A 461,373-nucleotide genomic window follows, 5' to 3' on the forward strand; every position below is an offset into this window, starting at 1 on the left:
GTATGTGACGGAAAGTTATTGGATGCAAATTTCTTATTTACCTTTATATATAAGACAGAAGAATATGTTGTTCACAAAAATTCACTTGGGATTGGAAAGGTATTACGAAAGGGCTATGTAATAGCAGATTGGAATATTCGTCTTGAGGAAGATATGTACTACATCGAGATGAATGTATATGATGAGGATTATATAGAGGATCAATACTTACTGTTAGGTGTATTTCATGCGGTTTTGTATGGGTGATAAAGTGAAACTTTAATCAGTGGGAGTCTTACTGCCCGTAAATAGAGAGATAAATGAGAAGTACCGGTATTCTTTATGGGAAGAATGCCGGTATTTTTTATGTGATTCTGATGATTTTGTGCCCTTTATTAATCCTCAAAAATAAAAACCTCATCAATCGTACTATGAAGTGCCTTCGCAATATCGTGAGCAAGCTGTAAGGAAGGATTATATTTTCCTTTTTCAAGATGGCTAATCGTTTCACGGCGCACCCCAACCTTTTTCGCTAAATCTTCCTGCGTCATATGCACTTTGGCGCGGTATTCTTTTATCTTCGTTACGAACGCCATGGTGCATCTTCCATTTCATCAACAGGTTTATCGTAAAAGAAGATAGAGAATCCGAACGTAAGAATAAGTGTGCCGAAAATAAGAGCGATATCAATTTCTTGTAGTGTAGGGTTTGGAAATAACATTTCAATAAACATAATGATAGCGGTTGTTAATAACGTAACGATAAAAGCATTGCGGCACGATTTATTGACGATTTGTTCAAAAAGCTCATCGTGACGAACTTTTCTATACGTCGTGAAAAAGGAGAAGAAACAGAACATAGTAAACAGTCCTTTTTCGTAAAAAAATCCGAGAAACCCAAAGAAGCCGAGAAATCCTAAATATTTAATCCAAGTTGTTTTCACGATAGATTCTCCTTTCGATGTTAGAAATAAATCACTATATGTTATAAATATATCACATATAGAAATTAGTGGTAATAATAGTTTTACGATTTATTTCATAATAATAGTAAAAAAGGTTAAATATTCTGTAAAATGAAAAGGGAAATATCGTAAAATGTTTGTAAGGAGGGGGAGGAAGAAATGTTAACTGGGATAATGATCGTTATATTACTTGTAGTGATTACTGTAATTGGAACGGTGTTAATTGGGCGAAATGGTGATGCGAATTATAGTAAAGCGACAAAAGGAAATATTAAACGACTTACGATGATTTATATTATACTAGCCGTTGTTTTAATCGTTGGATTAGGAGTTTATATTTATTTTAAAGGTTGAAAAAACTGAAAAATGTAAAAATCTAAAAATATAAGTATGCTATAATATTAATATAGTTAATTGGTAATTAAGGGAAGGATTGGATGTAATGATTGAAATTATGAATGTGTCAAAAAGTTATAATGGATCTAACTACGCAGTAAAAGATTTAAGTTTATCTGTACCTAGCGGAGAAATATTCGGGTTTTTAGGACCGAATGGTGCAGGTAAATCAACGACAATTAAGATGATTACTGGTATTCATGGGGTGGATAAAGGGACCATTACAATCAATGGTAAAGATATTATGAAAAACCCGATGGAAGCGAAGAAAACATTTGGCTATGTTCCAGATAGCCCGGATATGTTTTTACGATTAAAAGGGATTGAATATTTAAACTTTATGGCTGATATGTATGAAGTACCGAAGGAAGTAAGGCAAGAACGAATAGAGTCTTTAGCGAAGAAGTTTGATCTTTATAATGCTTTATCTGATCAAATTCAAAGTTATTCACACGGTATGAGGCAAAAGATTGTTATTATTGGTGTGCTTATACATGAGCCGGATGTATGGGTTTTAGATGAACCGTTAACAGGGCTTGATCCGAAATCTGCATATATTTTGAAAGAAATGATGAGAGAACATGCAGATAAAGGGAAGATTGTATTTTTCTCTACACACGTATTAGAAGTGGCGGAAAAAATATGTGACCGCGTCGCTATTATTAATAAGGGTAATTTGCAGTTTAAAGGAAATTTAAATGAAATGAGAGATCATTTTAAATCCAATGAATCACTTGAAAAAATGTTCTTGGAGATGACAGGTAATGAGTAAAATATGGACGTTAACGAAAGTATTATTGAAATTAAATTATGCGGATTTTATAACTGATAAAAAGAAACGGTGGGCATATTTATTTTCCTTTGCAGCGATTTTATTTGTAGGCTTTTTAATATTTGGTTCGATGACGCATGGAATGTATGAAGGTATGAAACATATTGGTCAGGAGCCAGGAATTATTATCGCAATGGGACTAGCGGTTGCGAGTATATGGGTATTTTTGATGGGTATTATGAACATTTTAACAGTGTTTTACTATAGTAATGATGTTGAAATGTTACTACCGTTACCGTTAAAACCAGCGCAAATTATTTCGGCAAAGTTCTTTACAGTGTTAATTACACAATACGTAATGAGTTCGTTTATTTTATGGCCTATCTTTATTACTTACGGTTTAAAGAGTGGTGCGTTTATTACATACTACCTATATATGATTGTCATTTACTTATTCTTCCCGATCGTTCCGTTAGTGCTAGCTTCGTTAATTATGACAATTATTATGAGATATACGAATATAGCGAAAAATAAAGATCGAGGAAATATATTTATTGGAATCGTAAGTATACTATTTATCGTCGGAATCAATGTATTTATGCAGTGGAGAAATAAAAGTGCAGTATCTGGAGCTGGAGATTCAGTTGTGAATTATCTTGCAAATAATCAATCCTCTCTTTTCATACAAATGACAAATTATTTTCCGACTACATATTTTGGTGCAATGGGATTAGTAGAAAGTGCATCGTGGAAGGGAATATTATACGTACTAATATACATTCTTATTTCTATTGCATTTTTCGGGCTGTTTTACTACATTGCAGAGCGTACATATTTAAAAGGGGTTATTGGTCTTTCAACGAGTACAGCAAAGAAAGAGGTAATTTCAGCAGAAGGTTTACAGAAATCAACGGTACAAAGTTCACATTTAAAAGCGTATGTGAAAAAAGAATTTAAAACGTTATTCCGCACGCCACAATTTTTCTTAAATTGTATTGTGCAAACTTTCGTTATGCCAATTATGCTGTTCTTTGTTTTATTTGTACAAGATGGAAATTTAAAATGGATTACGGAATATATTGATAATCCAGAATCAGCTGGTTTCGCAATTGGTGTTGGCCTTTGTGCATCCTTATTTTTAATGGGGAGTAACGTTATTGCGACAACTTCATTTTCTCGAGATGGAAGTTCATGGTTTGTGAATCGTTATTTACCAGTAAAGGCTTCGGATATCTTTTTTGCGAAAGCAATAACTGCTTGGTTAATTAATGTGGTCATTTTAGCAGTATTCGGTATTACGATGGCAGTTGTAGCAAAAGTTTCCCCAGTCTTTATGATACTTTGGTTCTTGCTAAGTGCGAACGGGTTATTGTTAATTAATTTAATCGGTACGCGCTGGGATGCACAAACTGCCGATATACATTGGGATACAGAACAAAAATTATTTAAGAGTCGATACACAACTTTGTGGAATTTTTTAGCTAATATTTTAATAGCTTTAATTATTGTAGCGGGAGTAAGTGTATTATACTTTGTTCTTCAGGTAGGACTGTGGGTTATGTTTATTATTTTATTTATACTGTTTACCATTGCCAACTTAATTTTAATTAGAATTTTAAAATTAGGTGCAGAGCGTATATTGTCAAATATTCAATAAGAAGATATATCCTCTGTATTCGTGCAGAGGATATATCTATAGATGGAGGAGAAAAGGTGAGGAAAATAGCAATTGTAACAGGGGCAACTCGTCTGAATGGAATTGGTGCAGCTGTATGCAAGGTGCTTGCTCAAAAGGGGATAGATGTCTTTTTCACGTACTGGCCTCGGTATGATAAAGCAATGCGGCGGGGAATGAATGATCAAGAACCCTTTTTGTTGAAAAAGGAAATTGAAAGTTACGGCGTTCGATGTGAAATGGCAGAAATCAACTTATCGCAGTCTTATTCGCCTAATCGTGTATTGTATATGGTATCAGAACGGTTAGGTGAGCCATCTATTCTTATTAATAATGCGGCGTATTCTACTCATACGAAAATTGAAGAGTTAGATGTAGAACAGTTAGATAAACATTATACGGTCAATGTTCGTGCTCCTATGTTATTAAGTTCATTATTTATGAAACATTTTTCACTTAAAACGAGTGGAAGTATTATCAATCTTACTTCTGGGCAGTCATTAGGACCAATGCCAGATGAACTGGCATACGCAGCAACAAAGGGAGCAATAGAAGCATTTACAAAGTCAGTTGCACCAGTTGCTATGGAGAAGGGGATTACAGTCAATGCTGTTGATCCAGGACCAACGAATACAGGATGGATTACAGAGGAATTACAGCATCATTTAGTATGGAAATTCCCGCAAGGTAGAGTGGGAGAACCGGTGGATGCTGCACGTTTAATTGCTTTTTTAGTAAGTGAAGAGGCGAAGTGGGTTACTGGGCAAGTCATTCATTCGAACGGTGGTTATTCATAAAAATATTATGTTAACAAATGTTGAGAAACAAAAAAATTAGGAATTATTTTGTTTTTTTGTGTAAATAAAATGTCAAGAAAGATAAAAAATTGATAGGAGGGTATGTTGTCATTTGTAGATTGAAAATCTTCATGTGACAACATACTCTTTTTCTTTTGCTACAGAGGAGAAAAATGAAGTAGAAGAAACTCGAATGTTAAAATAAATTTATCGTTTTTTGTACGTATTATTATGAAGATTACTGTCGGAAAGATGGTAATTCGTATGAAAGGGATTTTTTAAGGGGAAATCGAATCGTAAAGAGGAGGATAAAGTGAAACTTTAATCAGCGGGGAGGCATTCCCAGCTGGTTATTAGTTGAACCAATCGGGCGTTTACGGGCAGTTGATCTCACAGCTAACTTCTTTGCTCCATCCGACCTTTGAGGTGGGAGTCTTACTGCCCGTTAATGCGGGATAAATTATATAAACATAGGGGGATTTATATGAAAATGAAAAAGGTCGCTATCGCATCAGTAGCAATTGGTACAATGCTTTCAATGGCAGCTTGTAGTACCTTCACAGATAAAGATGAAGCGAAGAAGGATCCAGCAACTACACAAAATGAAGAGCAATCAAAAACGACGAGTGCAGATGAAGCGTCAAAAACAACGAAAGATACTGAAAAAGACACAAATACTTCTTCGAATGAAAAAACAGATAAGGATGCAAAAAATACAAAGGAATCATCAGGAACAGAAAGTAACGGCAAAACAACGAAAGAAAAAGAAACGACAGGAAAAACGAATGATCAAACTACTAGCGGAAAAACAACAGATCAAAGTACAAGTACAAACAACAACGGAAAAACAACAGATCAAAGTACAAGTACAAACAACAACGGAAAAACAACAGATCAAAGTACAAGTACAAACAATAACGGAAAAACAACGAAAGATCCGAAGAAAAGCGTCGCTGTGAAAACAAATGTAAAAGAAGTCGTTACATTAATTGAAAGCTTGGACAAGCAATTAGCTGCAAATCCTAAATTAGAAACAGTTAATAAACTCGGAAAACAAATTAATGAGAAGTGGGATGTCATTGAAAAAGAGTTAGAAGCATCACATCCGACTGAATATAAAACAATTGGCCAAAGTATGTATCCGTTAATTGTAGGAGCGGAGAAAGAAAAGATCGATATTAATAAAATGAAGTCATTAACGACGAAAACGAAAAAAGATTTAAATCAATTATTAACGAAGCTTTCATAGTTTCAAAAGCCTACTCGAGTGAGTAGGCCTTTTTAGTTTGATGAGGTAGTATGTGGGCTCGAATTATACTATCTAAATCTTGTTATTTATTGTTTGGAGTTTAAGAAATAAAGAGTTCATTTGCAATTTAGAAGTTTTTAAATTTCATTATTTTTAACGGGAATTTCATTTTGTAGAAAAGTGGTGAGATAAATGTGTATTGAAACATTAAGAAATAAATTGAAGTAAGATTGCAAAGGGAAGGCGATGGTCCGGAATGTAGGATTAGGACACTTCTATATTTACCTCACAAGCTCAGACGTTATTTTTACAGCAAGAAGCAGTGTCCTAGAAGTGAATGAAGTTTGTGGGACAAAGCTAAATATGATGGGCGTACAGATCATATTGATGGGAAGTTATATAATTACTGCATTCATGGTTGGGGTGCAAATCAAAAGAGCAGCTAGCAAAAGCTAACTGCTCATCTCCAAGGGGGAATCGGAGAAAGTATAATGTTGTCTACATTATTGACGGAATATCGGGTTTTATTCATTCTTCTATAAAAGTCGAGATAAAATATCTTTAATTAATCCTGAGGCCCCAATAAGGAGTATCGATAGAAAAATTATTGAGAATATACTTTTTTTAGGTTTTTTAAACTCTAGGTATAAGTTAATGATTGCACCAATTGCAACAACAATAAAGATAACAAGTCTTAATATATCTGGCATGAATAACACTCCTGTTAATTACTTAATTGTATTATACAGGAAGTTACTTTGAGATTAACGAATAGGAGTGCGATTTAATGAAGATTTAAACAAAATAATCTTTTTTAGCTAGAATGCATTGTGAATAGTTGAATTGCTTTTTCAGGGACATAGAATTTCCCGTTGCTTTCTACAACAACACTTCCTAATTCATAATCTTTTCCGCCGAGATAGATAATGTTTTTATTAACAAATAATTTGGCCTCTGTATTATTGCGTTTTACTACAAGCACCGGGTTTCGTGCATCTTTTTTGTCAATCGTTACAGTTGCACCAATTTGTTTAAAGGCTGTTTCAGCATCTAAGAATAATTTCTTACTGATTTCTCCTAATTGAAAGCCCATTGCTTTGGCCATTATTTTCGCAATGTCTGTATTTTGGAGTAAACCGTATGGCTTTTGAGGACCGTAAGAGTATAAGAATACATCTTCACCTGTATGACCACCAGTTGTAAAACCGATGTTCGCCCGGTTGGCCAATAATTTAGTAAGGATTGGACCTACATCAGTTTTCTTTTGTGCAGCTTTTAATTTTTTTCTTTCATCATCAGTTAGGTTGTCTAAACCGTAAAGTGCAGCGACTTCTTTTATATTAGATAAATCATCTTTTAGTTTATTTGTAGCACCTTCAAGTGTCATTTTTGCCTTTTTCAGTGGGTCAATGTAAGCTGATACTGGTGTAGTATCATAGCCTTTTGTTGTATTGCTGTTACCAATGGAAATACCGCTATTCCCATGATCCGCTAAAGCAATGACCATAGTGTTACCATCTTTCTTCGCAAATGTTAATGCTTCTGTAACCGCATCGTCAAACGCCAATACATCGCTAATTATCCCGATTGGGTCATTTACATGTGCTGCCCAATCTGCCTTACTGCCTTCTACGAATAAGAAGAAACCATCTTTATCTTTTGATAATGTTTGAATTGCTTTGCTCGTCATTTGGGAAAGAGTTGGCTGCTTAGGATGGTTTGCTTCACGATCTATATCGAACGCAAGGGCAGTATTAGAGAAAGAACCCCAGATTTTATTTGATTTGGAGTTTAATAAAGCATCTTTTGTTTCGACAAAGTCGTACCCTTTTCCTTGAATTACTTTTACTAAATCTTCGTTGTCTTTACGAATTCCATTGCTTGTCGTAGGCTGAAGTGCCGCCTTGCCACCACCTAATACAACTTCTATATTTTGATAAACTTGCTGTTCACCAATTACTTCAAAATTCTTGCGGTTAGCATGGTGGGCAGAGAAACTAGCCGGAGTAGCATGCTGAATTTCTGATGTAGCAATGATTCCTGTCGCGCGGCCGAAACGTTTTGCGCCTTCTAAGACGTTGGCAACTGGACGAAACTTGCATTCTTCTTTCACTGGTTCTAAGCCAGGTGAATTCACAACAGAAGGTAATACGCCCACGTAGCCTGAATTTGATTTATTTCCTGTCGCTAAAGCTGTGGCTGCTGGTGCAGAATCCGTAATAGCTGATTCTGCTGAATACGTACGAACACCTCCGGATACAATTTGATCTAGTGCAAGAGGTGAACCTTTATACCACCGGGCTAATGTTGTAGCAGAAGAGCTGGTCCCATCTATAACCATGAAAATTACATTTTTGGGTTGCTTTCCTGATTTCTTTACCTCAGCTTTTACCTCGTTACCGTTCATCATGCTTCCTGCTGCTAATGACCATAGTGCTATCGTTCCCGCTAATGTTAGTCCCATGATTTTTTTACGAAAAGTAGTCATTGTGGTTCCTCCATAGGTTGTTTTCGATATCCCAATCTAACGTTCGTATGTAAACAAGATTTATTATTAGTAGTACCCTATTGCACCGAAACTAACAATAACTATGGAGTCAAAAAGTTAAATTTAAGCTACTTACTCAGCAATCGCTTCTCCTCATATAAAACCTCTGTGCACCCTTAGTTGTATGGTCTTTCTTATAAAAAGAATCTTCTTTTTATTTTATGGGAAACATTTAAAAAAGGATGGTGGGAAAATGACAATTGATCGAGTTTGCACAATTGGACCGGCAAGTAATAATGAAGAAACATTAGCGCAGTTAATAAACAATGGTATGAAAATTGTTCGGTTAAATTTATCACATGGCACGCATGAAAGTCATAAAGATATCATTCGTTTAGTGAAATCGTTAGACGATTCTATTAAAATTCTAGGGGATGTACAAGGTCCTAAAATAAGATTGGGTGAAATGAAAGAGGAACAAATTACACTTGAAGCAGGGGAGTTATTTATTTTACATACTCATCCAGTACAAGGGAATAAAGAAGAAGCAAGTGTTGATTATGTAGGGATTGCGAATGACGTGAAAGTTGGAAGTAGGATTCTTATAAATGATGGAGAAGTTGAGTTAATCGCTGAAAAGGTAAGTGCGGACAAAATAGAAACGAGGATAAAAACAGGTGGAAATATTGCCTCTCATAAAGGGGTAAACTTACCAGGTGCAATTGTTAGTTTACCAGCTATTACAGAGAAAGATAAAAAAGATATTCAGTTTCTTTTAGAAGAGAATGTTGATTTTATTGCGTGTTCCTTTGTGCGAAAACCTAGTCATATAAAGGAAATACGAGATTTTATACAAGAGCATAAAGAAACTTCCCCGAATTTAATTGCAAAAATAGAAACGATGGAAGCAATCGAGAATTTTCAAGACATTTGCAAAGAAGCGGATGGCATTATGATCGCAAGGGGAGATTTAGGTGTGGAATTGCCGTATCAATTTATTCCGCTTTTACAAAAAATGATGATTCGTGAGTGCAATCGAACGAATACATATGTAATTACAGCGACACAAATGCTTCAATCTATGGTAGATCACTCTATTCCTACAAGAGCTGAGGTGACTGATGTATTTCAGGCTGTATTGGACGGAACGAATGCTGTTATGCTTTCTGCTGAAAGTGCGTCAGGGGATCATCCAATCGAAAGTGTGAAAACATTACGTCTCGTTTCTGAATTCGCTGAGCATGTAAAAAAAGACGGTCCTTTTGCGATGAAAGATGTACTGGAATTGCTGCATAAGTCTCTTTAGTTTATCCCGCTATTTGTGGGCAGTAAAACTCCCACCTCAAAATTCGGCTGGAGCAAAGAAGTTAGGTGGGAGTCGGGCTGCACGTAAACACCCCATTGATTAAAGTTTCACTTTATATAGAAGGATTTATCTCTCATCCTAAAAACGTACGGAAACGAATCAGGGTATGAGGTACCATTTTAGTAGTTACTTACAGATTGAAAGGTGACATATCTGCTACCTATATGAAAGAATCATTATGGAACATGGAGGATTTAAAATTAATTAATCCAATTATCTCATTTAAAATATGTTCATTCCTATTCATAAATGATATCCTTATAGTTGAATACTTTTGCTGAATCAGCAAGAATTTGTTGTTCTTTCTGTATGAATTCAACTTTTTTATGGAAAGATATGTTAGTAAGTGTGCAATTTGAACGTTTTATTTTTTAGAGTATGATAGGAGGAGAATGAATATGGAAGCAATTGAAGTAGGCGAAGTTTTTAGTCTTAGTGATGAGAATAATGAAGAACAGGAAGTTGAAGTGCTTGGAGCGATGGATGTCGAAGGAGCAGAATACATTGCGGTTGCCTTTGTAGAAGACATTCAAACAGAAACAGAGGAAGACATTGATATCTTCTTTTTAAAAGTAGAAGAAGATAATGAATTCTCATACATAGAGAATGACGAGGAATTTGAAAAAGTATCTGCGGCGTTCGAGAAGATTATGGACGAGCAAGAACAAGAATAATAATAAAAAGAGTTAGACAAAAGAGGGAGATGCATATCTGCCCTCTTTTTTTGTATATGGTTGAAAATCACATGTATAGCGATCGATAATTATATTATGTAAACTAAATGGTTTTTTATTTCTTCACTAGAAAAACCACCCAAATGAGGGTGGCGCTTATTATATATAGTTATTAAATGTGTTATTTTCTAAGGAAGAGAGGGGAATCTTCACTTCAGTACCTTCTTTCATATTGCGCAATACAACGGTTTCTGTAACAATTTCCTCTTCGCCAATTATAAGCACATACGGGATATTTTCTTTATTGGCATAATTAAGGGCACGTTTTAATTTGCGTCCTGCTAGTTCAAGTTCGACTTTTAAAGAAGTAGTAGAGCGCAATTGCTGGGCGATTTGTAAACATTGTAATTCTGTCCCGAGTGGAATGATAAAAAGATCCGCTGTAGATGATGTGGTTTCTTTCTGTGATAGAGCTGTATAAATAACATCTAAACCGAATGAAATCCCTACAGTTGGATAGCTAATATTATCACCACGGAATGCCCCGATAATATTATCGTATCGACCACCGCTACCGATACTAGATGTAATCGTGCCATCTTTTAGAAAGATTTCATACACAGTGCCTGTATACATTGTGAGTCCTCTTGCTAAAAACGGATTGAATATCGTATTTTCATTTATTCCGAGAGCGAGTAAGTATTGCTGTAATTGTTGCAATTCGTTTACTCCATCGGTAACGAGTGGATTATTGAAATTTTCTTTAAAGTCGGCAATAGTAAGTTTTAGGCAAGACACAACGGTATTACATATCGTGTCGGCCATTTCTACAGAAATTCCACGCTCCAATACATCTTTTCGTACACCATCAATCCCAATCTTTTCGATTTTATCCAATGATAAAATTACGTCACTCGTTAATTCGGTAGAGATGTTAATAGACTGGAGAATACCGTTTAATAATTTTCGATTATTATATTGAATCGTGACTTCTAAGTTTAACGTTCGGAATAATTCAAACGCCATGCTCATGAGTTCAGCTTCTGCCATGACAGACGCTACACCAACTATATCAACATCACATTGAATGAATTCACGAAATCTCCCTTGTTTAATCGGACCATCTCGAAATACTTTACCAATTTCATATCGTTTAAAAGGAAGGCGGATGTTCGGATTCATCGCGACAACTTTTGCGAAGGGAATTGTTAAATCGTAACGTAAGGCAAGGTCGCGTTTTCCTTGATCCTGAAGTGTGTATATTTCTTTTAAAATCTCATCACCACCGCCGTACTTGTATGACATAAGTTCATACATATTTAACGTTGGAGTTTCTAAAGGTTTACACCCATAGCGTTCAAATGTATCTTCACACGTTCTTTTAATTTTATTCCGCAGCACTTGCTCCTCTGGTAAATAGTCTTTTGTCCCTTTTACATTTTTCATTTCCACCATAATCACTCCTCTTTTAAATTAAAAAAAGCTATGCGGGTATAAAAATACCCACATAGCTGTATAAACGCTTCGTGGGTCAACAGGAAAAGCCCTGTACCCACGAAGAAAAATTTTTCTTCGGATACACGGCGTTACGTATGATGATGAAGTTGGAAAGAAGTATTGAAAGTACACATATGAAATCTCTCCTTAATAAGTTTTTTACAAAGTATAACAAATGATTTTTGAAATATCAATATTTTCAGTTTTAAGAGAAACATATTACTTTTACATTACCTACAGAATGTTTTCTGTTCGTGCCATTTTAATTGCTTCTTCACGGTTGTTGACACCAAGCTTTGAGTAGAGATTTGAACAGTAATTACGAATCGTTCCCTCCGATAAAAGCAGTTTAGCGGCAATTGACTTGTAACGTAGCCCGTTTGATAGATGCTCTAAAATTTCCATTTCGCGTTTTGTAAGTCCGTACGGGTAAGTTTGTTTAGTCGATCCGATTTTTTCTAATTGCTCACGTTGAAGTTTCATTTCCTCGAAAACTCGTGTAGCAACCGATTGATCGATCCAAGTCCCACCATTATAAATAAGCTTCAAGGCTTCCTTCATTTCTTGTGGATGAATAGACTTCAACATGTAACCTTCAGCTCCATGCTCTAGTGCAGTTGCTGCTTGTAAGGAATCTTCAAATGTTGTCATAAGAACAATTTTCATATTAGGCCAACATCGCTTCATTTCTAGTAAAGCTTCAATACCATTCATTTCTGGCATTTGAATGTCCATTAGTACAATGTCAGGCTGTAATTGTTCACATAGTTTTAAAGCTTCAGCTCCATCGTGTGCTTTACCAACAACAGTAAAATCAGTGTGATGCTCTAAAATTTGCTCTAAACTATTTGTAATAAGTTCCTGATCATCAACGACCAATAAGCGAATTATGTTATGTACAAGCTCTGTTTGTAATGGAATATTACAAACGATGAATGTTCCTTGCTCAGTACTAGAATGAACAGATAATGTCCCCTGAACTTGTTCAAGTCGTTCTTTCATTCCACTGAGGCCAAAGCCAAATTGAATTTCTTCCATTCCAATACCGTTATCTTCAATTTGCAATCGAAGTTGTTGTCCGTCGAAATGCAGTTGAACGGATATGGTGCTCGCTTTACCATGCCGAACAGCGTTTGTTAACGACTCCTGAAGACAACGATATAGGCAAAAATTCACTTTTTGCATCACAAGAGTTTCATTGCCAATCGTACGAAATGTAACGGTTGTACCTGTAGATTTTATAAATTCTTCTGTTAATTGTTGCAGTGATTCACTTAATGAATTACTAAGTGGATTATGAGATAGCTCGTGTAGATGCTTTCGGATGTCATCTAGACTATGCTGAGCAATGCTGATAAGTGAATCAGTTCTTTCAAACTGTGAATTCGGTACTGATGATTTTAGTGATGTGACGCCAGCGATGAGAGAAGTAAGTGTATGACCAATTGTGTCATGTAGCTCATGTGACAATCGATTACGCTCTTCTATTAGAGTAAGCTCTTCAATCTTTTTAATATGTTGTTCTAATAGTAGTTTTTGCTCTTCAATAATTCGAGATTGTTTATGATACTGAATTAATATATTAAAAGAAACGCCAATGGCAAAACCGATACTACAACTAACAATCATTTCGTATGGCGACCGCCCGGCAATCAAGGCGTTCAATAACGGGAATACAAATCCACAAAAAATACCGCTCCATATGTAATTATTTTGATTACTACATAGGCCAATAGTGATTACGAGTAAAATGAAAGGCCAAAGTAAATTTGGGGCTACGTATGCTAAATAAAGATAAAAACAACCTGCGGTGATAATATCGAATGCAGGGTACCATTCTGTTTTCTTATATCGAATAATTAATGGTACAAGGTAAACGACAAAAGCGAGAGCAAGTACGATTATACTTGACGTATGAATGAATGATGGAAACATAAAATTAGTACCGATGATAACAATTAGCCAAACTGTTCGTATGAGCACAAATATCCAGTCATACCAAATCCATTTTTTTGTGAATGAGAACATAAATTAAGCACCTACTTATACTTTAAGATTAATTATCTAATGATTCAGATTCATCATGTAACATATCTTTTAAATCGTCAATAGAAAGACAGACAACAAAGCATGTCATATGAAGCAGTTGACAGTTTGTCACATGTTTTATGTGACAGAGTTGCACATAGTGTCACGAGTAAATTAAAGCATTTTGTCACTATGTTATTTAACAATATTGAAGTTAAGGTGAGTGTGTGAAGCAATAGAAAAATTCAAAATAATAGGAGCGATGCATTATGAAATCATTCATCATTAAAAAAGGAACTGCACTTACCTTAACAGCAACTATATTGGTTGGAGCGCTAGCAATACCTTCTTATGGAAACATACAAGCGGTGAATAAAAAGACATCAACCGAGCAAGCTGTCGATAAAGCTGCCGATACGAAAAATATTCCAGGGGTCATTGTTACTGTGAAAAATGGAGAGGCAAGTTGGTCATATGCTTCAGGTGAAGGGAATATTGAGAGAAATCATAAAGTAGATGCTGATTCTGCTTTTAGAATCGGGAGCACAACGAAGTCGTTTGTGGCTACAGTAATGTTGCAGCTTGCGGGAGAGAAGAAGCTAAGTCTTGATGATACGGTAGAGAAATGGTTGCCAGGACTTATAAAAGGGAAAGGCTATGATGGTAACAAAATTACAATTCGTCAATTATTAAATCATACAAGCGGAATTGCAGATTACTTGACTCCAGATCTTAAAGCAAAATTAATAGAGAATCCAAGTGAGAATTATAGACCGGAACAATTAATTTCCCGTGCCTTAGAATTAGAACCGGTAAAAGGCTGGTCATACTCGAATACGAATATGGTTATTGTAGGATTGATTATTCAGAAGATAACAGGGGAATCATATGCCGAGCAGATAAAAAAACGAATTATTGAACCTCTTAGTTTAAAAGAAACGGTCCTTCCTGGAAGTTCGATGGATATTCCGAAAAAAAATGCCCGTGGCTACTTGAATACGGGAGATAAATTAGTAGATATTACTTTGTTTAATCCATCATTTGCTAATGCTAGTGGTGAAATGATTTCGACAGGAGAAGATATGACAACGTTCTTCCATGCCTTATTAAGTGGTAAACTACTGACACCGGAGATACAGAAGGAAATGGTGACTAACACAGTTGATACCCCATTAGGAAAGTATGGGCTTGGCATTCACGCAACAAAATTGCCAGACGGTACTGAAGTATGGGGACATGGTGGTGGTATTCCTGGTTTTACTAACTTTGCTGGTGGAACGGAAGATGGTCAACATGTTATCTCGATAAACATTAATGTATTAGGAGCGGAAAAACAGATTAACAATATTTTAGCTTCAGAATTTGCAGCAAAATCAAAAAAGGAACCTACGGATAAGGAAAAGAAAAGTAAGCATAGAGAAGAAGTTAAATACGTAATGGATCGAGTAGTAACGAATAAAAAAATCCCAAGTGTTATAGCTGGCGGATTAAAGGATGGAAAACGGTGGTCTTACGCTACAGGGACGGCAAGTTATGAAATACCACGCCCAGTGGAACCGAATTTTTCATTCCGTATCGGAAGTATCACTAAGGCATTCACAGCTTCTGTTGTACTGCAATTGGCTGAAGAGAAACAATTAAACCTTGATGATTCAGTCGAAAAATGGTTGCCAGGAGTCGTACAGGGTAACGGATATGATGGAAATAAAATTACAATTCGTCAGTTGTTGAATCATACAAGTGGAATTGCAACCAATATAGATAAGGATATGCGAGATCTTACACTGCCCCAAAACCCATTTCGTTACTATAGTACCGATGAACTTATCAGTTTAGCACTTGCAAAGCCGCCTGTATTTGCACCAGGGGAGGGCTGGGACTATTCGAACACAAATACTGTTATAGCTGGGAAGATTATCCAAAAGGTAACAGGAGATACGTATGCGGAGCAAATTAGAAAAAGATTCATTGAGCCACTGGGGTTAAAAGAGACATTCGTAATGGAAGCAAGTTCGCACATACCAGGTGAACATGCTAATGGGTATAATATGGACAGATCGGGTCGTTTATATGATTTGACAGAAATAAATCAGTCATGGGCGAATGCGGCTGGAGATATGGTTTCAACAGTGAAAGATTTGACTACCTTCTTCAGTGCACTGTTGGGCGGAAAGCTTCTAAATCAAGAGCTAATGGATCAGATGTTCAAAACAGTAGATTCACCTATAGGTAAGGTTGGACTAGGAATTTATGAAGAAAAAACACTGGACGGACAATCATATTGGGGGCATGCTGGTGGGACTTATGGATTTGAAACGAGGGTCGGTGGACCTATTGGAGGAGAGCATATTTTAGTAACTGCTATCAATGCAGTAGGTCCGGAGGTTATTGAGGGGAGGGATAAAATATTTAATAAGGAGTTTGGACGTTAAATGTAAAACCGACATCAAGCCTTTTATTTGAAGGTGAGAGTCGGTTTTCTTTTTGCTCTCTTAGTACCTTTAAGTTGAGGATGTTTAGAGTCAAAATCTAATAATTAAAGTTTTACTTTAAATTGAACAATATGTGAAGTTTTGTAGGAGAATTTGAAAAAGGTGTATAATAAAAGGAAAATTAATGATGTGAAATAAATTTCTATGTATTAAAAGGAGAGCCTCATGAAAAAAGATAAAACAAATGCAATGCGAATATTGGATAAAGAAAAAATTGAATATTCCATGATGTCATATGACCCAAACGACGGGAAAATTGATGGAGTATCCGTAGCAGAGAAGATTGGACGAGAAGTGAGAGAAGTATATAAAACACTTGTCGCTCAAGGGAATAGTAAGGATTATCATGTGTTCATTATCCCAGTAGATGAGGAACTAAATTTAAAAGGAGCCGCAAAAGCAGTAAGTGAAAAGAAGATTGAAATGATTCCTGTTAAAGATATTACGAAAGTGTCAGGATACATTCGCGGTGGTTGTTCACCAGTAGGGATGAAAAAATTATTTTCTACATGTATTGATGAAAGTGCTCAATCACTTGAAACAATCATTGTAAGCGGCGGGAAAATCGGCGTGCAAATTGAGCTTAAAGTTGAAGATTTGATGAAAGTGACGAGAGCGCAGTTTGGAGAGGTAACGAAATAAATAGTGGAATTTAAAGGGACATAGAATCCTTACATATTTGAAAAAAGAAGTGCTAGTAAACCAGGGGATTTGAAATACGATCCTTATTAAGGCTTACTTTCTAAAGAACACTTTAATTTAAATCCCACAGCATATTTATAAATATGTTGTGGGATTTTTCTACTTGAACCTCTAAAATTGAACAACTTCATTATTTTTAAAGTAACGTGTACTAAAGGGAAAAGATAAATATACCTTTATATAACTTCAAAGAGAACTCATTGAAATCCATATACTGAACTAATTCTAGTTCAGTATATGGATTTTGTTTTTTAACGGGTCAATCCATTTAAAAACAATATTTTTCACCTGTTATACTTTAAAAAACGAACATTTTTATTTATTTTAATAAAAATGTTCATATTTCTGTTGTGTATTCACTAATAGTTTGTTATATTAGCAATATAATAATTTTAAATAACATCACTCGTATATACTCGGTAATATGGTCCGAGCGTTTCTACCTAGTTCCCAATGAAAGAACTGGACTACGGGTTAAAGTATTCGGTCGTTCGGTGTATTGAGCCGCTACCGATCTATAATTTAGCAATGGTCTCATCTTTTGCTTAATTAACTTTGACTACCGTAGTTCTAGAAAGTAGAGATTCTTCTACAATTTCTAGAGCTTTTTTCTTTGGACCAAAACATCGAGTATAGAAAACAACAAGAGAAAGAGGAGAGATTATTTATGAAGAAAAATCTGTTAAAAAAATATGGTGCCCTAGCAACTACTATCGCATTATCATTCTCAATCCTTGCAGGATGTAATGCTAGTCCAAAACAAGTAGCTGAGGCAAAAAGCACTCAAAACCCTATCTTAATTCAAGGTCCAATGCCAATAGAGGCTGAAAAATTTGCAAAAAGGTTAAAAAATGTGAAAGAAGAAAAATCTGGGAGTTTCGTATTTTATAAAGGAACTGTAGACAATTATCCTGTAATCGTTGCGAAAACAGGTAAAGGAATGGAAAATACAGCAGCTGCTACAGCGGTGGCTATTGAAAAATATAAACCTATAGCGATTATTAACCAAGGAACATCAGGTGGACATGATCCTAATTTAAACGTATTTGATATTGTTTTAGGAAAACAAGTCGCGAATATAGGTTCGTTAAAAACAACAAATATGAATGAGAACCAAGGGATTGAGCCGGCAAAATGGATATCTATGGACCTGATGGCTTCTGAAGGAAGTGCAGGAGAAGATCCAAATGCTGAGAAAATCCGATACTACGAGGGAGATAAGGATTTACTTGCAGCAGCTAATGCAGTAAAAGATAAATATACAAAAGGTAAAGTAGTGGAAGGTACTATAGGTTCGGCAGACGTTTGGAATAATGAAGTTGATAGAATTAAGTGGTTCCATACAAAATACGGTACATCTGTAGAAGAAATGGAAGGCGCTGCCGCAGCGCAAATCGCAAAAGCTTATGACGTACCATTCTTAGGAATTCGAGTATTATCTAACAATAAAACAAACGGCGGAAAATACAACCCAAATACAGCAGCGGCAAATCAAGAATATGTATATGAAGTAGTTAAAAAGTATATAGATTCGATACCAAATAAATAAGTAAATAAAGGTAGTTCTATTCTCAACATAAACATCAAGTAACTTCAAAAGTTTTCGAGACAGATAGACCTATATTAGGATTAGTAGTTGGAAAAGATAAGAAACAAGCTTTTTTATGTAAAATTTTTTTATGAACTATTCAATAAATATGTATAATTGCATAAAAAAATTGAAGTTTATAAGTTATCATTAAACTACTTTTTATTGTAAGAGAATATCTTAATAGTCTTTACTAGAGAAGAATATTCTTTGTGAAAATAAAAATTGTTTATGTAATTGAAGAAACTGAAATTTAGGAGAACAGTATGAAAAAGAAACTATGTACATAGGCTTTTTTGATTAATCAATTCAAATTATATTTTAAAGGGGAAATGGGTATATGAAGTTCCGAAACACAAAACTTGCTATGGTTACACTATCATCATTTTTTATTTTAGGTTCTGCATCTCTATCATTCACAGATATCATACATGGTGAAGTAGTTTCTGCATCTCCACAAGTAGATACGTTTTCAGCACAAGAGATTACTGTAAAAAACTATGACGATACATATTATAATAACGCTATAGGAAAAACGGGTTTAGAATTAAAGAAGGAACTTCATAATGTTATTGATAATCATACAAAGATATCATACAGTGCGGTTTGGGAAGCGCTAAGAGATACTGATGAAGATCCAAATAATAAAAATAATGTGTTGCTCTTATATACTGGGCGTTCGCAAGAGAAATTTACGAATGGTTCAGGAGTTAATAACTGGAACCGAGAGCATGTTTGGGCAAAATCTCACGGTGATTTTGGAACGGCTGCAGGACCTGGAACAGATCTGCATCATTTAAGAGCGACGGATGTATCTGTAAATAGTTCACGTGGAAATCTGGATTTTGATAATGGTGGTATGAATCATTCGGAAGCGACAGAATGTAAATATGATAGTGATTCTTGGGAACCTCGTGATAGTGTAAAAGGAGATATCGCTAGAATGCTGTTTTACATGGCTGTTCGTTACGAAGGAGACAACGGCGAAATAGACTTAGAACTAAATGAAAAGGTGAATAACAACAAAGATCCATACATGGGGAAACTATCTGTCTTACTAAAATGGAATGAACAAGACCCTGTCGATGATTTAGAGCGAAAGCGTAATGAAGTGATTTTTACAAAATATCAACATAATCGCAATCCTTTTATTGATCATCCTGAATGGGTAAATAAAATTTGGAACTAAGATTTTTAAAGAATTTTTAGTGGCATTATACTTTGACAGAAGGGATTGATCATTATGATCAATCCCTTCTTATATTTATGCTAGAATAAATGGTTTTCATAGGAGTGGAATAGATTATAATAAAGCTTTTTACTTAAAGCAATAGTTTCAAGTGGTAAGCTTTATTTTCCTTCATTTGTATATAGCGTTCACCGCACATGCAAATTATTGCAACATTAGACAGGGAAACGAAAAAAATCCAAGAATATGTAATATAAAAGGAAAAGAAAAGAGGGAAAGAGATGTGGAAAACTACGGATCTATGTGATGAATTTGAACAGGAATTACAAATATGTCGCCAGTCTTTTCAATCTTATGGGAAGAAAGAACAATTCTATGGGAAAATCGCAACAGTAAAAGTGAAGGATGATAATGTACTAGTAAAAGAGGGGTTACAAACACTGCCGGAAGGAACAGTATTAGTTGTTGATGGTGGAGCTTCTAAAAATTGTGCGTTACTTGGTGATAATTTAGCAGCTATTGCGGAAGAAAAAAACTTAGCAGGAATTATTGTAAATGGATATGTTCGTGATTCTATGGAGCTAAAAAATATTAATATTGGTATTTTAGCGTTAGGGACGATGCCAAATAGAAGTGTAAAAGAAGGAAAAGGAGAAAGAAATATTCCATTACAATTTGGTGAAGTTGAATGGAAACCGAATGAATATGTTTATGTAGATGAAGATGGAATTATTGTTAGTAATAAAAGCTTACATAGTGAGGGATGACTTCTATTAATGGAAGGCTATTAAGCTATTATTCTTAGAAAATAAATCCGATAAAGCATGGACAAAATTCTTTGTCAATAGTAAAATAATACAGAAAATCAAAATTTGCAGAATGTATAGGTTTATCGTTTTACGATAAAGTGAAACTTTAATCAGTGGGGATTTTGTTCATCCCCACTGATTATTAGCCTTCACCAATCGGGCATTTACGGGCAGTTGATCCCCACCTAACTTCTTTGCTTTCGTTGAATTTGAGGTGGGGGTCTTACTGCTCGTTAATGCGGGTAGGAGGTGTTGTACATTTTTGTTCGACACTTACAAAAAGAGAGTGTCAACCGCATACCCTTAAAGGGTCTTTTTTTGTGTGAATGTTAGTAAAGGGAGGGAATTTTGGGATGGCAATGTTAAAGAAATGGCTGCTTACATCATTAATGACAGTGGCACTTGTATTTGTTTCTTTTGCGAATACAGTACATATTACGTTTGCTGAAGGAAAGACAGCGAAACTTGCAATTATTGGTGAATCACAAAAAGGAATTATGTTATGTCCGAAAGAAGTTTCCATTGAAGATGGAGAAACAGCTTTTAGTTTGTTACAAAAAGTCATGGGTGACAAGGTAACATCTGAAAGTATGTCATTTGGAACGTATATAAAGGGCATCGATGGATTAATGGCCGGAGCAACGAGCGGTTGGTTGTATGATGTAAATGACAAATCTGCAGAAGTTGGGGCGGATAGTTATAAATTAGAGTCTGGGGATGTTGTTGCATTTCGTTACGTCGCAGACTGGAGCAATATGAGTCAAGAAACATTGCAACAAACGTTAGATAAATTTGGCACTTGTAAAACTGTAGAAGAGCCAAAGGTAGAGGAACCGAAACCAGAAGAACCAAAACTAGAAGATAAAACAACAGAACAACCAAATCAAGAGAAAATCGAAATTCCAGCCGCACAATTAAACGAAGCGATTTCTAAAACGTCAGAAAAGATGTTACAAGATGGAATTGGTAGTGATTGGGTTGCGATTGGACTTGCTCGTTCAGGTGTAAATGTTCCACTTGAAACGAAAATAAACTATGTTAAGCCAGTAGCTGAAAAAGTTAAGAAGCGTTTAAATCGTTTTTCAGCAACAGATTTAGCTAGAACGATTATTATGATGAATGCAATGAACGTAGATCCTACAAAGGTAGAGGGACAAAATTTAGTACAAAATTTATTTGAATCAGATAAAGTGAATTCCGTTACAGGATACGCATTTACATTACTTGCATTAGATACAAAGAAATATGAGGTTCCGGCCGAAGCAAAATGGAATCGAGCTGCTTTAGTACAAGCACTTTTACAGTCACAGCATACAGACGGTGGCTGGACGTATGATAGTTCAAGTAGTAAAGAAAGTGCTAGTAACGTTGATGTAACAAGTATGGTATTAGCAGCATTAGCTCCTTATCAAGAACAACAAGACGTTAAGCCAGCTATTCAAAAAGCTGTGGATTACTTATACAAGCAGCAGCTAGGAAATGGTGGTTTTGCCGCTGATGGACAAGAGAATTCTAATAGTACTGCACAAGCAGTTATTGGACTATCGTTAGTTAAAGATGTAGATCACAATCGTCTTAATAAAGTAGTACAAAATTTAATGTCATATCAGCTTCTAAATGGTGAGTTCAAATGGTTACCAAGTGATCAAAAAGGTAGCGGACTGGCTACAGAGCAAGCATTTTTAGCTTTACTTCAGTTTAAAGATCTTGGAAAATCGATTTATGATTGGTCAAATGTAGTAGAGAATGAAATCGATACGAAACCAATTGTAGAACCAGAGCCAATTGTGGAACCAGAACCAATTGTAGAACCAGAACCAACTGTAGAAGAAAAAGAGGTTGTAGAACAATCGAAACAACAAGAAGAGTTACAAAAACAACCAAAAGATGAAAATCTAAAAGTTGTTGTAGATAACGAACGAGTTAATAAAGAAACAAATAAGAATAAGAATCAATTACCACAAACAGGAGCATCTTCTCATAGTGCAGCTACAGAAGTAGGTATGGGTGTATTATGTATCGCTTCTGCATATGTATTATGGAGACGTAAAGCAGCTTAACAAAAATTAGGAGCAATCATTTGCTCCTAATTTTATTATAAAAGGTGAGGGCTAATAATGAGTGGAGATAAACAAAATCTCCACTCATTAAAGTTTCACTTTATTATGAAAGGTGAGGGACAGCATGAGTAAGATGAAATGGTTCATTTCTTTAATTCTTTCATTGGGATTATTAGCCGGATGTGAAGAAACGGCTGTAAAACCTGAGAAGAAGGCCGAACCGAAGCAAGAAGAGCAAAAAGAAGTAGCGAAACAGGAAGAACAAAAAGATGTACCGAAACCGGAAGAGAAACAAGCTGAACCGGAACAGAAACCACAAGAAGAGCAGAAAGATAAACAAGAACAAAAAGTAGAAGAGAAACCGAAAGAAGAAAAAGCGCAGGAACAACCTGAAGTAAAGAAAGAAGAGAAACCAAAGGAACAGCCTGCTGTAAATAAACAACCAGAACAACAAAAAGTACAAGAAGAGAAACCCCAGCAGCCGAAAGCACCAGAAGTAAAAGAAGAAGCAAGGGTTGTGAATCAGCCGAAAGAAACACCGAAGCAGGAGCAAAAGGAAGACCCGAATAAAGGGCAACAACAGGTAACTGTGCCGGCTCCACCACAGTCAAATCCAGAACCAAAGCCAAAACCAGATCCAGTACCAGTACCAGTACCAAAACCGCAAGAAAAACAAGTTACAATCTCCGTAAAAGGAAATGAAGGGTACTTATTAGGTGCGAAAAAGGTTGATGTTCAAGAAGGCGATACAGTTTACAGTGTGTTAAAGAGCACAGGATTAGAGCTTGATGCAATGGGCTCTAAAGGTGATATTTATGTAAAAGGTATTAATAATTTATATGAAAAAGATATTACTGAAACTAGTGGATGGAAATATCGTGTGAACGGTGCTTTTCCAAACTATAGTGCGGGTGTAGTTAAAGTAAAACCAGGAGATACAATCGAGTGGGTGTTTGTATTAAAATAGGAAAGGATCTTCGGTAAAGGACTATGAAAATAAGCTTTTCTTCTTTACATCCTTTTGTGAATTTTTTCTATTATATTGGGGTGATGATACTATGTATGATGTGTCTTCATCCTCTTTTTTTAATTGGAGCGATTATACTAATAGTAATCTTAAATATAGTACAAGGAAATGGCGAGAAAATAAGAAACATGCTGCCGAGTACTATCGTATTCTTTCTAATGGTAATTTTATTTAATTCTTTATTAACACATAGAGGGGCGACTACGTTATTTTGGTTAGGAGATAGCCGGATTAAGCTTGAGGCAGTTATGTATGGACTTGTTATGGGGTTATTATTAGTTACGATTATGTTTACGTTTGCTTCTTATAACGATATTATTTCGAGTCATAAATTTTTATATTTGTTTTCAAGAATTTCACCGAAAGTTGCATTGTTAACGATGATTACAGTGCGATTTGTTCCTTTGTTTATTAGGCGATTAAAGAAAATTACACTCGTCCAAAAAACGAAAGGTGTACAATTAGATTCAGGTTCACTCATTGAGCGTATAAAAAATGGGATGAAATTACTGCAAGTGTTATTAGTTTGTTCGTTAGAAGATGCACTACAAACAGCAGATTCTATGCAGGCTCGCGGATTTGGTGTAACGAAGCGTACGACTTATATTCGATATAGAATGGAAAGACGCGATTGGTACACGCTAGGTTATTTAAGTATTCTATTTATAGCCTCGTTCATATTTAGTTATTATGGCGGAGGGAAATTGATTATTTATCCGAAAGTGGAATCAATTCTGTTCCAGCAATACGATGGAATGATGTTTTTCCTATATATGATGTTTATTAGTTTACCGATTGTAATGGAAGGAAGGGAATGGATATGGTGGCGCATGCAGAAATAAAGAATTTATCATTTATATATGCTGATGAAAATGAAGAAGCGTTACAGCATATTTCTCTTTCTGTTCAAAAAGGAGAATTTATAGTACTTGCTGGTGGTTCCGGCTCTGGGAAGACAACTTTATTGAAACATTTTAAAAAGGAGTTACTTCCAATTGGCACGCGTTCTGGGCATACATATTATGGTGGTGCTTTATTAGAAGATGTACCAGATTTATTATCTGCACAAGAAATTGGGATGGTATTTCAAAATCCAGAAAATCAGCTCGTAATGGATACAGTTATTCAAGAATTAGCATTCTCTTTAGAAAATATCGGGCTACCATCACATATTATTCAACAAAGAATAGCGGAACTCATTAGCTTTTTAGGATTTCAAGATTTGTTACATCAATCTGTTCATACTTTATCTGGTGGTCAAAAACAACTAGTAAATTTAGCAGCAGTATTAGTGATGCAGCCGAAGCTATTATTACTGGATGAACCGACAGCGCAGCTAGATCCGATTGCTGCGAAAGAGTTTTTAGGATTGTTAAAACGTATTAATGAAGAACTTGGAATTACGATAGTTTTAAGTGAACATCGTTTAGATGAAGCGATGTCGCTAGCGACTCGTGTCGTTTGTATGAATAAAGGGAAAATTGTTTACGATGATATTCCTAAAAATGTGATAGCGAACATGTGGGAAGTAGAAAAGTTTCGTCCATTCATTCCGCAAATTCCAAGGTTGTTTTTAGAGTGGAATGTGAAAGAGATTCCATTTACAGTGCGAGAAGCGCAAATGAAAATGAATGATTTTTCAGCGATATCATATAGGAATGGGCAAGTAGAACAATGTGAAAAGCAAGAAGTAATTTTAAGTGCAGAACATATATCTTTTCAATATGAAAAAAGTAGTCCACTTATTTTACGAGATTTAACAGTGAACATTGAAAAGGGAAAATGGACAGCTCTAGTTGGGAAAAACGGGACTGGGAAGTCTACACTGTTAACGATTTTAGCAGGATTGCAAAAAGCTAGAAGAGGTAAGGTAAAGTGGAATGGAAAAGTGGTACATAAAATTGATTCGAAAGAACGATTTAAAAGTATAGGGTACGTATCGCAACATCCATACTATCATTTTACATTTGATACAGTATGGGAAGAGGTTTATGAGCGTGCTAATGAATTATATGGCGAAGAGGGAAAAGTAATAGCAGAAGAAATGTTGAAAAAGTTCTGGTTAGATTCACTTAAAGAGCGCCATCCACATGATTGTAGCGGCGGAGAGCAACAATTACTCGCATTATGTACAACGTTATTATCAAAGCCAACTTTATTATTACTGGATGAGCCGACAAAGGGACTCGATCCATGGAAAAAGGAAAGAATAGGAGAGCTATTTAAACAGTTGCAAAAAGAAGGTACAACAATTGTAATGGCAACGCATGATATTGAGTTTGCAGCGAAATACGTTGATCAATGTATGATGTTATTTGACGGGAAAGTTATTATGAATGATGCACCGAAAGAGTTCTTTAGTGGTAACTTCTTTTATACAACATCTATTAATCGATTCATCCGTAGAGAGTTGCCATTTGCATTAACGTGGGAGGATGTGTACGAAGCGTGTCCAAACGATATGTTGCATTTATAATATTTGTTTTTGCCGTTGTAATATGTACACTACTCTTTACGACTCTTATTATGGACGGGTATTACATGGTAAGTAGTTTGTTTTTATTAGCGATCATTATGTTACCTTTCTATGTCCGTTTTGAAAGGAAGGCGTTTGTTTCACGTGAAATTGTTATCGTTGCTGTGTTAGCGGCGATTGCAGCGGTTAGCCGGGTACCATTTTCTATTTTACCGAGTGTACAACCGACTTCTTTTGTCATTATCGTTTCTGCAATTGTTTTTGGGAGTGAAACTGGCTTTATGATTGGGGCAACGGCGGCTATTGTATCTAACATTTTTTTAGGACAAGGTCCGTGGACTCCGTGGCAAATGTTCTCTTGGGGCATGATCGGGTTTATAGCAGGATTACTCCGAAATACATTTTTGATGAAAAAACTATGGGGACGACTCATATATGGATTTGTCGTTGGATTTCTATTTGGCTGGATTATGAACTTTTGGGGACTTCTTGGCTTTATACAGGAAGCAACGTGGGAAACAGTTATTGCTTACTATGTCGCAAGTTTTTCATTCGATCTTAGTCACGCGATATCGAATGTTATTTTCCTTCTGTTATTTAGCACGTCATGGATTACGATCCTCACAAGATTTAAAAAGAAATACGGTATATTAGATGAGCATAACGTGACATAGAAAAGCATACTCATATAAGGTAGGGTCGCGACTTACATATTCGTTTGCCTCTTTCATGCTTCTTACATATTGTAAGAAGCATTTTTTATTGTCAAAAAATAGATTCAATATATATCCGTTATTATATGAAATTATTTGTATAATAGTAGGTGAGAATTATTTTCAAGAGGGAGGTGTATAGTTAATGAAGTTAGTTATTCCGAAGCAACATGGAGCATGGGCGATGCTTGTCATACCATTTCTATTAAGTGTATTACTTGGTAAACCTACTTTTTATCATATCCCACTGTTTTTAGCCTGGTTCTTTATCTATCTAGCCACTTACCCATTTCTCATGTACATAAGGCAAAGACGAAAAAAAGAATTTCTACACGCTGCAATTGTTTATTTTATCATTGCATTTATATTTGGGATGATTTCTTTATTATATGAATGGCGAATTCTTTTATTCGCAGTATTAATGATTCCATTGTTTATTGTAAATATGTATTACGCTCGTCAAAAAAATGAACGAGCATTACTAAATGATGTTTGTGCGATTATAGTGTTTTGTATAGGTGGTTTAATCAGTTATTATTTCTCCGTGAAATTCATAGATAAAACAGCATTATTCATTGCGCTTATTTCATTTCTATATTTTTTAGGAAGTACGTTTTATGTGAAAACGATGATTCGTGAAAAAAACAATCCGAAGTATCGTTTTATATCTTGGGGATACCATATTGTATTAACGGTAATTGTATTTGCTATAAATCCATGGTGTTCACTCATATTTGTACCAAGTGTCATCCGGGCCATTATGTTGTATGGCAAAAAGATTTCTATATTAAAAGTAGGGATTTTAGAAATTGTTAATTCTGTATATTTTTTAATAATAACGGTAATAATGATGAAGTATGCCATTTGAAAAACTTCCCATCAAAAGATGGGAAGTTTTCATTCTTGCTCTAAAATGTGAACGGTATAATCGCATCTTTGTAATGCTTGCTCTACAGCGTAAAGGGATTGTTCAATACGTGCACGATTAAAATCTTCTTCAACAGTTTGTAATGCATCTTCTAAACAATGTTTCGCTTCTTGTAAGGAATGAAAAGAATCTTGTACATATCCACGAGCATTCTTTTTCAACGTAGTAGCCTCCTTTTGTACATCTTTTTGTAGTATGAACAATAAAGAAGAAAATATAATTTTTATATTTATTTGACAATTACAATAAAATTACGTATAGTTAAATTTAAAGTGAATATTTTCTTATCCAGAGAGGTGGAGGGACTGGCCCGATGAAACCCAGCAACCGCGATGCAGGTGCTAATTCCAGCAGAACATATTTGTTCTGGGAGATAAGACGAAGATATACGTAACTTCTTCTTATCGGAGAGGTTTTTTTGTTGCAAAAAAACCGATTACGAAAACATATAATTAAGAAGAAAGGGGTTGCGAAGTACTGTGACACTCGAAAAATACGTAAAACTGCGTAGTACAGTTTATGAATATATGATAGAGCAAGATAAGCCAATATCATTGTTAGATATTCAAGAACATATCGTTTCGCATCATGAAGGAAAATTCACTAAAAAAATGTTACATCAATTTTATTTATCAAGACTATTAGATGAACTCAAACTGGATGGGAAAATTACTTTAGCTGATGATGAATATCGCTATGCTGAAAAAGGGGTATTTTATAAAGCGGGAAAAGGGAGCTAAGCTCTCTTTTCGTCTTGAAATAACGAAGTATGTAGAGTAAAAGACTGCTAAAGCAGCCTGATACAAGGGAATGGGTGTTGAGTGTGTAGTGTCAAAGATTGAATGTGCCTGAAAGAGGCACTTCATATCGGCTGCAAATGAAAAGAGACACCTTCGCCGAATAGGTGTCAGTCGTTTTGTCACGTAGACTCGCTACTTGACAGTTATTAGAATAACATGCAGTATTTTGGAAGTCAAAAGGGAATTAAAGGAAGAGGTGTTGTGATGTATGCGTACTTATTAAAAGATATAACGAAATCGATTCCAAAGTACATTATAGATAGAGGATATGAATATTATGAAGAGGGACATGTAGAAGATGTTGAAATACACGACAAGAAAGTATTTGCTTTCGTTACTGGAAATGCAGGAAACTATGAAGTGATTATTGATCTTGAAGATTTTACAGAAAGTAGCTGCGAGTGTCCTTATGAAAATTATTGTAAACATATGGCGGCAGTTGTTTATGATATTCAAGGTGCTGGTGAGAGTACGGTTAAAGAGAAACTGAACGGTTTAGAAAAAGAAGAGTTACTAACAGTATTAAATCGTTTGTTACAAAGTTCGAAAAACGTGCAAATTGTAGAGAAGATGTTAAAGAAGGGGAAACTTTAACTAAAGAGGGAGTTGCTTTGTAATGAACGTACTAATTATATACGCTCATCCTAATCCTTCAAGCTTTAATGCGGCAATTTTAGAGCATGTGCAAAAAGGACTTGGAGAAACAAATCATTCTGTTACAATACTTGATTTGTATAGAGAACAATTTGATCCAGTGCTTGTATTTAATGAAGAGAAAAAAAGACGTGATTTATTACATGAAGAAGAGACGGAGCGATATAGAGAATTAGTGAAAGCGGCGGATATTCTTCTTTTCATATATCCGATATGGTGGTGGGGCATGCCTGCTATTTTAAAAGGATTTATCGATCGTATTTTTGTAGCTGGATTTGCTTATAAATATGAGGGATCATTACCGAAAGGCTTATTGAAAGGAAAGAAGGCGTGGGTTATTAATACGTTAGACTCACCGTTATGGTACGTGGCCCTATTATATCGATCAGCGGATTGGATTATGATGAAACGAGGGGTTTTACGTTTTTGTGGTATTCGCGATATAAAACGGTCAGTTTTTCAATCTGTGAAAACGAGTAAACTAGAGAAGCGTGAAAAATGGCTATTACAAATAGAAGAAAAGGCTCGTACATTATGAATGAAATAGATCGTATTATAAAGTGTTGCAATTATGATGACGAACTTTTTCGTACGTATATTAAGTGTTTAGTCCAATTGAAGAAATACAGCGAAACGTTTCAACAAATTCAAATACAATTAAGAAATGATTATTTAATAAGAGGGATTTGTGAAAGAGAAGTTGATGAGGTAATAAAGGGAAGTAAAGAATATGAAACATATTTTCTTCCTAAAGTATTGCAGTGGAATTTCCTTAAGAACAATCCTCATATGATTGAAAAAGTGTGTGAAGATTTGTTTACATATGAAGCATTAAATCATGCAGAGGTAGAGTGGAGGAAGGTAATAAGCTGTATAGATAACAAATGATTTATTATATAAAAAAGCTAGTATAAAACTAGCTTTTCGTTTAAATAAATAAGAAACATAGACTAATGATAAATCCTGCATATAGTAAGTTAACAACACAAAATCCCATAATATCACGAGCGCCTAAACCAGCTATCGCTAATGCCGGTAGTGCCCAAAAAGGTTGAATTAAATTTGTCCAAGCATCGCCCCATGCAATTGCCATCGCTGTTTTCGCAGCAGGTACACCAAGTTCAGCGCCAGCTGGAATCATAATTGGTGCTTGCACTGCCCATTGACCGCCTCCAGAGGGAACGAAAATATTAACAATTCCAGCACTTAAAAATGTAAAGAGCGGGAATGTGGTTTCATTTGAAATACTAATAAAGAAAGTAGAAATAGCTCCTCCAAGCGAAAGCCCTTCACTATTTACTCCAATCATCATCCCCATAATTCCAGCATAGAACGGAAACTGAAGTAAAATGCCTGAAGCACTCTTAGTTGAGTCAGAGAAAGCGCGAATATATTGAATCGGAGTACGGTGGAAAATAAGACCGGCAATCAATAACATAAAAATAACGATATCAAGTGTAAGGTTAAAGCCTTTCGTACTAAAATAGTTAAAAATATAAATAAGACCTAATAACCCGATGCAAAGTGTAATAATCATACTATTTTCCATTTTTTCAGCGAATGTTTTTTGCTCTACTTCTTGAGCGGCAGCCTCTTCATGGAACACGCTAGGGTCTACTGTAATCGTATGTTTTTCATCTGGATGCATTGCTTTATTAATGAGAGGCATCGTAATTAAAAAGATAATAACTGGAACGAGAGCGTATGGTGAGAATAACGTTTCTGTTATTGGAATCGCTTCTTTAATACTTCCAGCTGTCGTTTTGATTAACGTTTCGCCGCCTGTTGCTAACGTAAGAGGGATAGAAGCAGAAAGGCCTGCATGCCAAATGAGAAATCCAGAGTAGGAAGAAGCAATTGCTAACCTATAATCTAATCCTTCTAACTGTCTTGCCACTTCTTTTGCATATAAAACCGATACAACAATACCAAACCCCCAGTTTATGTATGCTCCTAGTAAACTTACGATTGAAATAGCAATAATACCTTGTCCATTTGTTTTCGGTAATTTCGCTGCTCTCGTTAATCCTTTTTTAATAAGAGGAGCGTTTGCTAATGCAGATCCTGTCACGAGTACAAGAGCCATTTGCATAGAAAAGGCAAGAAGTCCCCAAATTCCATTGCCCCAATGCGTAATCATTTCGACCGGTGTTTGGTGCGTTGCAAACATGCCGAAGAAGATAACGAAAACGGTTAATAAGCATGATAAAATAAACGGTTCTGGTAAGAAACGCTGCACAAGGGCAACACATCCATTTGTAAATGAACGAAACAAAATAGATCAACCTCCTTATGTTATGTATGTTTATTACAATATTCGAGGTTGTTTGGGGGATAACCTTTAATTTATGGAAAATTCAGACATTTAAGATGATTGTAATTTATTGATAGATTGATATTATTAATAAATGGATAGGCTTATACTAAGTTGGATAGATTAAAAAAGTGCACCTCCGATTGTTAGCCTGTGTCTAATAATCGGAGGTGCACTTCAAAAGAATAAACTTTTTTTATTGAACTAAAGCACTCATTAGCTTAATAGCAAATGATTACAACGGGCTATTTTTCCCAAAGTTCGATCAATCGACCTTCAGGATCTTTAATCCAAATAAACTTTCCAAATTCACTAATCTCTTCTTTCTTTTCAAGAGGTACACCAATTTGTTCAAGATGCTGAATAGTCTCGTTTAGATTATGTACTTGGAAATTTAACATCACTTGTTGTTCTGTAGGAAAATAACTGTCATTCTCGGCAAAGAAAGAAAAGATAGTCTCAGTTCCTAATTCGGGTTTAATCACAGTCCCATTCCAATTTTCTATTTCAATCTTCAACACTTCACTGTACCATTTTTTTATAACATCAAGATTGTTAGTTCTCCAAAATATTCCTCCGAAACCTTTTATCATTATATTTAACTCCTATCTATCTTTAAATTTTTAATGACATAAGTTCAACCTTCAATAAAACGCAGTGCACAACGGGAATGGTGATCGGTTAGATCTTTTGCAAATTGTTGATTCGGAAATCCTCTGTGAAGCAATCTCAACCCGCCTGAAGTTAAGGATATATGATGATGGAATCGATAGAATAACATCCTGTTGGGGTCGAGAGTATCATTCTTTAAATATCGATAATAATCCCCAAATCGAAACTGCAAAAAACTGTGCTCATGCTCAATATCAAAGAACTCGGCTCCTTCGATATCAATCAAATAAGGTTCTAGTTTGTCATTAATTAATACATGATCAGGGCCGAGTTCCCCATGTATAAATCCATAACGACTTCTTGGTTCGATTTTTGATTCAAGCTCGTACAATGTATCGAGTAGATTGCTATGACTAGCCCGGATGCTGTCAATATGTTGGCATGCGTAATCTAAATCTTTTTTTGCATTCTTCATTTGCAAGTGATGACATTTTTCCGTGTTGATCCCACTTTGATTCGCTCTCCCATGAGTAAGTCTCTCGTTGGCATGCATGTCTGCCAGCATATCTCCTATCCGCTGAAACACTTTATCTTTAACATATGAATTGGAATGTTGAAAATAAACTTCTGCCTTTTGTCCACTTACATATTCAACGAGAGCATAATCATAAGGATAACGGTTTCTTTCCTTATTCAGATCATATAGAAGGGGAGTTTGAATTCCTTGTTGGATTAAATACTTGTTATTTAATTCAAATAAATCACTACTATAGGATTGCTCATGTATATCTCTGTTCGCTATTTCTTCTTGAAAATAATTCATGGTAAGATCCCAAACATACAGAACGCAGGAAAATCCATTGCTGCAGTCAATCTTATAGACTACCTTTTGTGCACCGCCATGCATTTTCGTTACACTAGAAACCAAATAACTGGTACCAAAGACTTTTTGCATATACTCCTGTAAATCAGATTGATCAAGGTGACAAATGATTCTCAATGAATAACACCCCTTTTCTTAGGTTTTGCTGTCAATCAAACTATATAAAAAATCTAACCAAAAGTATAGATTGTTTATTTATAATTTGTTATGATGTTAAATTGGGTCTGGAAAAATAGTCATATAAAAACCGGTTGGAGCTCCAATGGTTTTTTTGATGAAATCATTCTTACTTCTCAAATACCTCGCCACACAAAAACTTAAAATGAATGAATCTATACGATTTTCAATCCTTCTTCTTTTCACTAACTTTACCATTATTTTTAATTGAGTATTACTGCCCCATCAGTTTAAGTGAAAACCTTCATAATCTTAATGATCTATTCAAACTTGAATAATCTAATTGCCTGAAAACGTTCCTCAACAATCTGGCCCTTTAGTGGAGTAACTTTATTACTACTCAGCAGTTCCTTAATCCGCCCTTCAGTTCAGATCTTCTTTTCACTATAAAAACATCTCTTTAGATAAACAGATCCAAAGGGACAAAACATCGCGTCTTTTTTATAAACACCGTGACTTTATTTAAAAGCGATATTAAAAATATTCTTCAAATCCTGGAAGCATATGTTTGCCGCAAACAAAAAGAACCATAAGCTAGCCGTTTTGGCAAAATTATGGTTCTTATCACAAAGTAAAAGCCATGTGCGGTCTTTTAAATATCGTACAGTATTACGAAGTTTCGCTAATTTTAGTTTCTGTATGAGTGTTAGTAGCAATTTTTTTCTTAATCTTAAAGTGATAGTAGGTGTAGCAAAAGATGATAAATGGTACAGTGCAATAGATTCCTAGTCTTTGACTTGGGATAAAGATAAGACTTATTAATATAATGCCATACAATCCAAAACCAAGAATTGGTACAAGTGGATAAAGTGGAGTTTTAAATTTTAAGTCTTCTAATTTTCCACCTTCGGCTAAATAATGTTTACGGAAAAAGAATTGAGAAACACAAATTGACATCCAAACAATAATTGTAATGACTCCAGAAATTGAAATCAGCCATAAGTAAACCGTTTCAGCAGCTACAACGCTTGTCAAAAGAGAAAAGGCAGAAATAGCTATCGTCAAGAGTAAAGCGTTTAGAGGTATCCCTCATGATGATAATTTCTTTAAAAAGGCTGGAGCCATATCATTTTTTGATAATGACCAAAGCATTCGAGTTGCGGCGTACAGTCCTGAGTTTGCGACAGAAAGAACAGCAGTAAGAATAACAAAGTTCATAATATCAGCTGCATATGGAATACCTATATTATCAAATACAGCAACAAACGGACTCTTTGTTAATCCTGCCTCTTCCCAAGGAATTAAAGCCACGAGAACAAAGATTGCTAAGACGAAGAAAAACATCGTGCGCCATATTATATTTCTAATAGAACGAGGTAAAGTCTTTGCTGGATCTTCACTTTCGCCTGCTGCGATTCCAACAAGTTCTGTACCTTGGAAGGAATAATTGACTGTAACCATTGTTAATAAGATAGCGGCAAGTCCATTTGGGAATAAACCACCATGATTTACGAAATTTGAAAGAAGCGGAGCGGGTTCGTTTCCTTTTAAATCAATAAAACCGAACATAGCGGCGCCGCCAAGAATAATGAAAGCAATAATGGCAGATACTTTTATACTTGAAAACCAAAATTCTGTTTCTGCATAACTACGAGCAGATAATGCGTTAATAGTGAATATTGTAACACCAAATATTAAACACCAAACCCAGACAGGAATATCAGGAAACCATCGCTGCATTGTAATACCAGCAGTTGTAAATTCAAGACCAGTCGTATTCGCCCAGCTTAGCCAATACAACCATCCGATAGTAAACCCAGTTGCGGGATTGATGAACTTAGTCGCATATTCCTGGAAGGAACCTGAAACTGGCATTGCTACAGCAAGCTCACCAAGACATAGCATAACGAGATACATTAATAATCCACCGGCCATAAAGGCAAGTACGGATCCACCAGGTCCAGCTTGACTTATAATAAAACCAGATCCGTTAAATAACCCCGTTCCAATCACACCACCGAGTGCAATCATGAATAAATGTCTACCTTTCATCGTGCGCTTTAATTCATTGTTTGTGTCGTTTACTTGCGTCATTGTTTTCCTCACTTTCATAATTGGTAGTATGATAATTGATGTTTTTCCGTATTATGGAATGTATTCCGTGATGTGAAATCTTGTTCTAATTTTCAGATAATTAAAAAGAAAAGTCAATATTTTTTTGTTTGCGTTTTCATTTTTTTGATAGTGTTATATCTTGATTGTTAGAAAATTAAATAAATTAATTGATTTCAGTTTGAATTTTTGTTAAATTGATAGTTAATTAGGATAAACATACTACAAGTAAAGTTGAGGCGAGTTATGGTACAGTCCATTGATCGAGCGATAGGTATTATTAAGCTACTGAGTTCTACAAATGAAAAAGAGTATTGGGCTATTTCTGATATAGCTGATAGAACACATCTCCCGGTTAGTACAGTACATAGGTTACTGAACTCTTTAATGGAGCATGGATTAGTTACGCAAATTTCAGAAACAAAACAGTACAAGATTGGACCAATGTGGATGGAAATAGGATTACGTCAATTGGATAAGGTAGACTACAGATCTGTTGCAAGAGAAGTGATGAAGCGTTTGGCCTCTGAAGTTGAAGAAAGTGTTTATTTGAACATTCCAAATGGAACACATTCTATTATCATTGAAAGAATTGATAGCCCTTTAACAATTCGAGTTATCGATAACTTAGGGGAGCAAATTCCACTTTCGATTGGCGCCGCAAATAAAACGATGCTTGCTAATATGAAAACGAATGAAATGGAATACATTGTAGAAGATTTACTTTCTTCTTTACCAGAACAAAAGCAAATTCTTCTTGATCAAATAAAGCAAATAAGCAATGAAGGATATGCTGTCAGTTATGGTGAAAAAACAGAAGGGACAGCTTCAGTAGCTGCACCTATTATCGGATTTAATCATAAAGTAGTAGGAGCATTAAGTGTTGGGTTAATTAGTCATCGCATTAATGATGATCGACTATCTTTTCTTATTAGTAAGGTAAAACAAGCAGCTCATGAAATATCAATAAAAATCGGCAGTACATCAGAATTATAATTTTGATAGCTGTCGTCATTTTTTATTCATATGTTGGAATTCATTTTCATAATGCGGAAAAATAGGGGGATTTATATGTCAAAGTGGCAATCAAAAGAACAATTGGTGCAATTATTAAGCAATCTTGTTGAAATTCCTAGTATTACAGGTTCAGAAGCTGAAGTTATATTACCAGACTTTGTTGTAGAACAATTATCTGACTTACAGTATTTCAAACAAAATCCGCATCAATTGCAAAAAAATCCGACGGGGGATGGAAGATATTTTGTTACAGCGCTAGTAAAGAAAAGCGATAGTACGAAAAATACCGTAATTCTTGTTAGCCACTTTGATGTTGTAGATGTACAAGATTACGGAGTGTGGAAAGAAGATGCATTTAACCCTAAAAAGTTAACATCTATGTTTTATTCTCATAAAGATGAGCTACCAGATCATGTACGTGAAGATATAGAACAAGGAGATTGGCTATTTGGTAGAGGAACAATGGATATGAAATGTGGTCTAGCTTTACAAATGGCAATGGTTGAGCAAGCTTGTGAAGGAAGATTTGATGGGAATGTTCTTTTATTGGCTGTTCCAGATGAAGAAGTGAACTCTGTAGGGATGAGGGCTGCTGTTCCGAGATTACTAGATTTAGCAAGAGAACATGACTTAGAGTATAAAACGGTTCTAAATTCAGAGCCTATGTTTTCAAGGCATCCTGGTGATCAAAATAAGTATATTTATACTGGTTCTATTGGTAAGGTGTTACCTGGTTTCCTTTGCTATGGAAAAGAGACACATGTAGGCGAACCTTTTGCAGGATTAAATGGGAGCTATATGGCGGCATTATTAACAGCGGAATTAGAGTTGAATACTGACCTTTGTGATATTGTAGATGGTGAAGCGAGTCCTCCACCAACTAACTTGCTTCAAAGAGACTTAAAGGAGGATTATTCTGTACAAATTCCTCATCGTGCTGTCACATTATTTAATTTGTTTTTACTAGAAAAAACGATGACAGATGTAGTTTCATTGTTACGCCAAAAAGTAACGAAAGTAGCAGAGAAAATCGAAGAATCGTATGAGGAGCGAGCGTATCATTTTTCTAAGCATAATCCGTTCATACCGCCTAATCTCAAAGTAAATGTATTAACGTATGAAGAGCTTATCACTTATGCAATTGAACAACATGGAAGAGAAAAAATAGATGAAATTCAATCTAATATTATAAAAAATAGAGAAGATAAAGATGATCGTGCGGTAACTATTGATTTAGTAGACAAATTATCTATCTTATGTAAAGAAAAGGCTCCGATGATTGTACTTTTCTTTGCTCCGCCATACTATCCAGCTGTGAGTTCACGCAACAATCCTTTAATTAAAGAGGTAGTTGTAGAAATGGAAAAGTATGCCCACTATAATCATAGCATTACATTTGAAAACCAAAATTATTTTGGAGGAATTTCAGATTTGAGCTATGTGGGATTGCAGTACCCATTAGATTCAATGAGTTCTCTTGTAGACAATATGCCATTATGGGATAAAGGTTATTCGATTCCACTTCAGGAATTAGAAGAGTTTGACGTTCCAGTATTAAATATGGGGCCAGTAGGAAAAGATGCACATCAATGGACGGAGCGTCTGGACGTAAATTACGCATTTGAAACGTTATTAGATATGTTACCTATATGTATTGAAAAATTACTTGTTTCTAATAAAGTTACACAGTCATAGTGTTTGCATAAGAGAGATAGAAAAAAGGACCTTAATTGGTCTTTTTTATTTTTGAAATATGATGTCATTTTACCTTGATAGCGATGGACGATATCCCTATTACGTAATGATTGTTAGACGTCCAATTTGATTACACTCTTCAGCGAACCAAAGATCGCCATCCGGACAAAACGTGATACCATGTGGCTCTGCATTATTTGTAGGTATCGTATATTCCGTAATAACTCCTTCAACTGTAATACGGCTGATTTGGTTACCTCCCCATTCTGTGAACCAAAGATCTCTGTTCTTCCCGGGTATTATGGCATGAGGACGAGCGTTCGGCGTCGGTATAACAAATTCTTTGACCTCACCTTCGAACGTAATTCTACCAATTTTATTGCCCATGATTTGCACAAACCATATTGCTCCATCTGGTCCGCTCGCAATTCCAACTGGCCCGGAGTTGGGTGTTGGGATTGGAAATTCTTTGACCTCACCTTTAGTGGTTATTCTCCCAATCCTATTGTTCTGATTCTGTGTAAACCATAATGCACCGTCTGATCCCAGAGTAATAAAAGAGGGAAATGATTTGGAGTTAGGCAATTCAAACTCGGTGATTTCCCCTGACTTTGTTATTCTACCGATCCTACCACTATTCATTTCTGTAAACCATATTGCTCCATCTGGGCCTTCCGTTATGCCAAAAGGTGCAGCGTTCGTTGTAGGGAGTACATATTCTTCAAAAAGACCGTTCATCGACATTTTACCGATCTTGCTTGAGTTATATTCCGTAAACCATAAGTCACCGTTCTGGTCTGAGATAATTGACATAGCTCCTGCATTTGCTGTCGGAATGGGAAAAGAATTTATTTCACCAGTAGCATTTATTCTACCAATTCGATTCCCTTTCTGTTCCGTAAACCACAATGCTCCGTCTTTTCCTACGGTTATTCCATATGGTCCTGAATCTATTTCATTGACCACATATTCTTGTATCGTGATCCTCATATCATTTCCTCCCATTGAAAATTTTGAGTCTTGTTTTTCGGTATAATTTAGTTTAAAAAAGGACATTCCTAGTATTACAGTGGATGCCCTTTTTGCTAAATTATAAGATATTTTGTTAGAATTCAAAGTCTAGAATCATTTTACTGGTTTGACCTGTAAACTTATAATTATAGGACCCTTTCAGGCTTTCTAATTCACCAGTAGCTTTGATGATTGTTGCAGGGGAATCTAGATTTCCTTTATCAAATATCCCTTGCTCTATAGCTGTAAATGTCCCTCGTTTTCCTTTGAAAATTCCTTCAAAATGTAAAAATCCGGAAATTTTAGCGGTAGCCAAGTGACCATCATCTATAGTTGATTCTAAATAATATAATAAATATTCAACAAAAGCTTTTCCTTTTAATTCACCGTCAATATCATATTCGACATGGGCAATATTAATAGGGAAATCTTTTCTAGTGTCATTGACTGGCTTTTCATCCCATTTACTTACTGTAAATGTTACTTCCATACGCGTAAACCTCCCTTCATCATTAGATGAGTAATCTACCTCCAGTATATCACCTAAAAAGAACCATCAATAATTATATCTCATAGGAGTGTTTCTAAAGTAACGGATGCTTCTGATATGACATTGAAGGTGAATTTTTATTTAAAAGTTTACTTTCGTATTTACAATGAAATAAAAATGATTTTTATTAATTTGTTATTTTCATACTTTTACAAAACTTATTTTCACTATATGAAAATAAAAACAATTTATGAAGGGATTCTTTACAAACAAAAAGAAGGCATCTTGAATAAAGATTAATCAAAATGGCCTTCTTTACACATGCCCATCAACTTAAGCATTCAGAATTACCCCAAAACGAAAAAATGAGTTTTTTTGCTACAAGTTAGAAAAAAATTCCATTCTGGGAATATTTACTTTTCTTAGGTTGATAGCGATGGGGTAGTACCAACAAAACACAAATTTCGTACGCTACGAAAATGTAATGACTTTATGCTGCACGTAAAAACTGGTTAGTGAGAGCTCATAATCTGCGGGAGATGAACACCCCCGCGAATTTAAGTTTCACTTTATAAAAAAGTAAGGGTCGGTACCGCTCGTTATTTCACCATTCTGAACAATCGGTACATACGAAGTGCACCCAGTGCTTTCTCCATCTGCTAATCTATTTCCTCAGGCAAAAAATAATCCAATCCATTCGTTAACTCCTTGCGTATATGGGAGTAAATGATTTAAAGTATCTGGATTAAAACAGTCAATTTTATCTGCGGAATACTCTTCATTGGTATAGGCAAACCAATAGTTTTGAGGATTAGCCTCTAGGAAAAAATGCCAACGGAAATTTAGAGTTATTCCATATTGACTCCAATAGTCTTGAGCTCCTATAAACATTTGAGCAATTCTATCAGTACTACTATTAGTATTTTGGGCAACAAATATATTTAAGCCTACATAATATGCCATTTACTTATCTTCTTAAAGTAGATTCGCAATAAACTATTTAGAGAGAGTAGATATGACTTGTAAACTTTTCGTAACGGTATTTGCTGAGTTTTTGTATAATATAATCATGTGAAGTTAACATGACTTATTGTATCAATAGTATATATTTGCGTAGAATATCCATTTTAAGGTTTTGAAGTCCCCCCTAAATGAAAATTTTATTTCGCTAAAGTTAGTTACTTAGTGAAGTCTGCTCATTTTTTTCGTATTAGGGAAGAAGGTACTTTTTAACTTGATGGGTATGGGGGGGACCCCTTTTAGCAAAACCGGAGTGGGAATGATGAGTATAAATAGTTTTGTGGGATTGATAAAGAACGAATTATTAAAAGAGGTAAGCATAAGAAGTGAGGATGAATTCGAGCCTGTAGTAGTTAAAGATATTCCTAGACTTTGGAAGTGTTTAGGGACAGGTAATTATGCCGCAGTATTTATGCATAAAGAATACAAAGATTGGGTAGTGAAAGTTTACGTGCGAGAAGGAGAAGGAATTGAAAAAGAGTCAGAAGTATATCGAAGAATCGGAAATCATCCTTCTTATTCGAAGCTTATATATAAAGGGGGAAATTTCATAGTATTGAAACGTTTAAAAGAAATTACCTTATACGATGCTATTCATAAGGGGATTAAAATTCCGAAGCAGGTAATCCTTGATATCAATGAAGCTATAGAGTATGCAAGAGAGCAAGGATTAACTCCTTGTGATGTTCACGGGAAAAATGTGATGATGGAAAACGGAAGGGGATATGTAGTCGATGTATCTGATTTCTTAAAAACAAAAGAAGATAGTAAGTGGAGAGACTTAGAAAAGGCATATTTTACATTTTACTTGCCTTTCATTTATAAATTGCCTTTCCCTGTTAAAATACCGTATTTCATGTTAAACATTGTTAGACGTTCATATAGAAAATATAAGAAGCTTACAAAGAAATTCAAATTGTAAAAGGAGCACATACTTATCTTTAGGTTAGATAAGTACTAGTAAACAAAAGGACCGTACATATTTCTAATATGTACGGTCCTAATTTCATAACTTCATGAAGTAATTTATTTATAAAATGATTGTAACATTTGTATATAATACTGATATTATTATGAGAAGTAAATATTCTTATTTTAATAGAAAATACCCATTTCAGTACATTTCATTTTAAACATATTGATGTACTATAGTTCTAAACAAATCACAATAACGGATTAGAAGGGGAATAAACTATGTACACAGAATCAATTGAGTATTAAAATTTTAATCTAATTTACCTTTGCATAGATGCAGGTATCAGTTAGTTTTTTACCGTCAGCTGAAAGATCTTCATTACGTAATATCCCTTCAAGCTCAAAACCTAGTTTTTCAGGGATCGTACGACTTTTAGTGTTAGTAGATTCACATCTTATTTCAATCCTTCTAAATTTGAGTAACTGAAATCCAAGGTTTGTTAACTCACTTACTACCTCTGTCATATATCCATTGCCACTAAATTGCGTGTTAATCCAGTATCCAATTTCACATTTAGAAATCTTCCAATTAATTCCGTGAAGGCTAGCAGTTCCAATAAAATCATTAGTACCCTTAAGATAGATAAGATAGCGAAAGCTTTCTCTTTTTAAAAAATCTATATGGGCATTTCTCAGGATAATTTCAGTTTCTTCAACAGTAGGAATTGACTGGAATAAAAGCAACCATTGTTTTAACTCATTAATTGAATCCTTAATAGCTTGGTGTACGACATTCCCGTCACCAGCTTGAAGTGGTGCTCGAAGAATTAGTCTGTCTGTTTCTATTTGTAACGGAACATCTAATAAAATAGAATTCATATCATTTCTCCTCTCGAAAACTTTAAATTATGACAGAATGAAACTTATATAATAAAAAAACTTTCACCCAAAAGAAATAATTCTTGAGGACGAGAGTTGCAATTTCGTGGTACGTTATTATGATAAATAAATTAAAAAACACCCTATCTCACTAACAGGAGATCCCGTCACAGCATTACTATAAGTTATTACAGAACCGTGCGAAGCTCCTAGTCTTTCTTCATTAAGAACTTGATATACAGCAAAGCTTATCTCCCATAAAGGGACCTCCCAAAAATTAGTAAACAATAAATATATATTCAATTAATCACTTAGAAATCCCTTTTCACATATTGAAAACTAAACTGCCAGTTGGTACAAAAAATGGCTACCGAAGCAGCCTTAGGTTGTTCAACTAATGCATGCGTTAGTTGAATAAGGAATTATTATTTTTTTATCTATTGGCTTACAATTTTTATCTTTTGCATAATGGGGTAGCGTCACATTCCTATCAACTTAAGAAAAGTTAACACCCCACAAACAAAAAAATGAGCTGACTTCTCAAAATAACTAACTGTAGAGAAAGAAAATTTTCATTTAGGGGGTACTTCAAAACCTTAGCTTGATGGGCTTTTTTCTTTTTTCTAAAGATCCAGTGTAAGTTCTTTAAATATTTTCATACCAGATAAACCCTATTGGGTTTTAATTTTTTGGATTACGCTACATGCTTGTGAGGCATAGAAAGGTTATATACGACGCCTAAGATATCAAAGACGGTTTTCTTCTCATACCTATGGGATTTTCGTCCGTTTTTCTGTAAGAGATCAAACAGACGAAACAATATCTTTGTTAATTCTTTGGTGTCTTTTTGTAGAGATTCATAAATAAGTAGAAAATAATCTTTTATGATATAAATCGCTTTATATTCGCTTAATTCTCGTTTCTTCTTGATGAGAATTAATTGGCACATTTGAGACACAGAAGCTATTTTGAACGTAAGGGATTTGTAAGGAATAGGTAAGGAAAAAGAGATTTTCATTGTGTATGATGAAAATATAAAGAAGCATGAAAGGAGGAACAGATATAACTTATATATGAAAAACAAACCAGTTAATAAGAGTGTTTCATGGAAAAAAATAATTTCTGAGGTTAACATACATGCAAAAAGAGGGATTTACCGTTTATTAGGACAGAATGGAGCTTGTAAAAATAATCATTATGAAGATGATTACGAATTCAATGTTGACTTTTTGTCATCGGTAGAGATGATAGCTGTGTGGTGAGTATGAAATATCAAGCAACCACCTATACAATATGAATAGAGGAGAGGAATGCCTTATGAAAACACGTAGTCAAATTACATTTGCAAGTCTGGCTCTTTTAATAGCTGGAAGTTCCCTGTTATACACAACGCCAACCTCAATTGTAAAAGCAGAGCCCACTCAAAATGTATCTAGTTCGTTACAAACAAATACTCAACGAGATCGTAATTCCGTCAAGCAAGCAATGCGGGATACATTGCAACTTGGATACCCGGGGATACTTGCTAAAACTTCCGAGGGTGGAAAAACTTGGGGTTATGCCGCTGGGGTAGCGGATCTGAGCAGCAAGCAACCAATGAAAACAGATTTTCGCTTTCGCATTGGCAGTGTGACGAAGACGTTCATCGCAACGGTTTTACTTCAATTAGCTGGAGAGAACCGCCTGAATCTAGACGACTCCATCGAAAAATGGTTGCCTGGTGTCATTCAAGGAAATGGATATGATGCTAAACAGATTACTATCCGTCAGATGTTGAATCATACAAGTGGTATCGCTGAATACTCGAGGTCAAAAGAAGCTGATTTTACGCATACAAAAAGATTGTATACCGCTGAAGAGCTAGTGAAGATTGGACTTTCGATGCCCCCAGACTTTGCCCCAGGAAAGGGCTGGTCTTATTCAAACACAGGATACGTATTACTGGGTATCCTTATTGAAAAAGTAACCGGAAACAGTTATGCGGAAGAGATTGAAAATCGGATTATTGAACCGCTGGAATTGTCGAATACATTCCTACCTGGCAATTCAAGCGTTATTCCAGGCACTAAGCATGCCCGTGGATATGTCCAACCAGACGGAGCAAGTGAGCTAAAAGACGTTACTTATTTTAATCCAAGTATAGGTAGCTCGGCTGGAGATATGATTTCTACTGCTGACGACTTAAACAAATTCTTTTCTTACTTGCTCGGTGGAAAATTAATGAAAGAACAGCAACTAAAACAAATGCTTACTACAGTTCCTACAGGAAGAGCTGAAATCGGGAGATACGGTCTTGGAATCTATGAAACTAAGCTTCCAAACGGTGTCCCGATATGGGGACACACAGGTGGTATTCCGGGATTTAGTACTTTTGCTGGAGGTATACTTGGAGGTAAGCATACGTTGGCCGTCAGTTTGAACAGTATGGGTAGAGCTAACAGTCCTGATCCTTTTAAAAATATTTTACTTGCTGAATTTGGTAAGTAGGTAAAAAGGAAAATTTTTTTTCATAGTTTTCATAGTTGAAAATATACTTTTCTAGTTCAAAAGCCCCAACTTATTTTCAAAAAAATTTGGGGCTTTTTTTGTTTTGGTGGCGTTTATTCTTCTTAAATTGATAGATATGTATGGTGACTCCTATATGTAATATTGCATATAAGAATGTGTCGATAAAAATGAAAGCGCTTACTATAATAGAAACATAAAGATAAATCACATCTTAGCAACAACAAAAGAGGAGGAAATAATATGGAAATCGCAATGGCAGTTTTGAAATTTTTAGGTGGAGTAATTCCATTAGTTCAAGAACTTTTAAAAATATTTATGTAAGTTTATTATTCGGCAATTATTTATAAATAATTATCATACCTTAATACGAAAAACAGAAGGGGATGATTTTTTGAAAATTAAGAAAAACAACAAAGGAATAAAATTTCTAACATGTTTATTAGTTAGTTTATGCACTATTAATTATTCACCTATTTCCTTCGCGGAAACACAAACAGGTAATGCAAATGATGCAACAAAAAATGCTAGTGGCATTGATACTGGCATAGCAAATTTAAAGTATGATAGTAGAGATATTTTAGCAGTAAATGGTGATAGAGTAGAGAGTTTTGTTCCGAAAGAAAGTATCAATTCAAATGGTAAATTTGTAGTAGTTGAACGTGAGAAAAAATCACTTACAACTTCACCAGTCGATATTTCGATTATTGATTCTGTGGCTAATCGTACTTATCCAGGAGCCGTACAACTTGCAAATAAAGCTTTTGCAGATAATCAACCTAGTTTATTAGTGGCTAAGAGAAAACCTTTGAATATTAGTATAGACTTACCTGGCATGAGAAAAGAAAATACAATAACTGTTCCAAATCCAACATATGGTAATGTGTCTGGAGCAGTAGATGATTTAGTATCTACTTGGAATGAAAAGTATTCAACAACACATACGTTACCTGCAAGAATGCAGTATGCAGAATCTATGGTTTATAGTAAATCACAAATAGCAAGTGCTCTTAATGTTAACGCTAAATATCTTGATAATGGGCTGAACATTGACTTTAATGCGATTGCAAATGGAGAGAAAAAAGTGATGGTTGCGGCATATAAGCAAATATTTTATACAGTAAGTGCTGAACTACCTAACAATCCATCAGATCTTTTTGATAATAGTGTTACTTTTAGTGAGTTAACTCGTAAAGGGATAAGTAATGCGGCTCCCCCTGTTATGGTGTCAAATGTAGCTTATGGCAGAACAATTTATGTGAAGTTAGAAACAACATCTAAGAGCAAAGATGTACAAGCTGCCTTTAAAGCCTTACTTAAGAATAACAGCGTCGAAACGAGTGGACAGTACAAAGATATTTTTGAAGAAAGTACTTTTACCGCTGTAGTATTAGGTGGAGATTCAAAAGAGCATAACAAGGTTGTTACAAAAGATTTTAATGAAATACGAAATATCATTAAAGATAATGCAGAATTAAGTCTTAAAAATCCAGCATACCCAATTTCATATACAGGCACTTTCTTAAAAGATAATTCAACTGCGGCTGTTCATAACAATACAGATTATATTGAGACTACAACTACAGAATATTCAAGTGCTAAAATGACGCTTGATCATTACGGTGCATATGTTGCTCAATTTGATGTATCTTGGGATGAATTCTCATATGATCAAAATGGGAAAGAAGTACTAACACATAAAACTTGGGAAGGAAGCGGTAGAGACAAAACTGCTCATTTCTCTACAGTCATACCACTTCCACCGAATTCAAAAAATGTAAAAGTCGTAGCGAGAGAATGTACAGGTCTTGCATGGGAATGGTGGAGAACAATTATTAATGAACAAAATGTTCCGTTAACAAATGAAATAAAGGTTTCAATTGGAGGAACAACATTATACCCAACTGCTAATATTAATCATAATTAAAGGTAACGTATACGTCCGAAGCGCCCTGTTTACAGGGCGCTTTTTTACTTAGTTGAAAGTATATCGGCGTTTTTTCAAATATATCATAATCAATTCGCAAATCTTATAATCATATTTTTTAATGGCTGCATGAATGTTTTCAATAATTTCATTCCTTATTATTAAATCTCTATAAATTTAAATTAGCCTATCTTTATTAATTCATTATGTATCAGCATTTGGATTTTTTATAAAGAAAAGGCATTATCCTCAAAGTGCCTCTTCCTACTTAATCTACGATGGGATAGCAACACATCGCCATCCTTTCTGTATATTTCTACAAAAAGAATAACGTTCTCTGTGAAGTATGGATATAAATTTATCTTAGGTTGATAGTGATGTATGATGCCTCCATATACATAAATACATTTTGTCGAAATTATTAAAAAGGGGAATTTTTCTATTTGAAGAACTAATAATTGATTGTCAATATGTATTAGAAATCTCAATCTAAACTAAAGGAGAACAAAATGGGACAAAACAATAAAGGCTTTTCTGAAACAGGATTGCGCAAAATGCGCAATGTACTGGCGCAGCATGTCGATTCTGGAAAGATTCCTGGGCTCGTCGCCTTAGTCAGTCGAAACGGCGAGACGCACGTCGAAGCGCTTGGAACAATGAGGCATGATGGTGGCGCACCAATGCGTCGGGACACGATCTTTCGATTGGCGTCCACTAGCAAGCCGATCGCAGTTTCACCAGTAATGGTTCTGCTCGACGAGTGCAAACTGCATTTAGACGACCCAGTAGACAAATGGCTGCCTGAACTCGCTGACCGGCAGGTGTTGAAACAGCCCGATGGTCCACTGGAAGAGACCGTCCCAGCACGGCGTCCTATCACTGTACGAGACCTGTTGACCTCCACATTCGGGCTCGGAGTGGATCTCACGTTGATGGGTTCTCCGATCATGAACGCGTTCTTCGAGAGTGGGATATTCGACACGCCAGGGCAGGATATGCCCGATCCAGATGAGTTTATGTGTCGCCTAGGTGCACTTCCGCTAAGCTACCAGCCCGGAGAGCGGTGGCAGTATCATATCAGTATTGAAGTGCTCGGCATTCTTGTTGCCAGGGTCACGGGTCAGACATTCGAGTCGTTCCTGCGCGAACGCATATTCGATCCACTGGGAATGAAGGACACTGGTTTCTACGTGCCTGAGCTCAAGATTGACCGGCTTCCACCTGCCTTCAACCCCGATCCGCAGACAGGTGAGTTCATCGTGTGGGATGAGGGTGCAGGCGGACGTTACAGCAAACCTCCAGCATTTCAAGCAGGCGGTGGTGGGCTGCTCGCAACCATCGACGATTATCACGCGTATTTGCAGATGTTGTTGAACAAAGGGATGCACGGAACCAAACGGATTCTGTCTAGGCCCGCAGTCCAGCTGATGACCACCAACCGTCTTACTCCTGAACAACAAGTATACCGAGACGATTTGGCCAAAAACAACGTCCATTTGTCGTTTGGACAAGGGATACAAGGTGGCTGGGGCTTTGGGATGGCGGTGCGTACCTATCTTGGAGACTACGCGTCTATCGGTCAATTCGGCTGGGATGGCGGAACTGGCACTACAGCTTACGCTGATCCAGACAAACAGTTTATTGGAATTCTGTTCACCCAGGTTGGGATGTCCACTCCGGCCCCATCGCATCTTATCCAAGACTTCTGGACCACGGTCTACCAAGCAATCGAAGACTGAAACCGAACTTAGGTATTGTTTAAAGGAAACCTCCAAGACAATTATACGCATGATGGCCACCATCAACACCATGGTTAAAAGGTATGGCAGGACGGGAAGTGTTGGAAGTACTACGAGAACAGTTTGGCATTATTAATAAGAGCCAAATAAAAAATCCTCTTGGATGTAAGAGGATTTTTTATTTGGGAATAGTAAGGGTGAGGGGAGGTGCATTACATATGGGAAAAGGTAGAAGTAATAATGCTGGTAAAAAGCAACCGAATTTCGATGATTCATCTAATTTCGCTAAACAAAGCCAACCGACAGAAAAGAAGAAGAAATAAGAAAAGGATCTCTCTTTATCAAGAGAGATCCTTTTTTAAATATATTGACGTTTCAGCACAACATATCGATTGCTCAAATTGTAGCCTTGAGGAACCCTCAGAGAGTTCTAAGTATAACTTTGATTGCATCAAGTATTTTTGGCTCTGAAGACAACAAACGGAATTTGCCTCCGATCGATGAGAAGATACTCACTTACCATGCTAATGGGGCCAAACTAAATTGGTCGGATGAAGAATCTGTTGCAAATTACTTGGTTACAGGATCAGTGTTATTCCACATCACCATCAAGCTAAGAAATGCAAATACCTCAAAATGAAAAAATGAGCATTTTGTTACAAGTTAGTACAAAATTTCGTTCTGGGGGTACTATAAAATTTTAGCTTGATGGTGATGGGGTAGCACCATCAAAACACAAATTTCATACGCTATGAAAATGTAACGATTTTATGCTACCAGTAAAAAACTGATTAGTGAGAGCTCATAATCTGCGGGGGAGGGACACCCCCGCGAATTTAAGTTTCACTTTATAAAAAAGTAAGGGCCGGTACCGCTTGTTATTTGACTATTACTTTCCCATCCATTCCTTTCAAGTAGTGGAACCGACATATTAGTTCATATGTACCGGGAGTTTCAGGTTTTACGGTAATTGTTATGTCTTTTCCTGACGGGACTTCGGCGTCAATTCCGAGTTTTTTCACCGTAAAGGTATGTTCTCTATTTCCTTTGTTTTTCAATAGCAACGTCGTCGTTTTCCCAACCGGAACAGTGATGATACTCGGATTAAAGTAATCATCATTCAATTCAACCTCAATAGGCTGTCTCACAACGTCGGATTCGGCAAATACACGGAGCGAACCTAAAGTAGTCATAACTACAATCATCGCAAGTGAAATGATCAATCCAGTTAATTTCTTTTTCACAGACATTCACATTCCCTCCTTTCCTAAGCACTAGTGTTTTCAAATTACTAAAATATTATCAATATAAATGGGGTTTAGGCGTGGCTTAAATAGTAATTCTTTCGGCAACTCCTACTAACCAAGTACTAACTGGAATAGGATTTGGGTAAATAAAAAAAGCCTCCACTACCGTGGAAGCTTCTCCAAATGATGTGCAATATCAACATACATATTTGAGTACGTCGAATGTATTTCATTACTAGGTGCTGCGTTAGAAGAGAAGTGGACGATTACCATGTTTGCTTTCGGATCGATGTAAAGTGTTTGTCCGTAACTACCTAACACTTCGAAAGCGCCTTGTTCATTATGCGGAATCCACCATTGATTATGATAAGAAATTGAAGCGCCGTTGCCAATTGCGAGTTCACCTTCTTCTACATTTTTTACATTCTCTGTAATAGAGGAAGGGACGATTTGTTTTCCGTTATATTGACCATTATTTAAAAGTAATTGCCCGAATCTCGCCATATCTCTAGCAGTTGCATTTAAACCGGCGCTTGCTTGTTCTACTTTTGTTTCATCTGTAACGTAATAAGCGTCTTCTTCCATACCAATTTGAGACCAAATTTGCTCGCTTACGTTTTCAGCTAATGATTTATCGGTGATTGTTCGAATAATCCAAGCGAGCGTTTCAGCCGATCCGTTATTGTAAGAAAAAGCTGAACCAGGCGGTGCAGTTTCTTCTGCTTCTAGTAACATATCATAAATTTTCATAGGCCCCTCGTAATTTTTACCTCGGGGCAAAATATTACTAGCTAAATATAGTTGTGCATCTTGATTTTCTAGTCCTAGCTGCATATATCCGTGAGTAGGGTATTCAGCGGAAACTTGCATGTCCATTAATTGCTGAAGTGTAGCTTTTCCGAACGGTGTGTTCTTTAATTCCTTTATGTAAGTGTCAGCTGTTTTCTTAACATCAATAAGATTTTCTTCAGCGAGAGATTGTATGATTGCACCAGTAAACACCTTTGCTAATGATGCCATTCCATGAGGAGTACTCTCGTTATATCCATTGAAATATCGTTCATAAACAAGTTGACCATTATGTACAACGACAAACGCGTCTGTTTTGTTTTCGTCTAAAAGTTTTTTTAGAGGAGTTGTATTTCCAAATCTACGCTCCACAGCAAAATCGTCTAAGTTTTGTAACGCGGTAGGGAAGGGAGCAACTTGGTCAGGATTGTTTTTTACTTCATTAATTAAAGTAAATTCTTTCATATGTGTATACGACCAGCGTAAGTAAGGATCGTCTAACCAGTTTTCCTTCGTCACGTTATTTTTCGAGGGGGTCGTTTTATTATGTTTGAAGTATGTAAAACCAAGCCCTGTAATTACAAATAGCACTGTTAGCATAAGTAAGAGTAGGGGGGATTTTTTTAATTTCATATAGGTCACTCCTTTAATTTCTACTATAAGTATACGCTCGTCTTAAAATAAATACAAAATAAGGAAAGTAAACGGGTAAGTTTACTTTCCTTATGAACGTTAAGCAGATATTTGTCCGTCTGTACTTTGTTTCTTGAATTTTTGTTTTCGTCCGTGTAATCCATAATAAAGAAGTAAGGTGAACGCAACGATAATAGCTGCGATAAAATACATATTATGATAACTTGATTTGGCAGCGACTATACCTAAAATGAAAGAACCAAAGCCAATGCCGCTATCAAAGAACGAGAAGTAAGTAGCTGTCGCAGAACCACGTCGATGGTTTGGAGCGGCAGAAATTGCAATCGTTTGGAAACTTGGAATTAATGTTCCGTATCCTAAACCGATTAACATACCTGAGCCAAGGAACCAAAATGAAGTTTGTGCTTGGCTTAAAATGAACATCCCAATTGTGAAAATAATGATAGCTGGATAAATAAGTACATTTTCACCGAAACGATCAAATATTTTTCCTGTAAATGGACGAGAAATGACCACAACAAGTGCGTATAAAATAAAGAAGTAACTTGCAATTTCGCTTAAACCGAGCTCTTTCGCATAAATAGGAATAAAGGATAAAATGCCACTGTAAGAAAAGGCTAAAACAAATCCTGTCAGAGCGATCGGAATAGAAGATGGTTCGATTAAGTCTTTCCATTTCATTTTTTCTCGTTTTTGTTTGTTTACTGGTGCTTCATGCGGAATATTGACTAGTAATCCTAATAAAAATGCGAGTAATGAAAATACTGAACAAACGATAAATAGTACAGTAAATGAAAAATGAGAAATAATTGTTAAACCTAAAAAAGGACCAATTACCATCGGTAGACTCATAAATACGCCGTAATAAGCAAGTGCTTCACCGCGTCTATGAGCTGGTGCTACATCAGTTACAATTGTTCCAGTTGCTGTTGTTGCCATTCCGAATCCAATACCATGTAAGAAGCGAAGGGCAAGTAATAAAAATAAACTTTGCGTACCGAAATACATAACAGTAGCGGCTAAAAATAGTGAAAGTGAAATAAATAATATTTTCTTTCTCCCTAAATCATCGAGCCATTTTCCTGTGAATGGTCTACATAAAACAGATGAAATAAGAAAAACAGTTGCAACTAAACCAATTTCCTCAGGTTTTCCTTTTAGGCTGTCTATAACATAGACAGGCAGAGTAGTCATAAGCATGTAAAACGTTAAAAAGAGAAACAGACTACTAAAACAAGTTCCGAGGAAATCCTTCGTCCAAAGTTTTTCACTTTGCATCGTCATCCCTCCATATTAATGATCTAAATTTTTGATAATTTGTTGTAACAATTGAAAAGCTTCATGTAAGTCTTCTTCTTTAATACCTTCTAGCGTCTTTTCTTCAAAGGAATCAACTTCTTCTTGCCATACTGGAATCATTTTTAGTGCAGTATCAGATAATGAAATCAACTTTTCACGGCGATCTTTTCCTTCAGTACGAATAATCCAGCCCATCGTTTCCATACGTGTTAACGTACGAGTCATCGTTGGTGATTCAACATTTAAATACTGACATAATTCTGTTTGGGTACAAGATCCAGTTTGATTAATGCGGAAAATAACAGCCCATTGCGCACTAAATAATCCTGTTGGAGATACACGTTCATTAAATTTCTTTGTAAACTTACGAGAAGTTTGACTGACAAGGTGGAAAAAATGTTGTTTTTCGTCCATATATTTTGATCCTTTCAAATTAGTTACCTAGCTAACTATATACTTTTTGATAATAATTGTCTAGTAATAGACATGTAGTTTTATGTAAAAATTTTGTGGGGATTTTATATTGAGAACGTATATTCTGTATGGTATTCTTTAATTAGGTAAAGAATTTTCTTTCTATTAAAAGAATGGGGGAACTTGTGATGATTAAGCCTGCAACAATGGAGTATGTTTCACTATCGAACGGAGAAACAATTGCATATCAAGAAGTTGGAAGGCAAAATGAAGAAATACTCGTACTCATTCATGGAAATATGACATCGTCACAACACTTTGATTTAGTTATTGAGAAACTACAAAATCAATATCATATTTACGCAATTGATTTAAGAGGATTTGGACAATCAACGTATAATAATCCGATAGATTCTTTGCAAGACTTTACAGAAGATGTGAAACTTTTTATAGATAAATTAAATTTGAAGAAATTTTCATTAATGGGATGGTCAATGGGCGGCGGTGTTGCGATGGAGTTTACAGCGAGCCATCCAACTTTTGTAGAAAAGCTAATATTAGTAGAATCGGTAGGGATGAAAGGATACCCGATATTTAAAAAAGATATTAACGGGCAACCAATCGTATCGAGTTTATTAAAAACGAAAGAAGAAATTGCGCTAGACCCAGTGCAAATTGCCCCCGTACTAGATGCAATAAAAAATATGAATAAAGTATATTACCGTACAGTATGGAATCTATTAATATATACACATAATCAACCTGAGCCGGATCGTTATGAAAAGTATTTAGATGATATGTTAACGCAGCGCAATTTCGTTGATGTGAACTATTCATTAGTTACATTTAATATTTCAGATGAACATAATGGTGTTGTACGAGGGAATGGACATATTCACCGTATTCAAGCCCCAACACTCGTCATACAAGGTGACCGCGATTATGTCGTACCACAAGTAGTTGGCGAGGAATTAGCGAAACATTTGCCAAATGCGGAATTGAAGGTGTTAGAAGATTGCGGGCATTCACCGTTTATTGATTGTTTAGATGTGTTTATACAGCATGTAGAGGATTGGTTAGACAATAAATAATTCCCGAAATATAAAACTTGCATATACTATAGCATTTGTATGTATAAGGGGAGAGAGTCAATGCATAATCCATTTTTAATATATCATTCGCCGTATAATGATCACCAATATGTAAAAATTATTATTGATCCGATGTATATGCAAGTTTCACCAGCTGTAGTTCCTTTGCAAGTGCAGCCACCAATAGCTCATGCACATCAATACTTATATGGGCCTTCATTTTATGAAAATCCATATTTTAAACATTTTCATTACCATGTGAAAGCACAAGTTTGGGAAGGATAAGAAGCTAAAAGGTTCATTCTTTTAGCTTCTTTTTTTATGGCCAATATTCGTACACGCATGTAAAGAAACAGTTTATAATGAAAGTTGGAAAGCGTGAGAAAGAGAGGGAATAGGATGTCGATGCGTTTTACTTTTTGGATTATGGTTGGGATTGTGGCAATCTCAGGTTTATCACAAGGTATGCTCTTACCGACCATTGCAATGATTTTTGAACAAGAAGGGGTTAGTTCAAGTATTAACGGTATTCATGCGACGGCATTATACATCGGGATATTATTTATTTCACCGTTTCTTGAAAAACCGATGCAAAAGTTTGGAATGAAACCAATTATCGTAATTGGTGGGTTTCTCGTTATTATTTCATTATTCTTTTTTACACAAACATTTTCATTCTGGGTATGGTTTATTCTTAGGTTCCTAGTTGGTGTTGGAGATCATATGCTCCATGTCGGAACGCAAACGTGGATTACGACAACGTCAGATCCTAGTAAAATAGGTAGACAAGTATCGATATACGGTGTATTCTTCGGAATTGGTTTCGCAGTTGGCCCGTATTTAGCAAGCACTGTCCAGTACGGTCTTGCAACACCATTTATCGTATCCACTATACTTTGCTTAATAGGCTGGCTTTTACTACTACCAACGAAAAATGCATTTCCAGCACAAGATGAGGCGAAAACTGAAAGTGAATCATCCTTTTCTCGTTATAAACAAGTCGTTGGATTAGCTTGGATTGCGCTAATTGGTCCGCTCGCATACGGCGTACTTGAAGCGATGTTAAATAGTAATTTACCAGTATACGCACTTCGCAAAGGATGGTCTGTATCGGAAGTTTCCTTCTTATTACCAGCATTCGCAGTTGGAGGCATTATTACACAAATCCCGCTCGGTATATTAAGTGATAAATATGGAAGAGATCGTATTTTAACGTGGACGTTCAGCGTAAGTACTGGCATTTTCTTGCTTGCAGCAGTATTTGATCAATATTACTGGATCGTATTTGCCTGTATGCTTTTAGCTGGTATGGTCATTGGCTCGTGCTTCTCATTAGGTCTTGGATTCATGACAGATTTATTACCGAGACACTTACTACCAGCAGGTAATATATTATCCGGAATCGCCTTTAGTATAGGAAGTATTATGGGCCCTGTATTAGGAGGCGTATTTATAGAAAAAATACAGTATACAAGCTTTTTTATTGCGGTTATGATTATATTGGGTATTCTCGCACTGGTATATATTATTCACATGAAAAATCAATTTGCATCAAGAAAAATAGAAAGTAGGTTAGGGCATGACAAAACAACCTAATAAGAAAAAATTCGAAGTACTTGAAAACGAAACGATTACAGACTGCTTAGCACGTATGGAACAAGAAGGATACGCACCGTCTCGTCGCATGGAAGAGCCAATCTTTCATGAAGTGAAGAAAGACGGGAAAATAGAAGTTGAACCGTGTGGTAGGAAAATTGTTTTTGAGGGGAAATTGAAATAATCAAATAACAGATTTTCTTTTTGATACAGAACAGGCCATCCAATTCATCCTCTATGAATTGGATGGCTTGTTTTTTTTCAATTGATCAGTGAAGGGAAATATATTTTCTGGGAAGAACGAAAAGGCATGCCCAATTCTCCTAGATCCTGTTTTCTAGAGTGTAGCTTCATGTAGAAAACTTTGCAACAGAGCCTTTATTTATTGTTTTTGCTAAAACTTATGTACAATTCACAGTGCGAAACAACACATATAAAATGCCACTTCCTTTTTCATTTCTCCTAATTGGCTTCTTTATATGGATCGCAGAAAATATTGCTACTTTTTTCGTATATTGATAAAATAAGTTCTTGGGTCTTACTTGTTGTTATCAGTATAATGATTGTCACTCAACTTAAAGAAATTAGTTACAAAGATTTCGCAATATCTAAAGGGGGTACGGCAACGATTCCCTCTTTTTGGAGCCACTCACAAACGTAAAACAAGAGAGGAGGCTATATGAACTATTCTCCTCTCTTGTTTAGATTAACCAGCTACTACAATTGGAACAGGTATATCAAATTCAATATCTGGAGGATGCTGATTAAAATCTAGTCGACATCCTGGTGGATAATGTTTTTCTAGCAATCTATCAATTCTGATGGAATCGATAGATTGTTAGAAAGTAGAAAACGATTATCCGCATATTCCGAAGCAGATGTAACAGAGTGTTTTTCCATAATTAAGTGTAAAACCAAAATACGCTGTTTTAAAAAGTTATTTGTTAGAACTGGTTATAAGTAATAAAACAGAAAAGAGGATCACATGTTACATAATTTACAGAGAAGTAAAAGAATTTTTTTATTATGTCTTATTTTTTTAGTGCTTTTAACCGCTTGTGGTAATACAGATGTTAAGACATCTAAAGCTTCATTACCACCGGCTCAATCAAATATAGATAAATCATTAAAAGCACCAAATTGGGTAGATAAAAGTCCTATTCAACAATCTCCTAATTTTATTGAAGATAAAAAAGTAAAATCGGCTGTGAATTTAATAGCAACGGGTGATAATTTATACCATGACGCAGTAATTAAAGATGGCAAACAAAAAGACGGTTCATATGATTATAACTATATTTATGAAAATATCAAAAAAGCTGTTAAATCAAGTGATCTTGCTATAGTGAACCAGGAGACCCCGATTGCAGGAAATAATTTAAAAGTACAGGGATATCCTACTTTCAATACACCTGAAGAAGTAGGTCAATCTTTAGTGGATACTGGATTCAATATAGTGACTCAAGCGACAAATCACGCTATGGATATGGGTATTAAAGGTGTTGTGAATACAAGAGAATACTGGAAGAAATATCCGGATGTTATCCCGGTAGGCATTAATGAGAGTCAAAACGAGCGCAATGAAATAAAAACGATTACAAAAAATGGGATTCGTTTTGCATTACTTAATTATACATATGGTACGAATGGAATTAAAATTCCAGCTGATAAGTCTTGGGCATTAAATTTAATTGATAAAAAAGCGATACAAAATGATGTGGAAAAGGCAAAGAGTAGTTCTGATATGGTGATTGTTATGGTGCATTGGGGAGTTGAATATACCTCTACACCTTCAAAACAACAAAAAGAAGTTGCTCAATATTTAACAGATTTAGGTGTAGATGTAGTAATTGGAAATCATCCACATGTAATTCAACCAATTGAGTGGAAACAAAATAAAGATGGACATCAAACGCTAATCTATTATTCTCTTGGAAATCTTATTTCTGCTCAAGAAAAATTAGAAACATTGGTTGGAGGATTATCTTATATACAATTTGTTAAGTATGAAGATAAAACTTTTGGTATACGACAAGCGGCACTCGTACCGACAGTAACCGACTATGCTGATGGTAAGAAACAATTTAAAATTCAATTTTTAAAAGATTATTCGGATGAAAATTCTAAAAATCATGGGATTAAAAAATTTGTAGGTCCCGTTTCTTTGAAGGATTTCAAGGATATTCCTAGAGATGTGTTGGGAAATTGGTATAAAGACTAATAAACAAAAAGGGAATGAGATACAATTAAAAAATTTATAATTTTAGCATTGGTATTGACATTGGGATGGAGCCTTGCTGCTTGTAGTGGAAAACAAACATCTCAGGAAACTACTAATAATAACGATAAAAATAAAAATGAGATAAATGCGAATAAAAAAGATGTTTTACCTATCTCTGATCTTAATGATTGGAGAATTATTCTTGTAAATAGAGAACATATGTTATCAAAGGAACTAGGGATTGAATTAACAAGTATCACTCAAAATGCTAAGCCAAATATGAAAATCGATAGCAGAATTGCAACTTCCTATCAGGATATGGTAACAGCTGCAAAAAAAGAGGGAATCAATCTTTATTTAAGATCAGGTTATCGAGCTATAAAATTACAACAAACTTATTATGATGCTTCAGTTAAAAGCTATAAATCTCAAGGTTTGTCGGATAAAGAGGCTAGTGCTAAGGCATTGGAATATCTTCAGTATCCTGGTGCAAGTGAACATCACACTGGATTAGCGTTAGACATTATTTCAGTTGAATGGCAGAATACGGTGGAAGATTTAAATGCAAAATTTGATACTACCGATGCATTCAAATGGTTAGATAAGAATGCTGCAGAGTATGGGTTTACTCTCCGCTATCCAAAAGATAAAGAGAATATTACTGGCATAAAGTATGAGCCATGGCACTATCGTTATGTTGGAAAAGAAGTTGCTATTTATCTAAAAGAAAATGGGTTAACTTTAGAAGAGTATTGCGAAAAAATTAAGCCTGGCAAGTAAAAATACAATTTGATTCTATTAAAAAGCCAGTGGACATTTTTCCCTTCCTCAAAGGAAATAAATTATGCACTGCTACGGGAAAAGGCGGATCTGGAGGATGTGTTAACATTCCTCCTAGTATTGTAAAAACTGTGTATGATAATTTAAGCACGTATGAACCGGTTATCGTGTACTAGTAAATAGCAACCTCGTGTGAAACGATGTATGTATCAAGAACTTAAATTTATAAAAGAAGCAGTGAAAAAGGATCTGATATTCATATCAGATCCTTTTTCATTCGTAACATATAATACTTGCTTACATCTGCTTAACTAGGCTTTAGAGACTGCCTGCTTTCCAGATGCTACAATATTAACCTCGCCATCTTTTTTGTTTTGGATGTTCGCTTTTCTTAGCTTGATAGACATGTGGAGGTAACCCAAACACTGCCCTTGGCAGTGTTTTTCATTATTTCTGCACATAAATACATAGTCATATTAATCCCAGTGATTAAAGTTTCATTTATTGAAGAAAAATGCGAAAGCTTTTTATCCCGCTATTTGAGGGCAGTAAAACTCTCACCTCGAAATTCAGCTGGAGCAAAGGAGTTAGGTGGGAGATTAAACTGCCCATAAACGCCCGATTGGTGAAGGCTAATAATCAGCGGAGGATGAACAAAACCCCCACTGATTAAAGTTTCACTTTATAAAATATGGAAATGTTAAAACCCCTTTGATAAAATAGCAATATGCAAAAAAAAATATTTGTTAATTCTTAATGTAATGAATATTCATGTTTAAATATACGAATTTAACTACATAGTTATTGTAATAAAGGGGGAGAAAGATGTTAGATGAATTGTACAATGCTTTTTTAAATGCATCGGGTTTTACAGAAAGCGCGAGGAAACGAGATCAGTATGATAAATTACATGATTATTTAAAAGATCAAGAAAGAGAGTTAAAACGATTCATTCAAGATGCTGAATCAGCGAAGAGAGATTATGAGAGTAAAAGTAATGGCTTAGAGGCTAATAAAATTCCGGCAGTTGAATTTGAACAAAAACGTCATGAAAAGGATGAAGAATTAAATACAGTATTATCCTATTTTAAGAGTACATTAAGCGATGTTGGATCTGCGATAGGTACAGCTTATGCAAAGTATTTGGAATATAAAGCGAAAGCAGAAGCGGAGAAAGCGTCAGCATACGCTGCAGCGACCAAGGCTTTTGAAGAAAAGAAAAAGGAAATTGAAAAACTTATCCATTAAGCATACAAAGAATGGGGGAATCAACATGAGTGGTAAAGAGGTTGAAATTATAGGAAGTAACACTGCAAGTGCCATTTCTTACGCGCAAAATATTGAAAATGGTATGAAGGATTCTTTAAATCAAGCGAAAAACTTAAAAGCATACGTTACATGTGCGAACTGGAATGGAAAAACGAGAGATGCCTTTTTAAGTTATCTAGATTTAATCATTCAATATAACTCAGAAATGGTAGAGGCATTTGAAGGACATACGAAAGCTTTGAAAGAGTTAGATAAAAGTATTCAAACGTACGGAGATAGACCGGAAGTAAGGACGATAAAACAATTGTGATGGTGAAATGAGGGATAAAAAAATGGGGAAAGAAATGAATTTTGCACCTGCTGAATTATATGTTCTCGCAGGTGCAGCTGGGGTTACGGATATATTTGGATTGCCAAACCGTGACGTAATTATTTTACTTGATGAAGAATGTGTCACGAAAGCGACTACGAGTTTAAAAGAAAAAGGCTTACTTACAAGTGAAAATGGAATTACCCCTGCAGCTTTTCAAATTATTGAGCTATTAAAGGAATATGAAAATTGTCATGAATACACGAGAATTAATAATGTATTAATTGGTTTTTTGAAACATGATAAAGATCGAGTGGCTGTATTAACAGAAGTAGAGTCAAATAAAAAATACGAGATCGACTACATACCAAAGCCAGACGTATATTTTTCATTATTAACACGCATCCCTTTCTTGTTGAGAGAACCGAGGGAAATAGAAGATACATTTTTCTCAAAGAGAATGACAGAAACAGAACAACAAACATTTGAGGAAAAAGATTTATCAAATAAAGACGTTATAGCGATGGAAACGTATACGAGGCCTCGGAGTAATAGAGGAGGAAAATGGGAATGTTTCTTATATTTCACTGAAGGAGAAGATTTCGTTCAAATAGATGTAGATCGTAATCGATATGACTGGGTGAGCCTCTATGCGGTTAATAAGAAATTGTATGACGTGTTAAAAATGCCGTATAAAAAATTAATTGACCCGAGACAATTCTCGTTAGGAGGTATTGAATAATGCAAGTATCAATGGGAGATGGCGGTTCTAGTGGTGGAGAAGAAGTATTAGTTAATTTTCAAGAACTACTTGATATAGTAATGAAGTTAGAAAACATATATACAATCCATGTAGACGTCATTGGAACGAATATTGAGAGTTTACTAAGCTGTGATTTTTATCAAAAAGGTGAAGCGATGAGAGTAATTGAAAAATATCCTGATATATTACATAAAACACTTGAATTGGCTGAACACTATTCTAGATCGGCGAAAGTTGTAGGAAATGTATGTGTAGAAATGCTTGAAAAGGACGAACAATTACGTGAAAGATTAAGTAAGTTGTAGAAATCACCATACGGCTGGGGGATGAAAACGAAATGGATGTGAAATATAGACCTGAACCATGGCAAGACATGGGAGATGGTATGAATCGAATTACAAAAGATGCTCTCATGAAATTACGGGACGCAAATGAATTATTAAAAAGAATTGATGGAAGAATACGAGATTTAGACTCAGATGGCAGTATACATTTTAACCCAAAAAATCAATCGCAAAAAATCGGAGAATTACTTGATAGCTATTCGACATTACAAAAATATTGCGGAGAAGCAGGGCGAGTAGTCTCTGAACATATAGATAAACCTTTTTTAGTAGAAATGGATAAATTCGCTCAAAAAATGAGAGATACATCTATTCTCAGTTTCGAAACAAATAACCGAATTGGCTCTACAACAACGACAGTATTACCAGATGCGCACGCAGGGTACGGAAGTGTACCACAAACAATACAAACAAAAAAAGATAAAATAACAGTAGAAGATATTTTTAAAGATTCACCTGCATTTGATAACGTACTTAGAGCAGAATACAAAGAACTAAAAAAACAAAATCCAGATGCAAAGCTAAATTATGAAGAATACAAGAAAGTAGTCCCATCCACACGAGGATTTGAATACAAATCGATAGAAGATGAACAGAAAAAACTAGAAACAATACGTGACCTAGCAATAGGCGGGGGAATTATCCTCGCAACAATCCTTTGCCCACCACTCGGGGCCGCTGCCGCAGTTGTATACGGCGCTGTACAAATCAAAAGTGGTATCGACGGAGAAGACTGGGGAACACATAGGAAATTAAGCCAAGAAGAGCGGGTAGGAAACATCATTTTTGGCGGATTAGATGCAATCCCAGTTGTTGGAGCAGTAGGAAAAGGAGTAAAAGCATTCAAAGGCACGAGTGAATTAGCTGATTTAGCAAAATTATTAAAATTCAAAGAAGGAATGCCTGGTTTTAATCCAAATTTGGGTAAAAATGTGGTACAATCGCTTAAGGAAAATAAGACTTTAAAGAATGCACTAGATGTGATGAAAAATACAAACATTCCAGTAGCGGTTAGGATGGTGGATACTGGAATAGGAGTGAAGCTTCCTTATATAGAATCTTCAACTGTTGGAGAAGTAGCTGGAAAGTTTTCAAAGGCAAGTACGGCAGCTAAGGATGACGCTTATCAACTTGCTAAGGGTACGGGTAATAGAGAGGCTGAAGTTCCACCTGCTTTTAGACAAACTGATTTTGCTAGTTCTTATGAAGCAAGGTATAATCAGACACCTTCACCAATTAATTCGAAGGTTGAATTTGAAGGAATCAGAGGAGAATCTTTAAGTACGCTTAAACCACCACCAGACCCTAAATTGAAACGTATATTAGATGAAGCTGGCATTAAAGGTATTCAATATAAAAACGGAGTTCCTGATTTTTCGCCAGTATCAAAGGCTCAAATTGAAATTGACTATATGCTTGGAGGAAAAGGAAATTATGGTACAAAGGCTAGGACATACAATTTTGCTCAAGCAGACCAAAAGTTAGCAGATAAGCTAAATGACTCAGTTGAACTAGCTCGCCAATTTGGAATGGAACCTGGTGGGATTACCGCGAAAGACATAGACAAATATCGAACAAAAAATCAATTAACATGGCATGAAGTAAATGATGTGAAAATAATGCAACTTGTACCGACAGAGATAAATAAAAGATTTGGGCATCTTGGTGGAGTAGGTGAGATAAACGCAGGGGCGTTTGAGCCAGGAGGATTTGCTAAAAAATAAAAAGGAGAAGTAAGATGAAAATAAATGATGCGGTTTTTGGTGAGCTTGAATATGATTTTGTGTGGTCTAAGGATACTAGCATTAACTTTTTGGGAAATGAAGTCGAGATAGCACTAATAGTAAAAGGTGATGAGGATGGTAAGTTTGATGAAGAACAATATGTAGCATATACTTCACTTATGCAAAATTGGGAACAATTACAACAAAGCTTTTTGCAATCAATATTAGACTATTACAAACAAGAGCGTCAGGAACTAGGTTATGATATTGAAGTAAATGAAAACTATCCATTAGTTGAAACAACTAATGAAATATTAGAAATGATAAGTTTAGATGGGATTGTTGTTCCCTATGCAGGTATTTTTGACGGTCGGGATATTGGAATTACATTTAATTGTACATGGGATACAGAAAATGGGCTAGGGATTCGTTTGTTAAATGAAAAAGTAACTGAAGTAGGTTATCAAGACGTTGCAATTTAAAATAGGCTGTTAAAAAGTACATACTTCATGATGGTTGTACCATCATAGAGTGTTATGTGCAATGATAGAATAGAAAACGAGGTACGAGCTTAGGTGAGATGACATTTTACTGGGCGATGATGATAAACACATGGAATGTATATTAAACTAACGAACTCGTACAAACTCGTAAGTTTTAACGTAGTAGTTGTCACGACATATAAAAGGTGTCATACTGTTACAATAAAACTTACAAAATTAATGCTACTTAAAGCACTTGATTGTCGACTAAAGGCAACGAGTGCTTTTTTGTGTTTTAACGTGAAAGTTTAAAAGAGGATTATAATTTTATAAGTGCATTAATTGTTAAATTTTATAGATTGTAATGGCTATGTACAGTATACGACGATAGTAGAAGAAAAAATAAAGGGTTGTGTTATGTTTTGAAGTCATCGTAAAGTACGTTTTAACGGATGCATGTTACAAACAAGTTATCCGCAAAAAACGGGTAAACGTTACAGGGACTTTAATTGCTGTAACGAGAGGGAGTTTGATATGGAGGAGAAAGTTGTTGGTTATGTACGAGTTTCAACAGAAGGACAAGTACGTGAAGGGTACAGCTTGACGTATCAAGTAGAAGAAATTCAGCGGTACTGTAACGAGAATGAATTACAACTGCTTCACATATACGAAGATAAAGGAATCAGCGGAGCGACAGTAGATGAAGATGGATTAACAGTTGAACGTGAAGGTCTACAAGAGCTATTGTCGGATATTGCATATCATCAAGTGAGCAAAGTTATTGTACTAAATACATCTCGGTTATGGCGCTCTGATATGGCAAAAGTGTTAATACAACGAGAACTAAAGAAACATGTGGTTGATGTGAAAGCAATTGAACAACCAAACTACAGTATATATGCACATGACCCAAATGAATTTTTAGTAAATGGCATGTTAGAGCTACTAGACCAATATCAACGTCTCGAGATTGCATTAAAGCTAAGTAGGGGCAGAAAGAAGAAAGCGGAACAAGGTGGATATGCAGGTGGTGGTGTACTGTTTGGCTACAAGGCAACAAAAGGACAAAAAGTGTTAGAAGTGGATGCTGAGAAAGCAGTAGTTGTACGTAGACTATTTGAATTGCGACACTTTTTTAGGCATTGGTCACTGACTCAATTGGCAGAACGGCTTAATTTAGAGGGCTATCGTACAGGGAAAAAGAAGCTGTTTACGAAAGTGCAAGTGAAACGTATGTTAGACCGTGAGAGCTTTTATCGAGGGGTGTACACATACGGACAAATACAAACAAATGGGAAACATCCAGCAATTATATAACAGTCGTACTTAAAAAAATCGCTCATTTTACTATAAGTACTTATGAAATTATGAAAATGGATAGGCTTGCGTACCTATGCGCATCGGAAGATGAACGCTCGAACTAAGGTTGCCGACATTTTTATATATGACTAAATCATTGAATAGAGGGATGAGTTATGCATAATAGACAGAACTATTTGTATGTAGGAGTAGATTTACATAAGGAGCATCATACGGCTGTTATTATTAATTGTTGGCAAGAGAAACTAGGAGAAATACAATTTGAGAATAAACCATCTGCATTTTCGAAGTTCTTATTAGAAGTAGAGACATATGTGTGTGATGGGATAACTGTTGTATTTGGTTTAGAAGATGTTGGTGGTTATGGAAGAGCATTAGCGAAATATTTAGTAGACCATGAACGAGTTGTGAAAGAAGTAAATCCAGCTTTATCATTTTTAGAACGAAAAAGCCAAGTGATGATACAAAAAAATGATAGTTGGGATGCAGAATGTGTAGCACGCATACTGGTAAACAAATTTAATCAATTGCCAGATGCAAAGCCAAACGATTTATTTTGGTCGATACAACAACTAGTATCAAGAAGGAATGCATTAGTAAAAGCACAAAGTGCGTTAAAGAATCAACTACATATTCAATTAAATCATCATTATCCAAGCTATAAAAAGTTTTTCTCAGAGTTAGATGGGAAAACAGCATTAGCGTTTTGGCAGCAATATCCGTCATCCTCTTGTTTAGAGGGGACGAATATAAAGCAATTAACAGCTTTTTTATTAGATGTTAGCAACAATACATGTTCAGTAAAGAAAGCAAGCGACATATTAAAACTTGTAAAAGAAGATGGACAAACAATGAAAGAGTATCAGGAAACGCGAGATTTTTTAGTAAGAAGTATTGTAAGGGACATTGAGTTTAAAAAGAAGGAAATGAAATACATCGAAAGAGAATTAAAACAGCTAGTAAAACTACTAGATTATCAATTAGAGACGATGCCGGGAATAGAACTTGTGACGGCATCAGCATTAATTGCAGAAATTGGGGATGTAAGACGATTTCCAAATGCCAATAAATTAGCACGATTTGCGGGGATTGCGCCGGTTTACTTTGGTTCTGGCGGAAAAGGTAAGACACATAAAAGCAAACAAGGAAACAGGGCGTTACACGCTTTATTTTATAATTTAGCTGTACAGCAAGTGCAAGTAGCGAAAAGAAGTAAGATGCCACGAAATCCAGTGTTTCATGCGTACTATCAGAAGAAACTAAAAGAAGGAAAAACAAAGGGACAAGCATTGGTATGTATTATGAGAAGGCTTGTAAACATTGTTTATGGCATGATGAAATATAAAACAGCTTATGAATTGCCGGTAGTGGAAGAAAAAGAAGTAGTTTAATAAGGTTTTACATGGTTTTCTTTTTTATTGTGAGAGTTTAAGATTACAACATAGGGTACGAGTAATACTGTTCATAGATCTGAAATTGACGAAGTAATTAAAAATAATTACGATAAAGACGGAAATTTGATTAATAGATCAATTGTTCCTAAGGGATATAATAGTGTTGAAGATTTCTTAAAACAAGTAGATGATACTACTATCAAAGAATTTGGGTATGATAGTGTTGAAGAGTTTAAAGAAGTGGTAGGTTATGTTGATGAATATTTGAATGCCTCACCTAAAAATAATATTTTAAATAAATCATTAGCGGGAGGTACACATGTGAAAGGTGTAGACTACGATGTACTAGGATTTCCTATTTTTAAAGGAGATGCTGTTAAATTTCAAACAAGGTTGGATAAAGGGATGTTTATAGCATCTGATGATAGACAGTTTAAGTTCTGTACAAAGGCTTTAAAAGAAGCAATAGAGAAGGGAGATATACCAAAAGAAATCTTTACAGAGAAACAGCTCCGGGATATTTATAATGAGGAAGCTAGAATAAAAGGATTGACTTGGCATCATCATCAAGTACCTGGTAAAATGCAGTTAGTAGTGTCTAAAACGCATAAAGTTAACCATTTAGGTGGAAATGCATTATGGGGGGATAGAATCAGATGAGTAAGGTACAATGGAGATCACCAGATGAACCTATTATACGAGAAGATGTAAAGAATGTTGAACAGGAATTGAACATTAATTTTCCTTTAGATTATATAGAATGTGTGATGAAAAATAATGGAGCGCATGTTAGTCCAGAGGTGTTTGAAGTTGAAGGGAAAAGAAAGGTTTTTGGAACGTTATTAAGTTACGATATGGATGATGACGAAAATATTATAGAAGTATTTGATGATTACAAGGATACACTACCGGCAGAATTAGTTCCTTTTGCTTTTGATCCAGCGGGAAATTTAATATGTTTTGACTATAAAAATGACAAAAATAACCCTGTTGTGGTATTTTGGGAACATGAAAATGCTGGTGAAAAAGAAATGTTGATGCGAGAAGAAGGATTAACAGAAGAACAAGTGGAAGAACGTGCAAGAGAGAATGTATTTTACATTGCAGATACATTTACTGATTTTTTAAGTAAATTACACGATTAAAAATATAATGATGAATGAAAAATAAAGTTTATGTGAAATGGATAGAAAAAATAATAGGGTGTTTGAAAATATATACTCCATGATGGTTGTACCATCATAGAGTACTATGTACAATGATAGAATAGAAAACGAAGTACGAGCTTAGGCGATATGACATTTTACTGTGCGACGAATACAAAGACATGGAATGGACATAAAACTAACGAACTCGTACAAGCTCGTAATTTTTAATGTAGTAGTTGTCACGACATATAAAAGGTGTCATACTGTTGCCATAAAACTTACAAATTTAATGCTACTTAAAAACAGATGAACTTAAAGCACTTGATTGTCAACTAGAGGCAACAAGTGCTTTTTTGCGTTTTAGCGTAGAAATTTAAAAGAGCATTATAATTTTATAAGTGCATTAAGTGTTAAATTTTTATTGTTGTTTTATAGATTGTAATGGCTATGTACAGTGTACGACGATAGTAGAGGGAAAAATAAAGGGTTGTGTTATTTTTTGAAGTCATCGTAAAGTACGTTTTAACGGATGGACGTTATGCATACGTTATCCGCAAAAAACGGGTAAACGTTACAGGGACTTTAATTGCTGTAACGGGAGAGGACTCAATATGGAAGAGAAAGTAGTTGGTTATGTACGTGTTTCAACAGAAGGACAAGTGCGTGAAGGGTACAGCCTAACGTATCAAGTAGAAGAAATCGAACGGTACTGCATTGAAAATAAACTACAACTGTTTCATATATACGAAGATAAAGGAATTAGCGGAGCGACAGTAGATGAAGATGGATTAACAGTTGAACGTGAAGGTTTACAAGAATTATTGTCAGATATGACATATCATCAAGTGAGCCACGTGATTGTACTAAATACATCTAGGTTATGGCGCTCTGATATGGCAAAAGTGTTAATACAACGAGAGCTAAAGAAATACAAGGTAGATGTGAAAGCAATTGAACAACCCAATTACAGTATATACACACATGACCCAAATGATTTTTTAGTAAATGGCATGTTAGAGCTATTAGACCAATATCAACGTCTCGAGATTGCGTTGAAGCTAAGTAGAGGCAGAAAGAAAAAAGCGGAACAAGGTGGATATGCAGGGGGCGGTGTGATGTTTGGTTATAGGGCAAACAAAGGACAAAAAGTGTTAGAAGTAGATGCTAGTAAAGCAATCGTTGTACGTAGGCTATTTGAGCTACGACACTTTTTTAAGCATTGGTCACTTACTCAATTGGCAGAACGACTGAATACGGAAGGCTATCGTACAGAGAAAGGAAAGCTGTTTACGAAAGTACAAGTGAAACGCATGTTAGACCGAGAGAGTTTTTATCGAGGGATATATACATACGGGCAAATACAAGTAAACGGTAAACATCCAGCAATTATATAACAGTCGTACTTAAAGAAATCGCTCATTTTACTATATGTACTTATGAAATTATGAAAATGGATAGGCTTGCGTACCTATGCGCATCGGAGGATGAACGCTCGAACTAAGGTTGCCGACATTTTTATATATGACTAAATCATTGAATAGAGGGATGAGTTATGCAGAATAGACAGAACTATTTGTATGTAGGAGTAGATTTACATAAGCAGCATCATACGGCTGTTATGATTAATTGTTGGCAAGAGAAATTAGGAGAAATACAATTTGAGAATAAACCATCTGCATTTTCGAAGTTTTTATTAGAAGTAGAGACATATGTGAGTGATGGTTTATCAGTTGTATTTGGTTTAGAAGATGTTGGTGGTTACGGAAGAGCATTAGCGAAATATTTAGTAGATCACGAACAGGTAGTGAAAGAAGTAAATCCAGCTTTATCATTTTTAGAACGAAAAAGCCAAGTGATGATACACAAAAATGATAGTTGGGATGCGGAATGTGTGGCACGCATATTGGTAAACAAATTTAATCAATTACCAGATGCAAAGCCAAACGATTTATTATGGTCAATACAACAACTGGTTTCAAGAAGGAATGCATTAGTAAAAGCACAAAGTGCATTAAAGAACCAATTACATATTCAATTAAACCATCATTATCCAAGTTATAAAAAGTTTTTCTCAGAATTAGATGGGAAAACAGCATTAGCGTTTTGGCAGCAGTATCCGTCACCGTCCTGTTTAGAAGGTGTTAGTATAAAGAAATTAACAGCTTTTTTATTAGATGTTAGCAACAATACATGTTCGGTAAAGAAAGCAAGCGACATATTAAAACTTGTAAAAGAAGATGGACAAACAATGAAAGAGTATCAAGAAATGCGAAACTTTTTAGTAAGAAGTATTGTACGGGAGATTGAGTTTAAAAAGAAGGAAATGAAATACATCGAAAGAGAATTAAAACAGCTAGTAAATCTACTAGATTATCAATTAGAGACGATGCCGGGAATAGAACTTGTGACTGCATCAGCATTAATTGCAGAAATTGGAGATGTAAGACGATTTCCAAATGCCAACAAATTAGCACGATTTGCGGGGATTGCGCCTGTTTACTTTGGTTCTGGTGGGAAAGGTAAGACACACAAAAGCAAACAAGGAAACAGGGCGCTACACGCTTTATTTTATAATTTAGCAGTACAGCAAGTGCAAGTAGCAAAAGGCAGTAAGATGCCACGAAATCCAGTGTTTCATGCGTACTATCAAAAGAAGCTTAAAGAAGGAAAAACAAAAGGACAAGCATTGGTATGTATTATGAGAAGGCTTGTAAACATTGTATATGGCATGATGAAATATAAAACGGCATATGAATTGCCGATAGTAGAAGAAAAAGAAGTAGTTTAATAAGGTTTACATGGTTTGCTTTTTTATTGTGAGGGTTTAAGATTACAACATAGGGTACGGGTAAAGGTAGTAAGGGAGTAAGTGAATCTAATTTAAAAAATATAGACGAATTTATTAATGGAAGTAAGAATTTTGATGACGTTATAAATGACTATGCAAAAGTATATAAAGAACATGTGGAATCTAATAGACCATGGTCTTGGGACGATAATATTCCAGGTGGAGATAGTTTATCTTCATCTCAAAGAAGAAAGATAAAAGAAATGGCTATATCAAAAGGTCATATTCCAAAAATAACTGTAAATAAAGTAGAAGGTATGAGATATGGATTTGCTGATTTTGCTAGTGCGAATCTAGTTAAGGAAACAGTTCATCTGCCTGAAGAGTTTTGGAAGTTGTCAGATAAACACCAATTTAAATGGTTAGATGAACAAATTGGTGGAACTCAAAAAGGAATGACTTGGCATCATACCGAAGTGCCTGGTAAGATGGAATTAGTTCCATTTGGCATTCATAATATCACACCTCATAATGGTGGAAGAACAAAAGGTATGTGGGCAGATGCTCCAAGATAACATAAAATTGAGGAGGTATAAGTATTATGGAAATTAAAGATGGTTCTGTAATTTATCCAGTACCAGACGATACTTTGTTATCTGAGAAAGAAAGGAAATGGAGAATTAAATTACCTAGTGCATATAAAGAATTTATTAAAAAGAATAATGGAGCTGTTCCGATAAAAGATAGTTTCGTCTGTAATAATCATAGTTATGTTATTGATAGGTTTTTGTGTATACTAAAAGTTACTGGCCAAAGTGATGATGAATTTTATGATATTGGAGTTGTTAGAACTCAGTTAGAAGAGAGAATTGTTTCTGATGAAGATTTAGTAGGGGTAGAATTATTGCCAATAGCAGTTTTATTTGCAGGTGATTTTGTATGTTTAGACTACCGAGGGAATAACGAAGAACCTTCTGTATGTGTTTGGAATCATGAAGAGTCTGCAGATTTAGAACCCGTGACGTATTTTGCGAGTAATAATTTTGAAGAGTTTCTAAAAGTTCTAGCTGAATAAACTGAGAAGCATTAGATGCGGGATTTGATTCTTGCATCTAATGCTTTTTATTTTAGTTTATTAATAAATTTTTAAAGTGTTTATAAAAAATGTTGTGTTAGTAGTTAAATAGTGGGTATGGTAAAATCGGTAAATTAAAAGTAATTGTAGAGGCTAATAGAGCAATAAAGTAAATGGTTTATGAAATAGAAGGAAAAGGGATATTTGAGAAAACGATTAGAAATCGCGCAGGAGATTGATTAAAGTGGAAAAAGAAATGAACAAGTTGTATAGAGAAATAGCTGAAACGGTTAATGAAATGATTCCAGAAGAATGGGAGAAATTTTATTTTTATGCTCAGATATCGGAAACTGGAGGGGGAACGTACTTTTTTTATAATACACCTGAAAATAGACAATGCTTTAATTATAGTGTGAAAATCCCATTTAACTATGCTATTGAAAAAGAAGAATTTAAAAAAAATAAAAGAAAGCTGTTTGAGTTGAGCGATGAACTAAGAAATGTTTTTAAAGATAATGAGCAAGAACTTTGGTATTCCTTTACAATGACTCTTGAGAGTAGTGGGAAATTTAAGATGCATTATGATTATACAAATTGGTTCGATACAGAATATGGTTTTAGTGACCAAATGATTATTTGGAAAAATAAATACTTAGGCGAAGTACCAAATGATGAAAATTATAAAGCGTTAATCGATAAATATCATAGTGAATTTCCGAATAATCCTATTTAACTAAATGAAAGACAAAAAAAATAATAGGGCGTTTGAAAATAGATACTCCATGATGGTTGTACCATCATGGAGTACTGTGTGCAATGATAGAATAGAAAACGAAGTACGAGCTTAGGCGAAATGACATTTTATATGGCGGTGAATATAAAACCACATGGAGTGGGCATGAAACTAACGAACTCGTACAAAATAGTATTTGTCATGATGTACAAAAGGTGTCATACTGTCACTACAAAACTTACAAATTTATGCTACTTAAAAACATATGAACTTAAAGCGCTTGATTGCCTATGAAAGGCAACAAGTGCTTTTTTTGCGTTGAAATTCAACAGAGAACTATAATTTTATTATGCAAACTATTTCCGTTTTTTTCACATAGTATATACAACTAACGAGGAGATAAATGTTCACTATTACCTTTATTCCTGTTATAAAAAATTCTACAATAGAAGACAGAACGTATATTTGGTATAATCAAAACATACTATATGAAATGATGTACATGAGTTTGAAATTCATGTAATAAGGTAAGTACTACATAACAATAACTAATATTTAAAGTTCTCGTACCTATAGGATTCAGTTCATGTTATACAAATCAGTTGTTAGAAAGGAAAAGATGTAATGAATCAAATTTCATTTGAAGATTTATTTGAAGAAGAAAAAGAAAAAGTGGAGGTAGCTGAGATCCCAGCACCTTTATCGCCCTTGCAAAAAGATATTTTGGGATTATTTAATTCTGAAGAAATAAGTGCACTTGAGCTATGCGAACAATTAATACGATCTGGTAAAATATCAGATGAAAGATTTACAACGAATAAGCCTAAAGCCTTTGGAAAAGTATGCTTAATATTAGAAGGGTTTGTTACAGAAGGAAAGCTTACTTTTATCAAAAATGATGAGAAAAGAGATAGGGTTTATAAATTGAATGAAGAAATTTTTAACATATAAGTTGTCCAGAATTAAATGAATGTTTTCTACGGAGCTAGTTCAGTAACCAAAGTAAAAAGGGGTATCAATCAAGAAAGATTGATACCCCTTTTTGTTTTTTTACATCTTACATATTTACGTTTGAAACCGAGTCTTTCTCTATCAAGTTCTAAATGCATATTTTCGTAAGCATTTAGAAAACTGCTTTTTTCTTGTTACGTTTTACTTCAACTATACCAACTTCTTTTGCAGTCTCGACTGCCTTTTCATGTAGTGGCGCATATGAAATCCGCACAGTGTTTAGAAGATTATTCATAGCGGATTTTGTTCGTTCTGGAGAATCCTGAATCGTATTTTTCACAATTTTATAGTTTTGTAAAAAAAGTATATTAAAAAATGCACTAATAAATTATTCTCCTTTTATTTAGGCTGTTTTCGTATAGATTGTTGCTCTCTATCAACGAGTAAAAAAAGGGATATTCCACATACAACACGTTAATAACTTCCATCGCCGCTTGAAAGGATGGATGGAACGATTTCAAGGCGTTTGTACGTATTATTTGGATAGTTACCTCTACTGGTATCGTTGGCTTGAGTTACATACAAACTTAGCATTTGAAAATCGGGTAGGGCAAATGCTTATGTCAGCTTGTCAAAAATCTGACAATTTCACAGTTGAAGCATTAAGAAAAGATAAAAAGCATCATTAATCAGATGCTTTTTAGATAGATTCAGTAGTTTATTGTTATTTAACTAACGGAGTAGTTTAGTTGAATAAGAAAAAAGATTAATGCGTATTTGACTTAAAATGCGATAAAAAAATGAACTGTACAAGGATGACAATTCATTTGATAGGTAGGTATTATTTCACATTCTTTAGAGGGGAAATTACCTTGTTATAAAAAAATCTTTCCCATTTAGCTAACAAACCGTTCCCATTTTCACCACATTGAATTTCAATTTCGTGGTTTTTATGAAATTCTGCTATTCGTTTATTATGCTCTTTGTGTAATTGATGGAGAGCTACTTGTTTCATTATTATCCCTCCTTTCGATTAACCATAATTATATATCCTGGGTTGATTATAGCAAAGTATTCTACACGTTTTGTAGATTAAATCTGCCTTTTATTTTTAGCAGCAACAATCTCTGAGAAAACAGCTTTTATTTATGATGATCGCCGTAAGGTCATTGCCCAGAATAAAAGAGCACAAGTACTAACGGATGCACCTAATATACAAACTCCGTTCCATCCGTAGCTTGCATAAATGTTTGTGGAAAGAATGGCACCTGTAGCACTGCCGATAGAATAAAAAATCATATAACTAGCAGTGAGCCGACTTCTCGCTTCAGGACGCACTGTGAAAAGTATACTTTGGTTCGTGACATGTACAGCTTGCACAGCTAAATCTAAAAGGATAACACCGGTAACTAGTAGGAATAGAGAATGGTTCATTAATTTAATGAGGAGCCATGAAAGTAATAATAAGGATAAGGCTATGCCAGTAGTTCGTTCTCCCAATCCGCGATCGGCGAGTCGTCCGGCCTTAGTGGCAGCTAATGCACCAGCAACTCCAGCAAGACCAAATGCTCCGATAGCTGTATGTGATAGATTATATGGTGCAGCACTTAGAGGTAAAACTAATGAAGTCCATAAAATACTGAAGGAAGTAAAAATAAGCAATGCTAATATTCCGCGAATACGTAAGATCCTTTCTTCTACAAATAATAGGAGAACAGAATGTAATAATTTACGATAGGTCATAGCTGTTTTTTTATGTTCAAGATTAGGTAAATTACGATATAACAAACCAATTACGAAGAGCATAAGTACAGCAGAGGTAAGATAAACGGAACGCCATCCCGCTAGATCTGTTAATGTTCCGGCAAATGTACGTGCAAGTAGAATTCCTATTACGACACCATTCGTGACGAAACCTACTATTCGCCCACGGTCTTTTGGGTTAGCTAAAATGGATGCGTATGCGACGAGTGTCTGCGTAACAGTCGCAAGAATTCCGACTAAGGCCATACCTATAAAAAGTACGGTACTGGAAGGAGCGACTCCGACCACAATTAAAGCGAAAACGGATAAAAGCATTTGAACAATGATAAGTCTTTTTTGGTTTAACAAATCACCAAGTGGAACTAATAAAAGTAATCCGAGTGCATAACAAACTTGAGTAATCGTAATAACGACACCAATAGTTGAATGGTTGATCTTAAACGCATTTGATAAAGAATCAAGTAGAGGATGAGCGAAGTATATATTCGCCACAGCCATCCCGCAAGCTATTGAAAATAATAGAGTTATATAGCGGGGCATGATTGTATTGATAGGTGATTGGAACTGATCATTATTCTGTGTAAGAGCAGTTGTCATTTTTTCTTTAGTATCCATAATATCATCTCCTTTTGTTTTTAAAATAATGTACCGAACGGTATGTTATTTAGTAAGTCAAATATAATCAGGGATAAGTTGCTATGTCAAGTGAATTGTAAAATAAATTCAGTTTCTTTTGACATATCATTTATAATTTAATACGATATATAATATACTGATTAGTACATAAAAACGTGATTTATAATTTAGAAAACAGGTGAAAAAAGAGGAGGGATTAAATGGCTCGACTACGTGAATTTGATAAAGAAAAAGCTTTGGATGCTGCTATGCAACTTTTTTGGGAGAAAGGATACGCTACTACTTCATTAAGTGATCTAACTGCTAAAATGGAAATACAAAGACCGAGTTTATATGCGGCATTTGGTGATAAAGAAGGGCTGTTTGAAGCTGCATTACGGAGATACACGAATTTACACGCAGCTAGCATTCGAACAAAACTTCAAAAAGAACAATCTGTAAAAGAGGCCATTCGTACATTTTTTGAAAATATGGTAGAAGAGGAATATAAAAAAGAATCAAATAAAGGCTGTTTTTGTATTAACACAATGGTGGAACTTGCTCCTCATAATGAAAAATTTGAAGTGCTGACTAGAGAACATCAAATGTATCTTTCAGTTATATTTCAAGAATTAATTACTAAAGGAATTCAGTCTGGAGAACTGCAAAGTGATGTGAATGCTAAAGCATTGGCACAAACGCTAGTCACTTCATTAATTGGATTAACGGTGTTAATGAAATCCCGCCCAGAACGTTCAGTTGTAGATAATTCGGTATGTATCATATTATCGTTACTAAAATAAATGTAACAGAATTGTATTTCAATCAACTATGTCGATTATAGACACTTTTATTTATAAACTTTTAACTTTAAACACTGAATTGTCTACGAAGGCAACAAGTGCTTTTTATTTTCGTGTAAATATGAGCAGGTGAATCATAATGGTTGTCTGCAATATATGAAGATTGTTGGAGACATTTGTAATTAGGCATCGGATAAGAGAGGAATGAAAACACTATATAAGCCCCTTCAAAGCCCCTTATAAGCACCTACCAAGTAATAAATCACTAAGAAAAAACAAAACAAAAACAACTACAAGAACAAAACAAGCGCGAAAAAATAAAACCGTCGTTGTAGTAGTTAAAAAAATTTGGAACTCGAATGCCAAAACTGTTACCTCATTCCTATATTTATATTGAAGGATTGGAATTTTCCTTTTTACTAGTAAAGAGCGGGAGGAAAACTGATGGCGGTGTACCGTAATGTGCAGGTGAACTTTTGGCAAGATGAATTCATATTAGATTTAACGCCAGAAGAGCGTTATTTTTACATATATTTGCTAACTGGTACGAAAACGAAGCAATGTGGTATTTACATATTACCGAAGCGTTTGGCAGAGCTTGAAACTGGTTACAGTATGGAGACTGTTGAGAAGTTATTGAACCGGTTTGTGGAATACGGGAAGATTTTATATGATGCGGAAACGAAAGAGTTATTCATTATAAATTGGTTACACTATAATCCTATTTTTAATACGAACATAGAGAAATGTGTATTACGTGAGCTGAAACTGGTGAAAAGTAAAGAGTTCCTACATAAGTTTTTGCGTAAATGTCTTGAAGAAGAATGCAAGATTCCATTATTACTTCAGTATTTTGGTATGCCAGAGGAAGAGGTTAGTAGTAATTCACAACAAGAAATTATTCAAGAGAAGGAAGAGGTAGAAAGAGTAGAGGATGCCACTCCGCATAGTGAAGTTTATAAATTTTACGAACAAAACATTAGTAGTCTATCTCCATATATCGCGAAGGAATTAAAGGAATGGATGCAAAGAGTTTCAGGAGATAAAGTACTAGAGGCACTTAAAATTGCGTTTGAAAATAATAAGGGAACGTTTGCTTATGTGAAGGGGATTTTGAGGAATTGGTGTAATAAAAAGTTGGAGAATTCTAGTGAAGAAAAGAGTGTGATGGGAAGTTTAGAGAAAAGGAGAAGTATTTTGAGTAGTGTTTTTTAATTTACATAAATTTAATATAGAATATACGTTCGTGTTCAGTTGGTTGTATGCTATACTATTTTTGAATGATAGAGGAATTATATATGGGTATTTTTTCTTTTATAAATAGATGCGGGAGGAACAGAGTTTGACAAACAGTACATCAAAGTTGTTTCAATATATTAATATGACAGAAGAGCAGAAACAATTATCACTGCGATATTTAGAGTCGAGAGAAGAAGCGATTTTAAAAGATATTCAACTAACGACAATTAGAGATCAAAAGAGAGCCGATTTTGCGGAGCAGTTTATAAGCGATTTTAGGAAAGTACATAAACAAGATCCGGCTTTCTTTCGGTTATTTTATCATATACTCGAGGGGCAATTATTAAATGTTCTTGTAGTACGTTTTGCACATGTAAGTTTTCCTAAAATGAAGATTTATTTAGAAAAAAGTGAACTTCCTTTGGAGAAACTTGTAGCAAGTGCGTGTAAATATTTATCCAATAGTTCAAGTTATATGAATGAAGCAGATGTTTTTCTTAGAGAATTAATAAGTGAGAATCCGAACTATATAGATGAGCAATTATGCGCTTTACCAACTCAGCAGCAATTATCGCTACTTCTTGTAATGTTTGAAGTAGATTATGAGAGATTCCGTACATATAGCTCTTTATTGGACGAGAGATTAGAAGAATATGCTGAATTTATATTGAATTTGAATGGAGAAAAGGAAAAGGTTGAAGCTGTTGAACGGTATATAAAAGGTGAAAGTGATAGTGAAGTATTTGTAGGTGGGGCTTTACCAGAATATATTTGGCGACTATTATTTTGTGTCCATAAGTATTCAAATGTTGCGAGGCGCTATGTTGAAATACTAGCGAAGAAAAATGTTTGGAGTTTTATTAATTATGCTACACGTTATATGTGTCACGCTCTTGGACAATCTCAAAATTATAAAAGAACAGGTAGTGTAAATAAAAACACATATGAAGGTATTCAAAGTTTTTGTAAACAGTTTTGGATTTCTGAGGAAAGATTTTTTGCGCACCGTCTGAGGCAACATGATTTAAATAATGAAGAATTTTGTAAGACGTATGAATATGAATTGCTATGCTTCATGGGGAAAGAAAATCCTGAATTTGTTCAACGTACTTTGCATTATTTAAGTAAAATTAATTATCTCATCATCGCACGAATGTTAGCTGAAAAAGGGCATGAGCTAAATAGAGGGAAAATGCGAGAAGAGTTTTTGGTGGCTGCTTTGCAAATTAAATTGTCTACAGTGCGGGATATATATCGTGATTATTTAATAGGGAAAGTGTCATTTGAGGATATGAAGAAAATATTTAAAAATCCGAAATATAGAAGTATGTATTGGGGTATGCCAGTGTTAGAGGTTGTACTCCTTTGGGATGTAGATGATGTAGCGAAGAAGGAAGCTGTACTTACACTACAATTCGGAGATGATTATAGTGTTAATTTATATGAACTTCTTTACGAATGTTCTGTCAGAGGGATAGAACCGAAACGAGTATTAGAAGATCTTCTTTCGTATGGGTTAAGTAAGGAAAAGCTTATCACTTATGCAGTTGAACAAGCTGCATGCTACAGTGAAGAGAGAAATAAGGCGAAGGAAGCGCTCGTTCATGTCATTGTAAAAGAACAAGCGTACATAATTGAACGATTTGATGAGTATTCTACTGTGGCCAAAGCATATATTTTAGAAGAGTTAGCAAGGGATAACATGGTTAAAATGCGTCCAATTTTAATCAAAAGCTTAGGAGATTCATCTAAAAAAATGCGTGAGTCTGTAGTTAAACTTCTTTCAAAAGATGTAGAAGCGGCAGAAGATGTAGCAGTTGAACTTCATAATAAAAAGAAAATTGTCCGTGAACATGTGATGGAAATACTTATAGATTATAAGATTGAAAAATATATGCAACTTGTACAGGAAGCTTTACAAGAAAAGAAGAATGCCTCTTTTATTGAGAAGTTTGCTCCGTTACTTGAAGTGGGGAGAAATTCAGAAAATATAGAAGAACTTTGTAGTCGTATAGTAACGGAACAAAAAAGAAATGCACTTCTGCAATCGATTGGATTTGAACCAAAGATCCGTCTTCGCGATTCAAATGAAATAGCAGACGCAACAATTCCTTTGGCTTATATACAGCAATATATTTCAGATTCTGTTATTGAGAAGAAAGAGGCAGCTGAAGTAATTGGTAGTACTTTAAATGAACAAGACTTGAAAGAGTATGTGCAAACAATATATCACATATGGATTTCTCAAGATGCAGATGTGAAGAAACGTGGAATCCTTTCATTATATGGAATATATAGTGATGACAAAATGGTAGATATTCTTAAAAAGAAAATTGATGAATGGGTCCTTCATATGAGAGGAAAGATTGCAGCGGATGCTGTTCGCGCTCTGGGCTTGTCTTCATCTAAGCTTGCACTTACGTCTATTCATGCAATGGCATTCAAATATAAGCATAAGTTAGTGCGTAATGCGGCAAAAGAGGCACTAAGTCTTGCTGCGAAAACACGTGGTATAACGGAAGAAGAGCTGGAAGATCAACTGGTACTAGACCTTGGCTTCAATATACGTGGTGAAAAGATGATTGATTTTGGAAATAGATGTTTTACTGCTATTTTAACTTCAGAGTCAAAAATTGAATTAGCGACAGAAGAAGGAAAACGTATGAAGTCACTTCCAAAGCCGAATGCAAAAGATGATGTAGAAAAGGCTGAAGAAGCTAAGAAAGAGTTATCCGCTTTAAAGAAAGAGCTTCGAAGTGCTCTTTCTATGCAGAAACAACGTTTGGAAATTGCTCTATCACTAAAGCGCTATTGGTCATATGATGCGTGGAAGTCGGTATTTATGGAAAATCCAATTATGAAGCAATTTGCCATTTCACTTATTTGGGGTGAATATACGGAAGGAAAGTTGCTGAAAACGTTCCGTTATGCGGAGGATGATACGTTTTATTCAATTATGGGAGAGGACCATGAGCTTGCATCTGGAACTGTTGTTGGTTTAATTCATCCGTTAGAATTATCCGGGGCGGAAAAGGAGTTATGGAAAGAGCAACTGACAAATTCGGGAATTGTCCAGCCGTTCCTACAAATTGAACGTCCAGTGTTTGTAGTAGAGGAAAATGATGAGATTGCTGTTGAGAGATTTGGCGGTATTTTACTAAATGGTCGCTCGTTATTCGGTAAGATGACGAAACTTGGATGGACTCGCGGATCTGTTCAAGATGGCGGTGTTTATTATACATTTTATAAAGAAGATACTCGAACTGGAGTAGGAGCGGAACTTTCATTTAGCGGAGCGCCGATTGGATATGAAGGTGAAGAGGATGTATGTGTATTTGAGATTCAATTTTATAAAGCGGGCACAGTGAACCGCGGTTCATATGAATACGACGAAATTGATGATGAAAGACGCATTGTACCAAAACAAGTAGATAAGCGCTTCTTTAGTGAAATGTTATATGATGTGCAATTAGCGACCGAGTCAAATCTTGGTCATAATGAAAGTTGGCGTAGCGGACGATAAGAAAAACCCCCTTCATTGGTAGGAAAATGAAGGGGGTTTTTCAATTTTTTTAAAAGGTTCTTTCAAAATAGAAGCGAATAATTTGAGAGAGGAGGGATTGTATGGAAGTCGTCATAAAGAAGAAACGAAATAGAGGGAAAAGGATTTTTATTTGGTCTAGTAGTATCATTCTTTTATTAGTTATCTGTACAGCGATTTTTGTGAACATATATACGCTTAGTTCTATGCCAAAGATAGATGGAACGATAAAACTTGAGGATTTACAACATGCTGTTGCGGTGAAACGAGATAGTAAAGGTGTACCTCATATTAAAGCGGAAAATGCACATGATTTATATTTTTCGCAAGGATACGTACAAGCGCAAGATCGTTTGTTTCAAATGGACTTAAGTAGAAGACAAGCTTCAGGGATGTTAAGTGAAGTTGTTGGTGAAGTAGCTGTTGATAAAGATAAGTTGTTTCGTACGCTCGGTCTACGTCGTGCAGCAGAAGCGTCTTTAAATCAATATGATGGAGAAGCGAAATATGCCCTGCAGTCATTCGCAGATGGGGTGAATGCTTTTATACGTGAGGCGAAGGCCGAAAAGAAATTGCCAGTGGAGTTTACTCTATTAGGCTATGAACCTGCTGAATGGTCAATTGTGGACTCTTTAACGATTGGAAAGTATATGGCGTTTGATTTAGGAGGACATTGGCATGGACAGGCATTTCGATATTGGGCGTTGAAAAATCTTCCGGAAGAGCAAGCAAATGAGCTATTTCCTACATATCCGAAAGATGCACCTAGATTGCTAGCTGAACTGAAAAATACAAATGTGAATGTAGCACAAAGTTTTTCAAAGACGATCATTCCACCAGAGTTTAATGGGAGTAATAACTGGGTTGTGAGCGGTGAGAAGAGTGCATCTGGTAAGCCGATTTTAGCGGATGATCCGCATCTTTCTCTTGCGACACCTTCTATATGGTACCAAACAAAGTTAGAAACGAAAGATGTAAATGTGAGTGGAGTTATTTTCGCAGGCGTACCTGGTGTTATGCTAGGGCACAATAAGGAAATTGCATGGGGCGTTACGAATACAGGACCAGATGTACAAGATTTATACATTGAAAAGCGAAATCCTAATAATGAAAATGAATTTTTGTATAACGATAAGTGGGAAAAGGCTACGGTTGTTGATGAATCTATTAAAGTAAAAGGCGGAAAAACAATCCCTTATAAAGTTACAATCACGAGGCATGGTCCAGTTATTTCGGAATTTGCGGATAAGGGTAAGGAGAAAACGAAAACAGTATTTGCTTTAAAGTGGACTGCTTTAGAGCCTTCAGCTGAGTTGAAGGCAGTATTAAATATGAATAAAGCAAAAAACTGGAATGAGTTTGAAACAGCTCTTCAAGATTTTCACACACCGACTCAAAATTTTTTGTTTGCATCAAACGATGGAACCATTGCTTATAAAGCGAACGGAAATATACCAGTGCGTAAAAAAGGCGATGGTATTTTGCCTGTACCTGGATGGACAGATGAATATGAATGGGAAGGGTATATTCCGTTTGATCAGCTTCCGAAAGTAATAAATCCAAAACAAGGGTTTATTTCAACTGCGAATAATAAAATTGTTGATGACGCTTACCCATACCATATTAGTAATACGTGGGCGCAGCCGTACAGGCAAATGCGTATTCAAGAGTTTTTGCAAGAGAAGGATAAGTATACGGTAAAAGATTTAGAAGAGTTACAGATGGATCAAAAAAATTTGCATGGGAAAGAGTTTGTCCCTATATTTTTAAAGGAGTTAAATAAGACATCTTTATCAGATGTAGAGAAAGAGGGAGTAAAAGAATTATCGAAGTGGAATTTTTATGATAGTAAGGATGAAGCAGCACCATTAATTTTTCATTTAGTAATGAAAGAAATTTCTAATACAGTATTTTCAAAAGAAATTCCGAAAGATGTGATGGAGTTATTTGAAGGGAAGTCACAAGTTGTTGATGAATTGATTCGAAAACAAGTAGCAGGAGAAAATAGCGCTTGGTTTACGAAGTACGGAGGCTTCACAGAAGTGGTGCATACATCGTACGAGAATGTAATGAAGAAATTACAGAAGGAATATGGACCGAATGTTGCGGAGTGGAAGTGGGGAGATTATCATCAACTTGCTTTTACACATCCAATTTCGAGATCATCTAGTATATTAGCACTACTCGCATTTAATCGTGAGAAACCAGTTCCAATAGGCGGAAGCCAAGTTACCGTTCAAGCAGCGAGTTACGGAGATAACGGTATTGTAAATCACGGAGCTTCTTGGCGATTCGTCATTGATACGAAAGATATGTCAAACGGTTATCATATCGTAGGGCCAGGACAATCGGGACATTTTAGAAGCGATTGGTATCATGATCAAATAGATGATTGGGTGAATGGTGAGTATCATACGACTACACTTAATACAGATGGGATAGAAGGAAAAGTGTTAAATTTAGTCCCTAAATAATGTGTAGATATTTTGAGATGGAATGGTTTGTAAAGGAGCGGGAGAACCGCTCTTTTTTTGAATTATTTTTCTTATGGAATATATGTGTAATGTTGTATAAAATAAGCAAGAAAGCCAAAAATTATAGGGGGAAAGTTGTGAAGAAAAGTAAGAGTTTAATAAGTTTTTTAGGAGTGTTTATTATGTTGTTTTCTTTTTGTTTTCAAGGAAATGTACAGGCGGATGTAAATACTGTTCAATCTGGAAAAATAAAATCAGGAAACGTAACGGTATGGGAAGTAGGAAATGTAGCGAAAGTGTTAGCTGATGTAGAGCGCTTGAATTTGAATACGGTGAATGTACCGATTCAAGTAGATATTTCGGATGTGAATTCGGCTAATATGGTAATTAATCAGGCGCAAAAGAAACAAGCTATTATTTTAATTCAAGAATTACTAAAGCGTAATATACAAGTTATAGTGGAACCATTCCCGTTTATTCAGCAAGGAAATATTGGAGAAACAGAGTGGAACCCGAGTAATATTAATGATTTCTTCTGGAATTGGAAAACGGTTGTTTTACAAGATATTTTTAATTCCATTACAAATAAGTACAATATTTATGGGCTGAAGATCGCTTCTAATTTCGTGAATATGGAATATGCAGAAGGATATTGGAATGATACAATTAATTTTGTTCGCCAGCAGTATAAAGGAAATGTTTTGTATCAAATGAACTGGTGGTTAACTGCAAGTTGGGATCCTTCTTTTGAGGCGAAATTTAAAGAGAAAATAAATCGCCCGTATTTAAAAAAGGTGGACATCGTAAGTATTGATAGTTGGTTTGAAGTTTCAGGAAAAAGAAATCCATCATACGAAGAAGTAAAACAAAGTTTATTTGCGACGACAGTATATAATCGTGGCCAAAATGTCGTTCAGCAACTTGAACAATTACATACAACTACAGGAAAGCCAATTTATTTTGGCGGATTTAACGTGCCGGCACGTGAGCTAGGGTTACAAAACCCATGGAATCCAGATGTTTCTAATGTGTTTTCAAAAGATGTACAACTTAACGGGTGGCGTGCTTACCGAGATGTATTAGAACCGAAGCTGTATTTTAAAGGTTTTTCAATTTGGTTTATCGGCTCTAATGATAGTAATCATTCATATCAAATACATAGTAAAGAAGCAGAGACAGTTATTAATGGATGGTATAAAAAATAAATTTTATAAAATAGGTAAGTTTTAGAATCCATTACATATATTTTAGTGAAAGGCCTTTCACCATCTTATCACCTAGGGGGCAATCATAATGAAATTTTTGTCATACCTTACAGTAATTTTGGTGATTCTTGGCGGTTTGAATTGGTTGTTTGTAGCGTTAGATTATAATGTAGTTGAGGAATGGTTTGGTTCTATGCCGGCGCTTGTGGATACCATTTATTGGCTCTTTGGTCTTTCAGCTATTTATCAAATTTTTGATCGGTTCTTTACGAGTAAATAGCTATTATACTTTATTACTAGAGTGTTAAGTACGATTATGTACTTAACACTTTTTTGTATGTTTATAAAAAATAGGTTGCACATGCAAGCGATTCCATCGCGTCTTACGCCGTAATAACGGAAAACAAATTGACCGTGTATTGTATATAGGTTATAATTCAGAAAGTTTAAAAAATAATAAAAATGAGAAATAGGGAGGTTATCTGGGTGATGGAGAGAGTGTATAATTTTTCAGCAGGACCATCTATACTCCCTTTGCCGGTTTTAGAGAAAGTGCAAAAGGAGCTTGTAAATTATAACGGGACAGGCATGTCTGTTATGGAAATGAGCCATAGATCTTCTTATTTCCAAAGTATTATTGATGAAGCCAGCAGCTTACTTCGTGAATTAATGAACATTCCTGATGAGTATGAAGTTTTATTTTTACAGGGCGGTGCGTCATTACAATTTTCTATGATACCGTTAAATTTAATGAGTACGTATAAAAAAGCTGGGTACGTTCTGACAGGTTCATGGTCTAAAAAGGCGCAGCAAGAAGCCGGAAAAGTAGGGGAAGCGCAAGTGATTGCTTCTTCTGAAAAAGAGAAGTTTACTACGATTCCTAAAATGGATGATTTACTGAGTGATGAAGAACTAGATTATGTACATATTACAACGAATAATACAATTGAGGGGACAAAATATGTGGATATTCCACATGTAGAAAGAGTGCCGCTTGTTGCGGATATGTCCTCAAATATTTTATCAGAACAATATGATGTTACGAAGTTTGGTCTCATATATGCGGGTGCGCAAAAGAATTTAGGGCCAGCGGGTTTAACGATTGTAATTATAAAAAGAGATTTAATTGGCAGTGCAAATAGTGCTTGTCCTACGATGTTAAACTATGAAACTTACAGTAAAAATAACTCCCTATATAATACACCGCCAACCTTTAGTATTTATGTAGCAAAACTTGTACTAGAGTGGTTGAAAGAACAAGGCGGGGTATCTGCGATTGAAGAACAGAATAGAATGAAATCTTCACTTCTTTACAATTTTTTAGATGAATCTAAATTGTTTACTTCACCAGTTAATCCTACGTATCGATCACTTATGAATATTCCGTTTACAACACCGTCAGAAGAGCTTAATAGTCAGTTTTTACAAAAAGCGAAAGAACGCGGTTTCGTTACGCTAAAGGGACATCGTTCAGTCGGCGGTATGCGCGCTAGTATTTACAATGCGATGCCAACCCAAGGTGTACAAGAATTAGTAGACTATATGAAGGAATTTGAGCTTGAAAATAGATAGGGAGATGGGGATATGTTTCGTGTTCAGACGTTAAATCAAATTGCGGAAAAGGGTTTGCAAATTTTTGATGGGAATCGCTATGAAATTGGAGACAAAGTAGGTCATCCAGATGGTATTTTACTTCGCAGCTATTCTTTACATCAAGAAGAGTTTTCAAAAGATTTAAAGGCGATTGCAAGAGCTGGTGCCGGTGTAAATAATATTCCTGTTGAACGTTGTACGGAAAAAGGGATTGTAGTGTTTAACACGCCAGGGGCTAATGCGAATGCAGTGAAGGAACTTATTATCGCAAGCCTTATTATGTCTTCCCGTAATATTATAAACGGAGTGAGCTGGACGAAAGAGTTGGATGGAGAAGAAGTACCACAGCTTGTTGAAGCTGGGAAGAAGCAATTCGTTGGATCAGAGATAGCGGGGAAACGTTTAGGTGTTATCGGTCTTGGTGCAATCGGTGCTTTAGTTGCGAACGATGCGTTAGCTTTAGGAATGGACGTTGTTGGATACGATCCGTATATATCTGTTGAAACAGCATGGCGTCTTTCTACGCAAGTACAAAGAGCGTTTAGCTTAGATGAAATTTTTGCAACATGTGATTATATTACGTTACATATTCCACTTACGAATCAAACGAAGGGGATTGTTGGTGAACACGCTATAGAGACGATGAAAAAAGGAATGCGTCTATTCAATTTCTCAAGAGGAGAACTTGTAGATGAAAATGCTCTTCAAAAAGCGTTAGAAGAAGATATTATTACACATTACGTAACTGATTTCCCCAATGAAAATGTTATAAAGATGAAAAATGTAACAGCGACGCCTCACCTAGGTGCATCTACGTCTGAGTCTGAAGAAAATTGTGCAGTAATGGCAGCTCGTCAATTACGTGAATATTTAGAGACAGGTAATATTCGTAATTCAGTAAACTATCCAAACGTAGAACTTCCGTATATCGGAAAGAAACGTATTACAATTATGCATCAAAATGTTCCGAACATGGTAGGACAAATTACAGGATGTTTAGCAGAACATCATATTAATATTGCGGATATGATTAATCGTAGTAAACATTCTTGGGCGTACACAATGATTGATATTGATAACGGAATTGATGATATAATGAAAGAGAATATTGTGGAAAATATAAGCAAAATCACAGGTGTTGTAGCTGTTCGAATGATTGTGTAAAGGAGAGAGAAACTTGGCAAAAATCCGACCGTTTCGTGCTATTCGTCCAGTAGAAGGAAAAGCAGCACAAGTAGCAGCTTTACCGTATGACGTATTAAATAGTGAAGAGGCAAGAGAAGTTGTAAAAGGGAATCCATATTCTTTCTTACACGTTGATAAAGCAGAAATTGATTTAGACCCGGCACTTTCGCCGTACGATGATCGTGTATATGAAAAAGCGGGTGAAAATTTAAAGCAATTTATACAAGAAGAAGTGTTCGTTCAAGATGAAGAGCCAGCGCTTTACATTTATGAACTGACGATGCAAGGAAGAACGCAGTCAGGCCTTGTCGTTTGTACATCGATTGACGAGTATGAAGATGATACAATTAAAAAACATGAAAGAACGCGTCACGAAAAAGAACTAGATCGTATTCGCCACGTAGATGGGTGTGACGCAAATACGGGGCCTATCTTTTTAGCGTATCGTACAAAAGAAGAAGTGAAACGTTTCATTGCAAGCTGGAAAGAAGAACATGCGCCAATTTATACATTTACGGCAGAAGACGGAGTCGAGCATGTTGCGTGGAAGATTGCAGATGAAGAAGTAATTACGACTTTAGTAAATGCATTTGAAGATATCCCTAACTTGTACATTGCAGATGGGCATCACCGCTCTGCATCAGCTGCAAAAGTAGGAGTTATGCGAAGAGAGCAATATCCGAATTACACAGGAGAAGAGGAATTTAATTTCTTCCTATCTGTTTTATTCCCTCATGATGAATTATCAATTTGGGATTATAACCGGGTTGTGAAAGATTTAAATGGCTTATCAGTAGAGCAATTTTTAAAGCAAGTTGCGCAATATTTTTATGTGGAAGAAGCAGGGGTTTCACCGTATAAACCAAATGAGCCAAAATCATTTGGAATGTATGTAAACGAGAAGTGGTATAAGCTCACAGTGAAAGAGGAAACATTTGATGCGAATGATCTTGTTAGGCGTTTAGATGTATCTATTTTACAAGATCATTTAGTAAGTCAGGTGCTTGAAATACATGATCCACGCTCAGATTCACGCATTGATTTCGTCGGCGGAATCCGCGGATTAGAAGAACTAGAACGTCTTGTGAATAGCGGTGAATATAAAGCGGCATTCGCATTATATCCAACATCAATGGAAGATTTATTAACAATCGCAGACGCTGGAGAAGTAATGCCGCCGAAATCAACGTGGTTTGAACCGAAACTGCGCAGCGGGTTGTTTGTTCACTCATTAAAGTAAATATAGACTTCTTTAGATTGAAAAACCGAAATGATTTTTAGTTTCGGTTTTTCTTTTGTAACAAATGGAACATCAGTTTAGTTAATTGTGGACTGTTTTTAAGGAGGGGTATCGATGAAATTGCAAGTAGGCGAAAAAATCACCTTTGAGCGAACTTTTACAAAAGAAGATGTTGTTTTATTTACAGAAGTATCTAAGGATGAGGGAATTCATCATGTTACACCAGATGAGCAAGGACGATTTGTTGTACAAGGTCTTTTAACATCAACGCTTCCTACGAAAGTTGGCGGTGATCATAATGTATTAGCTCGCAAGATGGATTTTGAATTTTTACGACCTGTTTATAGCGGTGATACGATTCGTTGTGACGTAACAATTGAACAATTTGAACCCGATGAAAAAAATCGTACAAAGATTATTGCGATGTTTACATGTATGAACCAACTTGAAAAAGAAGTATTGAAGGGAAGTTTTTCAGGGATTATTCTTTAGTTAGTAGGGGGAAGGAAGCAAGTGAAATAAGTGTGGGGGAGAAACCCCACACTTATTTATAGTTTCACTTTATTCCACTCCACTTTCTAAAATATAGAAAGATCCAGTATTACAATCAATTTCTGCCATCGCGCCGTAAGGTAAAATAAACTTCGGTTCGGTATGGCCAAAATTTAAATTATAAAGAATCGGCAAATGTTCTAAATTATTTTCCTTCATAACTTTCAGTATTTCCTGTTTATATTCTTCATAATACTTTTCGTCTTTTGGTTTACCAAAAATGATGCCATTTGCTTTTTGGAGAATGCCTTGTGCTGCGTAATTTCGTAACCAATACTTTATATAACTTGGTTCTGGATGATCTTCAGAGGTTTCAAAGAAAAGGATGCTATTCTCCCAATGTTTTTTCTCTGGCCAAAGTTCCGTTCCTTTTGCAAATTCCAGTACTTCCATACAACCACCAATTAAACGCCCTTGTACAGTGATAGAGCCTTGAAGTAGCTCATATCCATTGTTTTGTTGCATTGTACGCCTTTGATCCTTATTTACCTCTATCCATTCTAAACGCTCACTCGTCCATTCATGAGCTGGTTGAATTTCGCCAATAATCTCATTTGAAAAGAGAGTTCGATTCACCATTTCAATTGTATATGGATCCATCTCCACATTTTCGGCAAAATCGGTTAAAATTGCTGGACCGTAAAAAGAAGAAATTCCTGCTTTATGACAAAACAAGTGTGAAATGGTAACGTCAGAGTACCCCATAAAAATTTTTGGGTTTTCCCGTATCACATTAAAATCTATATAGGGAAGTAAACGGATGCTATCTTCTCCGCCAATATTCGCAATGATTGCTTTCACGCGCGTATCTTTAAATGCTGTCATTAAATCTTCCGCACGAGCCTCTGGGTTGTTATAAATGAATTCGCTACCTTTTAAACTATTTGGCATTGGGACAACCTTAAGACCGAAAACTTTTTCTAATCTTTTTACTCCTTGCTCATAACGCCATCTTAGCTCAGAATCACCTGATCCTCCCCATGAAGGGCTTACTGTTGCCACAATATCTCCAGGCTGTAATCCTTTTGGTTTTATTAACATTTTAATTCCGCTCCTATATCATTTAATTTACTACGACTTTACAAAACGTAAAGGTGAAGAACATGGTATATGACATAAATTTCTCCATCATCAATACAATTACCTGCTGTTAGGCATGAATCTAGACCTATTGTTGAATATTGGAATGATCTACAATAAGATCATTTATCAAACTTTATTTGCAGTACATAATAAATAATGTTGTTTACCTGTTTTAATTACATGTGGATTTAGGATAAAGTTTGTTTAATATCTTATATTAAAATAAAAACAAACCACTGTTCGATTTGAATATTCCACGATATAATGGTGAGAGTTTATCCCGCATTAACGGGCAGTAAGACTCCCATCTCGAAATTGGGCGAATGTGAGGAAGTTAGATGGGAGTCGGGCTGCCCGTAAAAGCCCGATTGGTTCAACTAATAATCAGTGGGGGATGGAAAAAACCCCCACTGATTAAAGTTTCACTTTATGTCAGAATAAATATTTTATAACAAGTGAGGTACTATATGAAAAAAAGAACCACAGACATTATTTTTATTATTATTGGTGCATTTCTTTTTGCGTTAGGTGTGAATTTGTTTGTTATTCCGAACGAGTTTGGAGAAGGCGGAGTAACTGGTATCACGATTATTACCTACTATTTATTTGAGTGGTCACCAGGCTTAGTCAACTTAATTTTAAATGCGTTTTTGTTAATAGCTGGTTATAAATTCTTGAATAAGATAACAACAATTTATACGATCATTGCGGTAGTTACTAACTCGCTATTTCTTCATTTGACAGAAGGCTGGACTATTGCTTCAGATGAAATGCTGGTAAATGCCATTTTCGGAGGAATATTTATTGGGTGCGGGATTGGTCTAATCATTCGTGTTGGCGGAACAACAGCGGGTACTACCATCTTAGCAAGGATGACACATAAGTATTTAGGTTGGAGCATTAGCTATGGTCTATTGTTCTTCGATTTAATAGTTGCTTTCTCATCTTATTTCATCATTGGTGCAGAAAAACTAATGCTGACAATTATTATGCTATATGTAGGAACGAAAGTGATGGAATTTGTAATTGAAGGTTTAAATACGAAGAAGGCCATTACGATTATTTCTGATAACCCGAATGAAATTGCCGGGAAGGTGACTAACTTAATGGGTAGAGGAGTTACCGTGTACTCAGGTCATGGCTATTACACGAAAACTCCGAAGGAAATTCTTTATATTGTTATTAATAAGCAAGAAGTAGTGAAGCTAAAACGGATTGTTCAAACTACTGATCCGAGTGCTTTCATCGCTATACATGATGTTCGTGATGTGTTCGGAGAAGGATTTGTTGATATTTCTAAGGCCTAATAAGAGTTAGAAAATGTTTTTAAAAGGCAGAAAATATTCAATATTTTTTATTAAAATAATCTAAATGTTAAAATATGAGAATCTATTTTGATGAATCTATGTCAAAATGGATTCTTTTTTATTTATCAACTTTTATTCCAGAGCGACATTATTAGACGATTTGTTGTATTGTATGCGGTTCTAATACGTAGTATCTTTAGTAACCTCAATAATTTCACGTAATGGATTTTAAAATTTGGCTAATTACTATGAAAAAATTAATGCTGGAATTGTTTTTCTTTTTCTTGCAAAAAGTACAATTCTTTCTTAATGTAAGAATGTAGAAGGATGAACAAGAGAGGGTTTAATGAAGATGATACATATTTTATTAGCTGATGATGACAAGCATATTAGAGAGTTATTACATTACCATGTACAAAAAGAGGGGTTTAAAGTTTTTGAGGCTGAAGATGGAAAGGTAGCTCAAGGCATATTAGAGAAAGAAAATATTCATCTTGCGATAGTGGATATTATGATGCCGTTTATTGATGGCTATACGTTATGTGAAGAAATCAGGAAGTATCATGATATACCTGTTATATTATTAACAGCGAAAGATCAGTTAGTTGATAAAGAAAAAGGGTTCATTTCTGGCACGGACGATTATATTGTGAAACCATTTGAACCAGCTGAAGTGATTTTCCGTATGAAAGCATTATTGCGTCGTTATCAAATGCTTAGTGCTGATATTATTACGCTGCACGGGACGACAATTGATCGAAAAGGGTTTGAAGTGAAATGTAACGGTCAGACGATTTTGCTACCACTGAAGGAATTTGAATTATTATCACAACTTGCTAGTTATCCTGGAAGAACATTTTCAAGAGAAGAATTAATTGAGTTAGTGTGGGGAATGGATTTTGAAGGGGATGAACGAACGGTCGATGTTCATGTGAAGCGACTGAGAGATCGTTTTTCAAAGCGAACAGATGATTTTCAAATTACGACAGTGCGCGGGCTCGGTTATAAGTTGGAGTTGAAATAAGATGAAATCATTGTATTCTAGATTTGTTTTTATGACGGTTGGGATTATGCTACTTAGTAGTATAATTGGCTTTTTATTAACAAATGTATATTATCAGGTGAAGTTAAAACCGTATAATAGTGAAAAGATTTTAATGTATGCTGAGGAAGTAAAATCATTATATGAAAAGCAAAGTGAAGAGAATAAAGAGGCATACTTACAGTCTATTGCGAAATTAGGATATGAAATTTATATTGTAGATGACGAAAATCATGGAAAGCGTATTGGGAATGCGTTTCGTAAGATAACAATTAGTGATGATACAGTTCATAAAGTATTGCAAGGTGAAACGTTTAATGGCGTTTCCACATATCCAACCCGTTTGTTTATTACAGGATTCTTCGATAATGAATTAATTAATAGCGTTGGTGTCCCATTAAGACATGGTGATAAACAGTACGCTTTATTCATCCGCCCTGACATTCAGCAACAATTTGGTGAGATGAGAATTTTTCTAGCAGTACTACTCGGTTTTATTGTTTTATTAAGTATCATTTTTATAGCGATTGCAGCAGGGTATATCGTTCGTCCAATTCGAACATTTACGAAAGCGACTCAAAAGATTGCAAGTGGTGAATATGATATCGAATTAGATGAAAATCGAAAAGATGAAATTGGTACACTAGCAACTAATTTTCAAAAGATGACGAAAAGTATTAAAGAATTAGATCAAATGAGACAAGAGTTCGTTTCTAACGTTTCTCATGAATTTCAATCTCCACTTTCTTCGATACAAGGTTTTTCGAAAACATTACAATCGGAGAATATGAGTGAAGAGGAAAGAAAACGTTATTTAAAAATTATTGAGGGCGAAAGCAAGCGAATGTCTAGTTTATGTAAACAGTTACTTACGCTCGCTTCATTAGATAAAGAAGAGAAAGTTCTACAAATTAAAGAGTTTCACTTGCAAAAACAAATTAAGGACGTCATTTTTATGCTCGAGTGGAAATGGCGCGAAAAAGATATCGCTGTTGAATTTGATGTGCCAGACATCGTCATACAAGGTGATGAAAACTTACTTCATCAAGTATGGAGTAATATTTTTACGAATAGCATTAAGTTTTCAAATGATGGCGGAACCGTTGAATTTGTTGTAGAAGAATTAGAATCCGGTATTGTCATTTCTATATCAGATAACGGAATCGGCATGGAAAAAGAAGAAATGGATCGTATATTTGATCGTTTTTACAAAGTAGACACAGCAAGGGCAAGAAACGTAGAAGGTAGTGGTTTAGGATTATCGATTGTGCAGAAAATTGTTGAACTGCATCAAGGAACCGTTTCAGTATATAGTACGAAAGGGGAAGGGACGACTGTTCGGGTTGAGCTTCCTAAATAGATGGAAGAGGCTGTTTGCGAACGGCCTCTTCTTTTTTGTCATTTTTTGTCGGTAAGTCGATATAATCGAAAATCGCTGATATAATTCGATTTGCGCTGATATATTTGAAAAATCGCCGGTAAAAATTTCACTTACTATCTTTCTACTATAAAGCCGCACCTTTCCCGCACTCTTCCTTAAAACGCACCCAAAAAGTATCCGCTGTAATTTAATTTTCGTTCTGTAATCTTCTGTTCATATTCCGTTCATATTTCTTTTTTATGATAAGTGCATAGAAAGTAATAGGAAGGAGCGAGCGAAATGTTTTTAGCTCTGCGAGAATTAAAACAATCAAAATTAAGATATGGATTAATCGGACTTATTATGGTGTTATTATCATTTTTAGTCCTTGTAATTTCAGGATTAGCAAATGGATTATCATATGATAATGCTTCATCGATTCAAAATATGGAGGCAAATAAATTTGTACTAGCGGATGATGCGGAAAATAAATTACTTCGTTCACAAATTAAGAAAGAAGATGTAGATAACGTAGTAAATCAAGCAGGCGAGAAAGAGGCAGTTCCGTTTCGTGTGAAAGTTTCAACGTATGAAAAGAAAGATAGTTCGAAAAAAGTTGATGTTGCTATTTTCTCAAGTGAACGTGATTCATTTTTAGAACCGAAAATTGTAGAAGGCGAGAAATTAGGTACAGCAAACAACGAAATGGTTGCTGATGAATCAATTAAAGAAAAAGGAATTGATATTGGGGATACAATTATTGATCCTGTTTCAAAGAAAGAATTTAAAATTGTTGGATTTACGAAAGATCAAATGTTTAGCCATACACCAGTCGTTTATGTAAATGAAGACGTATGGGGTGCTATTTCACAACCAAACCAAAAAGATTATAGTGCAATTGCGCTTAATACAGATAAAGAAATTAAAAATGCACATGTTATCGACAAAAAAGAAGTATTACAAAGTATTCCAGGATTTAAAGAAGAGCAAGGAACATTAACGATGATCATTGCATTCTTACTTGTTATCGCTGCGTTACTAATCGGTGTATTCTTCTACGTAATTACATTGCAAAAAACACAGCAATTAGGCGTATTAAAAGCAATCGGTACAAAAAACTCTTATTTAGCAAATAGTTTAGTCGTACAGGCGCTATTCTTATCAGTCGTTGCGATGGTAATCAGTATTGTTCTTGTACAAGGATTAGAACAAATTTTACCAGCGGGTATGCCGTTCTTATTAACAACACCGATGATTGCACAATATGCAGCAATCTTTATCGTAATTAGTATTTTAGGAACACTTATTTCGTTATATCAAGTATTAAAAGTTGATGCGTTAGAAGCAATTGGAGGCGGGATGTAATGACTTCATTATTAAAATTAGACAAAGTAAGTAAAGTGTACGGAGAAGGGAATACTGAAGTAACAGCCCTTCATCCGATGTCGCTTGATGTGAAAGCTGGAGAGTTTATCGGAATCGTCGGTCCTTCTGGATCAGGGAAAAGTACGTTATTATCAATCGCAGGTGCTTTACTATCACCGTCAAAAGGGGATATTTACATTCGTGAGCAAAATATTACGAAGTTATCAGAAAAGGAAATGACAGACATTCGTTTGAAAAAAATCGGCTTCATTTTCCAGTTCGCAAATCTTGTTCCATATTTAAATGTAAAAGAACAATTGCTTTACATTGCAAAGCTAAAAAAAGAAAACAAACAAGAATCTGAAAAGCGTGCGGATCACTTGCTAGCAGCATTTGGATTAGGAGAAAGAAAAACTCATTATCCAAATCAACTATCTGGTGGGGAAAAACAAAGGGTAGCAATCGCTCGTGCGTTCATGAACAACCCAGATTTAATATTAGCTGATGAACCAACTGCAAGCTTAGACTCAAAACGTGCTCGTGAAGTCGTTGAAATGATGAAACGTGAAGTGAAAGAAAGTCAAAAAGCAGCCATTATGATTACACATGATGAAAGAATGCTTGATGTATGTGATCGTATATTGACGCTTAGAGATGGGAAGTTAATATAAAGAAAAAAGACAACCGTACACATATGTGCGGTTGTCCTTTTTATAGAATATATTAGGATAGTTATAATAGCATTATTTTGAGATAAGCATTTTAATTTTGTTGCGCGTTAACAATAAAAGTCCACCTATAATTGATAACATTCCGAGTGGCACGTTACTTGATTGCTCACTACCAGCGTTAGGAAGTTCTCTAGCATTGTTTTTCGCTGGAACAGTAGTAGGAGTGTTATTATCCACTTTCGTTTGTTTAGGTTGTGATACTTCATTAATCTTGTTATCTACATTTTGCTTTGTTGTATGTATCTCAGCTAATTTGTCATCAATTTTTTTCTCAGTATGTTTAAAATCGTTTATTTTAATATCTAAGTCTTGTTTTTTCTTTGTTAAATCGTCTGAAACAGTTTGTTTCGCTTGTTTCATTTCGTTTATTTTATTTAGTAAATCTTGTCTAGCTTCTTGTAACTCAGCTAATTTGTTTTTCACATCTTGTTTAGCTAGTTCTAAGTTAGATGAAAGACTATCTAAATTGCCTTTAATTTTCTTAAGTTCTTCTAATGTGTTACCTGTATTCGGCTTATTTTCTTTAATTTCAGCAAGTTTGTCCTCAGCAGTTTGTTTCGCTTTCTTTAACTCAGCTAATTTGTCATCTACCTGTTTTTTTACTTCCTTAAGCTCATTAACCTTTGCATCGATATTTTCTTTATGCTGCTTAATTTCATTCACTTTTTCATCAACAGTTTGTTTATGTTCTTTAATCTCATTAACCTTTTCATCAACAGTTTGCTTATGCTCTTTAATTTCAGCAACTTTTTCATCTACTTGCTTTTTATGCTCCTTAATTTCAGCGATTTTATCTTCGGCGATTTGTTTGTCTTGCTGAAGTTTTGCATCTAACTCTTGTTTATGTTGTTTAATCTCGCCAATTTTTTCATCTGCAACTTGTTTACGTTCATGTAGTTCATTTACCTTTGTATCAACATTTTCCTTAACTTGGTTAAGTTCATTTAATGTTTGATCCACATTTTCTTTGTGCTGCTGCAATTTCGCATCTAACTCTTGTTTATGTTGCTTAATTTCAGCTAATCGATCTCCAGTACTTTGCTGGGGAGTAGCATCAGTTACTTCCGCATGAGCAGAGTTTGCGCCAGCAATCATTGCTAAAGCTAGTGTAGACGCAGCGATTGTTTGTTTTGTTTTCATATTTTTGTACCTCTTTTCTTTCATATGCATGAGCTGTTTTGTGTAAAATTGAGCATATAGAAGTAGATTATTTTATTATTATATACCATGTTCGGCGCCTAGAGGAAGTATTTGCATAATAATCTATGATTATGTAATTTTTAAATTCGCTTATTTATTTCATAGAGTAGGGGAGTTGATTAGCTTTTGGGTGTTCCCTCAAGGTTGAAAGCTAGTCTTGCAAAAAATACGAAGGAGTGTGATGTTGTCCTAACTCAAATGAACTAAAAAATATTCTGTTTAGAAAGGGAGCGGCAATGCTATCGTTATTGAAATATATTATGAAAATGTTCCTGGTGAAAAGGAGATTTAGAACAAATATTAAAAATAGCTGTTAATAATAAAAAGGTAGGAAACATATACCCTTTATTGTTAAGTACAGCCTTTCATAATCTATGTTGAATCAATTGGAAAATTCATGGAAAAGTGTTATGGTTTATTTGGGAGCTGCACATTATTTATGTTCAGTAAAAAAGGGGGATTAAAGTGGGGGCTAAAATTTTTAACGGCAGGCATATAGCCAATAGCAAGGATCAAGAATTTGTTGTTTTTATTATTGGTATGCGTATTAATAACCTATTAAAATTTTGGAAGTGGATACCAGTTTTTAATGCTATGGGACCTATGATTAAAGAATTGTATCAAAATCCACAATGGGGTTTCTTACATACAGAATTCTTATTTAGTTGGAGAAAAGTAATCCTAATTCAATACTGGAAGGGATTCGACGAATTAGTAAACTATGCTCACGGAAAAAATCATTCATATGCTTGGAAATCCTACAATAATAAGATTAAAGATAATGGGAGTGTCGGTGTTTTTCACGAAACCTATCAAATAGAAAAAGGTGCTTCTGAAGCAATCTATGTTAATATGCCAAAAACAGGTTTATCTAGAGCTACCGAACACATACCGGTATCTCAAGATACTAATACTGCTCAAAAAAGAATGAATAAATAATTCGGAAAATTGTGTATATAATTTCGATGTTCCTGCCGGAGAATATACAAAGTGTCGGAGTGTTAGTAGGCTGAAAACTTGACAAGAAAACTTATTTATGCTATAATTTACCGATATAAAAATAAAGTGTATAATAGGGTTCTCCTGGCCAGGGGGACCCTATTTTTGTTGTGAAAATGAAGGAGTGTATGTGCGTGAAACAAGGTGAATCAAGTGTAACATCGTTAGTATCAGCTTTCGGAAGGGCGTATCATAGTGAATTTGATAGTTCTAAAATCTTTGATGATTATGTAGCTAAAGATCTTATTTCACAAAAAGAACGTAATGATATTGAAACGAACATGGTTCAAGGAATACATTTTTTCAATAAAGACATTGCACAGCAGTTTCAAGACAATCCGAAAGAAATTTTAAAATGGATTACACAAGTTCAGTTATCACCAACACCTTTGGCACGTACAGCATATTGTGAAAGAGTGCTATTACATGAAATTACATTAGGCGCGAAGCAATACGTCATACTCGGTGCAGGCTTAGACACGTTCAGTTTTAGACACCGAGAATTAGAGAATAAAATAGAAATATTTGAAGTTGATCATCCTTCTACGCAAGCGTTTAAAATACAAAGAGTGAAAGAAGCAGAGCTTGAAATTCCAAGCAATCTTCATTTTGTTTCGATGGATTTTACTAAGGGTTTCTCTACGCAAAAATTAGTAAATGAAGGATTTGAAAATACAAAGACTTTCTTTAGTCTTTTAGGTGTTACTTATTACTTAACGAAAGAGGAACTTTCTAGTTTACTAGACTGTTTATTTGCGATGGTTCCAGAGGGGAGTTCTATCATTTTCGATTATCCTGATGAAAACTTATTTACGGAAAAAGGATTGTCTAATCGAGTTGAAAACATGGTGAAAATGGCTGCAGTAGGCGGAGAATCGATGAAATCATGTTTTTCTTATGCCGAAATGGAAGCACTATTAGAGAAGGCGGGCTTACTCATTTATGAGCACTTAGCACCAAAGGATATTCATACATTATATTTTGAAGGACGAAACGATTATTTAAAAGCTTTTGAGACGGTGCATTATGTACATGCGGTGAAGAAGTAGAGAATTAGTAGGCATGGGGAGAAATCTCTGTGTCTTTTTTTGTGGGAAAAAGGAAATGGGGTGTAGTGATGGAAAGTATTAATTGGAAGGAGAATTCGATAGTTTAAAGAATACGCAGTATGAATGTAAAAGATTAAGTAGCAATGCTAAAGGAGAACATAATGTACACAATTGGACAAGTTGCTAAATTTTTAGATGTATCTAGAGATACTTTGAAATTTTATGAGGAAAAAGATTTGGTCAAGCCAAAGCAAAATATTGAGAATGGGTATAGAAAATATAATCATTTTGATATATATGATATAACAACGGTAAATTTCTATAGGGAAATGGATATCGAAATAAAAAAGATTCAAGAATTAAGAAAAAGTAAGAGTATAGAGGGAATAAAATCATTGTTGGAAGAGAAAGAAAAAGAAGTTTTAAAGGAGATAGAGTATAAAAAGCTTCTTTTAAAAAAACTTCAAATTGTAAAAGAAGATTGCGAAAAAACAAAGCAATTCTTAGGGAAATACGTAGTAAAAGAAATGAAGCCTTTAGAAGTAAACGGAGAAATAGAGCATTATACTGCGTATGAGGAATATGAATCTTTGAAAAAGAACACTGACAGCTTAAAAAAAGCAGTTACTCTAACATCTTTACGTAGAGTTATAAGTTTTAATGAAGAAGGTATTATAGAAGATAAATTTATTATTGTAAGAAAAGTAGAGGACTTTGATAAAGAATTAGAAGGTGAAATTCTATCTCATCCAAAATGTATTTATACAGTTATTGAAGATGGAAGATGGTCAACTGGTGGGAAAAGTATTGATCGTAATGTGGAGTCCAGTTTAAGAAAAGTTGCAATAGAACAAGGGTATGAACTTTTGGGGCTAGTGTATATAAATATATTACTTACCACGTATGAAGATGAACTTGAGCGTATATTTTTAGAGATTTATGCACCTGTAAAATAATGCAGACATGTATTGACCTGTGAGTAGCCCTCAGGTTTAAGCTGGAAGTATCCGTAAATATAAATACTATTATGTTTACGAAATACTTAGTTTGAAATGGGGATTGTGCATGAATAGGGAAAAGAAACTAAAAAAACCAGTTGCGAGTTTTATTGTACTAACCAATATCATTTTTCTGCCACTTTTTTTGCTTGTAGGAGCTATAAGTATGTTGGGATTCCCTGCATGGGTTTTTGATGTAATGTTTTGTATATCGTCTTGGTCCTCAACTTTTGCTTTTGCTGTGCTATTTAAAAAAATCTATCCAGGGCAGAGTTTTATACAATTTGTAAAAGACAAGTTCAAGAATAAACTTAAAGTTTCTGTAATTCTTATTGTGAGTATGATTCAAACTTTCATATTTTTAATGATTTTGTTTATCGTGTCTAAAAATAGTGAAGTAGACTCTATTTTTACTGTCTCTTCATGGGGAATGCTAATCTATTTCTTTGTTAAAAACTTTCTTGCGGGGCCATTGGGAGAAGAAATAGGATGGAGAGGTTTTGCACAAATTGAACTCCAAAAGAGGCATTCACCATTAAAAGCTTCGCTAATTATAGGATTTTGGTGGGGGACGTGGCATCTACCTATATGGTTTACTACAGGATTTGTAGGAATTGATTTATTTAAATATATTTTATTTTTTATGATTTCTATCATATCCATTAAAATTGTCATGACAGCATTTTATAACTTAAATCAAAATTTAATCATTCCAATCATTATCCACCAATTCTTTAATTTTTTTATCGGCATAATAAACGGGAATTTAATCGATTTAATTATGTATAACGCGATTTTTTATTTAGTAGTTGCAGTTTTTATGATTGTTATAAATCCAAAGAGAGTACTGTATGGAAGGAAAGGAGAAATAAAAGATGTTGAAATTACAAGGGAAATACAATGAAGCGAAAGTATTTACTACTAACGTAGAAGAAACAGCAGCAGGTCAAATTATTGATCTTTGTAACCAAGAATTCGTAAAGGACAGCAAGATTCGTATTATGCCAGATACACATGCAGGCGCAGGTTGTACTATTGGGACAACAATGACAATTCAAGATAAAATCGTTCCTAATTTAGTCGGGGTTAACTAATCGGCTCAGACTTTAAACTACTCACTCAATTGACTGGGAACCCTAACGATAAAAGGCGAGGGCAATCAGCAGCCAGTGGTTATGGTGACATAATCGAATGGTTCAGAGACTTGTATCAGGTTGGCAGACTAAGATACAGAATTATTTCTCATTCATTTTGAGTTGAAGAGGAATAATTAATACGGTGAGCCTACGGTAGAGACTGCATATCTCAATGACCGTAGAGAAGGTATAGTCCACTCTTTCAGGAAACTGGGAGGTAAGTACGATATTGGTTGTGGCATGGAAGTTGTTATGATTAATAAGAAAAAAAAAGAAATCAACTTCGATCACCTAGACGAAACAATTCGTCAATTTGTCCCAAGTGGTTTTCGTATTCGAGATAAGGAGCATCGATTTTCAAAAATGATTGATTTTGATAGTGTAAGAGCTCCATTTACATTACAACGTGCTCAAAAGAGTATTGGTACACTTGGGGGAGGAAATCATTTTGTCGAACTGAATGAGGACGATAAAGGAAATGTATACATTGTCATTCATAGTGGGTCTCGTAATTTAGGGAAACAAGTAGCAGAGTATTATCAAAATCTTGCTTATGAGCAACTTATCAACGTTAAATCTATGAAAGAGGAAATTATTGAACGTTTAACAAGAGAAGGTAGACAACAAGAAATACATGAAGCTTTACGTGAGATTAAGAAGCCGACGATTCGTAAAGAGTTAGCTTATTTAGAAGGTCAAGGATTTAAAGATTACATGAATGATATGAAAATTGCTCAAAAGTATGCGGAGTTAAATCGTAAAGCAATGATGGATGAAATTATTACTAGAATGGATTGGATAGTAAAAGATCAATTCACTACAATCCATAACTACATCGATATGGAAAATATGATTTTACGAAAAGGTGCTATTTCAGCTCAGAAAGATGAACGAGTAATCATTCCAATTAACATGAGAGACGGTTCAATTATTGCATTTGGTAAAGGAAATCCAGATTGGAACTTTTCTGGACCGCATGGAGCGGGGCGCATTATGAGTCGTAAGAAGGCTAAAGAAGTACTTAACTTAGAGGATTTTCAAAATACAATGACAGCAGTTTGGACTACATCTGTTGCAGAAAGTACTTTAGACGAAGCCCCAATGGTATATAAGCCGTTGGATGAAATTGTTGAGAATACAAAAGAAACAATTGATATTAAACATATTATTAAGCCGATTTATAATTTTAAGGCTAATTAAAAGATGAGTAACGTGTATTGTAATGAAATATAGTATTGGAAAGTGGTCAGTATATTACTATTGGGAGTAGAGTAGGAGGATTATGAAAAATAATGTAAATGTTTATATAGGGGTAGCAGCGCATGCCCATCAACTTAAGAATTTAGAATTCCCCCAAAAATTATGAGTTTTTTGTTGCAAGTTGTCACAAATTTTCGTTTTTATGGTAGTTTTATTTTCTTAGCTTGATTGCGATGAGCGGTACCCCATAAAGGCCCCTGATACATAATTGATCTTCTGCCATTTGTAGAAAACAATCCACTTATACCATTTTAACAAGAAGAAATATCTCGTCCATGTTGTAATATTGGCTTACGTTAAGCTTGTGAAAAAATCATATTCATGTATAATACAATTGATGTATGATACATTAGTTGTAGGAGGGTGACCTTTTTGAAAAGAGAAGATGCCTTAAAACTAAGAACAGATATTAAGAAAATGATTATAATAACTGGGGTTTTTGAATCTCAAAATTTGCCCAATGGACCATTTGAAAAACCTTTACCAACTTCTCAAATGATGGCGTTAGAGGAACTAGAGGTGGAAAAATTAACTGTTTGGCAACTATCCAATAAACTTAGATTAGAGACTTCAACTGTAAGTAGATTGGTAGATAAGTTAGTAAAAAAGGGGCTTGTTTATCGTGAAGTAAATGAAAAAAATAGAAGAGAACTTTTTCTGCACCTCACAGAAAAAGGTCACATAACTGTTAATTGCTTAAGAGAGCAATCCATTACATTTTATCAAAGTATTCTCAATAATTTATCAGAATCAGAACAAAAAATAGTTGTGGATGGTTTTGAATTATTTATTGATTCTATTTCTAAGCCTTTTGATTAGAGTGAGGTAAATCATAACATTTGGAGGATAAAATGAGTTTGGATTTCGAACGTCCTATTATTGAATTAAAAGAGAAATTTGATGAATTAAAGAAAATTATGAAAGAAAATAATGTAGATTTATCGTCAGAAATTCATGTATTAGAAAAACGTTTAAATAAAATGCAAGATAAAATTTATTCTAATATTACACCTTTTCAACGAGTTCAAATTGCAAGGCTACGTAACCGGCCCACGACATTGGACTATATACCTTTATTGTTTACAAACTTTCTCGAACTTCATGGTGATCGATTATATGGTGATGATAAAGCAATGATAGGTGGTATTGCAAAATTTAAAGGGATGCCCGTTACGGTTATTGGTCATCAAAGAGGTAGAAATACAAAGGAAAGTATAGAAAGAAATTTTGGAATGGCACATCCAGAAGGTTATAGAAAAGCGCTAAGACTTATGAAACAAGCTGATAAATTTAATCGCCCTATTATTACATTTATTGATACAATAGGCGCCTATCCAGGGAAAGGGTCTGAAGAACGTGGAATTTCTGAAGCGATAGCTCGAAATCTATTTGAAATGGCTACACTTAAAGTGCCAATTGTTTGTATTGTAATTGGAGAGGCATCAAGTGGTGGAGCTCTTGGCCTTAGTGTCGGTAACCATATCCATATGTTAGAGTATTCATGGTACTCGGTAATTTCGCCAGAAGGAGCAGCATCTATCCTATGGAAGGACGCTAAGTATGCTCCAGAAGCTGCTGAACATATGAAAATTTCAGCAAAAGATTTAAAACATTTAGGAATTATTGATGAAATCATTCCTGAAATTAAAGGTGGAGCACAAAATGATATAAAATCACAGGCAAAAATGATTGAATCTGTAATCGAATCATCTCTAAAAAAATTGATACTATTATCCTCGGAAGAGCTTATACAACAGCGATATGAAAAGTATAGACAAATAGAGAATTATAAATGAAAATATTTAAAGTCTGTATTATATTTCGGAGGATTCCCACGAAAAAATTCTAAATGTTTTGTAAGTAAACTCTTAAACTGGGATATGCTGATACTATTACTCTACAAAAGATGTGTGATCGGTATGGAAAAGGAAAATTTGTTCAAATGGAAGCATTATCAGCAAGATATTATTTTGTTAACTGTACGTTGGTACGGTACAACTTAATTTTTCGTAATTTAGTAGAAATGATGAGGAACCAGGATTATCCTACCATTATGCTAGAAATATATATGTTATATTTTCTTTTCCATTACCTTTGCACCAGAACCAAAAAATACGCTATTCTTTCTGTAGAATCATAGGAAAGGATGGCGTTTTTGTATGTATCTATCAATTTCTGACGAATTACAATTATTTGCTGAAGAATTATATGAACATCTTACCCCTTCATTTTTGGAAAATCTCGCTAGAGAGCTAGGTTTTGTAAAGCGAAAACGTAAATTTTCAGGGTATGATTTAGCTACTATATGTGTCTGGATTAGTCAACGAGTAGCGAGTGATTCATTAGTCCGATTGTGTAGTCAGCTACATGCATCAACAGGAACTCTTATGAGTCCTGAAGGACTAAATAAGCGCTTTAATAAAAAGGCAGTGTTCTTTTTGAAACATATTTTCTCCACATTATTAAAAAATAAAGTTTGTGGAAAGTCAGCAATTCCAAGTGCTTCACTTACCTATTTTCAGCGAATTCGTATTTTAGATGCAACCATTTTTCACGTACCAAAACACTTGGCCAATGTATATCCTGGATCAGGTGGTTGTGCACAAACAGCGGGTATAAAAATCCAGTTAGAATATGATTTACATAGTGGTCAGTTTTTAAATTTCCAAGTGGAACCAGGGGAAAATAATGATAAAACCTTTGGAACAGAGTGTTTATCAACATTACGCCCTGGTGACCTATGTATCCGGGATTTAGGCTATTATTCACTGGATGATTTAGATCAAATGGATCAACGTGGTGTGTACTATATATCGCGACTCAAATTAAACAATAGGGTATATGTCAAAAATGAATTTCCTGAATACTTTCGAAACGGAACAATAAAAAAACAATCTCAGTACATCAAAGTTGATTTAGAGCACATCATGGATACCTTAAAACCAGGACAGTCCTATGAAATAAAAGAAGCTTATATTGGAAAGGATAAAAAACTATTCACTCGGGTGATTATGTATCGATTAACAGAAAAACAACTTCGTAAGCGTATGAAAAAACAAGTGTACACAGAAAGTAAAAAAGGGATTACATATTCGGAAAAAAGCAAACGATTAGCTGGCATGAACCTATATGTTACCAATACACCTTGGGAGATTGCTCCGATGGAACAAATCCATAATTTTTACTCTCTCCGCTGGCAAATTGAAATCATTTTTAAAACTTGGAAATCCTTATTTCAAATTCATCATTGGCAACATATTAAACAAGAGCGATTAGAATGTCATGTTTATGGAAAACTCATTGCCATTTTTCTATGTTCTTCTACTATGTTTAAGATGCGACAATTAATTTTACAAAAGAAGAAACAAGAATTAAGTGAATATAAAGCAATTGGAATGATTCAAGATCACTTATCAAGTTTGTATCAAGCCATACAACAAAACATCCAAGAAATAACAAAGATCCTAATCAGCCTGTTCCACCTCCTACAGAAGAACGGGAGAAAATCTCATCGATATGAGAAGAAGACTGTTTTTGATATTATGGGTGTTGTTTATGAGTATAATGGGTTGAAAAAACAAAAGAAAGTTGCATAATTTAAAAAAGGAAACCCGTTAGGGTTTATTTGGTATGCATATTATTAAGAGTATGCTTCTATTTTAGGAATGCTTTACCTCCACAAAATGAAAGTACACTTTGTTTTCATTTTTAAGTTGATGGGCATGGGGTAGCAGCGGCTATAAGCATTTTTATTCTTTCTATAGTTTTCCTTTATTTTAATCCTTACAGTAATCAAATCACTGTGAATTTTCTGCGTGAAGTATAAAAAACAGCCATTCCTTAGTGAAACGGCTGTTTTCGTAATTCAATAAAAGCTCCCAGATTGCGGTAGATATTTTTAAATATTATTTTGTTTTTTTTGACTTGATTATAATAAAAGATGGACTTCGCGATTCGTTTATTAAATCTGGCATTTTCTCTATCCCTGCCAAAGTTGATTGTGGTTCGATTATTTTATCCAGCGAAAGCCCGTGTTCAATCAAAGTATTTATTAATGTGGCAACAGTTCTATGATAAATAACCACACTATCGTCAACAAACCAGTTGTGTACTCTGATTCCTTCTTCTTGATAATTATCTAATGCCCAGTGTGATTTATTACCATCCTCAGTTTTTATCCAATGGTTGCTTCCTTTGCGAGCTGTTGCTATTGGATGTTCGGTTGAAAAGATAAATTCACCACTGCTTTTTAATAGTTCATTAATCTTTTGAATCATTGCCGAGTAATCTTCAATGTAATGTATAGAGAGGGAACTTATAATCAGGTCGAACTTTTGATTGGTTAGTCCCATATCCTCCATAGGAAGACACATAAATTCTATGTTATCATCCTGATTTAACTTTTTAGCACGTTCAATCATATTTTTGGATATGTCTACACCTATTACGTTTTTTGCACCATTTTCTATACAATACTTTGAAAAATGACCATCACCGCAACCCAAGTCTAATACCGATTTTCCTTTCAAACACAGAATTAATGATTTGATTGCTGGCTGTTCTATGAAGTCATTAGCGTTTATTCCACTTTCACGCAATGCTGTGTAGTTTTTGAAGAAATTCGGATTATCGTAAATATTTTGTTTCACTTACATCACTCCTCTGATAAGGTTTTCATAGATTAAGCTGACTTCTGTTTCCAAATTATCATACTAACCATAAAAATTTTGTCATCCTTTTATTATAGTAATGGTTTTTAGGAAGATATCTCGAACTCAATATTTTCACAATCCTGCCCGTTTGCTGAATAATCTGCTGTAAATACTATACCGTATTAAGAAAATTAACCTTTATTTTAATTAAAAGCAACAATCTTTACGAAAAGAGCCTTTTATTTTTTATTAAGCTATTGAAACGGTAGTGAAGGGACGAGAACGTAATGAAGCGAGAACTATCGAAATTAGCGGATGTACTAGTCAATCATTCAACTAAAGTGCAACCTGGTGACCAAGTATTAATTCAAAGTGTTACTGAAATAGATCCTATAGTAGTTCGTGAAATTATTAAATCAGTGGAAAAAGCGGGGGGATATGCGCATGTATCAATGCGCGATGTTTCTGTTACGAGGCAATTGATTTTGTCAGGATCTGAAGAGCAATTTAAGTTATTTGCAGATTGGGAGTGTTATCGCTTAAGTAAGATGCAAGTATATATTAATCTCCGTAGTCCTAGAAATGCATATGAATTAGCAGATGTACCATCAGAAAAAATGAAATTATATCAAAAGATATTTGGAAAGGCTCATAGTGAATCAGTGTATAAAACGAGATGGGTGACAACTCGAATTCCGAATACAGCTTCTGCTCAAGAAGCGAATATGAGCACTGAGGCTTATGAAAAATTTTATTTTGATGTATGTACGCTAGATTATAATAAAATGTCCAAAGCTATGGAGCCGTTAAAAGAATTAATGGAAAAGACAAAACATGTAAAGATTATTGGGGAAGGTACAGATTTGAAATTTTTAATTGAAGGAATTGGCGTTTTAAAGGGGGATGGTACGGATAATATCCCTGATGGTGAAATATATACAGCACCAGTCAAAGATTCAGTAAATGGAGTAATAACATTTAACACGGTATCTGTTCAACAAGGTTATGCGTTTCAAAATATAAAGTTACATATTAAGCATGGAAAAATAATAGAGGTATATGCAAACGATACAGAGCGAATAAATCAAATTCTTGATACGGATGAGGGAGCAAGATATATTGGAGAATTTGCACTAGCTTTTAATCCTTATATATTACACCCGATGAATAATACGTTATTTGATGAAAAAATAAATGGTAGTTATCATCTAGCGATTGGAGATTCGTTACAAGGTGCAGACAACGGGAATAAATCAGCAATACATTGGGATTTAGTAAACATTCAAAGGCTAGAGTATGGCGGGGGTGAAATTTGGTTTGATGACGTACTAATTAGAAAAGATGGACGTTTTATTTTACCAGAGTTGTTGGGATTAAATGAAGAGAATTGGAAAAGGTAAAGTACTTTATTGAGATTGTGTAAAGGAGATTAAAACCCTAGGACAGGGATAATATGGGAGGAAGTTAAAATGGGAAAGAGTGAGATGTTTCAGGATTTTAATTTTAAATTAGTGGTAATTGAAGCTTTATTAGATAAAGAGCCACTATTTCTAAAAGAATTAAAAGACTTAATAGATAAGTATACGAATAATTTTGAATGGTATTCAGGAGCTGGACAAATTATTGAAATCAGAGGTTTTTTAGAAGAGTTACCTTTGGAAATAAGTGATTTGGAAAAGATTGAATCCCTTTGCTTTGATGGGGGGAATGAAATTTATCATATCTTAAAGCCAGATTGGGATGGCGAAGACAGTTTATTTGATGTAGTATCTGTTGAAGGATTTCAGAATCTGAAAAATTTAAAAACAGTGGAATATATTTCACTGTGTTATCCAAATGTATTAGAACCATTTAAGGAAGCTGGAATTGAAATTGAGGCTTAATGAGGGGGCAAGTTATGTACTAATGAAAGTGATTCTTCTTATGGAAGGGTCGCTTTTTCTTATGCAACTAACGGAGCAGAAGTTACGCATAACTGTTAATACAAAGATTACTGATAGGGATATCGCTATACATCCATCAACTTAAAAATATTAACTCCCCCAAGAGTAAAGAACGCTATTCTTACTAAAAGAATAGCGTTTTTTCATTATTTAAATATGATTTCATCTGAATGTATTGGAGATTTCTCCTGCAAAAGTATTAGAAATTTCATTTGAATTTACTACCTCAGTTGGATTTATCATATTTCAATTTCGATAGAATAGTAAATAAATATATCGGATATGGAGATACATTACAATGATTATACGCACTCCAGACTTAGAATTACAGTAACTACTTAACCCGTTGTTACCAATAAAGAAAGGAACAAGTAGAATGATACAGAACATATATGAAACGCATTTACACGTAAGGGATTTAGAAAAGGCGATAGATTTCTATCAAAATAAGTTAGGGTTAGCATTAGCAAGAAAACTATCCAAAAGAAAGGTGGCTTTCTTTTGGGTAGGAGAAAGTAAAAAGCAAATGCTTGGATTATGGGAAGTACATAATATTGAAGATTTTGAGATAAAACACTTTGCTTTTGGTGTAGATTTAGAATTTCTAAAGACTTCTAAATTGTGGTTAGAGAATCGTGGAATAGAAGTGATAGGAAGCCAAGGAAAAGGAAATCAAGAGCCAATTGTCCAAAGATGGATGCCAGCTGCAAGTGTATACTTTCTGGATTGTGATGGAAATAAATTAGAGTTTATTTCTATGTTACATGATGATCCAGATGAATTAGAATATGCATCCTATTTAAGTGAATGGGATGCGGAACACCAAGAAAAATAAATGAGATTGTATCTATAAAACGGAAAAAACGTAATTGTTTTTGTAAAAATATACAGAAAAGATGGGCGTTTTATTTTACAAGATTTGTTCGGATTAAATGAAGAAAATTTGAAAAGGTAAATTATTTTATTGAGAGTGTGTAAAGTAGATTAAAACACAACGTATCAAACTAAGCGATGTATCGTGTGATTTTACACTCATTTAATATTAATAGATAAATAGAACAATTGACGCGACTTGTTAAATGGATAGTGTAAAAAAGACAAAATCTCTTAAAAAATACTTAAATTTTTACTCCATCTATCTTTACAATTCCTCCTTATAATGTGAATTGGGCAAGCATCTAAGCGAAAGCAGAACATGTCAGTTTATACATTCTATTATTAGGGGGAGAAGTTATATGAAGAAGGTAGTTGCTTCATTAGCCGTTATGGCAGTGTTATTACCAGCGCTTTCCATGAATGCTGAGGGGAAAGAACAAGCACAAGCACGAAAAACAGCGACGATGTTTAATGTAATTAGTGACATTCAAGGGGATTTAGGGGATTTTGATCACGTATTAAAAGATATGAATAAAGTGACGCCGCTATCTAGAGCGCTTATTATGAATGGGGATATAACGCCAGAAGGACAGCAGTCACAATATGACGATGTGAAGCGTGTGTTAAACAAAAATAAGCATCCGGAAAATGTATGGTCGGCTATTGGGAATCATGAGTTTTACGCCGGAAAATGGACAGCTGATGGAAAGTTATCTCAAAGTACTTGGCCAAACGGTGTAGCAGAAGAAACACTATTTAATCGATATTTGAAATTTAGCGGACAAGAAAAGGTGTACCATAAAAAAGAATTAGATGGTTATCCGCTTTTATTTTTAGGGACAGAAAAATATATGAGATACCATGATTCAAAAATGTCAGATCAAGTGTACTTAAGTGAAGAACAATTAGGTTGGCTGAAACAAAATTTAGAAGAGTACAGTCAAAAAAATAAAAATAAGCCGATTTTTATTTTCTCTCATCACGTTTTACCTGATTCTGTATCTGGATCAAGACAATCACCGTACTTAAAAGACTATTTAAACGTGGATCAATTGTACGATATATTAAAAGATTACCCGCAAGTTGTCTTTTTCACGAGCCATACGCATTGGGATTTAAATTTACCAGACTGGGCTGGTAAAAAGAAAATTGCAGGTGGAGATGAAAAAGGATTTACAGTTGTAAATACGGGTGGTATTGAAACAGGCTGGAGGTCAGCTGGTCCAAATGGCGGCGAGATACATGCTCCGGATGGTTCTTCTTTCAAACAAGGATTACAAGTGAAAGCGTACGGTAACGATGTAGTTGTGACAGCTTATGATTATAAACGTGATAAGGGTATAAAGAACTTATTAATTAGTGATGCGAAAATTGCACAAATGGCACCAGATGTAACGGCTGATGATAGTAAAAACGTAATCGTTGGTGCAACAGAATATATGGAGTACTCTGTAGAAGGAACGAACGAGTGGCATACGTATAATTCATCAAAACCCCAAAAGTTTGATGGCGACAAAATCGTATACGTACGTCACAAAGGAGAAATGAATTTAGAGCCAGGGTTAACACAGCTTCTTCGTTTTTCGGCAAATAAGTGATTGGAGAGAGCCCGCATTTAAATGTGTGGGCTCTTTTTTTGATTGATGAAAAATGGGGTTTTTATGTCTTTTTTGTCGATAAGTCGATATTTCATGTCGAATCGCTGATAAAAATTAAGAATCGGTCGATAAATTTGAATTATCGCCGATATAAATTTCATTTACCGAATTTCAATACATTTTTAATTCAGAAAGGTGACTTCATCATTTTTCCATGTAATAATAGTATGGTTACATTTACAGTGAAAGAGTATAAAAGGAGCGTTATTGATGAATTTAGCTAAATTCCCGAGAAAAAAATATACAGAATCATATACACCCATTGAAAAATTAAACAATTTTTCTGAAGCACTTGGTGGGCCGACTATTTATTTTAAACGAGATGATTTACTTGGTTTAACAGCTGGCGGTAATAAGACGAGAAAGTTAGAGTTTCTAGTTGCGGATGCACAGGCAAAAGGTGCAGATACGTTAATTACAGCTGGTGGTATTCAGTCAAACCATTGCCGTCTAACACTTGCAGCTGCGGTAAAAGAAAAAATGAAATGTATTCTTGTGTTAGAAGAAGGGCTTGAGCCAGAAGAAAAGCCAGACTTTAACGGAAACTATTTCTTATATCATTTATTAGGTGCTGAAAACGTAATTGTTGTGCCAAACGGAACAGACCTTATGGAAGAAATGCATAAAGTAGCGAAAGAAGTAAGTGAAAAAGGAAATACACCATATGTCATTCCAGTTGGTGGATCGAACCCTACTGGCGCAATGGGATATATTGCTTGTGCGCAAGAAATTATGGCTCAGTCATTTGAGCAAGGAATTGATTTCAGTTCAGTTGTTTGCGTAAGTGGTAGCGCTGGTATGCATGCTGGTTTAATTACTGGTTTTTCCGGAACACAAAGCAACATTCCGGTAATCGGAATAAATGTAAGTAGAGGAAAAGCGGAGCAAGAAGAGAAAGTAGCAAAACTTGTAGATGAAACTTCAGCTCACGTTGGTATCCCAAACTCTATTTCACGCGAAGCAGTTACATGCTTTGATGAATATGTAGGACCAGGATACGCTTTACCAACACCAGAAATGGTTGAAGCAGTACAGTTACTTGCAAAAACTGAAGGTATTTTACTTGATCCAGTTTATACAGGTAAAGCAGTAGCGGGACTAATCGATTTAATTAGAAAAGGTAAATTTAATAAAGAAGACAACATTTTATTCGTACATTCAGGTGGCTCGCCAGCTTTATATGCGAATACATCTCTGTTTGCGTAAGTGTGAAAAAGCATTGGATATCCAATGCTTTTTGTTTTGAATTAATGTTGAAATTTGATACAATTTCGTGAATATGCGATGATTTTTCAACATTCAACGGTAAACAACGATATATATATAAAGGAGATTGATGTATGACAGAATTTTGGGAAGCAAGTTTTATAGAAAATCAAATGATGTGGGGATTTGAACCTTCAGACTCCGCAATTTTAGCGAAGGACTTTTTCCTTGAAAAGAAAGTGAAGGATATATTGATTCCTGGTATTGGATATGGTAGAAATGCAAAGGTTTTTATTGATAACGGAATACATGTAACAGGTATTGAAATTTCAAAAACAGCGATTGAATTGGCGAGGACAAATGAACTCAATGCTGATTTCTTCCATGGTTCAGTAACTGATATGCCTTTTGATAACAAACTGTATGATGGTATATTTTGTTATGCACTTATTCATTTATTGAATAAGGATGAGAGAGAGAAGTTTATTAAAGATTGTTATAGTCAGCTAAAACCAAACGGGTATATGATTTTTACTACTATTTCTAAAGATGCCCCAATGTTTGGGAAGGGTAAACAACTGGGGAAAGACTACTTCGAGATAATGGAAGGGGTAAAAATGTATTTCTATGATATTGACTCGGTAAAACAAGACTTTGGAAAATATGGACTGATAGAAACTACGGAAATTTTGGAGCCGCATAAAAATATGGAAAGTAAACCTCCATTTAAATTTATAATGATCAAATGTCAAAAAACACTATAATTACAATTGTGTAAAAAATAGTGAAAGATTACTTAATAAGCCGGATGAGTAAGCTATTCACGCTTACTCATTATTCTTTAAAGGCGAAGTAAGGGAAGCTAAATGGCTTCCCTTACTTCGCTTAATTTAGGTTTAAAACATGTTCTAAACTTTCAATGAATCATTTGTTATATAATGGAATTATCGAAACGTGAGAGGGGTGATTATATGAGTACAACATTAAGATGGGTCATATACACGATACTCAGCATTTCTATAATACTAATAATTATTTTTGGTTATGGATTATATTTGTATTTTAAGTGAAATGATAACCGAACCAAAGGGAAAATAAAATAATTGCTGTATTAAATAATGTAAAGGTTAAACCGATAATAGATAAAATTTTCTTTTCAGTACGACTACAAAAAGAGATAATTGCTATAACAGCGGAAGCTAATATGAAGTATGCGAAAGGAACCACATATTCTACTCCAACTCTGTCTAAAATAGGTGAGAAGAGAAATAGATTAATAGTAACGAATATACTTACAATAAGAAACGTATAACTTTTCCAAGTGTATGTTTTTAGTTGCATCGAAGGGCACTCCTTCCTTATTAGTGTTTATATGTCTAATCGCAAGGCATTTACTTTTATTTTACAATTGGAGATGCTTTTTATTAAAAAGAGGGGGACTAATATGCGAATCAGAAATTTGACTGTAGTTTTTATTGCCATATGCATATTCATAGTAACCGGCTGTTCAAATATACTAGGAAATGAAGATCAAAGAATCGAAGTGCAAAAACGTGTTGGTGATGATTATGAGGATTTGAATGTAGTGACAGACAATAATCAGGTGTTGCAAGTAAAGAAAATATTAAATGCTATTCATTTTGAAAATCAAAAAGCGGAAATGTCTCGTTCGGCTGATTATCACTTTGTTTTTCAATTTAAAGATCCGAAAATAGAGGCGAAAGCTGTGTTGTATCAGATTTGGATAAGTCCTAATAAGGATAAAATAGAAATAATGTCGGGGGATAATCGGTATGCTCAATTAGAAGGGAAAAATGCAGCCACTTTGTTTGAGATTGTTACGGGAGAAAAGTTAGTTGAATAAAAGTATATGGTACTTAACTTTTTCGGATTTATTGTAATGATTCACTACTTGTAAGGGATTATTCAATGTGTCTTTCTATTAAAAAGTCTAAATTTAATCAATTAAATGCGATAAAGTCTGGTCAAAAATAATGAAATTTCAGGAAAAATAAGGTACACTAGTCAATGGTTTTAGTTTAAAATCGATTGACGTTAATGTATATGGGGGAAAGATTGATGAACAACAATACAGTAAATGAATCAGTTGAAGAAGTTGATAGAAAACGAGTAAGATCAAGTAAACGTTTTACAAATTGGAAGTTTATCGCAGCGGGTATTGGTATAATTGCACTTCTCATTGGGGGAATGAGTTATTATCAGGCAACTCACTTCAATTCGAATGTTACGATTAACGACACAAAAGTCGGTGGTTTGAGTGCTGATCAGGCAATACAGAAATTAAAAACATCTGGACTAGAAAACAAAGTCTATGTCGATCAACAACAAATTTTAGATGAAAAAGATACAAAAACGGAACTTACGGAAAAAGATTTGCCTCAAGTTAAGAAACTATTAAAAAGCCAGTGGACATTTTTCCCTTCCTCAAAGGAAAAAAATTATTCATTGCTACCGGAAAAGGCAGATCAATATCGTAGCGAAACGATGAAAAAACTTGTAGAAGAAAAGCTCATCTCTATGAATGAAAAATTAAAAGCGCCTCAAGATGCTATGGCGAAGCTCGAACAAGGAAAAGTTGTTATTTCGAAAAGCGTTGAAGGAAAACAGTATGACATTACGAGTCTACTGAAAGATTACGATAAGCAGAAGTATAAAAGCGAAATTCATCTGAAGTCTACATACATACAGCCTATTAAAGAGGACGATCCGATTGTCAAAAAAGAGGAGAAAGCACTACAGAATCTGCTTCAACAGTCCGTTGAGTATAAAGTGCAGAATGAAGTGTATCCTTTAAAAGCGAAAGATTTAATTCAAAATGCCTCTATGTCAAAGGATATGAAAGTTACAATCGATGCGAGCGACATTAAGAATAAGCTTGCTGAAATTAATAATGCTAAATCAACATTAAATAAAGATTTCACATTTAAAACTCATTCCGGTTCGGTTATACAAGTAAAAGGACAAGGTTATGGCTGGGCACTAGATGTTGAAAAAGAAACAAAACAAGTTCAACAAGCCTTTGAGAAAGGCGAAAAATCGCTTTCTGCTTCTAATATTCACGGAAATGGTTGGGAGAAGGAAGGTATCGGTTATGAAACAACATCGAATAATGGTATCGGAGACACGTATGCGGAAATTTCAATTGCAGAGCAACAAATTTGGATTTACAAAGATGGAAAATTAGTAGTTACAACAAATGTAGTAACTGGTAAACATAGCACGAGTGAAGATACATCACCAGGTGTGTGGTACGTCCTATATAAACGAACACCATACACGCTGAAAGGTAGCGCAGTAGGTAAAGCTGATTATGCAGTTAAAGTAGATTACTGGGTTCCATTCACAAATAGCGGTCAAGGGTTCCATGATGCCGGCTGGCGAACAAACTGGGCAAATAATGCCTATTTAACAGGGGGATCAGGCGGTTGTGTTAACCTTCTTCCTAATGTTGCAAAAACTGTGTATGATAGTTTGAACACTTATGATCCAGTTATCGTGTACTAGAAAATAGCAATGTATTAAGAATTTAAACGAATAAACAAAGCAGGAAATCTTACCTGATGGTACATGGAAAAACACCTCTTGAATTCGCATACGAAGTGTGCAAATTTAATGGAGGTGTTTTTTGTTTGAAGACATGAGTTCATTGCCTATAAGAAACAAAGTGGAAAGAGATTGAGATGAAAAAATGGATAATCAAATTGTTCCATTATGGAGAAGATCAAAATTAAAACAGTCAATAAAATTGACAATGAATATCATTTTCACTTATTATGGAATCGTCGCATGTAATTGGACATGATTTTTGTGAAAAAGTCTATTTTTTTATTAATATAATAGATTTCTATTAAGCTGTTACATTTAAGAACTATCACTAAATTTTTCAAGAATTTAAACGTAGGAAAGGGTAAAATGAAAATGAACTGGAAAAAAGGCGGATTATGGATTGTTATTTTTTTCATTGTAAAAGGTACGATTTCTACACTTTTAATTGTTACAGGTGCTAAATATTTTGATTTATCATTTATGCAACTTTTCGTACTAATACTAATTTTATTACTGATTTCTCTAATAAGTCGAAAATTGCTGTATAGACATAAACAAAACAAAAAGCAAAAAGAGCTAAATATATAATGAAGCCCCAGAGACCTTTGGATTTCTGGGGTTTTACTATATATTTAGCCTCTTACTATTTGTGGAAAGTAAAACTCCCACCTCAAAATTTAGTTGGGAGCAGATTAAAGTTTCACTTTATTTCATAGTGCATGATCTATTTTGATTAATTGTCAGGTTTTTATGTATCCTCTAATGACAAGGTTGAATCCTTTCAAATCGGTCAATCGCCGTTTTTTTGAATTCACTAAAAGTTGCTGAACCCAAGCCAAATAACGATACCATCTCTAGCAAAATAATTAACCATCCTATGCAAGAAAGTTTAGATAGCTAAAAGCATATGTTTTATTGAAAGGATGTGATTGAATTATGGAACGATCGAATTGGGGAATTGGAGGATTAGTATTCGTTGGATGCATGTTTCTTGGCGGAGGAGTGGGATCTATATTAGGTGATACTCATGCTGGATGGCTAATAGGGATGGGTGCTGGATTTATTGGGATGGCTTTAACGAGACTGATCAGAAAGTAATATAACGGGATTCTTCTTCGGGTAAATAAGGAAATATGTATGTAAGTCATTCATGGCATAAGAGCTCTATAAATTATAGTTAGAAGCTTCTCTTTTGTATTTGTCTTGTCTAAAATTTCTCCATACATAGATATGATTCTCAAGTCGGAGGATGGCACCTTAGGGTGTCTTTTTTATGCTCTCTAAAAATGTCTTAACATATATAGCCGAGTTAATTCAAATAATCAAGAATAATTGAGCCAATAGATTTCGTTAGATTGCCATCATCTTTTTTGTAATAGAATAGATTCATTACCGTTTCAGACCTATGTATTCATTCATAACCTAACAGTAAAAGGGGGGATGATTAAAGGTATGGCGTTTAATGATGAATTAATTTGTCAACAGTTTGCAAGAATCATCGGTGGCCAAGAAGGATTCGCCGGTGGAAAATGCGTGGCAACAATAAATCGGGATGAAATACAAGCAACAATCTTAGGAAAACGTTTTAAAGTAACAACTTCCTTCTCATTCGAATCACGAGATAATAAAACTGGACGGGCATTATGTCTAGGGCGGGTAGCACTCTTACAAAAGGAAGTCACTGAATTTGTTGCTACAATTATTAAACAAGGAATAATTGTTTCGTCTATACACAATGAGTGGTTATGTGATGATCCAAATTTAATTTACGTTAATATCGAAGACGTTGATGATCCACTAATTTTCGCAAGGAAAGTCAGAAGAGCATTATGCAATTAACCAATTTTTTTAGTTAAATGAGTGATTGTGTTGATTAGAATATTTCAGATTGTTGAATGGTATACTTGGAAAATAGATTTAAGTAGATGGTTTTATAAGATCTTATATATAGCTAAAAAGAGTAACTCCATTTTGATCGCTTTTTTTCAAAATGGAGTTTTTGTATTTACTTTTAAATAAGGACTGGAGAGAGCTTTTTAATCAATCTTTATTCTAAAGCGAAAACCGAGCATACATTATGCTCGGTTTTCAATAGGTAGTTTAAATGTAAAGGTACTGCCTTCTCCTAATTCACTTTCAACGGTAATTTCTCCTCCGTGTAGTTCTATAATCCATTTTACCATCGACAATCCTAAACCTGTGTTTCCATTGTTTGAAGATGTTCGTGCTGAGTCAACTCGATAGAAGCGGTCCCATATTTTCGCAATATGTTGCTCGCTGATGCCTATGCCATTATCGGAGACTTTACCTATTATGTTGGTTTCATCCCGGAACAGTTGCATATTCACAGTGCCGTTCGCTTTGCTATAAGCAATCGCATTTGTTAGTAAATTCATTAATAAACGCATCATCAATGTTTGATCTGCTTTAATAAACAGGTCTTCCTCTATATTAGTTGTTATATTAATCGAAGCTTCTTGAACCATTAATGAAAGCTCTTCTACAACGATTTCCGTTAATTCACTCATATTGATACATTCAAATTGAAAAGTATTATGCTTTTCTTGGTCAACTTTTGCTAATAATAAGAGTTGCGAGATTAACGCGGACATTTTACGTGATTGCCTTAAAATTACTTCTAACGATTCTTCCATTTCTTTCGGATTCTTCCTCTGCGATAAAGCGTATTCGCATTGCGAAATAATAACAGATGTTGGTGTTCTTAATTCATGAGATGCGTCAGATGTAAATTGTTTTTCACTTTCGAATGATGTCTCCAATCGCTCAAACATTTTGTCAAAGGTTTGTGCTAAATGATACATTTCGTCTTTCGATGAACCTTGTAAATTAATTCTCTTCGAAAGGTCTTTACCATCACCAATTTCACTGGCTGAATCACTCATTTGTTGCACAGGTCGAAACGCTCTTTGCGTAATAAAATATCCTCCCACTGCCGCAATGAGAATAAGTAATGGAAATGAGATGAGTGTTACCACAATAAGCGTATTCATGGTCGATGATAATTGATTCATGGTCATTATTCCACGAACCCAGACTTGCTCATCGCCGCCTACATTATGGAGGAAATCATATACTATCCATTCTTTATTACCGTCTTTAATGGTTTGTATTTCATCGGATTTAAGCGATACCTTTTTATTAAATCCTGTTGGACTATGTCCTGCCAGCAGCTCACCTTGCTTACTATAAATGATGATATTTACTCCATCTTCTAAGGCTTCAAATTCATCGTCAATCTTTAACTGTCCATGCTTATATTCAATATCTTCAATGCTTTCTTTTACTGTGCTCTTCAATTGATTTTTCATATTAAAAAGCAAAACTTTATCTGAAGAAGTTAAAATAAAAGCTAACACGAGTGCCATAATAATTACAACTAGCCCCGTATACCACAGGGTCACTCTCATTTTTATTGATAGTCTTTTCATGATTCAACTCGCAATACGTAACCAGTGCCTCGTACAGTATGAATTAACTTCGTTTCAAACTGGCTATCAATTTTTTTACGAAGGTATCGGACGTAAACATCAATAATATTCGAGCCACCTTCATAGTCGTAATTCCACACATGTTGCTCAATTTTATCTCGTGTCAACACAACTTCTTTATTACGAATCATATATTCTAAAATAGCAAATTCTTTACTGGAAAGAGTGATAACCTGGTCTCCCCTTGTTACTTTATGCATATTGCAATCCACCACTAGGTCAGCGATTTCAAACACATTAGATGTATTTCCTGTTTTTCTTCGCATCAACACTCGAATTCTTGCTAACAGCTCATCAAAAGCAAAGGGCTTTACTAAATAATCGTCCGCACCTAAGTCGAGTCCTGTTACGCGATCATCAATTGTATCTTTAGCTGTAAGAAGCAAGACAGGAGTTGTATTATTGTCCGCACGTAATCTTTGTAATACTTGTAAACCATCTATTCCGGGAATCATAATGTCAAGCACAATCAAATCGTAGGTAGCCATGCTTATATAATCCAAAGCATCTTCTCCATTCCCACATCCATCGACACTATAATATTCTGCATTTAATCGTTTTACCAATATATTTTGTAAGTCTTTTTCATCTTCGACAATAAGAACTCGCATTAACATTCTCCTTTTCTTCTTATTTATATGTATCACTATAATTCCGAAACATTAAAGAAAGATTAGAAACTATTTAATTATATCATTTTATCCCGCATTAACGGGCAGTAAGACTCCTACATCAAAATTCGGCGAATGCGAGAGAGTTAGGTGGGAGATCAACTGCCCGTAAAAGCCCGATTGGTGAGGGCTGATAATCAGTGGGGGATGGACAAAACCCCCACTGATTAAAGTTTCACTTTATTTTTTTGCACATTAATCTTCCTTTAATGTTTGTTCAGTAATATAAGGACATGGATAAGGTGCACATGTAAAGGGAGGAGAACATAATGGGAAAATGGATGATGATTGGAGCAATGTCTTGTTTATTCTTAACAGCTTGTTCTACTCAAGCTGATAACAATACAGAAGTACAACAACTGAAAGTAGAAAACGATACATCACAAAAAGAAGGTGCTCAACTACAACAAGAACCACACAAAACAGGGCCTGCTATGAATGATACTAAGCAAACACAAGATTTCAAAAACGAAGTCACATCTATTGTAGAAAAGGCAAATAATACGAAACCAGTTGGAGCAAAAGAAGATAACTTAAATACGTACTTAGCAGCAAAAAAAGAAATTGACCAATTAGATGGCAAGATAGATCTATCTGATGATCAGCTAGAAGCAGATTATCACGCTGGAACGATAACTGTTGAACAATATCAAATACAAGAAAGAGAACAAGATATACTTGAAGATCAATTAGAGCAAGCAGAAAATGTACTTGAAGCAAGATTTGGAATAGATGATTAATCATTAAGGAGTGGATGAAAATGTTAAAACATAAAAAGAAAATAATTATAAGTGTAATTGCTATTTTAGTAAGCGGTATTGCTATTGTTGGTGGATATTATGGTATGGGTTACAATTATGCAAAAAAGAATGAAAACTACACAGAGAAACAAGTTCGTGAAATTTCTTTAGCTCATACAAATGGAGAAATTATTAATGTGAAAAAAGAATTCGAATTAGAAGATGAAAACTTAGCACAATCTAAATTTGAATATGAATTGGAAATCAAGACACCTGATAATCTATTAAATATTTTAAAGGTTAGTGCTAGAACAGGCACAATAGAAATCAATAATGAAGACTGAAGAAATATTGACAAATAAAATATCGCGTATTTGAAAAAATCCAATAAGCTGCCCATATGGGCAGCTTATTTACATATTTCTCGTTAACGGAAGTTAATTATATTTTTCTACGTACTAAATAAAAAGCTAAGGACCCCATAATAACAGGTGCAACGAAATCAAAGAAATGCGAAATATTAAAAGGAAAAAGAAAAAGAAATGGTATAAGTGTATAGATAACTGCTAGTCCTATAAATACAGGAATTCCAAATTGAAATTCTCTACATCGTTTGATTTTCCTGTATAACACTTCCCCAATTAGACAGGCTATAAGAGCTGGTATACTACCATAAGTGACGATCATTTTAATGAATCCTAATACAACGTTCGGGTGAATAATGCTAGGATGAAAAATATATGAAATCAAGAACCATCCGAAAATAAAAGCAAACAGACTTGCAGCATAACTAATTACAAATTTTATCAACGTAATCATCCTCACAATTTCTTAATATAATCTTCATTGGATGACATAAAATCCTATTATTGGTAGTAAGAAAAAAGCGGATCCCTACTCTAAAAAGGCATCTACTCATTCTTCTATACTTGTTTTCTTTGCCCTTGCAAACTTCCAAAAAGCTGCAAGTAGTATGAGAAGCGGTATTCCCTGAATGAAGAGAAATCCTCCCGAAAAATAAAGTGCACGACTAACTAGAGGAGGGGCCGTTGCCGACTCACCCGCAAAATAAGCTCCATAATTAGCCGCCACACCTGCATAATCAGCTATCCCACCTATAAGAAAAGCCGCTGGACTTATGATTAGATTTACCCCTAAACAGACCATTATCGATGATAGATTTTTAGCCTTAATTTTTGGTGAAATAGACAAGAAAAATAAGAATATTGCAGTGCCGTTTATAAGAAGTAGTGTTATTACATAATAAATTCCCATAATACCCCTCCATGACTTTAATTGTACCATCAGCAAGGACAACTTTATGTAAATTTGGATGAATAGGGTCTTCATGTGAAGTGAACATAACGTCTCATTAACAGTAGTCAATGATGCATATAATTTTCGTTTTTGTTTTCTTTGCTTTTCTGAGCTGGATAGCGATGGGGTGAGTCATAAATTGTGGAAAATATCCATACTTCTATTAACTGGTTAATTAAAGAAGAATTTGTTCCACAACTCTTAAGTTATTATAGTATGAAAAAATTAAATTCACCTTCTGCAAGGCATTCAAATGGCTCAATCTCCGCATCTTTTGAATGCCTTGAAAGTGCTAAACATAAGCAACATAATTAACTATCCTAAGCAAGAAAGTTGAGGTAGTTAATTAGGAAAACGTTTTAGAGTAACAACTTCCTTCTCATTCGAATCACGAGATAATAAAACTGGACGAGCATTATGTCTAGGCCGGGTAGCGCTCTTGCAGAAGGAAGTCAATGGATTTGTTGCTACAATTATTAAACAAGGAATAATCGTTTCGTCTATACACAATGAGTGGTTATGTGATAATCCAAATTTAATTTACGTTAGTATCGAAGACGTTGATGATCCGCTAAGTTTCGCAGGGAAAGTTAGAAGAGCATTATGCAATTAACAAGTATCTTTCGTTAAATGAGTGAAGTATGTTGATTAGAATATTTCAGATTGTTGAATGGTTTTATACAGTGAAAGAAGACGTTCCATATTTGGAATGTCTTTTCTTGATGTTTTTTCTAATGTGGGTTGTCTTTATGCTGCTTATCTTGCGACAACAAGAACTGGGTTAGGTATTCTTAGAGGTTTGTTCTTCTTCATTTATTTTAGCTAGTATTGTACTTTTTATTATGTTTTGCTTAGCGTACGAAATTTGCGCTTTATTGGTACCAACACACCTCTATTAAGTTATCCGATACAAGATAATTATAATTTGAAAGACGAGGAAACGAACTTGGAGGGAGTATTGGGACCATACAATAAATACATTGAGGGGGCATGTTTGAGAAGATTAAATCAATGGAAAAGGAAATGATCTTTAAGTCTGGGATATGGACCTATCCTCCCGTTCTAATTAACTAAAAGAAGAGCTTTCCCATACCGATTAGACTACTAAGCATTCCTATTCCATTCATGGTGCCTTTTCCTACTGTAAGTAAGTTTCCAAACATTCCTGGTTGACCGTTACCTCCGTTATTCCCCCATCCCATGGGACTTACCTGTCCTCCCCAACCTGGAGGGTTAAAAACACCCCATTTATTGGTATTAAAATTAAAAGGCTTGGCTGGCGGCGATAGTAAAGCGGCAAGATGACCTTGTGCGAACATCCCTGTATGATTGAATGGTTGGGGCCAGGGGAAGGGAGGTTTTTGAAAATTAAAACCTGCATGGCCTGGTAATGGAGCCCAATTAGCAGGATGTCCTTGGGGCATCATCCCTGCATAATGGATTGGCTGACCCAAAGAGAAGGGAGGGGGTTGGGGATTGAAACCCGTATAATTGGCTGGTGAATCCCAACCAAATGGATAGACTCGACAACTCCAATTCTCAGGAATCGTCAGACCATTCATTCCCTCAGCTTTAGTTATTTGGGGCTGTGAATATAATGATAACATTGAAATTTGATTATTATATTGCTCCTTGTTTCCCTCTGAATTCAAATACCAATATTGGTGCATAAGCTTATTCCCCTCACTTTAAAAATGTAATGTTAGACTTAGCCTATGTAATATTCCTTTTTATGGATGGTTACATAACTAGATTTACAAGCCTGTATTTAAAGGAATGGGTGTGTGGTCTTGTTGATTTATCCCACTATTTGTGGGCAGCAAGACACCTCCACCTCAAAATTCAGCGAAAGCGAAGCAGCTAGATGAGGGTTGAGCCGCCTGTAAAAGTCCCACTGATTAAAGTTTCACTTTATTTTAGAAGGGTATTTTCAGTTGCTCCTTTTGTTTAATTCAGCCTAATTTAATTTCGGTTAACAAACGTGTTTAAATGTTTATACAGGTTTAATCAATAAAAAAGATTTTAAAATGTTATGTTGAGCAAGTAGAATTGCTAAAAAGAGAATATCCATTCGAAGAGTTTGGCAAAATACTGCAAGAACAGTGTATTCTTGTGCAGATATGCAAATGATTTAAACGAATCAATGGAATTTATAATGAAGGGGCAAATAAATATATGAGTGAAACATTACATAAAAGAAAACCACCATATTTAATGCTTGTAATACTTTTTATTGGTGCATTTGTTTCATTTCTAAACAACTCGCTTTTAAATGTAGCCTTGCCATCAATAATGAAGGATTTAGACATTAAAGATTATTCAACGATCCAGTGGCTTTCTACAGGGTATATGCTTGTAAGTGGTATATTAATTCCGGCATCAGCATTTTTAATAACCCGCTTCTCCAATAGGAGCTTATTTATTACATCTATGGTGATTTTTATTCTTGGTACGGCCTTAGCGGCTTTAGCACCGAACTTTGGTTTATTACTTACTGGCCGGATGGTTCAAGCAGCAGGTTCTTCAGTCATGGGGCCTTTGTTAATGAATATTATGCTAGTAAGCTTTCCAAGAGAAAAAAGGGGAACAGCAATGGGGATTTTTGGATTAGTTATGATTACAGCTCCAGCAATTGGACCGACACTATCAGGTTATATTGTAGAGTATTATGACTGGCGTTTGCTTTTTGAAATGATTTTACCGTTAGCAATCATTAGCTTACTGTTAGGGATTTGGAAATCGGAGAATGTCATGAGACAAAACAAAAATGCAAAACTTGATTATCTCTCATTACTATTATCTTCTGTCGGTTTTGGCGGTTTGTTATATGGATTCAGTTCTGCAAGCTCCGATGGTTGGACGGATACAGTTGTCTTAACAACCTTAATCATAGGCGCTATTGCCCTAATTGCTTTCATTATCCGTCAATTAAAAATGAATGAGCCGTTATTGGATTTACGTGTTTACAAGTACCCAATGTTTGCACTTGCGTCTGTAATTGCAATTGTCAACGCGGTGGCCATGTTTTCGGGTATGATTTTAACACCAGCTTATGTACAAAACGTCCGTGGCATTTCGCCGCTGAACTCTGGGCTGATGATGCTTCCAGGTGCGGTAATAATGGGGGTTATGTCACCAATTACAGGTAAACTATTTGATAAATATGGCCCTCGGATTCTTGGCATAGTAGGACTTTCCATTACAGCTGTTTCAACTTATATGTTGGCAAATCTGCAAATTGACTCTAGTCACACACATATTATTCTTATTTACACACTGCGGATGTTTGGGATGGCAATGGTGATGATGCCACTTATGACAAATGGCCTTAATCAATTGCCAACTCGCTTAAATCCGCACGGTACAGCTGTTAATAATACAGCTCAACAAGTGTCCGGTTCGATTGGTACTGCTATTCTTGTTACGATTATGAATTCTGTAACAAGAACAAAAGCTGAAAGTCTAATGGCTGATGTAGATCCAACAACCTTCACAGAAGCTACGAAGGCAATGTTAACTCAGAATGCTTTATTATCCGGAATCCAATATTCATTCTATGTAGCGCTTGGCATGAATGTTGTTGCACTACTATTAGTTTTTTTCGTTAAACGTGTAGATACAAGCGCGGAAGCTGTCGAGAGGTTAAATCGGTAGAGTAAAATAAAACTTTAGATCATGATTCCTATAAGTTTTTTTGTTGATTAGTTAGACAAGGAAGCTTTTATCTGGGAGTTATCAAATCAAAGAAAATTTCAGTGAAATTCTTGTTGAGAAATATAGGGAGTAAGGGGGAGTGAAAATGGCATATTTATTACAGGGTGATTTTCCGTTTGAAGGTCCTTTTGGTGATGAAATGGAAAAAGCATTTTGGGATTTAGCAAAAAGTATTAATGAAGAAGAAGGATTCCATTGGAAAATATGGACGGAGAATCAAGAAACGAAAGAAGCTGGAGGCATCTATGTATTTGAAGAAAAACAAGATGCTGAAAAATATGGAGAAATGCACAAGAACAGACTTCAAGCATTTGGTGTTAAAGATATTAGAGTAAAAATTTTTCACATTAATGAAGAGTTAACTAAACTGAATCATGGTTATAGTAAATAATAAGGGACACGCAATTCCAACAGTCGGAGCAAGCGTAAAAAGAAGGGGATAATCTCCTTCTTTTTTGAATTCTCCCTTTTCTGTTTTATTATGCTTTATGCAAAAAATCCCTATATAGATAGGGATTCGTGTATTGGCATATAGTTCCTTGGAAAAGGTTGTACTAATTCTAACATATGAGAGTTCTTAAATTTGTGAAATTGACGTGAAAGTACTGTGAAAAAAATTGTACTGAAATAGTTATTTATAAAAGGGTACGCCCCTTACTGGGAGGTAAGGGGCACAGGAAATGCAAATTTATTTGTAATTTGCTAAGTTGATTATAACATATATACCCATCTATACATGTTGCAAAATTATGAACATAACTAATATTTAGTAACTAGGAATAACGAAGGTTGTATGACTTAAGCTGTTTTTATATGAATGCTTATAATGATTTACATAAATGGATAGAAAAAAAAGGATACTCAAGATCATTAACGAAATGGCACTTAGAAATATATCATAGCTGGGAAGATCCTAAAGAATTAGTTGTAGAGTTATTAGATACAGTTGAATAATAAAAGTTGAAATACGGGTTCTTCGGCCAAAGGATGCCTTGATGGAGGAACGAAAAAAAGCTCAACTTCTCTATTTTAACGTATTATCCGAAATTCATCTCCCACCTACCGCTGGGCTATCGCCCTTCACGCGCCTCTGGACGGAGAATTTTTTCGGTAAATTCGTTAAAATGTACCCTATAGAATAGACACTTAAAAAAAGTCTATTCTATAGGGTACAGATTAATCTATCGCCTTTTTTATTTTTTATTAAAAAATAAATTTAAATCAGTTTTATCCGTATCATAAGCTAATGCTTCAGCAATACAATTTTGAATAATTTCCAATTTAGCTTTTTCAAAGAATGGTACTGAAAAAATATAATCCGATCCTGCCCTTTGAATAATCAATACATTTTGCATACCACTACCTAAAATACCAATTCCAATTAATAGTAAAATAAGTCCGAATATAAAGTTATTTCCTATGGTATTAAAGGAAAAAAGAATAATAATCAATCCTAATATAATGGGTTTTATTCTATACTGAGAAGAAATCATTGTAGAACTAATATTTTTCAAAGGAATGCTTTGATTATCTTTTCCAGCAGGAATAAACCCTAATATAGTGTTTCCAGTGGATACTTTTACAAATCTTGAATCAACTGAAACAAACCCTTTAATCCAAAAAAACAAAAGTGACAAAGAAAAATCTGTTTTTTTCTCCATTTTATCCTCCTAAAATGTAAAATATTCAATTTATGAAAATAGTATATCAAATTTTCCGTAATTTAGGAATAGTAACAATTCATTCTTTGTAGGTAATACTTTTTTTCTTTGTTGCTTGTTCCTTCAACTTTTTCACTGTTTGTTCTTTTGTTAATATTCCATTTATGAAAAAGATAATATTTAATAGGATTCTTCCAACAAAAAAGGAAACTCCTTATACTACTTCCAATTCTTTATTAGGATTACATAAAGGATTGGAAGTAGTATAAGGGCCAAAATCCTGACTCCTTTTCTATCTCTCCGTCTCAAAAAACTCAATCCACTCTCCGTCAGGACCAGCGAAGAATATGTAACGTGTTCCATCTGGTAATATTTCGATTTCTTCTCCTAGTAAAAATGTTACTCCATGTTTCTGTATTCTTTTGATTTCATCCTCTAATGAATCCACTTTAAAGCAAATGTGATGTACTTTTCCTTCTGCCGGAAGAGAAGAGTTATAACCTTCAATTAGTTCGAGTATCGTTTCTTTGGATTCTTCTACGCCTAAAAAAGCGAGTTTTAAGTTTGGGTTTGGATGCCCCATACGCTTAATGAGCTGTAAGCCGACTACGTCTTCATAAAATGAAATAGATGTTTCTAAGTTTGCGACCATAAGTCCGACGTGTTCGATTCTTCTGACTGGCATGTAGATTCCTTCTTTCTGAAAATTTTATACATAATATAATATTGAAAATTAAGAAAATAAGCAAGATATAATTGTTAAAAATTTTAGAGCGTTATATGTTATAGTGAGAAAGTATGTTTGGGGAGACGGAAGGAGCTTATTTTATGAATACAACTACTCAGACTCCTTCATTATCGGAAACGATGAAAGAGTGGCATTATGCATTAGCTTATGAAATTAAACATTGGAAAACGATAGGTGGTAGTAAAATTTCTATCATTAACGGTCGTTTCTTATATACAGATTATGAAAGTACAGTATACGTATTTCAGCTTATTTCTGAAGTAAGCTTACCTGAAGGTTCACCGATTCGAATTGAGTTCGATGGTGAGGAAGCAACAGGGGAAGTATTATCTGTACATGGATTAGAAATAGAACTGAAATTAAATGATTATATACAAGGTGAAATAAGAGAAGCTGTTTTATACAGTGAACCGTGGCAATTGTTAGAACAGCTGCAAGAGAGATTGAAAGAAGCGCATAAAGATAAGCTGAAACGTAATCGTATAAAGCGTCTTGTTGATGGGACGAGCAGTCCGAAACACCTTGAAAAGATGAAAAATACGAAAAATGAATTGGCGTATCGTTCGTTTTACAATCCGACAACGTATGTGTGGGGACCACCTGGAACAGGGAAGTCATACAATTTATCACGTATTATTTCGGCTCATTATCAAAAAGGAAAATCGGTACTTGTGTTAGCTCATAGTAACGCGGCAGTTGACGTATTAATGAGTGAAGTAACGAAGCAAATTGAGAAGAAGAAGAAATGGACACCTGGTGAAATCGTTCGTTACGGTTTTAGCCAACATGAACATATACGAAATCATGAAACGTTACTTGCATCGAAGTTAGTTGAAACGACGAACGGATCTTGGGGAGAAGAAAGACTCTATTTAGAAGAGACACGACAAGATCTTCGTGAAAAGATTTTATCATATAAAGCGACTTCTGCTGATAAGAAGCGTATACAAGAGATTGAAAGTGATCTTCGAAAGCAAAAAGCGAAAATTAAAGAAGTAGAAAAAGAATATATTGAAAATGCGCAAGTAATCGGTGCGACTTTATCGAAATGTGCAATTGATTCACTTATTTATGAGCGCACATTTGATTTAGTTGTCGTAGATGAAGTGAGTATGGCATATGTGCCGCAAATCGCATTAGCCGCTTCTCTTGGAAAACGTATTGTCGTTTGTGGTGACTTTTTACAATTGCCTCCGATTGCGATGGCAAACCATGAACTTGTTCGAAAATGGCTCGGCGAAGATATGTTTTACCACGCAGGGATTGTTGATTCTGTAAATAAATCAGAAGCACATCCCAACCTTTTTATGTTGCAGGAACAAAGACGTATGCATGCGGATATATCGAAGTTTACAAACTCATTTATTTATAAAAATAGAGTGTATGATCATCCGTCTGTTTCAGAGCGTAAAGAACTCGCACAGCTACAACCGTTCGCAAATGAGGCGAGTGTTTTATTTGATACGAGCTTAATGGGAGCCTTTTCGTTAAAAGACGCTGCTTCTGGTTCTCGTTTTAATATTATGTCTGGCTTAGTAGCAATGCAAATGATATTAATCGGACTGTTAGACGGTGTTCAATCGATCGGTGTTGTTACACCTTACAGGGCGCAGTCGCGCTTTTTATCAACGTGTATTAGAGAAATGTTGCAGAGAACAAAATATCAAAACATACCAGTTTTAGCGGCGACAGTTCATAAGTTTCAAGGTTCTGAAAGAGATATGATGATCTTTGATACGGTTGATAGTTATCCGCAAGAACGTCCTGGCGTGTTATTCTTTGATCAGAAAAATCATCGTCTCGTCAATGTAGCGGTTACGAGAGCGAGAGGGAAGTTTATTCAATTATCGGATTGCCATTACATGCGTAAAAACCTTTCGAGAAAACAAGCGTTATCACAATTAACAGCACATATAGAACGTCACGGAGATGTGTATGATCGTACGACATCAAGACAAGTGTGGGAGCGAAAAATCTCGAAACGTTTACGCTGGTTTATGGAAATGAATCTTGAAGAACCGAAAGGGTTATTAAAAGATATTTTAGCGGCAAAACGAAAAATTATCATTTCCCTTCCAAGTACAAGGCAAGTTGATAAACGAGTATGGCAAGCGTTAATGCGTACGAATGCGCAAATAACAGTTTATAGTGATGGACCAGTTCCATTGAAAAATGTAAAGTTACAAAGGCAAAATAAAGCATTCCCGTTTATAGTAATCGATGATGAAATCTTTTGGGCAGGGGCACCTCTTACATCTCAAATGATGTTTGAAGGTAGTATGGAATTTCCGTACATATGTGCAAGAATGCAAGCACCTGAAACAATTGGCGTATTAAAAGGGTTTTTAGATATTCGGTAAATTCGGATAGGAATTCCTTGACTTTTACTTGGAATGAATTTAGAATAAAAATAATTTAATATAATTTTATGAAAATTCTTATCACGAGAGGTGGAGGGACTGGCCCTACGAAACCTCGGCAGCGGATTCTATATGAATACTGTGCCAATTCCAGCAAGGTAACTTGAAAGATAAGAAAGAAGCTCATTTTGACTGTATATGCCAAAGCCTCTTTCTATCTTTTAGAAAGAGGCTTTTTTACGTAAAAATAAAGGGGGAAGAAAAATGGGAGCGACAGGAGTAACGTCACAAAGAAAAACAATTGAAGAGAGTATAGAAAGAAATAAGGAAAAGTACATAGGAACAAGTCATGATATTCATGCGAATCCGGAGATTGGTAACCAAGAGTTTTACGCATCAAGAGCGTTAAGTTTATTACTAGGTAGTGCGGGATTTCAATTGCAGCACAATATAGCTGGCCATGAAACGGGTTTTATCGCAAGAAAAAGTTCAGGAAAACAAGGGCCGGTCATCGCATTTTTAGCGGAGTATGATGCTTTACCAGGACTCGGTCATGCGTGCGGTCACAATTTAATTGGAACAATTAGCGTTGCAGCAGCGATCGCATTATCAGAAACGCTTGAAGAAATCGGCGGGGAAGTTGTCGTGTTCGGAACACCAGCAGAAGAGGGCGGGCCAAACGGTAGCGCGAAATCGAGTTATGTAAAAGCTGGTTTATTTAAAAACATTGATGCGGCGCTTATGATTCATCCGAGTGGAAAAACAGCGACAACGAGTCCATCACTAGCGGTCGATCCACTTGATTTTCATTTTTACGGGAAAACAGCTCACGCAGCAGCTTCACCAGAAGAAGGGATTAACGCATTAGATGCGATTATCCAGCTTTATAACAGTATTAATGCGCTTCGCCAACAACTGCCGTCAGATGTGAAAATTCATGGAGTCATTACAGAAGGCGGAAAAGCACCTAATATTATTCCTGATTACGCTTCGGCAAGGTTCTTCATCCGTGCTGCAACGAGAAAAAGATGTGCGGAAGTAACAGAGAAAGTAAGAAATATTGCACAGGGTGCAGCGTTAGCAACAGGTACGAAAGTGAAAATTCATCAATTCCAAAATGAAATCGATGAACTACTCGTAACAAAAACATTTAATGACGTCGTAGCCGAAGAACTAGAATTACTAGGTGAAGATGTAAACCGTAAAGAAAGAGTAGGAATCGGTTCAACAGATGCTGGAAACGTAAGTCAAGTCGTACCGACAATTCACCCGTACATTAAAATTGGACCAGACGATTTAATTGCGCATACGAATGAATTTAGAGAAGCAGCTCGTTCAGAACTAGGAGACAAAGCGTTAATTACATCCGCAAAGGCACTAGCGAATACGGCGTATCGATTGATTACGGAAGAAGGGCTGTTAGAGAAGGTGAAAGAGGAGTTTAGAGAGGCGCGGAAGAATCAGGGATAGGGAAGAAGGAGAATTATACTCGGGATTTTTTAGTAGGAAATCGAATGAAAAAAGAACCAGCCTATGGCTGGTTTTATTATATTATAAAAGGATTTTTCCACATACACTTCATATTTCTACCTTAGTACCCTCTTATCAGAACGACAATTTCTCTTCAAATTCACTCTTTAAAACAATTAAAGGAGATGATAATCCAAATTGCATTAAAGAGTCTAAAAATGCAGCGAGAGAATCCATCGAATCGCTCATGACTTTCATCATATAATTAAATTCCCCGCTAATTCGATATAAATCTGTTACTTCAGGAGCGGCATTACAATATTGGATAAAATCAGAGCATTGACTCGTTTTGAACATAATGAATGCTTGGATGTTTTTATTAATTTTGGAAGGCTCAAATTTCGTTCGGTAAGCAGCTATAACCCCTTGATCTTCAAGCTTGTTAATTCGTTCTTTTACAGCAGGCTGCGTCATGGATATAATTCGTCCTATTTCTGAAACGGAAATTCTCGCATTTTCATACAACAAGTTCATAATTTTATGATCAATTTCATCCAATTTTACTGCGTTTTGCATTGTGTAGCCTCCTCGTTTTATTTTCTAAAGTAGATCACAAATTATAACTATAATATCATAAGTTAACGAACTAAATTACCTATAAATCTATATTTAAAATTAGTAGTATTTGAATGAAAATATAAGTATAGGTTTTATCCCGCATTAACGGGCAGTAAAACTCCCACCTCAAAATTCAGCTGGAGCAAAGTGGTTAGGTGAGAGATTAACTGCCCGTAAAAGCCCGATTGGTTCAACTAATAATCAGTGGGGGATGAAGAAAACACCCACTGATTAAAGTTTCACTTTATCAAACGGAAATTTAGGAAGGATGGAAAAAATGAAGGATTTTGATGGGAAAGTAGCGTTAGTAACAGGGGCGAGTCGTGGAATTGGTCGTGCGATTGCGATGAGATTGGCGAAAGATGGGGCATTAGTTGCAATTCACTACGGCCGAAATAAAGCAGCTGCAGATGAAACGATTAATAAGATTGAATCTAATGGAGGAAAAGCGTTCTTAATTGAAGCTGAGCTCAATTCAATGGATGGTGTCAAAAAGCTAGTAGAACAATTAAAAAATGAATTAAAAACAAGGGTTGGTACATCAGAGATTGATATTTTAGTAAACAATGCAGGCATAGGTACACAAGGAACGATTGAAAATACGACAGAAAAAGTTTTTGATGAAATTATGACCGTAAATATTAAGGCACCATTCTTCTTAATTCAGCAAACATTACCATTACTACGAGTAGAAGGGCGCATTATTAACATTTCATCAGCCGAAGTACGACTCGGTTTTACAGGATCCATTGCATACGGTTTAAGTAAAGGTGCATTAAATACGATGACACTTCCTCTAGCTAAACATCTTGGAGAAAGAGGGATAACAGTGAATACAATTATGCCCGGATATACGAAGACAGATATTAATGCGAACTTGTTAGATAATCCAGAAATACGAAGTTTTGCTACGAATTCATCTGTGTTTGGACGAATAGGGCAAGTTGAAGATATTGCAGATGCAGTAGCGTTCCTTGCTTCTTCGGATAGTCGCTGGGTAACAGGGCAGATTTTAGATGTTTCTGGTGGGTTTTGTTTATAGGCGGAATCACTCTATAATTATTAACTTGAGATTATTTAAAAGCTATAGAGACTCCACCTTTCGAAAAAATTTTAACTATTGAGTTGTAAAAAGAACCGTAGTTTTTCATTTTTGGAAAGGCTATGGCCTTTTTTAATGGTGGCATAGATATGATGAGAGGAAGTTGAGTTGTATTAATCAAAAAAAATTGATTAACGAGTTGCATAAAGAACTAAACAGCGTATATACTATAAATATCAAAAAAAGTTGATGAAGGGAGAGTGAACTACAGTGGCACAAAATTTTCAGCTATTTGAGAAAAAGTTTAAAGCGTTGGCTGATCAGAAGCGTTTAGAGATTATGTATGAACTTTGTCAACGAGGACAGACTTGTGTATGTGATTTAACAGAAGTTTTTGAAATGACGCAATCTAAGTTGTCGTATCATTTAAAAATCTTATTAGATGCAGGTTTAATTGTAAAAGAAACAAAGGGTACGTGGAGTTATTATGATTTAAATGATGCGGAAGTAAATAATTTATTATCAGAAGAATTATGCTGTATCTTTAGAAAAACAGGAAAAGGAAGCTGTTGTTAAAATTTTGTCCTATTAATCAAAAAAAATTGATTAATATTATTTTAAGAGGAGGAATAAGCAATGAGATATGTTCATGTTGGTATAAATGTTACTAATTTAGAGAAGTCTGTTGAATTTTACGAAAAGGTATTTGGTGTGTCACCAGTTAAGGTGAAAATGGATTATGCAAAATTTTTATTAGAGAATCCAGGGCTTAATTTTACGCTAAACGTACGAGATGAAGTGAAGGGAAATCAGGTAAATCATTTTGGTTTCCAAGTGGATACAGCTGAAGAAATTACATTTCATAAAGAAAGATTAGAAAAAGAAGGGTTCTTTGCACGTGATGAGATGGATACGACTTGTTGCTATGCGGTTCAAGATAAGTTTTGGGTAACGGATCCTGATGGGAACGAGTGGGAATTCTTTTATACAAAAGCACATTGTGATGTTCATAAAATTGAAGATCCATCTTGTTGCGCGACTTCTAACGTAGTAGATAAAAATTCTTGTTGTTAATAGGAGATGGAAAATAAAATGAAACGTTTATCTTTTCTAAATCGATATTTAACACTATGGATTTTTCTAGCTATGGCTGTTGGGATTGGTTTAGGGTTTGTATTTCCTAGTGTAGTAGATGGACTGAATACATTACAAGTCGGAACAACGTCTATCCCGCTAGCTGTTGGTTTAATTGTCATGATGTATCCACCGTTGACGAAAGTTCGTTACGAGGAAATGGGCCGGGTATTTAAAGATGTAAAAGTATTGGTTTTATCTTTAGTGCAAAACTGGATTATTGGTCCTGTACTTATGTTTGTTTTAGCAATTATTTTTCTTCCAGATAAGCCAGAATACATGGTCGGGCTCATTATGATTGGTTTAGCACGTTGTATTGCAATGGTAATTGTTTGGAACGACCTTGCTGATGGGGATAAAGAGTATGCCGCAGGTTTAGTAGCTTTTAACTCAGTATTCCAAATGTTATTCTTCTCCGTTTATGCATACGTGTTTGTAACAGTAATTCCAGAATGGTTAGGGATTGAAGGGGCTATTGTCGATATTACAATGATAGAAGTAGCGAAATCAGTATTTATCTATTTGGGAATTCCTTTTATAGCAGGTATGTTAACACGCTCTGTACTAGTTAAGTTAAAAGGAAGACAGTGGTATGAAAAGGTATTTATACCGAAGATTAGTCCACTTACATTACTTGCATTACTATTTACAATCATCATTATGTTCTCTTTAAAAGGGGAAATGATTGTTAGCGTACCATTAGATGTAGTAAGAATAGCAATTCCGTTATTAATCTATTTTATTGTGATGTTTTTTGTTTCTTTCTTTATGGGAAGAAAAATTGGTGCAAACTATCCGGTGACTACAACGTTAGCATTTACAGCAGGTAGTAATAACTTTGAGTTAGCAATTGCTGTAGCAGTTGGTGTGTTTGGTATTCATTCAGGCGCGGCATTTGCAGCTGTTATCGGGCCGTTAGTTGAAGTACCTGTAATGATTGCACTTGTAAACGTCGCTTTTTGGTTTAAGCGTAAATATTTTAATGATCAACCAGTATAATTTAAAAACAAAGGCGGAAAGCAACATGGAAAACAAAAAGACAATCTATTTCTTATGCACAGGAAATTCATGCCGAAGCCAAATGGCAGAAGCCTTTGGCAAACAATACTTAGGGGATAAGTGGAATGTCTATTCTGCAGGCATTGAAGCACATGGAGTAAATCCAAATGCTATTAAAGCTATGAAAGAAGTAAATATCGACATAATAAATCAAACGTCAGACATGATTGATCCAAATATTTTAAATAATGCTGATTTAGTCGTTACTCTTTGTAGTCACGCGGATTCTGTGTGTCCGTCTACACCTCCACATGTGAATCGTGTTCATTGGGGATTTGATGATCCGGCAGGAAAAGAGTGGTCTGAATTTCAACGTGTTCGCGATGAAATTGGGGGACGTATAAAACGTTTTTCCGAAACAGGTGAATAAATAAAGGAAAGAGTCAATCTTCTATTGTATAGGGGATTGGCTCTTTTTCTATACATAGTCACTACTGCATTGGTTTACAACAACTATCTCAACGAATGCAGAATATTATGTAAGAATGATATAGTTAGAATGGTAGTCTGCCTCTATTAAATTTATATATAGAAAAAAACACTATTGGTAATTAACAATGAATAAAATTTTGGTTTTTAGAGTAATCGAGATAGTAATTATAAAAAATAGCGTGTAATAAAAATTTTTTCACATGAAAGGAAAAAAGGATGAAACACATAATAAAAGACGTATTAATAAATTATTTTAAAGAAATTCATTCACTAGCAGTGGAAGAAGAGTTACATAAAAATAGCTGGAATACAGATTTACACTATAAAATTATGGTGAATGGAAAGCGATATTCCGCACGGTTTATCAATAGCAAGCGAACAATCAATCCAGCTTTTGGGGCGTTATCAAACGAACAACTGATAGAGCAAGTACGTTTTACGTATTATTTACGCGAGCATAGAATCCTTTTTATGCAAATTAATAAAAATAGGTCAGGGGAGTCATTTACATTAGTCGCTTGGAATGATGAACAATACCGATTTATATTGTCTAATTGGATTGAAGGAGAACATATTACACTTTGTACAGAAGCTATCGCAGAAGCATTTGGAAAGGAAGCAAGAAAGGTTCATGATATTTCTAGTGCATTTCAAAGCGCGATTTTTCAGAAGAAATCTCATTTGGATGGGTATGTTGAGTTTATTAATATGTTAGAAAGCAAGACAAGCGCATGTAAGGAATTGCGGGAGTATATAGATCTTGCTAAATATCATATAGACTGCGCATATACGAGTGAATTAGAGTTTATTGTACAAACAGACTTAAATCCTTTGAATGTTTTATGGGGCTCAAGTCAACAGGTAAAAGGAATTGTAGATTTTGAATCTATTAGTTATGTTGACCGCATTGAAGGGTTAGCCTTTTTAATAAAGTGGTATTCCCGAACAGAAGGAATGCAGTCCCATGAAGTATGTTCCAGTGTTGCTAGGGCATTTTTAGAAGGGTATAAGGCTCATAATATTGTAACCTTAAATGATTACAAAAGACTTACTTCATTATTATGGTTATCCGGTAGTATGAATTGGAATTTTGTGAAGAAAACGTTAAGTGTGTTAGATGAGGAGAGAGGATTAGAGGAACATTTGAAAGTTTATAGAGTAAGGGGAGAAAGGTTGTCTTCATTGTTAATTTGTAGATAACATTTCTTCTCTTTTGGGATTTATAAAACAAAGCATATGAGGTGTTCTAAAAATGAAAATACAAATTGTATTGTTTGACGGCTTCGGAGAGCTTGTTTCCTTTGCGCCTTTTGAGGTATTGAGAAGAGCGATAGAAGAAGGTGCTCCGTTTACGGTTGAGTTAGTTTCTAGTGAACAAAAACAAGAAGTTACTACCTTGTTTGGAGTTACGGTGAAACTACATGATTTTTTACGAATGGATAATCGCCCAGATTTGTTAATTGTACCTGGTGGTGGTTGGAATCATAAAGCTGAACATGGGGCACGAAAGCAAGCAGAGCGTGGTACTTTGACCAAAATGATTAGAGAGATGCACAATGAAGGAACAATTGTTGCTGGAGTTTGTACTGGAGGTATGTTACTAGCTGCATCCGGTATATTGAATGATAAAAAGGCAACAATGCATCGTTTGGCGCAGAATGAAATTCGTACATATGGGGCCGAAATTCTTCCTTACAGAATTGTGGATCAAGGCGATATTATTACTGCAAGAGGAGTTACTTCAGGGATTGATTTAGGTCTTTGGATCACGGAAAGGTTTGCAAGTCCAAAAATTGCAGCTGCTGTTGAATATAGAATGGAATACGAGAGGCGAGGTGTTGTTTGGAAGTAATTCGACCGTAATCATAGTTTTTTGCTGTAGAGCGTATTACATATCCTTAAAGAAAAAGGGCCTACTCGTAGGAGTGATATTATCCCCTTTAGGTAGACAGTGTAAAAAGACCATGTACATACATGGATGTTACACTATTACTTGGAGGGGATTTTTCATGACTAAAAAAGGCTTAACTTTTAATATATATTCAGAAGAATTAAAGTTATCAGCTGTTCAAAGTTATTTAAACGGAGAAGGAAGTTACAATACGATAAAGGAAAAATATCAGCTTAGAAGTTCTACTCAACTTAAAAATTGGGTAAAAAAATATAAAGAATGTGGTGAAATTACAGATACACGTGGAAAAAACAGTGGAATGAAAGGGATACCAAATCCTCTAAAAGGCAAACGTGTTCATTTCAATACCGTTGAAGAGGAACGCGACTACTATAAGGCTCAGGTTGAATATTTAAAAAAGCAATATCCAAATCTGTAAATGGAGGCGTACTAAAATATAAAGAGAGATATCATATCATTGAATCATTAAAGGGGAAATATCCAGTTAGGTGGCTTACGAAATTTGCTGGTGTACATCGTTCAAGTTACTATAAGTGGATTCATACAAAAGGCATGAAAAACATGCGACTAGCATCCGAAAAACGATTAAAAAAAGTAATACAATCTATTCATGTAAAGCACAAGGAATATGGTTATCCACGTATGAAAATCGCTTTACAGGAAGAAGGATATTTTATAAATCATAAAAAAGTATATCGCTTAATGAGCGAGCTCAACATTCAATCTATTATTCGAAAGAAGCGTCGCTTCTTTAAAGGGAACTATTCCAATGTTTTTCCGAATGTTTTAAACCGTGAATTTAAAGATCGTCAACAAAATGAAGCACTTGTTACAGATATTACGTACCTACGATTCCAAGAGGGATTTCGGTATCTTTCTGTTGTCCAAGATATTTATAATAACGAAGTTGTTTCTTGGAAAATATCCAAGCGCAATGATAATGAACTTGTATTAGATACAATTGAAATGTTGGCACAAAAAAGAGATGTGCGTGGAACCATTCTCCATTCAGATCAGGGATTCCAGTACACATCTCATGCCTACAACAAACGACTTTTAGATTTAGGTATCATTGGCAGCCACTCTCGCAAAGGAAACTGCCATGATAATGCCTGTATCGAGTCATTTTTCTCCCATTTTAAATCGGAGATGTTGTATTTGAATCATTTTAAAACAGAAGAAGATTTAATACAAGCAATTGAAGAATATATTTACTTTTATAACTATAAACGGTTCCAAAAACGACTCAACCATCGAGCTCCGATAGAATATCGAATCTCGATGGCTGCTTAGTCTTTTTAATACTGTCTACTTGACAGGGATAAGACCAGTGAATAGGCTCTTTCATTTATAGCGTGCCCAGCTAAGCTGAGCACTGCTTGTTGGTGAAAGTCCACCCTAGGTAAGAGCCAAGTCGCCTAGTAGCTGACAGGCAGCTGGTGGAGAAATCCTAAGGTTGAAGCCCTGTGACAAAGTAACTTCTACTTGAAGTGCGAGCGAATCAACAGACCGTAACATAAAGTGAACCTTGCCGCCTCGTTAAAAGAAACCTAGCAATAGGACAAAGGGAAGTCGAGCCTGGTGTATATAGGTGAAGACCATGGAAGATGTGAAGAACTTGGAAATACAGCATCGAAGAATCCCTCGGGGTAAGGAGGGCGGTATGTTGAGAAAGTAGTGTCTGGAACTGGGGAGACCCTCCTTTACCCTTTCTTTCAGAAAGGAGAGAGGAAACCTATAAGCATGTGCGAAATGGTGGACTGTAAAGAGGGAGTCGGAGGAGGTCATAGTACTGAATATCATAACGACAACACAACGTTATGTAGGGAAGGACCTCTACTTTGTTCATAAGTTGGAAGGAGGTAAGAGTGAGTGAATGCTGGAAAACTAGCTAACTACACCGATGTAAAAGCTCAAGAACTTTGGAAGACTTTATATCTTTGTGCCAAAGAAAGTTCAAGTCGTAGGTTTCACGCGTTGTATGACAAAATATATCGTCCTGACATATTGGCTGAAGCATGGAGAAGGGTAAAACGGAATCAAGGGAGCGGTGGAATTGATGGACAGACGATTGAAGAAATCGTGCATCAATATGGAGAACGAAACTTTCTCAATGAATTATATATAGAATTGAAAAGTAAATCCTACCATCCACAGGCTGTACGAAGAATGTATATTCCAAAAGGTGATGGAAAACAAAGACCGCTTGGAATTCCCACGATCAAAGATAGGGTTGTACAAATGGCAACGAAATTAGTGATAGAACCTATCTTCGAAGCCGATTTTCAAGACTGTTCGTATGGATTTCGCCCGAAACGAAACGCACATCAAGCGATATCGAAGATACGGAAAGCGAGTAAAACATCTCATTGGATTGTAGACGTAGACATACAAGGATACTTTGATAACATTAATCATGACAAATTAATGAGGCTTGTAGAAAGAAGAATCAGTGACCGAAGAGTGTTAAAACTCATTAGAAAATGGCTGGAAGCGGGAATCATGGAACATGCGCAATTTCATGAAACGACAGTAGGTACACCACAAGGTGGCGTGATATCTCCACTACTTTCTAATATATATTTAAACTATATGGATACCGTGTGGGAAAAGAAGTGTAAACACTTGGGGGAACTGATTCGATATGCCGATGACTTTGTCATCGTATGTCAAACAAAACAACAAGCATTAGAAAGTATCCGGATACTACAATCTATTATGAATAAGTTAGAACTTACAATCCATACAGAAAAGTCGAAGCTAGTGAATACGTGGGATGGAAATGAGGGATTTGATTTTCTAGGATTTCATCATCGGAAATACCCTAAGCATGTGAAAGGCGGGAAGAAAGTGTATGTGATGGCACATATTCCGAGCCAGAAAGCCATGAAGAAAATGCGGGAACGCATTAAAAGGTATACAGAGCCGAGGAATAAGCTGTATTTACAATTGGAAGAGATGGTGAAAGGTTTAAATAGAATTCTACAAGGGTTCAAAAATTATTATAGCCTATCTTCAATTGGACAGAAATGGCTCGGTAAAATAGATTGGTACGTCTTAGAACGACTTAACCTTTTCTGGAATAAGAAAAGAAATGTTCGAAAGAAACATGGTCGTATCAAGGATTTAATGGAGAAAACAACATACATACTCGTGAAAGTAGGAAGTTAGAACAAAACTGAACGCCAAAGAAGGAAGAACAACGGAAAGCCGTATGAGGGAAAACCTCACGTACGGTTTGATGAGGGGAAGCTGAAACAGAAAAAGGGATGGCAAAGCCACCCCTAAAGAAAATAAAATCTGTTTCAGTTTTCTACTCTACTATTATGTTACAATTGTCCCCTTATTTTCTCAGCAAAATCCTTTTCAGAAATATCCTCATACGAGTAAATATACCTGCTTTTTATATGAGTTTTTAATTAAGTTTTTCTTAAAAAGATTTTTAAAGTACGATTTTGCAACCAAAGTTTTCATGGAAATATCTTTTGAAAGAATAAACATTCCTTTGCTAGGAGTGATAATCTTGTATGATTATTTTTCTTTTACTAAATTGTATTATTCTCTTTGTAGATCTTCGTAATTTTTATGCGAGCGAGCGTGTCATGTATTAAAAAAGTAGTTTATCCCAGTTATTCAAAAATTGGTTGTCGTAGGAGATGTAAACCGGAGTTGATCAATCGTATTAGCGGCAACGTAGTTATTAAAAGCGTTAGGAGTAAAGAAGCTGACAAGGTTGTAGGATATACCAAAGCGGCCAGATGTTATTATTATGAATCCGATTATGCATACATATATGAAATGTTCAAATTACATAACAGGTTATGAAACATTTAAGCATCAAAATTCACCCGAAAATATGAATGCTTATTTGGAAAAGGCATTTAACTTAAAACAATTAGAAAACGAATTAGCCAATCTTTCTTCGCAATTCTTTTTTATTTATTTTAATAACGAAGTCGCTGGTTATTTAAAGGTGAATACGAATGACGCTTACACTCTCTTCTGTAAGAACGTTTCCATAATATCCTTCTTGAATCTTTCATAATCAAACTGAAAAGCTACATTATGCGTTTTATAGCCTGGATTAGTAACAAAACGAAAGTCTGCAATACTTTGACCAAACGCTTCTCCTTGATCAGGAATTATTTTAATGGGTACTCTTAAAAGGCCAACAGCCTCTTGATTCAGCAAATACCACACTGTTACAAAATCATGCATAGGGCTTCCACTTATACCAGGATTAGACTTGGAATAGAAATTATAATAATAGTCTAACATAGGCTTGATGATGAGTCCTGCAAGATCCTGTGTATTCCGATGAAATGTATCGATTTGCTGGACCATTTCGGGTGTAACAATTGCATGTTGAGTCACATTTAAAGGGATAATTGTCAAGTTCTTTGCATGCTGCAGAATTAAGTTTGCTGCATAAGGATCGGCGTAAAAGTTAGCTTCAGCTACAGCAGTTACGTTACCTGGATAGAAAAAAGCTCCCCCCATGCAAATGCATTCTCTTACGTTTCGCATTGTTTCTAAATTCAATACAAAAGTCGTAGCTAGCGAAGAAAGTCTTCCTAAATTGATAATTGTAAGATCTTCTAAATTTGATTCTACAACTTGATAAATATCATTTAAAGGATAAACTGGATATGAAATTTCAGGAGGAATGATAGGTCCTAATCCAACTTTTCCATGTACCTCAGGGAAATACTGAATCAAGATACCTGTCAATGGTACAGAAGCACCAAGGAATACAGGTATCTCTTCTCTTCCCGCAATGTACTTCAAATAGTTAATATTTCTTATTACATTTTCTCTTGATACATTTCCATAATCGGCTACAATTCCTACAAGTTGAATGTCTTTACGAAAAAAGGTGTACAGTATAGCAAAAGCATCATCAATCCCCAAATCTGTAAACAGGAGAACCTTTTTTTGCATAACTTTTCCTCCGAAATTTATATAATCCTACTTTCACTAATGATGTAGTGATCAGACTAAGCTTGTGTATATATATTTTATGTATTCTTAAAGAGTGGATTCTATTCACTTGAAATAGCCTTGCTCATCTAAATTTAATATTATGTTCAAGCGTAAGTTTCCGTTCTTAAGTTGATAGTCATGTGGTAATACCCTACAGAAATTGAAAGATTGATTATGTATGTAGAGCTCTTATTATTTGTTCTAACCGTATTTTTTTGAATAAAAACAAAAGATTATTCGACAATGATATTAATGATAATTTAAAGTATAGAATATACACATCTTAGGGAGGGCATATATGTGAAGAAATGGATGAAAATTGTTCTGTACTCTTTACTAGGTATTTTAATTATGGGAAGTATTACTTTTTTTGTTTGGTCTCAGTTTACTTACAAACCAACTAAAGAGGCTTTGTCGTTAGTAGATTATAAAAAAGATGAAGATAATATAGTTTTTGGAGAGAAAGAGGCTAAAATAGGGATTATTTTTTATCAAGGAGCTAAAGTAGAAGTTGAGTCTTATAGTTACTTGGGGGAAGCTCTTGCAAAAGATGGACATTTTGTAGTAATGCCTAAGTTACCTTTAAACTTAGCGATACTTGGAACAAATGTAGTAGACAGTATAATTGAAAGGTATCCTGAAGTTCAAAAATGGTATGTTGCTGGACATTCAATGGGCGGAGCTATGATTTCTAGGTATGCCTTTCACCATGAAGAAAAGGTAGACGGGATCATTTTCTTAGGTTCTTATCCTGCAGATGATTTCTCTACCAAATCGATTCCAATGTTATCAATTTATGGGGAAGTAGATGGTTTAGCAACAGTAGAAAAAATAGAGAACAGTAAAAAGTTAATGTCAAAAAATACAACTATGCACATGATAAAAGGGGGGAATCATGCTAATTTTGGCATGTATGGTGAGCAAAAAGGTGATAATGCGAGCTTAATTACATCAAAAGCACAACGAGATGAAACGGTTAAAGTAATTGAACAATGGTTATTAAAACAATGATAACTCATTTAATAAATTTACCGAAATAATGCTCCTTCCTCAAAGGAGAGGTAATCAAGAGCCAGCTCATACGAGTAGGCTCTTTTATTTATCCCGCTATTTGCCAGGCAGTAAGACTCCCATTGATTAAAGTTTCACTTTATCTTCTATCTCCAATTGCCCCCTTATTTTCTCCGGAATGTCCTTTTCAGAAATAACGTCGTAAGAATAGACATACTTTCCTTTCACATGAATTTTTAAGTAAGTTTTTTTTATAAAATCATTAGGGGTGCTAGTTCCTACTTTATATTCGTTCTCATTCCTTGATTCATCAACACCTTTTAGGGAGTACATAGCTCGTCCTTTATGATGATAATCTGGAACGCCATATCCCTTCGCAATGGCGTATACATTTTTTTCTTCAGCAATCGGATTAAATCTGTCCAAATCCCCGCGTAATATGAAAGGTAGTAAGTATATAGGAAGGCTTATTCCTATTATGCAAAGTAAAAATTTCTTCATGATTGTTTCTCCTCTTATGTATTTACATTTTTCAGTATAGAAAAAACTTCTTATGAATATAGAGGGAAATTCCTTAAGTTTTTCTTAAACATATTTTTAAATTTCGGTTATTTTAAACAAAATTTTCATGAAAATACCCAAATAAAGAACGAATGTTCTTTATTTAGGGGTGATAACCTTGTATGATCATTCTCTTTTACCAAATTGGATCGATAGTATTAGCAGCAACACCGCCATTAAAAGCGTTAGGAATAAAGAAGATGGCAAGGCTGTATGAGATACCGAAGCGACCAGATATTATTATTGTGAATCGAATTATGCATACGTATATGAAGTGTTCAACTTACATAACAGGTTTAGCTTTACAATATGTTGCACCGGAAGATTTTCATCAATATAGTATCGACGAGTTTTTCATGGATATGACTGCAAGTATTCATTTGTTGGCCAGTAATCCGTGTGAGTTCGCATTAAAGTTCAAACGAGAAATATACGAACGTACGCGGATTGAAAGTACGATGGGTATTGGGCCAAACTTATTATTGAGTAAAGTAGCTTTTAAAACATAAGAACAAGCTATTAGAAAGTGAAAATGAGCACTTAAAAACACAACTAAAAAAAGAATTAGGAAAAGTGTATGAAAATTTATAAATATGTGATGTTGTCGTATCAGTTTTAAGATAACACACTTAATAGAGCCAGTGGCTTTGAACACTTTTATTTTGAGAGAAAAGAATTTAAATCATAATGATACATATTAAAATCTTTTGCAAATATCTCTTGAACCAACTGAATTGTTTCTGCATCATAAAAACTATCATAAGTAGGTAATCGTGGGAAAAGAGGAGTTGTGATATCACCGTCTGCATAAATCCCTTTGTAAATCATCTTGCTACTTTGATGATGCCAAGATTTTGATAATAGATCTAATGGTGATTTTTTTAATTTATATACTTCTTCTAGTTTCAAAATTCCTGTGTTGAAATTTTCTAGATAAATATAGTTCGTAACGAATTCCTCTTCTCCTTGTATATATTGTTGTGTAAAGTGAGGATCTACTTGATCTAATTTGGTCATGTGTGCTTTTAAATAATACAAAAATAGTTTAAAGGAAATGGGTTTATTGCAGGTTTCATCACCATACAGAAATTGTCGAATGGGTTTCCATGCGGGATTCTCAAAATTTGGTGGCGGAATCAGAGCAACAAAAGAACTTACTGCCCTTCTATAAGGATTTCTTACTAGTTTGTAAGTATTCTTCTCTTTAGTTTGTAATCCACTAGCTAATTGTGCTAAATAATGTGTAGAGTTTTTATATACTTCATACTCATAGTTGTGAATGAACGGGTTGTATTTTATCGCTTCTTTAAATAAATTAATTTGATAAAAAAACCAGTGGGCTAGCGAAGTACAACCGCTTTTTTGGCTCCAAAATAAGATTAGGGGAAAATCTTTATGGAAATGAGGGACACGCCCTTGCTTGTATATAAAATTATATAGTTCTGTATGATCCATTTTGAACCTCCATTCTTATATAGCAAAAGCATAAAATGCTTTCAATAAGAGATAACTAACTTTAGTCCACTGATACAAATAATGATAGCTAGAAATATTTGAAGGGGTTTAACGGGGATTTTAGTGGAGAATTTACTACCAAGTATGACACCTGGGATAGAACCAATGAGTAAATGAATTAACAAGAGATAATCTACGTTACCTAAATTCATATTTAGTATGCTTGCAACCGTCACTAATAAAAAAGCATGTGTAATATCTGTGCCTACTAACTCGGATGGTCTCAGTTGATATAAATATATCATTGCAATAGCGAATAAAGAGCCTGACCCCACAGAAGTAAGTCCCACGATAAAACCGAGTATTGCACCAATAAGAATTGTTAGGCTCTTTTTTTGTACCATAGTCTGTCTTTGAAAATAATTTTGTGTAGATTCATTATAGAAAAATGCCTTTATTAAAATAGAAATTGCCGCAAGGATTAGAACATATCCTAATATATACTTTATAATTCCTTCTCGACTATAGTGAAAGATCGGTAAGAAATGAATCGTTACTACTGCGATAATTGCACTAGGTATACTCCCAATAGCTAGATATTTTACTAGTCTAAAATTGATGGTCTTCTGTTTCCAGTGTTGGGATATTCCAAACATTTTAGTAATAGAGTTATATACTAGATCAGTTCCAACAGCTACAGAAGGACTTATACCTAATGTTAGAAGAAATGGAGTCAGTAATGCGGCCCCACCTATCCCTGTTACTCCAACCAATCCCCCTATGATGAAACCCATCATTATAATAGAAATACTCATTGTAATTCCCCTTCCATACCGCTGGCTTTTAATAGTGGTTTTCGTTTTTAAAGAGACTCTATGCATAGTGGGGGTTATAGGTATATTAGTTAAAAATTAATTTCATTCTTTTTATATCCATATGCTTCAAAATCGTCATTATATATTTCTAAATTTGTGTAGTAATCAATTTTATTTTTGTATATTTCAGATTCATAGTAATGAATGAACGGTGCATATTTCATTACTTCCTCATATAACCCAATTTGGAAGAAAACCCAATTCGTCAGGGAAGTGCAACCGCTTCTGTGACTCCAAAATAAAATTATAGGGAAATCCTTATAAGAGTGTGGAATCCGTTCGCCATACCCAATCAATTCTTTAACATTGTCCTTCATTATTTATGATATTTCATACTGGTAGTTATAACGAACGCTTAAATATAATGGTAACTACTCATACCATTGTATTTAAACATAACTGTAAAGGTACTCATTTGCATATAAAATCCCAGTGTATTAAAAATAACTTATATATGTACCTGAATTTTCTAAGCATATCGAAACGTAATAATTACTTATCAAATTTTAAAATATAGAAATCTGTTATAAGGAGAATTATGTATGAAGATATGTGTAAAAAGATAGAGGGATTAATATCGCTACAATAATTTGAAAAATGTCTTGATAATATGGTGAAGTGGCAACCGTTTGCTAGTATGCCAGAGCAGTTTGTAGCTATTAAAGAAATTATAAGTGAGCAAACGAAAGTCCCGCGTCCAATCTTAACGCAGGATGCAAAGGAAATGATTGAAAATAAGCTGCTATGTTCATTTTTAGGTGAAGAAGAGGTTTTACTTACATATTATAAAGATGGCTATCTATATAAAAATTACATAACAGTAGTTGATATTAATCCAATAAATGAGACGATTACTTGTACGGATTGTACGGATTGTACGGATTGGATTACGGATGCTTTTCATAATAAAAGAATGTTTAAGTTTGGTGATGTAATTGAGGTGAATTAGAGGGGGAAATATCTCTTCCTAACTTAATTATATCATGTAATTAACGTTCGAAATAGACTGTTTATTCTCATTTACTACTGCTACAATCAATAGCACATGAACAGTAAGGAGAGGTGCCGAATGAGTTCTTTCGTTCTCGATTTTCAGGAAATAGAAAAAACACAGCTTTCGCTCGTTGGCGGAAAAGGATTGAATTTAGGGGGATTATCAAATATTCAAGGGATACAAGTGCCAGAAGGGTTTTGTGTTACAACGATAGGATATGAAAAAGCCATCGAACAAAATGAAGCGTTTCAAGCTTTGTTGACTCAATTAGCAATGTTAAAAATTGAAGACCGGGCTCAAATTGGTGAAATCAGTAAGAAGATTAGAGAAACCATTATGGCAGTAGAAATTCCTTCTGATGTAGTGGAAGCGGTAGCTCGTTATCTCTCTCGTTTTGGAAATGAGCATGCTTATGCAGTGCGTTCTAGCGCTACTGCTGAAGATTTACCATATGCCTCGTTTGCTGGTCAACAAGATACGTATTTAAATATTATCGGAAAAGAAGCAATCTTGCAGCATGTAAGAAAGTGCTGGGCTTCTTTATTTACAGATCGGGCAGTCATGTACCGCATGCAAAATGGTTTTGAACATAGCCAAGTTTCTATATGTGTTGTCGTTCAAAGAATGGTTTTCCCGCAGGCTTCGGGAATTTTATTTACTGCTGACCCGATTTCTTGTAACCGAAAGGTGGTATCGATCGATGCCAGTTTTGGGCTTGGTGAGGCATTAGTATCAGGACTGGTCTCTGCCGATAATTATAAAGTAAAAGAAGGCGAAATCGCCGGGAAGATGATCGCAACTAAAAAATTGGCTATCTATGCCTTAAAAGAGGGCGGAACAGAGACAGGGCAGATTGATCCGACTCAGCAAAAGATTCAAACACTATCTGAACAACAAATATTACAACTAGCACAGATTGGAAGACAGATTGAAGCTTATTTTGGTTGTCCGCAAGATATTGAATGGTGTTTAGTTGATGATACATTTTATATTGTCCAAAGCAGACCGATAACGACTTTATATCCAATTCCAGAAGTAAATGATCAGGAAAATCATGTGTATGTATCGGTTGGTCACCAACAAATGATGACGGATCCTTTGAAGCCATTAGGAATGTCTTTATTCCAGTTAACATCCTTTGGACCGAGGTTTCAAGCTGGAGGAAGGTTGTTTGTTGATGTTGCACAAAGATTGGCTTCGCCTGCTAGTAGAGAACTTTTATTAAATACAATAGGGAACTCGGAGCCGCTTATTAAAGATGCATTAACGACTGTAATAGAGCGAGATGATTTTATCAAATTGTTACCGGATGATGAAAAAGAAAAGAGCCTTGGTAAAAGTATGCCACCTGCAAGTTCACAACCACAAATCGAAAACGATCCGGCAATCGTTATGGATTTAATAAAGAATAATCAAGCATCGATCGAAGAGTTAAAACAAAACATTCAAACGAAATCAGGGCTGGATGTACTTGATTTTATTTTAGAAGATATCCAGCAATTAAAGAAAATATTATTTCACCCGCAAAGTATGGCTGTCCTTATGGCAGGTATGAATGCTTCATCATGGATCAATGAAAAGATGGAGCAATGGCTAGGTGAAAAAAACGTAGCAGACACACTATCACAATCTGTACAAAATAATATTACGTCAGAAATGGGGCTAGCATTATTGGATGTTGCAGATGTGATTCGGCCATATCCAGAAGTCATCTCGTATTTACAGCATATAGAAGATGACAGTTTTTTAGATGAGCTAGTTAAGTTTGAAGGCGGGGATAAAGCACGAGATGCAATCTATGCTTTTCTGAATAAATACGGAATGAGATGTAGCGGAGAAATCGATATCACAAAAACGCGCTGGAGTGAAAAGCCAACTACAATTATCCCGATGATTTTAAGTAACATAAGAGATTTTGAAATTGGTGCTGGTAAACGTAAATTTGAAGCAGGGCTGCAGGAAGCTTTGAAAAAAGAAGAAGAGTTAGTAGAGCGATTGCAGCACTTGCCGGATGGTAAACAAAAAATAGAAGAGACGAAGCGAATGATTCGTAACATCCGGAATTTTATCGGTTATCGTGAATATCCAAAATACGGCATGATTAATCGATACTTCATATATAAGCAGGCAATATTGAAAGAAGCCGAGCAACTCGTGCAAAATAGCGTTATTCATGAAATAGAAGATATATACTATCTGACTTTTGAAGAACTTCACGAAGTTGTCCGTACGAATAAACTGGATTACGAGATTATTCATAAACGGAAAAATGAGTACAAATTATATGAAAAACTAACGCCTCCGCGTGTTATTACGTCTGATGGAGAAATCATTACAGGGAAGTATAAACGAGAAAATCTCCCGGCCGAAGCGATTATAGGCCTGCCTGTTTCTTCTGGAGTGATTGAGGGGAGAGCTCGCGTTATTTTAAACATGGAAGAAGCGAATTTAGAAGATGGAGATATATTAGTTACCGCATTTACTGATCCTGGCTGGACACCGTTATTTGTGTCTATAAAAGGGTTAGTCACCGAAGTTGGCGGACTGATGACACATGGAGCAGTTATTGCACGTGAATATGGATTACCAGCAGTCGTCGGAGTAGAGAATGCTACGAAACTAATAAAAGATGGGCAACGAATTCGGGTACATGGAACAGAAGGGTATATTGAGATACTGTAGTTAAAAAGATCATTCGCTATATGTAGTGGATGATCTTTTATTTTTTTGGCTCTGTTAAATTTAGTGTTGATAATCGAGTAAATTAGAGGGAAACCGATACGATAAACTTAACTAAATCCATACAATTCAATCAAATTTACACAAGTTAGTGCTTCAAAGTGTTCTCGCAACCCCGAAGGGACGAGGGGTATAACACTCCACACGAGGCAGTATCGTTACCTCATATTATCAAGCATTTATTTTACCCATCTTGATAAATTTATCGAAGCATTTAAATCCCTATCGTGATGACTATTGCATTGAACACAGTCCCATTCACGAATCTTTAAACTCCACTGTCCTTCTGATTGAACTGAATGGTCGTATTTAACTCCGCAACATGAGCAAATCTTGCTTGAAGCGAACCATTTATCAGCTTTTACATATTCAATGCCGTACTTCTCGCACTTGTATGACAAACATTGAAAGAAGAAGTTTAATTTTTGAAATGAAAATGCTTTCGATAATTTTTTGTTTTTTAACAGGTTTGAGATATGTAAGTCTTCCACAACAATCCTCATTGTTTTGATTTTCACCAAGCTAGCTGTTGCTTGATGGATATGGTTATTTCGGATATTCGTAATTTTCCTAGATAACCGAAGGTGCTCAGTTTTGGCTTTTTCATATCCGGCAGATTGAATTTTTACACCTTTTTTAAATCTCCTAGACATATCTCTTTGTGCTGACTTTTTCCTTTTCAAAAGTTTTTTAACCTTAGCATCTTTGTTTATATTTCGTTCTTTCGTACCATTAGAAGCTACAAACAGCTCTTTTAAACCAACATCCACACCAATCGACTCATTTGTTAGTTCTTGTGATTCAAAGTCTTCTTGGAACCCTACACTAATCCACCAGTGACGACCATCAAATGTAACTCTTGGATTTGATGGTTTTTTGTTTCTTGGTAGTTGTTGGCTTGTTTTCACTTCTCCAATAGACTGAATATCAACTACTTTCTTTCCTATAATCAGTCTTTCATAATTGGCATAAAATCCTTGAATTAAATCTTTTTTGGATTTATAAGAAGTATGATAGCCATTTTTGTACTTTTTGAACGAATTTTTTCGCGCCTTGTCAAAATCTTTTGAAGCCTGTTTTGGAACTTGTGCGTTGATGTCATTTAACCACTCATATCGCTTTCGCTTCTTGATCTTTGTAAATCGTTTCTGTAAATCTAACTGTGAAACAGATTTTCCAAATAGCTGATAGTATCTATCACTCATTTTTTTACAATAGTTATAAGCGAATCTTGAAGCTCCAGCATGATTTCTAAGCACTTTTTCTTGTTCAGGCGTTGGAATCAGTCTGACTTTCTTCGCCAATATCATCAGAAGTCAACTCCTTAATCATCTGATTGATTTTTTCTGCTTTCGCAACATTCACGCTCACCATTTCTAGCCACGCTGTAGTTCAATCAGCTTTAGTGATTGCCCGCAGTTAAACCTCCCTACTAGCCAATCACTTGACTAGCAGGGCTTACTGATATATTTAATTAACTTTGGTTATAATTGGTTAAATAAATCGTAACAGTTAGTTACCCTTATATTTGGGTTTCCCGTTTTTATACTTTCGACTTTTTCGCTGTTAAGAAACATTTTTTAGCCAAGTAATAATTCGAAGTACCTGAAATGGTTCAAACCAAGTAATTAAAAACATCACAATGAAGAAAGAAATAAGTGATATGAATTTCAATGTTCCTTTTTCCCGTTTAGCAACTGCTATAAAACTTAGTACAATTCCAACTAAAAAAGAAATAAAACTAAAAAGGACAAGCGGTTCAGAATATCCATCTATTATCCAATTTAATCCGAATAATAATAGCCCTATAAACATCAAGATTATTGACAATGTACTGAATTTTTTCACAATTACATCTCCAAATATGATTTTACCATTTTAAGGAGTAAACGATAATTATTTTTTATTACATAAGAATTAACAATTACACGATAAACTTAGATAAACGTAAGCTCTCATACGTATCAATCATTTCATACAAAAATGACGATAGGAGAAACTCTTTTATATTGTGTTTAGTGCTTTCGTTACTGCAACTATCAACAAATGTAATCCATTCGTCACCTTTTCGAGTATGGTCAAGAACGGTATTCGTTGTATCAGTAAATGTTTTACTACAACACTTGCACCGACAGAGGAAGAAAGCTCTACATAACGTTTTATCCATGGAAACACTCGCTCTTTTTCTATGTGGGATAATTTGTCGATATGTTTTAATAAATTTCTGAACGCTTTGCTCAACCTCGCCACAACCGAATGTTTGTTCTTATTATACTTAGTTTCAGGAGAGTTCTCAAATATGAACATTTCCCTTTAACAGAGCCATTTTTTAGCCAGCCGCTATCACCTGAAACTGAAAATCAAAATAAAAATGAGCATATGGATTGGATTTCTTTGAATGTCCTTGTCGTAGAAGAAAACATACATGCCACGATTCGAATTCACATGCAAGAAGCAACCATAAATATCGATGAATCAGAATGTATATCAATCTAAAACAAAGAATATTTTCAAAAATATTACAAATTAAGACAGTATATTGCAAATTATTAGAATATTCTTTATTATATAAACGTTGTAACGTATTTAATATTGGGGAGGAATAGGGATGAAGAAAAGGCCTTTTAAAGTGCTGTCTATGCTTGCGGCGACAGCTGTGCTTAGTTGCACATTTGGATTTGGTAGTCAATCTGTTTATGCGGCAACGCCGTCTAGTGTAGGAGCTTTAAGTCCAATTGATGAAAATTTAATTCCAGAGGAGCGTTTAGCAGATGCGCTCAAGAAACGCGGTGTAATTAGTGAATCTACGTCGAAAGCAGACACATTAAAAGCTGTTGAAAAATACGTAGAGAAGAAAAAAGGCGAAAATGCTGGAAAAGAACCAGCAGCGGGGGACAGTGTTACGAGAGAAGCTTCTGACTTTTTGAAAAAAGTTAAAGATGCAAAAACAGATGAGAAAGAAAAAGCAAATCAACCTGTTAGTGGCCCGGTAGCTGGACAAGAGCCGGCTAAAGGGGGATTAAACGGCAAAGTACCAACTACTTCAGCGAAGCAAAAACAATATAACGGTGATGTTCGTAAAGATAAAGTTCTTGTATTGCTAGTAGAGTTTGCTGACTTTAAGCATAACAATATTGATCAAGTACCAGGTTATATGTATTCAAATGATTTTAATCCAGAACATTATCAAAAAATGTTATTTGGTAATGAGCCGTTTACACTCTTTGATGGTTCAAAAGTCCCAACATTTAAACAATATTATGAAGAGCAATCTGGTGGTAGTTATACAGTCGATGGGACAGTAACAAAGTGGTTGACAGTTCCGGGTACAGCAGCGGATTATGGTGCAGATGCAGGAGATGGCGGTCATGATAATAAAGGACCAAAAGGACCTCGTGATTTTGTAAAAGAGGCATTAAATGCAGCTGTAGAAAGTGGTATTGATTTATCAGAATTTGACCAATACGATCAATATGACAATAATGGTGATGGCAATAAAAACGAATCAGATGGTCTTATTGATCACTTAATGGTTATTCACGCTGGAGTTGGGCAAGATGGAGGCGGTGGTAGACTAGGTGATGACGCAATTTGGTCACATCGCTGGAACCTTGGAACACCATATCCAATTGAAGGAACAAAAGCAAATGTTGATAACTGGGGCGGTAAAATGGCAGCATATGACTACACAATTGAGCCGGAAGACGGAGCAGTTGGTGTATTCGCACATGAATTTGGTCATGATTTAGGTCTTCCAGATGAGTATGATACGAAGTATTCAGGAGCAGGTGAGCCAATTAACTCTTGGTCTGTTATGAGCGGCGGCAGCTGGGCTGGTAAAATTGCAGGTTCAACGCCACCGAGTTTCTCTCCGCAAAACAAAGAGTTCTTTCAAAAGAACATGGGTGGAAACTGGGCAAATATTGTAGAGGTTGACTATGATAAATTAAATCGCGGTATCGGTTTGGCGACGTACTTAGATCAAAGTGTAACGAAATCAAATCGTCCTGGCCTGATTCGCGTTAATTTACCAGATAAAGATGTAAAAGGTATTCAGCCTGCATTCGGTAAGAAATATTACTATAGTACAAAAGGCGATAATCTTCATACAACAATAGAAACGCCAGTGTTTGATTTAACAAATGCAACAATGGCGAAGTTTGATTACAAATCATTGTATGAAATTGAAACAGATTATGATTTCCTTGAAGTACATGCAGTGACAGAGGATGGTAAGAAAACGTTAGTGGACCGCATTGGTGAAAAGAATGTGAAAAATGGTCTAGACACAACAGATGGTAAATGGGTAGATAAGTCATATGACTTAAGCCAATTTAAAGGACAAAAAGTAAAACTAGTATTCGAATACATTACAGATGGTGGTTTAGCACCGAACGGTTTTACTCTTGATAACGCTACATTAACTGTAGATGGAAATGTTGTGTTCTCTGATGATGCAGAAGGCGAAGCGAAATTAAAATTAAATGGTTTCGTTACAGCAAACGGTTTTGATAAGAAGAAACATAACTACTATTTAGAGTGGAGAAACCACGCTGGTGCTGATCAAGCGTTAAAATATAGCAATGGTGTACCGTATAATACAGGTCTTGTTGTGTGGTATGCAGACTCTAGCTTTACAGATAATTGGGTTGGTATTCATCCAGGCGAAGGTTTCTTAGGGGTTGTTGACTCTCACCCAGAGGCAATTGTTGGAACGCTAAACGGCAAACCAACTGTTAAAAATAGTACACGATACCAAATCGCAGATGCTGCGTTCTCCTTTAACCAAACGCCAGCATGGAAAGTTGTATCTCCAACACGCGGAACATATGATTACAAAGGGTTACCAGGTGTAACGAAGTTTGATGATTCTAAATCGTATATGAACGATTTAATCCCAGATGCAGGACGTAAATTACCGAAGTTTGGATTGAAATTTGAAGTAGTTGGACAAGCAGATGATAATACTGCAGGTGCAGTTCGTTTATATCGTTAATAATGGAGAAGCTGTTGAAGGGGATTCCTTTCAACAGCTTTTTTCATAGGAACATAAATTTCAAGTTATTAGTAAAAATAATAGTAACTACTCAGCCATACATTTCATTTAGAAGTTTGTTGATGTTCAGATTGATTAAAGCATGTTTCTATGCAGGCAAGCTTATTTCTTTAAGCCAGCTGCATAGAAAGGTCCATGAACTGCGATTGTTGATAAAATACGAGCAATTTCCTCAGGTGTTTCTTTTTGTCCATTATTTAACCATTGCTGAATGACGCCTATATGAGCAGATGCCATATAAGAAGCTAAGTATTGGCTTGGAACGAGTAAATTTTCCTTATTAATGAGAGCACCATTCGTATCTTCAAATAGTGTTTTCCACATAAAGTCTTTCAATTTTGTTTGAAAAGATAAATCTCCTTTTGGGCTTAGTACAGCTTTCATAAAATCACTATTTTCATTTAAAAATTCAAGGATAGAAGCGATAAGTACAAACGGCATTGTTGGAGAAGGATTTGATCCAAGTTCAGCAATAACTTCCGGAAGTTTCTGTTTGGCAATGCTAGAAAACTCATGCATAAATTCCTCTTGGCATTTCGTCATTAAATCAAATTTGTCTTGATAGTGCGCATAAAAAGTACCACGGTTTATGTTTGCTTTCATAGTAATATCTTTCACTGTAATGGCGTCAAAGCCTTTTTCCTCAATTAACTCCACCAATGCATTTCGTATGGCAGTTTTCGTACGAATAACACGTAAATCTAAATTACTATCGCGCAAAGCATGTCCCTCCTTAATTTTTTCCAACACATTTAAAGAAAGTGTCTTATAACCGACACATTCACGATTTTTGATTATTGTATAAGATTTAACTTAAACATATAATTCAAAATATAAATAAACAACACGTTGTTGGTTATTATAAATCAAATTAAAGGAGGATAAAAGAAAATGTTTAAAAACAAACTTTTATTGTTATCACCAGTTATTGCACTACTTGTTGTTTTTATTTTTTCATTAACATTATTTCCAACCGTTCAACCTAAGCCGAAAAACTTGCCAATCGCAATTGCAAATGAGGATCAAGGAGTGGAAATTCCGAATCAAGCTAAAATGAATATGGGGCAAACAATTGTTGATATGATCAAAAAAACATCAAAAACAGATGAAGAACCCGTGGTAAAGTGGGTGGAAGTAAAAAATAAAGAATCCGTTCAAAAAGGTTTAAATAATCAAGAGTATTATGCAGCGTTAGTCATTCCGAAAGACTTTAGCGCAAAACAAGCATCGCTACGAACACCACAGCCATCTTCACCAGAGGTAGAAATATTAATAAATCAAGGAATGAATACAGCGGCATCAACTATGGCAGGACAAATGTTAAATGGCGTAGTTGATAATATGAACAATAACGTTCGTACTCAGCTATTAGAAGGATTTAAAGCAAAAGGGACTACATTAACAACGGATCAAGTTTCGAAATTAGTAACACCGATTACGAAGAAAGTGACAAATGTAAATGAAATTGGCAAAAATAGTGCAAACGGTAACTCGCCAATTTCTTTATTCCAACCTTTATGGATCGCAAGTTTAGCGAGTGCAGCAATCATCTTTATTGCGATAAGTAAAATGCCGATTAGTACACGAAAAGAAAACTTCGTATTAAAAATAAAACAAATAGTAACAGGAGCTATCGCGGCGCTTGTAATTGGATTTGGACTAACGTGGATCGCGGACGGAATGGTAGGATTAAATCTCTCGGATTTCACGGATACGGCTCTATTTTTATCCATTACATCACTTAGTTTCTTCTTAATGATTTCTGCGGTCCTTTCATTAGTTGGATTAAAGGGAATCGGGTTATTTGCACTGTTACTTTTCTTTGGTGCACCGCTATTGGCGCTAGCGCCTGAAATGATGTCTCCATTTTATCAAGACTGGATTTACTCCTGGTTACCGATGCGATTTATGATAGAAGGGCTAAGAGAAATCTTCTTCTTCGGAAAAGGATTAGCTTGGAATACTCCTCTTACTGTACTCGTTTGGATTGGTGTGGTAAGTATGGTTATTATTCTAGCAACTGCTTTAAAACGTAGTGTAATAAAGGAACATAAAACGGAATTACACGCATAAAAGATAAAAACGTTTCACTAGGAGTGAAGCGTTTTTTGCTTTTTATTAACTTATAGGGAAATCAAGGAGGATAGGTTTTTCTATATTTTAAAGGGAATAGAAGATGTGGTTTCCTTTTATATACATGCTCCTGCTATTTCAAATTGCATAAAATGTTATGCGAAATAATGGAGGAGATACGATGTATAATTCGAATTATTATGATTGGTATAGGCAAAATGATAAGTTGATTCGTGATATTGAGAAAGCAATTAATGGAGAGTTTAGTGCTATAAATTGCTATGCGAAATTAGCCAACATGGCTCCAAATCCGGCGGAACGAAATCAAATTCTTGAAATTCGTAACGATGAAATGAAGCATTTTCATCAGTTTGTACAGATCTATACGAATTTAACTGGTCAGCAACCGAAACCACAAATTACGGAAGAATGTCCGAATATGTACTTACAAGGATTAGAATTCGCAATACAAGATGAGCAAAAGACTGTAGATTTTTACTTAGAAGTTGCAGATGAAACATCGGATGCACATCTGAAAGAGTTGTTGCGCAGAATAGCTGCCGATGAACAAAATCATGCGGTGTGGTTTTTATATTACTTTGTGAAGTCGAAGTGAGCATAAAGAATGAATGGCTGATGTGGTGAATATATTAGAAATTATTTTAAAGCGCAGTGCAACAATTGAATAAGATATTTAAATGTAAGCAGAAGGAAACCGTTTCACTAGTAGTGGAGCGGTTTTTTATGATGAAATACAAGTTACATAGGTATCGACAAAATATAGTAATTAAATTTGATATATAATGTATGAAACAAAAATAAATAAGCTAGGAGGAAACATATGAAAAGAGGAATTACAGTAGATATTCTAGATGGATATGATAATTTACTTTGGAAAGTGTTAAAGCCAATTGATATTACGGTATTTGATTGGCAAGCCGTGGGAAGAGAGGAAGCTTATATAATAATAGGGAATGAATTAGGTCCGGAATTATTTTCAGAAGATAAAGAGATCATAGAAGGCTCAGAATTAAAAAAACAAATAAAAGATAACATATATTATCTTTTATTTGTAGACTTAAAAGCATATCCAAAAGGGGAAGAACTAGGAGAAATTGAAACATATGAAGAATTTAAGGAGAGTAAGTGTGAAGTAGTCGTATTAGTAGCGGATGGTGATTACATACAAATTTATGCGAAAAACCAAGAAGAGATTGAAATGATGTATGAAAACGCACTGAATCAAGGATTTTATGTAGAATATATTACAGATAAAAATGATGGAAGGACTCGTATGTCAGTAAGGTAGCAATTTGAAAGGAGATACGAAAATATGGAGAGCAATACAATAACAAAAGAATATACAATTCGAATTGCTACTGAAGAGGAAAGCGATAGCATTATTACTCTATTAAAAGAAGTAGCAGAGTGGCTACAACATAAAGAAGTGGATCAATGGCAGTATCTGTTAGGTGGAGAAGCTACGGCTGAAATATTAGAAGGTATAAGAGAAAAATATACATATGTGGTTACGAAAAAAGATGAAATTGTCGGTACCGTTACAGTATCTCCTAAACAAAATGAATGGGATGAACGTATTTTTGGTAAAGAGGAAGTTTCTAATTCGTTATATATTCATAGATTTGCGGTGAAAAGGGAGTATAAAGGGAATGGAATCGGAGAATGGATTTTACAGTGGGTAGAAGAGAATGTACAACATGATAAAAAGTTTTTGAAACTAGATTGTGTTGGGCATAATCTTACGTTGAATGATTTTTATAAGAAAAATGGTTTTGAATATGTTGGGAGTACAGATGGACTTAGTAAGTTTCAAAAGAGAAGGGGGGTAAGGGAATGAATCAAATTCATACTAATTTAGTTAAAAGGTTAATAGGGGCACAGTTTCCAGAATGGGCACATTTAGAAGTGAAACCTGTAAAGCTTAGCGGGCACGATAATAGAACGTTCCACTTAGGAGATCAGATGAGTGTCAGATTACCAAGTGATGTAGCATATGCACCGCAAGTAGAGAAAGAAAACATTTGGCTACCTATATTAAATAAGGGAATTTCTTTACAAATTTCTGCACCAATTGCGAAAGGGAATCCCTCTGAAGAATATCTATGGCCTTGGTCTATTAATAAGTGGATAGATGGGGAGACCGTTACGAAAGAAAATGTTCGTGACTTAGATGAATTTGCGGCAGACTTAGGAGCATTTTTAATAGAATTACAATCAATTGATGCGAGTAACGGGCCAATAGCTGGAGAACATAATTTTTACCGAGGCGGGCTTATATCTGTATACGATGAAGAAGCGAGAGTGGCCATTGAAAATAATAAGGGTGTTTTTGATGAGACATTATTAAAGCATCTTTGGAATTTAGCAATTAGGTCAACATGGGACCATAAACCAGTTTGGGTTCATGGAGATGTTGCACCGGGTAACTTACTTGTTAAAGATGGAAAGCTTTGTGCCGTAATTGATTTTGGTATTTTAGGAGTAGGAGACCCTGCTTGTGATGCAGCGATGGCATGGACATTTTTTCATAAGAATAGTAGAAAGGTATTTAAAGAAGCGTTACGTATGGATGAAGAAACGTGGAATAGGGCGAGAGGATGGGCGCTTTGGAAGGCGTTAATTACATACGATGCGAATAGGGATAGTAATGAAAAAGTAGCCGAAGAATCGTATCGTGTGATTCAAGTGATTGTGGATGATTATGGGAAGTAATAGAAAAAGCCTATTTTGAATCATACGATCAAAATAGGCTTTTTCACATGATTAAATATTAGGAATAGAAAGAACCTACCAATAAAACACCTAAACTATCAAATAAAAAGATGACAAAAAATACTGTAGCGTAAAATAGTATTAAAAGTGTTAAAGCTTTCTTGCACCAAATAAAAATAAAGTCCTCGCGGAAATTGTTCCAAAACCCACTGGTTAAAGGATCAATTTATCGTAAAACATAGGTTTATGAAATGTTTTTAATTCATTTGTATTTCAAAGTAAGAGCTACACTTGGTATCAATTTAGTTTTGGAATATTCCTTGACAGGAATATTCCCGTTTGGATATAATCAATTCAACAAGAAGATAATATTAGTGATGATATTGATGTGTTATAACCGGAGACCATCACTTTACGAGGTGAGTGATATGTCGGGAAAAATTCCGGGCGTGAATATGACGACGTTGAGCGCTTTATCTGAACCGAATCGTATGAACATTGTTGAACTCTTGCGTGACGGTCCCTTAACCGTTGGGGAAATTGCCGACCATCTAGGATTAAGGCAACCACAAACTTCGAAACACTTAAAAGTGTTAAGCGATACAGGGATTGTGGAAGTGCAGGCTGAAGCTAATCGCCGGATTTACAAGCTCCGACCTGAGCCTTTCCAAGCACTTGATTGCTGGGTACAGTCATTTAAGCGTGTGATGGAAGAGAGATTCGATAATTTAGATGAGTATTTGAAGGAATTGCAAAACAAGGAAAAGTCATAAAATTAGTTCATATTTAAGGAGGAATTAATATGTCAAACAATACAATGGTATCAAGAGTGGAGAACGATCGGGTATTAGTACTGGAGCGCGTTTTCGATGCGCCGCGCGATTTAGTATTCAGTATGTTTAAAGAACCAGAGCATTTGAAACATTGGTGGGGACCAAGAGGTTGGGAAATTACGGCATGCACTGTCGACTTCCGTCCGGGAGGCGTTTGGCACTACTGTATGAAGTGTGTCAATCAGAACCTGGAGCAATTTTTTGGTATGGAATCATGGGGAAAAGCAGTCTATAAAGAGATTATTGAGTCAGAGAAAATCGTCTATACTGATTACTTTTCAGATGCTGAAGGCAATGTAAATGATTCTATGCCGTCAACGGAGATGACATTGGAATTCATCGATTTAGGTGGAAAGACAAAGCTAATAAACCGTGCTGAATATGTTAACAAAGAGGCACTTAAGAGTGTTATGGACATGGGCATGCTACAAGGTATCACCGAAACTTGGGATCGTTTGAATGAGCGATTAGAGTCGCTGAAATAGATTTTTGTACCGCAACTTTATTTTCGGTGATAATTAGGTGTAAGTGTATGGAGTTTAATAAAAATTGTTTATAAAGGAGCGTTAAAATAAATGATTAATAATGTTGGTCAAATTATGTTGTATGTGAATAACCAAGATGAAGTGAAGGAATTCTGGACAGAAAAAGTAGGATTTATTGTAATTTCAGAGGAAGATAACGGTCAAGGAATGCGATGGATTGAAATTGCTCCAACTAAAGAAGCTGAAACAAGTATTATTCTCCATAGTAAGGAGTTAATTGCTAAAATGCAGCCTGAGTTAAATCTTGGTACACCTTCCTTAATGTTCTTCTCAAAAGAATTCGATCGTTTATATAGCGATTTAGTAAATAAAAATGTTACAGTCGGAGAAATTGTAAATATGCCTTCAGGTAGAATATTTAATTTTGCAGATAGCGAAAATAATTATTTTGCAGTAATGGAAAAAAAGTAAATTTCAATTCAATTTATGAGTGCGATGCTTGAATAAAGGCATCGCACTTTTTATTTTAAATATATATCGTATTTCTTAATATAAATATAATTTTATTTTTTATATAACGATAATAGAATGTAGTATAGTTACAACAAAGGGGGCTTACAAATGGAAATTATTCACGAAAGAGCAAAGTTACGGTTAATGGATAGCAATGATGTCGAAAAAATGTTTTCAATCGTGGAAGGAAATCGAGATATTTGGGCGTATTTAATCTTTAAAATGGATACTGTTCAAGATATGCAGCAATATGTTCAAAAGGCGATAAAAGCTTATGGGGCAGGGAAGGATTTGCCATTTGTCGTTGTTGATGAAAAGACGAATGAAATAGTAGGGAGTACACGCTTATATAACATTTCAGTTGAAGATAAGACTGTGGAATTAGGGCAAACGTGGTATGACCCGAGTGTGCAACGTACGAGTATGAATACAGAATGTAAGTATATGTTATTACAATATGCTTTTGAAAAATTGCATATGCGGAGAGTACAAATAAAGACGGATGCACGAAATGAAAAAGCACAAAGAGCAATTGAAAGACTCGGCGCAGTAAAAGAGGGGGTACTTAGAAACGAAAGAAAATTGCCGAGTGGACATGTTAGAGATGCAGTTGTATACAGTGTTATTGCAAGTGAATGGCCAGCTGTAAAAGAACGGTTATTAGAAAAATTAGAGTCGTATAAAGAAAAACGATAATTCATATTAAGAAAGGTGTATTGATCGTCAAGATGAAAAATATACCTTTTTTCTTACAAAATGATTACTTCTTTTATTAACTTTTGTTTCATCATTCCATTATGATAAAAAATTCGTTACAATGTAGTTGTATGGTAATAAACTTATGAATTACAAAAACGTAATGAAAACCGCAAACGAAAAATGAATTGATAATCCTCAATTTTAAATGAAAACCCTTTAATACATATATAACAAGAAAAATTCCTTCTTTTAAAAAAATTCAAACAAAATGATTTGATATATACGTTTTTATATAGAAGTATGGATGATGTACGGAGGCAGCTATAAATGAAAGAAAATAAGAAAAGTAAGAAAAGAAGAATCTTGCAAGTATTCTTGCTTATGATTTGTTCTATTATTTTATATGTAAGTTATGCAGCTTACGATATTTGGAGTTATCGCTTTAAAACAGATGATGATGTGAAGACAGATGCTGGTATCGTGCTGGGAGCAGCTTCATGGAATGGAAAACCATCTCCTGTATTTAAAGAAAGAATTAATCATGCAATTTCTTTATATAAGAACGGTAATATTAAAAAGATTATTTTCACAGGTGGTACAAAGTTTGAGGCAGAGCTTGAGGAAGCGCGTACTGCTAGAGTGTATGCACTGAAACATGGTGTAAAAGAAGAGGATATTCTAATTGAAACAAAATCTCTTTTCACAGAGGACAATTTAAAGAATGCAAAGCAAGTTGGAATAGAGAACGGAATACGCACATATACGATCGTGAGTGATCCACTTCATATGAAACGTGCGATGAAAATTGCAAAACATCTTAAAATTGAAGCGTATGCATCACCAACTCCAACGTCAGCGTATAAAACGTTAGATACAGAAATCCCTTTCTTTTTTAAAGAATTATGCTCGTATATTGGATATGTAACCTCTTTGCCATTAAAGGCATTGAAAGGGGATTAATATAAGAAAAGAACCTATCCTTTCATATAGGAACTTTTCTTATTGTTCAAAAGCATTGTATTTTTATCGGAATAGTGAAACAATAGAGAAGTAACTTCATATAATCATAATGACAAAATGAACGGTTTATGAATCGAACATAAAGGAGATTATGTATGGCACTCTCATTTGTTGAAACAGAAGAACAATCTTTAGTTATTGAGAAAATAAATAAATTGATTCCGAAGTTCATGGAAAGGGAGCATCAACTAAGTGAATTAGGATCATTTCCGTATGAAAATATTAATAATTTGAAAGATATCGGATATACGAAATTAACGTTGCCAAAAGAATCGGGAGGCAATGCGATTTCTTTATATGACTTCGTTTTATTTCAAGAGAAAATAGCAGAAGGCTGCGGTGCTACCGCATTATCAATTGGATGGCACCTTGGTATTGTAAAGGAATTAGCTGAAAATCGCTCTTGGAATGAGGAAATGTTCACTTGGTTTTGTGAAGAAGTGCGTAATGGTGCGCTTTTTAATCGAGCTGCAACAGAACCGAATACAGGTAGTCCTACGCGCGGCGGGAAACCAGAGACGTTAGCTGTCAAAAAAGGTGAGAAGTGGATTATAAATGGAAGAAAAACGTTTACGACAATGGCGCCAGTACTTGATTATTTTATCATTTCAGCAAGTATTGAAGGCCAGGAAGCAATCGGAGAGTTTGTCATTCCAAAGAATACGATAGGCGTATCAATTGAAGAAACGTGGGATAGTATCGCAATGCGAGGAACTGCGAGCCATGATCTCGTTTTACAAAATGTAGAGATAGAGAACCGCTTTTTTACGGATGTATTGGGCGGGAAAGTGAAACAAAAGGGTATTGGCTGGTTGCTACATATACCAGCATGTTATTTAGGGATTGCACAATCAGCAAGAAATTATGCAGTTCAGTTTGCGGGATCATACAAGCCAAACAGTTTAAATCATTCTATTAGTTTATTACCGAATGTTAGAAGATTAGTTGGAGAATTAGAACTTGAGCTTATGCAAGCTCGCATCTTTTTATATCAAATTGCGAAAAAATACGATGAGGCAGAAGATAAATTATCATTGCAAGCCGAACTAGCAGCTGCGAAATATGTTGTAACGAACGCGGCAATATCTATTGTAGATAAAGCAATGCGTATCGTAGGAGCGAAAAGTTTATCAGAAAAAAATCCGCTTCATCGCTATTATTTAAACGTCAGAGCAGGACTACACAATCCGCCGATGGATGATGCAACATTGTCTATGCTGGCGGATGCGGCGTTTCGGTCGTAGTTTTTTGGGAAACGATAAATATAGGGGTTGTTCCAAAAGAGCGTTAAAAAGACCTTTTGGAACAACCTTTTCTTATGTCAAAATCGACATTTCATGTCGAATTGTTGATATGTTTGTTTACGTAACTACACTAAAAAACTGCTACTTACTTGGTAGCAGTCCTCACATTTTTATTCACAAATTTTCTTTTCATTAAGTGAATTGATGACACAGTCTTCATATTTGAGAATTTCATCTCTTGATAAATAATTGGAGCAGTTTAGTTATTGAAAAGAAATGTAGTTTTTTCACCATGGTTTACATCGAATGATTGTGATTATGAACTAAGATATTTAAGTTGATTTAGAAAAAATGCATAATTTTCTAATAGAATATTTTTTCATTTATAGAATGAATTATTTACCAGGAAGCAATAATGGTGTTCGGAAATTTGCCAATCACATGACCCGAAACTCTTATTTCTCCTCTTGCTATTAAAGACTTATCTTCTCGAACAAAAACAAGTTTATTTAATTTGTTTCCCTCCTTAAATTTTACTTCTAATGCATTTGGAGCTAATTTCTTTACCTCTGCACCTCCAACTTCTACGCCCAAATATGTTACCTTTATTTTAATATCATCAGTCCACACTTCTCCACTTACAAAGAAACCTACATATGGAGGGGGTAAAGGGATATTGGAGAATTTCTTTAGAAATTTATGTTCTTGTTCAATTGGTGGTTCGATAATAGATCCATCAATATCAAGATACCAATCTTTAAAACTGCTATTCCCCAGGTTTTGAAGGATTACAGTATGATTACCTTGGTCAGTTAATTTCCAATAACAACCACTAAATAGACGCTCCGATAAAATAACTTTTCCTGTATTACCATCAATGTCAAGATACCAACCTTTAAAACTACTATTCCCTAGGTTTTGAAGAGATACAGTATTATTACCTTGATTAGTTAATTTCCAATAACAACCACTAAATAGACGCTCCGATAAAATGGATTTACCTGTATTACCATCGATATCAAGATACCAACCTTTAAACCTGCTATTCCCCAGGTTTTGAAGAGATACAGTATTATTACCGTGATTAGTTAATTTCCAATAACCACCACTACCTAAGCGTTTCCATAAAATAACTTCACCGGCTAGACGCTCGGAATGAAAATAGCTTGCATCAAAACCACAGTCGATTTCATTGTTAGAATGAAGCAGGTTAGTATAACAACGATAATCAAAGTGAGTTGGATAGGTATAATATAAGTTTGCAGGGTAATAATTCCTATATATATGATGGGTTGTTTGATATGAACAAATAAATGGATAGCATGGATTATACACATAATAGTTCATTTTTTTTGCACCCTTTTCCTGATGACGATAATGTAAAAGGCTTCTAATTAGACTAGATAATTCTACTTAAATCAGTATAAATCTGATCGCGAATTTGACGATGTATCCATTCGTCATCATCAATATTTGTATGTGATGTGAGGAGATGAACACGTCCACCAATACAAGATACTCTTTTTCTATTCCCGTCTGAGTCTTTTAAAAAATGTTCATTTATATTTTCATGAACACCAGGAATATTGTTGTATCCACATGAAATACCATTATTTGCAGAAGTACAAGGTGTTTTTCCAATTCCTGTACAAGGCTCGCCACCCAAAATACTATTATTCTGATACCAGTTTTTAATAAAATTTCCGCGAGGTATATCTCCATTAGTAAATGTATTAGTAGATCCAAAAACAGCATCTATAAGTCCAACAAAGTCAGGTACTCTGCTTGTTACTCTTGATAACTTACAAGCAGCCCAACCACCATAACTATGGCCAATTATAGCGAGGTAGCTTGGTTTTGTATTCCTCATCTCAATTTCTTTTAAAAGCTCTTTTATCGAGGGAGCACCGAAAGGATCGTCATCTTGGGAGTAATTCCACCGTGCGCGAATTATATTAGCAGGTTTAACTCCTAGAGGTCCTAACTCACGCACTAATTTTTCTCGTAAGTTAGATATTCCTCCTTTTCCAGCTCCTGCTCTTCCACTAATACATATTAGTATAGCTCGTTCTGCTATGTTCTCCGCTGGAGTAGCATCAATATCAAGGTACCAATCTTTAAAACTGCTATTTCCCAGGTTTTGAAGGATTACAGTATGATTACCTTGGTCAGTTAACTTCCAATAGCCACCACTACCTAAACGTTCCCATAAAATAACTTTTCCTGTATTACCATCAATGTCAAGATACCAACCTTTAAAACTACTATTCCCTAGGTTTTGAAGAGATACAGTATTATTACCGTGATTAGTTAATTTCCAATAACAACCACTAAATAGACGCTCCGATAAAATGGATTTACCTGTATTACCATCGATATCAAGATACCAACCTTTAAACCTGCTATTTCCCAGATTTTGAAGAGATACAGTATTATTACCTTGATTAGTTAATTTCCAATAACTACCACTACCTGAGCGTTTCCATAAAATAACGTCACCGGGTATCCGCTTGGAACGAAAATAGTTTGCGTCAAAATCATAGCTAATTTTATCGTTGGAATAAATCGGGTTAGTATAGCAATGATAGTTAAAGCAAGGTGGAGAGGAGTAATGTAAGTTTATAGGGTAATAATTTCTATGTTTATGGTGGTGGGGGAAATATGGATAAATTGCTGGGGGACACGGAACATATAGATAATGGTTCATTGATACACATCCTTTTCCTTACAAGGGTATGTATATGTAGTAGTTTAGGTGCAAAAATCATGTAAAAGGGACTAAAGCCTATATAGATTGTTCGATTCTAAGTTATGATACAATTCTAAACAAGTTATGTACAAATTCAATTTCATTTAATATTTTTGATTAAACTTTAATTATAAACGGCAAGTAACTCCAAAATATACAATAAAGGTTGATTTTAGAGTTGATTTTTTGTTTGTTTCACTTTTTTTGGTACTTTGCATCTAGACGATAAATCCGGTGACCATGGCACAAGTTTATCGATTTCCACTGTATTGTTTAAAATGATATTTGGGAGCTTTTCAAATAAATAAACAAGAAGAGAAGGGGTTAATTCAAATCCTTCTTTTACAATATCCGCAAGTCCATCAATTGATTTGCGTAAATCTGTTACTCCTTGTGCGAGGTATACTTCTTATATCATTGTTGTTTCACCGTCTTCATCACTTGTAGGAGCACCTGTGGAGTAAAAGGCTCATCTAGTTCAATGGTTTCTTCTTTAATACGAATTCGAATGATAGCATGTATTTCTTCTAGTGCAGGGATATATAACAGTTTTTACATATTATGCAAATTCAATAAATCTTTCTTTTCATTCTTCTTTTTATAGTTTTATAGTGGAATGCTATGTTTCTTATTTCACCTACTGTATAATAAGAAAAAAGTACGAAAAGAGGTCATCTCATGCTAGAGGTTATTGCAACTTGTTTAGAAGATGTGAAGCGAATTGAAAAGGCTGGTGGAAATCGAATTGAACTCATTTCATCATATACAGAAGGTGGTTTAACACCGAGTTATGCTTTTATAAAAAAAGCAGTAGAAGCAGTACAAATATCAGTTCATGTTATGATTCGTCCGCATGCAAAGTCTTTTACATATACGGAAGAAGAAATTGAAATGATGAAGGAAGATATTATCGTTGCACAGAAGTTAGGTGCAGCAGGCGTTGTATTAGGTGTATTAAATGAACAAAATGAAGTTGATGAAGAGAAATTAGCAGATTTATTATCTGTTGTAGATGGAATAAATGTAACGTATCACCGTGCGATAGATGATACAGAAAATCCAGTAGAAGCGATGAAAGTTTTGAAGAAATTTAATAAAGTTACTCACGTGTTAACTTCAGGCGGACAAGGAAATGTAGTAGATAATATTCCGGTGCTTCGAGAGATGCAGAAGGAAAGTGAAGGGAATATACAGCTTGTTGTCGGAAGTGGAGTAACGAAAGAGAATGTAAAGCAATTGCTAGATGAAACTGGAATTTCTCAAGCTCATGTCGGTACAGCGGTTAGAGAAGGTAAGTCATGTTTTTCTGAAATTGACCTAAAGTTAGTACAAGAGTTAGTTGAAATAATAAAGTAAGTATGTAAGAAAGAGGAGAAATGATGAAGACAAATACGAAGAAAGAATTGATCTCATGGATTAAAACGATAGGTATTACACTTGCGATTGCCTTTATCGTTCGCGGGGTGCTATTTACGCCGTCATTAGTACAAGGTGAGTCGATGATGCCAACTTTAGAAAATAATGAGCGAGTTCTCGTTAATAAGATTGGCTATAGTATAAGCGGATTAGACCGTTTTGACGTTATCGTCTTCCACGGAAAAGAAGGATACGATTTAGTAAAACGAGTAATTGGTTTACCAGGTGATACAGTTGAGTATAAAGATGATGTTTTATATGTAAACGGAAAAGCGATGGAAGAACCGTATTTAAAAGAATTTAAAGAAAAGGCGTCTGGTCGTGTACTAACTCCTGATTTTACGTTAGAACAAATCACAGGGAAAACGAAAGTGCCAGAAGGCCAAGTATTTGTTTTAGGAGATAATCGTGAAGTATCTAAAGACGGTCGTATGTTTGGATTTATTTCAGAAGATGAAATTGTCGGAAAAGGACAAGCTGTTTTCTGGCCGTTGAAACAAGTAAGAGCGTTATAAAGCAAGTATGGGAGAGATATTCTTCCTCTGGATTTGAAATAAAGTCGTATTGTTTATAAAAAAGTTGCACCATTTTATTCTTTTTGATTAAAGAAATCCAAGTGCGTTTGAATCAATTTTTTTTGTAAAACTGAATGTTCATCTAAGAAGGACAGAGGCCATTTTGATTATTATTTTTCAAAATGGCCTCTGTTTATTTGAAAATAGTATTGCGAGGAGGGAATAAAATGATAGTAACAAAAGCAGAAGGTATCTTAAACAGAAAAGGAGCCAAGAAAGTAAACGAAATTCCTAAAGAGGTCTTACAATTACTACAACAAGGGAAATTAGAAAGTGTTAATCTAACAGAATGGCTAGCTATAAATCATATTGAACTACTTAAAAATGTCTTACCTTCAATAGGACTCAAGAATAGTTTGGAATGTATAGTAGTTGAATTAGAAAAACAGAACGTTGAAACAGGAATGAAAGTCATACGAATAACAGGAACTTTATTGGATGAAATTATACTCAAAGAGAATGAAAGAAACAAGGAAGACGTACTGTTAAAATTATCTAATCATATTTCAGATAGTGTAAGATGTTGGGCAGCGTTTATGAATAAAAAATCAAATAACACATTAAAAGATACATTAACGTACATTCGACCTTTTGCAGCGGATCATCATTTTGGTGTTCGAGAAATTGCTTGGATGTCTATTAGAGAAAATCTTTCACAAAATATAGAAGAAAGTGTGGAATTGTTAGTAGAATGGGCAAAAAGTGAAGATGAGAATATTCGCAGGTTCTCTGTAGAATCTATTCGTCCTCGAGGTGTATGGAGTAAACATATTGAAATATTAAAACAAGAACCTGAAAAAGCACTTCCCATTCTTAATTTACTTAAATTAGATCCATCAAAATATGTACAAGATTCGGTTGGAAACTGGTTAAATGATGCAAGTAAAACTAAACCGGATTGGGTAATGAACCTGTGTGAAGAATGGGCAAAGGATACTGACATAAAATCAACTAGTAGAATTATTAAAAAAGCTAAAAGAACGATTTTGAAAAATAAGTAATATGTAACTAATAGACTTGTTAGTTGAATGAAGGAACAATCAATCATGTTAAAAAAAAGAATACTTTGAATAACTATGAGGAGAGCATGTTTTGATCAAAACATGCTCTTTGTATTTTCTTTTATATAAGTGTTATTAATGTAAGTTGATCAAACTTTATTTCAAATCTAAACTTCCATACTTTTTTATTGTAACTTTTATTCTAATAGTTTTGTAGCAATGTGAACTTTGGAAATTGAACCGTCGTGATTTCTAAAGTTAATTTTATATTCACTGTCAGGAAGCGAATCACTCTACATTCACTTATAGTTCGTTCTTCACGTGTTAAAGTGCTGTCAATCATCCAAGAGCCCTTCATTTAATATAAATCACTTAATTATTTGCGTTTTTTAATAGCGGACAAAATATATCGGATTATGTTTGCGAAAAATATATTGATAGAATTGAAAGAATATTTTATAATTTTAAATTATAGGTTTGTTTCGAAAAACGGAATTCAAGTTCCGAAATTCGGAACAAGAAGGAGATAGGATGAGTATAAATAAAACGGCAGTTAAGACAATGGATATTTTGGAGTTGTTTTATGAGCATGAGGAGCTAAGTTTAACAGAGATGGTTCAGCTTACGAATATGCCGAAAACATCTGTTTATCGTTTAATTGGCTCGTTAGAAGAAATGGACTTTTTACAAAAAACAGAAAAGGGAAAGTATCGTCTCGGAGTCGTTTTTTTACGATTTGGTCAACTTGTTTCACAAAGGTTATCCGTAAGAAATATTGCGATTCCTTATATGAAAGAGCTTAGAGATAGTTTAGGGCAAGCAGTAAATTTAATTATTCAAGATGGTAATGATGCAATTTATGTTGAGAAGATGGAAGGAGCTCAGCCAGTACGTGTTTATACGGCGGTTGGAAGAAGAGCACCGCTGTATGCGGGTGCATGTCCGAGAATTTTACTATCGTATTTTTCTGAGGAAGAGAAAAGAAAGTACGTAGAGGAAACAGATTTAAAGCAGTTTGCAGATGGAACAATCGTGAATAAGGAGCATTTGTTAGACGTGTTACATATGGCGAAAAAAGAAGGGTACACAATTAGTTATTCTGAATTAGAAAATCATACAGCGGCTATAGCAGCACCAATTTTTGCAAGTGATGGAACAGTTGTAGCTGGCATTAGTATTTCGGGATTAGCAATTGAGTATAGCGAAAGTAACATTTCATATTTTACTGCGAAAGTGAAAGAAACAGCATACCGCATTTCGAAAGAACTCGGCTTTTGGGCATAGAAAGAGGGAGTGGGATGAAATTTTCTGCGTTAGGGGATCAAGCAATTATTGTTACATTTGGTGAAGAAATTGGGATGGATATATACGAAAAAGTACAACGATTATTTCAAGCACTGAGGCGGCATCCATTTGCAGGAATGGTTGAATGCGTTCCGTCGTTTACTTCATTAGCGGTTTACTACAATTTGTACGAAGTATGGAAGCGAAATGAGAGAAGTGAAAGACCATATGATCACGTTTGCCAGTATATAAGGGAGCTGTGTGATTCATATAAAGAAGAAGTGAACCGAGATGTGAAACATATTTCTATACCAGTGTGTTACGGGGGAGAATATGGACCTGATTTAGAAGAGGTTGCGCATTATCAAGGCTTACAAGTAGAAGATGTTATTCGAATACATAGTGAAACAACATATTTCGTGTATATGTTAGGTTTTACACCAGGGTTCCCATATTTAGGCGGGTTACGAAAAGAACTAGAAACACCTAGAAAAGAAACGCCGCGGTTACAAATTGCTCCTGGTTCAGTAGGTATTGGCGGAAATCAAACAGGTATTTATCCGCTAGAAACACCAGGAGGCTGGAATATTATCGGCCGAACACCTATTTCTCTGTTTAATCCAAAAGAAGAAACACCAACATATATTCAAAGTGGTATGTATTTACGATTTATACCAATAACAAAGGAAGAGTACGTATCGCTTGAGGGGGCTAAAGAATGGATGTAGAGGTTTTGCATGCAGGAATGTTTACAACAGTCCAAGATTTAGGACGATCTCATTATCAACAATACGGTGTACCTGTTGGCGGGGCTATGGATAAAAATGCGCTCAGGATGATTAATATGTTAGTAGGCAATGAAGAGAATGAGGCTGGACTCGAAATTACAATAATGGGACCTAAATTGTTAATAAAGAAAACGACTTTGCTCGCGATTGGCGGTGCGGATATGGAACCACTATTAAATGGAGAACGTATTCCATTATGGCGTCCCATATTAGCTGAAGAAGGAAGCATGCTTTGTCTCGGGAAAGCGAAAAGCGGTTGCAGAGCATATGTGACTTTTGCGGGTGGTATAAATATTGATCGTACGATGGGAAGTAAAAGTACTTACATACGTGCTGCTCTTGGCGGTATTGAAGGGAGAATGCTGAAAAAAGGAGATTATTTTCAAATTGGTACAGGGGCAGACATTGCAAGTCGTTTCATTCAAAATTTACAAGAAGAAGAGCGTATAAAAACGAAGTGGGCAATTTGTAACAATACTTTACCAAAATATAAGAAGCAGCCTATTCTTCGCGTCATAACAGACTTTGAATATGATCAATTTACAGAAGAAAGTATAAAGTCGTTTTTTTCGAAAGAGTATAAAGTGTCCAATTATGCTGATCGCATGGGATATAGGCTTGACGGAGATGTTTTAAATAGAGTTGAAGAGATAGAAATTTTATCGAGCCCAGTTACATTCGGAACAATTCAAGTACCGAATGGTGGACAGCCTATTATATTAATGGCGGATAGACAAACGACAGGTGGTTATCCGAGAATCGGAAATGTAATTTCCGTAGATTTACCTCTTCTAGCGCAGCTGAAACCAGGAGACTATGTAACTTTTGAAAAAATAACTATGGAAGAAGCTGCACAATTATATATAGAACAGGAAACAAGTATGAGTCTATTAAAGAAATTCATCGCTTTACGAAGCTGAGATTAGGAGGAAAACATCGTGACTACAATCGATTTAAACTGTGATTTAGGAGAAAGTTTTGGAGCTTATAAAATGGGGAATGATGATGAAATTCTGCCGTTCGTTTCCTCTATAAACGTTGCTTGTGGTTTTCATGCGGGTGATCCGGTCGTTATGAGGCAAACGGTTGAAAAAGCTCTGGGGCATAACGTAGCAATAGGGGCACATCCTGGATTTCCTGATTTAATTGGATTTGGGAGAAGGAACATGCACGTTTCAGCAAGTGAAGTATACGATTATGTTTTATATCAAATTGGCGCATTAGAAGGATTTGTTAGAGCTGCCGGAGGGAAAATGCAACATGTAAAACCGCACGGTGCCTTATATAATATGGCGGCAACTGATTCGGAAATTGCGGATGCAATCGCAAAGGCAATTTATCATATTAACCCTGGGTTATTACTTTACGGATTAGCGAATAGTGAGGCATTTATAAAGGCAACAGAAAAATATAATATAATTCTCGTACAAGAGGCTTTTGCTGATCGCACGTATAAGCAGGATGGAACTTTAACGAGCCGTACAGAAGAAAATGCTCTTATAAAAAATGAAGATGAAGCAATAAAACAAGTACTTCAAATGGTGAAAGAAGGGTATGTAGAATCGGTTAATGGAGAGAAAGTAGCAGTTCAGGCGCAAACGATATGTTTACACGGGGACGGAGAGAAAGCAGTACAATTTGCGAAAAAAATATACAGAACATTCGAACTTAACGGTGTTTCTATAAGTGCACCGAAATAATAAATGAGGGGAAGTGCTGGAAATGATTAAATTAATTGGGATACTACTTGTTGCAGTTGGGTTTTTATTTAGATTAAATACACTGTTAGTAGTAATGGTTGCGGGTATTGTTACTGGTATGGTTTCTGGTTTAAGCTTTTATGATGTGATCAGCATGTTCGGCAAATTTTTCATAGAAAATAGATATATGTCTATGCCGATCATATTAACTTTACCGGTAATCGGAATTTTAGAGCGTTATGGTTTAAAAGAAAGAGCAGAAGCACTTATAACGAAATCAAAAGGAGCAACAACTGGAAGAGTATTAATGTCATATTTTACGATAAGAGAATCATCGGCAGCACTTGGACTGAATATTGGTGGGCATGCGCAAACAGTGAGACCGCTAGTTGCGCCAATGGCAGAAGGAGCTGCGCAAGGGAAATATGGTAAACTTCCTGAAAAATTGAGAGAAAAGATTAAAGCAAATGCAGCAGCTGCGGAAAACACAGCTTGGTTTTTCGGAGAGGATATTTTCATCGCAACTGGTGCCATTCTATTAATGAAAGGGTTCTTCGATTCAGTAGGTATGCATGTCGGTGTATGGGATATGGCGCTTTGGGGTATTCCAACTGCGATATCTGCACTTATTGTGAGCTGGATTAGGTTTAGAAGGTTTGATAAGTATATAGAGAAAACAATGAAGGCAGAAGAAAAACAAGAGAAGGAGGCTATATAAGATGAACATCATAACAATGGATACAATTTATTATGTATTAGGAATAATCGTTGCATTTATCGCTGTTCGTATTGCATTTGATCGTGAACATCCAAACCGATTCGGTTCTAGCTTATTTTGGGCATTGTTTGCAGTTACATTCATATTCGGAAATGTAATACCTTCGTTTTATGTAGGCTGTATTGTGCTCGCTATGGTCGTGTTAGCTTCATTAAATAAAGTAACAAAATCAGAGGAAAAAGAAGTACCAGTGCAAGAACGTGTGAAACATGCTGAGAAATTAAAGAATAAAATTTTCATGCCTGCAATATTAATACCAATCTTTACAATCATAGGTACATTAACGTTAGGAAAAATAAAATGGGGAAATGTCGCACTTGTTGATCCAGATAAAGTAACATTAGTTGCATTAGCGTTAGGAGCATTACTCGCATTCGTTGCGGCGATGCGTATTACAAAAGCGAAAATAACAACGCCTGTTCAAGAAGGAAGTAGGTTATTACAAGCTGTTGGTTGGGCAGTTATTTTACCACAAATGTTAGCAGCACTTGGCGGTATTTTCGCGAAGTCTGGCGTTGGACAAGTTGTTTCTGATTTAGTCGGACAAGTGTTACCGACAGAGTATCCATTCGTTGCTGTTATGGCGTATTGTTTAGGAATGATGCTATTTACAGTCGTAATGGGGAATGCATTCGCCGCGTTTGCAGTAATCACTGGCGGAATTGGCTTACCTCTAATCGTGCAAATGCACGGAGGGAATCCAGCTATTATGGCAGCACTCGGTATGTTTGCTGGATATTGCGGAACGCTGCTTACTCCAATGGCGGCAAACTTTAATATCGTACCTGCGATGCTTTTAGAATTGAAAGATAAGAATGCTGTCATTAAGGCGCAAGTACCAATTGCTCTGTCCATTTTCATTATAAATATGTTTATAATGTACGGCCTTGTATATCGTTTCTAATGAGGAGAGTGAAACTATGAAAACAGTATTAGTAACAGGATTTGATCCGTTCGGCGGAGAAAGCATCAACCCAGCTTGGGAAGTCGCAAAAAGTTTACATGAAAAAACCATCGGAGAGTACAAGATTATTAGTAAACAAGTTCCAACCGTATTTCATAAATCAATAAGAGTATTAAAAGAGTATATAGAAGAGTTGTCACCTGAAATTATTATATGTATTGGACAAGCTGGGGGCAGACCAGATATTACGATAGAGCGTGTAGCAATTAATATTGATGACGCAAGAATTGCTGATAATGAAGGAAATCAGCCGGTAGATATGCCGGTTGTAGAAGAAGGACCTATTGCGTATTGGTCTACACTTCCGATGAAAGCAATCGTGAAAAAACTTCGTGAAGAAGGTATACCGTCATCCGTTTCACAAACGGCAGGTACATTCGTTTGTAATCATTTATTCTATGGTCTCATGCACGAACTAGAGAAACATGATAAGAAAATAAAAGGTGGATTTGTTCATATTCCGTTCTTACCAGAGCAAGCGAGCAATTATCCAGGTCAACCGAGTATGTCACTTTCTACGATTAGTAAAGGAATAGAATTGGCAATTGAGGTAACGATGGAAGTGGAAGTAGATATTGTTGAATGCGGGGGTGCGACGCATTAAGTAAAAAGCATGTTAATTAAAGAGGGCTGATGCAGCCCTCTTTGTGTGTTTGTATTTTGTAATTGAAGATGCAGTATAGAATATAAAGGGAAAGGTTGCAATGGGAGTATTCTAACAAATATGGAATTGTTCCAAATAAAAGGAAAATTTTTAAATAGTTTCTTAATGATGTAGAATTTTCGTCTATAGGAATGGATAAAAAGTTAAGTTCTGATAAACTCAAAGACATACAAAATAATGATTTTAAAATGGTGTGATAAAAAATATCACACCATTTTTATGTAAAACAAACAGAGTGAATTTTTGCCATTAGTAAAGTATAACTGGGTAAGAGATAATCATCAGAATTGTTAATTGTACTATGATTTTTCAAAACTGATAAATTTAAATATAAGTACGGTAAGAATGCAATATTTATCTAACTTTTACAAAAAAGAGTAACCCGTTTGGCTACTCTTCACTTAGAAACTTGTATTTGTTCATTTCAATAAGAGACCGTTATTGAAGTCCCTTCATGAAATTTTGGATTTTTGGTGATAATGTAAACAGCAGGATGCTAACTAAAATGGAGATAGCACCAATAACACCAAAGTAAATTGCTTCTGTTGCAGGATTATACAGTTTAACAACTTGGGCATTTATTGCTTGCGCAGACGCAGTTGATAAGAACCATAAGCTCATGGTTTGCGAAGAGAAAGCAGCTGGAGCCAGCTTCGTCGTTATTGATAACCCTGAAGGAGATAAACAAACTTCTCCAATTACAATTAAAAAGAAGCTAAGGACTAACCACATAGGATTCACTAAAGAGTGAGTACCGTTGATTAAAGCCGGAATAATCATAACTAAGAATGATAAACCTGCAAATAGCAATCCAATAGCGAATTTTTTTGCCGTTGAAGGCTGCTTCTTTCCTAACTTTATCCAAACCCATGCAAAAATCGGGGCAAGCGTTACGATAAAGATTGGACTTAATGATTGGAACCAAGCGGAATGCAATGTAATTCCATTGAACTGTAATTGAGTTCGTTGATCCGCGTATGTCGCTAAGATAATAGCACCTTGTTCTTGTATAGACCAAAATATTGTAGCTGCAATAAAGAGTGGTATATACGCAAGAAGACGAGATTGCTCTAATTTTGTTGTTTTAGGACTACGATACATATAAATGAAATAATAGGCTGGAATAACAATCCCTAAGATACTAATCAGGAATGTAAAACGATTTATAGTTAACAACCCAGTTGGAATTGTAACCACACCTAGCAATGTTAATACAACCAGACCAACACTGAAATACTTAATAGTCTTTTTTCTTTCCGAATCTGATAATGGATTAGGTACTTGCGTACCGACTAGACCAAGGTTTTTCTGTTTTGTTCCAACAAATACCCCTAACCCAATTGCCATACCAATTGCCGCAACTCCAAAACCAAGGTGGAAATTATATTGCTGACCTAATGTTCCGACAACTAAAGGTGCAAGTAAGGCACCTAAGTTAATACCCATGTAGAATATACTGAACCCTGAGTCGCGACGCGCATCTGTTTCACTGTATAAACTTCCTACGATGTTCGATATGTTAGGCTTTAACAACCCTGTTCCTAGAACTAAGAAGACCATAGAGATAAATAACGCACTTTTACTACCCGGTAAAGCTAAAATAAGATGGCCAATCATAATTAAAACGCCACCAAAGAATACGGTTTTACTTGGACCAAATAAACGATCCGATATCCATCCACCGATAATACTAGACATGAACAGTAAGGAACCGTAAATTGCCATTATCGAGGTTGCGGTAGATTGATCAATTCCTAATCCACCTTTTGCGACCGAATAGTACATATAATACAGTAAAATAGCTCTCATTCCGTAATGAGAAAACCTTTCCCAAAACTCAGTGAAGAATAAAGAGAATAATCCTTTTGGATGCCCAAAAAATCCTGTTTGAGGAATACTTTGAACAAGTTCGTTTTTTTCTTTCATAATGTTAATATTACCCCTTATTAATTTTTGATATTATACAAGTATAACTTAAGGGGTTCCCAGTAGTCCATAACTATCTAAGCCCATCGATGAAGAAAAGCAGCCTTCTGGCTGCTTTCTAAATGATAACTTTATTTTAATGGAACAGTAGTTATCTTTGAAACTTTAATTACACCCAAAAAAGTTGGAGGTTAATTCATGCAATGAAGTAAGTAAAATGAATTGTACAACACCTACTGTAAACAACTGGTATAATAAGTATAGGAATATACATAGAGGTGATTTTTGTGCAATATGAGGAAGTACGTTCGATATTAGAAAAAGCAAAGAAAATTACAGTGTTAACAGGTGCTGGTGCAAGCACGGAAAGTGGTATCCCAGATTTTCGTTCAGCAAATGGATTATATGCTGATGCGAATGTAGAGATGTATTTGTCGAGAGGCTATTATAATAGAAATCCGAAAGAGTTTTGGAAGCATTATAAAGAAATCTTTCAAATTAATACGTTTCATCAATATAAACCGAATCATGGGCATCGCTTTTTAGCGGAGCTAGAAGAACAAGGAAAAGACATAACGATTTTAACGCAAAATATTGATGGTTTGCATCAAGTAGGTGGTAGTAAACATGTAATTGATTTACATGGAACACTTCAAACAGCGCATTGTCCGAAGTGTAAAACGGGGTATGATTTACACTATATGATCGATCATGAAGTGCCGCGTTGTGAAAAATGTAATTTTATACTAAATCCAGATGTTGTTTTATACGGAGATACACTGCCGCAATACCAAAATGCGATTAAACGTTTATATGAAACAGATGTGCTTATCGTAATGGGAACGTCACTCAAAGTACAGCCTGTCGCTTCATTCCCGGAAATCGCAAAGAGGGAAGTAGGCGCAACAACAATTTTAGTAAATGCAGAATTAACGGGACAAGAATATAATTTTGATTTTGTTTTTCAAAACAAGATTGGCGAATTTGCCAAAGGGTTAGCTTCGATTAAATAAGTTTTTGTTTTCGTAAAGAAACTGAGGTGAATGATGTCCACCTCAGTTTTTTTGTATGAATTATATTCATGTTATTGCTTATCAAGGGGAATGGTAATAAATAGGGTGTAAAATACAAAAACTGAAAATTAAATCTTTTATTTCTTTTGTAATTAATATAAAATTCTATATATAGCATATAAATAAATTTAATACATAATGATTTTTGCGTAGAAATGTTAATAGAATGAAGCGAGGGAGCAAAATGAGACAGAAGAAGGAGAAGCAGAAACAGTCGAAAAAGAAAAAGACTCATATTCCGTTTCGGTTAAATGTACTATTTTTTATCGTTTTTCTTTTATTTTCAGCTATTATTATTCAATTAGGTAAAGTACAAATCATTGACGGAGAAACGTATCGAAATGAAGTGAATAAAAAGGAAGATGTAACGGTGAGTACTCCAGTTCCGAGAGGGAAGATGTTTGACCGGGAAGGGAAAGTTATTGTAAATAATAAACCGTTACGAACTGTTACATATACGAAGATGAAAGGAGTGGACTCAAAAGAGGTTTTAATAGTGGCAAGAAATTTAGCAAAGCTAATTGAAATGCCGCAAGAAGATATGGACAAGTTAACAGAGACAGATAAAAAAGATTTTTGGATGCAGTTAAATGAAAAACGCGCAGCAACAAAAGTAACGAAAGAAGATGAGAGTAAATTTAGGAAGCAGGAAATAGAAGGGAAAGACTTAGATAAGAAAGTAGAAGAGTTGAGACGAGAAAGAATTACACAAGAAGAATTAAACGAGCTTTCGAAAGAGGATATAGAAGTACTAGCAATTAAAAGCAAAATGAATGCGGGATATAAAATGACGCCACAAATCGTCAAAAAAGATGTAAGTCAAAATGAATATGCAGTAGTGAGTGAAAGATTATCGATCTTGCCAGGCGTAGATACGACTGTGGATTGGGAGCGAGAATATCCAAATGATAAAATACTACGTTCTGTACTTGGTAGTGTTTCTACTGAGAATGAGGGATTACCAAGGGAGCAATTAGACTATTATTTAGTACGAGATTATAACAGAAATGATCGTATTGGTAAGAGTTACATCGAAAAACAATACGAAGATATGTTACATGGAACGAAAGAACAGTCTAAAAATATTACGGATAAAGCTGGAAATATTATTCGAACTGAAAAAGTGACAAAGGGAAAAAGTGGAAATAATTTAATGTTAACAGTTGATATGGATTTACAGAAGAAAGTGGAGGAAAGTCTTGAAAGGAATTTAAGGGCATTTCATTCTTCTGAACCGATGATGGATCGTGCATTCGTCGTTATGATGAATCCGAAAAATGGTCAAATTCTATCATTAGCAGGAAAAAAAATTGTAAATAAAGACGGCGGAATGCAAATAGAAGACTATGCATTAGGAACGATGATAAGCTCTTATGAGTTAGGATCGACGGTGAAAGGAGCTACGTTGTTAAGTGGATATCAAACAGAAGCGATTAAGCCATATACGCATTTTTTCGATGCACCAATGTACTTTAAAGGAAGTTCGAAGCCGAAGAAATCGTGGAAAGACTTTGGAGATATTGATGATTTAAGAGCTTTACAAGTTTCATCCAATGTCTACATGTTTAATACGGCGTTAAAGATTGCGGGGATTGATTATGTACCAAATAATCCGCTAGATATTAAACAAGAAGCGTTTAATAAAATGCGCTATTACTTTAGACAATTTGGTTTAGGTGTACCAACTGGTATTGACCTGCCAAATGAATCGATTGGTCAAATGGGTAGAACTGATAATATACCTGGTTTTTTACTTGATTATGCGATTGGACAATATGATACATATACGCCGCTGCAACTTGCGCAATATATGTCAACGATTGCAAATGGTGGTTACCGAATGAAACCACAAATTGTACAAGAAATTAGAGAGCAACCAAATAGACCAGAGGAAGTCGGAAAAGTCATTCACTCGATGGAACCAGTCGTGTTAAATCGAGTGGATATGGATCTGTCCTATATAAATCATGTGAAAGAAGGATTTAGAAGAGTTTTCCAGGAGGTTGATGGGACAGGTACTGGAACTTTTAAAGGATTACCTTATAAACCGGCTGGAAAAACAGGAACAGCAGAAACAGTGTACGGTGGAGAAAGTGATATTGGAAGAGATGAAAACAACTATCGAAAAAAATGTTATAATTTAACTCTCGCCGGGTATGCGCCATATGATGCTGATCCGGAAGTTGCTTTTTCTGTTGTTGTGCCATGGGTAAATAATGATAAATCAGGTATTAATTCTGCAATTGGTAAAGAAATTTTGGATGCATATTTTGATTTAAAAACGCAGAGATCGGGTGTAAGTCCAGTCCCAGTAACACAATAGCCGAGTAAGGCACAGTAAAAAATTCAAATTGTAGTATATCACTGCGCGAATGAACAGGTGCAGTGATATATTTTTGAGTTAAAAAGTGTTTTGATAAGGTGGGAATGGATATGAAAGAGGAGATTAAGAGAGGTTGGGGAAAGTACATACTATTTATATTTGTCCTAGTAGTAACGTACCAGTCTTTCACTTTATGTAAAGTGGAAGGAAAATCAATGCAGCCAACTTTACAGGAAGAAGACTACGTATTTGTAAATAAAGCTGCGGTACATTTTTCTAGCTTACAGCACGGAGAAATCGTCATTATTAAGGAAGAGGATGAGTCGAAATATTATGTGAAACGCGTAATAGGACTTCCTGGTGACGTAATTAACATAACGAATGGAACTGTATACGTAAATGACAAAAAGCAAGAGGAACCTTATATAAATAAAGATTTATATAATAATACACAAGTGTTTTACAACTTTCAGAAGACAAAGATTCCGCCAAATAAGTTATTTGTAATGGGAGACAACCGTGAACATAGTAAGGATAGTCGAAATGGTTTAGGTTATATTGAAGAAGATAACGTTATTGGCAAGGTGGAATTTATATATTATCCTTTTTCGAAAATGAAAATACTAGACTAGTTTAGTATTTTTATTTTATTTTCCTCAAAAAACAATCAATGAATTAGATGGACCTTTTAACCTACAGGTGCTCCTATAAAGAGGATGATAATTAACGCTTTTATAGTAAGTTAACGGTTAGGAAATAGAAAGGATATGATGATATGTATAAGTACACAATATGCTTCATTAGAAAAGGGGATAACATACTTCTAGTAAATAGAAACAAAAAGCCAACAATTTAGATCATATATTTACGTATGAAAATCGGAATATTATTGAGTACACAACTGCTGTTTTGAAAGAAGATGATACGAAAAAACGATATGAAAAACATCTCATTTCTCAATAGGATAAGACGCGTTAAAATACTAAGAAAAAGCCAAATTCCAATAAAGAATTTGGCTTTTTTACAAGGAATGCTAATTCAAGTTTTACTCTACAGAATTCGCTTTTATAATAAAGCGGTGTTGCTTCACATCGAAATATCCTTTTTGCAAGATGATTTCATGTATGCGATACAATTCCTCGTTATAGCTTTCTACTGTAAAATCAGGAATTTGCCATGGAATTGCTTGTAAGTAATAGACAACAGCACCGACATCATAAAAACGCTGAAGAGGGAACTCTTCCTTCGCCTCTAAAATAGTAAATCCATTCTCCTTTAGTTCATTACATGCCGTTTTGAGTGACCAACTTGAAAAATCGCTATTCAGCGGTGTGCCCAACTGCTCATTAAGATCAGCACAATCAAGACCACCGACTTGTTGTGTAAGAAATGTTCCATTGGTGGAAAGAATTCTTTTCACTTCAGAAGCAGAATAGGAATCATGTTGATTCACAATTAAATCAAACTGACCATCTTGAAATGGTAAAGGAGTATCATCGGTCACTTCTACGACTATAACCCCTAAAGGTTCTAATTTCTTGCGTGCAATTGGTACATTCGGCGCGTAGCCTTCAGTCGCATAAATAGTTGGCGGGAACGGTTGTAACATAGATAAAAACTCTCCGCCGCCAGTCCCCATATCTAGCATTGATTTTGCACGTTGCATAAGCTGGAAAGCAGTGCTACCGTACGACCATGATAAAGGCTCGCTATTCATACGGCCAGTTTCTGAAATGAAAGAAAAATCCCAGCCGCTAAAATTTGTCTTTGCACTTTCTAATAGTGCTGAAAATAATGGATCACGTTTCATATTATGTCCTCCTATTTCGTTAATGAATGATATAGTAAGAAAAGAGAAATGGAGGACCTCTTATTAAAATGAAGCGGTTTTACGTTTCGTGTTCGAATAGATTCATATAAATTGGCTCCTTGCGAGAATGATTATTTATATATTCGGGATAATCGGGTGGAAATCCTTTGAACTTATAAGGGAAGGCAGTTGTTTAATGAAAAATTGGATGAAGTTTACAGACAAAGAGAGCGACCAAATATGGGATAGGGTATATAGTGATTTTGAGTTTTCGCCAAGTATTTCTATATTCCCATCATTTAAGGTGCCAAGTCCTTTTGTGACATATGATATTTCCCATTACTTTGGAGAATCGGTAGATTTAAATGTATATGACGATTTGGAAGAAAAAGCATTACTAGTTTTTAAAGAGAATACGGTATCGAATGAATATATAATGGCACTTGATTGGCAACATGAATGTTACTGGGTAAATCCACATTTAAAGTTCGATAGAAATGAATTTGATGAGTGGACAATCCCGATTTTTCCAAATGGAGATTATTATTTCTTTATTCAGAAGGAATTTAAGTGGGGTTATTTAGGGCATCCGTGGGAGAAGAGTATAACGATATTTGGAAAAGAATTAATAGATGCTTTTGATCAACATAAACCGGAAATGTTTCATAAGATTTTAAGACAAGGTTAATGTTTTAAAGAGAAAAAACGTTTATATTTCCAAATGAAGTATAAACGTTTTTATTATTAGCTGTTTTCATATAGAGTGTTGATTTCTTTATAAATACTTAAAAACAAAAATCTTTTGGTAAAGTGCCATTTTTTATCATCGTTCTTAATCCATGTTTCATAATCCAAGGGTTAACAGGATGCTGTTTATCGAGTAATTGTTGCAACCATTGAAAAACGAGTTCGTTATCTTCTTTCGTAATATCATTAATATGATTGGATACGGATTTTTGAACATACTTAGAAGGGTCATTCATTAATGGCTCAAGAAGCTTTAAATTATTTCTGAAGTCACCTTTCAGAGCTCCTATTTTTTTTGCCCAAGGAAGTCTTGGTCTAGTACCTTCTGAAACTAATCTCCTGATGTGGCTGTTTTCGTCACGTAACCACTGTTGCAATATATCCAAGGTTTCTTCATGGTATTTTTCAAGATAAGGACGAATGGCATATTCAGCAGTATTTCTTTTTGTTATTTCATACATTGCGTTGAATGAGGAGTCAAAATCGTTAAGCCCATATTTTTCAACGTATTTTGCGATAGGCATGTACATATATCCGTTTGTAAATGTGCCTACTTCTGTTGTGTTTTCTGGTCCTAATGTTTTCAGTAATATATGTATTGCTTCATTAAAATCTTTTTGTAATGCATTGTGTAATTCATCTGCTATTACTTCGACACGTTGCTTTAACTCTAAATTTTCAACTTTATATGTTACGGAATCTACAAATTTTTTTTTAGAGAAATTAGGAACGTGTTTAGAAATAGAATCAGCCATTTTTTCTGCTAATTCTTCGTTGAATAAAAATTTTAATGGAACGTATTTGCCCATTTCTTCACCTCATTGGTCAGATAAAAACAATTGTTATTTTTTTATCGACAATCCATATACCAACGTCTCACTCGGAGTCGTAATACTAAAACCAGTCGTCTTATAATCAAGTTTTAACGTACCACCAGTGTAGTCTTTCGTGAATGAGTCCATTTGTACAATAAGCTGTTCATCTTCATATACAACATCATCCGCATTATATGTATCCCAAATTAAATCAACATCAACGAAAATGCTACAAGAGTTTGTCATTGTACCTCTAATGCGAATGATCTTTTTGTCTTCACGTTCTAGTCTATGTATAGCTGCTATTGCTTCATCAGTAATACGAATGTTCATGTAATCCCAACCTTTAGTTATATTTCCTCTATTATTGCAAAAACAGTGGCAATAGGGAAGGGAGATGAATTGTAATAAAAAACGAGCAAACAAATTTGTTTGCTCGTTTTGCTATACTTAATTCTATTTCAGTTCACATTTATCAAGTGGAATTACTTTCGTTTTCTTAATAAATTTATAACCTAACCATAGTACTAAGAAGAGTGGTAAACCGATGTAAGAAATAAGTACACCGTTCCAATCGATAGCTGCTCCCGTAAATGCTCCGTAGTTTTGACCTAAAATAACGATAACACAAAGTGTAAATGCAAAGATTGGACCGAACGGGAACCATTTCGCTTGATATGGTAAATCTTTCAAATCTTTCCCTTGTGCAATATAAGCTTTACGGAAACGGTAATGACTAATAGCAATCCCTACCCAAGCAATAAATCCTGACATCCCAGAAGCATTTAATAACCAAATGTATACAACACCGTCACCGAATAAAGAAGCGATGAAAGCGACGCTACCAACTACTGATGTTGCGATTAATGCGTTAACAGGTACACCACGGCTATCTAATTTGCCTAAGAACTTTGGTGCTTTTCCTTGGCGAGCTAAATCCCAAAGCATACGAGTTGATGCGTACATTCCAGAGTTACCAGCAGAAAGTACTGCAGTTAAAATAACAGCGTTCATAACAGAAGCAGCGAAGGCAACGCCCGCTTTTTCAAATACAAGTGTAAATGGACTTACTGTAACATCACTCGCTGCAAGGCTTTCAGTCGTATAAGGAATTAATAAACCGATAACGAGAATTGCTAAGATGTAGAATAATAAAATACGCCAAAAGATAGAACGAATTGCTTTTGGAATATTGCGTTCTGGATCAGCAGTTTCACCAGCAGCTACTCCTAATAATTCAGTTCCTTGGAATGAGAAACCAGCAGCCATAAATACACCGATAATTGCCATGATGCCGCCATTAAATGGTGCATCTGCAACAGTGAAGTTTTTAAAGCCGACAGATTCGCCGCCCATAATTCCAAAAATCATCATAAAACCGACAATTAAAAAGATAATAATAGTAACTACTTTAATAAGTGCGAACCAATATTCAGATTCACCAAAACCTTTAACAGATAAATAGTTTAAGAGAAAAATAATAGCTAAACATAGTCCACTCCAAATGAGAGAAGGGGTATCTGGAAACCAAAATTTCATAATTAATGTTACGGCCGCTAGTTCAGCTGCAATCGTAATCGCCCAGTTATACCAATAGTTCCATCCAAGTGCAAAGCCAAGTGATGGATCAACAAATTTTGTTGCATAAGTGCTAAAAGATCCAGTAACAGGCATGTAAGCTGCGAGTTCTGCTAAGCTTGTCATTAAGAAATAAACCATAATTCCAATTGCGGCGTATGCGACTAATGCACCGCCAGGACCAGCTGAATGGATAACACCACCGCTGGCAAGAAATAGTCCGGTACCGATTGTACCACCGAGAGAAATCATCGTAAGGTGACGAGATTTTAATCCGCGTTTTAATTCACCTTGTCCTTGTGTAGTTTGTGTTTTAGAGGTATCTTGATTCGTTGCGCTATTCATGTTCAACACTCCTTTTCTTGTAAGATAGGAAGGAGCGGGGGAGAAAAATACAAAAAACCGCCAAAAGAATTAGGCGGAATGTTTCACAAATAACCACCCCATCATACCCTTCCGTTAAGATAGCACCCCACGTCTACACGGTAATTTTGTAAACGTGACAGTTCTGTTCCTTTCGGAGACAGCCCCAGCTCATATTTCCAGAGATGAAATATAAACTTCGGCAACTTTTCCTTTCAAACGGAGTCGGGTGACATTCTCTGTGTCTCGGCCGTTCTACTCTTAAAAGTTGCAACCTCTACCTCATCGGATTGATGAGGATTTATATATTGCTATGATTTTTAATATATGGCAATTGTAATGATTTTCTGAAAATATTGCAAGGGATTTTGTTAGGAAAAGTCAAAAAATATCGGTTATTGTATAGGAAACGCTTGCAAAACTCCACCCGAACCTACTGTTATGTAACAATAAACAAAGAAAAAATTGTTATACAAATGTTTCGCAAAAAATATAGAAAAACCCTTTAAAATTAAAAGAAAATTCAGAAAATATAATTCGACATAACTATTAAAAGGGGATTAGTTTTTTATTTTGTTTCAAAGAATAAACATATGTGCACACAAAAAAGAATGAATATTCTATATATTTATAGTAAAATTGTAGTATTGTTTAATTGAAAAGGGGACATCGTTATGAAATTAGAAACGGAAAGATTACATATTATCCAGTGTACGGAAGAACGGGTTCAAATTGCGAATAATCAAGGATACAATAGTGGCCCGCATATTTTAGGGCATATAGAAAATGTGAAACAAGATGCGGCTTTATTACCGTGGGGCGCGTGGTATGTTATTCGGAAAGAAGATGACATCGTTTTAGGTGATATAGGATTTAAAGGGAAACCGAACGAGGAACATACAGTAGAAATTGGTTACGGATTTATTGAGAAATATTGGAATAAAGGGTATGCAACAGAAGCAGTTAGTGAATTAATGAAATGGGCTTTTCAAACAGGAGAAGTGGAAACGATTATAGCGGAGACACTCCGTGATAACTATAGCTCTATTCGTGTATTAAAGAAATTATATATGAAAAGAGTAAATAGTACTGAAACGATGATAAATTGGAAGATTGAAAAATAAAGAATACCGCTCGAAGTAAATCGGGCGGTATTTTTCGTAATTATGGTAGCATTTGTTTTTGATCTGCCGGATAGCCAATCGTTGAATGCTTTGAATGGTTACGGACAGAAATGAGAATAGAGATAACAACGATAAGACCAACTGCAACATAAGAAAGTGTAATAATAGTTGGATCAACTTTAAATGATGTAAGTAATGTACGTATATTCGTAAAGATAATAAGTCCGCCAACGAGTACGCCAAGTAAATGCGAAGGAACAATGCGCACTAACCATGCGGCGATTGGTGCGGCAACAATACCACCAAGCATTAGAGCAAATACCCAAACCCAGCTTATTTGTTCCCAGCCAAGTGAGATGAAAAAGCCGATTGTTGCAGCGAGTGAAACAGGAAATTCGCTCGTATCTACAGATCCAATAACTTTTCTAGCATCATTTCCTCTTGCAAGAAGAACAGGTGTCGTAATAGGTCCCCAGCCACCACCGCCAGTTGAATCAACGAATCCTGCGAACAGACCGAGCGGTACAAGTTGTTTAGCAGACATACGCTTATTTGAAGAAACAATTTGTTTTTGAATGATGAATCGTAACAAAATATAAACCCCTAAAGTAAATAAAAATAAGGAAATGTACGGTTTAATTACATTGCCAGGTAAATTACTTAAAAAACATGCTCCAACAAATGCACCAATTGCTCCAGGTAATGTAAGCCTGGAAACTGTATATTTATCAACGTTTCCAAATCGGATGTGAGATGCACCAGAAGCCGCAGTTGTAACGACTTCAGCTAAATGAACCGATGCAGATGCAACAGCTGGTGCGATACCAAACATTAATAATAAAGAAGTAGACGTTACCCCGTACGCCATTCCAAGTGCTCCATCAATCAATTGAGCGAAAAATCCGATAATAGCAAAGATAATTAATTTCTGCATAAATAATCCCCCTGTAATAATAAATAAAAAGGCACTTTTCCCGTATGAGAAAAGTGCCTTTGGTTTTTCCAATCAGCAATAATTAAATTTGTTTTATTATAATACATATTAATCGTATAAATCAACTAGGTTTTAAAGTTTTTTGAATTGAACGAAATAAAAATAAAATATACAATAAAAGGATGGAGAGAAAGGGGAGAAAGACTATGTTAGCATTTGATCATCTTGTTCACGCAGTTCATGGCACACCGGAGGAAGCGGCAAAACAAATGCAGGAGCGTGGATTTCATACTGCATTAGGCGGAGAGCATACGAACTGGGGTACCTGGAATAGTTTATGTTATTTTGATTTATCATATATAGAATTTTTAGCTGTTCAGCATGAAGATAAAGCGAAAGAAGCAGAAAATCCATTAGTACAGGAAACAGTGGTGAAATTAAAAAATGGAGAAGGAATGCTACAAATCGCAATTCGAACAGATGAAATTGAAGAACTAGCAGCTAAGTTTAGTAAGCATGGTTTACATACGATAGGGCCAATTGAAGGGAAACGTATAAGAAAAGATGGCCGCCTTTTAGAATGGAAAATGTTGTTTGTAAAGCAGGAAGAGAACGGACCGAATATACCATTCTTTATACAATGGAATGAAACAGATGAAGAAAGAAGAAACGATTTACGTAAAACAGGAACGATCGCTGAACATAAAAACAAAGTAGAAGAAATTGAAATGATTCATTATGCGGTGAAAAATGTTCGAGAAACAGTGCGGAAATGGAAAGAAGTAATGGGATTAACAGTAAGTTCAGTTATAAGAAATGAAGAGTGGAATGCTGAGTGTCAAAGTGTAGTGTTTGGTGGTATTAGTGTGCAGTTTTGTGAACCGATTGGAGAAGGGTTAGTGCAAGAACGCTTGAAGGAGCATGGTGAATATCCGTTTGCGGTGGAGTTTAAAGGGGAAAATAAACGAAAGCGTGAAGTGCTAGGTAGTTTGTACATATATGAATAGAGGTGAACTTTGTGGAAGAAATTTTAAGAGAGATAGAGAGAAAAATAGAGTGGCCTCGTATTGTGAAATGTACAGCTATTACAAAAGGGTTTTCACATGAAGAGAAATATAAAGTTGAATTAGAGAATCGAGAAACGTATTTTGTCAAAGTGTGTGATTCTGCTAATTTTGAACGAAAACAAGAAGAATATACGTATATGAAACAGTTGGAGTCATTACATATTCCAACGCCGAAGTTAATTCATTTCATAAAACTTGAGGAATTAAATAAATGTGTTCAAGTATTTGAATGGACCCGAGGTGTAAATGGTGAAGAGGGCTTAGGTAAGCTATCGGTGGAGGAACAGTATAATGCAGGAAGAAAAGCAGGTGAAATATTAAAGAGGATTCACTCGATAGAAAGAGAAAGTGCAAGTAATAAATGGGAAACATCTAGATGGAATAAATACGAAAGATACATAGAGGCATTAGCAGATTACGAGGTGAATTTTCTGGATTTGAAGCCAGTATTAACCTTTGTAGAAAATCATAAAGATTTATTAAAAAATCGTCCTATCACATTTTTACACGATGATTACCACCCAGCAAATAGTATGATTCACAATAAGGAGTTTATCGTTATCGATTTTGGTGGATATGATTTTGGCGATCCAATACATGATTTTTATAATGTAGCGATTTTTACTACAAGAATAAGTAAACCATTTGCGGTTGGTCAAGTTCACGGTTATTGCGGAGGTGAACCGTCACTCCATTTTTGGAAACTGTATTCATTATATGCAGCAATGACATTCCCAGCGGATATCGTATGGACAAACCGAAGTACGCCACATTTAGTAGATGATATGAAAGAGAGATTAAACAGAATTTTAGAAGATCATAATCATTTTTCATCCTATATTCCAAAATGGTATCAATCACAATATACGGATATAATAAACAATAAATAACGGAGGGATTCATTTGGATAAAATTGCGATAATTTCAGATATTCATGGTAATATTCCGGCTTTAGAATCTGTGATGCAAGATATTAAATTAAGAGGAATTGAACGTATTATTTGTCTTGGAGATTTAGTAGGAAAAGGTCCTCATTCTAGCGAAGTAATTGAAATCGTTCGTAAAGAATGTGAAGGAACCGTAATGGGAAACTGGGATGATTTCATTACAAAACCGACTGAATTCGAAGCGTTAAAATGGCATCAAAAACAACTGTCAGAAGAACAAAATGAGTATTTAAGAAGTTTACCATTTTCAATCGAGTTTTATATGAGCGGAAAACTCATTCGTATGTTTCACGCTTCACCGAGAAGTTTGTATGAAAGAATTCAACCACACGCTTCAAGAGAAGAGCGTGTTAGTATGTTCGAAAATAGTGATTTGACAGAGAATATAGAAGGGGAAAGAAAACCAGATGTCGTTTGTTACGGTGACGTTCACCAGGCGTATGTGCAAAATTTTAGAGGGAAAACGTTATGTAATGCTGGTAGCGTAGGAAACCCACTTGAAATTACACAAGCTTCTTATTTAATTTTTGAAGGAACTTACAATGAAAAAGAAGCAGCGAGTTTTTCCATTCAACTCGTACGTGTACCGTATGATATTGAATTAGCAATTCGATTAGCAGAAGAGCTGGATATGCCAGAAATTGAGGAGTATAAGCAGGAATTACGAACTGCTTTGTATCGAGGGTTTAAGGGGAAGTAAGCTAATAATAATATATCAACGATTTTTTCAATATATCGACGATTCGACAGAGAATATCGACTTACCGACAAATAGTGACATATATTATTTCTGATAATTATGTTATGTAAACTAATCGTAGGGAGGGAATATCATGAACCGAAAACAACGAATGAAAGAAATTGATGATCATATTTTAACGTTAAACTTAACTCATCCAATAAGAGTCGGGGTAAGTGGTATTACAGCATCCGGAAAGACAACATTTGCAAATGAACTAGCAGAGGAAATGAAAAAGTGCGGAGTACCAGTAACACGTGCAAGCATTGATGATTTTCATAACCTAAGAGCAATTCGTTATACGCAAGGTAAAGAATCTGCAAGAGGATATTATGAAGATGCACATGATTATTCAGCTTTTAAAGAAAGGTTATTGAAGCCTTTAGGACCTAATGGGAATTTACATTATGAAACGATATCTCATAACTTAATAACGGACATCCCTGTACATAATGCACCGCTAGTGGCCTCTCAAAATATGGTATTAATAGTAGATGGAACATTTTTATTGAAAAAAGAAATTGAGTATCTATTTGACTATAAAATTTTCGTAGATACAGATTTTGAGATTGCGAGAAAACGTGGTGCAGAGCGCGAGACTGAGGCTTTTGGAAGTTATGAAGAAGCAGAGAAAATGTTTATAAACAGATATCATGTGGCTTGTAAGATGTATATAGATGAGCATAATCCGAAAGAATGTGCGAATGTTATATTTCAGAATAGTAATTTTGATGATCCGGTAGTTGTATTTAAAGGAATTTAAAATCGTTTATATAGCAAAAAGTTCGTGAAAGGGGATGTGTTGGGTGGATAAAAAAGATAATCCGAACGATTGGCCTGTATGGGCGAATGAGTCAGTAGAGATAGTTAATGCAAATCCTGATTGGCAAGATAAAGGGAGATGTGAAGAACAGCAACTGCATGAACTGCTTGCTCCTCTCGGTATAAGCAAAGTAATACATATAGGAAGTACATCCATACCTGGTTTACCTGCAAAACCTATAATTGACCTAATGGCTGAAACAGACTCATTTGATAGAGTAATCGATATTTCAGCAAAATTGGCTATATATGATTGGCATTATGTAGGACCAGAATTAGATGAAAGACCTTGGAGAAGGTTCTTTGTGAAAGTTAAGAATAATAGGCGTGTAGCTCATCTACATTTGATGGTTAAAGGAACTGAGCGATGGGAGCAACAACTTTTATTTCGTAACCGCTTACGAGAAAATCCACAATTAGTTTATGATTATTCAAATCTAAAGCAAGAGTTAGCTAAAAGGTTTAACCAAGATAGAGAAGCATACACAAAAGCTAAAACAGAATTTATTAAACAAGTTCTAAAGTGATTCAAATTTTGATTGTAACTCCGTTTGAATACAAATGAAAAAAATACTTTATTTTATAACTTAAACTTACATGAAATGCATGCAAACAAAGTGAGAAGCTTTGGTGTTCCAATGTATTTCCTTTTATTTCTCGGGAGAAATTTATATAATTGAATCAAGTTCATAGAAAGATAGGGACTAAAACTATATTAAAAATCGACTTGATTTTATGAGGGAAATTACAGGGGATAAGGCGAAAATAAGTTAAAAAACGTAAAAAGGGGACAGGAAATATAATGACAGAAGCACTAGAACTAAAAGAAGAATTACAACAAATTAAAAATAATAATTATGCTGTACCAGCCGATGTGGACGCATATCCATATGCACAGTGGATGCTAGATTATATCGGATCACCTGATGCTGAATTACGTGATGATTTGATATATAGTACGCTTCACACATGGATTACAAATGATGTATTTAGACAAAAAGAATTACGAGGATTAATGTTACAAGCGATTAGTCCTGATTATTTATTTTATAAAATTGGTGAAAAGGGAACTGATTCTGTATTTAAACGTGCGTTCTCCGTATTAATTCCACCACTTATATTATCTGTTCATGAAAGAGAACCGTTGTTATCTGAAGAACAGCTGTATAGTGTGGCAGAACAAGTTCTGGAATATGTCTATTTAGAAGAAGATGTAAGGGGTTACGTAGAAGGAAAAGGCTGGGCACATTCTACTGCACATGCGGCAGATGCACTAGATGCTTTGGCACGTACAATACAAAATCGTGAGTTTTCATATGCAATACTAGCTGCTGTTCGTCAAAAAGTTCGTATGAGTGACTACGTATACATACACTTTGAGGATGAGAGATTAGTAACGCCAATTATGTCGTTACGTAATCAAAATCTTTTAACTGAAGAAGAGTGGAGCAACTGGCTACATAGTATAGCAATTGTTGAAGACATCCGAAATCCTCAGCATGCTATTTTAGTACAAAATATTAGAGTTTTCTTAAGAAGTTTATATTTTAGAGCTTTAGAGAATGAAGGGGCTACTGCCTTTACAGATGATATATTGGAGACTTTGAAGAAATTGCGTAGATATTAAGAAAGGCATTTGAATTGGAAATTTTAAAAGTAGTCCATACTTAGATACAAAGTGAAAATATTAATTTTCAAAAATTTATTAGAAATTTATTTTTATATTGTACCCTTTCAGTATAAGTTGAAAGGGGTATCATATGAAAAAATTATTGAAGATAGTAAAGATTATATTTTTTGTGTGTATTAGTATTATTTTCTTTGGAACAGGCGCTGTATTCATATATCATAACTATCAATTAAAAATGGAATCGAAATTAATGAACAATGAAGGGGAACTTGTTAATTTCAATAATAAAAAAGTGAATGTTTATAACGAGGGGAGCGGGGAGGATACGTTTGTATTTATGTCCGGATCCGGAATTGCCGTTCCTGTTTATGAATTGAAAGGATTATATAGTGAATTTTCTAAAGAAAATAAGATTTCTGTAATTGAGAGAGCTGGTTATGGATACAGTGATGTTTTTCATGATGATAGGGATATTGATACGATATTAGAACAAACGAGAGAAGCGCTTATTCGAAGTGGAAATAAACCTCCCTATATTTTAGTGCCACACTCTCTATCGGGTATAGAGACTATTTATTGGGCACAAAAATACCCAAGTGAAGTAAAAGGGATTATTGCGTTAGATATAGGTTTACCTAACCAGTACGTAACTCATAAAATAGACGCGGTTGATTCATTAAGAATAAAAGGGATGAATATTTTAACGAAAATTGGTTTTCAGCGATTAGTTCCTTCTATCACTTATAATCCCGAAGTAATTCAGCAATCCTTTTTAACCGAACAGGAAAAAACTATTTATAAAGCGCTCTCATATAAACAAGCTTTTAATGATGATATGAAGCAAGAACTTTTACAAAGTTACAATAACAGTAACAAATCTAATTCCTTATCATTCCCAAAAGAAACACCAATTTTATTTATAGATGCGATTGCTAGGCAAAATAAAAACTCGAAGTATACAAAGCAAAAAAACAGAGATTATGAGGAGTTTGCTAGCAAATTATTGATAGCTGATGTGAAAATAATTGAAGGTACACATAGTATTTATTTACACGCTCCTGATGAAATATACAAAATTACAATGGATTTTATTAATAATAAAGTAGTGAAGAACTAAGCTATTGTTATTTTAGCGATGGAAGGTCTACATGATGAAAGAATATAACATATTAATTGTTGAAGACGATTTGATTATAGGAGATTTATTACAGAAAATTTTGCAGCGCGAAAAGTACAATGTGTATTGGGAGAAAGAAGGAAAGAATGTTCTTGATGTAATTCATGAGATAGATTTAGTCATAATGGATGTTATGTTACCAGGTGAAGATGGTTATCAAATTACAAAGAAAATAAAAAATCTAGGATTAAATATTCCAATTATATTTCTATCAGCTCGGAATGATATTGATAGTAAACTAAAAGGTCTTACCATTGGAGAAGAATACATGATAAAACCTTTTGATCCTAGAGAATTACTGTTAAGAATTCAGAAAATGTTAGATAATCAATACGGTACTTTCACGCAAATTAAACATTTATTTATAGATGCAGAATATAAAAGGGTTTTCATTAATGGTTTGCGTGATGAAGTTGCGTTTACTGCGATTGAGCGTAAAATATTCTTCTACTTATATGAAAATAGGGATAGAATTCTAACAAAAGAACACTTCTTTGATTACTTATGGCAACTCGAAGATAGAAATCAAAATATCATGAACGTACATATAAAGAAAATTAGGACCAAAATCAATGATAAAACAGGTGATATTATTCAGAATATATATGGAGAAGGGTATAGATTAAATACCTATATGAAGAAATGAACTTAAAGAAGAAATATCAGTTACTACTATTCTCTGCTATTATTAGCGTACCATTGTTATTGTTATCGATTAGTATCCTTATATCAGTTATTTATAATGTTGCCTTTAAAACCCAAAACAAGAACATTCCATTTCATGAATCTTTTGCATATCCCACGATGTTAATCATATTTTTATTATCATTATTAGTGTTAGCTTTTTTATTTTCAAAATCGATTAATTCATTATTAAATAAAATTAATGTATTAAATCAAACGATTCGAGATTTAGCAAGTGATAAAAAAATCCCTAATATAATAGATGTCAAAAGCGATGATGAAATGGGGGAACTAATTAGGTCGGTAAACTTGCTAATAGAAAGAACGACTTATCGAGAATTAGAACTACAACAACAGGAACAAATAAAAAAAGAACTATTAAATAAATTACAGCATGATATTAATACACCTTTAACAGCTGTTAGATTACAATTATATTATTTAGAAGGTGAATACGAAGAACAAGCACCAGTACTTGAATCAATGTATGAGCAGATACAATATATAAGTGATTTAACTAACGAATTTAATATTCAATCTACAGAGACATTAGAGAATACTTATATTGTGAATGATGAAGTAAATATACATAAATTAATAGAAAACATGGTTAAAAAATGGAGCTATTTGTATAATATTCATAAAATTGAATTAGTATATAAACCGCAAGATAAAGGTTTAGTATGGAATAGTAATGAGTTATGGATTCAAAGGCTATTTGATAACATTTTTCAAAATGTGCTTAAACATTCACAAGCTAAAAAACTTGAAATCCTTATAGACGATGATATTGTTTCCTTTAGAGATAATGGGATTGGGTTTGATATAAATTGTAAAGGAACGGGGCTAGGATTAAAAAATATTGAAGATATATCAAAGATGTTCGAAATAAAATACACTTTACAATCAAATAGTGAGGGGACGATGCTTTCTTTTAAAAACAATCAAAAAAATATATAAATTTCATTTTGAATTTCTAGTTTAAGTTTTATTAATAACGCCTATCATGTCGTTACGGAACCAAAACCTTTTAACTGAAGCTGAGTGGAGTACGGTCTTTACAGATGATATATTGGAGACTTTGAAGAAATCGCGTAGGTTTTAAAAAAGGGGAATATTTGGTCCATCACTTGATCCCATCATAAATGAGCATTTCAGCAAAGAATAAGAGTTAAAAAAAACGATCTTTTCTGTAGGTTCCTACAAAAAGGATCGTTTTTGTATTTAAATTGAAATTTCAGACTAAATAAAATTGCTGTTAAAATAGAATGTTGATTTCTGCCGAGTGCTTTGGAATTTATGCAGTACTTCTGTCTTTTCGAGAAGATTTCTTTCTTCAAGTTTTGGTGCAATAAAACGATATATTGCTTTTATTAGACTAGAAAAGAGCACTTCCATTATGAAAGTAAATATTTCTGGTTGCTTTTTGTAGATACGATTATATGAGTCTAAAAAAAGCATAGTTTTGGTAAATTCAATATTTGCTTTAGAGAATTTTTGGATCTCAGAATGTCCAAGATTTAAAGATTATTTACATCTATTTTAATTTTTTTGCACCAGAACTGTTTATACTATTTGTAGGATTTTCTGCTTTTTTGTCGAATATACTTAATGCAAGGAGGGACATTAAATGATTATTAAAGACTATTTCATCAATCTTTCTATTTTTTCTCTATTGGTTAGCGCAGCAATATTTATTCAAGTGTTTACGATTCATTCCAGGCGATATTTTGAAAAATTATATGGAGGGATTATCGCAGTTACTTTGATGTTCTTTTCTTTTCCGTACATGGGATTTTCCTACGATCTTAGAGTTGTTCCTCTTATTTTATCTTTTATTTACTTTGGTCGCAGTGCTGGTTGGATTACATTAATTAGCATTATTATAATGCGTATCTTTTACATTGGTGGGTATTGGGAGCCACCCGTGATTGCATATTTAAGTATGAGTATCCTATTTGCTACTTTTAAAACATACTTTAAAAACCTTCATCCTTTTAAAAGTGCATCTTTATATTTTTCTGTTTTTGTGGGAATAAAGTGGTTAGTTGGTTTATGTTTTAATATTACATTGCTTTACACTGGAGGCTTATTATATATAGCTTTAGGACTTCTAATCGGGCTCTTTCTTATGGAAGCTTACCAGAGATTGTATTATTTAACACAAGATTTATCTAAAATAAATCGAGAATTAATAAAATCGAAGCAAGAACTCACAGATACCGTACATGAACTTCAAGGGGGGATTTTTAAATTTAAAAAAGTGGGTAAGCACTTTATACACACTTTATGTGATGGGCAGTTTTATTATCAAAAAGGATTTTATTCTGAACAGGTGGTAGGAAAAAGCTTACGTACTATTGATGCTTCTATTGTTCCTCCACATTTAGTTCCACAATTGATGAAGCATTATCTTCAGGCATGGGAAGGGAAAGAAATTATATTCGAATTACCCTGGCCAAATGATAAAACTATTATTCTTATTGCGCTTAGGCCGATTAAACGAAATGGACAAGTTATTGAAGTTGTTGGTTCTACAGTCGATATAACCAAAAGGAAAAAGGTAGAATCAGAATTAAGAGCTACTAAAGAATTACTGGAATCGTTTATAAAGCATAATGTAGATGCTATTACCATATCTGATCGAGAAGGGCATATTTTACAAGCCAATAAAGCTTATGAAAAGATATTTGGGTGGTCATCACAAGAAATCATAGGTAAGAGATTACCTTGTGTACCAGATTTCTTAATGGATGAATCACTTGAAAATATTCGAAAAATTCTAACAGGAGAATCTATAGTTACTAGATTAGAAACGGTTAGACAACGTAACGATGGAAGTCTTTTTGATGTCAGTCTGACAGTTTCTCCTATACTAGATGTAAGAGGAAATGTGATAGCTTTATCAGCAATATGTAGAGATATTTCTGAAAGAAAACAAGCAGAAAGAGAAAGGAATCGATTACACCAGCAATTAAGAGATAGTGAAATGAAGTACCGTGCACTAATCGAACAAGCAACTGACGCAGTATATGTAGTAGAGCTGAATGAAGATCATGTTCCAAGTCGATTTATTGAGGTAAACCCTGTTGGGTGTAAAAGATTGGGGTATAGTAGAGAAGGACTGCTCTCGTTGCCATTTCCAAATGTTGTACCACAAGATTCTCCAATGATTGTAAGGTTACTAGAAAAAATTAGAGAGGGACAAACTTCCTTCACTTTGCAAGATGAATATGTTTTTCCAACAAGAAAAATAATAACAACTGAGTTTAGTGTCCGTGTTTTTAACTTAAATGGTAAAAAAGTTTTCCTAAGCATTTCTCGTGATATCACTGAACGGTTAAAAACAGAAGAATTACTACGAAAATCTGAAAAACTTGCTGTCGTAGGACAATTAGCGACTGCAATGGCTCATGAAATTAATAATCCATTAACCGCAATGAAAGGGTTTATGCAATTACTAAAATCAACGGGAAATGAGAATGATCAGGGTTATATAAATATAGTATCATCAGAGATTGAGCGTATAGAAAGTATTACAACTGAATTTATGGCGGTAGCTAAACCACAGGTGGTAAAGATACAACCTAATGATATTGGTGTGCTAATGGATCAAGTTTTGACACTACTGCAACCTCAAGTAATGATGAATAATATACAAATTAGAATCGATTTTACACCCGGTATTCCATTGATTCCATGCGAAGGAAATCAATTAAAACAAGTATTTGTTAATATTTTAAAAAATGCAATTGAATCCATGACAATGGGAGGAGAAATTCTGATTCAAATTGATAAACTTGATAATGATCAAATAATCATTCGTTTTATGGATCAAGGGTGTGGAATTTCAAAAGAACGTATACCATATCTAGGAGAACCTTTTTACAGTATTAAGGAAGAGGGGATTGGCTTAGGATTAATGATCTGCTATAAAATTATCGAAACACATCACGGAAAGGTATTTATTGAGAGTGAAATAAATAAAGGAACAACAGTTGAAGTTACTCTTCCTATTTGTACAATTCAAAATTAATATATTCCCTTATAAAAATTTTCTAAAGAACTTTATAAAAATATAATGCTATTGTCATTTAATGAAATAGAAAAAGCGTATAAGGTACTTTAAAATTCAAAGTGTTCATATGAACAAAATAAATAAACAATAGAATGGAATTATGAATGGACATGAGTAAGAAATTAGTGAACCCCCTATTTGTCTTAGGAAGTGCTACGTTACTAACACTGGGTGCTTTTGTATATGCAATTATGGATTATGGTACAATAGATGAATTTAGTAAAGAAGCCTAGCTAAAGACTAAAGAAACAGCTAATCAAGCAACTATTAATCACTTTAAAACAGAAAAAAATATGGATGTTGTCATTACTCAGATTGGTTTCTCAGGAGAATATGCGACACCTGAGATTTAATTAGAGAGACATGTCTCTGGCAATGAAAAACAAAAGATTTCTGCTACTGTTAATTCTTCAGAAGATTATTGAGTTAAAGACACAGTTAAAAACTAAATTTACTAACTGCTCTTTTTAAGTTTCCTGAATAGGCCTCACTATACTTTTAATGGTTCTGATGCAAAAATTCTAAGGCTCTTGCAAGCAAAGTCCTGAATTTGGATTAGCTATTGCAAAATCATTGATTGAAATGCAAAAGAGATAAAATGGTGAGAGGGGGCGCGCAGATGGCAAGCAGGTTAGTGAATTTTGGTTTACGCTTCCCATCGCATCAGAAAAAATAAGACCGCTGAAAGACTTTTGTAATATTTATGTTATAAAAATGAAAGACCTTCTTGCTAACATACTACTACACAGTATGTTACAGGAGGTTTTTTTACTTTATGAAAAGAGAATATGTATGGTTTATAGGCGGTTTGATAATTGTAATGGGAGGGTTATGGTCATTGTTCCGACCAGAGAAATTATTTATTGATAAGCAGGTGAATGAAGCATTGCCACAAACAGAAGTACAATCAAATGAGACAAAGCAACAAAGTGATCGAGTAATAAGTGAAGGACAGTTTCAAAATGGTGTTCATGAAACAACTGGAACGGCAACAATCCATCAATTAGCGGATGGAAAACGTGTTTTACGACTTTCTGATTTTGCAACATCTAATGGGCCGGATGTGCGAGTTGTATTAGTTCCTACGAATCGTTTGAAAAATAATGAAGACGTGAAAAACTATCAGTATATTGAATTAGGAAAATTAAAGGGAAATAAAGGAGACCAAAACTACGAAATTCCTGAAGGGATAGATGTAAGTGCATATGGTTCGGTTTCTGTTTGGTGTAAGAGGTTTAATGAAAACTTTGGTGCTGTTTATTTTAAGAAGTAAATATGGACTTAAAATTGGGTTTGGATTAATGGGAGTCATTGTAGCTGTCATGATGATTCGTGGCTGGGGCAAGGGACTTTTACGAATAGTATTACTCATGTTTGTGTATATGTTAGTAGCGATTCTATTATTTGCAGTTATTGACTACCGCGTTTTGGCGTCTGCGGCATATGGATTTATCTTTTTGATTGGAGCACTATTTGATTTTCCGCATGGAGTGAAATTTTTTGAGCAGATGATGTACTGGACGATTGCAAATCCATATATTAGTATGCTAGGAGCATTTCTATGGAGTGCGACTGCTTTAGTATATCAACGCCAAACACGAAATGCTTGTCCGTATTGTGGCCGAAATAGTAATCCCTCTAAAAATGGACATCACAATCCTCAGCAGCATCTTGGGGGAAATGGTGCACTTACATTGCCATTATAATTCCTATCTGTTATTCCATAACAAGATGGTGTTGGGCGATGGGCATTCCACTGGGAACTACCAAAGAATTACTTGAATCTTTTGAACGTGATTCACCCGGAATTTGGTTAATGGGTGCGTCCTTGGCTACCGTAGTTCTCGGAGGGGCAATTCTTACGTTGGGGCTTACTCAGCCCTGGGGAGAAATTTATCCGCGCTGGTTTCCATTTATTGCTGGTAGGCGTGTACCTCTTTCATTAGCGATTATTCCTGCTTCACTGGTTTCCATTATGGTTACTTCAGCTGGTTTGATGTACATCCGGGGGTTTATTAATAAAGGGTGCCTAGATCATAGGGGATGGGCATTGGAAGGTCCAGAGTTATTATGGCCAATTTGGGGAGTGGCTCTGTTTGGTGCTACGATTGCTTATTATTATCGGAGGCGTGGTACGTGTAAATATTGCATCTTATAACCAACTTTTATACTGTTATAATGATAGAGATAAATTCTACAGCATTTTTCGAAGTACTAAACAGCAAATGAACATATAAAAAGGAAGAGAATTATAAAATTTCTCTTCCTTTTTATATGTTCATAGATTTAGTGATATAGGAGATGTCCGGATTAAATTCTAACTACGCGTAATTCTTCCAAATATCCAAATAAAAGGTATCAAAAATACTAACACATTTAATAGTATCCCGATTTTCGCTCCGATATTTTTATCTACTTCATAGGAAAAAATAGCTAAGATAAATCCAATTGGACAAAGAAATACAGGTAAAAGTATAGAGACTCCAAAAAATTCAGTTAAAATAATTTTGTATGCAACATTAACAATAGATAAAATCAATAAAACCGGTATTAAAATTGGTATAATTGTGCCTATTCTATTTTTCTTTATCATAATATCCTCTTTTTTATTCAAATAAAATACATTGGCCTATAAATAGAAAAGAAAAAAAAACACTGTTATTAAGCTAGTGTTTTTTCTTTTCTTCCTACTTGATAAGAAGTTTATAAATAATAAATTATTGCTGATGAGATAAATACAAATAATACATAGTTAAATATTTTCGCTGTGTCATTCATTATTTTCACTACATTACTTAATAATCCAATTGTACAAAGACTGAATATCACCATTGTGGATCCTATAAAATTAATTGAATAACATATAATATGTAAATGTTATATTTTGAAGAATTTATATAAAATTACAATAATTTCATGTGAATTATTTTCGTATCAAAGGGTACACCTTTTGAAGTGGCGTGATTTCTATGAAAAACAATGTGTCAAAAAGTTGGAGATAACATTTTGAAGTAGGGGTACCGCCACATGCCCATCAAGCTAAAATTTTATAGTACCCCCAGAACGAAATTTTGTACTAACTTGTAACAAAATGCTCATTTTTTCGTTTTGAGGTATTTGCATTTCTTAGCTTGATGGTGATGGGCTGTACCCCGTTATGATAAAATCGTTCCCTTTTCGCCATTTATTAAATTAAGGGGCAGGATATGCTAATCAATTCGCGAATACTTCAAATAATCATTAGCAAAGATTCTGCATGAACCATAAAAAATGGTATCCTTAAAAAAGTGAAGGGGCAGCATAGCCTTATGAAACTAGGACATATAATGATTTTCGTCAATGACATGACAAAGGCGAGATGGTTTTATTCTGAATTACTGGGTTTGCAAACATTGTTAGAGCAAGAAAATAAGCTTGTATTTGCCATTGACGGCTGTCAGCTTATAGCTTTTAAGTGTGAAAAGACCAAAGAAATTGGAGATTATTCAAACGAGGCTAGAACAGTTTTGGTGTTTGAGGTCGTATCTGTTGAGCAAACTTATAAGGAAATGAAGGAAAAGGGTATTCAATTTTTGCATGATAAACCTACTCAAGAGCGATATGCTGCTTTCGTTGATCCGTTTGGTAACGTGCATGAAATCGCTGAATCGTTCGAATGAGAGGCGTTAACTTAGTTACAAACAACGTGGTGGAACATATTACAAAGGTATTGCTCTAACGGGACACGATAGCGCAAAGATTGATTGCAATCAACGTTAGACCGAAGATTAAGATCGTGGTTTGATACTGAATTAGTCCGGGGGTTTCGCGATCCGGTCTTTTTTTATTTGTCAGCGTCACAAAGCGCCACATCGCTATCGAGTTAATAAAAAGAAATGCCCCTAAAATGAAAAAATGCGCTATTCTTTCTGTAGAATCATAGGAAAGGATGGCGTTTTTCATGTCTGTTTCTGTGTCTGACGAATTACAACTATTTGCTCAAGAGATTCAAAGTTTTTTATCTCCAAATACCTTACGGGATCTTGCTAGAGATGTTGGTTTTGTACAACGAACCAGTAAGTACCAAGCAAAAGATTTAGTCGCTTTATGTGTATGGGTGAGCCAAAATGTAGCTATGACTTCTTTAACTCAGTTATCTAGCTGTTTAGAAGCATCAACAGCAGTACTTATCAGTCCTGAGGGACTGAATCAACGATTTAATAAGGCGGCCGTCCAACTTTTACAACACCTACTAGCCGAACTATTAAGCAAAAAATTGGCCGCATCTATGCCGATTTCTTCTCCATACACTTCTGTTTTCAAGCGTATTCGTATTTTAGATTCAACTGCATTTCAACTCCCGGATGTATTTTCATCGGTTTATCCAGGTGCAGGAGGATGCAGCCATACAGCTGGGATAAAAATTCAACTTGAGTATGATTTGTTAAGTGGACAGTTCCTACATATTCATACAGGTCCAGGTAAACAACATGATCGCACTTACGGCTCTCTGTGTGCCCCAACTGTGACGGCGAATGATTTATGTATCCGAGATTTAGGTTATTTTCATTTAAAAGACCTTCAATATATACAAGATAAAGAGGCCTACTATATCTCTCGTATCAAGTCGAATATACGTATTTATCAAAAAAATCCTAACCCTGATTATTTTCAAGATGGAAGAATTAAGAAAGGTACAGAGTATATACAGATAGATATGGAGACGTTAATGAACTCCCTTCAACCAGGACAAACATGTGAAATAGCTGATGCTTATGTAGGAATGATTGATAAAGTGCCAGCTCGTGTAATTGTTCATCGATTAACAAAACAACAGCAACAAAAACGATTACAAGATCAAGCTGTAAGAGAAAAAAAGAAAGGAATGAAGTATTCTCCTCGTAGTAAACGACTCAGTGGTATCAATGTATATATGACAAACACCCCTACAGATATTGTCCCGATGGGACAGGTACATGACTGGTATTCTTTGCGTTGGCAAATCGAAATTTTATTTAAAACGTGGAAGTCATTCTTTCAAATTCATCATTGTAAAAAGATAAAACCAGAACGATTGGAGTGCCATTTATATGGTCAGTTGATTGCCATTCTACTCTGTTCTTCTATCATGTTTCAGATGCGCCAATTGCTCCTCATGAAGAAAAAACGAGAGCTTAGTGAGTATAAAGCCATATATATGATTAAAGACTATTTTCTTCTTCTATTCCAAACTATACAAAACATACTAAGATTAGTAGTGCAGACCAAGGCATTGGTTCGCACTACTATTTTTTATATAGTAGAAGTGAAGAGGAGGTCGTGGGTGTTTTGGGATCCTGAATCCGTATACAAAACTGACCTTCTTCACTTACCTTATTTGAATCAGTTTTTAGTATGTTGGTCTTCGAGATCGTGTATAAGAAATGAGAATCGATAAGTGTAAGTTGAAGACTTCAATTCCACCTGAGGAGGCGCTATATGAAACACGTTATTGCATTTGATGTCAGTATGGGTAAAAGTTATATGGTAATTTATAATGCACAAAAACAATGCGTATTCGAAAGTGAAATCAAGCATTCTAAGCCTGATTTTAAAAAGCTACAAGAAAAGATACATAAGCTTACAGATGAAACCGGTGAATCACCTGAAATTGTGTTCGAAGCAACAGGGATCTATTCCAGACAGCTAGAACGATTTATGCAAAATAACCAGTATACATATTGTTTATTAAACCCATTAGAAGCCAAAATACAATGTGATTCCTTGCGGATTCATAAGACAGACCGAAGCGACGCACACCGATTAGCTCTCACTCATTTTACAGTTACCCGAAGGGTATCTACCGGAACTGATAATTTATTCTATCAGTTAAAATCTCTTTCTAGATTATATAGTGAACTGGATGATGAATTATCAATAATTCGCGGCCGTATGCATAAAGTAATCCAATTAACATTTCCAGAATTGGAAAGAATATTTACTAGTAAATCTGATTTGTTTTTAAATTTTGTTCAACTATTTCCCCACCCAGATTGTGTTTTAGGTCTTTCTAAAACCATTATAAAAAATCGTATTCGTGCCAATACCAATAAAAAAATATCAAATATTACGGCGGAGAAAAAAGCGATTCAGATACTTGAAATAGCGAAAATTTGCTATCCTGCTGTTTCTCAGAACGATGTTCTGTGTGACCAGCTCAAATTATACGCAAGGCGCTATCAAGAGCTTCTTCACCAAAAAGAAAGCTGTATTAGCAAGATGGTGTATGTAGCTGAGCAACGCGCAGAATACGATATCATTCGCAGTCTCCCTGGGATTGGACCGAATACTGCCGTACGCTTGATGGCTGAAATAGGAGATATTACTCGTTTTAACAATAACAAGCAACTCAATGCATTTGCTGGTATTGATATACGCCGTTTTCAATCAGGTAAAACCTTTTTTAAAGATAAAATCAATAAACGTGGAAATAAACATTTGCGGAAGCTCCTTTTCCTCATCATCCAGAACATGATTAAACAACGACGTTACGGACAAAATCATATTGTTGAGTATTACGATAAATTAAAAACGCAACCTTATAACAAGTGTCATAAAGTTGCGTCCATTGCATGTGTAAATAAATTATTGAAGCTTCTCTTCTATCTCATTACACATAATATGCACTATGATTATCGGTTAGCCGCCTAAAACCATAGTTTCATCCATCGTACCATATCTTCCCCCTAGTAAAAAATGGACACATATTAGGGGTATTTGGCTTGCATTCTAATTGGCTTAAAATCTCTGGCATTTAATCAATTATAACTCTAAAAAACATTTGACTAATCGTAAGAAAAAACATCCAAGAGTTATCAAAGGTGTTACTTCGCCTGTTCAATCTCCTACAGCAAAACGGGCGGAAATCTCATCGATATGAGAAAAAAACGGTCTTTGATATATTAGGTGTTGTTTACAATTGTACCATGTCTGATAATCAAGCCGCTTAATTCAAAAAAAATGAAACCCGTTAGGGTTTATTTCGTATGCAAATCTTTCAATCACCTACACTTGCTCTTTAGAAAAAAGAAACAATCTCGCCTAAAATTGACTTTGCATAAGCTTAGCTTGATAGCGATGGGGTACCGCCACACATCCATCAACTTAAGAAAAGTAAACACCCCAAAAACAAAAAAATGAGCTGACTTCTCAAAATAACTAACTGTAGAGAAAGAAAAATTTCATTTAGGGGGTACTTCAAAACCGTAGCTTGATGGCGATGGGGTCACCATATCAAAAAAAAGAAAATTGTGCGTTTAGACATATTTTTCAACCGCTTCCTGTACGTTAAGGGACTCGTTATTTTTTTACAGTTTTTATTATGAAATTCTAAATAACTAATTATAATAGGTGAAAAAAACGATTAATAGTTGGGGTACGGAAAGGATTCGAATTTACATTCTTTCTCAATACATATCATGGATAAATAAAGTAAAATATGGGTTGGGGCTATGTCTCATGTTGTGTTAATCCTAACAATAACTAAGGGTACATAATATGCTTTCATACCTTTGAATAATTTTGTTATAGAAGGGATGGAGATTTAACTGGCTCAAATTGTTGGTATTGATAGATACCTTTGTACTGGGGCTTTAATCTATATGCGTGAGGGCCTTTCCCTAAGTCTTGTCAGGAAGTAAGGAACAGTAAGCAAACACTTATACAATATGAATAGAGGAGAGGAATGCCTTATGAAAATACGTAGTCAAATTACATGTGCAAGTCTGGTCCTTTTAATAGCTGGAAGTTCCCTGTTATATACAACACCAACCTCAATTGTAAAAGCAGAGCCCACTCAAAATGTATCTAGTTCGTTACAAACAAATACTCAACGAGATCGTACTTCCGTCAAGCAAGCAATGCGGGATACATTGCAACTTGGATACCCGGGGATACTTGCTAAAACTTCTGAGGGTGGAAAAACGTGGGGGTATGCCGCTGGAATAGCGGATCTGAGAACCAAGAAACCAATGAAAACAGATTTTCGCTTTCGCATTGGGAGTGTGACGAAGACGTTTACCGCAACAGTTGTACTTCAATTAGCTGGAGAGAATCGCCTGAATCTAGACGACTACATCGAAAACTGGTTGCCTGGTGTCATTCAAGGAAATGGATATGATGGTAACCAGATTACTATCCGGCAGATATTGAACCATACAAGTGGTATCGCTGAATACTCAAGGTCAAAAGACGCTGATTTTACGGATACAAAAAAATCGTATACGGCTGAAGAGTTAGTGAAGATGGGGGTTTCTCTGCCTCCAGACTTTGCCCCAGGAGAGGGCTGGTCTTATTCAAACACAGGATACGTATTACTGGGCATTCTTATTGAAAAAGTAACCAGAAACAGCTATGCGGAAGAGATTGAAAATCGGATTATTGAACCACTTGAATTGTCGAATACATTCCTACCAGGCAATTCAAGTGTTATTCCAGGCACTAACCATGCCCGTGGATATGTCCAACCAGACGGAGCAAGTGAGCTAAAAGACGTTACTTATTATAACCCAAGTGCAGGTAGCTCTGCTGGAGATATGATTTCTACTGCTGACGACTTAAACAAATTCTTCTCTTACTTGCTCGGTGGCAAATTACTGAAGGAACAGCAACTAAAACAAATGCTTACTACAGTTCCTACAGGAAAAGAAGGAATCGATGGATATGGTCTTGGAATCTATGAAACTAAGCTTCCAAGCGGTGTCTCGATATGGGGACACACAGGTGGCATTCTAGGGTTTACTACTCTTGTTGGAGGTAAACTTGGAGGTAAGCATACGTTGGTCGTCAATTGGAATAGTTTGGGTAGAACTGACAGTCCTAATCCTTTTAAAAAAATTTTACTTGCTGAATTTAGCAAGTAGGAAAAAAGGAAAAATTTATCGTAGTTTTCATAGTTAAAAATATACTTTTCTGGTTCAAAAGCCCCAACTTATTTTCAAGAAAAATTTGGGGCTTTTTTTGTTTTGGTGGCGTTTATTCTCCTTAAGTTGATGGGTGTGGGGTAGCACCGCATTACTATCAAGCTAAGGTTTTAATATATCTCCTAAATGAACATTTTCTTTTTCTACAGGTAGTTACTTTGAGAAGGTAGCTTATTTTTTCGTTTTGAGGGCGTTTATTTTTCTTAAGCTGATGGATATGGAGTATCCGCCCTAAGTTAAATAAATTTTGACTTAAAAACAAGTGATTTTAACAACGTTAGGAGTGTTTCATGCAGCACAATGTCATTTGTGTTGTATTGCAAGAAGAAAAATTACATTAGAAAAGAGCCAGAATTCATCCTGTTAAGGGTAAATCGACTCTTAATATTTAAAAGGATGGAAAAAGAAACACAGAAGTAAAAAACCTCTGTGTTTCTTTTTGATTAATATATTTACTGAACTTTCCGGCACAGATGCTCCTTCTATCCTATTATAAAAGCGATTTTGAAAGTAAGTAATTTGTAAGAAATGGGTAAGAAAAAAGAAATTTTCATTGTGTATGATAAAAATATAAAGAGGCGTGAAAGGCGGTACAAATATGACTTATATATGAAAAACAGACCAGTAACAAGACTGTTTCAACGAAAAGAAGTAATTTATGTGGTTAACATATATGTGGAAAAAGAGGGATTTACCCAGGACAGAATGGCGTTTGTAAAAATAATAATTATGAAGATGATTACGAATTCAATGTTGACTTTTTTTCATTGGTGGAGATGGTAGCTGTGTGGTTAATACGAGATAGCAAGAAACCACCTATAGAATATGAATAGAGGAGAGGAATGCCCTATGAAAACACGTAGTCAAATTACATTTGCAAGTCTTGCCCTTTTAATAGCTGGAAGTTCCCTGTTATACACAACGCCAACCTTAATTGTAAAAGCAGAACCTACTCAAAGTGTATCTAGTTCGGTACAAACAAGTACTCAACGAGATCGTAATTCTGTCAAGCAAGCAGTGCGGGATACATTGCAACTTGGATTCCCGGGGATACTTGCTAAAACTTCTGAGGGTGGAAAAACATGGAGTTATGCCGCTGGGGTAGCGAATCTGGGCAGCAAGAAACCAATGAAAACAGATTTTCGCTTTCGCATTGGTAGCGTGACGAAGACGTTCACGGCAACAGTTGTACTTCAATTAGCCGAAGAGAACCGCTTGAATCTAGACGACTCTATTGAAAAATGGTTGCCTGGTGTCATTCAAGGAAACGGGTATGATGATAAACAGATTACTATCCGGCAATTATTGAACCACACAAGTGGTATCGCTGAATACACAAGGTCAAAAAGTTTTAATCTTATGGATACTAAAAAATCGTATAGGGCTGAAGAATTAGTAAAGATGGGGATTTCGATGCCCCCAGATTTTGCTCCAGGAAAGAGCTGGTCTTATTCAAATACAGGATACGTATTACTAGGGATCCTTATTGAAACAGTAACCGGGAACAGCTATGCGGAAGAGATTGAAAATCGGATCATTGAACCGCTTGAATTATCGAATACATTCTTACCTGGCAATTCAAGCGTGATTCCAGGATCCAAGCATGCCCGTGGATATATCCAACTAGACGGAGCAAGTGAGCCAAAAGATGTTACTTATTATAACCCAAGTATGGGGAGCTCGGCTGGAGATATGATTTCTACTGCTGATGATTTAAACAAATTCTTCTCTTACTTACTTGGGGGTAAATTACTAAAAGAACAGCAACTAAAACAAATGCTTACTACAGTTCCAACAGGAGAAGCTGCACTTGGCAGATATGGTCTTGGAATCTATGAAACTAAGCTTCCAAACGGTGTCTCAATATGGGGACACGGAGGTAGCATTCCAGGGTTTGTTACTTTTGCTGGAGGCACACTTGGAGGCAAGCATACATTAGCTGTCAATTTGAACAGCCTTAATGCTGATAGTCCTGATCCTTTTAAAAATATTTTACTTGCTGAATTTAGCAAGTAGGCCAAAAGGAAGAACGGATAAATTTTATCATATTTTCATAGTTAAACAAATAAATGATGAAATTGATCATCTATCTAAGGAGGCAATTCCCTCATGAAAAATAAACTAACTGGTGTATTAGCCGCTACATTAGCGCTAACTATGATTCTACCAACAGGGGCGAAAGCATTTTCTGACAGTAAGACTACAGTTGTATCTAACGCAGAAGTAGCTAGCCAAGAGCTGAAGAAGATTGCAGCAGAGAAGGCTGCGCTACTCACGAAGTCCCATGGGACGACTAGCGTGCAGTATGCGCTAATTGATAATGGCAAGCTTACTTTGTCGGGGCAGGCTGGAAAGAACGATATGGAAGGGGAACAGCCACTAACCAAAGATACTCTATACGGGATTGGTTCAGTCAGTAAAATGTATGCAACAGCGGCTGTAATGAAATTGGTCGACGAAGGAAAAGTCGATTTGGATGCTCCTGTGGTCAACTATGTTCCTGATTTTAAGATGAAAGATGGGCGGTACAAACGCATTACCCCGCGTATGTTGTTGAATCACTCCTCCGGCTTGCAAGGTTCCACGTTAAGTAATGCATTTTTATTTAACGATAATGATACCTATTCCCATGATTTCTTGTTGCAGCAATTGTCCAACCAGAGCCTGAAAGCAGACCCTGGCGCGTTCTCGGTATACTGCAACGATGGCTTTACGCTGGCCGAAATTTTGGTGGAAAGAGTCAGCGGTATGAGCTTTACCGAATTTCTACATCAACGGTTTACAGAACCCTTAAAGATGAATCATACAAAAACGCCGCAGGACAAATGGAGAGACGAAAAGCGGGCTGGACTTTATTTTCCGGCGTACCAAGGGCAGCTTCCAATTGAATCGGTGAATGTGATTGGTACGGGAGGGGTCTCTTCCACGGCAGAAGATATGGTACGATTCTCACAACTATTTATGGGACAGGGAAAAGGGATCCTCTCTGATAAGGTAGTCAAGGCGATGGAGCAAGAGGAATATAAAAAAGGAATGTGGTCGGGGGATGGAGATAATATTTTTAACTATGGTCTTGGCTGGGATAGTGTGAAACTATACCCATTCAGTGAATATGGGATAAAAGGCTTGGCTAAGGGCGGCGACACGGCACTGCAACATGCTATACTGGTCGTGCTTCCGGAACAGAAAATGGCAGCGGCTGTGTTGTCATCCGGTGGACGAAGCTCTACAAATCAACTGCTGGCAACTGAATTACTGCTCGCCGTGCTTAAAGAGAAGGGTACAATTAAGAACATCAAGCCGAACAAATCTTTTGGCAAGCCGGTCAAGGTCAAGATGCCTCAAGACGTGGCAAAGAAAGCGGGCTTTTATGGCAATAGCGAAACTCATTTCAAAATTGAAATTACGAAGAATGGAGAACTGTTCTTACCATCTAATCGAGAAGAAAAATATGTATATACTGCGGATGGAAGCTTTATTAATGAGAAGGGTACTTCTAAGCTCAACTTTGTCACCGAGAAGAATGGAAGAACTTATTTGAGGGAGAGCACATATAAATCGACACCAGACTTAGGGCAAGGTGCGATGACTCACTATTTAGCCGAGAAACTAGAAGACAATGTGCTATCGAAGAAAACCGCTGCCGCATGGGCGAAGCGGGAAGGTGTCAAGTTCTATCTCGTGAATGAGAAATTTAGTTCTATTGAATATCTCGTACAACCGAAACTTATTACCACACAAATTACTCGTAAGGAAGGCCTGGCGGGTTATTGGGAGGGCAGAAAAATTACAGGTCCGAACACCGCGACGCATCAGCTCCAGATCCCCGTGATGAATGGCCGTGATACGACGGAAACGCATTTCTATACAGAAGGCGGCAATGAATATATGGAAATGGCCGGGTTGTTATACGTAAGTGGAACCAACGTAAAACCACTTGATGCTGGCCAATCATCCAAAGTTACGCTGCAAGCAAATGGGCATGCTAAATGGTTTACGATCCCGTAAGCGGCAGCAGGAAAAAGGATGACCGTGACATTGCCATCGAAGGGTGCGTTCGCGGTGTATGATGAGAATGGAGTATGCGTCAACTTTACCATCGTGAGCGGCAATAACAAAGTAAAACTGCCGAAGAATGGAACGGTTGTAATTGCTGGGGCACCGAACTCAGAATTTGCAATTACGTTGAACTAGCTACAATTCAAGATGGACTTCAACAAAACCAGTACGACATAGGAACGGTGTTTTGCTGGTTTTGTTTGTATTTACCTATTATCTTTAAGAAGAGAATTTCAACGAATAATATCACGCTCAAACTCTGCAAAAACAGCTATCATACCAATTCAGGGCAATCATCATTTGCTCCATTAATCTTCTTGATGTAAATACGTTCGCAGCCGGTATTATGATGTACAAGCCCTATACGATACAGGAATTATCCGAGGTGTTTCAGCTACTAAGTTTACGCCATATGGCACACTCACACGTCAACAGGCTGCACTTATGTTAGAACGAACTCTAGAATATCTAGGTGTAGAAAAAGAGTCAAATATAGGGCCCTACCACATCGCTATCAAGCTAAGCTTATGCAAAGTCAATTTTAGGCGAGATTGTTTCTTTTTTCTAAAGGGAAAGTGTAGGTGATTGAAAGATTTGCATACGAAATAAACCCTAACGGGTTTCACTTTTTTGAATTAAGCGGCTTGATTATCAGACAGGGTACAATTGTAAACGACACCTAATATATCAAAGACCTTTTTTTCTCATATCGATGAGATTTCCGCCCGTTTTGCTGTAGGAGGTTGAACAGGCGAAGTAACACCTTTGATAGCTCTTGGGTGTTTTTCTTACGATTAGTCAAATGTTTTTTAGAGTTATAATTGATTAAATGCCAGAGATTTTAAGCCAATTAGAATGCAAGCCAAATACCCCTAATATGTGTCCATTTTTTACTAGGGGGAAGATATGGTACGATGGATGAAACTATGGTTTTAGGCGGCTAACCGATAATCATAGTGCATATTATGTGTAATGAGATAGAAGAGAAGCTTCAATAATTTATTTACACATGCAATGGACGCAACTTTATGACACTTGTTATAAGGTTGCGTTTTTAATTTATCGTAATACTCAACAATATGATTTTGTCCGTAACGTCGTTGTTTAATCATGTTCTGGATGATGAGGAAAAGGAGCTTCCGCAAATGTTTATTTCCACGTTTATTGATTTTATCTTTAAAAAAGGTTTTACCTGATTGAAAACGGCGTATATCAATACCAGCAAATGCATTGAGTTGCTTGTTATTGTTAAAACGAGTAATATCTCCTATTTCAGCCATCAAGCGTACGGCAGTATTCGGTCCAATCCCAGGGAGACTGCGAATGATATCGTATTCTGCGCGTTGCTCAGCTACATACACCATCTTGCTAATACAGCTTTCTTTTTGGTGAAGAAGCTCTTGATAGCGCCTTGCGTATAATTTGAGCTGGTCACACAGAACATCGTTCTGAGAAACAGCAGGATAGCAAATTTTCGCTATTTCAAGTATCTGAATCGCTTTTTTCTCCGCCGTAATATTTGATATTTTTTTATTGGTATTGGCACGAATACGATTTTTTATAATGGTTTTAGAAAGACCTAAAACACAATCTGGGTGGGGAAATAGTTGAACAAAATTTAAAAACAAATCAGATTTACTAGTAAATATTCTTTCCAATTCTGGAAATGTTAATTGGATTACTTTATGCATACGGCCGCGAATTATTGATAATTCATCATCCAGTTCACTATATAATCTAGAAAGAGATTTTAACTGATAGAATAAATTATCAGTTCCGGTAGATACCCTTCGGGTAACTGTAAAATGAGTGAGAGCTAATCGGTGTGCGTCGCTTCGGTCTGTCTTATGAATCCGCAAGGAATCACATTGTATTTTGGCTTCTAATGGGTTTAATAAACAATATGTATACTGGTTATTTTGCATAAATCGTTCTAGCTGTCTGGAATAGATCCCTGTTGCTTCGAACACAATTTCAGGTGATTCACCGGTTTCATCTGTAAGCTTATGTATCTTTTCTTGTAGCTTTTTAAAATCAGGCTTAGAATGCTTGATTTCACTTTCGAATACGCATTGTTTTTGTGCATTATAAATTACCATATAACTTTTACCCATACTGACATCAAATGCAATAACGTGTTTCATATAGCGCCTCCTCAGGTGGAATTGAAGTCTTCAACTTACACTTATCGATTCTCATTTCTTATACACGATCTCGAAGACCAACATACTAAAAACTGATTCAAATAAGGTAAGTGAAGAAGGTCAGTTTTGTATACGGATTCAGGATCCCAAAACACCCACGACCTCCTCTTCACTTCTACTATATAAAAAATAGTAGTGCGAACCAATGCCTTGGTCTGCACTACTAATCTTAGTATGTTTTGTATAGTTTGGAATAGAAGAAGAAAATAGTCTTTAATCATATATATGGCTTTATACTCACTAAGCTCTCGTTTTTTCTTCATGAGGAGCAATTGGCGCATCTGAAACATGATAGAAGAACAGAGTAGAATGGCAATCAACTGACCATATAAATGGCACTCCAATCGTTCTGGTTTTATCTTTTTACAATGATGAATTTGAAAGAATGACTTCCACGTTTTAAATAAAATTTCGATTTGCCAACGCAAAGAATACCAGTCATGTACCTGTCCCATCGGGACAATATCTGTAGGGGTGTTTGTCATATATACATTGATACCACTGAGTCGTTTACTACGAGGAGAATACTTCATTCCTTTCTTTTTTTCTCTTACAGCTTGATCTTGTAATCGTTTTTGTTGCTGTTGTTTTGTTAATCGATGAACAATTACACGAGCTGGCACTTTATCAATCATTCCTACATAAGCATCAGCTATTTCACATGTTTGTCCTGGTTGAAGGGAGTTCATTACCGTCTCCATATCTATCTGTATATACTCTGTACCTTTCTTAATTCTTCCGTCTTGAAAATAATCAGGTTTGATAAATACGTGTATTCGACTTGATACGAGAGATATAGTAGGCCTCTTTATCTTGTATATATTGAAGGTCTTTTAAATGAAAATAACCTAAATCTCGGATACATAAATCATTCGCTGTCACAGTTGGGGCACACAGAGAGCCTTAAGTGCGATCATGTTGTTTACCTGGACCTGTATGAATATGTAGGAACTGTCCACTTAACAAATCATACTCAAGTTGAATTTTTATCCCAGCTGTATGGCTGCATCCTCCTGCACCTGGATAAACCGATGAAAATACATCCGGGAGTTGAAATGCAGTTGAATCTAAAATACGAATACGCTTGAAAACAGAAGTGTATGGAGAAGAAATCGGCATAGATGCGGCCAATTTTTTGCTTAGTAGTTCGGCTAGTAGGTGTTGTAAAAGTTGGACGGCCGCCTTATTAAACCGTTGATTCAGTCCCTCAGGACTGATGAGTACTTCTGTTGATGCTTCTAAACAGCTAGATAACTGAGTTAAAGAAGTCATAGCTACATTTTGGCTCACCCATACACATAAAGCTACTAAATCTTTTGCTTGGTATTTACTGGTTCTTTGTACAAAACCAACATCTCTAGCAAGATCCCGTAAGGTATTTGGAGATAAAAAACTTTGAATCTCTTGAGCAAATAGTTTTAATTCGTCAGACACAGAAACAGACATAAAAAACGCCATCCTTTCCTATAATTCTACAGAAAGGATAACGCCTTTTTTGCTTTATGGATAGTGCAAAACCTTAGCTTTATAGCGATGTAGCGGTGCCTCATCTAGCCGTTTAATAATTATTTCTGTTACCTTTATATATTTACATAATCAATGTTATCAGCAGTCAATCTATCTAGAATCCTATTAAAATCCTTTTAGAATATCTGAAGGGGCTTTTTATTTACATAATCAAACTTTATTACTAATTAGTAATTGCTCTAAAAGATAATCACAGACATTCACAAAAATACATTGTTTTTTTAAACTTAATAACAAGTACTTCAATTCAAATTCTTGATAAAAAATCTTAGTGATATATAGTTTAAACTCATCTAAATTAGGCTTTTCTGGGCTGTATAGCATATCTAAAGGAAGTTTAAATTTAGAAAATAAATGATCATTTTGGGCAAAAATCGAAACTTCTTCTCTAGTTAATCGATCATGAAATGCAATTAAAATTTTTCTTAAAGCATTTACTTGTTCTTCTTCAAATTCATAATCTATAACAAATCTATAAAATGGGAATTCATCTGACTGAATCATACTTTGCATAAGTCTAAATTGATATCTTAATAAAGTCACTTCTTTGATTAAATCCATGTTCCTCCTCCTTCATTTCCCTAAATTAACCAGTTTATCATAACAATTTATAACTTGAAATACAAATACTTATGATATATCACCCATACAATTTTAATTAACATAACCTATCATTATCAATAGTCAACGATGTATAAAATTTTCGTTATGGGGGGAATTAAAAATCTTAGCTTGATAGCGATGGGGTACCGCCACATGCCCATCAACCGAGCAAAAGAGCTTGTCCCAAAAATGATAAAAACGAACTTTGTTGCTATAAAAGACATAAAATAATAAACACGTATTTCATATTTACTTTTGTTGTGGACGATAAAAAGCATCTACCAATTGATTATACTCGCTTCTTGAAATTTCTTTATTATACAGTTTAATTAATAACTCTTTATGCGCCTTCGAAAACGCTATTTTATCAATGAATTTTGGATACATACGATCATTTTCTCCCCGTCTGATAAATTATTCTGTTGAATTTCGTCTATTTCCCCTGAATATTTTAAAAAATAAACCAACAATGTTTTATGAAATATTACATATCGAAATGATTGGACATTTTATAAGCGCTTACTATTACGAAAATGACAAAAACCCTTCATTTCTCCTATGAAGAGGGTGAAGCAAAAACATTAAACCATTATATTTAAAGTTTAATCTACATGAATCGACAAGGAAAGACTTTTTTAGACGAAATTATACAAAATTTTATGTAATTGTACATATCTAAATAAAGTAAAAGTGTATTTAAAGTGCCATTATATTATATTGAAAACATTTTTTAGATGGATTATATAGTTAAAAGAGAGAGCCTTCCTTTAAAATGAGAAAGGCTTTTTATCTTTGGCTAAAATCAAAAGACATTAACGCAACAATAAAAATGTAATTCAAAAAGATAATTTTTTATTGATAAACGATAAATAGAGTGTTAAAATCAAATTCACACTAAATTAGTGAGGTGCTTTTTATGAAACGAGTGTCAACGCTCTTTTTAAAGATAGTTGTTATTCTTATTGGAGTCCCAGTTCTTGTTTTATGTATATTTGGCTTACCATGGTTAGCTAATAATCCAGTAAATCCAGATTATGCCCATATACTATATCCCATAGTAACCATTATGTATGTATCAGTGATACCGTTTTTGGTTGCGTTGTATCAGACGTTCCGACTGCTAAGCTACATTGACAAGAAAATAGCTTTCTCGGAATTATCTGTAAGAGCTTTAAAAAGTATAAAATACTGTGCAATCACAATCAGTATCTTGTTTGTGGTAAGCGTGCCATTCTTTTATCTCATGGCGGAGATAGACGACGCCCCTGGTATCATATTACTCGGATTGGTTATTATTTTTACTTCACTGGTGATTGCAGTCTTTGCAGCTATCCTTCAAAAGTTATTAAAAGGCGCTATCGATATAAAATTAGACAATGACTTAACGGTTTGAGGTGAATAACATGGTAATTATAATCAATATTGATGTGATGCTAGCTAAAAGGAAAATGAGCGTAACAGAACTTTCGGAGAGGGTTGGAATAACAATGGCTAACCTCTCTATATTGAAAAATGGAAAGGCAAAAGCAATTAGGCTTTCAACTTTAGAGGCAATTTGCAAAGAATTAGAATGTCAACCCGGAGATATTTTAGAATATCGAATTGATGAAGACACTCAAGATAAATAAATTGGGGACATTTAGCATTAAAAGGAAAAGAAAGTTTTCTTTTTCAGTGATTGTATAAAAGGGGAGTTACTTATGAATTTAACCATTCAAAAATGGAGGCACAAATCATGAGAGCACTAAAACAACTCATTCGTTTTGGTTGGGAGCAGGCCTTATCATGTTTGTTTCCTGTCGTTATTTTTGCCTCATTGGCTTTTACAAAATTCCTGCCATTTCCCTTCCTACCACGTTATGACTGGCTACTCATCATCTGCCTTCTGATGCAGTGGTGGATGGTGCGTTATGGACTTGAAACACGGGATGAACTAAAGGTTATCACATTGTTCCACCTTATTGGACTTGCTCTTGAACTTTTTAAGGTACATATGGGATCCTGGTCTTATCCAGAGGAAGGATATTTCAAAATTTTTGGAGTGCCTTTGTATAGCGGATTCATGTACGCAAGTGTGGCGAGTTTTCTTTGTCAGGCGTGGAGAAGATTAAAGGTTGAACTGGTTAAGTGGCCACCGTTTTTAATAGTTGTACCTCTTGCATCTGCGATTTATTTGAATTTTTTCACCCACCATTATTGGATTGATGTTCGTTGGTGGTTATCTGGACTTGTAATTCTTGTTTTTTGGCAATCATGGGTCACATACGAGGTTGATGGAACTCGTTACCGTATGCCACTTGCACTTTCTTTTGTGCTCATCGGATTTTTTATATGGATAGCCGAAAATATTGCAACGTTTTTTGGAGCTTGGCAATACCCAAACCAAACCGATACATGGAGTCTCGTTCATCTAGGGAAGGTGAGTTCATGGCTCTTATTAGTGATTGTTAGCTTTCTTATAGTAGCGACGTTAAAGCAGGTTAAGGAGGAGGTAGGTGAATGTTAAAGTTAGTGTAATAGTGATCTTTTGTCGCTAAAGGATTAAAAGGAATAAGACAATTGTTGTGTTTGTCATTATGATAGAAAAGGAGAGGTGTCCGCTAAATCAAAAATAGAATAAAAAAACCTGTACGGGGAGGCGCAGGTGTCAAATAAGGATGTTTCATTATGTAATTCATATTTTATATTAGAGCTGCATTGAAAATGATACTAAATTAAGTTGAATACTGTGTAAAATTGTTGAGAAATAAAAACATACCAATGGGAGACAGAATGTTTTAGAGAAGCCATTGAACTACTCACCACTTCAAACAGTCCGTTAGGGCGTTAAATGGTGAGTAGCTCAAGGATATTTAGTAGTATAAACAGAATGGGCATAAGTTGAATAAGTACAATTTATTGATGAGATAGGGATGGTACTAGTGACGTTAGAATGAAAATTTCACGCACCGTATTTATTTTTAATATAACAAATCCAGAAATAGGGGGATTTTAAGTGGTTCAATTATTTTTATTACCCAAAATGGACAAAGAAACGAAGAAGAAGGTATAAAAGGAAGTAGTTATCATTTTAAAAGAGGACCGCACTTTAAAAACACGTACTGAGCATGAAGTAGAGCAGCAAGAAAGAATCAGTAATCAGTTTGTTTCCTGAGTTGCGTGATTCAAGGAATAAAAATAAGTGGACGGTGCATGATGTCGAAAGGGTGCTTAATAATTTATTAGATGAGGACGAGCTTAAAATTATTGAGTGTAAGTTTCTGACGAACGAGAGAGTTAGAGATTCAGATTATTATCAAAGTAAAATATACTATGTAACAGGAAATGAGAACTAAGTGTATCTCACTAATCATAGTATTGGTATATTGCTGGTTCTTGCTGTATTAGCATATGTGATGGAGAGGATAGATAAAGTGTTTATGAAGAATGGTAAGAGAACAGCGCACCAAATATGAACGAAAGAAAATCATAGCAATGACACGTAATTTAAAAGCTAGGGGAGTATACAATGGTGTGGCAGTCATCAAGAGGTATCTTTAACTTCTAGAAAAAAGATAAATAAAAAGCCCTGTCAAGGGTTACAGGGCATCAGTAAGGTTTTGGGTTAAGGGAACACATGACCTTGTACCAATATAATATCAAAAACTTTTTATGAAAAACCAAAGTGATTTTGACGATTTTAAGAACATATAAAAGTTCTAACGGAGATGATAGGACATTGAACAGGGTATTAATAGAGTCAATCGATTAACGAGTTCTGTTGCAAAGTTTTCTAAATGAGACTACATTCTAGAAAAAAGAGTATAGAGAATCAAAAATGAAAGAGCTGTTTATTTGCATAAACTTTCCGCTAGGATCATCAAAAAACACGATGTCACCAGTATGGAAGATTTACAAATCAATAATATGCTCAAAAATAGAAGGCTTGCAAAAGCAATCAACGAAATATCGTGGTTACAGTTTAGAAGCATGTTGAACTACAAAGAAAAATGGTACAGGAAGCAAGTTATTGTTGTATCAAAGACACTTGCCGTCTAGTTAACTATGTTCAAATTGTGGTAATCAAAACAAAGACGTTAAAAATCTAAATCTTCGTGAGTGGGATTGCACTTCTTGTGAAACACGTCACGGTAGAGATGTTAACGCAGGATTAAATCTAAAAAACGAGGCGATTCGTCTCTTAACCGTAGGAACTATGGGGATTATTAGCGGTTGTATCCTGTGGCACATCACGAGTTGTTCGAAAAATCATAGAAAAGATTGGTGACCTTGAAAAGAAAGGCAAAACACTTGAAGCTGCGGCTAAAAGTAAGATATTAACGAAAGATCCCACACCAAATACTGATACAAGTAGAAAACCAAAAAATATCTTAATCCACTATATGCGTCTCCCATACTCATCCCCTAAAAATAACGATTTTGTGTATTTAAGGGGCGTAAAACATTTAAAGTTGAGGGACATGTATGATGAGCCCTATATTATAATTATTTATGTTATGAAACCTATATCTAAAAAGGAGTGATTTTAATATGTACAAACTTAAAACAAAAGAAACTAACAATAGTGTAATTGAATTTATTGAAAATGTTGAAAATCTTAAAAAACGAGAAAACGCATATCAATTATTAGATATATTCACTGAAACAACAGGCTATACAGCAAAAATGTGGGGACCAAGCATTATCGGCTTTGGTACATACCATTATAAGTATGCATCTGGTCACGAGGGAGATGCTCCATTAGTAGGCTATTCCCCGAGAAAAGCTAAAATTAGTCTATATTTTGCATCTGGTGATCCTAAGCGAGAGGAACTATTAAAAAAATTTGGGAAATACACCTCTGGAAAATCGTGTATTTATATTAATAAATTAGCAGACATTGATAGTAATGTTCTAAAAGAGCTAATCAAACAATCTGTAAGTTTTTTGAAGGAAACGTATCCAAATTATTAATACAATTTATAGAATTACTCTGAATGTTTTCCTAGAATTTCCCTTCATACCCAGAATCGTTTTCGTATTCCTTCATACGTAGGTATTAATTGAAAGAGAAGATAAAAATATTATGTTAATAATATGAGATGTCACAGATATGATTAAAAAGACAAACTTAGAGTTTCTACAGTATCGCGAAAATCCTGTAACGGCACATACATTTCGTCATGCTTTTGCAATCATGGCAGTTGAACAAGGAAATGCTGATTTGTATCATTTAATTGCAAACGCTGGGGCATGAAAACATTCAAACGACAAAGATTTATTTAGAAAAGCACATGAAACGGAAAAAAAATGTGGGTACCTCATTTGCAGATCTATTAGTGTGAATTTACATAATTAAATAAGGTTTTATTCGTGTGAAAAATAAATAAACGGGCTGGAGATAATGAAATGATATATTAATTTCTCCTGTAATTAAATGTATTTGAGTAGATAAGTTTAGAGATGACTAATGAATTAGGGGGGACACTTGGCTAGATATCAGCACGTGAAAATAATTCTGTAGGCGGAGAAATTACAAAACGCTTAATTCCAATGGCTGAAGAACAATTATCTGGTCAATATAGATTACACTAAGTTAAAGAGGTGAAATAAAAATGGGTTATTTTTACCTTTTATTCACATTAAATCCAAAAAAAAATTATAAATTCAAAAATCGATCTCTCAGATCCCTTTATAATCTTTTTGATTAGTTAAGGTAATACCATATGTATTGATTGAAAACAAATCCCACACGAGAGATAACAGATCGGTTAAACGTTCTTTTGTTTTCGTTCGTAATTTTAAGTGCATAATACTTAAGCCAATTTTATATAATACAATTTCATTTATAGGTAATTTGATTATTAATTAAAAATGAAATGGGAAATTCAAGTAACCATATATTTATAAATAAAAAGTGGTATACAAAGAATGCCTAATACAAAAATGGATTTAAAGCAATAACTCCTAAGTGCCAGTTCTTTTGTTATAGAATAAACAAATCCAGGTATTGCTGTAACTACTGTTTTGAGGTCAATTTACTGTGCACTAAGTGTCGAATGTCTACTTTTACTTTGGATTTATATTGCAACACCTCTTAGTTAGAGGTGTTGTTTTTTTGTTAATTAACAACCATTATACTTAGAGAATTAATAATATTTATGTGATGTGGTAGTAAATCTAGGTAGCATAGAGACTGTTAATACAAAGATTAACAACATACTAAAGATCTATTTCATATATCTTGTCTCACTTGCTATTTCTATTAATTTTGAAATCTATTTAATTCTTCCTCTTTTGCGGAAAAATAAAACTAATGTTGCGACCATTAATATAGTGCCAAGTAGATAAAAAATAGTTGTCACTATACCGCCAGTATTGGGAATATTCCATTCATTTTTAGTGTTTTCTATTTTTTATACTGATGATAAAAACTCTACCTCAAACGGATCTCTAAATAACATATATCCATTTGGTGCTTGAATTTCTTTCGCTGTGTACTTTCCGAAGCGTAGTGGTTCAGAAGTAGCCTTACAATTTTCATCTGTTGTTAATTTCCCAACATCTTTACCATCTTTGTTTAAAATTTGGAACACAGCATTTTTTCAGTCTTACATTTGAATCAGCAGCATCCACTTTCTCAATCTCAATTTGTCCAAGTGATTGAATTGGAATTTTGGCTGTTGGTTCTTACGGTGGTACAGTATCTCCTGTGACTTTCGCTGTATTTTGAATCTCTTTTCCAGCTTGTCCCTCGCATGGAATACCACTGTATGCCACTCTGTATTTGTCACATCTCCAAATTTTTCGTTTGCTTTTCCTACATCAAATTCACCATTGTCTGTGTCGAATGCATCTATCACTGTTTGGCCATCTACTTGTAATGTACCTGGGACATATTCACATCCTTCTGGCAATGTATCCGCAATAGCTAGATTTTTCACAAGACTAGCAAGAAGCATATTTCTGGTTCGAATCGTATACGCCAGTCCATCCCCTATTTCTGTATTTTTATTTTGTAGGTTCTTCACTGTTTTCTCGGATTCTATGATAGGATCTTGTAGAATCAAGAAACGACCTCCGCTCATTTCACTGTCGTTTAGAAAATTACAAGAAAAGATCTATTTCTTTACACTCAGATAAAGTGTCTTTCAGCCTTTTCCTATCTACTTCGATATTTAGATGTTAATTACAAATAAATAATATACGATTTTCATAAAACAAATATAGTAACATTTTGTCGTGAATTGTACTATTTTGATATTTTATAGTAATATTTTGTCGTGAGTTATACTTGACGGAAAATAATTTATGATTCTATAAAGGAACAATGTAAAAAATTATTATTAAATCTAATTCAAAGGAGAAGGTAATGAATAATTCCATCGATATACAACACTTGTGTGATCTCGCACATAAGGCCTTTAATCTACCTGTTCACATTTTATCTACAGACAAAAAAATCTTATATCATTCTACTTCTGATGATGTTTGTAGTCCTTTTTATTCTTCTAAAGAAGAACACCTTAGTGACATTTATCAAGAAAATGATCCCTATAACTTGCCACTCTTCAGAGGTAACAGTTATCTTGAAAATTTTGTCCTAATTCATATAGCAAATCATGATTATATAAAAGGGACTATTATAATCGGTCCCACTATACATCCAAAGGGCTCAGATGATATAACTTTTAAACTTCGGAAAGAATTTAACTCAAATAATAATATTCAAGAAAGACTAGCCTATTATCAGAGCCTACCTGAGATTAAAAAAACTACTTTAATTGATATGGGAGTTTTATTACATTACATGATTTTCAATGAAAAGTTAGATGTAGATATCGTTTTAGAAAAAAATAAAGTGCTAGAGGAAGTTCCCTATAAAATTGTGAAACCTGATCTATATATTTTAAAACGCCAACAAAATAAACCTAAAACTCACAACATGGCATTAGTACATAATTTTTTTTCAGCAATCAAAGAAGGAAATAAAAAGAAGTTATTGCAATATATGTATGCAGTTTCGCAAGAAGATGTTGAATTAATTTTAACAGCGGATCCACTCAGAAACCAAAAAAATCATGGAATTATTGCGATTACTTTAGCTACTCGATATGCGATAGAAGGTAACCTCCCACCAGACAATGCTTTTGCTCTTAGTATTTTGTATATCCAAACCATGGAACAACTAGATAACGTGGACTCTGTAAGGCGATTGTCAGGAGACGCTTTACGTACTTTTGCAGATCGGATGAAAGAATTCAATGCGCTAAAATTTTCAAACGCGGTTACTACATGTATGAATCATATTAGTAAAAATGTTTACGATGGAATATCTCTCAATGAACTCGCTAATCATTTGGATATTACCCCTACTTATTTATCTAAATTATTTAAAAAAGAAGTGGGGATTCCTTTAAGTGAATATATTCAAAGGGAACGAGTGGAAGAAGCAAAAAAATTATTAACACTCACTACATATCCATTATCAGATATTTGTGCTTGGCTTAATTTTAACGACCAAAGTTATTTTACAAGGGTTTTCAAAAAATCAACTAACAAGACTCCTAGACAGTATCGTGAAAAATATACCGTAATATAATCTTGGTATCTGTTTCTGGTGCAAAAACTTTACTATACGTGTAAGTAATCTCTAAAACTTGGGCATACTGTTTCTATTACTCTAGAAAGAGTACGTGATCGATCTGGAAAGGGAATATGTATTCAAATAGATACATTATCAGCCTGATATTATTTCGTTAACGGTACGACCTCAGTTGTCGTGATTTGGTGAAAATGATGGAGAAACGGGGTTTATCCATTTCTCCTACAACGATTATGCGTTGCGTTCATCATTATGGTTCTGAATTGGACAAATGAATCTGATTTCACCTCAAACCAATGGCTCTTGAAGAGTCCATGAAACATATATCAAAGTAAAAGGGCAATGGATATAAATATTAAGGTGTTAATTCGAAAGGAAACACACTCGATTTTTCCCTAAGCGAAACAAGAAACAAGAAGGCTGCAAAGCGCTTTTTCAAGAAAGCTTTGCGGCCTTTTCATGTTTCAAAATTTCTTGTAATAACGATCGATAAGAATCCAGTTTATTATCTTCATGTTAAGTATTGAGGTGGTTGGAATGAAATGAATTGTATTTCAGAGGTTTTTTATGACTATATAAAGATATTTTTGAAGAATATGGTAAATTAAAGAGCATGATAAATTAAGTACTTATTAATAGTAATATCGGGAATTATTCCATAAAACTTAGTAATATAACATATATTACCTGATATATCTATATTTTATGTAATTATACATACCCAAATAAAGGTAAAAAAGTATAAGTAATCCTATTAAATTATTCTATAAGTATTTATTCTAAAATAAAACTAGCTCGGTTAAAATAAAATAGTTATTTTTTAACCATGTATATATCAATTTATAATCATTACAATTACAAGGATAAAATTCAATATTAATTTTATTAGTATAATATTTTTCGCTCGTATTCATACTTGACAATTAAATTATCGAGTGCAATCGACAAAATTTTGCTATTTACGCATCGGAAATTAAATGTTTTAATGAACAACATAACTGGTATGACCACACAGAAAGGAGAAGATTACGCTAATAGGAGTTTAGTAAAGTTGCAAGTAACATTATGTTGCGATTAATTATCTCAATAATCAATTTTTAAAAAGGGGTTAGAATCTCAAAAGTATCACATTTGTAAAAAAAGTATTTAGGTTTCTACATAGCAAAAGTGATCTTATTCCGCAATAAAAGTATAAGCAATGTACAGTATAATTTCATCTTTTGTAATCTTGTAGAGCCCTTGCCGAAACAACTAGTAGAGAGATTATAAAATTGTTATCAAAAAATTCATGGCAGGATTAGCTGTAGGAGCAATGGGTTTATCTATCTGGACTCTTGTAAGTCAAACAGGAAATCTAGAGAAAAATAAATATTTTACTATTCATTAGGCAGCTAATTTAAATATAGATGATGAAATTTTATTATTTACTTGTGAAAAACATACTATTTATATAAGGGAGAAGTAAATAATAACGAGGGTTTAACACTCTTTCCGAAAGACTTCTCCTTTCTCAAGCGTATGCAAAGAGAGAGTCTAGCGCTAGGTCGTACAAGTTGTATGAATAAAGTTGTAAAAGAATAATAGTGAAGGGGTATACGGAATGAAAAATAAAATAATGACAGGATTTTTAATGACAGCAATTGTAACTGGGACGACTATTCCTATCAATACTCTCGCAACACCAATCGTTCAAGCAGAAACTCAACAGGAAAGCATGGATATTTCCTCATCATTACGAAAATTAGGTGCACAATCTAAATTAATCCAAACATATATTGATCAAGGTTTAATGAGCCCTAATGTACAACTAGAGGAAGTTCCAGCATTAAATACAAATCAATTCCTAATCAAGCAAGATATGAAAGAATGGTCATCAGAGCTTTATCCAAATTTAATTCTATTAAATTCAAAAAGCAAAGGATTTGTAACTAAATTTAATAACTATTATCCAGCATTAAAAGAGTTTGTAGACAATAAAGAAGATAAAGAAGGGTTTTTGGATAGACTTGAAGTTCTTCAAGTTATGACTATGACGAACCAAGAAAACGTACAAAGACAGATTAATGAATTAACAGATCTTAAATTACAGCTTGATAAAAAACTTCAAGATCTCGATACTGATGTGACAAAAGTGCAGGGTGTACTAAGTTCAGATGGAACAGGGAAAATAGATCAGCTGAAAAATAAATTACAAAACACCCAAAAATCAATTCAAAATGATTTACAACAAATAGCATTATTACCAGGAGCTTTAAATGAACAAGGGTTTGTTATTTTCAAAGAAGTCTATAACCTTTCAAAAGATATCATTGAACCTGCTGCTCAAACAGCAGTAGCAGCGTATAACAAAGGCAAAGAAATTAACAACTCTATTTTAGAAGCAGAGAAAAAAGCAGAGCAAGAAGCAAAAGCAAAGGGTAAATCTGCTCTAGAGATTGAAGCTGCAAAAAAAGAAGCCCGTGAAGCAATTGAGAAAAGCAAACAAGCTGAAATAGCTGCAGCTGCAGTTGCACAAACAAAAGAGTATGACCTTACGAAAGTTATTGACCCTGAAAAAATTAAAAAAACATATAGTGCCTTCGCTGAAGTAAATAAACTAACAGCAGAACAGCGAGCACATTTAGCAGATTTAGAGACACAAAACCAAAAATTTTATGATTTAACAAAGAACCTAAAAATAGCAGATTTACAAAAATCAATGCTTCTTATTATGCAAAATGATTTACATACATTTGCAAATCAAGTAGATGTAGAACTTGACCTACTAAAATGCTATAAAGAAGATTTGGATCTAATAAAAAATAGCATTACAAAATTATCTACTAATGTTGATACAACTAACCAGCAGTCTCAAAAAGATACATTAAGACAATTAAAAAATGTAATAAGTTACCTTGAAGAACAAGTCTATAAATTTTAATATTATGTTTTCTAAAAATCTAACGAAAGAATGAGAAGGAGAATAGTTATGAAAAAATTCCCATTTAAAGTGTTGACTTTAGCAACTCTGGCAACGGTTATAACTGCTACGACCGGTAACACTATTCATGCATTTGCACAAGAAACGAACGCTCAAGAACAAAAAGTAGGGAATTATACATTAGGACCTGAAGGACTGAAGAAAGCATTAGCTGAAACAGGATCCCATATTCTTGTAATGGATTTGTACGCAAAAACAATGATTAAACAACCGAATGTTAATTTATCTGATATCGATTTAGGTTCAGGAGGTGGAGAGTTACTCAAAAATATTCACCTTAATCAAGAACTGTCGCGAATCAATGCGAATTATTGGTTAGATACAGCGAAGCCACAGATTCAAAAAACAGCACGTAATATTGTAAATTACGATGAACAATTTCAAAATTATTATGACACATTAGTAGATACTGTACAAAAGAGAGATAAGGCAGGCCTAAAAGAGGGCATAAATGATTTAATTACTACAATTAATACAAATTCAAAAGAAGTTACAGATGTAATTAAGATGTTACAAGACTTCAAATCAAAACTATATACAAATTCTACAGATTTTAAAAATAATGTTGGTGGCCCGGATGGGAAAGGTGGATTAACGGCAATATTAGCGGGACAACAAGCACTGATTCCACAACTTCAAGCTGAACTTGAGCAACTAAGTGCTACTCAGAAAAAACATTTTGACGATGTATTAGCATGGTCAATTGGTGGTGGATTGGGAGCAGCCATTTTAGTTATTGCAGCTATTGCAGGAGTGGTAGTAATTGTTGTGACTGGTGGTACAGCAACACCGGCTGTTGTTGGTGGCCTTTCGGCTCTTGGTGCAGCTGGAATTGGTTTAGGAACTGCAGCTGGTGTCACGGCGTCTAATCATATGAACTCCTATAACGAAATTTCTAAAAAAATCGGAGAATTAGGTACGAAAGCTGATCGTGCTAACCAAGCAGTTATTTCGCTTACTAACGCGAAAGACACATTGGCATATCTGTATCAGACAGTGGATCAAGCGATACTGTCTCTAACAAATATTCAAAAGCAATGGAATACAATGGGGGCCAACTATACAGATTTACTTGATAATATCGACTCTATGCAAGAACATAAATTCTCTTTAATACCGGATGATTTAAAAGCTGCTAAACAAAGTTGGAATGATATTCATAAAGATGCAGAATTCATTTCAAAAGACATTGCTTTCAAACAAGAATAGAACTTCAAATTAAAACCTATATTGGAGGAATATGAAATGATGAACAAAATCCCTTATAAACTACTCGCTGTATCGACGTTTTTAACGTTGACAACAACATCTGTCGTTTCACCAGTAGCAACTTATGCAAGTGAAATTGAACAAACTAACAATGGAGATACGGCTCTTTCTGCAAATGAAGCGAGGATGAAAGAAACCTTGCAAAAGGCCGGGTTATTTGCAAAATCTATGAATGCCTATTCTTATATGTTAATTAAAAATCCAGATGTGAACTTTGAAGGAATTACTATTAATGGATATGTGGATTTACCTGGTAGAATTGTACAAGATCAAAAGAATGCAAGAGCACATGCTGTTACATGGGATACGAAAGTAAAGAAACAGCTTCTAGATACATTGACGGGCATTGTTGAATACGACACAACATTTGACAATTATTATGAAACAATGGTAGATGCGATTAATACAGGGGATGGAGATACTTTAAAAGAAGGGATTACAGATTTACGAGGTGAAATTCAACAAAATCAAAAGGTTGCACAACAATTAATAGAAGAATTAACTAAATTAAGAGACTATATTGGACAAGATGTTAGAGCATTTGGAAGCAATAAAGATCTCTTGCAGTCGATTTTAAAAAACCAAGGTGTAGATGTTGAGGCCGATCAAAAGCGTCTAGATGAAGTTTTAGGATCAGTAAACTATTATAAACAATTAGAATCTGATGGGTTTAATGTAATGAAGGGTGCCATTTTGGGCCTACCGATAATCGGCGGTATCATAGTGGGAGTTGCAAGAGATAATTTAGGTAAGTTAGAGCCTTTATTAGCACAATTGCGTCAGACCGTAGATTATAAAGTAACATTAAATCGTGTAGTTGGAGTTGCTTACAATAATACTAGTGAAATGCATAAGGCGCTTGATGATGCTATTAATGCTCTTACTTATATGTCCACGCAATGGCATGATTTAGATTCTCAATATTCGGGAGTACTGGGGCATATTGAAAATGCAGCTCAAAAAGCGGACCAAAATAAATTTAAATTCTTAAAACCTAACTTGAATGCAGCTAAAGACAGTTGGAAAACATTACGAACAGATGCTGTCACATTAAAAGAAGGGATAAAAGAATTAAAAGTGGAACCTGTCACTGCACAAAAATAGGGAAATATAAATTCTGTTGCAAAGTGACCCAAAACATAGAGAGTCTATGATTACACTGTTAAACAGTAATGCAACAATTAATAAATCCTTATACACCAGAAAGGCGGAGTCTCATTAAAGACTTCGCCTTTCACATATATATAAGCTTTATCCAAATAACCGTGCAGTTTTACTTGTTTTTTAAAATTTTGCAACAGAACTGATTAATTGGGGACAGATTATAAAGAATTGCTTGATAATATCGAATCTATGCAACAACATAGATTCTCTTTAATACTTGATGATTTAAAGGCTGCTAAAGAAAGTGAGAATGGTACTCATAAAAGATGTAGAACTCATTTCGAAAGACATCGCTTTTAAAGAAGAATAGAACTTGAAATCAGACCCTATATAGGAGGAATATGAAATGATGAAAAAAATTCCTTACAAAATACTCGCTGTATCAACGTTTTTAACTATGACAACTACTTATGTAGTCACACCAGTAGCAGCTTTTGTAAGTGAAATTGAACAAACTAACAATGGAGATATGTCTCTTTCAGCAAATGAAAAACAAATGAAAAAAGCTTTGCAAGATGCTGGTTTATTTTTGAAATCTATGAATGAATATTCTTATCTGTTAATCAATAATCCTGATGTGAGTTTTGAAGGAATTACTATTAATGGGTATGAAGATTTACCTAGTAAAATTGTACAAGATCAAAAGAATGCAAGAGCACATGCAGTTACATGGAATACGCAAGTAAAAAAGCAACTTTTAGATACATTGACAGGCATTATTGAATACGATAAAAAATTTGAAAACCATTATGAAACATTAGTAGAGGCGATCAATACTGGGAATGGAGATACTTTAAAAAAAGGGATTACAGATTTACGGGGGGAAATTCAACAAAATCAAAAGTCTGCAAAAGCATTAATAGAAGAATTAACTAATTTAAATGAAAATATTGGACAAGATGTTAGAGCATTTGGAAGTAATAAAGATCTCTTGCAGTCTATTTTAAAAAGCCAAGGAGCTGCGGTTGAGGATGATCAAAAGCGACTAGAGGACCTTTTAGGGCAAGTAAACTATCAGAAAGACATAGAATCTAAGGGATTGGACATGGTGAAAATCCCCTTTCTTCCCACATTGTGGCGGTATAATGATAGGTGATGCAAGAGGTAAGTTAGGCTGGCTAGAGCCGGAATTAGCAAAATTACGTCAGAATGTAGATTATAAAATAACATTAAATCGTGTGGTTGGAGTTGCGTTTCATAATATTAGTGATATGCATAGTGCGATTGATAATGCTATTACTGCTCTTACTTATATGTCCACGCAATGGGATGATTTAGACTCTCAATATACGGGCGTACTGGGACATATTGATAAAGCTGATCAAAATAGATATAAATTCTTAATCCCTAACTTGAATGCGGCGAAAGACAGTTGGAAAACATTAAGAACAGATGTTGTCACATTACAAGAAGGGATAAAAATTGCAGAGAAAAAAGAACAGGATTTTATAAATCAGCTTCGTCCATCAAACGTTTTCTACTTTTATAAAAAAATTCATAACGCATATACATTTGAAATAAAGACTGGATCAAATGCACCAAATGCGTCTTATAAAGTTATGAATTTAACTAAAAACACTGTTCATAATATGTGGGGTGGAGGACCTAATACAAACATGTGGGCTGACTGGCTTTCATTTGATCCAAAAGATGAATTTGCAGTGGTAGCAGTAGTGGATGGAAAAGAATATGTTGTATATAAAGACAAAGTAGAAAATATAATGAACTGAATCTGAAAATGAATGAGCAAAAAGAAAGAGCTTTTTTCGCTTTAGTAATTGCCAATTTTTTTATTTGATAGACGTGTAAATAGACTACTATTTTAGTAAGTCGATGAAAATTTTGTCGAAGTATTGATTATTTAAACCGCGTAGGCAAAACGTTTAAATATACGCCTAAAGGCCCAGAAGGTCTTATTGGAAGTGACGTATATGCGGAAGTTTAAAAATAAAATTTACGGATAGCTTTTAAATGGATTGGTTACATTATTAATTGTGGAGGTGAGAAGGATGAACAAAAAACAACAAGGTTACAATAAGGCAACTTCTGGCGCTAGCATCCAAAGTAAAAATGCTAGCTATGGTACAGAATTCGCAACTGAAACAAATGTACAAGCAGTAAAACAAGCGAATGCACAAGCAGAGGCAAAGAAAGCACAAGCTTCAGGTGCACAAAGTTCGAATGCTAGTTATGGTACAGAATTTGCAACTGAAACGGATGTGCATGCAGTGAAAAAACAAAATGCACAAGCAGCTGCAAAAAAATCTCAATCTTCTAGCTCTAATCAATAATGAAGGGAAAACACTTCTCTATCTTAAGAGAAGTGTTTTCTCAGGCTGTGGAGAAGTCTTCTCCACAGCCTATTTTTATGTCTGAACCTTTCTATTTAAGGCGTACCGTCCTATGCCCATCAACCTCATCAGAATAGCTTTTCCCAAAACGAAAAAAATGAGCTGAGTTCTCAGAAATAACCGTAAAGATATCAAATTTTCGTTGTAGGTTAATTCAAAATCTTAGCCTGATGGATATGTGACGAGCCCCCAATATATCAGTATTTCCCTCGATTATACGTGTAAAAAGAAGAGTGTAATTCAAACTTACAGTTTGATCAGAATTATTGCTCATACTTTGGTTTAGCAACAAACCAAAAGACTCCATTTACAAGTATGTTAGTTGACTGACCACACTTTCTAAAAATTGCTCTACTTTTTCTTTTGATGTATCCGGCGTATGATAACCAATCGTAAATGTAAGTCTTCCATTATAAGAGCTTACCCCCATTGTAAAGAATGGTGCATACATTATAGGTGATGTCATATACCCGTCATCAGCTAGAACTTCAGCAAACTTAATAGGTTCATCTGCTATCGCCCCGAAATTTGTAAGTAACGGCAACGCCATCCCCATTTGTAAAGCCTGTTCGTATTGCTGCTTATACATTTCTTTCACCTCAGATAGCTTTAGACCTGCCAGTAGCTCCATTCCTGCGGCTGAAGAAAGACCTGGATTTTGAGATTTTATTTTATCCATTGATTGCTTGACTCGAACTAGAGTCTGATTAAATGATTCATTATCTTCCATTTTTATCACTGGCATTTCCATACCGGATAAGTTACAAATAGCACCAGTTGTATGATTAGGAAGATATCGTCGTAAATCAATTGTTAAACCGATCATTTTTTCTGCAGTGCGAGGTTCTGCGTACACAGTGAAATGTAATAAAGATTGGAAGTATGCAGACATAATGACATCATTCAAGGTAGCCTGTTGTGCTTTTGTCCATTGGATTAGACGTAGAGTTTGCTCATGGCTCAACCGCCGCACGGACATTTTTGGGTATGTATTTTTGTTAGGTTGAGAAGGAAAAGACCATAACGCTACCTGTTGTTCTTGGCTAGGACGATACGCACTTTTTACGTCTGGTATTCCAGCATATTTGAAAACAGGTGATTGATCGCGAAACCCCTCATTCCCCGCACAAAATCCCTTTATAATTTGATCCTTAGACTGTCCTAGGGAAAGTTGAGTATAAATTGCTCCCAGCAAATTAATATATTCCTTGACTCCTGCACCATCTGAACATAGATGGGATAATTTCACAACTAACATATTTGTTGTAGTACCCTGTAATAATTTTGTTTGAACCATAGGCCCCTGAATACGATTCCCAGATTCATTAATAAAATCTATTGCCATCTTTTCAAGTTCTTTATCATTTCCTTCTGCAAAAAGACAAATAGGTGAGTTAGTACTAGATGAATGTTCCTCCCAGTAAGGAATATCACTTTCTACAAACCGGCTGTTCAAAACCGGCTGTAATTCTAACGTTATCCTTACTGATTGTTCAAGTATTTTCTTTGATATACCTACAGGGAAATAAAGAACGGCATTAATTTGTTGATTTGCAGAATAAAGACCTAGTATATAATTCATTCGATCTTGAGGTGTTACTGGATACTTTCTTTGTTCCATAATTCCCCACTCCTATTTAAGACTATTTTTGGTTATAATCTCGTTCCTCATATGGTTGTAACTTTTCTTCAAGGGCTAATTATGCTTCGTTTTCAATTTTTTTAGTATGTCACTTATGAAGGCATCTTTTTCGTACTGGTTCCATGCTTTTATTGTTATTAACATTCCCTATCGCTTTTCGAATGAAAATAAACATAAAAATATTTCGTTTGTATATATATAAACATTTTATAATAACGTTTATATATTTTCAATAAAAATAAACGAATTATTTTTATTTCTGTTAATAAAGAAAACTATTTTACGTTTAGAAAATTTTAACGATGTATTGTAAGAGTAAAGAAGATGTTTGTTTGATGTTTTGGCCAAGAAAACCGCATAAAAGATGCATTCAGGACTCTATATGCGCGTGACCAAAGCCAGGTTTGGAGAGGCTCAAGAAAGCGATATGTTCGAAACTATCAAAAGTGGTTATCCCAAGAGGCAATCTCCTATCAATCCAAAGATAAATATAAACCATCTATGATTAGTCGAAAACTCGGAGTTATTCGTTTTTTCTTAAGGTGATTATATGAGATCCAATATATCCGGGAACCCCTTCATATAGAGATTAATTGTTACAAATTAAAAGAGAAAAGATATAAAACTGCCCCTATAGATTTAATTCTATGGGATGATTTCAGCGGAAAGTAATGTAATCAGAACAATTTTTGAAGGAAGATTGCCAAAAGAAGAGAGTTCGAAAATTTAATATTTACCCCACTTTTTATTTAATTAGTTTTTTCTATCCTATACGTAAGTTAGGTCAAGATTGTATATTTCTGTACACGATAATATTGAACAAAAAATCACAGGATTCCTCCTGTTTTAGTGTTCAAAAATCTTGTAAACTTATGTATGTTCAAATAAATATAACAAATTGAGTTTTTGAACAAAAATGGAGGGAAAAACATGATAATTCTCCATTTCTTAAATGTTTTCGATATAATATTATTAGTTTTGATTATCTTATATTGAGAGGTACTCTATAAAATTCTAAAATAAATTTGTAGTAGATTAAAAAAAGTATGATTTGGGTTATCTCTTTGGAGTAGTGTATTTTTGTTAACTTGATGGGCACAGTACATAAAACCAATACCTTCCAAACATACTAATAAAATGTTTTGGAGGTGAGTTTATTGGATAAAAAAGACTTTCAAAAAGTTTATAATGATTACTTACATCAAGGAGAAGAGCAAGCTCAATTGGAAGTAGCCCAGGACCAGGAAGTCGATTCAGGAGCAGAACAAATAGTTGCAGTCCGTAAAAATGATGAAGGTGATTTAATTGCTTTTAAGACAAGTAGCGGAAGAGAATTAGATTATATTACTGCTCTTGATGAAGCAAAATCAGGGAAGTTAGCTCATGTGGACGTATTTCATAAGTATGGCAGAGATATTATACGTAGTAAACCTGATGGTATGAAAGAAAATAACTTAGATAATTTACCTTCTTTTTAAACGGGTAAACCTCAAGAAGAGAATGTTAATTTTGATATTCTCTTCTTTTCTTTGCTAAGTTTTCCCTACAAATAGAAGGTTCATTTCTAGAGTGAAATCTCTTTTTTAAAAAGCTCTCTAAATTTCTCTCTATCTTCTGCTGTAAATGGTTTTGGCCCCTTTGTACGCTTGCCGCTTTTTCGAACCATTGCACTTAAATAACGTGTTTGTAATAGTTGGTCAATGTTTTCATTCGTATACTTATAGCCTTTATGGTGTAGAACGATACAGCCTTTTGCTAAAGCGAGCGAAGCAAGGCCATAATCTTGCGTTACGATTAAATCTTCTTTTTTTGCTAGCTGCATAATCCGGTAATCCGCAGCATCTGCTCCAGAATCAACATAAATTGTTTCCACACCTGCTGGCTGTTCCGCATTAGAAAAATGAGAAAAGCTAGTAACGAGGGTAACAGGAATTTCTGCATTCGTAGCCTCAAAAATAATTACATCTTTTACAGGACAAGCATCTGCATCAACGTAAATTTTCATTTTTATCACTCCTATAAAGTGAAACTTTAATCAGTGGGGGTTTTGTTCATCCCCCACTGATTATTAGTTGAACCAATCGGGCGTTTACGGGCAGTTGATCCCTCACCTAACTTCTTTGCTTTTGCTGAATTTTGAGGTGGGGGTCTTATTGCCCGTTAATGCGGGACAAATAGGTTCGTGTTGATAATAATGGTAGATTTATCTTTTGTCAAACGAGATCTCTTTACCTCATGTTATTTTTCACAAACCAAAATAGCCTCACGCAAACGAGAAATACCCTCCTCAATTTGATCAATATTCACTTTTCCATAAGACAAACGTATATAACCATCTTTCGCGCCGAAAATACTACCTGGCATAAAGGCGATTTCTTGTTTTAAGCTTTGCATAATGAGTTGTTTTTCGTTTATCGGTTCGTTTAATTTCCCCCATATGTATATACCACCGGTCGGGTTGGAAAAAGAGATTTTATCGTGAAGTTGTTCGTTTAGGGCACGAACGATAATGTCTCTTTTTTCAGCTAGTTGCTTTCGTAAAGGAACTATATGCGACTGAAATGGAACTGTTTCGAAAAATTGTTGCATAAGCCACTGGGGGAATATACTCATTCCTAATTCCATTTGGTGACGCGCGTCTGATAATCGTTCGACTACAGACTGCGGGGCGACAAGCCAGCCAACTCGTAGCCCTGGCGCAATCATTTTTGATAAGGAATGTACATAAATGACCGTTCCATTTTCATCAATTGATTTTAAAGTAGGACAAGGTTGTTTATTTTCTAAAGTAAGTAAACTGGACGGGTCATCTTCAACGATCGCAATTCGTAAGTCTGCGCAAAGTGATAACAGTTTTTTTCTACGGTTTGGATGCAGCATCGTTCCCGTAGGGTTTTGGAAATTTGGATTTAAAAAGATCATTTTAATACGATGCTTTCTATATAACTCTTGCACATCATCCGGATTAATACCATGCTCATCGACAGGTAATGGGAAAATACGAATACCTGCTGATTGGAATAACGGTAATGAATAGCAGTGAGAGGGACTTTCGAAAGCGACTGCATCACCTGGATTTAATAAGCATTGCACGATAAGGTGAAGTGCTTGCTGCGCGCCGGATGTAATCATAATCGACTGTTCGGTCGCTTCAATTTTTAAATAATCCTTCATATATTTTACTACCGCTTGTCTTAGCGGGAGATACCCTTGCGGATGATCGTAACTTAATGACTGTGTTAACGGTTGTTCTCGTAAAATCGTTTGTAGTTGATCGTGAGGATAGAGGTTACAACCGAGTTCTCCGTTTGCGAAGTCAATGATGTTTTCATTTTGCTGTACTTCTGCCCGAATATGGCGAAGTAACGGTAAGTTTGGTAAAAAAGTACCACCTTCTACGAAACCTCTCCAGTTCGGCGTTAATGTTGGAGAAACACCCCACATATGTGTACTCACACGAGTACCTTTACCGGTCGTGCTTTCTACAATTCCCATTGCGCGAAGTTCATTATAGGCAGTCGTTACCGTACTTCGGTTTACATTTAACTGCGTAGCTAATTTTCGTTCTGAAGGGAGGAAGCTACCTGGGGGAAGCTCTCCATATGTAATGCGTCTTTCAATAAAGTCAACAACTTGCTGATAAATTGGGATTTTGCTGTCACTATCTAGCTTCCATTCCATACAAACGCCTCCGCAAATCTTATATACATCAAGTATAACAAATTGGCTGGGTAAAAAAACAGCCAATTGGACGGTGTTATATCCAGCCAATTTTACTATGCTAAATAGGGAAGGGGAGATTCGGATGAAACGATGGCAAATGGAATGGCTCCTAGTATCAGTAGCATTAGTATGGGGAGCAAATTATACAATAGGAAAGTATGGCGTGGCATTTATGTCATCCATTCAATTTAATAGTTTACGATTTTTAGTAGCCTCTCCGGTATTATTACTTATTACATTTTTAATGGAACGCTCACTTCGCATTGAAAGAAAAGATTGGTTACGATTACTAGCAGTCGGTATCGTTGGAACGACAATGTATCAAACGATGTTTATGCTATCTGTGAAATATACTTCAGCAACGAACGCCTCATTATTAATTGCGATGTCACCTATTTTTACAGGGATATTAGCAGTATTGCACAAACAAGAACGTTTTTCGATGAAAGTACAAATTGGTTCAATAGTAGCGTTTATTGGTGCAGCATTCGTTTTATTAACAGGGCATACGGGAGGAGCTACATACGAGTATGCGTGGCTCGGAAATGTAATTGGATTAGTCGCAGCAATTGCGTGGGGATGGTATCCTATTTTAGCGCAACCACTTATCACAAAATACTCCGCAATGAGAGTCACATCATGGTCTACTTTAATTGGAATTGTACCTCTCGTTATATACTGTTTATTCAACGTAAATACATTAACGTGGCCAGTAGATACGCCAAGCTGGGGATCACTAGCATATTCAATCGTCTTTGCGACAATTTTCGGACTTGCAATGTGGTATGTCGGTATTAGTAAAATAGGTTCAACGAAAGTAATGGTTTATATGTATCTCGTACCATTGTTCGCAGTTATCTTTGCAGCTGTAACAATTGGAGAGCAAATCAATATGATGCAACTCGTTGGCGGTCTTATAATCTTCATCGGCTTATATGTTGTAAAAAAAGGCGGAATCAAAAAGCCAGCTCTCAATTTGAAAAAAGTAAGTTAGTAGTAAAAATGATCTCTTTCATATAGAAGGAGATCATTTTTTATTTAGTAGTAAAATTGCTTGTTCAACGGCCCAGTTTTGATGATCGTGAAGTAAATGTTCTATAGCAAGCGATGGAGACATCCATTGTAAAATATGGTCTTCTTCATGAACTTCAACCTCATGTATCTTTTGTGCAATGTAAAAGAACCCATCGTTTAAATAATATGTATCCTCTTTTTCGGCATAAAAATATCGTGCTGCATTACCGATATAACGATTAATTTCAATCGCCCAACCTAATTCCTCTAGTAATTCCCGCTGTAAACATGCTTCTTTCGTTTCCGTACCTTCCATACCGCCACCAGGTAAAAAGTAATGTTCTCCTTTTCGATGATAGCTATTTTTGAGCAAGTATTGTTAAAAATAACCGCATAGCAACTAGGCCGTAATACATACTGAACAGTAGGTATTTTAGAACCAAATGTGAGTTTCGAAATCATAAAACACGGCCTTTCTCTATAAAGTAAAACTTTAATCAGTGGGGGTTTTGTTCATCCCACACTGATTATTAGTTGAACCAATCGGGCGTTTACGGACAGTTAATCTCCCACCTAACTTCTTTGCTCCACCTGAATTTTGAGGTGGGAGTTTTACTGCCCGTTAATGCGGGATAAAACACATAAAAGGGATAATAAGGTAAATGTTGAATTATATTAAGATAATCATAGTTGATTGGAGTGATAACCAAATGATAAATCGAAAATGTTCAAGGTGTAAAGAAATAACAGGGACAATACATGGTGGTAAAAAAATTAATGAAGAATTTTTATGTGAAGATTGTCTGCAAAAAGGAATTGCGAGTGGGGAAATCGAATTATCACAAGTGGAGAAAGAACAAACTTCGTATCTTTCTATAAAAATATTAAAAATAATGAGTGTTATTTATTTAATAGGATCAATTTTAATGGCTTTTTCTGCTGGATCGCTTATACATGATCCAGGATTTGGGGAAGTATCAATTTCAGGATCAGGTGCAGTTGGTGTTATTATTATTGGATCCATATTCCAGTCTGTACTTGTATTTTGCGGTATTTGGGTATTCATCCTATTAGTAGAAACAGTCATTAAAATTTATGAAAAAATGAAGTGAGTGAGAGGGAGAAACATATGCGAGTTAGAAACATCCAAGGGGAAGATTATATAAAGATTCATTCCGTATTAAATGATTGGTGGGGCGGTAGAGATATGGCTAGTATGTTGCCGAAGTTGTTTTTCGTCCATTTTCAAGAAACGAGTTTTATCATTGAAGAAGATGGGAAAACGTTAGGTTTCTTATGTGGATTTTTTTCACAAACGCATAAAGATGAAGCGTACGTTCATTTTATCGGTGTAAATCCGAAGTTTAGACGAAAAGGAATCGCATCGACTTTATATTCTTATTTCTTCGATGTCGCTCGTGCAAATAACCGTAAAGTTGTAAAAGCGATAACGTCACCAGTTAATAAAAAATCAATTGAATTTCATCAAGAAATCGGATTTCAAATTGAAGCTGGGGATGATGAAATAGAAGGTGTATCCGTACATACAAATTATGATGGGAACGGCGGGAGTAGAGTTTTATTTTTAAAAAATGTGTAAAGTAGGCTAACGTGAAGTTAGTCTTTTTGTTGTGAGGAGGGATAAATATGGAGAGTTCTCAAAGTAGAAACGAGTATTTACGACGTGTTTATAAAGTGCAAGACTATATAGAATCACATATAAATGATTCACTTTCAATTGAAGATTTAGCTAATGTGGCAGGCTTTTCAAAATTTCATTTTCATAGAATTTTTAAAGGGATGATGGATGAGCCGTTATCTCGGTATGTGAATCGTTTGAAATTAGAGAGGGCAACACACCTTCTTATTTATCGTACAGATATGACGATTACAGACATTGCGTATTACTTCGGGTTCACAGATTCAGCAGTTTTCTCCCGGACATTTAAAAGTTATTACGGAGTAAGTCCGTCTCACTATAGAAATCACAATAGCAAGAATTGCAAAGACGTAAGTGAAACTTCTCAATACAATGAATGTAAGAAGGTTCGAGGAAATGTTGAAATTGTAACAGTGGACAACGTAAACGTCGCATACATAAGACATGTAGGTACATATAAAGAGTTAGCTATAGCTTTTTCAAAAATGATAGAAAAACTATTTCGTTACGCCACAGAGCAAAACTATCATGTATTCGAGGATACGAAAGTATTAACAATTTACCACGATCATCATGAGTTTACAGAAGACTATCAGTTAAGAACAAGTCTATGTATAACAATTCCGAATGAGTCCGCAGTAGAAACGAGCGACATTGGAATAATGGTAATACCTTCAGGCAAGTATGCGGTAGGTCATTTTGAAATATTCCAAGAGGAATATAAAGGAGCATGGAATTTCTTATACGGTGAATGGCTGCCAAATAGCGGATATAAGCCGAGAGATTCGTACCCTTTTGAAGTATATAGAAATGATCCAAGGCAGCATCCCGAACATAAACATATAGTTGATATATATGTACCTATCGAACTTTTTTAATCATATATTAAGGGGGAAGAATGATGAAGACTGCTGAACAGTTAGATTGGATTATAAAAGAAAACTATAAAAATATAAATGGTGTATTAGTTGTACAAAAAGGTAATGTTACTTTTGAAAATTATTATAATGGTTACGGTCCAGATGATGCATGTCATGTAGCATCGGTCACAAAAACGATAATCTCTGCGTTAATTGGGATATGTATAGATAAAGGATATATCAAAAGTGTTAATCAAAAAGTAATAGAGTTTTTTCCTGAATATAATCTTAAGGCATCTGAAGTAACAGTTCGGCATCTACTTACAATGACAGCTCCATATCCTTATATAGACTGGCAGGAACCGTTAGAAGAACTATGTACACAAATGGACTGGGTGAAGTATACGTTAAATAGGGCAGGAAAAGGTGGAGAAATTGGACCTTTTAAATATTCATCGGCAGGCGCACATGTACTATCAGCAATTATTACGAGTGTAACAGGGAAAAGTGCTCGTGAGTTTGCGAACGAATATCTATTCAAGCCTATCGGTATAAGAGAAATTCCAAACTACAATATGAAAGCATTTGGATTCGATGACTTATTCGGAAAAGATGTAAAGGGATGGGTTCATGATCCAAATGGTATTTCGACAGGCGGCTGGGGACTAACGTTAACAGTTAAAGATATGGCTAAGTTTGGACAGATGTATTTGAATGAAGGTATTCATAATGGAAAGGAAATTCTTTCAAAATCGTGGGTACAAGAATCAATAGCGATGAATTCAAATCAATACGGTTACTTATGGTGGTTACGAGAAGAAGATGGGGTCTTTTCATACTGTGCCATGGGTGATGGTGGGAATATGATTTGCTGCGTACCAGAGAGGGAACTCGTGGTGGTGATTGCATCTGAGATTATACCGGAGGCGAAGGATATATGGGGGGAGCTAATTTCAAAGTATATTCTTTCTAGTGTACAGTCAAATAATTAAATTTAGTTTAAAATATGGTATGAATTGGAATTTAATACCATGTTTTTTGCTATTATATATAAGTAAGAGATAGAAAGAGATTTCACTAGATGGATAAAAGACGTTGTTTGAAAGGTGAGGGTATGATGACAAAGTCTAATGTTGTAGAAATCATTTCAGCTTTAGTAGCTATTATCGGTGTGTATGTACTAATAAATGCACCAGAAATGGGGAGTAAGGCAACAAGTGAAGCTGTTGCAGAGCAGGGCGGTCATATGGATACAAGTACGTATTTAGCTTTATTACAAGGATACGGAAATTCTTATACAATTCTAGGCGCGACTTGTTTATTTATGGGGTTGCTCAGTTTAATTTCGATCATTTCAATTCAAGTATATAAAAGTAAATAGAGGTTGAAAAAACAATGCTCCTGCCAAATTGACAGGAGCATTGCTCGTATAAATAAGTATTTTCGTAGATGTGTACTTATCACTATGACTTAGTTGAAATATTTTTCAACCCCTCTTTATCGTCTTCATTACTGTCGAATTCGATAAAAAGTTATGTCACAAGTTGCAAATTTGGATGACGTTATATTAACTATAGAAAAAAATGAAAAATACCCGTAACTTTTTACAAGGGAAAATCGTTAAACAAAAGAAAAGGTTTTTAATCATGCGCTTGATTGAATGGGGGAAAAAGAATGAAGATTCTAATACTGGGCGGTACACGTTTTTTGGGAAGGGCTTTCGTAGAAGAGGCTTTGAATAGAGGGCATGAAGTTACATTATTCAACCGTGGAACAAATAAAGAAATTTTTCCTGACGTAGAGCAGTTAATCGGTGACAGAAATGATGATGTTTCAAGTTTAGAAAATCGAAAATGGGATATGGTCATAGATACATGTGGATTTTCTCCTCATCACATTAGGAATGTAGGAGAAGTACTTAAAGATAATATAAAGCACTATACATTCATCTCAAGCCTTTCCGTATATAAAGATTGGATCCCGCATCACATAAAAGAAGATTATAAATTACTACCTGAACCACCAAGTGATAAGGTAAAAGCTGTAGAGAATGGTGAAATATCTCCTTATGAGTATTACGGTGCGCTTAAAGTATTATGTGAAAAAGAAGCAGAGAATTATTGGCCGGGTCGTGTTTTACACGTAAGAGCAGGACTTCTTTCGGGAATGTTTGATTATACAGATCGACTTCCATATTGGGTTCAGCGTGTAGAAAAGGGAGGAAAAGTGTTAGTTCCAGGAAGGAAAGACCGTCCAGTGCAGTTCGTTGATATAAAAGACGTCGCAAGCTTTGGACTAAACATGGCAGAAAACAATAAAGTAGGTACATTTAATGTAACGGGTCCGAAAGATGAATTGACGATGGAAGAGTTATTAAATACGTGTAAAGAAGTTATGAATAGCGATGCTGAATTCGTTTGGATCGATGAATCATTTATGCATGAGAATAAAGTGCAGCCATGGACAGAGATGCCATTATGGCTTCCTGAAACTTTTTCATTAGAAGGTGAAAAAGATCCGTGGAAAGGTGGATTCTCTATTAATATAGAGAGCGCAGTTAAAGAGGGTCTTACTTTTAGAAGTTTAGAAGATACAGTTACAGACGTGTATGAGTGGATGGAAGAAACGAAAGATAGGGAATTAAAGGCAGGTATTTCAATTGAAAGAGAAAAGGTGCTGTTAGATAAGTGGTATGAAATAAAGAGAGTTTAAATAGGAATCTTATGAAAAAAGGACTCTGTCTATTGGTTAAACAGAGTCCTAATATTCATCTACCACTCAATCGGATCTTCTCCGTACATTTCCCATAACTTAGGAAACATGTTTTTCAATCCTTCTTCGTCATCTTCATCCCAATCAAACTCAAAATCTACCTCGTCGAATTTTTCATTGGATAAAACATGATAAAGTTTGAAGTAAGTATCTTCTTCATCCCCAGTTTTTTCTATATATACAGTGTAACCGAAATATAAAGAAAGTTCTTCAATGTTTGGAACGTCATCTTCGCTCATATTGTCTAACACCGGAATTAACAGTTCTGGATTTTCAATACATGCTTCATAAACTTCTTTTCCTTGGAACAATAACCATCCGCGGAAGTAATCAAAACTATCATCCGAACAACCACCCATAATAATATAGGCCGCTGCCCATAAACGAGAAGTATAGGAAGCTTTTAATATGCGATGCATATGTGTGTCAAAAGCTACAATTTCATGTACTGTACGTTTAGCAAGGTGAGAAGTAAGCCATTCTAGTTGTTCTTCTTGATCTTCACCTTTCGTTTTTGCACGAGCGAGTAGCTCCCAAAATTCTTCTTCCGTTATCGTTTTTTCTTTTATGTAATCTTCCCCAAGGCACGGGTCTGTATATCCTTTTTTTCGTTTGGAAGCAATTAGTTTGTTAGCTTCTTTTATACAATCTTCTTCTGTTTCAAACTCTTTCGCTTTCACACTACCAGCTGTGCCAATTTTTCCGTAAAACACAACATAGTCTTTTTCTTTCACAACGATTTTCCAAAACTTATTTGATTTCTCAGTTTGCTGGATTAATAACGTTTCCATTCGTACCCCCATATTGTTTTTCTAGTGTGCTTTGTGATTGTAACATATGCATAAATACCTGTAATGACAAAAAGGTAAGTGTAGTTTTTGGAAAGTTCAAAAATCATTGAATCAAATAGAAAAATTTAGTAATCTTATTTGTACAGCACATACATATTAGTTTTGTAATGATTCAATATTTAAATAATATATAGGGGGAATTCGAAGTGGATCTTACGTTTAAAGTAGAAGAAACATGTTTTAATTACCGAGTCGGAGCAATTTGTAAACACGATAATAAAATACTCATCCTTCAAGATGAAGGTGAAGAGTATTGGTACGTACCAGGCGGACGAGTGAAAATGCTAGAAAATAGTGAAGATGCATTAAAACGAGAGCTTGCAGAAGAAGTGGGTGTTCCTATTAAAGTGAAGAGATTAATATGGTCAGTAGAAAATTTCTTCACCCTTTCTGAGCGAAAGTTCCATGAGATTAGTTTTTATTATGAAGTAGAGCTGCATGAATTACCTGCAAATGGGGCGGATCAATATATTCTTGAAGAAGCAGGTAGAAAATATATATTTAAGTGGGTGCCGGTAGAAGAGTTAGATGCGTATAACTTACAGCCAGCGTTTATAAAAGATAAAGTAAAGGATGTATCAGTTCATACAGAACATATCGTTTTACAAAAATAAACGTGTTTGGAGGGGGAAACGGTGAAGGGGACTAAAAAGGAAATACATATAGACGACAAAGTCATTCGTTATACACATATCGAAAAAGGTTCTAATACGGTTTGTTTTATGTTTTCAGGTTCCGGTTACAATTATGATAAACCGTTATTTTACTATGCAACGATGCTTATGCTTGAAAATAAAATAGATGTAGTTCATATTCATTATTCCTACGATGGACAATTAATGGAAAAACCAATGGAAGAAATAACGAAAGTAATGATGGATGATATTAATCCTGTCAGTATTGAAGTATTGAAAAACGGGCAATATAGCAATTCGATGTTTTTAGGAAAATCACTCGGAACAATCCCAATTGCAAATGACTTAATGAAGAGAGAGGAATACTTACAGTCAAAGATGTTATTACTTACACCTTTACTGACGTTTGATTCGATTTTTGATTCTATCTTACATAGTCATCAGGACGGGCTTTTAGTAATTGGAGACAAAGATCATCAATACAATGCAAGTCAAATGGAGCGATTAGAGCAATCCAATTTAAAGATTGAGATTGTCAAAAATACAAACCATTCTTTAAATGTTGGAGAGTTTGAAACAGAGAATTCAATTACAGCTATAGCAAAAATAATAGAAAAACTTAAAGAAGTTGTTAGGATGAACTAATTTAAGTTTCAATACATGCAAAAAGAGGTGCGAATTGCACCTCTTTTTTGTTTAATAAGCCTTCAACACATGAAGTAAATAATCCTTTCGATTCAGCGGATTAAAGTCAACGCGTTTTCGAGTAGGGAAGGGAGCCGTAAGTTTTGTAAAATCACCTGGCTTTGTTGTGAAGATTCCTTCTCCTTCAGTAAATGAATGGAGCATTCGTTTAAAATTCTCTGTTTTCGCAATAGGTAACGATCCAGTTAAGTGATAAGAATCATTATGCAATATAGGCTCTGCGAAAGTTGCTGGAATGGCTGCAAGCTTATACATTGCGGTACTAATTGCGTGCTCCGGTACAGTTAATTCAAATTCGTTTAATGGCTCAAATACACATGTTTCAGCTTGCTTTAAAGCATCCATTAAAACGAGCGGTGTTAATTTTCTAAAGTCACTCGCTGTTGTAACAGGACTAGCATACCCGGTATGTGTTAATGTGACGATAATGTCCGTAACTTCCCAGCCGTATAAACCTTGTTTTAACGATTGAAATACAGTATCTTCAATCGCTTTATGAAATGCTAAAGGTAGTGATCCAAGTTCAACGCCTAAGTTATACGTTATGCCAGAGTTAAGTTCACCACGTTCAACTTTGAAACCGATTGTTGCGTAAAAAGGATTCGCTTTTTCACCCATTACTTCAACGCTATTCCCTATGCGAATTGGTTTTTCAATACATACAACTCGCGTGTTTGAAAAGGTAACTTGTAGACGGTATTTTTCATAAAGTGTTGTTTCAATAACTTCTTTTTGCACTTCACCGAAAAGGCGAATGTATAGTTCATTATGAACATTGTCTTTCCAAACCTTTATGAGAGGATCTTCTTCGCATAGTTCCATAAGAGCAGCGTATAAATCATGAATTCGTTCTTTTGGCACTGCTTCAATAGCAGCTTCCATTTGCGGTTCGGCAAAGTGAATATCTTTTATATAATCCGTCCGTTCACCGATAATGTCCCCAATTTTGATATTCGTAAGTCCCCACACTTTACAAAACTCTCCACTATGAACAGTAGAGGCTTGAACTGCATTTCCGTTATGAAATATGCACATTTTTTTAATCTTTTCTTTATGCGATAGAGACTCACTACGCTGAATATCAACATATTTTCTAACGTGTAAACAACCAGAAAATAGTCTTACGTAAGCAATCTTTTCGCCAGAAGATTCACGTTCAATTTTAAAAACAACACCGGATAATGTTTCATCTTGTGCCGATTTAGTAGCTGGAATTAGGGCTGAAATATTTTCAAGTAATTCAGTTACTCCAATACCTGTCATTGCTGAACCAAAAAAGATAGGGAACACATTTGCTTGCTGTATTTGCTTTTCGAGTTCTTTTCTTAATAGTGCGTCCGGTATTCTTTCGTTATTTACATATGATGCAAGCAATGATTCCTTATATGGCACTAATCGTTCAATACAATCGTCATATGACTTATATTCAATAATACGAGCTTCCTTTGTTCCTTCGTTCTCTACAGAGTAGAAGGGGAATACATCATTTGAAAGAATTGCTTTTATTTGTTTCATAACTTTTTCAGTATTTGCGCCACTACGGTCTATTTTATTTACAAATAAAACAGTCGGTATGTTTAGTTTCTGTAGTGTTCGCATTAAAATCTTCGTTTGTGCTTGCACACCTTCAACGGCAGAGATAACTAAAATGGCACCGTCTAAAACGCGGAATGATCGTTCCACTTCAGCGATAAAATCAGCGTGTCCAGGTGTATCAATGACATTTACTTTTAAATCATCAATAAAGAAAGAAACGACAGATGCTTTAATCGTAATTCCGCGTTGTCTTTCTAATTCCATTGAGTCAGTTTGCGTATTGCCACTATCTACTCGGCCAACTTCTTTAATCACATTCGTTTCATAAAGAATACGCTCAGTCAAACTCGTCTTGCCAGCGTCTACGTGCGCGACAATCCCTATATTTATTGTTGTCATATATAAATATCCTCATTTCATTTTCCATTTTTATTTCCTCATTTCTATTTGTGTATTGCCGCATTACGATCACTCTCCAGTCACTTAAATTAGTACTATTATAATACAATTAACATTTTTTGTAATGTGATAAAGTCCCTTGTTTTGGAAAAATATTAATAGGCGAACATTAAAAAAATAAACAGGAAAAACAAAATGCTTGCATTTTAAATTGTTATCTATTATATTAATTGACATATCAACTATTGATGCATCAAATGTTTTTTGTTCTAAAAGTAAAGGAGGGTTAATTTGACAAGTTCATGCTCAAAAGAAGCAATTATTTTATATAAATTACACTTTCTCAATAAAGAAGTAAGTTCGAAGTTTGAAGGGTGTACGGGTATGAGTCAGTCTAGACTAGAGCTTATACTTCAGTTGTATGAAGTAGATGAAATTAGTCAAAAAGCACTTCAGCAAGAAGTGAATATTGATAATGCAGCGATTACGAGGCATTTAAAACAGCTGGAAGCAAACGGAATGATTACAAGACGTAAAAATCCAGATGATAACAGAATTACGTTAGTTTCTCTTACAGAAGAGGGGCGAAATAAAATTCAAGTGTATCAAGAGGAAAAAGAGCGTTTCGCTACTTCAGCATTTAAAGGATTAAGTGAAGAACAGCGCGATAATCTTTTAACTATGTTAGACCGCATTCAAGAAAATATAAAAGAACTTTAAAAAAGGGAGAATACAACTATGACTAACTCAGTAAAAACAAATGATTTTAACGAAATTTTAACAGGACGCCGTTCAATTCGTAAGTACGATCCTTCAGTGAAAATTAGCAAAGAAGAGATGACTGAAATTCTTGCAGAAGCAACACTTGCACCATCTTCTGTAAACATGCAACCATGGAGATTCTTAGTTATTGAAAGTGACGAAGCAAAAGCAACACTTGCGCCACTTGCGAAATTTAATCAATCTCAAGTAGAAACATCTTCAGCAATGATCGCTGTATTTGGTGATTTAAACAACTTTGATAACGCAGAAGAAATTTACGGTACAGCAGTAGAGCGCGGTTTAATGCCAGCTGAAGTAAAAGAAGATCAAATGCAAAAACTTTCAGGTTACTTCTCAATGGTTACACCAGAAGTAATGAAAGATACTGTTTTAATTGACGGTGGTCTTGTAGCAATGCAATTTATGCTAGCAGCTCGTGCTCACGGTTATGACACTTGCCCAATTGGTGGATTTGAAAAAGACCAAATCGCAGAAGCATTTGGATTAGATAAAGAACGCCACGTACCAGTTATGTTAATTTCAATCGGAAAAGCTGCTGACAGTGGTTATCCATCAGTACGTCTTCCAATTGAAAAAGTTGCCCAGTGGAAGTGATTTTATAAAAATAGAAATAAGTGAGATATGAGAGGGGAAAAACCATGATTATTATTCACGCAATATTTCAAGTAAATCCAGCAAAACAACAATCATTTTTAGAAGAAATTCAGCCACTACTTCATGGTTCAAGAGAAGAAAGTGGAAATGTATCTTACGACCTATATAAAGATACTGAAAAAGAAAGTGTTTATACGATGGTAGAAGTATGGAAAGATGAAGCAGCAGTTGCGAGTCATAATACGAGTGAACACTTCACATCTTTCGTTAGTAAAGCAGCACAGTTTTTAACTGCTCCGCTTGATATAAAGGTTTATAGCGGTGAACTAGTAAAATAATATGGTTATAGAAGATGACTTTGGCGTATGCTGAGGTCATCTTTTTTATTTTGATAGGAATATATTTACTTCTAACGTGATGTGTTATAATTTGGAAAATAAATATTCTTAATTTTAAAAATATTTAAAGGTGGTAGTGAAATATATGAACATATTAAAGAAAATCACTAACAATATTTCAAAGGTCATTATAGGGAAAAATGAATCGATTGAACTCGCAGCAATAGCTCTTGTAGCGAGAGGACATATTTTATTAGAAGATGTACCCGGTACTGGAAAAACAACATTAGCGAAAAGTTTAGCAAAAAGTGTGGACGCTAAGTTTCAAAGAATTCAATTCACAGCTGATACTTTGCCGGGCGATGTTATTGGTCTCGAATATTTTGATGTGAAAGAACTTTACCATTTCATGAACAAAGAAGGTCCTATGAAACGATACAACAATGGTTAAAACGAATATGTCGAACGATAGACATTATTCCGATATATGAGTCTGTTCGCTATGGTGAAAAGACGTATACGGAGTTAGATGTAGAGAAGACTATGCGGTGGATAGAACGGGATGGAAAAGGTCGGTATGAATAGTAGAATGTACTATATCAAGATAAAAAAGGTGGCGGGGTTAATCTGAATGTAAAAATTATATTTAATTGCATGTTAATGTATAGTTAATTTTTTAATATCTCTACCAATGGAAAAAGAATATACAAGCTATATGTAACTCTTTGTAGAGTATTGCTTCTTTAATTGTTCATGAGTATATCTTTGTTTTATTAATATAGAATGAAAAAAGGATGTATTAAAGCTAAACGATTAACGGGTAGCATGTAAATAAAAAATTACATGAGTTTAGTAAAAACTTATAATTTATTTTTAAGGGTGTGAAAATATAATGAAACCGATATTGAAAAGTATACTTCTTTCCTTTATTTTTTCTGCAGTAGGGATGTGTTGGCTACTGTTCATGTTATTTAGAGGAGGCGGAGATTGGTTATTGTCTTGGATAGGTGTATTAATGGCATATTTATCTTTATACACTTTAATAGATTTATATTGCAAAAATACATACGAAAAAACATTAAATAAATTACTTATAAAATCAACAGTTACTACCTTTAGTTTTGGAGTATTAGGAATCACATTTGGTATAATACACGAGCTATTAACACCATGGAGTCTCAGTTTAATGGTTTGGTATTGGGTGCTAATACTATTTTTATTTTTAACGACCATAATATTATTAGTTATTTTAGTATTGGTAAATCGTAAAAATCATAATTTCACCGTGGGATATAGAATACTTATACTTCTAAATATATTTCTTACTTTAGGACCAGTATTGTGGCCACTATTTCTTACTATTCTTGGAAATGGTATGAATGCTAGTGCAGGATGGTAAAAGTGAATAGAGATTAGTTGTTTAAAGAATAGAATAGAATGGAATGGAATAAAAAGTTGATATAGGGTTTTAAATATTTAAGAGAGCGTGTTTACATAAAAAATGAAAACATGTTCTTTTTTATTGTTAATCTTAATATGAACTCATTATATTCATAAGATAATCCAATCAGGATAAAATATATGTTATTGAAACAAACATATATGTACCTTTGAAGCGAACACAATTAATGAATCATCTTAAAAATAATAAAGACGAGGTGGAATGAAAATAAGGGCAGTTAAGTGACTGTCCTTATTTTCATTTTACCTTTTTAGTTTCATACACAACTCTTTCTCAGCTTATCGTATCAAGATTTGAACGTAAGTATTTCGTAAGGAATGGATAAGAAAAAAGAGAGATTTATCATATAGGATTAGAGTATAACTTGAATCAATACGATATTAATAGAGGAGAGAGAGCCTTATGAAAAAATGTAATTCAATAAAGTTAGCAAGTTTGTCAGTTCTATTAGCAGGTACTACTCTATTCACACCAGGTTTTACTGTGAAAGCAGAGTCAGTACAAAATATATCAAGTCCGTCACAATCACATGATCAAAAGAATCGGAATGGTTGGAAACAAGTAATGCAGGAATCAGTACAGCTTGGAACACCAGGGGTATTAGCTAAGACGTTTAACAACGGGAAAACTAGTAGCTATACTGCTGGCGTGGCGGATTTAAGTACAAAGAAACCGATAAAATCGGATTATCGTTTTCGGATTGGTAGCGTGACGAAGACGTTTACTGCTACGACTGTTCTTCAATTAGTAGGAGAAAATCGTGTACAACTTGACGATCCAATTGAAAAGTGGCTACCAGGCCTCATTCAAGGAAATGGGTATGATGGCAATCAAATTACGATACGTCAACTTTTGAATCATACGAGTGGTATAGCTGAATACTTAAGGTCAAAAGACGCTGACATAATGAATTCAAAAAAAACGTATACAGCAGAAGAAATAGTGAAAATGGGACTTTCTCTGCCTCCAGATTTTTCGCCAGGTAAGGGATGGTTGTATTCAAACACAGGATACGTCATATTGGGAATGCTTATTGAAAAAATAACTGGAAATAGTTGTGCGGAAGAAATTGAAAAGCGAATTATTGAACCTTTGGACCTGTCAAATACGTTTTTACCAGGGAATTCGTCCGTTATCCCAGGAAAGAATCATGCTCGGGGGTATATGAAAATTGATGGAACAAGCGAGTTGAAAGACATAACGTATTATAATCCGAGTTTAGCTAATTCAGCTGGAGATATGATTTCTAATGCGGACGATTTAAATACGTTCTTTTCATCTCTACTCGGTGGTAAGTTACTGAAGGGAAATCAACTAAAAGAAATGCTTACTACAGTTCCTATAGAAGGAGAAGGCGTTGGTGACGGATATGGTCTTGGAATCTATGAGACTAAACTTCCAAACGGTGTTTCAATTTGGGGTCACGGAGGGGCAATTCCTGGATTTACTACTTTTGCTGGGGGAGTAATTGGAGGCAAACATACATTGACGGTCAGTAATAACTCTTTAGGTGCGATTGATATTATTACGCAGTTTAATAAAATGATGCAAATTGAATTTAATAAATAGAAAAAGAAAATGAATTAGAATCTGCTTTAGTTGTATATAAAAGAGGTGCTTTTAAAATTTTGCAAATATGGACAGTATTAGCATTTATGGTATGGCATCAAGTTTATGTAGAACGTAAATACGATACAAGTGTATTTCAAAGTGAAAGTTAATCTTATAGCTTAGTATAAAAATAAAAAGGATGTCAGTTGCATGGCATTCTTTTTATTTTAGAAAAAAGAGGTGTGTTTATTTCTGAAAATTGTTATTTTTATAATCTTTCCATATAATGAAGGTTATAGGGGTTATACAGGGGAGTTATGAATAGATAATACTTTAGTTAGTTAATTATTTCTCGTTTTAACCAAAATAATCATGAATTGATTTGGAGTTGAATACATTGGGACAAAATTATTTTAAATGGAGTAATGAACAATTACGAGAGCATATTGAAGTAGTAGATGACAAGAGAAGTCCGCACATTTTATTAAAGAATGCAACATATTTAAATCCATACATACGTGAATGGACGATAGCGAATATTTGGATTTATGATGACAGAATTGTATATGTAGGAGAAAAATTACCAGAGCAATTACATGAATGTGAGATCATTGATTGTGATGGGAAGTATGTGGTTCCTAGTTACATAGAACCACATGCGCATCCATATCAGTTGTATAACCCAGAAACGTTAGCAAATCATGCAATGCAATTTGGGACAACAACTTTCATTAATGATAATTTAACTTTATTTTTCACATTACAACGTGAAGTAGCGTTTCGTTTGTTAGATGAATTTAAAAAGATTCCTGCAAGTATGTATTGGTGGTGTCGTTTTGATGGACAGACTGAACTGCAAAATGGGGAATCTTTATTTAATAGTGAAGAAATAATGGAGTGGCTGAAGCATGAAGATGTTCTTCAGGGCGGCGAGTTAACTGCATGGCCCAAATTATTAAATGGTGATGAGGAAATGTTAAATTGGGTACAGGAAACAAAGTGGTTACAGAAGAAAGTAGAAGGTCATTTTCCAGGTGCGTCTGAAACAACGTTAGCGAAGTTAAAATTATTAGGTACGGATTGTGATCATGAGGCGATGACAGGACAAGAGGCTTTAACACGTCTTATGCAAGGTTACACCGTTTCTCTTAGAAACTCTTCAATTCGTCCAGATTTAGAAGTTTTACTGAAAGAACTAATGGAATTAGGTGTTAAGCAATTTGATAGATTCATTTTCACAACAGATGGTTCACATCCGTCATTTTATGAAAATGGAATGACGAATAGGATGATAGAAATAGCGATAAAGCAAGGGGTTCCAGTAATTGATGCTTATAATATGGCAAGCTATAATATTGCTCGTTATTATAATATGGAACATTTACACGGCTCGATTGCGACAGGAAGAATTGCAAATATTAATATTTTGGAAAGTAAAGAAAATCCAAAGCCAATAAGTGTAATTGCAAAAGGGAACTGGATGAAGCGTGATGGAATAAATAAAAATAAATCAGTAAGTATAGAGTGGGATAAATTCCAAGTGGCACCTTTACAATTAGACTGGTGTTTGCAGAAAGAAGATATGATTTTCAATGATGCAAAGGGTATAAAGTTATTAAACGACGTCATAACAAAGCCATATGTTAGTGAAATCGAATTAAACTGTGATGAACTTTCCCTTGACCATGATGAGTGTTTCCTTATGATGATTGCTCGTGACGGTACTTGGCGAGTGAATACAGTTGTGAAAGGTTTTGCGAAAGAATTAGGTGGTCTTGCTAGCTCTTATTCCGGAACAGGTGACATCATTCTTATTGGAAAAAGTAAAGAAGATATGCTTACAGCTTTTCATAGAGTAAAAGAGCTAGGTGGCGGTATGGTAATAGCAGAAAGAAATGAAGTGTTACATGAAATTGCATTACCGTTGCTCGGGATTATGTCCGATTTAAAAATGAGCGAATTAATACATAAAGAGAAAAAAATGGTGAAATTACTACAAGAGCGAGGATATGCCTATAACGATCCAGCATTTACGATTTTATTCTTTTCTGCGACGCACTTGCCTTTTATACGGGTAACGCCTATAGGATTATATGATGTGAAAAGTAGTAAAGTACTTGCTTCACCGGTAAATCTAATAAAGCAATATTAAAAGGAAATGTCCTATAAAAAGTCTATTTTATAGGACATTTCTCATTTATAGCATAAGAATATCTTAAGCCTCAAATAATATAGTATCTACATTATTTGAGGTGATACGTAAATATGAAAAAACTATTGTATATTTTAAGCGTATTTGTTTTATGTGTATCTATTCAACATGTTGTACATTCCCAATCAGATGCACCAAGCTTATCTTCGGATTGTCTCGAAGAAAGAAAAGTTCGAGATGAAAAGTATGTGAAAAATATAATGAGGGATATTAGATCCACGCTTAATTTGAATTTTGATGAAAATAGCTTTTGGGAAGTTGATAAAAGAGATTTAGAAGCTGCACACTTCATGTATGGTGGCCGGGTTGATGATACATATTATAATTCGCTAACTAAAATTTTTGATAGTGGTGGATATAGAGGATAACCTAGATTGTTTGTGAGGGAACTTGAAGCATTTTTACTTTATAAAGAAATAGACGATACAAATGTTATGAAACATCTCGAGCTTGAAAAAGGGACATGGATTGTTACCGAAACGAAAAAGAAGCAAGGGAAAATCGTGGAATACAAGCCGTTACAATGTGAAAAAGATTATTTGAAAAAGAGAAATGAGTACCATAATTTAAAATGATGTAACAAAATACTAATTAATGTTGTTTTTATCCACTGATAGTTTGTTGTCTATATAAAATAGGAAAAGGTAAGTAAACATATTAGCCTTATGTAATATGCTTATTTACCTTTTTTTGAGGGATTTTAAAATTCGGAATGTTGTTTGTTGAAAATGGCTTACTGGCTAATGAACTTATCATATTCAACGGATCCTGTCTTCATAAATATAGGGTTTTGTGTCAAAAGATTTATACATTGCTGAAGCACCTATGTATATTTTATTCTACAGTATTAATAAAGGAATGTTTGATATTCACAAGAAATATCATTGGCACGGTTTTTGCTAGTATAGATTTAAGGAGGAGGATTGAATTTAAGAAATTTGTATTAGTAATAGTATAAAACAAGCTACTATTGCATCATTGATCATACTTGTATTTATAGCGGAACTGTAAATACATACAAATAAGTATGTTCTGGTTTTAAAATTCAGAATTTTCTTTAAAATTATTAGGGGGTAATTGTATGGTTAAATATTCAAAAATTTCTAAGCTGATTCTTGGTGTGGGACTAGTGACAATATCATGTAATGGTTTGCAAATTCAAGCAGAGACAAAAGAGAAAAATGTGAAGAACGTATTACAAATGGAGCCGGTAGGAATACAGAAACCCGTTGATGAGTTGGCGCACTCTTCAACAGTACAAGAAAATGCATCTTTTACAAAACGGTTAAAGTTAGCGGATTTATCGCAGCGTCCACTAGCACCAACCGATAATATTAAACCGTTAGCTGAAGAAAAAAAGTATTCGATGGCCGAACTAAATCAATTAAGCAACAAACAATTAACTAATCTTCTTGTGACGATTAAATGGTATCAAATCCCGGAGTTATTTCAGTTTAATAGTGATAGTCTCAAGTTCTATCAAGATGATAGTCGCATGCAAGCAATCATTGATAAACTAGCAGAACAAGGTCAAACTTATAAGAAAGATGATTCAAAAGGGATTGAAACATTAGTAGAAGCTCTACGTGCAGCATTTTATTTAGGCTTTTACCATGATGAATTAAGCAAACTAAATGAGCGTAGTTACCATGATAAATGTTTACCGGCTTTAAAAATAATTGCAAAAAATCCGAATTTCAAACTTGGTACATCAGAACAAAATAAAGTTATTTCATCATATGGAAAATTAATTGGAAATGCATCGGCTGATGTTGAAACGGTTTTATATGCAGGTGAAATTTTTAAACAATATAACGATAATCTTGCAACTTTCATTGAAGACTCCACGAAAGGAGACGCTATTTATGAGTTGATGAAGGGAATTGATTTTGATATTCAGACGGATATGTACACGACTGGAAAAGAGCCAAAAGATACGATGTGGTATCGAAATATTGATAACTTTATTAATGAAGTAAATCGCTTTGCACTAATTGGTACAGTAACAAATAAAAACGGATGGTTAATTAATAATGGAATTTACTATGCTGGTCGATTAGGCAAGCTTTATAGTACACCAACAAAAGGCCAGCAAGTTGTTACCGAAGCGATGAAGATTTATCCACATTTAGGGGAGCAATATTTTGTTGCGGCAGAACAAATTACTACAAATTACGGCGGAGTAGATGCAAACGGAAAAACAATAAATTTAGATCAAATTCGAGAAGATGGTAAAAAGAAATATTTACCGAAAACGTATACGTTTGATGATGGAGCAATTGTCTTTAAAGCTGGGGATAAAGTTAGCGAAGAGAAAATTAAACGTCTATACTGGGCGGCAAAAGAAGTACGTTCTCAATTTTATCGTACAGTTGGTAGTGATAAACCACTTGAAAGTGGACATGCTGATGATGTTTTAACAATGGTTATTTATAATAGTCCAGATGAATATCAATTTAATCGTCAACTGTACGGATATGAAACGAATAATGGAGGAATGTACATTGAAGGGACAGGGACTTTCTTCACATATGAACGTACACCACAGCAAAGTATTTATAGTTTGGAAGAGTTGTTCCGCCATGAATTTACACACTACTTACAGGGAAGATACGAGGTTCAGGGATTATGGGGCCAAGGGGAAATGTATCAAAATGAACGTTTAACATGGTTTGAAGAAGGGAATGCAGAGTTCTTTGCAGGTTCAACGCGATTAGATAGTGTAGTACCGCGAAAAAGTATAATTGGTGGATTATCTTATGATCCTGCAAAACGTTATACAGCATCACAAACATTAAATGCGAAATATGGAACATGGGATTTTTATAACTATTCGTTTGCATTGCAATCATATATGTATAATAACCGTCCTGAAATGTTCGATAAAGTGCATGATTTAATTCGTGCAAATGATGTTTCAAGTTACGACGCATACCGTTCTACATTAAGCAAAGATAATAAATTAAATGAAGAATATCAATCTTATATGCAAATGCTTATTGATAATCGCGATAAGTATACAATTCCACAAGTATCAGATGAGTACCTAGCGCAGCATGCTCCGAAACCGCTTTCAGATGTTGCGTCAGATATCACCAATGAAGCAAAGTTGAAAAATGTGAAAGTAACAAAGGATAAATCACAATTCTTTAATACATTCACACTACAGGGAACATATACAGGAAGTGCAGCAAAAGGAGAAATTGAAGACTGGAAAGTGATGAACCAAGCAACGAATGATATGCTGAAACATCTCTCAGAAAAAGAGTGGAGTGGATACAAAACATTGACTGCTTATTTTGTAAATTACCGTGTCAATGATGCTGGACAATTTGAATATGATGTTGTATTTAGTGGAGTGAATACGGAAGAAGGTACTGCTGTCGAAAAAGAACCAAATAATTCATTTGATACAGCAAATCCATTATCTTTGAACACGTTATTAAGAGGAAACTTAAGTGATCAAGACCAAGTTGACCGATTTGTTATCGATGTAAAGGATCCGAAAGATTTACAAATTACCGTTACGAACGAACAAAACATTGGACTGAACTGGGTGTTATATTCTGAATCAGATCTAGATAATTATGTAACTTATGCAACGAAACGTGATGGAAACAAATTGCTTGGAAATTATAATGCGAAGCCAGGGAAATATTACTTAAGTGTATATAAATATGGCGGTGGAACAGGGAATTACACAGTGCAAGTAAAATAATTTACTATAGTTTGTTTTGAAAGGCTACTTATTGCATTTTTTAGCTAAGTAAAGTAGTTAATGTTAAACATTAAACTACTTCAATATACCCCTGTTCTAATTATAGAACAGGGGTATATTGGCTTTATATTTTTAAATTAAATAACCTCATTGGATTTTGACAAGAAAATAATTAATATAGATTTGAATTCTCATTCGTAAAGCATGTTTTAATCTTCTTAATGCTCTTTCATTTTTGTCTCAATGCTTGTTTTCAAATCAGTTGATACCTTATTGAAATACCCCAAAACTATCTTTCTAATATCTTCGGATATAACTTTCAAATCATTAGCTAAATTTTCAGCAAGATGTTCTTTTTCAATGTGTGATAACTTTTTATAAAATTCACCAGCCTGCCCAAAGTCATCTTGCTTAGTTATAGAAGTTCTTTCAAGTTTTCCTTCAACGTATCTTCCGTCACCGCTTGTAATTTGATTAGCAGGTGTCCAATCTTGCTGTTGGTTAATCGCTATTTTACGAAATTCGGGTCCAATTCTTCTTCTTTGAGAATCACTATAAATGTTAGCACGGCCTTGCAGTATTTTATCATCAGATAATTCTGTGCCGTCTAGTAAATTAGAAGGGGAGAAGGCGACTTTTTCTACTTGTTCCATATAATTATCAGGATTTTTATTTAATACCATTTTGCCTACTGGTATTAGAGGATACTCTTTTTCATTCCATACTTTTGTATCGTCTAAAGGATCATAAGAAAGATTTGCTTCATCCTTAGGGTCCATGAGCTGAACATATAGGCCATATTCCACCGGTTTTCCACCCGCAATCGCATCGTATAAATCTTTACCAGCGTAATCAGGATTTTCAGCGGCTAGTCTATTTGCTTCTTCGCGACTAATGTATTGTACACCTTCAAATGGGTACCAATGGTATTTAACGTACTTTCTAATACCTTGAGCATTTCTCCAAACATATGTATTTACACTATGTCCTGGAATGTGGCGAAGACTTTTTATCGTACCAGCATCAGAGTATAAACGTACAATAAAATGAATCGATTCAGGCGCTCTTGCTACAAAGCTCCAAGACCTATCAGGATCAATTAAATTGTTTTTAGGTGAAGGTAAGAATGCTTTAATAAATTCCGGGAAACGCATCGGATCACGAATAGAAAAGACAGGAATGTGATTACATATAAGGTCGAAAATGCCTTCTTCTGTATAAAATTTTGTAGCAAAGCCACTTACATTTCTAGAAGTATCAGGTGTTCCTTTTATACCGACAGCTAACGAAAAGCGAACCATAACAGGAACTTTCTGATTTGAATTTTGTAAAAAGTTCAGTTTTGTATGCTCAGACATCGAATATATCGTTTGAAAATAACCGAATGCACCAAATCCTTTTACATGAACAGGTCTTTCTAAAATTTTTTCATGAATAAATTCTTGTAACGCTTCGTGAAGTACACTATCTTGCTTTAAAACAGGTCCACGTGAACCAACTGTTTGAGAGTGAAGTTTAGCTGGGTCATTAAGTTCTCGATTTTGATTAAATTCTTCTCCTAATAAAGATTGCCGCTGTTTATCATATTTTTCATTCATCGATATAGCCTCCAAATTTTTTTCGCCGATTGTTACTAAATATGATTCTTTAGCCTTGATTATGTATTACATACAAAGTTCAAATTAGTAACATACCGCCAGATGAAAAAAACGCATATGCAGTGGACCTGTTGAAATAGAAGAAATTATGGAAAAATGAATATCGGAAAGAGAAATAACACGTTTTATTAAAAAGGTGGAAGAAAACCACTATTAAAATTTCAATCTTAAAAATTAATTTAAAAATGACTTTATAGATAATGAACATTAAAAACGGGAAAAATAACTAGGAGGAATTTATCATGTCGGATTGGTTTCAATTAGATAAAGAATATATTATGCCTACGTATTGTCGTACGAAGGTTGCGATAGAAAGAGGAGAAGGTTGTAAACTGTATGATGTGGATGGTAAAGAGTATTTAGATTTATTTTCTGGTGTAGGAGTAAACGTATTAGGATATAATCATCCTAAAATTGTGCAAACGACCATGGAGCAAGTTACGAAATCGTTACATCTTCCTTTTCATTTTTTAAATCCAGTAGCGATTGAATTTGCAAAGAAATTAGTTGATTATTCATTAAAAAGTGGAAAAGTCTTTTTTACAAACTCTGGTACAGAAGCGACAGAAACAACGTTAAAATTAATAGATAAATATAGATCTATTACGAATGAAGAACGTGACGGAGTCGTTGTACTGAAAGGTAGTTTTCACGGGAGAACATTAGGAGCTCTTCATTTTACGAGACAAGAAAGTATATATCAAAATTTCCCGAAAACATCCATTCCTGTATATGAAGTGGAGCGTGAAAATATAAAGGAATTAGAAGATACAATTGTTAATGAACATCCCATTGCAATTATGCTAGAGCCTGTTTTAGGAAGCGGGGGGATCTATCCTTTATCAAGTGAATATTTAGAAGGGGTTCAGCTTCTGTGTGAAAAGTATAATGTATTTCTCATAGTCGATGAAGTACAAAGTGGTATGGGCCGAACTGGAAAACTATTTGCTTATCAAAATTTCAATATTACACCAGATATTATTCAAATTGGTAAAGGAGCAGGAGGCGGGATACCGCTAGGAGGAATCATTGTAGGTGAAAAGTTATGTAATGTATTTTCACCAGGAGATCACGGAACAACATTTGCTCATTCATCAATCGGAACGGCTTTAGGTTTAACGGTATTAAAAACATTAATTGATGATGGTTTAATGCAAGAAGCTTATGAAACGTCACAGTATTTCAATGACAAACTGCAAGGAATTCAGAAAGAAAATTCTTATTTTATTAAAGAAGTACGTCATGCTGGGATGATGTTTGGAATTAGTATGAATGATACAAATGAAAACGTAAAGAAATTACAGTTAGAATTAATGGAGAAAGGGATGTTAGTCGATGTTACACAAGGGAATATCATCCGTTTACTTCCCCCGTATATAATTACGAAAGAGGAAATTGATGCATTTGTTGATGAGTTTATTTCTTGTATTCATAGTTTAGCAGCTATAGCAAGCATTTAAAAATTTTGATAAAAAAAGTATCTTATTTGTAATTCGTACAGGAAGAAAGTAGGGGGGAAATGAATGAATTTATGCTCTCTCATACAATTAAATTCAAAAGCTGAAAAAGGCGCTCATACAGCGCCTTTTTCAGCTTTTGAAGCACTTATTTCCTTAACCTGGAAAGCATCTCATTGGACAAATAATTAATTATGTGAAACAATAATAACAGATAAGGAGACGTTGCTTTTCCTTAAGTGCTTCGTATTGAATTTATTCTAGTAAGAGAAGGTGTGCTTAAAGAAGTTAAATTAAATAAGGAGCTGTTTTATTATATGCAACAAAATAATGATTTAAATTTTGAACCTCAAGACGTTAATATTGTCAATCCTAAACAAGCGAGGAAAGCAGTTGTTGCTACTGGCATTGGGAATGCAATGGAGTGGTTTGACTTTGGATTATACGCGTATTTAGCGGTAATTTTAAGTCAATTATTCTTCTCAGGTGTGAATAATAGTGGTTTGCAACTTGTACTAACATTTGGTACATTTGCGGCGGCCTTTCTAGTTCGACCAATCGGAGGTATTTTCTTTGGTAGAATAGGAGATAAATACGGCCGAAAGATTGTTTTAAGTACAACTATTATTTTAATGGCACTTTCTACATTATTCATCGCATTACTACCAACCTATGAACAAATTGGTGTATGGGCACCAATACTACTTTTAATTGCTCGAATGATTCAAGGCTTCTCTACAGGCGGCGAATATTCAGGAGCAATGGTTTATATCGCAGAATCTTCTCCAGATAAAAAGCGTGGTATACTCGGTAGTGGTCTTGAAATTGGAACACTCTCAGGTTACATTGCTGCCTCGGTAATTGTTACCATTTTGACGTTATTATTAACAGATGAGCAAATGCTCAGCTGGGGATGGCGTATTCCTTTCTTAATTGCTGCACCAATTGGTTTGGTCGGTTTATATTTACGACGTCATTTAGATGAATCTCCAATCTTTCAAGAGATGGAAAAAGCACAAGAGGAATCTGAAGACAACGAACAATTTTCATTTATGGATATATTAAAATATCACAAAAAAGACTTCTTATTAAGCACAGTAATTGTTGCCTTCTTTAACATTACAAACTATATGATCCTTTCGTATATTCCTTCTTATCTAACACAGGTACTAAAAGTCAAAGAAACAACTGGCTTATTAATTATTTCAATTACGATGGCACTTATGATTCCACTGGCACTTTATTTCGGTAAATTAAGTGATAAAGTAGGTAATAAACGCGTAGTACAAATTGGTTTACTTGGTTTAGCATTATGTTCAATTCCAGCATTTTTATTAATTGGTAACGGACATATTGTAGCCATGTTTGCGGGTATTTTCGTCTTAGGTTTCTTCCTTAGTGTTTATGAAGGAACATTGCCTTCGTTATTACCAGCACTCTTTTTCACCGATGTACGTTATCGTGCACTTTCTATCTCCTTTAATATTTCTGTATCTATATTCGGTGGTACAACGCCGCTTGTATGTTCATACTTAGTTCATGCTACTGGTAATCCACTGGCACCAGCATTTTATTTAACAGGTGTAAGTGTAATTGGATTAGTTGCATTTAGTGTACTGTTTGTTACAACATCAGGACGTGCATTAAAAGGATCTTATCCTACCGTAGAATCGAAGAAAGAAGCACATCTAATCGCTAAAGAAGACCCTGAAGAAACACTTTGGTGGCATGAAGAATCTTTAGAAATTGAAGCAGGGAAAAAAGCATAAATTTTGAAAAGCAACGTGGACTTTTATACAAAAAGACTCCTAAATCTTTAGGAGCCTTTTTGTATACATCATTTTCTCTTCTTCTTCAAACTCTTCTGATAAGCATAAAGCTTATGAACCTCTTCTTTAAATTCTTGAAGTAGTATCATATCCTCACGATTCGAATATCTTACTGCATTATAAGCATCTATAATAATGTGACTTTTAATATTTACATCTTCTTCATGATTTATTCTTTCTAGCCAAGCCGCAACAGTTTCTCCTCGTTCTCGGTTTAAAGGAGGGGATAGCTTACTCTCGAGTTTGAAAATTTCTTTTCGAATTTCGTTATTTGGTGGTTTATTTCGTTTGAAGCGTTTTTGGCCGATTCCTTCTTTATCAGTAATGATAGTAGATTCGAAGGCTGGTATGTTTGCTAGACTCAAATATTTTCGTTTTTTTACTATTTTCCAAACGACGTAAATAGCGATGGCTGTACAGACCAATATTGTAATGCTATTAATGAGAGTTGGATCAAAAGGACGCTGCCCCAATTCCTCTTTAATTTGAGAATCTTTTAAATTTCCTTTATTCGACCAAAAATCGTCTGTATCTTTTAATGCAGCTGCCGAGAACAATGGATTTAAAGCATAACCAAATCCTAAGGCAACTACTTGTATGATATAAGAAAAAAGAAGCCGAATATAAGGAAATACCGGAATAAGTAAAGCGCTAGTTATTCCAATCGTAATAATAGAAGTGAAACGTAATAGCTGTTGATTACGATTTGAACCTGTTAACCAAAATGTAATCATAATGTGTAAAGTTAATAGTAACAATTTCCATAATGGAGGAAACGGTGCATAAAATATAGCAATAGCGACAAACCATACAATGCCGCCTAATGATTTTTGAACTGGATATCCAGGCCCGACCGCATGTACGATAAAGAAAAATAGCGGTAATATAATCGTGCCAAAAAGAGAAAAAGGTAAAAATAAAGAAAAACCGACTATTTGAATAACTAACAGTATTACGAATCCTGTTGTTTTTTTCTTCATTAGTTTATGAATAAGAAATACTCCTACATAACCGGTCGCTAAAAATATAGCAATACCAATGAGTTCATCTCTTTCCGTTAATAATGAAAGAAGGAGGAGCAGAATAAAGTCATTAACGTGATAGAGCCAAGTTTTCAAGCTTTTCCACCATCCCTTCATTATTAATGAGGAACGTAGGCTGAGATAGAAGAGGAAGATCCTTTTTCTGCAAACCAATGTATATCATTGTAGACGAGCGTTCCCTTTTTCTCGTTACATAGTGAAGAAATCCTTGTTTCGGAAGTAGCGTACTATCATCTGAAATACGTGCTAATTCCTCTAATGCCTTCCCGTAATGTGTTTGTCCTTCGTTTAAAGGTAAAAGCAAAGGACCACCTTCTGCTAATACACTAATAAATAGCTCAAACGGAATTTGATGCTTCGCTGCGTATTGGCAAATGTACGTTGTAAATGAAATAAGGTCTTCTACATTCTCTTTCCAACCAAACCCACGATCAGCAGCTAAAGAAAGACAAATCGTCCAACTATAATTTTTTACAGGTTCATATTGCTTCGCTTGTAACGCCTGCATTTTAGCAGATGCTTTCCAATGAATAGAGCGGAAAGATTCACGTTCATATCGTTTAACACCGATAATGGATGTTTCATCATTGTAAAAAGAAAAATTCGTTCGATACGAACCTGTTAATAGTTGCTGAAGTTCTTGTAAACCGGCTACTTCTTTAGGAGTAGGGTATACAATGATTTCAGTCTTTAATTTATCGAAAACAGGTAAATGTACAGTTAATAAATGAAAAGGGTCTTTTAAAACACATTCAAATTGTTCAATTTGAAAGACACCACGCTTCGTTGCGGTTAATGTTAAATCCCATTTTTGCGCTGAATGAGCAGGTTGTGAAAATGGGAAAGAAAATAACGTTTTTGATATTTGTTCAATCCCTTGATCTTTATGCGGTATAAGGGACGAATTTAAATGAAAATAACAAACACCATTAACGAGTGGTATATTTGCCCCATTTTTTAAATGAATAAAAAACTGTCCGGATTCATCAGGGAAAAGCCGAGTTGTTTGTTTTTCATTTATAACTTGAAATCTTTTCTCTATGTAAGCGACATATTTATAAATGAAAATCGCAAATAAGTAGTAGAAGAAAAAGAGAAACATAAGAATTCGTTGCGGCAGAAAAAACGTAAATAGTAAAGCGACCGGCACAGTTAGTTGAATAATATGGATTTGAAAAAATAAAGGCACAGTTACAACGCGCTGTCCATTCATGCTTGCTCAATCTCCACGGGTACGTCAACTTCTTTTAAAATCCTTTGCATTAATTCATTTTTTGTCGTACGTAAAGCTCCTTCCATTGACAAGACGATACGGTGATTCCAAACAGAAGGAATTAAAAATTGTATATCTTCAGGCGTGCAATATTCTCTGCCGCGTAAAAAGGCTAATGCTTGAACGGCACGTACTAAAGCTAATGTAGCACGTGGGCTTACACCATTGGCAATGTAATCATGATTTCTTGTAGCGTGAGCAAGTTTAATAATGTAGTGTTCTAACGGTTCTGATACGAAAATTTCTTTCACTCGTTGCTGCGCTTCTAAAATGTCCTCTAAAGAAATGACAGATGTGACGCTTTCTAGTGGTGCATTGTTACGAAAACGGCGCATCATTTTTAATTCATCTTCAGGAGCCGGATAACCAATTGAAATCGTCATTAAAAAACGATCAAGTTGTGCATCTGGAAGCGGGAAAGTTCCTTGTGATTCAATCGGGTTTTGCGTCGCAATAACAAAGAACGGTTTCGGAAGAGGAGTAGACTGCTTTTCAAGCGTTACTTGTCGTTCTTCCATCGCTTCTAACAAACTAGACTGTGTTCTCGGCATCGCGCGGTTAATTTCATCCGCAAGTAATATGTTTGTCACGACTGGTCCAAGTCTTAACTCGAATTCACTAGTTTTCGGATTAAAGTATTCAATACCTGTTACATCGCTCGGAAGTACATCAGGGGTAAATTGAACGCGAGAAAAATTACCACCAATGCTTTTAGAAATTGTTTTTGCTAGTAATGTTTTTCCAGTGCCAGGCACGTCTTCAAGAAGTACATGTCCGTCAGCAAGCAGTGAAACGAGGAGTAAATCAATTACATTTTCCTTACCGACAAAAACAGATCCTATGTTTTCTTTCAATTTAGTTATCATATATATGTATCATTCCTTTCAAAATAAAAGTGGATATTTCTATATTTTAACAAATTATTCGGAAAATTGGTATTATTTTTTAATCCGAAGAAATGGATATTTAATTTTAAAATTCCACTTGCATATTTTGGAATATGATTATACAATATCGGTATACGATATATCGAATGTCGATATATCATGAAGCGATGTATCGGAGGTAGTTATAATGAATGCGAAAGCGCAAAAATACATTCCATTAACTGAGGCGACATATTACATATTATTGTCACTAGTTAAGCCAATGCATGGTTATGGAATTATGCAAATGGTAGAAGAGATGACAAATGGGGAAGTAAAGCTCGGTCCTGGTACTTTATACGGGAATACGACGAAGTTATTAAAAGAGAAGTTAATTGTCGAGGTAGCATCTACCGATAGAAAGAAATGCTATGAGTTAACACCATTTGGTAGAGAAGTGTTAGAGCTGGAGTATAACAGGTTGCAGAGATCTGTAAGGAATGGAAACAGTATATTAGGGGAGTGAATGGAAGATGGAGACAAAGAAGGTATTTAAATTTTTCACGGCATGGAATTTAGAAAAAGAAGAAGTTTTTTTACGAAAGATGCATCAGCAAGGCTGGGCGTTACAAAAATATAATATGATGTATACGTTTAAGAAAACTGAGCCGAAAGATGTAATATATAAAGCGGATTTTAGATTGGTTTATAGAGATTCAAAAGAAAAACAACAAGAGTACTTCGAAATATATGAAATGTCTGGTTGGAAACGCGTAACGAATTTTACAAGATGGAATTATTTTTGTAAAGAAGTAGAAGAGGAAAATGAGTTACCTGACATATATTCAGAGAAGGACACGAAGGTGCAAAAAATGAAGGAGTTATTACAATTTTTTGCATTTATTTCAATAGCTATATTACCATCAATGTATAACTTTTTTTAAAGTCCGATGGAATCAAGAGTGCCAATTTGGGCGAAAGTTCTGACAGGTCTTGCATGTTGTATGTATGTTTATTTCTTTATCAGGCTCTCTTGGAAAATTAAGAAATTGAAAAGCGAAATATTGTAACAAAAAGAATTGATAATTGAAAGAAGATGATTCTGGTGGAACTAGGGATCATCTTCTTTTATTTATTCTTACATTCATTTTGTTCACTCTTTTTTACACAATAAGAAATATATATTTAAGGTGTAGAACTATGAGAGAAGTACAAATACCCAACAAATTCATAAATGACGATGAAGCTGCTAAGTAGCAATAAAGTAGTTTTAAAAACGTCAGCCATGATATTCAATAATCGGACCTGATTGTTGAGTACCATTTTTAATTTTAAACTGATGTTAATAACATCATGGAAGTTATTAAGGTTTTCACTTAAAGAAATTACAAGGTGAGTAGCATTTGTTCCTAAACCAATTTCCATTTACTTGGGAATTTAAATGGAAAAAGAACCATATAAAATTATGAAGGGGGGAGAGTCATAAAATGCAGAGAATGAACAATTATTTTCGTGCACATGCGAGTATGGTGTACATGATGACTAATAATGAAGTAATGAATCACATTGTTACTTTTCACATGGATACGAATGGAATGCTCACCTTTTTAGGTTCTTACCGAACTTACGGAAGAGGTACTGGTATAAAGGAAGTTTCTACAGAAACGGCAAACGATGGTATAGATCCTCTAGCATCACAAGGTTCTCTGACTTTGTCTCGTGATGGTCGTTTCCTATTTGCGGTTAACGCAGGCAGTCATAGTATCAGTAGTTTTATCATAGCAGATAACGGGGTGCCGATTTTCGTGGATGTAAAGCCATCAGGAGGTGCTCAGCCCAATAGCATTGGTGTGTATGATAATCTTCTCTATGTCTCCAATGTAGGTAATGCTGCAAACAATTTTGCATCAAATATTACTGGATTTCACATAGATGATAAGGGAAGCCTTACACCTATTCCAGGATCCACTCATGCTCTCAGTACCTTTAATGCTCAGCCCGCACAAGTTCTCTTCACCCCGGATGGTAGTAAAATTGTTGTCTCCGAGCTTACATCAAACCATCTCAGTGTCTTCCATGTAAATAAAGATGGTACGGTTACAGGACCAATTGTTAATGATTCTTACGGTAAAGGCCCATTGGGTGCTTACTTTCTATCGACCGGAATTCTCTTAGTTACAGAAGCTGTTTCAAATGCGTTGTCATCTTATTCATTGAGCAATGACGGTACTCTTCACGTAATCAGCGGCTCTGTACAAAACAGATATAAAACTGCTTGTTGGGTTATAACAACGAAGGATGAACGTTTTGCCTACACTACGAACACTTTAAGTGGCACCATCTCTACCTACCAAATCGCCCCCAATGGAGTACTGTCAGTAGTAAGGCATATTACTAGTACACCGCCGGGGACAGCACCGGGTCTTCCGATGGATGTTGGAGTGAGTAAAGATGGACGACATTTTTACACCCTTAATGGAAATCAGGGTACAGTGTCAGTATTTAATATTCAAAGTGATGGTAGTCTAGTAAGGTTGCAGGTTGTTGCTTCATCAAATTTTCCTTACTTTGGGTCGCAAGGCTTAGCTGTTCTTTGATTCTATTGGGCCGCTATATTTGTGTGGAAAAGAAAAATATATGACGGTGTATGAATAGTAGACATGTAGATGAATTAGGAACCTTTGATTAAACAGCAATTGTCCACCTTACTTACCTAAAACGGAAAAAAACCCCTATAGAAAATTGATAGGGGGTAGGGAAAATGTTTAAGAGAAAGACTGATTTTGCGCAGGTTTTATAAATTGCTCTGGGTTTTCAACAAGCCCGCATACAGCACATTGAACGCGGTAAGTAGGTCCTTGATAAGCCATATGAAAAGCGTTCATCGTTTCATTTGTGTATTCTTCTTCTACTTGACCAGTTTGTGGATTTAACTTGACTGGTTTTACTTGTTGCTCAAGAATATTAAAGCGAGTTCGGTTCGTTTTACAACTTGGACAAAGCATTGGTTCCATATGTATACACCTCCATTTGTAGCATTTCTTAAGCGGTATGATTTTATGCAAGTAAAAAAACTTTCTCAACATAAATAGTTATTTATTATATTTAAAATTCAGAAAAAATAAAATATAATAAATGTAAGAACTGGTTATGTCCAAACCAAATCTCCTGTTTTATGCCAATAAGCTGGGGGGCCGAGAAATCGGCCTCATTTTTTTGTGTCCATCTCTATCAGGTACAAGGTTTTTAAAAACATTTGTCGAATTTTTAGAGGTGAAGGTAAAGGGGGAATAGTTATGAACTTAAAAATGAAATACATTATTTTATATGTAGAAAAGTTTGAGCAATGTCTTCAGTTTTATAAAGAAATTTTAAAATTACCAATAAGAGCAGAGCACGGTACATATATCGAATTCGAAACAGGAGCAACAATTTTAGCGATGAATACGCGAGAGGATGTTAAGGAGTTAACAGGACTACCGCTTACAGAAGGTGTACTACAATCTTCTCATTTTGAAATAGGGTTTGTTGTAGAGGATGTAAAGGAAACGATTGAGAAATTAAAAGAACAAGGGGTTAAAGTTCTAGTTGAGCCAATCGTAAAACCGTGGGGACAAACAATTGCTTACATTGCCGATCCAGACGGTAATTATATTGAAATTTGTAGTTCTTTAGAATAGAAGGAGAAAAAGAGGATGGGGTTTCCAAGATTAGAGACAGAACGCTTACTATTAAGAGAACTTACACTATTAGATGCAGAAACGATGTTCCATTATTTTTCAAAAGAATCCGTTATTCGTTATTTCGGAATGGACTCTTTCGAAAATATTGAGCAAGCGAAAACGACTATTCAAACGTTTAGAAAGCGTAATGAAGAGGGAAGCGTATTTCGCTGGGGAATAGAGAAGAAAGGAACGGATCAATTAATTGGTACGTGTGGATTTCATTTAATTAACAATCACCATAAACGAGCTGAAATTGGTTATGAGCTAGATGATACATATTGGGAACAAGGATACGCAACCGAAGCACTGCAAGCAATGCTAGCTTACGGATTTGAAACGTTGCACTTTATAAGAATTGCAGCTGTCGTATATATAGAAAATGAAGCTTCCCGTAATTTATTAAAAAAAATCGGATTTCAAGAAGAAGGATTACTTCGGAAATATATGATTCAAAATGATGTTGCTCATGACACGGTCGTTTATTCATTATTAAAAGAAGATTGGCAAAAGTAATGAGCACAAATGAAATAATGAAAGTTATTAAGGAACAAAAGGATGAGCGATTTATACTAGGTATAGACGGACTAAGTCGTTCGGGTAAAACAACGTTGGTTAAAAAATTAGAAGAAAATATGAAACGCAATGGAATCCCGTTTCATATTTTTCATATTGACAATCACATTACCAAGCGTAACAAGCGATATAATACTGGATTTGCAGAATGGTATGAGTACTACAACCTTCAATGGGATATCGATTGCTTGCTGCGAAACCTTTTTCAAAAGTTACAAAGCGATATTAAATTAGAATTACCTTTTTATCATGATGAAACAGACTCATGTGAAATGAAAGAAATACAGCTTCCTTTAGTAGGTGTAATTGTTGTTGAAGGAGTCTTTCTTCAGCGAATAGAATGGAGAGAGTTCTTTCATTATATGGTGTATTTGGATTGTTCAAGAGAAACAAGGTTTTTACGTGAAAGTGTAGAAACGCAGAGGAACCTTTCAAAGTTTCAAAATAGGTATTGGAAGGCTGAGGATTATTATTTGGAAAAGGAATCGCCGAGGGAGAGGGCGGATTTAATAATACATAATATGTAACAATGTAATAGCGGAGTGGTCTTTGTCGCATTACTCCGAATTTTTTAAAGTGGTTATTGATAGAGAGCTTTCATTATAATTAGTTTGAATAAACCTCTACTTTTTTACTCGAAAAGTAGAGGTTTTATTCTATGTTTTATCAAAAAACTATAGTGGATTAATTCTTTCAAGGGAAACGTATGTGCAAAACTAGAAATTCATTCAACCTAATAAGAACCTTTTATACCTTCTATTTGCCATATAAATCATGAATTAACAACAGCGTTTTCTTATGTGATTATATGTGTGAATTACTTTGAGGTTCTCTGTGAGAAACAAGATGTGTTTTGGAAGATACCAATCTTAGTTTGGTATCTATACTCGCAATATTTTATTAAGGTAATAATATTCACATATAAATCTAGAGTTTTTTATCAAAAGTTTGTTTATTTATTTTTGAGGATGAAATAGTAATTGGAGAACTAGGATTTGATGCTGGAGATGGTAATCTAGTCGCTTCAAAATGAGATAAAACGGCAAGGAATTGGCCAGCTACACTGCTACTAGCGGAGATTCTGACTACATCGCCAGCTTGCAATTGGACGATAGTAGAGGGGTTTACAGCATTTAGAAACCCAGAATTTCCACCCATAAAATTATCGCTACCAGCTATAAAACTATTATTAACGGATATTAATGCTTGAGTTACATAATTTACTGATATATCTGTTGGTTCAAAAGTTACAGCAGCAATAATTAAATATACACCATCTTGTTGTGGTGAGAAAGTAGACGTCCTATCATATTCGTTATTTAAATCAAATTCTATGGTTTCAAATGTAATTATCGAAAGGACATTTGCGGATACGGACTGATCAGTAGTTTTAATGGCCCTAAATGCCGATTCAAGACCAGTATTTCCAGTTGTTCCACTTTCAGGTAATGGGATTAAACATTGAAAAGGTATATGTGGTTCTTTTTTATATCGACTCAAATATTTCACCTACTTTACAGGGGCAGTTATTAATTTACATGATATAAGATATGAAAAAAATATATAAAAGATTGAGACAAGCGTTTATTAACAGCTTATTTGGAGTAAAGAGACAAGCTTTTTTTATGAAAGAAAACAAAGCTTAAGAATAAAAGGAATCAATTTAAGTTGGTAAATTGATTAAGGGTAGCTGGGATGTTGAAGGGGAAGACATTTAAAACAAAATCCTTATTTAAATAAAAGAAACCCCGTATGTCTGCGGGGCTCCTAAGGGTAATCGTCAAGTAATGACGTACTCGACTAATTAAAAATATCATGAATTTTTTGGTGAAAACACTGGTAAATGTGTCCAAATGAATAGGGTCATCATTTGAAAAAAACTTTATTTTAAAAGAAGAGAGTATTAAATTCGTTAAAAATAAATATGCCCTAGTATGGTGTAAGACTAGGACATAAAAATTAGTTGGTAAATATCTTCGTATTAATACTAACATACTATTTATACGTAATGTTTGGAAATTTGGATATTTAAATATTTTTTTCGGGAAACGGTATAGAAATTTCATTCTTTAGAAAAGGGGAAACTAAAAAAGAGCACTTACTCACGGTGCTCTTTAAGATAGGAGGTAACTCTATGAGCGAAACGTCTAGGTTAGAAGTATATGGTGTGAAAAAGAAATAAGAACAAAATTTTATTATTAGATCAATACAAAAGAGCAGATAGCAAAAGCTAACTGCTCCGCTTTGGAGGAAAAATCAATGTTACAGATTGGCGTATTCACAGTATATACGGGATTCAGATTTTTATTCTTTCAAACCTAAAAGCGCACTCTTCCAAAAGTGTTCTTTGGATTAAGACTCTTATTGTAAAAGAATACATGATATCAAATGCAATTACGCGTCTCATAAGGTTTCTCCTGACGTATAGTTACACTTATCGATTCACGATCTCGAGGACCAACATACTAAAAACTGATTCAAATAAGGTAAGTGAAGAAGATCAGCTTTTTTACGGATTCAGAATCCCAAAGCACCCACAATCTTTTCTTCACTTCTACTATATAAAAAATAGTAGTGCAACCAATGCCTTGGTCTGCACTACTACTCTTAGTTTAGTATGTTTTCTTTATTATATAGAAATTAAACATTAAACCAGTGGACATTCTAATAAGACAAACATATGATGAATTCGTGGGACGAGTTATCATATGAGGTGGAACTTGGAGCGCCATACTTATTTGTTGAAGAGTACCTAATGGCGGGTACTCTGTTTATTCATGATCTACATCAGAGATTTCAGGTTTATACTCTAAAATATCCCCAGGTTGGCATTCTAATGCTTTACAGATAGCATCTAAAGTTGTAATTCTAATTGCTTTTGCTTTTCCATTTTTTAATATAGAAAGGTTAGCCATTGTAATTCCAACCTTCTCTGAAAGTTCAGTTACACTCATTTTTCGTTTAGCTAACATTACATCAATATTAATTATTATTGCCATGTTATTCACCTCAGACCGTTAAATCATTTTCTGATTTTATATCTATCGCATCTTTTAAAAGTCTTTGGAGAACGGCAGCAAAGACTGCGATAACCATTGAAGCAAAGATTAGGAGCATGCCAAGTATAATAATACCAGGTGCATCATCTCTTTCCGCCACAAGATAGAAGAGTGGCATACCTACCACATATAAAATACTGATTGTTACTGCGCAGTTTTTTATCTTCTTTAAAGCTCTAACAGATAATTTCGAGAAAGCGTTACCCTTGTCAATGAAGCTTACAAGTTTAAAAGCTTGATACAGAGCGAAATAAAAAGGTACCACTGTTGCATACAGGTTGATTAAAATAAGATATTTTATATATGCAATATCGGGATACAATTCCGCTGCATAATTCCCTATGTTAGGAACTAAAAATATACATAAAGCAAGAACAGGGATTCCAATCAGAATAATAGCTGTCTTTAAAAAGAGTGTTGATCCTTGTTTCATATAAAGCACCTCATTTATTAATTATCTATTTAATCTAACATGAAATTTATCGTTTAACAATAAATTTTTATTTATTGTAATCGTGTTTTTATTGTTAAACCAATTTGGATTTTAGATGAAAATAAAAAGTGCTGCTCTTTATAAAAAAGGGTGCCGAACAAATAGACTTCCTGTAATAAAAAAGTATGGTGAATATGGTGATATATCATTGTTCCTTTGACGAAATATAGTGAAGATAATCGTTCCTTCTTTCTGTAAATGATGTTATGTTAAAAGTAACGATTAAGTCGTTCTAATAATAAGAGTTTTTAGAAAAACAATATTTTTCGTAATTTGAAGAGGTGTTAATGAAATGAAATCGTACACGCAATTTGAACGAAGAAAATACATACTAGATGAGTTAGAAAAGTACAACCGAGTTATGGTGAATGATTTGGCGAAGGTATTAAATGTTACAACAGAAACGATACGAAGAGATTTAGATATGTTGCACAAGGAAGGGCAGCTTACGAAAATACATGGTGGCGCAATTAAGAAAAAAGATCAAACACTAGAATTTCATTTTGATAAGCGCCGAGCTGAGAATATTGAAGAAAAACGAAAAATTGCAATGGAAGCAAGTAAACTCGTAGAAGATAATGATATTATCGCAATTGAAATTGGGACAACCACAATGCAAATTTTGGATTACATACACGATAAAAAGAATTTGACGATTTTAACAAACTCGATACCAGCTGTAAATAAAATTATTGAGCTTAAAGAACAATATGATTCCTTTGATTGCAGGTTAATAGTCATTGGAGGAATATTGAATACAAATTCATTAGCATTGTCTGGGGAGATGACGTTAAACTATCTTGACCATTTCACTGTTAATAAGTTATTTGCTTCGTGTGATGGAATTTCTTTAGAAAAAGAACTAACATGTTCGTATATTGAAGATGCACAAATATATAAGCAGTTAAAGCATAATGCTAAACAAGTTGTAATGATGGTAGATGAGTCAAAGTTTAATTTAACAAAGTTTTATAAAAGCGGGAATTTTAGTGATATAGATGCATTATATACAAACGCTAAGCTCGATGAGGCGTGGCAAGATGTGTTAACAAGTAATGGGGTAGAAGTAATAACAGTATAGAAAAACAAAAAGAAGACTATTTCTTAGTAAGTTGAGAAATAGTCTTCTTTTATTGTTTATATGTTGTTTTATTTTGTTAATTTGTTGTTTTTACAATTAGTTAACAAATTAACAACATTGCGTTAATAATATACTCGTACAATATGAATTAGGAGGTGGCAAGAATGCAAATAAAACTATCAAAAGCTGTGTTCTTTTTGATACCAGTTGGAATACCTCTAATATTATTTTGGATTATTCCGAATTTCATTAGTTTAGGTATTAGTTTTACTGATTGGGATTTTATGACGAATGATTTTAACTTTGTTGGTTTAGAAAACTATTTCAATTTATTTACACAAGATTCTTTTATGCAAGCATTGCTAAATACGTTTTATTTCGGAATTGGAACAGTGATTCCAACGATTGCATTAGGTTTAGGATTCGCATTATTCTTCCGAAAAAAATTCAAAGGTTCTGCATTGTACCAATTAATGATCTTTTCACCTTGGGTAACGCCAACAATAGCTGTATCCATTGTGTGGTCACTTTTATATGAACCTCAATTTGGAGTTATTAATAAAGTTCTAAACTTTTTCGGGATACCAGGTTTGGACTGGCTTCAAAGTAGTCAAACAGCGATGTTAGCAGTCATTATTGTGACAGTTTGGAAATTAGTTGGTTGGACGATGATTTTCTATATTGGCGCATTAGAAAAAGTTCCAGATAGTTTATATGAAGCAGCGAGTATTGATGGAGCAAATTCATGGCAGAAATTTCGATATGTAACACTGCCAATGGTTTCATCAACAACTTTCTTCTTAGTTGTTGTCAATACAATTTCTTCAGTGCAGGCTTACGATCAAATAAAAATTTTAACACAAGGTGGACCTAGTGGTTCGACGCGTACGTTACTTTATTTATTCTTCCAACAAGGGTTTGAACAATTTGATATGGGATCTGCAACAGCAATCGCATTTATCATACTAATCATTACAATACTACTATCTGTTATAAACAAAATAATAGGTGACAAGTGGGTGAACTATTAAGGTGAATAATATGAAAAAAGGTCCATTAATCGTAAAGCATCTCTTTCTAGCGTTATCAAGTATACTATTTATTTTTCCATTCATATGGATGGTGCTTGGTTCGTTTAAAACATCTAGTGAAGTATTACAAGGAGGTTTTTGGCCTAAAGAATTTCACTGGGAAAATTATCAGCAAGTATTAGATATACTTCCATTTAGCACATATTTATTTAATAGTTTCTATACTTCTTTCATCATTACTATATATGTACTTGTTTCGTCAGCGCTTTTTGCTTATATGTTGGCATTTTATAAGTTTAAAGGTAAAAATCTTACATTTAGTGTTGTGATGGCAACTTATATGATCCCTGGAGCTGTATCGTATGTTCCTGTATATGTAATGTTAGGGAAATTTGGTTTGCTTGATTCACATTTTGGATACATGATTTCTATGGCTGTTAGCGTATTCGGTATTTTCTATTTGAAACAAACGTTCCACAAAGTTGGTTTTGAAATAGTGGAAGCAGCCAAAATTGATGGAGCGAGTGATTGGCGAATTCTTTGGAAGATTATTTTCCCAATGACACGATCATCATTTGTAACTCTAGGATTGGTCACATTTATTGGTAACTATAATAATTACATTTGGCCAGCTCTTATTTTGAAAGATAATACACAAAAACTAATTACGAATGGAATTGCTGATTATTTCATTAATAGTTCTTTAGGACGAGATTGGTCACACATTATGGTTGCAAGTACAATCGCAACGGTGCCGCTCTTAATCGTATTTTTAATTCTACAAAAATGGTTCTTATCTGGTGTTACTGATTCAGGAATAAAAGGGTAATTAAATAGTAAAGGAGATATGTGGGATGAAAAAACTATTCATGCTTCTAACAGTGTTAACGTTGTTTGTTAGTGCACTTGCGGGTTGTTCAGGCGGAAAAGGAAGTACGGTTAAAGCAAGTAAAGAAGGCGAGAAGGTTGTTGTTCCATTCATAAATGGAGTGGGTGGTTCTCTTGCAGATCGTGTAGACAAGATCGTGGAAGAATACAATAAAAGTCAGGAAAAATATGTAGTGAAAACGACGAAAGCGGGTAACTACGATGAGTCTTATCAAAAGCTACAAAGTGGATTTGCAGCGAATAACCAAGAAGCAATCGCATTACTAGGTTCAGACGTTATTCAAGAATATGTAAAAAAACAGTTAATCGTACCTTTAGATGAATCTGTTAAAAATGATACTGATTTCAAAAAAGAAGATTATGGAAAAGGTTTTATGGAGCAAGCGACAATTGACGGGAAGTTATATGGAATTCCGTTTTACGGTACAACACAAATCTTTTATTACAATAAAAAAGAATTAGCGGAAAATGGCTTTACAAAAGATGATTTAAAGACATGGGAAGGTGTAGAAAAGGTAGCAAAAACAGTCGCAAAACGTGGTGAAAACGGAAATGTTTCATATGCTGGCTGGATGCCAATGTGGGGGACATCAAACTTAATTGATGCAGTCAGTAGTGCTGGTGGGAATGTATTAAGTGAAGATGGTAAAAAAGTATTAATTAACGATGATACTTGGGTTACGGTATGGGAGAAATTCCGTACATGGCTTCATGAAGATAAAATTATGAAAATACATTCAGGTGGTACTGGATGGGAATATTGGGATAAAACAGTAATTGATTTAGTTGAAGGTAGAACATTAGGGTTCACAGGATCATCTGGTGATCAAGGATTTGTTTTCAAATCATTAGGTAAAGGAATGACGGAAGAAGAACGCTTGAACACATTTGAAGCTTTACCACAACCAGCTTGGGGTAATAATAAACCAGCACCAAAATTAGAAACATATTTATTCACATTAACGAGAAATATTGATCCAGAAGTAGCAAAAGGTGCATATGACTTTATGAAATTTGCGACAAGTACTGAGAAAACGGCTGAATGGTCAATGGCAACAGGCTATATTCCTGTTCGTAACAATGTAACAGAGTACGGTCCATATGCTGAATTTGTCAAAAAACAACCACAAGCATTAGTTCCGTTAGAACAAGCTAACAATAATGGAGTGGGACCATTTGTAGATCCAACGGGTGGGAAAATCAATGACGCTTTAAATGTAGCTAAAGATAAAGTAGAGATTGAAGGGGTTCCAGCAAAAAAAGCATTAGATGAAGCAGCTAAAGTTGCGCAAGAAGAGTTAGATAAATTTCTAAAAAAGAAGAAATAAACCTGTGTGCAGTACGAATATGAGGTGCTTTTGAACGAAGGAAGTGCCTCTGAAAGTCACTTAAAAAGGTGTGAAAACTATGATTGAAATAACAAGTACGATAACACTCTCTCCATTCGTAAAAAATAAACACTGTTTCCAAATGGATGAAACAGATATTACAAACTTTACATTAACAATTGATCAAGGGGATAGCTGGAAAATTCCGCTTTTACTAATCTTGAGAGACCCTAACGGTTATGTACGTATACAATATCAAACTCCAATTGTAAATGAAAAACTAGTCGTTTCGAAAGATTCAAAGTTTTGTTCTGCTGGTTGTATTGGAGGAGACATACAGTCAGGTAATTGGGAATTAGAAGTCGTCTATATTCCTCATTGTGCAAAGAAAGTAGTAAAGTTTACTGGGGAAAAAGTTGACTATACAGTAAATATAGAAGTGAATGATCAGTTGGAGCGAACGTATAGTAGAGAGCATTTTTGTAAGGGAAATGTTTTTATCGATGAAGACCGTTTTTATAAGGTAGTAAATGAAGAACATCGCTGGTACAAAGGGGATTTTCATGAACATACAGATTTAACAGATGGCGAGATAGATGATGAACTTGGAATGAAAGTATGTGAAAAGCAAGAATTAGATTTTTTATATACGACGGAGCACAATATTGTTATGCCATCTTATGAAACAGGAAACACATTAATTATACCATCTATGGAACTTACAACTCCTTATGGTCATTACAATATATTTGGCATAAGAGAATTCATTGATTTTACAGAGTATGTAGATGAATCATTTAGTGCTGAAAAAATGAATGCACTATTTTCACTCATGAAAGAAAAAGGTTATTTATTGAGTGTGAATCATCCATTTATGAAGCCTTGGGCAAACCAAGTTAATATTAACTTAGAAAATGTTCATACGATGGAAATTATGTGTGATCCAACTTATAAAAAAAGTAAATCATCTACTTTAGAAGCTTTGCGTTGTTTCGATCAAATGTGGTCAAATGGTCTTAAAATCTGGGGAATAGGAGGAAGTGACTCTCATTTACATCCGTCTAAAACATTCCCAGGATCAAAAGACCCATCAATTTACGGTGATCCAGGAACATATGTATTATGTAACGGTTTATCAATTAAAAACTTGAAATTTGCGATCAAAAACGGAAGAATTTATTTCTCTCGATTTAGAAAACTAGCGATAGATATTCAAAACGAAGGTGAAACGATTGCTGTTGGCGATGAGGCTAAAGGAAATATTATTTATAACGTTCAAACAGATAAACCGTGTGAGTGGAGACTACTTATAAATGGAAGAACGATTGAAAAAGAATACGGCAGCGATGCAACTTTTGCATTCTCCTTAAATGAAGGGGCGTACGCAAGAGTTGAGGGATGGGAAGAGGACGAATTAGTAGCGTTTATTAATCCTATTCATAATAAAGTTCAGAATAAAAATATAAAAACATGGAATGAAGTTATAGGGGGAATAAAAGGTGAATAAAGCGATTATTTTTGATAAAGATGGAACGTTAATACAGTTAGATTCAGTTTGGTACAAAATTGTGCATCGTGTGTTAGATGATATATTTCAAACGCATCCAAATGAAAAAAGTAAACGAGATGACTACTTAACGATTATTGGTATGAATGATAACGATTTTGAGAGTACGAGTTTACTAGCTTGTCGTACAAATTACTTTATTGCGGCTGCATGGTATTCGTTACTAGAAAATCAATATGTGGATAAAGAGGATTTTATTCAAAATGTATGTCTTCTATTCAAAAAGTACTCTACAGCAGATGATCTTGTATTTACAGAAGTGGAAGGTGCAAAGGAAACGTTACGATATTTAAAAGACAATGAGTATATTATTGGGGTTGTTACGGCAGACGATGTTGATGCAGCTATTCATTCTCTGAAAATGACTGAGTTATATGATTATGTAGATTTTTTAGGTGCAGATGATGGTGTGAATAGAACAAAACCTGAAAGTGACTTTTATCATATGTTTAAAGAAAAATTTTCACTAACTGAAGAAGATGTGCTTATGGTAGGTGATACATTAACAGACGTTACATTTGCAAGAAATAGTAACATTAAAGTAGTGGGCGTCTTATCGGGTGCGAGCAAGAAGGAAGATTTAGAAGGAAAAGCGGATTATATTTTAAACAGTATGAAGGATATTTCGAAGATTTTATAATTCATGTCATCATAATTTTTAACAATATCTGTAAATATAGCTCGAATTCTAGGAGGATATTATGGCTCAACTATCATTCAAAAACATTTACAAAAAATATGATCATGATGTGACAATCGTAAAAGATTTTAACCTAGAAGTAAATGATGGAGAATTTATCGTTTTGGTTGGCCCTTCAGGGTGTGGGAAATCTACAACATTACGTATGATTGCAGGACTTGAGGAGATTTCAGAGGGCGACTTTTATATTGATGGAAAGCGTGTAAATGATGTTACACCGAAAGATAGAGATATTGCAATGGTATTTCAAAACTATGCGCTTTATCCACATATGAGTGTGTATGAAAACATGGCATTTGGATTAAAACTACGAAAGTATAGTAAAGAAGAAATTGACCAGCGTGTGCAACATGCAGCAAAAATTCTTGGACTTGAGCAGTATTTAAGCCGAAAGCCAAAAGCACTTTCAGGTGGGCAGCGCCAGCGTGTTGCCTTAGGCCGAGCGATTGTTCGAAATGCAAAGGTATTTTTAATGGACGAGCCTTTATCAAACTTAGATGCGAAATTGCGCGTTCAAATGCGTGCTGAGATTACAAAATTACATCAACAGCTGCAAACGACATCTGTATATGTCACGCATGATCAAATTGAAGCTATGACGATGGCGACGCGCTTAGTTGTACTAAAAGATGGGATTATACAGCAAGTCGGTACACCGAAAGAAGTGTATGATAATCCAGAGAATGTATTTGTCGGCGGATTCATTGGTTCTCCTGGAATGAATTTTTTCAAAGGAGTATTAACAGATAATGCAGTTATGATTGATAAGTGGAAAATTGAAGTACCAGAAGAGAAGATGAAAGGCTTGCGAAATAAGGGCTATACGAATAAAGAAATCATAATAGGAATACGTCCAGAAGACTTTTATTATGGAAAAGAAATCGAGGATTTACCATATAACGCAAAAGTAACAGTACCGATTGATGTAGCAGAATTAATGGGAGCAGAAACATATCTATATTCTAACATTAATGGACAATCCTTTGTAGCACGTGTGGACACATCTTTAGATGTGCAAAGTCAATCAAATATAGAGCTCGGATTAAACATGGACAAAGTTCATTACTTTGATTCAGAAACTGAGAAACGGATTGTTTTTTAGATAATAATTAAGGTGAGAATATTTTTAAAGTGTCTTCAAATACTACAATTAAATGAACAATAAAGAAGTCGATTATCCTTTAATTTACAGGGGATCGGCTTTTTTATATAAAAGCTCGCTTAGCGTACGAAAATTGCTTTTTGTTGGTAGTGCCCTGTCACAATCAAGCTGAGAAAAACAAATAATCCAAACTGAGAAAATTCTTAAGTTGATGGATGTGTGATGCTACTCCTATGTTAGGGTTCGAGTCATTTGAAACAGCAACCTCTATATTGAGTGGCGTTAAAGCGATCTATATGATAAAAAAGATGTATCGCTTGTAAAAAAATTGCATCACCTTGAATGAGCTAATACGACAAGAATTCGTGTCGGGCCTAATTAGGGAATACAGTACAGATCAGTATATAGTATACAAGCATTCCCTTTCTATAAATACGGTATGTTTTTAATATAATTAAAAGAAAATCTTTGTGTTCTTTAATATGATGTGACATAATACCAGCTTTTTTCTATTTTTGTGATTTCTTTATATTCATTATTAAAGTCGTATTTGTTTGGTCTAGTATCATTTGGTGTGTAAATAAATCCTGAAAAATTATCTAATATACCACGATAAGTAAAAAAGAAAACAGAAATACCATTTTTATTTTGTTGAATAATTACATCCCCACCGTTTTTGGAAGTGGATGCAAACTGTTTAGGTAAATGAATTTGTTTACTATCATAATGAACATTAGGAGTTAACTCTTTATGTTCTATAAGTGCTATAACTTTTTCACGATCTTCTTTATAGATAATAAAATCTAAATTTATATAAATCTCATTAAATGGTATACATATCCAAGTAATTACTATGATTAGTTGAATAATTAATGGTTTCCAATTTTTGTATTTGATGAGATGTATGATTGTGAAAATTAATATTAAGAAAAACAATCCATGAACTATTATTGAAAGAAATGGCATAACAAATGGGGTAAGGAATTCAACTAAATACCATTTAAAAAAATGGTAAAGTATAAGAGCGATACCGCTTATTAATGTAATTTTGGTTAAATTCTTATTCAAATTTTGAAGCTCCTTTCTATACTAAAAACTATGTGATTTTAGTATGAATATAAAATTCGTTTTTTCATAAATTTCCCTTGTTTTCATTTTATTAACTTTGTACGATTAATATTTTGAATATATCATATATTTAAAATTAAATAAATGGACATTAAATTTTTATATTTTATATAGAATAACAGTTAAATAAAAGTGAAGGAAGTTTTCAAAATAGACTAGTTTTTTATTTTAAATGTAATTTGATTTGTTTCATGAAATAGATCCAGTTCCGATAAAATCAGTTGCAACAAGTGAACATTACGTTCACCGACTTATGATATGCTCACTTCTTATTGTGGAAACGGGGCAGTACAGAAGTGAAAAAAACTCTGTGTTTCTTTTTAATTAATATATTTATTAGGGAAAATTTCGAAATTTCCGGCACAAATGCTCCTTCTATCCTATAATAGAAGCTATTCTGGACGTAAGTAATTTGTAAGGAATGAGTAAGAAAAAAGAGATTTTCATAGTATAAAATATTTATTATACCTACGTATAACACCTACTACTAATAATGTGTTATAATACGAATTAGCAACATAAAGGAAAGGAATTAGAAAAAATGACATTACAAAATACTAAAAATTTAAAAAAACAAGTTGCTCCTTTTGAAAAATCAACGGCAAAAAAAAGTGTTTGGCAAATCATCAATACGGTAGTGCCATTTATTATCTTATGGTACCTTGCTTATAAAAGTTTGTCCGTTTCTTATTGGTTAGCATTAGTTCCATCTCTGTTAGCCGCTGGATTTATGACACGGGTTTTCATTATTTTTCATGATTGTACCCATCATTCTTTTTTTAGAAGTCGTCGTGTAAATAGAATAGTAGGGACATGTATGGGTGTGTTAACGTTATTCCCATTTGATCAATGGGGGCATGAGCATTCCGTTCATCACGCTACAAGTGGTAATTTGGATAAGCGAGGTACAGGAGATATTTGGACGCTTACAGTGAATGAATATTTGGCAGCGCCATTTAGACTCCGTTTAGCATATCGTTTATATCGCAACCCATTCGTTATGTTTGGATTAGGCCCGATTTATGTTTTCCTACTTAAAAATAGATTTAACAGAAAAGGTGCTAGAAAGAAGGAACGCATGAACACCTATTTGACGAATGTGTTAATCGTTGCTTTAGTAGGGTTACTTTGCTGGGCACTCGGATGGCAATCGTTTCTTTTAGTACACGGTTCCATATTCTTAATAGCAGGTTCAATAGGTATTTGGCTGTTTTACGTACAGCACACATTCGAGGATTCTTATTTTGAAGAAGATAAAGATTGGGAATATGTGAAAGCGGCAGTGGAAGGAAGTTCGTTTTATAAACTTCCCAAAATCCTGCAATTTCTAACTGGTAATATTGGATTTCATCATGTTCACCATTTAAGTCCAAGAGTACCTAACTATAAACTAGAAGAGGCACACAATAATACGCTTCCTTTAAAAAATGTACCAACGATTACTCTTGCTACAAGCTTGCGGTCAATCCGTTTCCGTCTTTGGGATGAGCAAAACAACAATTTTGTTACCTTTAAAGACGTTAAAAAATTAGTGAAAAACAATGTTTCTATTCCAGTAAAATCAGAACTATAACTTCATCAAATATGACTGACTCCCCTTAATCATTTTCGATTTAAGGGGAGTTTTTGTTTAACTAGTAGATGCACGATATGGAGAAAACTTAAATGATTTAAATTGTAATGGAGGTGGATTAGGAAATAGTAGGTATTAATATAAGAAGACGATAAAATTATTATGTTAACAATTTGAGACGATTGATACCACAACCTTTTTTAATGGATATTATGCTTAGTCCCTGAGAATATTTCAATAGACATGAAAATGATGTTAACGTAATAACAAGAGTATCTTAATCTGCAAAATAAATAACAATAAGAGTTATGAAATTATTTTAAGATAATAAAATACAAAACGGACAAACTCAACTATTCATGAATTTGTCCGTTTATCTTTTAGTGGAAACAGGGGAGTATGTAAACCACATGTGCATAAAGTGTAAAGCTGTTTAAAGATTTGTGTATTCAGCTAATCTGGTCTTTTTTGCAGTTGTTACTTTTTAGTTTGACCGGATAGTTCAACAGACTTTTGCGTACAACGCTGCATAGCTGAAATGATGGCTGTTCGTAAGCCTTTTTCCTCTAATGTTGCTACTGCTTCTATAGTTGTTCCGCCAGGGGAACAAACCATATCTTTCAATTCACCTGGATGCATTCCTGTTTCTAGTACCATTTTTGCAGAGCCTAACACAGCTTGAGCTGCGAATTTATATGCTTGATTTCTTGGCATACCATCTAATACAGCTGCATCTGCCATCGCTTCTATAATCATATATACATATGCTGGCGAAGAACCACTTACAGATGTTACAACATCCATTAATTTTTCGCTTACGATCTCTGTTTGACCAAAACTATTGAAAAGGATTAATACATCTTCTAAATCTTTTTCCGTCACCATTTCATTAGGACATAGCGCAGACATTCCTTCTCCAACAAGAGCAGGTGTATTAGGCATTACTCGTACAACCTTCAACTTTTTATCAAAAGCATCTTCAGTACTTTTAATGCTTTTTCCTGCAGCGATCGTTACGACGATAACATCGTTTTTGATTACTTCTTTTATTTCGTTAATTATTGATGCGTATAGGTCTGGTTTAATTGATAAAATCAAAATATCAGCATTTTTAGCTACTTCATTGTTGTCAGTAGTTGTAGTTAGTCCATATTTTTCACTAGCATGTTTTAAATTAGTAGTGTTTAAATCTGAACAAATGATTTTATTTGAAGACACTATATTTTTGTTTATCATCCCGCCAATTATAGCCATCCCCATATTTCCGCATCCGATGAATCCAATTTGTTTGTCCATAATAACTCAATCTGGCTCCTTTTATCATAAATTATATCGGTCTGATATTGTTATTTTAAAATAATAATGATATCTCCATGCAATATAAAGAAACATTTTAAGAGAGTATGTGCCTTTTTGCAATACAAAAGATAAAAATAAATTATATTCGACATTATGTAAGTACACGCATTATATTTAAAGATTTTATGTTATCCCGCATTAACTGCCCGTAAACGTCCGATTGGTGAAGGCTAATAATCAGTGGGGGATGAACAAAATTCCCACTGATTAAAGTTTCACTTTATATACCTTGGTATGGAGAACAATATATGTTATTAATCGCATGAATGACAGGAGAGATTTTTTAAAAGATTTTATGTTTATGAATATGAGTATAGTTATATCAATTTTCACTATCATCCAGTATGTCCATAATCTCATACAAGAAACTTGTCATCATATTCATTTTGCAAAATACCTCTTGACACAAAAACGAAATATATAGCATAATATAAAAAATTAAATTGAAAATCGTTGAAGGGAAATAGTACATATGTCTTCTTGCGAAAGAGAGTGGAATTCACCGGCTGAAAGATTCCTCGTATAGAATGTATCGAACCTATCCCTGAGTCTTAAATGAAAGTTTAGGCGTACGCCTGCGTTATAGGCGCCAAGTGGATATCTATGTATATCAATTAAGGTGGTACCGCGGAACAATGACCGTTTCGTCCTTTTTATTTTATTAAGGGCGAAGCGGTCATTTTTATTTTGCCCTTTAATACGATAGGTGCAGCATTGATGAGGATAGACATAGCTGCAAACTGTATAAATAAAAGTGTAATTTATAAAAAATTTGATTTTAGACTTGGGGGATAAAAAAGTGAAAAAACAACGAATTGTTGTAAAGATTGGGAGCAGTTCCTTGGCAGCAAGTTATGGAGGCATTTGTAAAGAACAACTTTCAGATCACGTTGCCGCATTGGCACGATTGAAAGAGGAAGGGCATGAAGTTTTGTTGATTACATCTGGGGCAGTCGCTGCAGGTTTTTCTGCTCTAGGGTATCCTAACAGACCTGTGACAATTAAAGGGAAACAGGCTGCTGCCGCTGTCGGACAAAGTTTATTAATGCAGGCGTACACGGAGGAATTCCGTAAATATGGTATCGTTACTGCACAACTGTTGCTAACGAGAAGTGATTTTTCTAGAAAAGAACAATACGGTAACGCTTACGCTACTTTAGGAGAGCTACTAAACCGTTCCGCTCTTCCAATAATCAATGAAAATGATTCCATTTCTTTAGAGGAGCTGACGTTCGGTGATAATGATATGCTGTCAGCTTTAGTAAGCGGACTTGTTTCGGCGGATATGCTCATGATTTTTACAGATGTGAACGGTTTATATGACCAAAATCCTCAGAAAAATGCGGATGCGAAAAAATATCATTTCCTTCCTGAGATAACGGAAGAAATTGCTTCTCTTGCAGGAGATGCTGGCTCAAAACTTGGGACTGGCGGTATGAAATCAAAAATCGATGCTGCAAAGACGGCACTATCTCTTGGAGTGAGTGTATTTATCGGAACGGGATGTGGACAGGAGAAGTTTTTAGATGTTCTGAAGGGAAAAGGTGATGGAACATATATCGGGAATGCTCCTCAAAAAGTGATTAAGATGAACAAGCAATGGATCGCCTTGCATTCGCTTGTTAGCGGACAAATTGAAGTAGATGCGGGGGCAGCCACTGCCATCATTCAACATGGAAAGAGTCTTCTTCCTGCTGGTGTTACTAATGTATCAGGATTTTTCCAAGTGGGAGGAGTCGTGGAAGTAATTACGCAACAAGGGCACGTAATAGGGAAAGGACAATGCAGGTACAGTGCAGAGGAACTAAGGGATTTAAAAGGTATGCAGAGTCAGGATATTCAAGCAAGAGGGGAAAGGCATAGCTATGAAGTTATCCATAGGGATCATTGGGTTTCATTTTAAGAATAGAGAGGGCAGAGTCCACTGCTCAAATTCTTTAATTCCATAGGCGGGAAACACTTAGTTGGTGGAGATAAACGGGTCTCGAATTTTTACTTATTAACTTTTTAAAAGGAGGAAATAAAAATGAATGAAGTGTTGGCAAAGGGGAAAAAGGCGAAAGAAATTGCTAGAGAACTTGTGCTTAAATCTACAAATCAAAAAAACGAAGCACTTGCTACGATTGCAGATCAGTTGATATTAGAAACAGCTTATATTTTAGAGGAAAACAAACAGGACATCGAAGAAGGTAAGGCTAAAGGATTTTCTGATTCTCTTCTTGATCGTCTTATGCTGAATGAACAGCGTATCATTGATATGACTGAAGGTATTAAGCAACTAATTGATTTACGTGATCCTGTTGGAGAATGTGTAAGTGCATGGGAAAGACCAAATGGATTATCTATTCAGGAGATGCGTGTACCACTTGGTGTTGTCGGAATGATTTACGAGGCAAGGCCGAATGTGACAGTGGATGCTGCTACAATTTGCTTAAAAACAGGAAACGCAGTAATACTACGTGGTAGTTCTTCTGCTATTCATTCTAACAAAGCCATCGTTAGCGTTATTCACCGGGCGCTCAAACAAACAAGCTTGCCTTCAGAAAGTGTACAGCTCATAGAAGATACAACGCGCGATAGTGCAAAGCAGTTGTTTACATTGAATGAGTACTTGGATGTTCTTATCCCAAGAGGCGGCAAGCAGTTAATAGATACTGTAGTGAGAGAAGCATCTGTTCCAGTACTTGAAACAGGTGCGGGAAATTGTCATATTTTCATTGATGAAACAGCAGGTAAACAAATGGCAATTGATATTATTATAAACGCAAAAACGCAGCGTCCATCTGTATGTAATGCAATTGAAACGATTATACTTCATGAGAATTGGACGCAGCAATTTGGTAGCGAGCTATTTTCTTCCTTGAAGGAAAGAGGCGTGGAGCTACGTGGTGATAGTAAAGCATTGGCAATTGATTCTTCTATTGCATTAGCTTCAGAAGAAGACTGGGAAACAGAGTTTTTATCTCTCACACTGGCGGTTAAAGTGGTTTCCTCAGCGGAAGAAGCGATTCATCATATAAATACGTATGGATCCATGCATTCCGAAGCGATTATTACAGAGAACGAGGAAAACGTCAGTAAGTTTTTCACATCTGTTGATGCCGCAGCACTCTACCATAATGCATCGACTCGTTTTACAGATGGATCTGAATTCGGATTTGGCGCAGAAATTGGCATCAGTACACAAAAGCTACACGTAAGGGGACCAATGGGGCTTCCTGCATTAACTTCCACAAAATATGTGATTCGTGGAAATGGACAGATTCGGGGATAAGAATTATAAAAGAACAATCAAAAAAATTACAAAAGACACCCAATTTAATTTGGGTGTCTTTTGTAATTAAAACGAAATCAATATTCATTTACCACACAAAAAGCCCCACAAGCATAGCACTTAATAAGGAAACAGCCATTCCGCTAACAAGAAGCTTCCAAACATTTTTACCGATTATTGATGATTTTTCCCCGCCAAATAATGAATTGTAAGTTCCATAAATCATACCTACTGTACTAAAGTTTGCAAAAGAAGCTAGAAATGTTGTGGCAACTGCAATTGTATGTGGTTGTAAAGACTTTAGGTTTGATTTTAAATCCATCATTGCAACAAATTCATTTGTTGTTATTTTTATCCCCATTAATTCTGCTACATACATAGCATCACTGCCTGATACACCAAGTAAAAATGCAAAAGGACTAAAGATAATAGAGAAGATTTTTTGAATTGTTAAGCCTGCTACAAAGAAGCTTAAAATACCATTTAAACACGCTGTTAATGCTACATATCCAATTACCATCGCTAAAATAACAATAACCATATTCATCCCAACTAACATACTGTTTGAAATAGTAGAAAAGAAATCTTTTTTTTCATTTTTTGAAGGTGAATAAATAACATCTTCTTCTTTAGTAATTTCTACAGGATTTAAAACATTAGCCAAGATTAATGCGTTAATACAGTTTAAAGGAATAGCGCTGAAAATATATGTTGCTGGAACCATTGATAGATAAGCACCAAGAATGGATCCGCTGACGCTACTCATACTCATAATTCCAAAAGTCAACAAACGATTTTCTTTTAACACAGATAATTGATCACGAACAACTGCAAGTGCTTCCGTATTTCCTAAAAACATCATTTGAATGGAAAAGAAGCTTTCTAACTTTGGTAAACGAGAAATCTTTGAAATGATTGCACCAACTTTATCAATAATCCAAGTTAAGATTCCAAAATACGAAAGAATATCAAAAAAAGTGATAACAAAAATGATAGGAAGTAATGCGCTAAAGAAGAAATCAACTGTTTGATTTTCCATAGCTGAAGGAAATGCAAATCGAATACCTTCATTCGCACATGATAGTAGCCAACTGAAAAATGACGCAATTTTATTAATGATGATACTGCCCAATTTGGTGCCTAACATAAACCACGTAATAAAAAGCTCCAATATTATTAGAATAACGATTGGTCTCCACTTTATTTGTTTTTTATTAGGCGAACATAGGAAAACAAATAATATTACAATGAAAATCCCTAACATATTTAATATGAAATGCATGTCAACAACTCCTTGAGGCTTATTATTTGTATATAAAAAAGCCCCTATTCTTCCAAATTTGGATTATGATCAGAAGTTATAAAGAATGTAAATTATGTTTGGGATTAATCTATTTCAATTTATGTAATAAAAATTAATGTTTTTTTGCTTTATAAAGGATATGTATTAATAATGTAAAGCAACAAAATAAATCTATTGGTAGAACGAAGGACAACAATTATCGGAAGTATGATAAATTTTTAAAAACTAATAACTGTGTCCATTTTTAAATTGTTTAGGTGAAATACCAGTATGTTTTTTAAAGACTTTTGTAAAATGACTTTGGTCATGGAAATTTAATAGTGTGGAGATTTCTGATATAGAATGTTTTGTATAGGTCATTAAGCTTTTTGACTCATCTATCTTAGCACGCTGAATATATTCGCCTAATGAAATTCCAACTTCTTTCTTGAAAAGGGAAGATAGATAACTAGGATTTAATACGACTATTTCTGCTAGATGGGATAGTGTAATATCTTCGTAAAGATGAGTAAATATATAATTTTGACATATGTTTATAGGCTTTGAATGTTTTTGCATTTTCCCGTTTTTAACTCGTTCTGAGAACTCAAGTAAAGCATTTTCTAAAAATGGGGAAATGGCTTCACTTTTTTTTATTTCTTCGAGTTTTTGAATCAATAAATCACTGAGGGTATATGCGATTTCAGGGAATAGTCCACCATCTATAGCCGACCTTGTCGCAAGTGTAATTGCTGCGATGGCAGAATTTTTCTGGCTTCGCAGGTGACTTGTTTTTGACAACACCCCAAGATCTCCTGATTCAGGTAATTTTCTTAGATTTTTAATTAAATCATCCTTTTTTCCTTCCTTAATACACTCAAATATTTTCCTTTCAACTAGTGGATCGATATGGGTTAATGTACTTTGACGTTGCTCCGATATATGTATAGCGGGCTGTTCAATCTCAAAATCATCCTTTTTTAACAGTATATTTTTTTGCGAAATATCAGCAATGTCTAATTTTTGTTGATACAGCATGTAATAAAGAACTATGCTTATATTTAAAAATTGCAAATTGCTTAAAACAGGGAGCGATTGATAATATCGAATCATTTCCTCTTTGTTTATTTTTAGTTGAAGATCATTAACGATTCCTTTAATTGAAGTTTCTGATAACCTGGAATAAAGGACTGGTCCAACGATGATATTCCCGCAAAATTGATCGTTTAAACGTAAGTTAATTGAGAAAAAATTTTCAAGAAAGGCAGTCTCTTCAAGTACCGGAAAAGTATAGGGTGGATTTCCCCTAAATAGTTGATTAAATAACGCCTCTTTTGAAGAATACAAAGGGTTATGCTGAAAATTGGGCGAGATTTCAAATGCAAAATCCCCTTTGTTATCAATGAAAAAGATAGGTGTTTTATGTATGTCAAAGACTAGCTTACAAATATAATATAAATCCTCTAGTTTGGAGCAATTCATTATTTTAACCTCTATTCTTTAAAAATCAGTCAATATGTGTACAAGTTAAAAACAGCAGAAACACCTAGGAGGAAAAAGCATTTTCCCCTCTGCATAGTAACCATATATATAATCAGCTAAAATTTTTACAAGTATTCTAAAAAATATACCATAATATCTAAAAAATAATAACTATAATAACATTAAGAAAGCGTTTACTTAATTATTTTTAGGAGGGCTATCATGAAAAGAGATATTAAGAAAATCATTTTACAAATGACATTAGGAGAAAAGGCAAGTCTATGTTCTGGATTAGACTTTTGGAATACAAAAGGGATTGAGCGATTAGAAATTCCTTCAATTATGGTAACTGATGGACCACACGGGCTTAGAAAACAGGCAGAGGGAGCAGATCACTTAGGAATTTATAACAGTATTCCAGCGACGTGTTTCCCTTCAGCAGTAGGATTAGCGAGTACATGGAATAAAGAATTAATAAAACAAGTAGGAGTTGCATTAGGAGAAGAATGTCAGGCTGAAAATGTAGGAGTTCTCCTTGGACCAGGTGCAAACATAAAACGTTCGCCGCTATGCGGAAGAAACTTTGAATATTTTTCAGAGGACCCGTATTTATCATCACAAATGGCTGCAAACCATGTGAAAGGCGTACAAAGTCAAGGGGTTGGAACGTCATTAAAACATTTCGCTGCTAATAATCAGGAGCATCGCAGAATGTCTGTAGATGCAATTGTTGATGAAAGAACATTGCGTGAAATCTATCTTGCTAGTTTTGAAGATGTCATTAAGGAAGCACAGCCTTGGACAGTAATGAGCGCTTACAACAAGGTAAATGGTGAATACGCTTCGGAAAATAACTATTTATTAAATGATATTTTAAAAGATGAATGGGGATTTGAAGGTTTTGTCGTTTCTGATTGGGGTGCAGTAAATGAGCGTGTTGCAAGTTTAGCGAACGGTTTGGAGTTAGAAATGCCTTCAAGCTTTGGAATTGGTGAGAAGAAAATTGTTGATGCAGTTAATTGTGGTGAGCTATCCGTAGAAAAGCTTGATCAAGCGGCAGAGCGTCTTCTTTACATTATTTTTAAAGCTTATGATAACCAATTAGAAAACGCTGTATATAGTAAGGACGCGCATCATCAGCTTGCAAGAGAAGTTGCAAGTGAAAGTATGGTTATGTTACAAAATGAAGATTCCATTCTTCCGCTGAAAAAAGAGGGAACGGTAGCAGTAATCGGAGGATTTGCAAAGCAACCACGTTTTCAAGGCGGCGGAAGCTCTCATATTAATCCAACAAATCTTGAAAGTATTCTCGAAGAAATTGAAACGGTATCAGGTGAAAAAACTAACATATTATTTGCCCAAGGCTATGACATTGCAAGTGATGATGTAAATGAAAGCATGGTTAATGAAGCGAAAAAAATAGCGGAGCGAGCAGATACAGCGATCCTTTTCGTTGGACTTCCAGATCGTTATGAATCTGAAGGCTTTGATCGAAAACATTTACAAATGCCAGAAAATCACGTGCAATTAATTGAGGCTATCGCTGAAGTTCAAAGTAATATCGTTGTAGTTTTAAGTAACGGTGCTCCAATTGAAATGCCATGGATAGGTAAAGTAAAAGGAATACTGGAAGGCTATTTAGGTGGCCAAGCATTAGGCGGAGCGATTGCCGATATATTATTTGGTGATGCGAATCCAAGCGGGAAATTAGCGGAAACATTCCCGAAAGTGTTAAGCGATAATCCTTCTTACTTAAACTTCCCTGGTGAAGGGGACAAAGTGGAATACAAAGAAGGTGTGTTCGTCGGATACCGTTATTACGATGCGAAAAATATTGAACCGTTGTTCCCATTTGGTTTTGGATTAAGCTATACAAATTTTGAGTATAGTAATCTTTCAATAAATAAGAAAGAGATAACGGATACGGACACTGTTTCTATCAGTGTGAACGTGAAAAATACTGGTAGTAGAGCAGGGAAAGAAATTGTTCAGCTTTATATAAAAGATGTTGAAAGCAGTATGACTCGTCCTGAAAAAGAGCTAAAAGGATTTGAAAAAGTAGAATTGCAGCCGGGAGAAGAAAAAACGGTTAACTTTACTTTAAATAAAAGATCATTTGCTTATTATAATGTTGAATTAAAGGACTGGCATGTTGAAACAGGTGAATTCAAGATTTTAGTAGGAAAGTCTTCAAAAGAGATTGTTTTACATGATAGCTTGTATGTTCAATCAACGACTATAATTCAAAAACCAGTGCATCGTAATACGTTACTTGGGGACATATTTACGGACCCAATCTTAGCACCAATCGCAAAAGGGCTTATGGAAAAAGCATTAAAAGACAGTCCGTTTGGTAGTATGACTGAAGGGGATAGTGATGCCTCTGAAATGATGGACGCTATGCTGAACTATATGCCATTACGAGCATTAGTGAACTTTAGCGCAGGTGCTTTTACAGAAGAAATGTTAAGTGAAATAATTGGGCTATTGAACGATGCGCAGATGAACTAATAAGTGTAAATGAATTGTATTAATGGGCGGTAAGACTCCTACCTCAAAACTTGGCGAATACGAGGAAGTGAGGCGGGAGATAATGGCCCGGAAATGCCTAATTAAAGTTTTACTTTATCCATTGAACATTCTTTGTTGAATTTTAATTAGGGTTAATAATTCATTGTAGGACGTTTCTCCAACATACAAAAAGGCAAATGAGAGTTTGAATTTCATTTGCTTTTTTGCGTGCTTATTCTGCTAAATGTAGAATCATATGCTTGTCTATCATCTTTAATCATCATTTATCCCGCTATTTGCCGGGCAGTAAAACTCCCACTTCAAAATCCAGGTGGAGCAAAGAAGTTAGGTGGGAGATCAACTGTCCGTAAACGCCCGCTTGGTGAGGGCTAATAATCAGTGGGGGATGGACAACCCCCACTGATTAAAGTTTCACTTTATAAATATGAACGATGCGATGGCCAGGAACCTTGGAGTTTACGAAGTTGTACAATTTGTCCTGTATGATAAGCATCGTGCAATAGGATATTCAGATATTGTTGCCAAACTGGTAGAGACGGACTTGGTTGATCCAGTTCTGCTTCTTGAAGGGATGTTAATGAAGATTGTAAGGCATCATGTACTTGAATCGTTCGCTTCACTGTTTGTTGCCACGATTCATCATCGTTAGGTCCACCTTGGACAAACGTGTCATCATTATTTTGTGGAGCAACAAATGTGTCATCTTGATGTAAGCGGGAAAGTAAACGCTCTTTAAAGGTTAGTAAATGGTTTACATTTTCCCAAATCGTATTACTGGCCTTTCCTTCGGGTTGCCAACATGCTTGTGCAGCGGTAAGATTCTTTAACGCTTCTGATATCGGTGGATACCATTCTTCTTCGTAAAAAACTTGCTTGACCCCATTTTGTAATATTTCTTTTTTACCCATTCGTATAGCCTCCTTAACTATGAGATAGACCAACAATAAGTGTTAGAGAAATTAGGTAGAAACGTACTTACTTATCATCTGATTGATATTTGGAAGTTTCTAAAAGAACAATATGACGCCGTTGTAGCAATTGCAGAAATAAACTTATGCTTTCTAAATCATTTTTCTAAATGTAATAAATTCTCCTTTCTCTTCAATAAACCTGCCTCATAGTTGAACAAGAAAATTAACTGTAGCTTAAATTTTAAAACTTGTAGCAATATAAAGTTTTAAAATTCTAAAAATTTAGAAGGTGTAATTCGATAAATATAGAATTTAATACATAGCAAATAAGGAGGGGATTAAGTGGAAGTCTTTCACGTAACGAGTAGAAAGAGGGAAACGTACAACATTCAAATGAAGTATTCGATACTTTTCGAATGTGCACTTGGCATTGCGGCAATTACTCATAAGAGGTTAATCGATACTCTTGAAAAGACTCAAAGTGAATGGGAAGAAATTAGACAATCATTATCGGTAGAGATGAGAGAGCATTTACAGTTTGTAGAAGAAAATAATACATGGAAATCATTGCTTCAGTTATTGTATGAGGGAGATTTTCAGGATCTATCACAGTTTATTGCAAATATCGATTCACTTTCAGAAGAAGATTTAAAGTATATATGTTTACCGTTTTTAGGAGAAGTGTATGAGGAAAAAAGACGTTTAGCAGTAAGCGGGGAAGCATCTGCAATACACGAACTAAAGGAACTGACACATGATCATCAGTTTTTTTCTACGTATATAGAGTTTGTATGTCATGTTGATGTGCGTGAACTAAAAACGCATTTAATCGCCGTTATGACAGGGTGGTATGACAGTGTTGTTAAAAAAGAGGCAGAAGAAATTGTTTTTATACTACAACGAGATTATGAAGCGAAAACTGAAATGAATAAAAAGATGCAACCTGAAGAGTTTGTAGAGTGGGCAACAGGTGGAGTTACATATATGCCAGAGCCAAGTGTTCATCACGTACTTCTTATCCCGCAAATTACATACAGACCGTGGAACATAGAAGCTGATATTGAAGATACGAAAGTGTTTCATTATCCGGTCGCAAATGAAAGTATACATCCAGAAGATCCGTATGAGCCGAGTTATTTTTTAGTTCATAAACATAAGGCGCTCGGGGATGAGGCAAGATTGCGTATTGTAAAACTACTATTTGAACAAGAGCGTGCGCTGCAAGAAATAACGGAAAGATTACAACTAGGAAAATCGACAGTACATCATCATTTGAAACTTTTACGTTCAGCAAAGTTAGTTGATATTCAAGACGGAAAATATGTATTGAGAAAGAAAGCAGTGCAGTCTTTAGCGAAAGAATTAGATGCATTTTTGAATAGATAATATACAACGAGAATGTACATAAAGGGAGGAATTTAATAGAAAAGTTGGTGAGTTATATTGGGAAATGTGTTGAAAAATCGTTCATTCTTTTTTATCCCGCATTAACGGGCAGTAAGACTCCCACCTCAAAATTCGGTGAATGCTAGGAAGTTAGGTGGGAGATCAACTGCCCGTAAAAGCCCGATTGGTTCAACTAATAATCAGTGGGGGATGGACAAAACCCCCACTGATTAAAGTTTCACTTTATGTGGATAGGTAGTGCAATTTCAGAATTAGGCGAGGCTTTCGGGACGTTATGTAATTCAATTCTCGTTTATGAATTAACAGGATCAAAAACAGCATTAAGTAGCATGTGGTTACTATATTTTATCCCATCTCTCATACTGCAACTAATAAGTGGCCCATTTATTGATAAATGGAGCAGAAAGTGGATTATGATTTTTTCGCAATGGGTGCGGGCCTCTGTTTTCTTACTGCCTTTAGTAATGCTAGTTACTAACAGTGTAGAAGTGTGGCATGTTACGTAGTTCAAATTATAGTAGGGCTCATTACGCCGCTTTATACACCTGCTAGTCAAGCGATTACACCGAGCATTGTAAGTAAAGAGCAGCTTCAAGATGCAAATGCGTATATTGATGGGATGGCTCGTCTTATGATGTTTCTAGCTCCAGTATTAGGTGGTATCGTCATTCATTTTATTGGAATGAAGCTTACACTATTTTTTGTGTGCGTTTGTCTATTTATTAGTGGAGGATTATTACTTTTCATTACAGAAAAGAGGAAAAAGAAAGAGCTTCGAAAAACGTGGCTAGAACAGTTTCTTCACGGCTTTACATACTTTTTCACAAAACCAGTTATCGTTTGGCTCGGGGTATTTCTTACTTTCGTTCAATTCGGAGTAGGGGTAACGATGGTTACAAATCTTCCTTATATAAAAGACGAACTTTCAGCAGGATATGCTGAGTACGGTTACTTCATGGCAGGATTCCCGCTTGGCTATGTAGTTGGTTCCATGTTAGTTGGGAAAGTGAAGTATAGAAGCAGGCGACTACTTATGCTTGGAGGATTATTCGTAGGGGGCCTTACTTACATTTCACTAGGTTTAAATAATAGTATTATTATTGCGATTGTAATCGAAGTAATTGCCGGTATATGTATTGCATTTTTCAATGTTCATAACACGACGATATGCCAACAAACTGTCCCAAATAATATGATAGGAAAAGTCTTTTCAGTGCGACTATTTTTCATACGCTCGGCAATGCCATTAGGTGTCTTTTTAGGGGGAATACTGAGTGAAATGTGGGGAGTGAGAGTATTATACTTTATCATCGGTGCGATTATATGTGCCACTTCTTTAAGTGGGATATTGCTTCCGTATTTTAAATTTTTGGATGAGTCAATTGAAAAGAAATCGGCATAATTCAAATAATTTAAAACTTTATAATTGAAAACAATTATCATAATCAATTATAATGGAAGAATACTAGTATTCGTATTATAAAAAGGGAGTGGGATTAAATGTTTATCGAAACTAAAACATTTACAGTAAAAGAAGGTACATCTAATATAGTTGTAGAGCGTTTTACAGGAGAAGGCATTATTGAAAAATTTGAAGGCTTCATCGACTTAAGTGTTCTCGTGAAAAAAGTAAGACGCGGAGACGAAGAAGTTGTAGTTATGATTCGCTGGGAATCGGAAGAAGCATGGAAAAACTGGGAAACGAGCGAAGAACATTTAGCGGGACATAGAGCGGGACGCGGTAAGCCAAAACCAGATCATATCATTAAGGTTGAACATGGGGTTTATTATGTGAAATCATCGAAATCGGCTTATCAGAAGTCGTAATAATACATTTGTTTAATTATAATTTTTCAAATATATAACCATCTATCTGTTTACTGATAGATGGTTATTAACATTGAATAAAGAGAATGATTCGTATGTGATGTAAGAAGAATTAACGGACAGGTTAAAATTAGAAATGTTATAATATAAACTCGATTAGTGAGTAAGATTAGGAGGGACAGTAATGGTTCAATCGATAGTTCATATTGCATTAGTAGTAAAAGACTATGATGAGGCAATAGAGTTTTATACAAGGAAACTAAATTTCACATTAGTTGAAGATATTTATCAGCCGGAAGAAAACAAACGTTGGGTAGTGGTATCTCCTCCAGGTTCAGTCGGCACCACAATATTACTAGCTAGGGCATCTAAACCTGAACAAGAGCCCTTTATTGGTAACCAATCAGGTGGTAGAGTTTTTCTTTTCTTAAATACTGACGATTTTTGGAGAGATTATAATGAAATGATTTCAAGAGGAATAGAATTTGTGAGAGAACCGAAAGAGCAATCATATGGAATTGTTGCAGTGTTTAAGGATTTATACGGGAATTTATGGGACCTGCTGCAACTAAAAGATGATCACCCAATTGTACAAAGAATTAATAGAAAGCAATGCGACTAAGCATTTCACAAGTATGTGAAAATAGAGCTCGGGATGTGAAAATTAGCAGTGTTTATAATGGAAATGTATGAGGGGAAATATAATTCAATATCGTTTAAACGGTGTTTGCGTATTTTAGAAGCTGAGAAATATCGATATATTCTTATAGGAAGTATATTACGCGCTCAATAACTTGGAGGATAGAAATGATAGAAAATCTTTCATTTATTACATATGAAAACCATAAAGAGTTAGTACATAAAATTCTAAATGAATATATCGCTAGGAATGAAGTGAGTGGGTTAATGCTCATCGGATCTATCGCAAGAGGTGACGCATACCCCGAATCCGATATAGACTTATATGTTCTTTTAGAGAATGGACAAAAGAAAGATTTTCATTCTGAAATGAGAGAAGGTATTTTAATTGAATATAAGTATGCAGAGGTTAATAGAATTCAATTAAACTTTAAAAATAATCCAATGGAATTATACTCTTTTCTAGAAGGAGAAATTTTATTTGATAGTAACGGTGAGTTGAAAAGGTTAAAGGAAGTAGCTCAACATAAATATGAAAATTATTCTGTTTCTAGTGATAAAGTAAAAGGCATTTCTCATTGGTTAAATAGTTCGCTAATTAAAATTCAGGCTGCTTTGAAAGCAAAAGATGAGTTAAAAGCTTCATACATAGTTCACACATCAATGTGGACATTGCTAGAGGGAATATGGGCTATTAATAACAGGCCGACACCTCCAGCTGGATATGCTTTAAGGTATATTCAAGCATTACCTATTAGACCGACTAATTTTGATGATTTGCTTAATAAAGTGTTTTTAGGGAATACGAAGGAACGTATTCATTCGGCAATTATCGTGATTGAGTGGGCTTTAGTGAATCTAGAGAACAAAAAATAACGGACATATTAACCGTATAATATGTCCGTTATTTTAATCTAATCTAACTTTATTTCAAATTCAAGCCGTTCATACTTGTCTGAAAAAGGCATACTACGTTCTGTAAATAAAAAGCTAATTCCAGATGGGGTATTAGGAAGAGCAAAGGTTGATTAAAATTTTGGCTCATTAGTCGAAGAAGGAAACTTGAAAACAGTAAAAGTTCAATGTATGTCAAAAAGGATGGCACTTGCCATCCTTTTCCTTGTGTAGTTTGATTGTCAAAACAAGTTTTACTCCTCTTAACTGAACTCGTTATAATAAATAGTCCATCTTTTTACATTAATTTTTCACATCATTATATAGTTCCAGCGCCTCTTTCACACTAAATCCATTTTTCACAATGCCATGAATTGCTTGAATCATCGCGGCTGGATGTTCGGACTGCCATATGTTTCGGCCCATGTCTACTCCGATTGCGCCTTCTTGCAGCGCGTTGTACGTAATGTTTAATGCGTCTTCGATTGAATCTAGTTTCGGTCCTCCCGCGATTACGACTGGAGCAGGGCATGTGCTTGTGATTTTTTCGAATCCTTCGCAGTAGTACGTTTTAATAATATCAGCTCCCATTTCAACACATACGCGGGAGGCGAGTGCTAGAAAGCGAGCTTCACGTTTTTGTAGTTCTTTCGCAACGGCGGTAATACCGAGTACTGGCAGGCCGTAATCGTGAGCTTCAGAGACTACGTTTGCGAGATTTGAAACAGTTTGTGTTTCATAGTCTGATCCAACAAAGACAGAAACGCCGACGCCAATTGCGTTTTGTTTTACTGCTTCTTTCACAGGTGTAACAATTGTTTCATTCGCTAAATCTTTGCCTACTACAGTTGCCCCGCCTGATACACGCATAACCATCGGTGTGTTGCAGTTTTCAGGAATACAGGAACTTAATACGCCTCGTGTTAAAAAGAGGGAATCAGTATATGGAAGCAAGTTTTTAACTGTTTCTAACGGTTGTTCAAGTCCGTGAATTGGCCCTAAAAAGTAGCCGTGATCTATCGCTAACATAACCGCTCTGCCGTCAGGTAAAATTGTGTTTAATCGATTTTTAAATCCCCAAGTCATTAGGAATCACTCCTTCGTTAATGTTGGATTTTCAGTTTGTACAGTATCTTTATTTGGTAAATGTGGTGACTTTATAAAAACAGCTTTAAAAGGCTTATCAGAATGGTTAATAAGATAATGGGATTCATGAGGTCGAACTTGCAAGACATCCCCTTGTTTGATCGGAACTCTCTCGTTATTCACATAGAAATCTATTTCGCCTTCTAACGCATAGAAGACCTCTTCGCACGTTGTATGATAGTGATTTTGAAACTCTTGCCCAGGCTGAATCACGACTAGGCCAAGATCGATATTTGGACCTTGTATTAAATATTTAGGCCCGTTATCACCGAAGCGATAGGAGAAATCATTTTCATTCGCTTTTAACATACATTTCACTCCTTTATGTAATGTGTTACAGAGCACCGGGTGCAATCCACATATGTGAGGTGAGCCCTTTATCGGCTAAAGCGAGCTGACTGTTATACACAGTTTTCCATGTTTCATAGAATTCCTTATATAGTTCATGATTTTCAGTGACTGGCTCAAATGTTTTTTCCCACTGTACAAACTGTTCGGCAGTCGCTGCCATAGATGAATATATGCCAGCACCAACCCCAGCAGCAATTGCAGTTCCTAAAGCTGCCGCTTCTTTTACAACTGGTACTTTCACTGGGATTCCAAGAACGTCTGAAAGAATTTGCGGCCAAAGTTTTCCTTTAGCAGCGCCGCCAGCAAAAATCACTTCAGAAGGAAATTTACCTGTGAGAGCCTCTATTAATTTCAAGTTGCCGAATGTAACGAAGGCGGCATTTTCTTCTATTGCCCGGAACATTTCTTTTTTACCGCATTTTTCAGCATCTAAACTTAAATTTAAAAAGGATGGTGCAGCATGTCGCCAAGAAATATAATTCATTACATTTGAAAAAGTGGGGATTATGCCATGTGAGCCTACAGGAACTTTTTTCGCTTGTTCTTCTAGTAATTCATAAGCATCTACGCCAAATTTTTCAGCAAGCCTTTTTTCTTCTTGGCAAAAAGCATCTCGAAACCATCTCATAACAAGGCCAGGGAAGAAAGCGATTGTTTCGTATTGCCATAGGTTAGGAATGACATGACAATTTACACGAATCGCCGCATTTGGATCAGTTTCTGGTTTTGTTATATTTACTTCTTGTTGCCAAAAACTGCCCCCGCATATAAATGTTTGTTCAGGCTTTACAACTCCAGTTCCGAGCGATGCCATTTGTGCATCACCGCCGCCAGCAACGACAGGTGTTCCTTCATGTAATCCTGTTAATTCAGCGCTTATTTTTGTGATATTCCCAATCACTGTGCCAGCTTCATTAACTTTTGGTGAAAAGGATAGAGTAAGACCGCATTGCTCAGCAACCCAGTTATCCCAAGCTCTATTTTGTAAATCGAATATACCGGATGTACATCCATTTGAAGAATCAATTTGCAGTACGCCGCACAATTTATATAAAATCCAATCGTTTAACATCGTAAAGGAGTGAATGTTTCTGTACACGTCTGGTTCATGTTTTTTAATCCAAAGTAAGCGAGGTAAAGCACCTAACGAAAAAGTTTGACCAGATTTTCTATATAAATCTTCTTCAATTTCGGAACGAATTTGTTTTAGCTCACTAACTTCCGCTGACGCGCGGCCATCAACATTTGCACAAGCCCATATTTCTTGCCCGTTTTTATCGTATAAAACAAAGCCTTCACGCATACTCGTTGCACTAATACCTTTAATAGAAGAGGGGGACGTATTACTTTTTTGAAGAACATCCTTCGTGCATTCTTGAACGAGCTGCCAGTTTTCTGTTACATCAAAATTCATAGAACCAGGGTAACGACTATCTGATTTATGAATCCATTCTTTTTGACTAACAGCAAGTTGATTACCGTTTAAATCAAAAAGAACTGCTCGAATGCTCCCTGTACCAGCGTCGTAAGCTAATAGAGTAGACATTAAGAGTCACCTTCCTTTCTTAATAAGGAGAGGGCAGTTTCTTCATCGGTAATTAATGTATGAATGAACTTTCCTTTTAAGGCGCCGTAAATTGCATCTATCTTTTCCGTGCCGCCAGCTACACCAACGACATGTTTCATATCTTGAAGAACAGAGAGTGGTGTGCCGATAAGACGGTTATGATGGGGAAGTTCTAATTGTTTTCCGGCAGTATTATAAAATTGCCCTAAAATATCTCCTGTCCCGTTTTGACTACGTATATAAGTCATTTCACGTAGTGTTAATTTTTCTTCTTTCACAATTGTGGCGTCTTGAGATAAGCTTCCAATGCCAACTACTGCTGTATGAGCGAGTGAAGCGACGTGAAGCATATCTTTTACGATCGGTTCAGATAGAATAATTTGCGTCATTTCGTTTGTAGATGCTAGAAAAGGGGTAGGAATAATATGAAGATCGCCTTGCATGTAGTTTAAATAGTTTTGATTCCTTGGAATATAGTGATTTACGCCTCCTGTAAGAGTAACGATGGAAAGATTCATAGAGCTATCAAAATGAATGTTTTCTAGCATTTTACTTATCGTCTCTCCCCAGCCAATCCCAAGTAAATCTCCTTGTTGCAGATGAGTTTCTAAATATTGTGCGGCAGCTTTTCCGAGTGAATATGCATAATATTCTGTTGGAGTTGGAATAACGAAAGCATCTTTTAGATGGAATTTTTTCATAAGGTCACGTTCGATGCTTAAACAGTGCAAACCAGTACCTTTTACGTGAAATGTGACGACACCTTCCGTGCGTGCTTTATCTAACAACCGGACGACTTTATTTCTTGAAATGTGAAGCAGTGAAGCAATTTCTTGTTGGGTTAATTGATCTTTATAATAGTACCAAGCTACTTTTGTTAACAAATTGTCTTCAAAGTTGAGCTGTGACATACTCTTCATCCCTTTCAACAATTGACCACAGCTTAAACATATGTGTTCGTTATTTTGTTTATTCCAGTTGAAGCGATAAATAGTCCAGTGAAAAAAGTGTTCTAGATATGAAAAAAGAAATATAGAATGCTACAAAACAAGTCGAGCCAAACTCAATTCAAGGGTATGATTATGAGGCAGAAGGAAACGGTATTATCGTACTTCCTGAACGAGTTGTATTTACGAAGGATAATATCGATAAGTATAATTTATAGTTGAGAGTTAACGGGGATTTATCATTTCTTGTCGAATCGCAGATATAATTTTAGTCACTATATTTCTTCGTCAGACATAATAAAAACGTCCGAATATATCGGACGTTTTTATTATGTCGTTTTTTTAATCTATTCATTAATTGTGAACAGCTTCTTTTTCATTTAACCCAAGTGTGCGTCCTGTTGAAGCGTGAAGCTCTTGGAACAGTCTTGGATTTTCCGTAAGTGACACGCCGTAAGAAGGGACCATTTCTTTTATCTTTGGCTCCCATTCTAGTATACGTTCTGGGAAGCATTTTTCTAATACTTCAAGCATAACGTGAACAGCAGTAGAAGCACCTGGAGAAGCACCAAGTAACGCAGCGATTGACCCGTCATTTGCACTAACAACTTCTGTACCAAATTGAAGTGTTCCTTTACCACCAGCATCAGTATCTTTAATTACTTGCACACGTTGTCCAGCAACGACAGTATCCCAATCTTCACTTTTAGCGTTCGGAATAAACTCACGTAATTCTTCCATACGCTTTTCGTGTGATAACATAACTTGTTGGATTAAGTATTTTGTTAATCCCATTTCTTTTACACCGGCTGCTAACATCGTTAAGACGTTATTCGGTTTTACAGAACCAATTAAATCAAGGTTTGAGCCAGTTTTTAAGAATTTAGGTGAGAAGCCTGCAAATGGTCCAAACAGTAAAGCTTTTTTGTTGTCTATATATCTTGTATCAAGGTGAGGTACAGACATTGGCGGAGCACCAACTTTAGCTTTTCCATATACTTTTGCATGATGCTGCTCTACAATTTTTTGGTTTTTACATACCATAAATAGTCCACTTACTGGGAATCCTCCAATATGTTTTGACTCAGGAATACCAGTCTTCTGAAGTAGAGGTAGGCTACCGCCACCGCCGCCGATAAAGACGAATTTTGCAGTATGGTGTTCGATTTTACCACTATTCATATCATGTACTTTTACTTCCCACAAACCGTTCTTCGCACGTTTAATATTTTCGACACTATGTTTGTAGTTAAGCTCCACATTTTTAGTTTTTAAGTAATCAAATAACATACGTGTTAGCGCACCAAAGTTAACATCTGTTCCAGAATCAATTTTTGTTGCCGCCATAGGTTCATTAGAATTACGACCTTCCATAATGAGTGGAAGCCATTTTTTTAATGTGTCAGGTGCATCAGAAAATTCCATTCCTTGGAATAGAGCGTTTTTTGAAAGCGCTTCAAAACGGTTTTTTAGAAACTCCACATTTTTTTCTCCTTGCACCAAACTCATATGAGGTAGTGGCATAATAAAATCTTGTGGATTACGAATTAAGTTTCTCTTAACAAGATACGCCCAAAATTGTCTTGAAAGTTGAAATTGCTCATTTACTTTTACAGCTTTACCAATATCTATAGACCCGTCAGATTTTTCGGATGTATAGTTAAGCTCACATAGCGCAGAATGTCCTGTACCAGCATTATTCCATTCGTTAGAACTTTCTTCTCCGGCATTAGCGAGTTTTTCAAATACTTTAATTTCCCATTCAGGTGCCAATTCTTTAAGTAATGATCCTAACGTTGCGCTCATAATTCCAGCGCCAATTAAGATAACGTCTGTTTTTTGCTGCATGTTGCTCATGATAATCTCTCCATCCCCTATATTGGCAAAAAAGAGTAGGTGTTTTTATATCTAAGCCGTAAAAAGAAAACACCGCCTAGGCCCCACCTAGGTACTTACCTTTTTTGTCTCAATTATATAACCATCTCATAGTCTATTATAATAATTAATAGACTAAAATATCTAGTGTTATCTGATAATTTTAAACTATTTAACGTTTTATTTCATAGAATTCTTCTGTCATAAGGGTAAAAAGCATAGTAGTAAAGCTGAATTGGGAGAAGAATTCCATTTTGATGTTATCTCAAAAAAACTTCTATTTTTATGTTTTATCTTTGGAAACTAGTAAAATTCTATTTTTGTAACATCTAATTTGACAAAATAGAGTTAATGACAAATTAATGGTAAGATTATTCCGAAAATAAAACAGGAGGGATACCGATGCTTACAAAAGAACAAGTCGCAAACTTATTTCGAAATTTTTCTGCGAATGAATGTAAAGGATCGAGCCCTTTATACGAATACTTATCAATAAAAATTTCTGAAGATGAGGAAGTTCTTACGTTAGCTTCCTATGCACAACCTGGTCAACCAATCCCAAACTTATTATTAGGTGCAGTACACTATTTATTGTTAAAAGGAAAAAAACATACTTTAAAAAGGTATTATCGTAGTTTAGTTGAAAATACTGATACAAATTTTGGAAATGCCTTTTACCAATTTAAAGATTTTTGCCATGTATATCAAGAAGAAATTATCTCTTTATTACAAACGAAACTTGTTCAAACGAATGAAGTAAGACGATGTGCCTATTTATATCCAAGTTTCTGTTACATATTTAACAAAGTGAACAAACCATTGGCGTTAATAGAAATTGGTACAAGTGCGGGATTACAACTATTTTGGGACCAATATCGTTATTCATATGGAACGGAAGAAGTGTATGGAAATAGACAATCAAATGTTCATTTAACCTCTGAAATAAGAGGGGAGAATATGCCGTATTTGCTAAAACAAAGTCCACCTGTCGTAGAAAGAATCGGACTAGATTTACATGGGAACGATTTAAATGATGACGAAGATTATTTATGGTTACGTGCGCTTATTTGGCCAGAACATAAAGAAAGACTGGAACTATTCGATCAAGCAGCAGAACTTGTAAAAGAACAATCAGTGCAATTAATTGAAGGAGATGGTGTAGTGCTTCTACTATCCATTGTAGATCAAATAAGGGAAGAGGCAGTGATTTGTATTTTCCATACACATGTAGCGAATCAAATACCAGAAGGTGTGAAACATACGCTAGAAAAACAAATTAAAGAAATTGGTGCAAAACGTGATGTATTCCACCTATATAACAACATGTGGGACCGGGACCTTCATATTGATTATTATATTAACGGAAACGAATATTGTGAAACGGAAGGGCATGGGAGATGGTTTAGTTGGGGATTGGGGGATAAGAATTTATGCTAAAGTAAACCTAATAATTATGGGTTTCATCACCAAAATTCGTAATAAAAATAGCTGATGGAAGACACTCCATCAACTGTTTTTAACTTTTCATAAAACTCATTAGGTATCTAAGGTAAGCGTCAAATATTCCTCACCTACAAGTTGTAAATAGCCCATGAGATTCATCTTCTTACATCTAAGGATTTAAAGAAATTGGATTATTAAAACCTGACAGGTGTCAAAAAAGAACCTACCGGTTAATCAGCTATATTACTGGTTCAAGAAATTATTACTTCAAACGGAAGAGCCGAAGGAAAGTAAATGTTTAAAATGAATATATAATACATGCGAGAAAGAGCACAATTTGATAGGGGGGCTTCCAAATGCATATGGATGAAAGAATGAATTTGCAGTTAACAAGCCAGGCTCTTCAGGTAATGAATAACGGAATTGCTGTCATAAGTCATGATGGAATCATCACATTCAGCAACCAACCATTCTGCAGCATGTTACATAAAAAAGAAAATGAAATAATAGGTAAGCATATATCAACGATTATTCCTGATCGTAAAAAGCTAGTAGTGAATCAAAATGATAGTTTGTACAAGTACGAGTGTAAGGTGGGCAACCAAGTATTGATTATAAATGAATCCCGTGTATATCAGAGCGGGAAAGAAGATGGATCAATTGCCATTTTGGAAAACAAGGAAAAAAGTATACAGTCCTTGGAAAGTATCATCAGTCGGTATGAAAATGCCTTGAATTTACTGTCGGAGTGTATTCTAGGGGTAAATGAACAAGGGATTGTCAATTTTTTAAGTGGTTCTTATGCACAATTTTTAGGGATTGATGATCCAAAGGAAGCGATAGGTAAGCATTGTACGGAGGTTGTTGAGAATACGAGGATGCATATTATCGTGAAGACGGGACAGGTGGAAATTGGGCATATACAGCGCATAAATAATCGGGATATTATCGCAACTCGCATACCTATTGTTAAGGACGGTGAGGTTATTGGTGCGATTGGTAAAATTATGTTTCATGATATACAGCAGTTTAAAGCTTTGGGGGATCAGATTAGTGCAATGGAATCAAAGTTATCTTACTATCAAACTGAATTACAGCGGTTGCAAGAAGGTAGGTTGTCCTTTCAAAGTATTATAGGAGAGAGTGCGAAAATGAAAGAAGTTAAAACGATGGCCTTGAAGGTTTCTAAAAGTCGGTCTACCGTTTTGATAAGAGGAGAGAGCGGTACAGGGAAGGAGCTCTTTGCGCATGCGGTACATCGTGCAAGTCCGCGTGCTAGGGGTTCATTTATTCGTTTGAATTGTGCAGCGATTCCGAGGGATCTTTTGGAGGCTGAATTATTTGGATACGAAGAGGGGGCTTTTACAGGAGCGAAAAAAGGTGGTAAGCCTGGGAAGATTGAGTTGGCCCATAAGGGAACGTTGTTTTTAGATGAGATCGGTGATATGTCTTTGGACATGCAGGTGAAGTTGCTGCGTGTGTTGCAAGAGAAAGAGATTGAAAGAATTGGTGGTACGAAAATTCAAAAGATTGATGTCCGTTTCATTGCGGCGACACATCGAAATCTTCGTGAAATGGTGCAAAGAGGGGAATTTAGGGAGGATTTATATTATAGGTTGAATGTGTTTGCGATCGATATTCCTCCGTTACGAGAGAGAAAGGAAGATATGATACATATAATGGAATTTTTAATTCAGAAATTGAATGGGGAGCTGGGTAGTAGCGTTCTTTCATTGGATGAGAGAGTAAGGGATATATTCATGGAGCATGATTGGCCAGGGAATATTAGGGAGCTAGAGAATGTGTTAGAACGAGCGATGAATGTTATAGAAGGAATAATTATTCAAGTGCATCATCTTCCGGTCTATTTGCGGAAAAAAGATTTGGAAGAAGGGTTATATCATGAAATATTTGCGGTGGATCAAGAGAAGAATGAGATGAGTTATTCACTGCAGGGGGAAGTGGAATCGGCTGAAAAACGGGCGATTACAAGGGCTTTGGAAAAGACAGCTGGAAATATAAAAGAGGCAGCCAAGCTTTTAGGGATTCATCGGGCTAGCTTATATCGAAAAATAGAAAAATATGGAATGTCATGAAGGGAAAAAAAGGGCAAACAGGCCCTTTTTTTGTTTGGTTTGTAGTAATACATACTGTCTCTTTTTTGCGACACTTTCTTATAGATGCGACATGATCGTAATCATTTGTAGCGCAAATGCGACATGTGAAGGTGGACATGTAAGGGAGAACGGGGTATATCCCTGAAGGAATAAGAGAATAGAGAATGAGTCGATTTTTGGCATGTTTCTTGCTATATAAATAAAAAAGATTATAGCAAGAAGGGATGGAATTCAATGCTGGAAAATCACAGTTTGCCGCATTTTATTATGCAAAGTATTGAAAAAACACCAAGTAAAGTGTATTTGCAATTTGAAGAACAAAGAGTTACGTATGAGGAGCTCTATCATCGAATTACAAAAGCTGCAGCGGGATTTTGTGAACTCGGTATTCAAAAAGGGGATAAGGTTTGTATTATGCTTCATAACACTCCTGAATATCTGGATGTATGGTTTGCTTTATCTTTTATGGGAGCAATTGCAGTGCCTCTGAATGTGCATTTAAAAGGAGAGGGCCTACAGTATATTTTATCTCACTCTGATTGTAAGCTAATTATCGTTGAGAAGGAATTTGTTCCTCAAATTGCTTCTTGTTTGTCTCTTATACAAAGGGACATTCAAATTGTTGCTTACAGAAATAATGAAAGCGTAGTCATTACGAGCGATGGTAAAGAACGGCTCGTAATCGAATTGAAAGATGTACTGAATACAAATAATCATCACCTTCCAACTGAATTTGTTTCCTCCTCTTCTATTAACAGTATCCTTTATACCTCTGGAACGACTGGATTACCTAAAGGGGTCATGTTAAGTCATTCAGCCTATGTAAATTCTGCGCAGTCATTTGCCGCCTATATGGTTGGCGCAAGTTCGAAAGATATCTTATATACAGCGTTGCCGTTATTTCATATTAACGCCCAGGCCCATACAGTACTCGGTGCTATTTCTTCCAATGCGACGATTGCTCTTGGCAAGCGGTTTAGTGCTTCTAGATTTTGGGATGAAATTCGTGGTCATGGCGCAACCATTTTTAATTCTTTAGGATCTATGATTCCTATTCTCTGCAAGCAACCAGAAAAGGAAAACGATAATGAAAATTTTGTAAGGGTGACGGCTTGTGCTGCTACGCCTAAGGAATTTTGGAAGCCGTTTGAGGAGAGGTTTGGCGTCCAGATTGTAGAGGGTTACGGATTAACGGAAACGACGGGTTTTTGTGTAACGAATCCATTGAATGCCAATAAGCCGCCTTCTATTGGAAAGCCTTATTCTTACGTAGAGACGAAGATTGTCAATGAGGATGGAAATGAAGCGCGGACTGGTGAAATTGGAGAGATTTTTATACGTTCCTTACAGGGACAAGCATTCATGGAAGGCTACTATAAAATGCGGGATAAAACAGAAGAGTCGATGAAGGAGGGATGGTTCCATACAGGAGATCGTGGTTATCTAGACGAGGAAGGTTACTTATATTTTTGCGATCGAATCAAACAGTGTATCCGGAGGCGTGGAGAAAATATCTCCTCTTGGGAAATCGAAAAGGTAGTGAATAATCACCCGAAAGTACTTGAATCAGCGGCCATCGGTGTTCCATCGGAAGTGGGAGAAGAGGATGTCAAATTATATGTGATTGTAAAGAAAGGAGAAACGATGTCCCATGAAGAGATTATAGATTGGTGTCAAGAACGTATGGCTTACTTCATGGTGCCGCGATATGTTCAGTTCAGTGAAACTTTTCCAAAAACCGCGACGGAACGGATTCAGAAGTTCAAGCTGAAGGAGGAAGGAATCGGTACTGCTTGGGATAGTGAAAAGGTCGGCTATGTAATTAAAAGAACGAGTTGATGTGCTGAAGGGGAGTAAAACAGTTTGCTTTTTATCTCATTACATATTGGAAAGAAGGGATTGAATTGGAAAATAAGCGGGTTGTTACATGGTCCAAAGAAAAAGGAATCGCGACAATCATCATTGATAATCCTCCTGTGAATGTATTGAGCGGTGCTGTGGTTGAGCAACTGACGGCGGTGGTCGATGAAATCGAACGGGATGATGAAGTAATTGCTGTACTTCTAACTGGCGCTGGAGAAAAGGCCTTCGTTGCAGGAGGAGACATCAAGTCATTTCCGGACTGGATTGGGAAAGGGAATGAATATGCAGAGGGAAAATCATTGTGGCTTCAGAATCCATTAAATAAAATAGAAAGATTGTCGAAGCCTGTAATCGCTGCTATTAACGGATTAGCGCTTGGGGGCGGGTGTGAATTAGCTTTATCATGTGATTTACGGATTATAGAAGAACATGCTCAAATCGGGCTTCCAGAAGTGAAGTTAGGATTGTTTCCAGGTGCGGGAGGCACGCAACGTTTGCCTCGATTAATAGGAACTGCAAGTGCGAAAGAAATGATGTTCACTGGTGAACCGTTCACTGCCGAGGTAGCTTGGCGAGTTGGTTTGGTGAATCATGTTGTTCCGCGTGGCGAAGCGCTGAATAAGGCGAAGGAACTAGCCGCGAAGATGGCTCAATTTTCCCTTCCTGCTTTATCTTTGATGAAGCAATCTATCAATAAGGGATTATCTTCTTCTCTTGAGGACGGGCTAAAAATAGAAGCTGAGAATTTCGGCCATGTATTTCAAACGAGTGATGTAAGAGAGGGAGTGGAGGCTTTTATAGAAAAGAGGGTACCGCTTTTTCATCATAAATAAAATAACAAAAAGTAATGCCTGCCTCTGGCAGGTGTTGCAATAATATATATAAATATAAAAGGGTGTAAAGTAAATTTAAGAGAATCTATTTTATTGAGGGGGAATGCGGTTATGGATTTATTGATTGTATTGTTATCGCTTGGCTTGCTTATATTTGTGGCTTACCGAGGATTCTCAGTCATTTTATTCGCTCCGTTATGTGCTTTGTTGGCTGTATTTTTAACGGAACCGGCGAATGTTTTACCATTCTTTTCTAATGTTTTTATGGCGAAGATGGTCGGATTCATAAAATTATATTTTCCTGTATTTTTGCTTGGAGCGATATTCGGTAAAGTGGTAGAAATCACTGGAATAGCAGAAAAAATCGCGAAAATTATCATCCATTTTATAGGCGTGAAAAGAGCTATTCTTTCCATCGTGTTAATGGGAGCGATTCTTACATACAGTGGTGTCAGTTTATTTGTCGCAGTATTTGCGATTTATCCGTTTGCGGCGCAATTATTTCGCGAGGCGGATATTCCGAAACGTCTCATTCCAGCGACAATTGCATTCAGTGCATTCACGTTTTCGATGGATTCACTTCCTGGATCACCTCAAATCCAAAATGTTATTCCAACTACGTTCTTTAAAACAGATATTTATGCAGCTCCTACATTAGGGATTATCGGAGCACTGTTTATCTTTATATGTGGCATGCTGTATTTGGAAAGGTGTAGGAAGAAGGCTGCTGCTAAGGGAGAGGGGTACTTCGGAAAAAGCGGTGCCACTTCTGAACTGGCTGCCACAACTAGCGCACAATTGGTGCAAGCGCCTATTGTTTCCAGCGATGTTATTCCAGCTAGTTATTGGGTAGCTTTTCTTCCGCTTGTACTGGTCGGAGTGATGAATAAAGTCTTTACAGAATTCATCCCGGTTTGGTATACAAAGGGATTTGATTTTGCATCTATAGGTTTGAAGGAGTACGGAACGATTGATATGGGACAAGTCGTAGGTATTTGGTCAGTGGAAATGGCACTTCTTATCGGAATACTTGCTGCTATATTATTAAACTTCCAAGCGGTAAAAGAACAGTTTCAATCTATTACAAGCGTGGGCGTAAGTGGTTCAATCTTAGCTGCCATGAACACTGCAGCCGAGTATGGATTTGGTGCCGTTATAGCAGCTTTACCCGGATTTGTCATGATTCAAAATTCTTTGACAGGTACATTTTCAAACCCTTTAATTAGCGGAGCGGTCATGACGAATATTTTGTGCGGTCTGACGGGATCAGGTTCGGGTGGAATGAGTATTACATTAGGTTTAATGGCAGATAAATATATTGAAGCGGCAGCGAACTTTGATATTCCGTTAGATGTGCTGCATCGTGTAATTGCAATGGCAGCAGGAGGTATGGATACTTTACCTCATAACGGGGCAGTTATAACCTTACTTGCGGTTACAGGATTAACGCACCGGGAAGCTTATAAAGAGATTTTTGGTATTACGATAATTAAGACATTAGCCGTTTTCTTCGTTGTTGGAGTGTATATGATGTTTTCTATTGTATAGTAGGGAGGTTGCTTGGCTGTTATAAATAACGCAGTCATCAAGTTAAGATTATGTATAATGGTAAACAGAAACAGCCATCATTCCATGAAATGATGGCTGTTTGTATGTTTTCAATGAATTTCACAAAAAAACTTCAATTGTAGATTGGAATTGAACTATCCACTTGGTTTAGAGGAGGGGTCTTCTCGGTTAAAATGATAAAGTCGGCAAATTTAATTGTTACAACAATGCTCTTCTTCTCATCCATTGCGTCACGACCCATTTTTCACCTTTGATAACAGGTGCAGCAACTACAAGCAAATCCTCACATTGGACCCCAGCTGGCCAACATTCATAATAGTCGTGAAAACCATTTACAAACATGATTTGTCCGTTCTCAAATAGGATAACAAATATGGAGTTTCCTTACCTATTTTATAAAAGGTTAAAAATAAACCATAATATTATTATGTAAACAAAATTGATGAATGTACAGCTTGTTAAATAGTTCAATATTTTTGATTTTTCTATGGCTGCATAAGTATGATGTTTGTAGGAGGGGATCATATGAGTATACACAAAAAAATCATAGCGATTTCAGGAAGTATTAGGGAAGGATCATCCAACACAAACATATTAAAAACTTTAGCAGCATTTATTCCAGAAGGTATAGATTACACTATTTATAATGGGATAGAGGAACTACCTCATTTTAATCCGGATGTAGATCGAGTTGGAGCACCGGTTGTTGTTGAAGAATTTCGAAAGACATTAAGTGAAGCACATGCACTTATTATTTGTACACCAGAGTACGCAAAAAGTATTCCAGGAGTTTTGAAGAATGCTTTAGAATGGCTTGTTTCATCAGCGGAACTTTATAAAAAGCCAGTGGCTATTATAACAGCTTCACCATCAATTGCGGGAGGGGATAAAGCCCATGAATCTTTATTACTTACACTAGGTATGCTAGATACAATTGGCGTTCAAAATGGCTCACTATTAATCCCATCTGTGCGAACTAAATTTAGTGATGATGCAAAAATAACAGATGAGGATACAAAGAAAGCTCTTATTTCTTTAGTTCAAAGTGTAGTAGACGAGATAAAGAAATAATGATTTAGTTCGTATTAAAGTGAAAATGGACTTTTATAATAATAAAAGATAAAAGCAATGCTACTGTTAGTTCAAATGTAGCATTGCTTTTTATATAGTTAAATATATTTACTTAATATCTCCCCAGGTAATCCATCCATCTCACAAACTATATCTGATGTAAAACCAGCGTTTAATAAAATTTTTCGAGAGGGGATATTATTTGGATCAATAATTGCTTTTAGTACGTTTACATCTGTCTGCTTCGCTATTTCAATTAATTCTCTTGCAATACAACTACCATATCTTTTTCCCCAGTGTTCTGGCAATAATATATAACCAAGTTCAGCTTCTTTTAAATCATCCTCATTTACTGTTATATGCCCAAGTCCGATAAATTCATTTGTACTAGAGTCATAAACTTTATTGGAACCAAATAATTTATGTTTTTCATTGCGCTGTAACAATTTTTCATAGTCATTTTGCGCTTCTTCTAACGGAATAGCGCGCTCAGTAATTTGTGCCATCACTTCTTCATTTGATACGAGTTGGAAATATAAATTGAAGTCTGTCGCTTCAAATTTATTAAAATATAGCTTATGCATAGTATTCCTCCAAACTAATTTTCATTTGTTCTTCAGAAAAGATAAACGATCGTTAAATAGTGATTTCTATTTGATTGCCTTCTGGATCACCTATTACACTTTCGTAATAGCCATCTCCAGTGAAACGTGGTCCATTTAATAAAGGATAACCTGAGTCTTTTAACCTTTTTGTTAGTTCATTCACACGTTCTTCACTTCCAACGGAGAATGCCATATGTGCATAACCAGTAATATTAAGGTTAGGCTCATTTTCTATACCTTTTTTACGCATAAGTTCAAGCCTTGCCCCAGATTCGAACGTAATAAAATAAGATTCAAATTGTTTTGCTTCATTATGATATAAGGAGTTTGCTTTGCCGTTAAAGTATTTCATATAAAAATCACGCATTAAATCTAAATCATTTACCCAAATTGCAATATGTTCAATTTTCATAGGTTTCACCAATCCTATCTGTACTAATTAGGCTTCCACTGTATAAAAGTTGCATGTACATTGCAAGAAATTTGATTTGGTGAAAAAAGGTAATTGTTAATTTTTGCTTGTTTACGTACATACAATTATGTAATTAAGTGAATGACTTACATAGGAATTACAGAAAAGGGGGAATGAGGCTTATGAGTCAATTAGAGCAAATGATGTACGTTGGTGTCATCATGTCTATTGTACTATCCGTAATGATTTTGGGGTCTTTATATTATAATCCTCGTCTTTCGTTAAATGATTATCCAAAAGATATTCAAAAGGTAGTTTTTCCGAAATCGATTCATGAAAAAAAGCAAACGATTTACTTTAGTATTGCATACAATGTGATTCTCTTCGGTACTCCTTTCGTTTCAACATATATACTACATCAACATGAAAAACTATTGTATATTGAGGCCTATTTACATAGTTTTAGTATTTTAATGATTTTCAATTTAGTAGATTTATTAATAATCGATTGGCTTATATTTTGCTGGATTACTCCGAGATTTGTTGTTATTCCTAGTACGGAAGGGATGAAGGGCTATAAAGATTATAAGTTTCATTTAAGCGGAGCAATAGTGGGTATTCCTTTTTTAGCAATCGTAAGTTTATTTCTGGCAGGAATTGCGACGACTATTTAGTATAAAGAAGAAGGATAGGAAACGTTTATACAAGGTAAGGAGATTTATAATTTATAGAATTATAAATGAGAATTTGATACTATTGAAGTAAAGGGTTCTAATAACATTATATTAAGCAATATCGATATATGGTTGCAAATGTTTTGATATTCCGTGAAATCACCTGATTTTATGGAAGCATTTGATAGAACTCAAAAAACGAAATGGAGGCTATTATGAAAAAAATAATTGGCGCAGCAACAGCAACAGTTCTTGGATTGGGGGCTTTTACCACATCTGCTATCGCAGAAACTATCGTAACAGCGGATGTACTCAACGTACGTGAAAAGCCAACTACGGAATCAAAAGTTGTCGAAAAAGTAAAAGAAGGACAAAAGTTAAAGGTCATACATACTGAAGAAGGATGGTCAAAAATTGATTTAAATGGTAAAGAATTGTTTGTAAGTTCGGAGTATACAAAAGATATTTATCATGTAACAGCAAACCTATTAAATGTACGTACTGAAGCAAACACAGAATCAGAAATTCTTGGCAGACTGAAACAAGATGATGTAATTGAATCAACACATCAAGTAAAAGATGGATGGCTGCAATTTGAGTATAAAGGAAAAACAGCCTATGCAAATGTTTCTTTCCTATCAAGTACAGCACCAATTGAAAAGAAAGCTGAAGAGAAAACGAAGCGAGTAGCGAAAGTACAAAAAGCAGTTAAAGCAAAGGAAGAAGTAAAAACGCAGAAAGAAGCAAAAGTACAAGAAATAGCAAAAGCGAAAGAAACAACAAAAGAGCAGAAAGAAGTGAAGGTAAAAGAACAAGAAATAGCAAAAGTGAAAGAACAGGAAGTAGCAAAAGCTAAGGTAGCATCAAAAGCGAAAGAAGAAGAAAAAGCACAGGAAATAGCAAAAGTGAAAGAACAGGAAGTAGCAAAAGCTAAGGAACAAGAAATAGCAAAAGCGAAAGCACAGGAAATAGCAAAAGCGAAGGAACAGGAAATAGCAAAAGCTAAGGAAGCATCAAAAGCGAAAGAAAAAGAACAAGAAATAGCAAAAGCGAAAGCACAGGAAATAGCAAAAGCGAAGGAACAGGAAATAGCAAAAGCGAAGGAACAGGAAATAGCAAAAGCTAAGGAACAGGAAATAGCAAAAGCTAAGGAACAGGAAATAGCAAAAGCTAAGGAACAGGAAATAGCAAAAGCGAAGGAACAGGAAATAGCAAAAGCGAAGGAACAAGGAATAGCAAAAGCGAAAGCACAGGAAATAGCAGAAGCGAAGGAACAAGAAATAACAAAAGCTAAGGAACGAGAAATAGAAAAGGCGAAAGAAGAAGCGAAAGCAAAAGAAGCAACAAAGACACAAGAAGTATCTAAAAATAACACACAGTCTGCTAAACGTGAATTAACGGTAGTAGCGACAGCATATACTGCTGATCCAAGTGAAAATGGTACATATGGTGGACGCGTTTTAACTGCGATGGGTCATGATCTAACGACAAATCCTAATATGAGAATTATCGCAGTAGATCCGAAGGTAATCCCATTAGGATCTAAAGTATGGGTAGAAGGTTATGGAGAAGCTATTGCTGGTGATACTGGTAGTGCTATTAAAGGAAATCGTATTGATGTTTTAATGGGTTCAAAAAGTAAAGCTATGAACTGGGGAAGACAAACTGTTAAAGTAAAAGTTTTATAATAATGGTTATCCAAATAGAAGTCAGTTCTCTTTATTGAGACTGGCTTTTATTTTTTACCTTAATGTGATTCATTGAAAAAATTTGAAGGATATGTAAAAGAATAAAACCTTACTTTTGCTGCTGAGTACCGTGAGCAGTAAAAGTAACCCTATTGAATTATATAATCCTTATTTGTATTTCTGACAACCATATTGTTCTTCTATCACTATTAAAATACAATTAGATAAATAGGAGAAAAATATTCATAAAATAGTAATTGTTTTATTTAGTCTTATACTAGGGTTTATAACGTTCCAAATCCCTATAGTGTCAGAATGGATACAGAACTCAGTCTTCTTGTAAATTGTTATTATTTTATTATCGTATTCATACCAAAAAGATAACGGTGATAAGAATGAGAAAAATGATGATTAGCAACAATAAAAAATGTTTTATGTACCGAAAGTTATTAAAAGATTAGTATCGAGGATTACCTTTATAAGCGAGAAGAGGATAGAATATGACAACAGAATTATATGGCGCACATTGCAATGAAATGAAAGGGTATAGAGTAATGGAAGGGAAAGATTCATATAATCATTATTTCGGTGGTCAAGATTGTGAATTACCATTGTGTAAGTTATGCGGTGAGAAAATGCATCAAATTTTTTGTTTTGATTTGAAAGATGAGAGACTTGCTGAACTTAAAAATGCTGAATTGATTGTATTACCATTCATCTCTTGCTTGAATTGTGCGATGGTGTGGGAGCCGCAATATTTTCAATTAAGTAATGGGGGCAAAACGGTACAAATAATAAAACAAGACAATACGGAAGAGTGGATTATGGAAGCTGAGTATAAGCTACCGGTCAATCTTCCAAAAACTAATGTAAAGCTAACGAATATGAAAAATGAAGATATACCTACTGATGAAGATAGTTACTGGGAAGCTTTTGACTTATTCGGTTCGGAATATGTATGTAGATTGTTAGGAGCGCCTTTATATGGTGATGTTCCAGAAGATTTGGGATGTCCAGCTTGTTCTAAAGAGATGAAATATGTTGCTACAATTACACAAGACCTTGAAGAACGGGAACTTATTTCAGTAGTTGATTTTCAGTTTGGGGAAATGAATATATATTATTACTTATGTAAAGATTGTTCCGTAATGAAGACCGAAATACAAGGTACATAATGAAAGTAAGACTGACTCATTCTGCCAGTCTTATTTTTGTTGCGTCACATCATTAACAATCGCATGAAATATGTCTTTTTGTGTGAAATCATCTGTAAAAACAGTTTCTCTATCTACTTCAATTGTATCGTGAGGATTATACCATTTACTCAATAAATCCTCTCCAAACTCAAGTCGTTTTTCTCTAGTATTATGCCGTCTAATCGTTTCTTCGAGTGATAAATCGAAGTAATATGTATACGCGTTTCCTTCAAAATAATATATCAATTCTTTTAACATATCTCCATATCTACGACTGTTTAATATACCTTCTAAAATGACAAATTCACATTTTCCTTTTCCGTACTTCGTAATCTCAAAAATTAAATCATGAGATAGGTTGCCCAATGTGTCGTGAACTTTTAGCATTTCCCTACGAACGACATCTTGAGAGACTAGAAGTGTTCCGTGACCGAAATGCTCTTGCAGTTCTTTTGCGATTGTTGTTTTGCCACTTGCGGAGTTTCCCCGAAGGATGATTAATGTTGATTTCAAAGTCTCATCTCCAAATTGTTTTAGTTTTTTAGGTCCTGTTACAAAAGAACTTCATTATGGGAAACATTCTTTTAGTTAGTTAAATAATAGTTTATGATACTCAGTATAAGTTGAACAGAATAATTTCTTATTGTGGGATTATGCAAGTAAAGCTGTTTGAAAAATTTACTATCCGCATATAGAAAAATTATTATAAGAGTAACTAATAAGGAGGTGACCTATGTTATTCCAAAAGGGACAATTATTAGTTAGATACGTAATAAAAAACGATGCACCTATCATTTCAAAATGGTTAACAGACCCAGAAGTTTTACAGTATTACGAAGGACGAGATAATCCGCAATCTGTAGAAAAGGTACTTGATCATTTTATACATAATCCAAACAGTAATGAGAAAAGATGCCTAGTAGAATTTGATGAAATATCGATTGGTTACATACAAATGTATCCTGTTGATGCTGAATGGAAAGCGTTATATGGATATGGAGAAATGAAAAATGTATGGGGAATGGACCAATTTATCGGTGAACCAGCGTATTGGGGAAAAGGAATTGGAACAAATCTCGTTCAAGCAGCCATTACATACAGTATAGAGAGTTTAGGAGCAGAAGCGATAGCGATGGATCCTAGAGTAAATAATGAACGTGCGATAAGCTGTTATGAAAAATGTGGATTTAAAAAGGTGAAGATATTAAAGAAACATGAACTGCATGAGGGGAAATTAGAAGATTGTTGGATGGTAGAATATAAACAATTATAATAAAAATGCAGGGGCTTATAAAAATAAAGGGAGCTGTGTGAAATGAAAAAAGCATTACTAGTTATTGATGTGCAAGCGGGTATGTATACAGCAGGAATGCCAGTACATAATGGGGAAAAGTTTTTAGAAACATTGCAAGAGCTTATTGGAGAATGTCGTACAAATGATATTCCGGTTATTTATGTACAACATAACGGGCCAAAAGATCATCCGTTAGAAAAAGGTACAGCTGGCTGGAAAGTGCATGCGGCGATTGCTCCGCAAGAAGGGGACAATATCGTTGAAAAGACGACGCCAGATTCATTCCATAAGACGAACTTAAACGAAGTGTTACAAGAAAAAGGGATTGAGCATGTTATTATTTCAGGTATGCAAACAGAGTACTGTGTTGATACGACAACGCGCAGAGCGTTTAGTGAAGGATATAAAGTAACATTAGTGAGTGATGCGCATAGTACGTTTGATACAGATGTATTGTGTGCGGAAGATATTGTAAAACATCATAATGTTGTATTTGGATCATTTGCAGATGTTGTTGCATTGAAAGATCTAAAAGTAGAAGCATAAGTATTGAAGTTGCTGTCTCTTAATGGGGGGCAGCTTTTTTATTTGAGGATAGGCCGTCAAACATTGTCGATAAATTGATGTTCCTTGTCGAATCGTTGATAAAATTAGAGTTACGATAGATATATTTCAAAAATCGTTAATATAATTTCATTCACCGTATTGATATTACAAAAAACAAAAAGGAGCGCCACATCGTCAAAAATTCGACTGATGAGACAGTTCCTTTTTTGCACCAGTAATTATCGTGTTACTTTTTCTTATCTTTATCCAACACATTCTGTTCTTCAGCAAACTCCGTACCATATGCAAACCGGCGATTAATTCGAATGTTATCATTGGTGTGCCTTGTGTGGGAATTAGAAAAGCGATGGACGATTACTTCTGATAATGTAAAGACGATGGCAGAAAGGATACTGCCCCATGCAATTTGCATGTAGTTGTCTAATAAAATATTACCGAAAATCCAAACGCTTAAATACGTAAGTAAGAAATCCGTCATAATGGCAGCGGAATTGCCAATTCGATTTAAAATAATTTTATCAACAAACATATAAGAAACGATTGTGACGAAGAGACTAAAAGAAATGATTTGGACGAGCGTTGCTGGGAAAAATAGAGCTAGTCCGATACTAAAAGCGATGATGCATGATATAAATTTGATAAGTATTACAGTAATATCACTCAATATTTACACCTCCCATTTATACATAGTTTTACAATAAATTCAGGAGTTCATACATTGGAACGGTTTAATTTATATAAAACTTTATCACGCTGAAATTTTATCTAAATATTAAAAAAACAATCAAAAAATGTTATAGTGAAATGAGAGCGTATGACATTTTTAGGTAAGGGGGAATCCGGGATGTGGATAACTTCAGAAGTAGAAATTCCAGATGAGTTAATCGATCACCTTGAACAAGGGAAGTTAGTATTATTCGTTGGAGCAGGAGTTTCTATGAAGGGAAAATCAAACTTACCGAATTTCGATGATTTAGTTGATGAAATTTCGAAAGCTTTATATGTCGAAAATCGTGAGATGACAGAACCCCACGATTATTATCTCGGTAAAATTGCGAAAACGAAAGATGTGCATCAAGTTGCAAGAGACCTCGTTAATATAGAAAAATCAAAACCAAATCCATTACACTATGCGATTCCAAGGCTGTTTCCGTTAGATACGGATGTTCGAATTGTAACGACAAACTTTGATCAACATTTTACGTCTGTAATTACAGAAATGAATAGAGAGCTGAATATTTATTATGCACCTGCTTTACCGACAGGGAGAGCGTTTAAAGGGCTGGCTTACATACATGGGAATATAGAACAAGAGAAAGAAGCTTTAATTTTAACGGATGGTGATTTTGGAAGGGCTTACTTAACAGAAGGGTGGGCGAGACGATTTTTAGTTGATTTATTTTCAAATTACACTGTTTTATTCGTTGGGTATAGTCATAATGATCCTGTAATGAAATATTTAGCAACAGGCTTACCACCGAGTACAAGGCGTTATGCTTTCGTCGCACAAGGTGATAATACATATCATTGGGAGCATTTAGGGATAAGACCGATTGTGTATCCGAATAAGGCAAATAATCATCAGGCACTTGTGAAAGCAGTGAAGCGGTGGGCGGAATTAATGGGGGATAATTATATTACGAAAAGAATGCGTATTCGTGATATTGTAACCGTACCTCCATCAGTAGAGCAGGAGCAATTATCCTATATAAAACAGTCAATAAAAAAAATTGAAACTGTTCGGTACTTCGTTGAATTTGCTCGTGATTATGAATGGGTGGAATGGCTTGAAGCAGAAGGTAAACTAAGAAATTTATTTCTGCTTACAGCAAATTATGATGAAGTAGATGAATTGCTTGCGGAATGGTTAGTGGAGCAATTTCTATTTAGTCATCAAAAAGAACTATTTCAATTGATTTTTAAAAATCATTCTAAAATATCCCCGTTATGGTGGCGAACAATTTGTACTTACTTAAACGAAACGAAAGAAACGATGGACCCTTTGTTGTTTGCAAGATGGACATTGCTTTTATTAGAAACAGCAGAGAAAGATAGTAGCTCTATTGAAATGATCACATATTTATTGCAAAAATGTTCTTTCCCTGAGCATAAAGAAATTGGCTTGTTGCTATTAACATTTATTTTAGACGGGAAACTTAAACTGAAGCGTGTAAGAAGATGGGGAAATGATACGCAAGAGTCGATTGAACTCGAGGAATCGAGTCGTATACCGATGCCTGTTTTTTCTCATGTGGAGCGAATTTGGAAAGAGAAAATGAGACCACATATTACTTACTACGCAAATCCGATTATGGTTACGGGGTTAGAAAAAATACAACTATTGTCATTAAGACAACATGCACTGAAAAAAAGAGATAGAGAAATTTCAGAGCAGGAGTTACAGCAAAATGATTTTACATTTTTAATTCAAATTGTAAAAGAGTGTCTTACATATTTATGTGAAAACAATGAGAAAAAAGCAAATTATTATATTACAGAAATGATAGAAACTGATAGTGTACTTCAAAAGCGAATTGCGATTGAAGCAATGATTAATAATGTATTCGTTACAGCGGATGACAAACTGAAGTGGTTGTTACATGCAGATGTTCTGTTAGATTTCACATGTAAACATGAAGTGTTTCAACTTTTAAAGAATTATTACGCAGATGCTTTAGAGGAAACTAAAGAAGAAGTAATTCAACATGTATTAGAGTATCTTGCAGAAGAGAGGGCGTTTGATGCTTGTCTTGTATTAGACTTACTATTCACGTGTGATTCGAATAATAAGTGTACGGCGGAAGGATACGAGCTAATGAAACAGAAACACCCTCATTTTTCTTCAGATCTATACAGTGTTCCGAAGAAAGAGGCAAATGAACAACGTATTACATGCAATGTAACAGCTGATGGATTACTGCAGCTGAAAGACGATGAAATAATGGAGCAAGTTCGGCAATTTTCAAGAGACGGTGTTTTTGAGCAACGCCATTTTTTAGAGATGTTATCAAAAGCGTGTAAATTGAATGTAGAGTGGAGTATTTCGTTTGCTTACCAACTAGTAGGCGTGCACGAAATTAGTAATGAAGTATGGTTTGTTTGTATTAGAGAGTGGCGAAATAACAGAAATTTGACGAATGAACAAATTCAAAAGATTATACCGTTATTGCAGAAGTTTGTTAGAAATACTGCTTTTCATTGGTTAATTAGTAGTTTTCTATATGAAATTAGTAATCGATTAGAAGAGTTAGATGAAAATAGTATACGGATTGTAAAACGCTTTGCTTTTTCTGTACTTCCACAAGTTATGAGAGGGGAATCGGATTTCAAGATTGGAAAACAAGAGTTTTACAATGAATCTATTCAGCATCCTGTTGGGAAGATGACTGCTGTATTACTAAAACTGTTAGCATATGATCATTTATACGATCGCAACGTGTATGAATATTTATTTTTATTTGAGGAGCAGGTAAGGGTTACTTCGGAAAGAACGAACTTCATGTTTGCTCGTTTAACAGCAGATATTACGTTTTTATACCATATTGAGAAGCAATGGTGTCGAAAAAATGTATTACCTTACTTAGATTTAAAGAAAGAAAGTGAGCTTACGAAATATGCGTGGGCGGGATTATGTTATACGCAAATTAATGTACCTTTGTTTACAGAAATAAGGAGATATATTAAGTATGCGGTAGAACATTTAGATGCACTACATCCATATACGAGAGAAGCATTTTTAAAATGGCTTAGCTTTGTATTTATTAAATGCGTATTATATTGGGAGCAAAAAACAGATTGGTTATATCCACTTTTGATGCAAGAAAACGAAGAGAATAAAATTAAATTTATGCAGTATGTATGCTACTACGTAAAAACGTTAAGTGGTAAGGAACAACAAAAATTTTGGACAGCGTGGCTTAGTGTATTTTTAAGAGAACGTCCGAAAATGGGCGTAATAACAACGAGAGAATATATGATGCTTTTACGTATTGTTTTATGCATGGATGAGGTTTTAGAAAAAGGATTAAATATTATTTCGAGTAAATTTCAAGGTGTGGAAGGACAATGTAATCAAGAAGAAATGAAACAGTTGTTTATAGAGATACTTGAAAAGAAAGAGAGTATGAAAGCGTATAAAGAATTGTATGCAAATGTGTTTTTCACTTTACTTCAGACGTGTCAAGAAGCCGATTTACTTGAAAGTGAGATCATACAAATAAAAGAACTATTAACCAAGTATGGAGTAGAAAGACATGTATTAAATTTAATAGAAAATGAAATAATTCGCATCGGAATCGTAACGGAGAATTTACAAGAGGAATCATAGGGCAGAAATGGAATTTTAAAAAATAAATAAAAAATTGTTGACAGTGTTTTGAAAAACGTTCTATAATACGAATCATACTTATTCAATTTCAAAAACATTTGAATAAACAAAGTGCAATGAAGAGATCACAGTAGTGGTTAGTCTTACTGTAACAGAGAGCTGGTGGTTGGTGTGAACCAGTACAGGGATAATCATGAATTACAGTCTTGGAGCATCTTTTTCATAGTAAAGATAGTATTGTCTTTATGAAGAAAAAGCGGTCAATTGATCGTTAACAGTGAAGAGAGGTAGACGGAAAGTTAGTCTACAACTAGGGTGGTACCGCGATAAATATCGTCCCTACTGATTTATTCAGTAGGGACTTTTTGTATTTTAGTGGTCCAACTTGAAAATAAAATAGTCATGCGTTGAAAGGAAAAGCAGTAGTTGTTGTTTCCCTGTAACAGAGAGCTGGTGGTTGGTGCGAACCAGTACAAAAACAAGAGCGAATTACAGTCCTGGAGCATCTTTTTCGTAGTAAAGATAGTATTGTCTTTATGAAGGGAAAGACGGTCATATTGATCGTTAACAATGAAGAGAGGTAGACGAAAGAAGTCTACAACTAGGGTGGTACCGCGATAAATATCGTCCCTACTGATTTATTCAGTAGGGCTTTTTTGTACAAAAAAAGTGGTTTTTTAACTAGTAGATAGTGTCTTTATGGTAATTATTAGTTTAAAATAAGAAGAGGTATCGATTCCACTTTAAGTTTGTATAATTACCCAGTTCAGAAAATAGAGAATTTTTCATTCTCTTACTATACTTTTAAAACATTAGAGGAGGATTTCCAAATGGCAAATCATGAATTAGATCAATTACGTAAACAGGTAGATGAAATTAACTTACAACTATTACACCTTTTAAACAAACGCGGTGAAATCGTTCAAAAAATTGGGGAACAAAAACAAGTACAAGGTACGAAACGCTTTGACCCAGTACGTGAGCGTGAAGTGCTTGATATGATCGCAGAGCATAACGAAGGACCATTCGAAACGTCAACGATTCAACATATTTTCAAAACGATTTTCAAAGCAAGCTTAGAATTACAAGAAGATGATAACCGTAAAGCATTACTAGTTTCACGTAAAAAGAAAAAAGAAAATACAATTGTTAATGTTAAAGGTGAATTGATTGGAAACGGAACACAAACGTTTATTATGGGACCTTGTGCGGTAGAAAGTTTAGAGCAAGTTCGCCAAGTAGGGCAAGCTATGAAAGATCAAGGACTTAAATTAATGCGCGGCGGTGCTTTCAAACCGAGAACATCTCCATACGATTTCCAAGGTCTAGGAGTAGAAGGTTTACAAATTTTACGACAAGTAGCAGATGAGTTCGACTTAGCGATTATTAGTGAAATTTTAAATCCGAATGATGTGGAAATGGCATTAGAATACGTTGATGTAATTCAAGTTGGAGCACGTAACATGCAAAACTTCGATTTACTACGAGCTGTAGGTAAGGTTAATAAGCCAGTATTACTAAAACGTGGATTAGCAGCAACAATTGATGAGTTCATTAACGCAGCAGAATACATTATTGCACAAGGAAATGACCAAATTATTCTTTGTGAGCGCGGTATTCGCACATACGAAAGAGCGACACGTAACACATTAGACATTTCAGCAGTACCGATTTTAAAGAAAGAAACACATTTACCAGTTATCGTTGACGTAACACATTCAACAGGACGTAGAGATTTATTATTACCAACAGCGAAAGCGGCACTTGCAATTGGAGCAGATGCAGTAATGGCAGAAGTACATCCGGACCCAGCAGTTGCGTTATCAGATTCTGCGCAACAAATGGATATTCCAGAATTCCATAGATTCATGGATGAGTTAAAAGGTTTCAAAAATAAATTAGCTTAATTCCATATCATATATGCGCTGAAGAGGAAACAGTAGTGCTTATCTCACTGTTAAAGAGAGCTGATGGTCGGTGTGAATCAGTACAAAGGTAAGCATGAATTACAGCCTTGGAGCATCTTTCCCGCCAACTTTTGAAGGGAAGGACGGTCAAACGATCGTTAAAGAAGAAGAGAGGTAGACGAAAGAAGTCTACAACTAGGGTGGTACCGCGATAAACATCGTCCCTACTGAGCGCTCAGTAGGGACTTTTTTGTACAAAAAAATAATAAAGGGGTAAGAGAAATGAGATACATTACAGCTGGAGAATCACATGGTCCGCAGTTAACAGTTATTTTAGAAGGTATACCAGCAGGTTTAACATTAACAGCGGAACATATTAATAAAGAATTATTAAGAAGACAAAAAGGGCATGGGCGCGGAAGACGCATGCAAATTGAAACAGATACAGTTGAAATTGTAAGTGGTGTACGTCACGGGATGACACTTGGCTCACCGATTACGTTAATCGTAAAAAATGATGATTTCAAACATTGGACGAAAGTAATGGGCGCAGATCCAATTTCAGAGCAAGAAAGTAAAGAAATGAAGCGTACGATTACAAAACCACGTCCAGGACATGCGGATTTAAACGGGGCCATTAAATACGGTCATCGTGATATAAGAAACGTATTAGAACGCTCTTCTGCAAGAGAAACGACAGTTAGAGTTGCGGCTGGTGCAGTTGCGAAACAAATTTTGAAAGAACTAGGTGTGGAAATTGCAGGACATGTTCTTGAAATTGGCGGAGTAAAAGCGAAGCCTATTACTCACTTGCCGATAGAAGAAATTCAAACGATTACTGAAAACTCACCTGTTCGATGTTTAGATAAAGAAGTAGAACAAGAGATGATGGATGCGATTGATGATGCGAAAAGTAGTGGAGATTCAATCGGTGGTATTGTTGAAGTAATTGCAGAAGGTATGCCAATTGGAGTTGGTAGCTATGTTCATTACGACCGTAAATTAGATGCAAAACTTGCCGGGGCTATTATGAGCGTGAATGCGTTTAAAGGTGCTGAAATCGGAATTGGTTTTGAAGCGGCAAGACAGCCGGGAAGTAAAGTGCACGATGAAATTATGTGGGATGAAGAAAAAGGATACACGAGAAAAACGAATAATGCGGGCGGTTTAGAAGGCGGTATGACAACAGGTATGCCAATTGTAGTAAGAGGTGTAATGAAGCCAATTCCTACATTATATAAACCGTTAGCAAGCGTAGATATTGATACGAAAGAAGCGTTCCAAGCGAGTATTGAAAGATCTGATAGCTGCGCAGTACCTGCAGCAGGTGTTGTAGCTGAAGCTGTTGTTGCGTGGGAACTTGCAGATGCACTAGTCGAACAATTCGGAAAAGATCGCATGGAATTACTAAAGCAAAACATTTCGCAACATAACAAATACGCAAAAGAATTTTAATGAAAAGGTGGATTTAACATGCAAGTAAAGGATCAATTATCATCATTACAACCATATAAGCCAGGTAAATCACCAGAACAAATGAAAAAAGTGTATGGAGATCATTCGTTTGTGAAATTAGCATCGAATGAAAATCCGTTTGGCTGTTCACCTCGTGTTTTAGGAGAATTACAAAAATCGTGGCAGGAACATGCATTGTATCCAGATGGCGGAGCTACAACGCTCCGTCAAACGATTGCAGAGAAATTACAAGTGCAAATGGAACAAATACTTTGCGGTAGCGGGCTCGATGAAGTTATTCAAATTATAAGCCGTGCAGTGCTCTGTAAAGGAGATAATATCGTAACTGCTGGCGCGACATTCCCTCAGTACCGTCATCATGCAATTATTGAAGACTGTGAAGTGAAAGAAGTTGCTTTAAATAACGGTGTATATGATCTAGACGAAATTTCTTCAGCAGTTGATGAACATACAAAAATCGTTTGGATTTGTAATCCGAATAATCCGACAGGCACATATGTTAATGAGCGAAAATTGACTCAATTTATTGAAGGTATTAGTGAAAATACGTTAATTGTCATTGATGAAGCGTACTATGAATACGTAACAGCAAAAGATTTTCCAGAGATATTACCACTTCTGGAAAAGCATAAAAACATTCTTGTACTTAGAACATTTTCTAAAGCGTACGGATTAGCTTCTTTCCGCGTCGGATATGCAATTGGACAGGAAGAGTTAATTGAGAAATTAAATGTTGTCCGTTTGCCATTTAACGTATCTTCATTAGCGCAAAAAGCGGCAACGATTGCCTTTAGTGATGAAGCGTTTATTGAGGAAATAGTACGTGTTAATAAAGAGGGATTACAACAGTACGAAAGTTTTTGTACAGAAAATGAAATCCCGTTTTATCCGTCGCAAACGAACTTTATCTTCTTACCAGTAGATGATGCTGGAGAAATTTATGAATCTTGCGCGCACGCTGGTTTTATTATTCGTCCGTTTCCAAATGGCGTGCGCATTACAATTGGAACAAGGGAACAAAATGAGGGAGTGATTTCAGTGTTAAAACAACACTTTGAAAATAAAAAAGGTAAGTCTCGAGATGAGGCAAATGTGTAAAAAGGTAGTATTAATTGGAACAGGATTAATAGGAGGCTCACTTGCATTAGCGATAAAAAAAGAGCACGATGTAACGATTACCGGCTATGACATATTTAAAGAGCAAGTAGAGCGGGCAAAAGAATTACATGTAGTTGATGAAGTAGCAGTAGATTTACAGAGTGCATGTGAGGAGGCGCATTTAATTGTTTTTGCCTCTCCAGTTGAAGAAACGAAAAAGTTATTACACAAACTTGCATCATTTCATTTACGAGAAGATGTTATTGTTACCGATGTAGGAAGTACGAAAGGGACAATCATGAATGAAGCGGAAGCTTTATTTTCAAAGGAAGTTTCTTTTATCGGCGGACATCCGATGGCAGGTTCTCATAAAACTGGCGTTGAAAGTGCAAAGGCACATTTATTCGAAAACGCATTTTACATTTTAACACCAATGAATCATGTGCCAAATGAACAAGTGGAAGAGCTCAAAGTATGGTTAAAAGGAACAGGATCACATTTTCTCGTTTTAAATACTAAAGAACACGATTATGTAACAGGCATTGTTAGTCATTTTCCTCATCTTATCGCAGCAGGATTAGTAAAACAAGTTGAGAAACATGCAGGGGATAACCCGCTTATTCACCAACTAGCGGCAGGCGGATTTAAAGATATAACGCGTATCGCATCAAGTAGTCCGAAAATGTGGAGTGATATCGTAAAGCAAAATCGCGGACATTTATTGGAACTATTAGAAGAATGGATCTCAGAAATGGAAGAGTTATATAAGACGGTTTCTAAAGGAGATGCAGGTGAAATACAAAACTATTTTGCTGATGCAAAAGAATACCGTGATTCTTTACCAGTGCGAAAGAGGGGCGCAATTCCTGCCTATCACGACTTATACGTCGATGTTTTAGATAAAGTAGGGGCTTTAGCTCATATTACGAGTATTTTAGCAGAAGAAGAAATTAGCATTACAAACCTGCAAATATTAGAAGCGCGCGAAGGATTGCTTGGGGTGCTTAGAATTAGCTTCCAAAGAGAAGAAGATCGCATGCAGGCAAAGCTGGCGCTAGGAAAAGAAGAATACCAAACGTATGAAACAATTTAAAAAGAGGGTGACAATGTGAAAGTAACTACAATACAACCTGTAACTAGCGGATTAAATGGCGCAATTACAATCCCAGGTGATAAATCAATTTCGCATCGCGCTGTCATGTTTGGCGCAATTGCAGATGGAAAAACAACAATTAGAGGATTTCTTCCTGGTGCGGATTGTTTAAGTACGATTTCTTGTTTTAAAGAAATGGGAGTAGAGATTACGCAAAATGAAGACGAAGTTACGGTAATTGGAAAAGGATTAGAAGGTTTGCAAGAACCAAAAGCTGTATTAGATGTTGGTAATTCTGGTACAACGATCCGATTAATGTCAGGAATACTTGCAAACACACCATTCTTTTCTTGTGTACAGGGCGATGAGTCTATTGCAAAAAGACCAATGAAACGTGTAACCAATCCATTAAAGCAAATGGGCGCAAAAATTGATGGCCGAGAAGAAGGAACGTTTACGCCGCTAACAATACGCGGAGGAGATTTAAAAGCGATCCAATATGCTTCACCTGTCGCAAGCGCGCAGGTGAAATCAGCTATTTTACTTGCAGGTCTTCGTGCTGAAGGTGTAACAACTGTTACAGAACCTCACGTTTCGCGTGATCATACGGAAAGAATGCTTGAGGCGTTTGGCGTTACAGTAACTCGCGAAGGGAAAACTGTAAAACTAGCTGGTGGACAAAATCTAAAAGGAACAGACGTTCAAGTTCCGGGTGATGTATCATCTGCGGCATTTTTCTTAGTAGCAGGTGCACTTATTCCAAATAGTAAACTACTATTACAAAATGTAGGAATGAATCCGACTCGTACAGGTATTATTGATGTTCTTGAGAAAATGGGGGCTACGTTTACTGGAGAGCCAATTAACGAAGGGGCATCAGAACCTGCTGCAAACATTACAATTGAAACATCGTCACTGAAAGGAATCGAAATCGGTGGGGATATTATTCCGAGACTAATCGATGAAATTCCAATTATCGCCTTAGCAGCAACACAAGCAGACGGAATTACAGTCATTAAAGATGCACACGAGCTAAAAGTGAAAGAAACGAATCGTATTGATACAGTCGTTGCTGAACTAACGAAACTAGGAGCTCGCATTGAAGCGACCGACGATGGAATGATTATTTACGGTAAATGTAAGCTAAAAGGAACTACAGTACATAGTCACGGTGATCATCGCATTGGAATGATGCTTGCGATTGCTGGCTGCATTGCTGAAGGAGAAACAACAATTGAAGATGCAGAAGCAGTAGGTGTATCGTATCCTACATTTTTTGAAGAGCTTCAAACGTTAGCTAAATAAATTGATGAGAAGCAGATGCGTAATGTATCTGCTTTTTTATATAAGATAGGTCGATATTCTTTGTCGAAGCGTCGATATAATTTCATTCACCGCACTGAAATATTAAGAATTATGATACAATTCAAATAAGGAATGGGAGGAGAAATATATGAACGTTATACAATTAAAAGAAGATAAGTTTAGAGAAGCATTACGTTTATCAGAATATGCTTTTCAATATAAAGTAAATGAAGAATCGGTAGAGCAGAAAATTACACGAATGAAGGAAAGTCATCAAATATACGGCATTATGGAAGGTGAAGAGTTAGCGGCAAAACTGCATCTTATTCCGTTTCATATTTACATAGGAAAAGAAAAGTTTAAAATGGGCGGTGTTGCAGGGGTAGCGACGTACCCAGAGTATAGAAGAAGCGGATATGTAAAAGAGTTGCTTCAGCACTCACTTCTAACGATGAAAAAGGATGGATATAGTGTATCGATGTTACATCCATTTGCAGTTTCATTTTACCGTAAATACGGCTGGGAACTTTGTGCGAATCGCCTTACATGTCATATGACGAAGAGCGATTTAGTTATGAAAAAACAAGTGAATGGTACTGTGAAACGATTCAATAAAGAAAATCACCCAGAAGAGGTCGAGAAGATCTATGAAACATTTGCAGAACGTTTTTCTGGTATGTTAGTTCGAGGGTCTAAATGGTGGCTACAAGCCGTATATCATGAATTAACATTGGCTGTTTACTATGATGAAAATAAAAATGCGGCAGGTTACATTTTATATAAAATTGAGAACTCTAAAATGACAGTAGAAGAATTTGTTCCACTGCATAATGAAGCGAGAAATGGCCTTTGGAATTTCATTTGCCAACATGATTCTATGATAAAAGATCTTGAAATGATACTAAGTGAAACAGAGCCACTTCTTTACACATTACAAGAACCACGAGTAAAAGCAGAAGTAACTCCATATTTCATGGGAAGAATTGTAGATGTAGAACAGTTCTTCAAACAATATGAATGGAATAGGAACAACGAAGAGCAAGAAGTGATTTTACATATTACAGATTCATTTGCTTCGTGGAATAACGTAACGGTCCAACTTATAAATAATGAAATAACAATCATTAAAGAAGAAACAGCAAAAGAAAAAGGGATTCAAATGGATGTTAATGCGTTATCTACTATTATGTTTGGTTATAAACGTCCGTTAGAATTAAATGAATTAGAGTTAATAAGCGGAAACGAAGAGGAGATACGTGCATTTGAGAATTTAGTGCCTGTGCGTAAGCCGTTTATTTATGATTTCTTTTAATGTTTAAAGAAATTATTTTGTACCCAATACAATGATGTAAGATATACCTTTAGTTTGTTAAATATGTTATAGTAATTGAAGTATGTATATAAAAGTATCGAAATTGGAGGAAACACATGATTACAGTAAGTAACGTTAGTTTGCGTTTCGCGGATCGCAAATTGTTTGAAGATGTTAACATAAAATTCACGCCAGGTAATTGCTACGGTTTAATCGGAGCAAACGGTGCTGGTAAATCAACATTTCTAAAGATTTTATCTGGAGAAGTTGACCAATCAACAGGTGACATACATATTACGCCAGGTGAGCGTCTAGCTGTATTAAAACAGAATCACTTCGAATATGAAGAGTTCCCTGCACTAGAAACAGTAATGATGGGTCACACACGTCTTTATAAAGTAATGCAAGAGAAAAATGCAATTTACATGAAAGAAGACTTTAGTGATGAAGATGGCATGCGTGCTGCAGAACTTGAAGGTGAGTTCGCTGAGCTAAACGGTTGGGAAGCAGAGTCTGAAGCAGCAATCCTTCTAAAAGGATTAGGTATCGGCGAAGATGTTCATGATAAAAAGATGTCTGAATTAACTGGGGCAGAGAAAGTAAAAGTATTACTTGCTCAAGCTTTATTCGGTCAACCTGACATTCTATTACTAGATGAGCCTACCAACCACTTGGACTTAAAAGCGATCCAATGGTTAGAAAACTTCTTAATGAACTTTGAAAATACAGTTATCGTTGTATCCCATGACCGTCACTTCTTAAATAAAGTATGTACGCACATGGCTGACCTTGATTTCGGTAAAATTCAATTATACGTTGGTAACTATGACTTCTGGTATGAATCAAGCCAATTAGCATTAAAACTAACGCAAGATTCTAACAAGAAAAAAGAAGAAAAAGTAAAAGAGTTACAAAACTTTATTGCACGCTTTAGCTCAAATGCATCTAAAGCGAAACAGGCAACTTCTCGTAAAAAATTGTTAGATAAAATTACATTAGATGATATTAGACCATCATCACGTCGTTATCCGTTCGTTGGTTTCACACCAGAACGTGAAGTAGGAAATGACCTATTAACAGTTGAAGGTATTTCGAAAACGATTGATGGCGAAAAAATATTAGATAATGTGAACTTCACTTTAAATAAAGGTGATAAAGTTGCATTTATCGGACGTAACGATATTGCGATGACAACATTATTTAAAATTCTTATGGGTGAAATGGAGCCAGATAGCGGTTCATTCAAATGGGGTGTAACAACATCTCAAGCTCATTTCCCAAGAGATAACTCTGAGTACTTCGAGAACAGTGATTACACTTTAATTGATTGGTTACGTCAGTTCTCTCCACAAGATGAATCAGAAAGTTTCTTACGTGGTTTCTTAGGCCGTATGCTATTCTCTGGTGAAGAAGTAAAGAAAAACGTTTCTGTTTTATCTGGAGGGGAAAAAGTTCGTTGTATGTTATCTAAAATGATGTTAAGCGGTGCAAACGTATTAACACTTGATGATCCGACGAACCATTTAGACCTTGAGTCTATTACAGCATTAAACAACGGTTTAATCACATTTAAAGGAACATTACTATTCACTTCTCATGACCATCAGTTCGTACAAACAATTGCAAACCGTATTATCGAAGTAACGCCAAACGGTGTAGTTGATAAGGTAGCAACGTACGATGAGTTCTTAGAAAGTGGAGAACTTCAAAAACAAGTCGATGCAATGTACAAAGGTCAATAATAAATGATTAAAACCCTTGCTTTCTTTTATGAGAGCGAGGGTTTTGTGTATTTTACTTCAAATAAAAAAATCTTCATTTTTATATGAAGTGGGGAGTATGCAAATGAATAATTATTCAAAAATAATATTAACGATGGTAAGGGATTTTGATGTTGCTCCTGAAGAAATTTTTGAAGCATGGATAAACCCTGAAATGATGAAGAAATGGTTTTTTACATTGGAAGGAACAAATAAAGTAGCGAAAAATACGCTTGAAGTAGGAGGAAGTTGGGAAATTGTTGACCATCGCGATGGGAATGATTATCGAGCTATAGGAGAATACATTGAAATTGACCAACCTAAAAAATTGGTGTTTACTTTCAAAATGCCACAATTTAGCGAATTAGAAGATATAATTACAGTTGAGATAAAAGATCGTCAACAAGGATCTGAAATGATATTTTCACAAAATATTATCGTTCCTCATGAAGAAGATTGGACAGAACTTCATATTGAAAAAGCGCTTAAAGAGCATCATGACGGGTCTGAGCATGGTTGGAATTTAATGTTTATCGGGTTAAAGGAATTAGTTGAAACTGGGGAAGTTAGTTACAAAGGATAGATTGTAGGAAAAGAGTAGTTTGAGAAATTACTTCAAACTACTCTTTTTCTTATGTGAAATATGTACCAAAATTGGAGATAGATTAGTTTGCAAATGAGGAACTAAAGGATTATAGTTTGTGGAGTCATAATTAGTGGATGAGCCTTGGGAAAAAACAGGAAATGTTACAAATGTATTTTGTTAAATAGAAACCAAGGTCAAAATGTTTAAAAAGAAATAGTTGAATAAATAAAAGCTACAAATTATAATTACTAATATTCTTCATATAGTTAAACAAATGAAATCTATCTGAAGAAGAAAAATCAAATAGAGAGACAGACTTATATAAAATAAGCCTTGGATGATCAAAAGAGGTGGAGAGATGCAACAATTTTTATTAAAGAGTAAACGAGTATTAAGTAATCATTTTGGATTTTTCGTATTTGCGGTTATTTTACTTTGGTTAAAAACATATGCAGCATATGTGACAGAATTTAATTTAGGGATATCGAACACAATCCAAAAGTTCTTACTGTTTTTCAACCCGTTAAGCTCAGCAGTTCTATTTTTAGGACTCGCATTATTCGCAAAAGGGAAACGAGCTTACATTTGGTTAATTATTATTAATTTGCTAATGTCTATACTTTTATACGCAAACGTAGTATATTATCGCTTTTTCAGTGACTTTATTACGTTCCCGACATTAACACAATCGAATAACTTTGGAGATTTAGGTGGTAGTATTTTTGCATTGCTACACTTATATGATCCACTATATTTCTTAGATACAATCATTTTAATTGTTTTAGTCGCAACGAAATTTGTAAATCCTAAACCAATCCGTGTTGCGAAGCATAAATTATCTCTAGTATTTGTAGCAGGTATTTTATTCTTTAGCGTTAACTTAGGTCTGGCAGAATCTGACCGTCCTGAATTGTTAACAAGAACATTTGACCGCAATTATATCGTGAAATATTTAGGGGCGTACAACTTTACGATTTATGATGGTATTCAAAGTGCGAAAGCATCAACAGAACGAGCATTAGCGGATGGAGATAATATGACAGAAGTTAGAAACTATCTTACATCAACTTATGCAAGTCCAAATCCTGAGTATTTCGGTAAAGGAAAAGGAATGAACGTAATTTATATTCATTTAGAGTCATTCCAAAACTTTTTACTAAACTACAAGCTAAATGGCCAAGAAGTTACACCATTCTTAAACTCATTTACAAAAGATGCGAATACGTTATACTTTGATAACTTCTTCCATCAAACAGGACAGGGTAAAACATCTGATGCGGAGTTCATGTTAGAGAACTCAATGTTTGGATTACCACAAGGATCTGTTTTTACAAATAAAGCTCATAACACGTATCAATCAGCACCAGCTATTTTAGGACAACAAGGATACACATCAGCAGTGTTCCACGGTAACTATAAAACGTTCTGGAACCGTGATGAAATTTATAAATCATTTGGTTTTAATAAATTCTTTGATGCGTCATACTATGATATGAACGAAAAAGATGTAGTAAACTATGGATTAAAAGATAAACCGTTCTTTAATGAATCAATTCCATTATTACAAACGTTAAAACAACCGTTCTATTCGAAGTTCATTACGTTATCAAACCATTTCCCTTATCCTATCGATAAGGCAGAAGCAACGATTGAGCCAGCTAAAACAGGTGATTCATCAGTAGATACGTACTTCCAAACAGCACGCTATTTAGATGAATCTGTAAAAGGATTTATGGATTACTTGAAACAATCTGGTTTATACGATAACTCAATTATCGTTATGTACGGTGACCATTACGGTATTTCAGATAATCATAGTGCAGCAATGTCTCAAATAATGGGTAAAGAAATGAACTCATTTGAAAATGCTCAATTACAACGTGTACCATTAATCATTCGCGTACCAGGAATGAAAGGCGGCGTACAACATCAATACGGCGGAGAAATTGACGTTCTTCCAACGTTATTACACTTACTAGGTACAGATACGAAAAATTATGTTCAATTCGGATCAGATTTATTATCACCAGAGCATAAACAAGTCGTGCCGTTCCGTAACGGTAACTACGTAAGTCCAACAGTTACTGCACTTAATGGCAAATACTATGATACAACGACTGGGAAACCTGTAGAATTTACAGATGAAATAAAACAAAATGAACAAATGGTTCAAAAATCACTAAAATACTCCGACCAAGTTGTTAACGGTGACTTATTACGATTCTACACACCAGAAGGATTTACACCGGTAGAACCTTCTAAATATAACTATAACAATCGTGATAAAGATAAAACGAAGGTGAAGACGACTGAAGACGGGGAAACAAAATAAATAATAAAAAATCCTACTCGTATTCCATATGGGTAGGATTTTTTATTTTAAGATTTACTTTCGAATTTTTGGAGTGCTACTTTTTTAGGCATAAAACATGCAATAATCAAAGCTACAAAGGATAAGACTAACATAAATACGTAGGCATCACTTGAGCTGAAGATAGAAGCTAATTTCGTTACTTGCATAGCTGATATGCTTCCGTTCTCACTAGATAACTGTGAAGTATGTGAAGTGGATTGAATTGTATACACAGTGATAATGACTGCTGTTCCAATAGCACCTGCTAATTGACGTACGGTATTATTCACTGCAGAACCATGTGAACCCAGTTCTCTTGGTAAAGCGTTTAAACCTGCTGTATTTAAAGGCATCGAAATGAAACTTAGTCCAATGCGTAGAATAATGGTACGAACCATTAAATACATATAAGTGGTGGATTCAGTCAAATCAATTACACCCCACATTGATATAATGATACATATTAAACCTGTAATAAAGAGTGGTTTTGCCCCGTATTTATCAAACATTTTACCTGTGATAGGTGATAAGAAGGCATTAATCACAGCGCCAGGTAATAGAAGTAAACCAGATTCAAAAGCAGTAAAACCTCGTCCATTTTGCAAGTAAATCGGTAAAAGAATTAAATCAGCATACATAATCATCGTAATGAGTACGTTAATGACTGATGTAAGAGTGAAAATTTTATATTTAAATACGGATAAATTTAATAGTGGATCACTAGACTTTATTTGACGTAAACAGAATAGAGTTGTAACAATTATTCCGATGATAATTGTAGTAATAACAACTGGATGATCCCATCCTTTGCTTCCTGCACTACTAAATCCGAATATAATACAACCAAAGCCAATCGTTGATAAAATGACACTTACGATATCTAATCTTGCTTTTGTTGTCTCAGCAACATTCATTAAATATTTAAGTGCGAGAATAATAACAATGCATGTAAAGGGAGCTAATCCAATAAATAGCCATCTCCATGATACATATTCAATAATAAAGCCAGATAATGTTGGAGCGATGGCTGGCGCAAAAATTATGGCGAAACCGATGGTTCCCATAATACTGCCACGCTTTTCACTAGGGTATAAATATAAAATAACGGTCATCATTAGTGGCATAATAATTCCTGCCCCAACTGCTTGAATCATTCTTCCTGTTAACAAAATGCCAAAATTCATGGCGCATGCACAAAGAACAGTCCCAATAAACAAAGAGAGCATCGAGCTAATAAATAGCTGCCTTGTTGTAAATCGTTTCATTAAAAATGCAGTAATTGGCACGAGAACACCATTTATGAGCATAAAGCCTGTCGATAGCCATTGCACTGTAGCAGCCGTAACATCAAATACCTCCATTAAATTACTCATTGCCACATTTAATAGCGTCTGATTTAATGTTGATAAAAAACAGCCGGCAATGAGCACAACTAATATAATTTTTTTATTTCTTCCTGATATTTCCTTTTGCATTGGTAAACTCCTTCATTGTTTTCTTGATTTATCGACATGGTGTCGATAAAATTAATGGTAACAAAATAAATTTTCTTTGACCATGAACAGTTTTGTTGAAAATGTTCACTACTCGACATATAAGGTAGGCACTGTCGAATAAGTAAAGAGAAAATCTATAAAGGAGTTTCAAAATGTCTACACCTAAAAAAGAAGATCCTCGTACAGTTCGTTCAAGAGAAATGTTTAAAAATGCTGTTTTTTCTCTCCTATGTGAGAATCCTAGTATTTCAAGCTTAACGGTTCAGAAAGTAGCAACAACGGCAGGATTAAATCGAACAACATTTTACTTACATTATCAAGATATTCAAGATTTACTAGACCAAATCACGAATGAGATTTCAAATGAACTTTCAAATAAAATTGTTGATTTAATACATGCAAAAGATTTATCAGAAAAACAAAAGCTAACACAATTACTTGATTATTTATATATCCACCGAAATTATTTATTTATATTATTTAAAATGAATCAATTTGAGGAGCAACTATTTTTATTTTTAAAAGAGTTAATAGAAACGAGAAGAGAGAATACGAAAAAGGATCTGCCTGATAATTATGTTGCGGTTGATATTAAAACAGCTTCATTGGTAGGTATTATCATGTGGTGGATAAGGAATGGACTTCACTTTAGTTCAGATTATATTGCAAATCAAATTTATTTTATGTATAAAGGATAATAAATTTAAACAATTTATTCGTATTAAAAAACGATTAGAATAACCTAGTATAATTTAAAGTATTGGGATTAATAAAAATTTATAAAACAAAAGATCCAGAGATAGAAGGGGGATATTCATGAATTTTAAAAATGAAAAAATATCATTACATTTAGAGGTTGTGAAATACCAATATAAAGATACAAAAGACGAGTGTGATAGAAATTGGCTAATGGTAAAAGCGAAACTATTAGAAGAAAGTAAAGTTTTTGAAACGATGGACCCTTTTTTACAAACTTCCGATTTACAGTACATGATAAAATGGTTTCAAGCATTACCAAACCCTACATATAACGAACTAGCTTTCATGGAACCAAATTTAGAGTTTGAATTTATGGGAGAAAAAGAAGGGGAGTTTCACCTTGTTATTCGCTTATCACAGGAACTTAATCCTTCATGGTGTAAGGAAGAGGAGTACGAATTTTCTATCGGTATCACTCAAGATGATAGAGAGAATATTATTCGTTCTATTGAAGAGCAACAAAGGAAATTCCCAAAACGATAATAAAAAGACTTGATAACCTACTAGAGGAAATCAAGTCTTTTTCATTAAATACGATTATCATGCCAGAAGTTTAATGGGAAGTGTTCGTTCTCATGATAGCTTTCTAATTCATATCCTCTTTCTTTCAGCCCTTTAATAATTCCAGGTACTGCTTTAACTGATTGCGGATGAATATCGTGCATCAGAATAACTTCTGTTGGATTTGTAGCACCAGCTAGAACGTTTTCTACGATTTTAGCTGAAGCAGCATCAACTGGCATTTTGTTGTATTTCCAGTCTAATGAATCAATTGTCCAATCCCATACTTTTAAACCATTCTCAACAACTTTATTGCGAAGGGCTTCATTTAATCCTGGCATTGAGCCGTAAGATGGGCGAGTTAATACTGGTGATTTACCTAGAACTCCAGCGATTAAGCCTTGGTCTTCCTTCATTTCATCAACGTAGTGACCTTCTGTATACAGTTTCTTGTAGTTATGAGTCATACTGTGCATCCCAACATAGTGGCCTTCAGCATCTTCACGTTTTACAAGATCAGGGAAAGCTTTCACGTTTGAACCAATTAAGAAGAATGTTGCTTTTGCATTTTCGCTCTTTAACATATCTAAAAGCTCAGCTGTGTATTTTCCAGGACCATCGTCAAATGTTAAGTAAGCGACTTTTCTAACTTGCCCATTATAGTGCTTTGGAGCTTCTTTCGGAGCAAGGGATGTTTGAATTTCACTTACAAGTTGAACAGATTTAGCGTCATCCTCTGTACTTGCTAGAGCGATATGTGTTGATCCGTAAGCAGCTTCGTATGTAAATAATACCCCAGCGCAAATCAACAGAGCCCTTTTCACTAAAGTTGTCATCCGAATTCCATTGTGCATAATTTTCCTACTCTCTATAAAAGTTCTACTCTACTATATTAGCAATTTTAGAGGGGGAAATGCAAAAAAACTTTTTTACAAGCGCAAAAAAGTTTGTAAAAAAGTATGCAAGATTTCACTGTTTTGCAGGTTTGAAAAAATGAAACAAGAATTAAATGAATGGAACTGTATGTAAAATGGTTCATTCATGTTTTTTGTTTTAGAAAGGGAGGATAAGTATGAAAAAACTAGCTTGTTTACATGCTCATCATTCAAATATTGAATACATTGACCGAGTGCTGCAATCATTTGGGATAGAAATACTCCATTTTGTAGATCCCATCTTATCACACAGACTAAAAATAGAACGAGAATTTGAAAAAGAAAAAGCACGAAATAAATTAAAAGATAATATAAAGTATATAGCTGAAAGTGATGTAGATACACTTTTAATAACTTGTACAGATTATATTACGCTATTAGATGAGGATTTCAAAATAGACATACCTATATTGAAAATTGATGAGCCATTTTTTGAAATGATTTGTCATGTTGAAGAGCCACAAACAATACTTTTTACAAATAATCGTACGGTTTCAGGAACGATGGAACGTTTAAAACAATACGCTCGGCAGAATAATAAATCCATACATGTAAAAGTAGAAGTGATAGAAGGGATATTTGAGTTAATTATGCAAGGTCGTAAAGAAGAGCATGATGCTAAATTAGAAAAGTATTTATATGAAATTATGAAAGATAGAAACGAAATGCTTTCAGTTGCACAATTATCTATGGTAGACGCTGTTACAAGGGTAGAAAATATAATAGGAAGGAACATAATAAATCCGCTACATGCGCTAGAGGAGTATTGTATACAGAGCGCGAATGAACAACCGTGTGATAAATAAGGAAGAGGATGTTTGTTGTTTTAAAATGCATCATTAAAAATTTCACATACCGTATTTAAAAAATAAATATAGGAAAACCAAAAAGTAATGTAGAATATATCGTACATACATATGTGAAGTCAACAAAATATATAAAAGAGGTGGACCTATGTTACTTGAAGAAGTAATGCAGCAACTAGAAGAATATGGAACAGAACAAAATCGTAAAATCTTTAAAAATCATGGGGCGAAAGAGCCGTTATTTGGAGTTAGTTTTGCAAATTTAAAATTGTTGAAAAAGAAGATAAAAAAAGATCATGATTTAGCAATCTCATTATGGGAAACGAAAAATATGGACGCAATGACTTTAGCGACGATGGTTTTAGATCCGAAGAAACTAACGTCAGAACAGCTAAATAGATGGGTTCAGGATGTTGATTATTATTGTTTAATGGACGTTCTTATGACAGCTATATGTACGTCGCCAATCGCGATAGAAAGAATGGAAGAATGGACGAAGTCTGATGATGAATGGATTGGAAGAGCTGGTTGGTCATTATTAGCGAATATCGCAATAAAAAATAAAACGTTAGACGATGACTTTTTCTTACCGTATTTAGAAGCGATTAAAGTTCATATACATAATGAAAAAAATCGAAAAAGAGAAGCGATGAATAGAGCTTTAATTGCGGTAGGGGTTCGAAATGAAAGTTTGGAACGACAAGCAATTGAAATCTCACGTGAAATAGGCAAAGTGGAAATTGATCACGGTGAAACGTCATGCAAAACACCAGATGCAGAATCCTATATTAAAAAGACACGAGAAAGAGCTGAAAAGAAGAAAGTAAAATAAGAGAAGGAGAAAGGCTATGAAACCAATTGAAGCGGCACAAAGTATTATTACATCACAATTTTCGAATTGTGATGTAGCTTTACTAGGGGGAAGCGTTGCTAGAGGAGAGGCTACGAAAACATCTGACCTTGATATTGTAATATTTGACCAAAGTTTGTCATCTTGTTATAGAGAATCTTTCTATAGTAATGGCTGGCCTGTTGAAGTATTTGTACATAATTTTGAAACGTATAAAACCTTTTTCAAAAGTGATTGTGAGCGCGGGAGACCTTCATTACCTCAATTAGTTTCAGAAGGGATTGTGTTAAAAGGAAAAGATGAAATTGTAAAGATACTCAAAAGAGAAGCGAATGATTTATTAAATAAAGGACCAGCTAAATGGACTGAAGAAATGATGAAGCAGAAGCGGTATTTTATTACGGATACTTTGGATGATTTTATTGGTGCATCAAAAAGAGAAGAAGAATTGTTCATCGCCAATTTATTAGCTGATTTAGTACATGAATATGTTTTAAGGGCAAATGGTCAGTGGCTTGGAAATTCAAAATGGTTTATTAGAGTGTTAAGAAGGTATGACGAGCAATATGCAGAACATTTTGTAGCGGCTTTTGACCATTTTTATAAAACAGAGGAGAAAAATGAATTAATTAGTTTTATAGAAAATACGTTAGAGCAGTATGGAGGAAGAGTTTTTGAAGGGTTTTCTATCGGGAAATAAAAAGGGGATAGCAAAATGAATGTACCATTCGTTCGATTAAGAGAATTGACACAAGACGATGTAGAAGATCGATATCAATGGTCATTAGATACAGAAGTAACAAAACATTTAGTTGTACCAGATCAATATCCACCGTTCACTCGTGAAGATACGAGAAGGTGGATTGAAGCATGTATAAGTCGAGAGAATGGTTATGAACAACGAGCTATCGTTACAAAGGAAGGTATACACATTGGATGGGTAGACCTAAAAAACTTTGATAATACAAATAAAAATGCTGAACTAGGGATTGCAATTGGAAATAAAGAATATTGGGGTAAAGGGTATGGAATGGCAGCTCTATACAGTATGTTACAAATCGGCTTTTCTGAATTCAAATTAGAAAAAGTTTGGCTACGAGTAGATGAAGATAATTTACAGGCTAGAAAGAGTTATGAAAAAGCTGGATTTGTTTGTGAAGGAATAATGAGAAATGATCGATTACGTCAAGGTAAGTTCATTCATCGCCATCGTTATAGTATGTTAAAAGAAGAATATCAATCTTTATTCAATAGTCTATAAAAATATTATGTAAACTTAAAGGGGATGAGGAAAATGATTCGATTACTTACGAAAGAAGATGCGGAGCAATATTGGAACTTACGTTTACAAGCCTTACAAGTAAATCCAGAGGCATTTGTAACAACTTATGAAGAGGCGATTCGCCAGGAAAATCCTATTAAGCGAGTGGAAAGTAATTTAACAGCTACTACTAGTTGTACATTCGGTGCTTTTAATGAGAAAAATCAATTAATTGGAGTTGTCACTTTACTAACAGAAGAGAAAGAGGCGTATAAGCATAAAGGTCATATCGTTGCGATGTATGTAGATGCACAAAATAGACGTAACGGACTGGCACGTGAGTTAATTGCAAATGCAACTCAAAGAGCGAGAGAAATAGAACTAGAGCAATTGAACTTAGGTGTTGTATCCACAAACGAACCAGCAAAAAAATTATACGGATCAATGGGCTTTAAAACTTATGGAATTGAAAAAAGAGCTTTAAAGATGAATGGTGTATATAGTGATGACGAATATATGGTGTTGTTTCTTTAAAGATTACATGTATAACGAAAATTAAGAATTTTAATTATATTCATTACGTTATATAGTAGAAGAAAAATTATATAAGGGGTTTTACGATGAAAGCTATTGCAATAGGGATATTGGCATCGTTTTTCTTTGCCTTTACCTTTGTGTTAAACCGGTCGATGGACTTAGAAGGTGGAAGTTGGATTTGGAGTGCATCATTACGGTATTACTTTATGGTTCCAATGCTATTACTTATTGTCATGTATAGAGGGAACTTAAAACAACTCTTTCAATATATGAAAAATAATCCAAAAGAATGGTTGTTATGGAGTATCGTTGGATTTGGTCTCTTTTATGCACCGCTTAGTTTCGCGGGTGCGTTTGGACCGGGGTGGCTCGTTGCTTCAACTTGGCAAATTACGATAGTCGCAGGGATTTTATTAACACCATTTTTCGCGGTAGACCCATTACATAAAAAACTTCCGATAAAGGAATTAGTAATGTCAGGTATTATTTTATTCGGTGTTGTTCTCATGCAAGTAGAACACGCTTCTTCTTTAGGGATTCGTGAAACTGTTTTATGTGTAGTTCCTGTACTCATTGCAGCGTTTGCGTATCCACTTGGAAATAGAAAAATGATGCAAGTATGTAAGGGCGAATTAGATGTCTTCCAACGAGTTCTCGGTATGACATTAGCAAGTTTACCATTTTGGTTTTTACTTTCTGGTTATGAAGTATCTACAAGCGGATTACCGTCAAGTAACCAAGTTTTTCAATGTTTTATCGTTGCGATTAGTTCAGGTTTAATTGCAACAGTATTATTCTTCTATGCGACAGATCTTGTAAAAGATAATCCGCAAAAATTAGCAACAGTCGAAGCGACACAGTCCGGCGAAGTTTTATTCGCGCTAGTAGGAGAGCTCATTTGGCTATCGGCTCCAATTCCGTCTTCTTTATCTTGGATTGGAATGAGCCTTGTAATTGTCGGAATGATACTTCATAGTTATGTAGCTGTAGTCGTGAAAAAAGAAGAAAAAATAACGGCGTAGCGTAAAAAGGTGCTGTCCCAAAATTTAATCTTTTTGTTAAGATAGCGATAGTAAATGAAATTATATCGACTTAACGACAAAATGTGACAAAACCTATTACTAAAAAAAGCCGTCCCAGAATACTTTTGGACGGCTTCTTTTTTATTTTTACATATCTTATGAAAACACTATTATGTTCTTAATTATTTTTCAAACTACTAGTAATTTGATTTTCCATATCAGGTAATGTAGTTTCTAAGGAAGTATCATTTAATAAATTTGCTTCGCCTGAATTATATTTATTAGTAGAATGAGAAGCAGGTTTGTTTAGTTTGTGATTAGACTTTTCAGTATACCGTTTTACTTTATTATTCTCATCAATTGTAAATTTACCTTGATAAGAATTTAAAGAAATGAACACTTTTTCTTTAAGTTTAAAAAAATCCTCCATATCTTCTTTGGCAAATAGAAGAACATTTTCATTCTTTTTAGAAGTTGGAGCACCATCTAGTAAAACTTCAATCGGTTCGTTTAATTCATTTTTTTGTATTTTAATTTTTTCTGGATCATACTCTTGTAATTTACCTTTTGTTGTGACACCACCAATTTCAATAAATTGAATTATATCACCGGGGTTAACTGCATTGTTAAAGCTTTTTGAAACTTGAATTTTTGAACGCGTAAATGTATTTGTATTAAAATCAAAATACTGAGATTCAATAATTGTCCCCTCTACTATAATATCAGCATTTAAAGCTAATTCTTTTACATCATTATATGTTTTTTCAAAGTCGGCCTTATGAATTACTTGTGTAATATCGTTTGTTTTGAAAACAGATTTTTTTGATGATACTTTTAGCAAAGATACGGGAGAGCTTTGCTTCATTTCTACTTCTTGTGAATCACTATAAATATAAAATGCAACACTTGAAGTTAATATGATACATATAAGTCCACTCGCAATAAATTTCTTTTTCATATACTTCACTCCATTCCTAATATAGAATACTAATTAATACAATGAGTTAATTCCGTAAAGTGAACCTGTATCTGGTGTATTTACAGTTCTACCTGAGCCAAGCTGACACATAATAGAGTCACCTTCATAATTGTTATGAGCAAGGCCAAATGCATGTCCCATTTCATGAGCAATGGTTCCTGACTTATGATAAGTATTTAGAGAATCGAATGATGATGAATTGAGTTGAATTTTTGTCCAAGAATAGTTAGAAGACGGATCAATTTGACTACCACTTCTATAAAATTTTGTTTCACCAAGAATACCACTTGAACGTGGATAATAATTGCCTTTGTAAATATCTATTAAACTAGAAGGCTTGTTTGAAGTATTTCTAAAAGAAATAGGCGTCGATACAATTTTACCTGTGTGAACCCAAGCGCTCATAGAACTATTAATTCTAGAGGATTCTCCAGAAGCTGAACTATCAATCCAATAATATTGTGTGGACTTCCCCCAATCTCCTACACCACCCGTTAACTTTCCTCCGAATGTGTCATAATGATTTGCTGCAAATGTCGAAGAAGGAATGGTAATAGATATGACAGAAACAAAAGCTAGAGACAACCCAACAATTTTTTTCATAAAAATACCTCCTTAAAGTAGTAAGATAAGTCGAAGTAATCTTATCATCATTCTTATAAAATTAGAATATGAAAATAAATAAATTTACATACGACGTATGAAATTTCACAAAGGATTAAACATTAAGATAAATTTAATTTGCAAGGAAAAAGGAACTGTTGGCAGAGAAAGAATTGGAACAGCTATTTTTATGATTTGTTTGAAAATGATTATGTTAAAAATTAAGAAAAATATGATAATATATGTATGTATTAGTTTAAAGCAAAATGGGGGAACAATCGTGAAAATGAATGACATAGTGGCGAATACACAATTTCCAAATACAATCGAAACAATTACAAATGATTTAAAAGCATTAGGGATAGAAAAAGGAATGACAGTTATTGTTCATTCTTCATTAAGTTCGATTGGTTGGATATCAGGCGGTGCAGTTGCCGTAGTAGAAGCGTTAATGAAAGTTGTTACAGAAGAAGGAACGATAATTATGCCAACTCAATCTTCAGATTTATCCGACCCAAAACATTGGTCAAGACCACCTGTACCAGAAGACTGGTGGCAAATTATTCGGGATAACGTCCCAGCATTTGACCCACGTATAACACCAACAAGGGCAATGGGAGAAGTAGTTGAATGTTTTCGTACATATCCGAATGTATTGCGCAGTAATCATCCACTCAGTAGTTTTGCAGCATGGGGGAAACACGCAGAAGAAATTACAGCGAATCATTCACTTTCTATAAGTTTTGGTGAAGAATCGCCATTACGAAAAATATACGATTTAGATGGATACATATTATTACTTGGTGTCGGTTATGATTCCAATACGTCCATACATTTATCTGAGGTACGTACAGGTGCACGCGAGTTAATAAAGGTAGGAGCGCCTATTATAGAAGAAGGTGTAAGAGTATGGAAAGAATTCGTTGAAATGGATTACGATTCTGACACGTTTGTAGAAATCGGAGTTGAATATGAGCGTAAAGGAACAGTTACGCGTGGGAAGATAGGGAATGCGACGTGCCGTTTTATGAGGCAACGTGATGCAGTTGACTTTGGAACAGAGTGGTTTCGTGCGAAAAATCAGTAAGGGATGGTTATTATGCAGGGGAAAAAAGTATTAATTACGAGCGGCGGTTGCCTAGAAAAATGGGATCAAGTACGTGGACATACAAATTTAGCAAAAGGTACGATTGGAAGAATCATTGCAGAAGAGCTAATGACAAAAGGAGCAAATGTAATATATTTGCATGGCTACTTTGCTGAGAAGCCAATGGATGTAAATAACCAATTAGAATTGCACCCATTTGAGGGGATTATTGATTTACAAGATAAGATGAAAAGTATTATTACACATGAAAAAGTAGATGCAGTTATTATGGCTGCTGCTGGCTCAGATTGGGTTGTCGAAAAGATTTGTGACCAAGATGGAACTGTTCTTAATATGAACGGAAAGATTTCAAGTGATATCGCACCAATTATTCATTTTCAAAAAGCGCCAAAAGTATTAAAACAAATAAAGAGTTGGGATCCAGAAACGATACTCGTTGGCTTTAAACTGGAAAGTGACGTAAATGAAGCAGAACTTATTGAAAGAGCAAGCAAAAGGATGGAAGATGCAAAAGCGAGTGTAATGGTAGCGAACTCACCGCATTCTTTATATTCTCGCGGCGCCGTGCATCACGTCATTGGACAAGATGGTAATGTGAAGTTATGTAATGGGAAAGATGAAACTGCAAAAGAAATTGTCAATATGTTAGAGCATTTATGCAATCGTACTACTGCGATGGAAATTTAAGCTTTTAGAAAGAGCTGTAGTCGCATAGTATATAATGGAGTTAATATTAAATTAGTGGGGGAACGTATCCCTCACTAATTATTAAATTGAATCAATTGAATAGGCCATTAGCTGCTCGTAAATGTGTAATATATGATATATGCATAATGAACATTTTGTGAGGAGTGGATTGTATGGAACATTTATTAAAGCAAGCTATTAAACTTAGAAATGAAAAGAAATATGCGCAGTCTAGAGAGATACTTATAGGATTAACAAACTTTACGAGGGATGCAGAAGTGCTATATCAATGCGCTTGGATACATGATGTAATGGGTCTTGAAACGGAGGCGGTTCCGTATTATGAACAGGCGATTGAGAACGGACTTGATGGTGAATCACTTCGCGGTGCGTATATCGGTCTTGGCAGTACGTATCGTTGTATAGGGGAATATGATAAAGCGATTACTGTATTAGAAGCAGGGATAAAGAAGTTCCCAGAAAATGACGTGATGAAAGTGTTTTTATCACTAGCAAAATATAACGTAAACGAACATGAATCCGCGATGAAATTACTACTTGAAACGGTCGTAAAAGTAGAGGAAGTAAAAGAATTTGAACGCGCTATTTCATTTTATAAAGACCATTTAAATGAGGTTTTTGAATAGAGGAGAGAAGGAATGAATCCATCAATTTCACGAAGGAGAAAAGGCATTTGGATTGGACTCGTATCTTTAATTATGTTATCAAACTATTTATTGTATACCCTTCCAATAGTGCCAGCTGCCCCGAAAGAAGTAGTCCTCGGCTCATTATTAGATTGTATGTTTGTAATTCCAGTCATCACATATTTCTTTATTATACGGAAAAGATATTCGTTAACGTATATCTTTCCTGTAGTTATAGCTGGATACGTGTTCGCAAGATTTATAATTCCTAGTGATTATTTACAAGCTTTTTCATTTGTTTCGTATGTAATAGTTGCTGGAGAAATTGCGTTCGTATGTTTTGAACTGTTTCTTATATATAAAATTATAAGAGTACTTCCTAAAATAATAAAACGATATAAAGAATATAGAAGTGAGTATTCTTCATTTTCTTATGCGATTGATGCAGCATTTGATGCTAATATGAAGAGAAGTAAGACAGTAAATATCATTCTAACAGAGTGTAAATTACTCTATTATGCTTTTTTATCGTGGCGTGAAAAAGTATTAGAAAGTGAATCCACATACTCATATCATAAAAAAACCGGTGCAATAGGTGTTTATATCATGATTATTCATGCAACATTAATTGAAAGTATCGGTTTTCATTATTTACTTCATCAATGGAATCCAATAATAGCTTGGATTTTACTCATCTTAAACATATATGCGATGTTTTATTTTTTAGCAGAAATACAAGCGATGCGTAAAAATCCAATTATCGTTACGGAAGAAAAAGTGATCATTCAAATTGGATTAGGAAAGAAAATCGTTATACCATTTACACAAATTGATAACATTGTGTTTTATAAAGGCGAATCTTTAACGAAAGAAGAAAAGAAAGCGGTTCTTGATGCAACTGTTATGGAATTTATAAAGGAACCTGCAACTTTTGAAATAACGTTAAAAGAGCCAATTAAAGCGCAGTTGTTATATGGATTTTCTAAAACAGTAAGTTGTGTTCACTTAAATGTAGACGATGAACGGAAATTTTATGATGCGGTTATGGAGAAGTTGAAATAGGAGTAAAAATAGTGAAAAATAAAAAACTCGCAACTTAATAGCTTGCGGGTTTTCGTCGTAAACAATTAAAAAATATGATAAAATTAAAAGGTAACTTATGGTACGGTTGGTTGTTCAATTATCACTTCTCCGAATAGGAGGGGGGTGATAATAAGTGAGTGAAATTGCGTTGTTACTGCAAGGTGGACTGTTTCTCATTGCATTGTTAACGTTTATTGTCGTCTTAATTGACAAGCTCAAAAAATAACAACCCACCTATGCCTATAGAATGTGGGTTGTTGTGTTTGTACGAAACAAATAGGATAAATGAACAATCCAATCTGCTAAGTTACGTGGACTAGTGTGTAGCCGCACACTAGTCTTTTTTATTTATATACAGTTGTTAATTGTTTTATGTGATTGTATTGTTCTTTTCACACTCATTATAACACAGTGTCTTTTCATGAAGAAAGGAGACCGTATGTTCTTATGTGGATTAAATAGAACGTGTAGTTTCTTTAAATAGCCCATCCATATACTGTTTTAAACTTTCCACAAAAAATCCTTTTTTGTCTACATTATTTACGCCGACAATTGGTGATGGAAGATTGTATCTTTTTTCTGATAAATGAACAACAACATCAAAAATATCAAATAGGCGAATGAAGCAGAACAGACCGTCTTTATCACTAAGTAAAATAAAGTAATGGTTTTCACTCGTTGTATTTAATGTATTCCATAAAGAACTTTTTCTTAAGTCACGAACGATACTCTTTTCCTTTAATTCCATGAAATCGGCATTTAATAGAATGGTAGAAATATCAATCGCATCTGGATCGTCAAAGTAGCCATCAATTGTTTGTACAGCAAAAGTATAAGCCATTTTTAATACACTCATCTTATATTTACGGTTATCTAAAAGCAATTCACGTTGAATAGAACTGTCTACTTTTGTTACGCGCTCTTCTTTCCAAATTTCATTATGTAATGAAATATCGTGCTTTTTACATAGTTTCATAATTAATGCATTGGAATAAAGTATCTCATCACTTACTTCGACAACATCCGTTTCAGCGGCCGCCAGCTCCTCACCATGTTCATTCGTATAGAGAGGGGAGTCGATTTGTTTTTTCATTTGCTCAATCTTATATTGACTTAATTTATGTCTAATTAAAGGACGGTCAATATTTGTTGTCATATGTTCATGACAGGAATCACAAATTGAGTTTGTGAAATAATATCCACATAATATCTCTGGAATGACATATTGTTCACTAAGTTCTTTCGTATCTTTTCTGCAAATGATGCATTGTGTCATATTTATCACCTTTACCTGCAAATTTGTCTGTAATCTCATTGTAGTGTATTTAATGGGATTTTGGAATATTGTAAAGGAAAATATTATGTGAAATCTAAGTTTAATTTGGTACAATGAAGAGAAGTGCTAGTTTAAAGGAGGACGTTTTTTTGAAATCGAAAGTGCACTTTTGGACATTAGAAGTGCTAATGGTTGTAGGAATTATATTTATTTGCACAAAAATATCGTTTCTATTTCAACCGATTGGTATCTTCATATCAACATTATTTTTCCCAATTTTAATCGCGTTATTTTTATACTTCATATTTAACCCAGTGTTAGTCTTTTTGGAGAATAAAAAAGTACCTAGAGGTTTAGCGATTTTATTACTGTATCTTTTTATCATCACATTAACTGGAGTTGCTATTGGAGTAGTTGTTCCAACCATCTCACAACAGCTAATGGATTTAGTGAAAAATATGCCGACTTATATAAAAGAGGGAAAAGTATACATACAAGATCTATCTCATCATAGGTTATTTGAATGGTTATCTACACAAAACTACGTTTCCATTGAAACAATTGAGAAAAATGCGATTGAATACTTAAAGGGTATACCAAACACAATTACGTCGAGTGCAACGGCTTTATTTGGTATTATCACGAACGTGGCGTTAGTTATCTTTACAGTACCGTTCATTTTATTTTATATGTTTAAAGATGGACATGCATTTCCAGGAAAAGCTGTTAGTGTATTACCAGAGTCTTACCGTGAAGAAGGACTTCGTATCATAAAGGAAACGAACGAAACATTATCTGCATATATTCAAGGTCAAGCGCTCGTTTGTATGTTTATTGGTGCCTTTACATTTACGGGTTATTTAATCATCGGTTTACCGTATGCTTTCGTTTTAGGAATTATCGCAGCATTTACAAATATAATTCCGAACTTAGGTCCATTTATCGGAGCAGCACCAGCTGTCATTATAGGTCTGTTCGTATCTCCGATGCAAGCTCTGTACGTAATTATTATAGTAACAATCGTACAACAGTTTGAAAGTAACATTATATCGCCACGTATTATGAGTTCAAAATTAAACATCCATCCGTTAACAATTATCATCCTTATTTTAGGGGTAGGTAATTTCGCGGGAATTATCGGAATGATTTTAGCAGTGCCTGCTTATGCGGTAACGAAAACAGTTGTTTCGAACTTAGTGAGATTGTTTAAGACGAAACGAAGTAAACGGAAATAGAATATGTTGAGAAAGATACACCGCAAAAGTGGTGTATCTTTTATTTTTTTAGAGTGTATGAAATACTTATTATTATATATTTTTTACACATCCAATTAACTGCAACAATTGTATAAATTATTCCTGTTAAACTATGTGGAATCCCTCTGAACTATCCAAATCATCTCTTTACACCGCGTCATTAACATCATAATCGACTCCTTTCATTTCTAATATAAGTTCAAACAATTATAGGTGAGTGTAGTACTTGCTTCTACGATCACGAATTTCATCTATAATCTTTTTATACTGTTCCTCTTGTTGTACGTCATTTGCAGATATAGTTTCTTTTTGAATCGTAATGGTTAAAAAGAAAAGGTGAAACTTCATACATGAATTCCTCCTTTCGAATAGGAATTACAGGTGACTACAATAATGACTTTGTCGTTCTTTTACGTTGTCCATTGCCTGTTCAATTTGTTGGTCATGAAGCATATCAGACTCAGACAGTTTATTTTTTTGAATGGTAATAGTTAAAAATAATACTCTGAATTTCATTGGATTTTTACCCCTTTATAATTTATTTAGTAAAGACGATTGTAATAAGAGGACTGGCGCTCTTTTACTCCGTCCATAATATTTTTAATTTGTTGTTCACGAGAAATTTCATCTCTTGAAAGTTTACGCTTTTGAATGGTAATCGTTAAAAAGAAAGCTTTAAATTTCATTAGGAAATTACCCCTTTATAATTTATTTAGTAAAGACGATTGTAATAAGAGGACTGGCGCTCTTTCACATCATCCATAATGTTTTTAATTTGTTGTTCACGAGAAATTTCATCTTTTGAAAGTTTACGTTTTTGAATGGTAATCGTTAAAAAGAAAGCCTTAAATTTCATTAGGAAATTACCCCTTTATAATTTATTTAGTAAAGGCGATTGTAATAAGAGGACTGACGCTCTTTTACTTCGTCCATAATAATTTTAATTTGTTGTTCACGTAAGATTTCAGCTTTTGAAGATTTACGTTTTTGAATGGTGATAGTTAAAAAGAAAGCTTTAAATTTCATTAGGAAATTACCCCTTTTAAAAATATTTTTAGTACATTTGTGTATAATACGAACTTTTAATGTCCGTTATTTTATCCATAGTTTGTTTTAATTGTTGTTTACGAAAGATTTCAGCTTCAGATAACGTTTTTTTCTGAAGTGCTGTCGTAAAAAAGAAAATATGAAAAGTCATAGACGAATTCCTCCTTTCGAAAAGGAATTACAGGTGATCACAATAAAGCACTTGGCGCTCCTTAACATCATTCATAGCTTTTGTAATTTGCTCATTATGAAGAATTTCAGCTTTGGAAAGTGTATTTCTTTGAATCGTAATACTTAAAAACAATACGCTAATAGTCATCGAATGTTGCTCCTTTCTTTAAAAAATAATGTATGAGACTAAAAAATCGCACAAAAAAGCCACAGGAAGATATCGTTCTCCTACGGCTGGGCGTGAAAAAGCCACAGGAAAGTATACGACCTCCTGTGGCGAATTTATGAATTAAAAGAAATAAAGCACGATTTTTAATTCTCCATTAGGGTGGTCGAATTCATATTTAATTGTCCAAAAAACACAGGTGCAGTTAACGCTAACGATAAAGCATCTAATTGTAATTTCATCATTTCCTTCGACCTCCTTTTAGAATATTTTTCTTACGTTAGTAATTATATACAATTAATGGATAATTGTAAACATAAAAATTGAAAATTTTTAATTTTGATTAAAATGCGTATATTTTAAAGGGTTTTTAATGGATACATTGTATAGATTGGATAATAAATAGAACTTGGGGGTGTCTAATGAAGTATATGAATAGAATAGCAGGTGTTATGCTAACAATTTTTTTATTTGTTACTGCTTGTTCTAATGGAGAACAAATAAAAGAAATATCACATATTGAACTTGGGGCTTTTAAAAAATATACGGGGACATACGTTGGAAATAATTCCGACGTGTTTGCGATTGTTAAAAACCTACCTGGTGGTGAAACAGTTGAAAGTATAAGTTTAGAAAATGAAAATATTAAAGTGAAATATGGTGTAAAAGAGAATGGAAACCTTACAGATGACATGATTGAGACGTATTGGTTTGATGAGAAGGATACGATGAAGAAGAATTTTCTCTTTAACGCTATTTATCTTGCAATTTTAGTACCAAATGCGAAAGGGTATGAGTTTCAGATTGAAAATCAAAGTTTTGCATTAAAAAGAGAAGAACTTTTACCCATACTGTATAAAGAATTTAATGATTTGCCAAAGGATGATCTTATATGGAATAAGGGAATCGTAATGAATTTCTTTTACGGTAATCAAGAAAAAATAGAAAAGCTAGTTAATAATAAAGATTTAGGAATTATTCAAGGTCTAGCAAGTAGGGCACCGATTACTATTTTTGATGAACCAACTACTGGCTTAGACGCAGCACATCGAGAGTTATTTTATAGTTTACTATTAGAAGATTACGGTGAGTATCCTCGAACAATTATATTATCAACACATTTAGTTGAAGAAGTGACCCATGTTATTGAAGATGTAATCATCATAAAAGTAGGGCGACTTATTGTTCAATCATCGGTGGAAGATTTATTACAACAAGGTCATATTATTTCAGGGGAAAAAGATAAAGTGGATGAGTTTTCGATCAATAAAAAAGTAATAAATCGAGAAGTTTATGGAAAGAAAGGTATAGCTGTTATATGGGAAGAGCTTTCTAGTGACGATTATTACTCTCTCGAAAAAGAAGGAATAGCAGTTGGTAGAATTACATTACAAAAATTATTTATTCACATAACTGGTGGTGAATTGAAATGACGATGTTAATGAAGCAGTTAAAGTTACATATAAATTTTCATTATAAAGCAATTTTAATATTTTGGATTTTAGCTTTATTAATAAAAGGAGCTTTGAATGCTGCTCATTTAAATGGATTGAAAATTAGTTATCTACCCGAAATTATCAATAACCCTTCAATAGCAATTATGATGTTTATAGTAGTGAGTACTTTCAATATACAAGATGATTTATTTCGTTTAGCTATTTCATTTGGTGTAACGAGAATTCAATATTTCATCGGAGCGATTTGTTATATTGTACTGCAATCCACATTATTTTCATTTCTTCAAGTAATGTTTTTACACGATATGAAATATAACATAGTAAATGTTAGCTTTTGGGAGCAATCAGCACAACAGTTTATTTTACAATTTTTGTTTTATGTTACGACAGCATGTTTCTTCCAAGTAGTAGTAGTTTTTAAACAACGATTTCAGTGGATTGGTTTCATGATTGGTGGAACGCTGTTCTTATCAACAAACAGTGTGCTTTATGGAGAAGTAGGGATAAACGGTTTATTATTTACGAGTGATATATCTTTAATAGATATTCCCTATTTTACTGTAATTTCAATTGGATTAACTATTCTTTATATCATAACTAGTAGTATATTTATTCGTAAAGTTTCATTCGAGCAAACAGTTTAAAAGATTGAATCAATTATTGAATTTGAAGTACCATTGCAAAAAAGCTGACAAAAGTCAGCTTTTTTATTTCGTACCATGAAGTAAAGCACCAATCGCACCACTATAACCGCCGTCTTGTAAAAAGACTGGTATTTTATTTTGATATTCTGTATAGCTACTTATAATACTTTGAAGATGTACGTTATTACATAGAGTAGAACCGATGTAAATGATATGGTCAATATTTTTCGCTTCGGCGAATTGAAGGCTTAATGCTGTGACGACTTCACCGACAAGTCCTTGAACGGTAGCAAGTATATCTGAACTATTATAACTTGATTCTGTAATGGTCGCTTTTCCGAAATTGCTAGCAGTTAAGTTATTATCAATAGGTGAGAGAATCCCGCCATAAATATCTCCAACTGTAATATCTAGACTGTTTCTTGAACCAATTTTCGTAAGCGGAATCACATCTTCAAAATGATCTATATTTGTTAATAGTTTTGAAAGACCCATAATAGTACCACCGCCAACTCCAGTTCCACCAGCGCGAACATATTGCTTGTCGTGAACGTAGTGAATGGAAGTACCTGTACCGATATTTGTTAATACGAAGTTGTTTATAGCACGTTTCTCTTCTTTTAGTATGTATCGTACTCCTGCTAAAGTAGCTTCAAACTCGTTTAACTCTACTATTTTATATGAACCTGAAAGTAGTTGTTCTAACTGTTTAGCTTTACCACCTGTAATGCATAATTGTGTAATTGAATTATTATTATGAAGGCATTCTTTAATTCTTTCTTGTTCATATGAATAAAATTTTTCAAAACATAATTTTTCCTCTAGGTTAAAGTAAGCAATCTTTGTTAATGTTCCCCCAGCATCAATACCAACAACATTCCGCATTTTTCTACTCCTTACTATGTAATCTGTTTAATCAGCTTGATATATTAATAGCTTTTCAATGGTAACGATTGATTGACCGTTTACAGAGGCAATTCCTTTCCCAAGAATAAAACCTCGTCTGTTACGTGTTAATTCATAATGTAAGTCAAGTTTATCACCGGGATACGCATTTTCATGAAATTCCACCCCATCTAAAGAGGAGAGGAAACCAAGTCCTTCAGATTCACCTGTACTTACAAAAGCACTAAGTTGAGCCAGTGCTTCTACAATTAGCATATGAGGCATATAGTTTTGATTGTTATTAATAAACCACTCGTTATTTGTGATCAGTTTGTATCCTGTAGCTGATTGAGATTCTTTAACGTTTGTAATTTTATCGATCATTAAAAATGGATAGCGATGGGGAAGAGTATCTTTAATATTCATATCGTACCTCCAGGAATAATAATACCCCTGCTAAAGTTAAGCAGGGGAGTTATTATTAATTTTTAACTAATTCCGCTACTTTTTCAATAGAGAAAATACCGCTATTTTTAATGTTTTCAACTGCTTCTTGTAATACTACTTTATCTTGAACAAGTGCAATACGCACAAAGCCTTCGCCGTGAGGACCAAATGCATGGCCTGGTGTGACAACGACATTTGCACGATCCATAAGTGCATAAGCGAACTCTAGCGAAGTCCATCCTTTCGGAATTTCAGCCCAAACGAACATACTTCCAGCGGGTTTATCGACATTCCAACCGAATTTGCGGAATCCGTCCACTAAAGTATCTCTACGTTCTTGGTAAATTCCACGGTTTTTCTCGCAAAATGCAGCGCCGTGTCGTAATGCAGCGGATGCAGCTTTTTGAATTGGTAAAAACACGCCGTAATCTGTATTAGACTTAAATTGCGTAAGCGCGCCGACAATTTCTTCGTTACCAATCATATAACCAATACGGCTACCAGCTAAACTATAACTTTTAGATAAAGAATTAATTTCAACGCCAACTTCTTTTGCACCAGGTACAGATAAGAAGCTAATTGGCTTTTGACCATCAAAATAAAATTCAGCATAAGCAAAATCATGGACAACGATAATATTATGTTTTTTCGCGAATGCAATTACCTCTTTAAAGAAATCTTCATGAGCCATTGCTGGAACTGGATTCCCTGGGAAGTTCAAAATCATCATCTTCGCTTTATCGGCAATTTCTTCAGGGATAACTTCTAAGTTAGGTAAGAAATCATTTTCTTTCTTTAATGGCATGTAGTAAGATGTTGCACCGGCCATTTGAATTCCTGTTTCATAAGCTGTATATCCTGGATCAGGAACTAGTATTATATCTCCCGGATTTGCAAAAACCATAGGTAAATGAACGAGTCCGTCTTGTGAACCCATTAATAATAAAACTTCTTTTTCAGCATTTAATATAACATTATGAGTGTTGTTGTAATATTCAGTTACAGCTTCGTGAAATTCTTGAATACCAGATAACGTATATCCGTAACTTTCTTTTGCACTTGCTGTATGTACCATTTCTTCTCTTACAAAATCAGCAGGAGGCATATCAGGATTCCCGATACTTAAATCAATCATTTTATGACCTGCTGCAATTTTCTCTTTTTTATAGGCCCCTAATTCACTAAATATAGAAGATTGGAATGCTTTCATTCTAGTTGCTAAAGTGTAAGTCATCAAAACCCCTCCTAAAAACAGTGTTTTCTTTCTGCGTTTTTAATTATTCTGAAAACACATGTTTACATTTTATCATTTTTTTATGAAAATTAAAACGATTGACAAATTTAGAGGGAGGAAAATAAAAATAACGCAGAAAATATTTTCTACGTTATAAATGGAGATTAATTATTTGTTTTTTTATATGTACATGTTTTTTCAGTTGTAAAAAAGTATACATTTAATTTATTATCGACAACTTTTAAAGATTGATCCGATGTAAAGGAGTTACCATAATCAATACGATACACGTTAGAATTTTTAACAAATGAACCTTTAAATAAATCCTCTTTTTTATTTGTCGTTTGCATTTCCACTAAATTGTGAACAATCTTTTCTTTCTTTTCTTCTTTTACAACTGTTTCAAATTTATAATACACAGGGCATTCACCTTTTTTATTATCAATGACTTCCCAAGAGCCGTATATATCATTATTGCTACATCCACTAAGTAGAACAATTAATATAGGGAAAATAAGTAGAAACTTTTTCATTGTGTACTCCTTTCTTATTAGTTTTTATAAACGTGCGAATACGATAGGAATATTGTAATGAATAAAGTTTAAATTTTTATAAAGAATTAATAAATTTCACATAAAAATTTGGAGAAGGGTGGGATTTCAAAATAAAAAGGCATGAATCTAGTGTAATGCCAGATTCATGCCTAGTGCTCTATCTTATGTTATGTTTTTTGAGGATAAATGAAGCGGAAAGAAGAATGACAATTCCATTTACAATATATACATTTACAATAACAAAGGCTAGGTTAGCTGCTCCAAAACCACCTTTATCGAATATAGAGGCGAATGCTGTAGTAGTCAAAAAGATAATAGGAGTTAACAATAAAAATAGGAAACCTGCAACAATCCTTCTTTTAAAGTTATTTTGAGATAAGGAAATGGCTAAAAAATTAAGGACGCCAAACATAATGAATGAAAAAAGAAGGATAATTAATAATTGGATGCCATCAGACATTTCCACAGCTCCTTTTTGAAAAATCTATTGTTTATTGTATTCGAAAACAGTAGGCGATACACCTTTAAATATTTGGAATATACAAAGGATATAAAGTTTAATCTTAGAAATTGAAAAAGAATGGATCAAGTAAAATACTGGATCCATTCTTAAGAAGTATTAGTTGAACTTTATAAATTCGCAGATTGCGACGTTTGTTTTTCAAATTGTTTCTGCTTAGATAGGGAAATAAAAATAATCAACAATGAAATGACTCCGAAAATTAGAACCATATACTGTAATCCAATCGTATCTAAGAAGAAGCCTGTGCCGAGTAAGACAATTTGGAACATAACTCTTTCAAACATATTACGGAATGAGAAGAGACGTCCGTGATAGCTTTTTTCGACTTTCGTTTGGAAAATTGTCGACATAATAGGGAAGAAGCAGCCAACACTAAATCCAAACAAACCAAATGAGGCAAGTGCCATCCATTTAATATCGCTAAAGAACAACGAAAGGTGTGCAAAAGCGGTACAAAATGCGAAGAAGTATAGTAACTTTTCAGGTTTGAAATGATCAGATAAACGTTTAATAACGAATGCACCTAACATAAACGCTACACCTTCAATTGTATATATGAATCCTTTAATTGTTGGGTCATGTTGTATTTCGCTAATGTTAATAACCATTAAATTGAATCCAGCTATAAATAAAAGAGGGATAATACTTAATATAAGTGCTTTAAAAGCAATAGGGATTCCTTTTAAAATACGAAATACTTCCATAAAACTATTATCTTTAGCGGATTGTTTACTTAATGTAGCTGATTTTTTATCTTCAAATTGTAGGAAGAAAGTTGAGAGGAATAATAAAGCGTATGCTGCCATTGAGAAGGCATACATATACTGTAAACTCATTACAACTAAAAGAATTCCACCTAGCGAAGTACCTGCAATACGAGCGATTGTACCAACATTCATATGTACACCGTTCAACTGTAATAGTTCATGTTCACGAACGATGAGTGGAATTACAGATTGTAATGCAGGGAAATAAAATGCTGCTGAAATTTGAAGTGCAATCATAAATGCAATCATGAAAGCGATACTTTCATATTGAATAGCGAAAAACATGAAAATAACACTAAGAACACGACCAAATCCAGCGTAAAGAAGAACTTTCTTTTTTTCATACTGGTCAATGACACGACCAGCCATTGGACCAACTAGAACACCAGCTAACAGTCCGATAAATAATATAACGGATTTCATAAAATCAGAAGGGACGTATTTTTGCATAAATTCAAGGTTACCAAGAATACCAAGCCATAACCCAAGACCAGCAATAAACTCCCCAATTAATACGATCCAAACATTTTTATTACGCCACATAATTTAAACCTCTCAGTCTTTTAAAATTAACAACTCGTATATAAAACCTCCTAATTTATTCATTATTTTTTAACGTGATTTTTTTAGAGTCAGAGTCTATATTACGTGTTTCATTAGTGGATTTCAATCTTTTTGATTTGTGGAAAATTTGATTTATTAAGTGATGAAATAAGTAATTCAAAATGAAAAAACGTATGATTAAATACAAATTTAAAGTAATGAAAAACAAGGAGAAAATAAAAAAAGCAAGAACGTAGGTACTACGTCTCACTTTTCTCAAATGCAAAATAAAACAATAGATTCCTTTAGCAACACTTATGATCTTGTCCAATAGCTAAACCGCTAAAAGACAGAGGACCAACAACGTCTGCACTAGCAGAACTTGTAAGGTTTTCCACAGTTAAAGAATATTCGTGAGTCCCGCAGCTAACATTTTGATCTATAGCTTGAAATGTTTGTGCGTAGAATTGCTCAGAATCTGTAGATTCAATCCCTACTTGAGCGTTGAAGATTTCTGTACTGTCACGGAAAATTCGGAATAAAATTTGTGAAATATCAGTTATACCTTTAACTCCAACTGTAGCAATTAATTCTACTCGATTATTACGTGAATTTCTTCTTGAAATTTTTAATTTAATATTTGCTAGAATTGCTTTATTTGGAGAATGGGGAATTACAAAAGTTGTTTCACCCGTTTTATTTATTGGTTGAGTAGCTTGGTAATCAATGATATGAGTCATGTTCGTCACCTCCTCATATACTAAAATATGAAAGTAACGATGAATTAGTTTGGACATATACTAGAAGATGTTAATAGAATTGAGAATAAGGCTGAATATAGGGCGATAATATAAAAGCATCAAGAAAGAGTCACAATACTGTGAGTTGTTTCTTAATGCTGTTTGTACATTAGGCAGAATATTCTTCTTTACGTACTTCGAAGAATTCATTCCGGCGTAAGTAATTAAAAATTTTCTCTGAAACCTCTTTTTCCTCGGATATTAAGAAACGATGATCAAAAGCATAGAAAGATTGACCTTTAATTAGTTTTACGTAGTATATTTTACACGCCTCCTCAAATTTTGGATTATGACGTACCTTATATTATGATGGCCGATCTGACTGTTAATAATACTTAAAGTTTCAAAGGATAGGAGTACATATTTAAGAATACAATGAAATAGCTTACAAATTTGTAAGCTTAATGTCATCTTTTCCGATAGTTAAAATTAACCAGTATCTTCTATACTAAAAATAAGTTTCATAAAACAAAGGGGGAGAAAGATGGAGGAAGTAATTGGAGAAGTTGTAGCAGGAATTTGTGAATTTGTAGTTGAAGTTACGGTGGATGTTTTAGGAGATTTAGTTTCCGGAAATGATGAAGAGAAAGAAACATTATAAAATTTGTAAAAATTTTAAAGATAAACAATGTATAAAAGCTGATTTCTAAAGGGAAGTCAGCTTTTATATTTTTTACATTATATTAATAATATTTAAATATTCATCTGTTATGATGTTAATGAAACCAATAAAGGAGCCGATTGATATGAATATGCCTGATTCTAGTAAGATTGTGGCGAATATAAATGAAAAGGAATATCACTTTATTGTTCGTATACATCCACTTGCAGGAAAGATTATAGCGCTATTTGAAAATGGGAAAGAATATGGTTTGCTTGATAAGCAAATCGCTAGTAGGAATAAATTTATTAGGTCAGAACTTAATAAGTTGGAGCATTTCAACATAGATATTCTTTATGATAGTCCTGGGTGGATATGGATTGGCATGGATCAATATGGATTCCATGCAAGAGAGGCTACTAATAGCGAAGTAGAAGTTTTTGTGAAGTTACAGGGGGATTAAGTTATTTAGACGTGTAAGAAGATCCTCAAATATAAGAGATACTTTGTGAGGTTGTGGGATAAGTTCCCATAACCTTTTTTGTTTTATACTTAAAAATAAAAGAGTTAAATGATTTTGATAGAAGGACTCTAATACAAGAGATAAGCCTAAAAGAGGATTTGAAATTATATAAAGAGAACTTATAAATTAAATATAATACTTTATAGAAAGAAGATGATAAAAATGAGTAAAGAAGAACTTATGAAACAACAATTTGGTAGTAATGCAGAGAAGTATGTGAAAAGTAAAATTCATGCAAATGGACCGGATTTACAATATGTAGTTCAGCAAGTTGAAACTCGTCATAATACTCGTCTTCTTGATATTGCTACTGGTGGTGGACATGTTGCAAATTTGTTAGCCCCAATGTTTAAAGAGGTAGTCGCTCTTGATTTAACAGAAAAAATGTTAGAAAAAGCAAAAGGTTTTATAGAAGGGAACGGGCATGAAAATGTATCATTTGTAGCAGGAAATGCAGAAAATTTACCATTTGCTGAAGAATCCTTTGATACAATTACATGCCGAATTGCAGCACATCACTTTGTTGATCCTTTGCAATTTATTTCTGAAGTACATCGAACGTTAGAAGATAATGGATTATTTATATTAATTGATAATGTTTCACCAGAAAATAATGAATTTGATACATTTTATAACTTTATCGAAAAGAAGCGAGATCCAAGCCATGAACGAGCTTTGAAAAAAACCGAATGGATTACTTTATTAGAAAAACAAGGTTTGCAAATGCAGTCATGTCATACTTTTGACAAGAAGTTCGATTTTGATTGGTGGTGCGATATGATGGATGTACCTATGCAAAAACGTGTAAAGCTAACAGAGTGTATGATGAAAACATCAAATGAAATGCAGGGGTTTTTCAAAATTCAATTTGAAAACAATAAAATAGAATCGTTCTATACTGAAATGGCACTGTTCGTATGTAAAAAAAGTTCAACATTAAAAAGATAAATTTCTTGCAGTCTTTCTGATGTACGATATACTTAGTACAGAGAAAATGAGAATTGAGGAATAGCAATAATGATTCGTGTACGTATTGAGGGAACTGAGGAAGAGATGCTTGAATTTTTAGAGAAAATGCCTGACATTCCTGGGTTTGAAAAAACACATATGAGAGAACCGAGAAAAGGGAATAACCCGAAATATGATTCAAGCAAAAATGTACTAGCATATTTATCTTATAAGAAGATTGAAGTCGCCAATAAATAGGCGGCTTTTTTAATTATCTCCGTTTCACCGCCTTGTCTTTTTCGCATAATAATGATAGTAGATTATGCTGGAGAGGGGTGAGAAAAGTTAATAAAAAAATAATCTTTTTCGGAGATTTTGGTATTGATGATGCAGTAACGTTAATTTATGCGAATAAAACATGCAAATTAGATATTATAGGTATCGTTGCAGAGTATGGAAATGTGTCAAGAGAAATTGTAACGGAAAATGTTTATTTTTTAGAAAGATACTATGCTACAAAAGTGAGGATTATTGAAGGTGCCAGTAGACCGATGACAGCTGAAGAACCTTTATTTTTTCCTGAAATTCATGGGGATCACGGTTTAGGGCCAATTATTCCACCGAAAATGAGAATTTGTGAAAGAGAAAATTTTTGTGAATTGATTAAATTAATTGAGCCTTGTCCAGAAGATATTATTATAGTGGCGACGGGACGATTAACAACACTTGCAACATTATTTTTATTGTACCCCAATTTAATGAATCGAGTATGTTCTTATTATATAATGGGCGGTGCTTTTCTATTTCCGGGTAATGTTACACCTGTATCAGAAGCTAATTTTTACGGTGATCCAATTGCCGCGAATATCGTTATGAAATATGCGCAAAATGCTACTATATACCCGTTAAATGTAACGCAGCGCGCTCTTATTACTCCTGAAATGGTCGATATTATTGATAAAGAAGGAACAGGACAGGCGAAACTTATTAAGCCAATGATCGATTTTTATTACGAAAATTTTTACAAAAAAGAATATCCAGGTATTGCTGGGAGTCCGATTCACGATTTACTTCCGTTCATTTCATTTATAAATGATGATATTTTTGAATATAAAAAATCAGCAGTTTGGATAAGTACGACAAATGATGTAACGAGAGGGCAAAGTGTTGCAGATTTTAGAAGAATAGCTGAGCCAACGACGTTTGATAATCGTCCTATACAAAGAATTGCCGTTGAATTTAATTATCAAGCGTTTAAAGACGAATTTATGAGAACAATATTGAAGCCAGATTGTCCTTAATATGTTGAGCAGATTTGAATGATTTTCATAAGACGAATAACTTACGAAAAATGTAACATAACTAATGGTAAGCAATTGTTTCTGATTATAATTTTATTGTTCAAAAATAAAGGAGGTAAATATATGATTTGGTATTTAATCGTCGGTGGTATTTTAGGATGGTTTGCAAGTCTGATTACTGGAAAGGATGTACCGGGCGGTGTAATTGGTAATATTATTGCTGGTATTATCGGTTCTTGGCTTGGTTCGTTATTACTTGGTAAATTCGGTCCTGTTATTGGCGGCTTTGCAATTATTCCAGCTTTAATAGGTGCAGTAATATTAATTTTTATTGTGAGCTTCTTATTACGAGCTATACGGAAATAAATAATAAGGGGCTGTTTACATTTGTGAGCAGTCCCTTTGTATTATGTTGTTTAATCTGTTATGCTACTTTTATACAATCAGGAGGTGTCAGCATTGAAATCATTTACAGTAAATTTTCATCAAGAGGATAATGCAAAGGCAACAACAGTACATAAATTAAGTGAAGAGGACTTCGAGAAAGCAACAGAAACAGGTACTCGTCATCTATTTGATTTAGATACAAACGTTGGTTTCTTCGTATTCTTTGATGCTGAAGATGCAGAAGGAAACGAGCAATACTTAATGTTACAATATGAAGGAGATCATGAAGAACCAAGTGCTTGCTACGGATTTGATTTGAAATTGTTCTATCAATTTTTAGCACTATACTTAAATGATCTTGAATTCCAAGGTGAGACAAATGAAGAAGAGGAAGAAAATGGTCCAATTCATCATTTAGCGCACTTACTTTACCATATTGTTGAAGATGGTAAATCTATCGAAGTATAAAATACATATTTGAAGCTGTCCTTTAATAGGGCAGTTTTTTTAATTTTATTAAGATATTATTTCAAGTGCCATTCCCTCAAGCCTTATAGGTTAAACAAGTTGAGAGTGGAAATTCAATCGTTACGGGGGCTGTTTATTCCCTCCATGTTTCAGTCGCAACACTTCTGTTATAATTAGCGTAATTAAATTCATGGAGGCTATATCTATGCTCGTAGATGTAAAACATTTTATTAAAACAGCAGGACTAACTATTATCACATCATTAAGTGGAGATAATACATTTGCTCACAATTTTGATAATGTAAAAAGTACTTTTTCTACATATTTAAAGAAGTTAAGATTCACCTCTTGATTTCATTTTTAGAGCAGTATTTAATAGTAGATTTATAGGCGATTGGAAATTCGGAATACGTATAGTAAAATGAGGTTGTAAGACAGGGGTTAAAGAACAAGAAATTGGGTGGTTCTGATTCTCGTTCTTGTCATATTATTAGGTCCTTGAAAAGTCTTGGTTTGGTCGCCAAGGCTTTTTTATGTTTAAGATAGGAATAAAGCAGTTGGTACAAGTGTTAAATTACTGTCCTATTTTAGTTTTTAGGATTATGATGAATGCTTTGATTTACATAACAGAAAATAGATTTCTGGTAGCGACAAATGGTTTGATTAAATTCAAGAACAAAAGGGAAAGATTTATCTTTCTGTTAACAAGTAAAACAGTCTTTTACTGAGTAAAGGGTTCTGTAACAGGTTAAATCTAAAGAAGTTATTGATTGAAAATAAAAAGCATGACAATTTTATGTCATGCTTTTTATTTATATACATCAAATTTAAATACTATAAGCATATACGATTTAATGAATAATTTGGTGTGATTTAACACATATAACTTTATTTTCTCATATCCAACTCCATATATAATTTCCACATGTACCACAGTAGAATATACGTTACTTTATTAATATAAGAAAGATTCCTTAACCTCATTTTATTATTAAGGATAGCTAGATTATGTTTGCGAACGATATCATATCGGACGATCAAGTGTCTTAAAATTCATTTATTAATATATTTAACGCTTTTGATTTTATTCTTTCATACTCCATAGCTTCAGTGAGTTCAGCAGCAAGCAATGGTGATTTTCTGACGTATTTTTCACGGATTACATCATATAATTCGTATGGAAATAGCATATCAATAAACATGATTTTTTTTTGCTCGGCTGTTAAAGGAGAAACTGATTCATATGCATTAATCATAATGTTAAATTGGTCTTCGTTCCATGTACCTGTTGTATCTAATAAAGGAATAATCATTTTGCGTAAATCCCGAATCGGTAGATCGAACGAAACGGTATCTAAATCAATTACCCAAATTTGATTATTCGTATCCAGTAAAGAGTTTCCTGTTCCATAATCCTGGTGACATAAATTGGGGGATGCTCGTAATTCTTCTGTCCACTTTCGATATTCAGACTCTAATAAACGTTGATAAGTAAGTTTTGCTTCTGTAATAAAAGGATCGATTTCAGCTAAGTATAGTTGTGAAAAAGGGTCATCAATCAAGGTTTTAGATAGGTTTTTCCAAACCTCCATCTGTTGAAATCTTTTAATATAATGATTAGGCCAACGACCTAATTTTGTAAAGATGGGTATACCTGGTGGTGGCTTATAACCAATAGAAGCTAAGTGAAAATCTGCTAATCCCTTCATAATCATTTCAAGATCTTCTTGCATAGTCAGTTCAAAAGGTCTACCTTCAATCCACTCGTATAAAACAAATAAAAATGGACCGTGTTTTGTATAGAGTTGCTCCTTTTTATTAGGAATTATATTTGGAACACGCATGCCTTTTTTAGAAAGATAATCTTGAGCATGAATTGAAAATAAAGCCTTCTTTTCAGGGCGATGAATTCTCTTTAAACAAAAGGGTCCATCTGAAGTATGAATTTTCCACACTAGAGCAAGTTGCCCACCTTGTATAAGTTCGATTGTAGTTGTATGAATATCCCAATGTTTAATCATGCTTTCTGCTAATGATATTAATTTTTGCTCCTCTTCAGGTGATAGTATATATTCCGCTTCCTTATTGTGAATTTCCAAATATGTCACCATCCTTTTGTATTCTCTTATTACTTTATGGTGCATGGCCGTTTTTGTTTGAGGTATTCGCCTATCAAACAAAAAAGTGACGTTTTTCCTAATTTAATTGTAAAGAATAGAAAAAACAATGAATAATTCACAATGATAAAACTTATTCCGTAACATATATTGAAAAGAATTGTATTTTTATGAAATAGGGAGGGAAAAGAATGAAAATTGCAATAATTGCTACTGAAAAGCTACCAGTACCTGCCGTGAGAGGGGGTGCTATTCAAATTTATATAGGTTCCGTCGCCTCCATTATTGCTTCTAAAGGAAATGATGTAACAGTTATCTCCATTACGGATCCAAATTTAAAAACGGAAGAAAAAAAGAGTGGTGTAAGATATATACGCTTTGCAGAAGAGGGTTATCTTCATGATATTCTTGAACATTTGAGAAATGAGCAATATGATGTGATTCATTTATGTAATCGCCCTAATTGGATTGCGTTTTTAAGTGAAGTGGCAACAAATACAAAATTTGTATTAAGTGTGCATAATGAAATGTTCGCATATGAAAAGATGAGTGATCAAGAAGGTGAAGCATGTATTAAAGCTGTTTCGAAAATTGTAACAGTTAGTGATTATATTGGAGAAACGATTACCTCGCGCTTTAAGACAGCAAAGTCTAAAACAAAAACAGTATATTCAGGTGTAGATTTAAATGAATATTATCCGGCTTGGACTGTAAATGGAAAAGAGATTAAACATTATGTAAAGAAAGAGTTGAATTTGCAAAATAAAAAGGTGGTTTTGTTTGTTGGACGTCTGAGTAAAGTGAAAGGACCTCATATTTTGCTACAAGCTCTCCCTAAAATCATTGAAAAAAACCCAGAAATTGTAATGGTTTTCATTGGATCAAAATGGTTTGGTGATAACAATGTAAACAATTATGTAAAACATTTATATACATTGGGAGCAATGTTTCAAAATAATGTAATCTTTATCAAATTTGTTAAGCCTAAAGATATTCCAACACTGTACGCTATGTCAGATCTTTTTGTTTGTTCTTCTCAGTGGCAGGAACCTCTTGCTAGGGTACATTATGAAGCAATGGCGGCGGGGTTACCAATTATCACTAGTAATCGAGGTGGTAATCCTGAAGTAATTGAAGAAGGAAAGAATGGCTATATTGTCAATGATTTCGAGAATCCTGATGCATATGCAGAGAAAATTATTAATCTATTAAATAATGAATCTAAGAGAGAGCAAATGGGGAAATATGGACGTTCGAAAGTTGAAAAGGATTTTGGTTGGAATCGCGTTGCCATGAATTTAATTGGAGTATATAAGGAAGTGCTATAGAATTCAAGAGGAGGATGAAGAGAATTGGAAGAAATAGCTGGATTAGAGAAAGAACATTTAAATAGAATCCTTAGTTTTTATCCATTTGAGGTAAATAATATTATTCTGCAATCAAGTAGAAGTGGGAGAACTGTTTGGGAAGTGGAGACAAATGAAGGATTAAAAATATTAAAACAAGCACATATGAAACCAAAAAGAATGTTATTTATTGCTGGAGCACATTTACATCTTTTTCAAAAAGGATTGCCAATCACAGAAATGCATAAAACAAATAGAGGAGGAGTTTGTATTGGAGCTGATGAGTATGCATATGTATTATATGATAAACATCAAGGAAAAGAAGTAATTTATTATAATAAAGAACAAATGGAAAAGGTGCTTATATATGCAGGTAAGTTTCATCAAGCATCAGAAGGATATCTCCCACATCAAGAAAGTAAAATGAGAAGTCGATTAGGAAAATGGCATAAGTTATATAGATGGAAATTACAAGAATTAGAAGGCAACAAAAGAATTGCACAATCTTATCCAAATGACGTGTTTTCAACAATGTTTTTAGAATATGTTGATAAAATGATTGCTCGTGCCAAAAGGGCATTACAAGAAATTGATGAACCATTTTATAACGAATGGACAAAGCAAGTAATTGCATCTAAAAGTTTTTGTCAACAAGATTTTACATTGGCAAGATTTGAGGAAATAGATGATTCTATTTTTATGAAGGAGTTACATTCTATTACAAATGATTTACCAGTAAGAGATTTACGTATTATTTTAAATAAAGTAATGAAAAAAATGTCAGTTTGGGATATTAATTTAGTGATTCATATGCTGAGTGCTTACGATTCAGAAAATCCATTATCAGAAAAACAATATCGCATACTTTGGACGGATTTAACGTTTCCACATTTATTATGTTCGATTGCACATAAATATTATTTAGGGCAAAAGCGTTCGTGGTCGGATGAAAAATATATTTGGGCATTACAAAATATAATTGCACTTGAAGATTCTAAAGAGGAATTTTTATCTCGATTTTCAGATATTTATGACGAAATCAAGAATAAAAGTGGAGGAGGAAGAAAATGAAATTAGAACCGGAAGAAATAGTCATACCTATTTTAGATTTAGAAAAATTTATGTTTTCTCCACCAGGGCCAATGGGATGGGAAATGTCAGAATATGAGCAAACACTAGAGAAACAAAAAGAAATTGTACTTGATGAATCATCTATATTAGAGAATTTAGCAATTATTAAAGACATAGAATTAGTCGAGTTACCTACAATGGGATTACTAGAGTTAGAAACAATAAGCAGTAAAACAACAACAACAATAGATAAGGACGTTAATGATGAAATAAATGATGGGGATATTCAAATCGTTGAAGAGGAAGCAGTACAATCGGATTTTATTGCTACTGAACCAGAAAAACCAAAAATAAAAATACAAATTATTACACCTAACGAGCCATTAAAAAGACCATGGATAGCTGAAATTTTAAAACATTTCAAGGAAAAAGAATAATGAAAAGTCCGCAATTACAACAATCATTTTATACTTTCTAGCATATTTTAAATATAAATCAAATAAGGGAGGAGTTATGTAAATGGCTGATGTAAAAAGAGCAAAAATAAAAATAGATTTTGAGAATGGCTTTAGTATTAATTCTGATCAAGATATACAAGAGGTATTAAAACTTTTGGCTGAAGTTATTCAATCTGGAGCACATACTGGTGTAGAGGTAGAAGTTCAATATATTGATGAAACAGAAATAACTTTTACTGATGAAGACGAAGACGAAGAAGACGAAGACGAAGAAGAAGAAGAAGACGAAGACGAAGAAGACGAAGAAGACGAAGAAGACGAAGAAGACGAAGAAGACGAAGAAGAAGACGAAGATGAAGAAGACGAAGAAGATGAAGAAGACGAAGAAGACGAAGAAGACGAAGAAGATGAAGAAGACGATGAAGAAGAAGAAGAAGAAGAAGACGAAGAAGAAGACGAAGAAGATGAAGAAGACGAAGAAGAAGACGAAGAAGATGAAGAAGACGAAGACGAAGAAGACGAAGATGAAGAAGACGAAGAAGATGAAGAAGACGAAGAAGACGAAGAAGAAGAAGACGAAGATGAAGAAGACGAAGAAGATGAAGAAGACGAAGAAGACGAAGAAGAAGAAGAAGACGAAGAAGACGATGCATAAGACAAATCCCCCCTTTATATTAGGGGGGATTTGTCTTATGCTTTTGTTCATTTTATGAAATTTATATACTAAATAAGAGGTTGAAGTAAAGTGGGAATTTAGTTGCTGAGGTTTCAGTAAAGGATAAATATATTCTTCAGTAAGTTTAACTTTCTCACGCATTAACGGCCTGTAAAAATCCGAGTGTTTCAACTAGTAATCAGTGGAGTAAAAAAACACTGATTAAAGTTTTTCTTTATATAATTTGAATTTTAAGTGGTCGCATTAGATTTTTTACAGGTTGGTGTGTTGGTATTGTAACTTGTTTATATACTTGTTTTAACTTATTAGCTGTATGCATAAATGTAAAGTTTTTTTCAACAATCTGTCTGCCATTTTGAGCCATCAGTTTTGCGAATTCTGGTTGAGATAGCAAACCTTGGATAAGCCTAGAAAACTCTTTCGGGTTATTATATTGTTCAATTAAACAGCCGTTATGTTCATCTGTTATAACTTCTGCATTTCCACCACGGTTTGTTGTAATGATAGGGGTTCCAGCAGCCATTGCTTCATAATGAACACGTGCTAATGGCTCATGCCATTGCGAACTGCAAACAAATATATCTCCCATTAAAAATATATTATGAATTTGATCTGCTGGAATAAATTTAGTGAAAAGCACGTGTTCTTTAATAGGTTTAGCGAGACTATGCAATTTTTTAATATATTTATTTACTCCGTTATCACTAAACCATTTACCTCCAACTATAACGAGTACCGCATCTTTATGGGCTTTAATAACCTCTTTCATAGAATGGATGAGTATATCTGGTCCTTTATTTTTTGTCAATCTACCGACAAATAGAATTACCTTTTTATCTTGGATAGCGTATTTTTTCCGAAATTCGTTTCTAATTTTTTGTCCGTTGGGAGTCCAAATTGGAGGAGATGTTTTTATATTTACACCAGAGTAGACGATCGAAATTTTATGTTCAGCTTGTGGGAATCTTTCAATTACTGTTTCTCTAATATAGTTACTAACCGTAACGATAGCTGTAACCATTTCAATAATTAGGTTGCCTTCAAGGAAAGATATTTTGTGTTCAGCAAACATATCATTATGAAGACCTAATACAAATTTACTGCCTGGAGAGGCTTGTTTATATAGGAGGATATTTTTTGGACGATTAAAAACGTGTATAATATCAAAAGCATTGGATTGAAGTGCTTTTATAACATTCTGCTCATATTCTATTTGAGGGAAATACATGTAATGAATATTATTTTGTGTTGATTGTTTTGGAAGACTTGGGTCTGAAATGGAAAAAATAGTGAGGTCGAATTCTTGACATATATAGGGGGATACTCCATCAATCATCATTTGAATTGCACCACCTCTAATTGCTGGAGAGGGTAATTTTTCAGTACATATATATGCGATTTTCATGAACTAGTCTCCTTTATAAAGTTGTTTTATATACTTATATTCTGCTTCCAATCCATTAGCTAAAGAAATAACTGGATGATATTGTAATAATTTATTAGCCTTAGATATATCTGCCCATGTTTGTTTTGGTTCGCCAGGAATTGATTTTAGAAAAATTTTATGTGCTGATTTACCTGATATTTTTTCTAGTGTAGAAATGATATTTAAAATGGAAGATCGTTCTGTTCCACCGATATTTATAACTTCTCCTACTATATGTTCGCTTGTCTCTAAAGCAGCTATGGTTCCTTGTATACAGTCATCGATATAAGTAAAATCACGTGTTTGTGTTCCATCACCAAATATTGTGAGAGGTTTATTTTCTAGTATTTGTTTAATTAATCTGTGGAATGCCATGTCAGGTCGTTGTCTGGGTCCATAAACTGTAAAATATCTTAAAATCACAATTGGTATTTGAAAATTTTTGTGGTAAATATGACATAGGTGTTCACTACTTAATTTTGTGACACCATATGGAGAAAGGGGATTCGGTAATAAGTTTTCAGAAACCCTCCCGGATTTTTCTCCATAAACAGAAGATGTTGATATCTGAATGAATTTCTCTAACTTTACCTTTTTACATGCTTCAAGTAAATATTGTGTAGCAAGTATATTATTGGTTACATAAGGATCGAAATCCTTTCCCCAGCTTGTTCTTACGCCAGGGATAGCAGCTAGATGATAAACGACTTTTACATCTTTTAAAAGCTTGGGTAAATCTGTAGTTAATATATTTTCTTTTATAAATTGAAATCGTGGATTCGTTTGAAGGGTCTGAATATTATCTATTTTTAAGGGTATTGGGGTAGGACCAATAAAGTGATCAATTCCAACTACATGATATGACTTGTTTTTAAGTAATGCTTGACATAAATGAGAACCAATAAAACCGGCGGCGCCTGTTACAAGTATTTTCATGAACGACCAACTCCTATATAGCGTAAACCGTACTGCTCTATTTCATCTTTATCAATACAATTTCGTCCATCCACAATTGTGCATCCTTTCATTAATTGTTTGACTTCTTGCCAATTAAGTTTTTTAAATTCGTCCCATTCTGTGGCAAGAATAATACAATCAGAATTTGTGATTGAGGATTGTAGTTTTTTATGTTGTGTAACTTGTTTATTCAAATGCGGAGGAAGAGCAGCTTTTGGATCATACGCATGAAGGTTGTAACCAAGAGGAAGTAATTTTTCAAGAAGTTCTACAGCAAGTGAATTACGAATATCATCAGTGTTTGGTTTGAAGGAAATTCCTAAAATAGTTATTTTTTTTGAAGATGGTACTTTTATAGTATTTTTAATTTTTTCAACATAGAGGTCAATCTGTGTAGAATTAATGGATTGTACAGCTTGCAAAATAGGAACTGTTATCTGTCTATCATTTGCTGTATATATGAGTGAATGTAAATCTTTTGGGAAGCACGATCCTCCATATCCCATTCCTGCTTGGAGAAAATGGGGATTAATTCGAAAGTCGTAGCCGATTCCTTTTGCCACTTCATTAATATTAATGTGATAAGCGTCACAAATCCGGGCGATTTCATTTATAAAAGATATTTTTGTAGCCAAAAATGCATTGGCTGTATATTTAATCAGTTCAGCTTCGTTTAAACCCGTACAAAGGAATGGAGCATTAATCTTTTTATATATATTCTGCATAATTTCTAATGACTTTGTGTCATTTTTTTGGATACCAATAATAGTTCTATCCGGAATAAGCATATCTTGAACAGCAGATCCTTCACGGAGAAATTCAGGGTTAGAAACAATATTAAATAGGGATGACGGTACACCATTTTTTATGAGCATTTCATATAGATGTTGATTCGTTCCAGGTGGAACTGTACTTTTAGTAATAATTGTTTTATACTCTTTTATTTCAGGAACTAGTAGGTCAATAACAGAGTATAAATATTTTAAATCTGTCTTTCCACTGGGGGTAGAAGGTGTTCCTACAGCGATAAAAATAACTGATGATTGTTGTATAGCTAGACTAATATCATGCTGGAATTTCAATTGTTTTCGATTTTTGTAAATAAGCTCTTTTAAACCTGGTTCGTAAATTGGGCATTCTCCCCCTTGGAGAGCTTGGATTTTATTATAATTTTTGTCTACACAAATAATAGAATGACCTAAATCGGCTAAAACCGCCGCCGATGTGAGTCCAACATAGCCAGATCCTATAATACATATATTCATACGGCAAATCACCTTTCTGAAGTTAGTACTAGTTTTTACAGTATATTAGTGGACAAGTTAGAATGGTGACATATGAAAAGGCCTATTCATACAAGCGATGTGAGATAGGAGCCTTTTTTAAATTTGTGATGCGCGGTTAAGGGTTCTATTGAATATAATATTGAAAATATGTTGAAGAAGGGGGGAGAGAGGAATGATAAAAAAAGCGATCATTCCAGCTGCTGGTTATGGTACAAGGAGTCTTCCTATTACAAAGGTAGTTCCGAAAGAAATGTTTCCAATAGGTAATAAACCTGCAATTCATTATATTGTAGAAGAAGCTATGAAGTCAGGTATTGAACAAATATTAATTGTTCTTTCAAGTAGAAAGAACTTAATAGTTGATTACTTTGATTATTCATTAGAACTAGAGGCATTTTTAGAAAGGGAACAAAAAGTCGAATTGTTAAAAAAATATAATATTCCTAACATTCAAATCCATTATGTAAGACAGCCGTATGCGAGAGGGCTTGGTGAGGCAATAAAATTAGGAGAAACATTTATTGGTAATCATCCTTTTGCTGTGCTTTTGCCGGATGATATCATAATTTCTGATAAAGAAACTGCCTTAAATCAATTAATTAAGATATACGAAGAGACAAAAAGTAGTGTATTAGGTATCCATACAGTACCAGATGAAGATTTAGGGAGATATGGAATTGTAAATGGGAATAGTGTTAAAGCAGATTATATTCAGATTACAAATATTGTTGAAAAACCAAAAGTAAATCCTCCATCTAATCTTGCGGTGATTGGACGCTATATTTTTACGCCAAATATATTCCAGTTGCTAAAAAAGGTTGAGCCTGGACATGGAGGTGAGTATCAACTAACTGATGCAATAGAGTCTTTGCTTATGACTAAGAACGTGTATGGCAAAATTATTGATGGAAAAAGATTCGATATTGGACAAGAAAATGATTATATTCAACTTCTTAATTTTATACATGAAAAAAATAGAACAAACATGAATTGAAATGGTGTGAAATTTCTTAATATACATGAACTTAAAAAATTCCAATGTGGATATACGCTTACTTAAATCATTGATAGTACAGGAATAAAGCGAAATATGATTTTGAACTCAAGAAAACCTCAATGTATTTTCTACTTCATACCGTGCAAATGAGATTATTAATAACTGTATATAATAATGGGATATGAAAAAGTTCTTTATTAAAATGTGGTATGTATACTACTTTTTAATAAAGAACTTTTTTATGTAACGACAATTTTTCTGTTTTTTTATTTAAATTGAATTTTTAAACAACTACTTTTAAGTTACAGTAGAAGGATTGTAATAAGTAATGAGAGAAGGTGTATACAAGGAGATGAATGAGATGATTAACAATACAATTCCAAGCTTTTTGAAGCTTTTGGAAAGCGATGATATAGGATTACATGACTTGAACAAATATTATGATATGTACCCAGAAGCCTTCGAAGAGTATTTTAATTATCATTGTCCTAAGAAGGAAGAACGTCTTTCTAGTGCAATTAAAAAGTATCCTGAAAAACTAGAAGACATTCGTATTATTTCGGGAATTTTACCATCTATTATTCAAGAAATTAGTGAGGAGTATCGCATTCAATTTGGTTTTAATATAGATTTGACTTTTCATCTATTTGTAGGTGGATTTGGTTCCAATGCATTTGTAGAAAGAGATATTATGGGGGATATATTTCTTGCGGCAGAAAAATTATCTCCTGAAAGGGAGCATCTTCGTGTTATCGTTGCCCATGAAATCGGTCATATATATCATAATTTCGTATTGCAAGAGAGTGGAATGGATTGGACTAAAGCACAATGGACTGATGCAGCGGTTAGTTTATATCGTGAGGGAGTCGCGACATATTTATCGCAAATAATAGCTAAAGGATTAAGTAAATCAGTCTATTATTCATATGATAATGATGGTGACGATTGGTTGTATTGCTATGAAGAACATAAAGATCAAATTAAGAAACATTTTTCACAAGATTATGTTAAAGGGTGGACAGATGAAAAAGAGAAAGAATGGTTCCGTTTATCAGGAGGGACCTATTTCGGATACAACCGACTTGGTTATTTTTTTAGGAACATCATATATAGATTATATAGTCCATACTTTCGGAGAAACCGAAGCACTTACTTTTTGGAGCAAAAATAATTTGAAGAGTAGTGTTATGGAATGGTTGCAAAAGTGAATATGTTGAAGAGGGAGGCTGAAAATGATGAAAGTATACATGAAAGTGCTTATAGCATTCCTAACTTTAACGTGTGTAGCGGCTTTAACCGCGTGTAATGACGCTGAGGAAAAGAAACAAACTAATTCAACATCAGAAAATAGTACGGAAAAAAAGAGCGATACGTCAGAAACGGGTAAAAAGAATGAGGACACCGCTTCGAAAAAAGAGAAAGAGTCTGTGGAAAAACCAAAAGGTCAAGATTCGGTAAAACCTTCAACGGAGTCTAATACGAAAAATACAGTGCTTAATCAAAAATCAATTAACCATGTAAAAGATTTATTTGAGCAAGCGAAAGAAGGTAAAGTACCTAACGTACCATATGCAGCACATACAGGTGACATCGAGGAAATAGAAAAAGCGTGGGGAAAAGCAGATAAAACTGATCAAGCGGGGAACGGGACGTATGCGACTTTTACAAGTAAAAATGTGGCATTTGGCTTTAACAAAGGATCTCAAGTCTTTGACGTTCGCTCATATCATTCAGAACTCAAATCAATTACGTTGCAAGAAATCGAAAAGGCTTTAGGAAAACCAGCGTCTGTTAAATTAAATGGTAATGATAAAATTTATGTTTATAAAGTAAATGACCAGTTTGAATTAAAATTCGTAATTCCAAAATCAACTGGTAAAGTACATCATATTTCTGTGTTTTCACCGGAGGATAGTATTAATAAAATGGCGGGTTAAATGAAGAGCTGTTCCTATAGGGACAGCTCTTTTGCTTTTGTTCTTTCTAACGACTGAACAAAAACTGCTTGAATGATACCACCAATTATTAATAAGAAGGCACAAATATAAAATAGCGTACTACCGTTTAATTTACTTAATAGCAATGCACCTACAAAAGGCCCGCAAGTTCTTGAAATATCCCAATGTATACCGTAAATAGAAAAATATAATCCGCGTCTATGACTTGGAGCGATTTGTGAAACGAATCGTAGTAAGTGATTCAAAGCTATACTTTGCCCAATTACTAAAAAGAGCAATGTGAAGAATAATGACCATATTGTTGTGGAATAGCCGTAGCCAATCGCAGCTAACGTATAGCAAGTATAGGAAATAACAATGATTTTAGGCATAGAAAATCGTTCAGACCATTTCACAAGGAAAATTTGGAGAATAACTTCCATGATTGCTTTGCAAGTTGAGATAAATACGAGTATGAATAAAAAATTTGGAAATACACTTTCGGCGAATATACGATAATTCGATTCGGTTTGAGCGTAGAAAAAACTAATAGGTAGTGTAGAAACCATAAGTCCAAACACAGCGTAATGTTTCGAAATAAATTGTTTTGGCGAATATACTTCTTTAGTTTTATTAACGTTTTTCATGAGTGGAGCTGTTTCAGGAAGCTGTGTCCAAACGAGAACAGCATATAGCGTAAGGGCTACACCTTGCAAAATAAATAAATATTCAGGGTGACTAGTATAGAAAAAAGCACCAATTAATGGTCCGATTACAGAGCCAATCGCTCCCGTAGTATGCAGAACAGCAAATATTTCTGCCTGTTGTTCTGCCCTTGTTAAGTCAGCGATTTGAGCGCGCTGTGCCGGAATATATAAAGAGCGGCCAATACCATTAACCACATACAATAAGGCGAAAAAGGCGACCGTTTCAGCAAAAACGAATCCGCTTACGGCAAAAGCTTGTAAAAGTAATCCGATTAACATGATTTTCTTTCGGCCGTATTTATCTGTTACACCTCCAGCGATTAATGTAAATACAATATCAGCGAGCGGCTGTAATCCGAAAAGAAGCATTGTAACTATGACATTCCCATTTAAAGCTTTATTAACATGAACAATAAAAATGATAGCTAACATCGCTTCAGTCGTTCGGACTAACAATTCACCGAACAACCGAATGAGGATGGGCTTATTATAACGTTTTAAAAGGTGATTCATTTCTAACTCCTCCTCTCTATATTGAAATGATAAGATGGAAGCTAGAAATGAAAAAGGGTAGAATGAAAGAGGAAGATTTTTCATCTTTTAGGGGGCGTTTTATGACTATTTTGGAGCAATATATGCACCTATGGCTCCAGTATGGAAAAGGGAGAGCAGAGGGCGAAAGATTAGAAATAACAATACAAAATATATCTGAAACTTTATTTTGTACAGAGCGAAATAGTAAATTAATCATAAAAAAATTAGAAGAATTAAATTGGATTATGTGGTTTCCAGGCCGAGGGAGAGGGAATCGTTCAAAGTTGTTATTTCAAAAACATCCACTTTCTTTAATTTTAGAAAGAGGAAAAGAAATAACGAAACAAGGGGACGTAAAAAGCGGGAGTGCATTTATTGAAAGGTATAGCTCATATTTCCCATCGCTTCAAACTCAATTTCAAACTTGGATAGATTCGATATTCGGTTATCAAGTCGAAAGGACGTCTCAAGGAAGAAAAGATGTGCTTCGTTTGCAAGTACAAATGAATCTAGATATTGCATTAGATCCTGTTTACGCTACGATGCGTTCAGAATGTCATATGGTAAAACATATATACGACACATTAGTGTATGTAGACGGAAATACAAACAGTGTAGAGCCAAGACTTGCGTTTTATTGGGAATATGATGACCAGAAATATATGTGGACCTTCTACTTACGAAAAGGTGTTCAATTCCATAATAGAAAAGAACTAACCGCTTATGATGTTGAACAGACATTTAAACGATTCTTGAAAGCGAAAAATAATCCGCATGCTTGGATGTTACAGCACGTTGAAAGTTTACATATTCTTGATGACTACATTGTGCAGATTCGCTTATCTACAGATAATAAGCTGTTTTTGCATGCTTTAAGTACAGAACAGTGTTCTATTGTAAATGAAGATGAAGACGGGAAGTTAATCGGTACTGGACCGTTTCGTTTATGTGAAAAGAATGAGGATGTATTCGTATTAGAAGCAAATGATTTATATTTTCGCGAACGACCTTTTCTCGACCGAATTGAATTATGGAATGTAGAGCACAGAGTTCAAACGTGCGATATATTAGCGAAAGCACGTTATAAAAATATAGAAAAGCAACATAAAGAAGTATCTAGACTTGAGTCGAATGTAACTTACATTACGTTAAATGCTGCAAAAGAAGGACCTATGCAAAATGTGATGTTTCGGAGAGCTTTATATAAAATTATTTATGGTAATAAAATTGTTGAAGAATTACAGGGAGAGCGCGGAGAAGTAGCGGCTGAATTAGTACTCACAAAGAACGGTACAATTCAAATTAACAGGGATATACATACACTTATTAAATGCAGCTCTTACCGTAATGAAACACTGCGACTATATACATTTACAGGGCAAGATCACGTTGAAGATGCGAATTGGATACAAAAAGAATGTGCAAAATACGGAATTAAAATTGATATTGAGTTTCTTGAACAAGAAGAGTTATTGCAAATTAGTACGATACAAAAGGCTGATATAATGCACGATAGTGCGACAATTAGCGAACGGATAGAAGATAGTTTACTATATATGTTTCTTACAAAAAACAGCTTTATTCATCAGCATAGCAATATAAACTTTAACGAAGTATTACAGCTTTATTTTACAGAAAATCAATTAGAGAAACGGGTGACACTGTTACGCGATATTGAGGACACACTGTTACGTGAAATACATATCATTCCTTTATATCGTAATAAACAGCGAGTAAGTTCACACGAAAAAATACAAAATATAATGATTAATTCACAAGGCTGGATTGATTATTATGATATATGGTTTAAAGCTTGATATATAAAGGTTCTTATGCATTTTAATGAAATGTGTAAGAACCTTTTTTTGTATAAAAGGGAGGTTTGTTTTACGCGTTGTTACGCTACTTATTATAAAAGTCCATTTACAGCGTAACAGTGTTATGTTACATTGTTATCAGGAAGGAGTGTTATACAGTTGAGTACAGATTTAATTTCAAAAAAAGATTTATTAGAACTAACTGGTATTTCATACGGACAGTTATATAGGTGGAAGAGAAAAAATTTAATACCGGAAGATTGGTTTGTACGGAAGTCAACGTTCACAGGCCAGGAAACATTTTTTCCGAAAGAAAAGATATTAGAACGTATTGATAAAATCCAAACGATGAAAGAGGATTTATCACTTGATGAATTAGCAAATATGTTTTCACCGAGCGTGACAGAAATTCTTTTAACAAAGGATGATTTGTTACGTAAGGGTATTGCATCAGAACCAGTCTTACAATTTTTTATAGAACAAACGAATAAAACGGCAGAGTTTCAATTTGCAGATATTCTTTACGTGTATATGTTAGAAGAACTTCTTCAATCAGGAGACGTTAGTTTAGAAGAGGGGAAAATGGTCTTACAAGTATTAAGTGAAAATTACGAAGCGATTAAGCATAAAAATTGTGACTTAGTTATCGTTCGGAAGTTAGGGATTTCTACATGTTTCTTAGTATCAAATGTGGACGATTTAATTTTTGAAAAGGGAACAAAAATTGTGTTACGTGAAGCAATTACGAAATATACCGAAGCATTAAAGACTAAACTGTTGTAGTGGAGGAGAAGTCATGCGTACAGAAAATTTAATTATAAACGGTTACGGTTCATCGAATGGTGGTGAGTTTCATAAAGTGCAGCTAAACGGAAAAGGCACGGTTAATGGAAACGTTGAATGTGAGCAATTTGAATGTAATGGTTACGGTGCAGTTACTGGGGATTTGAAAAGTAGTAATGCAAGAATTAGCGGATCGGGTAAAGTTGATGGTACAGTTATCACAGAAATGATGCGAATCGATGGGAAAGCGACAATTACACAAGATGTAAAGGCGAACAGTTTAAAAATTGCAGGAAAAGGTACGATAGGTGGAAATGTCACCGGTGAAGAATTTAAAATCAATGGTCAAGCGACGATTGATGGTAATTGTGAGGTTGATGTTTTTTCTTCTGAAGGACAATTTACAGTTGGTGGGTTATTAAGCGCAGATGAAATTAATATTAATATTCACGGTACATGTAGAGCGAAAGAAATTGGTGGACAAACGATTAAAGTAAGACATAGATTGAGTACTTTTAGTAAACTTTTTAAAACAGTATTTGGCCTGCAGTTAGAGGCTGAATTGTTAGAAGGTGACAATGTTGATATTGATTATGCTCACATTAAAACGGTAAGAGGAAACAATGTTACAGTAGGACCGAACTGTGAGATTGATCTTATTGAATATACAGGTGTACTTAATGTTGATAAAAACGCAAGTGTGAAAGAAATTAAGCAGGTTTAAAGGAAGGGAGCAATCGATATGGAAAATCAACATAGTCTTACTGTAAATGGATCAGGTAGCTCGGCAGGTGGAGATTATAATAAAGTGAAGATTCGCGGCGAAGGAACAATCTCTAATCATATGAGTTGTAATGATTTTAAAACGTATGGTACGAGTGAAGTACGTGGCAATATGAAAGCGAAAAATTATGTCGTGTATGGAGATAGTGAAGTACAAGGGAATATGGAGGCGGAATATGTAAAAATATACGGTAATGCCCAAGTACAAGGCGATGGACACATTCATAAAACAAAAGTTAGAGGTATGATAGAATTTAAAGGGAAGCTATCCGGTGATTTTGTAGATGTGAAAGGCGCTTTAAATGTGAAGGGAGATATAGAAGTAGAGGAATTATTACTAACTGGTGGTCTTGAAAGTGATGGTTTGCTTAATGCTGAAAATATTGAAATCTCACTTCGTTATGAAGGAAGTAAAGTGAGAGAAATCGGTGGGAAAAAGATTACAGTACGTAAAAAAGCGAGATTTATTCCTTTTACAAGTCATGCAGGAAGCCTTCAAACATCAATTATTGAGGGGGATGATATTTATTTAGAGTATACAATAGCAGACGTAGTAAGAGGAAATCATGTTATAATTGGCCCTGGTTGTGAAATTAATATTGTAGAATATCATACTAGTTTTAATCAGAAAGGTGATTCAGTCGTAAAAGAACATAAACAAATATAAGTAGTATGAGGGAGAGCAAGAAATATGGTTGAGAAGAATAATAAACTCGGCTTCGTTGTTGCCGGTTTATTGCTAGGGATTTTAATGGCATCAATGGATAATACCATTGTCGTTACAGCAATGGGAACGATTGTTGGTGACTTAGGAGGTCTTGAAAACTTTGTATGGGTTGTTTCTGCCTATATGGTCGCAGAAATGGCAGGTATGCCGATTTTCGGTAAGCTATCAGATATGTATGGTAGAAAGAGATTTTTTATTTTCGGTTTAATCGTCTTTATGATTGGTTCGGCACTTTGTGGGACTGCTGAAAATATTACACAGTTAGGTATTTATCGTGCCATTCAAGGTATTGGCGGCGGGGCACTAGTGCCGATCGCATTTACTATCGTTTTTGATATTTTCCCTCCAGAAAAGCGCGGGAAAATGGGTGGTTTATTCGGAGCAGTATTTGGTTTATCAAGTATTTTCGGGCCATTACTTGGCGCATATATTACGGATTACATTAGCTGGCACTGGGTGTTTTATATTAACTTACCACTTGGCATTTTAGCACTTATTTTTATTACATTATTTTATAAAGAGTCACGAGTTCATAGAGAACAAAAGATTGATTGGTTTGGCGCAATTACTTTAGTTGGTGCAGTAGTTTGTTTAATGTTCGCCTTAGAATTAGGTGGACAAAAGTATGACTGGGATTCTAGCTTTATTTTAAGTTTATTTGCTGGGTTCGCTATTTTAGTAATTGCTTTTATTGTTATTGAACGAAAAGTAGAAGAACCAATCATTTCATTTGAGATGTTTAAACAACGTCTATTCGGAATGAGTACAATTATTGCCTTATGTTACGGGGCGGCATTTATGTCAGCAACTGTGTACATTCCGTTATTTATTCAAGGTGTATACGGTGGTACGGCAACAAACTCAGGATTATTGTTATTACCAATGATGTTAGGATCAGTAGTTACAGCGCAATTAGGTGGATTTTTAACATCGAAACTTAGCTACCGAAACATTATGATTATTTCTGCTGTAATTATGCTAATCGGATTATTCTTATTAAGTACATTAACGCCAGAAACAAGTCGTATATTATTAACAATTTATATGACTATTATCGGTTTTGGAGTTGGTTTCTCATTCTCTGTACTAAGTATGGCTGCTATTCATAACTTCGGTATGGAGCAACGCGGTTCTGCGACTTCAACGAGTAACTTCATTCGTTCATTAGGTATGACACTTGGTATTACAATCTTCGGAATGATTCAAAGAACTGGTTTCCAGGATCAATTAGAAGAAGCGTTTAAAGGTATGAGCGGGGGAATGAATACAAACGCTTTAGGAGATTCAAGAGCTATTCTATCAGAATCGGCAAGATCTCAAATTCCGCCGCAAATATTAGATAAAATCATTGAAGCTCTCTCTAGTTCAATCGTTCAGACATTTATGTGGGCGTTAGTCCCAGCAAGTTTAGCGTTCATATTCATTTTCTTTATGGGAAATGAGCGCATGGTATATAAGAAAGAACAAAACAAGGTGAAAAGTGAAACATCAAAAACGTAAAGAAAAAACTCCTTTCAATTTTGAAAGGAGTTTTTTCTGATGTGCAAATTTAGATTAGCCTTCAATAATTTCGTATTCTTCGTCTGCTAATAATAAAACTTGTGTTTTCTTACCTTTGTTTTGAACTTCGATTACATCATATGTACCTAAGTCTCTTAGCTTGCTTTGAGAAGCGTTAACCATAACTTCCATCGAATCAATTAAGATATCTTCTTCAATGTATGATTCAGGCAATGCCATATCTTCAGTATCTAATACACATGTATATAGATTTTGTAAGTTTTCAGCAGTTGGGTTTTGTTCCTCAACATCAATAATGGTTTTTACTGCTTCCATATTTTCTTCTTTTACTTGATATACTTTAATTTTAGTCATTGTTTTAATCTCCTTTATTACGTAATCTTAGAGGCTGCAATTCATCCCGCAATAACGAGCAGTAGACTCCCGCCTCAAGGTGAAGAAGCAAATGATGAGGACGGCGGAAGATAACTGCCCGTAAGAGCCCGATTGGTGAGGGCTAACCATTAGTAGGAGATAAAGTTCCCCCCCTAATAGAAGTTTCACTTTATTATAACGCTTTTTTGTTGAAAGATGAAATTGTTATATGCATTTATAGTGAAAAATATATTTTATTACTTATTTGAGGAACGATTAGTTTTTTAATTTGACAGGCATATGTCTGTATACTTATCTAGACTAATATTAGAGTTATATTGTCCAAGCTTTTCTTACATACCTTTCATATTATATTTATTAGGTAAAACATATAGGAAAGGAATGGAGAATCAGTGGATTGTGAGCCGAAACGTGATTGTCAATGTTGTCAAAATAGTATATGTGAATTTTTGAAAAGCTTAGATCCTTATTCTAGGGTTGAGAGTATCGTAATAGACGGAAACGAAATAGTTGTATCCTATTTTATTTCATTTAATGAGATAAAAGGTATAGTGTCGTTTGCACAAGAAGACAGTGAGGTAATATTTGTAGATTGTTCAAGAATTGATGCGATTCGAATAGGGAAAGTTTGTAGTTGTAAAACGAAAGTTAAATTTATTGAAGAGGAATTCAGTTTACTTGGAAATGTTTGTCCACATTGTTTAACTGAGGGAAGTACACTATTCTTCGATTTTAATAATCCTGAATTAAGTTTATCTTTACAGGCAACAACGATTGATCCACCTAGATGTATTGAATTTGTAGATGAGCTTGGGAATGTAGTAAAGCAAATTACTATAGTAGGTGAAGCGATTGTTTCTAAAGATTTCGTTCCGGTACCTGAACTGTTAGATTTTCGATTAATCTTATCGGATATAACTGGAAATCCATTGAAATTTGGATTACTGTTTATTAACTTCCCTGATATTACGTTTATCATTCTTTTCGCATCAAATGGATACCTCAACATTTCAAACTGTTTAAAAATAGAGAGTGGAACTGGAAATGCCGAAATAGAAGAGATGAAAAAAGAGATTATTAACGACAATAGTATGATGTACAATTCAATTATTAAGTTAACTAGAATATATAAAAATGGTGAGACGGAATCTTACATTTCTAAGAAGGAGTTATAACGTATTTATCGTAATTAACCCTCGTACACTATAATGAGGGTTTTTACATAAAAATGATTAAATAAAACATTGTTACATTTGAATTTAGCCATTTATTGTGTGGAATCGGAAATTTTTTAGCTTCTCTTTAGATACACTAATGAAAGTAAAGGTATTTATTGTTTTCTATACTGTATAGGCCGTAGTAGCGGGAAATAGGCTGGTTTGTACTATCAATTGATACGTGTTATTCCTTAATGCGTCACTGCCATAAACATGCAAATTAGGTACCCTGCTTACGCAACAAAATATGAAAGAAGTCAATTGCAGGGGATATTTATTTAAGTGTAAATAAATATAGCGGTGGAGTAGGCGATTATACAATATTAGTAAAATAATTAAAAAAAGGGCTGCTACGACAGCCCTTTTTTTAATTATGTAAATACCTGCTGTAAGTTTTTTGGGGAGTGAATTTTATTAGGAATAATTAGTCATCATTGTTACCATATATCGCCATCAAGTTAACGAAAATACAATACCAATTCTGATTTTATATTAAGATTTTACTTGCTAAGCTCTCTTTGAGCCCCCATATAGCTTCCAATGATATTTTGATAACTTGGAAGATGCTTAGCAAGTAAAGCTCCGAAACCTTCAACATCATTTCGCCAGTCACGCTGTAATTCTGCTGCAACGCTAAACCAGTTCATTAGTTGCACCCCTCCATGAGCCATACGCATAAGAGCGGCATCAGCAACTTGTTTACTAAAAGTTCCAGATGCATCCGTTACAACAAATACCTCATACCCTGCATTTATAGCTGATAGAGCTGGGAACGCAACACAAACATCAGTAACGACACCTGCGATAATTAACTGTTTTTTACCCGTTGCTTCAATAGCTTTTACAAATTCATCATTGTCCCACGCGTTAATTTGTCCAGGACGCGCTATTTTAGGCGCATTTGGAAATAGTTCGATTAATTGCTGCATGAGTGGACCATTAGGACCGTCTTCGAAGCTAGTTGTTAAAATAACAGGTAAATCAAAAAACTTAGCGGTATTCGCAAGAGCTAAAACATTATTCTTGAATTCATCAACACCATAGTCACGCACTAGACTGGAAATAAGACCTGTTTGATGATCCACTAGAAGAACCGCGGCATCACTTTTTGAAAGACGAGAATACAAATCAGACATTTTATAATCCCCCTTAATAAGCTTATTTACAAATCAATCTTACAGTTATTTATCTTGATTTGGTATACATGCAAAAATTTATCAACAAATAGTTTTCATTAGAATATTGGGATGTATGTATTTTTATATTGAGGAATTACAAATTTTTCGTTTTGGGAAACAATGTATTAATTGAGTGGATAGCTATGTGGTATGGTCCTAATGCTATCTATTATTTGTGAATAATAATGTTTTTACCTGTAAATAGAAAATGAGATATGAGGACTAAAATGAATCTGAAAATAGCAATTCTTGATTGGTAAATCATTTCAATGAAATTAGATGTTATAATAAAATTGAATTTACGTATAATTTATAATTATTTGATATTTGAGAGTTGAGTTTCATAGACATTTACTTAGATAATAAATAAGTGTGTATAAGAATACTAATAAAAGTTAACTCATGAAAATGTTGAGTCTAGTTGATTTTAAAGAAAGCGGGAATGTAAATGATATATGAGGCAAATATGCATACAAGAAAAAAGCTAGTTTCTATGTTTGAGGATTTTAATAATGTTGTTCTTCTTTCTTATTTGCAAGGACATATGGGAACTGCTTGGGTGAACGATCTTGAAAATCCGACAGTAGTACAAATTACGGTAGGAATTTTTACATTTTACGCTGGGGATCCAAATGCGAAAGAGACAGAAGCGTTATTACGTAACATCCCTGAAAGAATTTTAGTAATCGTAAATAGTGATGAATGGAAAAAGCGTTTAGAAACATTCCACGAAATAAAAATAGATAAGTTTTTACGGTATAAATTCAAACGGAATCCAGAATTGTTTAATCATACAAAATTACAATCTTTTATATCGGCACTTCCAAAAGGATATGAATTAAGAAAGATAGATGAGCATATCGCGAATAACCCATCATTACACAAGGTTTCTGAAGATTTTATAAGCCAATTCCGTTCAATAGATGATTATGTAAATCGAGGTATAGGTTATTGTATTTTGTATAATGGAAAAGTCGTATGTGGTGCATCATCCTATAGTATTTATGATAATGGTATTGAAATTGAAGTTGCTACTGATCTTGATCATAGAAGAAAGGGATTGGCAACTGTAGTTTGTGCGGGCTTAATATTGGATTGTTTAGAAAAGGGGAAGTATCCAAACTGGGACGCAGCGAATAGTACTTCTGCTAAACTAGCAGAAAAGCTAGGATATGTTTTTGATAAGGCGTATGATACTTATTTTATAAATAATAGATGAATGAAAGAGAACGCTTACAAAGTATACAACGTCTTACGGCTAACTAACTCTATTAAATCAACGTTTATTAGTTGTATTTTCTATAATTACAAACATCAACTATCCGAAGATAATTTTACCGAGGCTAAAGGTATTGAACATGTTAATTAATTACATTTAGGAGGGGTGACGCTTAGATTGGTTTTCATTTTTTTCAACAATAGGGTGCTATCAATATTGATTTGCTGTTGTATGGATAGTATTAAATGAAAAAATCAAATTTATCTGTCTCAATAAATTTGATTTTGCTTCTATTACTATTGAATACAATTAATACATCAGTTCCTACTTCCACGATGAGGGTTCAGAAATTCTCTTTTTATATAGGTAGATAAACATAAAGGCTCAATATATTTAGTTGTATTTGTTTAACTAGAAAAAAATTTTTTATTTTTTTGTAAATGATAAAAGTGACTATGATACAAACCCACGCATTAATAGAAGAGATACATATACAGTATAGAGAGTTAAAAAAACTCTAAAATCTTGTATAAAGGAGATTATAAAATATGAGTGAACAATGCCCGATTAATGTACCATGTCAGGTAGAAGGACAAACTCAAACACCATTAAGTGATGCAGCTGCAACACCAATTCTTACTCCAGGAGCACCGATTGTAAAAATACCAGTTGTATTAGCAGAAAGAACAATTCAAATTGTTGTAGAATCTGATATTTCATTAGATCCTCCAGCAGTTGAAATTAAACGTATCTTAAAAAATGTATTTTTAACACAATGTAAATTAGTTCCTGTAGCATTTACTCCAGTACCAGGTACAAATTACCGCCGAGTTACAAGAGCAAAATTATTTGTACAAGGATATATTCGTAAAAATATTGAATATGCAAATGATGAGTGTAATGGAGTGCTATATGATCGTATTGCAAATGTTCCATTTTCTGGTTTTGCAGATTTAACAGCAGCAGATTTTCTATCACAAGCTATAGTAGCTTCTTCCTCAGATACTACATCTCACTTTATTAATCCTAAAAATGGTGATTTACCACGTTTAGACAAATACTTCTTCGAAAATACAGTTTTTTATAATGAACAACCATATTGTGAATTAGTAAGCGCTCAATTTTTCGAATTAGACTTTTCACCTTGTCCAACAGACCTAAACGAACCATTTGATACTCTTCGTGAAAAAATTGTACTAGATCTTACTTTAAAAGTTTTACAAGTACAACAAGTACAAGTATAAAACTAAAAAAGCATTGTCTTTAATAAAAAGACAATGTCTTTTTTATTATTATAAAACATATATAATGATGGAATGGTCGCGTACAAAAAGCATATTTTTATGAATTTCATCAGATGGGGGGATGGTGATGAATAAGCCATGGGTTGGTAAGGAAATATGGAACAAAGTTTACAAATGGAAAATGCTGAATGTTCAAGATGATTCGCGCGAAATAAGAGAAAAAAAGGAAAGCCTAGAAACTGAATCAGAGAAAGAAAGTATAGCAATTGAATTAGAGAAAGAAGATGTAGTAATTGAATTAGAGAAAGAAGAAGTAGTAATTGAATTAGAGAAAGAAAATGTAGTAATTGAATCAGAGAAAGAAAATGTAGCAATTGAATCAGAGAAAGAAAATGTAGCAATTGAATTAGAGAAAGAAAATGTAGCAATTGAATCAGAGAAAGAAAATGTAGCAATTGAATTAGAGAAAGAAGATGTAGTAATTGAATTAGAGAAAGAAAATGTAGTAATTGAATCAGAGAAAGAAAATGTAGCAATTGAATTAGAGAAAGAAGAAGTATCAATTGAATTAGAGAAAGAAGAAGTATCAATTGAATTAGAGAAAGAAGAAGTAGTAATTGAATTAGAGAAAGAAGAAGTAGTAATTGAATTAGAGAAAGAAGATGTAGTAATTGAATTAGAGAAAGAAGAAGTAGCAATTGAATTAGAGAAAGAAGAAGTAGTAATTGAATTAGAGAAAGAAGATGTAGTAATTGAATTAGAGAAAGAAGATGTAGCAATTGAATTAGAGAAAGAAGATGTAGCAATTGAATTAGAGAAAGAAGATGTAGTAATTGAATCAGAGAAAGAAGAAGTAGAAACTGAATTAGAAAAAGAAGATATAGCAAATGAATCAAAGAAAGAAAGTATAGATTCAGGATCAAAAGTAGAGACTTCAGTACGTTCAATAGTACTGAAAACTCCATTTTCTATTATTTCGGATGTGACTAGTTTTATAAAATTTCCTAATATTAATGTAAAAAAACAAGAAGCATTTGTATTTCGTAATGAAAAAGATGCTAGGGGTCGTGAACTGGATGCTAAGTTATTAACTACAGTGCAACACTATCATGGAGAAGTTAATTGTAATTTAGTTTCTTCAAACCTTCATGAAAAGAGAATGCTTTTAGAATTTTCTAATCAAAAAGTAAAAGGGAATATGGAAGAGAATTGGGTAGACACATCTTCATGGATTCCTATCCACGGTATAATATTAGAGAAGGAAGATGAAGCAGACGTAAATAATTATATAACTGGGAAACTACCAATAGAAATAGGGAGATATAAAGGTGAAATTAGTTTACAAGAAAAGGTGGTATTTAAAGAAAAAGTTATAGGAATAAAAGAGGTATCACAGGAAATTATTTTGACCAAAAAAGAATTCTTATTGCCAAAAATAATAAAGAAAGGACATAATCCATCTATAATTGAAAAAGGGAGCTTACTTGTAGAGGGCTATATATTTCAATGTATTGAATTTATTTCAGAACAAAGTACATCTCATGATAAGCTCTATCAGTTAGTGCAAAATATTGTATTGGAATTGACTATTCAATTATTACAAGAACAGGAAGTTCGTGTGCGGATTACATAAATAATCATATCTCCATCGATTAGCTAAAAATTTCTTCAGGAGTATGTAATAGAGAAACTTAAAAATAGTGCTAGCAAGTTTGCAAACGAGCTAGTAAATAAGAGTTGGGAAAAGATGTGAAATATAACTGATGGATCGATTGAAAATACTAGTTATTAAGATTGATGAAACGGATAAATCTTTGTTAAAACATGAGGTGTAATACAATGTGTATCTCCTCTAATTTCAGAAGATTCACAACTTAAATAGTAATACATGTTTATCATAAGTTTTTAAACACCAATTATATTTTTTTAGAATAATTGGATGGACAACCTCTTGCGTAGTATCGACTTCAGTAAAACGTATTTTTTATAAAAGTTTTTTAATTCCTCGAAAGGGAGACAAAATACATTTTGAATATGTAATTCCTTCGCTGTTTGTACTAAAAATAAAACGAGTTCTCCGGCTAATTGTAAGCCTCTAAATTTAGGAAGTATGAAAATACCACCCATTTCAATAGTATCTTTATCAATTTGAACTAAACGACATACACCTGCATACTCGCCGTTGTATGTAATAATCGCAACTTTATCCCGCTTTAAATCACTTGGTACAAATCCTATGGATTCGTATTGATTATTAATCCATTCTAAATCTTTAGAAGTAGCTAGTTGTATACTCATAAGTAACCCCCTTTGGAAAAGTATTGATATTCTCATTATATATAGCTCAATAACTAGTGAAAAGAGGATAAATCAAAATCATTTTTCTTAACAGTTCAAGTTTTGAGGAAGAGTGCATACAATATAAAGTACTTTCCCTTTCTTCATTCTTGTTTTACGTATATAATTTAAAAGTAATATTTTTATTTTATTTTCTTATATATTTATAACAGAATAGAGGTTTAAAAATGAGTGTTAAAATCATTACGGATAGTGCGGCGGATTTACCGGTAGAATTGCTGCAAGCATATGATATTGATTTAATTCCACTCCGTGTATATGATGAAGCAGAAACAGAGTATTTAGATGGGGTTACATTAAAATCAGTTACTTTATTGCAAAAAATGAGAGAAGGCGCAGTTTATAAAACGTCATTGCCTTCACTTGAAACATTCCAAGAAAAATTTGTTTCCTATGCAAAAGAAGGTAACCCTTGTATATATTTAGCTTTTTCATCTGAATTGTCTGGTACATATCAATCGTCAGTTCTCATTAAAAAAGAAGTGAAAGAAACATACACTGATTTAGATTTAGAAATTATCGATACAAAATGTGCCTCACTCGGTCAGGGTATTGTCGTATTAGAGGCTGCAAAAATGGCAAAAGAGGGCGCATCAAAAGAAGAAATATTAAACCGTGTCGCTTTTCTAATGGAGCATATGGAGCATATCTTCACTGTAGCTGACTTACAGTACCTTGTTAGAGGTGGACGTTTAAGTAAAGTAGCCGGTTTCATCGGTGGTTTGCTAAACATTAAGCCAATCTTAAATGTGGATGAAGGAAAACTTGTACCACTTGAAAAGGTACGAGGGAAAAAGAAAGTATTAAGCCGAATTGTTGATATTATGGAAGAGCGTGGGAAAGACCTTAAAGGTCAAACAATCGGTATGACTCACGGTGATGATTTAGAAACTGCCGAAGCATTAAAAGCATTAATTACTGAAAGATTCGGTTGTGAAGTATTTATCGTAAATACAATTGGAGCTGCAATCGGAGCGCATACAGGACCAGGTGCGTTAACATTATTTTTCTTAAATGAAGTAGAGTAAAGGATTGATCTTTTGATCAATCCTTTTTTCTTTAAATAAAATATAGAATTTACTATTTATTAGTGCTTTGTTTTATAGGTAAGAAGGTATAAAGGAAACAAGTGAAGGCTAGTATGAAACTAAATATTTCAGTATCATCAACTACTAAACCATTGTTCCACTGATAAAGGAAGGATGCTAGCAATAAAAGAGTAGCAGCGCCTCCAACATATCTTGCTATTTTTCGTGTTGAATCTTTTTTTGTTTTTACAATCATATTTGTCATCCTTTCATATTTACTAAATAATTCGACAAACTAATTTCTAGGATGTGATATTGATAATTCATCTATTGAGCTCATTTAATTTATTTTCATTTACAATAGATGTCTTCCATGTACTAGGTAAATGTAATTAACCATTCGATCTATTTTAAGAATGATAGTTTACATGTAGTTAAATCCTTTTCATTAAGTTTATCGTAATTCAAGTATATGGCGCCGTCTTTGTTAATAACAAGTAGTAAAATTGTATGAAAAAAATTGTCGAAAAAATCAAATTTTAACCATTAAATTTAACAAGCTATCTAGAAATAATCATAATATGGTGTAAAATTAAAAAGGTTGATACATTTTTTTACATTTGTGAAATTATACATTTTATTTAGTATGAAAGATTAAGAAATACATAATGACTTATTTAGTAAAAAGTATGAAATGGTTAAACAAGGAGAGTAGAAAGATGGAAATAGGGGAATGTATTCGTCAAGTTCGAATGCATAAAGGATTAACACAGGGAGAGCTCGTATCAGGAATATGTTCAATAACATATTTAAGTAGAATAGAAAGCGGAAAAATAAAACCGTCATCTTCTTTTATAAAAAAAGTTTCTAAGAAGTTAGATGTTAATAGCGATTATCTTATAGATGGCAATTACGAGGAGATAAAGCTTACTATTTTTGAAATATGTAATAAATATAAAAAAGATAAAAGTATAACTGAAGCTGATTTATCTTTGTTAGAATTATACGTTCGTGAAGTGGATTCAATCCCTTTATTATTAAAGGGATATGGTGTACTTATATACTATCATGCCCGACAAAAAAACTTGTTATATGTGAAGTCGCTTGTAGATCAAGCTTCGCAAATGATACCAAGTCAGGTCGAAATGCAAGATCCTGAAGATTATATTTATTATTTAAAATCTCGAGTTTATTATTTTTATAATAAACAAGACTACATTGCTGCGCATGATATTTATGTACAGGCTGAGAGTTTACTTGGTGTAGAAGAAACTGAACAACATGCTCATATATACTATAATTTATGTCTTGTATATAAGGAGCTTTATAAAGATAAAAGTATTAGTCGTTTGTATGCCCTAAAAGCTTACAACATATACAGCAAAAATGGTATGGAGAAGAATGTAATAAATACACTTGTAATGCTAGCAGTACTGTATATTTTGGATGAGTTATATGAAAAAGCGCTTGAAATCTTACAGCAAGTAGAAAATAGTGTGGATACCAATGGTGATTCAATGTATTTACCTATAATTTCTTATGATTACGGGAAAATTTATCAAGGCTTGAAAGACTATACGAATGCCATTAAATACTATGAAGAAACTTTGAAATTGAGTGAATTTTTATCGGAGAAACATCAAAAGGTATATGCATTACGAAACATGATAGAGGTGTACATAGAACTTAAAGATTGGAAAAATGTTAATAAAGTTATGAATGAAGCATTTCATTTTTTATCGGTTTATGATGTACCAATTGCACATGTCCAACTATATGGTTTGAAAGCTAAAATATTCAAAATACGTGGAGATTATTATGAATATGAGAAAAATATACAAAAAGCAATTGACGTGGGAGTAGAAAAAAAGCAACATCGCTTAGTTGCTGAATTATCCTATGAATTAGGTAACTTTTATAATGAGAATCGCTCTTATAAATTATCTGCGAAGTACTTTAAAATTTCAGCTGAAAATAAAATGGATTAAAACAGGGTTTCAGTAATATGTTTTCTCAGATTATTAATTAAAAGAGGTTCCCACGCATTAATGGTTCTGTATGGGAAGGAATCACAAAATACGAATTTCGTATATGAAGCAAAATAAAAAAGAAAAAGCCAATGTCCTTAACGTATGGAAATTCGCTTTTGTTTATCTGTATTATAGAAACTGGCCAACAGGAAAATCAAGATTGATAGTGGTATGGCACAACATTGATTTATGGAAGTTCGCTTTCTTTGAAAACAAACGCATTAAAACAACAACTTCTAAGGATTCACTAGATAAAGCATCTTCATCTTCTCTACCAATAAGCACTATATCCGGTAAAACAGGCCAGGAACCAGCGCGATTATAAAAGTGAGCTAAAGATGGTTTACATGTGAATATACCGAAATCTATATTGCTTTGTTTTTCAATCCATTCAGTAGCTGCAGCAACTGTTTGTAAACCTAAACCTTGCCCATGATAATCCGGATCAGTCGCTACACAACTAAGTCCGGCTATATTAAATATTTGCCCATTATGATGGATAGTTTTGCGCACTACACCTGCATAGCTGATTAACTTTCCATCTATGTAGGAATAAAATGAGCGTACATTAAATTCTTTAAGGTGAGTTTCTGAAATTGTTTCTTTAGGCGTGGAATCGAAATCTGGCCAAACCTGCTGTAGCATTACAGCAATTTCGCGTCGTAATGCATCAGATGCTTGATTATAGTCGGTTGATTGTACAATATGAGTTGTCATAAGTTATTCTCTCACTTTCTACTATGTTTAAATTCTATATATACTCAGTAAAAGCCAGCATCTTTAGATATCGTTAGGGTGGTATTTTTTTCAATTTGTTCGAAATATATTTAAAAATCAGTTCCAGTCATCCGAGCTAGCATAAATATTATTAAAAATATTGACTCGCCATGTTGTAACAATTACTTATAACATTAATCCAAGTGGAGTGAAAGTTATAAACTTCAAACAAAAGAAAGAGTAAATAAACAGTGTAGTCTATACGAACCTAGAAATTCCCTAGCAGAAGTAGTAATACGTACAACTTATATAAATAGGAAGAAATAGAAAATGAAATATCAAATTACATTCATATAAGTTTGAATATTTCGAGATATTAAAATTTTGATAGTTCATATATAATAGTGAAAAGAGTAGATTTTTGTAACTATTTGTAAAAAAAAGGAGGGTGCAAAATGAATAAAATAATACAAGCCCAATCTCAATGGGATTTGGACAGGCTATATCCTCAAGAACAAAACTTCACGTTGTCTATAGAAACGATAGAAAGATTAAAAATTGAATATAAAGCAACAAAAGACTCAGTAATCCTTTCACAACTTATACAGGCTATCGAAAAAGCAGAGTATTACTTATATTGCCGTGCTGCTGAAGATGAGAAGCATCCTGAAAATACTTTACTAAGTGTAAAAGTAAATCAATTAAAGAAAGAAGTTCAACTATTAATAGAATCTAGTAAGGGACAAAGTGTTAATACAAATCATTCAAGTATTAAACTAATAGAAAATGAATTAAAAGCTTGGGAAGATATGTATACACAATTAAGAAATAAAATAGAAGTAATACACGATAAAGAGACTTTATCATTTGGACAAGCAAATTACGTTGCGATGAATAGTGATGATCATAATGAAAGATTAATAGTATTTGATTCTCTTACAAATGCTTTGAATAAGGAAAAAGATATCTTTGCTACTGTATTGAATCAAATAGGAAGATTACGTCATGCTAAAAGTGATGAAATGGAAGGGACAGAGATTTTAAAACAATCACTACAAGCAAATGGCATCTCTGAAACTGCATTATCCCAGATGTGGAATGCAACGGAACAAAATCTTACGAAGCTAGTAATTGCGTTAAACGGTTATAAAAAAGGAAAGAATTCAATTACATGGTACGAGCTAATGACATGGAAAGAAAGTAATGAGACTGTTATTCCTTTTTCAGTAGCAGTAAAAAACATATATGATGCACTAAAAAATATAGATGAAGAATTGGCACAGTTCGCACAGAATGCAATAGCGAATGGCTGGATCGATGCTGAACCGAGAGATAATAAACCGCCGGGTGGATTTTGTGCTCCTTTTTTCAGTGAAAAAGAATCTCGCATTTCACTTCGTTATGATGGAACAATTGATAGTGTAAGAGTACTTGCTCATGAACTGGGACACGCTTGGCATTTTTATGTTATGAGTCTTGAACAATCTACAACATTTTTAGATGATTATCTGCCAATGAGTACAGCTGAATCAGCGTCTATTTTCTTTGAAACGGTAATCATGAATTATTTAATTCAAACAACAGATTGTGTAGAGATGAAAAAGTCATTGCTTAGCTGGAAAATAAGAAATAGTTTTAATTATGTTATGGCAATTCGTGCATCGTTTCAGTTCGAAAAGAGTTTTTATGAAAAAAGTAAAGAAGGTCCTATAAGTGCTGATGAAATTGAGAAATTATCTATAGCCGCGCAAGAAAAGGCATACGGGAATGCACTAACAGAATATCAGCCATTTGTTTGGATGAAATACGTTCAGTTTTATATAGCAGATGTTCCTTTTTATAATTATCCATACACATTTGGTTATTTAGTAAGTTTTAGTTTACTAGAATTAGCGAAAGAAAATAAAAGTGAATTTCATTTGAGGTATAAAGAATTTTTGCGAGAAACGGGAAAAGCTCCAGTTGAAGAACTTATGCAGATACATTTTGAAATTGATTTAACAAATTATGAGTTTTGGGATAAATCTTTTATACAAATAAATAAAGATATTGATGAATATTTGCAGCTTATGTAGGGGGAGAACAAATTAATAAAGGGGACTACATACATGAACAGAATCGGTATTATCGGAGCAATGCAAATTGAAATAGACTTACTTTTAGAAAAACTACATATAGATGAGGAACAAACTATTGCAGGAATGCCTTTTTATAAAGGGAATTTCATGGATACAGAAGTTATTATTACGCGATGTGGTGTAGGCAAGGTAAATGCAGCTGCTTGTACACAAATATTAATTAATAAATTTGATGTAGACTCTATCATTAATACAGGTGTTGCGGGTGGATTACATCTGGATGTGAAAGTTGGCGATCTAGTTATTTCTACAAACGTTACACATCATGATGTTAATAAAAATCAAATGAAGAATCTATTTCCGTTTCAGGAAGCGTTTCATGCAAGCGGGGAATTAAGAGATTTAGCCCGAAAAGCTGTTAATAGTAGTAGTTTAAATATTACTGTTCATGAAGGAAGAATCGTCAGCGGAGAATGCTTTGTCGATGATTTAAGATTAAAGGAGCAATTAGTTACTGAATATGCACCTCATTGTACAGAAATGGAAGGGGCAGCAATTGGACATGTTGCTTATATAAATGACATACCGTTTCTCGTTTTGAGATGTATTTCTGACAGTGCAGATGATTCAGCGCAAGTTTCATATGATGATTTCGCGAAAACCGCAGCGAATTATTGTTCAGAAATTATTGTTGAGATGATTAAAAATAGTTCGAGTAAAACTGTATTGTAGTTCATAAGTAAAGAATGGGAGAGAATATCATGTTACAAGCACTAATTTTCGATATGGATGGAACTTTATTTCAAACAGACAAAATTTTAGAATTATCACTAGATGATACATTTAATCATTTGCGTTCGTTACAACTATGGGATGTGGAAACACCTATTGATAAATACCGTGAAATTATGGGTGTTCCTTTGCCTAAAGTTTGGGAAGCACTATTACCTGATCATTCAAATGAAGTAAAAAAACAAACAGATGCTTATTTTTTAGAGAGATTAATTGAAAACATAAAGAGTGGAAAAGGGGCTTTATATCCGTATGTAAGGGAAGTTTTTAGTTTTATAAAAGAAAATAACTGTTCCATTTACATTGCTAGTAACGGTTTAACGGAATATTTACAAGCAATCGTATCTTATTATGATTTAGACCAATGGGTTACGGAAACGTTCAGTATTGAGCAAATACAATCGCTTAATAAAAGTGACTTAGTAAAAAGCATTTTGATGAAATATGATATAAAAGAGGCAGCGGTAGTTGGTGATCGTTTATCTGATATAAATGCAGCTAAAGATAATGGCTTGATTGCGATTGGATGCAATTTTGACTTTGCACAAGAAGATGAGCTTGCTCATGCTGATTTAGTAATTGCTGATTTAATGGAGTTGAAGGGGATATTACCTGAATTGAAGAATACTTACATAACAAAATGAATAAGTTCACATTCAAATGAATGCTCAGGATCATATATTCTTGGGCATTTTTGTTTTTCAAAAAGATACATTTGGATAGAGAAAATGGGGGATTAAGCTGGAAGATATACAAATTAAGCAGATTGAAGATTTGTTTAAATATGAGATCAATCATCTTATTATGGGAAGTAAAGAAGAAGGTTTTAACTTCTTGATAAAATTAATAAATGAATATGAAAGTAAAAGAAATAGGTTTAGTAAAACAGGCGAATGTTTATATGGTATTTTTCAAGAGGAAACGTTAATTGGAATTGGAGGATTAAATCAAGATCCGTTTACGAAAGATAATAAGATTGGCCGATTGAGAAGGTTTTATATTTCAAATGATTATCGGCGCATGGGGTTAGGGAAGTTGTTATTGAAGCAACTATTAAGACATGCGGAAAAGTATTTTCACATTGTTGTTCTACATACGGATACAAAGCAAGGTGAGGAGTTTTATAGCGCAAATGGATTTGTAAAAAGCGAAAATTATAAAGGTTCAAGTCACCTGATAAGATTGTAGAAAGGTTCTATATTCAAGTATGGAACCTTTCTTATGCAATTACATCTTAACATTCATTTGTTTCAATAAAACCTTCGGATCACCTTTTACATAATAAAAATGCGGATTATTCTCATCATCGTAAAGCATAATATAAGGTTTTTCATTCACTGGAAGAAGGATGAGTACTTCATCAATTGTTGTATGTAACCATTGATTTGTAATAGAAACAGGTTTAGATAAAGGGATTTTTATCATATGTCCATCTTTCGGAACGACATTTAAGTTTTTAAATGGACCAGTAATTGATTTTGCAAATTGAACAGCTTCTTTTTGAATAGCTGGATCTAAAGATTGTTTTTGAACGACCATTTCTTTTTTACAATCAAATACTTCAATTTGTTTATTTGTATTTGCGAACGCATTTGTTGATAATAAAAAGAAGAAAAGAGTAATGACTCCTATTTTTTTGAACATGAAACAACACCTCACACTTACTATACCCTCAAACGTTGTAAATATTTTTATGTCACATTGATGTAACAAAGAAGTTGTATGATAAAATTGATATTTGTTTATAAGTAATGGAGGAAATGTAATGAAAGTATTAATCGCGGATGATGAACAAGATATGCTGAAAATTTTAAAAGCATATTTTGAAAAAGAAGGCTTCGAAGTTTTATTAGCAAAAGATGGAGAGGAGGCACTTCAAATATTTTATGATGAGAAAATTGACTTAGCTATTTTAGACTGGATGATGCCGAAAAGTAGTGGTATTACTGTCTGTCAGGAAATAAAAAAGAATTCGAGTGTAAAAGTATTAATGCTTACTGCGAAAAGTGAAAGTGAAGATGAATTAGCAGCTCTTCAAAGCGGGGCAGATGAATACGTGAAAAAGCCATTTCACCCAGGAGTGCTCATTACACGAGCGAAAAAGCTTGTACAGCATGAAGATGTTATTCAAGTTCAAGATTTAAAAATAGATTTCACCAAAAATAAAGTATATAAAAATGAGAAAGAATTAGATATTACAAAGACAGAATTACAATTAATAAAGTGCTTTTTAAATCATAAAGGCACGATTTTAACGCGGAAAAAGTTGTTAGATATCGTCTGGGGATTTGATTATTTTGGGGAAGAGCGAACGGTTGATACGCATGTAAGAAGATTACGTAAAAAAATAGGAGAAAATATTATAAAGACACATCGCGGTTTAGGATACAGTTTGGAGGAAGAGTGTGAATAAACTCGGTAAAAAGTTATTTTTCAGCATCTCTTTAACAGTCATCCTTATTTATACGGTCTCTTTATTATTAATTAACTATTTTTTACCAAAATATAATGTGCACAAAACACGCGAAGGCTTAGAAGGCATTACAGCGCAAATCCAGTCAATACCGCGTAAAGAACTGGATGATGCTATAAATCGTATTGAAAATGAAGGTAATGTTACGATTGCTTATACATCAATAAATAGTTCAGAAGATGCTATTAATGAAGAATTACGCATGCAACTTACAAAAAAGAGAGTTGCATTGAATAAACTTTGGATTACAAAAGAAGAAATTACGAAAGTGAAGAACCTCGGACAATCGAATAAAATATATGATCAAGAAAAGATAAAATCTAGTTTTTTTGCGAAATACATTGCGAAAGATGATATGTTGATTTTAGTAGGAGTTTCTATCGCACATTCCAATGAAGTAATTAAAACGCTTAACTCATTTTATTTATACATTTTGGGATTCTCACTATTTCTTATTATTGTGCTCGTCTGGATTTTTTCAAAAACAATCACTACACCACTGAATGAATTGAGTGATGTCGCAGAAGATATTTCACGTCTGAAATTTAAACGGACGAAAGTTAAAACGAATGATGAAATAGGTGATTTAGCAAATAGTATAAACATTATGAGTGATAAATTACATGAAGCACATCAAGATTTAACAGATCGAAATGACCACTTAAAACGATTTATGGGCGATGTAACTCATGAATTAAAAACACCAATCGCATTAGTAAAAGCATATTCTATGGGAATAAAAGATGGTTTAGATGACGGTACATATGTTGATACAATCATTAGACAAACAGATCAAATTTCAAATTTAATTGAAGAGTTATTACGATTTTCTAAATTAGAAAGAGATATTTTACAAAAAGAAGAATTCCCTATTGAATCACTAGTACAAAGTATAATAGATAAGCATAAAATTGAACTGGATTCGAAAGAAATCAAGTTGCAAGTAAACTATAATGCTGGTGACGCGATTGTTTATGCTGATTTAAATAAAATGAGAATGGTCTTTCAAAATTTAATCTCTAATGCGATAAAATATACAACGAATCAAGATATAAAAATCACATTAGAAGAGAAAAATGACGTTGTGTATTTTCAAATTCAAAATGGTAGTGCTGCTGAGGGCAGTAAAGAGATAGATAGAATTTGGGAACCTTTTTACGTATTAGAATCTTCTCGTAGTAAAGAAAAATCAGGTACTGGATTAGGACTAGCGATTGTAAAAAGTATTTTAGAAAGACATGGATTTGAATACGGGGTTTCGGTAGTAGATGGGGAAATACAATTTTATATGTATATAGATAGGAACTAATTGTTATTAGTTCCTTTTCTTCTATATAAAAGGATTTGATAGTTCTACAAATTTTTCAACTTTTACATAAAGTATAAACTGAATTTTCAGTGTTTTTGGTGTATAGTAAGAGAAGAAAGTGCTGGGGAGGGAAGTACATGGAGAAAAAGAAATTAGCAATTACATTATCGACTATATTATCTTTAACAATTACTTCAGGAGTTTCTAGTATGACTGCACATGCAGAAAATAAGGAAGGGATCTCCGCAAAGGAGAATAATGTTAAGTTAAATGGTCAAGTTTCAGAAGCTTTAATGTCAAACACGAAAATTGAATTAGAAAATGGGATGACGAAACCAATCTATTCACTTGATGAAGCCATTGTAGAAAATCTATTTGTAGAGACAGAAGTTGATAGTGATCGAGATGGTAAAAAAGATCGTGTATCAGTAAAGGTTATGCGTCCAAAAACGAATCAAGATGTGAAAGTTCCTGTTATTTATGAAATGAGTCCATATCGATCGGGTTTAAAAGATGTTCCTGTGTATAATGTTGATGAAGAATTGTATGCGTATGAAGGAAAACCGTATGGGGCAGCTAATCTTGGATCGTATGGTAATTATTATGTTCCGAGAGGATATGCAGTTATTTTAGGTGAAAGTATCGGAACTGGAAAATCAGATGGATGTCCGACAACTGGAGATGAGCAAGAAATACTTGGGACGAAGTCTGTCATTGATTGGGTGAATGGTCGTGCAAAAGCATATACAGAGGATGGTAAGGAAGTAAATGCAAATTGGTCTACGGGAAATGTAGGAATGACAGGAGTTTCTTATAATGGTACGTTACCAAATGCTGTCGCAGCGACAGGAGTGGAAGGGTTAAAAACAATTATTCCAATCGCAGCGATTAGTAGTTGGTATGATTATTATCGTGCAAATGGGGCGGTTATTGCGCCGGGTGGTTATCAAGGAGAAGATACAGATAATATGGCTGAAGCAGTACTAACAAGAAAGAACCCAGAAGTTTGCGGTCAGATCATTAAAGAACTAACAGCTGGACAAGATCGTAAAACAGGTGATTATAACGACTTTTGGGATAAGCGTAACTATGTAAAAAATGTTAAGAATGTGAAGGCTAGTGTGTTTGTTGTTCATGGTTTAAATGATTGGAATGTAAAAACGAAGCAGTTTTCACAGTGGTGGGAAGCTCTTGGCGAAAATAATGTTCCTCGTAAAATGTGGTTACATCAAGGTGGACACGGCGGAACATCAAGTAATAACTGGCAACAAACGCAAAATAAATGGTTCGATTATTGGTTATATGGAATTGAAAATGGAATTATGGCTGAACCGATGGTAGATGTACAACGTGAAAATAAATCGTGGCAAAAAATAAAAAATTGGCCAGATCCAGCGGCTGTACCATCAAAAGTCCGTATGTATTTAAGTAATAAAGCAGTCAATCTACCATTAAGTATGGGATCAGTAAACAATGTTTTCTCCTTAGTAGATGATGCTAAAATAAAGTCAAATCAACTAGTAGAAAACCCTGAGTTAGAAATAGCGAATCGATTAGTATATACAATGCCTGTATTGCAAAAAGATATGCGAATAAGTGGTACGCCTAAGATTTCAATAATAGGAAATATTGATCGGTCTGTTTCAAATTTAACAGCTTTACTCGTTGATTACGGCGGAGCGAAGCCTGAAATTGTAACGAGAGGTTGGATGGATCCGCAAAACTTAAATAGTATAGAAAATTCAACAGCGATTCAACCTGGTAAAGATTATACATTTACATGGGACATGCAGCCGGATGATTACGTATTTAAAGCAGGGCATCAAATTGGAGTGGTATTAATCGCAAGTGACTACGATTATACAATTAGACCGAAAGCGGGTACGAAGCTTAAGGTAAAATTAAGTGAAGTAACATTGCCGATTGTGAAATAAATGGTTTTTGATGAAGAGCTTACTATAGTAAGCTCTTTAAATTTTGAAATATAAATGCCTACAAATATGGGGAGTTTATTATGAAGTTCTATTGGTAGATATAAAAATGCTTACAACAAATAAAAAAATTGCATTAATGATTAAAAGTCCACTAAAGGTAAAAGCGGCAAAACCTCCAGCTAATCCATCTCCTACTTTTTCTCCAATTACGTGCATAGTGGCAAAGAAAACAATGGGGGAAGAAAGAATGAAAATACCACTGGCTATTTTCCATATTCGTTTATAATTTTTTGCTATAAAGAAAATTAGAACATTAATAGCGATAAGGAGAAAAAGAACTCCAATTAATGAATTCATCATATCCTCCTTTCAAAATTAGTCTGAATTTTTAATTTATATATTCATTTTGAAGAGAATATTATACAATATGATTATATTCTATGGAAAGCGAGTGATATATTATGACAGTCAGCTCTTTCGAATTTTTATTAAAATTTGAGGTACGGAAAGATTAAGTAAATTAGAATCTTCCGTACACATAAAACGGAGGAGAAAATAAATGTTTAGTTTTTATAGTACACTTTGTACAGAACTTTATGATTACACAAAACCTGTCGGTTATTCTTTGAATGGTGATATTGAATATTATCAAGATCGTTTAAAGAGTTGTAAAGGAAGAATTCTCGAAGCAGCAGTAGGATCGGGACGTGTCATTATTCCATTTCTTGAAGCTGGTTTTAAAGTTGATGGGATAGATTATTCGCCTGAAATGCTAGATTCTTGCCGAAAGCGGTGTAAAGAGAGAGGCATACATCCTAATTTATATGAAGGAAGCTTACAACAATTTTCACTGCCGCATAAATATGAGGCAATTATCATTCCTACTGGATCCTTTTGTTTAATTGAAAATCGTGATGATTCTATAAACGCTTTGAAATGTTTTTATGAACATCTTAATCCAGGTGGGCGTTTAATTGTAGACCTTGGGCTTCCGTATGATTGGAAGACAGGTGAGATTCATACATCGACTTTTTCCTTACCAAGCGGAGACGGGATTACATTAGAAAATAAATCAATTGAAATAGATTGGCTTAACCAAGTAACTGTATCATATTTAAAATATGAAAAATGGAGTAAAGGAAAGTTAGTACAAACTGAACTACAACGTTTTGCAATGCGGTGGTATGGAATAGAAGAGTTTAAACTTCTTTTAGAAAGTATAGGTTTCACTGACATTACTTGCTCTGCTGACTATGTTTATGAAAAGCAACCGTCAAATGCAGACCAAATTATTACTTTTGAAGCTGTACGAAAAGAATAATATAGGAACTATTCATGAAAATAAGGCAATCGACACAACATCGACTGCCTTATTTTCAATTTTAGGACATGTTTTATTTAATTGTTTATAGAGAAAGATCGGAGGAAAACAAATGAAATTCATCAATGCTGCTACGTTTTCATTGTCCAAGCATTCTCCTACTAACTACATATACTATTTATATTAAGGACGGTCACTAATTTATTGAGAAACCGTCATTTATATATAAATGACAACTTTGGAAGGAGTTAAGAAAAATTTGGAAAATGAACAGCCAGGAAGAATTGAAAATCAAGTGTATTCTAATCGAGTATTAAGATCAGAATTTGATGAGAATTGGGCAACTTGTATTTCGAAAAGTGGATATGTAATATATACGGCTACAAGTGACAATGCGGAAGTAATAGTTTTACTTTCTGATGGTTCAAGAAAATTATTAATCTTTGAAAAAGGCGGTAAAGTAATAGTAGGCGGTGGTGGAACAAGCCATTATAGTAAACCGCATATTGCAAGAGATATTTAATGTGAAAAATGTTAATCGAGAAGATGATCGTAGCCTTATAGTCTTTAATTTATATATATAAATACGTATCCTAAAGCAAGTTTTTGTTTTAGATTCTGGCGTTTTTGTAACAAAAATAAGATGAAAAAGATCTTTAACGTATAAAGGTCTTTTTTGTTTTATTCACAAATAAAATTAATGGAGGTGAGCTAATAATGAAAAATATTGGAGTAACCTATGTTCTTTCGGGAGTTCTCCTATTCGGTCTTACATATATAACTTCCGCAATTTACGCGGGTTCATTAGAAATTTGGGATAGACCAAGCGGAAAATTCTTTACTACATTTTATGAAATCCAGGGTACAATTTTATCGGTAATTTCAATTTGTTTTATTATAGCAGGGATATACTGTATACATAAAAAAGTGTAGTGAAAAACAATCAGCCTTTCATGTACTATACATGAAAGACTGATTGTTTTTATGTGTTGAAGGAGTCTTTTAGAAGAATTGTAGTTTTTAGATTGATAGTTAAAATTGTAACAGCTTATGTATCATTAATATCATTTTGTCAAATGAATGTCACATAAAAGTCTTATAGTGTATATAGAAAGTGAAACATACACAAATCAGGAGATGAAATGATGAAAAAAGCGTTACAATATATATTTATATTACTTACGTTATTTACCTTAAGTTATGTAATTCATACCAACTATGAAAAGCAGAAAGAAATTAAAAATAATAAACAAGTAATTAGTGAAGTTGCAAAGAGGTATGATATTCCAGATTGGATACCATTATCAATTGCGGATCATGAAACAAAATTTAACCGAAAAGCAATAGGAGATAACGGAACATCTTTCGGATTATTCCAATTACATCGTGGTGGATTAGCACCAGCACAATTATCGGAAGAGAGTTTAGTAGATTCACGGATAAATACAACGATAGCAATTTCAAGTATGGTCAAATCGTATGAGCGTGGTGTGAAAAAAGGACTGCAGGATTGGGAGTTGCTTAAATATGTTGCTAATACATCAGGGTGGCCAGGAGACTTAGGGGGAGAATGGACAGATAATAATACGAAATATAATAAAGGACTAGAACAATCCTATCAATTATATAAAAAAGAGAAGTAGATATAAAAAGGCATTTTCAATTTGGGGAAATGTCTTTTTTATGTTATAGTATAAAAGTGTTTGGGCGCTATGTTATTTCGATATATCTTCGAATTTGTTATGTAGTATTTTTATATTAAATAACTACTAAAATCATTTTTTTATATAAGGAGTAAGGTAGGAAAATATGAAAAATATAGATTTTATACTAGAAAGTGATGAAACATTAAAACCGTCAGAACGATTAGTACTATTATTATTAGAGAAGCATAGAATGTTATATACGAACGATCTATTAGCTCTTTCAAATTTATCATATAAAACATTAACAGATTCACTAACAGCACTCGTTTTAAAGTCTTATGTTTTAAAGAATACAGGTAAGGGAAGAAGGCAAAATTGTTATAGATTAGTATGATAAGAGTACCGTTATAGACGCTTGCTACATATGCATTTTTCAAATGTAAGGATAAAACTCATTTTTGTTTTCAAATGATAAAAACAATAGAAGTTAACCGTTTTTTATATACACGAAGTCCCGGCTACTAAGTTTATAATTCAATTTCATTTTTATAATACCTAGTTGGTTTTAATAAATAATAAAGAAAATTCGAAATGATTATAAAAATGAAATCGGAAAACAATCCATGTACTACGCGGATTGTTTTTTTATTGGAATAATAAATATTACAGATAATATTATTATGTAAACTTTTAATTAGGAAAGGAATAAGTAATTGCTAATAGAATTAATAAAGAGAAAAAATGTAATATCTTTATAAATGAAAATTCATGTGTGTAAAAATGTTTTCTACAATTGGGGGAAAAGAATAACATAAACTACTATTTTATAGCAGCATAAATAAAAATTCTCATTTTAAATACAGAGATGTCGTCGAACGCTATCTCTAATTGGTTAATTTGTGAGATTTTTTTGTGAAGGAGCTTATTTTATAGAAATAGAATTTATGTTAGTAAGAGATCGTGCCGATGGTAGTGAAAAAATATGGGTTAGGGGGATTTGAAAATGAGGAAACTCAAAAGAATCAATGTTCCTAATATACCAGAGCAACTATCACAGCCTAACGACAATCGAACTATAAATAAGAAGAAGTTAAGGCGTTTTATTTTCATGTTCATTTTTATTGCTGTAACTACTTTGTACGTTCAATATATTTTAACGAAACAACAAGAAGTAATTAATGGCAAAAAAAATACAATAACAAATCAAAAGAAACAATTAGTTTCTTTAAAGAAAGATCAAGGTTCTTTAAAGACTAACATTGAGAATTTAGCCGATAATGAAGAAGAAATTTTAAAGTTTGCGAGAAAAGAGTATCAATTTTCTAAGTCAAACGAAACAATATTCGTATTGCCAAAGTGAAGTGGTGGAACAGTTAGCGATAGCTAACTGTTTTTTGATGTATGAGGGAAAAGGTGTTTGTAGTGTGAATGTCATGGTACAAGGAGCAATGACATATTGTAAAAATGAGAAGTTTGAGCCATTTTTAATTGTTTTAAGAGATTTTCATAATTATGGAATATATGTCAAAATAAATATTGTTAAAATTCTGTCAATTGTATATAATACAAGGTAAGCGGATACATTTTTTAATGAACGTTGAGTTAACAGCTTATACGTCTGTTAAGAAAACCGTTATCCTCGTATAAGAAAGGAAGATAGCTGTGTACGCTTCAAATACAATTTACGTCGTAGGGGATGCGAAAGCACCTCAAAATAATCCCATTACCGAAAAGTTCAAAAGTTATTTTGTAGCATTTGTACTTGAGAAGGATACAGGGGAAATTGTAGATTCAGATTGCTCAGCGACAATTGCATTAACATCTCAATTTGTTAAATATTTGTTTCTACATAAAAATATTAATGACCCAGCATTAGTAACAGAAATAAAAAATCGATACTTCGGTTCGTCTCAAAAGGCGCTACTTGTAGCGCTAAAGGATGCACAGAAAAAATATAATCAGATCGCTGCTTTGTCTACCCATTCATAGAAAAAATCCAGCCGTAAGAATCTTCTTATGGCTGGATTTTTTTGTTTGGTATTAACGGGCAAAATAAAGCCTTCCGTGGATTAAAGTTTCACTCTATAGACAACGAAAGGATGAACAAAATGAAAATTACCGATGTGAAGGTAAACCGCCGACATGTAAAACTTCATACACTGTTTAAAACAGCGCTTCGTACTGTAACAGAAATCGAAAGTATAGATGTGTTTATTCATACAGATGAAGGGATTGTTGGAAAAGGAGCTGCTGCAGCAACGCCGGTTATTACAGGTGATTTTGCCAACGGGATGGAGGAAGCAATATTAGGACCAATTCGTTCTGTATTAGTTGAAAAAGATGTACTGCAATTTCAAACGTTATTGTTACACATTCAAATGAGCTGTATAGGAAATACAAGTGCGAAAGCGGCGGTAGATATGGCTTTATACGATGTGTATTGTCAATTTCACAACATACCGTTATACGCATTACTAGGTGGAAAGAAAGAGATTTATACTGATATTACAGTAAGTGTGGATGAACCTTTATTAATGGCAAAAGAAGCGAAAAAGCATATTGAAAAGGGATTCCAAACATTAAAAATTAAGGTGGGTAAAGAGGCACATTTAGATTTGGAACGCATAGAGGCAATTCGAAATGTGGTTCCAAAGAATACGACGTTACGTTTAGATGCAAATCAAGGATGGAAACCGAAAGAAGCGGTTTCTATTATTAGAGAAATGGAGAATAGAAATTTAAATATAGAATTTGTAGAACAACCAGTTCATGCGAAAGATTGGGATGGATTAAAGTACGTGAAGGACAATGTACAAACGCCTATTATGGCAGATGAAAGTATGTTTTCGGCAAGCGACGCATTAAAGATTGTCCAAGGAGGATATGCAGACCTACTTAATATTAAATTAATGAAATGCGGCGGCATACGAGAAGCTTGGCGTATTGCAGATATAGCAGAAGCAGCAGGTGTGAAATGTATGGTTGGAAGTATGATGGAATCTTCACTTTCAGTTAGCGCTGTTGCACATTTAGCTGCGGCTCATCCGAACATTCATTACTTTGATCTTGATGCACCGTTATGGTTAGTAGAAGAGCCAGAAGGGATGACTTACACTGGTCCAAAGGTAAACCTGCATTCTGTAGTGAATATACAATCTTAGAAGTAGTACCTAGTAAACTATCTTTTAAGGAGGATATATATGAAAAAAGTAGGAACTGCATTTTTAACAACTTTATTTATATTTTCATCATTTACATCGGCAAATGCTGAAGAGAAGAAGGATAGTAAAGCATTTATAGATGTATCTGCTGCAACGCTTTGGACTGCGCCTGATTCATTACGACCAATTGATGCACCGAGCGCCACAAATCCAGTTGATTTGTGGAAGTGGACGAAATCAATGACGCTTGATGAGAAGCTTTGGTTAACAAGTGCAAATAAATTAGAAACGCAAGCGCTACTCGGTCAAGAAGTAACGGTCATTGATAAAAAAGGTGATTGGGTAAAAGTACTAGTGCACGGACAGCCAACACCGCGAAATGAAGAAGGATATCCCGGGTGGATGCCTGAAAAACAATTAACGTATAATCAAGAATTTGCAGATAAGGCAGGACAGCCGTTCGTTTTGATTACAAAACCGACAGCAATTGTATATATTAATCCTTCTGAAAAACATAAATCACTAGAAGTAAGTTATAATACGCGATTACCACTTTTGAGTGAAGATGCTATTTCGTACCGCGTACTATTACCAAATGGTCAGAAGGCGTGGCTACGGAAAAATGATGGAACTGTTCACCGTTCTCAAAATGATATTCCTACGCCAACAGCTGATGATTTAATAAACACCGGCAAGATGTTTTTAGGCTTACCATATATATGGGCTGGTACAAGTGGGTTTGGTTTTGATTGCTCTGGATTTACACATACGATTTATAAATCACATGGCATTACAATACCGAGGGATTCTGGGCCACAATCAAAAGCAGGAATTGCGGTTGATAAAGAAAACCTACAAAAGGGCGATTTAATATTCTTTGCACATAATCAAGGAAAAGGTAGTGTTCATCATGTTGGAATGTATATTGGTGACGGAAATATGATTCACTCACCAAGAGCTGAAAGATCAGTTGAAATTATACCGCTAAATACACCAGGATATATAGAAGAATACGCTGGTGCTCGTCGCTACTTACCTTAAAAAAGATAGGGGGGCTTTATATGAAAAAGGTTGTTCGCTACTCATTAGTTAGTACTCTACTTATATCTTCATTTTTAGTAGGATGTGCTAAAGAAAAAACAGCTACAAAGCCGAAAGATGAGAAGAAAGTATTGCAACTATTAGAAACGGGTGAAATTCCGTCACTAAATTCAGGGAAAGTAACAGACGCCGTATCGTTTAACGTTTTAAACAACGTAATGGAAGGGTTATTCCGTTTATCGAAAAATGATGAAGTGGTTCAAGCGGGAGCACAAAAATATGAAGTGAGTAAAGATGGAAAGACATATACATTCCATTTGCGCGATGCGAAATGGTCTAACGGAGATCCAGTAACAGCACAAGATTACGTATATGCTTGGAAGCAACTGATTAATCCAGATACAGCCTCTCAATATGCATATATCGCGTACGATGTGAAAAATGCGGAAAAGATAAATAAGAAACAATTAGGATTAGAAGAATTAGGTGTGAAAGCAAAGGATGATAAAACGTTCGTTGTTGAATTAGAACATCCAGTACCGTATTTTACAAAACTACTTATTTTACCGTCGTTCTATCCAATTAATGAAAAGTTTGCGAAAGAGCAAGGTGATAAATACGGTTTAGAGGCAAATAAAGCGGTGTATAATGGGCCGTTTACGTTGTCGGAGTGGAAGCACGAAGCAAGTTTTACAATGAAGAAAAATGATAAATATTGGGATAAAAAAGAAGTGAAGTTAGATGAAGTAAACTACCAAATTGTTAAAGAAATTTCAACGGCGGTAAATTTATATGAAACAGATAAAGTAGATAGAGCTGTCATTTCTACAGAATTCGTAGATAAATATAAAAATAATAAAGAATTGAAACAATATACAGATCCAGTTATGTATTTCTTCCGTTTCAATGAAAATGTACCGATTCTTAAAAATAAAAACGCACGTCTTGCGCTAAGTACAGTGTTTGATAAAAAGGGCTTGGCGACATCATTTTTAAATGACGGATCGGTAGCTGCGAACTACTACGTTCCGAAAGGATTTTTAAAGGGCCCAGATAAGAAAGATTTTAGAGATACGGCTGGAGAGTTTAATAAGATGAACGTAAAACAGGCGAAGGAATATTGGGAAAAAGCAAAGCAAGAGACGGGAACAAATGAAGTAACGCTAGAATTCTTAAACTATGACTTAGAAAACTTTAAAAAAGTAGGAGAGTATATTAAAGAAGAGCTTGAGAAAAACTTACCAGGGCTAAAAGTAAATGTGAAATTACAACCACATACGCAAAAACTAGCGTTAGAGAAGAAAAAAGAATATGAAATGTCGTTATCACGCTGGTTACCTGATTATCCAGATCCAATGACTTACTTAGAAGTATTCCTTTCGGGAAGTACTGTCAATAATACAGGATATGCAAATCCAGAGTATGACGCGTTAATTAAGAAGATTAAAACAGAATTAGGTAATGATGAAAAAGCTCGCTGGAAGGCATTGCAAGATGCGGAAAAAATGCTCCTTGATGATGCAGTAATCGCACCAGTATTCCAGCGCGGATTATCTTACTTACAAAAACCATATGTGAAAGATTTATATGTACATCAATTTGGCCCAGGAACAAGCTTGAAATGGGTAGACATACAAAAGTAAAGAAAGAGGAAAAACAGACTTCACGTATGTGACAGTCTGTTTTTTAGTATAGAGGATTTTGGTGCGGGCAATTTGGAAAGGCGTGTATATCTTGAATTTGTCTAAAGTCATAATGTTTCATTGCAAATTGACCTTGGTAAAGGTATTCGTAAACAAATAATTGACTATCTTGACCGCCACATAAAACGCCGGAAGTCCCTTGCCCATTCATGAGAGAAACACCAACAGGGCGTCCGATTAAGTATGGTACTTTTTGCTGCCAATGCATAGGGGAAACACTCCTTTTGAGTTACTATACGAATTTACAAATGAATTGTAACTTATCCACGTCAATCTTAAACTGGAGGGTTTAATAAAATGTCTAGAAATCACTAATATGAATGAATTAATAAAAACCGCTATAATTCTTAATGAATTTATAGCGGTTTTATTAAAAATTTAAGCAAGCTTTTTACGTTTTTTTGCCCGCTTTTTTATTACGAAATATAAAATAATAAGAACAACCCCGCCAATAGCGAAAGATTGCACATATGGTCCAGCAACGTCATTTATATTACCCCAGTTTTCTCCAAGTGTTTCACCTAAATAAATGAAAATGATAGACCAAGGAATAATCGCAAGTCCTGTTAAAGTAATGAAACGTGAAATTGGCATTTTTGTAATCCCGGCAGGAATTGAAATCGCATGACGAACGACTGGAATAAAACGTGCAGTGAAAATTACGCCAGTTCCGTAACGATTAAACCAATCTTCAGCAGCATTAATTTGTTTTTTATGAATGAAAATATACTTTCCGTAACGTTCTAATACAGGGCGACCACCGTATCGTCCAATCCAATAAACAAAAACTTGGGCAATAACGCCGCCAATTGTACCGAATATAACTGCACCTACGAATGAGATACTTCCATTTGATACTAAGTAACCTGCATACGCTAGGACAATCTCACTTGGGATAATCTCAATCATAAGTCCAAGCATTATGCCCCAATAACCTAATCCTTCAAAAAATGTTAATACGGAATGAATAAAACTACTTAACATTGTTGCACCTTCTAGTTCATAAGTTTTTTCAAGTGAAAGTTCTTTTTATTTAATAACATAAAAATTTCACTATATGTAAATTATACCTCATTTAATGAATGTATCGCTATTTTAATACTTTTTATGTCTTGTATTAGTTTTCCTAGTACTTATAGTAAACGATATAAATTGAGTTTTCATGAAGAGAGAAGGAAAGGATCAGTAGACCGAAAATTTTGTATAATGATGTAAGTGTTGAATTTACAAAGGGGGAGAAGTTATGCGTTTTACAGATCCTATTTACGGACCAATTACTATTCACAATAGAAATATCATGCGATTGATCGATACTAAAGCATTTCGAAGGTTGGCCTATATTAAACAACAAGGACATACATATTTTTTGTTCTGGTGCGAATAAATGATAGATCACAAAAACGAGAACGTTAGTTCTTGTTTTTAGAATAAATATTTTGTATGCTAAAAAAGAAGTGATTTTTAGAGGAGGCGTTTGGATGTATCGACAAGTGGATGATTTTTTAAAAGAATGGACAGTATCTGTAAAAGGGACAGTTAAAGTATTGCAGGCCGTAACAGATGAAAAATTAGGACAAAGTATTGTGGAAGGACATAGTGTACTTGGCTGGTTAGGCTGGCATTTGGTAGAAACAGCAGGTTATTTTAGTCATTTAGCTGGTTTAACTGTACCAATGATTGATCATAATGAACCAGTTCCAGCGACAGCAAGAGAAATTACAGTAGCTTACGAAAAAGTAGCAGAGGCAGTCAAGCAAGAGGTAGCCAAGCTATCAGATGAGGACTTGCTAACAGAAATAGGTATTGAGAGTCTCCCAACAAAAGGCGCAGTACTACGTTTCTTAATTGATCACCAAACACATCACCGCGGCCAGATGATGTTACTATTACGTCAAGCCGGCTTATCAGTACCGCCTGTAATGGATCCAACAAAAGAAATATAATAACGACAGGGTTCCCTCCTGGGGGAGTATTATTTAAAGTTAGACTTTTTATTATGGGATTGCTTTGTTGGTTTGAGTTCGGTATTGTACTGAGCTCAAACCAACAAAAAGTCCAAGTCCCCCATAGAGGACGTACACAAACTTCTCTTCGCTCCTGTGATTTTTCCCTTCATCTCCCACTGTACTATAATAAAAAAACTAAACTAGAGGTAGGTACGCACATGATTCAATTAACAAACCGCCAGGCGCGACAATTTCTTTTGTTAAAACATGGACTTTTAGGTGACTATAAATTTAGCGGGAAGCAGGGCGTATTGGACTTTGTTCGGCAGGCTAGCTGTATTCAATACGATCCCATCGATGTTTGCGGAAAAAACGCCGAATTAGTGCTACAATCGCGAATCAAGGGATTTACTAAGGGCATGCTCGCTGAGTTGTTGTATGAAGATAGAAGCCTTGTTGATTATCCCGACAAAAACCTAGCCATTATCCCTGTCGAGGATTGGCCGTATTTTGAGCGATACAGGAAAGCCGCCCGTCAGCATGCCGAACGCTATCCCGAAATGGAAGTATTGACAACGCATGTACGGGATCATATCCAAAATCACGGCGCGCTAAGTTCAAGTGATTTAAAATTGAGTGGAGACTTCTCTTGGCAATCGGCCATCCATTGGAGCGGTGGAAACAATACATCTCGTTCGGTACTGGAACAGATGTATTCAACGGGTGAGTTAATTATCCATCATAAAAAAGGAACGCGTAAATATTACGATATCGCCAAAAGGTACATCCAGCCAGATTTGCTGAATGCACCAGATCCGCTGGATGACGAGCTTGAGCACCATAAGTGGCGGATACTGCGTCGAATCGGTTCTGTAGGTCTCTTATGGAATCGTGCATCAGATGCATGGCTGAACATATGGGGGTTGAAAGCAACACAGCGAAACGAAGCTTTCCGCCAGCTATTGCACGAACCTCGCATTGTTGCTGTCGCTGTTGAACAAACGAAGGATAAGTTGTACTGCCTCACGGAGGATTTACCGCTTATTGAAGCCGTTCTGCAAAATCAAGATCCGAAATTACGTTGTGAACTTATTGCCCCCCTTGATAATTTCATATGGGATAGAAAACTTATAAGCGAATTGTTTGACTTCGATTACACCTGGGAGATTTACACGCCTGCAAACAAACGAAAATTCGGCTATTACGTACTGCCTCTACTATATGGAGAGAACTTCATTGGACGAGCCGAGATAATCGCGGAGCGAAAAACTGGAACGCTCGTTATTAAAAACATCTGGTACGAGAAAGGTGTGAAGCAAACAATACAATTGCGAACAGCCTTGAACAGTTGTGTCCAAAAGTTCGCGTTATTCAATGGGTGTGAGGCGATTTCGGCAGAAGCTATGAACTAATATTTCCTGTGCTGTCCAGCAAATAATTATTTGCCTTGGCGGTTCTGGTGCAAAAACTATGAAGTATATGAAAATGGTTTATCAAATTTGGACATACTGATACTAGCACTCTAAAAAACGACTTTCTTGTTAAATTGTTAAGTATCTTACATCGAGGGAAAACAAGCATAACCCTGTTCTCAATATACGACAGGGTTATGCTTGTTTTCGTCTTTGAAATTAACAACCTTTTTGTTATAAAAAAATAGAAGCTATTATGCTTCTATTTTTTACGGCTTCACATCTAAATTTTGTAAAAATAACGTTGCTGAAACGTAACGTTTTGCTAGCATTTGTACATAAGCGGTATGTACAGAAAGCGTGGCGATAATAATAGCGTTACGAATTGCTTCGCGTTGTTCGTTATTAATTTGATCGAACTTACTTGCGATTTTATCAGCTTTTTCTTTTACAATATTTTCAATCGTATGAATGGTATCTGTTGCATTTAGTTGTAAGCAATTCCCTTGATTCAGTTCTTCAAATAAAGAAGAATAAGCTACATATAAATGAACAGGGTTAATTAAATCATCACTTCGATCGGCCGGGTCATTTACGATGAGTCGTAATAGTTTACGAATGGATTCAAAATCAAGCGCTGTTTTTAAATCTTCGACAATGAATAGTAATGCTGCTTGTTCGATTGAGTATTTCTTCCCTTTTTGAGGGGAGCCAATCATTTCTTTTATATCTCGTTTCACCCAGTTTTGCATAGCAGTTACAGAGAAACTTGTGTTTTCAATCTGATTACCAAGCGCAACTATTTCATTTAAAGAAAAACCGACATCCGTATCATCGATTTTAATTAATTTTTCAAAAATAGGTGAAAGTGCGGTTGTAATAAAAGCTGTAACGCTTTGTCCGCTTTCAATATCTTTTTTATGTGACTTTGCCCAAGCTTCTTGTAAAATACTAAGAGGCTTTTTCGGATTCCATCCTCTAAGTGATAGAAGGAGCGTTGCCATTTCGTTTCGTGTGAGATGAAATGTTTCCATCTTTTCACCTCCAAAATTATAAAAAGTTCTTATGAACTTATAATATGTTTTGTTTCATTTAAAGTCAATTCCGTTTTTCTTAATTTTTCCTTTGTTATGGAATTATTGTCGTAAGTAAATAATACTTGCATATTTCGACAAAAGTTCATATAATAAGTTCATAAGAACCTTTAAAATGGTTTTAAAATAAATCTATCATTCTTGTTTTAAAGAAAGGTAGATTTCACATATATCTATATAAAAGGAGAATGGATATAATATGTTGAAAAAACTTGTAGCAGTAATGACAGCATTCATGGTTATCTTTGGAGCTAGTAGCTTTATGTTCGTAAATCACGCGGAAGCGAAAAGTTACAAATCTGGTAAAAAATCATATACACCAAGTTCTGGTCAAAATTCAAAAGTTGATTTAAACAAAAAAGATTCTAATGTAAATTCACAAAAAACGACAACAGATTCAAAAACAAAAGCAACAAACACAGCACCAAAAAGTAATAAAGGTGGCTTTATGAAAGGTTTATTACTAGGTGGTCTTGGTGGTTTACTAATGGGTAGCTTATTTGCAAATATGGGAGCTCTTGGTTCTGTATTAGCGTTTATGGTAAATATGTTATTAATGGCTGGTATCGTAATGTTAGCAGTTCGTGCATTTAAATACTTCAAAGATCAACGTAAGAAAAAGGCAGATGAAGTAGCATGGAAACAATAAAAATTTCTGAACAAGAGCTTATAAATGCGCTTTGTATATATATCGCTGAAAAAAGACAAGTTGGTCCAGAAGAAGTTTCAGTTGAACTAATGTATGATGATGACTACGGTTTCTCTGCAGAAGTAGAGGTAAATGGTCGCCAGCAAATATTAATTCAAGCGAACTTAATCGAAGCACTACGCTTACTACTTGATCGAGAATACAACGTCAATTCATTTGCGGCAAGATTGCAACTTGAATTAGATGATGAAGAAGGTATTTACGCATTAGCGAAATTTAATAACTCAAATGAGTAGTGAAAAGAGCTGTTGAGAGTAATCTCAGTAGCTCTTTTCAGTATGTGCATATGTAGAGGAATAATCACACCAAAGTGCATTCATCTTCCGTCTACCAACATCAATCATTGGATTAAATTGAATCGCTGCTTTTTGACGAACAGAGTGAACGTTTTGAATTGCTTGTTGTAATTGTTGGTCGACTACGTCACGTTTCTCACTTGCATGTTTAGCAATAGATAGACCTGCAACTGTTCCTTGCGCCATTGCGATTTTTCCGCTTTCAATGCCAGTAATATTTCCAGCAACAAATAAACCTGGAAGAGAGGTTTCCATTTCTTCTGAATGAAGCGGGACATGCCCGCCAAGTTCAGGAATGTAATGGAACGGACAACCAGCTACAGCGGCAAGCTCAGCAAGCGGATATAAACCTCCAGCGATACAAACGAAGTCTGCCTCATATATCTTTTCTGATCCGTTAATAATATTTCCTTTAGAGTCAATGTTAGCAACACGTACACCCTCAACTTGATCTGTACCGATAATTTCAAGTGCAGCTTTACGAAGATGAAGCGACGTCCCGTTTATTTTCATGCCGCTATTTGGATAAAATGTTAATCCAGCTTTTCGAATCCAATCATATTTCATAAAACGGCTACCTATACGTAGGAAGGGAGATGGGGCGAGGTGAGCCGCATTTAAGAGTGAGTTTAAAACTTCTTCTGGTTCACCGGCCTTTTGGCTTAATTCGCTTTTTTCAGGGAGTACAATATGATCCACTGTGATTCCAGCTAATTGCAATTCGTTTAAAATGGCGAATGACAAAATATTAGCACCGATAATGATTCCTTTTTTACCAACTTGAACTCGGTGAACATTTGTCATAACTTGAGCTGCGCCAATTGACATAACCCCTGGAAGTGTCCAGCCAGGAAGGGGAATAGAATACTCCGCAGCCCCAGTAGCAATAAGTACAAACGGAGCTTCTAGCATACCGATATTTGTATGTACGAACCAACAACTTTCATCTTTATCTAAATTATAGACGGAAACACCGCACCGAATATCGACTGAAAGTGCTTTTGCTTCTTCATGAAGGCGCTTTGATTCTTCTATTCCGTTCCACCATTCCCCAGTAGGCTCTTGATGCAACTGTCCTAACAATCTCCCGCCCGGCTTCATAAATTCATCAATAACAAGTACGTTAAGTCCAAAACGTGCACAAGAGATGGAAGCTGATAATCCTGCTGGTCCTGCACCAATAATAATTACATCGATCATCGCTTTTTCACCATCTCTCTCACGATATTTGGATGCTGTTTTCCGCTTTCAACAACCATATCGTTTTCAACTACAGTTAAGCAAGCTCGTACGTTCGTTTGATTGTTTACAGTCACGCGGCATTCAGAACAATGCCCGATATTACAATAAATACCTCGCGGAGTTCCGCTATCTTCATGCACTCTTAACGTTCTTATTCCGTTTGCAAGTAGAGCGGCTGCTATCGTTTCATGTTCATATGCTTCATATTGTTGACCATTAAATTGAAAATTGATACGCTGACTACTATTTAAACTACCTAAAATAGGGTGATGTGTAATTCTACTCATTGATTGTCACCTACCGCTCCAAAAGTAACTGCACGCACTGGCGGTTGATATTTTAATGGAATTTCATTTTGGGATATGTTAGGATTCGCATTTTCTACCATTCGTTCTATCGTCATTCTACATGTTCTGCCGCCGCAAAAACCCATACCAGCACGTGTTCTTAGTTTTAGCTCACGAGCTGAGCAATTATATTCAGCAATTGTCGATTGAAGTTGTCCGTATGTAACTTCTTCACAACGACAAACAATTAAGTTCTCTTTATTCGTCATATGTATTCCTCCTCTAGTTCGGTTTACACAAATTATTATGCAAAAACTATGCCAATATAGAGGAGGAGAGGGGTTATTGTAACCCCAGTCTTTTTAAACGGTTATATAAAGTGGCCCTCGTTACCCCAAGTTGTTTCGCACATTCTAATTTATTACCATCTAAAATACGTAAAGCTCTTTCAATTACCTTTTTCTCGTGCTCATCCATTTCTTCCTGTAAAGAAAGAATCGTATTATTGTTGCTGAGTAATAGGGAATGAGCCGTATGATTGTCTAAAGTATCATTTGTATGAAACGGTAAATATTCTTGTTTAATAATACCGTCCGTCGCAAATACGACGAGTCTTTCAACTACGTTGCGGAGCTCGCGAATATTACCAGGCCAATTGTAATGAAGCAGTTCATGCATAATATTTGAAGGTAAGTCGCGAATAGGTCTGTTATAGTTTATTGAAAAATCGTTTAAGAAGGAATAGGTTAATTCGATAATATCCTCTCGTCTTTCGCGTAGTGGCGGAATATGCAAGCTAACTACATTTAAGCGATAGTATAAATCTTCTCGGAAAGTTCCTTTTCTCATTTCTTCTTGTAAATCACGATTTGTAGCAGCGATAATGCGGAAATCAATATGTATTTCTTTTTCTCCACCAACTCGGTAATATTTTCGTTCTTGCAGTACACGCAAAAGTTTCACTTGCATATCAAGCGGCATTTCTCCAATCTCATCAAGGAATAAAGTACCGCCTTGCGCGAGCTCTATTTTCCCTTTCTTACCTTTACTATTTGCACCAGAAAACGCCCCGCGCTCGTAACCAAATAATTCACTTTCAAATAACGCTTCAGGAATTGCACCGCAGTTAATTGAAATGAAAGGGGCATTTGTTGTCTCACTTGCTTCATGAATTGCTTTCGCAAACACTTCTTTTCCAACTCCGCTTTCGCCGAGTATTAAAACCGTGGATTTCACTGAACAAACCTTTCTAGCTAATTGAATCGTTCGTTGTATAACAGGGCTTTTTCCATTCATCGTAAGGAAAGGATCGGATGTATCTTTATATTTTGCTACTTCTTGTTCTAATCGGTGCATTTCATGCGACATATTAAATAGTTTTTCATTCAAAGCGACTTGATTTGTAACATCAGTTTCAGAAACGACTGCTCCTATAATTTCATCGTTACAATAAACTGGATTGGAATTAATTAATACGAATAAATCAGGACGAGGCTGATGGAACTGAGCGATTATGCTTTTTCCGGCATGTAATGATTGTAAAATTTCTAAATCTTTATAATCAAAAAAACGTGTAATGGGTTGTCCGATAATTTCATTATGGTTGACTGAAAAAATCTTTTCGGCGCCATCCGTCCAAGTACGAACGCATTCTTTATCATCGATGACTGTAACAGAAGAATCGGTTGTTTGAATAACAGTATTATAAAACGCTTGTAGTTCATTGTAATACTTATAAAGAAAAGGGAGCGTTTGCTGAGCAGTTATACAGCATATAGGTTCTTGAGTTTCGTTTATAATAACGACCGCTGAATAGCTAGAAAAGGCTTCGATTAAAGCAGTGAAAGAGTCATTTTCATATATAACTGCGCAACTCCATTCTTCAGTAGATGAATGGATGTAATAAAATTTTTCATCTACCTGTTTCATGTGCTTAAACACACTTGTACGATTAATTGACAAAATTTTTATAAACTCTTTTATTGTTGGAAATGAAAATGTCATAGTGTCCTCCTGGTATGTATAAAAATTTAGACAGTGATAAAAAAATAATACACCTATTTACGATAAATTTAAAATATTTTTACAAATAAAAATTATTTTATATAAATAGTTCTGTATGTAGAGTTGGCACACCAATTGCATAAATAGATAGTGAGAGATTTAGGAGAAAGGAGGGGTGCTATGTGAGGCACTGTGACGTTTTAATAATAGGTGGCGGCATAATTGGCTGTTCGATTGCTTATTACACTTCGAAATACGGGAGAGACGTAACAATCATTGAAAAAGGGGAATTTGTTAGTGGGACGTCTTCACGGTGTGACGGAAATATTTTAGCGATTGATAAAGATCCAGGGTTTGATAGTCAAATGTCGTTAGTAAGTCAAAAATTAGTAACTGAATTAAGTGAAGAGTTGGAGCACTCATTTGAATATAGGGCGCCAGGAAGCATTCTCGTTTGTGAATCAGACGAAGAAATGGAGGCAGCACAGCAATGGGTAAATCGTCAAAAAGAGGCTGGATTACCGTTTCGAATGCTCGATAGGCAAGATATAAGAGAGGAATCACCATTTTTTGCAGATGATTTATTGGGTGGTTTAGAATGCGCAACTGATTCGACTGTAAATCCATATCTTCTTGCTTTTTCACTTCTTGCAGAATCGAAGAAATTTGGTACGAAAGCTTTTAATCATACAGAAGTGAAAGAAATAAAAATAGATATAGACGGTTCCTTTATTGTAGAAACGACAAATGGAACGTTTACTGCGAAGCAAGTGGTGAACGCAGCTGGTGTGTGGGCTCCTAAAATCGGACAAATGTTAGATGTAAATATCCCAATCGAACCGAGAAAAGGGCATATTATTGTAGCTTCAAGGCAACAACATGTAGGTTGCCGTAAAGTAATGGAATTTGGTTATTTGATTTCTAAATTTGGTGGAAAACGAAAAGTGGATGCTTTAACTGAAAAGTACGGGGTGGCACTTGTATTTGAACCGACAGAAAGCCAAAATTTTTTAATTGGTAGTAGTAGAGAGTTTGCAGGCTTTCATACGAGGATAAATAACGAGGTTATTAAATGTATTGCGAACAGAGCAATTCGTTTTTATCCGAAAATGGCAGATATGATGGTGATTCGTTCATATGCTGGATTACGCCCGTGGACAGAAGATCATTTGCCGATCATTTCACGAGTGGAACATATTCCGAATTATTTTATTGCAGCAGGACATGAAGGTGATGGAATTAGTCTTGCAGCAGTTACTGGGAAAGTGATTGAAGAGTTATTAAATGAAAAAGAAACAATCATTCCTATTGAACCACTTCGTTTGAGTCGTTTTACAGAAAGGGTGTTAAACGGATGAGATCACAAAGAGTCTTTACGACAATTGATACACATACGGGCGGGAATCCAACGAGGACATTAATTAGCGGACTTCCTAAGTTAATTGGAGAGACGATGGCAAAGAAGATGTTACATATGAAAAAGGAATATGACTGGATTCGCAAATTGTTAATGAATGAGCCACGTGGTCATGATGTAATGTCAGGAGCGCTGTTAACAGATCCGTGTCATCCTGAAGCTGATATAGGTGTTATATACATAGAGACAGGTGGATATTTGCCGATGTGTGGCCACGATACAATTGGTGTATGTACAGCTTTAGTTGAATCAGGTTTAATTCCAGTAGTTGAACCGGTTACTTCTTTAAAGCTAGATACACCAGCTGGCTTAGTTGAAGTAGATATTTCTGTTCAAGATGGGAAAGCGAAAGAAGTCTCCTTCTGTAACATACCAGCTTTTTTACTGGAAAATATTTCTGTACACGTCGAAGAAGTTGGAACTGTAGAAGCTGATATTGCATATGGAGGGAATTTTTATGCCATTATTGATGCGAAGTCAGTAGGTCTAGAGTTAGTACCAGAAAACGCATCTACAATCATTGATAAGGCGATTCATATTAGAAATACAATTAATGAGAAGTTTGAAATCATTCATCCGCAGTATTCGTTTATAAGAGGATTAACACATGTTGAATTTTATACAGATCCTACTCATGAAAGTGCGCATGTGAAAAATACAGTTGTTGTTCCGCCAGGGGGTATTGATCGATCTCCATGTGGTACAGGAACATCAGCGAAGTTAGCTGTATTATACGCTCATAAAAAAATCGATATTGATGAAGAATTCGTTCATGAGAGTATCGTGGGCTCTTTATTTAAAGGGTGTGTCATAAGTGCGACAAATATAGAGAATATTGAAGCTGTAGTAACGAAAATTACGGGATCAGCTTGGCTTATGGGCATGCATAAGTTTTTTTACAATGAAAAGGATCCACTTAAAGAAGGCTTTTTGCTAATTCCGCCGATGGAACATGAAACGGAGGATGTAAAATGAACATTCAAAAAATGTATACAGCAGTAGACGTACACGTAAATGGTGAGGCATTTCGTGTAATGAAAGACGTACCATGCAAATACTACTACAGTTTGGAGCAATTAAACGAACAATTTTCAGGTGAATTAGCAGAGGAAATGAAGCTTTTATTAAATGAACCACGTGGTTTTATCGGTTTAAATGGATGTATTGTCGTTCCTTCTATTCATAATGAAGTGGATGCAGCTGTATTGTTTTTTAATCATGAAGGATCCATTCCTCTTCATTACGGAGGCATTGTCGCAGTAATAACGATGTTGCTAGAAAGCGGGTATTTAAAAAAGAGAGAGTCTAATCAATACAAAATCGAAACGCTATCTGGAATATTTTCAGTGGATGCATATGTAGAGAATGATGAAGTTGTATCTGTTTCGTTTGAAAGCAAACTATGTTATATGATTGAGACAAATTTAAAGGTTGGTAATATAAGTTACTCTCTCATACAGGCAGATAAAGTATATGCAGTTGTAGAAAAGGATACGTATTCGCCAGAAATCAGTATTGAAAACATCTCTAAATTAAAAAAATGGGGTGAAACTACACTTCAAGTTATACAAAAACAGTCATTAATAAAAAGACTTATTTTAGTAGATTCTATGCAAAAAGAAAAGAACCATATAAAGTCGATTACATTTCATGAAGATAACTTTATAGTACGTTCGCCGGGTTTTGTTTCTACTATTGTGTCTTATGTTCATACATTATTTAAAAATGATTATATAGCGGATAAACCTTTTAGAAATGAAAGTATTTTTAATAGCTTTATAACAGTAGAAAAAGTGAAGAAAGAAGAACTCGGATACATTTTTCGATTTGAAAGTAGAGGGTTTATTACAGGTATGCAAACATTTATATTAGATCCTACTGATCCGTTTCCAACAGGTTTCTTATTAAAATAATATGTTAAAGGGAGAGATAAAGATGCAAAAAATTAAAGGGGCATTTCCAGTATTAATAACACCAATGGATGAATTCCAAGAGATTGATTGGAAAGGTGTAAAACAAAACGTAAACTACTTTATTGAGCAAAAAGTAGCTGGAATTATTATTAATGGAAGTACGGGAGAATTTGTTAGTTTATCAAAAGAAGAACGATTTAACATGGTAGAAACAGTATTAAAAGAAGTTGATGGCCGTATTCCAGTTATTGTTGGAACTGCTGCGGAGACGACGAAAGAAACGATTGAATATACAAAACATGCAGAAGCACACGGAGCAGATTGTGCATTAATAATAAACTCGTATTATTGTAAACCGAAAGAAGAGGAAATCTATTTTCATTTTAAAGAAATCTCAAACGCTGTGAATATACCAATTATGTTATACAATAACCCATTTACTTCCGGTGTTGATATGAGTACAGAACTTATGCTCCGTATTGGAAAAGAATGTGAAAATGTTACACATATTAAAGAATCTAGCGGAGATATTCGAAAAGCGAGAGATTTAGTAAGACAAGGCGAAGGTGCTTTCCAAGTCTTCTGCGGATCTGAAGATTTAGTTATGGAATCTTATTTAGTTGGTGCAACAGGATGGGTTTCAGTAGCAGGAAATATTGTTCCAGGACTTGTTACGAAAATGTATGAGCATTTTCAAAATGGTGAATTAGAAAAAGCGTGGGAAATGAACGATGCTATTTTACCTCTTTGTGAGTTTCTTGAAGGATCAGGGAAATATGTACAAATCGTTAAACGCTCAATGGAATTACACGGGCAAGTCGGAGGACCTTCACGTTATCCGAGATTAGGATTAACTGAAGAAGAAGATCAAAAACTTCAAACGATTTTATCAGAAATTGCAGCTCACGCAGCTGTTTAAATAAGGAGGAGAGCATATATGTTAACGACAAACATTGAGCTGAAACCAAAAGTGAAAGCGTTTTTAAATGAAGAAATTAAAATGTTTATTAATGGTGAATTTGTTTCTTCAATAAGTGGCAAGACGTTTGAAACATACAATCCAGCAACAGAAGATGTTCTAGCAGTCGTATGTGAAGCGCAAGAAGAAGATATTAATGTCGCAGTAAAAGCGGCAAGATTTGCTTTTGAATCAGGCCCTTGGGCAGAAATGACTACCGCTGAAAGAGCGCATCTTATTTATAAATTAGCAGACTTAATTGAAGAGCATAGAGAAGAATTAGCACAGCTGGAAGCTTTAGATAATGGAAAACCATATGAAGTAGCACTTGATGATGATATTGCAGCGACTGTAGAAAATTACCGCTATTACGCGGGATGGGCTACAAAAATTATCGGGCAAACAATTCCAATTTCAAAAGATTATTTAAATTATACACGCCATGAACCGGTTGGCGTTGTAGGTCAAATTATTCCGTGGAATTTTCCGCTCGTTATGTCTTCTTGGAAGATGGGAGCCGCTCTTGCGACAGGTTGTACGATTGTATTAAAACCAGCAGAGCAAACACCTTTATCTTTACTATATACAGCGAAGCTTTTTAAAGAAGCTGGTTTTCCAAACGGTGTCGTAAACTTTGTACCAGGTTTCGGCCCTGAAGCAGGAGCTGCAATTGTAAACCATCATGATATTGATAAAGTAGCTTTCACAGGTTCAACAGTTACGGGAAAATACATTATGCGTCAATCCGCAGAAACAATTAAACATGTAACATTAGAACTTGGTGGTAAGTCACCAAACATCATTTTAGAAGACGCTGACTTAGAAGAAGCGATTAACGGTGCGTTCCAAGGAATTATGTATAATCATGGTCAAAATTGTAGCGCAGGATCTCGAGTTTTCGTTCATCGGAAACATTATGAAACAGTCGTAAATGAACTTGTGAAAATGGCAAATAACGTGAAGCTAGGGGCAGGTATGGAGGCGGAAACTGAAATGGGACCGCTCGTATCTAAAAAACAACAAGAGCGTGTGCTAAATTACATTGAACAAGGAAGAGCTGAAGGTGCTACTGTTGCAGCTGGCGGTGAACGTGCATTTGAAAAAGGTTATTTTGTACAGCCAACAGTATTCACAAATGTTACTGATGATATGACAATTGTTAAGGAAGAAATCTTTGGACCAGTTGTCGTTGTTCTCCCGTTTGATTCGACAGAAGAAGTAATTGAAAGAGCAAATAGCTCTTCATATGGACTTGCTGCGGGTGTATGGACACAAAATATTAAAACGGGACATCAAGTGGCCAATAAATTAAAGGCAGGAACAGTGTGGATTAATGATTATAACTTAGAAAATGCTGCTGCACCATTTGGTGGATATAAGCAATCTGGTGTTGGACGTGAATTAGGTTCATATGCCCTTGATAACTATACAGAAGTGAAAAGTGTTTGGGTAAATATTAAGTGATACTCTATTCAGTCGGGAGTCTTTTCATCCTCGCTGAATAGTAGTTGAACCAATCAGGCATTTACGGGTAGGTGATTTTCCACCTTACTTCCTTTGTGTTCAACGCATGAGGTGGGAATCATACTACCCACAAATAGCAGGATAAAAGAATGATGAAATATAGTAAGAGATGCGGACAACTGGTAGGTAGGATAAAGGTTGTCCGTTTTCTTATATATAAAATTGCTTTTTCAAAAGAATTATAAGGGGGATTTGGATGGAGAAATTAGTAGAATGGTTAGTAGGGCAAGTATGGAGTATTGGTTTAGTTGTTTTTGCATTAGGAGCAGGAGTGTATTTCACAATTGCAACTCGTTTTTTACAAATTCGTTATTTTAAAGAGATGATTAAACTATTATTTGAAGGAAAGAGCTCAGAGACTGGGATATCATCCTTTCAAGCATTTTGTTTGGCGTTATCAGGTAGGGTTGGAATAGGGAATATCGCAGGGGTCGCGACAGCTATCGCTTTTGGCGGACCTGGAGCTGTATTTTGGATGTGGATGATGGCTCTATTAGGAGCGGCTAGTGCATTTGTTGAATCAACATTAGCACAAGTATATAAAAGTAAAGTAGGAAATGAATACCGCGGTGGTACACCATATTTCATTGAAAAAGGTTTGAAAATGAAATGGTTTGCGGTCATTGTAGCAGTGGTTGTAACACTTTCATATGGCGTTTTATTACCAGGTATTCAATCAAGTAGTATCGCGGTTGGATTTGAAAACTCTTCTGGCATTAGTAAATATGTAACTGGTATATTTTTAGTTGTATTATTGGCAGCGATTATTTTTGGTGGAGTAAAGAGAATTGCAGGCGTTTCACAAATGTTAGTTCCATTTATGGCAATTGGATATGTAATTGTTACATGTATCGTATTAATTGCGAATGTAACGGAAATTCCAAGTATGTTTGCTTTAATTTTCTCAAGTGCATTTGGTGTAAATGAAATGTTTGGAGGAATCGTTGGGGCAGCTATTGCATGGGGAGTAAAGCGTGCAGTATTTTCAAACGTTGCTGGTGTAGGAGAAGCGACATATAGTTCTGCAGCTGCTGAAGTATCACATCCTGCAAAACAAGGGTTAGTTCAAGCGTTTTCTGTATATATCGATACAATTGTAGTATGTACAGCGACAGCTCTCATGATTTTAATAACAGGTATGTATAATGTTATACCTGAAGGGAAAAGCGCAATTGTACGGAATATAGGAAATGTGGAAGCAGGTCCAATTTATACACAACAAGCAGTTGAAACTGTTATGACTGGATTTGGTCCAATATTTATTTCAATCGCAATCTTCTTCTTCGCATTTACAACTTTACTCGCTTACTACTATATCGCTGAAACGACGCTTACTTATTTAGATGGTGGGCTCAAATATAGTTGGTTAAAACCAGTATTAAAAATTGGATTTTTAATTATGGTATACATCGGTAGTGTAGAATCAGCTTCGTTTTTATGGAACCTCGGAGATTTAGGAATTGGAAGTATGGCATGGCTAAACCTTATAGCGATCCTATTGTTAAGCAAAACTGCATTAAAAGTGTTAAAAGATTATGAAACGCAGAAAAAAGAAGGAAAAGATCCGGTTTTTGATCCTAAAAAAGTAGGAATTGAAGGTTTAACGATTTGGGAAGAGCGGAGTAAAGAGGTTGAAAAGAAAAATTCTAAAGAAAAAGTATCGGCGGATGATAGTGTTAAGTTTTAAACATGCAAATTTCCAATATTAAAAAACCGAAAATTCAATCTTTGATTAAAGTTATATATGGTCCTTGTTTGGTCGTAAACAAAAAGGCTGATCTTAGTAAAGTGATTTTAGAAGCTTGTTGTGCTTTAGCTGCAATTTCAGGAGAACTGAAATGTGCTAAGCGATGATTTTAGTACAAGTGTGTATGGTGGAATTGAAAAATCAAAGTCATTAAACGCGAAAAAGCTCTCCTTAAAGCAAGCTTGTAAGGAGAGCTTTTTATTTTAGCCTAATTTTTTTGAAAGAGTTTCAGTTGTTTCATATAATCGATAGCTTTTGTTTTATTACTTTGTGCAGAAACATATTGTGCCTCATTTATATCTCTATAATAACTATTAAATATTTCTTCAGAAAGTATGCCGTCAGAGATAGCTTTTTTTACTGCACAGTGTGGTTCATTTGTATGCGAACAATTAGAAAATTTACATTTCCGAGATATACCCGCAATATCTTCATATCCAAAATCAAAGTTACCTTTATGTTCTATCAAGTCAAATCTCATTTTAATATTCTATATTTTTATAAATCGATGTCTCTATATTAGGGAGAAGTGTGTATATGCTCTTACCAATTAAAGATTCTAATTCTTTCTTAATTGCATAGAATCCCTTCCAATGTAAAGAAGTATGAGAGGTTGTGCCATGACGTAAACCAACTGAAACCAATCTTTTTTCAAGAGTAGTAAAGCCTCCCGCATCAGCAAGTGCGTCACAAAGGGTAATCACCTTATTGTATAAGTCGTAGTCACTGTTTTCATTCAATATTTCAATTAATCGGCTTTCCATATAATCAGGAACAATGCTCCACTCTGCCGCGATATCTAAATGCTCATTTTTGCAAGGAAATGAATGCGTCACACATATAATGGCGTTTCCTGTATACCCTAAATCATTCATATACATATAACCATCATAGGAATGAATAACAGATTTAGTAAAACCTTTATATCTTCCTATGTCATGCAGGAGGGCAGCGTTGTATGCTATATCAGCATCTAGGTCGTACCCATTATTAATAAGTTCAACAACTATCTTTTCAGTTGCAAGTGCAACATTACGTGAATGATCGAACCACGGACCTGGGTTTTGCTCATATGCCCACTGGAGTAATTCTCTTGCATATTTCTTATCTAATATATACTTCATATAGGTATCCTTTCTCTAAAAAATCATATATTTAATAATTTCATCTTAGTATTTCATTATTCCTGCTTTAAAAATTGTTACAATGAAACAAAAGGGGGAAAAGGAATGCGAAGTATAGTAATAGAAGAAATTAAACGACTTGATGAAGACATTGAAGAGCTTTCTGAACTGTTGAAAACTGTAGTAAATGATGAGGCGTCAATTGGTTTTTTACCTCCACTGGAACAAAAAGAAGCAACAAATTATTGGCAAACTGTATTAGCACCAGAAGTGATATTGTATGTTGCTAAAATAAACAATGAAGTGGCAGGGAGTATTCAATTACATTTAGTTACAAAGCCTAATGGGATACATAGAGCTGAAATTTGCAAGTTAATGACTCATCCAAACTTTAGACGTAATGGTATTGGACGTTTACTCATGCAAAAAGCAGAGGAGCGAGCAAAACAAGAAAAACGGTCTCTTTTAGTACTAGATACGAGAGAAGGAGACCCTTCCAATAGATTGTATAAATCATTAGACTATCAAGAAGTTGGAAAAATACCTGAATATGCAATTTCTCCGAATGGTGAGTTAGATGCAACGGTTATTTATTATAAAATGATTTAGTATTTTTATTTAAAAAGAGGGATATTTTCAAACCACGAAGTTGTTATTAGGTCTGAGTATTGATTTATAAAAAGATTGATAAACCCCTGTATAATAGGGGTTTTCTTTTCATTCATTAACTTCATATTGAATGTTCAATTTGAGGGCCAATTTGTATAAGGTTTTAATAGGTTTATAAGAGGTATTATTTAAATAGGAATTTTGAAGTCTTTTGGTGAATATTAAATGTTAATCTAAAAGATGGAGGTTGTTGTGATGTTGAAACTGTTTCAATATAACTGGCAAGTTCGTGATGATTGGTTTACATTGTGCGAAGACATGCCGGATGAAGAATTATTAAAGAAACGGATCGGTGGGTTCGGAAGTATCCTACATACCTTATTTCACATTGTAGATGTGGAATACATGTGGATCTTAGGTTTGCGAGGTGAGCCAGTTCCTGAGGAGCCATTGTTCGAAGAGTATGCCAGCTTGCAAAAAGTGAAAAATCTTTCGAATCAATACCACGAGAAAGTGAAGCCATTTGTGACATCTTGGACAAATGAAATGGATTCTCGGAAACTTTCAGAAACTGATTTCAATGAAGAACCGATTAGCTCTAGAGACGCACCAATTAGGCGCCGAGTCATTGAATGTACACACGGAGAGATAATACGTCATGTCATTGTCCACGAAATCCACCATATCGGCCAGTTATCTATATGGGCACGTGAAATAGGAAAGGAGCCTGTTTCCGCAAATCTGAGAGGAAGAGGGCTATTCGATAATTAGACTGCCTTTGCCAATTTCGTAATTTATTTATAAACGAATGGTTTAATTGAGTATATTTAACACCGTCTATATTTTTCTAGCGGTGTTATTTGAATGTATCAATAAACTTTATTTAATATACTAATTGAATTTGAGAAAGTTTTTAGAGGGTTCTTTTAGTAATACTCTTCCACTTATAATGGATGTAGAGAAGATGACTAGGCAACTATAGTTATTTTCATTTCATTTTTGGGAAGGGGATGAAAGAATGAAAAAGACAAGTTTACAAAAGGTGAAGAAGGTTATATTAAGTGGCGGGATATTACTTACGGGGTTATTAACATTTGGATTTTCAGAAAAGGCTTCAGCTCATGGGTATGTAGAATTACCAGCGAGCCGATCTTATTTATGTAAGCAAGGGGTAAATGTAAATTGCGGTCCAGTTCAATATGAACCACAAAGTGTAGAAGGAATAGGGGGTTTTCCGCAATTAGGACCTTCTGATGGACAAATCGCAGGAGCTGGCCATTTTCCTGCTTTAGACGTTCAAGCAGTTGATAGGTGGAAGAAAGTTACGTTAAACGGCGGGATGAATACATTCAAGTGGAAACTAACCGCTCCTCATAGTACGAAAGAATGGAAATACTACATTACAAAGAAGGATTGGAATCCAAATATGCCTTTAACAAGGTCTAGTTTAGATTTAGTGCCGTTCTATGTAAAAAATGATGGCGGAGTTAGACCGGGGACAACAGTAACGCATGAAGCAAATGTACCAACTGACCGTAGTGGCTACCATCTTATTTTAGCTGTTTGGGAGATTGCGGACACTGGAAATGCGTTTTATCAAGTTATTGATGTGAACCTTGTGAATAATGGTTTAAATTCCAATTTTGCTTTTAACAATGTAGTGCAAGTTCCTACACTATTTTAAATTAAATATACATTTTGATCATCTAATTCATTTTAGATGATTTTTTTATGAAAAATATAGAAGAAACTGCAATTATTTATAAAAAAATGTGTCTAAAATATTGTCATATTTGCTTCTTTAAGATATCCTTTTCATGAAGAGGTGGAAAACATGGAAAAAGTACTAGTTTTCGGGCATAAAAACCCAGATACAGATGCAATTTGTTCTGCGATTGCTTATGCAGAATTGAAAAAAGAATTAGGAATGAATGCTGAGCCTGTACGTTTAGGCGAAATCAGCGGTGAAACTCAATTTGCGTTAGACTCTTTTAAAGTAGAAGGACCGCGTTTTGTTGAGACAGTAGCAAACGAAGTGGACAACGTTATTTTAGTTGACCATAACGAGCGTCAACAAAGTGCTAACGATATCGAATCTGTTCGTGTGTTAGAAGTTATTGACCATCACCGTATTGCTAACTTTGAGACAAGCGATCCTATATACTACCGTTGTGAGCCAGTTGGTTGTACAGCTACAATCTTAAACAAAATGTACAAAGAAAATGGTGTTGCAATTCGTAGAGAAGTTGCAGGTTTAATGTTATCTGCAATTATTTCAGATTCTTTACTATTCAAATCTCCAACTTGCACAGAACAAGACGTAGCAGCAGCTTGTGAATTAGCGGAAATCGCTGGTGTAGATGCAGATAGCTACGGCTTAGAAATGTTAAAAGCTGGTGCTGACTTAAGCGGAAAAACAATGGAGCAATTAATCTCCCTTGACGCTAAAGAATTCCAAATGGGTAACGCGAAAGTTGAAATCGCACAAGTAAACGCTGTTGATACAAACGACGTTCTTGTACACCAAGCGGAACTTGAAAAAGTTATCTCTGCAGTAGTAGAAGAAAAAGGTTTAGACCTATTCTTATTCGTTGTAACTGACATCTTAACTAACGATTCTGTTGGTCTTGCGATCGGTAAAGCAACAGACGTTGTTGAGAAAGCATACAACGTAACATTACAAAATAACACAGCTACTTTAAAAGGTGTTGTATCTCGTAAAAAACAAATCGTTCCTGTATTAACAGAAACATTCCAAGCTTAATATTATTGAGTATGGATAAACAGAAAGGACAAGTAGCCGGAGTGGCTGCTTGTCTTTTTTTATTATAAAATTACAGACGATCCCTATTAGATGGAAATAAAAAAGGATAGCAATAGCTATCCTTCTTATCATTTATTCATAAGATCGTTTCTTATTTATATAAAATGTGATAATAGCAGCAATAATGAAAATAGGTATTGCGTACGTTTGCCCGACAAAGAATTTCCAACCTACAGTATTATAACCCTCAGATGCTGGAATGATAATCGCGATGATACAAACAATAATATAAGCTAATAATGCTGGGAATATATTTTTCATAGTTGTTTCCCTCCTTTTTATACTACATTTATATATTTTACTATTGAATAGCGATTGGGAGATTAAGTGTACTTGATTTTACGAAATCTTCACAAATTCACTAAAGGATGAGGTGTATGCATGCTGTATGAAAGTGACTTTAGTACGGTGTGTTTATGTAATAATATATATGCTTAATAGACTGTTCTAAGTTAAATTAAATATAGAAGAAAATGTAATTTTATCTTTCGAGATTATTATATAGTATTCTGTAAAAAAATGTACTGAAAAATTGGTATTTCATAAGAAAGATAGAAGCGAGGTAAGAAATAACGATGAAAAGGTTATCCATAATTCCATGCGGAAAGAAGAAAATTTGGGATAAGTACCCAGATTACGGAGAGACAGAGGCAAAAGATGTATATATTAGTCCATTCGGAAAAGCATGTCAGGCATATGCAACTTTATTTTTTGAGAACTGGGTTATATTATCAGCAAAGCATGGATTTTTACGACCAAATGATATTGTAAAGGAAAACTATGATCTTGCATTTGATTCAAAGAGTGATGAGATTATAAGTGTAGAACAGTTAAAAAAACAAATGGCTGATAAAAATTTAATACAGTTTGACGAAATCGTCTTACTTGCAGGAAAAAAGCATAGGAAAGTAGTGACAAAATTATATCCAGAAGGGATCATTACATATCCGTTAGAAGGATGTAAAGGGATTGGCTATATGTTGCAGAGGTTGAAAGAGGCTGTGAAGGAAGGTGAGGAAATATAGGAATAGTTCACTCCTCTTGATGTTAGAACCTGTTCCTTTAGGAGGGGTGAATAGGGAGCTGAAAAGTAAAATAGAGTTCTTAGGCATCGCCAAAAAGGTGGTGCTTTTTCTTTTGTTCGTGCCGCCACTCAAGCTGATGCAATTTAGGGAACAAATAACCCGATTTGTGAAGCGTCAACCTTTTTATTTATCGAAAATGAATTGCTTTCACTTTTAGAAAATGCAGGCCGTGGGGGAATACCTTAAGTGTTAATAAATGAAGTTGAGATTTTAAGTGGGAATAGCAGTAAGACAAGTTCTGAATATGATATTAAGAAAGGAGATGTTAAATAATGGCTAGATATAGTTTACACGGAGGACACAATAGTATTGTGCAAGGTGCTAATTCTGGAAATCGAAAAGAACACATTATGGATCGTCAAGTTAAGGATGCTGTAGCGGCTAAGTTAAGAGCTCTAGGACACACAGTTTATGATGATACGGATGAAGTAGGAAGTACTCAAGTACAAAATTTAAATAATATCGTTCGTAATAGTAATTCTCATAATGTGGATTTAGTTATTTCTTTTCATCTTAATGCAAGTGATGGGAATGGACAGGGAGTTGAAGTTCTGTATTATGATCAGAAAGACCTGGCGGCTAAAATTTCAGCTCAATTGGCAAAAGATATTGGATGGCGTGATCGTGGTGCAAAACAACGTACAGATTTAGCAGTATTGAATGGGACTAAAGCACCAGCTATTCTTATCGAATTAGGATTCATAGATAATGAATCCGACATGGCAAAATGGGATGTTGATAAAATCGCTAACTCTATTGTGTTTGCTCTTACAGGACAAACTGGAGGGAGTGCAGTTGACTTGCTTAAAGTAAAAACTGGAGGTGTAGGATTTAGTAATTTACAAGCTTTAGCTCAAGCGATGGTTGATGCAGGTATTGATGGACAAATTGTTGTTCAGAAAGATGGTATTGGTTATGCTATAACGAATGGCTACCCATCTGGAAATATGGATAAATTTACAGCTTGGTTAGATGAAGTTAAGTGGTATTATGAGTATTTGAAATAATATAAAAGAAAATTCTTTTGGAAAATAAAGGTTCTCTTTAATTATTCGGCTTATATTGTGTCAATTGCTCACCACAATATAATGTAAATAGTAAAGGTAAAACATACTATGTAATTACAAATGGAGCCAATGTATATGTGAAATAGTAGACAAAACCACCTATCCCAAAAGTGGTTTTGTTTATTTTATACTTTAGAATATTATTAAACTCCACATACTGAATCCATAATAATATTCTGTTCACTCAATGCATACACCGAATTTTTAAAGGGTAAGAGCAAAAAAACAAGCTCTGAATACGATAATAAAAAAGGAGAGGATGAATAATGGGTTACATTGTAGATAATAGAGACATTAACTGGGATGTAACAGCACCACAATTACGAAATCTAATTGTGTAAATCCTTTATATAAAAATTATGTACAAGCAATGAAAGCAAGAAATATTCCATTTGGTAATTATGCATTCTGTCGTTTTATTAGAAGATGCTCGAGTAGAATCACGCGACTTTTGGAACCGTGGTGATAAAAATGCCACAGTTTAGGTAGCTGATGTAGAAGTAAAAACAATGAACGATATGAGAGCGAGTACACAAGCCTTTATCGATTAATTACACATATGATGAGCTACGAAAGTTGGTTTATATATTGCTCATCATATGTATGCTCCATTTGGAATGGCAAGTATCAATTGTGACTTTGTATGGATTCCACGTTAGGGTGGTCAGTGTATCCATGTGATATTTGGCAATACACAGAAACAGGGAATGTAGCTGGTATCGGAAAGTGTGATTTAAATAAATTAATTGGAAATAAATCATTAGCTTGGTTTACAAATCAAACTGTTGAACAAACAAAAGAACAAGAATGGGTTGGAATTATAGTGAATAAATATAATAAAGTAGTTACTTATGAGTTTGGTATAAATTTAATTCCTGATATGGTTCAAATGATGGATAACCTTGGATATACTTCTAAAATAATCTCTCGTGGAAATGGCCAAGGGCTTGTGTATTTCGAGACAGATTATCGTCAAGAGAACGAACTGGACAAAGCGACGGCTTGCTTAGATACTTTCTTTTTTGCAATTAGCACTATCTGTTAGTTACTTGTTTCATAAGTGGTCTTATTTCTTTAACAGGTGGTTTTTTATCATAGGCATCAACGTAAGAAAAGTAGTAATTTAAGTTTCTGAGAAGTCCTTTTCCTATTTTAGCGCTTAAGAAGGGGAATACTTGTCCAGTATAATCATCGAGAGATTTACAGTAGTATTTTTCATCTAAATATATACTGTATTTACATGTTAGTTCTACTAATGAGTTACCTTCATCATCAAATACTTCCTTAGAATCAATAATGTCTATTAATGCGAATTTTTCATTCAGATAAACTTTCTTCTTTTTCTCGTGTTTATTTGTGAGGATAAATACGAGACCAATGGCGTTAATCAAACTATTTCCTCCTATAAAAAACGGATATTAATAAAATATATCGATATAAGCTAAATGTAAAGAGGAGAGGTGTAAAATGTGAACTAGATAGAAATAATAATAAGCCGATTTGAAGACAAATCGGCTTATTATTATTGAAATACTTGCGGAAATTGTTTTACGATTGCATTTGTTATAGTATCAGCCATTTCTAATGCTTCTTTTTCAATTTTATCGTATAGTTTTACACTGGCATCATAATCTTTATTTAGGAAAGCGAGTGCTTCCGCTTTCGTTAACGCTAAATGCTCATAAAACATTTTTCTAAATTCTTCTTTTTCTATATATGGGTTGATACTGGTTAGAAACTCAACAATCTCATCACCATTAGCGTACCACTTCTTTTCTATAACGGCCGCTGCATTTTGATCACCAGCTTTTGCGGCTTTAACAAGATCAGCAGCGATTGTTAAGTGGTCTTTAATTAATGCACTATATTTTTTTACTGCATTTTCTCCGTAGAATGGTTCAAGGGAAAGCCCCATATGTGTTGCATTTTGTAGAAGACGTCCAACAGTAACGTTTACGTCTGGTAAGTTAAAGATGATGCCTATAATGGCTAATCGCGTCCAAGTGACGTGTTGTTCCCATAAAGAACGCATATATCCTTTTAAAAAGTTTTCGTTTTTACTAACTCGGTAATTTCGTACAAATGAATCGAAGCTTCCATTAGTGATATGATAAGGGGAGTAATGCGATTGCCAATAAGTATACATAAATAGTTACACTCCTTTGAACATGTATATCTCACAATATGATAAACGTTATTTTTAAGTTACGTGTCCAAGAGTTTTTTTGAGAGTTGGAAAAGGAGAAAGTTGAAGGGGAATGAAAAACATACTTATGATATATATGAATCAAAAGAATTTTAAAATAATAGAGGTCCTGCAAGGGAAATTGCAGGACCTCTAAAGGGTATTGCCGAGATGTCGGACTCGACTACGTAATATTAGCATAAAATTTTTAAAAAATAACCTGGTAAATGTGTCCAAATAAAAAGGAGACAATTTAATAAAGTTAAAGGGATCTGCTTTCAGCAGCAGATCCCCTTAACTAGATAATGTTGATGAGCAAAAACTCATCTAGAGTACCTTCATAGTAACAAATGAAATTCACTTTGTGTATTGAGAAAAAATGAATTGCTTGTATGAATGTAGCGGATTTATATTTTGCTTTTTGGAATTATAATCATTTGTGGAGAGCGGAATAGGGTTCTAAAATGGAGAAAAGACTTTTCAGCCAGGCTACGATACATTGCAATATGTAAGTATAAAAAAGACCTGCTAATTTAAACAGGTCAACATAAGGGGTTTATCTAACAGATTATTATATATGGTAACAACTGTATTGTAGTAAGTCTATAAGTTATATGTTGAGAAAATTTGTTTGAATGATATATATTTGGCACATGTATTAACGTTTAAAAAGTTGAGAAAGGAAATTCATAAGCTTGCTATAAGAAAATAAGGGCTGATACTTATAAAATGATTCATATTTCCACGCATCATTATTAGAGAATTGGAGTTGTTTATTTGACTCTTTAGGCTTGATAGAACTATTGTAACTACGTTTCATAATTTAACCTCCTCAAATTCACATGTATACGATTAGTAGTATTCTAGGAAGGCGAATAAAATGAATATTTATGTTGAAATTTTTTCTTCTTGTATACTTAGATTTGTGTTTTACATGTTGTAAAACGTAGAAAATAACTAAAACACTGATACTAATTAATATCCAAAACGAAGAGAAACTTAGAATAATGCAAAAGGATGGCGTGAATCAGTTTGATACGTGATTATATATAACTCTTTCATTCAGTACTTTCATGATGCATAAGTGATGATATAATAGGAATAGATGAAAGATATAGAAAAGCAGGTGACTCTTTTTTGTTTACAAAAGCACAAGAACTTTTAGCGTCTTATTTCGGTTATTCGTCATTCCGAAGAGGACAAGATGAAACAATTAAAAATGTATTAGATGGGAAAGATACAGTTTGTATTATGCCTACGGGCGGCGGTAAGTCAATTTGTTATCAAATTCCCGCATTAGTATTCGAAGGAACGACATTAGTTATCTCACCTTTGATTTCACTTATGAAAGATCAAGTAGATACATTAATACAAAACGGTATTTCTGCTACATATATTAATAGTTCTATTTCTATTACAGAAGCGAATCAACGAATTCAATTGGCGAAACAAGGGCATTACAAGTTGCTTTACGTGGCGCCTGAGCGTCTTGATTCTATGGAGTTTGTTGATCAACTTATCGATATGAAAATCCCGATGATAGCAATTGATGAGGCGCACTGTATTTCGCAGTGGGGTCATGATTTCCGTCCTAGTTATTTACATATACATCGCATATTGGATTATCTTCCAGAAAAACCGCTCGTTTTAGCATTAACAGCAACAGCAACACCACAAGTACGTGATGATATTTGCACTACGCTTGAAATTAATCAAGAAAATACAATTATGACAACGTTCGAGCGCGAGAACTTATCGTTTTCAGTAATTAAAGGACAGGATCGTAATGCGTATTTAGCGGATTATATTCGTCAAAATCAGAAGGAATCTGGGATTATTTATGCAGCTACAAGAAAAGTAGTCGATCAGTTATATGAAGATTTAGGGAAAGCAGGAGTTTCGGTATCGAAATATCATGCTGGTATGAGCGATCACGATCGAAATGAACAGCAAGAACTCTTTTTAAGAGATGAAATCAGCGTTATGGTAGCGACATCAGCGTTTGGAATGGGGATTGATAAATCGAATATTCGTTACGTTATTCATTATCAACTTCCAAAAAATATGGAAAGTTACTATCAAGAAGCAGGACGTGCTGGTCGTGATGGATTAGATAGTGAATGTATTTTGTTATATTCTTCTCAAGATGTGCAAGTACAACGCTTTTTAATCGATCAATCAACTGGAGAATCACGTTTTTCAAACGAACTTGAAAAACTCCAAAATATGACCGATTACTGTCATACAGAACAATGTTTACAATCATTTATTTTGCAATACTTCGGAGAAGAGCCGAAGGAAGATTGTGGCCGCTGCGGTAATTGTACGGACGACCGTGAAAGTATCGATGTGACGAGAGAATCACAAATGGTACTATCTTGTATGATTAGGACGAACCAACGATTCGGAAAGCAAATGATTGCACAAGTATTAACTGGATCTAAAAATAAGAAAGTCATTGAATTTAATTTTCATACTTTGCCAACGTACGGCCTTTTGTCAAACCGTAGTGTAAAAGAAGTCAGTGAGTTTATTGAGTTTTTAATTTCAGATGAGTTAATTGCAGTTGAACATGGTACGTATCCGACATTAAAAGTAACGGAAAAAGGAAAAGAAGTATTACTTGGTAAAGAGAACGTTTTACGCAAAGAACGAGTAGAAACGAGACAAATTGTTCAAGACCATCCTTTATTTGAAGTACTTCGTGAAGTGCGTAAAGAAATTGCGCAAGGAGAAGGTGTACCACCGTTCGTTATTTTCTCTGACCAAACGTTAAAAGATATGTGTGCGAAAATGCCACAAAGTGACCCCGAACTCCTAACTGTAAAAGGAATCGGAGAACACAAACTTGTGAAGTACGGGTCGCACTTTTTACAAGCGGTTCAGCACTTTATTGAGGATAACCCAAACTATGCGGAAACAATTAAGACTGAAGTTGTTTCAGAGAGTAAAAAATCAGGAAAAGCGTCAGCGAATTCTCATATAGAAACATATGAAATGTATAAACAAGGCATTGATTTAAATGAGATTGCGAAAGATAGAGGTCTATCAAGACAAACGATTGAAAACCACTTAATCCGCTCTTTTGAAGATGGTATGGAAGTAGAGTGGCAAAGCTTTGTTCCAACAGAGTATGAAGCTCTTATTGAAACTGCCGTACAAAATGCAGAAGGTGGTTTGAAATCTATTAAAGAACAGCTTCCAGGTGAAGTGAGTTACTTTATGATTCGTGCATATTTACAAATTAGAAAGTAGAGAGCAATAAAAAGGGGATAGGGACATATGCATCATGTTTTCGTGTATGGCACGTTAAGAAAAGAGCAAACGAATGATAATTATATGAAAGGTGCAATATGCATCGCAGACGTAGCATGGACATATGGCAAATTATTTGATACAAACGAAGGGTATCCTGCAATGATTTGTTCAAATGAGGAAAAGATATATGGGGAAGTTTATGAAGTAAATAGTGATGTTCTGCAAAAATTAGATGAACTTGAAGAATATACAGGTAATGCAGAGAGTGATTTATATGACCGGATCACCCAAACTATTTATTTTGGGGATATAGAAATACATGCATATGTGTATGTTGCTCAAAATAGAGAAATGTTAAAGAAAGTTATCATTTCTGGTGATTGGGTGGAGTATCAAAAAGAAAAATAAAAGCAGCTATAGAATGATGTGAAAGCAGATAGTGGAATAATCCATTATCTGCTTTTTGAATTTATACTTTTAAAATTCTTATTATTTCGATGAATTCATATTAAAAACGCCATCCTTTTTGTATATTTCTATAAAAAGAATAGCGTTTTTTTCGTTATATGGATACAAATTTACATTATCTTGATAATAGTAATAGGGCGAGAATCTATTATGTTTAACCAATAATAAAATGACACAATTGACAAAATATGCATCGGTGTTATAATGATACATTGTTATCAAGGTAACAAAATAGCGTTTTTTTGCATTGAGGATGTGAAATTATGAAACAAAATAATGAACAAATAAATAAAAAAATTAAAGTTGAACGTGTGCAAACTGGTATTAGGATGGAAAAAAGAATGGTTAAAGTTTTGAAAGCGATGGCAGAATATCATGATATTTCGCTAGGCGTTCTTCTTGAAAGAATCGTTCTACATTCTTTTGAAAATAAACCTGTATTTAGCGATGCAAGTCTTGAAAAAGTTAAAGCTATAAAAGAAGTTTACGATATGGATTATGGCCTAGAAATAAGTCGTCAGTGGAATGATTCGGATAACTAAAATGATTATTTTTACATACAGTGCCATCTAGATTTTTTGTAAGCAATCTATGAAGTGAAGAAAATAAAGAGAGAGAAAATTTTGTTTTAAGGATACTTCAAAATCTGAGATAAAGAGGCATATTTTTGTATTTTTATTTATTTCGGAAAATTCTCAATCAAACTATTGACTTTATAAATGGATTTTTAATACAATTGTATCTCGACTGAAAAATTAGAACGGACAGGAGGGAATCATCAAATGAACAACATTTTTGAAGAAGAGTTACAAAAAATGAAAGATACTTTATGTACGATGGATGATCAATTAGAACAGCTTGAAAAAATCCCGGTTTATTATGGAGAAGATTTTAAAGAGCAAATTCTTGAAAGTATGAGGGAGTCTAATAGACAAAGCTTACGTATTGGTGTGCATGAGCCGTATTTTGGAAGATTAGACTTTCAGGAGGATGGCAAGGAAGAAGTTATGCCGATTTACATCGGTAAAGTAGGTGTTTCAGATAAAGATACGATGAAACCAATTGTAATTGATTGGCGAGCACCTGTCGCGAGTATGTTTTATTCATTTACCGGTGGTGATGAATTAGCATTTTATCATTCACCAGACGGATTAGTAGAAGGCGATGTTTATTTAAAGCGAAATATTTCGATTCGAAAGAGAGAACTAGAACGTGTTGTTGATACATATGTGAAAGGAAATGAAGATGTCTCGCATACTGATGATTTTCTTCTATATCGATTAGGTGAGAATAAAGATAATAAATTGAAAGATATCGTTTCGACTATACAATCGGAGCAAAATGATATTATACGTGCGGAAAGAAACTTACCATTATTAATTCAAGGGGTTGCAGGGAGTGGAAAAACAACGATCGCTTTACATCGCCTTGCTTTTTTAATTTATGAGTATCGTGAACAACTTGAAGCAGAGAGAATGATCGTATTCGCTCCAAATAGTTTGTTTTTAGACTATATTTCGAGTGTACTTCCTGAGTTAGGGGTAGGAAATATTAGTCAAACAACGTTTTCAGATTGGGCATTACGTACGTTAGATGGTTCGGTGAAACTAAAGCAAACAGAAGAAAAATTGAAAGAAGCTTTTTCAATTAATCGCGACGAAAAAAAGGTTATGCTCGGTAAATTAAAAGGCACGCTGGAATTTAAGTCGTTTATTGAAGAAAGAATGATTCAATTTGAAAAAGAGTTAGTGCCAACAAAAGATTTTGAGGCATGGGATAAAGCAGTTATTCCAGTGGAAGACGTTAAAAAGTGGATGCAAGTTGAATATAAACATTATCCATTAAAGAAAAGAAGAGAACGTTTAGTTGGCCGAATGAAGCGCTGGATTGAAATTGAACTTAAAAAGTTTGGAGAAACAAACGAGAAAAAGTTACTAAAAAAAGAAGCGACAAAGAGATTGAACACATATATGAATTTTTGGCCAAAAATGAGCCCGCTTTCACTGTATAGTTCAATGTTGAAGAGTAAAGAAATACTCGAATTATTACCTGAAGAGCTTGTTCAAGAAACAGAAAAGAATAGTCGTAAAAAAGAAGTGTATGTAGAAGACTTACCAGCTTTAATTTACATACATCATCGCATAACAGGAATTGAAATCGGACAGAAGTTCCATCACGTCGTTATTGATGAAGCGCAAGATTTCTCTCCTTTCCAAGTTTATGTATTAAAAGAAATTACACTTGGTAATTCTTTCACTATATTAGGTGATTTATCTCAAGCGATTTATGATTATCAAGGAATTGAAGACTGGGGTGCTTTTAAGGAAGTTTTCCAAGAAACAGGTTATTATGAACTGACGAGAAGTTATCGTTCTACAAAAGAAATTATTGAATTCGCGAATGAAATAATTAAAAATGCAGAGATTCCAGTAGGACTCGCAAAACCAGTTTTCCGTAGCGGTGAAGACGTGAAAGTAATCCGGGCAGAGGACCAATTTACTGAAGTTTTAAAGACATTACAGTATTTGCAAAATGAAGATGTGAAAACAATAGCGATAATTGGTAGAACAGATGATGAATGCCGTGAAATATATGAGAAATTAACAAATGCAGGGTTGACAGTAAACGTCATTGAAGCAGATCAAAGTAAGTATGAAGGTGGTATTTCGGTAGTACCAGTATACTTGGCGAAAGGGCTAGAATTTGATGCCGTACTTCTAATCGACGTTGATGAAGAACATTATAAAAACACAAAACATGATGCGAAGTTATTGTATGTCGGATGTACAAGATCGCTTCATGATTTATGGATTTTCTATAGCGGGGAAGTATCTCCGTTAATTAAGGGATAAAAATATACAACAAATTCAAGAGGCTTTTCTAGTGATGAACAGAAGACCTCTTGTTTTTCTATATAAAGATACCGGGGAGAAAATGGGAATGATTATAAAAGTAATAACAAAAAGAAATTGGGGAATCGCGAAAACAACTGGAGAAATTAATGAAGAATCATTTATAAAAGAGGGGTTTATTCATTGTTCATTATTAATTAAACCAAGCTTTAAAAGTTGCTCAAAAATATTTCAGTCATGAAGAAGATGTTTTATTACTTACAATTGATCCATCCCTGTTAAAAGCAGAAATAAAATATGAACTTGCTTCTAACCGTCAAGAATATCCGCATGTATACGGAGTAATCAATTTTGAGGCAATTGTAGATGTTGTCCCATTTCCTAAAGAAAAAGGAAAGTTTTTATTACCAGAGGTACAAAGTTAAGCGTGTTATAGGTATTTAAGTTTGCTAGAAAAGCACAAATCATATCGTTTGTGCTTTTTATTGTATATTTTTTGTGGAAAATTATTGTTTTTGTCACACTGATACTGTACGATACATAGTATAAAACACATACTGTATGACATATAGTAATGGAAATGAGGTGGGTGAATGGATACTTTATTAAATTCATTAATTACTGAGCTAAGGAGAGGGACATTGACATTAGCGGTTTTAAGTCAACTAAGAACGCCGCAGTATGGATATTCGCTTGTCCAATTATTGGAGCAATCAGGAATCATGATAGATCAAAGTACTTTATATCCACTACTTCGCCGATTAGAAAAGCAGGAGCTAGTGACGAGTAGTTGGGATAAAACTGAGAGTAGACCTCGTAAGTATTATGTTTTAAGTGAATATGGATTAAATATATTTTTGCAGTTGAAAAAGGAATGGATAAAGGATTCGAAAGAACTTTATAACTTATTAAAGGAGGAGGACGAGAATGAATTTAATTGAGGTTTATATTCAGGAGGTTGCGAAGAGATTACCTGAAAGAAATCGTGAAGATATTACACTAGAACTTCGGTCAACTATAGAGGATATGTTACCTGATGAGTACAATAAGGAAGATGTAAAGAGTGTCCTTGAAAAATTGGGGAGCCCAGTTTCATTGGCTAATGGGTATTTGGATAGACCGATGCATTTAATTGGACCACGTTATTTTGATGTGTATACGACATTATTAAAAATGATCATCCCGATTGCAGCTGTTATCGCACTCATTGCAATGGTTGCAGAAAATTTTATAGGCTATAGTGGTGATCAGGCGGTATTAGATGTTATTTTAAAATTGGTAGGTAAAGGCATTGGGGAAATTGTCGAAGTAGGCCTCCATGTATTTTTCTGGTTGACACTTGTATTTGCTATTTTAGAGAGAACTGATAAAGACAAAGATACACAGCCGTTGACGACAAGTTTAAAAAAATGGACTCCTGATGATTTGAAAAATATCTCGTATATTCCGAAGAAAAAGGCGATTTCAAAGTTTGAAGTTTTTGGAGGTTTGATGTGGACGGCAATATGGGCTACATTTTATTTTTATGCAAATCACCTTGTTGGTGTATATGAAGGTACTGAAAATGGCCTGAAATTTGTAGTGCCAACGTTTAATCAAGATGTTTTACTTCAATACTGGCCAATCGTTGTGGTTATGATCGTTTTCGAAGTAGCTATATCTCTTTATAAGTTAGTACAGGGACAATGGACGACAAGATTGGCAATTGGAAATACAATTCTTCAAATAACCGGAACAATAGTATTCATTATAATTGTAGTAAATCCTCATTTATTTAACGAAGGATTCATTACGTATGTGGCAAATGTGTTTACTATTTCTCCAGAGGAATTTAAAACGTGGTTAATCGGTGGAGGTATTCTCATTTACATTTTATCTGCTGCATTAAATATATTTGATGGTTTCCGAAAAGCTAGTGTTCGTTCAGATAAATAAACCCGAAATTTCAATTGAAAGATTTCTTGATAGAAAGTTAAAGAGGAAAATCACTTTGAAAGGAAGGGGAAAATGATTAGAGAAGCAACTAAAAAAGATTTAACATATATTTTAGATATTTATAATGATGCCATTCTAAATTCTACTGCTGTATATGCTTATAAATCCGTAACACTTGAAGATAGACAAAGTTGGTATGAACAAAAGATTGATGAAGGTTATCCGATATTAGTTTGTGAACAAGATGAAAAAGTGGTTGGATTTGCAACATTTGGTCCATTTAGAGCGTGGCCTGCCTATAAATATTCAATTGAACACTCTATATACATTGATAAGGAATATAGAAAAAATGGAATTGGGAAGTCTTTAATGAAAGAACTAATAGCTATTGCACAGGAAAGAGAATATATGACCTTAATTGCTGGAATTGATGCAGAAAATGAAAAGAGTATTGCCTTGCATCAAAACTATGGATTTGTTCATGCAGGGACAATAAAAAAAGCCGGTTATAAGTTCAATCGATGGCTAGATTTAGCTTTTTATCAATTGGAGCTTAATGGTCCTAAAAATCCTACTGAAGAATAGCTGTATCTATTAATGTAAAAAAATTTCAAAAAAGAAATTGTATATATTTCAAAGGGTAGTATGAAGAAATCTCATGCTATCTTTTTTGTATTCACCAATATAATTTAACAAAGGAGGGTTTTTACATTTTATATCGAATTTTCAGGAGGTGATAAAACAATATAAAAAGAGGGATGAATATGGAAACTGTCATACGAAAAATAAAAGAAATACAATCTGGTCAAGTTGGAGTAGCTGTTTACTCTACAAAATATGAAAATATAGTTGCCTCCTATAATAATAATCTTTATATTCCATTAGCATCAGCAGCAAAAGTGGCAATTGGATTTGCAGTAGCGAGGATGGTAAAGGACAAACAAATTAATTGGAATGATACACTTCATCACATTAAGTTTAATCCAAATGAGGATAGTGTGCAGTTATATCCTCATTTACAAGGAAGAACTACATTAACACTTAGTAAAGCGGTTGAAGTAATGATAGCTTGCCACGACAGTTATATTGCTCACTCGGTTGTAATGCACTGCGGAGGATGGGAAACTGTCAGAGAAAATGTTTTAACGTACTTTTCAAAGATTCATATACAGGAAAACCCTAGAGATGAGCAAAATGTCGGAGAGTTAAATCAAGTTCTTTCACTTTTAGTACATATTTTTCAAGGGTATAAAGCAGAACCAGAATTATGGGAACCGATTATTAGTGGAATGGTAAGGCAACAAGGTAATTATGAAGGGATACCGTATTATCATTTAGCGCATGTGACAGGTGGTTTATCCACCGCTACAATAAATATTGGTATAATAGGGATGTTTCATGAATTTCCGTTTCTTTATGTAATTGGGGGAAGAGATTTACCTAATCGATTTGATAATAAAGAGGTTGATGAAACAATTCTAGAAGCTTTGAAGTGCTTATATAAAGAATATAAGATGACAAGTCAAACAAACGTTGTAACCGATAATTGAATAAAAACGTTATTTGTGCGACACGTTTCCTCATAAGTGTGCAGACACGAAATAGGAGGGTTATCAATTTGATAACAACAACTGATTGACTGAAAGTAGGAATGAAAGCCGTCAGGTTGAGCTGAAACTACTTATCTGATACTCCTACATGCAAGGCGTGATAGTAGTCATAAATTGTATGAAGCTAGGTGAAGTCGGCTGAACAAAACCTAAGTGAAAAATCATATGGTGATGGATAGGTCGGGATGCTACAAAATATCTATGGTGAGAATGTCCAAATGAACTGGCGAACTTGCGAATGTACGGGTCTAAACGCTTAATACATTAGAAATGTGTATGTCGTCAATGACGACGTTATCTACCGAAAAGTAAGAGTAAATGATATGAAATTCGGAACATCTAACGATGAGGGTGTAAAGATAACAGGCTTAAAGCAAGCGCCTAAGGATATATGTATAGCTAAGTCAATTGGAACGTGGTAAGCAAGAAACTGTCATCAACGCCTACTAGCAGACAGGTGCATATAAGGTTCTAACGAACCGAAATTGCTTCATTCTTGTGAAAGTGGGGACATAGTACCGAAGAAGCATGTAATAAATGTGGAGGGATAGTCCCTAGTCTTGTTCTTTGAAAACTAAATCAATTAGATGTAACTCACAGGATCGAGTAAGATGATGTGACCTTTCGTAAGAAAGGGGAATTAATACGTTGGTGAGTACAACATTGTTTGTAATCTAGTTGCTTTAGTATAGAAGAATAAGATGGGGCGCTGTATGCGATGAAAGTCGCACGTACAGTGTTAAGCGGGGGAAAAGATGGAGATAACTTCAAAGTCTTACCTATCGCAACTAATAGCAGGGAGGGGAATAGTGCACCTAAAGGAGTATACCGTTTACAAAAGTGAATCGCTCATATGTATCGGGACTATAAAGGAATGCGCTCAGCATATGGGAGTGTCTGGTGATTTCTAACATAAAAAGAGAGCACAAAGGCTCTCTTTAATGGCTTTGTGATCCGCCAGCAAAACGAAAAGATTCAAGTACTTCAATACATTAGAAATTTTGTGAACATGAAGTACAAGGTCCACCAGTCGGCTGAAATACAACATTGTCAACAAAAGCTGTTGCGCCTTCTCCCCCTGTAGCAGTATTTTGGAAAGAAATACATGCTGTAGTTACAGTAGCAGGTATACACACAACAAGAATATAATGTTGGAAAAGAGATTGTGGTTGATTCATAACTGGTACAATATGTGGAATGTTTAATGGACCAAGAGTTACAGGGGCAGGAGGACATGCTTGCCCAAGTTCTGGGAAAGATACTGAAGCTATAAGAAATGCACCATCCCTTACATCTGCAGCAAAAGAAAACGTATAACAACAACCTGCGTCAACATCAACTGTTTGATTAATACTTCCACCTGGATTAATTGATGCAGCTAAGAGACTAAATGAACCATTTGACAGAAACCGGCCACTATGAACGTTTGGAAACCCTACTTCTGAAACGGAACCTGCTTGATTCCAACCTGGAACTGGATCTCCTACTACTGCCGGCTCGTCAAATCCAGGGTTGTCAAGAATATTATTACATGGACAACATCCTACTGCTGTTGGACCCGTTGGGCCAGTTACGCCTGTTGGACCTGTTGGGCCCGTTGGACTTGTTGGACCTGTTGGACCCGTTGGACTTGTTGGACCTGTTGGACCCGTTGGACCTGTTGGGCCCGTTGGACCCGTTGGACCAATTTCAGGTGGAGGTAAAGGGGGACCGAAACATTCGCACGGAATATGAAATTTCTTTTTAAATTTACTCATTTTTACACCATCCTTATCATTCACCCACTTACACTCTATAGTTTATGAATTAGCTAACACGCAAGTATAAGGAAAAAGCCTTTAAAAATAAAAATAAGCATAAGCCCTTATGACACAAATATAAACCCATTCTATAATATATAAGGAACATGGCTTTACTCCAAACAGCACTTATTTTTTGGCCATCTATTTTATTATTAATTACTAGTTTTATCGTCATAAGTTATGCAAGAACAGGGTATGTATCAATGCCGGGATTAATTGGTTTTTCATGTTTTGTTACATATGGTAGATTTGTATTGATTAGTCTATTGAAATGATGCAATAAAAATATGTAAATATTATAAGAATTGAAAGGATGAAATATATATGAAACGTATAGAGAACGGTACACGTACTGAAGGAGAATACATTAAAAATAAATTAATTCAATATAACATGTCTGTGCTGTCAGATGAAGTAAAACAGCCAATGGAACAAGTAAGTTTCGTAGTGAAAGATGAGGAAGGGAAAATCTTTGGCGGGGTAACAGGAATGATGTATTTTTATCATCTACACATCGATTTTTTATGGGTTGATGAATCAGTTCGCCATGATGGTTATGGAAGTCAACTGTTACATAAAATTGAAGACATTGCGAAGGAAAAAGGATGTAGACTAATCATACTAGATTCCTTTAGTTTCCAAGCACCTGAATTTTATAAAAAGCATGGTTATCGAGAGTTTGGGGTCGTTGAAGATCATCCTAAAGGATATAGTCAACACTTTTTAGAAAAGAGATTATAATAATATTATGTATACTAGTTGATGGGAGAAAGAAAATGTACACGTATAAATTACAGCATGAACAACCAATCTGTGTAGAAAAAATAAAGACTCTTTACAATTCTGTAGGTTGGTGGCCAGAAAGAAAAGAAGTCGATATTCAAAAAATGTTAAAGAATAGTATAGCAATTGGAGTATGGGAAAAAAACGAATTAATTGGATTTGCTAGAGTTGTTACTGACGGTGTTTTTCGGGCGTATATTGAAGATGTTGTTGTACATGAGAGTGTAAGAAATAAAGGTATTGGTGAGAAGATGCTAACAATGTTACTGAAAGAGATTTCTCATATTGATATGGTTAGTCTATTTTGCGGAGAGAAACTAATAAAGTTTTATGGTGAACAGCAATTTCAAGCGACGAAGCAAATTGTGATGCATCGTAATCAAATAGTAAAAGAATAAGAGGTGCCAAATAGAATGAATGCAACAAGAGCATATTGTTTATCGAAAAGAAAAGCGACAGCAGATTCTCCAGATGGCTGGAGTGCAACATGTATGAGGATCAATAATAAAATCTTTGCGATAGTGAATCATGAAGAAGGCGAAAAAGCTGCGATTACATTAAAATGTGATCCAGAACTTGCCTTGCGAATAAGAGAAGATTATCCGGAAACAATTATTCCTGGATATCATATGAATAAAAAACATTGGAATACAGTTTATATACATCAGGATGTAGAACAAGAACAAATTAATAAAATGATTGATTGGTCGTATGATTTAGTACTACAATAATTTTCAAAGAAAAAGCAGCAAGAGTTATTGGATTAAATAAAAAGTGAAGTTGACCATAAATAGCTAGTAAAATGATTATATTTTACTAGCTATTTACAGTTTTACATTATATATTAGGGGATTTTGAAATGGATACGAAACGAAATAAATTACTATATGCACTGTTTACTATAGTTGTTATCATTTTAGGTCTTAGTTCAAGAAAGTTTGCTTTTGCATTACCTAATCTATTAAATGACTACTTAGGTGATGCGTTATGGGCATTAATGATTTTCACTGGATTCGGATTTTTGTTTTCCAAAATAGAAACGAAGAACTTAGCTTTTATTAGTTTAATATTTTGCTACGGGATTGAAATTAGCCAATTGTACCATGCGGAATGGATAGATAGCATTCGCGCAACGACTTTAGGTGGACTCGTATTAGGTTACGGTTTTTTATGGAGTGATTTAGTGGCTTACACAATTGGTGTTGGAGTAGGGATGCTTGGTGAGTTTATATTACGGAAGAAATAAGAGATTTTAAAAAGGAGCCATTTATGAAAAAAATAATATTGATTGGTTCTGGTGGTTCAGGAAAATCTACATTAGCAAAGCTGTTAGGAAATAAACTAAAAATACAGGTGCATCATCTTGATGCTTTATTTTGGAAACCGAATTGGGAAGGTGTTCCGAGGGAGGAACAAAGAACAGTTCAAAATGACTTAATTAAAGAAGAAAAGTGGATTATTGATGGGAATTATGGCGGGACAATGGACATAAGAATTAACGCAGCGGATACAATTATCTTTCTTGATATTCATAGAACAATATGTGTTTATCGTGCTTTTAAAAGAATTGTGCAATATCGGAATAAAATAAGACCGGATATGGGCGCCGGATGTGAAGAAAGGTTTGACTTGCAATTTTTCAAATGGATATGGGAATACCCTAAGTCGAAAAGACCTGCAATTTTAAAAAGACTCGATCAATTCAATAAGGATAAAAGAATTATTATTTTAAAAACACCAAATGAGGTTCAACGATTCATAAAGGAAGTGCAGTAAGTATAAATTGGTGCATTAAAAACATTAAATTATGTTCCATTTTGAATGGAGGAATAATATTGAATGAAATAATTCGCTTGATTGATTCTTATATGGTAAAAATCCCAGCAGGGGAGATAGTTTTAAGAGACGATCGAATTAAAAGAGAATGGAAGGCCCCAATTAAGCCGTTTCTTCTTGCACAATATACTGTAACGATGGAATTATATTATACTGTTATAAATGAATCATCAAATTCTTTTCTAGGCAATCATAAACCCGTTGTTAATATTTCTTGGAATGATGTGATTATGTTTTGTAATTTACTTTCAAAAAAAGCGGGATTAAAAGAATATTATTCTATTAGTGATGGCGGTCAAAAGGTTAGTTGTAATGTAGAGTCCAACGGCTACCGATTACCTTCTGAGGCAGAGTGGCAATATGCATGTAAAGCAGGGACTACTGGGTATACATATGGAGAACTTGATAAGATAGCTTGGTATAATAAAAACTCGGATGGGAAAATTCATGAGGTCGGTAAAAAAGAACCGAATGCATGGGGAGTATATGATATGTTAGGGAACGTTTGGGAATGGTGTTATGATTTGTATGATGAAAAGGTATATGGATCGTACCGAATTTTCCGAGGCGGTAGCTGGGCTGAAGAAGCGAGAGGGTGCGGTGCTACTTGTCGCCGCCGTAGCCATCCTACATTTCATATAGATGATCTTGGGTTTAGGCTCGCTAGGTCCATTTAGAAGAGATAGGAGTATGGGAAGTGCCTATACTCCTAATGACAACATAGAAATCATTTAACTTAAGGAGTGTTTACATTGGCACGTGTTTTATTCATTAATGCTGGATCAGAAGGTCATATTAATCCAACAATTAAAGTTGTAGAAGAACTTATTTCCCGCGGGGAAGATGTAGTTTATTTTTCAATAGAAGCTTTCAGGGAGCGTATTGAAAAAACTGGAGCTACTGTACGAACAATTGACGACCAAAAGTTTATAAAAGCTTTTCTTTCCGGTGGCCGAAATTATTTACCAGAAAGAATAAATGGTCTTTTACATACTGCAGATATTATTATACCAAGTGTTCTTGAACAAATTGAAGGAGAACATTTTGATTACATCATTCATGATTCTATGTTTGGCTGTGGCCATTTAATTGCTCAAATTCTTAAACTTCCAGCAATTAATTCGTGTACATCTTTTGCACAGGATGAAAAATCATTTACAAGAATGTTAGAACATCTTTCGGAAAATATCCCAGAGGAATCTATTGGAAAAATAAAAAATGATTTTCAAAACTTAACAATAGGAATTAAAGAAAAATATGGTGTTGAAATAAAATCACCTTATGAAGTTTTCTGTAATCCTGCACCACTTACAATTGTTTATACAACTAGGGAGTTCCAACCTTTTGGAGAAACTTTTGATGAATCATATAAATTTGTAGGACCGTCTATTTCTACACAATTAAGAAAAGAAAACTTCGATTTTACTGCAATCGAAGGGGAAAGTCCGATTTATATTTCACTAGGCACGGTTTTTAACGAGTCCATTACTTTCTATAAACTTTGTTTTAAAGCGTTTGAGAATACTGATTATACTATTGTTATGTCTGTCGGTGAAAAGACTAAAATAAGTGATTTAGGTGATAT

435 protein-coding genes, 46 pseudogenes, 4 riboswitches and 4 other annotated features (2 of these 489 cut by a window edge) are annotated in these 461,373 nt (G+C 34.7%); of the genes and pseudogenes, 343 read left to right on the forward strand and 138 right to left on the reverse strand.

Translation table 11 applies throughout. From position 1 onward, the window contains the following. Positions 1-246, forward strand: partial view of a tubby C-terminal domain-like protein gene (locus MKX77_RS08215; RefSeq protein WP_215553638.1) — the final stretch only. The gene continues 717 nt to the left of window position 1, outside the view; only the last 246 of its 963 coding nucleotides appear in the window; the start codon falls outside the window, past its left edge; it ends in the stop codon at positions 244-246. A gap of 128 nt (positions 247-374) precedes the next feature. On the opposite strand, the gene MKX77_RS08220 is transcribed toward MKX77_RS08215, so the two are convergent. Together MKX77_RS08220 and MKX77_RS08225 are read right to left on the reverse strand one after the other, a co-directional pair. Beyond that, positions 375-575: a helix-turn-helix transcriptional regulator gene (locus MKX77_RS08220; protein ID WP_215553637.1), complete on the reverse strand. Its 201-nt coding sequence runs from the start codon at positions 573-575 to the stop codon at positions 375-377. After that, entirely contained in the window at positions 563-922 is a 360-nt protein-coding gene (locus MKX77_RS08225; protein WP_215553636.1) for a DUF3796 domain-containing protein, read from the reverse strand. Before MKX77_RS08225 ends, MKX77_RS08220 begins: the two co-directional genes overlap by 13 nt. Before the next feature lie 180 nt (positions 923-1,102). On the opposite strand from MKX77_RS08225, the gene MKX77_RS08230 reads away from it, so the two are divergent. The 5 genes from MKX77_RS08230 (at position 1,103) to MKX77_RS08250 (ending at position 5,832) form a co-directional block, all read left to right on the forward strand. Continuing rightward, on the forward strand, positions 1,103-1,297 hold the full coding sequence (locus MKX77_RS08230; RefSeq protein WP_002142517.1) for a hypothetical protein: 195 nt from the start codon (positions 1,103-1,105) through the stop codon (positions 1,295-1,297). A gap of 88 nt (positions 1,298-1,385) precedes the next feature. Beyond that, complete coding sequence (locus MKX77_RS08235; RefSeq protein ID WP_341306271.1) at positions 1,386-2,111, forward strand: ABC transporter ATP-binding protein; 726 nt, start codon at positions 1,386-1,388, stop codon at positions 2,109-2,111. Continuing rightward, the gene (locus MKX77_RS08240; protein WP_341306272.1) at positions 2,104-3,768 is read left to right on the forward strand and encodes a putative ABC transporter permease subunit; all 1,665 of its coding nucleotides are present in this window, start codon (positions 2,104-2,106) and stop codon (positions 3,766-3,768) included. The genes MKX77_RS08235 and MKX77_RS08240 overlap by 8 nt, the downstream gene beginning before the upstream one ends. A gap of 56 nt (positions 3,769-3,824) precedes the next feature. After that, positions 3,825-4,583, forward strand: a complete 759-nt coding sequence (locus MKX77_RS08245) for an SDR family oxidoreductase (RefSeq protein WP_215553633.1) — start codon at positions 3,825-3,827, stop codon at positions 4,581-4,583. Between the two features lie 484 nt (positions 4,584-5,067). Continuing rightward, positions 5,068-5,832, forward strand: a complete 765-nt coding sequence (locus tag MKX77_RS08250) for a hypothetical protein (RefSeq protein WP_341306273.1) — start codon at positions 5,068-5,070, stop codon at positions 5,830-5,832. 536 nt (positions 5,833-6,368) lie between these two features. On the opposite strand, the gene MKX77_RS08255 is transcribed toward MKX77_RS08250, so the two are convergent. Together MKX77_RS08255 and MKX77_RS08260 are read right to left on the reverse strand one after the other, a co-directional pair. Then, the gene (locus MKX77_RS08255; protein ID WP_002110892.1) at positions 6,369-6,542 is read right to left on the reverse strand and encodes a hypothetical protein; all 174 of its coding nucleotides are present in this window, start codon (positions 6,540-6,542) and stop codon (positions 6,369-6,371) included. Positions 6,543-6,646: 104 nt separating this feature from the next. Beyond that, complete coding sequence (locus tag MKX77_RS08260) at positions 6,647-8,320, reverse strand: alkaline phosphatase (protein ID WP_341306274.1); 1,674 nt, start codon at positions 8,318-8,320, stop codon at positions 6,647-6,649. Positions 8,321-8,573: 253 nt separating this feature from the next. Here MKX77_RS08260 and MKX77_RS08265 point away from each other — a divergent pair, with 253 nt between their 5' ends. Both MKX77_RS08265 and MKX77_RS08270 read left to right on the forward strand, forming a co-directional pair. Continuing rightward, positions 8,574-9,626, forward strand: a complete 1,053-nt coding sequence (locus MKX77_RS08265) for a pyruvate kinase (protein ID WP_341306275.1) — start codon at positions 8,574-8,576, stop codon at positions 9,624-9,626. Between the two features lie 452 nt (positions 9,627-10,078). Next, entirely contained in the window at positions 10,079-10,360 is a 282-nt protein-coding gene (locus tag MKX77_RS08270) for a DUF1292 domain-containing protein (protein ID WP_341306276.1), read from the forward strand. A 159-nt stretch (positions 10,361-10,519) separates the two neighbouring features. Here the strand turns inward: MKX77_RS08270 and MKX77_RS08275 are convergent, their stop codons facing one another. Both MKX77_RS08275 and MKX77_RS08280 read right to left on the reverse strand, forming a co-directional pair. Then, a complete protein-coding gene (locus MKX77_RS08275; protein ID WP_341306277.1) occupies positions 10,520-11,815 on the reverse strand; it encodes a histidine--tRNA ligase in 1,296 nt (431 codons plus the stop codon). Between the two features lie 276 nt (positions 11,816-12,091). Continuing rightward, positions 12,092-13,885 (reverse strand): hybrid sensor histidine kinase/response regulator transcription factor, encoded by a 1,794-nt coding sequence (locus MKX77_RS08280; RefSeq protein ID WP_341306278.1) that lies wholly within the window; start codon positions 13,883-13,885, stop codon positions 12,092-12,094. 269 nt (positions 13,886-14,154) lie between these two features. Between MKX77_RS08280 and MKX77_RS08285 the strand changes: the two genes are divergently transcribed. From MKX77_RS08285 to MKX77_RS08335, 11 genes are all read left to right on the forward strand, one after another. Next, entirely contained in the window at positions 14,155-16,317 is a 2,163-nt protein-coding gene (locus MKX77_RS08285; RefSeq protein WP_341306279.1) for a serine hydrolase domain-containing protein, read from the forward strand. A 225-nt stretch (positions 16,318-16,542) separates the two neighbouring features. After that, positions 16,543-17,019 (forward strand): Cys-tRNA(Pro) deacylase, encoded by a 477-nt coding sequence (gene ybaK, locus MKX77_RS08290; RefSeq protein WP_341306280.1) that lies wholly within the window; start codon positions 16,543-16,545, stop codon positions 17,017-17,019. A 446-nt stretch (positions 17,020-17,465) separates the two neighbouring features. Next, a riboswitch (purine riboswitch) is annotated at positions 17,466-17,569 on the forward strand. 177 nt (positions 17,570-17,746) lie between these two features. Further along, positions 17,747-18,628 (forward strand): 5'-methylthioadenosine/S-adenosylhomocysteine nucleosidase, encoded by an 882-nt coding sequence (locus tag MKX77_RS08295; RefSeq protein WP_341306281.1) that lies wholly within the window; start codon positions 17,747-17,749, stop codon positions 18,626-18,628. 379 nt (positions 18,629-19,007) lie between these two features. Next, positions 19,008-19,856 carry an endonuclease I family protein gene (locus MKX77_RS08300; RefSeq protein ID WP_341306282.1) on the forward strand — a complete coding sequence of 283 codons (849 nt, stop codon included), beginning with the start codon at positions 19,008-19,010 and terminating at the stop codon, positions 19,854-19,856. Positions 19,857-20,137: 281 nt separating this feature from the next. Then, on the forward strand, positions 20,138-20,623 hold the full coding sequence (gene rraA / locus MKX77_RS08305; RefSeq protein ID WP_341306283.1) for a ribonuclease E activity regulator RraA: 486 nt from the start codon (positions 20,138-20,140) through the stop codon (positions 20,621-20,623). A 395-nt stretch (positions 20,624-21,018) separates the two neighbouring features. After that, positions 21,019-22,725 (forward strand): DUF4430 domain-containing protein, encoded by a 1,707-nt coding sequence (locus MKX77_RS08310; protein ID WP_341306284.1) that lies wholly within the window; start codon positions 21,019-21,021, stop codon positions 22,723-22,725. A gap of 124 nt (positions 22,726-22,849) precedes the next feature. After that, a complete protein-coding gene (locus tag MKX77_RS08315; RefSeq protein ID WP_341306285.1) occupies positions 22,850-23,692 on the forward strand; it encodes a DUF4430 domain-containing protein in 843 nt (280 codons plus the stop codon). Positions 23,693-23,715: 23 nt separating this feature from the next. Beyond that, the gene (locus MKX77_RS08320; protein ID WP_341306286.1) at positions 23,716-24,594 is read left to right on the forward strand and encodes an energy-coupling factor transporter transmembrane component T; all 879 of its coding nucleotides are present in this window, start codon (positions 23,716-23,718) and stop codon (positions 24,592-24,594) included. Then, complete coding sequence (locus MKX77_RS08325; protein WP_341306287.1) at positions 24,567-26,228, forward strand: ABC transporter ATP-binding protein; 1,662 nt, start codon at positions 24,567-24,569, stop codon at positions 26,226-26,228. Before MKX77_RS08320 ends, MKX77_RS08325 begins: the two co-directional genes overlap by 28 nt. After that, positions 26,201-26,902 (forward strand): ECF transporter S component, encoded by a 702-nt coding sequence (locus MKX77_RS08330; protein ID WP_215553621.1) that lies wholly within the window; start codon positions 26,201-26,203, stop codon positions 26,900-26,902. The genes MKX77_RS08325 and MKX77_RS08330 overlap by 28 nt, the downstream gene beginning before the upstream one ends. 184 nt (positions 26,903-27,086) lie before the next feature. Continuing rightward, positions 27,087-27,809 carry a YwiC-like family protein gene (locus MKX77_RS08335; RefSeq protein ID WP_002013933.1) on the forward strand — a complete coding sequence of 241 codons (723 nt, stop codon included), beginning with the start codon at positions 27,087-27,089 and terminating at the stop codon, positions 27,807-27,809. Positions 27,810-27,838: 29 nt separating this feature from the next. Here the strand turns inward: MKX77_RS08335 and MKX77_RS08340 are convergent, their stop codons facing one another. After that, positions 27,839-28,030 carry a hypothetical protein gene (locus tag MKX77_RS08340; RefSeq protein ID WP_002084448.1) on the reverse strand — a complete coding sequence of 64 codons (192 nt, stop codon included), beginning with the start codon at positions 28,028-28,030 and terminating at the stop codon, positions 27,839-27,841. A gap of 120 nt (positions 28,031-28,150) precedes the next feature. Then, positions 28,151-28,249: riboswitch (SAM riboswitch) on the forward strand. A gap of 99 nt (positions 28,250-28,348) precedes the next feature. Between MKX77_RS08340 and MKX77_RS08345 the strand changes: the two genes are divergently transcribed. The 4 genes from MKX77_RS08345 (at position 28,349) to MKX77_RS08360 (ending at position 30,211) form a co-directional block, all read left to right on the forward strand. Beyond that, entirely contained in the window at positions 28,349-28,609 is a 261-nt protein-coding gene (locus tag MKX77_RS08345) for a hypothetical protein (protein WP_012261278.1), read from the forward strand. 264 nt (positions 28,610-28,873) lie between these two features. Beyond that, complete coding sequence (locus MKX77_RS08350; RefSeq protein ID WP_341306288.1) at positions 28,874-29,263, forward strand: SWIM zinc finger family protein; 390 nt, start codon at positions 28,874-28,876, stop codon at positions 29,261-29,263. A gap of 22 nt (positions 29,264-29,285) precedes the next feature. Beyond that, the gene (locus tag MKX77_RS08355) at positions 29,286-29,861 is read left to right on the forward strand and encodes an NAD(P)H-dependent oxidoreductase (protein WP_341306289.1); all 576 of its coding nucleotides are present in this window, start codon (positions 29,286-29,288) and stop codon (positions 29,859-29,861) included. Beyond that, positions 29,858-30,211: a group-specific protein gene (locus MKX77_RS08360; RefSeq protein ID WP_341307943.1), complete on the forward strand. Its 354-nt coding sequence runs from the start codon at positions 29,858-29,860 to the stop codon at positions 30,209-30,211. Before MKX77_RS08355 ends, MKX77_RS08360 begins: the two co-directional genes overlap by 4 nt. A gap of 40 nt (positions 30,212-30,251) precedes the next feature. On the opposite strand, the gene MKX77_RS08365 is transcribed toward MKX77_RS08360, so the two are convergent. The 4 genes and pseudogenes from MKX77_RS08365 to MKX77_RS08380 form a co-directional block, all read right to left on the reverse strand. Further along, entirely contained in the window at positions 30,252-31,598 is a 1,347-nt protein-coding gene (locus MKX77_RS08365; RefSeq protein ID WP_341306290.1) for a short-chain fatty acid transporter, read from the reverse strand. Between the two features lie 284 nt (positions 31,599-31,882). Then, complete coding sequence (locus MKX77_RS08370; RefSeq protein WP_002128251.1) at positions 31,883-32,230, reverse strand: VOC family protein; 348 nt, start codon at positions 32,228-32,230, stop codon at positions 31,883-31,885. Positions 32,231-32,274: 44 nt separating this feature from the next. Further along, positions 32,275-33,204, reverse strand: a complete 930-nt coding sequence (locus tag MKX77_RS08375; RefSeq protein WP_341307944.1) for a phosphotransferase — start codon at positions 33,202-33,204, stop codon at positions 32,275-32,277. 714 nt (positions 33,205-33,918) lie between these two features. Next, a pseudogene (locus tag MKX77_RS08380) lies at positions 33,919-35,343 on the reverse strand (amino acid permease). Positions 35,344-35,607: 264 nt separating this feature from the next. Between MKX77_RS08380 and MKX77_RS08385 the strand changes: the two are divergent. Next, positions 35,608-36,357, forward strand: a complete 750-nt coding sequence (locus tag MKX77_RS08385) for an IclR family transcriptional regulator (protein ID WP_341306291.1) — start codon at positions 35,608-35,610, stop codon at positions 36,355-36,357. Between the two features lie 75 nt (positions 36,358-36,432). After that, positions 36,433-38,073: a M20 family metallopeptidase gene (locus MKX77_RS08390; RefSeq protein ID WP_341306292.1), complete on the forward strand. Its 1,641-nt coding sequence runs from the start codon at positions 36,433-36,435 to the stop codon at positions 38,071-38,073. Between the two features lie 99 nt (positions 38,074-38,172). Here the strand turns inward: MKX77_RS08390 and MKX77_RS08395 are convergent, their stop codons facing one another. The 3 genes from MKX77_RS08395 to MKX77_RS08405 form a co-directional block, all read right to left on the reverse strand. Next, a complete protein-coding gene (locus tag MKX77_RS08395; RefSeq protein ID WP_341306293.1) occupies positions 38,173-39,063 on the reverse strand; it encodes a Vgb family protein in 891 nt (296 codons plus the stop codon). Positions 39,064-39,178: 115 nt separating this feature from the next. Beyond that, positions 39,179-39,574: a DUF3224 domain-containing protein gene (locus tag MKX77_RS08400; protein WP_341306294.1), complete on the reverse strand. Its 396-nt coding sequence runs from the start codon at positions 39,572-39,574 to the stop codon at positions 39,179-39,181. A gap of 672 nt (positions 39,575-40,246) precedes the next feature. Beyond that, positions 40,247-40,537, reverse strand: coding sequence for a hypothetical protein (locus tag MKX77_RS08405; RefSeq protein ID WP_341306295.1), 291 nt, complete (start codon positions 40,535-40,537; stop codon positions 40,247-40,249). Between the two features lie 319 nt (positions 40,538-40,856). Here MKX77_RS08405 and MKX77_RS08410 point away from each other — a divergent pair, with 319 nt between their 5' ends. Then, entirely contained in the window at positions 40,857-41,516 is a 660-nt protein-coding gene (locus MKX77_RS08410) for a serine/threonine-protein kinase (protein WP_215553609.1), read from the forward strand. Between the two features lie 308 nt (positions 41,517-41,824). Here MKX77_RS08410 and MKX77_RS08415 read toward each other — a convergent pair whose 3' ends face one another. After that, positions 41,825-42,388 (reverse strand): GNAT family N-acetyltransferase, encoded by a 564-nt coding sequence (locus MKX77_RS08415; protein WP_341306296.1) that lies wholly within the window; start codon positions 42,386-42,388, stop codon positions 41,825-41,827. 694 nt (positions 42,389-43,082) lie between these two features. Continuing rightward, positions 43,083-43,340 (reverse strand): annotated as a pseudogene (locus MKX77_RS08420) (IS4 family transposase); the annotation flags it as partial. 67 nt (positions 43,341-43,407) lie between these two features. Between MKX77_RS08420 and MKX77_RS08425 the strand changes: the two are divergent. The 5 genes and pseudogenes from MKX77_RS08425 to MKX77_RS08445 form a co-directional block, all read left to right on the forward strand. Continuing rightward, entirely contained in the window at positions 43,408-43,650 is a 243-nt protein-coding gene (locus MKX77_RS08425; RefSeq protein ID WP_341306297.1) for a hypothetical protein, read from the forward strand. 55 nt (positions 43,651-43,705) lie between these two features. Then, positions 43,706-44,875, forward strand: a complete 1,170-nt coding sequence (locus tag MKX77_RS08430) for a serine hydrolase domain-containing protein (protein WP_002190158.1) — start codon at positions 43,706-43,708, stop codon at positions 44,873-44,875. A gap of 412 nt (positions 44,876-45,287) precedes the next feature. Beyond that, positions 45,288-46,820, forward strand: a complete 1,533-nt coding sequence (locus MKX77_RS08435) for a thiol-activated cytolysin family protein (protein ID WP_341306298.1) — start codon at positions 45,288-45,290, stop codon at positions 46,818-46,820. Between the two features lie 509 nt (positions 46,821-47,329). After that, positions 47,330-48,559, forward strand: a complete 1,230-nt coding sequence (locus tag MKX77_RS08440; protein ID WP_002161137.1) for a serine hydrolase domain-containing protein — start codon at positions 47,330-47,332, stop codon at positions 48,557-48,559. Between the two features lie 391 nt (positions 48,560-48,950). Further along, a pseudogene (locus MKX77_RS08445) lies at positions 48,951-49,154 on the forward strand (alpha/beta fold hydrolase); the annotation flags it as partial. A gap of 283 nt (positions 49,155-49,437) precedes the next feature. On the opposite strand, the gene MKX77_RS08450 reads toward MKX77_RS08445, so the two are convergent. The 4 genes from MKX77_RS08450 to MKX77_RS08465 form a co-directional block, all read right to left on the reverse strand. Then, complete coding sequence (locus MKX77_RS08450) at positions 49,438-49,809, reverse strand: cupredoxin domain-containing protein (RefSeq protein WP_341306299.1); 372 nt, start codon at positions 49,807-49,809, stop codon at positions 49,438-49,440. 159 nt (positions 49,810-49,968) lie between these two features. Further along, on the reverse strand, positions 49,969-51,228 hold the full coding sequence (locus tag MKX77_RS08455) for a serine hydrolase domain-containing protein (RefSeq protein ID WP_341306300.1): 1,260 nt from the start codon (positions 51,226-51,228) through the stop codon (positions 49,969-49,971). Between the two features lie 99 nt (positions 51,229-51,327). Continuing rightward, positions 51,328-52,527 carry an MFS transporter gene (locus MKX77_RS08460; RefSeq protein WP_341306301.1) on the reverse strand — a complete coding sequence of 400 codons (1,200 nt, stop codon included), beginning with the start codon at positions 52,525-52,527 and terminating at the stop codon, positions 51,328-51,330. 15 nt (positions 52,528-52,542) lie between these two features. Next, positions 52,543-52,962 carry a MarR family winged helix-turn-helix transcriptional regulator gene (locus MKX77_RS08465; RefSeq protein ID WP_341306302.1) on the reverse strand — a complete coding sequence of 140 codons (420 nt, stop codon included), beginning with the start codon at positions 52,960-52,962 and terminating at the stop codon, positions 52,543-52,545. A gap of 188 nt (positions 52,963-53,150) precedes the next feature. Between MKX77_RS08465 and phaZ the strand changes: the two genes are divergently transcribed. The 23 genes and pseudogenes from phaZ (at position 53,151) to MKX77_RS08580 (ending at position 72,951) form a co-directional block, all read left to right on the forward strand. Continuing rightward, positions 53,151-54,053, forward strand: coding sequence for an intracellular short-chain-length polyhydroxyalkanoate depolymerase (phaZ, locus tag MKX77_RS08470; protein WP_341306303.1), 903 nt, complete (start codon positions 53,151-53,153; stop codon positions 54,051-54,053). A 60-nt stretch (positions 54,054-54,113) separates the two neighbouring features. Further along, complete coding sequence (locus MKX77_RS08475) at positions 54,114-54,338, forward strand: hypothetical protein (protein ID WP_341306304.1); 225 nt, start codon at positions 54,114-54,116, stop codon at positions 54,336-54,338. 114 nt (positions 54,339-54,452) lie between these two features. Then, the gene (locus MKX77_RS08480) at positions 54,453-55,649 is read left to right on the forward strand and encodes an MFS transporter (protein WP_341306305.1); all 1,197 of its coding nucleotides are present in this window, start codon (positions 54,453-54,455) and stop codon (positions 55,647-55,649) included. Beyond that, positions 55,633-55,833 (forward strand): NETI motif-containing protein, encoded by a 201-nt coding sequence (locus MKX77_RS08485; RefSeq protein WP_001989145.1) that lies wholly within the window; start codon positions 55,633-55,635, stop codon positions 55,831-55,833. The genes MKX77_RS08480 and MKX77_RS08485 overlap by 17 nt, the downstream gene beginning before the upstream one ends. 194 nt (positions 55,834-56,027) lie before the next feature. Beyond that, a pseudogene (locus MKX77_RS08490) lies at positions 56,028-56,310 on the forward strand (DUF817 family protein); the annotation flags it as partial. A gap of 324 nt (positions 56,311-56,634) precedes the next feature. Then, complete coding sequence (locus MKX77_RS08495) at positions 56,635-57,870, forward strand: CapA family protein (RefSeq protein WP_341306306.1); 1,236 nt, start codon at positions 56,635-56,637, stop codon at positions 57,868-57,870. Positions 57,871-57,918: 48 nt separating this feature from the next. Beyond that, the gene (locus tag MKX77_RS08500) at positions 57,919-58,650 is read left to right on the forward strand and encodes a M15 family metallopeptidase (RefSeq protein ID WP_341306307.1); all 732 of its coding nucleotides are present in this window, start codon (positions 57,919-57,921) and stop codon (positions 58,648-58,650) included. 825 nt (positions 58,651-59,475) lie between these two features. Next, positions 59,476-59,898 carry a hypothetical protein gene (locus tag MKX77_RS08505; protein WP_215553600.1) on the forward strand — a complete coding sequence of 141 codons (423 nt, stop codon included), beginning with the start codon at positions 59,476-59,478 and terminating at the stop codon, positions 59,896-59,898. Between the two features lie 25 nt (positions 59,899-59,923). Then, positions 59,924-60,229 carry a WXG100 family type VII secretion target gene (locus MKX77_RS08510; RefSeq protein ID WP_070170403.1) on the forward strand — a complete coding sequence of 102 codons (306 nt, stop codon included), beginning with the start codon at positions 59,924-59,926 and terminating at the stop codon, positions 60,227-60,229. Positions 60,230-60,251: 22 nt separating this feature from the next. Next, the gene (locus MKX77_RS08515; protein ID WP_215553599.1) at positions 60,252-60,971 is read left to right on the forward strand and encodes a DUF5081 family protein; all 720 of its coding nucleotides are present in this window, start codon (positions 60,252-60,254) and stop codon (positions 60,969-60,971) included. Beyond that, entirely contained in the window at positions 60,971-61,297 is a 327-nt protein-coding gene (locus MKX77_RS08520) for a hypothetical protein (protein ID WP_002013799.1), read from the forward strand. The genes MKX77_RS08515 and MKX77_RS08520 overlap by 1 nt, the downstream gene beginning before the upstream one ends. 32 nt (positions 61,298-61,329) lie before the next feature. Next, on the forward strand, positions 61,330-63,060 hold the full coding sequence (locus tag MKX77_RS08525; protein ID WP_341306308.1) for an HNH endonuclease: 1,731 nt from the start codon (positions 61,330-61,332) through the stop codon (positions 63,058-63,060). A 14-nt stretch (positions 63,061-63,074) separates the two neighbouring features. After that, the gene (locus MKX77_RS08530) at positions 63,075-63,542 is read left to right on the forward strand and encodes a DUF2004 domain-containing protein (RefSeq protein ID WP_002141600.1); all 468 of its coding nucleotides are present in this window, start codon (positions 63,075-63,077) and stop codon (positions 63,540-63,542) included. 534 nt (positions 63,543-64,076) lie between these two features. Beyond that, positions 64,077-64,859, forward strand: coding sequence for a recombinase family protein (locus tag MKX77_RS08535; RefSeq protein ID WP_341306309.1), 783 nt, complete (start codon positions 64,077-64,079; stop codon positions 64,857-64,859). 158 nt (positions 64,860-65,017) lie between these two features. Continuing rightward, positions 65,018-66,253, forward strand: a complete 1,236-nt coding sequence (locus MKX77_RS08540) for an IS110 family transposase (RefSeq protein ID WP_341306310.1) — start codon at positions 65,018-65,020, stop codon at positions 66,251-66,253. A 126-nt stretch (positions 66,254-66,379) separates the two neighbouring features. Next, entirely contained in the window at positions 66,380-66,916 is a 537-nt protein-coding gene (locus tag MKX77_RS08545) for an HNH endonuclease (protein ID WP_341306311.1), read from the forward strand. Next, positions 66,913-67,401: an SMI1/KNR4 family protein gene (locus tag MKX77_RS08550; protein ID WP_000049179.1), complete on the forward strand. Its 489-nt coding sequence runs from the start codon at positions 66,913-66,915 to the stop codon at positions 67,399-67,401. Before MKX77_RS08545 ends, MKX77_RS08550 begins: the two co-directional genes overlap by 4 nt. Positions 67,402-68,015: 614 nt before the next feature. After that, positions 68,016-68,798 carry a recombinase family protein gene (locus MKX77_RS08555; protein WP_097860885.1) on the forward strand — a complete coding sequence of 261 codons (783 nt, stop codon included), beginning with the start codon at positions 68,016-68,018 and terminating at the stop codon, positions 68,796-68,798. A 158-nt stretch (positions 68,799-68,956) separates the two neighbouring features. Next, complete coding sequence (locus MKX77_RS08560; protein WP_341306312.1) at positions 68,957-70,192, forward strand: IS110 family transposase; 1,236 nt, start codon at positions 68,957-68,959, stop codon at positions 70,190-70,192. Positions 70,193-70,368: 176 nt separating this feature from the next. Beyond that, entirely contained in the window at positions 70,369-70,767 is a 399-nt protein-coding gene (locus MKX77_RS08565) for an HNH endonuclease signature motif containing protein (RefSeq protein ID WP_341306313.1), read from the forward strand. Between the two features lie 26 nt (positions 70,768-70,793). Then, the gene (locus MKX77_RS08570; protein WP_086390669.1) at positions 70,794-71,267 is read left to right on the forward strand and encodes an SMI1/KNR4 family protein; all 474 of its coding nucleotides are present in this window, start codon (positions 70,794-70,796) and stop codon (positions 71,265-71,267) included. 244 nt (positions 71,268-71,511) lie between these two features. Further along, on the forward strand, positions 71,512-72,000 hold the full coding sequence (locus MKX77_RS08575; RefSeq protein WP_341306314.1) for an antitoxin YezG family protein: 489 nt from the start codon (positions 71,512-71,514) through the stop codon (positions 71,998-72,000). A 624-nt stretch (positions 72,001-72,624) separates the two neighbouring features. Then, complete coding sequence (locus tag MKX77_RS08580) at positions 72,625-72,951, forward strand: DUF3895 domain-containing protein (protein WP_341306315.1); 327 nt, start codon at positions 72,625-72,627, stop codon at positions 72,949-72,951. A gap of 68 nt (positions 72,952-73,019) precedes the next feature. Here MKX77_RS08580 and MKX77_RS08585 read toward each other — a convergent pair. After that, positions 73,020-73,297, reverse strand: a pseudogene (locus MKX77_RS08585) (hypothetical protein); the annotation flags it as partial. Between the two features lie 103 nt (positions 73,298-73,400). Here MKX77_RS08585 and MKX77_RS08590 point away from each other — a divergent pair. Next, a pseudogene (locus MKX77_RS08590) lies at positions 73,401-73,640 on the forward strand (IS1595 family transposase); the annotation flags it as partial. A 152-nt stretch (positions 73,641-73,792) separates the two neighbouring features. On the opposite strand, the gene MKX77_RS08595 reads toward MKX77_RS08590, so the two are convergent. Next, entirely contained in the window at positions 73,793-73,966 is a 174-nt protein-coding gene (locus MKX77_RS08595) for a hypothetical protein (protein ID WP_341306316.1), read from the reverse strand. A 131-nt stretch (positions 73,967-74,097) separates the two neighbouring features. Beyond that, positions 74,098-75,330, reverse strand: coding sequence for an MFS transporter (locus tag MKX77_RS08600; RefSeq protein WP_341306317.1), 1,233 nt, complete (start codon positions 75,328-75,330; stop codon positions 74,098-74,100). A gap of 221 nt (positions 75,331-75,551) precedes the next feature. Here MKX77_RS08600 and MKX77_RS08605 point away from each other — a divergent pair, with 221 nt between their 5' ends. The 10 genes from MKX77_RS08605 to MKX77_RS08650 all read left to right on the forward strand — a co-directional run bounded on the left by MKX77_RS08605 (position 75,552) and on the right by MKX77_RS08650 (position 89,102). Further along, positions 75,552-76,133 carry a TetR/AcrR family transcriptional regulator gene (locus MKX77_RS08605; RefSeq protein WP_341306318.1) on the forward strand — a complete coding sequence of 194 codons (582 nt, stop codon included), beginning with the start codon at positions 75,552-75,554 and terminating at the stop codon, positions 76,131-76,133. A 444-nt stretch (positions 76,134-76,577) separates the two neighbouring features. Then, on the forward strand, positions 76,578-77,348 hold the full coding sequence (locus MKX77_RS08610; RefSeq protein ID WP_341306319.1) for a DnaD domain-containing protein: 771 nt from the start codon (positions 76,578-76,580) through the stop codon (positions 77,346-77,348). A gap of 127 nt (positions 77,349-77,475) precedes the next feature. Then, a complete protein-coding gene (locus MKX77_RS08615) occupies positions 77,476-80,895 on the forward strand; it encodes a DUF4132 domain-containing protein (RefSeq protein ID WP_341306320.1) in 3,420 nt (1,139 codons plus the stop codon). A 101-nt stretch (positions 80,896-80,996) separates the two neighbouring features. Then, the gene (locus MKX77_RS08620) at positions 80,997-83,387 is read left to right on the forward strand and encodes a penicillin acylase family protein (RefSeq protein ID WP_341306321.1); all 2,391 of its coding nucleotides are present in this window, start codon (positions 80,997-80,999) and stop codon (positions 83,385-83,387) included. Positions 83,388-83,524: 137 nt separating this feature from the next. Continuing rightward, positions 83,525-84,592 carry a glycoside hydrolase family 113 gene (locus MKX77_RS08625; RefSeq protein ID WP_341306322.1) on the forward strand — a complete coding sequence of 356 codons (1,068 nt, stop codon included), beginning with the start codon at positions 83,525-83,527 and terminating at the stop codon, positions 84,590-84,592. Positions 84,593-84,680: 88 nt separating this feature from the next. Continuing rightward, the gene (locus MKX77_RS08630; RefSeq protein WP_000670797.1) at positions 84,681-84,872 is read left to right on the forward strand and encodes a DUF378 domain-containing protein; all 192 of its coding nucleotides are present in this window, start codon (positions 84,681-84,683) and stop codon (positions 84,870-84,872) included. A 209-nt stretch (positions 84,873-85,081) separates the two neighbouring features. Further along, positions 85,082-86,164, forward strand: coding sequence for a 3-phosphoserine/phosphohydroxythreonine transaminase (gene serC, locus MKX77_RS08635; RefSeq protein ID WP_341306323.1), 1,083 nt, complete (start codon positions 85,082-85,084; stop codon positions 86,162-86,164). Between the two features lie 12 nt (positions 86,165-86,176). Continuing rightward, on the forward strand, positions 86,177-87,349 hold the full coding sequence (locus MKX77_RS08640; protein ID WP_341306324.1) for a 3-phosphoglycerate dehydrogenase family protein: 1,173 nt from the start codon (positions 86,177-86,179) through the stop codon (positions 87,347-87,349). 13 nt (positions 87,350-87,362) lie between these two features. Beyond that, positions 87,363-88,610, forward strand: coding sequence for a DUF1015 domain-containing protein (locus tag MKX77_RS08645; protein ID WP_341306325.1), 1,248 nt, complete (start codon positions 87,363-87,365; stop codon positions 88,608-88,610). A gap of 114 nt (positions 88,611-88,724) precedes the next feature. Then, on the forward strand, positions 88,725-89,102 hold the full coding sequence (locus tag MKX77_RS08650) for an enoyl-CoA hydratase (protein WP_215553587.1): 378 nt from the start codon (positions 88,725-88,727) through the stop codon (positions 89,100-89,102). 69 nt (positions 89,103-89,171) lie between these two features. Here MKX77_RS08650 and MKX77_RS08655 read toward each other — a convergent pair whose 3' ends face one another. After that, a complete protein-coding gene (locus MKX77_RS08655) occupies positions 89,172-90,203 on the reverse strand; it encodes a S66 family peptidase (RefSeq protein WP_341306326.1) in 1,032 nt (343 codons plus the stop codon). 509 nt (positions 90,204-90,712) lie between these two features. Here MKX77_RS08655 and MKX77_RS08660 point away from each other — a divergent pair. The 5 genes from MKX77_RS08660 (at position 90,713) to MKX77_RS08680 (ending at position 95,990) form a co-directional block, all read left to right on the forward strand. After that, a complete protein-coding gene (locus tag MKX77_RS08660; protein WP_341306327.1) occupies positions 90,713-91,552 on the forward strand; it encodes a YitT family protein in 840 nt (279 codons plus the stop codon). Between the two features lie 346 nt (positions 91,553-91,898). After that, on the forward strand, positions 91,899-92,576 hold the full coding sequence (locus tag MKX77_RS08665; RefSeq protein WP_186320882.1) for a response regulator transcription factor: 678 nt from the start codon (positions 91,899-91,901) through the stop codon (positions 92,574-92,576). A 1-nt stretch (position 92,577) separates the two neighbouring features. Then, positions 92,578-93,954: a sensor histidine kinase gene (locus MKX77_RS08670; protein ID WP_341306328.1), complete on the forward strand. Its 1,377-nt coding sequence runs from the start codon at positions 92,578-92,580 to the stop codon at positions 93,952-93,954. 300 nt (positions 93,955-94,254) lie between these two features. Beyond that, positions 94,255-95,319, forward strand: a complete 1,065-nt coding sequence (locus MKX77_RS08675; RefSeq protein WP_215553579.1) for an ABC transporter permease — start codon at positions 94,255-94,257, stop codon at positions 95,317-95,319. Beyond that, a complete protein-coding gene (locus tag MKX77_RS08680) occupies positions 95,319-95,990 on the forward strand; it encodes an ABC transporter ATP-binding protein (protein WP_144506071.1) in 672 nt (223 codons plus the stop codon). The genes MKX77_RS08675 and MKX77_RS08680 overlap by 1 nt, the downstream gene beginning before the upstream one ends. Positions 95,991-96,062: 72 nt before the next feature. Here MKX77_RS08680 and MKX77_RS08685 read toward each other — a convergent pair whose 3' ends face one another. Beyond that, positions 96,063-97,190: an LPXTG cell wall anchor domain-containing protein gene (locus MKX77_RS08685; protein ID WP_341306329.1), complete on the reverse strand. Its 1,128-nt coding sequence runs from the start codon at positions 97,188-97,190 to the stop codon at positions 96,063-96,065. Positions 97,191-97,715: 525 nt separating this feature from the next. Here MKX77_RS08685 and MKX77_RS08690 point away from each other — a divergent pair. From MKX77_RS08690 to MKX77_RS08735, 10 genes and pseudogenes are all read left to right on the forward strand, one after another. Beyond that, entirely contained in the window at positions 97,716-98,189 is a 474-nt protein-coding gene (locus tag MKX77_RS08690) for a DUF4188 domain-containing protein (protein WP_002128099.1), read from the forward strand. 188 nt (positions 98,190-98,377) lie between these two features. Continuing rightward, positions 98,378-99,298, forward strand: a complete 921-nt coding sequence (locus MKX77_RS08695; protein WP_341307945.1) for a class I SAM-dependent methyltransferase — start codon at positions 98,378-98,380, stop codon at positions 99,296-99,298. A gap of 161 nt (positions 99,299-99,459) precedes the next feature. Continuing rightward, entirely contained in the window at positions 99,460-100,254 is a 795-nt protein-coding gene (locus MKX77_RS08700; protein WP_002033099.1) for a MerR family transcriptional regulator, read from the forward strand. A gap of 109 nt (positions 100,255-100,363) precedes the next feature. Continuing rightward, entirely contained in the window at positions 100,364-101,200 is an 837-nt protein-coding gene (locus tag MKX77_RS08705; protein WP_215560611.1) for a CPBP family intramembrane glutamic endopeptidase, read from the forward strand. Further along, complete coding sequence (locus MKX77_RS08710) at positions 101,172-101,390, forward strand: RtcB family protein (protein WP_002110694.1); 219 nt, start codon at positions 101,172-101,174, stop codon at positions 101,388-101,390. Before MKX77_RS08705 ends, MKX77_RS08710 begins: the two co-directional genes overlap by 29 nt. 282 nt (positions 101,391-101,672) lie before the next feature. Continuing rightward, positions 101,673-102,632 carry an RtcB family protein gene (locus MKX77_RS08715; RefSeq protein WP_341306330.1) on the forward strand — a complete coding sequence of 320 codons (960 nt, stop codon included), beginning with the start codon at positions 101,673-101,675 and terminating at the stop codon, positions 102,630-102,632. Positions 102,633-103,064: 432 nt separating this feature from the next. After that, complete coding sequence (locus MKX77_RS08720) at positions 103,065-103,511, forward strand: MarR family winged helix-turn-helix transcriptional regulator (RefSeq protein WP_002095873.1); 447 nt, start codon at positions 103,065-103,067, stop codon at positions 103,509-103,511. A gap of 32 nt (positions 103,512-103,543) precedes the next feature. Beyond that, positions 103,544-104,488, forward strand: coding sequence for an acetyl-CoA carboxylase carboxyltransferase subunit alpha (locus tag MKX77_RS08725; protein WP_002162311.1), 945 nt, complete (start codon positions 103,544-103,546; stop codon positions 104,486-104,488). 123 nt (positions 104,489-104,611) lie between these two features. Beyond that, positions 104,612-104,730: pseudogene (locus MKX77_RS08730) on the forward strand (IS6 family transposase); the annotation flags it as partial. A 121-nt stretch (positions 104,731-104,851) separates the two neighbouring features. Beyond that, a complete protein-coding gene (locus MKX77_RS08735; RefSeq protein ID WP_341306331.1) occupies positions 104,852-106,288 on the forward strand; it encodes an IS4 family transposase in 1,437 nt (478 codons plus the stop codon). A 309-nt stretch (positions 106,289-106,597) separates the two neighbouring features. On the opposite strand, the gene MKX77_RS08740 is transcribed toward MKX77_RS08735, so the two are convergent. After that, positions 106,598-107,341 carry a class I SAM-dependent methyltransferase gene (locus tag MKX77_RS08740; RefSeq protein WP_341306332.1) on the reverse strand — a complete coding sequence of 248 codons (744 nt, stop codon included), beginning with the start codon at positions 107,339-107,341 and terminating at the stop codon, positions 106,598-106,600. 290 nt (positions 107,342-107,631) lie between these two features. Between MKX77_RS08740 and MKX77_RS08745 the strand changes: the two genes are divergently transcribed. The 6 genes from MKX77_RS08745 to MKX77_RS08770 all read left to right on the forward strand — a co-directional run bounded on the left by MKX77_RS08745 (position 107,632) and on the right by MKX77_RS08770 (position 113,791). Continuing rightward, positions 107,632-108,744 carry an aminopeptidase gene (locus MKX77_RS08745; protein WP_341306333.1) on the forward strand — a complete coding sequence of 371 codons (1,113 nt, stop codon included), beginning with the start codon at positions 107,632-107,634 and terminating at the stop codon, positions 108,742-108,744. Positions 108,745-108,813: 69 nt separating this feature from the next. Next, positions 108,814-109,227, forward strand: coding sequence for a DUF6892 domain-containing protein (locus MKX77_RS08750; RefSeq protein ID WP_113769961.1), 414 nt, complete (start codon positions 108,814-108,816; stop codon positions 109,225-109,227). Positions 109,228-109,663: 436 nt separating this feature from the next. Next, the gene (locus MKX77_RS08755; RefSeq protein ID WP_113769962.1) at positions 109,664-110,122 is read left to right on the forward strand and encodes a VOC family protein; all 459 of its coding nucleotides are present in this window, start codon (positions 109,664-109,666) and stop codon (positions 110,120-110,122) included. Positions 110,123-110,522: 400 nt separating this feature from the next. Then, positions 110,523-111,761, forward strand: coding sequence for a DUF4073 domain-containing protein (locus MKX77_RS08760; RefSeq protein ID WP_341306334.1), 1,239 nt, complete (start codon positions 110,523-110,525; stop codon positions 111,759-111,761). A 270-nt stretch (positions 111,762-112,031) separates the two neighbouring features. Next, positions 112,032-113,027, forward strand: coding sequence for a D-cysteine desulfhydrase (locus tag MKX77_RS08765; RefSeq protein WP_341306335.1), 996 nt, complete (start codon positions 112,032-112,034; stop codon positions 113,025-113,027). 134 nt (positions 113,028-113,161) lie between these two features. After that, on the forward strand, positions 113,162-113,791 hold the full coding sequence (locus MKX77_RS08770; RefSeq protein ID WP_341306336.1) for a class I SAM-dependent methyltransferase: 630 nt from the start codon (positions 113,162-113,164) through the stop codon (positions 113,789-113,791). A 298-nt stretch (positions 113,792-114,089) separates the two neighbouring features. On the opposite strand, the gene MKX77_RS08775 is transcribed toward MKX77_RS08770, so the two are convergent. After that, positions 114,090-114,368, reverse strand: a complete 279-nt coding sequence (locus tag MKX77_RS08775) for a hypothetical protein (protein WP_341306337.1) — start codon at positions 114,366-114,368, stop codon at positions 114,090-114,092. Between the two features lie 103 nt (positions 114,369-114,471). Between MKX77_RS08775 and MKX77_RS08780 the strand changes: the two genes are divergently transcribed. The 5 genes from MKX77_RS08780 to MKX77_RS08800 all read left to right on the forward strand — a co-directional run bounded on the left by MKX77_RS08780 (position 114,472) and on the right by MKX77_RS08800 (position 118,433). After that, the gene (locus MKX77_RS08780; protein WP_341306338.1) at positions 114,472-114,891 is read left to right on the forward strand and encodes a hypothetical protein; all 420 of its coding nucleotides are present in this window, start codon (positions 114,472-114,474) and stop codon (positions 114,889-114,891) included. A 215-nt stretch (positions 114,892-115,106) separates the two neighbouring features. Continuing rightward, on the forward strand, positions 115,107-116,552 hold the full coding sequence (locus tag MKX77_RS08785; protein WP_341306339.1) for a L,D-transpeptidase family protein: 1,446 nt from the start codon (positions 115,107-115,109) through the stop codon (positions 116,550-116,552). Positions 116,553-116,966: 414 nt separating this feature from the next. Next, complete coding sequence (locus tag MKX77_RS08790; protein ID WP_215553565.1) at positions 116,967-117,182, forward strand: hypothetical protein; 216 nt, start codon at positions 116,967-116,969, stop codon at positions 117,180-117,182. 348 nt (positions 117,183-117,530) lie between these two features. Next, positions 117,531-117,692 (forward strand): hypothetical protein, encoded by a 162-nt coding sequence (locus tag MKX77_RS08795; RefSeq protein ID WP_000442360.1) that lies wholly within the window; start codon positions 117,531-117,533, stop codon positions 117,690-117,692. Positions 117,693-118,034: 342 nt separating this feature from the next. Next, positions 118,035-118,433, forward strand: a complete 399-nt coding sequence (locus tag MKX77_RS08800; protein WP_341306340.1) for a DUF1259 domain-containing protein — start codon at positions 118,035-118,037, stop codon at positions 118,431-118,433. Between the two features lie 236 nt (positions 118,434-118,669). On the opposite strand, the gene MKX77_RS08805 is transcribed toward MKX77_RS08800, so the two are convergent. Then, positions 118,670-120,043: a sensor histidine kinase gene (locus tag MKX77_RS08805; protein ID WP_341306341.1), complete on the reverse strand. Its 1,374-nt coding sequence runs from the start codon at positions 120,041-120,043 to the stop codon at positions 118,670-118,672. Next, positions 120,040-120,714, reverse strand: a complete 675-nt coding sequence (locus MKX77_RS08810) for a response regulator transcription factor (protein WP_341306342.1) — start codon at positions 120,712-120,714, stop codon at positions 120,040-120,042. The genes MKX77_RS08805 and MKX77_RS08810 overlap by 4 nt, the downstream gene beginning before the upstream one ends. Before the next feature lie 329 nt (positions 120,715-121,043). Here MKX77_RS08810 and MKX77_RS08815 point away from each other — a divergent pair, with 329 nt between their 5' ends. Continuing rightward, positions 121,044-121,514, forward strand: a complete 471-nt coding sequence (locus tag MKX77_RS08815) for a hypothetical protein (RefSeq protein ID WP_341306343.1) — start codon at positions 121,044-121,046, stop codon at positions 121,512-121,514. Positions 121,515-121,534: 20 nt separating this feature from the next. Next, positions 121,535-121,858, forward strand: a complete 324-nt coding sequence (locus MKX77_RS08820; protein ID WP_341306344.1) for a PepSY domain-containing protein — start codon at positions 121,535-121,537, stop codon at positions 121,856-121,858. 97 nt (positions 121,859-121,955) lie between these two features. Here MKX77_RS08820 and MKX77_RS08825 read toward each other — a convergent pair whose 3' ends face one another. Next, positions 121,956-122,333 (reverse strand): hypothetical protein, encoded by a 378-nt coding sequence (locus MKX77_RS08825; RefSeq protein WP_341306345.1) that lies wholly within the window; start codon positions 122,331-122,333, stop codon positions 121,956-121,958. Between the two features lie 96 nt (positions 122,334-122,429). Then, positions 122,430-122,789, reverse strand: coding sequence for a hypothetical protein (locus MKX77_RS08830; protein WP_341306346.1), 360 nt, complete (start codon positions 122,787-122,789; stop codon positions 122,430-122,432). Between the two features lie 388 nt (positions 122,790-123,177). On the opposite strand from MKX77_RS08830, the pseudogene MKX77_RS08835 reads away from it, so the two are divergent. Beyond that, positions 123,178-123,444: pseudogene (locus MKX77_RS08835) on the forward strand (DUF1259 domain-containing protein); the annotation flags it as partial. A gap of 457 nt (positions 123,445-123,901) precedes the next feature. On the opposite strand, the gene MKX77_RS08840 reads toward MKX77_RS08835, so the two are convergent. Then, positions 123,902-124,501, reverse strand: coding sequence for a hypothetical protein (locus MKX77_RS08840; RefSeq protein ID WP_341306347.1), 600 nt, complete (start codon positions 124,499-124,501; stop codon positions 123,902-123,904). Between the two features lie 505 nt (positions 124,502-125,006). Here MKX77_RS08840 and MKX77_RS08845 point away from each other — a divergent pair. From MKX77_RS08845 to MKX77_RS08855, 3 genes are all read left to right on the forward strand, one after another. After that, complete coding sequence (locus MKX77_RS08845) at positions 125,007-126,485, forward strand: DHA2 family efflux MFS transporter permease subunit (RefSeq protein ID WP_341306348.1); 1,479 nt, start codon at positions 125,007-125,009, stop codon at positions 126,483-126,485. 145 nt (positions 126,486-126,630) lie between these two features. Next, positions 126,631-126,936 (forward strand): monooxygenase, encoded by a 306-nt coding sequence (locus tag MKX77_RS08850; RefSeq protein WP_341306349.1) that lies wholly within the window; start codon positions 126,631-126,633, stop codon positions 126,934-126,936. Positions 126,937-127,334: 398 nt separating this feature from the next. Continuing rightward, positions 127,335-127,499: a hypothetical protein gene (locus tag MKX77_RS08855; protein ID WP_002137157.1), complete on the forward strand. Its 165-nt coding sequence runs from the start codon at positions 127,335-127,337 to the stop codon at positions 127,497-127,499. A gap of 239 nt (positions 127,500-127,738) precedes the next feature. On the opposite strand, the gene MKX77_RS08860 is transcribed toward MKX77_RS08855, so the two are convergent. Beyond that, the gene (locus MKX77_RS08860) at positions 127,739-128,206 is read right to left on the reverse strand and encodes a hypothetical protein (protein WP_341306350.1); all 468 of its coding nucleotides are present in this window, start codon (positions 128,204-128,206) and stop codon (positions 127,739-127,741) included. Positions 128,207-128,498: 292 nt separating this feature from the next. Further along, positions 128,499-128,891 carry a VOC family protein gene (locus tag MKX77_RS08865; protein WP_341306351.1) on the reverse strand — a complete coding sequence of 131 codons (393 nt, stop codon included), beginning with the start codon at positions 128,889-128,891 and terminating at the stop codon, positions 128,499-128,501. A gap of 113 nt (positions 128,892-129,004) precedes the next feature. Between MKX77_RS08865 and MKX77_RS08870 the strand changes: the two genes are divergently transcribed. Continuing rightward, positions 129,005-131,314 (forward strand): AAA domain-containing protein, encoded by a 2,310-nt coding sequence (locus MKX77_RS08870; RefSeq protein ID WP_341306352.1) that lies wholly within the window; start codon positions 129,005-129,007, stop codon positions 131,312-131,314. A 75-nt stretch (positions 131,315-131,389) separates the two neighbouring features. Beyond that, positions 131,390-131,491, forward strand: a riboswitch (SAM riboswitch). 87 nt (positions 131,492-131,578) lie between these two features. After that, a complete protein-coding gene (locus MKX77_RS08875; protein WP_341306353.1) occupies positions 131,579-132,784 on the forward strand; it encodes a M20 family metallopeptidase in 1,206 nt (401 codons plus the stop codon). Between the two features lie 135 nt (positions 132,785-132,919). Here MKX77_RS08875 and MKX77_RS08880 read toward each other — a convergent pair whose 3' ends face one another. After that, positions 132,920-133,360, reverse strand: a complete 441-nt coding sequence (locus MKX77_RS08880; RefSeq protein ID WP_001178569.1) for an Lrp/AsnC family transcriptional regulator — start codon at positions 133,358-133,360, stop codon at positions 132,920-132,922. Positions 133,361-133,679: 319 nt separating this feature from the next. Between MKX77_RS08880 and MKX77_RS08885 the strand changes: the two genes are divergently transcribed. The 9 genes from MKX77_RS08885 to ltrA all read left to right on the forward strand — a co-directional run bounded on the left by MKX77_RS08885 (position 133,680) and on the right by ltrA (position 142,152). Continuing rightward, positions 133,680-134,444: an SDR family oxidoreductase gene (locus MKX77_RS08885; RefSeq protein ID WP_341306354.1), complete on the forward strand. Its 765-nt coding sequence runs from the start codon at positions 133,680-133,682 to the stop codon at positions 134,442-134,444. Between the two features lie 270 nt (positions 134,445-134,714). After that, entirely contained in the window at positions 134,715-135,020 is a 306-nt protein-coding gene (arsR, locus tag MKX77_RS08890) for an arsenical resistance operon transcriptional regulator ArsR (RefSeq protein WP_341306355.1), read from the forward strand. 60 nt (positions 135,021-135,080) lie between these two features. After that, complete coding sequence (locus MKX77_RS08895; RefSeq protein WP_341306356.1) at positions 135,081-135,518, forward strand: ArsI/CadI family heavy metal resistance metalloenzyme; 438 nt, start codon at positions 135,081-135,083, stop codon at positions 135,516-135,518. Between the two features lie 18 nt (positions 135,519-135,536). Then, positions 135,537-136,577 carry an ACR3 family arsenite efflux transporter gene (arsB, locus tag MKX77_RS08900; protein WP_341306357.1) on the forward strand — a complete coding sequence of 347 codons (1,041 nt, stop codon included), beginning with the start codon at positions 135,537-135,539 and terminating at the stop codon, positions 136,575-136,577. A 25-nt stretch (positions 136,578-136,602) separates the two neighbouring features. Next, entirely contained in the window at positions 136,603-137,007 is a 405-nt protein-coding gene (gene arsC, locus MKX77_RS08905; protein ID WP_341306358.1) for an arsenate reductase (thioredoxin), read from the forward strand. 278 nt (positions 137,008-137,285) lie between these two features. Continuing rightward, the gene (locus tag MKX77_RS08910) at positions 137,286-138,269 is read left to right on the forward strand and encodes a phosphotransferase (protein ID WP_341306359.1); all 984 of its coding nucleotides are present in this window, start codon (positions 137,286-137,288) and stop codon (positions 138,267-138,269) included. Between the two features lie 52 nt (positions 138,270-138,321). Then, positions 138,322-138,921 carry a DJ-1/PfpI family protein gene (locus tag MKX77_RS08915; RefSeq protein ID WP_341306360.1) on the forward strand — a complete coding sequence of 200 codons (600 nt, stop codon included), beginning with the start codon at positions 138,322-138,324 and terminating at the stop codon, positions 138,919-138,921. Between the two features lie 157 nt (positions 138,922-139,078). Continuing rightward, a protein-coding gene (locus tag MKX77_RS08920) for an IS3 family transposase (RefSeq protein WP_154214651.1) occupies positions 139,079-140,274 on the forward strand; the annotation gives its coding sequence in 2 pieces (ribosomal slippage) (positions 139,079-139,385 and positions 139,385-140,274; 1,197 coding nt in all). A gap of 579 nt (positions 140,275-140,853) precedes the next feature. Next, a complete protein-coding gene (ltrA, locus tag MKX77_RS08925; protein WP_341306361.1) occupies positions 140,854-142,152 on the forward strand; it encodes a group II intron reverse transcriptase/maturase in 1,299 nt (432 codons plus the stop codon). Positions 142,153-142,310: 158 nt separating this feature from the next. Here ltrA and MKX77_RS30635 read toward each other — a convergent pair. Beyond that, a pseudogene (locus MKX77_RS30635) lies at positions 142,311-142,400 on the reverse strand (YxeA family protein); the annotation flags it as partial. Between the two features lie 350 nt (positions 142,401-142,750). On the opposite strand from MKX77_RS30635, the pseudogene MKX77_RS08930 reads away from it, so the two are divergent. Then, positions 142,751-142,972, forward strand: a pseudogene (locus MKX77_RS08930) (hypothetical protein); the annotation flags it as partial. Here the strand turns inward: MKX77_RS08930 and MKX77_RS08935 are convergent. Next, the gene (locus MKX77_RS08935) at positions 142,972-143,922 is read right to left on the reverse strand and encodes a nucleoside hydrolase (protein ID WP_341306362.1); all 951 of its coding nucleotides are present in this window, start codon (positions 143,920-143,922) and stop codon (positions 142,972-142,974) included. The pseudogene MKX77_RS08930 and the gene MKX77_RS08935 sit on opposite strands and share 1 nt — an antisense overlap. 342 nt (positions 143,923-144,264) lie before the next feature. On the opposite strand from MKX77_RS08935, the gene MKX77_RS08940 reads away from it, so the two are divergent. Beyond that, the gene (locus MKX77_RS08940; RefSeq protein ID WP_341306363.1) at positions 144,265-144,975 is read left to right on the forward strand and encodes an alpha/beta hydrolase; all 711 of its coding nucleotides are present in this window, start codon (positions 144,265-144,267) and stop codon (positions 144,973-144,975) included. Between the two features lie 126 nt (positions 144,976-145,101). Here the strand turns inward: MKX77_RS08940 and MKX77_RS08945 are convergent, their stop codons facing one another. Beyond that, complete coding sequence (locus tag MKX77_RS08945; protein WP_215553536.1) at positions 145,102-145,476, reverse strand: YxeA family protein; 375 nt, start codon at positions 145,474-145,476, stop codon at positions 145,102-145,104. Between the two features lie 206 nt (positions 145,477-145,682). Between MKX77_RS08945 and MKX77_RS08950 the strand changes: the two are divergent. Then, positions 145,683-146,033 (forward strand): annotated as a pseudogene (locus MKX77_RS08950) (Y-family DNA polymerase); the annotation flags it as partial. A 160-nt stretch (positions 146,034-146,193) separates the two neighbouring features. Here the strand turns inward: MKX77_RS08950 and MKX77_RS08955 are convergent. The 3 genes and pseudogenes from MKX77_RS08955 to MKX77_RS08965 form a co-directional block, all read right to left on the reverse strand. After that, positions 146,194-146,991, reverse strand: coding sequence for a sulfotransferase family 2 domain-containing protein (locus tag MKX77_RS08955; protein WP_341306364.1), 798 nt, complete (start codon positions 146,989-146,991; stop codon positions 146,194-146,196). Positions 146,992-147,032: 41 nt separating this feature from the next. After that, on the reverse strand, positions 147,033-147,806 hold the full coding sequence (locus tag MKX77_RS08960; protein WP_341306365.1) for a sulfite exporter TauE/SafE family protein: 774 nt from the start codon (positions 147,804-147,806) through the stop codon (positions 147,033-147,035). A 146-nt stretch (positions 147,807-147,952) separates the two neighbouring features. Next, a pseudogene (locus MKX77_RS08965) lies at positions 147,953-148,183 on the reverse strand (sulfotransferase family 2 domain-containing protein); the annotation flags it as partial. A 293-nt stretch (positions 148,184-148,476) separates the two neighbouring features. Between MKX77_RS08965 and MKX77_RS08970 the strand changes: the two are divergent. Together MKX77_RS08970 and ppsA are read left to right on the forward strand one after the other, a co-directional pair. Beyond that, positions 148,477-148,815: a YolD-like family protein gene (locus MKX77_RS08970; protein ID WP_341306366.1), complete on the forward strand. Its 339-nt coding sequence runs from the start codon at positions 148,477-148,479 to the stop codon at positions 148,813-148,815. A 120-nt stretch (positions 148,816-148,935) separates the two neighbouring features. Further along, entirely contained in the window at positions 148,936-151,542 is a 2,607-nt protein-coding gene (ppsA, locus tag MKX77_RS08975; protein WP_341306367.1) for a phosphoenolpyruvate synthase, read from the forward strand. A gap of 236 nt (positions 151,543-151,778) precedes the next feature. On the opposite strand, the gene MKX77_RS08980 is transcribed toward ppsA, so the two are convergent. The 3 genes and pseudogenes from MKX77_RS08980 to MKX77_RS08990 all read right to left on the reverse strand — a co-directional run. Beyond that, positions 151,779-152,909 (reverse strand): RNA-guided endonuclease InsQ/TnpB family protein, encoded by a 1,131-nt coding sequence (locus MKX77_RS08980; protein ID WP_341306368.1) that lies wholly within the window; start codon positions 152,907-152,909, stop codon positions 151,779-151,781. A gap of 256 nt (positions 152,910-153,165) precedes the next feature. After that, positions 153,166-153,447 (reverse strand): hypothetical protein, encoded by a 282-nt coding sequence (locus tag MKX77_RS08985; RefSeq protein WP_341306369.1) that lies wholly within the window; start codon positions 153,445-153,447, stop codon positions 153,166-153,168. A gap of 190 nt (positions 153,448-153,637) precedes the next feature. Next, positions 153,638-153,840: pseudogene (locus MKX77_RS08990) on the reverse strand (IS1595 family transposase); the annotation flags it as partial. A 367-nt stretch (positions 153,841-154,207) separates the two neighbouring features. Here MKX77_RS08990 and MKX77_RS08995 point away from each other — a divergent pair. Then, complete coding sequence (locus MKX77_RS08995; RefSeq protein WP_341306370.1) at positions 154,208-156,595, forward strand: immune inhibitor A domain-containing protein; 2,388 nt, start codon at positions 154,208-154,210, stop codon at positions 156,593-156,595. 162 nt (positions 156,596-156,757) lie between these two features. Here MKX77_RS08995 and MKX77_RS09000 read toward each other — a convergent pair whose 3' ends face one another. Next, positions 156,758-157,375: a TetR/AcrR family transcriptional regulator gene (locus MKX77_RS09000; RefSeq protein WP_341306371.1), complete on the reverse strand. Its 618-nt coding sequence runs from the start codon at positions 157,373-157,375 to the stop codon at positions 156,758-156,760. Between the two features lie 171 nt (positions 157,376-157,546). Between MKX77_RS09000 and MKX77_RS09005 the strand changes: the two genes are divergently transcribed. From MKX77_RS09005 to MKX77_RS09055, 11 genes are all read left to right on the forward strand, one after another. Beyond that, complete coding sequence (locus MKX77_RS09005) at positions 157,547-158,728, forward strand: YhgE/Pip domain-containing protein (protein ID WP_341306372.1); 1,182 nt, start codon at positions 157,547-157,549, stop codon at positions 158,726-158,728. Positions 158,729-158,909: 181 nt separating this feature from the next. Continuing rightward, on the forward strand, positions 158,910-159,344 hold the full coding sequence (locus MKX77_RS09010) for a ferritin-like domain-containing protein (protein WP_341306373.1): 435 nt from the start codon (positions 158,910-158,912) through the stop codon (positions 159,342-159,344). Between the two features lie 225 nt (positions 159,345-159,569). Next, positions 159,570-160,037 carry a DUF2691 family protein gene (locus tag MKX77_RS09015; RefSeq protein WP_341306374.1) on the forward strand — a complete coding sequence of 156 codons (468 nt, stop codon included), beginning with the start codon at positions 159,570-159,572 and terminating at the stop codon, positions 160,035-160,037. Between the two features lie 24 nt (positions 160,038-160,061). Continuing rightward, complete coding sequence (locus MKX77_RS09020) at positions 160,062-160,586, forward strand: GNAT family N-acetyltransferase (RefSeq protein WP_341306375.1); 525 nt, start codon at positions 160,062-160,064, stop codon at positions 160,584-160,586. Next, positions 160,583-161,461: an aminoglycoside phosphotransferase family protein gene (locus MKX77_RS09025; RefSeq protein WP_341306376.1), complete on the forward strand. Its 879-nt coding sequence runs from the start codon at positions 160,583-160,585 to the stop codon at positions 161,459-161,461. Before MKX77_RS09020 ends, MKX77_RS09025 begins: the two co-directional genes overlap by 4 nt. A gap of 428 nt (positions 161,462-161,889) precedes the next feature. After that, complete coding sequence (locus MKX77_RS09030) at positions 161,890-162,234, forward strand: ArsR/SmtB family transcription factor (protein ID WP_002137101.1); 345 nt, start codon at positions 161,890-161,892, stop codon at positions 162,232-162,234. A 29-nt stretch (positions 162,235-162,263) separates the two neighbouring features. Next, positions 162,264-162,779: an SRPBCC domain-containing protein gene (locus MKX77_RS09035; protein WP_341306377.1), complete on the forward strand. Its 516-nt coding sequence runs from the start codon at positions 162,264-162,266 to the stop codon at positions 162,777-162,779. A 90-nt stretch (positions 162,780-162,869) separates the two neighbouring features. Then, positions 162,870-163,250, forward strand: coding sequence for a VOC family protein (locus MKX77_RS09040; RefSeq protein ID WP_341306378.1), 381 nt, complete (start codon positions 162,870-162,872; stop codon positions 163,248-163,250). 150 nt (positions 163,251-163,400) lie between these two features. Further along, complete coding sequence (locus MKX77_RS09045; RefSeq protein ID WP_341306379.1) at positions 163,401-163,988, forward strand: GNAT family N-acetyltransferase; 588 nt, start codon at positions 163,401-163,403, stop codon at positions 163,986-163,988. A 330-nt stretch (positions 163,989-164,318) separates the two neighbouring features. Continuing rightward, on the forward strand, positions 164,319-164,951 hold the full coding sequence (locus tag MKX77_RS09050) for a YdcF family protein (protein ID WP_193646677.1): 633 nt from the start codon (positions 164,319-164,321) through the stop codon (positions 164,949-164,951). A gap of 155 nt (positions 164,952-165,106) precedes the next feature. Beyond that, complete coding sequence (locus MKX77_RS09055) at positions 165,107-166,255, forward strand: acyl-CoA dehydrogenase family protein (protein WP_341306380.1); 1,149 nt, start codon at positions 165,107-165,109, stop codon at positions 166,253-166,255. A 399-nt stretch (positions 166,256-166,654) separates the two neighbouring features. Here MKX77_RS09055 and MKX77_RS09060 read toward each other — a convergent pair whose 3' ends face one another. The 3 genes and pseudogenes from MKX77_RS09060 to MKX77_RS30640 form a co-directional block, all read right to left on the reverse strand. Continuing rightward, positions 166,655-167,602 (reverse strand): hypothetical protein, encoded by a 948-nt coding sequence (locus MKX77_RS09060; protein ID WP_341306381.1) that lies wholly within the window; start codon positions 167,600-167,602, stop codon positions 166,655-166,657. Positions 167,603-167,654: 52 nt separating this feature from the next. After that, positions 167,655-168,962 (reverse strand): fascin domain-containing protein, encoded by a 1,308-nt coding sequence (locus MKX77_RS09065; protein WP_341306382.1) that lies wholly within the window; start codon positions 168,960-168,962, stop codon positions 167,655-167,657. A 214-nt stretch (positions 168,963-169,176) separates the two neighbouring features. After that, positions 169,177-169,401, reverse strand: a pseudogene (locus tag MKX77_RS30640) (hypothetical protein); the annotation flags it as partial. Between the two features lie 281 nt (positions 169,402-169,682). On the opposite strand from MKX77_RS30640, the gene MKX77_RS09070 reads away from it, so the two are divergent. From MKX77_RS09070 to pcp, 10 genes are all read left to right on the forward strand, one after another. Continuing rightward, positions 169,683-170,360 carry a copper homeostasis protein CutC gene (locus tag MKX77_RS09070; RefSeq protein ID WP_341306383.1) on the forward strand — a complete coding sequence of 226 codons (678 nt, stop codon included), beginning with the start codon at positions 169,683-169,685 and terminating at the stop codon, positions 170,358-170,360. 23 nt (positions 170,361-170,383) lie between these two features. Next, the gene (lepB, locus tag MKX77_RS09075; RefSeq protein WP_002084707.1) at positions 170,384-170,935 is read left to right on the forward strand and encodes a signal peptidase I; all 552 of its coding nucleotides are present in this window, start codon (positions 170,384-170,386) and stop codon (positions 170,933-170,935) included. Between the two features lie 227 nt (positions 170,936-171,162). Next, the gene (locus MKX77_RS09080; protein WP_341306384.1) at positions 171,163-171,996 is read left to right on the forward strand and encodes a DNA alkylation repair protein; all 834 of its coding nucleotides are present in this window, start codon (positions 171,163-171,165) and stop codon (positions 171,994-171,996) included. Positions 171,997-172,527: 531 nt separating this feature from the next. Then, entirely contained in the window at positions 172,528-173,280 is a 753-nt protein-coding gene (locus tag MKX77_RS09085) for an IclR family transcriptional regulator (protein ID WP_215553516.1), read from the forward strand. Between the two features lie 14 nt (positions 173,281-173,294). Continuing rightward, the gene (pxpB, locus tag MKX77_RS09090; protein ID WP_215553515.1) at positions 173,295-174,008 is read left to right on the forward strand and encodes a 5-oxoprolinase subunit PxpB; all 714 of its coding nucleotides are present in this window, start codon (positions 173,295-173,297) and stop codon (positions 174,006-174,008) included. Then, positions 173,999-174,988, forward strand: coding sequence for a 5-oxoprolinase subunit C family protein (locus MKX77_RS09095; RefSeq protein ID WP_341306385.1), 990 nt, complete (start codon positions 173,999-174,001; stop codon positions 174,986-174,988). The genes pxpB and MKX77_RS09095 overlap by 10 nt, the downstream gene beginning before the upstream one ends. A gap of 18 nt (positions 174,989-175,006) precedes the next feature. Then, complete coding sequence (pxpA, locus tag MKX77_RS09100) at positions 175,007-175,768, forward strand: 5-oxoprolinase subunit PxpA (protein ID WP_341306386.1); 762 nt, start codon at positions 175,007-175,009, stop codon at positions 175,766-175,768. Between the two features lie 22 nt (positions 175,769-175,790). Then, on the forward strand, positions 175,791-176,486 hold the full coding sequence (locus MKX77_RS09105) for a DUF969 domain-containing protein (protein ID WP_000593391.1): 696 nt from the start codon (positions 175,791-175,793) through the stop codon (positions 176,484-176,486). A 1-nt stretch (position 176,487) separates the two neighbouring features. Next, entirely contained in the window at positions 176,488-177,450 is a 963-nt protein-coding gene (locus tag MKX77_RS09110; protein ID WP_002165514.1) for a DUF979 domain-containing protein, read from the forward strand. Positions 177,451-177,466: 16 nt separating this feature from the next. Then, entirely contained in the window at positions 177,467-178,114 is a 648-nt protein-coding gene (gene pcp / locus MKX77_RS09115) for a pyroglutamyl-peptidase I (protein WP_341306387.1), read from the forward strand. 498 nt (positions 178,115-178,612) lie between these two features. Here pcp and MKX77_RS09120 read toward each other — a convergent pair whose 3' ends face one another. After that, the gene (locus MKX77_RS09120; RefSeq protein WP_341306388.1) at positions 178,613-180,100 is read right to left on the reverse strand and encodes a peptide MFS transporter; all 1,488 of its coding nucleotides are present in this window, start codon (positions 180,098-180,100) and stop codon (positions 178,613-178,615) included. Positions 180,101-180,387: 287 nt separating this feature from the next. Here MKX77_RS09120 and MKX77_RS09125 point away from each other — a divergent pair, with 287 nt between their 5' ends. From MKX77_RS09125 to MKX77_RS30645, 4 genes and pseudogenes are all read left to right on the forward strand, one after another. Then, complete coding sequence (locus tag MKX77_RS09125; protein ID WP_341306389.1) at positions 180,388-181,113, forward strand: NAD-dependent protein deacylase; 726 nt, start codon at positions 180,388-180,390, stop codon at positions 181,111-181,113. 226 nt (positions 181,114-181,339) lie between these two features. Next, positions 181,340-183,496, forward strand: a complete 2,157-nt coding sequence (locus MKX77_RS09130) for a peptidoglycan D,D-transpeptidase FtsI family protein (RefSeq protein ID WP_341306390.1) — start codon at positions 181,340-181,342, stop codon at positions 183,494-183,496. 110 nt (positions 183,497-183,606) lie between these two features. Further along, a complete protein-coding gene (gene lepB / locus MKX77_RS09135; protein ID WP_070146696.1) occupies positions 183,607-184,128 on the forward strand; it encodes a signal peptidase I in 522 nt (173 codons plus the stop codon). A 214-nt stretch (positions 184,129-184,342) separates the two neighbouring features. After that, positions 184,343-184,459 (forward strand): annotated as a pseudogene (locus tag MKX77_RS30645) (NUDIX hydrolase); the annotation flags it as partial. A gap of 82 nt (positions 184,460-184,541) precedes the next feature. On the opposite strand, the gene MKX77_RS09145 reads toward MKX77_RS30645, so the two are convergent. Next, entirely contained in the window at positions 184,542-185,306 is a 765-nt protein-coding gene (locus MKX77_RS09145) for a class I SAM-dependent methyltransferase (RefSeq protein ID WP_341306391.1), read from the reverse strand. Between the two features lie 196 nt (positions 185,307-185,502). Between MKX77_RS09145 and MKX77_RS09150 the strand changes: the two genes are divergently transcribed. Beyond that, a complete protein-coding gene (locus MKX77_RS09150) occupies positions 185,503-185,994 on the forward strand; it encodes a DUF2716 domain-containing protein (RefSeq protein WP_341306392.1) in 492 nt (163 codons plus the stop codon). A gap of 97 nt (positions 185,995-186,091) precedes the next feature. Here MKX77_RS09150 and MKX77_RS09155 read toward each other — a convergent pair whose 3' ends face one another. The 3 genes from MKX77_RS09155 to MKX77_RS09165 form a co-directional block, all read right to left on the reverse strand. Continuing rightward, entirely contained in the window at positions 186,092-186,862 is a 771-nt protein-coding gene (locus tag MKX77_RS09155; protein WP_341306393.1) for a DNA alkylation repair protein, read from the reverse strand. Between the two features lie 33 nt (positions 186,863-186,895). After that, positions 186,896-187,201: an iron-sulfur cluster biosynthesis family protein gene (locus tag MKX77_RS09160; protein ID WP_341306394.1), complete on the reverse strand. Its 306-nt coding sequence runs from the start codon at positions 187,199-187,201 to the stop codon at positions 186,896-186,898. Positions 187,202-187,324: 123 nt separating this feature from the next. Beyond that, on the reverse strand, positions 187,325-188,791 hold the full coding sequence (locus MKX77_RS09165; protein ID WP_341306395.1) for an amino acid permease: 1,467 nt from the start codon (positions 188,789-188,791) through the stop codon (positions 187,325-187,327). A gap of 112 nt (positions 188,792-188,903) precedes the next feature. Further along, positions 188,904-189,097, reverse strand: a riboswitch (Lysine riboswitch). Between the two features lie 386 nt (positions 189,098-189,483). On the opposite strand from MKX77_RS09165, the gene MKX77_RS09170 reads away from it, so the two are divergent. Beyond that, complete coding sequence (locus tag MKX77_RS09170; protein WP_341306396.1) at positions 189,484-189,933, forward strand: GNAT family N-acetyltransferase; 450 nt, start codon at positions 189,484-189,486, stop codon at positions 189,931-189,933. A gap of 40 nt (positions 189,934-189,973) precedes the next feature. Here MKX77_RS09170 and MKX77_RS09175 read toward each other — a convergent pair whose 3' ends face one another. Further along, positions 189,974-190,867: a sulfite exporter TauE/SafE family protein gene (locus MKX77_RS09175; protein ID WP_341306397.1), complete on the reverse strand. Its 894-nt coding sequence runs from the start codon at positions 190,865-190,867 to the stop codon at positions 189,974-189,976. A 206-nt stretch (positions 190,868-191,073) separates the two neighbouring features. Here MKX77_RS09175 and MKX77_RS09180 point away from each other — a divergent pair, with 206 nt between their 5' ends. From MKX77_RS09180 to MKX77_RS09225, 10 genes and pseudogenes are all read left to right on the forward strand, one after another. After that, on the forward strand, positions 191,074-191,874 hold the full coding sequence (locus tag MKX77_RS09180; protein WP_341306398.1) for a VOC family protein: 801 nt from the start codon (positions 191,074-191,076) through the stop codon (positions 191,872-191,874). A gap of 11 nt (positions 191,875-191,885) precedes the next feature. Beyond that, positions 191,886-192,824 (forward strand): aminoglycoside phosphotransferase family protein, encoded by a 939-nt coding sequence (locus MKX77_RS09185; protein ID WP_341306399.1) that lies wholly within the window; start codon positions 191,886-191,888, stop codon positions 192,822-192,824. A gap of 13 nt (positions 192,825-192,837) precedes the next feature. Beyond that, positions 192,838-193,581: a metallophosphoesterase family protein gene (locus MKX77_RS09190; RefSeq protein WP_341306400.1), complete on the forward strand. Its 744-nt coding sequence runs from the start codon at positions 192,838-192,840 to the stop codon at positions 193,579-193,581. 133 nt (positions 193,582-193,714) lie between these two features. Further along, the gene (locus MKX77_RS09195; RefSeq protein WP_341306401.1) at positions 193,715-194,383 is read left to right on the forward strand and encodes an AAA family ATPase; all 669 of its coding nucleotides are present in this window, start codon (positions 193,715-193,717) and stop codon (positions 194,381-194,383) included. Between the two features lie 43 nt (positions 194,384-194,426). After that, positions 194,427-194,969, forward strand: a complete 543-nt coding sequence (locus tag MKX77_RS09200; RefSeq protein WP_215553496.1) for a GrpB family protein — start codon at positions 194,427-194,429, stop codon at positions 194,967-194,969. Positions 194,970-195,244: 275 nt separating this feature from the next. Beyond that, positions 195,245-196,069 (forward strand): DUF2785 domain-containing protein, encoded by an 825-nt coding sequence (locus tag MKX77_RS09205; protein WP_341306402.1) that lies wholly within the window; start codon positions 195,245-195,247, stop codon positions 196,067-196,069. A 133-nt stretch (positions 196,070-196,202) separates the two neighbouring features. After that, a complete protein-coding gene (locus MKX77_RS09210; protein WP_341306403.1) occupies positions 196,203-197,189 on the forward strand; it encodes an alpha/beta fold hydrolase in 987 nt (328 codons plus the stop codon). A 34-nt stretch (positions 197,190-197,223) separates the two neighbouring features. Next, a complete protein-coding gene (locus MKX77_RS09215) occupies positions 197,224-197,895 on the forward strand; it encodes a response regulator transcription factor (RefSeq protein WP_341306404.1) in 672 nt (223 codons plus the stop codon). After that, the gene (locus tag MKX77_RS09220) at positions 197,892-198,893 is read left to right on the forward strand and encodes a sensor histidine kinase (RefSeq protein WP_341306405.1); all 1,002 of its coding nucleotides are present in this window, start codon (positions 197,892-197,894) and stop codon (positions 198,891-198,893) included. The genes MKX77_RS09215 and MKX77_RS09220 overlap by 4 nt, the downstream gene beginning before the upstream one ends. 31 nt (positions 198,894-198,924) lie before the next feature. Next, positions 198,925-199,038: pseudogene (locus MKX77_RS09225) on the forward strand (DUF2785 domain-containing protein); the annotation flags it as partial. Positions 199,039-199,187: 149 nt separating this feature from the next. Here the strand turns inward: MKX77_RS09225 and MKX77_RS09230 are convergent. Further along, positions 199,188-199,445: pseudogene (locus MKX77_RS09230) on the reverse strand (hypothetical protein); the annotation flags it as partial. Positions 199,446-199,563: 118 nt separating this feature from the next. On the opposite strand from MKX77_RS09230, the gene MKX77_RS09235 reads away from it, so the two are divergent. The 4 genes and pseudogenes from MKX77_RS09235 to MKX77_RS09250 all read left to right on the forward strand — a co-directional run. Beyond that, on the forward strand, positions 199,564-201,969 hold the full coding sequence (locus MKX77_RS09235; RefSeq protein ID WP_341306406.1) for a PAS domain S-box protein: 2,406 nt from the start codon (positions 199,564-199,566) through the stop codon (positions 201,967-201,969). A 594-nt stretch (positions 201,970-202,563) separates the two neighbouring features. Continuing rightward, positions 202,564-202,709: pseudogene (locus tag MKX77_RS09240) on the forward strand (sensor histidine kinase); the annotation flags it as partial. 77 nt (positions 202,710-202,786) lie between these two features. Continuing rightward, positions 202,787-203,284, forward strand: coding sequence for a DM13 domain-containing protein (locus tag MKX77_RS09245; protein ID WP_341306407.1), 498 nt, complete (start codon positions 202,787-202,789; stop codon positions 203,282-203,284). Positions 203,285-203,291: 7 nt separating this feature from the next. Continuing rightward, positions 203,292-204,169 (forward strand): annotated as a pseudogene (locus tag MKX77_RS09250) (hypothetical protein); the annotation flags it as partial. 159 nt (positions 204,170-204,328) lie between these two features. On the opposite strand, the gene MKX77_RS09255 reads toward MKX77_RS09250, so the two are convergent. Beyond that, positions 204,329-204,604: a hypothetical protein gene (locus MKX77_RS09255; protein ID WP_341306408.1), complete on the reverse strand. Its 276-nt coding sequence runs from the start codon at positions 204,602-204,604 to the stop codon at positions 204,329-204,331. A 715-nt stretch (positions 204,605-205,319) separates the two neighbouring features. Here MKX77_RS09255 and MKX77_RS09260 point away from each other — a divergent pair. The 8 genes and pseudogenes from MKX77_RS09260 to MKX77_RS30650 all read left to right on the forward strand — a co-directional run. After that, on the forward strand, positions 205,320-205,670 hold the full coding sequence (locus MKX77_RS09260; protein WP_060750842.1) for a VOC family protein: 351 nt from the start codon (positions 205,320-205,322) through the stop codon (positions 205,668-205,670). 281 nt (positions 205,671-205,951) lie between these two features. Then, on the forward strand, positions 205,952-207,427 hold the full coding sequence (locus MKX77_RS09265) for an IS4 family transposase (protein ID WP_341306409.1): 1,476 nt from the start codon (positions 205,952-205,954) through the stop codon (positions 207,425-207,427). Positions 207,428-207,468: 41 nt separating this feature from the next. Beyond that, positions 207,469-208,680: an IS110 family transposase gene (locus MKX77_RS09270; protein ID WP_002203979.1), complete on the forward strand. Its 1,212-nt coding sequence runs from the start codon at positions 207,469-207,471 to the stop codon at positions 208,678-208,680. 140 nt (positions 208,681-208,820) lie between these two features. Continuing rightward, positions 208,821-208,979 (forward strand): annotated as a pseudogene (locus MKX77_RS09275) (IS4 family transposase); the annotation flags it as partial. 741 nt (positions 208,980-209,720) lie between these two features. After that, complete coding sequence (locus MKX77_RS09280; RefSeq protein ID WP_341306410.1) at positions 209,721-210,890, forward strand: serine hydrolase domain-containing protein; 1,170 nt, start codon at positions 209,721-209,723, stop codon at positions 210,888-210,890. A 909-nt stretch (positions 210,891-211,799) separates the two neighbouring features. Beyond that, on the forward strand, positions 211,800-212,966 hold the full coding sequence (locus MKX77_RS09285; protein WP_341306411.1) for a serine hydrolase domain-containing protein: 1,167 nt from the start codon (positions 211,800-211,802) through the stop codon (positions 212,964-212,966). Between the two features lie 93 nt (positions 212,967-213,059). Next, a pseudogene (locus MKX77_RS09290) lies at positions 213,060-215,144 on the forward strand (serine hydrolase domain-containing protein). Between the two features lie 222 nt (positions 215,145-215,366). After that, positions 215,367-215,594: pseudogene (locus MKX77_RS30650) on the forward strand (hypothetical protein); the annotation flags it as partial. Positions 215,595-215,644: 50 nt separating this feature from the next. Here the strand turns inward: MKX77_RS30650 and MKX77_RS09295 are convergent. From MKX77_RS09295 to MKX77_RS09315, 5 genes and pseudogenes are all read right to left on the reverse strand, one after another. Continuing rightward, positions 215,645-215,799: pseudogene (locus MKX77_RS09295) on the reverse strand (IS4 family transposase); the annotation flags it as partial. 142 nt (positions 215,800-215,941) lie between these two features. Next, the gene (locus MKX77_RS09300; protein ID WP_002203979.1) at positions 215,942-217,153 is read right to left on the reverse strand and encodes an IS110 family transposase; all 1,212 of its coding nucleotides are present in this window, start codon (positions 217,151-217,153) and stop codon (positions 215,942-215,944) included. Positions 217,154-217,194: 41 nt separating this feature from the next. Beyond that, a pseudogene (locus tag MKX77_RS09305) lies at positions 217,195-218,659 on the reverse strand (IS4 family transposase). 231 nt (positions 218,660-218,890) lie between these two features. Beyond that, positions 218,891-219,301, reverse strand: coding sequence for a DUF1878 family protein (locus MKX77_RS09310; protein WP_341306412.1), 411 nt, complete (start codon positions 219,299-219,301; stop codon positions 218,891-218,893). Between the two features lie 291 nt (positions 219,302-219,592). Next, a complete protein-coding gene (locus MKX77_RS09315) occupies positions 219,593-219,730 on the reverse strand; it encodes a hypothetical protein (protein WP_000283272.1) in 138 nt (45 codons plus the stop codon). A gap of 529 nt (positions 219,731-220,259) precedes the next feature. On the opposite strand from MKX77_RS09315, the gene MKX77_RS09320 reads away from it, so the two are divergent. The 7 genes and pseudogenes from MKX77_RS09320 to MKX77_RS09350 form a co-directional block, all read left to right on the forward strand. Then, a complete protein-coding gene (locus MKX77_RS09320; RefSeq protein WP_341306413.1) occupies positions 220,260-220,736 on the forward strand; it encodes a DUF2975 domain-containing protein in 477 nt (158 codons plus the stop codon). A 10-nt stretch (positions 220,737-220,746) separates the two neighbouring features. Continuing rightward, a complete protein-coding gene (locus MKX77_RS09325) occupies positions 220,747-220,971 on the forward strand; it encodes a helix-turn-helix domain-containing protein (protein ID WP_341306414.1) in 225 nt (74 codons plus the stop codon). A gap of 107 nt (positions 220,972-221,078) precedes the next feature. Continuing rightward, positions 221,079-221,849 carry a DUF817 domain-containing protein gene (locus MKX77_RS09330; RefSeq protein ID WP_341306415.1) on the forward strand — a complete coding sequence of 257 codons (771 nt, stop codon included), beginning with the start codon at positions 221,079-221,081 and terminating at the stop codon, positions 221,847-221,849. 1,304 nt (positions 221,850-223,153) lie between these two features. Beyond that, positions 223,154-223,610, forward strand: a pseudogene (locus MKX77_RS09335) (RNA-guided endonuclease TnpB family protein); the annotation flags it as partial. Between the two features lie 263 nt (positions 223,611-223,873). Then, positions 223,874-224,296: a DUF1801 domain-containing protein gene (locus MKX77_RS09340; protein WP_341306416.1), complete on the forward strand. Its 423-nt coding sequence runs from the start codon at positions 223,874-223,876 to the stop codon at positions 224,294-224,296. A gap of 130 nt (positions 224,297-224,426) precedes the next feature. Further along, positions 224,427-224,667, forward strand: a pseudogene (locus MKX77_RS09345) (tyrosine-type recombinase/integrase); the annotation flags it as partial. A 154-nt stretch (positions 224,668-224,821) separates the two neighbouring features. Then, positions 224,822-224,917: pseudogene (locus MKX77_RS09350) on the forward strand (small, acid-soluble spore protein, alpha/beta type); the annotation flags it as partial. Positions 224,918-225,600: 683 nt separating this feature from the next. Here MKX77_RS09350 and MKX77_RS09355 read toward each other — a convergent pair. Genes MKX77_RS09355 through MKX77_RS09365 form a run of 3 tightly spaced genes read right to left on the reverse strand, consistent with a single transcriptional unit; the run spans position 225,601 to position 226,392 of the window. After that, positions 225,601-225,687, reverse strand: coding sequence for an LPXTG cell wall anchor domain-containing protein (locus tag MKX77_RS09355; RefSeq protein ID WP_341307946.1), 87 nt, complete (start codon positions 225,685-225,687; stop codon positions 225,601-225,603). A 51-nt stretch (positions 225,688-225,738) separates the two neighbouring features. After that, the gene (locus tag MKX77_RS09360; protein ID WP_341306417.1) at positions 225,739-225,918 is read right to left on the reverse strand and encodes an MSCRAMM family protein; all 180 of its coding nucleotides are present in this window, start codon (positions 225,916-225,918) and stop codon (positions 225,739-225,741) included. A 15-nt stretch (positions 225,919-225,933) separates the two neighbouring features. Further along, positions 225,934-226,392: an isopeptide-forming domain-containing fimbrial protein gene (locus MKX77_RS09365; protein ID WP_341306418.1), complete on the reverse strand. Its 459-nt coding sequence runs from the start codon at positions 226,390-226,392 to the stop codon at positions 225,934-225,936. Positions 226,393-226,694: 302 nt separating this feature from the next. On the opposite strand from MKX77_RS09365, the gene MKX77_RS09370 reads away from it, so the two are divergent. The 9 genes and pseudogenes from MKX77_RS09370 (at position 226,695) to MKX77_RS09410 (ending at position 235,631) form a co-directional block, all read left to right on the forward strand. Next, the gene (locus MKX77_RS09370) at positions 226,695-227,924 is read left to right on the forward strand and encodes a helix-turn-helix domain-containing protein (protein WP_341306419.1); all 1,230 of its coding nucleotides are present in this window, start codon (positions 226,695-226,697) and stop codon (positions 227,922-227,924) included. A 130-nt stretch (positions 227,925-228,054) separates the two neighbouring features. Continuing rightward, positions 228,055-228,448 (forward strand): annotated as a pseudogene (locus tag MKX77_RS09375) (DDE-type integrase/transposase/recombinase); the annotation flags it as partial. Between the two features lie 1,079 nt (positions 228,449-229,527). Continuing rightward, on the forward strand, positions 229,528-230,847 hold the full coding sequence (gene hblC, locus MKX77_RS09380) for a hemolysin BL lytic component L2 (protein ID WP_341306420.1): 1,320 nt from the start codon (positions 229,528-229,530) through the stop codon (positions 230,845-230,847). Positions 230,848-230,895: 48 nt separating this feature from the next. Next, entirely contained in the window at positions 230,896-232,116 is a 1,221-nt protein-coding gene (gene hblD / locus MKX77_RS09385; protein ID WP_341306421.1) for a hemolytic enterotoxin HBL lytic component L1, read from the forward strand. 36 nt (positions 232,117-232,152) lie between these two features. Next, complete coding sequence (gene hblA / locus MKX77_RS09390) at positions 232,153-233,280, forward strand: hemolysin BL binding component B (protein WP_341306422.1); 1,128 nt, start codon at positions 232,153-232,155, stop codon at positions 233,278-233,280. Between the two features lie 207 nt (positions 233,281-233,487). Beyond that, positions 233,488-233,650: pseudogene (locus MKX77_RS09395) on the forward strand (hemolysin BL lytic component L1); the annotation flags it as partial. Between the two features lie 36 nt (positions 233,651-233,686). Then, a pseudogene (hblB, locus tag MKX77_RS09400) lies at positions 233,687-235,070 on the forward strand (hemolysin BL regulatory component HblB). A gap of 122 nt (positions 235,071-235,192) precedes the next feature. Beyond that, positions 235,193-235,261: pseudogene (locus MKX77_RS09405) on the forward strand (FMN-dependent NADH-azoreductase); the annotation flags it as partial. Positions 235,262-235,349: 88 nt separating this feature from the next. Beyond that, positions 235,350-235,631, forward strand: coding sequence for a gamma-type small acid-soluble spore protein (locus tag MKX77_RS09410; protein ID WP_341306423.1), 282 nt, complete (start codon positions 235,350-235,352; stop codon positions 235,629-235,631). A 367-nt stretch (positions 235,632-235,998) separates the two neighbouring features. On the opposite strand, the gene MKX77_RS09415 is transcribed toward MKX77_RS09410, so the two are convergent. Beyond that, complete coding sequence (locus MKX77_RS09415) at positions 235,999-237,312, reverse strand: condensation domain-containing protein (protein ID WP_341306424.1); 1,314 nt, start codon at positions 237,310-237,312, stop codon at positions 235,999-236,001. A 360-nt stretch (positions 237,313-237,672) separates the two neighbouring features. Here MKX77_RS09415 and MKX77_RS09420 point away from each other — a divergent pair. Together MKX77_RS09420 and MKX77_RS09425 are read left to right on the forward strand one after the other, a co-directional pair. After that, positions 237,673-237,876: pseudogene (locus MKX77_RS09420) on the forward strand (site-specific integrase); the annotation flags it as partial. A 614-nt stretch (positions 237,877-238,490) separates the two neighbouring features. After that, the gene (locus MKX77_RS09425; RefSeq protein ID WP_341306425.1) at positions 238,491-238,811 is read left to right on the forward strand and encodes a DUF3892 domain-containing protein; all 321 of its coding nucleotides are present in this window, start codon (positions 238,491-238,493) and stop codon (positions 238,809-238,811) included. Positions 238,812-238,897: 86 nt separating this feature from the next. Here the strand turns inward: MKX77_RS09425 and MKX77_RS09430 are convergent, their stop codons facing one another. Together MKX77_RS09430 and pdxR are read right to left on the reverse strand one after the other, a co-directional pair. After that, positions 238,898-239,338 carry a YaiI/YqxD family protein gene (locus MKX77_RS09430; RefSeq protein WP_341306426.1) on the reverse strand — a complete coding sequence of 147 codons (441 nt, stop codon included), beginning with the start codon at positions 239,336-239,338 and terminating at the stop codon, positions 238,898-238,900. A 233-nt stretch (positions 239,339-239,571) separates the two neighbouring features. After that, positions 239,572-241,014 carry a MocR-like pyridoxine biosynthesis transcription factor PdxR gene (gene pdxR / locus MKX77_RS09435; RefSeq protein ID WP_002200040.1) on the reverse strand — a complete coding sequence of 481 codons (1,443 nt, stop codon included), beginning with the start codon at positions 241,012-241,014 and terminating at the stop codon, positions 239,572-239,574. Positions 241,015-241,138: 124 nt separating this feature from the next. On the opposite strand from pdxR, the gene MKX77_RS09440 reads away from it, so the two are divergent. Beyond that, entirely contained in the window at positions 241,139-242,050 is a 912-nt protein-coding gene (locus MKX77_RS09440) for a DMT family transporter (protein ID WP_131245597.1), read from the forward strand. 33 nt (positions 242,051-242,083) lie between these two features. Here MKX77_RS09440 and MKX77_RS09445 read toward each other — a convergent pair. After that, a pseudogene (locus MKX77_RS09445) lies at positions 242,084-242,532 on the reverse strand (NUDIX hydrolase). 248 nt (positions 242,533-242,780) lie between these two features. Here MKX77_RS09445 and MKX77_RS09450 point away from each other — a divergent pair. The 6 genes from MKX77_RS09450 to MKX77_RS09475 all read left to right on the forward strand — a co-directional run bounded on the left by MKX77_RS09450 (position 242,781) and on the right by MKX77_RS09475 (position 247,302). Next, complete coding sequence (locus tag MKX77_RS09450; RefSeq protein WP_341306427.1) at positions 242,781-243,182, forward strand: DUF3980 domain-containing protein; 402 nt, start codon at positions 242,781-242,783, stop codon at positions 243,180-243,182. Positions 243,183-243,199: 17 nt separating this feature from the next. Beyond that, the gene (locus MKX77_RS09455) at positions 243,200-243,670 is read left to right on the forward strand and encodes a GNAT family N-acetyltransferase (RefSeq protein ID WP_341306428.1); all 471 of its coding nucleotides are present in this window, start codon (positions 243,200-243,202) and stop codon (positions 243,668-243,670) included. A gap of 47 nt (positions 243,671-243,717) precedes the next feature. Further along, positions 243,718-244,608: an AraC family transcriptional regulator gene (locus MKX77_RS09460; RefSeq protein ID WP_341306429.1), complete on the forward strand. Its 891-nt coding sequence runs from the start codon at positions 243,718-243,720 to the stop codon at positions 244,606-244,608. 23 nt (positions 244,609-244,631) lie between these two features. Beyond that, a complete protein-coding gene (locus MKX77_RS09465) occupies positions 244,632-245,582 on the forward strand; it encodes a serine hydrolase domain-containing protein (protein WP_341306430.1) in 951 nt (316 codons plus the stop codon). An 89-nt stretch (positions 245,583-245,671) separates the two neighbouring features. Then, positions 245,672-245,971, forward strand: a complete 300-nt coding sequence (locus MKX77_RS09470; protein WP_085311779.1) for a hypothetical protein — start codon at positions 245,672-245,674, stop codon at positions 245,969-245,971. 293 nt (positions 245,972-246,264) lie between these two features. Beyond that, positions 246,265-247,302 carry an SDR family oxidoreductase gene (locus MKX77_RS09475; protein ID WP_341306431.1) on the forward strand — a complete coding sequence of 346 codons (1,038 nt, stop codon included), beginning with the start codon at positions 246,265-246,267 and terminating at the stop codon, positions 247,300-247,302. A gap of 59 nt (positions 247,303-247,361) precedes the next feature. Here the strand turns inward: MKX77_RS09475 and MKX77_RS09480 are convergent, their stop codons facing one another. Further along, the gene (locus MKX77_RS09480; protein ID WP_341306432.1) at positions 247,362-248,153 is read right to left on the reverse strand and encodes a DUF4240 domain-containing protein; all 792 of its coding nucleotides are present in this window, start codon (positions 248,151-248,153) and stop codon (positions 247,362-247,364) included. A 206-nt stretch (positions 248,154-248,359) separates the two neighbouring features. Between MKX77_RS09480 and MKX77_RS09485 the strand changes: the two genes are divergently transcribed. Together MKX77_RS09485 and MKX77_RS09490 are read left to right on the forward strand one after the other, a co-directional pair. After that, complete coding sequence (locus MKX77_RS09485) at positions 248,360-248,827, forward strand: NUDIX hydrolase (protein WP_341306433.1); 468 nt, start codon at positions 248,360-248,362, stop codon at positions 248,825-248,827. Between the two features lie 21 nt (positions 248,828-248,848). Next, entirely contained in the window at positions 248,849-249,493 is a 645-nt protein-coding gene (locus MKX77_RS09490; RefSeq protein ID WP_341306434.1) for an alpha/beta hydrolase, read from the forward strand. 51 nt (positions 249,494-249,544) lie between these two features. Here the strand turns inward: MKX77_RS09490 and MKX77_RS09495 are convergent, their stop codons facing one another. Next, complete coding sequence (locus MKX77_RS09495) at positions 249,545-251,488, reverse strand: GTP-binding protein (RefSeq protein WP_341306435.1); 1,944 nt, start codon at positions 251,486-251,488, stop codon at positions 249,545-249,547. A 291-nt stretch (positions 251,489-251,779) separates the two neighbouring features. On the opposite strand from MKX77_RS09495, the gene MKX77_RS09500 reads away from it, so the two are divergent. The 10 genes and pseudogenes from MKX77_RS09500 to colA all read left to right on the forward strand — a co-directional run bounded on the left by MKX77_RS09500 (position 251,780) and on the right by colA (position 262,146). Then, positions 251,780-252,208, forward strand: a complete 429-nt coding sequence (locus tag MKX77_RS09500) for a MarR family winged helix-turn-helix transcriptional regulator (protein WP_341306436.1) — start codon at positions 251,780-251,782, stop codon at positions 252,206-252,208. 18 nt (positions 252,209-252,226) lie between these two features. After that, positions 252,227-252,865 carry a nitroreductase family protein gene (locus tag MKX77_RS09505; protein WP_341306437.1) on the forward strand — a complete coding sequence of 213 codons (639 nt, stop codon included), beginning with the start codon at positions 252,227-252,229 and terminating at the stop codon, positions 252,863-252,865. 44 nt (positions 252,866-252,909) lie between these two features. Continuing rightward, entirely contained in the window at positions 252,910-253,203 is a 294-nt protein-coding gene (locus MKX77_RS09510) for a putative quinol monooxygenase (protein WP_341306438.1), read from the forward strand. A 145-nt stretch (positions 253,204-253,348) separates the two neighbouring features. Continuing rightward, a pseudogene (locus MKX77_RS09515) lies at positions 253,349-253,633 on the forward strand (AAA family ATPase); the annotation flags it as partial. Next, positions 253,594-253,788 (forward strand): annotated as a pseudogene (locus MKX77_RS09520) (signal peptidase II); the annotation flags it as partial. The pseudogenes MKX77_RS09515 and MKX77_RS09520, both read left to right, overlap by 40 nt. A gap of 307 nt (positions 253,789-254,095) precedes the next feature. Next, positions 254,096-254,602 (forward strand): DUF3902 family protein, encoded by a 507-nt coding sequence (locus tag MKX77_RS09525; RefSeq protein ID WP_341306439.1) that lies wholly within the window; start codon positions 254,096-254,098, stop codon positions 254,600-254,602. A 465-nt stretch (positions 254,603-255,067) separates the two neighbouring features. Beyond that, the gene (locus MKX77_RS09530) at positions 255,068-256,234 is read left to right on the forward strand and encodes a serine hydrolase domain-containing protein (RefSeq protein WP_341306440.1); all 1,167 of its coding nucleotides are present in this window, start codon (positions 255,068-255,070) and stop codon (positions 256,232-256,234) included. Positions 256,235-256,613: 379 nt separating this feature from the next. Continuing rightward, positions 256,614-258,368 carry an adenine deaminase gene (locus MKX77_RS09535; protein ID WP_341306441.1) on the forward strand — a complete coding sequence of 585 codons (1,755 nt, stop codon included), beginning with the start codon at positions 256,614-256,616 and terminating at the stop codon, positions 258,366-258,368. A gap of 113 nt (positions 258,369-258,481) precedes the next feature. Continuing rightward, positions 258,482-259,003 (forward strand): annotated as a pseudogene (locus tag MKX77_RS09540) (hypothetical protein). Between the two features lie 506 nt (positions 259,004-259,509). Further along, positions 259,510-262,146 carry a collagenase ColA gene (gene colA / locus MKX77_RS09545; RefSeq protein ID WP_341306442.1) on the forward strand — a complete coding sequence of 879 codons (2,637 nt, stop codon included), beginning with the start codon at positions 259,510-259,512 and terminating at the stop codon, positions 262,144-262,146. 218 nt (positions 262,147-262,364) lie between these two features. Here the strand turns inward: colA and MKX77_RS09550 are convergent, their stop codons facing one another. Further along, positions 262,365-263,744 carry a catalase gene (locus MKX77_RS09550; RefSeq protein WP_341306443.1) on the reverse strand — a complete coding sequence of 460 codons (1,380 nt, stop codon included), beginning with the start codon at positions 263,742-263,744 and terminating at the stop codon, positions 262,365-262,367. A gap of 302 nt (positions 263,745-264,046) precedes the next feature. Here MKX77_RS09550 and MKX77_RS09555 point away from each other — a divergent pair, with 302 nt between their 5' ends. The 3 genes from MKX77_RS09555 to MKX77_RS09565 all read left to right on the forward strand — a co-directional run bounded on the left by MKX77_RS09555 (position 264,047) and on the right by MKX77_RS09565 (position 267,030). Next, positions 264,047-265,264, forward strand: coding sequence for an aspartate aminotransferase family protein (locus tag MKX77_RS09555; RefSeq protein ID WP_341306444.1), 1,218 nt, complete (start codon positions 264,047-264,049; stop codon positions 265,262-265,264). Between the two features lie 63 nt (positions 265,265-265,327). Further along, positions 265,328-265,453, forward strand: a complete 126-nt coding sequence (locus MKX77_RS09560; protein ID WP_286675771.1) for a hypothetical protein — start codon at positions 265,328-265,330, stop codon at positions 265,451-265,453. 125 nt (positions 265,454-265,578) lie between these two features. Beyond that, a complete protein-coding gene (locus MKX77_RS09565) occupies positions 265,579-267,030 on the forward strand; it encodes an MFS transporter (RefSeq protein WP_341306445.1) in 1,452 nt (483 codons plus the stop codon). 68 nt (positions 267,031-267,098) lie between these two features. On the opposite strand, the gene MKX77_RS09570 is transcribed toward MKX77_RS09565, so the two are convergent. The 3 genes from MKX77_RS09570 to MKX77_RS09580 are packed head-to-tail and all read right to left on the reverse strand — an operon-like array spanning position 267,099 to position 270,272. Next, on the reverse strand, positions 267,099-268,208 hold the full coding sequence (locus MKX77_RS09570) for a DUF4018 domain-containing protein (RefSeq protein ID WP_341306446.1): 1,110 nt from the start codon (positions 268,206-268,208) through the stop codon (positions 267,099-267,101). Continuing rightward, positions 268,183-269,346 carry a DUF58 domain-containing protein gene (locus MKX77_RS09575; RefSeq protein WP_341306447.1) on the reverse strand — a complete coding sequence of 388 codons (1,164 nt, stop codon included), beginning with the start codon at positions 269,344-269,346 and terminating at the stop codon, positions 268,183-268,185. The genes MKX77_RS09570 and MKX77_RS09575 overlap by 26 nt, the downstream gene beginning before the upstream one ends. Continuing rightward, complete coding sequence (locus MKX77_RS09580) at positions 269,343-270,272, reverse strand: AAA family ATPase (RefSeq protein ID WP_341306448.1); 930 nt, start codon at positions 270,270-270,272, stop codon at positions 269,343-269,345. Before MKX77_RS09580 ends, MKX77_RS09575 begins: the two co-directional genes overlap by 4 nt. A 208-nt stretch (positions 270,273-270,480) precedes the next feature. On the opposite strand from MKX77_RS09580, the gene MKX77_RS09585 reads away from it, so the two are divergent. The 3 genes and pseudogenes from MKX77_RS09585 (at position 270,481) to MKX77_RS09595 (ending at position 272,869) form a co-directional block, all read left to right on the forward strand. Continuing rightward, complete coding sequence (locus tag MKX77_RS09585; RefSeq protein WP_000991891.1) at positions 270,481-270,798, forward strand: PadR family transcriptional regulator; 318 nt, start codon at positions 270,481-270,483, stop codon at positions 270,796-270,798. 7 nt (positions 270,799-270,805) lie between these two features. Further along, positions 270,806-271,342 (forward strand): annotated as a pseudogene (locus MKX77_RS09590) (DUF2812 domain-containing protein). A 417-nt stretch (positions 271,343-271,759) separates the two neighbouring features. After that, a complete protein-coding gene (locus MKX77_RS09595) occupies positions 271,760-272,869 on the forward strand; it encodes a lactonase family protein (protein WP_341306449.1) in 1,110 nt (369 codons plus the stop codon). Positions 272,870-273,037: 168 nt separating this feature from the next. Here MKX77_RS09595 and MKX77_RS09600 read toward each other — a convergent pair whose 3' ends face one another. Next, positions 273,038-273,286 (reverse strand): hypothetical protein, encoded by a 249-nt coding sequence (locus tag MKX77_RS09600; RefSeq protein ID WP_000433610.1) that lies wholly within the window; start codon positions 273,284-273,286, stop codon positions 273,038-273,040. A gap of 282 nt (positions 273,287-273,568) precedes the next feature. On the opposite strand from MKX77_RS09600, the gene MKX77_RS09605 reads away from it, so the two are divergent. Genes MKX77_RS09605 through MKX77_RS09615 form a run of 3 tightly spaced genes read left to right on the forward strand, consistent with a single transcriptional unit; the run spans position 273,569 to position 275,097 of the window. Next, positions 273,569-273,952 (forward strand): VOC family protein, encoded by a 384-nt coding sequence (locus MKX77_RS09605; RefSeq protein WP_002172485.1) that lies wholly within the window; start codon positions 273,569-273,571, stop codon positions 273,950-273,952. A gap of 15 nt (positions 273,953-273,967) precedes the next feature. After that, positions 273,968-274,510: a GNAT family N-acetyltransferase gene (locus tag MKX77_RS09610; RefSeq protein WP_341306450.1), complete on the forward strand. Its 543-nt coding sequence runs from the start codon at positions 273,968-273,970 to the stop codon at positions 274,508-274,510. Beyond that, a complete protein-coding gene (locus MKX77_RS09615) occupies positions 274,510-275,097 on the forward strand; it encodes a kinase (protein WP_341306451.1) in 588 nt (195 codons plus the stop codon). The genes MKX77_RS09610 and MKX77_RS09615 overlap by 1 nt, the downstream gene beginning before the upstream one ends. 400 nt (positions 275,098-275,497) lie before the next feature. Here MKX77_RS09615 and MKX77_RS09620 read toward each other — a convergent pair whose 3' ends face one another. The 3 genes from MKX77_RS09620 to MKX77_RS09630 all read right to left on the reverse strand — a co-directional run bounded on the left by MKX77_RS09620 (position 275,498) and on the right by MKX77_RS09630 (position 278,062). After that, the gene (locus MKX77_RS09620) at positions 275,498-276,070 is read right to left on the reverse strand and encodes an exosporium leader peptide (protein WP_215553454.1); all 573 of its coding nucleotides are present in this window, start codon (positions 276,068-276,070) and stop codon (positions 275,498-275,500) included. 1,271 nt (positions 276,071-277,341) lie between these two features. Next, positions 277,342-277,569 carry a helix-turn-helix domain-containing protein gene (locus MKX77_RS09625; RefSeq protein WP_341306452.1) on the reverse strand — a complete coding sequence of 76 codons (228 nt, stop codon included), beginning with the start codon at positions 277,567-277,569 and terminating at the stop codon, positions 277,342-277,344. 10 nt (positions 277,570-277,579) lie between these two features. Continuing rightward, positions 277,580-278,062 (reverse strand): DUF2975 domain-containing protein, encoded by a 483-nt coding sequence (locus tag MKX77_RS09630; RefSeq protein WP_144506332.1) that lies wholly within the window; start codon positions 278,060-278,062, stop codon positions 277,580-277,582. A 352-nt stretch (positions 278,063-278,414) separates the two neighbouring features. On the opposite strand from MKX77_RS09630, the gene MKX77_RS09635 reads away from it, so the two are divergent. The 7 genes from MKX77_RS09635 (at position 278,415) to MKX77_RS09665 (ending at position 285,819) form a co-directional block, all read left to right on the forward strand. Continuing rightward, positions 278,415-279,203 (forward strand): DeoR/GlpR family DNA-binding transcription regulator, encoded by a 789-nt coding sequence (locus MKX77_RS09635; RefSeq protein WP_215553452.1) that lies wholly within the window; start codon positions 278,415-278,417, stop codon positions 279,201-279,203. A gap of 164 nt (positions 279,204-279,367) precedes the next feature. Further along, complete coding sequence (locus tag MKX77_RS09640; RefSeq protein ID WP_002200097.1) at positions 279,368-280,234, forward strand: carbohydrate ABC transporter permease; 867 nt, start codon at positions 279,368-279,370, stop codon at positions 280,232-280,234. A gap of 10 nt (positions 280,235-280,244) precedes the next feature. Continuing rightward, complete coding sequence (locus tag MKX77_RS09645; RefSeq protein ID WP_341306453.1) at positions 280,245-281,063, forward strand: carbohydrate ABC transporter permease; 819 nt, start codon at positions 280,245-280,247, stop codon at positions 281,061-281,063. Between the two features lie 25 nt (positions 281,064-281,088). After that, a complete protein-coding gene (locus MKX77_RS09650; RefSeq protein ID WP_341306454.1) occupies positions 281,089-282,450 on the forward strand; it encodes an extracellular solute-binding protein in 1,362 nt (453 codons plus the stop codon). Between the two features lie 79 nt (positions 282,451-282,529). After that, on the forward strand, positions 282,530-283,957 hold the full coding sequence (locus MKX77_RS09655) for a CehA/McbA family metallohydrolase (protein WP_341306455.1): 1,428 nt from the start codon (positions 282,530-282,532) through the stop codon (positions 283,955-283,957). Next, entirely contained in the window at positions 283,950-284,657 is a 708-nt protein-coding gene (locus MKX77_RS09660; protein WP_341306456.1) for an HAD family hydrolase, read from the forward strand. The genes MKX77_RS09655 and MKX77_RS09660 overlap by 8 nt, the downstream gene beginning before the upstream one ends. Positions 284,658-284,718: 61 nt before the next feature. After that, on the forward strand, positions 284,719-285,819 hold the full coding sequence (locus tag MKX77_RS09665; RefSeq protein ID WP_341306457.1) for an ABC transporter ATP-binding protein: 1,101 nt from the start codon (positions 284,719-284,721) through the stop codon (positions 285,817-285,819). A gap of 477 nt (positions 285,820-286,296) precedes the next feature. Here MKX77_RS09665 and MKX77_RS09670 read toward each other — a convergent pair whose 3' ends face one another. Next, on the reverse strand, positions 286,297-286,887 hold the full coding sequence (locus MKX77_RS09670) for a hypothetical protein (RefSeq protein WP_060750431.1): 591 nt from the start codon (positions 286,885-286,887) through the stop codon (positions 286,297-286,299). Positions 286,888-287,488: 601 nt separating this feature from the next. Here MKX77_RS09670 and MKX77_RS09675 point away from each other — a divergent pair. Beyond that, the gene (locus MKX77_RS09675) at positions 287,489-288,520 is read left to right on the forward strand and encodes a fatty acid desaturase (RefSeq protein WP_215553445.1); all 1,032 of its coding nucleotides are present in this window, start codon (positions 287,489-287,491) and stop codon (positions 288,518-288,520) included. Positions 288,521-288,997: 477 nt separating this feature from the next. Here the strand turns inward: MKX77_RS09675 and proC are convergent, their stop codons facing one another. After that, positions 288,998-289,816 carry a pyrroline-5-carboxylate reductase gene (proC, locus tag MKX77_RS09680; protein WP_215553444.1) on the reverse strand — a complete coding sequence of 273 codons (819 nt, stop codon included), beginning with the start codon at positions 289,814-289,816 and terminating at the stop codon, positions 288,998-289,000. A gap of 507 nt (positions 289,817-290,323) precedes the next feature. Then, positions 290,324-290,534 (forward strand) — a binding site (T-box leader). A gap of 144 nt (positions 290,535-290,678) precedes the next feature. On the opposite strand from proC, the gene proB reads away from it, so the two are divergent. Further along, positions 290,679-291,782: a glutamate 5-kinase gene (proB, locus tag MKX77_RS09685; RefSeq protein ID WP_341306458.1), complete on the forward strand. Its 1,104-nt coding sequence runs from the start codon at positions 290,679-290,681 to the stop codon at positions 291,780-291,782. A 123-nt stretch (positions 291,783-291,905) separates the two neighbouring features. Further along, on the forward strand, positions 291,906-293,153 hold the full coding sequence (locus MKX77_RS09690; RefSeq protein WP_341306459.1) for a glutamate-5-semialdehyde dehydrogenase: 1,248 nt from the start codon (positions 291,906-291,908) through the stop codon (positions 293,151-293,153). A gap of 88 nt (positions 293,154-293,241) precedes the next feature. Here MKX77_RS09690 and MKX77_RS09695 read toward each other — a convergent pair whose 3' ends face one another. Further along, on the reverse strand, positions 293,242-294,435 hold the full coding sequence (locus MKX77_RS09695; RefSeq protein ID WP_341306460.1) for a nucleoside transporter C-terminal domain-containing protein: 1,194 nt from the start codon (positions 294,433-294,435) through the stop codon (positions 293,242-293,244). A gap of 246 nt (positions 294,436-294,681) precedes the next feature. Further along, a complete protein-coding gene (locus MKX77_RS09700; protein WP_341306461.1) occupies positions 294,682-295,917 on the reverse strand; it encodes a helix-turn-helix domain-containing protein in 1,236 nt (411 codons plus the stop codon). 222 nt (positions 295,918-296,139) lie between these two features. Between MKX77_RS09700 and MKX77_RS09705 the strand changes: the two genes are divergently transcribed. Next, on the forward strand, positions 296,140-298,428 hold the full coding sequence (locus MKX77_RS09705; RefSeq protein ID WP_341306462.1) for a glycoside hydrolase family 3 C-terminal domain-containing protein: 2,289 nt from the start codon (positions 296,140-296,142) through the stop codon (positions 298,426-298,428). A gap of 437 nt (positions 298,429-298,865) precedes the next feature. Here the strand turns inward: MKX77_RS09705 and MKX77_RS09710 are convergent, their stop codons facing one another. Next, on the reverse strand, positions 298,866-299,357 hold the full coding sequence (locus MKX77_RS09710) for a DinB family protein (protein WP_341306463.1): 492 nt from the start codon (positions 299,355-299,357) through the stop codon (positions 298,866-298,868). Positions 299,358-299,702: 345 nt separating this feature from the next. Here MKX77_RS09710 and MKX77_RS09715 point away from each other — a divergent pair, with 345 nt between their 5' ends. The 5 genes and pseudogenes from MKX77_RS09715 (at position 299,703) to MKX77_RS09735 (ending at position 304,109) form a co-directional block, all read left to right on the forward strand. Then, positions 299,703-300,746 (forward strand): ArsR/SmtB family transcription factor, encoded by a 1,044-nt coding sequence (locus MKX77_RS09715; RefSeq protein ID WP_341306464.1) that lies wholly within the window; start codon positions 299,703-299,705, stop codon positions 300,744-300,746. Between the two features lie 245 nt (positions 300,747-300,991). Then, positions 300,992-302,169 (forward strand): annotated as a pseudogene (locus tag MKX77_RS09720) (MFS transporter). Between the two features lie 98 nt (positions 302,170-302,267). Then, on the forward strand, positions 302,268-302,594 hold the full coding sequence (hmoA, locus tag MKX77_RS09725; protein ID WP_142395788.1) for a heme-degrading monooxygenase HmoA: 327 nt from the start codon (positions 302,268-302,270) through the stop codon (positions 302,592-302,594). 184 nt (positions 302,595-302,778) lie between these two features. After that, positions 302,779-303,216, forward strand: coding sequence for a VOC family protein (locus tag MKX77_RS09730; RefSeq protein WP_341306465.1), 438 nt, complete (start codon positions 302,779-302,781; stop codon positions 303,214-303,216). Positions 303,217-303,401: 185 nt separating this feature from the next. Continuing rightward, on the forward strand, positions 303,402-304,109 hold the full coding sequence (locus MKX77_RS09735; protein WP_341306466.1) for a nucleotidyltransferase family protein: 708 nt from the start codon (positions 303,402-303,404) through the stop codon (positions 304,107-304,109). Between the two features lie 321 nt (positions 304,110-304,430). Here the strand turns inward: MKX77_RS09735 and lsrF are convergent, their stop codons facing one another. Genes lsrF through MKX77_RS09755 form a run of 4 tightly spaced genes read right to left on the reverse strand, consistent with a single transcriptional unit; the run spans position 304,431 to position 308,102 of the window. Next, positions 304,431-305,213: a 3-hydroxy-5-phosphonooxypentane-2,4-dione thiolase gene (gene lsrF, locus MKX77_RS09740; protein ID WP_341306467.1), complete on the reverse strand. Its 783-nt coding sequence runs from the start codon at positions 305,211-305,213 to the stop codon at positions 304,431-304,433. 6 nt (positions 305,214-305,219) lie between these two features. Next, entirely contained in the window at positions 305,220-305,582 is a 363-nt protein-coding gene (locus MKX77_RS09745; RefSeq protein ID WP_000909986.1) for a cupin domain-containing protein, read from the reverse strand. A 25-nt stretch (positions 305,583-305,607) separates the two neighbouring features. Beyond that, positions 305,608-307,170: an autoinducer-2 kinase gene (lsrK, locus tag MKX77_RS09750; RefSeq protein WP_341306468.1), complete on the reverse strand. Its 1,563-nt coding sequence runs from the start codon at positions 307,168-307,170 to the stop codon at positions 305,608-305,610. Continuing rightward, positions 307,170-308,102, reverse strand: a complete 933-nt coding sequence (locus MKX77_RS09755) for a sugar-binding transcriptional regulator (protein ID WP_341306469.1) — start codon at positions 308,100-308,102, stop codon at positions 307,170-307,172. The genes lsrK and MKX77_RS09755 overlap by 1 nt, the downstream gene beginning before the upstream one ends. Before the next feature lie 137 nt (positions 308,103-308,239). Between MKX77_RS09755 and MKX77_RS09760 the strand changes: the two are divergent. Continuing rightward, positions 308,240-308,356: pseudogene (locus MKX77_RS09760) on the forward strand (autoinducer 2 ABC transporter substrate-binding protein LsrB); the annotation flags it as partial. Between the two features lie 136 nt (positions 308,357-308,492). Here the strand turns inward: MKX77_RS09760 and MKX77_RS09765 are convergent. Continuing rightward, positions 308,493-309,995 carry a malate:quinone oxidoreductase gene (locus MKX77_RS09765; RefSeq protein ID WP_002013468.1) on the reverse strand — a complete coding sequence of 501 codons (1,503 nt, stop codon included), beginning with the start codon at positions 309,993-309,995 and terminating at the stop codon, positions 308,493-308,495. Positions 309,996-310,415: 420 nt separating this feature from the next. Between MKX77_RS09765 and MKX77_RS09770 the strand changes: the two genes are divergently transcribed. From MKX77_RS09770 to MKX77_RS09795, 6 genes are all read left to right on the forward strand, one after another. Then, positions 310,416-311,450, forward strand: coding sequence for a DUF2332 domain-containing protein (locus MKX77_RS09770; protein ID WP_341306470.1), 1,035 nt, complete (start codon positions 310,416-310,418; stop codon positions 311,448-311,450). Positions 311,451-311,812: 362 nt separating this feature from the next. Beyond that, complete coding sequence (locus MKX77_RS09775) at positions 311,813-313,552, forward strand: sigma 54-interacting transcriptional regulator (RefSeq protein ID WP_341306471.1); 1,740 nt, start codon at positions 311,813-311,815, stop codon at positions 313,550-313,552. Between the two features lie 255 nt (positions 313,553-313,807). Continuing rightward, a complete protein-coding gene (locus MKX77_RS09780; protein ID WP_341306472.1) occupies positions 313,808-315,412 on the forward strand; it encodes an ATP-dependent acyl-CoA ligase in 1,605 nt (534 codons plus the stop codon). A gap of 65 nt (positions 315,413-315,477) precedes the next feature. Beyond that, on the forward strand, positions 315,478-316,269 hold the full coding sequence (locus tag MKX77_RS09785) for an enoyl-CoA hydratase (RefSeq protein ID WP_341306473.1): 792 nt from the start codon (positions 315,478-315,480) through the stop codon (positions 316,267-316,269). 111 nt (positions 316,270-316,380) lie between these two features. After that, the gene (locus MKX77_RS09790; RefSeq protein WP_341306474.1) at positions 316,381-317,817 is read left to right on the forward strand and encodes a GntP family permease; all 1,437 of its coding nucleotides are present in this window, start codon (positions 316,381-316,383) and stop codon (positions 317,815-317,817) included. 546 nt (positions 317,818-318,363) lie between these two features. Then, positions 318,364-318,909 (forward strand): NADPH-dependent FMN reductase, encoded by a 546-nt coding sequence (locus MKX77_RS09795; protein WP_341306475.1) that lies wholly within the window; start codon positions 318,364-318,366, stop codon positions 318,907-318,909. A gap of 98 nt (positions 318,910-319,007) precedes the next feature. Here MKX77_RS09795 and MKX77_RS09800 read toward each other — a convergent pair whose 3' ends face one another. Together MKX77_RS09800 and MKX77_RS09805 are read right to left on the reverse strand one after the other, a co-directional pair. Continuing rightward, the gene (locus tag MKX77_RS09800; RefSeq protein WP_341306476.1) at positions 319,008-319,493 is read right to left on the reverse strand and encodes a GNAT family N-acetyltransferase; all 486 of its coding nucleotides are present in this window, start codon (positions 319,491-319,493) and stop codon (positions 319,008-319,010) included. A 52-nt stretch (positions 319,494-319,545) separates the two neighbouring features. Further along, positions 319,546-319,926 (reverse strand): VOC family protein, encoded by a 381-nt coding sequence (locus MKX77_RS09805; RefSeq protein WP_215553421.1) that lies wholly within the window; start codon positions 319,924-319,926, stop codon positions 319,546-319,548. Between the two features lie 182 nt (positions 319,927-320,108). On the opposite strand from MKX77_RS09805, the gene MKX77_RS09810 reads away from it, so the two are divergent. The 3 genes from MKX77_RS09810 to MKX77_RS09820 all read left to right on the forward strand — a co-directional run bounded on the left by MKX77_RS09810 (position 320,109) and on the right by MKX77_RS09820 (position 323,463). Beyond that, a complete protein-coding gene (locus MKX77_RS09810) occupies positions 320,109-320,600 on the forward strand; it encodes a nitroreductase (protein ID WP_215553420.1) in 492 nt (163 codons plus the stop codon). 215 nt (positions 320,601-320,815) lie between these two features. Beyond that, on the forward strand, positions 320,816-322,288 hold the full coding sequence (locus tag MKX77_RS09815) for an SH3 domain-containing protein (protein WP_341306477.1): 1,473 nt from the start codon (positions 320,816-320,818) through the stop codon (positions 322,286-322,288). A 500-nt stretch (positions 322,289-322,788) separates the two neighbouring features. Beyond that, positions 322,789-323,463, forward strand: coding sequence for a hypothetical protein (locus MKX77_RS09820; RefSeq protein ID WP_341306478.1), 675 nt, complete (start codon positions 322,789-322,791; stop codon positions 323,461-323,463). 30 nt (positions 323,464-323,493) lie between these two features. On the opposite strand, the gene MKX77_RS09825 is transcribed toward MKX77_RS09820, so the two are convergent. Beyond that, the gene (locus MKX77_RS09825) at positions 323,494-323,997 is read right to left on the reverse strand and encodes a kinase (protein ID WP_341306479.1); all 504 of its coding nucleotides are present in this window, start codon (positions 323,995-323,997) and stop codon (positions 323,494-323,496) included. Positions 323,998-324,217: 220 nt separating this feature from the next. Between MKX77_RS09825 and MKX77_RS09830 the strand changes: the two genes are divergently transcribed. Both MKX77_RS09830 and MKX77_RS09835 read left to right on the forward strand, forming a co-directional pair. Next, positions 324,218-324,757 carry a GNAT family N-acetyltransferase gene (locus tag MKX77_RS09830; protein WP_341306480.1) on the forward strand — a complete coding sequence of 180 codons (540 nt, stop codon included), beginning with the start codon at positions 324,218-324,220 and terminating at the stop codon, positions 324,755-324,757. A gap of 42 nt (positions 324,758-324,799) precedes the next feature. Continuing rightward, complete coding sequence (locus MKX77_RS09835) at positions 324,800-325,324, forward strand: cysteine hydrolase family protein (RefSeq protein WP_341306481.1); 525 nt, start codon at positions 324,800-324,802, stop codon at positions 325,322-325,324. A gap of 247 nt (positions 325,325-325,571) precedes the next feature. Here MKX77_RS09835 and MKX77_RS09840 read toward each other — a convergent pair whose 3' ends face one another. Continuing rightward, positions 325,572-326,009 (reverse strand): YndM family protein, encoded by a 438-nt coding sequence (locus tag MKX77_RS09840; RefSeq protein WP_341306482.1) that lies wholly within the window; start codon positions 326,007-326,009, stop codon positions 325,572-325,574. Positions 326,010-326,159: 150 nt separating this feature from the next. Between MKX77_RS09840 and MKX77_RS09845 the strand changes: the two genes are divergently transcribed. The 10 genes from MKX77_RS09845 to MKX77_RS09890 all read left to right on the forward strand — a co-directional run bounded on the left by MKX77_RS09845 (position 326,160) and on the right by MKX77_RS09890 (position 342,541). Beyond that, entirely contained in the window at positions 326,160-329,672 is a 3,513-nt protein-coding gene (locus MKX77_RS09845) for a DUF4020 domain-containing protein (protein WP_341306483.1), read from the forward strand. Between the two features lie 107 nt (positions 329,673-329,779). Continuing rightward, positions 329,780-330,016: a binding site (T-box leader), on the forward strand. Between the two features lie 54 nt (positions 330,017-330,070). Continuing rightward, positions 330,071-330,307, forward strand: a binding site (T-box leader). A 195-nt stretch (positions 330,308-330,502) separates the two neighbouring features. Further along, the gene (locus tag MKX77_RS09850) at positions 330,503-331,579 is read left to right on the forward strand and encodes a bifunctional 3-deoxy-7-phosphoheptulonate synthase/chorismate mutase (protein WP_341306484.1); all 1,077 of its coding nucleotides are present in this window, start codon (positions 330,503-330,505) and stop codon (positions 331,577-331,579) included. Between the two features lie 9 nt (positions 331,580-331,588). Next, positions 331,589-331,808 (forward strand) — a binding site (T-box leader). A gap of 53 nt (positions 331,809-331,861) precedes the next feature. Then, a complete protein-coding gene (aroC, locus tag MKX77_RS09855; protein WP_341306485.1) occupies positions 331,862-333,034 on the forward strand; it encodes a chorismate synthase in 1,173 nt (390 codons plus the stop codon). A gap of 18 nt (positions 333,035-333,052) precedes the next feature. Next, entirely contained in the window at positions 333,053-334,153 is a 1,101-nt protein-coding gene (gene hisC, locus MKX77_RS09860) for a histidinol-phosphate transaminase (RefSeq protein ID WP_341306486.1), read from the forward strand. Continuing rightward, positions 334,146-335,246, forward strand: coding sequence for a prephenate dehydrogenase (tyrA, locus tag MKX77_RS09865; protein ID WP_341306487.1), 1,101 nt, complete (start codon positions 334,146-334,148; stop codon positions 335,244-335,246). Before hisC ends, tyrA begins: the two co-directional genes overlap by 8 nt. Positions 335,247-335,261: 15 nt before the next feature. Continuing rightward, a complete protein-coding gene (gene aroA / locus MKX77_RS09870; protein ID WP_215553410.1) occupies positions 335,262-336,551 on the forward strand; it encodes a 3-phosphoshikimate 1-carboxyvinyltransferase in 1,290 nt (429 codons plus the stop codon). A 148-nt stretch (positions 336,552-336,699) separates the two neighbouring features. Further along, positions 336,700-337,863 carry a GNAT family N-acetyltransferase gene (locus tag MKX77_RS09875; RefSeq protein ID WP_215553409.1) on the forward strand — a complete coding sequence of 388 codons (1,164 nt, stop codon included), beginning with the start codon at positions 336,700-336,702 and terminating at the stop codon, positions 337,861-337,863. Positions 337,864-337,979: 116 nt separating this feature from the next. Then, entirely contained in the window at positions 337,980-339,605 is a 1,626-nt protein-coding gene (locus MKX77_RS09880; RefSeq protein ID WP_341306488.1) for an ABC-F family ATP-binding cassette domain-containing protein, read from the forward strand. Positions 339,606-339,708: 103 nt separating this feature from the next. Next, entirely contained in the window at positions 339,709-340,206 is a 498-nt protein-coding gene (locus tag MKX77_RS09885) for an SRPBCC family protein (protein ID WP_215553406.1), read from the forward strand. A 361-nt stretch (positions 340,207-340,567) separates the two neighbouring features. Then, entirely contained in the window at positions 340,568-342,541 is a 1,974-nt protein-coding gene (locus MKX77_RS09890) for an LTA synthase family protein (protein WP_341306489.1), read from the forward strand. Positions 342,542-342,588: 47 nt separating this feature from the next. On the opposite strand, the gene MKX77_RS09895 is transcribed toward MKX77_RS09890, so the two are convergent. Next, a complete protein-coding gene (locus tag MKX77_RS09895) occupies positions 342,589-344,037 on the reverse strand; it encodes a DHA2 family efflux MFS transporter permease subunit (RefSeq protein WP_341306490.1) in 1,449 nt (482 codons plus the stop codon). A 173-nt stretch (positions 344,038-344,210) separates the two neighbouring features. On the opposite strand from MKX77_RS09895, the gene MKX77_RS09900 reads away from it, so the two are divergent. Both MKX77_RS09900 and MKX77_RS09905 read left to right on the forward strand, forming a co-directional pair. Then, positions 344,211-344,756 (forward strand): TetR/AcrR family transcriptional regulator, encoded by a 546-nt coding sequence (locus tag MKX77_RS09900; RefSeq protein WP_341306491.1) that lies wholly within the window; start codon positions 344,211-344,213, stop codon positions 344,754-344,756. 118 nt (positions 344,757-344,874) lie between these two features. Continuing rightward, entirely contained in the window at positions 344,875-345,300 is a 426-nt protein-coding gene (locus tag MKX77_RS09905) for a WapI family immunity protein (protein WP_341306492.1), read from the forward strand. A 44-nt stretch (positions 345,301-345,344) separates the two neighbouring features. On the opposite strand, the gene MKX77_RS09910 is transcribed toward MKX77_RS09905, so the two are convergent. Further along, positions 345,345-346,172 carry a peptidoglycan-N-acetylglucosamine deacetylase gene (locus MKX77_RS09910; protein ID WP_340824376.1) on the reverse strand — a complete coding sequence of 276 codons (828 nt, stop codon included), beginning with the start codon at positions 346,170-346,172 and terminating at the stop codon, positions 345,345-345,347. Positions 346,173-346,390: 218 nt separating this feature from the next. On the opposite strand from MKX77_RS09910, the gene MKX77_RS09915 reads away from it, so the two are divergent. From MKX77_RS09915 to MKX77_RS09940, 6 genes are all read left to right on the forward strand, one after another. Continuing rightward, entirely contained in the window at positions 346,391-347,059 is a 669-nt protein-coding gene (locus MKX77_RS09915; RefSeq protein WP_341306493.1) for a hypothetical protein, read from the forward strand. Between the two features lie 148 nt (positions 347,060-347,207). After that, positions 347,208-347,891: a DNA alkylation repair protein gene (locus MKX77_RS09920; RefSeq protein WP_341306494.1), complete on the forward strand. Its 684-nt coding sequence runs from the start codon at positions 347,208-347,210 to the stop codon at positions 347,889-347,891. 16 nt (positions 347,892-347,907) lie between these two features. Further along, complete coding sequence (locus MKX77_RS09925; protein WP_341306495.1) at positions 347,908-348,609, forward strand: nucleotidyltransferase domain-containing protein; 702 nt, start codon at positions 347,908-347,910, stop codon at positions 348,607-348,609. A gap of 15 nt (positions 348,610-348,624) precedes the next feature. Next, positions 348,625-349,170, forward strand: coding sequence for a GNAT family N-acetyltransferase (locus tag MKX77_RS09930; protein WP_341306496.1), 546 nt, complete (start codon positions 348,625-348,627; stop codon positions 349,168-349,170). 33 nt (positions 349,171-349,203) lie between these two features. Further along, positions 349,204-349,704, forward strand: a complete 501-nt coding sequence (locus MKX77_RS09935) for a GNAT family N-acetyltransferase (protein ID WP_215553398.1) — start codon at positions 349,204-349,206, stop codon at positions 349,702-349,704. Between the two features lie 86 nt (positions 349,705-349,790). Then, positions 349,791-350,729: a DMT family transporter gene (locus MKX77_RS09940; protein WP_341306497.1), complete on the forward strand. Its 939-nt coding sequence runs from the start codon at positions 349,791-349,793 to the stop codon at positions 350,727-350,729. Between the two features lie 178 nt (positions 350,730-350,907). On the opposite strand, the gene MKX77_RS09945 is transcribed toward MKX77_RS09940, so the two are convergent. Together MKX77_RS09945 and MKX77_RS09950 are read right to left on the reverse strand one after the other, a co-directional pair. Then, positions 350,908-351,687: a hypothetical protein gene (locus MKX77_RS09945; protein WP_341306498.1), complete on the reverse strand. Its 780-nt coding sequence runs from the start codon at positions 351,685-351,687 to the stop codon at positions 350,908-350,910. A 33-nt stretch (positions 351,688-351,720) separates the two neighbouring features. Then, positions 351,721-352,311 carry a M57 family metalloprotease gene (locus MKX77_RS09950; RefSeq protein WP_215553395.1) on the reverse strand — a complete coding sequence of 197 codons (591 nt, stop codon included), beginning with the start codon at positions 352,309-352,311 and terminating at the stop codon, positions 351,721-351,723. A 286-nt stretch (positions 352,312-352,597) separates the two neighbouring features. On the opposite strand from MKX77_RS09950, the gene MKX77_RS09955 reads away from it, so the two are divergent. From MKX77_RS09955 to MKX77_RS09975, 5 genes are all read left to right on the forward strand, one after another. After that, the gene (locus tag MKX77_RS09955; protein WP_341307947.1) at positions 352,598-353,398 is read left to right on the forward strand and encodes an aminoglycoside N(3)-acetyltransferase; all 801 of its coding nucleotides are present in this window, start codon (positions 352,598-352,600) and stop codon (positions 353,396-353,398) included. A 12-nt stretch (positions 353,399-353,410) separates the two neighbouring features. Beyond that, positions 353,411-354,106, forward strand: coding sequence for a phosphopantothenoylcysteine decarboxylase domain-containing protein (locus MKX77_RS09960; protein WP_341306499.1), 696 nt, complete (start codon positions 353,411-353,413; stop codon positions 354,104-354,106). 173 nt (positions 354,107-354,279) lie between these two features. Continuing rightward, positions 354,280-354,753, forward strand: coding sequence for a tetratricopeptide repeat protein (locus MKX77_RS09965; RefSeq protein WP_215553393.1), 474 nt, complete (start codon positions 354,280-354,282; stop codon positions 354,751-354,753). Positions 354,754-354,765: 12 nt separating this feature from the next. Continuing rightward, a complete protein-coding gene (locus tag MKX77_RS09970) occupies positions 354,766-355,815 on the forward strand; it encodes a hypothetical protein (RefSeq protein ID WP_341306500.1) in 1,050 nt (349 codons plus the stop codon). A gap of 154 nt (positions 355,816-355,969) precedes the next feature. Further along, the gene (locus tag MKX77_RS09975) at positions 355,970-356,062 is read left to right on the forward strand and encodes a putative holin-like toxin (RefSeq protein WP_001289318.1); all 93 of its coding nucleotides are present in this window, start codon (positions 355,970-355,972) and stop codon (positions 356,060-356,062) included. A gap of 228 nt (positions 356,063-356,290) precedes the next feature. Here the strand turns inward: MKX77_RS09975 and MKX77_RS09980 are convergent, their stop codons facing one another. Next, positions 356,291-357,112 (reverse strand): HNH endonuclease, encoded by an 822-nt coding sequence (locus MKX77_RS09980; RefSeq protein ID WP_341306501.1) that lies wholly within the window; start codon positions 357,110-357,112, stop codon positions 356,291-356,293. 149 nt (positions 357,113-357,261) lie between these two features. Here MKX77_RS09980 and MKX77_RS09985 point away from each other — a divergent pair, with 149 nt between their 5' ends. Then, positions 357,262-358,347: an AI-2E family transporter gene (locus tag MKX77_RS09985; RefSeq protein WP_201039156.1), complete on the forward strand. Its 1,086-nt coding sequence runs from the start codon at positions 357,262-357,264 to the stop codon at positions 358,345-358,347. 228 nt (positions 358,348-358,575) lie between these two features. Here the strand turns inward: MKX77_RS09985 and MKX77_RS09990 are convergent, their stop codons facing one another. The 7 genes from MKX77_RS09990 to MKX77_RS10020 are packed head-to-tail and all read right to left on the reverse strand — an operon-like array spanning position 358,576 to position 359,734. Next, complete coding sequence (locus MKX77_RS09990) at positions 358,576-358,716, reverse strand: YrzI family small protein (protein WP_002120149.1); 141 nt, start codon at positions 358,714-358,716, stop codon at positions 358,576-358,578. Between the two features lie 27 nt (positions 358,717-358,743). Further along, a complete protein-coding gene (locus MKX77_RS09995) occupies positions 358,744-358,884 on the reverse strand; it encodes a YrzI family small protein (RefSeq protein ID WP_078174316.1) in 141 nt (46 codons plus the stop codon). 26 nt (positions 358,885-358,910) lie between these two features. Next, a complete protein-coding gene (locus MKX77_RS10000; RefSeq protein ID WP_002120144.1) occupies positions 358,911-359,054 on the reverse strand; it encodes a YrzI family small protein in 144 nt (47 codons plus the stop codon). 26 nt (positions 359,055-359,080) lie between these two features. Further along, positions 359,081-359,224 (reverse strand): YrzI family small protein, encoded by a 144-nt coding sequence (locus MKX77_RS10005; RefSeq protein ID WP_002013394.1) that lies wholly within the window; start codon positions 359,222-359,224, stop codon positions 359,081-359,083. 26 nt (positions 359,225-359,250) lie between these two features. Further along, on the reverse strand, positions 359,251-359,394 hold the full coding sequence (locus tag MKX77_RS10010) for a YrzI family small protein (protein ID WP_000668987.1): 144 nt from the start codon (positions 359,392-359,394) through the stop codon (positions 359,251-359,253). Between the two features lie 28 nt (positions 359,395-359,422). Next, positions 359,423-359,566, reverse strand: a complete 144-nt coding sequence (locus MKX77_RS10015; RefSeq protein ID WP_000142704.1) for a YrzI family small protein — start codon at positions 359,564-359,566, stop codon at positions 359,423-359,425. 27 nt (positions 359,567-359,593) lie between these two features. After that, positions 359,594-359,734, reverse strand: coding sequence for a YrzI family small protein (locus tag MKX77_RS10020; RefSeq protein WP_000156202.1), 141 nt, complete (start codon positions 359,732-359,734; stop codon positions 359,594-359,596). A 440-nt stretch (positions 359,735-360,174) separates the two neighbouring features. On the opposite strand from MKX77_RS10020, the gene MKX77_RS10025 reads away from it, so the two are divergent. Together MKX77_RS10025 and MKX77_RS10030 are read left to right on the forward strand one after the other, a co-directional pair. Next, positions 360,175-361,185, forward strand: coding sequence for a DUF4825 domain-containing protein (locus tag MKX77_RS10025; RefSeq protein ID WP_341306502.1), 1,011 nt, complete (start codon positions 360,175-360,177; stop codon positions 361,183-361,185). Then, the gene (locus MKX77_RS10030; protein WP_341306503.1) at positions 361,182-361,853 is read left to right on the forward strand and encodes a DUF4052 family protein; all 672 of its coding nucleotides are present in this window, start codon (positions 361,182-361,184) and stop codon (positions 361,851-361,853) included. Before MKX77_RS10025 ends, MKX77_RS10030 begins: the two co-directional genes overlap by 4 nt. A gap of 63 nt (positions 361,854-361,916) precedes the next feature. Here the strand turns inward: MKX77_RS10030 and coaW are convergent, their stop codons facing one another. The 8 genes from coaW to MKX77_RS10070 form a co-directional block, all read right to left on the reverse strand. Beyond that, a complete protein-coding gene (gene coaW / locus MKX77_RS10035; protein WP_341306504.1) occupies positions 361,917-362,738 on the reverse strand; it encodes a type II pantothenate kinase in 822 nt (273 codons plus the stop codon). A 27-nt stretch (positions 362,739-362,765) separates the two neighbouring features. Next, on the reverse strand, positions 362,766-363,164 hold the full coding sequence (locus MKX77_RS10040; RefSeq protein WP_016105142.1) for a 3-hydroxyacyl-ACP dehydratase FabZ family protein: 399 nt from the start codon (positions 363,162-363,164) through the stop codon (positions 362,766-362,768). 55 nt (positions 363,165-363,219) lie between these two features. Next, positions 363,220-364,419, reverse strand: a complete 1,200-nt coding sequence (locus tag MKX77_RS10045; RefSeq protein WP_341306505.1) for an LL-diaminopimelate aminotransferase — start codon at positions 364,417-364,419, stop codon at positions 363,220-363,222. Positions 364,420-364,583: 164 nt separating this feature from the next. Then, positions 364,584-364,952: a hypothetical protein gene (locus MKX77_RS10050; protein ID WP_341306506.1), complete on the reverse strand. Its 369-nt coding sequence runs from the start codon at positions 364,950-364,952 to the stop codon at positions 364,584-364,586. 178 nt (positions 364,953-365,130) lie between these two features. Beyond that, positions 365,131-365,433: a hypothetical protein gene (locus MKX77_RS10055; RefSeq protein ID WP_341306507.1), complete on the reverse strand. Its 303-nt coding sequence runs from the start codon at positions 365,431-365,433 to the stop codon at positions 365,131-365,133. A 170-nt stretch (positions 365,434-365,603) separates the two neighbouring features. After that, positions 365,604-366,806: an MFS transporter gene (locus MKX77_RS10060; RefSeq protein WP_341306508.1), complete on the reverse strand. Its 1,203-nt coding sequence runs from the start codon at positions 366,804-366,806 to the stop codon at positions 365,604-365,606. A 305-nt stretch (positions 366,807-367,111) separates the two neighbouring features. Continuing rightward, a complete protein-coding gene (gene exsC / locus MKX77_RS10065) occupies positions 367,112-367,546 on the reverse strand; it encodes an exosporium protein ExsC (RefSeq protein ID WP_341306509.1) in 435 nt (144 codons plus the stop codon). 169 nt (positions 367,547-367,715) lie between these two features. Next, a complete protein-coding gene (locus tag MKX77_RS10070; RefSeq protein ID WP_078176551.1) occupies positions 367,716-367,868 on the reverse strand; it encodes a YqbF domain-containing protein in 153 nt (50 codons plus the stop codon). A 484-nt stretch (positions 367,869-368,352) separates the two neighbouring features. Here MKX77_RS10070 and MKX77_RS10075 point away from each other — a divergent pair, with 484 nt between their 5' ends. The 7 genes from MKX77_RS10075 to MKX77_RS10105 all read left to right on the forward strand — a co-directional run bounded on the left by MKX77_RS10075 (position 368,353) and on the right by MKX77_RS10105 (position 372,186). After that, positions 368,353-368,670, forward strand: coding sequence for a hypothetical protein (locus MKX77_RS10075; protein ID WP_341306510.1), 318 nt, complete (start codon positions 368,353-368,355; stop codon positions 368,668-368,670). 222 nt (positions 368,671-368,892) lie between these two features. Further along, positions 368,893-369,678, forward strand: coding sequence for a class I SAM-dependent methyltransferase (locus MKX77_RS10080; protein ID WP_341306511.1), 786 nt, complete (start codon positions 368,893-368,895; stop codon positions 369,676-369,678). 69 nt (positions 369,679-369,747) lie between these two features. Continuing rightward, positions 369,748-369,936, forward strand: a complete 189-nt coding sequence (locus tag MKX77_RS10085; protein ID WP_002110407.1) for a DUF3970 family protein — start codon at positions 369,748-369,750, stop codon at positions 369,934-369,936. Positions 369,937-370,013: 77 nt separating this feature from the next. Then, entirely contained in the window at positions 370,014-370,979 is a 966-nt protein-coding gene (locus MKX77_RS10090; RefSeq protein WP_341306512.1) for a nucleoside hydrolase, read from the forward strand. A gap of 123 nt (positions 370,980-371,102) precedes the next feature. Further along, the gene (locus MKX77_RS10095; RefSeq protein WP_002110405.1) at positions 371,103-371,345 is read left to right on the forward strand and encodes a GlsB/YeaQ/YmgE family stress response membrane protein; all 243 of its coding nucleotides are present in this window, start codon (positions 371,103-371,105) and stop codon (positions 371,343-371,345) included. Positions 371,346-371,438: 93 nt separating this feature from the next. After that, entirely contained in the window at positions 371,439-371,834 is a 396-nt protein-coding gene (locus tag MKX77_RS10100) for a cytosolic protein (RefSeq protein WP_215553378.1), read from the forward strand. A gap of 205 nt (positions 371,835-372,039) precedes the next feature. Continuing rightward, positions 372,040-372,186: a hypothetical protein gene (locus tag MKX77_RS10105; RefSeq protein WP_016101212.1), complete on the forward strand. Its 147-nt coding sequence runs from the start codon at positions 372,040-372,042 to the stop codon at positions 372,184-372,186. Positions 372,187-372,880: 694 nt separating this feature from the next. Here MKX77_RS10105 and MKX77_RS10110 read toward each other — a convergent pair. Continuing rightward, complete coding sequence (locus tag MKX77_RS10110; protein WP_341306513.1) at positions 372,881-373,945, reverse strand: CotS family spore coat protein; 1,065 nt, start codon at positions 373,943-373,945, stop codon at positions 372,881-372,883. Between the two features lie 197 nt (positions 373,946-374,142). Between MKX77_RS10110 and MKX77_RS10115 the strand changes: the two genes are divergently transcribed. From MKX77_RS10115 to MKX77_RS10130, 4 genes are all read left to right on the forward strand, one after another. Then, entirely contained in the window at positions 374,143-375,279 is a 1,137-nt protein-coding gene (locus MKX77_RS10115) for a glycosyltransferase family 4 protein (protein WP_341306514.1), read from the forward strand. Between the two features lie 24 nt (positions 375,280-375,303). Continuing rightward, on the forward strand, positions 375,304-376,368 hold the full coding sequence (gene cotS, locus MKX77_RS10120) for a spore coat putative kinase CotS (RefSeq protein WP_113735619.1): 1,065 nt from the start codon (positions 375,304-375,306) through the stop codon (positions 376,366-376,368). Further along, a complete protein-coding gene (locus MKX77_RS10125; protein ID WP_341306515.1) occupies positions 376,365-376,805 on the forward strand; it encodes a hypothetical protein in 441 nt (146 codons plus the stop codon). The genes cotS and MKX77_RS10125 overlap by 4 nt, the downstream gene beginning before the upstream one ends. Before the next feature lie 82 nt (positions 376,806-376,887). Then, a complete protein-coding gene (locus MKX77_RS10130; RefSeq protein ID WP_341306516.1) occupies positions 376,888-377,481 on the forward strand; it encodes an AAA family ATPase in 594 nt (197 codons plus the stop codon). A 235-nt stretch (positions 377,482-377,716) separates the two neighbouring features. On the opposite strand, the gene MKX77_RS10135 is transcribed toward MKX77_RS10130, so the two are convergent. Genes MKX77_RS10135 through MKX77_RS10145 form a run of 3 tightly spaced genes read right to left on the reverse strand, consistent with a single transcriptional unit; the run spans position 377,717 to position 381,150 of the window. Beyond that, positions 377,717-378,907, reverse strand: a complete 1,191-nt coding sequence (locus tag MKX77_RS10135) for a glycosyltransferase family 4 protein (RefSeq protein ID WP_341306517.1) — start codon at positions 378,905-378,907, stop codon at positions 377,717-377,719. A gap of 3 nt (positions 378,908-378,910) precedes the next feature. Further along, positions 378,911-379,864 (reverse strand): NAD-dependent epimerase/dehydratase family protein, encoded by a 954-nt coding sequence (locus tag MKX77_RS10140; RefSeq protein ID WP_341306518.1) that lies wholly within the window; start codon positions 379,862-379,864, stop codon positions 378,911-378,913. Continuing rightward, positions 379,861-381,150 (reverse strand): UDP-glucose dehydrogenase family protein, encoded by a 1,290-nt coding sequence (locus MKX77_RS10145; RefSeq protein ID WP_341306519.1) that lies wholly within the window; start codon positions 381,148-381,150, stop codon positions 379,861-379,863. Before MKX77_RS10145 ends, MKX77_RS10140 begins: the two co-directional genes overlap by 4 nt. A gap of 193 nt (positions 381,151-381,343) precedes the next feature. Here MKX77_RS10145 and MKX77_RS10150 point away from each other — a divergent pair, with 193 nt between their 5' ends. From MKX77_RS10150 to MKX77_RS10160, 3 genes and pseudogenes are all read left to right on the forward strand, one after another. Next, a complete protein-coding gene (locus MKX77_RS10150) occupies positions 381,344-382,165 on the forward strand; it encodes a UTP--glucose-1-phosphate uridylyltransferase (protein WP_063219704.1) in 822 nt (273 codons plus the stop codon). Between the two features lie 364 nt (positions 382,166-382,529). Beyond that, positions 382,530-383,376: pseudogene (locus MKX77_RS10155) on the forward strand (DUF5700 domain-containing putative Zn-dependent protease). A gap of 24 nt (positions 383,377-383,400) precedes the next feature. Continuing rightward, positions 383,401-384,105 (forward strand): YjgB family protein, encoded by a 705-nt coding sequence (locus MKX77_RS10160; RefSeq protein ID WP_341306520.1) that lies wholly within the window; start codon positions 383,401-383,403, stop codon positions 384,103-384,105. A 14-nt stretch (positions 384,106-384,119) separates the two neighbouring features. Here MKX77_RS10160 and MKX77_RS10165 read toward each other — a convergent pair whose 3' ends face one another. Next, positions 384,120-385,325: an MDR family MFS transporter gene (locus MKX77_RS10165; protein ID WP_341306521.1), complete on the reverse strand. Its 1,206-nt coding sequence runs from the start codon at positions 385,323-385,325 to the stop codon at positions 384,120-384,122. Between the two features lie 62 nt (positions 385,326-385,387). On the opposite strand from MKX77_RS10165, the gene MKX77_RS10170 reads away from it, so the two are divergent. From MKX77_RS10170 to MKX77_RS10190, 5 genes are all read left to right on the forward strand, one after another. Continuing rightward, a complete protein-coding gene (locus tag MKX77_RS10170) occupies positions 385,388-387,163 on the forward strand; it encodes an SgrR family transcriptional regulator (RefSeq protein ID WP_341307948.1) in 1,776 nt (591 codons plus the stop codon). 159 nt (positions 387,164-387,322) lie between these two features. Then, positions 387,323-387,946, forward strand: a complete 624-nt coding sequence (locus tag MKX77_RS10175) for a YhbD family protein (protein WP_215553375.1) — start codon at positions 387,323-387,325, stop codon at positions 387,944-387,946. Positions 387,947-387,959: 13 nt separating this feature from the next. Continuing rightward, positions 387,960-388,670 carry a polymer-forming cytoskeletal protein gene (locus tag MKX77_RS10180; protein WP_341306522.1) on the forward strand — a complete coding sequence of 237 codons (711 nt, stop codon included), beginning with the start codon at positions 387,960-387,962 and terminating at the stop codon, positions 388,668-388,670. Between the two features lie 18 nt (positions 388,671-388,688). Continuing rightward, a complete protein-coding gene (locus MKX77_RS10185; RefSeq protein WP_341306523.1) occupies positions 388,689-389,396 on the forward strand; it encodes a polymer-forming cytoskeletal protein in 708 nt (235 codons plus the stop codon). 24 nt (positions 389,397-389,420) lie between these two features. Next, positions 389,421-390,956 carry an MDR family MFS transporter gene (locus tag MKX77_RS10190; protein WP_341306524.1) on the forward strand — a complete coding sequence of 512 codons (1,536 nt, stop codon included), beginning with the start codon at positions 389,421-389,423 and terminating at the stop codon, positions 390,954-390,956. Between the two features lie 54 nt (positions 390,957-391,010). Here the strand turns inward: MKX77_RS10190 and MKX77_RS10195 are convergent, their stop codons facing one another. Continuing rightward, entirely contained in the window at positions 391,011-391,331 is a 321-nt protein-coding gene (locus MKX77_RS10195; protein WP_341306525.1) for a hypothetical protein, read from the reverse strand. 413 nt (positions 391,332-391,744) lie between these two features. On the opposite strand from MKX77_RS10195, the gene MKX77_RS10200 reads away from it, so the two are divergent. Then, complete coding sequence (locus MKX77_RS10200) at positions 391,745-392,527, forward strand: BC_2878 family exosporium-associated protein (RefSeq protein ID WP_341306526.1); 783 nt, start codon at positions 391,745-391,747, stop codon at positions 392,525-392,527. Positions 392,528-393,069: 542 nt separating this feature from the next. Here the strand turns inward: MKX77_RS10200 and ycaC are convergent. Further along, complete coding sequence (gene ycaC, locus MKX77_RS10205; protein ID WP_002192841.1) at positions 393,070-393,705, reverse strand: isochorismate family cysteine hydrolase YcaC; 636 nt, start codon at positions 393,703-393,705, stop codon at positions 393,070-393,072. Positions 393,706-394,195: 490 nt separating this feature from the next. Between ycaC and MKX77_RS10210 the strand changes: the two genes are divergently transcribed. From MKX77_RS10210 to MKX77_RS10220, 3 genes are all read left to right on the forward strand, one after another. Next, complete coding sequence (locus MKX77_RS10210; RefSeq protein WP_341306527.1) at positions 394,196-394,966, forward strand: GNAT family N-acetyltransferase; 771 nt, start codon at positions 394,196-394,198, stop codon at positions 394,964-394,966. A 548-nt stretch (positions 394,967-395,514) separates the two neighbouring features. Continuing rightward, entirely contained in the window at positions 395,515-396,210 is a 696-nt protein-coding gene (locus tag MKX77_RS10215) for a CsxC family protein (RefSeq protein ID WP_341306528.1), read from the forward strand. Between the two features lie 427 nt (positions 396,211-396,637). After that, a complete protein-coding gene (locus MKX77_RS10220; protein ID WP_445819111.1) occupies positions 396,638-397,843 on the forward strand; it encodes a BC_2427 family protein in 1,206 nt (401 codons plus the stop codon). A gap of 234 nt (positions 397,844-398,077) precedes the next feature. Here the strand turns inward: MKX77_RS10220 and MKX77_RS10225 are convergent. Beyond that, positions 398,078-398,508 (reverse strand): annotated as a pseudogene (locus MKX77_RS10225) (GNAT family N-acetyltransferase). 227 nt (positions 398,509-398,735) lie between these two features. Here MKX77_RS10225 and MKX77_RS10230 point away from each other — a divergent pair. Beyond that, positions 398,736-399,596: a DegV family protein gene (locus MKX77_RS10230; RefSeq protein ID WP_070146613.1), complete on the forward strand. Its 861-nt coding sequence runs from the start codon at positions 398,736-398,738 to the stop codon at positions 399,594-399,596. 52 nt (positions 399,597-399,648) lie between these two features. Here the strand turns inward: MKX77_RS10230 and MKX77_RS10235 are convergent, their stop codons facing one another. Next, a complete protein-coding gene (locus tag MKX77_RS10235) occupies positions 399,649-399,852 on the reverse strand; it encodes a hypothetical protein (RefSeq protein ID WP_002110388.1) in 204 nt (67 codons plus the stop codon). 463 nt (positions 399,853-400,315) lie between these two features. Here MKX77_RS10235 and MKX77_RS10240 point away from each other — a divergent pair, with 463 nt between their 5' ends. Beyond that, complete coding sequence (locus MKX77_RS10240; protein WP_341306529.1) at positions 400,316-401,584, forward strand: helix-turn-helix domain-containing protein; 1,269 nt, start codon at positions 400,316-400,318, stop codon at positions 401,582-401,584. A gap of 171 nt (positions 401,585-401,755) precedes the next feature. On the opposite strand, the gene MKX77_RS10245 is transcribed toward MKX77_RS10240, so the two are convergent. Then, the gene (locus tag MKX77_RS10245; protein WP_341306530.1) at positions 401,756-402,343 is read right to left on the reverse strand and encodes a GNAT family N-acetyltransferase; all 588 of its coding nucleotides are present in this window, start codon (positions 402,341-402,343) and stop codon (positions 401,756-401,758) included. 169 nt (positions 402,344-402,512) lie between these two features. On the opposite strand from MKX77_RS10245, the pseudogene MKX77_RS30655 reads away from it, so the two are divergent. From MKX77_RS30655 to MKX77_RS10265, 5 genes and pseudogenes are all read left to right on the forward strand, one after another. Next, positions 402,513-402,587: pseudogene (locus MKX77_RS30655) on the forward strand (DUF3888 domain-containing protein); the annotation flags it as partial. Positions 402,588-402,798: 211 nt separating this feature from the next. After that, on the forward strand, positions 402,799-404,418 hold the full coding sequence (locus MKX77_RS10250) for a M3 family metallopeptidase (protein ID WP_341306531.1): 1,620 nt from the start codon (positions 402,799-402,801) through the stop codon (positions 404,416-404,418). 33 nt (positions 404,419-404,451) lie between these two features. Continuing rightward, positions 404,452-405,153: a 5'-methylthioadenosine/adenosylhomocysteine nucleosidase gene (locus tag MKX77_RS10255; protein WP_341306532.1), complete on the forward strand. Its 702-nt coding sequence runs from the start codon at positions 404,452-404,454 to the stop codon at positions 405,151-405,153. Positions 405,154-405,182: 29 nt separating this feature from the next. After that, complete coding sequence (locus MKX77_RS10260) at positions 405,183-405,857, forward strand: HAD family hydrolase (RefSeq protein WP_341306533.1); 675 nt, start codon at positions 405,183-405,185, stop codon at positions 405,855-405,857. A gap of 130 nt (positions 405,858-405,987) precedes the next feature. After that, the gene (locus MKX77_RS10265; protein WP_341306534.1) at positions 405,988-406,401 is read left to right on the forward strand and encodes a GNAT family N-acetyltransferase; all 414 of its coding nucleotides are present in this window, start codon (positions 405,988-405,990) and stop codon (positions 406,399-406,401) included. A 39-nt stretch (positions 406,402-406,440) separates the two neighbouring features. On the opposite strand, the gene MKX77_RS10270 is transcribed toward MKX77_RS10265, so the two are convergent. Next, on the reverse strand, positions 406,441-406,857 hold the full coding sequence (locus tag MKX77_RS10270) for a hypothetical protein (protein ID WP_341306535.1): 417 nt from the start codon (positions 406,855-406,857) through the stop codon (positions 406,441-406,443). A 121-nt stretch (positions 406,858-406,978) separates the two neighbouring features. Here MKX77_RS10270 and MKX77_RS10275 point away from each other — a divergent pair, with 121 nt between their 5' ends. The 3 genes from MKX77_RS10275 (at position 406,979) to MKX77_RS10285 (ending at position 410,929) form a co-directional block, all read left to right on the forward strand. Further along, the gene (locus tag MKX77_RS10275; RefSeq protein ID WP_000865958.1) at positions 406,979-407,626 is read left to right on the forward strand and encodes a response regulator transcription factor; all 648 of its coding nucleotides are present in this window, start codon (positions 406,979-406,981) and stop codon (positions 407,624-407,626) included. Next, positions 407,619-408,995 (forward strand): sensor histidine kinase, encoded by a 1,377-nt coding sequence (locus tag MKX77_RS10280; RefSeq protein WP_341306536.1) that lies wholly within the window; start codon positions 407,619-407,621, stop codon positions 408,993-408,995. The genes MKX77_RS10275 and MKX77_RS10280 overlap by 8 nt, the downstream gene beginning before the upstream one ends. A 137-nt stretch (positions 408,996-409,132) precedes the next feature. Beyond that, positions 409,133-410,929: a Xaa-Pro dipeptidyl-peptidase gene (locus MKX77_RS10285; RefSeq protein WP_341306537.1), complete on the forward strand. Its 1,797-nt coding sequence runs from the start codon at positions 409,133-409,135 to the stop codon at positions 410,927-410,929. A 78-nt stretch (positions 410,930-411,007) separates the two neighbouring features. Here the strand turns inward: MKX77_RS10285 and MKX77_RS10290 are convergent, their stop codons facing one another. Continuing rightward, positions 411,008-411,286: a hypothetical protein gene (locus MKX77_RS10290; protein WP_341306538.1), complete on the reverse strand. Its 279-nt coding sequence runs from the start codon at positions 411,284-411,286 to the stop codon at positions 411,008-411,010. 202 nt (positions 411,287-411,488) lie between these two features. On the opposite strand from MKX77_RS10290, the gene MKX77_RS10295 reads away from it, so the two are divergent. The 11 genes from MKX77_RS10295 to MKX77_RS10345 all read left to right on the forward strand — a co-directional run bounded on the left by MKX77_RS10295 (position 411,489) and on the right by MKX77_RS10345 (position 419,741). Next, complete coding sequence (locus MKX77_RS10295) at positions 411,489-412,250, forward strand: class I SAM-dependent methyltransferase (protein ID WP_341306539.1); 762 nt, start codon at positions 411,489-411,491, stop codon at positions 412,248-412,250. A gap of 259 nt (positions 412,251-412,509) precedes the next feature. Then, entirely contained in the window at positions 412,510-412,773 is a 264-nt protein-coding gene (locus MKX77_RS10300; protein ID WP_341306540.1) for a hypothetical protein, read from the forward strand. A 194-nt stretch (positions 412,774-412,967) separates the two neighbouring features. Beyond that, positions 412,968-413,183, forward strand: coding sequence for a hypothetical protein (locus MKX77_RS10305; protein WP_341306541.1), 216 nt, complete (start codon positions 412,968-412,970; stop codon positions 413,181-413,183). Between the two features lie 209 nt (positions 413,184-413,392). Beyond that, the gene (locus MKX77_RS10310; protein ID WP_341306542.1) at positions 413,393-413,893 is read left to right on the forward strand and encodes an invasion protein; all 501 of its coding nucleotides are present in this window, start codon (positions 413,393-413,395) and stop codon (positions 413,891-413,893) included. 166 nt (positions 413,894-414,059) lie between these two features. Continuing rightward, positions 414,060-414,290 (forward strand): hypothetical protein, encoded by a 231-nt coding sequence (locus MKX77_RS10315; protein WP_341306543.1) that lies wholly within the window; start codon positions 414,060-414,062, stop codon positions 414,288-414,290. A 609-nt stretch (positions 414,291-414,899) separates the two neighbouring features. Then, positions 414,900-415,256 carry an FtsB family cell division protein gene (locus MKX77_RS10320; RefSeq protein WP_215553353.1) on the forward strand — a complete coding sequence of 119 codons (357 nt, stop codon included), beginning with the start codon at positions 414,900-414,902 and terminating at the stop codon, positions 415,254-415,256. Beyond that, entirely contained in the window at positions 415,195-415,470 is a 276-nt protein-coding gene (locus MKX77_RS10325) for a hypothetical protein (protein ID WP_341306544.1), read from the forward strand. Before MKX77_RS10320 ends, MKX77_RS10325 begins: the two co-directional genes overlap by 62 nt. 88 nt (positions 415,471-415,558) lie before the next feature. After that, complete coding sequence (locus MKX77_RS10330; protein WP_341306545.1) at positions 415,559-415,885, forward strand: DUF3870 domain-containing protein; 327 nt, start codon at positions 415,559-415,561, stop codon at positions 415,883-415,885. 110 nt (positions 415,886-415,995) lie between these two features. After that, the gene (locus MKX77_RS10335) at positions 415,996-417,057 is read left to right on the forward strand and encodes a dipeptide epimerase (RefSeq protein WP_341306546.1); all 1,062 of its coding nucleotides are present in this window, start codon (positions 415,996-415,998) and stop codon (positions 417,055-417,057) included. Between the two features lie 39 nt (positions 417,058-417,096). Next, positions 417,097-418,098 carry a C40 family peptidase gene (locus MKX77_RS10340; protein WP_341306547.1) on the forward strand — a complete coding sequence of 334 codons (1,002 nt, stop codon included), beginning with the start codon at positions 417,097-417,099 and terminating at the stop codon, positions 418,096-418,098. A gap of 20 nt (positions 418,099-418,118) precedes the next feature. Further along, positions 418,119-419,741, forward strand: a complete 1,623-nt coding sequence (locus MKX77_RS10345) for a peptide ABC transporter substrate-binding protein (RefSeq protein ID WP_341306548.1) — start codon at positions 418,119-418,121, stop codon at positions 419,739-419,741. 43 nt (positions 419,742-419,784) lie between these two features. Here MKX77_RS10345 and MKX77_RS10350 read toward each other — a convergent pair whose 3' ends face one another. Both MKX77_RS10350 and MKX77_RS10355 read right to left on the reverse strand, forming a co-directional pair. Next, the gene (locus MKX77_RS10350; RefSeq protein ID WP_341306549.1) at positions 419,785-420,009 is read right to left on the reverse strand and encodes a hypothetical protein; all 225 of its coding nucleotides are present in this window, start codon (positions 420,007-420,009) and stop codon (positions 419,785-419,787) included. 170 nt (positions 420,010-420,179) lie between these two features. Next, positions 420,180-420,785 carry a DedA family protein gene (locus MKX77_RS10355; protein ID WP_341306550.1) on the reverse strand — a complete coding sequence of 202 codons (606 nt, stop codon included), beginning with the start codon at positions 420,783-420,785 and terminating at the stop codon, positions 420,180-420,182. A 259-nt stretch (positions 420,786-421,044) separates the two neighbouring features. Here MKX77_RS10355 and MKX77_RS10360 point away from each other — a divergent pair. From MKX77_RS10360 to MKX77_RS10370, 3 genes and pseudogenes are all read left to right on the forward strand, one after another. Continuing rightward, a pseudogene (locus MKX77_RS10360) lies at positions 421,045-421,170 on the forward strand (HD domain-containing protein); the annotation flags it as partial. Positions 421,171-421,279: 109 nt separating this feature from the next. Further along, positions 421,280-421,744, forward strand: a complete 465-nt coding sequence (locus MKX77_RS10365) for a DinB family protein (protein ID WP_341306551.1) — start codon at positions 421,280-421,282, stop codon at positions 421,742-421,744. 221 nt (positions 421,745-421,965) lie between these two features. After that, a complete protein-coding gene (locus tag MKX77_RS10370; protein ID WP_341306552.1) occupies positions 421,966-423,159 on the forward strand; it encodes a winged helix-turn-helix domain-containing protein in 1,194 nt (397 codons plus the stop codon). 269 nt (positions 423,160-423,428) lie between these two features. On the opposite strand, the gene MKX77_RS10375 is transcribed toward MKX77_RS10370, so the two are convergent. After that, positions 423,429-424,193 (reverse strand): DUF1836 domain-containing protein, encoded by a 765-nt coding sequence (locus MKX77_RS10375; RefSeq protein ID WP_002110340.1) that lies wholly within the window; start codon positions 424,191-424,193, stop codon positions 423,429-423,431. Between the two features lie 259 nt (positions 424,194-424,452). Between MKX77_RS10375 and MKX77_RS10380 the strand changes: the two genes are divergently transcribed. Next, the gene (locus tag MKX77_RS10380; protein ID WP_341306553.1) at positions 424,453-424,902 is read left to right on the forward strand and encodes a hypothetical protein; all 450 of its coding nucleotides are present in this window, start codon (positions 424,453-424,455) and stop codon (positions 424,900-424,902) included. Next, entirely contained in the window at positions 424,890-425,198 is a 309-nt protein-coding gene (locus MKX77_RS10385) for a YxcD family protein (RefSeq protein ID WP_341306554.1), read from the forward strand. The genes MKX77_RS10380 and MKX77_RS10385 overlap by 13 nt, the downstream gene beginning before the upstream one ends. Positions 425,199-425,222: 24 nt before the next feature. Here the strand turns inward: MKX77_RS10385 and MKX77_RS10390 are convergent, their stop codons facing one another. The 4 genes from MKX77_RS10390 to MKX77_RS10405 all read right to left on the reverse strand — a co-directional run bounded on the left by MKX77_RS10390 (position 425,223) and on the right by MKX77_RS10405 (position 428,791). Next, positions 425,223-426,458 (reverse strand): NAD(P)/FAD-dependent oxidoreductase, encoded by a 1,236-nt coding sequence (locus MKX77_RS10390; RefSeq protein WP_341306555.1) that lies wholly within the window; start codon positions 426,456-426,458, stop codon positions 425,223-425,225. Next, on the reverse strand, positions 426,455-426,787 hold the full coding sequence (locus MKX77_RS10395) for a 2Fe-2S iron-sulfur cluster-binding protein (RefSeq protein ID WP_199673674.1): 333 nt from the start codon (positions 426,785-426,787) through the stop codon (positions 426,455-426,457). The genes MKX77_RS10390 and MKX77_RS10395 overlap by 4 nt, the downstream gene beginning before the upstream one ends. Next, positions 426,784-427,056, reverse strand: a complete 273-nt coding sequence (locus MKX77_RS10400) for a (2Fe-2S)-binding protein (protein ID WP_002012972.1) — start codon at positions 427,054-427,056, stop codon at positions 426,784-426,786. The genes MKX77_RS10395 and MKX77_RS10400 overlap by 4 nt, the downstream gene beginning before the upstream one ends. Positions 427,057-427,129: 73 nt before the next feature. Beyond that, the gene (locus MKX77_RS10405) at positions 427,130-428,791 is read right to left on the reverse strand and encodes a sigma-54 interaction domain-containing protein (RefSeq protein WP_341306556.1); all 1,662 of its coding nucleotides are present in this window, start codon (positions 428,789-428,791) and stop codon (positions 427,130-427,132) included. 182 nt (positions 428,792-428,973) lie between these two features. Between MKX77_RS10405 and MKX77_RS10410 the strand changes: the two genes are divergently transcribed. The 6 genes from MKX77_RS10410 to MKX77_RS10435 all read left to right on the forward strand — a co-directional run bounded on the left by MKX77_RS10410 (position 428,974) and on the right by MKX77_RS10435 (position 436,290). Then, a complete protein-coding gene (locus tag MKX77_RS10410) occupies positions 428,974-430,149 on the forward strand; it encodes an NAD(P)/FAD-dependent oxidoreductase (protein ID WP_341306557.1) in 1,176 nt (391 codons plus the stop codon). Beyond that, positions 430,146-431,183, forward strand: coding sequence for a proline racemase family protein (locus MKX77_RS10415; protein ID WP_341306558.1), 1,038 nt, complete (start codon positions 430,146-430,148; stop codon positions 431,181-431,183). The genes MKX77_RS10410 and MKX77_RS10415 overlap by 4 nt, the downstream gene beginning before the upstream one ends. Further along, positions 431,180-432,121 (forward strand): proline racemase family protein, encoded by a 942-nt coding sequence (locus MKX77_RS10420; RefSeq protein ID WP_341306559.1) that lies wholly within the window; start codon positions 431,180-431,182, stop codon positions 432,119-432,121. Before MKX77_RS10415 ends, MKX77_RS10420 begins: the two co-directional genes overlap by 4 nt. A 22-nt stretch (positions 432,122-432,143) precedes the next feature. Beyond that, positions 432,144-433,040 carry a 4-hydroxy-tetrahydrodipicolinate synthase gene (dapA, locus tag MKX77_RS10425; RefSeq protein WP_242235077.1) on the forward strand — a complete coding sequence of 299 codons (897 nt, stop codon included), beginning with the start codon at positions 432,144-432,146 and terminating at the stop codon, positions 433,038-433,040. An 18-nt stretch (positions 433,041-433,058) separates the two neighbouring features. After that, positions 433,059-434,543, forward strand: a complete 1,485-nt coding sequence (locus MKX77_RS10430) for an aldehyde dehydrogenase family protein (protein WP_341306560.1) — start codon at positions 433,059-433,061, stop codon at positions 434,541-434,543. Positions 434,544-434,799: 256 nt separating this feature from the next. Further along, positions 434,800-436,290 carry an alanine/glycine:cation symporter family protein gene (locus tag MKX77_RS10435; RefSeq protein WP_341306561.1) on the forward strand — a complete coding sequence of 497 codons (1,491 nt, stop codon included), beginning with the start codon at positions 434,800-434,802 and terminating at the stop codon, positions 436,288-436,290. Between the two features lie 268 nt (positions 436,291-436,558). Here MKX77_RS10435 and MKX77_RS10440 read toward each other — a convergent pair whose 3' ends face one another. Both MKX77_RS10440 and MKX77_RS10445 read right to left on the reverse strand, forming a co-directional pair. Continuing rightward, a complete protein-coding gene (locus MKX77_RS10440) occupies positions 436,559-436,831 on the reverse strand; it encodes a hypothetical protein (RefSeq protein WP_341306562.1) in 273 nt (90 codons plus the stop codon). A gap of 1 nt (position 436,832) precedes the next feature. After that, positions 436,833-437,474: an HD domain-containing protein gene (locus MKX77_RS10445; RefSeq protein ID WP_341306563.1), complete on the reverse strand. Its 642-nt coding sequence runs from the start codon at positions 437,472-437,474 to the stop codon at positions 436,833-436,835. 105 nt (positions 437,475-437,579) lie between these two features. Between MKX77_RS10445 and MKX77_RS10450 the strand changes: the two genes are divergently transcribed. From MKX77_RS10450 to ppaC, 4 genes are all read left to right on the forward strand, one after another. Continuing rightward, positions 437,580-438,083: a GNAT family N-acetyltransferase gene (locus MKX77_RS10450; RefSeq protein WP_002065767.1), complete on the forward strand. Its 504-nt coding sequence runs from the start codon at positions 437,580-437,582 to the stop codon at positions 438,081-438,083. Positions 438,084-438,338: 255 nt separating this feature from the next. Then, positions 438,339-438,854 (forward strand): DinB family protein, encoded by a 516-nt coding sequence (locus tag MKX77_RS10455; RefSeq protein WP_341306564.1) that lies wholly within the window; start codon positions 438,339-438,341, stop codon positions 438,852-438,854. A 247-nt stretch (positions 438,855-439,101) separates the two neighbouring features. Next, on the forward strand, positions 439,102-439,767 hold the full coding sequence (locus MKX77_RS10460; protein ID WP_341306565.1) for a lytic polysaccharide monooxygenase: 666 nt from the start codon (positions 439,102-439,104) through the stop codon (positions 439,765-439,767). A gap of 150 nt (positions 439,768-439,917) precedes the next feature. Next, positions 439,918-440,847 carry a manganese-dependent inorganic pyrophosphatase gene (ppaC, locus tag MKX77_RS10465; protein WP_341306566.1) on the forward strand — a complete coding sequence of 310 codons (930 nt, stop codon included), beginning with the start codon at positions 439,918-439,920 and terminating at the stop codon, positions 440,845-440,847. A gap of 132 nt (positions 440,848-440,979) precedes the next feature. On the opposite strand, the gene MKX77_RS10470 is transcribed toward ppaC, so the two are convergent. After that, positions 440,980-441,168 carry a DUF4017 family protein gene (locus tag MKX77_RS10470; protein WP_341306567.1) on the reverse strand — a complete coding sequence of 63 codons (189 nt, stop codon included), beginning with the start codon at positions 441,166-441,168 and terminating at the stop codon, positions 440,980-440,982. A gap of 314 nt (positions 441,169-441,482) precedes the next feature. Here MKX77_RS10470 and MKX77_RS10475 point away from each other — a divergent pair, with 314 nt between their 5' ends. The 4 genes and pseudogenes from MKX77_RS10475 (at position 441,483) to MKX77_RS10495 (ending at position 444,104) form a co-directional block, all read left to right on the forward strand. Further along, positions 441,483-441,932, forward strand: coding sequence for a DUF6884 domain-containing protein (locus MKX77_RS10475; protein WP_341306568.1), 450 nt, complete (start codon positions 441,483-441,485; stop codon positions 441,930-441,932). A gap of 43 nt (positions 441,933-441,975) precedes the next feature. After that, positions 441,976-442,265, forward strand: a pseudogene (locus MKX77_RS10480) (phage holin family protein); the annotation flags it as partial. Next, complete coding sequence (locus MKX77_RS10485) at positions 442,265-442,999, forward strand: N-acetylmuramoyl-L-alanine amidase (protein ID WP_341306569.1); 735 nt, start codon at positions 442,265-442,267, stop codon at positions 442,997-442,999. The pseudogene MKX77_RS10480 and the gene MKX77_RS10485, both read left to right, overlap by 1 nt. A 326-nt stretch (positions 443,000-443,325) precedes the next feature. After that, positions 443,326-444,104 (forward strand): annotated as a pseudogene (locus tag MKX77_RS10495) (N-acetylmuramoyl-L-alanine amidase C-terminal domain-containing protein). On the opposite strand, the gene MKX77_RS10500 reads toward MKX77_RS10495, so the two are convergent. From MKX77_RS10500 to MKX77_RS10510, 3 genes are all read right to left on the reverse strand, one after another. Then, on the reverse strand, positions 444,094-444,450 hold the full coding sequence (locus MKX77_RS10500; protein WP_000606233.1) for a hypothetical protein: 357 nt from the start codon (positions 444,448-444,450) through the stop codon (positions 444,094-444,096). The pseudogene MKX77_RS10495 and the gene MKX77_RS10500 sit on opposite strands and share 11 nt — an antisense overlap. Positions 444,451-444,581: 131 nt before the next feature. Further along, positions 444,582-445,205: an acetylglutamate kinase gene (locus tag MKX77_RS10505; protein WP_341306570.1), complete on the reverse strand. Its 624-nt coding sequence runs from the start codon at positions 445,203-445,205 to the stop codon at positions 444,582-444,584. A gap of 697 nt (positions 445,206-445,902) precedes the next feature. Then, positions 445,903-446,064, reverse strand: coding sequence for a hypothetical protein (locus MKX77_RS10510; RefSeq protein ID WP_002110305.1), 162 nt, complete (start codon positions 446,062-446,064; stop codon positions 445,903-445,905). 317 nt (positions 446,065-446,381) lie between these two features. Between MKX77_RS10510 and recQ the strand changes: the two genes are divergently transcribed. The 10 genes and pseudogenes from recQ to MKX77_RS10560 all read left to right on the forward strand — a co-directional run bounded on the left by recQ (position 446,382) and on the right by MKX77_RS10560 (position 456,211). After that, positions 446,382-448,499: a DNA helicase RecQ gene (recQ, locus tag MKX77_RS10515; RefSeq protein WP_341306571.1), complete on the forward strand. Its 2,118-nt coding sequence runs from the start codon at positions 446,382-446,384 to the stop codon at positions 448,497-448,499. Between the two features lie 27 nt (positions 448,500-448,526). Next, positions 448,527-448,910 (forward strand): gamma-glutamylcyclotransferase family protein, encoded by a 384-nt coding sequence (locus MKX77_RS10520; protein ID WP_341306572.1) that lies wholly within the window; start codon positions 448,527-448,529, stop codon positions 448,908-448,910. Between the two features lie 323 nt (positions 448,911-449,233). Beyond that, complete coding sequence (locus MKX77_RS10525; RefSeq protein WP_215553325.1) at positions 449,234-449,512, forward strand: hypothetical protein; 279 nt, start codon at positions 449,234-449,236, stop codon at positions 449,510-449,512. 240 nt (positions 449,513-449,752) lie between these two features. After that, positions 449,753-451,822 carry a HelD family protein gene (locus tag MKX77_RS10530; protein WP_341306573.1) on the forward strand — a complete coding sequence of 690 codons (2,070 nt, stop codon included), beginning with the start codon at positions 449,753-449,755 and terminating at the stop codon, positions 451,820-451,822. An 88-nt stretch (positions 451,823-451,910) separates the two neighbouring features. Beyond that, a pseudogene (locus MKX77_RS10535) lies at positions 451,911-452,247 on the forward strand (DUF952 domain-containing protein). Between the two features lie 168 nt (positions 452,248-452,415). Continuing rightward, entirely contained in the window at positions 452,416-452,763 is a 348-nt protein-coding gene (locus tag MKX77_RS10540; protein WP_033729277.1) for a PadR family transcriptional regulator, read from the forward strand. Next, entirely contained in the window at positions 452,750-453,757 is a 1,008-nt protein-coding gene (locus MKX77_RS10545; protein ID WP_341306574.1) for an HAAS signaling domain-containing protein, read from the forward strand. The genes MKX77_RS10540 and MKX77_RS10545 overlap by 14 nt, the downstream gene beginning before the upstream one ends. 72 nt (positions 453,758-453,829) lie before the next feature. Then, positions 453,830-454,342 (forward strand): GNAT family N-acetyltransferase, encoded by a 513-nt coding sequence (locus MKX77_RS10550; protein WP_341306575.1) that lies wholly within the window; start codon positions 453,830-453,832, stop codon positions 454,340-454,342. 179 nt (positions 454,343-454,521) lie between these two features. Next, complete coding sequence (locus MKX77_RS10555; RefSeq protein WP_341306576.1) at positions 454,522-455,307, forward strand: serine hydrolase; 786 nt, start codon at positions 454,522-454,524, stop codon at positions 455,305-455,307. A gap of 778 nt (positions 455,308-456,085) precedes the next feature. Next, positions 456,086-456,211: a hypothetical protein gene (locus MKX77_RS10560; protein ID WP_258397517.1), complete on the forward strand. Its 126-nt coding sequence runs from the start codon at positions 456,086-456,088 to the stop codon at positions 456,209-456,211. Between the two features lie 148 nt (positions 456,212-456,359). Here MKX77_RS10560 and MKX77_RS10565 read toward each other — a convergent pair whose 3' ends face one another. Beyond that, positions 456,360-457,124, reverse strand: coding sequence for a collagen-like protein (locus tag MKX77_RS10565; RefSeq protein WP_341306577.1), 765 nt, complete (start codon positions 457,122-457,124; stop codon positions 456,360-456,362). A gap of 369 nt (positions 457,125-457,493) precedes the next feature. Between MKX77_RS10565 and MKX77_RS10570 the strand changes: the two genes are divergently transcribed. The 7 genes from MKX77_RS10570 to MKX77_RS10600 form a co-directional block, all read left to right on the forward strand. Then, positions 457,494-457,910 carry a GNAT family N-acetyltransferase gene (locus MKX77_RS10570; protein ID WP_144507772.1) on the forward strand — a complete coding sequence of 139 codons (417 nt, stop codon included), beginning with the start codon at positions 457,494-457,496 and terminating at the stop codon, positions 457,908-457,910. A 35-nt stretch (positions 457,911-457,945) separates the two neighbouring features. After that, on the forward strand, positions 457,946-458,350 hold the full coding sequence (locus MKX77_RS10575) for a GNAT family N-acetyltransferase (RefSeq protein ID WP_341306578.1): 405 nt from the start codon (positions 457,946-457,948) through the stop codon (positions 458,348-458,350). 15 nt (positions 458,351-458,365) lie between these two features. Continuing rightward, positions 458,366-458,683, forward strand: a complete 318-nt coding sequence (locus MKX77_RS10580) for an MmcQ/YjbR family DNA-binding protein (RefSeq protein WP_341306579.1) — start codon at positions 458,366-458,368, stop codon at positions 458,681-458,683. Between the two features lie 128 nt (positions 458,684-458,811). Next, positions 458,812-459,198, forward strand: a complete 387-nt coding sequence (locus MKX77_RS10585; RefSeq protein WP_341306580.1) for a ribosomal maturation YjgA family protein — start codon at positions 458,812-458,814, stop codon at positions 459,196-459,198. A 23-nt stretch (positions 459,199-459,221) separates the two neighbouring features. After that, positions 459,222-459,728, forward strand: a complete 507-nt coding sequence (locus MKX77_RS10590) for a DNA topology modulation protein (protein ID WP_341306581.1) — start codon at positions 459,222-459,224, stop codon at positions 459,726-459,728. Positions 459,729-459,787: 59 nt separating this feature from the next. Then, the gene (locus tag MKX77_RS10595) at positions 459,788-460,465 is read left to right on the forward strand and encodes a formylglycine-generating enzyme family protein (RefSeq protein ID WP_341306582.1); all 678 of its coding nucleotides are present in this window, start codon (positions 459,788-459,790) and stop codon (positions 460,463-460,465) included. Positions 460,466-460,540: 75 nt separating this feature from the next. Next, positions 460,541-461,373, forward strand: partial view of a macrolide family glycosyltransferase gene (locus tag MKX77_RS10600; RefSeq protein ID WP_341306583.1) — the 5' portion only. The gene runs 364 nt beyond the window's last position; the window shows 833 of its 1,197 coding nt (coding positions 1-833); it begins with the start codon at positions 460,541-460,543; its stop codon lies beyond the right edge, outside the window.

The sequence above is a fragment of the Bacillus sp. FSL R9-9410 genome (genome assembly GCF_038050385.1).
In the GTDB taxonomy this organism is placed as follows: domain Bacteria; phylum Bacillota; class Bacilli; order Bacillales; family Bacillaceae_G; genus Bacillus_A; species Bacillus_A cereus_U.

Coding starts and splice junctions, on each gene's coding strand:
- MKX77_RS10260 (WP_341306533.1), top strand. CDS start 405,183: ATGTTACAAGCACTAATTTTCGATATGGATGGAACTTTATTTCAAACA.
- MKX77_RS08655 (WP_341306326.1), bottom strand. CDS start 90,203: ATGTTAATAAAACCAAAAGGATTACAGCCTGGAGATATTGTGGCAACA.
- MKX77_RS08600 (WP_341306317.1), bottom strand. CDS start 75,330: ATGGATACTAAAGAAAAAATGACAACTGCTCTTACACAGAATAATGAT.
- MKX77_RS09220 (WP_341306405.1), top strand. CDS start 197,892: ATGAACTTAAAGAAGAAATATCAGTTACTACTATTCTCTGCTATTATT.
- MKX77_RS09965 (WP_215553393.1), top strand. CDS start 354,280: ATGGAACATTTATTAAAGCAAGCTATTAAACTTAGAAATGAAAAGAAA.
- MKX77_RS09460 (WP_341306429.1), top strand. CDS start 243,718: ATGGAGAGTTCTCAAAGTAGAAACGAGTATTTACGACGTGTTTATAAA.
- MKX77_RS09675 (WP_215553445.1), top strand. CDS start 287,489: ATGACATTACAAAATACTAAAAATTTAAAAAAACAAGTTGCTCCTTTT.
- MKX77_RS09930 (WP_341306496.1), top strand. CDS start 348,625: ATGAATGTACCATTCGTTCGATTAAGAGAATTGACACAAGACGATGTA.
- MKX77_RS09110 (WP_002165514.1), top strand. CDS start 176,488: ATGAACATCATAACAATGGATACAATTTATTATGTATTAGGAATAATC.
- MKX77_RS10075 (WP_341306510.1), top strand. CDS start 368,353: ATGAATATGCCTGATTCTAGTAAGATTGTGGCGAATATAAATGAAAAG.
- MKX77_RS10475 (WP_341306568.1), top strand. CDS start 441,483: ATGAAAAGGTTATCCATAATTCCATGCGGAAAGAAGAAAATTTGGGAT.
- MKX77_RS08665 (WP_186320882.1), top strand. CDS start 91,899: ATGAAGATGATACATATTTTATTAGCTGATGATGACAAGCATATTAGA.
- MKX77_RS08400 (WP_341306294.1), bottom strand. CDS start 39,574: ATGGAAGTAACATTTACAGTAAGTAAATGGGATGAAAAGCCAGTCAAT.
- MKX77_RS08795 (WP_000442360.1), top strand. CDS start 117,531: ATGGAACGATCGAATTGGGGAATTGGAGGATTAGTATTCGTTGGATGC.
- MKX77_RS09040 (WP_341306378.1), top strand. CDS start 162,870: ATGATTAATAATGTTGGTCAAATTATGTTGTATGTGAATAACCAAGAT.
- MKX77_RS09800 (WP_341306476.1), bottom strand. CDS start 319,493: ATGCATAAGCTATATTTTAATAAATTTGAAGCGACAGACTTCAATTTA.
- MKX77_RS08300 (WP_341306282.1), top strand. CDS start 19,008: ATGAAGTTCCGAAACACAAAACTTGCTATGGTTACACTATCATCATTT.
- MKX77_RS08700 (WP_002033099.1), top strand. CDS start 99,460: ATGTACACAATTGGACAAGTTGCTAAATTTTTAGATGTATCTAGAGAT.
- MKX77_RS10380 (WP_341306553.1), top strand. CDS start 424,453: ATGTTGAAAAAACTTGTAGCAGTAATGACAGCATTCATGGTTATCTTT.
- MKX77_RS10150 (WP_063219704.1), top strand. CDS start 381,344: ATGATAAAAAAAGCGATCATTCCAGCTGCTGGTTATGGTACAAGGAGT.
- MKX77_RS10135 (WP_341306517.1), bottom strand. CDS start 378,907: ATGAAAATCGCATATATATGTACTGAAAAATTACCCTCTCCAGCAATT.
- MKX77_RS08465 (WP_341306302.1), bottom strand. CDS start 52,962: ATGGACGAAAAACAACATTTTTTCCACCTTGTCAGTCAAACTTCTCGT.
- MKX77_RS08450 (WP_341306299.1), bottom strand. CDS start 49,809: ATGTCTGTGAAAAAGAAATTAACTGGATTGATCATTTCACTTGCGATG.
- MKX77_RS08390 (WP_341306292.1), top strand. CDS start 36,433: ATGTCAAAGTGGCAATCAAAAGAACAATTGGTGCAATTATTAAGCAAT.
- MKX77_RS08385 (WP_341306291.1), top strand. CDS start 35,608: ATGGTACAGTCCATTGATCGAGCGATAGGTATTATTAAGCTACTGAGT.
- MKX77_RS09885 (WP_215553406.1), top strand. CDS start 339,709: ATGAATAATTATTCAAAAATAATATTAACGATGGTAAGGGATTTTGAT.
- MKX77_RS10130 (WP_341306516.1), top strand. CDS start 376,888: ATGGCTGATGTAAAAAGAGCAAAAATAAAAATAGATTTTGAGAATGGC.
- MKX77_RS09105 (WP_000593391.1), top strand. CDS start 175,791: ATGATTAAATTAATTGGGATACTACTTGTTGCAGTTGGGTTTTTATTT.
- MKX77_RS08360 (WP_341307943.1), top strand. CDS start 29,858: ATGAATGAAATAGATCGTATTATAAAGTGTTGCAATTATGATGACGAA.
- MKX77_RS08800 (WP_341306340.1), top strand. CDS start 118,035: ATGATTAAAGGTATGGCGTTTAATGATGAATTAATTTGTCAACAGTTT.
- MKX77_RS09995 (WP_078174316.1), bottom strand. CDS start 358,884: ATGAAATTCAGAGTATTATTTTTAACTATTACCATTCAAAAAAATAAA.
- MKX77_RS10190 (WP_341306524.1), top strand. CDS start 389,421: ATGGTTGAGAAGAATAATAAACTCGGCTTCGTTGTTGCCGGTTTATTG.
- MKX77_RS10430 (WP_341306560.1), top strand. CDS start 433,059: ATGTTAACGACAAACATTGAGCTGAAACCAAAAGTGAAAGCGTTTTTA.
- MKX77_RS10340 (WP_341306547.1), top strand. CDS start 417,097: ATGAAAAAAGTAGGAACTGCATTTTTAACAACTTTATTTATATTTTCA.
- MKX77_RS10440 (WP_341306562.1), bottom strand. CDS start 436,831: ATGAGATTTGACTTGATAGAACATAAAGGTAACTTTGATTTTGGATAT.
- MKX77_RS08375 (WP_341307944.1), bottom strand. CDS start 33,204: ATGCAAAAAGTCTTTGGTACCAGTTATTTGGTTTCTAGTGTAACGAAA.
- MKX77_RS10315 (WP_341306543.1), top strand. CDS start 414,060: ATGAAAAATATAGATTTTATACTAGAAAGTGATGAAACATTAAAACCG.
- MKX77_RS09845 (WP_341306483.1), top strand. CDS start 326,160: ATGACATTTTTAGGTAAGGGGGAATCCGGGATGTGGATAACTTCAGAA.
- MKX77_RS09950 (WP_215553395.1), bottom strand. CDS start 352,311: ATGAAAAAAATTGTTGGGTTGTCTCTAGCTTTTGTTTCTGTCATATCT.
- MKX77_RS09755 (WP_341306469.1), bottom strand. CDS start 308,102: ATGTCACAGCTCAACTTTGAAGACAATTTGTTAACAAAAGTAGCTTGG.
- MKX77_RS10355 (WP_341306550.1), bottom strand. CDS start 420,785: ATGTTAAGTAGTTTTATTCATTCCGTATTAACATTTTTTGAAGGATTA.
- MKX77_RS09060 (WP_341306381.1), bottom strand. CDS start 167,602: ATGAACTATTATGTGTATAATCCATGCTATCCATTTATTTGTTCATAT.
- MKX77_RS08430 (WP_002190158.1), top strand. CDS start 43,706: ATGAAAACACGTAGTCAAATTACATTTGCAAGTCTGGCTCTTTTAATA.
- MKX77_RS08560 (WP_341306312.1), top strand. CDS start 68,957: ATGCAGAATAGACAGAACTATTTGTATGTAGGAGTAGATTTACATAAG.
- MKX77_RS09255 (WP_341306408.1), bottom strand. CDS start 204,604: ATGATAAAGAAAAATAGAATAGGCACAATTATACCAATTTTAATACCG.
- lepB (WP_070146696.1), top strand. CDS start 183,607: ATGAAAGAGGAGATTAAGAGAGGTTGGGGAAAGTACATACTATTTATA.
- MKX77_RS09810 (WP_215553420.1), top strand. CDS start 320,109: ATGAGTCAATTAGAGCAAATGATGTACGTTGGTGTCATCATGTCTATT.
- MKX77_RS10585 (WP_341306580.1), top strand. CDS start 458,812: ATGGATACGAAACGAAATAAATTACTATATGCACTGTTTACTATAGTT.
- MKX77_RS09175 (WP_341306397.1), bottom strand. CDS start 190,867: ATGCAGAAATTAATTATCTTTGCTATTATCGGATTTTTCGCTCAATTG.
- MKX77_RS10010 (WP_000668987.1), bottom strand. CDS start 359,394: ATGAAATTTAAAGCTTTCTTTTTAACTATCACCATTCAAAAACGTAAA.
- MKX77_RS10570 (WP_144507772.1), top strand. CDS start 457,494: ATGAAACGTATAGAGAACGGTACACGTACTGAAGGAGAATACATTAAA.
- MKX77_RS09150 (WP_341306392.1), top strand. CDS start 185,503: ATGAAAAATTGGATGAAGTTTACAGACAAAGAGAGCGACCAAATATGG.
- MKX77_RS08485 (WP_001989145.1), top strand. CDS start 55,633: ATGACAAAACAACCTAATAAGAAAAAATTCGAAGTACTTGAAAACGAA.
- MKX77_RS09925 (WP_341306495.1), top strand. CDS start 347,908: ATGAAACCAATTGAAGCGGCACAAAGTATTATTACATCACAATTTTCG.
- MKX77_RS08680 (WP_144506071.1), top strand. CDS start 95,319: ATGACTTCATTATTAAAATTAGACAAAGTAAGTAAAGTGTACGGAGAA.
- MKX77_RS10050 (WP_341306506.1), bottom strand. CDS start 364,952: ATGAAAAAGTTTCTACTTATTTTCCCTATATTAATTGTTCTACTTAGT.
- MKX77_RS08555 (WP_097860885.1), top strand. CDS start 68,016: ATGGAAGAGAAAGTAGTTGGTTATGTACGTGTTTCAACAGAAGGACAA.
- MKX77_RS08885 (WP_341306354.1), top strand. CDS start 133,680: ATGAAGGATTTTGATGGGAAAGTAGCGTTAGTAACAGGGGCGAGTCGT.
- MKX77_RS08515 (WP_215553599.1), top strand. CDS start 60,252: ATGGGGAAAGAAATGAATTTTGCACCTGCTGAATTATATGTTCTCGCA.
- MKX77_RS08250 (WP_341306273.1), top strand. CDS start 5,068: ATGAAAATGAAAAAGGTCGCTATCGCATCAGTAGCAATTGGTACAATG.
- MKX77_RS10275 (WP_000865958.1), top strand. CDS start 406,979: ATGAAAGTATTAATCGCGGATGATGAACAAGATATGCTGAAAATTTTA.
- MKX77_RS09565 (WP_341306445.1), top strand. CDS start 265,579: ATGCAACAAAATAATGATTTAAATTTTGAACCTCAAGACGTTAATATT.
- MKX77_RS10245 (WP_341306530.1), bottom strand. CDS start 402,343: ATGACAACTCATATTGTACAATCAACCGACTATAATCAAGCATCTGAT.
- MKX77_RS08785 (WP_341306339.1), top strand. CDS start 115,107: ATGAACAACAATACAGTAAATGAATCAGTTGAAGAAGTTGATAGAAAA.
- MKX77_RS10390 (WP_341306555.1), bottom strand. CDS start 426,458: ATGATCGATGTAATTATTATTGGTGCAGGACCAGCAGGATTATCAGCT.
- MKX77_RS09340 (WP_341306416.1), top strand. CDS start 223,874: ATGTACAAACTTAAAACAAAAGAAACTAACAATAGTGTAATTGAATTT.
- MKX77_RS09065 (WP_341306382.1), bottom strand. CDS start 168,962: ATGAACCATTATCTATATGTTCCGTGTCCCCCAGCAATTTATCCATAT.
- MKX77_RS08505 (WP_215553600.1), top strand. CDS start 59,476: ATGTTAGATGAATTGTACAATGCTTTTTTAAATGCATCGGGTTTTACA.
- MKX77_RS09745 (WP_000909986.1), bottom strand. CDS start 305,582: ATGTTAAAAGCGAATGAAAATGATTTCTCCTATCGCTTCGGTGATAAC.
- MKX77_RS08370 (WP_002128251.1), bottom strand. CDS start 32,230: ATGATAAAAGGTTTCGGAGGAATATTTTGGAGAACTAACAATCTTGAT.
- MKX77_RS08295 (WP_341306281.1), top strand. CDS start 17,747: ATGAAGAAAAATCTGTTAAAAAAATATGGTGCCCTAGCAACTACTATC.
- MKX77_RS09990 (WP_002120149.1), bottom strand. CDS start 358,716: ATGAAGTTTCACCTTTTCTTTTTAACCATTACGATTCAAAAAGAAACT.
- MKX77_RS09155 (WP_341306393.1), bottom strand. CDS start 186,862: ATGGGCAAATACGTTCCATTAAAATTTTTATTCAACGAAGAATTAGCA.
- MKX77_RS09280 (WP_341306410.1), top strand. CDS start 209,721: ATGAAAATACGTAGTCAAATTACATGTGCAAGTCTGGTCCTTTTAATA.
- lepB (WP_002084707.1), top strand. CDS start 170,384: ATGAAGACAAATACGAAGAAAGAATTGATCTCATGGATTAAAACGATA.
- MKX77_RS08685 (WP_341306329.1), bottom strand. CDS start 97,190: ATGAAAACAAAACAAACAATCGCTGCGTCTACACTAGCTTTAGCAATG.
- MKX77_RS09690 (WP_341306459.1), top strand. CDS start 291,906: ATGAATGAAGTGTTGGCAAAGGGGAAAAAGGCGAAAGAAATTGCTAGA.
- MKX77_RS08880 (WP_001178569.1), bottom strand. CDS start 133,360: ATGCAAAACGCAGTAAAATTGGATGAAATTGATCATAAAATTATGAAC.
- MKX77_RS10510 (WP_002110305.1), bottom strand. CDS start 446,064: ATGAAACGTAGTTACAATAGTTCTATCAAGCCTAAAGAGTCAAATAAA.
- MKX77_RS10580 (WP_341306579.1), top strand. CDS start 458,366: ATGAATGCAACAAGAGCATATTGTTTATCGAAAAGAAAAGCGACAGCA.
- MKX77_RS09820 (WP_341306478.1), top strand. CDS start 322,789: ATGACAACAGAATTATATGGCGCACATTGCAATGAAATGAAAGGGTAT.
- MKX77_RS10270 (WP_341306535.1), bottom strand. CDS start 406,857: ATGTTCAAAAAAATAGGAGTCATTACTCTTTTCTTCTTTTTATTATCA.
- MKX77_RS08830 (WP_341306346.1), bottom strand. CDS start 122,789: ATGGGAATTTATTATGTAATAACACTACTTCTTATAAACGGCACTGCA.
- MKX77_RS08235 (WP_341306271.1), top strand. CDS start 1,386: ATGATTGAAATTATGAATGTGTCAAAAAGTTATAATGGATCTAACTAC.
- MKX77_RS09770 (WP_341306470.1), top strand. CDS start 310,416: ATGCTTACAAAAGAACAAGTCGCAAACTTATTTCGAAATTTTTCTGCG.
- MKX77_RS10485 (WP_341306569.1), top strand. CDS start 442,265: ATGGCTAGATATAGTTTACACGGAGGACACAATAGTATTGTGCAAGGT.
- MKX77_RS08750 (WP_113769961.1), top strand. CDS start 108,814: ATGGGAAAGAGTGAGATGTTTCAGGATTTTAATTTTAAATTAGTGGTA.
- MKX77_RS10575 (WP_341306578.1), top strand. CDS start 457,946: ATGTACACGTATAAATTACAGCATGAACAACCAATCTGTGTAGAAAAA.
- MKX77_RS09665 (WP_341306457.1), top strand. CDS start 284,719: ATGGCTCAACTATCATTCAAAAACATTTACAAAAAATATGATCATGAT.
- MKX77_RS10160 (WP_341306520.1), top strand. CDS start 383,401: ATGATGAAAGTATACATGAAAGTGCTTATAGCATTCCTAACTTTAACG.
- MKX77_RS08755 (WP_113769962.1), top strand. CDS start 109,664: ATGATACAGAACATATATGAAACGCATTTACACGTAAGGGATTTAGAA.
- MKX77_RS10345 (WP_341306548.1), top strand. CDS start 418,119: ATGAAAAAGGTTGTTCGCTACTCATTAGTTAGTACTCTACTTATATCT.
- MKX77_RS09235 (WP_341306406.1), top strand. CDS start 199,564: ATGATTATTAAAGACTATTTCATCAATCTTTCTATTTTTTCTCTATTG.
- MKX77_RS08980 (WP_341306368.1), bottom strand. CDS start 152,909: ATGATATTGGCGAAGAAAGTCAGACTGATTCCAACGCCTGAACAAGAA.
- MKX77_RS08705 (WP_215560611.1), top strand. CDS start 100,364: ATGAATAGGGAAAAGAAACTAAAAAAACCAGTTGCGAGTTTTATTGTA.
- MKX77_RS09790 (WP_341306474.1), top strand. CDS start 316,381: ATGGATTTATTGATTGTATTGTTATCGCTTGGCTTGCTTATATTTGTG.
- MKX77_RS08810 (WP_341306342.1), bottom strand. CDS start 120,714: ATGCGAGTTCTTATTGTCGAAGATGAAAAAGACTTACAAAATATATTG.
- MKX77_RS10230 (WP_070146613.1), top strand. CDS start 398,736: ATGAGTGTTAAAATCATTACGGATAGTGCGGCGGATTTACCGGTAGAA.
- MKX77_RS10395 (WP_199673674.1), bottom strand. CDS start 426,787: ATGAGTAGAATTACACATCACCCTATTTTAGGTAGTTTAAATAGTAGT.
- MKX77_RS08475 (WP_341306304.1), top strand. CDS start 54,114: ATGCATAATCCATTTTTAATATATCATTCGCCGTATAATGATCACCAA.
- MKX77_RS10085 (WP_002110407.1), top strand. CDS start 369,748: ATGATTCGTGTACGTATTGAGGGAACTGAGGAAGAGATGCTTGAATTT.
- MKX77_RS09600 (WP_000433610.1), bottom strand. CDS start 273,286: ATGGAACCAATGCTTTGTCCAAGTTGTAAAACGAACCGAACTCGCTTT.
- MKX77_RS10115 (WP_341306514.1), top strand. CDS start 374,143: ATGAAAATTGCAATAATTGCTACTGAAAAGCTACCAGTACCTGCCGTG.
- MKX77_RS08875 (WP_341306353.1), top strand. CDS start 131,579: ATGGGAGCGACAGGAGTAACGTCACAAAGAAAAACAATTGAAGAGAGT.
- MKX77_RS09640 (WP_002200097.1), top strand. CDS start 279,368: ATGCAAATAAAACTATCAAAAGCTGTGTTCTTTTTGATACCAGTTGGA.
- MKX77_RS09270 (WP_002203979.1), top strand. CDS start 207,469: ATGAAACACGTTATTGCATTTGATGTCAGTATGGGTAAAAGTTATATG.
- MKX77_RS08745 (WP_341306333.1), top strand. CDS start 107,632: ATGAAGCGAGAACTATCGAAATTAGCGGATGTACTAGTCAATCATTCA.
- MKX77_RS08910 (WP_341306359.1), top strand. CDS start 137,286: ATGAAACACATAATAAAAGACGTATTAATAAATTATTTTAAAGAAATT.
- MKX77_RS09900 (WP_341306491.1), top strand. CDS start 344,211: ATGTCTACACCTAAAAAAGAAGATCCTCGTACAGTTCGTTCAAGAGAA.
- MKX77_RS10165 (WP_341306521.1), bottom strand. CDS start 385,325: ATGAATCACCTTTTAAAACGTTATAATAAGCCCATCCTCATTCGGTTG.
- coaW (WP_341306504.1), bottom strand. CDS start 362,738: ATGCGGAATGTTGTTGGTATTGATGCTGGGGGAACATTAACAAAGATT.
- MKX77_RS08455 (WP_341306300.1), bottom strand. CDS start 51,228: ATGAAATTAAAAAAATCCCCCCTACTCTTACTTATGCTAACAGTGCTA.
- MKX77_RS10005 (WP_002013394.1), bottom strand. CDS start 359,224: ATGAAATTTAAGGCTTTCTTTTTAACGATTACCATTCAAAAACGTAAA.
- MKX77_RS10470 (WP_341306567.1), bottom strand. CDS start 441,168: ATGAAAAATATATTCCCAGCATTATTAGCTTATATTATTGTTTGTATC.
- MKX77_RS08230 (WP_002142517.1), top strand. CDS start 1,103: ATGTTAACTGGGATAATGATCGTTATATTACTTGTAGTGATTACTGTA.
- MKX77_RS10310 (WP_341306542.1), top strand. CDS start 413,393: ATGATGAAAAAAGCGTTACAATATATATTTATATTACTTACGTTATTT.
- MKX77_RS10540 (WP_033729277.1), top strand. CDS start 452,416: ATGGATACTTTATTAAATTCATTAATTACTGAGCTAAGGAGAGGGACA.
- MKX77_RS10020 (WP_000156202.1), bottom strand. CDS start 359,734: ATGACTATTAGCGTATTGTTTTTAAGTATTACGATTCAAAGAAATACA.
- MKX77_RS08640 (WP_341306324.1), top strand. CDS start 86,177: ATGTTTCGTGTTCAGACGTTAAATCAAATTGCGGAAAAGGGTTTGCAA.
- MKX77_RS09595 (WP_341306449.1), top strand. CDS start 271,760: ATGCAGAGAATGAACAATTATTTTCGTGCACATGCGAGTATGGTGTAC.
- MKX77_RS09525 (WP_341306439.1), top strand. CDS start 254,096: ATGAAACCGATATTGAAAAGTATACTTCTTTCCTTTATTTTTTCTGCA.
- MKX77_RS08260 (WP_341306274.1), bottom strand. CDS start 8,320: ATGACTACTTTTCGTAAAAAAATCATGGGACTAACATTAGCGGGAACG.
- MKX77_RS08820 (WP_341306344.1), top strand. CDS start 121,535: ATGTTAAAACATAAAAAGAAAATAATTATAAGTGTAATTGCTATTTTA.
- lsrK (WP_341306468.1), bottom strand. CDS start 307,170: ATGTCTACTCTATTAGCTTACGACGCTGGTACAGGGAGCATTCGAGCA.
- MKX77_RS09440 (WP_131245597.1), top strand. CDS start 241,139: ATGAAACGATGGCAAATGGAATGGCTCCTAGTATCAGTAGCATTAGTA.
- MKX77_RS09010 (WP_341306373.1), top strand. CDS start 158,910: ATGTATAATTCGAATTATTATGATTGGTATAGGCAAAATGATAAGTTG.
- MKX77_RS10250 (WP_341306531.1), top strand. CDS start 402,799: ATGAATAAAATAATACAAGCCCAATCTCAATGGGATTTGGACAGGCTA.
- MKX77_RS08550 (WP_000049179.1), top strand. CDS start 66,913: ATGAGTAAGGTACAATGGAGATCACCAGATGAACCTATTATACGAGAA.
- MKX77_RS10210 (WP_341306527.1), top strand. CDS start 394,196: ATGATATATGAGGCAAATATGCATACAAGAAAAAAGCTAGTTTCTATG.
- hblA (WP_341306422.1), top strand. CDS start 232,153: ATGATGAACAAAATCCCTTATAAACTACTCGCTGTATCGACGTTTTTA.
- MKX77_RS09765 (WP_002013468.1), bottom strand. CDS start 309,995: ATGAGCAACATGCAGCAAAAAACAGACGTTATCTTAATTGGCGCTGGA.
- MKX77_RS09890 (WP_341306489.1), top strand. CDS start 340,568: ATGCAACAATTTTTATTAAAGAGTAAACGAGTATTAAGTAATCATTTT.
- dapA (WP_242235077.1), top strand. CDS start 432,144: ATGCAAAAAATTAAAGGGGCATTTCCAGTATTAATAACACCAATGGAT.
- MKX77_RS08440 (WP_002161137.1), top strand. CDS start 47,330: ATGGGACAAAACAATAAAGGCTTTTCTGAAACAGGATTGCGCAAAATG.
- MKX77_RS10180 (WP_341306522.1), top strand. CDS start 387,960: ATGCGTACAGAAAATTTAATTATAAACGGTTACGGTTCATCGAATGGT.
- MKX77_RS08895 (WP_341306356.1), top strand. CDS start 135,081: ATGAGATATGTTCATGTTGGTATAAATGTTACTAATTTAGAGAAGTCT.
- MKX77_RS09645 (WP_341306453.1), top strand. CDS start 280,245: ATGAAAAAAGGTCCATTAATCGTAAAGCATCTCTTTCTAGCGTTATCA.
- MKX77_RS08995 (WP_341306370.1), top strand. CDS start 154,208: ATGAAGAAAAGGCCTTTTAAAGTGCTGTCTATGCTTGCGGCGACAGCT.
- MKX77_RS09650 (WP_341306454.1), top strand. CDS start 281,089: ATGAAAAAACTATTCATGCTTCTAACAGTGTTAACGTTGTTTGTTAGT.
- MKX77_RS09005 (WP_341306372.1), top strand. CDS start 157,547: ATGTTTAAAAACAAACTTTTATTGTTATCACCAGTTATTGCACTACTT.
- MKX77_RS09045 (WP_341306379.1), top strand. CDS start 163,401: ATGGAAATTATTCACGAAAGAGCAAAGTTACGGTTAATGGATAGCAAT.
- MKX77_RS09260 (WP_060750842.1), top strand. CDS start 205,320: ATGAAACTAGGACATATAATGATTTTCGTCAATGACATGACAAAGGCG.
- MKX77_RS10365 (WP_341306551.1), top strand. CDS start 421,280: ATGTATCGACAAGTGGATGATTTTTTAAAAGAATGGACAGTATCTGTA.
- MKX77_RS09625 (WP_341306452.1), bottom strand. CDS start 277,569: ATGGCAATAATAATTAATATTGATGTAATGTTAGCTAAACGAAAAATG.
- MKX77_RS09730 (WP_341306465.1), top strand. CDS start 302,779: ATGGTTCAATCGATAGTTCATATTGCATTAGTAGTAAAAGACTATGAT.
- MKX77_RS09205 (WP_341306402.1), top strand. CDS start 195,245: ATGACAGAAGCACTAGAACTAAAAGAAGAATTACAACAAATTAAAAAT.
- MKX77_RS08415 (WP_341306296.1), bottom strand. CDS start 42,388: ATGAATTCTATTTTATTAGATGTTCCGTTACAAATAGAAACAGACAGA.
- MKX77_RS08350 (WP_341306288.1), top strand. CDS start 28,874: ATGTATGCGTACTTATTAAAAGATATAACGAAATCGATTCCAAAGTAC.
- MKX77_RS09210 (WP_341306403.1), top strand. CDS start 196,203: ATGAAAAAATTATTGAAGATAGTAAAGATTATATTTTTTGTGTGTATT.
- pcp (WP_341306387.1), top strand. CDS start 177,467: ATGAAAACAGTATTAGTAACAGGATTTGATCCGTTCGGCGGAGAAAGC.
- MKX77_RS09655 (WP_341306455.1), top strand. CDS start 282,530: ATGATTGAAATAACAAGTACGATAACACTCTCTCCATTCGTAAAAAAT.
- MKX77_RS10460 (WP_341306565.1), top strand. CDS start 439,102: ATGAAAAAGACAAGTTTACAAAAGGTGAAGAAGGTTATATTAAGTGGC.
- MKX77_RS09560 (WP_286675771.1), top strand. CDS start 265,328: ATGAATTTATGCTCTCTCATACAATTAAATTCAAAAGCTGAAAAAGGC.
- MKX77_RS09940 (WP_341306497.1), top strand. CDS start 349,791: ATGAAAGCTATTGCAATAGGGATATTGGCATCGTTTTTCTTTGCCTTT.
- MKX77_RS09055 (WP_341306380.1), top strand. CDS start 165,107: ATGGCACTCTCATTTGTTGAAACAGAAGAACAATCTTTAGTTATTGAG.
- MKX77_RS08970 (WP_341306366.1), top strand. CDS start 148,477: ATGGTGAAGTGGCAACCGTTTGCTAGTATGCCAGAGCAGTTTGTAGCT.
- MKX77_RS10060 (WP_341306508.1), bottom strand. CDS start 366,806: ATGTGGCGTAATAAAAATGTTTGGATCGTATTAATTGGGGAGTTTATT.
- MKX77_RS09265 (WP_341306409.1), top strand. CDS start 205,952: ATGTCTGTTTCTGTGTCTGACGAATTACAACTATTTGCTCAAGAGATT.
- MKX77_RS10255 (WP_341306532.1), top strand. CDS start 404,452: ATGAACAGAATCGGTATTATCGGAGCAATGCAAATTGAAATAGACTTA.
- MKX77_RS08410 (WP_215553609.1), top strand. CDS start 40,857: ATGAGTATAAATAGTTTTGTGGGATTGATAAAGAACGAATTATTAAAA.
- colA (WP_341306442.1), top strand. CDS start 259,510: ATGGTTAAATATTCAAAAATTTCTAAGCTGATTCTTGGTGTGGGACTA.
- MKX77_RS09410 (WP_341306423.1), top strand. CDS start 235,350: ATGAACAAAAAACAACAAGGTTACAATAAGGCAACTTCTGGCGCTAGC.
- MKX77_RS10335 (WP_341306546.1), top strand. CDS start 415,996: ATGAACAAAATGAAAATTACCGATGTGAAGGTAAACCGCCGACATGTA.
- MKX77_RS08355 (WP_341306289.1), top strand. CDS start 29,286: ATGAACGTACTAATTATATACGCTCATCCTAATCCTTCAAGCTTTAAT.
- ppsA (WP_341306367.1), top strand. CDS start 148,936: ATGAGTTCTTTCGTTCTCGATTTTCAGGAAATAGAAAAAACACAGCTT.
- MKX77_RS08320 (WP_341306286.1), top strand. CDS start 23,716: ATGAAAATAAGCTTTTCTTCTTTACATCCTTTTGTGAATTTTTTCTAT.
- MKX77_RS09455 (WP_341306428.1), top strand. CDS start 243,200: ATGCGAGTTAGAAACATCCAAGGGGAAGATTATATAAAGATTCATTCC.
- MKX77_RS09510 (WP_341306438.1), top strand. CDS start 252,910: ATGATTATTATTCACGCAATATTTCAAGTAAATCCAGCAAAACAACAA.
- MKX77_RS09960 (WP_341306499.1), top strand. CDS start 353,411: ATGCAGGGGAAAAAAGTATTAATTACGAGCGGCGGTTGCCTAGAAAAA.
- MKX77_RS09505 (WP_341306437.1), top strand. CDS start 252,227: ATGACTAACTCAGTAAAAACAAATGATTTTAACGAAATTTTAACAGGA.
- MKX77_RS09910 (WP_340824376.1), bottom strand. CDS start 346,172: ATGCACAATGGAATTCGGATGACAACTTTAGTGAAAAGGGCTCTGTTG.
- MKX77_RS10000 (WP_002120144.1), bottom strand. CDS start 359,054: ATGAAATTTAAAGCTTTCTTTTTAACGATTACCATTCAAAAGCGTAAA.
- MKX77_RS09325 (WP_341306414.1), top strand. CDS start 220,747: ATGGTAATTATAATCAATATTGATGTGATGCTAGCTAAAAGGAAAATG.
- MKX77_RS09775 (WP_341306471.1), top strand. CDS start 311,813: ATGCATATGGATGAAAGAATGAATTTGCAGTTAACAAGCCAGGCTCTT.
- hmoA (WP_142395788.1), top strand. CDS start 302,268: ATGTTTATCGAAACTAAAACATTTACAGTAAAAGAAGGTACATCTAAT.
- MKX77_RS08510 (WP_070170403.1), top strand. CDS start 59,924: ATGAGTGGTAAAGAGGTTGAAATTATAGGAAGTAACACTGCAAGTGCC.
- MKX77_RS10545 (WP_341306574.1), top strand. CDS start 452,750: ATGAATTTAATTGAGGTTTATATTCAGGAGGTTGCGAAGAGATTACCT.
- pdxR (WP_002200040.1), bottom strand. CDS start 241,014: ATGGAATGGAAGCTAGATAGTGACAGCAAAATCCCAATTTATCAGCAA.
- MKX77_RS10560 (WP_258397517.1), top strand. CDS start 456,086: ATGAAAGTCGCACGTACAGTGTTAAGCGGGGGAAAAGATGGAGATAAC.
- MKX77_RS09585 (WP_000991891.1), top strand. CDS start 270,481: ATGAATGCGAAAGCGCAAAAATACATTCCATTAACTGAGGCGACATAT.
- MKX77_RS10040 (WP_016105142.1), bottom strand. CDS start 363,164: ATGAATATTAAAGATACTCTTCCCCATCGCTATCCATTTTTAATGATC.
- MKX77_RS10550 (WP_341306575.1), top strand. CDS start 453,830: ATGATTAGAGAAGCAACTAAAAAAGATTTAACATATATTTTAGATATT.
- proC (WP_215553444.1), bottom strand. CDS start 289,816: ATGGACAAACAAATTGGATTCATCGGATGCGGAAATATGGGGATGGCT.
- MKX77_RS09615 (WP_341306451.1), top strand. CDS start 274,510: ATGAGCACAAATGAAATAATGAAAGTTATTAAGGAACAAAAGGATGAG.
- MKX77_RS09630 (WP_144506332.1), bottom strand. CDS start 278,062: ATGAAACAAGGATCAACACTCTTTTTAAAGACAGCTATTATTCTGATT.
- MKX77_RS10295 (WP_341306539.1), top strand. CDS start 411,489: ATGTTTAGTTTTTATAGTACACTTTGTACAGAACTTTATGATTACACA.
- MKX77_RS09080 (WP_341306384.1), top strand. CDS start 171,163: ATGATAGTAACAAAAGCAGAAGGTATCTTAAACAGAAAAGGAGCCAAG.
- MKX77_RS09300 (WP_002203979.1), bottom strand. CDS start 217,153: ATGAAACACGTTATTGCATTTGATGTCAGTATGGGTAAAAGTTATATG.
- MKX77_RS09095 (WP_341306385.1), top strand. CDS start 173,999: ATGGATGTAGAGGTTTTGCATGCAGGAATGTTTACAACAGTCCAAGAT.
- MKX77_RS09160 (WP_341306394.1), bottom strand. CDS start 187,201: ATGAACATTCGTATTACTGATGAAGCAATAGCAGCTATACATAGACTA.
- MKX77_RS09850 (WP_341306484.1), top strand. CDS start 330,503: ATGGCAAATCATGAATTAGATCAATTACGTAAACAGGTAGATGAAATT.
- MKX77_RS08285 (WP_341306279.1), top strand. CDS start 14,155: ATGAAATCATTCATCATTAAAAAAGGAACTGCACTTACCTTAACAGCA.
- MKX77_RS09120 (WP_341306388.1), bottom strand. CDS start 180,100: ATGAAAGAAAAAAACGAACTTGTTCAAAGTATTCCTCAAACAGGATTT.
- MKX77_RS09915 (WP_341306493.1), top strand. CDS start 346,391: ATGAAAAAACTAGCTTGTTTACATGCTCATCATTCAAATATTGAATAC.
- MKX77_RS08540 (WP_341306310.1), top strand. CDS start 65,018: ATGCATAATAGACAGAACTATTTGTATGTAGGAGTAGATTTACATAAG.
- MKX77_RS09330 (WP_341306415.1), top strand. CDS start 221,079: ATGAGAGCACTAAAACAACTCATTCGTTTTGGTTGGGAGCAGGCCTTA.
- MKX77_RS08765 (WP_341306335.1), top strand. CDS start 112,032: ATGAATTTAGCTAAATTCCCGAGAAAAAAATATACAGAATCATATACA.
- MKX77_RS08775 (WP_341306337.1), bottom strand. CDS start 114,368: ATGCAACTAAAAACATACACTTGGAAAAGTTATACGTTTCTTATTGTA.
- MKX77_RS09610 (WP_341306450.1), top strand. CDS start 273,968: ATGGGGTTTCCAAGATTAGAGACAGAACGCTTACTATTAAGAGAACTT.
- hblD (WP_341306421.1), top strand. CDS start 230,896: ATGAAAAAATTCCCATTTAAAGTGTTGACTTTAGCAACTCTGGCAACG.
- MKX77_RS10045 (WP_341306505.1), bottom strand. CDS start 364,419: ATGACTTACACTTTAGCAACTAGAATGAAAGCATTCCAATCTTCTATA.
- MKX77_RS09035 (WP_341306377.1), top strand. CDS start 162,264: ATGTCAAACAATACAATGGTATCAAGAGTGGAGAACGATCGGGTATTA.
- MKX77_RS10530 (WP_341306573.1), top strand. CDS start 449,753: ATGAACAACATTTTTGAAGAAGAGTTACAAAAAATGAAAGATACTTTA.
- MKX77_RS08495 (WP_341306306.1), top strand. CDS start 56,635: ATGTTACATAATTTACAGAGAAGTAAAAGAATTTTTTTATTATGTCTT.
- MKX77_RS09475 (WP_341306431.1), top strand. CDS start 246,265: ATGAAGATTCTAATACTGGGCGGTACACGTTTTTTGGGAAGGGCTTTC.
- MKX77_RS10450 (WP_002065767.1), top strand. CDS start 437,580: ATGCGAAGTATAGTAATAGAAGAAATTAAACGACTTGATGAAGACATT.
- MKX77_RS09025 (WP_341306376.1), top strand. CDS start 160,583: ATGAATCAAATTCATACTAATTTAGTTAAAAGGTTAATAGGGGCACAG.
- MKX77_RS08630 (WP_000670797.1), top strand. CDS start 84,681: ATGAAATTTTTGTCATACCTTACAGTAATTTTGGTGATTCTTGGCGGT.
- MKX77_RS08945 (WP_215553536.1), bottom strand. CDS start 145,476: ATGAAGAAATTTTTACTTTGCATAATAGGAATAAGCCTTCCTATATAC.
- MKX77_RS08695 (WP_341307945.1), top strand. CDS start 98,378: ATGTGCGTGAAACAAGGTGAATCAAGTGTAACATCGTTAGTATCAGCT.
- MKX77_RS10215 (WP_341306528.1), top strand. CDS start 395,515: ATGAGTGAACAATGCCCGATTAATGTACCATGTCAGGTAGAAGGACAA.
- MKX77_RS08580 (WP_341306315.1), top strand. CDS start 72,625: ATGAATCAAATTTCATTTGAAGATTTATTTGAAGAAGAAAAAGAAAAA.
- MKX77_RS09015 (WP_341306374.1), top strand. CDS start 159,570: ATGAAAAGAGGAATTACAGTAGATATTCTAGATGGATATGATAATTTA.
- MKX77_RS10055 (WP_341306507.1), bottom strand. CDS start 365,433: ATGTCTGATGGCATCCAATTATTAATTATCCTTCTTTTTTCATTCATT.
- pxpB (WP_215553515.1), top strand. CDS start 173,295: ATGAAATTTTCTGCGTTAGGGGATCAAGCAATTATTGTTACATTTGGT.
- MKX77_RS08525 (WP_341306308.1), top strand. CDS start 61,330: ATGGATGTGAAATATAGACCTGAACCATGGCAAGACATGGGAGATGGT.
- MKX77_RS10520 (WP_341306572.1), top strand. CDS start 448,527: ATGCATCATGTTTTCGTGTATGGCACGTTAAGAAAAGAGCAAACGAAT.
- MKX77_RS10015 (WP_000142704.1), bottom strand. CDS start 359,566: ATGACTTTTCATATTTTCTTTTTTACGACAGCACTTCAGAAAAAAACG.
- MKX77_RS09905 (WP_341306492.1), top strand. CDS start 344,875: ATGAATTTTAAAAATGAAAAAATATCATTACATTTAGAGGTTGTGAAA.
- MKX77_RS10185 (WP_341306523.1), top strand. CDS start 388,689: ATGGAAAATCAACATAGTCTTACTGTAAATGGATCAGGTAGCTCGGCA.
- MKX77_RS10195 (WP_341306525.1), bottom strand. CDS start 391,331: ATGACTAAAATTAAAGTATATCAAGTAAAAGAAGAAAATATGGAAGCA.
- MKX77_RS08780 (WP_341306338.1), top strand. CDS start 114,472: ATGCGAATCAGAAATTTGACTGTAGTTTTTATTGCCATATGCATATTC.
- MKX77_RS08815 (WP_341306343.1), top strand. CDS start 121,044: ATGGGAAAATGGATGATGATTGGAGCAATGTCTTGTTTATTCTTAACA.
- MKX77_RS09450 (WP_341306427.1), top strand. CDS start 242,781: ATGATAAATCGAAAATGTTCAAGGTGTAAAGAAATAACAGGGACAATA.
- MKX77_RS09020 (WP_341306375.1), top strand. CDS start 160,062: ATGGAGAGCAATACAATAACAAAAGAATATACAATTCGAATTGCTACT.
- MKX77_RS08915 (WP_341306360.1), top strand. CDS start 138,322: ATGAAAATACAAATTGTATTGTTTGACGGCTTCGGAGAGCTTGTTTCC.
- ybaK (WP_341306280.1), top strand. CDS start 16,543: ATGAAAAAAGATAAAACAAATGCAATGCGAATATTGGATAAAGAAAAA.
- MKX77_RS09705 (WP_341306462.1), top strand. CDS start 296,140: ATGAAAAGAGATATTAAGAAAATCATTTTACAAATGACATTAGGAGAA.
- MKX77_RS09795 (WP_341306475.1), top strand. CDS start 318,364: ATGAGTATACACAAAAAAATCATAGCGATTTCAGGAAGTATTAGGGAA.
- MKX77_RS08605 (WP_341306318.1), top strand. CDS start 75,552: ATGGCTCGACTACGTGAATTTGATAAAGAAAAAGCTTTGGATGCTGCT.
- MKX77_RS09935 (WP_215553398.1), top strand. CDS start 349,204: ATGATTCGATTACTTACGAAAGAAGATGCGGAGCAATATTGGAACTTA.
- MKX77_RS09195 (WP_341306401.1), top strand. CDS start 193,715: ATGAACCGAAAACAACGAATGAAAGAAATTGATGATCATATTTTAACG.
- MKX77_RS08610 (WP_341306319.1), top strand. CDS start 76,578: ATGGCGGTGTACCGTAATGTGCAGGTGAACTTTTGGCAAGATGAATTC.
- MKX77_RS09495 (WP_341306435.1), bottom strand. CDS start 251,488: ATGACAACAATAAATATAGGGATTGTCGCGCACGTAGACGCTGGCAAG.
- MKX77_RS10370 (WP_341306552.1), top strand. CDS start 421,966: ATGATTCAATTAACAAACCGCCAGGCGCGACAATTTCTTTTGTTAAAA.
- MKX77_RS08280 (WP_341306278.1), bottom strand. CDS start 13,885: ATGTTCTCATTCACAAAAAAATGGATTTGGTATGACTGGATATTTGTG.
- MKX77_RS09880 (WP_341306488.1), top strand. CDS start 337,980: ATGATTACAGTAAGTAACGTTAGTTTGCGTTTCGCGGATCGCAAATTG.
- MKX77_RS08335 (WP_002013933.1), top strand. CDS start 27,087: ATGAAGTTAGTTATTCCGAAGCAACATGGAGCATGGGCGATGCTTGTC.
- MKX77_RS10125 (WP_341306515.1), top strand. CDS start 376,365: ATGAAATTAGAACCGGAAGAAATAGTCATACCTATTTTAGATTTAGAA.
- MKX77_RS09575 (WP_341306447.1), bottom strand. CDS start 269,346: ATGAATGGACAGCGCGTTGTAACTGTGCCTTTATTTTTTCAAATCCAT.
- MKX77_RS09805 (WP_215553421.1), bottom strand. CDS start 319,926: ATGAAAATTGAACATATTGCAATTTGGGTAAATGATTTAGATTTAATG.
- phaZ (WP_341306303.1), top strand. CDS start 53,151: ATGATTAAGCCTGCAACAATGGAGTATGTTTCACTATCGAACGGAGAA.
- MKX77_RS09070 (WP_341306383.1), top strand. CDS start 169,683: ATGCTAGAGGTTATTGCAACTTGTTTAGAAGATGTGAAGCGAATTGAA.
- lsrF (WP_341306467.1), bottom strand. CDS start 305,213: ATGACTTGGGGATTTAAAAATCGATTAAACACAATTTTACCTGACGGC.
- MKX77_RS09735 (WP_341306466.1), top strand. CDS start 303,402: ATGATAGAAAATCTTTCATTTATTACATATGAAAACCATAAAGAGTTA.
- MKX77_RS08620 (WP_341306321.1), top strand. CDS start 80,997: ATGGAAGTCGTCATAAAGAAGAAACGAAATAGAGGGAAAAGGATTTTT.
- MKX77_RS10385 (WP_341306554.1), top strand. CDS start 424,890: ATGGAAACAATAAAAATTTCTGAACAAGAGCTTATAAATGCGCTTTGT.
- MKX77_RS09695 (WP_341306460.1), bottom strand. CDS start 294,435: ATGCATTTCATATTAAATATGTTAGGGATTTTCATTGTAATATTATTT.
- MKX77_RS10445 (WP_341306563.1), bottom strand. CDS start 437,474: ATGAAGTATATATTAGATAAGAAATATGCAAGAGAATTACTCCAGTGG.
- MKX77_RS08865 (WP_341306351.1), bottom strand. CDS start 128,891: ATGCCAGTCAGAAGAATCGAACACGTCGGACTTATGGTCGCAAACTTA.
- MKX77_RS10375 (WP_002110340.1), bottom strand. CDS start 424,193: ATGGAAACATTTCATCTCACACGAAACGAAATGGCAACGCTCCTTCTA.
- MKX77_RS09310 (WP_341306412.1), bottom strand. CDS start 219,301: ATGGATTTAATCAAAGAAGTGACTTTATTAAGATATCAATTTAGACTT.
- MKX77_RS08850 (WP_341306349.1), top strand. CDS start 126,631: ATGGCATATTTATTACAGGGTGATTTTCCGTTTGAAGGTCCTTTTGGT.
- MKX77_RS08595 (WP_341306316.1), bottom strand. CDS start 73,966: ATGAAACAAGTAGCTCTCCATCAATTACACAAAGAGCATAATAAACGA.
- MKX77_RS08530 (WP_002141600.1), top strand. CDS start 63,075: ATGAAAATAAATGATGCGGTTTTTGGTGAGCTTGAATATGATTTTGTG.
- MKX77_RS10320 (WP_215553353.1), top strand. CDS start 414,900: ATGAGGAAACTCAAAAGAATCAATGTTCCTAATATACCAGAGCAACTA.
- MKX77_RS09550 (WP_341306443.1), bottom strand. CDS start 263,744: ATGAATGAAAAATATGATAAACAGCGGCAATCTTTATTAGGAGAAGAA.
- MKX77_RS08840 (WP_341306347.1), bottom strand. CDS start 124,501: ATGCACCAATATTGGTATTTGAATTCAGAGGGAAACAAGGAGCAATAT.
- MKX77_RS10555 (WP_341306576.1), top strand. CDS start 454,522: ATGGAAACTGTCATACGAAAAATAAAAGAAATACAATCTGGTCAAGTT.
- MKX77_RS08520 (WP_002013799.1), top strand. CDS start 60,971: ATGCAAGTATCAATGGGAGATGGCGGTTCTAGTGGTGGAGAAGAAGTA.
- MKX77_RS09130 (WP_341306390.1), top strand. CDS start 181,340: ATGAAGCGAGGGAGCAAAATGAGACAGAAGAAGGAGAAGCAGAAACAG.
- MKX77_RS08845 (WP_341306348.1), top strand. CDS start 125,007: ATGAGTGAAACATTACATAAAAGAAAACCACCATATTTAATGCTTGTA.
- MKX77_RS08650 (WP_215553587.1), top strand. CDS start 88,725: ATGAAATTGCAAGTAGGCGAAAAAATCACCTTTGAGCGAACTTTTACA.
- MKX77_RS10305 (WP_341306541.1), top strand. CDS start 412,968: ATGAAAAATATTGGAGTAACCTATGTTCTTTCGGGAGTTCTCCTATTC.
- MKX77_RS09970 (WP_341306500.1), top strand. CDS start 354,766: ATGAATCCATCAATTTCACGAAGGAGAAAAGGCATTTGGATTGGACTC.
- MKX77_RS09920 (WP_341306494.1), top strand. CDS start 347,208: ATGTTACTTGAAGAAGTAATGCAGCAACTAGAAGAATATGGAACAGAA.
- MKX77_RS08310 (WP_341306284.1), top strand. CDS start 21,019: ATGGCAATGTTAAAGAAATGGCTGCTTACATCATTAATGACAGTGGCA.
- MKX77_RS09635 (WP_215553452.1), top strand. CDS start 278,415: ATGAAATCGTACACGCAATTTGAACGAAGAAAATACATACTAGATGAG.
- MKX77_RS08570 (WP_086390669.1), top strand. CDS start 70,794: ATGGAAATTAAAGATGGTTCTGTAATTTATCCAGTACCAGACGATACT.
- arsC (WP_341306358.1), top strand. CDS start 136,603: ATGGAAAACAAAAAGACAATCTATTTCTTATGCACAGGAAATTCATGC.
- MKX77_RS08825 (WP_341306345.1), bottom strand. CDS start 122,333: ATGATTACGTTGATAAAATTTGTAATTAGTTATGCTGCAAGTCTGTTT.
- MKX77_RS10285 (WP_341306537.1), top strand. CDS start 409,133: ATGGAGAAAAAGAAATTAGCAATTACATTATCGACTATATTATCTTTA.
- MKX77_RS08535 (WP_341306309.1), top strand. CDS start 64,077: ATGGAGGAGAAAGTTGTTGGTTATGTACGAGTTTCAACAGAAGGACAA.
- MKX77_RS08710 (WP_002110694.1), top strand. CDS start 101,172: ATGTTGAAATTACAAGGGAAATACAATGAAGCGAAAGTATTTACTACT.
- MKX77_RS08805 (WP_341306341.1), bottom strand. CDS start 120,043: ATGAAAAGACTATCAATAAAAATGAGAGTGACCCTGTGGTATACGGGG.
- MKX77_RS10290 (WP_341306538.1), bottom strand. CDS start 411,286: ATGAATTCATTAATTGGAGTTCTTTTTCTCCTTATCGCTATTAATGTT.
- MKX77_RS09710 (WP_341306463.1), bottom strand. CDS start 299,357: ATGGGTAAAAAAGAAATATTACAAAATGGGGTCAAGCAAGTTTTTTAC.
- MKX77_RS09700 (WP_341306461.1), bottom strand. CDS start 295,917: ATGAATTGCTCCAAACTAGAGGATTTATATTATATTTGTAAGCTAGTC.
- MKX77_RS09415 (WP_341306424.1), bottom strand. CDS start 237,312: ATGGAACAAAGAAAGTATCCAGTAACACCTCAAGATCGAATGAATTAT.
- MKX77_RS09430 (WP_341306426.1), bottom strand. CDS start 239,338: ATGAAAATTTACGTTGATGCAGATGCTTGTCCTGTAAAAGATGTAATT.
- MKX77_RS08960 (WP_341306365.1), bottom strand. CDS start 147,806: ATGAGTATTTCTATTATAATGATGGGTTTCATCATAGGGGGATTGGTT.
- MKX77_RS08275 (WP_341306277.1), bottom strand. CDS start 11,815: ATGGTGGAAATGAAAAATGTAAAAGGGACAAAAGACTATTTACCAGAG.
- MKX77_RS08460 (WP_341306301.1), bottom strand. CDS start 52,527: ATGCAAAGTGAAAAACTTTGGACGAAGGATTTCCTCGGAACTTGTTTT.
- MKX77_RS08675 (WP_215553579.1), top strand. CDS start 94,255: ATGTTTTTAGCTCTGCGAGAATTAAAACAATCAAAATTAAGATATGGA.
- MKX77_RS10240 (WP_341306529.1), top strand. CDS start 400,316: ATGGAAATAGGGGAATGTATTCGTCAAGTTCGAATGCATAAAGGATTA.
- hblC (WP_341306420.1), top strand. CDS start 229,528: ATGAAAAATAAAATAATGACAGGATTTTTAATGACAGCAATTGTAACT.
- MKX77_RS09245 (WP_341306407.1), top strand. CDS start 202,787: ATGAAAAGAGAATATGTATGGTTTATAGGCGGTTTGATAATTGTAATG.
- MKX77_RS10435 (WP_341306561.1), top strand. CDS start 434,800: ATGGAGAAATTAGTAGAATGGTTAGTAGGGCAAGTATGGAGTATTGGT.
- MKX77_RS08405 (WP_341306295.1), bottom strand. CDS start 40,537: ATGGCATATTATGTAGGCTTAAATATATTTGTTGCCCAAAATACTAAT.
- MKX77_RS09835 (WP_341306481.1), top strand. CDS start 324,800: ATGAAAAAAGCATTACTAGTTATTGATGTGCAAGCGGGTATGTATACA.
- MKX77_RS09285 (WP_341306411.1), top strand. CDS start 211,800: ATGAAAACACGTAGTCAAATTACATTTGCAAGTCTTGCCCTTTTAATA.
- MKX77_RS09605 (WP_002172485.1), top strand. CDS start 273,569: ATGAACTTAAAAATGAAATACATTATTTTATATGTAGAAAAGTTTGAG.
- MKX77_RS10095 (WP_002110405.1), top strand. CDS start 371,103: ATGATTTGGTATTTAATCGTCGGTGGTATTTTAGGATGGTTTGCAAGT.
- MKX77_RS10110 (WP_341306513.1), bottom strand. CDS start 373,945: ATGGTGACATATTTGGAAATTCACAATAAGGAAGCGGAATATATACTA.
- MKX77_RS09875 (WP_215553409.1), top strand. CDS start 336,700: ATGAACGTTATACAATTAAAAGAAGATAAGTTTAGAGAAGCATTACGT.
- MKX77_RS08715 (WP_341306330.1), top strand. CDS start 101,673: ATGGAAGTTGTTATGATTAATAAGAAAAAAAAAGAAATCAACTTCGAT.
- MKX77_RS08265 (WP_341306275.1), top strand. CDS start 8,574: ATGACAATTGATCGAGTTTGCACAATTGGACCGGCAAGTAATAATGAA.
- MKX77_RS08220 (WP_215553637.1), bottom strand. CDS start 575: ATGGCGTTCGTAACGAAGATAAAAGAATACCGCGCCAAAGTGCATATG.
- MKX77_RS09320 (WP_341306413.1), top strand. CDS start 220,260: ATGAAACGAGTGTCAACGCTCTTTTTAAAGATAGTTGTTATTCTTATT.
- MKX77_RS09085 (WP_215553516.1), top strand. CDS start 172,528: ATGAGTATAAATAAAACGGCAGTTAAGACAATGGATATTTTGGAGTTG.
- MKX77_RS10030 (WP_341306503.1), top strand. CDS start 361,182: ATGACGATGTTAATGAAGCAGTTAAAGTTACATATAAATTTTCATTAT.
- MKX77_RS08670 (WP_341306328.1), top strand. CDS start 92,578: ATGAAATCATTGTATTCTAGATTTGTTTTTATGACGGTTGGGATTATG.
- arsB (WP_341306357.1), top strand. CDS start 135,537: ATGAAACGTTTATCTTTTCTAAATCGATATTTAACACTATGGATTTTT.
- MKX77_RS08860 (WP_341306350.1), bottom strand. CDS start 128,206: ATGGAGAAAAAAACAGATTTTTCTTTGTCACTTTTGTTTTTTTGGATT.
- MKX77_RS08760 (WP_341306334.1), top strand. CDS start 110,523: ATGAAGAAGGTAGTTGCTTCATTAGCCGTTATGGCAGTGTTATTACCA.
- MKX77_RS08315 (WP_341306285.1), top strand. CDS start 22,850: ATGAGTAAGATGAAATGGTTCATTTCTTTAATTCTTTCATTGGGATTA.
- serC (WP_341306323.1), top strand. CDS start 85,082: ATGGAGAGAGTGTATAATTTTTCAGCAGGACCATCTATACTCCCTTTG.
- MKX77_RS08955 (WP_341306364.1), bottom strand. CDS start 146,991: ATGGATCATACAGAACTATATAATTTTATATACAAGCAAGGGCGTGTC.
- exsC (WP_341306509.1), bottom strand. CDS start 367,546: ATGACTCATATCATTGATTACCAAGCTACTCAACCAATAAATAAAACG.
- MKX77_RS09315 (WP_000283272.1), bottom strand. CDS start 219,730: ATGTATCCAAAATTCATTGATAAAATAGCGTTTTCGAAGGCGCATAAA.
- MKX77_RS09555 (WP_341306444.1), top strand. CDS start 264,047: ATGTCGGATTGGTTTCAATTAGATAAAGAATATATTATGCCTACGTAT.
- MKX77_RS10170 (WP_341307948.1), top strand. CDS start 385,388: ATGAAAGAGGAAGATTTTTCATCTTTTAGGGGGCGTTTTATGACTATT.
- MKX77_RS08735 (WP_341306331.1), top strand. CDS start 104,852: ATGTATCTATCAATTTCTGACGAATTACAATTATTTGCTGAAGAATTA.
- hisC (WP_341306486.1), top strand. CDS start 333,053: ATGCAAGTAAAGGATCAATTATCATCATTACAACCATATAAGCCAGGT.
- MKX77_RS09180 (WP_341306398.1), top strand. CDS start 191,074: ATGTTAGCATTTGATCATCTTGTTCACGCAGTTCATGGCACACCGGAG.
- MKX77_RS08240 (WP_341306272.1), top strand. CDS start 2,104: ATGAGTAAAATATGGACGTTAACGAAAGTATTATTGAAATTAAATTAT.
- MKX77_RS09145 (WP_341306391.1), bottom strand. CDS start 185,306: ATGAAACGTGATCCATTATTTTCAGCACTATTAGAAAGTGCAAAGACA.
- MKX77_RS09465 (WP_341306430.1), top strand. CDS start 244,632: ATGAAGACTGCTGAACAGTTAGATTGGATTATAAAAGAAAACTATAAA.
- MKX77_RS10505 (WP_341306570.1), bottom strand. CDS start 445,205: ATGTATACTTATTGGCAATCGCATTACTCCCCTTATCATATCACTAAT.
- MKX77_RS08870 (WP_341306352.1), top strand. CDS start 129,005: ATGTTTGGGGAGACGGAAGGAGCTTATTTTATGAATACAACTACTCAG.
- aroC (WP_341306485.1), top strand. CDS start 331,862: ATGAGATACATTACAGCTGGAGAATCACATGGTCCGCAGTTAACAGTT.
- MKX77_RS09470 (WP_085311779.1), top strand. CDS start 245,672: ATGGATAAAAGACGTTGTTTGAAAGGTGAGGGTATGATGACAAAGTCT.
- MKX77_RS09980 (WP_341306501.1), bottom strand. CDS start 357,112: ATGACACAATGCATCATTTGCAGAAAAGATACGAAAGAACTTAGTGAA.
- MKX77_RS09030 (WP_002137101.1), top strand. CDS start 161,890: ATGTCGGGAAAAATTCCGGGCGTGAATATGACGACGTTGAGCGCTTTA.
- MKX77_RS08725 (WP_002162311.1), top strand. CDS start 103,544: ATGAGTTTGGATTTCGAACGTCCTATTATTGAATTAAAAGAGAAATTT.
- MKX77_RS10405 (WP_341306556.1), bottom strand. CDS start 428,791: ATGACATTTTCATTTCCAACAATAAAAGAGTTTATAAAAATTTTGTCA.
- MKX77_RS10420 (WP_341306559.1), top strand. CDS start 431,180: ATGAACATTCAAAAAATGTATACAGCAGTAGACGTACACGTAAATGGT.
- MKX77_RS10590 (WP_341306581.1), top strand. CDS start 459,222: ATGAAAAAAATAATATTGATTGGTTCTGGTGGTTCAGGAAAATCTACA.
- MKX77_RS08935 (WP_341306362.1), bottom strand. CDS start 143,922: ATGCAAAAAAAGGTTCTCCTGTTTACAGATTTGGGGATTGATGATGCT.
- MKX77_RS08770 (WP_341306336.1), top strand. CDS start 113,162: ATGACAGAATTTTGGGAAGCAAGTTTTATAGAAAATCAAATGATGTGG.
- MKX77_RS09780 (WP_341306472.1), top strand. CDS start 313,808: ATGCTGGAAAATCACAGTTTGCCGCATTTTATTATGCAAAGTATTGAA.
- MKX77_RS09815 (WP_341306477.1), top strand. CDS start 320,816: ATGAAAAAAATAATTGGCGCAGCAACAGCAACAGTTCTTGGATTGGGG.
- MKX77_RS09215 (WP_341306404.1), top strand. CDS start 197,224: ATGAAAGAATATAACATATTAATTGTTGAAGACGATTTGATTATAGGA.
- MKX77_RS08395 (WP_341306293.1), bottom strand. CDS start 39,063: ATGAGGATCACGATACAAGAATATGTGGTCAATGAAATAGATTCAGGA.
- MKX77_RS10455 (WP_341306564.1), top strand. CDS start 438,339: ATGTTGAAACTGTTTCAATATAACTGGCAAGTTCGTGATGATTGGTTT.
- rraA (WP_341306283.1), top strand. CDS start 20,138: ATGTGGAAAACTACGGATCTATGTGATGAATTTGAACAGGAATTACAA.
- MKX77_RS08480 (WP_341306305.1), top strand. CDS start 54,453: ATGTCGATGCGTTTTACTTTTTGGATTATGGTTGGGATTGTGGCAATC.
- ycaC (WP_002192841.1), bottom strand. CDS start 393,705: ATGTCTGATTTGTATTCTCGTCTTTCAAAAAGTGATGCCGCGGTTCTT.
- MKX77_RS09830 (WP_341306480.1), top strand. CDS start 324,218: ATGTTATTCCAAAAGGGACAATTATTAGTTAGATACGTAATAAAAAAC.
- MKX77_RS10145 (WP_341306519.1), bottom strand. CDS start 381,150: ATGAATATATGTATTATAGGATCTGGCTATGTTGGACTCACATCGGCG.
- MKX77_RS09170 (WP_341306396.1), top strand. CDS start 189,484: ATGAAATTAGAAACGGAAAGATTACATATTATCCAGTGTACGGAAGAA.
- MKX77_RS10350 (WP_341306549.1), bottom strand. CDS start 420,009: ATGCATTGGCAGCAAAAAGTACCATACTTAATCGGACGCCCTGTTGGT.
- MKX77_RS09895 (WP_341306490.1), bottom strand. CDS start 344,037: ATGCAAAAGGAAATATCAGGAAGAAATAAAAAAATTATATTAGTTGTG.
- MKX77_RS09530 (WP_341306440.1), top strand. CDS start 255,068: ATGAAAAAATGTAATTCAATAAAGTTAGCAAGTTTGTCAGTTCTATTA.
- MKX77_RS08660 (WP_341306327.1), top strand. CDS start 90,713: ATGAAAAAAAGAACCACAGACATTATTTTTATTATTATTGGTGCATTT.
- MKX77_RS10565 (WP_341306577.1), bottom strand. CDS start 457,124: ATGAGTAAATTTAAAAAGAAATTTCATATTCCGTGCGAATGTTTCGGT.
- MKX77_RS09945 (WP_341306498.1), bottom strand. CDS start 351,687: ATGAAAAAGAAATTTATTGCGAGTGGACTTATATGTATCATATTAACT.
- MKX77_RS09165 (WP_341306395.1), bottom strand. CDS start 188,791: ATGAATAGCGCAACGAATCAAGATACCTCTAAAACACAAACTACACAA.
- MKX77_RS10105 (WP_016101212.1), top strand. CDS start 372,040: ATGCTCGTAGATGTAAAACATTTTATTAAAACAGCAGGACTAACTATT.
- MKX77_RS10080 (WP_341306511.1), top strand. CDS start 368,893: ATGAGTAAAGAAGAACTTATGAAACAACAATTTGGTAGTAATGCAGAG.
- MKX77_RS08270 (WP_341306276.1), top strand. CDS start 10,079: ATGAATATGGAAGCAATTGAAGTAGGCGAAGTTTTTAGTCTTAGTGAT.
- MKX77_RS09955 (WP_341307947.1), top strand. CDS start 352,598: ATGAATGACATAGTGGCGAATACACAATTTCCAAATACAATCGAAACA.
- MKX77_RS10400 (WP_002012972.1), bottom strand. CDS start 427,056: ATGACGAATAAAGAGAACTTAATTGTTTGTCGTTGTGAAGAAGTTACA.
- MKX77_RS09050 (WP_193646677.1), top strand. CDS start 164,319: ATGAAAGAAAATAAGAAAAGTAAGAAAAGAAGAATCTTGCAAGTATTC.
- MKX77_RS10235 (WP_002110388.1), bottom strand. CDS start 399,852: ATGATTGTAAAAACAAAAAAAGATTCAACACGAAAAATAGCAAGATAT.
- MKX77_RS08790 (WP_215553565.1), top strand. CDS start 116,967: ATGAACTGGAAAAAAGGCGGATTATGGATTGTTATTTTTTTCATTGTA.
- MKX77_RS09580 (WP_341306448.1), bottom strand. CDS start 270,272: ATGATAACTAAATTGAAAGAAAACATAGGATCTGTTTTTGTCGGTAAG.
- MKX77_RS10415 (WP_341306558.1), top strand. CDS start 430,146: ATGAGATCACAAAGAGTCTTTACGACAATTGATACACATACGGGCGGG.
- tyrA (WP_341306487.1), top strand. CDS start 334,146: ATGTGTAAAAAGGTAGTATTAATTGGAACAGGATTAATAGGAGGCTCA.
- ppaC (WP_341306566.1), top strand. CDS start 439,918: ATGGAAAAAGTACTAGTTTTCGGGCATAAAAACCCAGATACAGATGCA.
- MKX77_RS10140 (WP_341306518.1), bottom strand. CDS start 379,864: ATGAAAATACTTGTAACAGGCGCCGCCGGTTTTATTGGTTCTCATTTA.
- MKX77_RS08255 (WP_002110892.1), bottom strand. CDS start 6,542: ATGCCAGATATATTAAGACTTGTTATCTTTATTGTTGTTGCAATTGGT.
- MKX77_RS09370 (WP_341306419.1), top strand. CDS start 226,695: ATGAATAATTCCATCGATATACAACACTTGTGTGATCTCGCACATAAG.
- MKX77_RS10525 (WP_215553325.1), top strand. CDS start 449,234: ATGAAACAAAATAATGAACAAATAAATAAAAAAATTAAAGTTGAACGT.
- MKX77_RS10025 (WP_341306502.1), top strand. CDS start 360,175: ATGAAGTATATGAATAGAATAGCAGGTGTTATGCTAACAATTTTTTTA.
- MKX77_RS08325 (WP_341306287.1), top strand. CDS start 24,567: ATGGATATGGTGGCGCATGCAGAAATAAAGAATTTATCATTTATATAT.
- MKX77_RS09480 (WP_341306432.1), bottom strand. CDS start 248,153: ATGGAAACGTTATTAATCCAGCAAACTGAGAAATCAAATAAGTTTTGG.